General features: G+C 70.3%; 379 protein-coding genes, 5 pseudogenes, 1 CRISPR repeat array and 3 riboswitches (2 of these 388 only partly in view). Of the genes and pseudogenes, 129 read left to right on the top strand and 255 right to left on the bottom strand.

Annotated elements, in window-relative coordinates; all coding sequences use genetic code 11:
• The 5 genes from sufC to UA74_RS12605 form a co-directional block, all read right to left on the bottom strand.
• Positions 1–769: the 5' portion of a Fe-S cluster assembly ATPase SufC gene (gene sufC / locus UA74_RS12625; RefSeq protein WP_075740417.1), read on the bottom strand. Its footprint begins 2 nt before the window's first position; only the first 769 of its 771 coding nucleotides appear in the window; the start codon lies at positions 767–769; the stop codon is cut by the window's left edge — 1 of its three bases falls inside, at position 1.
• Positions 770–832: 63 nt separating this feature from the next.
• On the bottom strand, positions 833–1,168 hold the full coding sequence (locus UA74_RS12620) for a non-heme iron oxygenase ferredoxin subunit (RefSeq protein ID WP_075740416.1): 336 nt from the start codon (positions 1,166–1,168) through the stop codon (positions 833–835).
• A complete protein-coding gene (gene sufD / locus UA74_RS12615) occupies positions 1,165–2,361 on the bottom strand; it encodes a Fe-S cluster assembly protein SufD (protein ID WP_083683159.1) in 1,197 nt (398 codons plus the stop codon). The genes UA74_RS12620 and sufD overlap by 4 nt, the downstream gene beginning before the upstream one ends.
• 1 nt (position 2,362) lies before the next feature.
• Complete coding sequence (gene sufB, locus UA74_RS12610) at positions 2,363–3,832, bottom strand: Fe-S cluster assembly protein SufB (RefSeq protein ID WP_075740415.1); 1,470 nt, start codon at positions 3,830–3,832, stop codon at positions 2,363–2,365.
• On the bottom strand, positions 3,829–4,791 hold the full coding sequence (locus UA74_RS12605; RefSeq protein ID WP_318533297.1) for a helix-turn-helix transcriptional regulator: 963 nt from the start codon (positions 4,789–4,791) through the stop codon (positions 3,829–3,831). Before UA74_RS12605 ends, sufB begins: the two co-directional genes overlap by 4 nt.
• 409 nt (positions 4,792–5,200) lie before the next feature.
• On the opposite strand from UA74_RS12605, the gene mptB reads away from it, so the two are divergent.
• The 4 genes from mptB to UA74_RS12585 all read left to right on the top strand — a co-directional run bounded on the left by mptB (position 5,201) and on the right by UA74_RS12585 (position 10,113).
• The gene (mptB, locus tag UA74_RS12600; RefSeq protein WP_198043098.1) at positions 5,201–6,883 is read left to right on the top strand and encodes a polyprenol phosphomannose-dependent alpha 1,6 mannosyltransferase MptB; all 1,683 of its coding nucleotides are present in this window, start codon (positions 5,201–5,203) and stop codon (positions 6,881–6,883) included.
• Positions 6,884–6,899: 16 nt separating this feature from the next.
• Positions 6,900–7,832: an ABC transporter ATP-binding protein gene (locus UA74_RS12595; protein ID WP_075740414.1), complete on the top strand. Its 933-nt coding sequence runs from the start codon at positions 6,900–6,902 to the stop codon at positions 7,830–7,832.
• Between the two features lie 77 nt (positions 7,833–7,909).
• A complete protein-coding gene (locus tag UA74_RS12590; protein WP_083684028.1) occupies positions 7,910–8,626 on the top strand; it encodes an ABC transporter permease in 717 nt (238 codons plus the stop codon).
• Positions 8,627–9,111: 485 nt separating this feature from the next.
• A complete protein-coding gene (locus UA74_RS12585) occupies positions 9,112–10,113 on the top strand; it encodes a COX15/CtaA family protein (RefSeq protein ID WP_232237730.1) in 1,002 nt (333 codons plus the stop codon).
• A 57-nt stretch (positions 10,114–10,170) separates the two neighbouring features.
• On the opposite strand, the gene UA74_RS12580 is transcribed toward UA74_RS12585, so the two are convergent.
• The 3 genes from UA74_RS12580 to UA74_RS12570 all read right to left on the bottom strand — a co-directional run bounded on the left by UA74_RS12580 (position 10,171) and on the right by UA74_RS12570 (position 12,173).
• The gene (locus UA74_RS12580) at positions 10,171–10,650 is read right to left on the bottom strand and encodes a GbsR/MarR family transcriptional regulator (RefSeq protein ID WP_075740412.1); all 480 of its coding nucleotides are present in this window, start codon (positions 10,648–10,650) and stop codon (positions 10,171–10,173) included.
• 327 nt (positions 10,651–10,977) lie between these two features.
• A complete protein-coding gene (locus UA74_RS12575; RefSeq protein WP_075740411.1) occupies positions 10,978–11,865 on the bottom strand; it encodes an ATP-grasp domain-containing protein in 888 nt (295 codons plus the stop codon).
• Positions 11,862–12,173, bottom strand: a complete 312-nt coding sequence (locus UA74_RS12570) for a hypothetical protein (protein WP_075743731.1) — start codon at positions 12,171–12,173, stop codon at positions 11,862–11,864. The genes UA74_RS12575 and UA74_RS12570 overlap by 4 nt, the downstream gene beginning before the upstream one ends.
• Before the next feature lie 395 nt (positions 12,174–12,568).
• On the opposite strand from UA74_RS12570, the gene UA74_RS12565 reads away from it, so the two are divergent.
• Together UA74_RS12565 and UA74_RS12560 are read left to right on the top strand one after the other, a co-directional pair.
• Complete coding sequence (locus UA74_RS12565) at positions 12,569–14,203, top strand: DUF885 domain-containing protein (protein ID WP_075740410.1); 1,635 nt, start codon at positions 12,569–12,571, stop codon at positions 14,201–14,203.
• A gap of 160 nt (positions 14,204–14,363) precedes the next feature.
• Positions 14,364–15,335 carry a quinone oxidoreductase family protein gene (locus tag UA74_RS12560; RefSeq protein WP_075740409.1) on the top strand — a complete coding sequence of 324 codons (972 nt, stop codon included), beginning with the start codon at positions 14,364–14,366 and terminating at the stop codon, positions 15,333–15,335.
• Between the two features lie 71 nt (positions 15,336–15,406).
• Here the strand turns inward: UA74_RS12560 and UA74_RS30750 are convergent, their stop codons facing one another.
• From UA74_RS30750 to UA74_RS12525, 6 genes are all read right to left on the bottom strand, one after another.
• Positions 15,407–15,844, bottom strand: a complete 438-nt coding sequence (locus UA74_RS30750; protein ID WP_198043001.1) for an FKBP-type peptidyl-prolyl cis-trans isomerase — start codon at positions 15,842–15,844, stop codon at positions 15,407–15,409.
• A gap of 1,044 nt (positions 15,845–16,888) precedes the next feature.
• Entirely contained in the window at positions 16,889–18,376 is a 1,488-nt protein-coding gene (locus UA74_RS12550) for an MFS transporter (RefSeq protein ID WP_075740407.1), read from the bottom strand.
• 648 nt (positions 18,377–19,024) lie between these two features.
• Entirely contained in the window at positions 19,025–19,630 is a 606-nt protein-coding gene (locus UA74_RS32785; RefSeq protein ID WP_075764406.1) for a TlpA family protein disulfide reductase, read from the bottom strand.
• A gap of 301 nt (positions 19,631–19,931) precedes the next feature.
• Positions 19,932–20,459, bottom strand: a complete 528-nt coding sequence (locus tag UA74_RS12535; RefSeq protein WP_075740405.1) for a hypothetical protein — start codon at positions 20,457–20,459, stop codon at positions 19,932–19,934.
• A complete protein-coding gene (locus UA74_RS12530) occupies positions 20,456–22,411 on the bottom strand; it encodes a M6 family metalloprotease domain-containing protein (RefSeq protein ID WP_075743730.1) in 1,956 nt (651 codons plus the stop codon). The genes UA74_RS12535 and UA74_RS12530 overlap by 4 nt, the downstream gene beginning before the upstream one ends.
• Before the next feature lie 186 nt (positions 22,412–22,597).
• The gene (locus UA74_RS12525) at positions 22,598–23,170 is read right to left on the bottom strand and encodes a PadR family transcriptional regulator (RefSeq protein WP_075740404.1); all 573 of its coding nucleotides are present in this window, start codon (positions 23,168–23,170) and stop codon (positions 22,598–22,600) included.
• A gap of 60 nt (positions 23,171–23,230) precedes the next feature.
• Here UA74_RS12525 and UA74_RS12520 point away from each other — a divergent pair, with 60 nt between their 5' ends.
• A complete protein-coding gene (locus UA74_RS12520) occupies positions 23,231–24,124 on the top strand; it encodes an SGNH/GDSL hydrolase family protein (RefSeq protein ID WP_075740403.1) in 894 nt (297 codons plus the stop codon).
• On the opposite strand, the gene UA74_RS12515 is transcribed toward UA74_RS12520, so the two are convergent.
• Complete coding sequence (locus UA74_RS12515; RefSeq protein ID WP_075740402.1) at positions 24,043–24,975, bottom strand: heme o synthase; 933 nt, start codon at positions 24,973–24,975, stop codon at positions 24,043–24,045. The genes UA74_RS12520 and UA74_RS12515 overlap by 82 nt on opposite strands.
• A 517-nt stretch (positions 24,976–25,492) precedes the next feature.
• On the opposite strand from UA74_RS12515, the gene tkt reads away from it, so the two are divergent.
• The 6 genes from tkt to pgl are packed head-to-tail and all read left to right on the top strand — an operon-like array spanning position 25,493 to position 33,856.
• The gene (gene tkt, locus UA74_RS12510; protein ID WP_075740401.1) at positions 25,493–27,589 is read left to right on the top strand and encodes a transketolase; all 2,097 of its coding nucleotides are present in this window, start codon (positions 25,493–25,495) and stop codon (positions 27,587–27,589) included.
• Positions 27,589–28,713 (top strand): transaldolase, encoded by a 1,125-nt coding sequence (tal, locus tag UA74_RS12505; protein WP_075740400.1) that lies wholly within the window; start codon positions 27,589–27,591, stop codon positions 28,711–28,713. Before tkt ends, tal begins: the two co-directional genes overlap by 1 nt.
• The gene (locus tag UA74_RS12500) at positions 28,710–30,341 is read left to right on the top strand and encodes a glucose-6-phosphate isomerase (protein ID WP_075740399.1); all 1,632 of its coding nucleotides are present in this window, start codon (positions 28,710–28,712) and stop codon (positions 30,339–30,341) included. The genes tal and UA74_RS12500 overlap by 4 nt, the downstream gene beginning before the upstream one ends.
• Entirely contained in the window at positions 30,338–31,882 is a 1,545-nt protein-coding gene (gene zwf, locus UA74_RS12495) for a glucose-6-phosphate dehydrogenase (RefSeq protein WP_075740398.1), read from the top strand. Before UA74_RS12500 ends, zwf begins: the two co-directional genes overlap by 4 nt.
• Entirely contained in the window at positions 31,879–33,099 is a 1,221-nt protein-coding gene (gene opcA / locus UA74_RS12490) for a glucose-6-phosphate dehydrogenase assembly protein OpcA (protein ID WP_075740397.1), read from the top strand. Before zwf ends, opcA begins: the two co-directional genes overlap by 4 nt.
• Positions 33,086–33,856 (top strand): 6-phosphogluconolactonase, encoded by a 771-nt coding sequence (gene pgl, locus UA74_RS12485; RefSeq protein ID WP_075740396.1) that lies wholly within the window; start codon positions 33,086–33,088, stop codon positions 33,854–33,856. Before opcA ends, pgl begins: the two co-directional genes overlap by 14 nt.
• Before the next feature lie 216 nt (positions 33,857–34,072).
• Here the strand turns inward: pgl and UA74_RS34250 are convergent, their stop codons facing one another.
• The gene (locus tag UA74_RS34250) at positions 34,073–34,231 is read right to left on the bottom strand and encodes a TetR/AcrR family transcriptional regulator C-terminal domain-containing protein (protein WP_404799988.1); all 159 of its coding nucleotides are present in this window, start codon (positions 34,229–34,231) and stop codon (positions 34,073–34,075) included.
• Between the two features lie 60 nt (positions 34,232–34,291).
• Between UA74_RS34250 and UA74_RS32780 the strand changes: the two are divergent.
• Both UA74_RS32780 and UA74_RS12470 read left to right on the top strand, forming a co-directional pair.
• Positions 34,292–35,424 (top strand): annotated as a pseudogene (locus UA74_RS32780) (FAD-dependent monooxygenase).
• 141 nt (positions 35,425–35,565) lie between these two features.
• Positions 35,566–35,973, top strand: a complete 408-nt coding sequence (locus tag UA74_RS12470) for a DUF2267 domain-containing protein (protein WP_075740393.1) — start codon at positions 35,566–35,568, stop codon at positions 35,971–35,973.
• Positions 35,974–36,201: 228 nt separating this feature from the next.
• Here UA74_RS12470 and UA74_RS12465 read toward each other — a convergent pair whose 3' ends face one another.
• The gene (locus UA74_RS12465; RefSeq protein ID WP_075740392.1) at positions 36,202–37,737 is read right to left on the bottom strand and encodes a hypothetical protein; all 1,536 of its coding nucleotides are present in this window, start codon (positions 37,735–37,737) and stop codon (positions 36,202–36,204) included.
• A 200-nt stretch (positions 37,738–37,937) separates the two neighbouring features.
• On the opposite strand from UA74_RS12465, the gene UA74_RS31750 reads away from it, so the two are divergent.
• Entirely contained in the window at positions 37,938–38,108 is a 171-nt protein-coding gene (locus UA74_RS31750; protein WP_157434143.1) for a hypothetical protein, read from the top strand.
• Between the two features lie 60 nt (positions 38,109–38,168).
• Here UA74_RS31750 and UA74_RS12460 read toward each other — a convergent pair whose 3' ends face one another.
• The 18 genes from UA74_RS12460 to UA74_RS12375 all read right to left on the bottom strand — a co-directional run bounded on the left by UA74_RS12460 (position 38,169) and on the right by UA74_RS12375 (position 58,329).
• Positions 38,169–38,510 carry an RNA polymerase-binding protein RbpA gene (locus tag UA74_RS12460; protein ID WP_075740391.1) on the bottom strand — a complete coding sequence of 114 codons (342 nt, stop codon included), beginning with the start codon at positions 38,508–38,510 and terminating at the stop codon, positions 38,169–38,171.
• A gap of 71 nt (positions 38,511–38,581) precedes the next feature.
• Positions 38,582–38,818 (bottom strand): preprotein translocase subunit SecG, encoded by a 237-nt coding sequence (gene secG, locus UA74_RS12455; RefSeq protein ID WP_075740390.1) that lies wholly within the window; start codon positions 38,816–38,818, stop codon positions 38,582–38,584.
• 73 nt (positions 38,819–38,891) lie between these two features.
• Positions 38,892–39,680: a triose-phosphate isomerase gene (tpiA, locus tag UA74_RS12450; RefSeq protein ID WP_075740389.1), complete on the bottom strand. Its 789-nt coding sequence runs from the start codon at positions 39,678–39,680 to the stop codon at positions 38,892–38,894.
• 6 nt (positions 39,681–39,686) lie between these two features.
• The gene (locus tag UA74_RS12445) at positions 39,687–40,922 is read right to left on the bottom strand and encodes a phosphoglycerate kinase (RefSeq protein WP_075740388.1); all 1,236 of its coding nucleotides are present in this window, start codon (positions 40,920–40,922) and stop codon (positions 39,687–39,689) included.
• Between the two features lie 19 nt (positions 40,923–40,941).
• Positions 40,942–41,961, bottom strand: a complete 1,020-nt coding sequence (gene gap, locus UA74_RS12440) for a type I glyceraldehyde-3-phosphate dehydrogenase (RefSeq protein ID WP_075740387.1) — start codon at positions 41,959–41,961, stop codon at positions 40,942–40,944.
• 548 nt (positions 41,962–42,509) lie between these two features.
• Positions 42,510–43,496: a DNA-binding protein WhiA gene (gene whiA, locus UA74_RS12435; RefSeq protein ID WP_075740386.1), complete on the bottom strand. Its 987-nt coding sequence runs from the start codon at positions 43,494–43,496 to the stop codon at positions 42,510–42,512.
• 2 nt (positions 43,497–43,498) lie between these two features.
• Positions 43,499–44,515 carry a gluconeogenesis factor YvcK family protein gene (locus tag UA74_RS12430; protein ID WP_075743729.1) on the bottom strand — a complete coding sequence of 339 codons (1,017 nt, stop codon included), beginning with the start codon at positions 44,513–44,515 and terminating at the stop codon, positions 43,499–43,501.
• Positions 44,516–44,565: 50 nt separating this feature from the next.
• Positions 44,566–45,423 (bottom strand): RNase adapter RapZ, encoded by an 858-nt coding sequence (gene rapZ / locus UA74_RS12425; protein WP_075743728.1) that lies wholly within the window; start codon positions 45,421–45,423, stop codon positions 44,566–44,568.
• Between the two features lie 41 nt (positions 45,424–45,464).
• Entirely contained in the window at positions 45,465–47,789 is a 2,325-nt protein-coding gene (gene uvrC, locus UA74_RS12420; RefSeq protein ID WP_075740385.1) for an excinuclease ABC subunit UvrC, read from the bottom strand.
• A gap of 156 nt (positions 47,790–47,945) precedes the next feature.
• Positions 47,946–49,037 carry a hypothetical protein gene (locus tag UA74_RS12415; protein WP_075740384.1) on the bottom strand — a complete coding sequence of 364 codons (1,092 nt, stop codon included), beginning with the start codon at positions 49,035–49,037 and terminating at the stop codon, positions 47,946–47,948.
• A gap of 512 nt (positions 49,038–49,549) precedes the next feature.
• Complete coding sequence (locus tag UA74_RS12410; RefSeq protein WP_075740383.1) at positions 49,550–50,020, bottom strand: PH domain-containing protein; 471 nt, start codon at positions 50,018–50,020, stop codon at positions 49,550–49,552.
• The gene (ribH, locus tag UA74_RS12405) at positions 50,017–50,511 is read right to left on the bottom strand and encodes a 6,7-dimethyl-8-ribityllumazine synthase (protein WP_075740382.1); all 495 of its coding nucleotides are present in this window, start codon (positions 50,509–50,511) and stop codon (positions 50,017–50,019) included. Before ribH ends, UA74_RS12410 begins: the two co-directional genes overlap by 4 nt.
• Positions 50,508–51,839, bottom strand: coding sequence for a bifunctional 3,4-dihydroxy-2-butanone-4-phosphate synthase/GTP cyclohydrolase II (locus UA74_RS12400; RefSeq protein WP_075740381.1), 1,332 nt, complete (start codon positions 51,837–51,839; stop codon positions 50,508–50,510). The genes ribH and UA74_RS12400 overlap by 4 nt, the downstream gene beginning before the upstream one ends.
• Positions 51,836–52,471 (bottom strand): riboflavin synthase, encoded by a 636-nt coding sequence (locus UA74_RS12395; protein ID WP_075740380.1) that lies wholly within the window; start codon positions 52,469–52,471, stop codon positions 51,836–51,838. Before UA74_RS12395 ends, UA74_RS12400 begins: the two co-directional genes overlap by 4 nt.
• 595 nt (positions 52,472–53,066) lie before the next feature.
• Positions 53,067–53,765 (bottom strand): ribulose-phosphate 3-epimerase, encoded by a 699-nt coding sequence (rpe, locus tag UA74_RS12390; RefSeq protein WP_075743727.1) that lies wholly within the window; start codon positions 53,763–53,765, stop codon positions 53,067–53,069.
• Positions 53,766–55,213: 1,448 nt separating this feature from the next.
• The gene (mmuM, locus tag UA74_RS12385; RefSeq protein WP_075743726.1) at positions 55,214–56,314 is read right to left on the bottom strand and encodes a homocysteine S-methyltransferase; all 1,101 of its coding nucleotides are present in this window, start codon (positions 56,312–56,314) and stop codon (positions 55,214–55,216) included.
• 57 nt (positions 56,315–56,371) lie between these two features.
• Positions 56,372–57,751: a hypothetical protein gene (locus tag UA74_RS12380; RefSeq protein WP_075764402.1), complete on the bottom strand. Its 1,380-nt coding sequence runs from the start codon at positions 57,749–57,751 to the stop codon at positions 56,372–56,374.
• Complete coding sequence (locus tag UA74_RS12375; RefSeq protein WP_075743725.1) at positions 57,748–58,329, bottom strand: RNA polymerase sigma factor; 582 nt, start codon at positions 58,327–58,329, stop codon at positions 57,748–57,750. Before UA74_RS12375 ends, UA74_RS12380 begins: the two co-directional genes overlap by 4 nt.
• Before the next feature lie 252 nt (positions 58,330–58,581).
• On the opposite strand from UA74_RS12375, the gene def reads away from it, so the two are divergent.
• Genes def through UA74_RS12360 form a run of 3 tightly spaced genes read left to right on the top strand, consistent with a single transcriptional unit; the run spans position 58,582 to position 61,502 of the window.
• Positions 58,582–59,127: a peptide deformylase gene (gene def, locus UA74_RS12370; protein ID WP_075740378.1), complete on the top strand. Its 546-nt coding sequence runs from the start codon at positions 58,582–58,584 to the stop codon at positions 59,125–59,127.
• Between the two features lie 6 nt (positions 59,128–59,133).
• On the top strand, positions 59,134–60,063 hold the full coding sequence (gene fmt, locus UA74_RS12365) for a methionyl-tRNA formyltransferase (RefSeq protein ID WP_075740377.1): 930 nt from the start codon (positions 59,134–59,136) through the stop codon (positions 60,061–60,063).
• On the top strand, positions 60,060–61,502 hold the full coding sequence (locus tag UA74_RS12360; protein ID WP_075740376.1) for an RsmB/NOP family class I SAM-dependent RNA methyltransferase: 1,443 nt from the start codon (positions 60,060–60,062) through the stop codon (positions 61,500–61,502). The genes fmt and UA74_RS12360 overlap by 4 nt, the downstream gene beginning before the upstream one ends.
• A gap of 875 nt (positions 61,503–62,377) precedes the next feature.
• Here UA74_RS12360 and UA74_RS12355 read toward each other — a convergent pair.
• The 4 genes from UA74_RS12355 to UA74_RS12340 all read right to left on the bottom strand — a co-directional run bounded on the left by UA74_RS12355 (position 62,378) and on the right by UA74_RS12340 (position 67,033).
• The gene (locus UA74_RS12355; protein ID WP_075740375.1) at positions 62,378–64,390 is read right to left on the bottom strand and encodes a primosomal protein N'; all 2,013 of its coding nucleotides are present in this window, start codon (positions 64,388–64,390) and stop codon (positions 62,378–62,380) included.
• 367 nt (positions 64,391–64,757) lie between these two features.
• Positions 64,758–65,525, bottom strand: coding sequence for a class I SAM-dependent methyltransferase (locus UA74_RS12350; protein WP_075740374.1), 768 nt, complete (start codon positions 65,523–65,525; stop codon positions 64,758–64,760).
• 90 nt (positions 65,526–65,615) lie between these two features.
• Positions 65,616–65,813: a ferredoxin gene (locus UA74_RS12345; RefSeq protein WP_075740373.1), complete on the bottom strand. Its 198-nt coding sequence runs from the start codon at positions 65,811–65,813 to the stop codon at positions 65,616–65,618.
• 14 nt (positions 65,814–65,827) lie between these two features.
• A complete protein-coding gene (locus tag UA74_RS12340) occupies positions 65,828–67,033 on the bottom strand; it encodes a cytochrome P450 (RefSeq protein WP_075743724.1) in 1,206 nt (401 codons plus the stop codon).
• A 118-nt stretch (positions 67,034–67,151) separates the two neighbouring features.
• Between UA74_RS12340 and UA74_RS12335 the strand changes: the two genes are divergently transcribed.
• Complete coding sequence (locus UA74_RS12335) at positions 67,152–67,682, top strand: GbsR/MarR family transcriptional regulator (protein WP_075764400.1); 531 nt, start codon at positions 67,152–67,154, stop codon at positions 67,680–67,682.
• Positions 67,683–68,346: 664 nt separating this feature from the next.
• Here UA74_RS12335 and metK read toward each other — a convergent pair.
• The 12 genes from metK to pyrR all read right to left on the bottom strand — a co-directional run bounded on the left by metK (position 68,347) and on the right by pyrR (position 82,235).
• Positions 68,347–69,561, bottom strand: coding sequence for a methionine adenosyltransferase (metK, locus tag UA74_RS12330; protein WP_198042999.1), 1,215 nt, complete (start codon positions 69,559–69,561; stop codon positions 68,347–68,349).
• 78 nt (positions 69,562–69,639) lie between these two features.
• Complete coding sequence (gene coaBC / locus UA74_RS12325) at positions 69,640–70,896, bottom strand: bifunctional phosphopantothenoylcysteine decarboxylase/phosphopantothenate--cysteine ligase CoaBC (protein ID WP_075740371.1); 1,257 nt, start codon at positions 70,894–70,896, stop codon at positions 69,640–69,642.
• A complete protein-coding gene (rpoZ, locus tag UA74_RS12320; protein WP_075740370.1) occupies positions 70,893–71,183 on the bottom strand; it encodes a DNA-directed RNA polymerase subunit omega in 291 nt (96 codons plus the stop codon). Before rpoZ ends, coaBC begins: the two co-directional genes overlap by 4 nt.
• Positions 71,180–71,818, bottom strand: a complete 639-nt coding sequence (gene gmk, locus UA74_RS12315; protein ID WP_083683151.1) for a guanylate kinase — start codon at positions 71,816–71,818, stop codon at positions 71,180–71,182. Before gmk ends, rpoZ begins: the two co-directional genes overlap by 4 nt.
• Positions 71,815–72,132: an integration host factor, actinobacterial type gene (mihF, locus tag UA74_RS12310; protein ID WP_069848754.1), complete on the bottom strand. Its 318-nt coding sequence runs from the start codon at positions 72,130–72,132 to the stop codon at positions 71,815–71,817. Before mihF ends, gmk begins: the two co-directional genes overlap by 4 nt.
• Before the next feature lie 987 nt (positions 72,133–73,119).
• Positions 73,120–73,962 carry an orotidine-5'-phosphate decarboxylase gene (pyrF, locus tag UA74_RS12305; protein WP_075740369.1) on the bottom strand — a complete coding sequence of 281 codons (843 nt, stop codon included), beginning with the start codon at positions 73,960–73,962 and terminating at the stop codon, positions 73,120–73,122.
• Positions 73,959–77,264 (bottom strand): carbamoyl-phosphate synthase large subunit, encoded by a 3,306-nt coding sequence (gene carB / locus UA74_RS12300; protein WP_075743721.1) that lies wholly within the window; start codon positions 77,262–77,264, stop codon positions 73,959–73,961. Before carB ends, pyrF begins: the two co-directional genes overlap by 4 nt.
• A 289-nt stretch (positions 77,265–77,553) precedes the next feature.
• Positions 77,554–78,693, bottom strand: a complete 1,140-nt coding sequence (gene carA / locus UA74_RS12295; protein WP_075740368.1) for a glutamine-hydrolyzing carbamoyl-phosphate synthase small subunit — start codon at positions 78,691–78,693, stop codon at positions 77,554–77,556.
• Complete coding sequence (locus UA74_RS33505) at positions 78,690–79,307, bottom strand: PH-like domain-containing protein (RefSeq protein WP_075740367.1); 618 nt, start codon at positions 79,305–79,307, stop codon at positions 78,690–78,692. The genes carA and UA74_RS33505 overlap by 4 nt, the downstream gene beginning before the upstream one ends.
• Positions 79,289–80,659, bottom strand: a complete 1,371-nt coding sequence (locus UA74_RS12285) for a dihydroorotase (RefSeq protein ID WP_075740366.1) — start codon at positions 80,657–80,659, stop codon at positions 79,289–79,291. Before UA74_RS12285 ends, UA74_RS33505 begins: the two co-directional genes overlap by 19 nt.
• A complete protein-coding gene (locus UA74_RS12280; protein ID WP_075740365.1) occupies positions 80,659–81,588 on the bottom strand; it encodes an aspartate carbamoyltransferase catalytic subunit in 930 nt (309 codons plus the stop codon). The genes UA74_RS12285 and UA74_RS12280 overlap by 1 nt, the downstream gene beginning before the upstream one ends.
• The gene (gene pyrR, locus UA74_RS12275) at positions 81,585–82,235 is read right to left on the bottom strand and encodes a bifunctional pyr operon transcriptional regulator/uracil phosphoribosyltransferase PyrR (RefSeq protein ID WP_075764398.1); all 651 of its coding nucleotides are present in this window, start codon (positions 82,233–82,235) and stop codon (positions 81,585–81,587) included. Before pyrR ends, UA74_RS12280 begins: the two co-directional genes overlap by 4 nt.
• Before the next feature lie 255 nt (positions 82,236–82,490).
• Here pyrR and bldD point away from each other — a divergent pair, with 255 nt between their 5' ends.
• Complete coding sequence (gene bldD, locus UA74_RS12270) at positions 82,491–82,979, top strand: transcriptional regulator BldD (protein WP_069848742.1); 489 nt, start codon at positions 82,491–82,493, stop codon at positions 82,977–82,979.
• A 65-nt stretch (positions 82,980–83,044) separates the two neighbouring features.
• On the opposite strand, the gene nusB is transcribed toward bldD, so the two are convergent.
• The 3 genes from nusB to UA74_RS12255 form a co-directional block, all read right to left on the bottom strand.
• On the bottom strand, positions 83,045–83,464 hold the full coding sequence (gene nusB, locus UA74_RS12265) for a transcription antitermination factor NusB (RefSeq protein ID WP_075740363.1): 420 nt from the start codon (positions 83,462–83,464) through the stop codon (positions 83,045–83,047).
• Positions 83,464–84,027 carry an elongation factor P gene (gene efp, locus UA74_RS12260; RefSeq protein WP_075740362.1) on the bottom strand — a complete coding sequence of 188 codons (564 nt, stop codon included), beginning with the start codon at positions 84,025–84,027 and terminating at the stop codon, positions 83,464–83,466. Before efp ends, nusB begins: the two co-directional genes overlap by 1 nt.
• Positions 84,028–84,130: 103 nt before the next feature.
• The gene (locus UA74_RS12255) at positions 84,131–85,240 is read right to left on the bottom strand and encodes a M24 family metallopeptidase (RefSeq protein WP_075743720.1); all 1,110 of its coding nucleotides are present in this window, start codon (positions 85,238–85,240) and stop codon (positions 84,131–84,133) included.
• Positions 85,241–85,461: 221 nt separating this feature from the next.
• On the opposite strand from UA74_RS12255, the gene UA74_RS12250 reads away from it, so the two are divergent.
• On the top strand, positions 85,462–86,442 hold the full coding sequence (locus tag UA74_RS12250; RefSeq protein WP_075740361.1) for a glycoside hydrolase family 6 protein: 981 nt from the start codon (positions 85,462–85,464) through the stop codon (positions 86,440–86,442).
• A gap of 365 nt (positions 86,443–86,807) precedes the next feature.
• Here the strand turns inward: UA74_RS12250 and UA74_RS12245 are convergent, their stop codons facing one another.
• The 10 genes from UA74_RS12245 to UA74_RS12195 form a co-directional block, all read right to left on the bottom strand.
• Positions 86,808–88,523: a glycoside hydrolase family protein gene (locus UA74_RS12245; protein ID WP_198042998.1), complete on the bottom strand. Its 1,716-nt coding sequence runs from the start codon at positions 88,521–88,523 to the stop codon at positions 86,808–86,810.
• Between the two features lie 158 nt (positions 88,524–88,681).
• On the bottom strand, positions 88,682–89,584 hold the full coding sequence (locus UA74_RS12240; protein WP_075740358.1) for a GNAT family N-acetyltransferase: 903 nt from the start codon (positions 89,582–89,584) through the stop codon (positions 88,682–88,684).
• 9 nt (positions 89,585–89,593) lie between these two features.
• On the bottom strand, positions 89,594–90,028 hold the full coding sequence (gene aroQ, locus UA74_RS12235) for a type II 3-dehydroquinate dehydratase (RefSeq protein WP_075740357.1): 435 nt from the start codon (positions 90,026–90,028) through the stop codon (positions 89,594–89,596).
• Entirely contained in the window at positions 90,025–91,134 is a 1,110-nt protein-coding gene (aroB, locus tag UA74_RS12230; protein ID WP_075740356.1) for a 3-dehydroquinate synthase, read from the bottom strand. The genes aroQ and aroB overlap by 4 nt, the downstream gene beginning before the upstream one ends.
• Before the next feature lie 227 nt (positions 91,135–91,361).
• Positions 91,362–92,096 (bottom strand): lipoprotein, encoded by a 735-nt coding sequence (locus UA74_RS12225; protein ID WP_157434140.1) that lies wholly within the window; start codon positions 92,094–92,096, stop codon positions 91,362–91,364.
• A gap of 169 nt (positions 92,097–92,265) precedes the next feature.
• Complete coding sequence (locus UA74_RS12220; RefSeq protein WP_075740354.1) at positions 92,266–92,832, bottom strand: shikimate kinase; 567 nt, start codon at positions 92,830–92,832, stop codon at positions 92,266–92,268.
• Entirely contained in the window at positions 92,829–94,016 is a 1,188-nt protein-coding gene (gene aroC, locus UA74_RS12215) for a chorismate synthase (RefSeq protein ID WP_075740353.1), read from the bottom strand. Before aroC ends, UA74_RS12220 begins: the two co-directional genes overlap by 4 nt.
• Positions 94,017–95,209: 1,193 nt before the next feature.
• Complete coding sequence (locus tag UA74_RS12205) at positions 95,210–95,875, bottom strand: A24 family peptidase (protein WP_075743719.1); 666 nt, start codon at positions 95,873–95,875, stop codon at positions 95,210–95,212.
• Positions 95,876–96,245: 370 nt separating this feature from the next.
• Positions 96,246–96,704 (bottom strand): PTS sugar transporter subunit IIA, encoded by a 459-nt coding sequence (locus UA74_RS12200; RefSeq protein ID WP_075740352.1) that lies wholly within the window; start codon positions 96,702–96,704, stop codon positions 96,246–96,248.
• A complete protein-coding gene (locus tag UA74_RS12195; RefSeq protein ID WP_075743718.1) occupies positions 96,701–96,937 on the bottom strand; it encodes a glucose PTS transporter subunit EIIB in 237 nt (78 codons plus the stop codon). The genes UA74_RS12200 and UA74_RS12195 overlap by 4 nt, the downstream gene beginning before the upstream one ends.
• 225 nt (positions 96,938–97,162) lie before the next feature.
• On the opposite strand from UA74_RS12195, the gene UA74_RS12190 reads away from it, so the two are divergent.
• Genes UA74_RS12190 through UA74_RS12180 form a run of 3 tightly spaced genes read left to right on the top strand, consistent with a single transcriptional unit; the run spans position 97,163 to position 99,571 of the window.
• Positions 97,163–97,966, top strand: a complete 804-nt coding sequence (locus UA74_RS12190; protein WP_075766107.1) for a GntR family transcriptional regulator — start codon at positions 97,163–97,165, stop codon at positions 97,964–97,966.
• Positions 97,956–99,293 (top strand): PTS transporter subunit EIIC, encoded by a 1,338-nt coding sequence (locus tag UA74_RS12185; RefSeq protein WP_075740351.1) that lies wholly within the window; start codon positions 97,956–97,958, stop codon positions 99,291–99,293. The genes UA74_RS12190 and UA74_RS12185 overlap by 11 nt, the downstream gene beginning before the upstream one ends.
• Before the next feature lie 8 nt (positions 99,294–99,301).
• A complete protein-coding gene (locus tag UA74_RS12180; protein WP_075743716.1) occupies positions 99,302–99,571 on the top strand; it encodes an HPr family phosphocarrier protein in 270 nt (89 codons plus the stop codon).
• A gap of 108 nt (positions 99,572–99,679) precedes the next feature.
• On the opposite strand, the gene UA74_RS12175 is transcribed toward UA74_RS12180, so the two are convergent.
• The 5 genes from UA74_RS12175 to UA74_RS12155 are packed head-to-tail and all read right to left on the bottom strand — an operon-like array spanning position 99,680 to position 102,398.
• Positions 99,680–100,135, bottom strand: coding sequence for an Imm1 family immunity protein (locus UA74_RS12175; protein ID WP_075740350.1), 456 nt, complete (start codon positions 100,133–100,135; stop codon positions 99,680–99,682).
• On the bottom strand, positions 100,132–100,935 hold the full coding sequence (locus UA74_RS12170; protein ID WP_075740349.1) for a DddA-like double-stranded DNA deaminase toxin: 804 nt from the start codon (positions 100,933–100,935) through the stop codon (positions 100,132–100,134). The genes UA74_RS12175 and UA74_RS12170 overlap by 4 nt, the downstream gene beginning before the upstream one ends.
• Positions 100,936–100,948: 13 nt before the next feature.
• Entirely contained in the window at positions 100,949–101,200 is a 252-nt protein-coding gene (locus tag UA74_RS12165; RefSeq protein WP_075740348.1) for a hypothetical protein, read from the bottom strand.
• 18 nt (positions 101,201–101,218) lie between these two features.
• On the bottom strand, positions 101,219–101,539 hold the full coding sequence (locus UA74_RS12160; protein ID WP_075743715.1) for a DUF397 domain-containing protein: 321 nt from the start codon (positions 101,537–101,539) through the stop codon (positions 101,219–101,221).
• 13 nt (positions 101,540–101,552) lie between these two features.
• Entirely contained in the window at positions 101,553–102,398 is an 846-nt protein-coding gene (locus UA74_RS12155; protein WP_075740347.1) for a helix-turn-helix domain-containing protein, read from the bottom strand.
• Positions 102,399–102,571: 173 nt separating this feature from the next.
• On the opposite strand from UA74_RS12155, the gene UA74_RS12150 reads away from it, so the two are divergent.
• Entirely contained in the window at positions 102,572–102,934 is a 363-nt protein-coding gene (locus UA74_RS12150) for a hypothetical protein (protein ID WP_075740346.1), read from the top strand.
• A gap of 213 nt (positions 102,935–103,147) precedes the next feature.
• On the opposite strand, the gene UA74_RS12145 is transcribed toward UA74_RS12150, so the two are convergent.
• The 6 genes and pseudogenes from UA74_RS12145 to UA74_RS12120 form a co-directional block, all read right to left on the bottom strand.
• Positions 103,148–104,011 carry a shikimate dehydrogenase gene (locus UA74_RS12145; protein ID WP_075740345.1) on the bottom strand — a complete coding sequence of 288 codons (864 nt, stop codon included), beginning with the start codon at positions 104,009–104,011 and terminating at the stop codon, positions 103,148–103,150.
• A gap of 78 nt (positions 104,012–104,089) precedes the next feature.
• The gene (gene mltG, locus UA74_RS12140) at positions 104,090–105,319 is read right to left on the bottom strand and encodes an endolytic transglycosylase MltG (RefSeq protein ID WP_075740344.1); all 1,230 of its coding nucleotides are present in this window, start codon (positions 105,317–105,319) and stop codon (positions 104,090–104,092) included.
• Positions 105,316–105,852, bottom strand: a complete 537-nt coding sequence (gene ruvX / locus UA74_RS12135; RefSeq protein ID WP_075764392.1) for a Holliday junction resolvase RuvX — start codon at positions 105,850–105,852, stop codon at positions 105,316–105,318. The genes mltG and ruvX overlap by 4 nt, the downstream gene beginning before the upstream one ends.
• Positions 105,849–108,527, bottom strand: a complete 2,679-nt coding sequence (alaS, locus tag UA74_RS12130) for an alanine--tRNA ligase (protein ID WP_075764390.1) — start codon at positions 108,525–108,527, stop codon at positions 105,849–105,851. The genes ruvX and alaS overlap by 4 nt, the downstream gene beginning before the upstream one ends.
• A 549-nt stretch (positions 108,528–109,076) precedes the next feature.
• A pseudogene (locus UA74_RS33500) lies at positions 109,077–109,287 on the bottom strand (hypothetical protein); the annotation flags it as partial.
• The gene (locus UA74_RS12120) at positions 109,284–109,709 is read right to left on the bottom strand and encodes a DUF948 domain-containing protein (RefSeq protein WP_075740340.1); all 426 of its coding nucleotides are present in this window, start codon (positions 109,707–109,709) and stop codon (positions 109,284–109,286) included. The gene UA74_RS12120 and the pseudogene UA74_RS33500, both read right to left, overlap by 4 nt.
• Before the next feature lie 339 nt (positions 109,710–110,048).
• Between UA74_RS12120 and UA74_RS12115 the strand changes: the two genes are divergently transcribed.
• From UA74_RS12115 to UA74_RS12100, 4 genes are read left to right on the top strand one after another with little or no spacing between them, the layout of a single operon-like run.
• Positions 110,049–111,503 (top strand): pyridoxal phosphate-dependent decarboxylase family protein, encoded by a 1,455-nt coding sequence (locus UA74_RS12115; protein WP_075740339.1) that lies wholly within the window; start codon positions 110,049–110,051, stop codon positions 111,501–111,503.
• On the top strand, positions 111,500–113,308 hold the full coding sequence (locus UA74_RS12110; protein WP_075764388.1) for an IucA/IucC family protein: 1,809 nt from the start codon (positions 111,500–111,502) through the stop codon (positions 113,306–113,308). The genes UA74_RS12115 and UA74_RS12110 overlap by 4 nt, the downstream gene beginning before the upstream one ends.
• On the top strand, positions 113,305–114,612 hold the full coding sequence (locus UA74_RS12105) for a lysine N(6)-hydroxylase/L-ornithine N(5)-oxygenase family protein (RefSeq protein WP_075764386.1): 1,308 nt from the start codon (positions 113,305–113,307) through the stop codon (positions 114,610–114,612). The genes UA74_RS12110 and UA74_RS12105 overlap by 4 nt, the downstream gene beginning before the upstream one ends.
• Positions 114,609–116,408 carry an IucA/IucC family protein gene (locus UA74_RS12100; protein ID WP_075764384.1) on the top strand — a complete coding sequence of 600 codons (1,800 nt, stop codon included), beginning with the start codon at positions 114,609–114,611 and terminating at the stop codon, positions 116,406–116,408. The genes UA74_RS12105 and UA74_RS12100 overlap by 4 nt, the downstream gene beginning before the upstream one ends.
• A 107-nt stretch (positions 116,409–116,515) precedes the next feature.
• On the opposite strand, the gene UA74_RS12095 is transcribed toward UA74_RS12100, so the two are convergent.
• Positions 116,516–117,295, bottom strand: coding sequence for a DUF899 family protein (locus tag UA74_RS12095; RefSeq protein ID WP_075764382.1), 780 nt, complete (start codon positions 117,293–117,295; stop codon positions 116,516–116,518).
• Between the two features lie 96 nt (positions 117,296–117,391).
• Positions 117,392–118,759 carry a replication-associated recombination protein A gene (locus UA74_RS12090; protein ID WP_075766105.1) on the bottom strand — a complete coding sequence of 456 codons (1,368 nt, stop codon included), beginning with the start codon at positions 118,757–118,759 and terminating at the stop codon, positions 117,392–117,394.
• 89 nt (positions 118,760–118,848) lie between these two features.
• Here UA74_RS12090 and UA74_RS12085 point away from each other — a divergent pair, with 89 nt between their 5' ends.
• On the top strand, positions 118,849–119,211 hold the full coding sequence (locus UA74_RS12085; protein ID WP_075764380.1) for a cupin domain-containing protein: 363 nt from the start codon (positions 118,849–118,851) through the stop codon (positions 119,209–119,211).
• Positions 119,212–119,277: 66 nt separating this feature from the next.
• Here the strand turns inward: UA74_RS12085 and UA74_RS12080 are convergent, their stop codons facing one another.
• Both UA74_RS12080 and aspS read right to left on the bottom strand, forming a co-directional pair.
• Positions 119,278–120,495, bottom strand: coding sequence for a phosphotransferase (locus UA74_RS12080; protein WP_232237728.1), 1,218 nt, complete (start codon positions 120,493–120,495; stop codon positions 119,278–119,280).
• A gap of 102 nt (positions 120,496–120,597) precedes the next feature.
• Positions 120,598–122,370, bottom strand: coding sequence for an aspartate--tRNA ligase (gene aspS, locus UA74_RS12075; protein WP_075740333.1), 1,773 nt, complete (start codon positions 122,368–122,370; stop codon positions 120,598–120,600).
• Positions 122,371–122,601: 231 nt separating this feature from the next.
• On the opposite strand from aspS, the gene UA74_RS12070 reads away from it, so the two are divergent.
• Positions 122,602–123,075 (top strand): hypothetical protein, encoded by a 474-nt coding sequence (locus tag UA74_RS12070; protein ID WP_075740332.1) that lies wholly within the window; start codon positions 122,602–122,604, stop codon positions 123,073–123,075.
• Between the two features lie 235 nt (positions 123,076–123,310).
• Here the strand turns inward: UA74_RS12070 and UA74_RS12065 are convergent, their stop codons facing one another.
• Positions 123,311–123,910: a hypothetical protein gene (locus UA74_RS12065; RefSeq protein WP_075740331.1), complete on the bottom strand. Its 600-nt coding sequence runs from the start codon at positions 123,908–123,910 to the stop codon at positions 123,311–123,313.
• Between the two features lie 556 nt (positions 123,911–124,466).
• Positions 124,467–124,916: a DoxX family protein gene (locus UA74_RS12060; RefSeq protein ID WP_075740330.1), complete on the bottom strand. Its 450-nt coding sequence runs from the start codon at positions 124,914–124,916 to the stop codon at positions 124,467–124,469.
• A 263-nt stretch (positions 124,917–125,179) separates the two neighbouring features.
• On the opposite strand from UA74_RS12060, the gene UA74_RS12055 reads away from it, so the two are divergent.
• Positions 125,180–125,689: a MarR family winged helix-turn-helix transcriptional regulator gene (locus tag UA74_RS12055; RefSeq protein ID WP_075764378.1), complete on the top strand. Its 510-nt coding sequence runs from the start codon at positions 125,180–125,182 to the stop codon at positions 125,687–125,689.
• Positions 125,690–125,841: 152 nt separating this feature from the next.
• Here UA74_RS12055 and UA74_RS12050 read toward each other — a convergent pair whose 3' ends face one another.
• Positions 125,842–126,888 carry a lytic polysaccharide monooxygenase auxiliary activity family 9 protein gene (locus tag UA74_RS12050; protein WP_075740328.1) on the bottom strand — a complete coding sequence of 349 codons (1,047 nt, stop codon included), beginning with the start codon at positions 126,886–126,888 and terminating at the stop codon, positions 125,842–125,844.
• A gap of 787 nt (positions 126,889–127,675) precedes the next feature.
• The gene (locus UA74_RS12045; protein ID WP_083683146.1) at positions 127,676–128,887 is read right to left on the bottom strand and encodes an MFS transporter; all 1,212 of its coding nucleotides are present in this window, start codon (positions 128,885–128,887) and stop codon (positions 127,676–127,678) included.
• 510 nt (positions 128,888–129,397) lie between these two features.
• Here UA74_RS12045 and hrpA point away from each other — a divergent pair.
• On the top strand, positions 129,398–133,300 hold the full coding sequence (hrpA, locus tag UA74_RS12040; RefSeq protein ID WP_075764376.1) for an ATP-dependent RNA helicase HrpA: 3,903 nt from the start codon (positions 129,398–129,400) through the stop codon (positions 133,298–133,300).
• A gap of 273 nt (positions 133,301–133,573) precedes the next feature.
• Here hrpA and UA74_RS12035 read toward each other — a convergent pair whose 3' ends face one another.
• The 3 genes and pseudogenes from UA74_RS12035 to UA74_RS33490 form a co-directional block, all read right to left on the bottom strand.
• Positions 133,574–134,236 carry a hypothetical protein gene (locus UA74_RS12035; RefSeq protein WP_083683145.1) on the bottom strand — a complete coding sequence of 221 codons (663 nt, stop codon included), beginning with the start codon at positions 134,234–134,236 and terminating at the stop codon, positions 133,574–133,576.
• Positions 134,233–134,658, bottom strand: a complete 426-nt coding sequence (locus UA74_RS33495; RefSeq protein ID WP_232237898.1) for a hypothetical protein — start codon at positions 134,656–134,658, stop codon at positions 134,233–134,235. Before UA74_RS33495 ends, UA74_RS12035 begins: the two co-directional genes overlap by 4 nt.
• Before the next feature lie 158 nt (positions 134,659–134,816).
• Positions 134,817–135,251, bottom strand: a pseudogene (locus UA74_RS33490) (ATP-binding cassette domain-containing protein); the annotation flags it as partial.
• A 65-nt stretch (positions 135,252–135,316) separates the two neighbouring features.
• Between UA74_RS33490 and UA74_RS12025 the strand changes: the two are divergent.
• From UA74_RS12025 to UA74_RS11980, 8 genes are all read left to right on the top strand, one after another.
• Positions 135,317–136,522 (top strand): PucR family transcriptional regulator, encoded by a 1,206-nt coding sequence (locus UA74_RS12025; RefSeq protein ID WP_075740325.1) that lies wholly within the window; start codon positions 135,317–135,319, stop codon positions 136,520–136,522.
• Between the two features lie 262 nt (positions 136,523–136,784).
• Complete coding sequence (locus UA74_RS12020) at positions 136,785–137,168, top strand: MerR family transcriptional regulator (protein WP_075740324.1); 384 nt, start codon at positions 136,785–136,787, stop codon at positions 137,166–137,168.
• A 636-nt stretch (positions 137,169–137,804) separates the two neighbouring features.
• The gene (gene pdhA, locus UA74_RS12015) at positions 137,805–138,926 is read left to right on the top strand and encodes a pyruvate dehydrogenase (acetyl-transferring) E1 component subunit alpha (RefSeq protein WP_075740323.1); all 1,122 of its coding nucleotides are present in this window, start codon (positions 137,805–137,807) and stop codon (positions 138,924–138,926) included.
• Between the two features lie 87 nt (positions 138,927–139,013).
• The gene (locus UA74_RS12010) at positions 139,014–140,006 is read left to right on the top strand and encodes an alpha-ketoacid dehydrogenase subunit beta (protein ID WP_075740322.1); all 993 of its coding nucleotides are present in this window, start codon (positions 139,014–139,016) and stop codon (positions 140,004–140,006) included.
• Between the two features lie 25 nt (positions 140,007–140,031).
• A complete protein-coding gene (locus UA74_RS12005; RefSeq protein WP_075764372.1) occupies positions 140,032–141,369 on the top strand; it encodes a pyruvate dehydrogenase complex dihydrolipoamide acetyltransferase in 1,338 nt (445 codons plus the stop codon).
• A gap of 808 nt (positions 141,370–142,177) precedes the next feature.
• Entirely contained in the window at positions 142,178–142,381 is a 204-nt protein-coding gene (locus tag UA74_RS11995) for a hypothetical protein (RefSeq protein WP_075740320.1), read from the top strand.
• 418 nt (positions 142,382–142,799) lie between these two features.
• Positions 142,800–145,304, top strand: coding sequence for a DEAD/DEAH box helicase (locus tag UA74_RS11985; protein ID WP_075764370.1), 2,505 nt, complete (start codon positions 142,800–142,802; stop codon positions 145,302–145,304).
• Between the two features lie 278 nt (positions 145,305–145,582).
• Entirely contained in the window at positions 145,583–146,656 is a 1,074-nt protein-coding gene (locus tag UA74_RS11980; RefSeq protein ID WP_075740317.1) for a phosphotransferase family protein, read from the top strand.
• 204 nt (positions 146,657–146,860) lie between these two features.
• Here the strand turns inward: UA74_RS11980 and UA74_RS11975 are convergent, their stop codons facing one another.
• Together UA74_RS11975 and UA74_RS11970 are read right to left on the bottom strand one after the other, a co-directional pair.
• Positions 146,861–147,766 carry a GlxA family transcriptional regulator gene (locus UA74_RS11975; protein ID WP_075740316.1) on the bottom strand — a complete coding sequence of 302 codons (906 nt, stop codon included), beginning with the start codon at positions 147,764–147,766 and terminating at the stop codon, positions 146,861–146,863.
• A 7-nt stretch (positions 147,767–147,773) separates the two neighbouring features.
• Complete coding sequence (locus tag UA74_RS11970) at positions 147,774–148,373, bottom strand: isochorismatase family protein (RefSeq protein ID WP_075740315.1); 600 nt, start codon at positions 148,371–148,373, stop codon at positions 147,774–147,776.
• A 401-nt stretch (positions 148,374–148,774) separates the two neighbouring features.
• Here UA74_RS11970 and UA74_RS11960 point away from each other — a divergent pair, with 401 nt between their 5' ends.
• Entirely contained in the window at positions 148,775–149,383 is a 609-nt protein-coding gene (locus tag UA74_RS11960) for a hypothetical protein (RefSeq protein WP_075740313.1), read from the top strand.
• Positions 149,384–149,766: 383 nt separating this feature from the next.
• On the opposite strand, the gene UA74_RS34185 is transcribed toward UA74_RS11960, so the two are convergent.
• From UA74_RS34185 to UA74_RS11925, 5 genes are all read right to left on the bottom strand, one after another.
• A complete protein-coding gene (locus UA74_RS34185; protein ID WP_075740312.1) occupies positions 149,767–150,906 on the bottom strand; it encodes an amidohydrolase family protein in 1,140 nt (379 codons plus the stop codon).
• Positions 150,907–150,910: 4 nt separating this feature from the next.
• Entirely contained in the window at positions 150,911–151,909 is a 999-nt protein-coding gene (locus UA74_RS11945) for an aldo/keto reductase (protein WP_075743709.1), read from the bottom strand.
• A gap of 5 nt (positions 151,910–151,914) precedes the next feature.
• Positions 151,915–152,226 (bottom strand): L-rhamnose mutarotase, encoded by a 312-nt coding sequence (locus tag UA74_RS11940; protein WP_075740311.1) that lies wholly within the window; start codon positions 152,224–152,226, stop codon positions 151,915–151,917.
• A 690-nt stretch (positions 152,227–152,916) separates the two neighbouring features.
• Positions 152,917–153,696, bottom strand: a complete 780-nt coding sequence (locus tag UA74_RS11930) for an SDR family NAD(P)-dependent oxidoreductase (RefSeq protein WP_232237727.1) — start codon at positions 153,694–153,696, stop codon at positions 152,917–152,919.
• A 1,036-nt stretch (positions 153,697–154,732) separates the two neighbouring features.
• Entirely contained in the window at positions 154,733–156,646 is a 1,914-nt protein-coding gene (locus UA74_RS11925; RefSeq protein WP_157434136.1) for a rhamnogalacturonan lyase family protein, read from the bottom strand.
• A gap of 421 nt (positions 156,647–157,067) precedes the next feature.
• On the opposite strand from UA74_RS11925, the gene UA74_RS11920 reads away from it, so the two are divergent.
• Positions 157,068–157,760, top strand: a complete 693-nt coding sequence (locus UA74_RS11920) for a FadR/GntR family transcriptional regulator (RefSeq protein WP_075740309.1) — start codon at positions 157,068–157,070, stop codon at positions 157,758–157,760.
• On the opposite strand, the gene UA74_RS11915 is transcribed toward UA74_RS11920, so the two are convergent.
• From UA74_RS11915 to UA74_RS11905, 3 genes are all read right to left on the bottom strand, one after another.
• Positions 157,722–159,002 (bottom strand): alpha-L-fucosidase, encoded by a 1,281-nt coding sequence (locus tag UA74_RS11915; protein WP_075740308.1) that lies wholly within the window; start codon positions 159,000–159,002, stop codon positions 157,722–157,724. The genes UA74_RS11920 and UA74_RS11915 overlap by 39 nt on opposite strands.
• Before the next feature lie 515 nt (positions 159,003–159,517).
• The gene (locus tag UA74_RS11910) at positions 159,518–160,783 is read right to left on the bottom strand and encodes an ABC transporter substrate-binding protein (RefSeq protein ID WP_075740307.1); all 1,266 of its coding nucleotides are present in this window, start codon (positions 160,781–160,783) and stop codon (positions 159,518–159,520) included.
• 224 nt (positions 160,784–161,007) lie between these two features.
• Entirely contained in the window at positions 161,008–161,280 is a 273-nt protein-coding gene (locus tag UA74_RS11905; RefSeq protein WP_075743706.1) for a helix-turn-helix domain-containing protein, read from the bottom strand.
• A 237-nt stretch (positions 161,281–161,517) separates the two neighbouring features.
• Between UA74_RS11905 and map the strand changes: the two genes are divergently transcribed.
• Positions 161,518–162,285 (top strand): type I methionyl aminopeptidase, encoded by a 768-nt coding sequence (gene map, locus UA74_RS11900; RefSeq protein ID WP_075740306.1) that lies wholly within the window; start codon positions 161,518–161,520, stop codon positions 162,283–162,285.
• Between the two features lie 373 nt (positions 162,286–162,658).
• Positions 162,659–163,336 (top strand): ThuA domain-containing protein, encoded by a 678-nt coding sequence (locus UA74_RS11895; RefSeq protein WP_075743705.1) that lies wholly within the window; start codon positions 162,659–162,661, stop codon positions 163,334–163,336.
• Between the two features lie 308 nt (positions 163,337–163,644).
• On the opposite strand, the gene UA74_RS31740 is transcribed toward UA74_RS11895, so the two are convergent.
• The gene (locus tag UA74_RS31740; RefSeq protein ID WP_157434135.1) at positions 163,645–163,881 is read right to left on the bottom strand and encodes a hypothetical protein; all 237 of its coding nucleotides are present in this window, start codon (positions 163,879–163,881) and stop codon (positions 163,645–163,647) included.
• A 343-nt stretch (positions 163,882–164,224) separates the two neighbouring features.
• On the opposite strand from UA74_RS31740, the gene UA74_RS11885 reads away from it, so the two are divergent.
• Both UA74_RS11885 and UA74_RS11880 read left to right on the top strand, forming a co-directional pair.
• Positions 164,225–165,211: a Gfo/Idh/MocA family protein gene (locus tag UA74_RS11885; RefSeq protein ID WP_075740305.1), complete on the top strand. Its 987-nt coding sequence runs from the start codon at positions 164,225–164,227 to the stop codon at positions 165,209–165,211.
• Between the two features lie 605 nt (positions 165,212–165,816).
• Positions 165,817–167,322, top strand: coding sequence for a glycoside hydrolase family 1 protein (locus UA74_RS11880; protein ID WP_083683143.1), 1,506 nt, complete (start codon positions 165,817–165,819; stop codon positions 167,320–167,322).
• Between the two features lie 395 nt (positions 167,323–167,717).
• On the opposite strand, the gene UA74_RS11875 is transcribed toward UA74_RS11880, so the two are convergent.
• Positions 167,718–168,278 (bottom strand): MarR family winged helix-turn-helix transcriptional regulator, encoded by a 561-nt coding sequence (locus UA74_RS11875; protein ID WP_083683142.1) that lies wholly within the window; start codon positions 168,276–168,278, stop codon positions 167,718–167,720.
• Positions 168,279–168,397: 119 nt separating this feature from the next.
• Between UA74_RS11875 and UA74_RS11870 the strand changes: the two genes are divergently transcribed.
• Both UA74_RS11870 and UA74_RS11865 read left to right on the top strand, forming a co-directional pair.
• The gene (locus UA74_RS11870; RefSeq protein ID WP_157434134.1) at positions 168,398–169,012 is read left to right on the top strand and encodes a DUF6069 family protein; all 615 of its coding nucleotides are present in this window, start codon (positions 168,398–168,400) and stop codon (positions 169,010–169,012) included.
• 174 nt (positions 169,013–169,186) lie between these two features.
• Positions 169,187–169,924: a hypothetical protein gene (locus tag UA74_RS11865; RefSeq protein WP_198042997.1), complete on the top strand. Its 738-nt coding sequence runs from the start codon at positions 169,187–169,189 to the stop codon at positions 169,922–169,924.
• A 223-nt stretch (positions 169,925–170,147) separates the two neighbouring features.
• Here the strand turns inward: UA74_RS11865 and UA74_RS11860 are convergent, their stop codons facing one another.
• Positions 170,148–170,441 carry a hypothetical protein gene (locus tag UA74_RS11860; RefSeq protein ID WP_075740302.1) on the bottom strand — a complete coding sequence of 98 codons (294 nt, stop codon included), beginning with the start codon at positions 170,439–170,441 and terminating at the stop codon, positions 170,148–170,150.
• Positions 170,442–170,756: 315 nt separating this feature from the next.
• Positions 170,757–171,302 carry a DUF4383 domain-containing protein gene (locus UA74_RS11855; RefSeq protein WP_083683141.1) on the bottom strand — a complete coding sequence of 182 codons (546 nt, stop codon included), beginning with the start codon at positions 171,300–171,302 and terminating at the stop codon, positions 170,757–170,759.
• 227 nt (positions 171,303–171,529) lie between these two features.
• On the opposite strand from UA74_RS11855, the gene UA74_RS11850 reads away from it, so the two are divergent.
• Both UA74_RS11850 and UA74_RS11845 read left to right on the top strand, forming a co-directional pair.
• Positions 171,530–174,076: an ATP-dependent Clp protease ATP-binding subunit gene (locus tag UA74_RS11850; protein ID WP_075766097.1), complete on the top strand. Its 2,547-nt coding sequence runs from the start codon at positions 171,530–171,532 to the stop codon at positions 174,074–174,076.
• Between the two features lie 307 nt (positions 174,077–174,383).
• On the top strand, positions 174,384–175,490 hold the full coding sequence (locus UA74_RS11845) for an acetate/propionate family kinase (RefSeq protein WP_232237834.1): 1,107 nt from the start codon (positions 174,384–174,386) through the stop codon (positions 175,488–175,490).
• 153 nt (positions 175,491–175,643) lie between these two features.
• On the opposite strand, the gene UA74_RS11840 is transcribed toward UA74_RS11845, so the two are convergent.
• From UA74_RS11840 to UA74_RS33485, 6 genes are all read right to left on the bottom strand, one after another.
• Positions 175,644–176,363, bottom strand: coding sequence for a metallophosphoesterase family protein (locus UA74_RS11840; protein ID WP_075764361.1), 720 nt, complete (start codon positions 176,361–176,363; stop codon positions 175,644–175,646).
• Positions 176,360–176,650 carry a BON domain-containing protein gene (locus UA74_RS11835; protein WP_075740299.1) on the bottom strand — a complete coding sequence of 97 codons (291 nt, stop codon included), beginning with the start codon at positions 176,648–176,650 and terminating at the stop codon, positions 176,360–176,362. Before UA74_RS11835 ends, UA74_RS11840 begins: the two co-directional genes overlap by 4 nt.
• Positions 176,647–177,246: a nucleotidyltransferase family protein gene (locus UA74_RS11830; RefSeq protein ID WP_075740298.1), complete on the bottom strand. Its 600-nt coding sequence runs from the start codon at positions 177,244–177,246 to the stop codon at positions 176,647–176,649. Before UA74_RS11830 ends, UA74_RS11835 begins: the two co-directional genes overlap by 4 nt.
• A gap of 35 nt (positions 177,247–177,281) precedes the next feature.
• Positions 177,282–177,428 carry a hypothetical protein gene (locus UA74_RS31735; RefSeq protein WP_157434133.1) on the bottom strand — a complete coding sequence of 49 codons (147 nt, stop codon included), beginning with the start codon at positions 177,426–177,428 and terminating at the stop codon, positions 177,282–177,284.
• A gap of 199 nt (positions 177,429–177,627) precedes the next feature.
• Positions 177,628–178,410 (bottom strand): RNA polymerase sigma factor SigF, encoded by a 783-nt coding sequence (locus UA74_RS11825; protein ID WP_075740297.1) that lies wholly within the window; start codon positions 178,408–178,410, stop codon positions 177,628–177,630.
• Positions 178,407–178,859, bottom strand: coding sequence for an ATP-binding protein (locus tag UA74_RS33485; protein ID WP_232237726.1), 453 nt, complete (start codon positions 178,857–178,859; stop codon positions 178,407–178,409). The genes UA74_RS11825 and UA74_RS33485 overlap by 4 nt, the downstream gene beginning before the upstream one ends.
• A 306-nt stretch (positions 178,860–179,165) precedes the next feature.
• Between UA74_RS33485 and UA74_RS11815 the strand changes: the two genes are divergently transcribed.
• The 3 genes from UA74_RS11815 to UA74_RS11805 all read left to right on the top strand — a co-directional run bounded on the left by UA74_RS11815 (position 179,166) and on the right by UA74_RS11805 (position 181,204).
• Positions 179,166–179,405, top strand: a complete 240-nt coding sequence (locus UA74_RS11815; RefSeq protein WP_075740296.1) for a DUF6480 family protein — start codon at positions 179,166–179,168, stop codon at positions 179,403–179,405.
• 216 nt (positions 179,406–179,621) lie between these two features.
• Positions 179,622–180,260: an SRPBCC family protein gene (locus UA74_RS11810; protein WP_075740295.1), complete on the top strand. Its 639-nt coding sequence runs from the start codon at positions 179,622–179,624 to the stop codon at positions 180,258–180,260.
• A 479-nt stretch (positions 180,261–180,739) separates the two neighbouring features.
• Positions 180,740–181,204 carry an STAS domain-containing protein gene (locus UA74_RS11805; protein ID WP_075740294.1) on the top strand — a complete coding sequence of 155 codons (465 nt, stop codon included), beginning with the start codon at positions 180,740–180,742 and terminating at the stop codon, positions 181,202–181,204.
• A 103-nt stretch (positions 181,205–181,307) separates the two neighbouring features.
• Here the strand turns inward: UA74_RS11805 and UA74_RS11800 are convergent, their stop codons facing one another.
• Together UA74_RS11800 and UA74_RS11795 are read right to left on the bottom strand one after the other, a co-directional pair.
• The gene (locus UA74_RS11800) at positions 181,308–182,534 is read right to left on the bottom strand and encodes a glycosyltransferase (protein WP_075740293.1); all 1,227 of its coding nucleotides are present in this window, start codon (positions 182,532–182,534) and stop codon (positions 181,308–181,310) included.
• A 684-nt stretch (positions 182,535–183,218) separates the two neighbouring features.
• On the bottom strand, positions 183,219–183,866 hold the full coding sequence (locus UA74_RS11795) for a D-glycero-alpha-D-manno-heptose-1,7-bisphosphate 7-phosphatase (protein WP_075740292.1): 648 nt from the start codon (positions 183,864–183,866) through the stop codon (positions 183,219–183,221).
• A gap of 219 nt (positions 183,867–184,085) precedes the next feature.
• Here UA74_RS11795 and UA74_RS11790 point away from each other — a divergent pair, with 219 nt between their 5' ends.
• Together UA74_RS11790 and UA74_RS11785 are read left to right on the top strand one after the other, a co-directional pair.
• Positions 184,086–184,805, top strand: a complete 720-nt coding sequence (locus tag UA74_RS11790; protein ID WP_075740291.1) for an ATP-binding protein — start codon at positions 184,086–184,088, stop codon at positions 184,803–184,805.
• The gene (locus UA74_RS11785; protein ID WP_075740290.1) at positions 184,802–185,761 is read left to right on the top strand and encodes a glycosyltransferase family 9 protein; all 960 of its coding nucleotides are present in this window, start codon (positions 184,802–184,804) and stop codon (positions 185,759–185,761) included. The genes UA74_RS11790 and UA74_RS11785 overlap by 4 nt, the downstream gene beginning before the upstream one ends.
• 82 nt (positions 185,762–185,843) lie before the next feature.
• Here the strand turns inward: UA74_RS11785 and UA74_RS11780 are convergent, their stop codons facing one another.
• Complete coding sequence (locus tag UA74_RS11780) at positions 185,844–186,755, bottom strand: TerC family protein (RefSeq protein WP_083683139.1); 912 nt, start codon at positions 186,753–186,755, stop codon at positions 185,844–185,846.
• Positions 186,756–186,974: 219 nt separating this feature from the next.
• Here UA74_RS11780 and UA74_RS11775 point away from each other — a divergent pair, with 219 nt between their 5' ends.
• The 3 genes from UA74_RS11775 (at position 186,975) to UA74_RS11765 (ending at position 190,991) form a co-directional block, all read left to right on the top strand.
• Positions 186,975–188,153 carry a thiolase family protein gene (locus UA74_RS11775; RefSeq protein WP_075743700.1) on the top strand — a complete coding sequence of 393 codons (1,179 nt, stop codon included), beginning with the start codon at positions 186,975–186,977 and terminating at the stop codon, positions 188,151–188,153.
• Positions 188,154–188,475: 322 nt separating this feature from the next.
• Entirely contained in the window at positions 188,476–190,158 is a 1,683-nt protein-coding gene (locus tag UA74_RS11770; RefSeq protein WP_075740289.1) for a bifunctional 3'-5' exonuclease/DNA polymerase, read from the top strand.
• Positions 190,159–190,361: 203 nt separating this feature from the next.
• Complete coding sequence (locus tag UA74_RS11765) at positions 190,362–190,991, top strand: nucleoside/nucleotide kinase family protein (protein ID WP_075740288.1); 630 nt, start codon at positions 190,362–190,364, stop codon at positions 190,989–190,991.
• Between the two features lie 12 nt (positions 190,992–191,003).
• Here UA74_RS11765 and UA74_RS33480 read toward each other — a convergent pair whose 3' ends face one another.
• The 5 genes from UA74_RS33480 to UA74_RS11740 all read right to left on the bottom strand — a co-directional run bounded on the left by UA74_RS33480 (position 191,004) and on the right by UA74_RS11740 (position 199,209).
• Positions 191,004–193,604 (bottom strand): serine/threonine-protein kinase, encoded by a 2,601-nt coding sequence (locus tag UA74_RS33480; protein ID WP_075740287.1) that lies wholly within the window; start codon positions 193,602–193,604, stop codon positions 191,004–191,006.
• 177 nt (positions 193,605–193,781) lie between these two features.
• A complete protein-coding gene (locus tag UA74_RS11755; RefSeq protein WP_075740286.1) occupies positions 193,782–194,507 on the bottom strand; it encodes an FHA domain-containing protein in 726 nt (241 codons plus the stop codon).
• Positions 194,507–195,829 carry a VWA domain-containing protein gene (locus UA74_RS11750; RefSeq protein ID WP_075740285.1) on the bottom strand — a complete coding sequence of 441 codons (1,323 nt, stop codon included), beginning with the start codon at positions 195,827–195,829 and terminating at the stop codon, positions 194,507–194,509. The genes UA74_RS11755 and UA74_RS11750 overlap by 1 nt, the downstream gene beginning before the upstream one ends.
• 98 nt (positions 195,830–195,927) lie before the next feature.
• Positions 195,928–197,082, bottom strand: a complete 1,155-nt coding sequence (locus UA74_RS11745) for a protein phosphatase 2C domain-containing protein (RefSeq protein ID WP_075740284.1) — start codon at positions 197,080–197,082, stop codon at positions 195,928–195,930.
• Between the two features lie 3 nt (positions 197,083–197,085).
• Positions 197,086–199,209: a serine/threonine-protein kinase gene (locus tag UA74_RS11740; RefSeq protein WP_232237833.1), complete on the bottom strand. Its 2,124-nt coding sequence runs from the start codon at positions 199,207–199,209 to the stop codon at positions 197,086–197,088.
• Here UA74_RS11740 and UA74_RS33475 point away from each other — a divergent pair.
• Entirely contained in the window at positions 199,196–199,558 is a 363-nt protein-coding gene (locus UA74_RS33475) for a hypothetical protein (RefSeq protein ID WP_232237897.1), read from the top strand. The genes UA74_RS11740 and UA74_RS33475 overlap by 14 nt on opposite strands.
• 358 nt (positions 199,559–199,916) lie before the next feature.
• Here UA74_RS33475 and UA74_RS11735 read toward each other — a convergent pair whose 3' ends face one another.
• From UA74_RS11735 to UA74_RS11720, 4 genes are all read right to left on the bottom strand, one after another.
• Positions 199,917–201,323, bottom strand: a complete 1,407-nt coding sequence (locus tag UA74_RS11735) for a hypothetical protein (RefSeq protein ID WP_075740283.1) — start codon at positions 201,321–201,323, stop codon at positions 199,917–199,919.
• Between the two features lie 22 nt (positions 201,324–201,345).
• On the bottom strand, positions 201,346–202,326 hold the full coding sequence (locus UA74_RS11730; protein ID WP_075740282.1) for a glutamate ABC transporter substrate-binding protein: 981 nt from the start codon (positions 202,324–202,326) through the stop codon (positions 201,346–201,348).
• Entirely contained in the window at positions 202,323–203,807 is a 1,485-nt protein-coding gene (locus UA74_RS11725) for a hypothetical protein (protein ID WP_157442209.1), read from the bottom strand. Before UA74_RS11725 ends, UA74_RS11730 begins: the two co-directional genes overlap by 4 nt.
• A 432-nt stretch (positions 203,808–204,239) precedes the next feature.
• The gene (locus UA74_RS11720; RefSeq protein WP_075743698.1) at positions 204,240–205,493 is read right to left on the bottom strand and encodes an aspartate aminotransferase family protein; all 1,254 of its coding nucleotides are present in this window, start codon (positions 205,491–205,493) and stop codon (positions 204,240–204,242) included.
• A 97-nt stretch (positions 205,494–205,590) separates the two neighbouring features.
• On the opposite strand from UA74_RS11720, the gene UA74_RS11715 reads away from it, so the two are divergent.
• The gene (locus UA74_RS11715; RefSeq protein WP_075764357.1) at positions 205,591–207,060 is read left to right on the top strand and encodes an NAD-dependent succinate-semialdehyde dehydrogenase; all 1,470 of its coding nucleotides are present in this window, start codon (positions 205,591–205,593) and stop codon (positions 207,058–207,060) included.
• A 295-nt stretch (positions 207,061–207,355) separates the two neighbouring features.
• On the opposite strand, the gene UA74_RS11710 is transcribed toward UA74_RS11715, so the two are convergent.
• Genes UA74_RS11710 through UA74_RS11695 form a run of 4 tightly spaced genes read right to left on the bottom strand, consistent with a single transcriptional unit; the run spans position 207,356 to position 210,106 of the window.
• A complete protein-coding gene (locus tag UA74_RS11710; RefSeq protein WP_198042995.1) occupies positions 207,356–208,036 on the bottom strand; it encodes a GntR family transcriptional regulator in 681 nt (226 codons plus the stop codon).
• A 3-nt stretch (positions 208,037–208,039) separates the two neighbouring features.
• Positions 208,040–208,762, bottom strand: coding sequence for a maleate cis-trans isomerase family protein (locus UA74_RS11705; protein ID WP_198042994.1), 723 nt, complete (start codon positions 208,760–208,762; stop codon positions 208,040–208,042).
• Between the two features lie 47 nt (positions 208,763–208,809).
• On the bottom strand, positions 208,810–209,568 hold the full coding sequence (locus UA74_RS11700) for a maleate cis-trans isomerase family protein (protein ID WP_075740279.1): 759 nt from the start codon (positions 209,566–209,568) through the stop codon (positions 208,810–208,812).
• A gap of 43 nt (positions 209,569–209,611) precedes the next feature.
• Entirely contained in the window at positions 209,612–210,106 is a 495-nt protein-coding gene (locus tag UA74_RS11695; protein ID WP_075740278.1) for a DUF3830 family protein, read from the bottom strand.
• Between the two features lie 231 nt (positions 210,107–210,337).
• On the opposite strand from UA74_RS11695, the gene UA74_RS11690 reads away from it, so the two are divergent.
• Both UA74_RS11690 and UA74_RS11685 read left to right on the top strand, forming a co-directional pair.
• Positions 210,338–211,318 carry a D-2-hydroxyacid dehydrogenase gene (locus UA74_RS11690; protein WP_075740277.1) on the top strand — a complete coding sequence of 327 codons (981 nt, stop codon included), beginning with the start codon at positions 210,338–210,340 and terminating at the stop codon, positions 211,316–211,318.
• Between the two features lie 54 nt (positions 211,319–211,372).
• Positions 211,373–212,785 (top strand): amidase, encoded by a 1,413-nt coding sequence (locus tag UA74_RS11685; protein WP_075740276.1) that lies wholly within the window; start codon positions 211,373–211,375, stop codon positions 212,783–212,785.
• Between the two features lie 257 nt (positions 212,786–213,042).
• Here the strand turns inward: UA74_RS11685 and UA74_RS11680 are convergent, their stop codons facing one another.
• Positions 213,043–213,981, bottom strand: a complete 939-nt coding sequence (locus UA74_RS11680; RefSeq protein ID WP_075740275.1) for an alpha/beta hydrolase — start codon at positions 213,979–213,981, stop codon at positions 213,043–213,045.
• A gap of 100 nt (positions 213,982–214,081) precedes the next feature.
• Here UA74_RS11680 and UA74_RS11675 point away from each other — a divergent pair, with 100 nt between their 5' ends.
• Together UA74_RS11675 and UA74_RS11670 are read left to right on the top strand one after the other, a co-directional pair.
• Complete coding sequence (locus tag UA74_RS11675) at positions 214,082–214,630, top strand: TetR/AcrR family transcriptional regulator (RefSeq protein WP_083683137.1); 549 nt, start codon at positions 214,082–214,084, stop codon at positions 214,628–214,630.
• Positions 214,631–214,861: 231 nt separating this feature from the next.
• Positions 214,862–215,344: an OsmC family protein gene (locus UA74_RS11670; protein WP_075766093.1), complete on the top strand. Its 483-nt coding sequence runs from the start codon at positions 214,862–214,864 to the stop codon at positions 215,342–215,344.
• 254 nt (positions 215,345–215,598) lie between these two features.
• Here the strand turns inward: UA74_RS11670 and UA74_RS11665 are convergent, their stop codons facing one another.
• The 6 genes from UA74_RS11665 to UA74_RS11640 form a co-directional block, all read right to left on the bottom strand.
• The gene (locus UA74_RS11665; protein WP_075740272.1) at positions 215,599–217,038 is read right to left on the bottom strand and encodes an aldehyde dehydrogenase family protein; all 1,440 of its coding nucleotides are present in this window, start codon (positions 217,036–217,038) and stop codon (positions 215,599–215,601) included.
• Positions 217,039–217,081: 43 nt separating this feature from the next.
• Positions 217,082–217,384, bottom strand: a complete 303-nt coding sequence (locus UA74_RS31725) for a hypothetical protein (protein ID WP_157434128.1) — start codon at positions 217,382–217,384, stop codon at positions 217,082–217,084.
• 469 nt (positions 217,385–217,853) lie between these two features.
• Positions 217,854–218,909 carry a hypothetical protein gene (locus UA74_RS11655; RefSeq protein ID WP_157434127.1) on the bottom strand — a complete coding sequence of 352 codons (1,056 nt, stop codon included), beginning with the start codon at positions 218,907–218,909 and terminating at the stop codon, positions 217,854–217,856.
• Between the two features lie 182 nt (positions 218,910–219,091).
• Positions 219,092–220,348 carry an SPFH domain-containing protein gene (locus tag UA74_RS11650; protein WP_075740269.1) on the bottom strand — a complete coding sequence of 419 codons (1,257 nt, stop codon included), beginning with the start codon at positions 220,346–220,348 and terminating at the stop codon, positions 219,092–219,094.
• A gap of 58 nt (positions 220,349–220,406) precedes the next feature.
• Complete coding sequence (locus tag UA74_RS11645; protein ID WP_075740268.1) at positions 220,407–220,838, bottom strand: NfeD family protein; 432 nt, start codon at positions 220,836–220,838, stop codon at positions 220,407–220,409.
• Between the two features lie 255 nt (positions 220,839–221,093).
• Complete coding sequence (locus UA74_RS11640; RefSeq protein WP_075740267.1) at positions 221,094–221,927, bottom strand: DUF3097 domain-containing protein; 834 nt, start codon at positions 221,925–221,927, stop codon at positions 221,094–221,096.
• Between the two features lie 108 nt (positions 221,928–222,035).
• On the opposite strand from UA74_RS11640, the gene UA74_RS11635 reads away from it, so the two are divergent.
• Both UA74_RS11635 and UA74_RS11630 read left to right on the top strand, forming a co-directional pair.
• Entirely contained in the window at positions 222,036–222,812 is a 777-nt protein-coding gene (locus UA74_RS11635; RefSeq protein WP_198042993.1) for a hypothetical protein, read from the top strand.
• Positions 222,813–222,909: 97 nt separating this feature from the next.
• Entirely contained in the window at positions 222,910–223,851 is a 942-nt protein-coding gene (locus UA74_RS11630; protein ID WP_075740266.1) for a hypothetical protein, read from the top strand.
• 249 nt (positions 223,852–224,100) lie between these two features.
• Here UA74_RS11630 and UA74_RS11625 read toward each other — a convergent pair whose 3' ends face one another.
• The 10 genes from UA74_RS11625 to UA74_RS11580 all read right to left on the bottom strand — a co-directional run bounded on the left by UA74_RS11625 (position 224,101) and on the right by UA74_RS11580 (position 235,468).
• Positions 224,101–225,138, bottom strand: coding sequence for a phage baseplate protein (locus tag UA74_RS11625; protein ID WP_075740265.1), 1,038 nt, complete (start codon positions 225,136–225,138; stop codon positions 224,101–224,103).
• Between the two features lie 111 nt (positions 225,139–225,249).
• Entirely contained in the window at positions 225,250–226,323 is a 1,074-nt protein-coding gene (locus UA74_RS11620; protein ID WP_075766091.1) for a ferrochelatase, read from the bottom strand.
• 457 nt (positions 226,324–226,780) lie between these two features.
• Positions 226,781–227,548, bottom strand: a complete 768-nt coding sequence (fabI, locus tag UA74_RS11615) for an enoyl-ACP reductase FabI (protein ID WP_075740264.1) — start codon at positions 227,546–227,548, stop codon at positions 226,781–226,783.
• A 275-nt stretch (positions 227,549–227,823) separates the two neighbouring features.
• Positions 227,824–227,979 (bottom strand): hypothetical protein, encoded by a 156-nt coding sequence (locus UA74_RS31720; RefSeq protein ID WP_157434126.1) that lies wholly within the window; start codon positions 227,977–227,979, stop codon positions 227,824–227,826.
• A 713-nt stretch (positions 227,980–228,692) separates the two neighbouring features.
• A complete protein-coding gene (fabG, locus tag UA74_RS11610; RefSeq protein WP_075740262.1) occupies positions 228,693–229,397 on the bottom strand; it encodes a 3-oxoacyl-ACP reductase FabG in 705 nt (234 codons plus the stop codon).
• Between the two features lie 113 nt (positions 229,398–229,510).
• Entirely contained in the window at positions 229,511–230,482 is a 972-nt protein-coding gene (locus tag UA74_RS11605) for a VWA domain-containing protein (protein ID WP_075740261.1), read from the bottom strand.
• Entirely contained in the window at positions 230,482–231,363 is an 882-nt protein-coding gene (locus UA74_RS11600) for a DUF58 domain-containing protein (protein WP_083684020.1), read from the bottom strand. Before UA74_RS11600 ends, UA74_RS11605 begins: the two co-directional genes overlap by 1 nt.
• Positions 231,364–231,506: 143 nt before the next feature.
• Entirely contained in the window at positions 231,507–232,589 is a 1,083-nt protein-coding gene (locus UA74_RS11595; protein WP_075740260.1) for an AAA family ATPase, read from the bottom strand.
• 174 nt (positions 232,590–232,763) lie between these two features.
• Positions 232,764–233,510 carry an NTP transferase domain-containing protein gene (locus tag UA74_RS11590; protein ID WP_075740259.1) on the bottom strand — a complete coding sequence of 249 codons (747 nt, stop codon included), beginning with the start codon at positions 233,508–233,510 and terminating at the stop codon, positions 232,764–232,766.
• Positions 233,511–234,571: 1,061 nt separating this feature from the next.
• Positions 234,572–235,468 (bottom strand): DMT family transporter, encoded by an 897-nt coding sequence (locus tag UA74_RS11580; protein WP_075743692.1) that lies wholly within the window; start codon positions 235,466–235,468, stop codon positions 234,572–234,574.
• Positions 235,469–235,602: 134 nt separating this feature from the next.
• Here UA74_RS11580 and UA74_RS11575 point away from each other — a divergent pair, with 134 nt between their 5' ends.
• On the top strand, positions 235,603–236,496 hold the full coding sequence (locus tag UA74_RS11575; protein ID WP_075740257.1) for a LysR family transcriptional regulator: 894 nt from the start codon (positions 235,603–235,605) through the stop codon (positions 236,494–236,496).
• 507 nt (positions 236,497–237,003) lie between these two features.
• Here UA74_RS11575 and UA74_RS11570 read toward each other — a convergent pair.
• Positions 237,004–238,284, bottom strand: coding sequence for an NlpC/P60 family protein (locus tag UA74_RS11570; protein WP_075740256.1), 1,281 nt, complete (start codon positions 238,282–238,284; stop codon positions 237,004–237,006).
• A 254-nt stretch (positions 238,285–238,538) separates the two neighbouring features.
• Between UA74_RS11570 and UA74_RS11565 the strand changes: the two genes are divergently transcribed.
• The 3 genes from UA74_RS11565 (at position 238,539) to acnA (ending at position 243,933) form a co-directional block, all read left to right on the top strand.
• A complete protein-coding gene (locus tag UA74_RS11565) occupies positions 238,539–239,078 on the top strand; it encodes a hypothetical protein (protein ID WP_157434125.1) in 540 nt (179 codons plus the stop codon).
• Positions 239,075–240,547 carry a hypothetical protein gene (locus tag UA74_RS11560; protein ID WP_083683132.1) on the top strand — a complete coding sequence of 491 codons (1,473 nt, stop codon included), beginning with the start codon at positions 239,075–239,077 and terminating at the stop codon, positions 240,545–240,547. The genes UA74_RS11565 and UA74_RS11560 overlap by 4 nt, the downstream gene beginning before the upstream one ends.
• A 554-nt stretch (positions 240,548–241,101) precedes the next feature.
• Positions 241,102–243,933 (top strand): aconitate hydratase AcnA, encoded by a 2,832-nt coding sequence (gene acnA / locus UA74_RS11550; RefSeq protein ID WP_075743691.1) that lies wholly within the window; start codon positions 241,102–241,104, stop codon positions 243,931–243,933.
• 139 nt (positions 243,934–244,072) lie between these two features.
• Here acnA and UA74_RS11545 read toward each other — a convergent pair whose 3' ends face one another.
• Together UA74_RS11545 and UA74_RS11540 are read right to left on the bottom strand one after the other, a co-directional pair.
• The gene (locus UA74_RS11545; RefSeq protein ID WP_083683131.1) at positions 244,073–246,097 is read right to left on the bottom strand and encodes a multicopper oxidase family protein; all 2,025 of its coding nucleotides are present in this window, start codon (positions 246,095–246,097) and stop codon (positions 244,073–244,075) included.
• A 249-nt stretch (positions 246,098–246,346) separates the two neighbouring features.
• Positions 246,347–248,191, bottom strand: coding sequence for a multicopper oxidase family protein (locus UA74_RS11540; RefSeq protein ID WP_075740253.1), 1,845 nt, complete (start codon positions 248,189–248,191; stop codon positions 246,347–246,349).
• Between the two features lie 1,109 nt (positions 248,192–249,300).
• On the opposite strand from UA74_RS11540, the gene UA74_RS11535 reads away from it, so the two are divergent.
• The gene (locus tag UA74_RS11535) at positions 249,301–250,071 is read left to right on the top strand and encodes an HNH endonuclease family protein (protein WP_083683130.1); all 771 of its coding nucleotides are present in this window, start codon (positions 249,301–249,303) and stop codon (positions 250,069–250,071) included.
• A gap of 241 nt (positions 250,072–250,312) precedes the next feature.
• Here UA74_RS11535 and egtD read toward each other — a convergent pair whose 3' ends face one another.
• Genes egtD through UA74_RS11515 form a run of 4 tightly spaced genes read right to left on the bottom strand, consistent with a single transcriptional unit; the run spans position 250,313 to position 254,822 of the window.
• A complete protein-coding gene (gene egtD / locus UA74_RS11530) occupies positions 250,313–251,290 on the bottom strand; it encodes an L-histidine N(alpha)-methyltransferase (RefSeq protein WP_198042991.1) in 978 nt (325 codons plus the stop codon).
• Positions 251,287–252,237 carry a class II glutamine amidotransferase domain-containing protein gene (locus UA74_RS11525; protein WP_157442208.1) on the bottom strand — a complete coding sequence of 317 codons (951 nt, stop codon included), beginning with the start codon at positions 252,235–252,237 and terminating at the stop codon, positions 251,287–251,289. Before UA74_RS11525 ends, egtD begins: the two co-directional genes overlap by 4 nt.
• The gene (gene egtB, locus UA74_RS11520; protein ID WP_075740251.1) at positions 252,238–253,578 is read right to left on the bottom strand and encodes an ergothioneine biosynthesis protein EgtB; all 1,341 of its coding nucleotides are present in this window, start codon (positions 253,576–253,578) and stop codon (positions 252,238–252,240) included.
• Positions 253,575–254,822, bottom strand: coding sequence for a glutamate-cysteine ligase family protein (locus UA74_RS11515; RefSeq protein WP_075764355.1), 1,248 nt, complete (start codon positions 254,820–254,822; stop codon positions 253,575–253,577). The genes egtB and UA74_RS11515 overlap by 4 nt, the downstream gene beginning before the upstream one ends.
• 142 nt (positions 254,823–254,964) lie before the next feature.
• Here UA74_RS11515 and UA74_RS11510 point away from each other — a divergent pair, with 142 nt between their 5' ends.
• The gene (locus UA74_RS11510) at positions 254,965–255,561 is read left to right on the top strand and encodes a TetR/AcrR family transcriptional regulator (RefSeq protein ID WP_075740249.1); all 597 of its coding nucleotides are present in this window, start codon (positions 254,965–254,967) and stop codon (positions 255,559–255,561) included.
• Between the two features lie 21 nt (positions 255,562–255,582).
• Here the strand turns inward: UA74_RS11510 and UA74_RS11505 are convergent, their stop codons facing one another.
• A complete protein-coding gene (locus UA74_RS11505) occupies positions 255,583–257,055 on the bottom strand; it encodes a peptide MFS transporter (protein WP_075764353.1) in 1,473 nt (490 codons plus the stop codon).
• Between the two features lie 377 nt (positions 257,056–257,432).
• Between UA74_RS11505 and UA74_RS11500 the strand changes: the two genes are divergently transcribed.
• From UA74_RS11500 to UA74_RS11490, 3 genes are all read left to right on the top strand, one after another.
• Positions 257,433–258,830 carry a hemolysin family protein gene (locus tag UA74_RS11500; RefSeq protein WP_083683128.1) on the top strand — a complete coding sequence of 466 codons (1,398 nt, stop codon included), beginning with the start codon at positions 257,433–257,435 and terminating at the stop codon, positions 258,828–258,830.
• On the top strand, positions 258,827–259,888 hold the full coding sequence (locus tag UA74_RS11495; RefSeq protein ID WP_075740247.1) for a hemolysin family protein: 1,062 nt from the start codon (positions 258,827–258,829) through the stop codon (positions 259,886–259,888). The genes UA74_RS11500 and UA74_RS11495 overlap by 4 nt, the downstream gene beginning before the upstream one ends.
• Positions 259,889–260,293: 405 nt before the next feature.
• The gene (locus UA74_RS11490; RefSeq protein ID WP_075764351.1) at positions 260,294–261,376 is read left to right on the top strand and encodes a substrate-binding domain-containing protein; all 1,083 of its coding nucleotides are present in this window, start codon (positions 260,294–260,296) and stop codon (positions 261,374–261,376) included.
• 136 nt (positions 261,377–261,512) lie between these two features.
• On the opposite strand, the gene serS is transcribed toward UA74_RS11490, so the two are convergent.
• The 9 genes from serS to UA74_RS11445 all read right to left on the bottom strand — a co-directional run bounded on the left by serS (position 261,513) and on the right by UA74_RS11445 (position 271,341).
• A complete protein-coding gene (gene serS, locus UA74_RS11485; protein WP_075740245.1) occupies positions 261,513–262,787 on the bottom strand; it encodes a serine--tRNA ligase in 1,275 nt (424 codons plus the stop codon).
• 480 nt (positions 262,788–263,267) lie between these two features.
• The gene (gcvP, locus tag UA74_RS11480) at positions 263,268–266,189 is read right to left on the bottom strand and encodes an aminomethyl-transferring glycine dehydrogenase (RefSeq protein ID WP_075740244.1); all 2,922 of its coding nucleotides are present in this window, start codon (positions 266,187–266,189) and stop codon (positions 263,268–263,270) included.
• A 226-nt stretch (positions 266,190–266,415) separates the two neighbouring features.
• Positions 266,416–266,518, bottom strand: a riboswitch (glycine riboswitch).
• A gap of 93 nt (positions 266,519–266,611) precedes the next feature.
• A complete protein-coding gene (locus UA74_RS11475) occupies positions 266,612–267,178 on the bottom strand; it encodes a MerR family transcriptional regulator (protein WP_075740243.1) in 567 nt (188 codons plus the stop codon).
• Between the two features lie 512 nt (positions 267,179–267,690).
• Positions 267,691–268,167, bottom strand: a complete 477-nt coding sequence (locus tag UA74_RS11470; protein ID WP_075740242.1) for a bifunctional nuclease family protein — start codon at positions 268,165–268,167, stop codon at positions 267,691–267,693.
• Between the two features lie 148 nt (positions 268,168–268,315).
• Positions 268,316–269,044, bottom strand: a complete 729-nt coding sequence (gene ftsR, locus UA74_RS11465; RefSeq protein WP_198042990.1) for a transcriptional regulator FtsR — start codon at positions 269,042–269,044, stop codon at positions 268,316–268,318.
• The gene (garA, locus tag UA74_RS11460) at positions 269,041–269,502 is read right to left on the bottom strand and encodes a glycogen accumulation regulator GarA (RefSeq protein ID WP_075740241.1); all 462 of its coding nucleotides are present in this window, start codon (positions 269,500–269,502) and stop codon (positions 269,041–269,043) included. The genes ftsR and garA overlap by 4 nt, the downstream gene beginning before the upstream one ends.
• A gap of 180 nt (positions 269,503–269,682) precedes the next feature.
• On the bottom strand, positions 269,683–270,075 hold the full coding sequence (gcvH, locus tag UA74_RS11455; protein ID WP_075740240.1) for a glycine cleavage system protein GcvH: 393 nt from the start codon (positions 270,073–270,075) through the stop codon (positions 269,683–269,685).
• Positions 270,076–270,318: 243 nt separating this feature from the next.
• Positions 270,319–270,921, bottom strand: a complete 603-nt coding sequence (locus UA74_RS11450) for a CDP-alcohol phosphatidyltransferase family protein (RefSeq protein WP_075743686.1) — start codon at positions 270,919–270,921, stop codon at positions 270,319–270,321.
• Positions 270,922–271,113: 192 nt separating this feature from the next.
• Positions 271,114–271,341: a hypothetical protein gene (locus tag UA74_RS11445; RefSeq protein ID WP_075740239.1), complete on the bottom strand. Its 228-nt coding sequence runs from the start codon at positions 271,339–271,341 to the stop codon at positions 271,114–271,116.
• A 424-nt stretch (positions 271,342–271,765) separates the two neighbouring features.
• Here UA74_RS11445 and UA74_RS11440 point away from each other — a divergent pair, with 424 nt between their 5' ends.
• Entirely contained in the window at positions 271,766–272,374 is a 609-nt protein-coding gene (locus tag UA74_RS11440; protein WP_075740238.1) for a superoxide dismutase, read from the top strand.
• Positions 272,375–272,593: 219 nt separating this feature from the next.
• Positions 272,594–273,466, top strand: coding sequence for an LLM class F420-dependent oxidoreductase (locus tag UA74_RS11435; RefSeq protein ID WP_075740237.1), 873 nt, complete (start codon positions 272,594–272,596; stop codon positions 273,464–273,466).
• Between the two features lie 56 nt (positions 273,467–273,522).
• On the opposite strand, the gene UA74_RS11430 is transcribed toward UA74_RS11435, so the two are convergent.
• The 7 genes from UA74_RS11430 to metE form a co-directional block, all read right to left on the bottom strand.
• Positions 273,523–274,788 (bottom strand): MAB_1171c family putative transporter, encoded by a 1,266-nt coding sequence (locus UA74_RS11430; protein WP_075740236.1) that lies wholly within the window; start codon positions 274,786–274,788, stop codon positions 273,523–273,525.
• A gap of 73 nt (positions 274,789–274,861) precedes the next feature.
• Entirely contained in the window at positions 274,862–275,395 is a 534-nt protein-coding gene (locus tag UA74_RS11425) for a hypothetical protein (RefSeq protein ID WP_157434123.1), read from the bottom strand.
• A gap of 124 nt (positions 275,396–275,519) precedes the next feature.
• On the bottom strand, positions 275,520–275,984 hold the full coding sequence (locus UA74_RS11420; protein ID WP_157434122.1) for a helix-turn-helix domain-containing protein: 465 nt from the start codon (positions 275,982–275,984) through the stop codon (positions 275,520–275,522).
• 816 nt (positions 275,985–276,800) lie between these two features.
• A complete protein-coding gene (gene solA, locus UA74_RS11415) occupies positions 276,801–277,946 on the bottom strand; it encodes an N-methyl-L-tryptophan oxidase (RefSeq protein WP_075764349.1) in 1,146 nt (381 codons plus the stop codon).
• A gap of 233 nt (positions 277,947–278,179) precedes the next feature.
• The gene (locus tag UA74_RS11410; RefSeq protein WP_075740234.1) at positions 278,180–278,809 is read right to left on the bottom strand and encodes an MBL fold metallo-hydrolase; all 630 of its coding nucleotides are present in this window, start codon (positions 278,807–278,809) and stop codon (positions 278,180–278,182) included.
• Entirely contained in the window at positions 278,809–279,894 is a 1,086-nt protein-coding gene (locus UA74_RS11405; RefSeq protein ID WP_075740233.1) for an S-(hydroxymethyl)mycothiol dehydrogenase, read from the bottom strand. Before UA74_RS11405 ends, UA74_RS11410 begins: the two co-directional genes overlap by 1 nt.
• Before the next feature lie 258 nt (positions 279,895–280,152).
• Positions 280,153–282,453: a 5-methyltetrahydropteroyltriglutamate--homocysteine S-methyltransferase gene (metE, locus tag UA74_RS11400; protein ID WP_075740232.1), complete on the bottom strand. Its 2,301-nt coding sequence runs from the start codon at positions 282,451–282,453 to the stop codon at positions 280,153–280,155.
• 149 nt (positions 282,454–282,602) lie between these two features.
• A riboswitch (cobalamin riboswitch) is annotated at positions 282,603–282,855 on the bottom strand.
• A gap of 79 nt (positions 282,856–282,934) precedes the next feature.
• On the opposite strand from metE, the gene UA74_RS11395 reads away from it, so the two are divergent.
• Entirely contained in the window at positions 282,935–283,483 is a 549-nt protein-coding gene (locus UA74_RS11395) for an acyl-CoA thioesterase (RefSeq protein ID WP_075740231.1), read from the top strand.
• A gap of 796 nt (positions 283,484–284,279) precedes the next feature.
• Here UA74_RS11395 and UA74_RS11390 read toward each other — a convergent pair.
• Both UA74_RS11390 and UA74_RS11385 read right to left on the bottom strand, forming a co-directional pair.
• The gene (locus UA74_RS11390; RefSeq protein ID WP_075740230.1) at positions 284,280–285,074 is read right to left on the bottom strand and encodes an ABC transporter permease; all 795 of its coding nucleotides are present in this window, start codon (positions 285,072–285,074) and stop codon (positions 284,280–284,282) included.
• Positions 285,071–286,027 (bottom strand): ATP-binding cassette domain-containing protein, encoded by a 957-nt coding sequence (locus UA74_RS11385; RefSeq protein ID WP_449688596.1) that lies wholly within the window; start codon positions 286,025–286,027, stop codon positions 285,071–285,073. The genes UA74_RS11390 and UA74_RS11385 overlap by 4 nt, the downstream gene beginning before the upstream one ends.
• 175 nt (positions 286,028–286,202) lie before the next feature.
• Here UA74_RS11385 and UA74_RS11380 point away from each other — a divergent pair, with 175 nt between their 5' ends.
• Positions 286,203–286,985 (top strand): TetR/AcrR family transcriptional regulator C-terminal domain-containing protein, encoded by a 783-nt coding sequence (locus UA74_RS11380; RefSeq protein WP_075764347.1) that lies wholly within the window; start codon positions 286,203–286,205, stop codon positions 286,983–286,985.
• 7 nt (positions 286,986–286,992) lie between these two features.
• Here the strand turns inward: UA74_RS11380 and UA74_RS11375 are convergent, their stop codons facing one another.
• From UA74_RS11375 to UA74_RS11355, 5 genes are all read right to left on the bottom strand, one after another.
• Positions 286,993–288,540, bottom strand: a complete 1,548-nt coding sequence (locus UA74_RS11375; RefSeq protein WP_075740228.1) for a multicopper oxidase family protein — start codon at positions 288,538–288,540, stop codon at positions 286,993–286,995.
• A 289-nt stretch (positions 288,541–288,829) separates the two neighbouring features.
• Positions 288,830–289,711, bottom strand: coding sequence for a metal ABC transporter permease (locus tag UA74_RS11370; protein ID WP_075764345.1), 882 nt, complete (start codon positions 289,709–289,711; stop codon positions 288,830–288,832).
• The gene (locus tag UA74_RS11365; protein WP_075740226.1) at positions 289,708–290,730 is read right to left on the bottom strand and encodes a metal ABC transporter permease; all 1,023 of its coding nucleotides are present in this window, start codon (positions 290,728–290,730) and stop codon (positions 289,708–289,710) included. The genes UA74_RS11370 and UA74_RS11365 overlap by 4 nt, the downstream gene beginning before the upstream one ends.
• Entirely contained in the window at positions 290,727–291,782 is a 1,056-nt protein-coding gene (locus UA74_RS11360; RefSeq protein WP_075740225.1) for a metal ABC transporter ATP-binding protein, read from the bottom strand. The genes UA74_RS11365 and UA74_RS11360 overlap by 4 nt, the downstream gene beginning before the upstream one ends.
• Positions 291,779–292,780, bottom strand: a complete 1,002-nt coding sequence (locus UA74_RS11355; RefSeq protein WP_075740224.1) for a metal ABC transporter solute-binding protein, Zn/Mn family — start codon at positions 292,778–292,780, stop codon at positions 291,779–291,781. Before UA74_RS11355 ends, UA74_RS11360 begins: the two co-directional genes overlap by 4 nt.
• A gap of 186 nt (positions 292,781–292,966) precedes the next feature.
• A riboswitch (cobalamin riboswitch) is annotated at positions 292,967–293,212 on the top strand.
• A gap of 185 nt (positions 293,213–293,397) precedes the next feature.
• Between UA74_RS11355 and UA74_RS11350 the strand changes: the two genes are divergently transcribed.
• Together UA74_RS11350 and UA74_RS11345 are read left to right on the top strand one after the other, a co-directional pair.
• Complete coding sequence (locus UA74_RS11350) at positions 293,398–295,932, top strand: ribonucleoside-diphosphate reductase subunit alpha (protein ID WP_075743682.1); 2,535 nt, start codon at positions 293,398–293,400, stop codon at positions 295,930–295,932.
• A 94-nt stretch (positions 295,933–296,026) separates the two neighbouring features.
• Positions 296,027–297,115, top strand: coding sequence for a ribonucleotide-diphosphate reductase subunit beta (locus UA74_RS11345; RefSeq protein ID WP_075740223.1), 1,089 nt, complete (start codon positions 296,027–296,029; stop codon positions 297,113–297,115).
• Between the two features lie 384 nt (positions 297,116–297,499).
• On the opposite strand, the gene UA74_RS11335 is transcribed toward UA74_RS11345, so the two are convergent.
• On the bottom strand, positions 297,500–297,997 hold the full coding sequence (locus UA74_RS11335; RefSeq protein ID WP_232237725.1) for a winged helix-turn-helix transcriptional regulator: 498 nt from the start codon (positions 297,995–297,997) through the stop codon (positions 297,500–297,502).
• A gap of 143 nt (positions 297,998–298,140) precedes the next feature.
• Here UA74_RS11335 and UA74_RS11330 point away from each other — a divergent pair, with 143 nt between their 5' ends.
• On the top strand, positions 298,141–298,869 hold the full coding sequence (locus UA74_RS11330; RefSeq protein ID WP_075743680.1) for an SDR family NAD(P)-dependent oxidoreductase: 729 nt from the start codon (positions 298,141–298,143) through the stop codon (positions 298,867–298,869).
• Between the two features lie 78 nt (positions 298,870–298,947).
• On the opposite strand, the gene UA74_RS11325 is transcribed toward UA74_RS11330, so the two are convergent.
• On the bottom strand, positions 298,948–300,141 hold the full coding sequence (locus UA74_RS11325) for an aminotransferase class V-fold PLP-dependent enzyme (RefSeq protein ID WP_075743679.1): 1,194 nt from the start codon (positions 300,139–300,141) through the stop codon (positions 298,948–298,950).
• Between the two features lie 463 nt (positions 300,142–300,604).
• Here UA74_RS11325 and UA74_RS11320 point away from each other — a divergent pair, with 463 nt between their 5' ends.
• On the top strand, positions 300,605–301,411 hold the full coding sequence (locus UA74_RS11320; protein ID WP_075740221.1) for a S1 family peptidase: 807 nt from the start codon (positions 300,605–300,607) through the stop codon (positions 301,409–301,411).
• Positions 301,412–301,667: 256 nt separating this feature from the next.
• On the opposite strand, the gene UA74_RS11315 is transcribed toward UA74_RS11320, so the two are convergent.
• The 7 genes from UA74_RS11315 to UA74_RS11290 all read right to left on the bottom strand — a co-directional run bounded on the left by UA74_RS11315 (position 301,668) and on the right by UA74_RS11290 (position 309,202).
• Positions 301,668–302,555 (bottom strand): LLM class F420-dependent oxidoreductase, encoded by an 888-nt coding sequence (locus UA74_RS11315; RefSeq protein WP_075743678.1) that lies wholly within the window; start codon positions 302,553–302,555, stop codon positions 301,668–301,670.
• Positions 302,556–303,396: 841 nt separating this feature from the next.
• A complete protein-coding gene (locus UA74_RS11310) occupies positions 303,397–305,910 on the bottom strand; it encodes a S8 family serine peptidase (protein WP_157442206.1) in 2,514 nt (837 codons plus the stop codon).
• Between the two features lie 494 nt (positions 305,911–306,404).
• The gene (locus UA74_RS11305) at positions 306,405–306,689 is read right to left on the bottom strand and encodes a hypothetical protein (protein ID WP_157442205.1); all 285 of its coding nucleotides are present in this window, start codon (positions 306,687–306,689) and stop codon (positions 306,405–306,407) included.
• Positions 306,690–306,868: 179 nt separating this feature from the next.
• Positions 306,869–307,141 (bottom strand): hypothetical protein, encoded by a 273-nt coding sequence (locus UA74_RS11300; RefSeq protein ID WP_157434120.1) that lies wholly within the window; start codon positions 307,139–307,141, stop codon positions 306,869–306,871.
• A 92-nt stretch (positions 307,142–307,233) separates the two neighbouring features.
• Entirely contained in the window at positions 307,234–307,917 is a 684-nt protein-coding gene (locus tag UA74_RS31715; protein WP_157442204.1) for a hypothetical protein, read from the bottom strand.
• Between the two features lie 239 nt (positions 307,918–308,156).
• A complete protein-coding gene (locus tag UA74_RS11295; RefSeq protein ID WP_075740217.1) occupies positions 308,157–308,336 on the bottom strand; it encodes a DUF397 domain-containing protein in 180 nt (59 codons plus the stop codon).
• A 2-nt stretch (positions 308,337–308,338) separates the two neighbouring features.
• Positions 308,339–309,202 (bottom strand): helix-turn-helix domain-containing protein, encoded by an 864-nt coding sequence (locus UA74_RS11290; RefSeq protein ID WP_075764339.1) that lies wholly within the window; start codon positions 309,200–309,202, stop codon positions 308,339–308,341.
• A gap of 261 nt (positions 309,203–309,463) precedes the next feature.
• Between UA74_RS11290 and UA74_RS11285 the strand changes: the two genes are divergently transcribed.
• Positions 309,464–309,757, top strand: a complete 294-nt coding sequence (locus tag UA74_RS11285) for a hypothetical protein (RefSeq protein ID WP_075764337.1) — start codon at positions 309,464–309,466, stop codon at positions 309,755–309,757.
• Between the two features lie 96 nt (positions 309,758–309,853).
• On the opposite strand, the gene UA74_RS11280 is transcribed toward UA74_RS11285, so the two are convergent.
• From UA74_RS11280 to UA74_RS11260, 4 genes are all read right to left on the bottom strand, one after another.
• Entirely contained in the window at positions 309,854–312,496 is a 2,643-nt protein-coding gene (locus UA74_RS11280) for a S8 family serine peptidase (RefSeq protein ID WP_157442203.1), read from the bottom strand.
• 500 nt (positions 312,497–312,996) lie between these two features.
• On the bottom strand, positions 312,997–317,397 hold the full coding sequence (locus tag UA74_RS11275) for a S8 family serine peptidase (protein ID WP_075740213.1): 4,401 nt from the start codon (positions 317,395–317,397) through the stop codon (positions 312,997–312,999).
• Between the two features lie 684 nt (positions 317,398–318,081).
• Positions 318,082–319,647 (bottom strand): GNAT family N-acetyltransferase, encoded by a 1,566-nt coding sequence (locus UA74_RS11270; RefSeq protein ID WP_157434117.1) that lies wholly within the window; start codon positions 319,645–319,647, stop codon positions 318,082–318,084.
• 635 nt (positions 319,648–320,282) lie between these two features.
• Complete coding sequence (locus UA74_RS11260) at positions 320,283–320,819, bottom strand: class IV adenylate cyclase (RefSeq protein ID WP_075740210.1); 537 nt, start codon at positions 320,817–320,819, stop codon at positions 320,283–320,285.
• Between the two features lie 69 nt (positions 320,820–320,888).
• On the opposite strand from UA74_RS11260, the gene UA74_RS11255 reads away from it, so the two are divergent.
• A complete protein-coding gene (locus UA74_RS11255) occupies positions 320,889–321,374 on the top strand; it encodes a hypothetical protein (RefSeq protein ID WP_075740209.1) in 486 nt (161 codons plus the stop codon).
• 103 nt (positions 321,375–321,477) lie between these two features.
• On the opposite strand, the gene lat is transcribed toward UA74_RS11255, so the two are convergent.
• The gene (lat, locus tag UA74_RS11250; protein ID WP_232237724.1) at positions 321,478–322,866 is read right to left on the bottom strand and encodes an L-lysine 6-transaminase; all 1,389 of its coding nucleotides are present in this window, start codon (positions 322,864–322,866) and stop codon (positions 321,478–321,480) included.
• 333 nt (positions 322,867–323,199) lie between these two features.
• Between lat and UA74_RS11245 the strand changes: the two genes are divergently transcribed.
• Complete coding sequence (locus UA74_RS11245) at positions 323,200–324,822, top strand: peptide chain release factor 3 (RefSeq protein ID WP_083683119.1); 1,623 nt, start codon at positions 323,200–323,202, stop codon at positions 324,820–324,822.
• 332 nt (positions 324,823–325,154) lie between these two features.
• Here UA74_RS11245 and UA74_RS11240 read toward each other — a convergent pair whose 3' ends face one another.
• Positions 325,155–325,586, bottom strand: a complete 432-nt coding sequence (locus UA74_RS11240; protein ID WP_075740207.1) for an uL11 family ribosomal protein — start codon at positions 325,584–325,586, stop codon at positions 325,155–325,157.
• Positions 325,587–326,163: 577 nt separating this feature from the next.
• Here UA74_RS11240 and UA74_RS11230 point away from each other — a divergent pair.
• Positions 326,164–326,802 carry a pentapeptide repeat-containing protein gene (locus tag UA74_RS11230; RefSeq protein ID WP_157434116.1) on the top strand — a complete coding sequence of 213 codons (639 nt, stop codon included), beginning with the start codon at positions 326,164–326,166 and terminating at the stop codon, positions 326,800–326,802.
• A 403-nt stretch (positions 326,803–327,205) separates the two neighbouring features.
• Here the strand turns inward: UA74_RS11230 and UA74_RS11220 are convergent, their stop codons facing one another.
• Positions 327,206–328,525, bottom strand: coding sequence for an FAD-dependent oxidoreductase (locus tag UA74_RS11220; protein ID WP_075743676.1), 1,320 nt, complete (start codon positions 328,523–328,525; stop codon positions 327,206–327,208).
• 451 nt (positions 328,526–328,976) lie between these two features.
• Here UA74_RS11220 and UA74_RS11215 point away from each other — a divergent pair, with 451 nt between their 5' ends.
• On the top strand, positions 328,977–331,604 hold the full coding sequence (locus UA74_RS11215; RefSeq protein ID WP_075764327.1) for an ATP-binding protein: 2,628 nt from the start codon (positions 328,977–328,979) through the stop codon (positions 331,602–331,604).
• Positions 331,605–331,830: 226 nt separating this feature from the next.
• Positions 331,831–335,625, top strand: coding sequence for a tetratricopeptide repeat protein (locus tag UA74_RS11210; protein ID WP_075764325.1), 3,795 nt, complete (start codon positions 331,831–331,833; stop codon positions 335,623–335,625).
• Between the two features lie 492 nt (positions 335,626–336,117).
• Here the strand turns inward: UA74_RS11210 and UA74_RS11205 are convergent, their stop codons facing one another.
• Both UA74_RS11205 and UA74_RS11200 read right to left on the bottom strand, forming a co-directional pair.
• Entirely contained in the window at positions 336,118–337,311 is a 1,194-nt protein-coding gene (locus UA74_RS11205) for an acyltransferase family protein (protein WP_083683117.1), read from the bottom strand.
• A gap of 585 nt (positions 337,312–337,896) precedes the next feature.
• Positions 337,897–338,964: a hypothetical protein gene (locus tag UA74_RS11200; RefSeq protein WP_157434114.1), complete on the bottom strand. Its 1,068-nt coding sequence runs from the start codon at positions 338,962–338,964 to the stop codon at positions 337,897–337,899.
• A 486-nt stretch (positions 338,965–339,450) separates the two neighbouring features.
• Between UA74_RS11200 and UA74_RS31710 the strand changes: the two genes are divergently transcribed.
• Both UA74_RS31710 and UA74_RS11190 read left to right on the top strand, forming a co-directional pair.
• Positions 339,451–339,990 (top strand): hypothetical protein, encoded by a 540-nt coding sequence (locus tag UA74_RS31710; protein ID WP_157434113.1) that lies wholly within the window; start codon positions 339,451–339,453, stop codon positions 339,988–339,990.
• A complete protein-coding gene (locus UA74_RS11190; RefSeq protein ID WP_075740201.1) occupies positions 339,987–341,876 on the top strand; it encodes a YibE/F family protein in 1,890 nt (629 codons plus the stop codon). Before UA74_RS31710 ends, UA74_RS11190 begins: the two co-directional genes overlap by 4 nt.
• A gap of 439 nt (positions 341,877–342,315) precedes the next feature.
• On the opposite strand, the gene UA74_RS11185 is transcribed toward UA74_RS11190, so the two are convergent.
• Positions 342,316–343,005, bottom strand: coding sequence for a hypothetical protein (locus tag UA74_RS11185; protein WP_232237722.1), 690 nt, complete (start codon positions 343,003–343,005; stop codon positions 342,316–342,318).
• 175 nt (positions 343,006–343,180) lie between these two features.
• The gene (locus UA74_RS11180; RefSeq protein ID WP_075740200.1) at positions 343,181–343,882 is read right to left on the bottom strand and encodes an MBL fold metallo-hydrolase; all 702 of its coding nucleotides are present in this window, start codon (positions 343,880–343,882) and stop codon (positions 343,181–343,183) included.
• Positions 343,883–344,040: 158 nt separating this feature from the next.
• Here UA74_RS11180 and UA74_RS11175 point away from each other — a divergent pair, with 158 nt between their 5' ends.
• Positions 344,041–344,853 (top strand): peptidylprolyl isomerase, encoded by an 813-nt coding sequence (locus UA74_RS11175; protein ID WP_075740199.1) that lies wholly within the window; start codon positions 344,041–344,043, stop codon positions 344,851–344,853.
• A 146-nt stretch (positions 344,854–344,999) separates the two neighbouring features.
• Positions 345,000–345,405: direct repeats of the CRISPR family, unit length 37 nt; unit sequence GTTGCGATCCTCACCGGCCCCGGAGGGCCGGTGCCAC.
• A 194-nt stretch (positions 345,406–345,599) separates the two neighbouring features.
• Here UA74_RS11175 and UA74_RS11170 read toward each other — a convergent pair.
• From UA74_RS11170 to ruvC, 5 genes and pseudogenes are all read right to left on the bottom strand, one after another.
• Positions 345,600–347,915 carry a RelA/SpoT family protein gene (locus UA74_RS11170; protein ID WP_157434112.1) on the bottom strand — a complete coding sequence of 772 codons (2,316 nt, stop codon included), beginning with the start codon at positions 347,913–347,915 and terminating at the stop codon, positions 345,600–345,602.
• Positions 347,916–348,198: 283 nt separating this feature from the next.
• On the bottom strand, positions 348,199–348,639 hold the full coding sequence (gene yajC / locus UA74_RS11165; protein WP_075740198.1) for a preprotein translocase subunit YajC: 441 nt from the start codon (positions 348,637–348,639) through the stop codon (positions 348,199–348,201).
• A 165-nt stretch (positions 348,640–348,804) separates the two neighbouring features.
• On the bottom strand, positions 348,805–349,833 hold the full coding sequence (gene ruvB, locus UA74_RS11160; RefSeq protein WP_075766083.1) for a Holliday junction branch migration DNA helicase RuvB: 1,029 nt from the start codon (positions 349,831–349,833) through the stop codon (positions 348,805–348,807).
• Between the two features lie 280 nt (positions 349,834–350,113).
• Positions 350,114–350,713 carry a Holliday junction branch migration protein RuvA gene (gene ruvA / locus UA74_RS11155; protein WP_075764323.1) on the bottom strand — a complete coding sequence of 200 codons (600 nt, stop codon included), beginning with the start codon at positions 350,711–350,713 and terminating at the stop codon, positions 350,114–350,116.
• A gap of 320 nt (positions 350,714–351,033) precedes the next feature.
• Positions 351,034–351,591: pseudogene (ruvC, locus tag UA74_RS33460) on the bottom strand (crossover junction endodeoxyribonuclease RuvC); the annotation flags it as partial.
• A 312-nt stretch (positions 351,592–351,903) separates the two neighbouring features.
• On the opposite strand from ruvC, the gene UA74_RS11145 reads away from it, so the two are divergent.
• Together UA74_RS11145 and UA74_RS11140 are read left to right on the top strand one after the other, a co-directional pair.
• Positions 351,904–352,278, top strand: coding sequence for a VOC family protein (locus UA74_RS11145; protein ID WP_075740196.1), 375 nt, complete (start codon positions 351,904–351,906; stop codon positions 352,276–352,278).
• Positions 352,279–352,569: 291 nt separating this feature from the next.
• Positions 352,570–353,070, top strand: a complete 501-nt coding sequence (locus UA74_RS11140) for a VOC family protein (RefSeq protein WP_083683115.1) — start codon at positions 352,570–352,572, stop codon at positions 353,068–353,070.
• Between the two features lie 569 nt (positions 353,071–353,639).
• Here UA74_RS11140 and UA74_RS11135 read toward each other — a convergent pair.
• Positions 353,640–354,803, bottom strand: a complete 1,164-nt coding sequence (locus UA74_RS11135; RefSeq protein ID WP_257787516.1) for an FAD-dependent oxidoreductase — start codon at positions 354,801–354,803, stop codon at positions 353,640–353,642.
• Between the two features lie 230 nt (positions 354,804–355,033).
• Between UA74_RS11135 and UA74_RS11130 the strand changes: the two genes are divergently transcribed.
• Positions 355,034–355,654, top strand: a complete 621-nt coding sequence (locus tag UA74_RS11130) for a PadR family transcriptional regulator (protein WP_075740193.1) — start codon at positions 355,034–355,036, stop codon at positions 355,652–355,654.
• A gap of 67 nt (positions 355,655–355,721) precedes the next feature.
• Here UA74_RS11130 and UA74_RS11125 read toward each other — a convergent pair whose 3' ends face one another.
• The 15 genes from UA74_RS11125 to UA74_RS11055 form a co-directional block, all read right to left on the bottom strand.
• Positions 355,722–357,152, bottom strand: a complete 1,431-nt coding sequence (locus tag UA74_RS11125; RefSeq protein WP_075743671.1) for an acetyl-CoA carboxylase biotin carboxylase subunit — start codon at positions 357,150–357,152, stop codon at positions 355,722–355,724.
• Between the two features lie 5 nt (positions 357,153–357,157).
• Positions 357,158–357,703, bottom strand: coding sequence for an acetyl-CoA carboxylase biotin carboxyl carrier protein (locus tag UA74_RS11120; protein WP_075740192.1), 546 nt, complete (start codon positions 357,701–357,703; stop codon positions 357,158–357,160).
• The gene (gene accD / locus UA74_RS11115) at positions 357,700–359,415 is read right to left on the bottom strand and encodes an acetyl-CoA carboxylase, carboxyltransferase subunit beta (protein WP_075740191.1); all 1,716 of its coding nucleotides are present in this window, start codon (positions 359,413–359,415) and stop codon (positions 357,700–357,702) included. Before accD ends, UA74_RS11120 begins: the two co-directional genes overlap by 4 nt.
• Before the next feature lie 41 nt (positions 359,416–359,456).
• Positions 359,457–359,759 (bottom strand): antibiotic biosynthesis monooxygenase family protein, encoded by a 303-nt coding sequence (locus tag UA74_RS11110; protein WP_075740190.1) that lies wholly within the window; start codon positions 359,757–359,759, stop codon positions 359,457–359,459.
• Entirely contained in the window at positions 359,756–360,106 is a 351-nt protein-coding gene (locus UA74_RS11105) for an antibiotic biosynthesis monooxygenase family protein (RefSeq protein ID WP_075740189.1), read from the bottom strand. The genes UA74_RS11110 and UA74_RS11105 overlap by 4 nt, the downstream gene beginning before the upstream one ends.
• On the bottom strand, positions 360,106–360,858 hold the full coding sequence (locus tag UA74_RS11100) for an SDR family NAD(P)-dependent oxidoreductase (RefSeq protein WP_075743670.1): 753 nt from the start codon (positions 360,856–360,858) through the stop codon (positions 360,106–360,108). The genes UA74_RS11105 and UA74_RS11100 overlap by 1 nt, the downstream gene beginning before the upstream one ends.
• Before the next feature lie 37 nt (positions 360,859–360,895).
• Positions 360,896–361,357 carry a DUF1772 domain-containing protein gene (locus UA74_RS11095; RefSeq protein WP_075740188.1) on the bottom strand — a complete coding sequence of 154 codons (462 nt, stop codon included), beginning with the start codon at positions 361,355–361,357 and terminating at the stop codon, positions 360,896–360,898.
• 28 nt (positions 361,358–361,385) lie between these two features.
• Positions 361,386–361,853: an SRPBCC family protein gene (locus tag UA74_RS11090; RefSeq protein ID WP_075740187.1), complete on the bottom strand. Its 468-nt coding sequence runs from the start codon at positions 361,851–361,853 to the stop codon at positions 361,386–361,388.
• Between the two features lie 4 nt (positions 361,854–361,857).
• Positions 361,858–362,118: an acyl carrier protein gene (locus tag UA74_RS11085; protein ID WP_075740186.1), complete on the bottom strand. Its 261-nt coding sequence runs from the start codon at positions 362,116–362,118 to the stop codon at positions 361,858–361,860.
• 58 nt (positions 362,119–362,176) lie between these two features.
• Entirely contained in the window at positions 362,177–363,418 is a 1,242-nt protein-coding gene (locus tag UA74_RS11080; protein WP_075740185.1) for a ketosynthase chain-length factor, read from the bottom strand.
• A 113-nt stretch (positions 363,419–363,531) separates the two neighbouring features.
• Positions 363,532–364,800: a beta-ketoacyl-[acyl-carrier-protein] synthase family protein gene (locus UA74_RS11075; RefSeq protein WP_075740184.1), complete on the bottom strand. Its 1,269-nt coding sequence runs from the start codon at positions 364,798–364,800 to the stop codon at positions 363,532–363,534.
• Entirely contained in the window at positions 364,797–365,225 is a 429-nt protein-coding gene (locus UA74_RS11070; RefSeq protein WP_075740183.1) for a cupin domain-containing protein, read from the bottom strand. Before UA74_RS11070 ends, UA74_RS11075 begins: the two co-directional genes overlap by 4 nt.
• Positions 365,222–365,557: a TcmI family type II polyketide cyclase gene (locus tag UA74_RS11065; RefSeq protein WP_075740182.1), complete on the bottom strand. Its 336-nt coding sequence runs from the start codon at positions 365,555–365,557 to the stop codon at positions 365,222–365,224. The genes UA74_RS11070 and UA74_RS11065 overlap by 4 nt, the downstream gene beginning before the upstream one ends.
• Before the next feature lie 339 nt (positions 365,558–365,896).
• Complete coding sequence (locus tag UA74_RS11060; RefSeq protein ID WP_075740181.1) at positions 365,897–366,670, bottom strand: hypothetical protein; 774 nt, start codon at positions 366,668–366,670, stop codon at positions 365,897–365,899.
• Between the two features lie 286 nt (positions 366,671–366,956).
• The gene (locus UA74_RS11055) at positions 366,957–367,640 is read right to left on the bottom strand and encodes an SDR family NAD(P)-dependent oxidoreductase (RefSeq protein ID WP_075740180.1); all 684 of its coding nucleotides are present in this window, start codon (positions 367,638–367,640) and stop codon (positions 366,957–366,959) included.
• A gap of 257 nt (positions 367,641–367,897) precedes the next feature.
• Here UA74_RS11055 and UA74_RS11050 point away from each other — a divergent pair, with 257 nt between their 5' ends.
• From UA74_RS11050 to UA74_RS11005, 9 genes are all read left to right on the top strand, one after another.
• Positions 367,898–369,067 (top strand): nucleotide disphospho-sugar-binding domain-containing protein, encoded by a 1,170-nt coding sequence (locus tag UA74_RS11050; RefSeq protein ID WP_075740179.1) that lies wholly within the window; start codon positions 367,898–367,900, stop codon positions 369,065–369,067.
• A 46-nt stretch (positions 369,068–369,113) separates the two neighbouring features.
• Positions 369,114–370,958 (top strand): asparagine synthase (glutamine-hydrolyzing), encoded by a 1,845-nt coding sequence (asnB, locus tag UA74_RS11045; RefSeq protein WP_075740178.1) that lies wholly within the window; start codon positions 369,114–369,116, stop codon positions 370,956–370,958.
• Positions 370,959–371,116: 158 nt separating this feature from the next.
• Positions 371,117–371,782, top strand: a complete 666-nt coding sequence (locus UA74_RS11040) for a TenA family protein (protein ID WP_075740177.1) — start codon at positions 371,117–371,119, stop codon at positions 371,780–371,782.
• A gap of 196 nt (positions 371,783–371,978) precedes the next feature.
• Positions 371,979–372,368: a SchA/CurD-like domain-containing protein gene (locus UA74_RS11035; RefSeq protein WP_075764321.1), complete on the top strand. Its 390-nt coding sequence runs from the start codon at positions 371,979–371,981 to the stop codon at positions 372,366–372,368.
• A gap of 1,543 nt (positions 372,369–373,911) precedes the next feature.
• Positions 373,912–375,330 carry an MFS transporter gene (locus tag UA74_RS11025; protein ID WP_075740174.1) on the top strand — a complete coding sequence of 473 codons (1,419 nt, stop codon included), beginning with the start codon at positions 373,912–373,914 and terminating at the stop codon, positions 375,328–375,330.
• Positions 375,331–375,392: 62 nt separating this feature from the next.
• Positions 375,393–376,247 carry an SDR family oxidoreductase gene (locus tag UA74_RS11020; RefSeq protein ID WP_075740173.1) on the top strand — a complete coding sequence of 285 codons (855 nt, stop codon included), beginning with the start codon at positions 375,393–375,395 and terminating at the stop codon, positions 376,245–376,247.
• A gap of 57 nt (positions 376,248–376,304) precedes the next feature.
• Positions 376,305–376,712, top strand: a complete 408-nt coding sequence (locus UA74_RS11015; protein ID WP_075740172.1) for a Dabb family protein — start codon at positions 376,305–376,307, stop codon at positions 376,710–376,712.
• A gap of 251 nt (positions 376,713–376,963) precedes the next feature.
• Positions 376,964–379,111, top strand: coding sequence for a GMC oxidoreductase (locus UA74_RS11010; RefSeq protein WP_075740171.1), 2,148 nt, complete (start codon positions 376,964–376,966; stop codon positions 379,109–379,111).
• A 210-nt stretch (positions 379,112–379,321) separates the two neighbouring features.
• Complete coding sequence (locus tag UA74_RS11005) at positions 379,322–379,936, top strand: ABC transporter permease (protein ID WP_075740170.1); 615 nt, start codon at positions 379,322–379,324, stop codon at positions 379,934–379,936.
• A 463-nt stretch (positions 379,937–380,399) separates the two neighbouring features.
• Here the strand turns inward: UA74_RS11005 and UA74_RS11000 are convergent, their stop codons facing one another.
• Together UA74_RS11000 and UA74_RS10995 are read right to left on the bottom strand one after the other, a co-directional pair.
• On the bottom strand, positions 380,400–381,998 hold the full coding sequence (locus UA74_RS11000) for an FAD-dependent monooxygenase (protein WP_075740169.1): 1,599 nt from the start codon (positions 381,996–381,998) through the stop codon (positions 380,400–380,402).
• Between the two features lie 302 nt (positions 381,999–382,300).
• Positions 382,301–383,308, bottom strand: coding sequence for a methyltransferase (locus UA74_RS10995; protein WP_075740168.1), 1,008 nt, complete (start codon positions 383,306–383,308; stop codon positions 382,301–382,303).
• Between the two features lie 258 nt (positions 383,309–383,566).
• On the opposite strand from UA74_RS10995, the gene UA74_RS10990 reads away from it, so the two are divergent.
• The 3 genes from UA74_RS10990 (at position 383,567) to UA74_RS10980 (ending at position 388,123) form a co-directional block, all read left to right on the top strand.
• On the top strand, positions 383,567–385,192 hold the full coding sequence (locus tag UA74_RS10990; RefSeq protein WP_075740167.1) for an FAD-dependent monooxygenase: 1,626 nt from the start codon (positions 383,567–383,569) through the stop codon (positions 385,190–385,192).
• A gap of 316 nt (positions 385,193–385,508) precedes the next feature.
• Positions 385,509–386,540: a methyltransferase gene (locus UA74_RS10985; protein ID WP_075740166.1), complete on the top strand. Its 1,032-nt coding sequence runs from the start codon at positions 385,509–385,511 to the stop codon at positions 386,538–386,540.
• Between the two features lie 101 nt (positions 386,541–386,641).
• The gene (locus UA74_RS10980) at positions 386,642–388,123 is read left to right on the top strand and encodes a cation:proton antiporter (RefSeq protein WP_083683114.1); all 1,482 of its coding nucleotides are present in this window, start codon (positions 386,642–386,644) and stop codon (positions 388,121–388,123) included.
• A gap of 370 nt (positions 388,124–388,493) precedes the next feature.
• On the opposite strand, the gene UA74_RS10975 is transcribed toward UA74_RS10980, so the two are convergent.
• The 10 genes from UA74_RS10975 to UA74_RS10930 all read right to left on the bottom strand — a co-directional run bounded on the left by UA74_RS10975 (position 388,494) and on the right by UA74_RS10930 (position 399,154).
• On the bottom strand, positions 388,494–388,949 hold the full coding sequence (locus UA74_RS10975; protein ID WP_075740164.1) for an anthrone oxygenase family protein: 456 nt from the start codon (positions 388,947–388,949) through the stop codon (positions 388,494–388,496).
• Complete coding sequence (locus tag UA74_RS10970; RefSeq protein WP_075740163.1) at positions 388,946–389,809, bottom strand: LLM class flavin-dependent oxidoreductase; 864 nt, start codon at positions 389,807–389,809, stop codon at positions 388,946–388,948. Before UA74_RS10970 ends, UA74_RS10975 begins: the two co-directional genes overlap by 4 nt.
• A 61-nt stretch (positions 389,810–389,870) precedes the next feature.
• Positions 389,871–390,854, bottom strand: coding sequence for an NAD(P)-dependent oxidoreductase (locus UA74_RS10965; protein ID WP_075740162.1), 984 nt, complete (start codon positions 390,852–390,854; stop codon positions 389,871–389,873).
• 5 nt (positions 390,855–390,859) lie between these two features.
• Positions 390,860–391,240, bottom strand: a complete 381-nt coding sequence (locus tag UA74_RS10960) for a SchA/CurD-like domain-containing protein (protein WP_075740161.1) — start codon at positions 391,238–391,240, stop codon at positions 390,860–390,862.
• A complete protein-coding gene (locus UA74_RS10955) occupies positions 391,240–391,977 on the bottom strand; it encodes an SDR family NAD(P)-dependent oxidoreductase (protein ID WP_075740160.1) in 738 nt (245 codons plus the stop codon). Before UA74_RS10955 ends, UA74_RS10960 begins: the two co-directional genes overlap by 1 nt.
• 141 nt (positions 391,978–392,118) lie before the next feature.
• Complete coding sequence (locus UA74_RS10950) at positions 392,119–393,651, bottom strand: peptide MFS transporter (protein ID WP_075740159.1); 1,533 nt, start codon at positions 393,649–393,651, stop codon at positions 392,119–392,121.
• A 36-nt stretch (positions 393,652–393,687) separates the two neighbouring features.
• Positions 393,688–395,103 carry an NAD(P)/FAD-dependent oxidoreductase gene (locus tag UA74_RS10945; protein ID WP_075740158.1) on the bottom strand — a complete coding sequence of 472 codons (1,416 nt, stop codon included), beginning with the start codon at positions 395,101–395,103 and terminating at the stop codon, positions 393,688–393,690.
• A 448-nt stretch (positions 395,104–395,551) separates the two neighbouring features.
• The gene (locus tag UA74_RS10940) at positions 395,552–397,138 is read right to left on the bottom strand and encodes a multicopper oxidase family protein (protein ID WP_075740157.1); all 1,587 of its coding nucleotides are present in this window, start codon (positions 397,136–397,138) and stop codon (positions 395,552–395,554) included.
• The gene (locus UA74_RS10935; RefSeq protein ID WP_083683112.1) at positions 397,135–397,599 is read right to left on the bottom strand and encodes a hypothetical protein; all 465 of its coding nucleotides are present in this window, start codon (positions 397,597–397,599) and stop codon (positions 397,135–397,137) included. The genes UA74_RS10940 and UA74_RS10935 overlap by 4 nt, the downstream gene beginning before the upstream one ends.
• A 391-nt stretch (positions 397,600–397,990) precedes the next feature.
• The gene (locus tag UA74_RS10930) at positions 397,991–399,154 is read right to left on the bottom strand and encodes an FAD-dependent oxidoreductase (protein ID WP_075740156.1); all 1,164 of its coding nucleotides are present in this window, start codon (positions 399,152–399,154) and stop codon (positions 397,991–397,993) included.
• Positions 399,155–400,002: 848 nt separating this feature from the next.
• On the opposite strand from UA74_RS10930, the gene UA74_RS10925 reads away from it, so the two are divergent.
• From UA74_RS10925 to UA74_RS10915, 3 genes are all read left to right on the top strand, one after another.
• Entirely contained in the window at positions 400,003–400,935 is a 933-nt protein-coding gene (locus tag UA74_RS10925) for an oxidoreductase (protein ID WP_075740155.1), read from the top strand.
• Between the two features lie 159 nt (positions 400,936–401,094).
• Positions 401,095–402,288: a cytochrome P450 gene (locus UA74_RS10920; protein ID WP_075740154.1), complete on the top strand. Its 1,194-nt coding sequence runs from the start codon at positions 401,095–401,097 to the stop codon at positions 402,286–402,288.
• Between the two features lie 729 nt (positions 402,289–403,017).
• Positions 403,018–404,949, top strand: coding sequence for an AfsR/SARP family transcriptional regulator (locus UA74_RS10915; RefSeq protein WP_075740153.1), 1,932 nt, complete (start codon positions 403,018–403,020; stop codon positions 404,947–404,949).
• Here UA74_RS10915 and UA74_RS10910 read toward each other — a convergent pair.
• The 6 genes from UA74_RS10910 to UA74_RS10885 form a co-directional block, all read right to left on the bottom strand.
• The gene (locus UA74_RS10910) at positions 404,879–406,888 is read right to left on the bottom strand and encodes an AfsR/SARP family transcriptional regulator (protein WP_075740152.1); all 2,010 of its coding nucleotides are present in this window, start codon (positions 406,886–406,888) and stop codon (positions 404,879–404,881) included. The genes UA74_RS10915 and UA74_RS10910 overlap by 71 nt on opposite strands.
• Positions 406,889–407,284: 396 nt before the next feature.
• Positions 407,285–407,782 (bottom strand): DUF4262 domain-containing protein, encoded by a 498-nt coding sequence (locus UA74_RS10905; protein ID WP_075740151.1) that lies wholly within the window; start codon positions 407,780–407,782, stop codon positions 407,285–407,287.
• Positions 407,783–407,815: 33 nt separating this feature from the next.
• Complete coding sequence (locus UA74_RS10900) at positions 407,816–408,568, bottom strand: YebC/PmpR family DNA-binding transcriptional regulator (RefSeq protein ID WP_075740150.1); 753 nt, start codon at positions 408,566–408,568, stop codon at positions 407,816–407,818.
• Between the two features lie 129 nt (positions 408,569–408,697).
• Entirely contained in the window at positions 408,698–409,318 is a 621-nt protein-coding gene (gene pdxT, locus UA74_RS10895) for a pyridoxal 5'-phosphate synthase glutaminase subunit PdxT (RefSeq protein ID WP_075740149.1), read from the bottom strand.
• A 160-nt stretch (positions 409,319–409,478) separates the two neighbouring features.
• Positions 409,479–409,787, bottom strand: a complete 309-nt coding sequence (locus tag UA74_RS10890) for an AzlD domain-containing protein (protein ID WP_075740148.1) — start codon at positions 409,785–409,787, stop codon at positions 409,479–409,481.
• A complete protein-coding gene (locus tag UA74_RS10885; RefSeq protein WP_083683109.1) occupies positions 409,778–410,686 on the bottom strand; it encodes an AzlC family ABC transporter permease in 909 nt (302 codons plus the stop codon). The genes UA74_RS10890 and UA74_RS10885 overlap by 10 nt, the downstream gene beginning before the upstream one ends.
• Before the next feature lie 64 nt (positions 410,687–410,750).
• Here UA74_RS10885 and UA74_RS10880 point away from each other — a divergent pair, with 64 nt between their 5' ends.
• The 3 genes from UA74_RS10880 (at position 410,751) to UA74_RS10870 (ending at position 412,040) form a co-directional block, all read left to right on the top strand.
• Complete coding sequence (locus UA74_RS10880) at positions 410,751–411,317, top strand: helix-turn-helix domain-containing protein (RefSeq protein ID WP_075743668.1); 567 nt, start codon at positions 410,751–410,753, stop codon at positions 411,315–411,317.
• 76 nt (positions 411,318–411,393) lie between these two features.
• Complete coding sequence (locus UA74_RS10875; protein ID WP_157434111.1) at positions 411,394–411,639, top strand: FitA-like ribbon-helix-helix domain-containing protein; 246 nt, start codon at positions 411,394–411,396, stop codon at positions 411,637–411,639.
• Positions 411,636–412,040 carry a type II toxin-antitoxin system VapC family toxin gene (locus UA74_RS10870; protein WP_198042988.1) on the top strand — a complete coding sequence of 135 codons (405 nt, stop codon included), beginning with the start codon at positions 411,636–411,638 and terminating at the stop codon, positions 412,038–412,040. The genes UA74_RS10875 and UA74_RS10870 overlap by 4 nt, the downstream gene beginning before the upstream one ends.
• A 74-nt stretch (positions 412,041–412,114) precedes the next feature.
• On the opposite strand, the gene pdxS is transcribed toward UA74_RS10870, so the two are convergent.
• Positions 412,115–412,963, bottom strand: a complete 849-nt coding sequence (gene pdxS / locus UA74_RS10865) for a pyridoxal 5'-phosphate synthase lyase subunit PdxS (protein ID WP_232237830.1) — start codon at positions 412,961–412,963, stop codon at positions 412,115–412,117.
• Positions 412,964–413,244: 281 nt separating this feature from the next.
• On the opposite strand from pdxS, the gene UA74_RS10860 reads away from it, so the two are divergent.
• Complete coding sequence (locus UA74_RS10860; RefSeq protein WP_075740144.1) at positions 413,245–414,006, top strand: nucleoside/nucleotide kinase family protein; 762 nt, start codon at positions 413,245–413,247, stop codon at positions 414,004–414,006.
• A gap of 275 nt (positions 414,007–414,281) precedes the next feature.
• On the top strand, positions 414,282–414,923 hold the full coding sequence (locus tag UA74_RS10855) for a lytic polysaccharide monooxygenase auxiliary activity family 9 protein (protein WP_232237721.1): 642 nt from the start codon (positions 414,282–414,284) through the stop codon (positions 414,921–414,923).
• Between the two features lie 199 nt (positions 414,924–415,122).
• Here the strand turns inward: UA74_RS10855 and UA74_RS10850 are convergent, their stop codons facing one another.
• From UA74_RS10850 to UA74_RS10820, 7 genes and pseudogenes are all read right to left on the bottom strand, one after another.
• Positions 415,123–416,364: an NUDIX hydrolase gene (locus tag UA74_RS10850; RefSeq protein WP_232237720.1), complete on the bottom strand. Its 1,242-nt coding sequence runs from the start codon at positions 416,362–416,364 to the stop codon at positions 415,123–415,125.
• Positions 416,361–417,506, bottom strand: coding sequence for a glycosyltransferase family 4 protein (locus UA74_RS10845; RefSeq protein WP_075764317.1), 1,146 nt, complete (start codon positions 417,504–417,506; stop codon positions 416,361–416,363). The genes UA74_RS10850 and UA74_RS10845 overlap by 4 nt, the downstream gene beginning before the upstream one ends.
• Before the next feature lie 401 nt (positions 417,507–417,907).
• A pseudogene (locus tag UA74_RS10840) lies at positions 417,908–418,858 on the bottom strand (phosphatidylinositol mannoside acyltransferase); the annotation flags it as partial.
• Positions 418,855–419,466 carry a phosphatidylinositol phosphate synthase gene (pgsA, locus tag UA74_RS10835; protein ID WP_075740139.1) on the bottom strand — a complete coding sequence of 204 codons (612 nt, stop codon included), beginning with the start codon at positions 419,464–419,466 and terminating at the stop codon, positions 418,855–418,857. The pseudogene UA74_RS10840 and the gene pgsA, both read right to left, overlap by 4 nt.
• Before the next feature lie 164 nt (positions 419,467–419,630).
• Positions 419,631–420,176: an HIT family protein gene (locus tag UA74_RS10830; RefSeq protein ID WP_075740138.1), complete on the bottom strand. Its 546-nt coding sequence runs from the start codon at positions 420,174–420,176 to the stop codon at positions 419,631–419,633.
• Positions 420,173–422,257, bottom strand: coding sequence for a threonine--tRNA ligase (gene thrS / locus UA74_RS10825; RefSeq protein WP_404799973.1), 2,085 nt, complete (start codon positions 422,255–422,257; stop codon positions 420,173–420,175). The genes UA74_RS10830 and thrS overlap by 4 nt, the downstream gene beginning before the upstream one ends.
• Before the next feature lie 166 nt (positions 422,258–422,423).
• Positions 422,424–423,155 (bottom strand): creatininase family protein, encoded by a 732-nt coding sequence (locus tag UA74_RS10820; RefSeq protein ID WP_232237829.1) that lies wholly within the window; start codon positions 423,153–423,155, stop codon positions 422,424–422,426.
• Positions 423,156–423,362: 207 nt separating this feature from the next.
• On the opposite strand from UA74_RS10820, the gene UA74_RS10815 reads away from it, so the two are divergent.
• Complete coding sequence (locus UA74_RS10815; protein ID WP_075740136.1) at positions 423,363–423,947, top strand: helix-turn-helix domain-containing protein; 585 nt, start codon at positions 423,363–423,365, stop codon at positions 423,945–423,947.
• Positions 423,948–423,991: 44 nt separating this feature from the next.
• The gene (locus UA74_RS10810) at positions 423,992–424,666 is read left to right on the top strand and encodes an RES family NAD+ phosphorylase (protein ID WP_075740135.1); all 675 of its coding nucleotides are present in this window, start codon (positions 423,992–423,994) and stop codon (positions 424,664–424,666) included.
• 25 nt (positions 424,667–424,691) lie between these two features.
• Here the strand turns inward: UA74_RS10810 and UA74_RS10805 are convergent, their stop codons facing one another.
• The 3 genes from UA74_RS10805 to UA74_RS10795 form a co-directional block, all read right to left on the bottom strand.
• Positions 424,692–425,327: a GNAT family N-acetyltransferase gene (locus tag UA74_RS10805; RefSeq protein ID WP_075740134.1), complete on the bottom strand. Its 636-nt coding sequence runs from the start codon at positions 425,325–425,327 to the stop codon at positions 424,692–424,694.
• 8 nt (positions 425,328–425,335) lie between these two features.
• Positions 425,336–425,869, bottom strand: a complete 534-nt coding sequence (locus UA74_RS10800) for a GNAT family N-acetyltransferase (RefSeq protein WP_075740133.1) — start codon at positions 425,867–425,869, stop codon at positions 425,336–425,338.
• Positions 425,870–426,212: 343 nt separating this feature from the next.
• Complete coding sequence (locus UA74_RS10795; protein WP_075743665.1) at positions 426,213–428,183, bottom strand: S9 family peptidase; 1,971 nt, start codon at positions 428,181–428,183, stop codon at positions 426,213–426,215.
• Between the two features lie 110 nt (positions 428,184–428,293).
• On the opposite strand from UA74_RS10795, the gene UA74_RS10790 reads away from it, so the two are divergent.
• A complete protein-coding gene (locus tag UA74_RS10790) occupies positions 428,294–429,559 on the top strand; it encodes a metal-dependent hydrolase family protein (RefSeq protein ID WP_075740132.1) in 1,266 nt (421 codons plus the stop codon).
• Between the two features lie 52 nt (positions 429,560–429,611).
• Here the strand turns inward: UA74_RS10790 and UA74_RS10785 are convergent, their stop codons facing one another.
• On the bottom strand, positions 429,612–430,601 hold the full coding sequence (locus tag UA74_RS10785) for a TerC family protein (RefSeq protein WP_075740131.1): 990 nt from the start codon (positions 430,599–430,601) through the stop codon (positions 429,612–429,614).
• 409 nt (positions 430,602–431,010) lie between these two features.
• Here UA74_RS10785 and UA74_RS10780 point away from each other — a divergent pair, with 409 nt between their 5' ends.
• Together UA74_RS10780 and UA74_RS10775 are read left to right on the top strand one after the other, a co-directional pair.
• The gene (locus UA74_RS10780; protein WP_075740130.1) at positions 431,011–433,824 is read left to right on the top strand and encodes an alpha/beta fold hydrolase; all 2,814 of its coding nucleotides are present in this window, start codon (positions 431,011–431,013) and stop codon (positions 433,822–433,824) included.
• Complete coding sequence (locus UA74_RS10775; protein ID WP_232237719.1) at positions 433,821–434,783, top strand: ABC transporter permease; 963 nt, start codon at positions 433,821–433,823, stop codon at positions 434,781–434,783. Before UA74_RS10780 ends, UA74_RS10775 begins: the two co-directional genes overlap by 4 nt.
• Before the next feature lie 132 nt (positions 434,784–434,915).
• On the opposite strand, the gene UA74_RS10770 is transcribed toward UA74_RS10775, so the two are convergent.
• Positions 434,916–435,347 carry a VOC family protein gene (locus UA74_RS10770; RefSeq protein ID WP_075740129.1) on the bottom strand — a complete coding sequence of 144 codons (432 nt, stop codon included), beginning with the start codon at positions 435,345–435,347 and terminating at the stop codon, positions 434,916–434,918.
• Between the two features lie 68 nt (positions 435,348–435,415).
• The gene (gene uvrB / locus UA74_RS10765; protein WP_075740128.1) at positions 435,416–437,593 is read right to left on the bottom strand and encodes an excinuclease ABC subunit UvrB; all 2,178 of its coding nucleotides are present in this window, start codon (positions 437,591–437,593) and stop codon (positions 435,416–435,418) included.
• Positions 437,594–437,801: 208 nt separating this feature from the next.
• Here uvrB and UA74_RS10760 point away from each other — a divergent pair, with 208 nt between their 5' ends.
• Together UA74_RS10760 and UA74_RS10755 are read left to right on the top strand one after the other, a co-directional pair.
• Positions 437,802–438,365, top strand: coding sequence for a DUF402 domain-containing protein (locus UA74_RS10760; protein ID WP_075740127.1), 564 nt, complete (start codon positions 437,802–437,804; stop codon positions 438,363–438,365).
• A gap of 267 nt (positions 438,366–438,632) precedes the next feature.
• Positions 438,633–439,028, top strand: coding sequence for a DUF402 domain-containing protein (locus tag UA74_RS10755; protein WP_232237718.1), 396 nt, complete (start codon positions 438,633–438,635; stop codon positions 439,026–439,028).
• 82 nt (positions 439,029–439,110) lie between these two features.
• Here UA74_RS10755 and coaE read toward each other — a convergent pair whose 3' ends face one another.
• From coaE to rpsA, 4 genes are all read right to left on the bottom strand, one after another.
• Positions 439,111–440,091, bottom strand: coding sequence for a dephospho-CoA kinase (gene coaE, locus UA74_RS10750; RefSeq protein WP_075740125.1), 981 nt, complete (start codon positions 440,089–440,091; stop codon positions 439,111–439,113).
• A gap of 81 nt (positions 440,092–440,172) precedes the next feature.
• The gene (locus UA74_RS10745; RefSeq protein ID WP_075764313.1) at positions 440,173–442,209 is read right to left on the bottom strand and encodes an acyltransferase family protein; all 2,037 of its coding nucleotides are present in this window, start codon (positions 442,207–442,209) and stop codon (positions 440,173–440,175) included.
• A gap of 136 nt (positions 442,210–442,345) precedes the next feature.
• Positions 442,346–444,373, bottom strand: coding sequence for an acyltransferase family protein (locus UA74_RS10740; RefSeq protein ID WP_232237717.1), 2,028 nt, complete (start codon positions 444,371–444,373; stop codon positions 442,346–442,348).
• A gap of 485 nt (positions 444,374–444,858) precedes the next feature.
• Positions 444,859–446,352, bottom strand: coding sequence for a 30S ribosomal protein S1 (gene rpsA, locus UA74_RS10735; protein WP_075740123.1), 1,494 nt, complete (start codon positions 446,350–446,352; stop codon positions 444,859–444,861).
• 268 nt (positions 446,353–446,620) lie between these two features.
• Between rpsA and UA74_RS10730 the strand changes: the two genes are divergently transcribed.
• The 4 genes from UA74_RS10730 to UA74_RS10715 all read left to right on the top strand — a co-directional run bounded on the left by UA74_RS10730 (position 446,621) and on the right by UA74_RS10715 (position 451,377).
• Positions 446,621–447,487 (top strand): class I SAM-dependent methyltransferase, encoded by an 867-nt coding sequence (locus UA74_RS10730; protein WP_075740122.1) that lies wholly within the window; start codon positions 446,621–446,623, stop codon positions 447,485–447,487.
• Between the two features lie 76 nt (positions 447,488–447,563).
• Positions 447,564–448,490 carry a GNAT family N-acetyltransferase gene (locus UA74_RS10725; RefSeq protein WP_075766077.1) on the top strand — a complete coding sequence of 309 codons (927 nt, stop codon included), beginning with the start codon at positions 447,564–447,566 and terminating at the stop codon, positions 448,488–448,490.
• Positions 448,491–448,516: 26 nt separating this feature from the next.
• Positions 448,517–449,245, top strand: coding sequence for an ATP-binding cassette domain-containing protein (locus UA74_RS10720; RefSeq protein WP_075764311.1), 729 nt, complete (start codon positions 448,517–448,519; stop codon positions 449,243–449,245).
• Positions 449,242–451,377, top strand: a complete 2,136-nt coding sequence (locus UA74_RS10715; protein WP_075766075.1) for a YhgE/Pip family protein — start codon at positions 449,242–449,244, stop codon at positions 451,375–451,377. The genes UA74_RS10720 and UA74_RS10715 overlap by 4 nt, the downstream gene beginning before the upstream one ends.
• 178 nt (positions 451,378–451,555) lie before the next feature.
• Here the strand turns inward: UA74_RS10715 and UA74_RS10710 are convergent, their stop codons facing one another.
• Together UA74_RS10710 and polA are read right to left on the bottom strand one after the other, a co-directional pair.
• Positions 451,556–451,951: a VOC family protein gene (locus UA74_RS10710; protein ID WP_075743660.1), complete on the bottom strand. Its 396-nt coding sequence runs from the start codon at positions 451,949–451,951 to the stop codon at positions 451,556–451,558.
• A gap of 13 nt (positions 451,952–451,964) precedes the next feature.
• Entirely contained in the window at positions 451,965–454,676 is a 2,712-nt protein-coding gene (gene polA / locus UA74_RS10705; RefSeq protein WP_075743659.1) for a DNA polymerase I, read from the bottom strand.
• Positions 454,677–454,765: 89 nt separating this feature from the next.
• Between polA and UA74_RS10700 the strand changes: the two genes are divergently transcribed.
• Positions 454,766–455,200, top strand: coding sequence for a hotdog fold thioesterase (locus UA74_RS10700; protein ID WP_075743658.1), 435 nt, complete (start codon positions 454,766–454,768; stop codon positions 455,198–455,200).
• A gap of 206 nt (positions 455,201–455,406) precedes the next feature.
• Here the strand turns inward: UA74_RS10700 and UA74_RS10695 are convergent, their stop codons facing one another.
• From UA74_RS10695 to UA74_RS10670, 6 genes are all read right to left on the bottom strand, one after another.
• Complete coding sequence (locus tag UA74_RS10695; RefSeq protein WP_075740120.1) at positions 455,407–456,120, bottom strand: ABC transporter ATP-binding protein; 714 nt, start codon at positions 456,118–456,120, stop codon at positions 455,407–455,409.
• Entirely contained in the window at positions 456,107–456,964 is an 858-nt protein-coding gene (locus UA74_RS10690) for an ABC transporter ATP-binding protein (protein ID WP_075743657.1), read from the bottom strand. The genes UA74_RS10695 and UA74_RS10690 overlap by 14 nt, the downstream gene beginning before the upstream one ends.
• Positions 456,965–457,089: 125 nt before the next feature.
• Entirely contained in the window at positions 457,090–458,235 is a 1,146-nt protein-coding gene (locus tag UA74_RS10685) for a branched-chain amino acid ABC transporter permease (RefSeq protein ID WP_075740119.1), read from the bottom strand.
• The gene (locus UA74_RS10680; protein ID WP_232237715.1) at positions 458,232–459,242 is read right to left on the bottom strand and encodes a branched-chain amino acid ABC transporter permease; all 1,011 of its coding nucleotides are present in this window, start codon (positions 459,240–459,242) and stop codon (positions 458,232–458,234) included. The genes UA74_RS10685 and UA74_RS10680 overlap by 4 nt, the downstream gene beginning before the upstream one ends.
• A gap of 99 nt (positions 459,243–459,341) precedes the next feature.
• The gene (locus tag UA74_RS10675; RefSeq protein WP_075740117.1) at positions 459,342–460,550 is read right to left on the bottom strand and encodes a branched-chain amino acid ABC transporter substrate-binding protein; all 1,209 of its coding nucleotides are present in this window, start codon (positions 460,548–460,550) and stop codon (positions 459,342–459,344) included.
• A gap of 298 nt (positions 460,551–460,848) precedes the next feature.
• Positions 460,849–461,373, bottom strand: partial view of an ANTAR domain-containing response regulator gene (locus UA74_RS10670; protein ID WP_075740116.1) — the 3' portion only. The gene runs 105 nt beyond the window's last position; 525 of the gene's 630 nt are visible here — the last part of the coding sequence; its start codon lies off the right edge, out of view — the gene reads right to left on this strand; its stop codon occupies positions 460,849–460,851.

The following is a 461,373-nucleotide window of genomic DNA, read 5'->3' as shown; positions in this document are numbered from 1 at the left end:
AGACGGCGGCGGTCTCCTTGCTGCCGGTGAACCGCACGTAGCCGTCCCGCTCCAGCTGGTCGGCCAGCTCGGCGCCGCCCGACTCCACGATGCGACCGCCCGCGAACACGTGCACGTGGTCGGGGGCGATGTGCTTGAGGATGCGGGTGTAGTGGGTGATCAGCAGAACGCCCCGGTCACCGGTCGCGGTGTAGCGGTTGACGCCGTCGGAGACGACGCGCAGCGCGTCGACGTCCAGGCCGGAGTCGGTCTCGTCGAGGATCGCGAACTTCGGCTTCAGCAGGTCGAGCTGGAGGATCTCGTGACGCTTCTTCTCACCGCCGGAGAAGCCCTCGTTCACGCTGCGCTCGGCGAAGGACGGCTCGATGTCGAGGTCCGTCATCGCCTGCTTGACCTCCTTGACCCAGTGCCGGATCTTGGGGGCCTCGCCCCGGACCGCCGTGGCGGCCGAGCGGAGGAAGTTCGACATCGACACGCCGGGGACCTCGACCGGGTACTGCATGGCCAGGAAGAGGCCTGCGCGTGCCCGCTCGTCGACGGTCATCTCCAGCACCTCCTCGCCGTCGAGCAGCACCGAACCCGAGGTGACCTGGTACTTCGGGTGGCCCGCGACGGCGTAGGCGAGGGTGGACTTGCCGGAGCCGTTCGGACCCATGATCGCGTGGGTCTCGCCCGCGCGCACCGTCAGGTCGACGCCCTTGAGAATCTCCTTGGGCTCGTCGTCGGTGGACACCGAGACGTGCAGATCCTTGATTTCCAGAGTGGCCATCGGTCTTCGTTCTCCTGGTCTCGCGGTGAAGTCTGGGAAGGGTCCGAGCGGACGGCGCGGCAATCAGCCCGCGACCCGGACTGCCGGGTCGACATGGACCCAGCCCTCATTGATCTCGGCCGGGAACACCGCCACCGGATCGGTGGCGGGCAGGCCGGTCGGCGCCCCGGTGCGCAGGTGGAAGCAGGAGCCGTGCAGCCAGCACTCCAGGGCGAGCCCGCCGCGCCGGGTGACCAGCTCTCCCTCGGAGAGCGCCACCTCGGCGTGGGAGCACACGTCGTGCAGTGCATGCACCTGCTCGCCGTCCCTCACCAGGACGACGGGGACGCCGTCGGCCTGGACGCGAACGGGGGTCCGCTCGGCCAGGCCTGCCGCCTCGCACACCGGGGTCATCGTCATGTGCCGACCGCCGCCAGCTCGGCCTCGATCGCCGCCTCCAGCCGCTCCCGGACCTCCGGAACGGCGATCTTCTGGAGGATCTCGCCGAAGAAGCCTCGGACGACGAGCCTGCGGGCCACGTCGACCGGGATGCCCCTGGCCTGGAGGTAGAACAGCTGCTCGTCGTCGAACCGACCGGTGGCGCTGGCGTGGCCCGCGCCCTGGATCTCCCCGGTCTCGATCTCCAGGTTGGGCACCGAGTCGGCGCGGGCACCGTCGGTGAGGATCAGGTTGCGGTTCAACTCGAAGGTCTCGGTCGCCTCGGCCGCCGCCCGGATCAGCACGTCGCCGATCCACACGGTGTGCGCGCCCTCGCCCTGCAGAGCGCCCTTGTAGACCACGTTGCTGCGGCAGTTGGGCACCGCGTGGTCCACCAGGAGCCGGTGCTCCAGGTGCTGCTCGGCATCGGCGAAGTACAGCCCCAGCAGCTCGGCGTCGCCGCCCCGCTCCCGGTAGGTGACGGTGGACGCGATGCGCACCAGGTCGCCGCCCAGCGTGACCGCGAAGTGGCGCAGCGTGGCGTCGCGGCCCAGTGCGGCGTGCTGCGAGCCGACGTGGACGGCGTCGGCCGCCCAGTCGTGCACGGTGACGACGACCAGGCGCGCGGAGTCGCCGAGCACGATCTCCACGTTGTCGGCCAGCGCACCGGAGCCCCGGTAGTCCAGCACGATCGTGGCGTCGGCGAAGGCCTCGGCCCGCAGCTGCACGTGCCCGTAGGCGGACCGGCCCTCGCCGGGCCCGGTCACCGTGACGGTGATCGGGTCGGCGGGACGCGCGTCCCGGGGAACCGTGACCAGCGTGGCCTCGGCGAATCCAGACCAGGCCTGCGCGGCCACCCGGTCGGCGGGCACCCCGCCGTCGCCCAGGCGAGAGTCGGAGCGGTCCACGGTCTCCACCGTCACCGGCGCCTCGGCCGTGACCTCGACGGTGATGCGGCCGTCGGCCGTCGCCGATCCGTCGTGCAGGCCCGCGAGCCTGCGCAGCGGGGTGAACCGCCAGTCCTCTTCGCGACCGCCGGGGACCTCGAAGGCGGCCACGTCGTAGGAGGTGAAGCGCTCGCCCCTGGAGGACTGCGGGATCACCGGTCCACCGTGCGAGTGGCCCTTGCCCGCGACGCCCGGGGTGACGTCCGTGGTGTCAGTAGGTGTCGCCATCTCAGCCGACGGCCCCTTCCATCTGCAGCTCGATCAGGCGGTTGAGTTCCAGCGCGTACTCCATGGGCAGCTCGCGCGCGATGGGCTCGACGAACCCGCGCACCACCATGGCCATCGCCTCGTCCTCGGTGAGACCGCGCGACATCAGGTAGAAGAGCTGCTCGTCGCTGACCTTGGACACGGTCGCCTCGTGCCCCATCGCCACGTCGTCCTCGCGGACGTCGACGTAGGGATAGGTGTCGGAGCGACTGATCGTGTCGACCAGCAGCGCGTCGCACTTGACGGTGGACTTGGAGTGGTGCGCGCCCTTGTTCACCCGCACCAGACCTCGGTAGGAGGTCCGGCCGCCGCCCCTGGCCACCGACTTGGAGACGATGGTGGAGGAGGTGTGCGGGGCGAGGTGGGTCATCTTGGCGCCCGCGTCCTGGTGCTGGCCCTCGCCGGCGAACGCGATCGAGAGCACCTCGCCCTTGGCGTGCTCGCCCATCAGGTAGACCGACGGGTACTTCATCGTGACCTTGGACCCGATGTTGCCGTCGATCCACTCCATGGTCGCGCCCTCTTCGGCCTTCGCGCGCTTGGTGACCAGGTTGTAGACGTTGTTCGACCAGTTCTGGATGGTCGTGTAGCGACAACGACCACCCTTCTTCACGATGATCTCCACGACCGCCGAGTGCAGCGAGTCGGAGCTGTAGATCGGCGCCGTGCAGCCCTCGACGTAGTGCACGTAGGCACCCTCGTCGACGATGATCAGCGTCCGCTCGAACTGGCCCATGTTCTCGGTGTTGATCCGGAAGTAGGCCTGCAGCGGGATGTCGACCTGCACGCCCTTCGGCACGTAGATGAAGGAGCCGCCGGACCAGACCGCCGCGTTCAACGCGGAGAACTTGTTGTCTCCGGCGGGGATCACCGAGCCGAAGTACTCCTTGAACAGCTCGGGGTGCTCCCGCAGACCGGTGTCGGTGTCCAGGAAGATGACGCCCTGCTCTTCCAGGTCCTCCCGGATCTTGTGGTAGACGACCTCGGACTCGTACTGAGCCGCGACACCGGCGACCAGCCGCTGCTTCTCCGCCTCCGGGATGCCCAGCCGGTCATAGGTGTTCTTGATGTCGGCAGGCAGGTCTTCCCAGCTGGTGGCCTGCTTCTCCGTGGAACGCACGAAGTACTTGATCGCGTCGAAGTTGATGCCGGAGAGGTCGGCGCCCCAGTTCGGCATCGGCTTGCGATCGAACAGGCTCAGACCCTTGAGACGGGTCTGGAGCATCCAGTCCGGCTCGCTCTTCTTGCCCGAGATGTCGCGGACCACGTCCTCGTTCAGACCTCGACGAGCACTGGTGCCTGCGGCATCGGAGTCGGCCCAGCCGTACTCGTAGGTGCCCAGCGTGGCCAGCGTCTCCTCCTGGGTCAGCGGCTGCTGGCCCGTGGCGGTCGGCGCAGTGGTGGGTGTTCGCTGCTCGGCAGCGGCAGTCATGCGGGTTCCCCTCCATCCGGATTCGGGGCTGTCTGAACTGGTGTCGCGGGAGCGGGCACCAGACGGGTGGGTGATCCGCCGGACTGTTCCGGCCGATCGGTGTGCTCCGACGCTCGGTCGACGAGCGGGACGTGCGTGGTGCACGCCGCGTCACCGCGAGCGATGGTGGCCAGTCGCTGAACGTGGGTGCCGAGCAGGTCGGCGAACAACGCCGTCTCGGCCTCGCAGAGCTGCGGGAACTCCGCCGCGACATGCGCCACGGGACAGTGATGCTGGCAGAGCTGCTCCCCTGACCCGACGCGACGAGTCGAGGAAGCGTAACCCTCACGGGTGAGCGCCTCGGCGAGAGCTTCGGCGCGCGTCGCGGGGTCGGGTGCGGCGGACACCGCTCCCCGATGCCGGTCGACCAGCTCGGTCACCCGTTGCCGGGCGAAGGCCGTCACGGCCTGTTCCCCGACGTGTTCGGCGAGGAACCGCAGCGCGGCCACCGCCAGGTCGTCGTAGGCGTGACCGAATCGAGTGCGTCCCGCCTCGGTGAGCAGGTAGAGCCGGGCAGGCCGCCCTCGGCCGCGCGGACCTCGGGGAGCCTGCCGCGTGCAGGCCTGACCGTCGGCGATCATCGCGTCCAGGTGTCGGCGCACCGCCGCCTGCCCCAGGCCCAGTTCCTCGGCGATGGCGGCGGCGGTGGCGGGCCCGTGTTCGAGAAGCAGCCTGGCCACGGTGTGACGAGTCCGGCCCTCGGAGAAGGACACGGGCGTCGCCGGGGTCTGAGCAGGCGAGGCCCCCGACGGCAGGTCGCCCGGCGGCTCCTGGCTGCCTGCGGCCCCCAGTCTGGACGACCCCGCATCGGACGACCCCGCGGCCGACGACTCGGACGGCCCCGCAGGCCCGCCCGCCGCCGTCATCTCGGAGGCGCCCCCGGCCGGAACCGACCGCGCGCGCTGGACCGCGCCGGGCACCGGGATAGGGTGCTCGGCGTCGTTCGCAGCCCCAGCGGGCGACCCGACGAATTCCACAACGCGAATGTTACCTAATTCGCCAGGGCGATCAACCAGCAGGTCCTCCGGGGTGAGTGTCGTCACGGCGCCGCCGTGCTCCGCGTGCTGCCCGCCGCCGCGCTGCGACCGACCGGCCCCTGCACTCCCCCGCGTCACTCGGTGCACGGCCGTCGGCAGACTCCACGAGGGTTTCCCCAGGCGGCGACGAGATCGATCTTGCCGCCCCCGGCGCAGCGGGTTCCGCACCAGGCGCGCGCCACGACGAATCCCGACCCGCATCGAGAATCACCGGCGCATTTCCGACGCGCCGAGGAACTTGCCCCATCCGGCATCCGCGAACACTGCGTCACGGCTACCCTTCTGCCCCGTGATGTCGGGCGAGGCGATCGGCGGTCGGGCGATCAGCAGAGGTTCAGACGACGAGGAGCAGGCGACCGACTCGCCGACGACATCCGCCGCCGCTCCGGCGAAGGCGGCGGACCGGCGCTCCGGCGTGGACTCGACCGGAGACGGCACGACCCCCGCCGACCCCGCGCAGACCGACTGCCCCGCCGGACCACCGGGATCGCTGGACGCGAGCGAGCACCGCAGCCTGGACGCGGTTCGTCGCTTCGGCACCGTCGCCGCGCTGCTGATGGCCGTCGGTGCGCTCGGGGCGGGCGCCGCCCCGGTGATCAACCCTGTCTCCGGCGTCCGCTTCCTCGGGCTGCTGTCGCGGATGCCGACCGTCGCACTCGCGATCACCTACACCGGGATGCTCATGCTGGTGGCGTCCTGGCTGTGGCTGGGCAGACTCGCCAGACCGGGCCGGGAGCGCCTGCTGTCCAGAAGCCAGATGGACCGCACGCTGGTGATGTGGACGCTGCCCTTCGTCGTGGCGCCGCCGATGTTCAGCCGCGACGTCTACAGCTACCTGGCACAGAGCGAGATCGCGGCGCGCGGCATGGACCCCTACGAGCTGGGACCGGCCACCGCACTGGGGGTCGACGACCCGCTGACCAGGGGCGTCACCAACATCTGGCGGGAGACTCCCGCGCCCTACCAGCCGCTGTTCCTGTTCCTGTCCCGTGGCATCACGGCGATCGCCTCGGACAACGTCGTCGCGGGCATCCTGCTGCACCGCGTACTCGCTTTGGCGGGCTTCGCCTTGATCGTCTGGGCGCTGCCCCGGCTGGCCCGCCGCTGCGGAGTGCAGCCGGTCTACGCGCTCTGGCTCGGCGCCGCCAACCCGTTGCTGCTGTTCCACCTGGTCAGCGGCATCCACAACGAGGCGCTCATGATCGGGCTGATGATGGCCGGCCTGGAGATCGCCCTGTCTCGCTCGGTCTGGGTCGGCGCGGTGCTGATCTCACTGGCTGCCATGATCAAACTCCCTGCGGTGCTGGCGCTGGGCTTCCTCGGCGCGATCATCGCGCGCCGCAACGGCGGCCGGATACCGGACCTGCTGCGCATCGCCACCGGCTTCACCGCCGTGTTCGTCATCGTCACGGTCGGGGTGTCGATGGGCAGCACCCTGGGCTTCGGCTGGATCGAGGCGCTGAGCGTGCCCGGCTCGGTGCGCAGCTGGCTGTCCCCGGTGACCGCCGTCAGCCAGACCAGTGCCGGGCTGGGCATCCTGCTCGGCGTCGGCGACCACACGGACGCGGTGATCTCCCTCGCACGGGCCATCGGCTACAGCCTCGCGGCGACGATCTGCGCCCGGCTGCTCTGGTCGGCCTTCCGGGGCCGGATCGAGCCGTTGGCCGGGCTGGGCGCGGGGCTGGGCTCGGTGGTGCTCCTCGGCCCGGTGCTGCACCCCTGGTACCTGCTCTGGGCGGCGATCCCGCTCGCCGCGTCGAGCACTCGACTGCGGTTCCGGCTCACCGCCACCGCGTACTCCGCCGTGGTGGCGCTGCTGGTGTTCCCCACCGGGTCCGGGTTCGACAGTCGCACCTATGTGGTGGCCCAGGCGCTCCTCGCCGCCGTCGCGGTCTTCCTGCCTGCGATGTTCGCGATGCGAAAGCGGATTCCTCGGCGTGAGCCGCTGCTGCATCCGGCGGCACCACCCCATTGAGCTAGTCTCCAGCGTCGTGACCCCCACCGCCGACCAGCCTGCCGTCGAGGTCGAGGATCTGGCCAAGCGGTTCCGCTCCACCGTGGCGGTCGACGGACTGAGCCTGCGGCTCGACCGAGGTCAGGTGCTGGCGCTGCTCGGCCCCAACGGCGCGGGCAAGACCACCACCGTCGAGATCTGCGAGGGCTTTCAGCGCCCCGACGCCGGGCGAGTGCGGGTGCTGGGCCTCGATCCGATCGCCGATGCGAACGCGCTGCGCCCCAGGGTCGGCGTGATGCCGCAGGGCGGCGGCGCCTATCCCGGCGTGCGTGCCGAGGAGATGCTGCGCCTGGTCGCCTCCTGTGCGGCGCACCCGCTGGACGTCACCTGGCTGCTGACGACCCTCGGACTGGACAACGCCCGTCGAACCCCGTTCAAGCGCCTGTCCGGCGGCCAACAACAACGTCTCTCCCTGGCCTGCGCGCTGGTGGGCAGGCCCGAACTGGTCTTCCTCGACGAGCCGACCGCCGGTCTCGACCCGCAGAGCAGGCATCTGGTGTGGGAGCTGATCGAGGCGCTGCGCGCCGACGGGGTCAGCGTGCTGCTCACCACACACCTGATGGACGAGGCGGAGCGCCTGGCCGACCGGGTGGTCATCGTGGACGGCGGCTCCGTCGTGGCCGAGGGCAGCCCGGCCGAGCTGACCAGTGAGGACGACCAGCGCCTTCGCTTCCGCTCCCGAGCCGGGCTCGACCTGGCCCTGCTGACGACCGCGCTGCCCGACGGATACACCGCCCAGGAGATCAGCGCGGGCGAGTACGCGGTGTGCGGGATGATCGATCCGCAGGTCGCCTCCACCGTCGCGGCGTGGTGCGCCCGCCACGAGGTGTTCGCCCAGGACATGCGACTGGCCCGGCGCAGCCTGGAAGAGGTCTTCCTCGAACTGACCGGACGGGAACTTCGCTCGTGACCGAGATCGTCAGCCCCGCCACCCGGTTCTCGCCGGGGAGCTTCCGACCCGATCCCGGACGCGGAAACCTCGTCCGGATGCTGCTCGTCCAGGCCAGGACCGAACTGCTGCTGACCCTGCGCCACGGCGAGAATCTGCTGCTCACGCTGTTGATCCCGCTCGCACTGCTGATCGGGTTGAGCACGCTGGACGTGATCGACCTCGACGAGCCGCGCATCGACGCGCTCGCTCCCCGCATCCTGGCACTGGCGGTCATGTCGACGGCGTTCACCGGCCAGGCCATCGCCCTCGGCTTCGATCGTCGGTACGGCGTGCTCAAGCGGCTGGCCGCCACCGCGCTGCCGCGCTGGACCCTGGTCTGCGGTCGGGTGCTGGCGACCTTCGGCGTGGTCGCCGTCCAGCTCGTGGTGCTCGGCGGCGTCGCGCTGCTGCTCGGCTGGGCCCCGAACCTGGCGGGCCTCGGCTGGCTGCTGCTTCTTCTCGTGCTGGGGACCGTGGTCTTCGGCGCGCTCGGCGTGCTGCTCGGCGGCTCGCTGCGAGCCGAGGTGGTGCTGGCGCTGGCCAACACGGTGTGGTTCGCCCTGCTGCTCGCGGGCGGCGTCGTGGTGCCGCTGGACGTGCTGCCCGACGGGGTCGCCTCGGTCGTGTCCTGGCTGCCGTCGGCCGCCTTCGCCGAGGGCATGACCTCGGCCGCGACGGCGGGCGTCGGCCCCGGCTGGCAGCCCGTCGCCGTGCTGGTGGGCTGGGGCGTCGGCGCCGGGGCGCTGGCGATCCGCACCACGCGACTCACCTAGGACGTCGTGCCCGCCCCGTCGGCGACACGTCGACGGGGCGGGTGCACCGTCTGCTCAGACAGGCGGCCGGTTGCGGCAGGACACTGGCGGCCTCGCCACGAGAGTGCCGCTCGGTCGGCTCGGACGTCCGGACGAGGTCCCGCCGCAGTGGTCTTCCTCACCACCGCCGGGGGCGGTTTCAACGTCGGCTCGAAACTGGACATCGACGGGGGCGAGCACAGTTCTGCTCACGACATGCTGCGGCGTGCGGCGCCGAGGTGCTGCACGCCGCCCGCGATCGGCGCAGGCGAGCATGGCCGCTTCACCGGGCACCGAGACAGACCGGTCACGCCTCGCCCGACGCCAGGAGCGATTGCTCGCGGCAGCCCCGGACCGCCCGGCGGGTCACCACCACGCTTCAACGCAGGCGGACGGCGAGTGAGGGAGCCCACGACGCCCAGGGGCGGCGTGCGGCCCGAAGGTGAACGAGTCATACGATGCGTGCCGTGCCGCAGCGAGATGCCTTCTCCCGTGTGACCGATCGGCTTCCCGATGTGGGATCGCGGGTGATGCGGCTCCTGTTCCTCGTCAACCTGATCTGCCAGACGGTCATCGCCGTCACCGGATCGGTGGTCCGAGTGACCGGCTCGGGGCTGGGCTGCGAGTCGTGGCCGGAATGCCACCCCGGCAGCATGGTGCCGGTGCCGCATCCCGAGCTGAACGCGATCACCCAGTGGATCGAGTTCGGCAACCGACTGCTGTCGGTGGGGATCGGGCTCGTCGCGCTCCTCTGCCTGCTCGGCGCCCTCGGTCTGCGCCCACGACGGCCCAGGATGATCCGACTCGCCCTGGTGACGCTGGGCGGGACGCTGCTACAGGGCCTGATCGGCGGCATCACCGTCTGGATGGACCTGCGCTGGTGGACCGTGGCGACCCACCTGCTCGTGTCGATGGGACTGGTGTGGACGGCCGGCCTGCTGCTCCGTACCGCGGGCGAGGGCGATCGGGAGGCCCGACTACTGGTGCCTGCGTCGATCCGAAACCTGGTCGGCACCGCAGTAGGGGTGCTCGGCGCGCTGTTGATCATGGGCACGCTGGTGACGGCGGCGGGCCCGCACGCCGGCGACGCGAACACGCCGCGACTCCAGCTGCCGATCGACGTGCTGGCGCAGGTGCACGCCGAGCTGTTGTTCCTCTTCCTCGGCATGCTCGTCGCCCTGGCCTTCGCCTTCCGCGCCGTCGAGGCCCCGGCGAGGGCGTGGCGCGGCTACTGGTGGCTTCTCGGCGTCGTGCTGGCGCAGGGCGCGATCGGCATGGTGCAGTACTGGACCGGGGTTCCCGAGGTGCTCGTGACGCTGCACGTTCTCGGCGCCGCGCTCGTCGTGGTGGCCTGTGCCTGGCTCTGGACGACCCTGCGCGATCGGGGCCCGGCGCCCGCCGTCTTCGACGCGGCCCGGCAGAACACGAAGCCGACGACCCGGCGCGGCGAGTTCGCGTCCACGAGCTGACCGACCGCGCGCCCACCGACGTCGAACAGGCTCGGCAGCGAACGACGGGAGGCAGGATCAGCGGCGAGTGCGACGTTCGGCCTCCCAACGGGTCCACAGCTCCGGAAGCTGGTCGGTGAGCCAGCCGTAGAACTCGCTGACCTCCCGAAGTCGCGCCGCGCGCTGCGAATTGCCCGACAACAGGCGCAGGCCCTCCTTGGTGAGGTCACGGGCGCGCGCGACCCGGTCGAACCGGTCCTGCACGAAGCCCGGCCAGCGATGCTCCTCCAACCGGTAGAGCGCTGCCTCCCGACCGCGACGAGTCGTCTTGCTGACCAGACCGGCCCGCGCGAGCAGCCGGATGTTCGTGCTCACCGAGCCGCTGCTGGCGTCCACCGCGGCGGCCAACTCGGCGGCCGTGCGCTCCGGCGGATCGCAGATCAGCAGGTAGCCGAGAATCCGCCCCGCGATCAACGGCATCCCCTCCTCGACGTAGAAGGCGGCCACCCGCTCGATCCAGTTCGCCGCCGGAGTGGAGTACGTTCCGCGCTCGGTCATCGACTGCTCCCTCGACTGGGATCAAGTTCATTCGACACTGAAGGAACGGTAGTACCTGAATGATCGACTGACAAGCATCGGTGATCCAGGACCAGGTGTCGGCGGCGAGCGAACAGGTGCGGAGATCACCCGATGCCGCTCACGGCGACTGTTCTCGGGCGGTCCGACGAACACCGCCCTGGTCGGCCCTCGGGTGCACGGCAGGCGTCGAAGGTCCGGCAATGCCAGCTGCGGTGGGGTCCGCCGGGACGCGGCGCGGTCGGCCTCGGAGCCGGGCTCGAGATCGGCGGACTCCGAGACGTCTCGCGCGGAGCGGTCGGTCGACCGTCAGTCGTCGAGCAGCATGGAGCGCACGGCGGCGGCGAAGCGCGCCCTTGCCGAGGCGTCGGTCAGTCGCAGACCCAGCAGCGGCTCGCTCAGCTCCAGTTCCAGAAGCAGCGGGCTGCCCGTGTCGTCGGCGATCAGATCGACCCTGGCATAGAGGAGGTCCTCGCGACGCAGGCCCAACCGTCGGGCCGCGACGGCCAGGGCGGTCTCGGCGACGGCGCGGTGGGCCTCGCTCGCCCGCCCGGGCCGCACCACCTCGGCGTCGGCCAGCCGAGCCTGAGCACGGGCCGGTCCGTCGTCGAGCATGGCGGGCTTGTGGAACGCATGCGAGAAGACGCCTGCGAAGAAGACCACCGCGGTCTCGCCCTCGGTGTCCACACTGGCCTGGTAGGGCTGGATCAACGCCGTCGAACCCGCCGCGTGCAGAGCAGCCAGGTGCGTCGCCGCCTCGGCGTGGCGCGCCGGGGTGAAGCGACCGACCTCGACCGAGCCTGCACCGACGGTGGGCTTGACCACGAACTCCGTCGCAGGCCACGTCGGCCGCTCGCCCGGCGCGACCACGCTGCTCGGCACCACCGCCACCCCGGCGGCGGCCAGGTCGACCAGGTAGCGCTTGTCGGTGTTCCAGCGAACCACCGACGCGGGATTGGCCAGCCGGGGAACCGAGTCGCACCAGGCCAGGAACGCGTCGAGCCTGCGCATGTAGTCCCACGGGGAACGCAGCAGCACGAGGTCGGCGGCGGCGAAGTCGACGGCGGGATCGTCCCAGCGGACCCAGGCGGCGGTCAGGCCCTCTTCGGCGAGCGCGTCGATCAGGTCCGCATCGTCGGTGTACCCGCCTGGCAGATCCCGACAGGTCACCAGCAGGACGCGCGGCGCGGAGGTCACCCGGCCCGCCTGCCCGCCATCCGGTTGCGGTGGGCGGGCCCGATCGTCAGGGCTGCGGTGGTGTCCCGATCCCAGTCCGACACGGTCAGGCCCTCGACCTGCTCGCACAGGGCCGTCCCGGTGGCGACGTCGGCCACGATGACGTCGCCCAGGGCGCCGTCCTCGCCGACCAGGGTCACGCGGGCGCCCGTGCGCCCGAGGTGGGCGACCACGGCGCGCGCCGTCTTGCCGTGATCGGCGAGGAACCGGCGGGCAGCGGACACGGCGGCGGGTGGCACGACGGGATCCTGCGTCAGCTGCTCAGACATGTCCTCGAGCCTAGGCGGCGCAGCAGGGGCGAGCCGAGCCGCCTTGATCTGGATCACACTTCGAGGCGGGATCGCAGCGGGGCGCCGTCGACGGGACGCCCTCGTTCACGGGCCGGTCGCGGGGTGTCGAGCGACGCGCCTACCGGCCGCGACCGGCCGGTCGACCCACACGGGCGAGCGGCGACCAGAACAGCAGGCACGGTCCCGTCGACCGGCGTCCCGACGGGCAGGGCAGGCCGTGCGGCGGCGCGCCGTCGCCGCGAGCCTGCGGCGAGCCGGGGCTGATCCGATCTCCCGAACACAGCCCGGCGGCGCGGCGATCCCGCCCGGAGTCGTCCGATCTCGAGCCGATCGATCGCAGGACTTTAGCAAGGCGAACGGTTTAAGGTCGTCGCATGAGCGACCACCCCACTCCCCCGCTGACCGGCCTCGTCGACGACTATCTCGGCTGGTACTACGACCGCCATCCCGTGCACGCGGCCATGCTGGGCTCCGAGGCGCACCGGCACACGCTGGGCGACTTCGCCGGCTCGGCCCTCGAAGCGGTCGAGGGCGAGCAGGCGCAGTGGCTGCGTCGTTTCGAGGGGATCGAGTCCGCCGCACTGTCGGTCGACGACGCCGTGGACCGCGACCTGTTGATCGCCACCCTGCGGGGCGCCGCGATCCACGCGCAGTGGCCGTCATGGCGTCGCGATCCCTCGGTCTACACGGGACCGATCTTCAGCAGCCTGTTCACCACCTTCCTGCGCGGCGGTGCCCCCGAGTCCGAGCTGGTGGCCTCGGCCCGCAGCAGGCTCGCCGAGGTGCCCGCCGTGCTGGCGGCCTGTCGCGCCAACCTGGACCCCGAGCTGTCCGCCCCGTTACTGGTCGGCCGGGCACTGGATCAGGCACGCACCGGGCGGGAGTTCCTCACCTCCTCGCTGCCCGCGATGGTGACCGATCCCGGCCTGCGGGCCGAGCTGGCCGAGGCCGCCGCACCCGCCGCCGAGGCCTTCGACACCCTGGTCGCGTTCCTCACCGAGTTCGCCGAGCGCGCCAGGGGCGACTGGCGGATGGGCGAGCAGAACTACTCCGCCCTGCTGCTGGACAAGGAGCTGCTCGGCTACGACACAGCGGAGCTGCACCGACGCGGACTGGCCGCCCATGCCGCGCTCGAGGCGGAGATGCGGGAGGTCGCGCAGCGGGTGCCGGGCGGCTCGGCGGACTGGCGAGCGGTGATGGAGCGTCTCCAGGACGACTACCCGCCCACGCTGGAGGCGATGCGAGCGGAGTACGCCACCGAGACCGAGCGGGCCAGGCGCTTCCTCGTCGAGCGCGAGCTGGTATCCTTCGCCGAGGGCGAGCGTTGCGAGGTCCTGCCGTCGCCCGCCTTCCAGCGGCCGATCCTGTCGGTGGCCTACTACATGGCGCCGCCCCCGCTCACGACCTCGCGACTCGGTCACTTCTTCGTGCCCTTCACCCCGGAGGGCTTCACCGAGGAGCAGGTGCGCCAGCGGCTGAAGACCAATGCCCGCGCCCAGATGCCGACGATCGCGATCCACGAGGCCTACCCCGGTCACCACTGGCACCTGTCGTGGGCCGCAGGCGGGCCGCGTCGCGTGCGCAAGACCTTCCGCACGCCCTACTTCAGCGAGGGCTGGGCGCTCTACGTCGAGACGATGATGCGGGAACAGGGCTACTTCACCGATCCGGCGCACGAACTGGGTCATCTGGAGGCGCGGCTCTTCCGGGCGGCACGCATCGTGGTGGACACCGCGCTGCACACCGGTGAGATGGAGATCGCCGAGGCGGAGCAGTTCATGGCCACCAAGGCAGCGCTGACGCCGGGCACCGCCGTGGGCGAGGTGCGCCGATACTGCTCCTGGCCGACGCAGGCCCCTTCCTACCTCACCGGATGCCTGGAGATCGAGTCGATCCGCGCCGACTATCTCGCCGCCGGGCGCGGTTCGCTGCGGACCTTCCACGACACGATCGCGGCCTCCGGCGCACTGCCGCTCGGGCTCGCGCGGCGAGTGGCCCTGGAGAGCTGAGCCGAGTGACGTCCGATCAGACCCGACGAGCGCGCAGCCTCTCGCGCGCCGTCGGAGATCGGAGTTTGATGAGCCGGGCGGATGATCCACCTGCGCCCGGCCCGCCTCGGCCGGGCAGGCAGGCGGGCCGGGGCGGTAGACGACGAGCGAACGGGAGAACATGATGCGGGCGATCCAGGTTGCGGCGCCGGGCGGACCGGAGACGCTGGCCTCCGTCGAACTGCCGGACCCGACTCCGGGACCGGGTGAGGTGGTGGTGGCCAATACCGCCGCCGGAGTCAACTTCATCGACACCTACCAGCGGTCCGGGGTCTACCCGGTGTCCTATCCGTTCATCCCCGGCCAGGAGGGCGCGGGCCGGGTGATCGGGCTCGGCGAGGGCGTCACCGAGTTCGCCGAGGGCGACCGGGTGGCCTGGGGCAAGGGCACCAGCAGCTACGCCGACCGGGTCGTCGTGCCCACGGCCGATCTGGTGCGGCTGCCCGAGTCGATCGACGAGCGCACGGCCGCCGCCTTGATGCTGCAGGGCCTCACCGCGCACTATCTCGCGGTGTCGACCCACCCGATCGCCTCGGGTGAGACGGTCCTGATCCACGCGGCGGCGGGTGGGCTCGGCCTGCTGTTGACCCAGCTCGCGGCGACGCGCGGGGCGCGGGTGATCGCCACGGTGTCCACGGCGGAGAAGGAGGCACTGGCCAGGGAGGCGGGCGCCGCCGAGGTGATCCGCTACACCGAGACCGACTTCGTGGCGGGGGTTCGAGAGCTGACCGACGGCGCCGGGGTCGACGTGGTCTACGACGGCGTCGGGAAGGACACCTTCGACGGCGGGCTGAAGGTACTGCGGCGACGCGGCCTGATGGTGTTGCTCGGCGGTTCCAGCGGACAGGTCCCGCCCGTCGACCTGCAACGACTCAACTCCAGCGGGGCTCTGTACGTGACCAGGCCCTCCCTGGTGCACTACCTGGCGGAGCCGGGCGAGCTGGCCTGGCGCGCGGGCGAGCTGTTCGACGCCGTGGCCGCAGGCGCCCTGCGGGTCCGCGTCGGCCACGAGTATCCGCTGGCCGAGGCGGCGGCGGCGCACACCGCCCTGGCGAGCCGGGGCACCACGGGGAAGCTGTTGCTGCTGACCTGACGACGACGGCAGACGGCCCCGCCGATCCGTGGATCGGCGGGGCCGCGCGGTCGATCGTGCGTCGCCGAGCCTCAGGAGGCCGGTGCGGTCTCCAGGACGTCGACGACGAAGACCAGCGTCTCACCGGCGAGCCGCTCCCCGCTGCCTGCAGGGCCGTAGGCGAGCTCCGGCGGGATGATCAGCACGCTGCGGCTGCCGGTCTCCAACCCGACCAGACCCTCGTTCCAGCCCTGGATGACCTGGGCCGCCCCGACGTTCTCCACCGGGAGCGTTTCGTTGCGGGCAAACGAGGAATCGACCGTATCCCCAGTCGACCAGAGCGTAAGCTGATAGTCCATCACCGCAGTGTCTCCCTCGGCCACTGCAGGATCCTCGCCCGGCTCCAACGGAATGATCACCAATTCATTCGGCGGACCGCAGTCCTCGGGCACGGTCACTTCAGGGACCGTGCCAAAGCCGCCAACTACCTCGACCTCCTCGCCGCTGCACGGCGGCAGGTCACTGTCCATCTCGTCAGTGGCGAGGCTCGTCGTTGGTGTCTGGACGTCGTCCGTGCGCGGCGGGTCGGCAGGTTCCTCCGCCGATGTACAGGCAGCGACCAGTGCCAGAGCCAACAGGGACAACCCGACGGGAGCAAGTCTGCGCATAGTCAACCACTGTACGTTGGCACACAGCGCATACAAGCACCTACCCGCCCGCTGCAATTTTGTATCGCCACTTCGAAAACATCTCACAACGAAGAGTCGCGTCCCGGCATGCACGCAAACAACCAGGACGCGAACCCTGCGCAGCCTAACGGGTGCTAACGCACGCTCCAGCCACCCACGCCGTCAACATCGGAACACGGACGATCTCATACCAGAATTCATACACTGGCCCACCGGGAACACATGTGTAACTACCAGCATACGCGGACCCCTGAATACTTCGACATTCCCCCACCCCGAGCGAGACCGGGGAACTGTAATTCGTGCCGGGTCCAGTTCGAACTCTCACCGGACCAAATTCACTATTTCCACACGCTTGAGTCTGCATCAATTCCTGCTCGTACGCGTGACCCAGCTCATCCGGCGACGACGCGGCCGCCTGAGAAAAAGAACCTAACTGAATAAGCACGACCACCATCAGCCCAATCAGCGCTCTAACAGGTCTACTCGACAACGTCATCACGAATTCCTTCCATTTAATATCAGCGCAACATCAATCCTGATTGTGAATCACCCAGAAGGGAAGAGCAAACGACACAGATCACACGAATAGAGTACACCCCCTCAGGAGGAATCACCCATTCGACGGCAGCCTCGAGCTCGCCCTTATCAAAGATTTCGACAGATTTCTATTAAAATTTCCAGCCTCTCGCAAATTGAGTTAAGACTCTTGGCTAGGATGGTGCCGAGGCGTTCTCAGCACCAGCCAGGCGCATCCCACTCGGCGATCGGGTGTCTCGAACGGTGCCCCCCGACTCCGCTCGACCCTGCGGCCTGTCCCGGTGGGCGGAGCACGACGGCATCGTGTCCCCGCCCATCGACTCGATCGGCCCCACGCCCGGACGCTCAGCCCCCGGCTCGCCGCATGGGAGGCAGCCGCCGGGTCAGCGGGATCGCGATCAGCGCGACCACGAGGTTCGCGATCAGCGCCAGGGTGAAGGCCCGCGTGGCGTGCGCGGGGTCGACCACGCCCTCGACCGGGCCGAGCAGCGTGAAGAAGATCAGCCCGATCACGGCGATGCCCAACGACATCGCGATCTGGATGAGGGTCTCCATCACGCCGGAGGCGGCGCCCGCCTCCCTCGGCGGCACGGCGCTGAGCACCGCGCCCAGCAGCGGGCTCACGCCGAGCCCTTGGCCGAAGCCGATCAGGATGAGGCTGGGGATCATCGCGGGCCCGGTGAGGTCCGGACCCAGCACCGCCGAGGTCCCGATCAGCAGCGCGGTCCCCGCCGCATTGAGCACGTAGCCGAAGGTGAGGACGCCGTTGCCGAACCGGGGTGTCAGCCTCGGCGCGACGACGGAGGAGATCATGAAGGCCGCCGACAGCGGGACGAAGACCAGTCCCGCCCCGAGCGCCGACATGCCCAGCCCGGTCTGCAACTCCAGCGTCAGCAGCAGGAAGAGGGCGGCGTTGCCCGAGAAGAAGGCCAGCGCGATACCCGAGCCCGCCGCGAAGGGTCCGCTGCGGAACAACGCCGGATCGGTGAGCGGATCGCCGCCGCGTCGGGCCACCCGGTTCTCCCAGGCCACGTAACCGATCAGGGCGGGCACGGAGGCCGCGAGCAGCACCGTCGTCCAGACCGGCCAGCCGATCTCCCGGCCGATCACCAACGGCAGGACCAGCATGCCCAACGCCACGCTGACGATCACCGAGCCGACGAGGTCGAGGCGGGGCGGGGAGTCCGATCGCGTGCGGGGCAGCACCCGCCACGCACCGACCACCGCGAGCAGGCCGACCGGCACGTTGATCAAGAAGATCGTCCGCCACCCGAGTCCGAACAGGTCGGCGCTGGTCAGGATGCCGCCCAGGACCTGTCCGGCGATCGAGGCGAGGCCGATGGTCGCCCCGAAGACGCCGAAGGCCATCGTCCGCCGCCGACCGCTGAACGCGGTCTGCAGGATGGAGAGCACCTGCGGATAGAACAGCGCGGCGCCGACGCCCTGCGCGACGCGGAATGCGATGAGCGCACCGGGACTCGACGCCAGCGCACAGGCCGCCGACGCGACGATGAACACCAGGACGCCGACGATGAAGGTGGGCCGGTAACCGCGGATGTCACCGAGCCTGCCGCCGGTGATGAGCAGCAGACCGTAGACGAGCGTGTAGCCGCCGACGATGAGCTGGATCTCGGCGAGGTTCGCCCCCAGGTCGCGTTGGATCGACGGGATGGCGACGTTGACGATGAAGGAGTCGAGCAACGCGAGGAAGGTGCCCGCCATGGTGACGAGCAGAATCCAGAACTGTCTCCGCTCCTGGCTGTCCACCGCAGTGTCGACGTCGGCACCGGAATGCCCCGAGGCGACCGACGACACGCCTTCTTGAATGGTCACGAATTCTCCTGATCTGCGCGAGAGAGGCTGCCCATGCTCGACATGGGCAGGAATTCACTGATTGCCGACTGCGATCGACCGGACGACGAGTCAGGCGGCGAGGGAAAGGCCGTCATCCGACTCGGTCGCGATCCCGAAAAAGTCGGTGTTCGCTTCGTCGTAACCGACTTGACCAGCATCGACCGTCGATCGCCTTGCTGAGATGAATGGTGAGTTCACCCTGGGAACAGCCGAAGGGAGATCGCCATCGATCATTCTTCGAGCGGCGGACCCTCCATTCTGATTGACGTCTCACCACGGACTCGGACATCGTCCTCGACGCCGTGCCGGATTCAGAATCGCGGCTGCCGTGTCGATTCACAAGGCGGTCGCCGGTCGGCACCGACACTCTCCGGACTTGACGAATTGTCAAATCGCGTCCTGGCAGCGCAGGGTCGATCGGCGGCGGCCCGAACGAGCGCGGGATCGCCGCCGATGACACGCCGCGCGGCGCACGGCGGCCCGGCCGGTGCCCGGCTGTGGCGAGTCCGGAGTGTCGGACGGCTCGGATCAGCCGACGACGCCCGCTCCGGCTTCTTTCGGCGGGCGGGCAGCGGACCCGCATCGAGGGAGAGGATGCGCGCCCTGGCAGGCGGAATCGACCGGGGCTCAGCCCCGGCGGTAGAGCGCCGACAGCTCCGCGTCGAGCTCCTCGGCCCTCGCCGGATCGGCCACGCCGCCCGGAATCCCGCGCAGCAGGCCGCCGCCCCGACCGATCACCGCGATCAGCGGCGGCTCCTCGGCGGCGTAGTGTCGCGCCGCCGCACGGTCGGCGTCCACCGCGACGGGATAGGGCACCTCGTGCTCGACGAGGAAGTCCGTGACGGCGGCGGGGTCGTCGCGGCTCGCGACCCCGACGAACGACACCGCATCGCCGTGCACCTCGGCCAGGTCCGAGAGCGCCTGCTGCTGATCGGCGCACGTCGCACACCAGGAGCTGAAGAAGACCAGCACCACCGGGCGGTCGTCCCACAGCGTCGACAGGCCGATCTCGGCACCGTCGAGCAGCGTCAGCTCCAGATCGGGCGCGGCGGGAGCCGCCTCGGGCTCGTGGTAGCGGATCTCCTCGGCGACGGGTCCCGGCAGTCGATCGGCGCCGCCAGGGGCGACCCCGTCCCGGGCCGCGCCGGGGTCACAGGCCGACACGGCGAACAGGGCGGCGACCAGCGTGCCGAGGAGACGTCGGGTGCGAGGCGGCGCATCGAGGGCGGTCATGTCCGCGCCCCGGTGCTCCACGGCGGCGAGAACGGGGCAGCGCTCGCCGCGACTACGCAGGGCGGCAGGCGGTCGGGGGACATCCGCACGCGGTGCATCCTCTCTGTCGGGCGGGGTGGTTCCGAGCCGGCGGCCTCGCCGGACCGGGTCCGCCTGCCCGGCCTGCTGCGGCGATCGGCCGGGGCGACGCCGACCGGTCGCCGCCCGGCTGGCCCGCCCGTCGAAGGCGCCCCGGTGGACGTCCCGGCTGGGCACGAACGGATCTCCGGTCCGGCCGGTATCGGCGGCCAAAAGGTGCTGATCAAGGCAGAGCGGTAACCCACTGGTCATCCTCGGCGGCGGTGAGCGGCAGCGGTTCCCGGTCGGCGACGGCGAGTCGGTAACTCGGCGACGACGGCGCGGTCACCGTCACCGTCACCTCGCAGAACGTGGGTCGGCGCGGAGCGGTGTCCTCGTCCAGTGCCGCGTCCAACTCCGCTTCCACCGCCGAGACGGCCCGGCCTGCCGGCAGCTCCCCCTCGGCCAGCAGCCGATCCTCGTCGTCGAGGAGCCGGAACGGCGCGGTGGCGTGCAGGTCGGCCATCGAGGCCGTCCCGGAGCATTCCGCGCCGGGCGCCCGGAAGACGCCGTCGCGCAGCAGCACCCGCACGGTCAGCCTCTCGCCGTCGGCCCCCGAGGACGCCGCAGCCGGGATCGCCTCCTCGGCCCCGCACCCGGCGAGGCAGGCGAGCGCGAGGAGGAGTGCGGAGAACCGGGCCGGGGCGCGTCCCGACGCCGCGCCGAGTCCGGCAGGCGTCGAGCAGCGGGCAGGCCCGTGGTCACGGCTCATCGAGAGCGGATGACCCGGCAGCGCGCGGTCTGCGTCTGCTCCGGATCGCTCTCCGACACGGCGGTCAGCGTGACCTCGCCGGTCCGGGCGGCGTCGCGGTCGGCCGTCGCGATCACCCCGACGTCCACGGTCTCCCCCGGTGCCGCCGCCGCCAGCTCGGCGGGCAGCCGCACCGACCAGCCCTGCGCTCCGGTGGCCGCGCTGAGCCGGTAGACGTCGCCGCCGTGCTCCGCCGCCGCCTCCCCGGTGTTGCGCAGCGGGAACGAACAGCGGGCGATCCCGTCCTCGGTCTGTGCGGCGCGGGCGGGGCGAAGCGACAGTCCCCTGCGGTGCGGGCCGTCGCCGTCCAGCGACCGCACCGCGACGGTGTAGGACAGGACCTCGTCCTCGTCGCGTCGCAGACCCAGGACGTAGAAATGCAGACGGTTGGCCTCGTCGACGTGCTCGGCAAGGCTGCCGGAGCCGGTGCCCGCCTTGAACAGTGCGTCGGCGAGCTGCCGTGCATCGCCGACCGTGACCATCGCTGGTGTGCCGTCGGGCCGGTAGAAGTCGACCAGCCCGATGTCCTCGGGGTTGGCGTCGATCACCCAGATGAAGGGCGCCCGGTCCTCATCCTTCGTCTTGGCCAGCAGCACCCCGCTGTCGGGGGCAAAGGAGTCACTGCCCATCCGGTCGACGACCTCCAGGGTGTAGTTCTGGTAGCCACCGCCGTCGCACAGCGGGTCGGTCCGCTGATCGCAGGGCGGCGAGAGGTCACCGTCGGGCAGCACCACGTTCAGTCCCGTCACCGCATCGCCCGTCGGCTCGGCGGCGCGGGCGGTGACCTCGGCGACGACCAGACCGCTCTCGGCCAGGTCGCCGCCGTCGACGCGCAGCACCTCGGACTCGTCGATCAGGCCGAGCTGGAGCTTGTTGCGCACCATGTGATGCGCGCCCATCGCGCTGCCCGAGGTCGGCGGGATCAGCCATCGCGTATGGGTGCCGCCGGGTCCGTTGAAGGTGCCTCGGCTCATCATGTCCCAGAGACCGCTGTAGGAGCGGATCGGCGGATCGGCGAAGGGGTTGTTGTAGTTGTCGCCGATGCCCAGGATGTGGCTCAGCTCGTGGGCGTAGACGCCCTGGCCGGAGCTCTCGGCCTGGGTGGAGGAGCCCGCCCGCGCGTTGGGCCAGATGCCCGCCGCCGCGCGCCACGAGGTCCAGTCGACGTAGCGGGTGTCCGACCAGTTGGGCAGGTCAGGGTCCGGCGGGCCGAACTCGTCCGGGACGTCCTCGCGATTCTGGAACATCATCTCGCCGAACTCCTGCCAGGTGGACGACTCGTCCTGGCCCGCGCTGAGGAAGAAGACGAAGTCGAAGCCCTCGGGAACCTGGTCGCCGACCTCGGCTCGCCAGGCGGCGCCCGCGTCGGTCCGCAGGTCGCGATCGCACGAGTAGCCTGCCGGACAGAATTCGGGACCCTGCATGTCGATCCCGTACTCGAAGGACTGCCCCGGCAGCCGGTACGGGCCGAACCCGGTGAGCTCCACGCCGAAGCGCCCTCGGGAGTCCTCCATCCAGTACTCGTTGATCGTGTGGCCCCGGTTGAGCTCGCCAGGGCTGTTGAGGAAGCCCTCGTAGAACTCGGCGACGTCCTCGCGCGGGACGTCGGCGGCGAGCGCGTCCGGGTTGCCGAACACCGTCGACCCGGCGGGCCGGGTGACGACGAAGTCCTGATCGGGATAGTCGGCGAGGACGAGCGCGCCCCGGAAGGTCTGCTCGGTGGGCACCAGCGAGGGGTCGGCCCACGTGGTGCCGGGCACCGCCCGGTAGTCCTCCCAGGTCATGTCCTCGGGATTGACCCAGCTCTGCGGGTCGATCGGTTCGACTCGGGCGGGCCCGCCGGGCCCTCCCACGCCGTCGGCGACCGCCGCCTGGGCGGTCAGCGCCCCCGACGAGGCCAGTAAGGCCGCCATGGTGGCCGTGACCACCGCTCGTCGCCCGATCCCGATGTGCCGCACACGCATGGAAAGACCTCCGCCTGCCCGGCGCCGCGGCCTCGGCGCGGGCTGCCGAGGTGAGATCCGGGTGAGTCGCCAGTCACAGGCTAGGCAGCGTCGCGGTCGGATTCTGCGGCCAGACGGGGGAATCCTTTAGTCACGCTAAGTTCCCCGGCGGGCCCGGTCGAGCCGCCGGGACAGGGCGTGCGCGGTGGACTCGCACCAGGCCGCGGTCTGCTCCTCGAACGCGATTCCCCGGCGGAGCGCCAGGTAGGGACCGATCCGTTCAGCGGTCTCGAGGTACTCCTCCTCGGTCCGCCCGGCCAGCATCTCGCGGGCCATCCCGTGGAAGTCGGCCAGCTTGACCTCGGCCTGTTCCCGGCGTTCAGCCAGGTCACGCAGCACGGCGGCAGACGAGCCGAACTCGGCCGCGTGCACGGCCACCGTCAGGTCGTCCTTGATCGCGGTGGGCCGGGTCGGCCTTTCGATGAAGGCCGCCAGCTCGTCAGCACCCGCAGACGCGATCGTGAAAACCCGCTTGGTGGGCCGTCGATCCCGGACGACCTCGTGACCGACGACGAGGCAGGCGGCCTCCATCCTCGCCAGCTCGACGGAGAGCTGCTGCGCGGTGGCGTGCCAGAAGTGAGCAACGGTCACGTCGAATCGCCGGGCGAGTTCATAAGCCGAGAGCCTGCGATCCGCCAGCGCGGCGAGGACGGCATGACGAAGGGCCATTATGATCGTCTCTCATACTCAAATAGTTGACTAGTTTAATCGAGAATATTAGGAGCCCCGATGAGAGTCGTCAGGACGGCGGCCCTCGCCGCCGGAACCGCGACGGCCGTGTTATTCGGCCTGGTCGTCGCGCAGGGCAGGCGCATCCGCGAGGAGATCCCTCGGCTGCCTGCGGCCGACGGTCCGCGACGAGGCCGCTCCCCCGGCGCGGGTCCCGCGCTGCGGGTGGCCGTGCTCGGCGACTCCACCGGGGCAGGCGTCGGACTGGCGGACATCCGGGACTCGCTGGCGCCGCAGCTCGCCGAGGCACTCGCCGTCCGCACGGGTCGCGACGTCCACTGGCGGCTGGCGGCCAGACCGGGTGCGACGGCACGGCAGGCGCACGCCGACCTGCTGCCCGAGCTGGACGATGCAGGCTGGCGGCCGGACCTGGTGGTCCTCTCACTCGGCGTCAACGACGTCACCGCCCTTCGCCCGCCCGCAGCCTGGCGACGAGACACCACCGCGCTGGTCAGCGCCGTGCGCCACCGGTTCGGCGCGGTGCCGACGTTGGCGGCGGGCCTTCCGCCGTTCAGTCGCTTCCCCACCCTGCCCAACCCGCTGCGGACGATGCTGGCCGCCTATGCCGCGCTGCTGGACCGGATCTACGCCGCAGTCCTACAGGCGGCGAACGGACGACATGTCGCCGTCTCGCCACGCCTGATCGACGGAGCGGGATTCTTCGCCTCGGACGGCTTCCATCCCTCGGCCGTCGGCGTGCGGAAGTGGGCCGAACTGCTGGCCGACGCCGCCGTCGACCGCTGGGCATGGGCCACCGCCCCCGCCCGGCAGGGCGGGACCACCCCCGCGCGGCGGAGCGACGCTACCGAGGCTCAGAAGCTGAAGGTCCAGCCGAACGCGGGCCAACCGATCACCGAGTCGACCGCCAACCCCACGAACAACGCCATCAGATAGGTGTTGGACAGGTGGAACAGGCGCATCGGCCGCACCTCGACGCCACGGCGCACACCGAGGTGCAGTCGATGCGCCGAGATCAGGAACCACGCGCCGCTCACGACGGCCAACGCGAGGTAGATCCAACTCGCGGCGGGGACCAGGAGCAGGGTCCAGACGACCATCACCCAGCTGAAGATCACGATCTGTCGCGACACGTACTCGGCGGGCGCCACGGCAGGCAGCATCGGCACGCCTGCCCGCTTGTAGTCCTCCCGGAAACGCATCGCCAGTGCCCAGGTGTGCGGCGGCGTCCAGAAGAAGATCACGCCGAACATCACCAGCGCAGGCCACTCCACCGTGCCCGTGACCGCGGACCAGCCGATCACGACGGGCATGCAGCCCGCCGCGCCGCCCCAGATGATGTTCTGCGCCGTGCGGCGCTTGAGCACCATCGTGTACACGAGGACGTAGAACAGGATCGTGGCCACCGCGAGCACGGCGGCCAGCAGGTTCGTCGTGAGCCACAGGAAGCCGAACGAGCCGAGGCCGAGCGTGACGGCGAAGATCAGCGCGTTGCGCGGAGACACCTGGGACCGGACCAGCGGGCGAGTGCTGGTGCGCTTCATGACGGCGTCGATGTCGGCGTCGATGACGCAGTTCAACGCGTTCGCGCTGGCAGCGGCCATCGTTCCGCCGACCAGCGTCGCCAGCACCAGCCACAGGGAGGGGACGCCACGCTGGGCCAGCAGCATCGCCGGGATCGTGGTGACGAGGAGCTGCTCGACGACCCTCGGCTTGGTGAGCGCGACGTACGCGCGGAGGACGGATCCGATGGACCGGGGCGGATTCTCGGTGACGACGGTGCTCACCGGGTGACTCCCACAGTGCTCGCCGACGACATGAGACTCCTTAGCAGCGTGGTTCGCGGCCCTGGACAACTGGGCCGCCCGAATGGTAGCCGCGCTACCTGATCGCCCCGCCCACCGGGTTCACGACCGGAGCGCGAAGCCGCCCTGACCTAGCGCTTCGCCCCTTTCGTCCGGCTCGGGACGGCTCGGAACGCTCCACCGGACCGGCCGCGAACGGCTCGCCGGACCGGCGGGAGGCGATCCCCGCCGTCCGCAGGCTCCGCAGTCGACCATTCCGCGGATCGACGACCGCCTCGGGACCGTGCCTGGGGGACGCTGCCGGGCGAACGTCCAGGCGAAAGTGACCAAGGCCGCCGCGGCGGGCCCCGACACGGAACCCTGCGTTCGCGTCCGGCCGGACTAGGCTGGTCGGCGGACGAAGGGCTGCGTGAGCGGAGGCGTGATCCCCAGAAAGTGCTGAGGTACTCGGGTGCCCTCCGGTACAGCCCGCTTGACGAGCGAAACAGGAGCAGATTCCTTGTCCGTGAGCGACGATCTGAGCCGCCTGACCACGCCCCACCTGCCCGCCGACTGGTCGGAGGCGGACCGGCGCGCGGTCGACACCATTCGAGTGCTGGCCGCCGATGCCGTGCAACGCACGGGGAACGGGCATCCCGGCACCGCGATGAGCCTGGCGCCTGTCGCCTATGCGCTCTTCCAACGAGTGATGCGCCACGACCCGACCGACGCAGACTGGATCGGCCGGGACCGCTTCGTGCTGTCCGCAGGTCACAGCAGTCTGACCCTCTACATCCAGCTCTTCCTGTCCGGTTACGGGCTGGAGCTGGACGACCTGAAGGCGTTGCGCAAGTGGGGGTCCAACACGCCGGGCCATCCTGAGCACCGGCACACCCCCGGCGTCGAGATCACCACCGGCCCGTTGGGACAGGGGCTGGCCTCCGCGGTGGGCATGGCCATGGCCGCCCGGCGGGAGCGCGGTCTGTTCGACCCGACGCCCGAGTTCGGCCAGAGCCCGTTCGACCATCAGATCTTCGTGATCGCCTCGGACGGCGACATCGAGGAGGGCGTCACCTCGGAGGCCTCCTCGCTGGCCGGACACCAGCAACTCGGCAACCTCGTCGTGATCTACGACGACAACAAGATCTCCATCGAGGACGACACGACGATCGCGCTGTCCGAGGACACCGCGAAGCGCTACGAGGCCTACGGCTGGCACGTCGAGGTCGTCAACGGCGGCGAGAACGTCACGGACATCCTCGCGGCGCTGGAGAGGGCCAAGGCCGAGACCGGCAGACCCTCACTGGTGCTGCTGCGCACGGTCATCGGCTTCCCCGCGCCGAACAAGGCCAACACCGGCAAGGCGCACGGTGCCGCGCTGGGCGAGGACGAGGTGGCCGAGGTCAAGCGAATCCTGGGCTTCGACCCCGAACGGTCCTTCCAGGTCGACGACGAGGTGCTGGCGCACGCCCGCGCGGTGGTGGATCGGGGCGCGAAGGCCCACGCCGAATGGCAGCAGTACTTCGACGCCTGGGCTGCGCGGGAGCCGGAGCGCAAGGCCCTGCTGGAACGGCTCAGCGCGCGGGTCCTGCCCGAGGGCTGGACCGAGAAGCTGCCGAGCTGGGAGCCCGACCCCAAGGGGATCGCGACGCGCAAGGCCTCCGGCGAGACGCTGGCCGCGCTGGCCGAGGTGCTGCCGGAGCTGTGGGGCGGCTCGGCCGACCTCGCGGAGAGCAACAACACGACGATGAAGGGTGCGGACTCCTTCGGGCCTGCGAGCACCTCCACCAGGGAGTTCACCGCGCATCCGTACGGCCGCACGCTGCACTTCGGCGTCCGGGAGCACGCGATGGGCGCGATCCTCAACGGCATCGCACTACACGGACCGACCCGGCCCTACGGCGGCACCTTCCTGGTGTTCAGCGACTACATGCGCCCCGCAGTCCGGCTGGCGGCTCTGATGAAGGCGCCCGCCGTCTACGTCTGGACGCACGACTCGATCGGCCTCGGCGAGGACGGCCCGACGCACCAGCCGATCGAGCACCTGGCCGCGCTGCGGGCGATCCCCGGCCTGACGATCGTGCGACCCGCCGACGCCAACGAGACCTCGGCGGCCTGGCGGACGATCATGGAGCGTCCCGACGGCCCGGTCGGCCTGGTGCTCAGCAGGCAGAACCTGCCGATCCTTGCGGGGACCTCCACGGAGGGCGTCAGCCGGGGCGGCTACGTCCTGGCCGAGGCCGAGGGCGGCGAGCCGCGCCTGATCCTCATCGCCACCGGCTCCGAGGTGCAGATCGCCGTGGAGGCCAGGGAGGTCCTCCAGGCCGAGGGCGTGCCGACCCGCGTCGTGTCGATGCCCTCGGTGGAGTGGTTCGAGGCACAGGACCTGGAGTACCGCGAGAGCGTCCTGCCGCCCTCGCTGCATGCGCGCGTCGTGGTCGAGGCGGGCATCGCCCAGCCGTGGTACCGCTTCGCCGGTTCCGACGGCGTGATCGTGTCCATCGAGCACTTCGGCGCCTCAGCCGACTACCAGACGCTGTTCCGCGAGTTCGGCTTCACCACGGACTCCGTGCTGGCCGCCGCACGCGTCACTCTGACCAGAGTCGAGGAGAAGTGATGAGCAGCAACGACCCGCTGGCCGCATTGTCCGAAGCAGGGGTGTCGATCTGGCTCGACGACCTGTCCCGTGACCGGATGGACTCCGGCAGTCTCGACACGCTCATCCGAGACCGCCACCTCGTCGGCGTCACCACGAATCCGACGATCTTCGCCGGCGCGCTCGCCAAGGGCACCGCCTACGACGAGCAGGTCGCCGAGCTGGCGGCCCGCGACGCGTCGGTGGAGACCGCCGTCCATGAGATCACCACCTCGGACGTCAGGCGGGCCTGTGACGTCTTCCGGCCGACCTGGGAGGCCACCGACCGCGTCGACGGCCGGGTCTCCCTCGAGGTCGACCCTCGGCTGGCCCATGACACCGCGGCGACCGAGGCGGAGGCCGCGGCGCTGTGGGAGGCGGTCGACCGACCCAACCTCTACATCAAGATCCCGGCGACCGTCGAGGGCGTGCCCGCCATCGCCCGCACGCTGGCCGCCGGGATCAGCGTGAACGTGACGCTGATCTTCTCGGTGGACCGCTACCGCGAGGTCATGGACGCCTACCTCGAGGGACTGGAGCAGGCCAAGGCCAACGGCCACGACCTGCGCTCCATCACGTCGGTGGCGTCCTTCTTCGTGTCCAGGGTGGACAGCGAGGTCGACAAGCGGCTCGACGCGCTGGGCTCCCCGGCCGCCGAGGCACTGCGCGGCAAGGCCGCCATCGCCAATGCGCGGCTGGCGTTCGCCGCCTACGAGGAGGTCTTCGGCTCGGAGCGCTGGCAGGCCCTCGCCGAGGAGGGTGCTCGTCCGCAGCGGCCGCTGTGGGCGTCCACGGGTGTCAAGGACCCGGCCTACTCCGACACGCGCTATGTCGACGAGCTGGTGACCTCCGGCGTGGTCAACACCATGCCGGAGAAGACGCTGTTCGCCGCCGCGGACCACGCGACGGTCGCAGGCGACACGGTGCGGGGCACCGGGTCCGCCTCTCAGGAGGTCTTCGACGCCCTGGCCAGGGAGGGCGTGGACATCGACGACGTCTACGTCGTGCTGGAGAACGAGGGCGTGGCCAAGTTCGAGAAGTCCTGGGAAGAGCTGCTGGAGACCGTGAGCGGTCAGTTGACGAAGGCGAAGGACAGCACTCGATGACCGAGGTGAACAACGCGGCCCCGTCGGTCGTGATCGCCGACGGGCCGTGGGCCCAGGAGGCAGGCGAGCTGGCCGAGCGGCTCGCGGCGGAGGCCGTGGCAGGCGAGCTGACGGCGGGCAATCCGACGCTGTGGGGAGCCGACGCCGAGTCCGAGGCCGCCGTGCGACTGGCCTGGACGACCCTGCCCAAGACCTCCCGCCCCCTGCTGGGCGAGATCGCGGCCCTGCGCGGCGAGCTGCATGCCGAGGGCGTCGATCGGGTGGTGCTGGCCGGGATGGGCGGCTCGTCGCTGGCTCCCGAGGTGATCACCGCCGCCGCAGGCGTGCCGCTGACGGTGCTGGACACCACCGATCCCGGCCAGGTGGCCGACGCGCTGGCGGGCGACCTGTCCCGCACGGTGCTGGTCGTGTCCTCCAAGTCGGGCTCCACCGTGGAGACCGACAGCCATCGACGGATCTTCGAGCACGCCTTCGAGGCGGCGGGCATCCCGGCCGCCTCACGGATCGTCGTGGTCACCGACCCGGAGTCGCCGCTGGAGACGGCGGCTCGGGCGGCGGGCTACCGGCATGTCTTCCGCGCCGATCCGCACGTGGGCGGCCGGTACTCGGCGCTCACCGCCTTCGGGCTGGTGCCCGCCGGACTGGCGGGGGCCGATGTGGCCGGGCTGCTGGCCGAGGCCGCCTCGGCCGCCCCGACGCTGGCCCAGGACGAGCCGGACAACCCGGCGCTGCGGCTGGCAGGCGCCTTCGGCGCGGCGCTGGCGCGTGGCGCGGAGAAGGTCGTCTTCGCCGACAACGACTCCGGCCTGCCCGGCTTCGCGGACTGGGCGGAGCAGCTCATCGCGGAGTCGACGGGGAAGAACGGCACCGGTCTGCTGCCGGTGGTGGTGGAGAACGTCTCGGCACCGGGCTTCGTCGATGCAGGCGACGACGCCACCACGGTCGCCCTCGGCTCGCCGGACTCGGCGGCGACGCTGACGGTGTCTGGCTCGCTGGGGGCGTCCTTCCTGCTGTGGGAGTACGCCACCGCGATCGCGGGCAGGCTGTTGGGCATCAATCCCTTCGACCAGCCCGACGTGGAGGCGGCCAAGACCGCCGCCCGGTCGCTGCTCGACTCGTCGGACGGCTCGGCGACTCCGACGCCGCTGCTGGTCGACGGGCCGGTCGAGGCCTATGTCGCGGGATCGTGGCAGCCGCCGGAGGGCGCGGGCCTCGACGAGCTGATCGCGTCGTTCGTGGCGGCGGTGCCCGAGACGGGCTATCTGTCGCTCCAGGCGTACCTGGACCGCGAACAGGACGCGTCGGCGGCGGTGCTGCGTCGCGAGCTGGCCAGGAACACCGGAGTGCAGACCACCTTCGGGTGGGGTCCCCGCTTCCTGCACTCCACGGGCCAGTACCACAAGGGCGGACACCAGAACGGCGCGTTCCTCCAGATCACCGGTGCGGCGGAGGAGGATCTGGCGGTTCCGGACCGGCCCTACACGCTGGCCACGCTGCAACTCGCCCAGGCGCTGGGCGACGGCACGGTGCTGGCCGATCGGGGTCGCCCGGTGCTGCGGCTGCATCTGACGGACCGGCTCGCCGGACTCGCCCGCCTGGCCGAGGCGGTCCAGGGAGTGAGCCGGTGAGCGTCACCAGGAAGGAATGGCGCAACCCCCTGCGCGACGACAGGGACAAGCGACTGCCCCGCATCGCCGGTCCCTGCGGTCTGGTGATCTTCGGGGTCACCGGCGACCTGTCCCGGCGCAAGCTGATGCCCGCGATCTACGACCTCGCCAACCGAGGTCTGCTCCCGCCCGGCTTCGCCCTCACCGGCTTCGCCCGGCGGGAGTGGGCAACCCAGGACTTCCGCAAGGTCGTCCACGATGCCGTGCGGGAGCACGCCAGGACGCCCTTCCGGCAGGATGTCTGGGACCGGTTGGGGGAAGGGCTGCGCTTCGTCCAGGGCAGCTTCGACGACGACGTCGCCTTCGACCGGCTCGCCGAGACCGTCCGCGAACTGGACGAGGTGCGCGGCACCGGCGGCAACCACGCCTTCTACCTCTCGGTGCCGCCGAAGGCGTTTCCGCTGGTGTGCAGGCAGCTCGCCCGCTCGGGGCTGTCCGATCCGACGGCGAGCACCGATCAATGGCGGCGGGTGGTGATCGAGAAGCCTTTCGGTCATGACCTGCACAGCGCTCAGGACCTCAACCGGATCGTCAACGAGGTCTTCCCCGAGGAGTCGGTCTTCCGCATCGACCACTACCTCGGCAAGGAGACGGTGCAGAACATCCTCGCTCTGCGCTTCGCCAATCAGCTCTTCGAGCCGCTGTGGAACGCGCACTACGTCGACCACGTGCAGATCACCATGGCCGAGGACATCGGCCTCGGCGGCCGGGCCGGGTACTACGACGGGATCGGCGCGGCCCGCGACGTCATCCAGAACCACCTTCTGCAACTGCTGGCGCTAACCGCGATGGAGGAGCCGGTCTCCTTCCATCCCAGGGCGCTGCGCACCGAGAAGGTCAAGGTGCTGGCGGCGACGCGGCCGATGGTGCCGTTCGCCGAGACGACCGCCCGAGGTCAGTACACCGGCGGCTGGCAGGGCGGACAGAAGGTGCCCGGCCTGCTGAACGAGGGCGGCTTCGCCTCCGACTCGGTGACCGAGACCTACGCGGCGATGACCATGGAGGTCAACACGCGGCGCTGGGCCGGGGTCCCGTTCTACCTGCGCAGCGGCAAGCGACTCGGCAGGCGGGTGACCGAGATCGCCGTGGTGTTCAAGCGGGCGCCCCATCTGCCCTTCGACGCCACCGCGACCGAGGAGCTGGGCGAGAACGCCCTGGTCATCCGGGTCCAGCCCGATGAGGGCGTGACGATGCGCTTCGGCTCGAAGGTGCCGGGCACCGCGATGCAGATCCGCGACGTCACGATGGACTTCGGGTACGGCCACGCCTTCACCGAGGACTCCCCCGAGGCCTACGAGCGGCTGCTGCTCGACGTGCTGCTGGGCGAGCCCTCGCTGTTCCCGATGAACGAGGAGGTCGAGCTGTCCTGGCGGATCCTCGACCCGGTACTGGAGTCCTGGCACGCCGAGGGGACTCCCGAGCCCTACGCGGCGGGAACCTGGGGTCCGCCCTCCGCTGACCGAATGCTCGCCAGAACAGGAAGGCACTGGAGGCGGCCGTGATCATCGACCTGCCCTCGACAACCACTTCTCAGGTCAACAAGAAGCTCGTCGAGCTGCGCGAGACCGGCGGGGCCGTCGCGCTCGGCCGGGTCCTCACCCTCGCCATCATCACCGACGACGGAACACAGGCCGAGGAGGCGATCACGGCAGCCAACGAGGCCAGTCGGGAGCATCCCTGCCGTGTCGTGCTCATCGCCAAGGGCGCCCGCCGGGCTGCGGCTCGGCTGGACGCCCAGATCCGGATCGGCGGCGATGCGGGGGCCAGCGAGGTCATCATGCTGCGGCTCTATGGTCCGCTCGCCGACGAGGGCGCGAGCTGCCTGGTCCCGCTGCTGCTGCCGGACGCCCCCGTGGTCGCCTGGTGGCCGTACGAGACGCCGAAGGTGCCTGCCGAGGACCCGATCGGTCGGCTGGCGCATCGGCGGATCACCGACGCGAAGTCGGAGCGCAATCCCGTCAAGGCCCTGGAACATCGGGCCGCCGTCTATGCCGACGGCGACACCGACCTGGCCTGGACGCGACTGACGTCGTGGCGGGCGCTGCTCGCCACGGCGCTGGACCTGCCGCCGCACGAGATGGTGGAGTCCGCGATCGTCACCGGCCGTGCCGACTCGCCCTCGACGACGTTGCTGGCGGCCTGGCTGGCCTCGGCGTTGGGCGTGCCGGTCACGCGGGTCCGGTCCCAGGACGGACAAGGCATCGTCTCGGTGGTGCTCCAACGCCGCTCCGGTCAGATCAAGCTGGAGCGGCCCGACGGCCAGTTCGCCACGCTCACCCAGCCCGGCCAGCCCGACCGCAGGGTCACGCTGCACCGTCGGCCGATGCGAGACTGCCTGATCGAGGAGCTGCGCAGGCTGGACCCGGACGAGATCTACTCGCAGACTCTGCAGGCGCTGCCGAAGGTCGAGGGGCATGCGACGGGGACGGCGTCCGGGCGGCGCAACACCGGAGGCCGCACGCGGACGGCGGCGGTGAAGTCGACGAAGTCGGCGACTGCGGGCAAGCCGGTCGGCAAGACCACGACCAAGGCGGGGGGCACCCGGACGACGACGTCCTCGTCCTCGGCGTCCTCCTCGACGGCGAGCACGTCAGGCGTCGCCCGCACCGGTCGGCGGATCGCCGAGCCCAAGCCCAGCAGGCGAGGCTCGACCTCGGCGGCCCGCAGCAGGAGCAGGGCCGCGAAGAACGGAGAGGACACCGCTGGTGAGCAGGCCTGAACTGGTCGTCCATCAGACCGGAGAGCTGCTGGCCGATGCCGTCGCGGCACGGCTGGTGACGGTGCTGGTGGACGCCCAGACCGAACGCGGGCGCGCGTCGCTCGTCCTCACCGGGGGGCGCACCGGCGGGGCGGTGCTGGCCGCACTGCGCACCTCGTTGGCTCGGGACGCCGTGGACTGGTCGGCGGTCGACTTCTACTGGGGCGACGAGCGATTCCTGCCCGCAGGAAACGCCGAACGCAACGAGACCCTGGCACGAGAGGCACTGCTGGATCACCTGCCGATCGACCCCGCCAGGGTGCACCCGATGGCCGCCTCCGACGGGCCGCTGGGAGCCGACCCCGACGCGGCGGCGGCCGCCTACGCCGAGGTGCTGGCCGAGGCGGCCGGGCGATGGGAGGGCGAGTCCGTGCCCGCCTTCGACGTCTGCCTGCTCGGGGTCGGGGAGGAAGGCCACACGGCCTCGATCTTCCCGGACTCCCCCGCCGTGCACGAGCAGCAGCGCAGCGTCGTCGCGGTGCGGGACTGTCCGAAGCCGCCGCCCACCCGGATCTCCCTGACCCTGCCCGCCATCCGCGCCTCGGCGCAGGTGTGGCTGATCACGACCGGGGCGGGCAAGGCCGAGGCCGTCGCGGCGGCCATGCGGGGCGCCGACGAGGTCGCCGTGCCCGCTGCGGGAGCCACCGGACGACAGCGCACCCTGTGGATCGTGGACTCGGCCGCCGCAGCCCTGCCCGACGGCGGGCCGCCGCGCTGAGCACGTGCTGATACCGGCTGGTGCCGGGCGTGGTCCGTTCGCGGGCCGCCCCGGCACCACGCCGGTCGGCGGCGCTCGGCTGGTCCCGGCCCGCACTCGATCGGCATCGACGTGGATTCCGCGCCGGACCGGCCGAGACGCCCCGGCGGCGATGCCGAGGCGATCGCACGCCCCTTCCCCACCCCTCGGCGGAGTCCCCGGCCGGAGCAGGCCGCGTCATGCCGGTGGGCCCGCCGCGTCTCGTGCGGCGGAGGCCCTCGCGGCCACGCCGTCGAGCAGGCAGGCCAGTCCGAAGTCGAAGCGCCGGTCCGCGTCGACGTCCTGTGCGTCGCGCAGCCGCCGCGCGAACTCCGGATAAGCGCCGCCCCCGGACAGCCCGTGTCGGATGACCGAATTCCCGTCGTGATCGCAGGCGGCGGCACCGTCGGATCGGCCATGGCCGCGTTCCTAGCCGACCACGGCATCGTGTCCCTCGTCGCGGAAGCCGAGGCCACACCGTCCATCCATCCCCGCGCCACCGGACTCGGGCGACGAACGATGGAGATCCTCCGACAGGCGGGCCTCGCGGAGCAGGTCGGCGCCTTGGCCGTCGATCTTGCGGGCAGCATGGGCAAGATCTCCGCCCCGACGCTGGCCTCGGCCGACCTGTCCGCCACCCCACGACGCCACGGCCGCACCGAGCTGCCGCCGACGCGGCAGAGTCGCCTCGGTCCTGTCGAACTCTCCGCTTCCTGCCCGCAGAACCGTCTGGACGCCGTCCTGTCGTCGGCCGCACGCAAGGGCGGCGCCGCCGTCGTCCACTTGACCCGGCTCCGTTCCTTCTCCCAGGACGACATCGGCGTCACCTCGGTGCTGGACTGCCCCGATGGCACCCGGTCGGTCCGGTCGGACTATCTGATCGGCGCCGACGGCGCGCGCAGCGGCGTGCGCGACGCACTCGAGATCGGCACGTCCGGGCCGAGCGGACTGGGCAGGCCGATGATCAACGTTCTGTTCCACGCCGATCTCGACGCGTACACGGCGGGACGTCGATTCGCCGGCTGCGACATCACGACTCCGGAGGCGCCCGGCATGCTGGTCACCGTCGGCGGGGCGACGAACTGGATCTTCCACACCGCCGCCGAATCGATCGCAGGTCGGGCAAGGCAGCTCACTCCTCGGCGATGCCGCGAGTTGATCCGGGCCGCGGTGGGCATCCGGACCTCGACGTAGAGGTGCTGCGCATCCTCCCTAGGCAGCCGCGCGGCATGCTCGCCGACCGCTTCCAGGATGGTCGGGTCCTCCTGATCGGAGACGCGGCGCACGCGATGCCGCCGGTGGGCACGTCCGGGGTGAACACCGGCATCGCCGACGCACACAACCTGGCCTGGAAACTGGCCGCTGTGCTCGACGGCCACGCGGGCGGCGCCCTGGTGGAGACCTACCAGGCGGAGCGGCGTCCTCGCCTGCCGCACGCGTGGCTGGAGAGTGACGGCCCGCCGCTCTCGACATTCGACCTCATCCGATCCGAGTTCACCCTGCTGACCGGGCGGCGAAACAGGCGTCGGACCGCCTCGGCCTGCGCCTGACGACACACCGGATCGGGGTCGAGCGATCCAGGGCAGACCTGTGGACCTGCGAGGGAGGCACGGGCGGGACCTCCCACCAGCGCCGGTGTAGCCCGGCGCCCCGGCGGGTACGGCAATGGGGACCCGGAGAGGAGCGACGGCATGAGACATGACGAGTTCATCGGCCAGGTTCAGGCGCGGGCACGACTGTCCAGCCGGGGCGAGGCCGAGACCGCGACCAGGGCCGCCCTGGAGACGCTGGGCGAGCGAGTGCCAGAGCAGGCGGCCGACCACCTGGCCGACCAGCTGCCGACCGAGATCGCCGAACATCTGCGCCGCACCGAGGTCATGGGCGGGGCAGGCACGGGAGAGCGGTTCGACCTCGACGAGTTCATCCGGCGAGTCGCCCAGCGCGGTCACATGCACGAACCGGACGCCGTGTACCGCTCACGAGTGGTGCTGGAGGTGACCGGCGAGGCTACCGAGGGCGTGCTGGACAAGGTGCGACACCAGCTCCCCGAGGAGCTGCGCACCCTGATCGACGCGGGCAGCAGCGGCCCGCTGCGCTAAGAGCCGGTCTTTGATCCCCCTGGAGTCGTGAGCGGGAATCAGCGTGGCTGAGCTGCAAGGCGGAGGAAGGAGACATAACGGAGTTATGTTGACTGACGACAACGCCGCAGATCGCCGCCACCTGCCCCGCGCAACAGGAAAGTGGGGATCAAAGACAGGCTCTCAGGAGGCGGTCCGGTCGCGTACTCACCTCACCTGGTGGAACGCGACCGGCCGGCGGGGGCACAGTCACGTCAAGGTGTTGGGCACATTGCGATGCGGCCCGTAATAGCCGATGTGCACCATGCCGGTCTCCCTGGACGGATGGAAGTAGATGCGAGGGGCCAACGGCCCGCCACCGGTGGCGATCTTGATGTGGGCCTCCATGTAGATGCGCCCAGAGGGAGACACTCGCCGATCGACGATGAACTCCCGTTTACTCCATAGCCGGGTGGAATTCCGCACGGTCTCGCTCTCCTTCATCGCGAGCTTCTTGGTGGTGGCGGGCCAGGCAGCGGGATGGCCCGAGGTCTCACACCAGGTCCAGAACGTGCCAGGAGCCTCGCCTCCGACCAGCGCCACCGCGTAGGCGTGGAGGGCCAGAAACGCACGCCACGAGGTCTCACCCCAGGCACGCGCCTCAACCGCGTTGTCGAGATGCGCAATATGGGCACATGCTTCGGCGGGAAGACACAACCGATCATTCAGATGCTCCTGTGCGAGCAGGATCGCGTCGGTGGGCGAATCCGCGCTCGCGGGCACCTGCTCGGCGAGGAGCTGCTGCATCGCCTCCGGCTTATCGCGCCATAACGCAGGCTCGGCGAGGGCGAGCTTCCGACGTGCCTCACCGAGCTCCGCCCGAAGCCTGTTGTTGTCCCCCTCCAGCTGATACTGCTCATCGAGGAGATCGAGATATCGCTGATCGAGCGAGGACACCCTGGTGCGGAGCTCGGCCGACTCCTCCTCCGCAATCGTGATGAGTTCGGCCCACTCGGCAGGCTCCCGTCGTACCGCGTCATTGAGCATTCGTTCGGCGAATTCGAAGCTCGCGGGCGCCCGCCGGGCGCCCGCTCGCAGCGAGATCGCCCGGTTGATCACCTGTCCCGCAGTCTGGCGATAGCGCAGGAAACGCGTGGGCAGGGTGTACCGATGCCGCCAGCCCTCGTCCAACGCAGGGTCCACGCCGGGTTCATAGATCCGGAACGCGCCGTCCCGGACCGCGTAGGAGTCACCCATGATCAGATTGAACTGCTCTACGCCCGTCTCATCCAGCAGAGTGATCAGCGCGAGACCCGCAGCCATACCGGCGGCCCGCACCATCAGCTCGTCGAATCGGTCCCGCATCGGCATCGCCGCCCGCGAAGCACGGAACGAGGAGTCGCGCGGGAGTGGCGTGAAGACGACCACGGGCACCACTCGACCCATACTCGTGATCAATTCGGCAAGTTCTTCGGCCCCGTCGGCGCCCACGAATTCTCGAGGCTGATGTGACAGCAGCACATCTGAGTCGGTCGGATTCACCCCTTCAGAAAGGAGAGTTCGGACGAATTTCGGAGCGGCGACCGTGACGTCATCGAGCGACTCGTAACTCACCGCCTCGACGTCGACCCAGATCCAGCCATGCTGTCCGCCGAGGTCCTTCTCGACGCAGTCACCTGCCCACGAACGCACGGTCGTCGTCCATCGCGAGCCGTCGTCTCGTGTCTCGACGAGCATGCCGCGAAAGACCGCCGAGATCTCGGTGCCAGGACGGTTGCTGACCTCATAGGCGATCCGAGACCGCATTGTCCCGTCGTCAGTCCGTTCCTGAGGTGAGTCCGTGAGGAGACGACCGCGGCTCTTCGTCGTGACCCACGCGGAGAACACCCGGCGCACGCGAGCCACCAGGTCCACATCGCGATCGCTCCATAACGCGCGATAAAGAATGGCCATGTGAACCCCACCACCTTGATCGTTCGAAGACCACACGATAGCAATCACAAACGATGGTGCGGCAGTTCGACGGGCAGGCGGAGCTGATGGTTCGGCAGGGACCCGGCCGCGCCGAGACTCCGGTACCGCGTTCGGTCGGGCGCCTGGGCAGGCAGCAGAGCCGGAGCTGCCACGACGTCGTCCTGCACACCTGTCACGTCGGACAGAGCGACGGCAGGGCCTGAGACGACGACGACACCGCCCGGAACGGACGGTGTCGTCATCAAGATCGGGCGAACCCGCGCCTATTCGCCTCGACGCTCGCGCAGTCGCTTGAGCGCCTCATCGAGTATCGCCTTGCCGTCGGAGTCGCTGCGCCGTTCCTTCACGTACGCAAGATGCGTCTTGTACGGCTCGTTGCGCGGCGGCGCCGGAGGCTGTTCCTCGTCACGACCTGCGGGGCACCCGCAGCGCGGACAGTCCCAGAACTCCGGCTCGTCCGCGTCGACCGCGAACGAAGGCCGCACCTCGTGGCCGTTCGCACACCAGTAGGAGACCCGACGCCGAGGCGCCGACTCCCCACGCTCCGACTCGCCTATCGGGCCCGCGCCGACTCGCGTGCCTCTGATCGCGTTACCACCAGCCATCGACGCTCAACACCCCACAACGTGGTAGCCCTACATGCCGACCGGAGGGACCGACACGTGCTCGTCGCGGATCAAGCGTCGATCCGGACCAGCAGACCCACCGCCACGATGCAGATGACCCAGATCGCGCTCGTGAAATACGTGATCCGGTCGAGATTCTTCTCCGCGACGTTAGATCCGGACAAGGTCGACTGCATGCCGCCGCCGAACAACGACGACAAGCCGCCCCCGCGACCCTTGTGCAGCAGGACAAGCAGGATCAGAGACAGGCTGGAGATCACCAGCATGACGTGCAGGAAGAGTCTCATCTCACCCTCGCGTTGTGGCGGTAGGCATCAAAGGGTACCGGGTCGGTGACCGCGGGTGGTACGCACGGCTAGCTCAGGGCAGCGGTCCACCCGCTGCGAGCGCGCAGAGCTTAGCGAACTCGTCGGCGTCCAAGCTGGCGCCGCCCACCAGAGCGCCGTCCACATCGGACTGAGCGATCAACTCGCCGATGTTGCCGGACTTGACGGAACCACCGTAGAGGACCCGCACCTGGTTGCCGACCTCGGCACCGTACTTCTCGACCAGCGCGGCCCGGAGCTCGCCGCACACCTCCTGCGCGTCGGCAGGCGTGGCGACCCGGCCGGTGCCGATGGCCCACACCGGCTCGTAGGCCACGACGACCTCGGCCACCTGTTCGGCCTTGAGCCCCTTGAGCGCCGCGATGAGCTGGGCACGGCCGTGTGCGACGTGCCCACCCGCCTCACGGACCTCCAGCGGCTCGCCGACACACAGGATCGGCGTCAGGCCGTGCTTGAGCGCGGCCCGCACCTTCTTGTTGACCAGGTCGTCGTCCTCGGCGTGGTATTCACGCCGCTCCGAGTGCCCCACGATCACGTAGGAGCAGCCCAGCTTGGCGAGCATCGCGCCGGACACGTCGCCGGTGTAGGCACCGGACTCGTGCGGCGAGAGATCCTGCGCACCATGCTTGAGCAGCAGTTTGTCCCCGTCGATCAGCGTCTGCACGCTGCGGATGTCGGTGAACGGCGGGATCACCGCCACCTCGACCTTGGCGAAGTACTTCTCGGGCAGGGAGAACGCGATCTTCTGCGTCAGCGAGATGCCCTCGAAATGATTGAGGTTCATCTTCCAGTTGCCCGCGATGAGCGGTTGACGAACAGCCATCTGCCTTCAGTCCTCCAGGACCGCGACGCCGGGAAGGACCTTGCCCTCCAGGAACTCCAGGGACGCCCCACCACCGGTGGAGATGTGCGAGAAACCGTCCTCCGGCAGTCCGAGGGCTCGGACCGCCGCAGCGGAGTCCCCGCCGCCGACCACGCTGAACGCCTTGCCGTCGACCAGCGCCGTGGCGACCGCTCTGGTGCCCTCCGCGAAGGCGGCGAACTCGAAGACGCCCACCGGGCCGTTCCAGAACACGGTGGCCGCGTCGGCCAGCCGCTCGGCGAACAGCTCACGAGTTCGGGGGCCGATGTCGAGGCCCTCCCGGTCGGCCGGGATGGCGTCGGCGGACACGACCTTGACGTCGGCGTCGGCGGCGAAGTCCGTGGCGGCCAGCACGTCGACCGGCAGCACCAGCTCGACACCGCGTCGCTCGGCCTCGGCGATGAAGCCGCGCACCGCGTCGAGCTGATCGGCCTGCAACAACGACTTGCCGACCTCGTGCCCGCGAGCCTTGAGGAAGGTGTACGCCATGCCGCCGCCGATGAGCAGCCGGTCGACCTTGGCCAGCAGGTTCTCGATGACCGCCAGCTTGTCGGAGACCTTCGCCCCGCCCAGCACCACCGCATACGGCCTGGCGGGCTCCTCGGTGAGCCTGCGCAGCACCGTCACCTCGGCGAGCACCAGCTCGCCCGCATAGTGCGGGAGCAGCCGGGCCACGTCGTACACCGAGGCCTGCTTGCGGTGCACCACGCCGAAGCCGTCCGAGACGAAGGCGCCGTCGGAGCCGACCAGGTCGGCCAGCTCGCGGGCCAGCGCACCGCGCTCGGCCTCGTCCTTGCTGGTCTCCCTCGGGTCGAAGCGCACGTTCTCCAGCAGCGCCACCGAGCCGTCGGCCAGGCCGTCGACCGCTGCCTTGGCAGACGGACCCACCACGTCCTCGGCCGCGGCGACCTCGACGCCGAGCAGCTCACCGAGCCGCGCGGCCACCGGGGCCAGTGAGAACTTCTCTTCCGGCACGCCCTTGGGCCTGCCGAGGTGCGCGGCGATCACCACACGGGCGCCCGCCGCGATCAGCGCCGACAGCGTGGGCAGCGAGGCGCGCACCCGGCCGTCGTCGGTGATCCGCTGCCCGTCGAGGGGGACGTTGAGGTCGGCGCGCACGAGCACGCGCCGACCCCGAACACCCTCGGCCAGCAGGTCCTGAACTGTCGCGACGTCCCCGCGAGGGGACTCTGACGTCGTCACTGGGCCGTCCTCTTCCTGATCAGGAGAGCTTGGCGCCGACCAGCACGGCGAGGTCGGCCAGCCTGCTGGAGTAGCCCCACTCGTTGTCGTACCAGCCGACGACCTTCACCGTGGTGTCCGCCTCGTCCGGGCCCGCCGTCTGCGTCAGCGACGAGTCGAAGGTGCAGGACGCGGGAGAACCGACGATGTCGCTGGAGACGATCTGGTCCTCGGTGTAGACCAGCACGTTCTTGAGCGACCCCTCGGCGGCGGCCTTGAACGCCGCGTTCACCTCGGCCTTGGTCACCGGCCGGGACAGCTCCACGGTCAGGTCGGTCACGGAGCCGTCCGGCACCGGGACGCGCATGGCCATGCCGTCCAGCTTGCCCTTGAGCTCCGGCAGCACCAGCGCGGTGGCCTTGGCGGCACCGGTCGTGGTGGGAATGATGTTGGTCGCGGCGGCACGCGCCCGACGCAGGTCCTTGTGCGGGAAGTCGAGGATGACCTGGTCGTTGGTGTAGGCGTGCACCGTCGTCATGAGGCCCTTGACGATGCCGAACGCCTCGTGCAGAACCTTCGCCATCGGCGCCACGCAGTTGGTGGTGCAGGAGGCGTTGGACAGCACGACCTGGCTGCCGTCGTACTTGTCGTCGTTGACGCCGAGCACCACGGTGAGGTCCTCGCCCTTGGCAGGCGCCGAGATGATGACCTTCTTCGCGCCCGCCTCGATGTGTTTGCGCGCGTCCTCGGCCTTGGTGAAGTGGCCGGTGGACTCGATGACGACGTCGACGCCCAGCTCGCCCCACGGCAACGCGGCCGGGTCACGCTCGGCCAGCGCCTTGATGGTCTTGCCGCCGACCTTGATCGAGTCACCCTCTGCAGTGACCTCTTCATTCAGCGTGCCCAGCACGCTGTCGTACTTGAGCAGGTGTGCGAGGGTGGCGATGTCGGTCAGGTCGTTGACGGCGACGATCTCGACGTCCAGACCGGATGCGTTGACTGCGCGCCAGAAGTTGCGCCCGATGCGACCGAAGCCGTTGACGCCTACACGAACCGTCACGGTGCGTCTCCTCAGATACTCGAACGATTGATTGCCGGTGAGTTACACACGGATGGCCACGCTGCCAGCCGCCACCCTATCGCCCGACGAGAAGCACAGGTCATCACGACCTGATGTCTCTCTTGATCGAGCCAGCACACGGTAACCGGCGCGCCTGCCCGCTGCCCACCCCCCTCGAACATCGAGTAGCGGCAGCAGGCCCGGCGCACCGCACGCTCGCTGCGGTGATACGACTTCGGGACCCCCCAGCCTGCCCGCACGACGACGATCGATCCCGATTCGCCGCAGGCGACCGGCGGCCGCGACCGGCAGCGAGGCCGCTCTGCGCCGTCGGCAGGGCGGCGCACCACCGCAGGAACTCGCAGGCATGGGCCGCCCGCCGTTAGAGCCTGTCTTTAATCCCCACTTTCCTGTTGCGCGGGGGGCCGGCGCGGCGATCTGCGGCGTTGTCGTCAGTCAACATAACTCCGTTATGCCTCCTTCCTCCACCTGGCAGCTCATCCACGCTGATCCCCGCTCACGACTCCAGGGGGACCAAAGACAGGCTCTTAGACCTCCGCCTCCAGCATCTCGGCGGTGACCGCGGCGTCGGTGTCGGGAACTCCGAGATCACGAGCGCGCTTGTCCGCCATCGCCAACAGCCTGCGGATCCGTCCCGCCACCGCGTCCTTGGTCATCTGCGGGTCGGCGAGCTGGCCCAGCTCCTCGAGCGAGGCCTGTCGGTGCGCCAGCCGCAGTCTGCCTGCCGCGAGCAGATGCTCCGGCGTCTCCGGCCCCAGCAGTTCCAGCGCCCGCTCGACCTTGGCCGCCGCCGAGACCGCCGCTCGCGCGGAGCGCCGCAGGTTGGCGTCGTCGAAGTTCGCCAGTCGGTTCGCCGTGGCCCGCACCTCGCGGCGCATTCGACGCTCCTCCCACGCCAGCACGCTGGAATGCGCGCCGAGCCTGGTGAGCAGTGCTCCGATGGCATCGCCGTCGCGGACCACCACGCGGTCGGCGCCCCGCACCTCCCGCGAACGGGCCTGCACGCCGAGCCTGCGGGCCGCGCCGACGAGCGCCAGCGCAGCCTCCGGACCGGGACAGGTCACCTCCATGGCGGAGGAACGCCCCGGCTCGGTCAGCGAGCCGTGCGCGAGGAAGGCCCCGCGCAGCGCGGCCTCCGCATCGCAGACCCCGCCGGAGACGACGTGGGCGGGCAGGCCCCGCACCGGCCGCCCCCTGGGGTCGAGCAGCCCGGTCTGCCGGGCCAGCCCCTCACCGTCGGCGGCGACTCGTGCCACGTAGTGGCTGCCCTTGCGCAGCCCGCCGGAGGTGATCACATGCACCTCGGCCGTATAGCCGAAGAGATCGTGGATCTCCTTGCGAAGTCGGCGAGCCACCGAGCCCGTGTCGAGCTCGGCCTCGACGACGACCTTTCCGCCCACGATGTGCAGGCCCCCCGCGAAACGCAACAGCGAGGAGACCTCGGCTCGACGGCAGCACGTCTTGGTCACCGTCAGCCTGCTCAGCTCGTCCTTGACCGACGCGGTCATCGCCACGATCAGTCCTCCTCTCCCTCGGCCCGCCGCGCCACACCGCGACGGCCGGACTCCGCGTCCCGACCCTGCGCCCCCGCAGTGGCGAACGCCTCGGCCAAGGCCTCGGCCAGAGCCTCGGGATCATGCCGCTCAGGTGCGCCGACGACGGCGACCCGACGAAGATGGGCCGTGCCGCCCAGAGAATCGGCCGCTCTGCGCAGCCGATCCGGGGTCGGCACCGAGTCAACGTCCGCGACCACCGCGTCCACCCGTAGTCGGGGGGCGTGTTCGGAGAGTACGTGCAGGTGTTGTTCCGGTGAGAACCCGGCCGTCTCGCCCGGCTGGGGCACGAGATTGAGCACGACGACCCTTCTCGCGGTCGTCTGGACCAGTGCCTCATGCAGCTCCGGCACCAGCAGATGGGGCAACACGCTGGTAAACCATGATCCAGGACCGAGAAGGACGACGTCCGCATCGAGCACGGCCGCCACCGCCTCCGGGGTCGCCCGAGGCGTCCGGGTGGGACCCGTGGCGTTGTGCAGCCGGACTCTTTTCACTCGTCCGGGGGTAGTCGCGACGGCGACCTGACCCCGAATCCGGCGGATCACGGCGGGGTCCTCGTCCAGACCGGCCACGTCTGCCTCGATGTCCAACGGCTCGGTCGACATCGGCAGCACCCGGCCGCTCGCCCCCAGCAGCAGCCCGGCCTGGTCAAGCGCGACGACCGGATCGCCGACCACCTCCAGGAGCCCGGCGAGCAGCAGGTTTCCCACCGCGTGGCCCGCCAGCGCGCCGTGACCGCCGAACCGGTGCTCGAAGACCTCGCTCCACCGCGTCCCGGGAACATCGTGCGTGGCGAGGGCCGCGAGCGCCTTGCGCAGGTCACCGGGCGGCAGCAGGCCGAGTTCGCGGCGCAGCCGCCCGGACGACCCGCCGTCGTCGGCGACGGTGACCACGGCGGTCGGTCGCACCGCCAGTCGTCGCAGGGCGGCGAGCGTGACCTGAAGCCCGTGCCCGCCGCCCAGCGCGACCGCCCGCAGTTCGCCGTCCTGCGGGGTTCCCGAACCCAGCGTCCCCGCACGCTGTGTCGTCACTCGCGTCCCAGATCCCGATGCACGACCTTGACGGTCAGCCGGTCCTCGCTGGAGAGGCGGTGGGACAGCTCCTCCGACAACGCGACACTGCGGTGCTTGCCGCCCGTGCAGCCGAGCGCGAGCGTCAGGTATCGCTTGCCCTCCCGCCGGTATCCGGCGCTGACCAGCCGCAACAGCTCGTGATAGCGGTGCAGGAACTCCTCGGCGCCCTCCTGGGAGAGGACGTAGTTGCTGACGTCGGAGTCCTGGCCGGTCTGGTCCCGCAGCTCGGGGATCCAGAACGGATTGGGCAGGAATCGCACGTCCATCACCAGGTCGGCGTCCATCGGGAGACCGTACTTGTACCCGAAGGACAACACCGTGACCCTGGTCCTGGTGCTCGCCTCCGAGCCGAAGGCGTCCTCGATCTTGCCGCGAAGCTGATGCACCGACAGGCCGGTGGTGTCCAGCACCAGGTCGGCCTCCTCGCGCAGCCGCGACAGCAGCGCCCGCTCGGCACCGATGCCGTCGGCCAGCCGCCCGTCACCCTGCAGCGGGTGGCCGCGTCGGACGGCCTCGAACCGGCGGATCAACACCGCGTCCGTGGCCTCGAGGAACAACACCCTGGGCTTGTAGCCCCTGGCGTCCAGATCCTTGATCACCGAGGCCAGATCCTCGGTGAACGCCCGACTCCGCACGTCCATCACGACGGCGACCCTGGTGATCACCGAACTCGACCTCGCGCCGAGCTCGACCATGGTCGAGATGAGCTCCGGCGGCAGGTTGTCGACCACGAACCAGCCCAGATCCTCCAGGCATTTGGCCGCGGTGCTCCGCCCCGCACCGGACAGCCCGGTGACCACCGCCACCTCGATGCCCGGCTTGTCCTGCGACCCCTCGTTCTCGGGTGCGCTCGTCACGTCCCCTCCTGTTCCCCGTTCGATGTGCTGCTCCCACTCGCGTTCCCGTTCAGCGCCAGATGCACCGCCTCCGCGGTCCGTCGTCCGACGCCGGGGACGAGGCTGATCTCCGCCACGTCCGCAGCCCTCAACCTGCGGAGCGAACCGAAGTGTTTCAGCAAGGCGGCCCGCCGGGTTCGACCGAGTCCGGGGATCTCGTCGAGTGCGGAGGTCGTCATGCGCCGCGAGCGCTTCTGCCGGTGATAGCCGACGGCGAAGCGGTGTGCCTCGTCTCGCACCCGTTGCAGCAGGTAGAGCGCCTCACTGGTCCGAGGCAGGATCACCGGTTCCGCCTCGCCGGGAACCCAGACCTCCTCGAGTCGCTTGGCGAGGCCGACCACCGCCACGTCGGTGACGCCTGCCTGGTCGAGTTCCTCGGCGGCTGCGGCGGCCTGCGGTCCGGCCCCGTCCACCACCAGCAGATTGGGCGGGTAGGCGAACCGCCTCGGCCTGCCGGTCTCGGGGTCGATGCCGGGTCGGGACGAGGGGGTGTCGAGATCGAGATCGAGATCGCCGGTGGCGAGCGCCGCCGTCGGGCCTTCCGTCTGGTCGACGGGGTCCCCGCCTCCAGTCCGCTCGAACTCGACGGGCGGCTCGGCGTCCCGGCTCGCGGCGGGTCCGGCGGCGTCCGTTCCGACAGCGACCTGCTCGGGAGCAGCCTCGGTTCCCGGCTGCTCCCCGCTGGCCGCCTCGGCACGGTGGCGGGCGAAGCGTCGGCGGACGACCTCGGCGATGGAGCCGACGTCACCGCCCTCGACGCCTTCGCGGATCGCGAACCGCCGGTAGTCGGACTTGCGCGGCAGGCCGTCCTCGAAGACGACCAACGAGGCCACCACGTCACTGCCCTGCACGTGGCTGACGTCGATGCACTCGATTCGCAGCGGCGCGCTGTCGAGCGCCAGGGCCTCCTGAAGCTCCTGCAACGCCTTGGACCGCGCGGTCAGGTCGCCCGCCCTGCGCATCTTGTGCTGGGTGAATGCCTCGACGGCGTTGCGGGCCACGGTGCTCATCAGAGTCCGCTTGTCGCCGCGACGCGGTACGCGAAGACTGACCCGCCCGCCGCGCAGGCGAGACAGCCACTCCGTCATCGCCTCGGCGTCCTCGGGCAGCCGAGGCACCAGTACCTCTCTCGGCACGGGGCTGCCACCGCCATCGGCCTGCTCGGCCAGGCCGGCCTGTTCGCCGTAGAACTGGCTCAGGAAGCGGCTCACCAGTACCGGGGAGATCGAATCCGCGGCGCCCGGCTGCCGGTCTTCGGCATCGAGCTCGGCGGCCGCATCGGACTCCGCCGCCGAATCCGTCTCGGCAGGCTCCGCGGCAGGGCCCGAGCCCGAATCGGCGGCCGACCGTTGCGCGGGCTCCACGACGGTCTCGGCGGACTCCGGCGCGGCGGCGGCAGGATCGTCGGTCTTGTCGATGACCCAGCCCCGCTGTCCCCGGACCCGCCCGCCGCGAACGTGAAAGATCTGGACGGCGGCCTCCAGCTCGTCCTGCGCGAAGGCGATCACGTCCGCATCGGTGCCGTCACCCAGCACCACCGCCTGCTTCTCCATGGCACGGCGCAGGGCGCCCACGTCGTCGCGAAGCCGTGCGGCCCGCTCGAACTCCAGTTCGGCGGAGGCCTCCTGCATCTCTCGCTCCAGCCTCCGGACGAGCGAGTCGGTGCGCCCGGCGAGGAAGTCGCAGAAGTCGTCGACGATCGCCCGGTGCTCCTCGGCGTCGACCCGACCCACACAGGGCGCGGAGCACTTGCCGATGTAGCCGAGCAGGCAGGGCCGTCCGATCTGCTGGTGACGACGGAACACCCCGTTCGAGCAGGTTCTGGCCGGGAAGACGCGGAGCAGCAGGTCCAGGGTCTCCCGGATCGCCCAGGCATGGGCGTACGGACCGAAGTACCGCACGCCCTTGCGGCGAGGCCCCCGGTAGACGAACAGCCGAGGGATCTCCTCGTGCAGGGTGACCGCGAGCACGGGATAGGACTTGTCGTCCCGGTAGCGGACGTTGAAGCGCGGGTCGTACTCCTTGATCCAGGAGTACTCCAGCTGAAGTGCCTCGACCTCGGTGCCGACGACCGTCCACGCCACCGACGACGCGGTGGTGACCATCTGTCGCGTCCGCGGATGCAAGGTGGACAGATCGGCGAAGTAGGAGGAGAGCCGCGAGCGCAGGCTCTTCGCCTTACCGACGTAGATCACCCGGTCGGTGTCGTCACGAAAGCGATAGACGCCCGGCTCGTCCGGGATGGCACCCGAGGCGGGGCGATACGTCGAGGGGTCTGCCACCCGCCCAAGCCTACGGCGGCGCTCCGACACCGCCGCCACACCCGGTCGAAGATCGCGTCGAGAGCCGGGACGGGCTCGGTACCGACGGGCTGGCGAGATCGCATACCCGCCGCCCCGCCGCTCACTCGGGCGTCCGTACGGCACAGAGCAGGGTGGTCACTCCGCCGACGGCCAGGGATCGAGCAGGTACCGCCCCCGTGTCTCCTCGGCCGCATCAGCGGCGAGCCCGGCAGAGACATCAGAGACAGGCCCGCTCCCCGGTGGTTCGGCGTGCCACGCCCATCCCGACGGAGTCGCCGAGGCAGGCCGGGACAAGACCGGTGCCGGCTCCGAACGGAGGCCGATCTGCTCGGTGACCGGACGCGCACCGTCGTCCTCGGCGTTCCCGGCGACCCCGGTGAACAGGTCGGCGAGGCCGCGTCCGAGCCACAACAGCAGCATCACCAGGAACACCGTCGCGAGGACCACGGGAACCACGAAGGCCGGGATCACCAGCGTCTCGGGTTTGAAGCTCCGACGGGGTCGGAGGCGGGCCGCCATGGCGGCCGAGGAGTCCACGGCCTCCTCGGGATCGTCGGACGCGTCGTCCTCGCGGCCCTGCCTCGGCTCCGGGATCGAGTGCTCGACGAAGGACTCCTGGTTGAGCTGCTCATTGCTGGGGACGTCGAAGGCCAGGTGCAGCGCCGACAGCACGGCTCGGACGTCGGAGGTGCTCCACCGGCGCCCGCCCCGGTCCAGCCGGACCACCGTGCGGCGGATGGACTCGTGATCGCCTGCGCAGACCAGGTAGTTGCCCAGTCGCCCGCTCGCCCGATCCTGCTTGACCTTGAGATCGGGTCCCGCCACGCACACCAGACCCGCGACGGCGTCGTCCCGGACGCCCAGCGTCCGAAGGTGCTCGCGCAGCGCGAAGACGAGTCGCGTGACCCGCTCCCCCGGATTCGCGTCCTGCTCGGTGCCCAGGGCGGCGTCCATCCCGTCCACCGTCCAGGCGCCGCCTGCGTCCGCACGGAGTCTGCCGCCGCGATACCAGGGCAGCGAGCGGAGTTCGACGACGATCAGCATCGCGGGGGTCAGCAGGACCGCATGCGCCTCCTGCTGCTCGCCGTTGGGCATCGGGACGGGAATCTCGAAGTAGGCCAGTCCCGAGAGGCCGCTGCCCCGACCGGCTTCGAGGAGCCGTTGCCGGAACCACGAGCCCGCGGTGCTGGACAACTGCTTCGCACGCTGTGTTCCGACGACCTGCATGCCGCCTCCTGTGCGACTGTGCGCGACCAATCGGCAACCTAGCGCAGCGATTCGTGCCTGCCGAGGGTGCTGCGGCGACACCACCGAGACGGCCGCATCAGCTCACCCGCCCGGCGCAGAGTGATCGCCGCGCGGTCGCACGGTGTCGCGGTCGCTGCGCCCGGCCGGGGTCGACCGATGCTCCGGTCGAGACAGCGACCGGGCGAGCCGGCTGAGGCGGGCAGGCGGGCCAACCGGCACGAAACGCGGGACTCGGCACCACAACGCGGCACCCCGACCGCCCGCTGCGCGTGAGCGAGGACGTCCCGGCAATCGAATCCCATTCTCGCTGTCGTCCGAACGCGCCTCCGTCCAATGCAGGCCGACGGACCAGCCGCACCGGGTCGAGAAGGCCCCGGGCATCGCCTGCGGCGGCGCATGTCACCGGTCCGGCGAGTGCGGCGCTGTGACGCCCCCGATACCCGATGCCCCCGATTCGCCGTGCAGCAGCGGACCGGCGACCACCGCGGAGGTCAACGTGCGTGAGGGCTGTACTCGTAATACAGCCTGCGCAGTTCCCGCATCGCTCGGACGGCGTGCTGTCCGTCGGCAGCCTGAACGGCCATCACGGCCTCGTACTCGTCCTCGGGCAGCTCCAGCCGAGCCCACGGCGTGCCGTCGGGGAAGGTGACGTCCAGTACCAGCGCCCATTCCAGGCGCCGGGTGCTGATGAAGTTGCGTACCGTGAGGCCCTCGGCATCGATGGTCAGTCGGGGACGCGCGAACACCAGCGCCCCACAGCCCAGCAGGATGCCGAGACCCGCCATCGCGATCTGGTCCGCGAGGCGGAAGTACACGCCCGTCGGAGTGTCCCGCAACAACACCGCGACCACGCCGAACACGGCGATCAGCACCGCCGCGGCCCCGATCGCCACCCGGCGGGCCCTACGCGGGCGGACGACCAGAATCGGTCGCGACTCCGCCGTGCTGATCGACTCGCTCATCCCGCACTCCCACTCGACTCACGTCGCAGTTCCCGCAGCAGGGCGGCCGTGGCCAGCGCCGCGACGGCCGCCTCCCGTCCCTTGTCCTCTGTCGACTCCGGCAGCCCGCACCTGTCCAGCGCCTGCTGCTCGTCATCGCAGGTCAGCACGCCGTTTCCCACCGGAGTCGACTCGTCGAGCGCCACCCTGGTGAGCCCTGCGGTAACCGCGTCGCACACGTACTCGAAATGCGGTGTACCGCCGCGGATCACGACGCCGAGCGCCACCACCGCGTCGTGGTCGCGAGCCAGCTGCTGACAGACCACGGGCAGCTCCACAGCGCCCGTGACCCGCACGACCAGCGGGGCGAGGCAGCCCGCCTCGGTCGAGGCGGCCACCGCACGATCGACCATGGTCTCGACGATCTTCTCGTGCCAGCGGGTGGCGACGATCGCCACCCGCAGCCCGGCCGCCGAGGAGACCTCGATGCTCGGTCGTCCTGTTCCGCTCATGACTTCGCTCCTGCTTCACCGCTGTGGTCGACACCGTCGGCGCGATCGGTTCCGCCCGCTCGTCCGTCGTGGGCACGCCTGCCGATCTCGCCGAGGTCGCCCAGTTCGTGCCCCATGCGGTCCCGCTTGGTCCGCAGGTACCGCAGGTTCTCCGGGTTCGGTCGGATGGGCAGTGCCGTCCGGCCGGTGACCCGCAGTCCGTAGCCCTCCAGGCCGATCCGCTTCTCCGGGTTGTTGGTGAGCAGACGCATCGACCGCACCCCGAGGTCCACCAGGATCTGTGCTCCGGTGCCGTAGTCCCTGGCATCGGCGGGCAGTCCCAGCGCGAGGTTCGCGTCGACCGTGTCGGCCCCGGCGTCCTGAAGCTGATAGGCCTGCAGTTTGTGGATCAGCCCGATTCCCCGGCCCTCGTGCCCCCGCATGTAGAGCACGACGCCCCGACCCTCGGCGGCGACGGCGGCCAACGCGGCGTCGAGCTGCGGACCGCAGTCACAGCGCAGCGAGCCGAAGACGTCGCCGGTGAGACATTCGGAGTGCACCCTGACCAGGACGTCCTCGCCGTCGCCGACCTCACCGAAGACCAGGGCGATGTGCTCGATGCCGTCCAGCGTGCTGTCGTAGCCATAGGCACGGAAGTTCCCGTGCGGAGTGGGGATGCGGGCCTCGGCGACCCGCTCCACCTGCTTCTCGAACCTGCGCCGATAGGCGACGAGGTCGGCGATGCTGATCAGGGCGAGGTCGTGCTCTGCGGCGAAGACCTCCAATTCCTCCCGCCGCGCCATCTCGCCCTCGTCCTTCTGGCTGACGATCTCGCACAGCACACCCGCAGGGTGCAGTCCCGCGAGCCTCGCCAGGTCGACGGCCGCCTCGGTGTGGCCGGGACGCCGGAGCACCCCGCCCTCCTTGGCCCGCAGCGGCACCACGTGTCCGGGACGGAGCAGGTCGGAGGCGGTGGCCTCGGGGTCGGCGAGCAGTCGGATGGTGTGGCTGCGATCGGCGGCGGAGATGCCGGTGGTCACCCCGTCCTTGGCATCCACCGTCACCGCGTACGCGGTGCCCCGCCGATCCTGGTTGCTGTGGTACATCGGCGGCAGGTCCAACCGCGCACAGTCCTGCTCGGTGAGGGGCACGCACAGGTACCCCGAGGTGTGTCGCACCATGAACGCCACCAGCTCAGGGGTGGCCTTCGCCGCAGCGAAGATCAGGTCGCCCTCGTTCTCCCGGTCCTCGTCGTCGACGACGATCACCGGCCTGCCTGCGGCGATGTCGGCGATCGCCCGCTCGATCATCGCCACGTCGGGCCCGGAGCCCGGCCGCCCCTCGCTCATCGCGTCACCTCCGTCGTGACCGGGCTGGGCGACACGGGACGGGCGGCGTGCGCAGTCAGCTTCTCCACGTACTTGGCCAACACGTCGACCTCCAGGTTGACTCGATCACCCGGCGCTCGCCGACCCAGGGTGGTCAGTTCGAGTGTGGTCGGGATCAGGCTGACCGTGAAGGAGTCCGCGTCGACGGCGCTCACGGTCAGCGAGATGCCGTCGACGGCGATCGAGCCCTTCTCGACCACGTAGCGGGCCAGGGCCGAGGGCAGGGCGATCCGCACCAGCTCCCAGTGCTCAGCCGGGCTGCGCTCCACCACGGCGCCGACGCCGTCGACGTGCCCCTGCACGATGTGTCCGCCGAGCCGGGCGGTGACGGCCAGCGCTCGTTCCAGGTTGACCACGTCGCCACGCTCGATGCCGTCGAGGTTGCTGCGCAGCAGTGTCTCCGACATCACATCTGCGGTGAACGTCCCGTCGCGCACGTCGACAACGGTCAGACAGACGCCGTTGACCGCGATCGAGTCGCCGTGTCGTGCGTCGGAGACCGCCGAGGCGGCGGCGACCGTGAGTCGAGCGGCGTCGGGCAGGCGAGTCACCTCGCGAATCTCGCCCAGTTCCTCGACGATCCCGGTGAACACTGGTGACCTCCATGACGAGTGGACGACCGTTCGCACGCGCGGCGGCGACGAACCAGGTGTGCGGCGACTGCGGCACCTGCAGTCCGAGTCTCCCACCGTCGGGGGATCGACTCTTATCTCGGGTGTGCTGGTCTCATGCGACGGGAACCCGATCACCGAGATGATTCGTCGGACGCCCGAATCCGACGTGGTCGAAGCACGGCCGCCCCCTTGGCGAATACTCGACATGACGTCGCGTCGCAGGTCACACAGCTTGCCGTGGACACGTGCGCCCCGGACTGCCGTCGACGTGCCGGTGCGACGGCCGGGTGATCGACTGCGGTGCGGGGTGTGACTGCCTGGCGGAGGGGACGACTCGGCATGGCGGCGCCGCTCGACGGGCAGGTCGACGCAGCGGGCCGAGGTGGCAGACACGCCGCCGCGCCGCCGCCGCGTGCAGCAGCAGACCTGCGACCGCGGGGGACGAGACAGCAGACCGGCCGATCGCAGGTCTGGCACGACAGGCGCGCCGACCGTGCACGACGACACAACAGACATGCCGACCGTGCACGATGCGACGGCAGGCGGGGCTGCCGTCGGGGGACCACACGATCCGCTACGGCCGCTCAGCCGGTGTCCGATGGGCCGGGGCTGCGGCGGCGGCCTTGGATCGCAGGTACTCCACTGCCTCCCCGGCATCGGCTGCGGAGTACACGGCCGAGCCCGCGACGAAGCAGTCCACACCCGCCTCGGCCGCAGCCTCGATCGTCTGGGCGTTGATGCCGCCGTCGATCTCCACCAGCAGCCGCAGGTGCCCGGTGTCGACGAGGTGTCGGGCCTGCCGGACCTTGGCCAGGGTCTCCGGGATGAAGGACTGCCCGCCGAAACCGGGCTCCACGGACATCACCAGCAGCGTGTCGTAGTGGCGAAGCACGTCGAGATACGGCTCCAACGGGGTGTTCGGCTTGATAGAGAGTCCGGCCCGAGACCCGGCCGCCCGCAGATCACGGGCGATGCCGAGCAGGTCGGCGGCGGCCTCGGCGTGCACGGTGACGTTGTGTGCGCCCGCCTCGGCGTAGCCGACAGCCCATCGATCCGGGTCCTCGATCATCAGATGACAGTCCAGCGGGATGTCGGTGGCGGCCAGGAGGGCCTGCACCACGGGCAGTCCGAGCGTCAGGTTGGGCACGAAGTGGTTGTCCATGACGTCGACGTGGAGCCAGTCGGCGCCGGGGCGCCCCACGGTCCCCGCCACCGAGGCGACCTCGTCGGCCAGCCGGGCGAAATCGGCGGACAGGATCGACGGAGCGATCATCGGTCGACGATCGACGGTCGAGGGCTGAGCTGGTTCTGGTGCGACGGACACGCACCGGAGTGTAGGAGACGGGCCTGTACCGCCTGCGGAACGCGGTCGCCACGACAGGAGGAGGACGGCGAGGCCCGCCCGAGCAAGCCCGCCGAGCAAGCCCTGCCCGGCCCAGACCTGCCCGATCGAGACCTGCGGCGAGGCATGGACGTCGATCTCCTTCCGGACGGTCAGCCCGGGCGCGGTGACGGGGCGCACGCAGCCGGTCGACGGCGGTTGCAGCCCACCCCGAGCCGCAGCAGCGAACGGCCACCGCCTACGGGAGGAGGTCCCGATCAGGCAGCTCCGCCCTTCTAGGTCCAAGGCGCGTTCGATCGCGCGGCGGGCCCGGCCTGCGGGAGGCGCTGACGGTGGCCTCCGGACGGCTGGCTCCTCGATCGCGCCGTGGCCGACTCGTCCTTGCTCTTGAAAGAGCCGTTTCTCGGTCTCCTGCCTGCTGCGCAAAGAAGTCCGGATTCTCGATCCGCACCTCCCCGGCCCGTCGCGGGCACTCACTCACGAGGACCAGCCGAGTCGCCGTCGGGGCAGTAGGGCGTGCACGGCGTGGCAGCAGCCGGGCTCGATCGAATCCCGGCCGCAATCGCGACGGAGCAGGTGTTCCACCCGATCGATATCTTGCCGAAATCGAACACCTGTTCGATCATCGAATCATGACTTCTCACCACACTCCTCAACTGTTCGACACCCGCCGCACCGCGCCCGCCACGGCGGCGCCGTGGCTCGCCGAGCCTGCGGCTCACCCACCGTCACGGCGGTCCGCTCGCCGGTGGTCTCGCATGCGGACGATGGTCGTCGCCAGGTCGGCCCGAGCGATCATCGCGGCCGGGCGGCGCGAGCCACGGCAAACGGGCTCCGGGCTTCTCGCCCTGGCCGGGTTCGTCGCCGGGCTGCTCAGCAATGCCCTGGGCCCGCCGGGCTGTCGAAGGGGGCGGGCAGGGCCGAGAGCTGCCGGCGTGGGTCGTCCCGACCGGGCCGCAGGCGAGGGCGCCACCCGTATCCCCGATCACGCCGACGATGACGGCCTCGCAGGTGCCCGCGCTCGGGTGGCCGCCGTCGTCCTGGCACGGCTGCCGTGGCCCACCGCTCAGCACGGGGCGGCATCGACTCACCGCCGAGAACCTCTCGGCTCCTCGGCCGGGTCGCCGCACACGTCGCTGCCGAGAACGGTCGATCACGTCGCCCCCACGACGGTCGCCCACGCCGCAGGCGAAGGGGGCTCGGTGAGCAACGGGGAGGTGTGTCCGACGGCTGTCACCGAAGTCACCATCAGCGGGTGGTCGGGTCTGTCCTCACCCTCTGCACCGGATCGTGCCGAGGCCGGCGCACCCGCCCGGCAGGCCGGAAACCACTCGTCCGCTCGGCCCGAGCCCCCGCCCGCGCCGATCGGTCCGCACGAGTCACGTGCAGGCGTCGACCTCGGCCGCCAGCGCCGCGATCTCGGCGGGTCGGACGCGGCAGCAGCCGCCGACCAGGCGGGCACCCGCTGCGATCCAGTCGCGGACGTCGCCGGGACGAAACCGGCCGGGTCCGGCCCAGGCCCGCTCCGAGGCATTCCAGACCTCACCGCCGTCGGGGTAGACCACCACCGGTTTACCGCTGCACTCGGCGGCGAGTCGCACCACCTCGGCAACGCCGACCGGGCTGGCACAGTTCACCCCCACGGCCACGACGTCTGCTCGGCCCCGCACCATCGCGAAGGCCTCGGCCAGGGGCTGGCCTGCCCTGGTGTGCATCCCGGTGGAGGTGAAGGTCAGCCAGGCGGGCAGCCCCAGCCCGTCGAGTTCGGCGAGCACGGCCGCAGCCTCGTCGACGTCGGGAATGGTCTCGATCGCGAGCAGGTCCGGCGCTGTCTCGGCCAGCAGCCGGAGGCGGGGTCGGTGGAAGGCTCGAAGCTGACCGACGGTCAGGCCATACCGGCCTCGGTATTCCGAGCCGTCGGCCAGGTACGCGCCATAGGGGCCGATCGAGGCGGCGACCAGGAGCCGCTGCTCCGCTTCCCCACGGTCGGCGGTCCGCTCCCCCGGCGCTCGCGCTTCTGCCTGCGTCCCACCGTGGTCGACCGAGTTCGACCGCGCGGCCGCGCCGCGATGCCGGGTCGCGGCCGGGTCGATCCGGCCACCATCGACGGGGCAGGCGACGTCTCGGGAGTCCTGGGACGACGAAGCCGCCGACCGGGTCAGTCGTCCGGCCACGATCTCGTCTCGGGCCCGTCGGGCGAGTGCGACGCTGGAGGACAGCAGCGCGGCGGCCTCGGCCCGGTCGACGCCCGCCGCCGCCAAGCCCGGCAGGCTCGCCTGGTAGCTCGCCGTGATGGCCACCTGTGCGCCTGCGAGAAAGAAGGCGCGATGGGCGGCCACGATCTCCTCGGGGGCGTCCCGCAGGAGACGCGCCGACCACAGGGCACCGGAGAGGTCATGTCCCCTGCGCTCCAGCTCGGTGGCAAGCCCGCCGTCCAAGACGACGGGCCTGCCGCTGCTGAGCCACGGCTCACCGAGCACGGGCAGCCTGTCGAACTCGCCGTCCGTCACCCACGCCACCGTAGGCGACCGGAGCCGTCACCACTCGAGCAGGAACTCCTGCTCGTCGATGAGTGCCCCTGCGGCGTCGTAAGCCCGGAAGGAGGCGGTGTCGCCCTCCCGGGCGCTGTCCTCCGGGAGCCGGGCGGCATACATGCCCGCCTCGATCAACGCGTCCACCTCGGCACCGCCGGAGACGACGATCACGAGCCTGCTCACCTCCTCGGGAACCACTCCCCAGACGGCCTGCGCCTCGCCCCCTTCGACGAACTCCGCCATCACCGGAGTCGTCTCGGTCACGTCCTCGGGGAGGTGTTTGGCCGCCCACAGGCTGCTGGTGGCACCGGGCCCCGGCGTCGCCGCGTTCAGCCAGCACATGCCCATCGCGGCCCTGGTCCTGGCGACCAATATCCTCGGGACCGCGCCGGATTCCGGGTAGACCGAGAAGGCAGGCCCTGCCCGCCACGACTGCGGGCTCGTCGACGCGGAATCCTCCAGGCACTGACGCAGCCACTCGTTCTCCGCCACGCCCTGGCCCGGAGCCGTGCTCGCCCACTCCTCGTCTTCGGGGCCGCCCGGCGCATCAGGCCCGGGATCACGCTCTTGTTCCCATTCCTCCACCGCGTCGGGGCGGTCTTCCACCGCAACCAGGAAGGGAGCGACCGGGGGAAGATCGCCGAGTGGGATCTGCTGATATTCAGGCGCGGGCCCGGTGCGGTAGAACTCCGCCGAGGGCAGGTAGTCCTCGGCGAAGGTCTGGTCGCCGTGCATCGGCGCGAAGAACACACCGTCCTCGACGACGACGTCGACCGTGAGGGTCCCCTGGCCGTCCCTCACCTCGAAGTACAGCCCGTAGGGGAACTCTCCGCCGTAGTCCGCGGGTACCCGTCCGAGGATGCTCCCCGTCGCCGTCACCTCGATACTGGCCACCGGACGGTCGTCGGTGGGTTCGGCGACAGCCGCCGCAGGGTCGCTCACGTGAGCCCACCGCGCCGTGACGTGACAGAAGAAGCGCTGGTCCGCCGCCTCGATCTCCAGGACCTGTCCGTCGAACAAGGTCTTGGAGACCGTCCAGGAGCCCGGGTCCGGGAACTGTTCGCCGGCCCCCGCCTCCGCGACGGCCGCGCCGCACCGATCGAACGGCTCGTCGCCGACGGGCACCTCGGACGCTTCCGATTCACCGGACGGCGCAGGCCCGGCCGGGCCGTCCGCATCGCCCGCGAGAACGTTGGTCGTCACCACCGCCGCCATCGCGAGCAGGCCCACCGAGGCTGCGACGAGAACCGGGGCGCGAAGGCGGCTCGCCCTCGACTGCGCCGAGCCTGCTCCCTCGAGTCCCTGCCGAAGGCGAAACCTCATCCGATCACGGACCTCCTGCGGAAGTTCGCGACGCGGTGGCAGATCGAAGTCGTCGTTCATCGTGCCTCCAGGGCGAGCAGCGCGCGCAGCCGGGAGCGGGCACGCGAGATACGGGATCGGAGGGAGACCTCGGCGATGCCGAGCGCATCGGCCGCCTCGGCGGTCGAGAGCTCGCCCAGCAGACAGAGCTGGACCGCCTCTCGTTCCGCCCGAGGCAGCCGGTCGACGGCCGCCAGGACGCGCCGCAGCCTGTCCTCGCCGTCGAGTCGGTCCTCGACCCGCTCGGCGTGGTCGGTGACCGGTTCCCGGTCGCCGCCCAGCCGACTCAGCGCTCGGCGGAGCCTGCTTCTGCCCCGGAACTCGGTGCGGGCGAGGTTGCCCGCGACGGTGAACAGCCAGGGCAGGGCGCTCTCTCGCGTCAACCGCATGTCGGCACGTCGATGCCACGCGGCGAGGAACGTCGAGGAGGTCAGGTCCTCGGCGGTGCTCCACGATGCGGTCAGGCGATAGGCGTGATTCCACACCGCCTCGGAATGGCGTTCGAACAGCGCGCCGAAGGCCGCGTGGTCGCCTTGCGCCGAACGCTGCCACAGCGCAGCGTCGGCGAGCGCGGCGAGGGGAATCTGCTCGGCAGGCAACGGCCCCTCTCCCTGAGCCGCATTCGGTGGACTCTTCGCCACGGCGGTCTCCTCGGGGTTCAAGTGCAAGGTCACGGTGACTGGTCGCCGAACACGACACGGTGTTGCACGGAATCGCCGGATTCCCGAACCGATCCGGCAGCGGGCCGATCAGTCCGCCACCGTTCGCACCGCACCGGGTCCTCGGCCGTCGCCGGCTAGACTCCTGGCGACCAACGACCCGGCGAGTGTCCCCCTGGGACGAGGAGCCTCGTGTCCGTCCAGCCCATCACGTTCTTCGGTGATCCGGTGCTCCGCACCAGAGCTCGGGAGGTCGTCGACTTCGACAAGGCGCTGCGCGCCCTAGTCCAGGATCTGTGGGACACCATGGAGCAGCAGGGCGGCGCCGGGATCGCAGCGCCGCAGATCGGTGTGGGCCGCCGGGTCTTCGCCTATCACTGCGCAGGGCACGCCGGACATCTGGTCAATCCCACGGTGCGGCTGCTCGGGCACGATCTCGACGAGGAGCCGGAGGGCTGCCTGTCCATTCCCGGCATGAGCAGGCCGTGCAGGCGGGCGAATCGCGTGCTGGCGACCGGCTGGAACGTGCACGGCGAAGCGGTTCAGGTCCAGGGCGAGGGGCTGCTGGCCCGGTGCCTGCAACACGAGATCGATCACCTCGACGGCGTGCTCTATATCGATCGACTGTCCCCGGACACGGCAGCCCGCGTGATGCGGGACATCCGACAGACCGCCTGGTTCGACGGTGACGACGTCTCCACCGAGGAACTCTCACCCGCGCTGGCACGGAGGTACTAGAAGACCATGCGACTCGTCTTCGCGGGCACGCCGGAGCCCGCGCTCCCGGCGCTACGCACGCTGATCGACTCGGCACGTCATGAGGTCGTCGCGGTGGTGACCAGACCGGACGCCCCGGCGGGCCGAGGGCGGCGCCTGCTGCGCTCGCCGGTGGCCGCGCTGGCGGAGGAGCACGGCATCGAGGTGCTGACGCCGACGAAGGCGGGCGATCCCGACTTCCTGACACGGCTGACGGAACTGGCGCCGGACTGCGCCCCGGTGGTCGCCTACGGCGCCATGCTGCCGAAGGCCGCGCGGGCGATCCCGCGTCACGGCTGGATCAATCTGCACTTCTCCCTACTGCCTGCCTGGCGCGGCGCGGCGCCGGTTCAGGCGTCGATCCGTGCGGGCGACGAGATCACCGGGGCGAGCACGTTCCGGATCGTCAAGGAACTCGACGCGGGTCCGGTGTTCGGGGTGGTCACCGAGCGGATCGGCAGGCGTGACACCGCGGGCGAGCTGTTGGGCAGGCTCGCCGAGTCGGGTGCGGGTCTGCTGAGCGCCACCCTCGACGGCATCGAGGACGGCACGGTGTCGGCGCAGGAGCAGCCTCCCGCCGACGTCAGCTATGCGGCGAAGATCACCGTGGAGGACGCTCGGCTCGACTTCACCCTGCCCGCGCTCGCCGTCGACCGCGCGGCCAGGGCGCTGACGCCGGAGCCCGGCCCCTGGGCCCGGTTTCGGGACGAGCGACTCAAGCTCGGTCCCGTGCTGCCGGTGGTCTTCGACGATCCGTTGCCGCCGGGCCGCATTCTCGTCGAGCGCAAACGCGTGCTGGTCGGGACGGCGACCGACCCGGTGGCACTGGGTGAGGTACAGGCGCAGGGCAAACGTCGGATGGCGGCGACAGACTGGGCACGAGGGGTACGCATGGAGCAAGGCGAGGAGCTGCGATGAGCCCGTCACCCGCGCGAAGGGATCGCCGAGGCGGACCTTCCGGGCCGCCGCGCGGTCGGCAGGGGCCGCGGCGCCCGCCTGCGCAGGATTCGGCCAGGGAGGCCGCGTTGGACGCGCTCGGGGCGGTCCGAGAGAAGGACGCCTACGCGAACCTGGTGCTGCCGAGGCTGCTGCGGGACCGACGGCTGACGACCCGCGACGCGGCGCTGGCCACGGAGCTGACCTATGGCGCCTGCCGGGCCACCGGACTGTTGGACACGGTGCTCGGCGAATGCAGTGACCGGCCGGTCGACGAGATCGACGGTGTCGTCCTCGACGCCTTGCGGCTGGGCTGTTACCAGCTGCTGCGGACCCGGATTCCGACGCACGCGGCCGTGTCGGCCACGGTGGAGCTGGTGCGGGGTCGGGCGGGCAGCGGTGCCGCCGGGTTCGCCAACGCGGTGTTGCGGCGGGTCTCGGAGCGAACCGAGGACGAATGGATGGAGTTGCTCGCCCCGGACGCGACATCGGACCTGGTCGGGCATCTGGCCCTGCGTCACGCGCACCCGAGGTGGGTCGCGGAGGCTTTCGCTGCTGCGCTCGGCCCGGCAGCGGACGAACTCGCCGAGGCGCTGGCCGCCGACGACGCACGACCGGCCGTCCACCTGGTCGCCCGCCCTGGCGAGATCAGCTCGGCCGAGCTGGCCGCAGTCACCGGAGGTGATGAGGCCCCCTACTCCCCGTATGGAGTGCGGCTGGAAGCGGGCGCGGGCGACCCTGCCGACCTGGAACCGGTCCGGGAGCGCCTCGCCGGTGTGCAGGACGAGGGCAGCCAGCTCGCCGCGCTGGCGTTGACCAGGCCGTCGGTCGAGGGCTCGGATCTCCGCTGGCTCGACCTGTGCGCCGGGCCAGGTGGGAAGGCCGCGCTGCTAGGTGCACTGGTTGGTATCGACGGCGGCACCCTGGATGCCGTGGAACCGGCCGTGCACCGGGCCGATCTGATCCGCTCGCTGGTCCGTGGGCTGCCGGTCACCGTGCACGTCGGGGACGGTCGCGACAGCGGGCTGCAGGCGGGCGGCTTCGACCGGGTGCTGGTCGATGCTCCGTGCACCGGGCTCGGCGCGTTGCGGCGCAGGCCGGAGGCTCGCTGGCGGCGCAGGCCGTCGGACGTCGCGGAGCTGGCCCGGTTGCAGAGCGAGCTGCTCCGCGCGGCATTCGAGCTGGTGCGGCCCGGCGGGGTGGTGGCCTATGTCGTGTGCTCGCCGCATTTGGCGGAGACGGTCGACGTGGCGAGACAGGCAGCACAGCGCGAGGGTGTGATCCAGCTCGACGCGAGGCCGTTCTTCCCGGACGTCCCACGGCTCGGCGACGGTCCCGGTGTCCAGCTCTGGCCACATCGCCACGGGACCGACGCCATGTTCTGCGCGCTGTTCCGCCGCGAGACCCCGACGACCGGCTGATCCGCCGAATCAGTTCAGGCTGAAGCAGATCGAGCCGACCCGAGTCGAGCCGACCTGAGCCGAGGTGGACCACGGTCTAGACGAAGGACTCGGCCCACACCGTCGGGCGGGTGTCACCGACAGCCGTGGTGTGCTCGGCGTCGCCCGGTCATGCCCGGCGCACCGATGGTGGTCGGCGACCAGACGTCGCCGACCACCGGAGGGCTGCGGGCGGCACCGCGCGGCGGGACCGTGATCCGGAAGCACCTTGCGGAGCGCGTCCTTTGGTCCGGGTAAGGCCGCACCGGGTCGTGCCGACGCCGCTGGCAGGCCGCACCTGGTCGGCCGCCCCGTCGCGCGCCGTCGCACTCGCGCCCGATCAGCTCCAGGGCTTCCAGTAGCCGACCACCGTGCGCGATACGCAGAACCCGCCGCAGCCCTGCCGACCGGTTCGGTGCCGACCCTTCGCCTGCCCGAAGCGGCAGACAAGATCCGGTGAGGCCGAATCCAGTGAGGCCGCATTGTTCCGACCGGCCGGACTCTCCCGCCAGGCCGGGTCCGGGCACGCACGGTACGGCGGCACCGGACCGATCCCCGGCCCGTGGCCGCCTCGGACCCCACAGACAGCGACCCCGAGACGGATTCGGCAGGTCGCGAGAAGTATTCCTCGGTCGCGCGGTCGGTGAGCCCAGGAATCGATGAGCCGGGTGAAGACCCAGCCCTCAACAGCTTCGGCGTCAGCGTTCGAGGAGTCCCTCGAAGGTTCGAGGCGTTGCCGGAACGGGGCTGCGGTTCCCGCAGGCAACCGTGGTCGTCACAACCAGGCTGTGGTTGTCCGATACGGGCAGACTGCGGCCCGGCAGAACCACCGGCGGTGGCCGAGGAGAGGGCAAGCCTCAAATGAGGTCGAGCGGGTCGACTCGTACTCGAACGGGGTCCGGTTCCCTCCGTGCGGTGCGGATGGCGAGCGCCTCGGCGACCGAGGCGGCGAGGGCACGTCCCTGGCTGCGGGGCGCCCGCAGCAGCAGCCGCTCCCGCACCGCACCGCCGTCGGCGTCCACCTCGCCCAGCGGGACCGGGCCGAGCACCTCGGCTCCCTCGGGAAGACGCAGCAGTCCCTGCACCTGCTCGACGGCCTGCGGGACGGCGTCGAGAGCGGCCATCCGCGCCGCAGGCGGAAAGCCGAGTTCCCGCCTGCCTGCGAGTTCGGCGGTCGCGTGTCGGACCGGGTCCCACCAGACGAGCGCCTGCACCGGGGCCAGCGAGGACTCGGCCATGACGACCACCCGCCCGCCCGCCTCGGCGGACCGCACCAAGGCTGCGGCCGACAGCCACCGTCGCAGTGCCTCCTCCTCGGCACGCAGATCGGGCCGGGTCAGCAGTGCCCAGCCGTCCAGCAGCAATGCGGCGCCGTATCCCGTCGGCGCCAACGGCTCGGCCCCCGGCGTGCACACCACCAGGGCGGGGCCTGCCGGGATCGTGTCGAGCACGTCCGAGCCGCCGGAGGTTCGCACGACGACACCGGGAAAGGCTCGTCCCAGTTCTTCCGCAGTCCGCCCGGCACCGACGACGACGGCACGCAGCCGACGCGATCCGCAGTCGGGACAACGGAAGCCCGCCTCGGTCGCACCGCACCAGTGGCAGGCGGCGGGCCGTGGCATCCCGTCGGCCGAGCCGGGCAGAGCCAGCGGTCCGGCGCAACGCCTGCACCGCGCGCGGGACCGGCACTGTCCACAGGCCAGGGTCGGGACGTAGCCACGTCGAGGGACCTGGACCAGCACGGGGGCCTCGGCACCCAGGGCTGCTCTGGCCGCTTCGAAGGCGATGCCGGGCAGGCGGGCGCTGTGCGCCGCCGGATCGCGGGCCTCCTGCTCGGCGCTGGCGCCGACCGCCACCACTCGTGGTGCAGTGGCACGAACCACGGCCCGGGTCGCGATGACCTCGTGCGCCCAGCGGGTCTCCACCAGCAGCTGCGCCTCGGCGGTGCGGGGGAAGCCCGCGACGATCATCCCGGCGCCGATGAGGTGGGCACGTAGGGCCAGCACCTCACGGGTGTGCGGATACGGCGCATGGGGATCGGAGTGCACGTCGTCGCCGTCGTCCCACACGATGAACAGTCCGGGATCGGCGACCGGTGCGAAGGCCGAGGATCTGGTGCCGACCACGATGCGGGCGGTACCGCGTCGCACGGCGAGCCAACGTCGATAGCGCCGGGCCGGGCCGAGTCCTGCGGACAGCGCGGCGACCTGGTCCGCTCCGCAGAGCGTCGTGCAGGCGGCGGCCACCCGCAGGAGGTCTCGCTGGTCGGGGACCACGATGACGACGCCCCGGCCGGTCGCGGCGACCGAGGCGGCCGCCTCGGCGAATCGGGCGGGCCAGTCCTCGCCGGGCAGCGCCTGCCAGACGGCCCGTGCGGGCTTCCCGGCATGGAGTGCGCCGATGAGCTGTTCACCGTGCTGATAACGCCGCCAGCCCGCGACGTCGGGGCGCGGCGGCGGGTCGGCGGCGCACGGCCGGTCCTCCTTCTCCACCGCCGCGTGACGCGGTGGTATGGCGAGCCGGAGTACGTCGGTCAAAGTGCCCGCGTATCGGTCCGCGACCGCTCTGGCCAACGTCGCGATCTCCGTGCTGAGCACCGGTTCCGGGGAGATGACCTTGTCGATCCAGAGCAGCTTCCCGTCGAAGTCCGACTCCTCGATTCTGTCGAGCAGGAATCCGTCGACGAGCTGCCCCGCGAATCGCAGGCGAACCCGGACACCGGGCTGCGCCTGCTCGTCAAGGTGGGCGGGCACTCGGTAGTCGAAGGTGTGGTCGAGGTGGGCCAGCGGAAGGTTCACGCACACCTTGGCGACCGAGGCGGCCGAGGCTCGCTGCCATTCCCCGCGTCGCGGGGTCGTCGACCGTGCCATGTCGTTGGGTCTACCAGACCGGCCGGACGGTGTCCGTGCTGCCTCACTCCGATCATCGTGTCGATCTGGACGGCGGTCGGCGATCGGCTGCCTGCGTGAGCTGTGTCGGGAGATCGCGACGAGCGCGTTCAGGACGACGCCCCGGCGAGCTCGGCAGACTCCCGAGTCATCGCCGTGATGATCGCCACGTGCTGCCTGCCGGGTCTGCGCTTGCGCGCCCAGCCTGTCGAGATCGCGTGAGCCGGAGCGGGCCCGACCGACCTCGTTCTCGGCGGGGGTGTCACCGCCTGGCGCCTGCTCCGGTCCGTGGTCTGCTCCCTCGCCGAGCGTCGTCCCCGGTCAGGACGTCTGTTCCTGGAGACTCCGGTCAGCCGGGGCGCCGGTACACCCGGTAGCGGGCGGTCCTGGCCTGCCGCAAGGGCCGATCCGGGTCCAGTCCGGTGTCCGCGAGGAGGTCGTCGAGCAGCCCCGCCAGCGGACGGAGATCGGTGCCCGGCGCCCAGCGATCGGGGTCGTCGACGGCGGACTGCGCTGCGGCGCGGGGGGTCCGCTCCACCGCGTAGTCGACGACCACGTCGCCCGCGCGGGTCAGCTCACGCCGTGCGACCTCGTCGACCTGGTCCGCGGAGTTCAGGCCATTGCCCGCCGCAGGCGGCAGTACCCCGACCTCGGCGGCGCGACGACGCAGGTCGTCGAGGAGTTCCTCGATCGGGTCGGGGGCGCGGCCGCCGCCCAGATCGAGACACAGCACCCCGGCGGGTCTGAGCACCCTGGTCGCCTCCCCGACCGCCCCACTCCAGTCCATGACATGGTGCAGAACCCTGGCGATGTGCACTCCCGCCACCGACCCGCTGCGCAGGGGCAGCGCGGTGGCGTCGGCCAGCAGGAACGGCACGTTCGGACAGGTCGGACCGCGTCGGTCCACGACGTCCGAGGTCACCACGGGCACGCCTCGCCGGACGAGTTCGGCGGCGACCAGGCCGGAACCGGTGCCCACGTCGAGCACCAGGCCCGTCTCCGACCAGGCCGCCGCCATGCCCCCGTAGAACTCCTCGGCCGTCTCGGGCGGCAGATCCGGCAGCGGGTCGACCGGATGAATCCGACGATCTTCCAGAACCACGCGAACCGATCTCATCCGAGCAAGGTTAGGCCGGCGGACGTCCACCGATGTGAAATGCCGTGACCGCCCTAGGCCCCTCGTTGCACTCCCGATCGCTCAATCGGCTCACTCGGTGTGGACTGTGATCGCCCCGGAGGGACAGACCTCCGCCGCTTCGATCACGGCGTCCTGTCGTTCCACGTCCGGCGCCGCCTGGAGCAGGACCACGCGACCCTGCTCCTCGTCCTGATCGAACACCTCCGGACAGGTCAGGGCGCACATGCCCGCCCCGACACAACGGTCCTTGTCGACCTCGACCTGCATCGACTTCGCCCCCTCTACCAGGTCACCGGCAGGCTGTGCACGCCGTAGATGGCCATGTCGGTACGCAGCGGCACCTCGTGGGGCTCCACAGCCAGCCGCAAGTCGGGGAACTCGCGCAGCAGCGTACTGAAACCAACCCGCATCTCCACGCGGGCGAGCTGCTGCCCGAGGCACTGGTGGATGCCATGGCCGAAGGACAGGTGGCGAACCGAGTCCCTGGTCACGTCGAGTCGGTCCGGGTCGGCGAACCTCTCGGGGTCGCGGTTCGCCGCTGGGAGCGAGAGGACGAGCGTCTGCCCTGCCGTGATGGTCTCCCCGCCGAGTTCGACATCCTCCAACGCGGCGCGAATCGCACCGAACTGGATGATCGACAAGTATCGGAGCAGTTCCTCGACCGCACCGTCGATCAACGTCGGATCGGCGCGCAGGAGTGCCAGTTGATCGGGATTGCGCAGCAGCGCCAAGGCGCCGAGACCGAGCATGTTCGCAGTGGTCTCGTGCCCGGCGATCAAGAGCACGACGGCGATGTTCCGCAGTTCCAGGTCGGTGAGTTCGGTGTCGGTGATCAGCCCGCCGAGGATGTCGTCGGTCGGAGCGGCGCGCTTGACAAGGATCAATTCTGTCAAGAATTCCTCGATGCTCGTGAACGCGGCAGCGAACTTCTCCGGCGTTCCCTGCAGTTGCAGGAGGTCACGCGTCGCCTCCTGGAACACCTCACGCTGGTCGTAGGAGACCCCGAGTAGTTCGCAGATCACCCGGGAGGGGATCGGCAGCGCGAAGGACGACACCAGATCCGCAGGCCGGCCCTGCTCGCGCATCGCCTGGGCGTGTGACTCGACGATCTCGGTGATCCGCGGCTCCAGGGCACGCATCCGCCGCACGGTGAACTGCGCCGTCAGCTCACTGCGGTACCGGGTGTGCTCCGGCGCGTCCATCCGGATGAATGTTCCCGGTTCCGCAGGCGGCGGCAGGGTCTTGCCCAACGGATGATCGAAGGGGACGTGTCGCAGTTCTTGCCTGGAGCTGAATCTCGGGTCAGCCATGATCGCGCGGATCAGCGTGTAGTCGGTGACCAGCCAGCCCTGATGGCCGTCCGGGAAGGCCAACGGGTGCATCGGCCGCTCCGCCCGCAGCCGTAACAGCTCGGCGGGCGGATCGAAGGGGTGGTCTCGCGTGGTCGGCAGGGTCAGCGTGGCGGGTCGGTCGACAGCCTCAGTCATCGAGAACTCCATCTCCGAGACGACGGAGAGCGGGATCGCCCTCATCGCGTCGCCCGAAGATCACGCTACCCGAAGTTCATGAATTTCGTGAAGTGTTCGAATTAGATAACATCAGCGGATGAATCAGGACACCCTGCACAACACCGGTCCACCCCAGACACCGGAGGAACGTGACCCCGCCGAGGTCGCCCGCCTCTTGGAGCGTCTCGCCATCGGTTTCTCGTCGAGCGGCATCCCCCGGATGGCGGCAAGGACGTTCGCGGCGATCCTGATCGCCGACGACGGTCGGCGCACCGCTGCGGAACTGGCCGAGCTGCTGAACGCGGGGGCGCCGGCAATCTCCGGTGCGGTCAAGCACCTCACCGAGATTCGGATGGTCATTCGCGAGCGTGAGCCGGGCAGGCGTCGGGACCACTACCGCATCGACGACGACATGTGGGGCGAGCTGCTCACGCGACGAAGCGAATGGCTGCTGTCCTGGCAGGAGGGTGCACGCGACGGCAAGAAGATCATGGGCCCCGCCACCCCGGCCGGACGACGCCTCGCCGAGACGGAGCAGTTCCTCACGTTCATCCGCGCCGAGCTGCCGAAGCTGATGCGACGGTGGTCGGAGCATCTGGCCGCTCTGCGCAAGGCCGAAGCGGGCTGATCGCCGAGCCCGCACCATCCTTGGTCCTTCTCCTGGCGGGCAGGACGACCGCTTCGCGCGGGTCCTCTAGACCGGCTCTGACTTGGATCTGCGGATGGCGCGGGCATCGGCCCGACGCGGGATGCGCAGCAGCTCGCCGCAACCGCCGCCGCCGACCAGCCGGTGCGTCTCAGGACACCCCGCCATGCTCGATGATCTGCCTGCCACCGCTTCCTGACGGAGACCCTGCCGGCCTCCTGTCGCGCCCCGACACCGCGCCCCGCCAGGCCACCTGAGCCACGCGAACCCGACCGCGGCTCCGCCGAGGCCGGCACCCCGTCGAGGCCGGACTCGGTCGGAACCGAGCCCGGTCAGAACCGAGCCGGTCGGAATCGGACTTCGCCGACACCGAAACCCGGCCGAAGCCCGCGCAGGGCAGGCCGGAAGACATCTCGACCACGAGCAGTCGAGACCGACGACGTCGATCACGTCGTGGTGCGGATGAGGCGCGCCCGCGAGACACGAATCGGTCCTCCCCCGCATGACGAACGGCGCCCACCTCGAATCAGATCGAGGTGGGCACCGTGTCAGATGCTCGCCATCGCACCAGGCGGATCAACCTTCGGCCCGTTCCTCCGACGTGAACGGCGTCGGGCCCGACCGGATGGTCGGTCCTGGCGAACCGTCAGGACCCCGCGATGGACCGCAGCGCATCGGCCCGATCCGTGCGCTCCCAAGGCAGATCGCAGTCCGTCCGGCCGAAGTGGCCGTAGGCCGAGGTCTGCGCGTAGATCGGGCGCAGCAGGTCGAGATCGCGGATGATCGCGCCAGGCCGCAGGTCGAACACCTCGGCGATCGCCGCCTGGATCTTCAGCGGATCGACCGTCTCGGTGCCGAAGGTCTCGACGAACAGGCCGACCGGCGCCGCCTTGCCGATGGCGTAGGCCACCTGGACCTCCACCCTGGTCGCCAGGCCCGCCGCCACCACGTTCTTGGCGACCCACCGCATCGCGTACGCGGCCGAGCGGTCGACCTTGGACGGGTCCTTGCCAGAGAACGCGCCACCGCCGTGCCGGGACATCCCGCCGTAGGTGTCAACGATGATCTTGCGCCCGGTCAGCCCCGCATCGCCCATCGGGCCCCCGATGACGAACCGTCCGGTCGGGTTGACCAGAAGCCGGACGTCGGAGACGTCGATACCGAGATCGGCGATCTCCGGGTCGACGACCTTGGACCGGACGTCGACGCCGAGCATGCGGTCCAGGTCGATGTCGGCCGCGTGCTGCGTGGAGACCACCACCGTGTCAAGGCGAACCGGCTGGTCGCCCGCGTACTCGATGGTCACCTGAGTCTTGCCGTCCGGGCGAAGGTAGGGCAGCTCGCCGTTCTTGCGCACGGCCGTCAGACGCCGGGACAGCCGATGGGCCAACGCGATGGGCAGCGGCATCAGCTCGGGGGTGTCTGAGCAGGCATAGCCGAACATCAGGCCCTGGTCGCCCGCGCCCTGCTGGGCGATCTCGTCCTCCAGGCCCTCGACGCGGCGTTCGTGTGCCGTGTCGACGCCCTGGGCGATGTCGGGCGACTGAGCACCGATGGCGACGTTGACCCCGCACGAGTGGCCGTCGAAGCCCTTCGCCGAGGAGTCGTATCCGATGCCGAGGATGACCTCGCGGACGATGGTCGGGATGTCGGCGTAGGCGTCGGTGGTCACCTCACCGGCCACGTGCACCTGCCCGGTGGTGACCATCGTCTCGACGGCCACTCGCGAACGCGGGTCCTTGCTCAGCAACGCGTCGAGGATGGAATCGCTGATCGCGTCGCAGATCTTGTCGGGGTGTCCCTCCGTGACGGATTCGGAGGTGAACAACCTGCGGGCGTGCTGACTCACGTGAATCTCCATCCGCTTCCGGCCCCGGTTCGCCACTTCACCGGGCGCTTCAAGTTGTGCCCAGCGTATCCATCGGCGTCGAAGGGATTCTCAAGCGTGAAGCAGGCGCAAGACCGCATCCCACACCATGGACGCGAGTTCCGACTTCGCGGCCCGGTGCAACGTCTGCTCACGGCCGTCCGCATAGAGGAGCCAGCCCTCGTTGTCCTCGGTCTCGAAGGCCCGGCCTTCACCGACCTCGTTGAGGACGAGCAGGTCGCAACCCTTGCGGCGCAGCTTCTCCCTGCCGTGATGCAGGACGTCACCACTCACGTCGCCCGTCTCCGCGGCGAAGCCGACGACGACGACACCGGGGCGTCGGCCTGCGACCAGCTCGACGAGGATGTCGGGGTTGCGGGTCAGTTCGAGTGCCTCGGGGTCGGCGGCACCCTTCTTCATCTTGTGCTCAGCACGGCTCACCGGACGAAAGTCGGCGACCGCGGCGGACATGACGACCACGTCCGACTCTGCGGCGAGCCGCAGCATCTCCTCGCGCAGCTCGGCCGCACTGCCCACCCGAACGACGTGAACGCCTGCCGGGGCAGGCAGCTCGCTGTTCGCGGCAACCAGGGTGACCTCTGCCCCGCGTTGGGCGGCGACCCTGGCCAGGGCGTATCCCTGTCTGCCAGAAGACCGATTGCCGAGGAAGCGCACGGGATCCAACGGCTCGCGGGTACCGCCCGCCGAGATGAGCACCCGACGACCGTCGAGATCACGCGGGAGCGCATCACGCCTGGCCAGCAGCAGCCGAGCCAGCTCGACGATCTCGGCCGGGTCCGGCAGCCTGCCTCGACCGGTGTCCGCACCGGTCAGCCTGCCGCTGGCGGGCTCCGCGACCACCACGCCCCTCGAACGAAGCGTCGCGACGTTCGCCCGAGTGGCGGGGTGCTCCCACATCTCGGTGTGCATCGCGGGCACCAGCAGGACGGGACATCTCGCGGTGAGCAACGTGTTGGTCAGCAGATCGTCGGCCAGGCCGTTGGCCGCCTTGGCGATCAGGTCGGCCGTGGCGGGCGCCACCACGACCAGGTCGGCGGTCTGGCCCAGCCGGACGTGCGGGACCTCGGGGACGTCGGTGAAGACGTCGGTGTGCACCGGTCGGCCGGAGAGCGCCTCGAAGGTCGCGGCTCCGACGAAACGCAGTGCCGATGCCGTCGGCACCACCCGAACCCGATGGCCGGACTCGGTGAGACGCCGCAGCACCTCGCACGCCTTGTAGGCGGCGATGCCCCCGCCCACCCCGAGCACGACCTCGGGCGAGCGGGACTCCGCCGCCTGCGGAGCCTGCCGAGTCTCCGGTGTGGTCACTCGCCCTCGGTGTGCTCAAGCACCCCTGCGTGGATCTCGCGAAGCGCGATCGACAGCGGCTTCTCCCTGGGGCCCGGCTCGACCAGGGGGCCGACGTACTCCAGCAGGCCCTCGCCGAGCTGGGCGTAGTAGTCGTTGATCTGCCGAGCACGCTTCGCCGCGAAGACCACCAGCGCGTACTTGGAGCTGACCTGCTCGAGCAGATCGTCGATGGGAGGGTTGGTGATGCCCTCCAGGGCGGTGCTCGGCGGCGCGCCCAGCGCGCCCAGTTCGGCGGGGGTGATCACGTGGCTGACTCCTGGGATCTGCTTGACGGACTCGTGACGCCATTCCGCGGCTCTGCGCGCGGATCGGGCCCGGTCAACAAGGTTAGCAACTGTTCTGCGGCATGGTCGACGTCCTCGTTCACCACGACCACGTCGAACTCGCCTTGAGCGGCGAGTTCGCGTCGCGCGGTCTCCAGTCTCCGCCGCACGACGTCGTCGGGCTCGGTGCCGCGTCCGACGAGTCGAGACACCAGCGCGTCCCAGCTCGGCGGGGCGATGAAGACGGTGAGAGCTTCGGGAAGCGCTTCCCGAAGGTTCCTGGCGCCCTGAAGGTCGAGCTCGACCAGAGCAGGGCGTCCGAGCGCCAGCCGTTCCTCCACGGGCTTGCGTGGGGTGCCGGATCGATGCGTGCCGCCGTGGATGTCGGCCCACTCGAGCAGGTCGCCGTCGGCGATCGCCTGATCGAACCGCTCCGCGGCGACGAAATGGTAGTCCCGGCCGTCCACCTCGCCGGGGCGAGGCGACCTCGTGGTCATCGAGACGCTGAACCACAGATCGGGAATGAGCTCCCGCAGCCGGGCCACCACACTGCTCTTGCCGACACCGGAGGGGCCGGCCAGTACAACCAGCCGGCCCCTCCTTGATGGATCACTCACTCGCTGCTGAATTCGGCGAGCAGCGCCTTGCGCTGCCGATCACCCAATCCACGCAGACGACGACTGGACGCGATTTCCAAGCGTTCCATGATCTGCTGGGCCCGGACTTTGCCGACTCCCGGAAGCGCTTCCAGCAGTGCGGACACCTTCATCTTGCCCAGGACCTCGTCGGCTTCCGCGTCGGTGAGCACCTGCTTCAAAGTGGTGCCACCGCGCTTCAGGCGCTCTTTCAATTCCGCCCTGGCGCGGCGGGCAGCAGCCGCTTTCTCCAATGCTGCGGCCCGCTGCTCCTCGGTCAGCTGGGGAAGGGCCACGATCTCCTCCGTGGTGTGGGTTCCTCTGGATCGGTGCCGCGACCGTACCGACCGCGTCTGACGCGGCACAACACGGGTCCGGCCTACCCAGGCGATTCTCACCTGGGCGTTCGCCTTCGGTGGCGCGGGCGCACAAGCTACCGCCATGCGTAGAGCGCTCATTACCCAGGGTGCCGATCAAGCCGGGAGCACTCTCGATCGACGGAACCCGATCGCGCGTTAAGATGATCATGATGGACTTACCGAGAGCACCGAAGTCGCTGGCCAGCTCGATGCAGGCGGGATGTCGCGACGTCCCGTCCGCGTCGGGTCGACCGCGCTCCGACAGGCTCGGCGCACGACGAGACGGCTGGTCGACCGGGCCGAGGCGCGGCCGTCTCCCTCCTTTCGCGAACCGGTCCGCACGGGCCGTCCCGCCACCGGAAAAGGAGACCGAGATCGCCCGAGAAGTCGGGCGGGTCGACCGACTCCGACGTGTCGGTCCGGCACCCGTTCCGGCACCCGCAGGCCCAGAGGCGACCGGGGCGGGAACGTTCCCGAGCACCGGCCGAGGGCGGTGCGGGGCAGCGATCGACGGCCCGATTCGCCTCCGGTGGCAGCGCCGTAGGGCACCCGTCGCAGACGCCGCGTCCGCGTCTGCTCCCGGTCGCCTCCGGTGACCGGAGGCGACCCGCGCATCGGTCTCGGGCGACGAGGCGTCCGCCACGGGAGGTCGGGCCCGACGGAGCCTGCGGTCGCTCCTCGACGTGGCCCCGGCGGACGGGCCCGCACCGCCGATCGGCGTTCGCGGGGCCGCCGACGGGACGCCGGGTGATCCTCGGTGGCCGCAGACCGCGGTGCGGAGTTCGACGCCCGGCAGCCGCCGAGAGCCGTTGGTCGCCGCCTGCCGCCCCGTCGAGGAGTCCGGCTGCCGTCGACCTCGGACGCCGCTGGTGACCCCGCGTCCTGGCGTCGTCGCTCCCGAGCCGGGCTGCCGGTTCCGGCCGGTCAGCTGCCCGAGTGCGCCAGCCCGGCGTGCAGTCCGCGAACGGCGTCCCGCAGCGCCGCCACGTCCGGCCCGTGGCGCAGGACGTCTCGAGAGCTGGTCGGCAGCACGTCGGGCAGGGCGGGGCCGAACAGTCGACGCAGATCGGCCACGGTGCCGCCCTGCGCCCCGAACCCGGGAGCCAGGATCGGCCCGTTGAGGCCGCTCAGATCGAGCTGCAGGCTCGGCAGATTGCCGCCGACCACCAGACCCACGTCACCCAGTCGGGGGGCGCCCACGTTGAGCTGGGCCGCGGCGTCGACCACGCGTTGCGCGACACTCCGCGTCCCCTTCTCGTCGGAGACGACGGCGTCCTGCACCGACGCGCCCTCGGGGTTGGAGGTCCTGGCGAGCACGAACACTCCCCGTCCGGAGTCGCGCGCCACCTCCAGCGCGGGCTCCAGCGAGCCGAAGCCGAGATAGGGCGACAGCGTGACCGCGTCGCCTGCCAACGGCGAGCCCTCGGTCAGATAGGCCTTGGCGTAGGCCGTCATCGTCGAGCCGATGTCGCCGCGCTTAGCGTCGACCAGCACCAGCGCGCCCGCGGCCCGCGCATCGGCGATCAGCTGTTCCAGGACGGCCACGCCGCCGGAGCCGTGCGCCTCGAAGAGGGCCGACTGCGGCTTGAGCAGTGCGACCTCCCCGGCCAGGGCCGTCACGCAGGTCGCGGCGAAGCTCCGCAGGCCTGCCAGGTCGTCGGACAGGCCCCAGGCGTGGAGCAGCGCCGGGTGCGGGTCGACGCCCACACAGAGCGGGCCCCTGGCCGCCACGGCGGCGCTCAGTCTGGCGCCGAAGGTGGTGATCATTCGCGTCCCTTCCGCAGCGCCGCCTGGAGGTCCTGGAGGCTGCGCACGCCGATGTCGTCACGGATCGAGGCCTCGATGCCCTGCACGGCCGCCGCCGCGCCCTGCACGGTGGTCACACACGGGATGTCCCTGGCGACGGCGGCCGTCCGGATCTCGTAGCCGTCGACCCGGGGACCGGGATTGCCGTAGGGAGTGTTGATCACCAGATGGACGGTGCCCGCCCTGATCTCGTCGACGATGTTGCCCGGCCCCTCGAAGTGCTTGCGGGCCACCGTGCAGCGGATGCCGTTACGGCGCAGCATCTCCGCCGTCCCCGCCGTCGCCAGCACCTCGAAGCCGAGGTCCGCGAGTCGTTTCACCGGGAACACCATCGAACGCTTGTCCCGATTGGCGACCGAGACGAAGACCCGACCCGAGGTCGGCAGCGAACCGTAGGACGCCGCCTGGGACTTGGCGAACGCCGGGCCGAAGGCCACGTCGATGCCCATCACCTCGCCCGTGGACTTCATCTCCGGGCCGAGCAGCGAGTCGACGCCCTGCCCCTCGGGCGTGCGGAAGCGGTGGAAGGGCAGCACGGCCTCCTTCACCGCGACCGGCGCGTCGGCGGGCAGCTCGCCGCCATCGCCCTCGCGCGGCAGCATTCCCTCCGCACGCAGCTCCGCGACGGTGGCGCCGAGCATGATCCTGGCGGCGGCCTTGGCCAGCGGGACACCGGTCGCCTTGGACACGAAGGGCACCGTCCGCGAGGCCCTCGGATTGGCCTCCAGCACGTAGAGCACGTCGTCCTTGAGCGCGTACTGCACGTTGAGCAGCCCACGTACCCCGATGCCCTTGGCGATGGCCTCGGTGTGCCTGCGGACCTGTTCCAGGTCGGTGCGGCCCAGGGTGATCGGCGGCAGCGTGCAGGAGGAGTCGCCCGAATGGATGCCCGCCTCCTCGATGTGCTCCATGACACCGCCGAGGTAGACCTCCTGCCCGTCGCACAGGGCGTCGACGTCGATCTCGATCGCGTCGTCCAGGAAACGGTCGACCAGCACCGGGTGCTCCGGGGTCACCTCGGTGGCCCTGGCGATGTAGTCGGCCAGGGTGGCCTCGTCGTACACGATCTCCATGCCGCGACCGCCCAGCACGAAGGACGGCCGGACCAGGACCGGGTAGCCGATCTCGTCGGCCACGCGCCGGGCCGCCTCGAAGGAGGTGGCGGTGCCGTAACGCGGGGCGGGCAGGCCTGCCGCATCCAGCAGCTCACCGAAGGCGCCCCGGTCCTCGGCGAGGTCGATGGCCTCCGGGGCGGTGCCGACCACCGGCACGCCCGCCTCGGCCAGTCTGCGCGCCAGCCCTAGCGGCGTCTGACCGCCGAGTTGGACCACGACGCCCACGACGGTGCCGGAGGCCTGCTCCGCGTGCACCACCTCGAGGACGTCCTCGAAGGTGAGCGGCTCGAAGTAGAGCCGGTCGGAGGTGTCGTAGTCGGTGGAGACCGTCTCCGGGTTGCAGTTGACCATCACGGTCTCCATACCCGCCTCGCGGAGCGCCATCGCCGCGTGCACGCACGAGTAGTCGAACTCGATCCCCTGCCCGATCCGGTTCGGCCCGGAGCCCAGGATGATGACCTTGGGCCGGTCGCGCTGCTCGGTGACCTCGGACTCGGCGGCGGTGTCGACCTCGTAGGCCGAGTAGTGATACGGGGTGCTCGCGGCGAACTCGGCGGCACAGGTGTCGACGGTCTTGTAGACCGGCCGGACGCCGAGGCGGTGGCGCAGTGCTCGGACGCCGTCCTCCCCCGCCAGCTCGGGGCGCAGCGCGGCGAGCTGACGATCGGAGAATCCGGACCGCTTCGCGGTGCGCAGCAGGCCCTCGTCGAGAACCGGGGCGTCGAGCACCTCCTGTCGCAGCTCCACCAGCGACAGGATCTGGTCGATGAACCACGGGTCTACGCCCGACGCCTCGTGCACCTGCTCGACCGTCGCGCCCAGCCGCAGCGCACGCTCGACCGTGTACAGACCGCCGTCATGCGGGACGCGCAGGTCGGCGAGCGTCGACTCCAGGGTGGCCTCCGCCGCGTCGGGCCGGGTCCAGAAGCTCAGCGACTTCGTCTCCATGGAGCGCAACGCCTTGCCGAGGGCCTCGGGGAAGCTGCGGCCCATCGACATGCCCTCGCCGACGCTCTTCATCGTCGTGGTGAGCGTGGGATCGGCGCCGGGGAACTTCTCGAAGGCGAAGCGCGGCACCTTCACCACGACGTAGTCCAGGGTCGGCTCGAAGCTGGCGGGCGTCTCGCCGGTGATGTCGTTGCGGATCTCATCCAGGGTGTATCCGACGGCGAGCTTGGCGGCGATCTTGGCGATGGGGAAGCCGGTCGCCTTCGACGCCAGCGCGGAGGACCGCGAGACCCTCGGGTTCATCTCGATGACGACGAGCCTGCCGGTGCGCGGGTTCACGGCGAACTGGATGTTGCAGCCGCCGGTCTCCACGCCGACGGCGCGCAGCACCGCAATGCCCAGGTCACGCAGATCCTGGTACTCCCGGTCCGTCAGGGTCATCGCGGGCGCGACGGTCACCGAGTCGCCGGTGTGCACGCCCATCGGGTCGATGTTCTCGATGGAGCACACGACCACCACGTTGTCGCGGTGATCGCGCATCAGCTCCAGCTCGTACTCCTTCCAGCCGAGCACGCTCTCCTCGATCAGCACCTCGGTGACCGGGCTCTCGGCGAGGCCGGTGGAGGCGAGCCGTTCGAGTTCGTCGGCGGTGTGGGCCATGCCGGAACCGAGGCCGCCCATGGTGAAGCTGGGCCGGATCACCACCGGCAGGCCCAGTTCGCCGACCGCCTCGCGGACCTCCTCCATCGACCGGCACACCCTGCTGCCGGGCACCTCGCCGCCCACCGAGCGCACGATGTCCTTGAAGAGCTGGCGGTCCTCACCACGCTGGATCGCGTCGATGTCGGCCCCGATCAGCTCGACGCCGTATCGCTCCAGCACCCCGCGTTCGTGCAGCGCGACGGCGGTGTTCAACGCGGTCTGCCCGCCCAGCGTGGCCAGGATCGCATCCGGCCGCTCCGCAGCGATCACCTTCTCCACGAACTCCGGCGTGATCGGCTCGATATACGTCGCATCCGCGAACTCCGGATCAGTCATGATCGTCGCCGGATTCGAGTTCACCAGGCTGACCCGCAGGCCCTCCTCCCGCAGCACCCGACACGCCTGAGTACCGGAATAGTCGAACTCACAGGCCTGACCGATGACGATCGGCCCAGAACCGATCACCATCACATGCTTGATGTCAGTCCGTTTCGGCATGAATTCCCTCACTCACCAGGCGACGGAACCCGTCGCGAAAGACTTGGAACGCTCTTGGACACTGTGCGCGCCGACGGTCCGCGCGGCGCCCACCGCCGCGCGGACGACTCGGGCGATCTTCGAGAGGTCGCCCCGCACCGAAACAGCGGGGCGATCGACGTCACGACCGCATCCTCGGCACCCGGACGGCGCAGAGGGCGTCGACGCCTGCTGCGCCGGGAGACTCCGCGACGCGGAGAGGAAGGCCCCGGCACGTCCCGAGTGCGGGACGGCGGCCGGGTGCCGACGGTCATCGTCTCGACACGAGTGTGGAGCGGGTGGACATCAGGTCGACGAAGTCGTCGAACAGGCCTGCGGCGTCGTGCGGGCCCGCTGCGGCCTCGGGGTGGAACTGCACGCTGAAGGCGGGGGCGTCCACACAGCGGAGGCCCTCCACCGACCCGTCGTTGGGGCAGTGGTGACTCACCAGTGCCGCGCCGAAATCGGTGTCGAACCTGCCGCCGGGTTCCCCCGCGACCGCGAAGCCGTGGTTCTGCGAGGTGATGGCCACCCGACCGGTGGCGACGTCGACGACCGGGATGTTGATGCCCCGATGCCCGTACGGGAGCTTGTAGGTCCCCAGTCCCAGCGCTCGGCCGAGAATCTGGTTGCCGAAACAGATGCCGAACAGGGGCAGCTCGCGCTCCAACGCCGCCCTGGTCAGCGCCACGGGGTGATCCGCGGTGGCCGGGTCGCCCGGCCCGTTGGAGAGGAACATCCCGTCGGGCTGGACCGCGAGGACGTCCTCGAACGAGGAGTTCACCGGCAGGACGTGGACCTCGACGCCGAGCCGGGCCAGCATCCTGGGGGTGTTGGACTTGATGCCCAGGTCGAGGGCGGCCACGGTGAACCGTCGTTCCCCCACCGCGGGCACCACGTACGGCTGGGCGGTGCTGACGTCGCCCGCCAGATCGGCACCCGTCATCGACGGCGCCGAGCGGACCCTGGCCAACAGCTCCTCGTCGGGAGCCAGCGCCGCACCGGAGAACACGCCTGCCCGCATGGCACCGCGCTCCCGGATGTGCCGGGTGAGAGTGCGGGTGTCGACGTCGGCGATCCCGACGATCCCCTGTGCCTCCAGCTCCGCCGCCAGCGTCCGGCGAGATCGCCAGTTGGACGGAGTCCGGCTCGGGTCACGCACGACGTAGCCCGCGACCCAGATCCGCGCGGACTCGTCGTCCTCGTCGTTCCAGCCGGTGTTGCCGATCTGCGGCGCGGTCTGCACCACGATCTGCCGGTGGTACGAGGGATCGGTGAGCGTCTCCTGATAGCCGGTCATCCCCGTCGAGAAGACCACCTCGCCCAGGCTCTCGCCCCGGCCGCCGTAGGCGCTGCCGACGAAGACGCGCCCGTCCTCCAACACCAGCCTGGCCGGGGACCGTCCGCTCACCTGCCCGCCTCCTTCATGTCCGGGGCCTGCGGTGCCGACCCGTCGGGGTCCGAGGCGTCGTCGGTGCCCGACGCGCCATCGGCCCCCGGCTCGCCGGCCGGCTCCGCACTCGCTTCGGGTGCCGCCTTCTCGCGCAGGCGGTCGACCCATCGTTCGTAGTCGCTCTTGTCGTCCGCGCGGAACGCGGTGTCCAGATCGAAGTCGCCGTGCTGCCAGGTCAGGACCAGCAGACCGCCGCCGGGAACGACCTTGCCCGCGGACTTGCTGTCGATCCTGGCGTCGCGCAGGGCGTGCGCGGGCAGCCACAGCGTGCCGGCGCCGTCCCGCTCGATCAGCACGCCGTCGTCGATGAGCCGCAGCGCGCCCGCCGAGCGGTGACCGAAGTCACCCGCGAGGACCCGTGCCTGCCAGTTCTCCGCCGAGGTGGTGCCGATGTAGACACCCGTGAGCGCAGGAAGGACGTCGGGCGAGTCGAGCAGCGCCGCCGCAGGCTCCGGCAGCGGAGGCAGCACGCCCGCCTGGTCTGCGGCCCGACGGTGCCAGCCACGCCACATCCCGTATGCGCACAGTGCGAAGAACGCCGCAAAGGCCAGCGTCAGCAGGAGTCGATCCACCGGAGCACCTTCCCGTCTCGCGCGGTGAAACGCCCGCGCAACATCGTCGCCACCACCCGAGCGGGCAGTCGCATCCCCTCGAAGGGGGTGTTGTCGGCCAGACTGGCCGACTCCGAGCCTCGCACCGTCCAGTGCGCAGTCGGGTCGATCAGGACCAGTGAGGCAGGCTCGCCGACGGCGATCGGCCTGCCCTGGTCCGCGAGGCCGACCAGCTCGGCCGGGCGCTCGCTCATCACCCTGGCGACGCCGCGCCAGTCCAGCAGTCCGGTGGTCACCATGGTCTCGACCACGACGGACAGCGCGGTCTCCAGACCCAGCATGCCCGGTCGGGCTGCAGACCACTCGCAGTCCTTGTCCTGCGGGGCGTGCGGGGCGTGGTCTGTGGCGACACAGTCGATGACGCCCTCGGCGAGCGCGGCGCGCAGTGCGAGCGTGTCGGCCTCGGTGCGCAGTGGCGGGTTGACCTTGTTCACCGGATCGTAGGTGGCGAGCCGTTCGTCGGTGAGCAGCAGGTGATGCGGGGTCACCTCGGCGGACACTCGACCTGGCCGCCCGCCAGCGGCGAGGGTGGGCAGCGCCGCCAACGGTCCGGCCGCCCAGCGCAGCACCTCGACGGTGCCTGCCGTGGAGACGTGACAGACGTGCAGCCTGCCCCCGGTGCGATGGGCCAGCAGGCAGTCGCGGGCCACGATCGACTCCTCCGCCGCCGCAGGCCAGCCCGCCAGCCCCAGCAGTGCCGCCCGCTCGCCCTCGTGTGCCTGGGCGCCGACGGTCAGCCTGGGCTCCTCGGCGTGCTGGGCGATCGTCGCGCCCAGCACGGAGGAGTACTCCAGCGCCCTGCGCATCAGCAGCGGATCGGCGACGCACACTCCGTCGTCCGAGAACATCCGGACCTGCGCGGCCGAGCGGGCCATGCCGCCCAGTTCGGCGAGCCGCTCGCCCCCCAGCCCCACCGTGACGGCGCCGACCGGGTGCACGTCGACGAGGCCGACCTCGCGACCGCGCCGCCAGACGTGCTCGACGAGCACCGCGTTGTCGGCCACCGGATCGGTGTTGGCCATGGCGAACACGGCGGTGTAGCCGCCGAGTGTGGCGGAGGCCGACCCGGTGTCGATGGTCTCCGCGTCCTCGCGTCCCGGCTCTCGCAGGTGGGTGTGCAGGTCGACGAAGCCGGGCAGCGCGACGAGACCTGCCGCGTCCACCACCTCGGCCTGACCCGCGTCGACGGAGCCTGCCGCGTCGATCGCAACGATTCGACCGTCCGCCACGAGCAGGTCGACGGGCTCGCCCTCACCGTAGGGCCGCACGCCTCGGAGCAGCACGGGCGACGAGTCGATCTCGGTCGAGGTCATCACTCGACCTCCTCTCCGGCCAGCAGGTGATAGAGCACGGCCATCCGCAGGTGAACCCCGTTGCGCACCTGCTCGGTGACCAGGGCACGTCCGGAGTCCGCGACGGCGGAGCTGATCTCCATGCCACGCAGCATCGGCCCCGGATGCAGCACGGGCGCGTGTTCCGGGAGCAGGTCGAGGCGTCGCCGGTTCAAGCCGTAGTCCACGGCGTACTCACGGGCGGAGGGGAAGAAGCCGCCGTGCATCCGCTCGGCCTGCACCCGCAGCATCATCACCGCGTCGACGCCGCCGAGCACGGCGTCGAGGTCGTGACTCACCTCCACCGGCCACGAGCCGACACCGCTCGGCAGCAGGGTCGGCGGGGCGACGAGGACGACCTGGGCGCCCAGCAGAGTGAGGAGCAGCACGTTCGACCGTGCGACGCGGCTGTGCAGGACGTCGCCCACCACCGCGATCCGTCGCCCGGCGATGTCGCCGAGTCGCTGCCGCAGGGTCTGCGCGTCCAGCAGGGCCTGGGTGGGGTGCTCGTGGGTGCCGTCGCCCGCGTTGACCACCGCCACCCCGGTGTGCGCCAGCCACTGGGCCAGCCGGTGGGCCGCACCGGAGGCGGGGTGTCGGACGACCACGCAGTCCGCGCCCGCCGCGGCCAGGGTGAGCGCGGTGTCGCGCAGCGACTCGCCCTTGCCCACCGAGGAACCACCGATGGAGACATTGATCACATCGGCGCTCATCCACTTTCCCGCGATCTCGAAGGAGACCCGCGTGCGAGTGGAGTTCTCGTAGAACACCGTGACGACGGTGCGACCCCGCAGGGTCGGCAGTTTGCGCACCTGCCGACCGAGCAGCGTCTGCTCCAGCCGGTCCGCGGTGTCGAGCAGGGTGCTCGCCGCCTGCGCGTCGAGGTCGGCGATGGACAGCAGATGCCTCATCGAGCGTCTCCGGCAGGCCCGTCACCAGGCGAGTCCGCCGAGGGGACGGCGCCTGCGGCATCGGGCTCAGAGCGGCGCAGCAGCACCGCGTCCGCGCCGTCGAGTTCGGTCAACCGGACCCAGACCTCCTCGCGACGGGCGGTCGGCACGTTCTTGCCCACGTAGTCGGCGCGGATCGGCAGCTCGCGGTGGCCTCGGTCGATGAGGACGGCGAGCTGGACGGCGGCGGGTCTGCCGTGGTCGCGGAGGGCGTCGAGCGCGGCTCGCACGGTCCGCCCGGAGAACAGGACGTCGTCGACGAGCACCACCAGCGCGTCGTCGAGACCGCCGTCGGGCAGGCTCGTCGGCTCCAGCGGGCGGGCCGGTCGGCGGCGCAGATCGTCACGATAGAGCGTGACGTCCAGCGTTCCCGTGGGAATCGTCACACCGGTGAATTCGGCGATCTTGGCGGAGAGCCGCCTGGCCAGCGGGGCGCCTCTGGTCGGGATGCCCAGCAGGACGACGTGCGGCGCGTCGGGCGCGTCCAGCGCGGTCTTCTCGATGATCTGATGGGCCATCCGGGCAATGGTCCGTGCGACGTCGGCCTCGACGAGCAGCTCACGCTCGCCGGAGCCCGCCGCACCCGCTCGTGCTGAGCGTGGCGCCACGGTCTGGACCTCCTTCCCCGCCTCGCTGGACGGGTCGTTAAAGGACGTCGGGGTCCGAGGGTCTCGGACGGCTCGGACGGTAGCAGTGTGCGATTGTCAATCTTCCGGGTGGTGTCAGAAACTCGCCCGGCTGTAGCAGTCTCACCGGCTTGACCTGGTGACGACGGCAAGCGAACATTACTCTGCGTATTGATCTGGGCATTCCCGCAGACCTGTCTAGAGGCTGACGGGGCGAACGAAACGGAGAACCGCCACATGGGCGACTACGCCAAGGCGCTGGGCGCCAAGCTCCGCGCGATCCGCCAGCAACAAGGGCTGTCGCTGCATGGGGTCGAGCAGAAGTCAGGCGGCCGGTGGAAGGCCGTCGTCGTCGGTTCGTACGAACGCGGCGACCGGGCGGTCACCGTCCAGAAGCTCGCTGAACTGGCCGACTTCTACGGCGTGCCCGTGGCGGAACTGCTTCCGGAGGGCAGGGTGCCGTCCGGGGCGGAGCCCGCCACGAAGATCGTGATAAATCTGGAACGTCTGCAACAGCTGCCTGCGGAGAAGGTCGGTCCGCTGGCTCGCTATGCGGCCACCATCCAGAGCCAACGGGGCGACTACAACGGCAAGGTGCTCTCGATCAGGACCGAAGACCTTCGGTCGCTGGCGATCATCTATGACATGTCGCCGGGGGAACTCACCGAGCAGCTCATCGACTGGGGGGTCCTTCCTCCTGAGGCGCGACCCGCCAAGGAGGAGTGAGCTGCGCGTCTGCTGAAAGCGTCTCGGGGCGCCGTCATGTGCGACATGACGGCGCCCCCGAGGCGTCAGCTCGCCGCGCGCAGCCGGTCGGCGATCTTGGCCAGCCGGTCGAGGATGCCGTTGACGAATCTCGGCGAGTTGTCCGTGGACAACGTCTTCGCCAGTTCCACGGCCTCGTCGATGGCGACCTTGTCGTCCACCTCGTCCGACCACAGCAGCTCGAAGAGGCCCAGCCGCAGGACGGCCCGGTCCACCGGGGGCATCCTGGCCAGGGTCCAGCCCTCGGCGTACTCCGAGATCAACTCGTCGATCCGCCGTCGGTGCTCGGTGACGCCCTCGACGAGGGTCACCGTGTAGTCGTTGACCGGAGCCAGGTCCGGCACGCCCACGCGATCCGCGAGCAGGGTGATCGGGTCCACAGAACGGACGTCGGCCTCATAGAGCAGGTCGACGGCGCGTTTGCGGGCTTTGCTGCGCGAGCCCATTACGAGTTCACGCGGCCCAGGTAGCGCCCGTCGCGGGTGTCGACCTTGACCTTGTCGCCGCTGTTGAGGAACAGGGGAACGCTGATCTCGGCGCCGGTCTCCAGCTCGGCTGGCTTGGTGCCGCCGGTGGAGCGGTCACCCTGCAGGCCGGGATCGGTGTGCTTCACGACGAGCTCCACCGAGGCGGGCAGTTCGACGTAGAGCGCGATGCCCTCGTGCACCGCCACGACGGCGGTCTGATTCTCGAGCATGAACTTGGCCGCGTCCCCGACGGTGGCGTCCGGCACCGGAAGCTGCTCGAAGGTCTCGCTGTCCATGAACACGTAATCGCTGCCGTCGGCGTAGAGATAGGTCATCTCGCGCTTGTCGACGTTGGCCGTCTCGACCTTCACGCCCGCGTTGAAGGTCTTGTCCACGACCTTGCCGGAGAGCACGTTCTTCAGTGTGGTGCGCACGAAGGCGCCGCCCTTGCCTGGCTTGACGTGCTGGAACGACACGACGGTCCAGAGCTGGCCGTCGAGGTTGAGAACCAGTCCGTTCTTGAGGTCGTTGGTGGTCGCCACTGTGGTGGTCTCTCCTGTGTCGAGTGGGCCCGAGAAGACGGGCCGGTGCAGGGACGGGCCGCGGCCGCTCTGCGACGACCGCGGCGATGCGACGCGAACTACGTCAGACGACCACGAGTTCCTTCGTAGTCAGGGTGAGGAGTTCCGGCTCGCCGTCACGAACGACGAGGGTGTCCTCGATGCGGACGCCGCCGCGCCCGGACAGGTACACGCCGGGCTCGACGGTGACGGCCATACCGGCGATCAGTCTACCGTCACCCGCCTTGGACAGGCTCGGAGCCTCATGGACCTCCAGTCCGACGCCGTGGCCGAGACCGTGCAGGAAGTCCTCGCCTCGGCCTGCGGCCTCGATGACCTTGCGCGCGGCAGCATCGACGTCACGCACCTCGACACCGACGGACAACGCGGCTCTTCCCGCCGCCTGCGAGAGCCTGACCAGCTCATACAGCTCCTGCTGCCAGTCGGCGGGCTGCCCGAGCACCATCGTACGGGTCATGTCCGAGTGATAACCGTCGACGAGTGCGCCGAAGTCGATCTTGATGAGGTCGCCCGTTCGGAGCGCCTTCTCGGTCGGCCGGTGATGCGGAACTGCGGAGTTCGCACCGGAGGCGACGATCGTCTCGAAGGACGGCCCGGCGGCACCGTTGTCCCGCATCCGCGCCTCCAGATCACGGGCCACGTCGACCTCGGCACGGCCCGCGCGCAGCCCGTCGGCGGCGAGCAGCTCGGCGAGCGCCCGGTCCGCGGCGGCACAGGCCATCCGGAGCGCCTCGACCTCCTCGTCGTCCTTGACCAGCCGCAACTCCTCCACCAGGCCGGGGCTCCGCACCAGATCGACGCCCTCGGCGGCGCCCGCCAGGACGTCCAGTGCGTCGACGGTCACCTTATGACTCTCGAAACCCGTGCGGCGATGAGCCGCAGCCTCCGCGCCGGATCGAGCGGCCAACGCCGTTCCGGAGGCGCGTTCGATCACCCGCTCCAGGTCCGGGACCTGCTCGCCCGCCTGGGTGAGGTAGCGCCCGTCGGTGCAGAACGTGGTGCGCGTCTCGGCGTGCGCGGTGTCCTCGGCATGCACCAGCAGTGCGGCGTTGGACCCGGTGAATCCGGTCAGATAACGGACGTTGAGCAGGTCGGTCACCAGCAGCGCGTCCAGATTCGCGGTGCGGAGCAGCGTGCGCAGCGCCTCGCGGCGGCGGGAATGGGTTTCTGGCATGGCAGGCAGCATAAGAGTCAGCGAGGCCCGAACACGGCGTCCCGCCCGGCGGCGACGACCGACACCGCAGCCTCGAGACCGGGTGACTGCGCCGTTCGGCGCAGCAGAACGACCGCTGAGCGGACGCATCGCCGCCGAGATCTGATCGTAATCTGGTCCTGTCTGGGAGCGCTCACAACCACCGAGATCGGACTCTCGCATCACCGACCCGAGGAGAGAGCATGACCAGCAGGACCATCATCGGCGCGACGCTGAGCGCCGTCCTGGCCGCGACGGCGGCGATCGGCGGCATCGCGACCCCGCAGGCTGCTGCGACACCGCAGCAGGCCGACGACACCTTCTACGTCAACCCGACGACCAACGCCGCGCAGTGGGTGGCGGCGAATCCCGGTGACGGACGCGCCTCGGTGATCGGCGAGCGCATCGCCTCCGTCCCGCAGGCGCAGTGGTTCACCCAGCACAATCCGGCCGCCGTCACCGCCCAGGTCGACGGGCTCGTCGGTGCGGCCCAGGCCGCAGGCCAGACGCCGATCCTCGTCGTCTACAACATCCCCAACCGGGACTGCAGCAACCACAGCGGCGGCGGCGCTCCCGATCACTCCTCCTATCGGACCTGGGTCGACCGGGTCGCCGACGGACTCGCCGACCGGCCAGCCACGATCATCCTCGAACCGGACGTGCTGGCGTTGATGGACTCCTGCATGAACGAGTCGGAACAGGCCGAGGTCACCGCGTCGATCACCTACGCCGTCGCGGCGCTCACCTCGGGGTCCGCCCAGGCCGACGTCTACCTCGACGCCTCACACTCGGCGTGGCACGCGCCCGGGGAGATGGCCTCGCGGCTGACGGCGGCGGGGATCGCCGACGGCGCGGCGGGCATCGCGACGAACGTCTCCAACTACCGCTGGACGGCCGACGAGACGGCCTACGCCAAGGCCGTGCTGGCCGCGACGGGTGTGTCCGGTCTCGGCGCGGTGATCGACACCAGTCGTAACGGCAACGGTCCGGCCGGCTCGCAGTGGTGCGACCCGGCAGGCCGGGCCATCGGGACGCCCAGCACCACCGACACCGGGGACGCGGCGATCGACGCCTTCCTGTGGGTCAAGCTGCCCGGCGAGGCCGACGGCTGCGCGGCGCCTGCCGGCCAGTTCGTCCCGCAGCTGGCCTATGACCTCGCCGTGGCGGCGGGGCCGGTCGGCTGAGGCACTCGCTTGGGTCGAGCTCGGGCCGGGTCGGGCACAGTCCGGTCGGGGGCGGTCCGGTTGAGCACGGTCGGCTCGAGCAGGCTCTACTGAGGCATGGCGGCTGGGATGCGGCGGGCAGCGGCGCACCGGGTCGAGGGCCGGCCTGAGCGGGCACAGTGGGCGCGCAGGCGGCGACGGTCGACGCCCGGCACCAGCCGCCACCGGCAGGCAGCAGGCAGCAGGCAGCAGGCAGCAGGCAGCAGGCAGCCTTGATCGTCGTCGTCGATCGCGGGGTCCGGGGCCCGAGGGCCCCGCGATCGCCCGTGACCCCCACCGGGTAGAGCGGCGCGGATCAGACCGTGACGCGGCGGCCTGCCGAGTGATCAGCGTTCGATCCGGCCGTGGCGCCGAGCCGCGCGGCTCGGCGACGGACCGGCGCCCGAGCGGACGTCGCCACGCCGAGGTCCCGTCAGGGGGCCGGCAAGCGGCAGACTCCCCCGTGTCCCGACGTGTCGTCCGCTCGGTCGGGTCGCAGCACGCCGCAGGTCGCGCACGTGCTCATGGGCGGCCCACTCCTGCGGTGTGATCTCGGTGATCCGCGATCCGTTGAGCTCGGCGACGTCCTGACCGCCCACCAGCCAGAGCCGATCGTCCGCCACCAGCCCGACGGGCTGGTCGGTCGCGTGAACGGCGGGCAGTCCTGCGGTGATCTCGGCGACGACCGGCAGCTCCTCCACGGCGGGAACCCGCTCTTCCAGGATGCCGACGGCGAGCTTCTCGGCCACCGAGCGGCGTTCGATGCGCACCCGCTCTCCACCGAGCACGAGATCCATCGTCCGATCCGGCGCAGGAACCGCGAAGCCGTTCAGCACGCTCGCCGCACGTCGTGCGTCTCGACAGCCGTCGGCGGCGACGACGTCGAGGCCGTAATGGGCGATGTCGGTCGGTGCGGAGGTCGCCGTGGTCGCCCGCAGCACGTCGAGGGGAACTCGACCACACGGGTCGTCCCTCGACACCGGGGCGTGGCCGCCGCCTTCCCGCACCAGGCCCGGACCCTCCCGCCAGGGCCCCTCCACCACGAGTCGCTCATAAGGACTGCCCCGGAACTCCCGATCCCAGAAGGTCAGGCTGGTCCCCGACTCGGTCTGGTGCGCGATCACGAAGCTCTGCAGCGCGTCCACCCACATCAGGTCGGCGCTGAACGCGTCGACCACCGAGAAGGCGCGGGGATCCTCGGTCGAGGTGGCGGGCACGAAACCCGCCTCCGTGAGCGTCTGCAGTCCGTCGGTGAACAACGGATCCCTGGCTCTGAGCACGAACTGTCCCGCACCGTTCCACCCCGCCGCCGCGCCGGTCGTGTCGGTGAACATCAGGTAGAACCAGTCGTCCAGGAAGACCGCGGCGGGCTGACCGGCGCCGTAGGTGTTCTCCCTCGTCACGTCGTAGGACGCGCTGACCACCGGTTTGCCGTCGCCCAGTCTCGACCAGGTGATCCCGTCGGAGCTGTGCGCGACGCCGACGCCGTTGCCGTCGTTGTGATCGCCCGCCGCCCCGGTGTAGTAGAGGTAGTAGGAGTCCCCGACCTTGAGCACCGAGGGATCGCAGGTGTGCATGCCGTCGAAGGCGCCGGGCAGGCCGGTGAAGACCGCCTCGGCGGGCGAGCCCGTCGAGGCCGCGTACGGTCCGCCTGGTTCCGTCGCCTCGGCGTACAGCACGTCGTCACCGGGCGGGCCGACGCCGGGAAGCTGACTGCACCACCAGGCGCGATACCGACCGTCGTCGAGCAGCACGGTCGGCCCGTAGTTGTAGGGAGCACGGTGATCGCCCGCGAGGATCGGCGTGGCGTTCCCCCGGACTCCCTCGACGGCGAGCTGCGCCGGTTCTGGAAGCTCGGCGGCCTCGCCTGCCGCATCGTCCGCACCGTCTCCGGTGAACCAGCCGTCCGTCTGATCCACCGCGCCGTCCCGATCGGCACCCTGCGCACCGGTGCAGCCTGCGATCACGACGAGCGCCAGCAGCAACGCCGAGACACGCAGTGCGACCGGGAACGCGGCTGTCGAACGCGTCGCCGCCCGCCCACCGACCGGTGAACCACGCACCGTGGGCTGACCTCCCCGTGAGAGCACCGTGATCGATGCCGTGCAGGCCCGAGAACGGATGCCGGGCATCAGACAGTGTAGGGATCAACCACCGGGCAGGCGCAGCCGATCCACCATTGGGGCGACACCGCTGGTCGTCCCCATGACACCCGGAGGAGCTACCGCAGGGGGCCCGCCGGATCGGCCACCAACTCCACCTCGAAGCCGTCAGGGTCTTCGAGATAGGCGGCCAGATGCATCGGCCCGCCCGCGTAGGGATGGACCTCCGGGAACAGCAGTCGCCAGCCCCGACCCGTGGCCTGCTCGGTGATGCGATGCATCTCCTCGGCGCCCCGGACCCGCAGTGCCAGGTGATTCATCCCGGCGCGGAGCCGATCATGACCGCCCGGCCGGACCGCAGGCGAGCGCTCGACCACCAGGTAGGTTCCGCCGTGGCGCCAGCTGATCCCTCGCGACCAGCGCTGGTACTCGACCCAGCCCAGTTCCGCGAGTAACCAGCCCAGGCTGTACCTGGCGCGGTCGAGGTCCTCGACCCAGACCTCCAGGTGATGCAGTCCGGCGGGCGGCGCCTGGCACACCGCCACCGCGTGATCGACCTTGCCGACAAGCCGCTGCCCCACCTCGACGAAGCCAAGGCGGCGGGCGAGACTCGCGCCCGCCAGGTCGTCCGGGTGGGTCAGGGACCACACCGACGGCAGCTCCAGACGATGAAATGCGTGTCGCAGCACCGCCGACCCGGCCTCCGCGGCGATGCCCCTCCCCCGATGCTCGCGTCCCAGCAGCCACCCGACCTCGGGCAGTCCGCCGGGCAGCGCCACGGAGGGGCACAGACTGGTCAGCCCCACGGGCCTGCCCGAGACGCAGACGACCCAGTCGCCCATTCCCGAGGGCATCGCCCGCTCGATCCGGTCGCTCAGCAGGCGACGCACCGCGCCTTCGTCGACAGGTCCCGGCGGCAGCGCCCGACGCACCTCCGTCGCGGTGAAGAGCGGGGCCAGCAGGTCCACGCCCCATTCGGAGAGCGGCAGCAGGGTCAGTCGCTCGGTGCGCAGCTCGACCATCGGCAGGCCTCAGCTCGCCGTGTGTTCGGCCAGCCAGCGCAATGCCAGCGGGTACCCCGAGACACCGAGTCCCACGATCACCCCGTCCGCCAGGGCCGACAGGTGACTGTGTGAGCGGAACGCCTCCCGCCGATGCACGTTCGAGATGTGCACCTCCACCCACGGCGCGGTGAGCTGGGCACAGGCGTCGCGGACGGCGATGGAGTAGTGCGTCCAGGCCGCCGCGTTGAGCACGACCGGCGAACTCGTGTCGGCGGCCTCGTGCAGCCAGCCGATCATCTCGCCCTCGTGGTCGGTCTGGCGGACCGTCACCGGGAGGCCGAGTTCGGCGCCGGTTCGCTCGCAGAGTGCGACGAGATCGGCGTAGGTCGTGGAGCCGTACACCTCCGGCTCGCGAAGACCGAGCCTGCCGAGATTGGGGCCGTTGAGCACCAGGACGCTCACAGCAGAATCCCCCCGCCCTGCCGCGTCGGCTCCCCGCTGATCGCCGAGTACGCGGCGGCCAGCAGCGAGGGATCGGGGCCCTCCAGTCGGCCCGGCCTGCCGATGCCGTCCAGGACCACGAACCGCAGCACGCCCGACCGGGTCTTCTTGTCCCGGCGCATCGACTCGACCAGCGAGGACAGCGCGTCGGGGTCGTAGCTGACCGGCAGGCTCAACGCGGAGAGGACGTCCCGATGCCTGGCGACGTCAGCGTCACTGAGCCTGCCCGCCAGCCTGGCCAGCTCGGCGGCGAACATCATGCCGACCGAGACCGCGGCGCCGTGTCGCCAGCGGTAGCGCTCTCGACGCTCGACGGCGTGGCCCAGGGTGTGCCCGTAGTTCAGGATCTCCCGCAGACTCGACTCACGGAGATCGGCCGACACGACGTCGGCCTTGACCTGGATCGCCCGACGGACCAGCTCGGCCAGCACCGGACCGGTCGGATCGGTCGCGGCGTCGGCGTCCTGCTCGACACGTTCCAGGATCACCGGGTCCGCGATGAATCCCGCCTTGACCACCTCGGCCATGCCTGCCAGCAGTTCGTTGCGGGGCAGACTCTCCAGCGTCGCGAGGTCGACCAGCACGGCGGCAGGCTCATGGAAGACGCCGACCAGGTTCTTGCCTGCGTCGGTGTTGATGCCCGTCTTGCCGCCCACCGCCGCGTCCACCATCGCCAGCAGCGTGGACGGCACGTGCACGACCCGCACGCCCCGCATCCACGTCGCGGCGACGAAGCCCGCGAGGTCGGTCACCGCACCGCCGCCGACGGAGACGACCACACCGTCACGATCCATGCCGATCTTGCCGAGGACCTCCCAGCAGAACCCGGCCACGGCGAGGCTCTTGCCGTCCTCCGCGTCGGGGATCTCCACACGATGAGCGTCGAGCCCCGCCTCGACAAGCTCGTCACGCAGCGATTCGGCCGTGGCGGCCAGGGTCGGCTGGTGCACGATCGCCACCGACGTCGCCGAACGCAGCGTCTCCACGAGTTCGCCGAGCAGGCCTCTGCCGATCACCACCTCGTAGGGACGCTCGGTGGCGACGCGAATCCGGATCGGATCTGACATTGCGCTCCTCAGCACGTGGTCGCGGGCAACCCGGACGACACGGCCTGCCTGCGCGGTCCCGGCTCCGAGTTGGTTCTCGGCACCCTGACCTCCTCGCGGGCTGATCGTGTCGGCGGACTCAGTTCCTTCAAGCAGCCTCGGTCCCGACCGGCCTGTCTGCTCGGCAGGCCGGGGTCCTCGGCTGCGGCCCAGCATCCCACCACCGCGTGCCGCCGGAACGACCCCGGTCAGCCGGTGACCCGCAGCGTGTCCAGTGCCAGCCGGTACGCGGGCAGGCCCAGCTCGAACTCCTCCTGGTCGAGCCCGGTGAGAGTCAGGACGATCGTCTGGCCGTCGGTCTCGATCGCCAGGGCTCGTTCCGCTCGGTTCCACTCGCCCGCCCGCGACAACGACACCTCGACGGCCGCGCGTCCGTCGATGACGACCTCGGTGAACTCGGGCACGCCCTCGACGGCCTCGGCGGCGTAGGCGTCCAGCGCCTCGGCGGCGCCCAGGGTGGCGTCCGCAGGCGTGTTCACCCGAATCGAACCGAAGACACCGGCGTGGCGGCCGTGCAGTTCGCAGAGCGGAACGAGTTCGTGGAGCACGAGTTGAAGATCGGTGACGTCGGTGACCTCCCAGTCCGCAGCGGCGGTGAGGCCGACCGGCAACGGGCAGGGACTCCCCGCATCACCGACGTGCACGCCCGCAGTGGCGACCTCCCCCGGCGAGGCGGCACCGCCGGGCGGCACGGAATCAGGATCTTCGGGGCCGGGCGGCGGGGAGAGACTGCTCGACGACTCGGCACCACCGCCCGGATCAGCGCCCGACGGCGGCGAGCCGGTGGTGACGCTGGTCGGCTCGGCGGACGAACTCGTCGGGCCTGCGCCGACGGGCTGCTCGGTCGTACAGCCCGCAAGCAACCCGACACCGAGCAGCGCGGCGATCAACGGTGCAGGAAGTGAACGGCTTCGATGGTTCACGGCTTCTCTTCTCGATCAGCCCGCCCGGCTGGCAGGCGTTGACCAAGTCGACGTGTGCCGGTGCCGTCAGGTTGCGGCCGGGTCGCCCAAACCATCCGGTCGGCAGCAGGCAGTAGGCCGAACGGATGATCGGGTGCCTAATCGCTCGGGCACCCGATCCGACCAGTCTCTAGTCCGTTCGCGCGTCGGAATCGCCCGGCTGTACCGACTCGGCGCGCTCGCCGCCCTCCGCGAGGGCGGCGACGACGGCGGCCGCGACCTCACTCGGATCCTGGCGATCGGTGACGACCTCCACCGTGGCGACCTCTCGGTACAGGGGCAGCCTCGCGTCCAGCAGGGCCTTGAAGGTCGCTCTCGGGTTGAGCCCCGCCAGCAGCGGACGCGCGGTGGACAGACCGGTACGCCGGACGCCCTCCGCCATCCCGACGTTGAGGAAGACCACCGTGTGGCCGCGCAGCAGCTCCCTGGTGTCGTCGGCGAGGATCGCGCCCCCGCCGAGAGCCAGCACGCCGGACTGCTCGGTGAGGCAGCGACGCACCGCGTCACGTTCCCACGAGCGGAAGGCGACCTCCCCCTCACCCGTGAAGATCTGGGCGACGGTCTGGCCCGCGCGCTGCTCGATATGGTCGTCGACGTCGAGGAAGTCGACGCCGAGCCGCTCGGCCAGCAGTCTTCCGGTGGTCGACTTCCCCGCACCGGGCGGCCCGACGAGCACGATCGGCGTGGTCCGGCTCATCGCCGCTCCTCCAGATCCCGCAGGTAGCCCTGGGCGTTGCGACGAGTCTCCGACACGGAGTCACCGCCGAACTTCTCCAGCACGGCATCGGCCAGCACCAACGCCACCACCGACTCGACCACCACCCCGGCCCGGGGCACCGCGCAGATGTCGGAACGCTGATGGATGGCCACCGCAGGCTCACCGGTGGACACGTCCATCGTCGCCAAGGCCCGAGGCACCGTGGAGATGGGCTTCATCGCGACGCGAACGCGCAACGGTTCGCCGTTGGTCATGCCGCCTTCGAGACCGCCTGCCCGGTTGCTCCGTCGATGCACCCAGGTCGGCCCGTCGGCCGGATCGATCTCGTCGTGGGCGGCGCTCCCTCGGCGCCGAGCGGTGGTGAAGCCGTCGCCGATCTCCACGCCCTTCATCGCCTGCACCCCCATCAGCGCGCCTGCGAGCCGGGCGTCCAGGCGACGATCCCAGTGCACATGAGAGCCCAGGCCGGGCGGCAGCCCGTAGGCGAGCACCTCGATGACCCCGCCGAGGGTGTCGCCGTCCTGCTTGGCCGACTCGACCTCGGCCATCATCGCCTCGCCCGCCGCCGCGTCGAAGGACCGCACCGGATGCTCGTCGATCGCGGACAGGTCGTCCGGGAGCGGCAGGGGGTGTCCCTCGGAGACGGCCGCGCCGATGGACACGACGTGGCTGATCACGCGCACGCCCAACACCTGTTCCAGGAACCGGGCCGCCACCGTGCCCAGCACCGTCCGTGCCGCCGTCTCCCTGGCACTGGCCCGCTCCAGCACCGGCCGGGCCTCGTCGAAGCCGTACTTCTGCATCCCCGCGAGATCGGCATGTCCGGGGCGAGGCCTGGTCAACGGCGCATTGCGGGCCAGCCCTGCCAACTCCTCCTGGTCAACGGGGTCGGCAGCCATCACCTGTTGCCACTTGGGCCACTCCGTGTTGCCGATCCGGACCGCGACCGGACCGCCCTGGGTGACCCCGTGCCGAACGCCCCCGATGACCTCGAGGTCGTCCACCTCGAAGGCCATTCTGGGGCTCCTGCCGAAGCCGAGCCTGCGGCGCTCCAACTGCGTGGTCATGTCGGCGGTGGTCACCTCGACCCCCGCCACCATGCCCTCCATCACCGCGACCAGCGCGGGCCCGTGCGACTCACCTGCGGTCATCCAACGCAACACGCGGCGAATCCTCCCATGTCGCGACCGCCTCACCCTTCCCGGGCGAGGTCGGACCCCCAGCGGACGGAGCCCCACAGCGGACGGAGTGCCGCCCGACCCAGGGATGCGCGCACCACCGGCAGCCGCCGACGTCGAAGGGCGCACGAGTCCGGCCGCACGCCTGCCTCGGTACTGCGCACCGAGGCACGCCGACCATCGGCGTGGGCGTGGGCGGCTAGGACGAGGCGCACCACGGTCCGTGAACGGAGCAGGACCGGCACCTACCGCGACGGCTCTCGGGCACCGACGGCACCGACCGCCGTCGCCGCCGCGCGACACGACACCCCGGCAGACCCAGCGCCCAGCCACCAAGCCACCAAGCCACCAAGCCACCAAGCCATAAAGCCATAAAGCCATAAAGCCATAAAGCCATAAAGCCATAAAGCCTGATGACAGTCGACGACCCGCAGGTCTGCAAGGCCCGTCGGCCTGGCGGCGCTGAATCTGCCCGTGCCTGCCGAACGCGAGTCCGGTCCTCGCCGTCGCGGCGCCGTCGCGGGCGCACCGCCGATCGTCGGCCCTGCCCTCCCCTGCTTCCTAGCAGCCGGCGGGCGTGCCGGGACCGGCAGCACCACGAGGGGCCGAGGCCCGCGACTCACTCCCGGCAGGGCAGCACGATTCGCAGGCACGACGCCGACGCCAGTCACCGGACACCAGGCACCAGGCACCAGGCACCAGGCACCAGAAGGCGGTGTGCGACCCGAAGGCGGTGTCCGTCCCGAACCCGCGACGTCGTCACGGCCGAGTCGGCCCGGCCCGCAGCAGAGTCCACCTCGGACACGACTCGACATGGCCACGCTGCGTGGACAGCTCGACTCCTGCACCCGGAGGCCATCGGCCTGTCTGGCCACAGCCCGACCCGTGAAACCCGCATCACACGGACTCGCCCAGCTCATCTCCTTTCCAGATCAGTGACTCGTCACGAAGAACATTGACCGTCGACGTACACACACAGCTCGAGATGAGAACGGATGCCTGGCCGATGCACAGCGACTGGACTCATCCTGCGGCAGACGTCCTGAGGCGGACGCGTCGACTGCGACACGTCGCCTTCGACCGCGCCGAGGCCGACATCCCGCTCTGGCCGTCAAGGCCGCAGGCCGCCGTCTCCACGGGCACCCGGCCGTGTGCCGTCGGCAGACGGAACACGCCGTTCAGGGCCGGAAGGTGACGAGAAGCCACACGGGAATCACCATCCCCGGGCCGTGGGGCACAGCGGAGGCGACTCCCGACCGCAGCGCGAGGATCAGCCCCGTCACTCCGGTGATCAGCGGTGCGACCAGCACCGCCAAGAGCCAACTCGACCACGAGACCGCCGCAGCGACCATGCCGACCGTCAATGCCAGCTTGACGTCGCCCGCACCCAACGACCGAGGACTCATCAGATGTACGAGTGCGTGACCGGCAGCCAGCGTGAGCCCGCCGAGGAGTCCTCGGATCAGCACCGCGCCGTCACCCGCCGACCAGGCGGCGAGAACGAGCAGCGACAACAGCACCGGCGGCGCCCGCAGGGTGAGCAGGTCCGGCAGTCGTCTGTGCCCGAGGTCGGCTCCGACAGCCAGCACCGTCAGCAGTCCCGTCGCCCAGGACACCGCAAGCCACCACCCCGACAGCGCCCCCGTCGAGACACGGATGGCCGCGATCGTCCACAACAAGCCGACCAGCACGGCACACCAGGACACCGACACGGGAGCGGGCACCCGGATTCGATGCAACGCACGGGCACCTGCCGCACCCAGCAGCCCGCCGAGAACCGCACCTGCGACGCTCAGGGCGCCAGCATTGCTCACACTCAGGACAGACCAGGATTCACTGTTCATACCGACCAGGTTCCCGATCTTGACTGCGCAGCGCATCACTCGGCCAGGTGGCGGCACGGACAGAACGGGTGATCACTTTCCGAAGGCGCGGCAGACCCTGCTGCCTGCGGTCTCCGGCGCCCCACCGGCGCCGCCTGCCCACTCCGACAACTGACGACCGACCCGTCGCCACACGACGCAGTCGCCGCCCCGCCGGGAATTCGTGCAGGCTCACCAGGCCGACGCGACACCGACCGGGTCCGGCGTCAAAGCACGTCAGAGCACGTCACGCAGTCTTGATCATCGTGACTCGATCGCATCGGAGCAGGCCCCGACCATGACAAGCCTGCGCGTCCACGACGTCCACGACGTCCACGACGTCCGGCTCCGCTCACTGCCCGTCCCAGGTGAAGAGCTCCTCACCCACCGACACCGGCCCGACATCACGCACTCCGCGCAGCGCCGCAGGCACCGAGTCCAGCGCGATCACCGGGCACACCGCTGAGAACTCGGCGGCGCGCACGGCCGTCGGGCTCCAGTCGACGAGACGTTGCCCGGCCCGTACCGTCTCGCCCTTGACCACGTGCAGGGTGAAGCCCTCGCCCTTGAGCCGCACGGTGTCGATGCCCAGGTGCACCAGTACCGACACGCCCGCAGGCGAGGTGACGACGAAGGCATGGGGATGCAGGGCGGCGATGACGCCGTCGACGGGTGCCACCGCCGAGGTCGCATCGTCGGCAGGCTCCACGGCGATGCCGGGACCGACGATCGCCTGAGCGAACACCGGGTCGCCCACCTCGGCCAAGGGCACCACCCGGCCCGCGACTGGGGCGAGCACGGAGATGCTCATCGAAGATCCTCGATGTCGCTGGCGATGTTGTCGGCATCCGGCCCGACCACGATCTGCACGGCATCGCCCGATCTCAGGACTCCGTGCACGCCGATCCGGCGCAGGGCCTGCTCGTCGACGAGTTGCGGATCGGTCAGTTCACAACGGAGCCGGGTGATGCACGGCTCGATCTCGATGATGTTGTCCGCCCCGCCGATGGCGGCCAGAATCGCGGCGGCCTTGTCCTGACTCACGTGGTCCTCCTTGCTCGTGCATCGAGGGAAGACCGCCTGCGACAACGGCCGGTCCACCCCCTGCCGAGACTCGCTCGTGACCTTGAGAATGGTTGACACCCGAGGTCGCGGCGAGCATTCTCCACGACGACAGTGGTCTGGACCGGACAGTACCAATCGCCGCTGTCGGCAGGCGAGCAGTTCTCAGCGATCAGCAGCCGGACCGTGACGGGGCGGGAGGGTTCGATGCGGGAGCACGACGAGAATGCTGAACCACCTGACCTGCATCGACGACTCGTCGCGGGCCCGACGCCCAAGCACGTCCAGCTCGGCGCGATCCTGCGGGACCTGGTAGAGCACGAACTGCCGCCGGACTCCGCCGTGCCCTCCGAACGCGAACTCGCCCAGCGCTTCGGCGTCTCCCGGCTGACCGTGCGCGAGGCGATCGGACGACTGGTCGCGGCGGGGCTGCTCACCAGAGTCCGAGGCCGAGGCACCTTCACGGCCCGGCCGAGGTTGGAGACTCCGCCGCTGACGTCGTTCACCCAGGAGCTCCAACGGCACGGCATGGCGGCTTCCAGCACGCTGCTCACCTGTAGCGAGGAGGTGCCCGCGACGAACACCTCGGCAACGCTCGGTCTCGCGCCGGGTGAGCCCGCCTATCGGGTGTGCAGGCTCCGGCTGGCCGACGGCGTGCCGCTGGCGCTGGAACACGGCTGGTTCAGTCCTCGCCTCGTGCCGGGCCTGCTCGATCACGACCTGACGGGCTCGCTGTACAGCCTGCTCGCCCAGACGTACGGGGTGCTGCTGAATCGCGGGCGGCAAACCGTGTGGGCGGCCGAGGCAGACGCCTCGACCGCGCGACTACTCAAGGTGCGGACGTCGAGCCCGCTCCTCGTCTTCCGCCGCGTCTCGGCGGTGGGAGAGCATCCGGTCGAGGACACCACGTCCTGGTACCGGGGCGACAAGTACCAGTTGACGATGTCAGCGGACCAGCCGGGCACGCCCCGAGGTCCGCACTCCGTGCAAGGAGGAGCACATGAGCGCTGACGCCACCACGGCGGCACGCGGTCGCAACAGCAGAGGATTCGCGCTGGCCCAACGGTTCGGCCGCAGTCTCATGCTGCCGATCGCCGTCCTGCCCGCCGCAGCGTTGCTGTCCCGCCTCGGTTACATCGACGGGTCCGGCGCCGGGCAGGGCGAACTGATCGCCGCCATCCCCGGTGACTTCTTCGATCGGGCCGCGCAGGTCGTCGGGCAGGGCGGCGACGCGCTGTTCCAGTATCTGCCGCTGCTGTTCGCGGTCGGCGTGGCGATCGGCATGGCTCGCAAGGCAGACGGCTCCACCGCCCTGTCCGCGGTGGTCGGCTATCTGGTCCTGCACAACGTCCTGTGGGCGATGCTCGGTGAAGAGCTGACCGAGGGACGGAACTTCAACAACGGCCCCTACGGAGTGCTCGGGGGCATCGTCGCCGGTTTGATAGCGGCCTATCTCTGGCAGCGATATCACCGGATCAAGCTGCCGACCTATCTCGGGTTCTTCGGCGGACGACGCTTCGTGCCGATGATCACGGCGCTCGTCATGATCGTGGTCGGCATCGTGATGGGCCTGATCTTCACCGGATTCAACGCGGGCCTGACCTGGGTCGGCGATGCCGTGGCCAGCTCCACCGTGATCGGCGCGGGAATCTACGGCACGCTGAACCGCTTCCTGCTGCCCTTCGGTCTGCACCACATCCTGAACTCGGTCGTCTGGTTCCTCTTCGGCGACTACGACGGCGTCACCGGCGACCTGAACCGCTTCTTCGCGGGCGACCCCGCTGCGGGCACCTTCATGTCCGGCTTCTTCCCCATCTTCATGTTCGCCCTGCCCGCCGCGGCGCTGGCGATCTATCACACCGCGCGCCCCGAGAAGAAGAAGCTGGTCGGCGGCCTGGTGTTCGCGGGAGCGCTCGCGTCCTTCCTCACCGGCGTCACCGAGCCGCTGGAGTACGCGTTCATCTTCGTGGCCTGGCCGCTGCTGGTGGTCCACGCCCTGCTCACCGGCCTTTCGCTGGCCGTGACCAACGCCCTGGGCGTTCACCACGGCTTCGGCTTCTCGGCAGGCGCCATCGACTACGTACTCAACTGGGGGCTGGCGACCTTGCCCTGGTTGATCATCCCCATCGGACTGGTCTTCGCGGCTGTCTACTACTTCGTCTTCCGCTGGGTGATCACCAAGTGGAACCTGGCGACGCCGGGGCGTGAGGACGACGAGGACGATCAGGACGGCGGGGCCGCCCAGCCTGCGACGCCCGAGGCGGTGGCCACGACAGCGACCACCTCGGCGGCGCCGTCCACCCCGACCGAGAAGCCGCTGGCAGAGACGAAGGAGTGATCACGAGGATGGCGGAACGACGAGTGACGGTGGCGAGCGTGGTGGGCCTGCACGCCAGGCCCGCGGCACAGCTGGCCAAGGCCGCCGCCGCACAGCCGCTGACGGTGAGCATCCGGAAGGGCGACGGCCCTACGGTGACGGCGGCCAGCGTGCTCGGACTGATGACACTCGGGGCCATGCACGGCGACGAGGTGGTGCTCTCCGCCGACGGCGAGGGCGCCGAGGCGGTCTTGGAGGAACTCGCCGCGTTAGTGGCGGCGGACTCGGGACACGAGTGAACGTCGGGGCCGCCGGCCTTGTGGTCGGCGGCCCGGCCTCCCTCGAAGTGCTACTTCATCGACCCTGCTCTGCAGTCACCGTCCGGAGATCACGACGTGGATCTGTGTTCAACTCGGGTCATCCTTATACGGCTGCCAGGCAATGCACTCAGGACGCACGCCACCATTATCCAAGAATTCGTGTAGAGCATTTCGAAGATCACCGATCGAAATCGCCGCATCTGCGGGAAACCGGGCAGCGGAGCGTGTATCATAGTACAATTCAGGCGCATTTTCGATAGGATTTGGATTTACACTGAACCACTGCCCCACCTCGCCCGATGCAGTCTGGCCAATGAAATAAACCGCAGTCACATCTTGGCCCATCCACATGTCGATCGAAAATTGGTGATCGGGAAGATCGAGGGGAGGAATGCTAGGGCGCTCGACGATATTGAACACCGCGTTTTCATCAAGATCAGTCTCTAGTAGATCATCTACCATCGAATCGAGCTCAGCGTGGTCGCGCACGATGATCGAGTTACCATCGCCGTCCTCGAAAAGTGCACTGAGAGTGTACTTCATCGCCTTCTCTTTCCTTTGAACACATGCCTGCCAGCCGGATCATGTACGATCAGAACCTGCCCGGAGTAGAGTATCCACGGCACTGTCCGTCGACAGTTATACAGTTTCTGGTCGCAGACTTCCAGGTTGATGACGATCTCGACGTGATCGACACCGTCACGAGCCATCCGGTAGGCGACCTTGACCTCGATGTGTCTCGCCAGTGCGTTCGGCAAGTGACTCTGCCCTATCGGACCGTGCCCACGAAAATGCTCGTTGATGCTATCAAAGTCACCATCTTGGCCACTTTCGATCTCGTGCACATCGCCACTCGGATCGACGTACCGGCCCGTAGCCTTCTGTTTCTTACCACGCTGAGGAAGGTTCTCGCGCTGACGACGTGCCCAATCCGCAGAGTCCTGCTCGGTGAAGTCCTGCGGGCATTTCTTCGCCGCTGCGGGTCGGGATGGGATCGTGGTCTGGTCGGGCGGTTGAGACGCAGGAGCACCTCGGTCGTCGTCACCCGGGAAATCACTAGCCGGTCCGCTGCTTACCGCCGGGCCGAGGACGGCTTGGGCGTAGGACTCGGTGTGGTGGCCTGCGGATTCCAAGCGGGCCCAGGCTCGGGCCAGGTCCTCGCCCACCTCCTGAAGCAGGGCGACGGCGGCGTGGAGTTCCGGGCTGCTCGAACCTGCCGACGCCTCGATCAGGGGCGGAAGGAGCTCGCCCAGGACGAGTTCTCGGCAGGCCGCCAGCTCACCGGGAGAGACGTCCTCCAACGCGGCCCGCAGAGCGGCGACGACCTCCTCGACAGACTTCATCCCGGCCACGCGCCTAAAGCCTGATCATGTACTGCTGGAGCAGCTCGCCCGCCTGGCGGAGCTTCTGACCGGCGGCGGCGAGGTCATCGCCGACCCCGGCCAGACATTCCTGGGCGTGGTGCGCATGCGGGCTGGTGCTGCCGTGCCATTCGGCGGCTGCTGCCGCGCGTGCCTGGACGAGGCGTTGTCCGATCGCGGCGAGTACGCCGTGTGGGAGTCGATCGAACACCGCCAGGAGCTGTCCTCGGACCTGCTCGATCGACATCGCACTCCAGAAGAAGACTCAGCGGGCCGCCTGCACCGAACGGACGAAGGCGGCTAACTGGGCCGGGGTCAGCACCAGGGCCGGGCCGTCGGGGTTCTTCGAGTCGCGGATCGCCGCCCATCGCCCGCCGTCGACGACCTCGACGCACATGCCGTTGTTGGCGCTGTGGCTGGACTTCCGCCAGGTCACCGAGCCGGCGATCTCGACGCAGGCGCCGTTGTTGGCGCTGTGGTTGGACTTTCGCCAGGCTGTCCCGGCGGCGATCTCGACGCAGCCGCCGTTGTTCGTGCTGCGACTGGACTTGACCCAGGGGGCCGTACCGAGATCAGGGGTAAGCATGATGACCTCCGAGTCAACCACCGTCGGTCATCGTTTCGATGAGCTCGACGGACTCCGCTGGCGACAGCGCAACCTGCTGCGCGCTCTCCGCCGCCATGGTATAGGTCCGCACCTGGTCGAAGTCCTGAACGTACATCGCCCCATCAAGCAGCTCTGCGCAGGCAATCGAACGGGCCAGCTCGAAATCAAAAATGTAGAACGGACCGACCAGTGCAGCGTGCGGCCCGCGCTGCGGACGGGTCACCTGGACGGTGACGTTCGGCAATTCGGCAACCTTCAGTAGATGGCGGTACTGCTCCTGCCGGACCTCCGGTGTGCCGACCGCCAACCCCAGCGCGGCCTCCCCCATCACCGCATGAAATTCCAGAGGCTCCGCATCCGTCAACCGCCGAGCCCTGGCCAGTCGAAAGGAGACGAATCGTTCACTGTGATCTGCGCGGACAAAGCCCGTCGCCTCTGTGAGCGCCTGGGCATAGTCCTCAGTCTGCAAGAGCCCGGGGATCACCGTCGGCTCGTAGTGAAACTCCGCCGTCGCCAAACCCTCCAGCCCGATCATCGTCCGGAACCAGTCCGGCACGACATGTGCCCACGGCGCCCACCAGGCACGTTCGTCCGAACGGCCCGCGAGGGCGCACAGCCGGTCGATGTCCCGTTGCGAGACGCCGTAGCACTCCAGCACCTTGGCCACGTCGTCCGGATACTGCTGGAACCGGCCCGCCTCCATGTTGCTGAGCTTCGGTTTGCTGATCGCCACCTGGGCAGCGACCTTCGACAGGGAGAGCCCGGTCTGCTTCCGATAGTCCGCCAGCTCCGCTCCGATCAGCCATCGCAGGGCCGAAGGATCACTTCGTTCTGCCACGTCGCACTCCTTCCAGACGCCCTTATCGCAGGGTTGACGAGCGCACGTCGGGGTGCGCACCGCCCACTGTGGATCAGCGCGGATCAAAGATCAATCACCCCATGAGGTGATCGACGCGCAAAACGTATCGCCATATGGTGTGTCTTGAATCACGCACAACGTTGGAGGTACTGATGACCGATCCGAAGCACGTGACCGGACGCGCCGCAGCAGGCCCGGATCTCACGTCCGCCCCACCGCACCTCGGCCCCGCCGCCCACCGGACCATCACCGAGTTGGTCACCGACGAGGCACCTCGTCTCTTCGCGCTCTGGGAATGCGCAGGCGCGGACGAGGACCCCGTGGACGGTCGGGTGCGGTACTGGGGCATCCAGATCGGAGATCGTTCCGCGCTGCTCTACCCGGACGGGGTGCTCTGGGGCACCTCCGGCTCGGCGGAGTATGCGAGCCACGGCCTGTCCATGATCAGCGCCGAACGACTCGTGACGGTGGATGTGGGAGGCCCGGACAACAGTGACGGCGAGGGCCGCCCCTGACGCCGTTATCGCGGACGGACAGGGCCTGCTCGCCGCGTACGACGTAAGCGATCTCCTCGACGATGCGCCCTGTCCCGCCCGTGCCAACTTCGACGCTGAGAGGCGTCATCGGGCTCCGCCGAACCGAGCCGAGGCAGCTGGCAGCAGCACGGCCGCGTCATTCCAGCGCAGTGACAGTCCGACGCAGGCGACAGCATCAGCCCGGCGACGGCATCAGTCCAGCAACAGGGGGACCTCGCCGCCGGTGGCCTCACGCAACGCATCGCGCATCGCCACACGCGGCGCGGGCAGTCCGGTGAACTGCACGACCTGGCCGAAGGCCTGGTGCAGCAGCATGTCCAGGCCGGTGGCGAGCCTGCCCCCCGCCGCAGCGACCGCCTCGGCCAGCGGCGTCGGCCAGGGGTGGTACACGGCGTCCAGCACATGCGGCGTCGCCGCGAGAACCGCTGCCAGCGAATCCGCCGCGCCTGCGGGCACCGTCGAGACGAGGACGGCGGACTCCTTCGCCACGGCGGCCAGCTCGGGCTCCGACAGTCCTACGGTCTCCACCGAGACGCCCGCCCGCTCGGCGGCGGCCAGGGTCTCCCCCGCCCGCGCCACCGCCCGCACGGCCAGCCGGACCGAGGTGATGCCGAGATCCGCGATGGCCACCATGGCCGCCGAGGCGGTGCCGCCCGCACCGAGCACCAGTGCCGTGTCACCCACGGCGGGCCGGTAGGCGGCCGCGACACGCAGGGCGCCGGTGATGCCCTCGACGTCGGTGCAGTCGGCCCGCCAGCCGCCGCCCGCCAGCGGGACGAGGGTGTTCGCCGCGCCGACCGCCGTGGCCCGGTCGGTCGCCTCGACCGCCGTGGCCAGGGCGGCCCGTTTGCCCGGCATGGTCACCGACAGCCCGGCCCACTCCTCGCCGAGCCCGGCCACCAGCTCCGGGAGTGCCTCGGCGTCACACTCGATGCGGTCGTAACGCCAGCCTGTCAGGCCCAACTCCCGGTAGGCGGCGCCGTGCAGGACCGGTGAGAGCGAGTGCGCCACCGGAGAGCCGAGGACGGCGGTCCGGCGCCGGGGCGAATCGGTCATCGGAGCACCACGAGATCCAGATCGCTCGTATTCACCGGCCGAATCTGCGTCATCGTCGCATCACATGAGAGCATCCGTTCACCAGACGCCCCTCTCGACCGCGTCGAGCGCGTCCGCCTCATGCTCTTCATTGGTGTCGTTGAAGCAGGACGTGCCGTCCTCTTCGCACTTGACGAAGTACATCCAGGTCTCGTCCACCGGGTTCGCCGCCGCTTCCAGCGCCGGGGTGTGTGGTGAGGAGACGGGGGTCGGCGTCAACCCGGTGTTCAAGTACGTGTTGTACGGGTTGGGCGTATTCCGGACGCCGCTGTCGGTTCGGATGGAACCTGTTCCGTCGAAGTAGTTGATCGTGGAGTCCAGCCGTAGCCTCTCATCGACCCGCAACCGGTTGTAGAGCACCGTGGCGATCGACGGGAAGTCGGACTGGATGCCCTCCTTCTCGATCAGCGAGGCCACCGTGAGGAATTCATACGGGGTGAAGCCGGAGTCATCCGAGATCCCCGGCATCCCGGCGGCCTGCAGGCGGGTGGAGGAGGTGCTCAGGACGCTGTTCAACAGCTCCTCGGCGCTCCAGCTCGGGTTGATGTGGTAGAGGCCGGGCGCGATCAGGCCTTCGAGTCGCCGGTGCTGCTGCGGCGCCGCCGTCACGCCTGCGACCGCCCAGTCCGGGATGTTCAGCTCGGCGACGTCGGTGTTCTCGGCGACGTCCCACAGCTCGTCTGCCGACACGCACTGCTCCGCGCCGTCGAGCTCCGCGCAGCTCGCCTCGGCCAGGATCGTGATGATGCCCTGGGACTGCACGCTCTCGTCGGCAGCCAACGTGTCGTGCAGGAGCATCCCGCCCTGCACCTCGGCCTGGCCGAGCCTGGCGTCCTCGTCGAGGATCTGACTCAACGCCGCAGCGCCGGACATCTCGTTGCGCAGGAGGTAGAAGCCGGGCTGGATGCCCGTCGAGGCCGGATTGCCCTCGGCGGCGGTGGTGAAGGCCCTCGGGCTGGCGATGACGCCCTCATCGGTCATCGTCTGGGCGATCTGGCCGAGGCTGGCTCCGTCGGCGACCTCGATGACGACGCTGCCCTCGCCCTCGCCCTCGAAGTCGTCGTAACCGCCGATGCTCATGATCTCGCGGACGCCGTAGATCGCCCCGGCCGCCACGACCGCCAGCAGCACCGCGCCCCCGATCAGGGTGACGAGGCGCTTCCGGCGGCGGGCCGCCGGGTCTTCCTGATCCACCTTGCTCTTGCCTCGGGACTTGCGTGACCGACTGTCGCCGGTCTCCTCATCGAACAATCCGAGGTCGTCACTCACGGAGCTCCTCCTGGGTCCGCCGCTGCTGCGCGGTGCGCGGCCGACCTGGCATCGAGCCAGGCCTGCAGGATCTCGACGGCCGCCGCCTGGTCCACCACGGCGCGCTGCCGTCTGCCGCGAACACCGCGTTCGGAGAGTACTCGGGCGGCCGTGACGGTGGTAAGTCGTTCATCGGCCAGCCGGACCGGAACGGGCGCGACGCGGGCGGCCACCTTGGCCGCATAGGCCTCGGCCGTCTGGGCGGCGATGCCGTGCCGGGCAGCCAGTGTCCTGGGCAGTCCTATGACCACCTCGACCACCTCCTGCTCGGTGACGATCCCTGCGAGCTCGTCGACATCACGATCACCGCGTTCATCACGGGACAAGGTACCGAGGGGGGTGGCGAGGATCGCGGAGGGATCACTGATCGCCACTCCGACCCGCACCGACCCCACGTCCACGCCGAGCCGACAGCCGTGTCCCGGGTCGTCGACGCCGGGCCGGTCGAGGCCATCGCCCCGACCGGCCTTCTGACGTCGTTTCGGTCGGCTCACCGGCTCGCCGGGGCGGCGGCCAGCTCCCGATGGAGCGCGGCGATAGCCTCGGGCACGCCTGCGGGGTTCGTCCCGCCGCCCTGCGCCATGTCCGGCTTGCCGCCGCCGCGAGCGGCGATGGCGGGCGCGAAGGACGGCACGAGCTTCCCGGCAGCCAGTCCCCGCTCCCGAGCGGCCGTGTTGAGGGTGACCAGGAAGGCGACCTTCCCGGCGGCCTCGTCGGCGGAGAAGAGCGCGACCACTCCGGGGCGCTCGCCCAGCCTGCCGCGCACGTCCAAGGCCAGGGTGCGCAGATCACCACCGCTGACGCCCGCAGGCAGGGCGGCGGCGACCACGGCGAGGCCGTCGACGTCGGCGGCGCTGTCGGCGAGACCGCCCGCCGAGGACAGCAGCGCGGCGGCGCGGACCCGCTCCAGCTCCTTCTCCGCGAGGCGGAGCCGTTCCACCAGGCTCTCCACCCTCGCGGGCACCTCCTGGTCGGGCACCTTCAGCATGGCCGCGATGTTCTGCACCAACGCACGTTCCGTGGCCAGGTAGCGGAAGGCCTCGATCCCGACGTAGGCCTCGATGCGCCGTACTCCGGAGCCGATGGAGGACTCGCCCAACAGCGTGATGGGGCCGATCTGCGAGGAGTGTTCGACGTGCGTGCCACCGCACAGCTCACGGGACCAGGCACCGCCGATCTCCACCACGCGCACGGACTCGTCGTAGGTCTCGCCGAACAGGGCGAGCGCGCCCAGCTCCCTGGCGCCCTCCATCGAGGTGTGCAGCACGGACACCGCGAGGTCCCGCCGCACCGCCAGGTTGGAGACCTCCTCGATCTCGCTGCGGGTCTCCGGGGAGAGGCCGCCGGGCCAGGCGAAGTCCAGTCGCAGGTAGCCGGGTTTGTTGTACGAGCCGCTCTGCAGGGCGGACGGGCCGAGCACCTCACGGAGGGCGGCGTGCACGACGTGGGTGCCCGAGTGGCCCTGTCGCGCTCCGACCCGCCATTCGGGGTCGACCTTGGCGAGCACGGCCGCGCCCTCGGTCAGTTCGCCCTCCAGCACCCGCACCTGGTGCACCCAGAGCTTGCGGGACACCTTCTGCACGTCGAGCACCTCAGCCCGCACCGAGTCGCCCAGGATGGCTCCGGCGTCACTCTCCTGGCCGCCGGACTCGGCGTACAGGGGGCTCCGGTCGAGCACCACCTCGACGATGTCGCCCTCACCTGCGCTGCGGACCCGGGTGCCCTCGGCCACCAGGCCCCGGACGACCGACTCGCTCTCCAACCGCTCGTAGCCCACGAACTCGGTGGGGCCCTGATCCAGCAGCTCGCGGTAGACCGACTTGTCTCCGTGGCCGGTGCGGCGGGCGGCGGCGGCCGACTTCGCGCGGGCGCGCTGCTCGGCCATCAGCGACCGGAAGCCCTCCTCGTCGACCGACAGACCCTGCTCGGCCGCCATCTCCAGGGTGAGGTCGATGGGGAACCCGTAGGTGTCGTGGAGCTGGAAGGCCTTGTCACCGGGCACGACGACGGCTCCGCTGTCCCGCGTCGCGGTCGCGGCCAGGTCGAAGATCTTCGAGCCGCTGGTGAGCGTGGTGAGGAAGGCGTTCTCCTCGGTGCGCATCACCGATTCGATGCGCTCGTAGTCGGTGGTCAGCTCGGGGTAGGCGGGCGACATGACGTCCCGGACCACCGAGGTGAACTCGCCGAGCACCGGCTCCTTCACGCCCAGCAGGCGCGCGGAGCGCACGATGCGGCGCAGGAGCCTGCGCAGGACGTAGCCCCTGGCCTCGTTGCCGGGTGTGACGCCGTCGGCGATCAGCATGACGCCCGAGCGCGCGTGGTCGGCGATGACGCGGAATCGGACGTCGGCGGTCTCATCGGCGCCGTAGCGCCTGCCGGACAGCTCCTCCGCCTTGGCGATCACCGGCCGGACCAGGTCGGTCTCGTAGACGTTGTCCACGCCCTGGAGCAGGTAGGCGACCCGCTCGACGCCCAGGCCGGTGTCGATGTTCTTGGCGGGCAGCTCGCCGAGGATCGGGTAGCCCTCCTTGGCAGGCCCCTCGCCCCGGATGTTCTGCATGAAGACGAGGTTCCAGATCTCCAGGAAGCGGTCCTCGTCCACGATCGGGCCGCCGTCGCGCCCGTGTTCCGGACCCCGGTCGTAGTAGATCTCCGAGCAGGGACCGCACGGCCCCGGCACGGTCATCGACCAGTAGTTGTCGGCCATCCCTCGGCGCTGGATGCGCTCCTCGGGCAGGCCCGCGATCTTGCGCCACAACAGCGCCGACTCGTCGTCGTCGTGGTAGACGGTGGCCCAGAGCCGGTCGGGGTCGAACCCGTAGCCGCCGTCGGCCTGGCTGGTGGTCAGCAGGCTCCAGGCATGCTCGATGGCGGTCTCCTTGAAGTAGTCGCCGAAGGAGAAGTTGCCCGCCATCTGGAAGAACGTGTTGTGCCGCGAGGTCTTGCCCACCTCGTCGATGTCCCCGGTGCGGACGCATTTCTGGATGCTGGTGGCCCGGGGGTAGGGCGCGGAGGCCTCGCCGAGGAAGTACGGCTTGAACGGCACCATGCCCGCGTTGACGAAGAGCAGGTTCGGGTCGTCGAGCAGCAGCGACGCGCTGGGGACCACGGTGTGGCCCGCTCGCTCGAAGTGGGACAGGAAACGCTGGCGGATGTCGTGTGTCTGCACGGTGATCCCTTACTGAATCAAGTCTCGTCCTGCTTCAGGCGACCGGCACGGGCACTCGAGAAGACGACGGCACGGGTCGGCGACAGTCCGTCTGGCGACGGCACGAACGCGCCGAGAGGGCGTTCGACTGCGCCTACCCTGCCATTCGGCCTTCCCGGTCGCGTCCGGAGGTCGGCATCTTCAGGTGGGCGAGCCTGCCGGAGAGGGCAGGCGGCGGAGCTGTCTCGGCGGGAGGTCGCGAGGTCTCACGACGACGAGCGGCCGTGGATCGTCTCGGCGGCGGGCATTCCGCGTCCTCCCCGGCGGGGCGTCGCGGAAGAACTCGGCGGCGAGGCGTCGCTCAGCCTCCCGCCCTACGCGCTCGGCCACGCACGGGGCGGGGCGCCTCGCCTGCCTGCCCCGTCCCGGAGCCGAGCTCGCCCCGTCGGTGCAGGTCGCCGGGAGTGGGACGGATGGTGCGCACCGGGCGGGTGAAACCGGGAACGCCCTGGCCGGGAACCCAGGAGCGGGCGCCGGGATCGGCGGGGGACGCCAGTCCGGACTGCACCTCGACGACGTCGGCCAGTTCGCGTTCCCGCTCGTTCATCCCGGCGCGCACCTCGGCACCGAAGGTGCCCAGGGCGCCCGCCAGCTCGCGCACGGCGTCGCCGACGTTGGCGGCGACGCCCGCAGGCGTGGCCTGCCGGGCTGCCTCAGCCATCCTGCGGCTGATGGCGATGCCTGCCGCGATGCCGGCGCCGAACCAGAACAGTCGACTCATCGCCTGCCTCCCCTGACTCGACCCCGACGGCGACCGCCACGGGGAGACTCGACGTTACCGCGTCCCGAACGTCGGCCGCGCCTGCCACGCAGGGCCTTGCTCAGTCCGTAGGAGAGCGCGGCGAGTTTGACCAGCGGACCGCCGAGGGTCGCGGTGAACAACGAGCTGAGCGCCGAGACGTTGCCGCTGACGGTGCGCGCGTTGGAGGTGATGCCGTCCACCCGTTCCAACTGCGCGTTCACGTGGGTGAGGGTGGTGTTGGCCTCGGTGAACAGCGGCTCGGAGTTCTCATGCGCCTTGCGGATGGCGATGGTGGCCTCGTCCAGAGTCCGACCGAGCTTCAGCAACGGAACCGCCAACAGCAGCACCAGGAGCACGAAAGCACCCGCTGCCACGAGTGCCGCGATCTGGCCTGCCGACACGAACTCCTCCTAGCGGACTGCCGATGAATGGGAGGTCTCGCGATCCCCCGCAGAATCGGGCGGGGCCGCGTTCCTTGATCGTTCTTCGAACGGCGATCAGGTTACCGGGTGCGCCTCGACGCCGCTCGGGCAGGCCGATCGAGTGCTGTGGGTCACTCACCCGACCCCGCCCACGCCTTCCCCTCCGCAATCTCGTTAGCCTAACCTAACCTAACCCAGGGTGGCCTAACGGTCACCAGCAGACGAGAATTGTGAGGTCACGTGACCCAGACCCTGTGGTCCGCCCCTCCCGAATCGCTCGGCCACCCGCCGCCGCTCGCGGCGTGTTCACCAGCCGACATGCTCAGAGTGATCAACCTGATGACCGCGGGATTCCCCGGCGCGGGCGGTACCGACCGGTCCGGCCCGCTGCCTGCGGGCCCGCCCGCCCAGGTCTCCGAGGCCGTCGCCGCCGCGCTGGGCCCCGCCCGGCTGTCCGAGGACGGCTTAGGCGCCGCAGGCGCACTGCGGCTGGTGACCGGAGTCCTGGTCGACCATGGACTGAACCTGACTCATCCCGGTGCGCTGGCGCACCTGCAGCCCGCACCGCTCCCGGTGGCCGTCGCCGCCGACGTCTTCGCGTCGTTGGGCAACGCCTCCCTGGACACCTACGACTCGGGGCCGTCGGCCGTCGCGGTGGAGCGCTGGCTCATCCGGCTGCTGACCGGCCTGGCCGGGCTCACCACCCGAGCGGACGGCGTGCTGACGCCGGGCGGCTCGCTGTCCAACCTGATGGCGCTGTTGCTCGCCCGCGACGCGGCGGCGGCCCGACGCGGCATCGACGTCCGCCGGTCCGGGGTGGCGAGCCTGCCAGGGCCGGTCGTGTTCTGTTCCGAGCTGGCGCACTTCTCGGTGCACCGCGCCTGCGCCGTCCTCGGGCTCGGCGAGGACGCGGTGCGGCCCGTCCCGGTCGACGGGGCGCACCGGCTGCGTCCCGAGGCACTCGCGGCCATGCTGCGGGAGCTGCCGCCGGAGAACACCCCGATCGCCGTGGTGGCCACGGCGGGGACCACCGACTTCGGCAGCGTCGACCCGCTGCCCGAACTCGCCGAGATCACCTCGGAACACGGCCTCTGGCTGCACGTCGACGCGGCATACGGCTTCGGGACGCTGTTCTCCGACCGGCTGTCCTCCCGACTGCGCGGCATCGAGCTGGCCGACTCGATCACCGGCGATCTGCACAAACTCGGCTGGCAGCCCGCATCGGCGAGTGTCCTGCTGCTGGCGGAGGGGTCCTCATTCACCCCGTTGCACCGGGAGGTGGCCTACCTCAATCCCGCCGACGACACGGCGGCGGGATTCGGCGGGCTGCTCGGTCAGACGCTCCAGACGACGCGTCGACCCGACGCCGTCAAGATCGCCACGACGCTGCTCGCCCTCGGACGCGGCGGGCTGGGGACGATGGTCGAGGACTGCCACGACCTCGCTCGGCACGCAGCGGGGCGAGTCGAGGACCATCCCCGGCTGCGGCTCGTCGGCGGCGGCACGCTGACCACGGTCGTCTTCCGCTTCCAGACCGTGCGGATCGAGCACTCCGACCTGGTCAACTCCGAACTGCGCAGGAGGCTGTCCCAGACGGGCGGCAGCCTGCTGGGCCGCACGACGGCGCGCGACGAGGACGGCACGGAGCGGACCTGTCTGAAACTGACGTTCCTCAACCCGGCGACCACGCCGGACCAGGTCGACGAGGTGCTGGCCGAGGTGCTGGCGGCGGGTGCCGTCGTCGAGGCCGAGATGACCGAGGAGATCGGATGACCCCGCCCGACCCGCTGGCGAGCGCGGACGCCGCGTCGGCATCGGCACACGCCCACCTCGAGGCGTTGCTGCGCTGCTGGCTGCGCGAGACGGGACTGGAGGTGACCGCCGGGCCCCTGAGGATCTCGCTGAGTCGAACCGGACTCGCGCTGAACACCGAGGTGGTGCACCGCTCCCCCACCGACTGGCATCGGTTCGGCCCCGTGCGGCTGCTCCGCGCGGACGGCACCGACGTGGGCTCGGTCGATCCCGTGCTCGCGGTGGCACTGCTCGCCGACGAGGCGGCCCGCGCGGGCTGGGACGACGAGTCCGCGGCGACGGCAGGCGCGGCAGCGTCGGCCGCTGCCGCCGAGGTCGCCGACCTGGTCGGTCGCACGGCCGAGTCGCTGGCGCGGGTGACCCGCTACGTCGACGTCCGACGACGGCAGGACGCGGCGGGCGAGCGGGAGGACGACGCCTTCCTGGCCTCGGAACAGGCCCTGCTGCTCGGGCACCTGCGGCATCCCGCGCCCAAGAGTCGCGACGGGCTCTCGGAGTCCGAGGACCAGCGCTTCGCCCCCGAGCTGCGGGGCGGCTTCGCGCTGCACTGGTTCGAGGCCGACGCCTCGGTCGTGTCGCACGACGCCGCGATCGACGGCCCCGGCATGCTGGGCCGCGACGCCCCCGCGCTGCTCGCCGAGCTGTCGGGTCTGTCCGCGGCCGCCGATCGGGTGCTGCTGCCCGCGCATCCCTGGCAGGCTCGCGATCTGCTGCACCGGCCCAGGATCAGGGCGCTGCTGGCATCCGGTGCGCTGCGTGATCGCGGCGTTGCCGGGCCGGACTGGCGGCCGACGTCGAGTCTGCGGACGGTCTACCTGCCGGGCGAGACGGTGATGCTGAAACTGTCGCTGGGACTGCGGCTGACGAACTCGCGACGGGAGTTCACCCGCACGGAACTGCTGCGTGGTCTGGAGGTGCAGCGGCTGCTGGCGAGCGGGCTCGCGGACTCGACCTTCTCGGCGCATCCCGACTTCCGCGTCCTGCGCGATCCCGCGTGGGCCGCCGTCGACGAGCCCGACCGCGCCGAAGGACCCTCGATCACCGGCCTGGAGGTGGCGGTCCGCGAGTCGCCCGCCGACATCACCGAGTTCCGCTGTCTCGCCGGTCTGGTCGCCCCTCGGCCGGGCCTGGGGCGGTCGATGCTCGGCGAGATCATCGCCTCGACGGACGGGTCGAACGCTGCGGCGGCGGCGGAGTGGACGGCCGACTACGTCGACCGGGTGCTGGTGCCGATGCTGCACCTGTACGCGGCCACCGGTATCGGTCTGGAGGGACACCAGCAGAACACGCTGGTGCGGGTGGACTCCCATGGCAGGGTGGCGGGCGGCGCCTTCCGAGACAACCAGGGCTACTACCTGGCCGCGTCTCGGCTGCCCGAGCTGCTGAGCGTCTCCCGGGCGGCCGCGTCCACGCTGGCGGTGGTCGAGGACGCGATCGTGGACGAGCGGCTGTCGTACTACCTGCTGCGCAACCAGGCCTTGGCCGTGGTCGGCGCCCTCGGCGTCGACGGACTGGCCGACGAACGGGATCTGCTGGGCGTGCTGGCCGACCGACTGCGTGCCGCGCTGCCGGGACTCGCCGAGGCGGGCCCGGACGGCGACCGACTTGCTCGCCGCTGGCTCGACGCCGACACCCTGCCCTGCAAGGCGAACATGCTGACCAGGCTGAAGGGAATCGACGAGGTGCTGGCCCCGCTCGACAACCAGTCGGTGTACCTGCGGGCGCCGAACCCGCTGGCCGAGGCGCGGCTGGGGGCGAGCCGATGACGGTCGAGGAGTGCGACGTCCTCGCCGTGGGCGGCGGACCGTTCAACCTGGGCCTGGCCGCACTGGCCGACCCGCTGCCCGATGTGAGCGTGGTCGTCTGCGAGCAGCTCGCCGAGTCCGACTGGGGCTGGCACCCCGGCGTGCTGTTCGACGACGCGATCCTTCAGGTGAGCTTCCTCGCCGACCTCGTGTCGCTGGTCGACCCGACGAACCCGCTGTCGTTTCTGAGCTTTCTGCGGGACCGGGGCAGGCTGTATCAGTTCTACGTACGTGAACGGTTTCATCCGACCCGGCTGGAGTACCAGGACTATCTGCGCTGGGCCGCCGCGCGCCTCCCGGTACGACACGGACACCGGGTCGACTCGGTCTACTGGGACGCCGACCGGGCCCGATTCGCCGTGTCCGTCAGCGAAGCAGGCGGCGGTCGGCAGGAGTTCCTGGCGCGACATCTGGCGCTGGGCATCGGCACCGCGCCATGGCTGCCGCCGAAGCTGGCCGCACTCGGCGAGGACCGGGTCGTGCACTCCGCCGACTACCTGCACCGAGCCGGCGATCTCGAGCGCGCGGACCGCGTGACAGTGGTGGGCTCCGGCCAGTCCGGTGCCGAGGCGATGCTGGACCTGTTACGCCGCAACGGCTCGCGAGGTCCCCGACTGAGCTGGCTCACCCGCACCGAGAGCTTCGCCCCGCTGGACTACAGCAGGCTGGTGCTGGAGATGACCACACCCGACTACGTCCGGTACTTCGCCTCGCTGCCGGAGCGGACCCGAGACGCGCTGATCGCGAACCAATGGCGGCATTACAAGGGGATCTCCGAGGAGACGATCGACGAGCTGCACGACGCGCTGTACCGGCGGCTGGCCCACGGCGGGACGGACGTCGAGCTGCGCAGCGGCGTCGCGGTCCAGGACGCGGCCCTAAGCGACGGCGGTCTCACCCTGGACTGCGTCCATCGAGACACCGGGCAGGGCTTCGAGCACCGCACCGACATCGTGGTGGCGGCCACCGGCTATCGACACCGCCCCACCGACTTCCTCGCGCCGATCGCGGATCGGCTGGCCCGCGACGAAGCGGGTCGGCCTCAGGTTCGAGAAGATCACTCCATCGAGACCGACCCGTCGATCAGCGGCCGGATCTTCACGTCCAACGCGGACATCCACCGACACGGGGTGTCCGCGCCGGATCTGGGGTTCGGCGCGGTGCGCAACGCGGTCGTGCTCAACACGGTGCTGGCACGGGAGGCGTGCACCCTGCCGGTTCGCACGGCGTTCACCAGTTTCGGAACACCAGGAGAGGACGGATGACGGCGGTGCCGACGCGGGCGGAGATCTGGAGGCTGGCCTCGGCCAGGCTGCTGGCCAAGATGATCGGGGAGCTTGCCTTCGAGGACCTGTTACGTCCCGAACCCTTCGCCGACGGCGAGTGGCTCCTGCGGCTCGCCGACTCCGAGTACTCGTTCCAGGCGGTGCGCGGGGCCTTCGGGGACTGGACGGTGCTGCCGGACTCGATCCGGCATCGGGTGACCGGCATCCTCGGCGATCGACTCGGCATGCCCGCGTGGGACCCGGCCCGTTTCCTGCTCGACGCCGCGAGCACCATCGGCGTCACCCCGGAGACGGCGGCGAACTATCTCGCCGAGCTGACCGCGACCCTGACCGCCGACGTCGCCCTCGCCGAGAACGACGTCCCCGTCACCGCCCTCGCGGGCCTCGGGCACACCGAGCTGGAGGGACATCTGGTCGGCCATCCCTGGCTGATCGCGAACAAGGGACGGGTCGGGTTCTCCGCCGACGACCAGGGCCGCTACGCCCCGGAGGCGCGCCAGTGGCTGCGGCTGCCGTGGCTGGCCGTCCACAGAGGACTGGCGGAGTTCCGCGCCACGCCCGCGCTCTCGGAGCACTCCGTCCGGGAGCACGAACTCGACGAGGAGACCAGGACGACGTTCGCCCAGGTCCTCCGAGGCCGGGGGGTGAACCCGGACGCCTACGTGTGGCTGCCCGTGCATCCGTGGCAGCTCGACCACGTCGTCCGCACCCTGTGGGCGCCGGAACTGGCGGCCGAGCGCATCATCGAGCTGGGCACGGCGCCCGACGCGTACCTGCCGACCCAGGCGATCCGCACGATGTCCAATGTGGAGCGTTCGGAGCGGTTCCAGGTGAAGCTGCCGCTGCGCATCCTGAACACGGCGGTGTGGCGCGGCATCCCGCCCCACTGCACCTCGGCCGCGCCGACCGTCACCCAGTGGCTGCGCGGTCTGTGGGACGGCGACCCTGAGGTGGCCGAGACGGGGGCGATCCTGCTCGGCGAGGTCGCATCCGTGACGATCGAGCATCCGCTGTTGTCCACCGTCGCGGGCGCGCCCTACACCTGGCTGGAGACCCTGGGCTGCATCTGGCGAGAGTCGGTGGACCCCACCCTGCGTCCCGGCGAGCGGGCGGTGCCCCTGGCGGCGGTCCTGCACGTCGACGCCTCGGGGCGCGGACTGGTGAGCGAGTACATCGCACGATCCGGCCTCGACGCACAGGCCTGGACGGCCGCGCTGTTCGGCGCGCTGCTGCGGCCGCTGCTGCTGGTGCTCTACCGGTACGGGATCACCGTCAACCCGCACGGCGAGAACGTGCTGGTGGTCCTGGACGAGTCGGGGCTGCCGACCAGGGTGGCGATCAAGGACCTGATCGACGACGTCAACGTGTCCGTCGAACCGGTTCCGGAGCGGGGTCCCGAACCGGACTCGCATCACCGGGTCCTGCCGCGCAAGCCATGGCATGTGCTCCGGCAGTACCTGGTGGACGCGCTGCTCGTCGGCGTGTTCCGGCCGCTGGCCAGGCTGCTGCGTGAACAGCACGGTCTCGCCGAGGAGCGGTTCTGGGGCCGGGTTCGCGGTGAGATCGAGGCCTTCCGCGATCGACATCCCGAACTGGGCGACCGGATGGAGCAGGGCAGTCTGCTCGGCCCCACGTTCGCCCGTTACCCGCTCAACGGCGATCGTCTGGTGCAGACCGGCTACGCGGAACTGTCCTACCGCCATGCCATCGCGCCGCACGGTGAGCTGCCCAATCCGCTGCACGACGTCGCGACGGTGTATCCGAAGGAGCCCTGAGCAGGGCGGCGGGTCTGGCGGCCGAGCGCGTGGCGGTGGGCTTCCGCCGTGGCGGTGGACTTCCACCGTAGCGGTGGGCTTCCGCGCTCTCGGCCGCCCCCGCCGGATCAGCCGGGCGGCGTGGTCGCCCAGTCCGCGTCGCGGAGGACCTCGCCCCGATCGGTGTCGGTCTCGTCGACGGCGGCCACGGCAGGCCCGGTCTGCTCGGGCAGCGCCGCCTCCCACCGACGTTCGTCCCGCGCGGGCTCGACGCGGTCGGGCCCGCGCGGCTCGCCGAGGCCGTCGAGGTCGTCCCGATCGGCCTGTCTGCCGGGAAGCAGCAGGTCCAGCAGGGACCAGGGTCCCCCGGGCACGTCGGCGGCGAAGACGTTGCGGCGCAGCGTGCCGTCGTCGGTCCAGCGGAAGAGACTGATCGCCGCACGCAGGCCGAGTTCATGGCGCAGGCCCAACTCCTCGGTCAACCGCCCTGGCTGGGTCGACACCAACGCCGCCCGTCGCCAGCCCCGACGCTCCGCCTCGGCGGCGAGCGCACCCGGCGAGGCGGGCGAGAACACGGCCACGGCGGCTTCCGATTCGAGATGGGGCACCAACGAGTCCAGCCCGTCCGCCCACCGCGCCGAGTCCGGGCACGGCCGAGTCCATCCCTCGTCGAAACGCAGGTGGTAAGCGACGAGGATGCGCCGAGCGCCGAACAGGCCCGCCAGGGTCACGGGCTTGCCCGACGCGGTGGTCAGCGGAGTCGCCGACTGCACGGCTGGGCCCGCAGGCAGTGCACGTCGAGCCGAGCCGAACTCGGCGGCCGCCTCCCAGAGCACCCGCTCGGCGGCGATGAGCCGATCACGGGCCAGTCGTGAGCCCTCGGCGGTCCCGTCGCACGGTCGTTCCATGATTCGGGAGCTTAAGGCGCGGGCCTGACCAGTGTTTCCGGTTTCATCGGGTCCGCGCGAGATTTCCCCGCCGCGACGGGCCGGGCGGCTCGTCGATCAGCCGCGCCGAGGCGACTCGTCCCGGATGACCCGCCGCAGTCTCGGCATCCGCTCGGCAAGCGCCCGCTCCGCGCCCCGCGACGTCGGCTGGTAGTAGTCCTTGCCCACCACGGCGTCCGGCGGATACTGCTGTGCCAGGACGCCCTCGGCCACGTCGTGCGGATAGCGATACCCCGTCGCGTTGCCCAGCTTCTTCGCGCCCGAGTAGTGCCCGTCGCGCAGGTGGGCGGGCACCGGACCGGCCGCACCGGAGCGGACGTCGTGCAGCGCCGCGTCCACCGCCGTGATCACCGCATTGGACTTCGGCGCGGTGGCCAGGTGGATGGTGGCCTGAGCCAGGGCGATCCGTCCCTCCGGCATCCCGATCAGTGCCACTGCCTGGGCCGCCGCCACCGCAACGCCGAGCGCGGTCGGATCGGCCATGCCGACGTCCTCGCTGGCGTGCACCACCAGCCGCCGGGCGATGAACCGAGGATCCTCGCCCGCCTCGACCATCCTGGCCAGATAGTGCAGCGCCGCATCGACGTCCGAGCCTCGAATGGACTTGATGAAGGCGCTGGTCACGTCGAAGTGCTGATCGCCGTCGCGGTCGTAGCGAACGGCGGCCTTGTCGACCGTCGCCTCCACAGTGGACAGATCGATCACCTCGGCGCCGGTCGACTCGGCGGCCTCCGCCGCCGCCTCCAGCGCCGTCAAGGCACGACGAGCATCCCCGGAGGCGAGCCGGACCAGGTGTTCGGCGGCGTCCTCGGTCAGTCGCAGCCGTCCGCCGAGGCCGCGTTCCTCGGCGACCGACCGGTCGACCAGGGCGCGCACCGCCTCGTCCGTGAGCGAGTGCAACTGCAACACCAGCGAGCGGGACAGCAGCGGGGAGACCACCGAGAAGAACGGGTTCTCCGTGGTGGCGGCGACGAGCAGCACGACCCGGTCCTCCACCGCGCCGAGCAGGGCGTCCTGCTGCGTCTTGGAGAATCGATGCACCTCGTCGATGAACAGCACGGTGGACTCTCCGGAACGCCCGAGACGGTGTCTGGCCTCCTGAATCACCGCGCGCACCTCCTTGACTCCGGAGGAGAGTGCGGAGAGCGCCACGAACCGGCGTCCCGTGGCCTGGGACACCAGTGTCGCCAGCGTCGTCTTGCCGGTGCCGGGCGGACCGTAGAGCAGGATCGACGCAGGCGCGGCGCCCTCCACGAGCCTGCGCAGCGGGGCGCCGGGGCCGAGCAGGTGATCCTGCCCGACGACCTCGTCCAGCGTCCTCGGCCGCATCCGCACCGGCAGCGGGGCGTTGTCGGCCAGCGCACGCTCCGCCTTGTCGGCCACCTCGGCGCCGAACAGTCCCTCGTCGAACAGGCCGTCTGCCACGGGGGCGACGCTACCCGGCGGCCACGACACCGCCTGCGACCACCACACCCGGCGCACGCCCGTCACACGATCACGACGACAATCGTGGAATGAACTCCGTGGTGTCCCTCGCCGACAAACTCGCCCTGATCGACGGGCACTGGGCGCCGCACATCGTCTCCAGGGTCAACGGCCAGGACGTCAAGCTGGTCAAGGTCCTCGGCGAATTCGTCTGGCACGACCATCCCGACACCGACGAGCTCTTCCTCGTCGTGAGCGGGACGTTGCACATCGACCTGCCGGAGACCCGGCACACGCTGACCGAGGGCGAGCTGTTCGTGGTGCCCAGGACCGTGCGGCATCGGCCGGTGGCCGATCAGGAGTGCCACGTGCTGTTGATCGAACTGGCGGGCACCCTCAACACCGGCGAACGCACCGACAGCCGACTCACCAATCCGGCGACCTGGCTCTGACCGGCCCGGCGGCGGTCGCTCGCCGCCGGTTCGACCACGGCTGCTCACCGGCGGCGAGCAGGACGATCAGCGAAACGCGGGGTAGAGCGGCAGCCGCTGGCCGGACAGGCCGAAATGAGCACGCAGCGCATCGGCCGTCACATCGGCGAACTCCGCCAGGGGCTCGGCCACGCTGGAGTCCGACGCCAGCCGCTCCCACTGGTCGATGACGTCGAGGTAGCGCAGCATCGGGTCGCCCGCCTCGGTCTCGGAGGACATCGAGGCCATCGCACGGTCGGAGCCGGACAGCACCCGCCAGGTGGCCACCCAGGCCCACACGAGCTGTGCCTGGAACAGCCTGGGCAGCAGGATCTCGTCCTGGTTTAGCTCCGGCCACACCGAGATCACCTCGGAGCGCCAGGTGGCGAGCATCGCCTCGCCGATCTCCTCGGGGACGCCCAGGGCACAGGCGCACGAGGCGAACGGGACCAGCAGGCTGACCGCGTCCAGCGCGATGTCGCGGACGCAGCCGGACTCGAAGTCAAGGAAGCGGACCCCGTGGCCGGTCACCACGCTGTTGTCCGGGCTGATGTCGCTGGTGCTGAACGCGCGGTAGCGGTTCGAGGAGAACAACCGGGCCGCGTCGGCCACCGCCGACAGGACCACGTCGGGCACGGACCGCTCGTGCAGCGCGAGGAGCAGCGTGGGCATCTCCCGGACGGCCTCCGCCGCCTCCTCCGCCACGGGATGGCCGCTGTCCCTGCCGCCGAGCCGTCGGTGCAGCGCGTCGAAGTCGGCCTCGCGCCCCGCGGTGCTCGTGTGCAGCCGCCCCAGCGTGCGAGCCCAGGCCAGCAGGGTGTTCTCCGCCGCCCTGGTGTCGTCCGCACGCAGGACGTCGGCCAGCGTCGAGGCGCGGCCGAAGTCCTCGAGGATCACCAGCCGCTCAGCCGGGTCCTGCCCGACCAGCTCGGGGCCGACCCAGCTCTCCACGGGCAGGGCGGTCAGCAGCTGGAGGCTCGCCGCCTCACGGGCGAAGGCACCGCCTGCCGGGGCGCCCTCCGCCTGCGGGTAGCGCTTGATGACCAGGGTCTTGGGCATCGTGAACGGGGTCTCGGCGACCCGTACGCGGACGACGGCGGCGCGACCGCTGCCGCCCAGATCCTCCGGGTCGGCAAGTTTGACTGCGGCGCCGAATCGACCGGTGAGCACCGTCTCCGCCGCACGAACCGTGTCTACCAGTTCGTCAGGACTCGTCGTGCTCCCGTCGGACGCCTTTGACCGACTGACAGCTGTCTCAAGGCTCATCTCTTCCGACCCTACCGTGGTTCGCCATCGCATGATGACCACTGTTCGGCTGAACGATCGAGAAACTTCGACCCCGTGCCGCCGTGGCCTCGGAGCGAAATCTCAGGACTGACGAACTCCCGGTCGGGCGTCGACGCCCGCCTCCTTGCGCTGCTCGGCGGTGATGGGCGCGGGTGCCTGGGTGAGCGGGTCGAAGCCGCCGCCGGACTTCGGGAACGCGATGACCTCGCGCAGCGACTCGGCACCTGCGAGCAGCATCACGATGCGGTCCCAGCCGAAGGCGATGCCGCCGTGCGGCGGCGGGCCGTACTGGAAGGCGTCCAGGAGGAAGCCGAACTTCTCCTTGGCGTCGACGTCGGAGATGCCCATCACGTTGAAGACCCGCTGCTGCATCTCGGCCTGGTGGATACGAATCGACCCGCCGCCGATCTCGTTGCCGTTGCAGACGATGTCGTAGGCGTAGGCCAGCGCGTGTTCCGGGTCTTCCTCGAACCGGTCGGCCCACTCGGCCGTCGGCGAGGTGAAGGCGTGGTGCACGGCGGTCCATCGGCCGGAGCCGACCGCCACGTCGGTGGTGTCCTCGGCCGACTCGAACAGCGGCGAGTCGACGACCCAGACGAACGACCACGCCGCGTCGTCGATGAGACCGCAGCGCCTGCCGATCTCCAGGCGGGCGGCGCCCAACAGGGCGCGGGCGCTCGGGGCCGGACCCGCCGCGAAGAACACGCAGTCACCGGGGTCGGCGCCGACCGCCTTGGCCAGGCCCGCGCGCTCGGCCTCGGTGAGGTTCTTGGCCACCGGCCCGCCGAGGGTGCCGTCGGGCTGGACGAGGACGTAGGCCAAGCCCTTGTGGCCCCGCTGACGCGCCCAGTCCTGCCAGGCGTCGAGCTGCCTGCGCGGCTGGTCCGCTCCACCCGGCATCACCACTGCGCCCACGTACGGCGCCTGGAAGACCCGGAAGGGCGTCTCGGCGAAGTACTCGGTCAGCTCGGTCAGCTCGAGGCCGAAGCGCAGGTCCGGCTTGTCGGTGCCGTACCGCGCCATCGCGTCGCCGTAGGTCATGCGCGGGATCGGCCGGGGGATCTCGTGGTCGGCCAGCTCACGCCACAGTGCCGTGACCACGTCCTCGCCGAGGCTGATCACGTCCTCCTGCTCGACGAAGCTCATCTCGATGTCGAGCTGGGTGAACTCCGGCTGCCGGTCGGCGCGGAAGTCCTCGTCCCGGTAGCAGCGGGCGATCTGGTAGTAGCGCTCCATGCCGCCGACCATCAGCAGCTGCTTGAAGAGCTGCGGGGACTGCGGCAGCGCGTACCAGGAACCGGGTTGGAGCCGGGCGGGCACCAGGAAGTCGCGGGCGCCCTCGGGGGTCGACCGGGTGAGCGTCGGGGTCTCGATCTCCACGAAGTCCTGGTCGTGCAGCACCGTGCGCGCGATCCGATTGGCCTCGCTGCGCATCCGCAGGGCCGCCGCGGGACCCGACCGCCGAAGGTCGAGGTACCGGTGCCGGAGCCGGGCCTCCTCGCCGACCTCCAGATGCTCGTCGAGCTGGAAGGGCAGCGGGGCCGACTCGGAGAGGACCTCCAGGTCCGTGACCGTCAGCTCGATCGCTCCGGTGGGGATCTCCGGGTTCTCGTTGCCCGCCGGTCGAATCACGACCTCGCCGGTGACGCGCAGGCAGAACTCGGCACGCAGTCGATGGGCCCGCTCGGCCATCTCGCCCTCGCGGAAGACGACCTGTGCCACGCCGGAGGCGTCCCGAAGATCGATGAAGATCACGCCCCCGTGATCGCGTCGACGCGCCACCCACCCGGTGAGGGTGACTGTCTTGCCGACGTGCTCGGCGCGCAGGGCGCCGGCCTGATGGGTGCGCAACACGGGTCCTGATCTCCTTGCCGACCGACTGGCGGATAGTCGTCCTGGTCGCACTCGTGGTGAGTCACCGGACCATCACAGGCTAGCCAACCTGACGGCGGCGAACGCCGGCAGGCTGGATCGAGTGCGCGGCCGCAGGCTCGCGCGGCGCCGGTCCGTCGGTGCCGGGTGAGGACGTGCAACGTCTTCCGGCGCTCGCGCGATGACGATGTACCCGGCGTTCAAGGGGGTTTCGTGACCGACTCGGTCTGGATTCGGCGACACGGCTGGTGGCTGCCGCCCGCTCCCTTCCGGGAGGACCACGGCTGGCATCTGTGGCCCGCCGGACAGACGCCGAGCCGCTCACCGGTCCGGCTGCTTGCGCCGGGATTCGAGTACTACGTCTGCGACGGCGGGCGATCCGGCGAACGCCGCATGCGATTCCTCACCGAGGTCGAGGCGGTCTCGCAGACCTTCGCCGTGACCTCGCTGGACGAGGGCTTCCGGCGGCTGGAGGACTTCTTCGGCGGTCAGGGCCGCGCGATGTCCTGGTCGGCCTGGTACGAGGACTCCTACGCCACCGAGAAGTTCCGCACGCCGCGAGTCTTCTCGCTGCTGGCCTGGACCTTCTCCGTGCGGCGGTCGTTATCGGTGCCGCTGCCCCGAGCACAGCGCTTCGCGCCGAGCGGCTGGCTGCACGTCCCGAGGTCGGAGGTGCTGCCGTCCTGAACGCGGTACGGCCCTATCGGCTTCGCCGGTCGGTGCGCCCTTCGGCGCCTCCGACTCCGGCTGCTTCGACGGCGGTGGCCGAGGCGAGGCGCGGCCGCCCGGCCCGGATCTCGCGACGGCATCCGTCCGGACCGACCCGAGTCGTCGACCGGCTTCGCGAATGCCTGAATCGACGTCCGCTCATCGACGACAGGGAATGACCGTCGCTCGACGTCGAATCGACGACGGGCGATCGTCATCCGCGCGCTTGATCCGCCGAACGGTCTAAATCCATTCTCGCGACGTGGACGAACACATCGCGAACCGTCTTCAGTTCCTCGGTCGTCACCGACCGGCCCCGGCCGAGCCGAAGCACGAGAAGTCGGGAATAGACGTCGGCGGCATCCACCACCTCGGGCGGGCCGAGGAGATACACCGGAGCCAGTGCCGCCCACAGCTGCTGTCCCAGCCGGGTGATCTCCGCTCGCCACGCCCCGTCCGGCTGCGCGGGGTCGCCGGAATAGCAGGCGAGCAGATAGACGTTGGCGGCGGCGAGGAAGTCCGCATAGGCGTCCCGACGCTGTGCCGTCTGCCCTCGTCGAACGTGTTCCGCCGTCCGCCGGTCGGCCTCCCGTTCCAGTTCACGCCTGCCGTGCTGAGCGGCGAGTCGGAGTTCACGGCCTCGGTGCTCGGCCTGCTCGTTCAGCCGAGTCATCGCGTAGGCCGCCTGCTCCTTCGACTGACGGTCGAGCCTGCGCAGCGACCGGCCCACGACGATGAACGCCACCAGCGCCGCCGCAAGCGACACCACGGGCGCGACGATCCCGACCAGCGGCCAGGCGGTGGAGGTCACCATTGCACGTTAGCGCGGCACCGATACCGATTCCCAGTGAAGCGAGAGAAATACTCCGACGACGACGCTGGGTCACATTCGCCGGGCGTTATTACGACGAATGCGGCACGCCGATACGGCAATTCATTCGCATCGCGGGGGAAGCGTGACGTCTCGATCTCTCCGACGACGGGGATCGACATTGCCGGCCGTCGCGGGGCGGTGTGACCGTCGAGCCCGGCTCCGCCGACGATCGAAGGTCACCGAGTCGGCCTGACGGGGCTGTGCGGCCGAGGCCTCCTGCCGCCGAGGTCGGGCGGTCTGTGCCGACGGCCCGCATCGCTCTCGTCGATCGATCGTGTCACGGTCGCGGGGCACGCACCCGAGGTCTCGGGCTGCTGCCTGCGGTGGCCGATCACGCGATCACTGGTTCCGGCTCACCGGCGCGAACAACGTCGGTCGCGCCGAGCCCGGCTCCACCCGGTACCTCCTCGGACGCCACGACGGACGGGACACGTCTGATGCGCCGCGGCGATGCCGATGCCGCCGGGTGTCGGCGTCGGCAGGCTCTGCGGGGCACTCAGGCGTCGGCGGGGACCCGACCACGGGCGTTACGCAGGACGAGCGGGGACAGGAAGCGGTCGATGCCGAAGGCGCCCGCGCCGGTCACCGCGAGCAGCAGCGCCGCGACGATGATGACCAGGACGAACTCGAAGCCGCCGTCGGAGACGAAGAGTCCGGAACCCGAGTGCACGATGGCCCAGGCGCCCGCCATGACGAAGGCCACCAGGACCCCGACGATCGGCACGGCGAATCCGACCACCAGGGCGATCCCACCCCCGAGTTCCACCAGGGCCGCGAACCAGGCGGAGAGCGCGCGCAGCGGGACGCCCATCGCCTCGAAGGACGCCGTGGTGCCGTCGATCCCCCATTCGGTGAATTTCTGCCAGCCGTGCGCGATCAGCACGATGCCGAGCCCCAGCCGGGCGGCGAGGAGCACGAGATTGCGGAGCAGTGCGAAGGGCTTCATGGTCGTCAGGTCTCCCGGTGGTCGCGAGGCGGGCCGCGGGCGGTGAAGGCCGTCGTCTGAGTCGGCGATCGCCACTCGGCGGGCACACTCAGTATGTTGAAGCTTCAAGGAGTGGCCAGATTACATGAACTTTCAAGTATCTGCATTCCACCCTGCGGAGCAGTCCGGCAGAGGAGAGCACTGGGCCGTCCGGGTGAAGCGGCTGCTCACGATCAGGTTGCGAGTCGCCGTCCGTCGGCGGGCGCCTGGGTAAGATCCCGCAGGTGAACGAGGCACGGTGGCTCACCGATGAGCAGCAGCGAGCGTGGCGCAAGCTCGCAGGCGTCATCACGGTGCTGCCCGCCGCGCTCGACGCCCAGCTCCAGCGGGACGCCTCCGTCACGCATTTCGGCTACTGGGTGATGGCACTGCTGTCCGAGTCCGCCGACCTGTCGGCCCGGATGAGTGATCTGGCCGCCAAGGCCAACGCCTCACCGTCCCGGCTGTCCCACGTGGTGAGCAGGTTGGAGAAGAACGGCTGGGTCCACCGCAGGAAGTCGCCGGAGGACGGCCGAGGCAGCATCGCGGTCCTCACCGAGGCGGGCCAGGCCAAGGTGGTGGCCTCGGCGCCCGGCCACGTCGCCAAGGTTCGTGAACTGCTCTTCGACGGGCTGGACGACGACCAGGTCCGCCAGCTCGACGAGATCTGCGCCGTGCTGCTGCGTCAGATGGGGTACCACGCCGAGACGGCCATGCCGATGCGACGACAGGACTCGTCGCAGGCAGGGGGCTGATCACCCCCGACGGCCTGATCAGCCCGACGGGCGGCTCCACCCGGGGGCGGCGAAGGGCGACGCTGTCCTTCCCCGCCCCCGGTTCTCTTCAACGACTCGTCAGCTCACGGGCCAGGTCGGGCGAGATCGACCGGCCGGGCCCGACCCGGTTCTCAGGTGCAGACGGAGTCGTTCAAGGTGAAGGCGGCAGGCACGGGATTGCTCCCGGTGTGCGTGCCCTGGAAACCGAAGGTGACCGAGCCTCCCGCCGGAATGCTCCCGACGCCCTGCGAGGAACGAGCCGTGACTCTCGTGCCCTGCTGAGTCACCGTGGCATTCCAGGCGTTGGTCACCTGCTGCCCCGCCCCGTATGTCCAGGCGAAGTTCCAGCCGGACACCGACTGGCTGCCGGTGTTGGTCAGCGACACCTCGGCCACGAAGCCGTTGTTCCACTCGCTCTGCTTGGTGTAGTTCACCGCGCAGTCCACGACGACGGGCTCCTCCGGCTGCTCCGGCTCTTCCGGCTGCTCCGGCTGCCCCGAGCCCGCGCCGAACTGGACGTCGGAGCAGTTGTAGAAGGCCTCGGCACTGTCCGACCGCTGCCAGATCGAGTAGATGATGTGTCGGCCGCTCTTGTTGGCGGGGAGCCTGCCGTTCCAGGTGTACTCGGCTCCGTGCGGGCCGCTGCCGTTGATCGGCGGGTTCGTGACCTCGTCGAAGGGCGCGGGCTCCAGATCGGACCAGCGCAGGGGCTGGTTCGGGTTCCAGCCGTCGCGGGTGACGTACTGCGACCAGGTTCCGGGGTGCGGCGCCCAGGCGTTGTACCGGAAGGTGATGTTCGACCCCGACTGAAGCTGGGTGGTCGGCCAGTCGGAGCGGCCGAGCCGGAAGCCCGCGAAGGTCGTGGAGGGACCGCAGAGGTTGCCGTCGGGGATGATCTGCTGGTGACGGCCGCCAGCGTCGCTGATCAGGTTGCCGAACCAGTTCCACAGCGCGTTCTTCCCGCCGGCGGCCACCGCCGCCGCGCAGGCCGGGTTCTGCGGATTGACGTCGCCGCCCTGCCCGCCCGCCAGCCCGTCGACGTAGCAGGCGTAGGTCCGGGTGGCCGGGTAGGTCATGCCACCGTGTGCCAACGCCGTCTCGGGAGGAGTGGCCACCACCAGGGCCCCGGCCAGGGCGACCAGCGCGCCCAGCAATCCCACCTTGCGTCTTGTCTTCACTGCAATCCTCCTTGATTTCAGTACTGACAACCTCGGGTGACAGGCCGTGCTCCACGTCTCGTCCACTGGTCGAGGCCGGAGTCGTCCTCGACCGCACAGGCGTCGCCGGGGGCGGCGGGTGGATTCCTCGAACGCGTCGGCGCGTGGTGACCACGAGTTCCCGAGCCCTCGCCCTCCGTCAATCTGGGAGCGCTCCCAGATTGACGGAGATCACACTCGCTGTCAATATTCGTTGCGGGCGAGGAACATCGGGCGCGCGCGGCGACTCACCGCCCGGACGCCGCTCGGCCCCCGGGCGGTGTCACCAGCGCCCACGCGGCGCCGCTGCTGCCGCGACGACCGTCGCCCGTGGCGGGCCCTGGCGAGGTCGCGTACCGCGTCCGAGTCCGCCCGGCCGCCCCGCCCTGCCGTGGAAACCGCACACGGGCCGGATTCGCCCATGAAATCGGGAGCGCTCCCAACATCATCGACCCAGCTCGGTGCGCACGGCGGTCCGCGATGACCGGACCGGGCTGATCAGCGGCCGCGACCTGCGACGACCCTCCCGCCCGCGATGAGCCTCGCCGCGCCGACCGAAGTCCGGTGGCGACGAGTGCGTTACAGCGGGCCCGGACGCAGCGTCGACACCGGCCGCTCGCCTTCTCGGTGCCGAGGGACGGCAGGACTCCGCAGAGCGACTCGGCGGGCTCCCCACGCGGCTCGCCCACCCCGACGGCCCCGGCTCGGCAGCTGCCGACGACGCAGTGCCCGAGGCGGGAGAGCACGTCGACACCGAACGTGAACCGACTCAGTTCTGCGCGGGGCGACGAAGCCGAGCCGGATCGAAGATCCGGGACTGCCAGACGAGGAACAGCCCGAGGAAGGGCAGGACGCCCACCGCCAGGCGCAGATCCACGGCGTCGGCGATCACCCCGATCACCGGCGGCATGATCAGGAAGCCGACGCGGGCGAACCAGGACACCGCCGCGACGGCATGTGCGCTGCTGAGACCGGGGATGCTCCCGGCGGCGTGGACCGCGGAGGGGAACAGCGTCGCGGTGCCCAGGCCCGCCAGCGCGAAGGCCGCGATCAGCAGCGGCGTGGAGCCCAGCGGCAGCGCGACGGCCAACGGGACGGCGATCAACAGTCCGCCGACCCGACCGACCAGCAGATGCCCGAACCGATCGGTCATCCGATCGCCGAGCAGCCTGCCTGCCATCATCGCCGTCTGAAACGCCACGTAGGCGCCGCCCGCCAGCGCCGCAGGCGCGTGGTAGGAGTCCTGCAACAGGACCGCGCCCCAGGACGCGGGCGTGTCCTCCACGGCGCAGGCGGCCATCATCACCAGGCCGAGCAGGACGAGTATCCGGCGGACGTGTCCTCGATTCGCCGCCGCGTCTTCAGCGGTCGGCTGCCCGGCGTCGGCCTCGGCGGCTCGCTCGCTGTCCTCGGGCCCCGGCAGCAGGTGCGGCAGGCAGAGCAGGGCGGGCACGGCGACGGCGATGCCCACGGCGAGCAGGTGCGGTCCCAACGGAATGCTCAGGCCTGCGGCCGTGCTGCCGACGACTCCGCCTGCCACGGCGCCGAGGCTCCACACCCCGTGGAAGCTGTTGAGCACCGAACGGCGGTAACGCCGTTGCACCCGCAGCCCATGCGCGTTGGAGGCGGCGTCCATCACCGAATCGACGGCGCCGAGGGAGAACATCGTCAGGGCGAAGCCCCACCAGGCGCCGGCCAGCGAGGCCGTCGGCACGATGGCGCCCAGTGCCACTCCGCTCAGCACGGCAAGCCTGCCGCTGCCGAGGCGGGCCGACAGCGGACCGGCGAGCAGGCCTGCGACCAGCGCGCCCGCAGGCATCGCGGCGATGCCGAGCCCGAGTGCGCTGTTGCTCAACTCCAGCGTGCTCTTGAGCTGCGGCAGCCTCGGCACGATGTTGGCGTAGCCGAAGGCGTTGACGAAGAAGAGCACCGCCACCGCCACCCGCGATCGCCGCAGCGCGCCGATCGTCATCTCCGGCATGTGCTCCCCCGACCAGCTTCACGACGTGATCGCCCGGCACGGGCTCCGCCGACCGACGCTCGGCAGGCGTGCCCCTGCCTCCCGAGACGATCTCGGGCAGCCGTGACGTTCTACCGCATGGACCGAGCCTGCGGAACCCTCTTTCGCCCCGCCGCAGCTCGGTCGTCCGATGATCCGACGCCTCGGCCTGTGCGGGTGTGCGGCGCTTCACATCCCGGCGGGCCGTGGCGGCTGCGGCCCATCAGCGCACGGCCGGGCCGGTCGGACCTGCGCGCAGGCACGGCAGTCTCCCGGTCGGCCCGTCGAGCCTGCTCCTGCTCGCCAGAGGGTCCCGACGCGCCGTCCGTGCGAGCCCGCGCAGCCGAGGCTCGTTCCAGGCGGGCGCAGCCGCCCGTGCGTGCCTTCCGCGTGTCCGCCGCCCGCCGACGAGCGTTCCGCCGACACCGCGACGACGACGCGGGGGGTAAATCGCGAGACCGGTCAGCGCAGGGTGCCTATCCTTGACCCCGTATGAGAACGCCGCCTGTCACCTCTCCCCTCACCGAACTGTCGGCACGCCTGCCCGAGTTGATGCTGCGGGACCGACATCGCCTCGCGCGGCGCCTGGACGGCCTGCGGCGCGGACGCGACTCCCGAGGCGCCGCCCGAGACGCGGCGCTCGCCGCCGTCGCCGCCGAGATCGACGCGGCCGCGCTGCGGGTGGAACGTCGCCGTGCCGCCGTGCCGAAGATCGACTACCCCGCCGAGCTGCCGGTCGGACAGCGCAAGGACGAGATCCTGGCGGCCGTCCGCGATCACCAGGTGGTGATCCTGGCGGGCGAGACCGGGTCGGGCAAGACCACGCAGCTGCCCAAGATCTGTCTCGAGCTCGGCCGGGGCGTGCACGGGCTGATCGGCCACACTCAGCCGAGGCGGCTGGCCGCCCGCACCGTCGCCGAGCGCATCGCCGAGGAGCTGCACGGCGAGCTGGGCGACGCGGTGGGTTACGCGGTGCGCTTCACCGACCGGGTCGGCGAGGACACGCTCGTCAAGCTGATGACCGACGGCATCCTGCTCGCGGAGATCCAACGGGATCGGATGCTGCGGCAGTACGACACGATCATCATCGACGAGGCGCACGAGCGCAGCCTCAACATCGACTTCCTGCTCGGCTATCTCAAGGACCTGCTGCCGCGCAGACCCGACCTCAAGGTGATCATCACCTCCGCGACGATCGACCCGGAGCGGTTCTCCCGACACTTCGGCGACGCACCGATGATCGAGGTGTCGGGTCGGACCTATCCGGTGGAGGTCCGGTACCGACCGGTCGTCACCGACGAGGTCGAACGCGACCAGGTGCAGGCGATCTGCGACGCGGTGGACGAGCTGGCGGGCGAGGCTCCCGGCGACGTCCTGGTCTTCCTCAGCGGCGAACGGGAGATCCGGGACACCGCCGACGCGCTGGAGAAACAGGAGCTGCGCAACACCGAGGTGGTGCCGCTCTACGCCCGGCTGTCGGCCCGCGAGCAGCACCGGGTGTTCCAGCCGCACACCGGTCGGCGCATCGTCCTGGCCACCAACGTGGCCGAGACCTCCCTGACCGTGCCGGGCATCAAGTACGTCGTCGACCCCGGCACCGCCAGGATCTCCCGGTACAGCCTGCGGACGAAGGTGCAGCGGCTCCCCATCGAGGCGATCTCGCAGGCGTCGGCCAACCAGCGGTCGGGCCGCTGCGGCAGGCTCTCGGCGGGGGTGTGCATCCGGCTGTACTCGGAGGAGGACTACCTCGCCCGTCCGGAGTTCACCGATCCCGAGATCCTGCGCACCCATCTGGCCTCGGTGATCCTGCAGATGAGCGCGCTGGGACTCGGCGACGTGGCGGCGTTCCCCTTCGTCGATCCGCCCGACCGGCGCAACATCGCCGACGGCGTGCAGCTCCTCCAGGAGCTCGGTGCACTGGACCCGGCCGAGACCGACCTGCGCAAGCGGCTCACTCCGCTCGGTCGCAGGCTCGCGCAGCTTCCGGTGGACCCCAGGCTGGGCCGGATGGTGTTGGAGGGCGAACGCAACGGCTGCCTTCGCGAGGTGATGGTGATCGCCGCCGCGCTGTCCATCCAGGACCCCAGAGAGAGACCGGAGGACAAGCAGCAGGCGGCGGCCGAGCAGCACGCGCGGTTCGTCGACAAGAACTCCGACTTCGTGTCCCTGCTGAACCTGTGGGAGTACCTGCAGGAACAGCAGAAGGAGTCCTCCTCCAGCCGGTTCCGCCGGATGTGCCGCACCGAGTTTCTGAACTACCTTCGCGTCCGTGAGTGGCAGGACGTCTACGGCCAGCTTCGTCAGGTGGCCAGGACCCTGGGAACGACCCTCAACGACGTGCCCGCCGACCACGATCGAGTACATCAGGCGCTGCTGACGGGCCTGCTCTCCCAGGTGGGGCTGAAGGACACCGACAAGAACGAGTACCTGGGCGCCCGAAACGCCAAGTTCGCGATCTTCCCCGGCTCGGCGCTGTTCAAGAAGCCGCCGCGTTGGGTGATGGCGGCCGAGCTGGTCGAGACGTCGCGGCTGTGGGGTCGCATCGCAGGCCGGGTGGAGCCGGACTGGATCGAGAAGGCGGCAGGCACTCTGGTGCGGCGCAGCTACAGCGAGCCGCACTGGGAGAAGAAGCAGGCCGCCGTGATCGCGCTCGAACGCGTGACGCTCTACGGCATCCCACTGGTCGCAGGCCGCAAGGTGAACTTCGGACGGATCGATCCGGAGACCTCCAGGGACCTGTTCATCCGACACGCCCTCGTGGAAGGCGACTGGGAGACCCGCCACCGGTTCTTCCACGAGAACCGGGAGCTGCTCGCCGAGGTCGAGGACCTGGAGCATCGGGCTCGCCGCCGGGACATCCTGGTCGACGACGAGACCCTGTTCGAGTTCTACGACCAGCGCATCCCCGCCGACGTCGTCTCCGGCAGGCACTTCGACTCCTGGTGGAAGAAGACCAGGCACGACAAGCCCGATCTGCTGACCTTCGACCGGTCGATGCTCGTCAACGAGCAGGCCGCAGGCATCGGCGAGGCCGACTACCCGGACAGCTGGCCGCAGGGCGACCTTCGGCTGAAGCTGACCTACCAGTTCGAGCCGGGCACCGACGCGGACGGCGTGACCGTGCACATCCCGCTCGCCGTGTTGAACCAGGTGACGGAGACGGGCTTCGACTGGCAGATCCCCGGACTGCGTGCCGAGCTGGTGGAGTCGCTGCTGCGGTCGCTGCCCAAGCCGCTGCGCAGGCACGTCGTCCCGGTGCCGGACTGCGCGGCGGCGGTGCTGCATCGGATGCGAGCCGGTGAGGCGCCGCTGCTGGACTCGTTGGAGGACGCGCTGCGCAGGCAGGTGGGCGTGGTGGTGCCTCGAGACGCCTGGCAGCTCGACCGCGTGCCGGATCACTTGAAGATCACCTACCGAGTGGTGGACGAGCGACAGCAGCCCCTTGCCGAGGGACGCGACCTGGCACAGCTGCGCGAGCGACTGCGCCCCAGACTCCGGGCGACCCTGTCGGCCTCGGCGGAGGGCGTGGAACAGTCGGGGCTGCGGGACTGGACCATCGGCGACCTGGCCAAGACGCACCGCACGCGGCAGGCCGGCTATCTGGTGACCTCCTATCCGGCGCTGGTCGACGAGGGCGACGAGGTGGCGGTCCGGCTGTTCGACTCCGAGGCGGAGCAGCGACAGGCGATGTGGGCGGGGACCCGACGACTGGTCCTGCTGAACGCCCCGGCGCCGATCAAGTTGATCCAGGGCAGGTTGAGCAACCAGACGAAGCTGGCGCTGACCCACAATCCGCACGGCGGAGTGGGAGCCCTGCTGGCGGACTGCGCGTCGTGTGCGGCGGACCGGCTGATCACCAGGCACGGCGGTCCCGCCTGGTCCACGGCGGCCTTCGCGACCCTGCGCAGCAAGGTGCGTGCCGAGCTGCCTCCGCTGATGACGGACGTGGTGGGCAAGGTCGAGGAGATCCTCACCGAGTGGCGCGCGGTGGAACTGCGGCTGAAGGAGGTCGCCCGGCACGCGCCGAAGGACTCGATCGCCGACATCCGCACGCAGCTCGACGGGCTGGTGTTCCCCGGCTTCGTCACCGCCGTCGGCGCTCAGCGGCTCCCGCATGTGGTGCGCTACCTGCGGGGGGTCGCACGACGGCTGGAGAAGCTGCCGGAGAACCCGGCGCGGGACCAGGACTGGACGGCCAAGGTCGCCGTCGTCACCGAGGCCTATCAACGGCTCGCGGCCAGAGTGCCCGCGACGGCGTCGCCCGGCAAGGGGCTCCGGGAGGTCCGCTGGGCGATCGAGGAGCTGCGGCTCAGCTACTTCGCGCAGACGATCAAGACCGCCTTCCCGGTGTCGGACAAGCGGATCATGAAGGCGTTGGAACAGCTGGAGTCGTGACGGCGGGCATTCCGGCCCACGGCTGCGGAGATCCCTCGGTGGCACACCTGTCCTCGCAGGTGGCAGAGCCGTCGTCGCGGGCCGCGTCTGCTCCGCCGGCCGAAGTCCGGACGGGCGGGCGACCGCCCTGCTCAGGGGTGGCAGCCGGCGTCCGAGTTCGATGGCGACTCGACGACGACACAGCCGGTGCCCCGTTCCGGCTTCCGGCGACAACGGCTGTGATCGTGCCGACGGCCCTGGGAGCCCCGTCCGTTGTGGCCGACGCCGCCGTGGTCAGCGTCGTCGCGCCACTCGCAGGGTCGTCGCGGCCGCCCCGAGGAGCAGCAGCACGGCCACCCCGAGGTCGAGAGCCGTGCCGGGCCACGGCGACCCGCCCGTCGCCGACGCGGCACCGAGTCTGGCCACCGTCGTGCCGACCGGCGGCAGCCACGGGGCAAGCGCGGTGAGCAGGACGACGCCCGAGGCCGCGGCGACGGTCCAGCCCGGCCGGTTCAGCACCGGTCGAGCACACAACAGGCCGACGGCGGTCCCCGCCAGCGCGGCGGCCAGATGAGCCGCGATGCCCAGTCCGACGAGGGTGAGCGGATACGAGTAGCGGCCGGTCAGGATCGGCCAGCACACCGCGAGGGCGACGAGCAGCAGGTCGACCAGTACGCAGACGCCGAGCACGCCTGCCAGCACCCGTCCGTGACCGCCTGCCGCCACCACCGTGACACTCCGCTGGACGGGTTCCTCGGCGTTGGCGGCGGCGACGGCGAGCCAGGCACTCGCCGGGTAGAGCAGCAGGACCGAGGCGGCCCACGGGCCGGGTGGCGCCCCCGCGTCACCGCCGAAGAGCACCGCCAGCGACCCCGCGCAGACCAGCAGCGGCGCCAGGAAGAGCTGAGAACGCAGCAGGTCGGCCAGGGTGTACCGGACGGTGGCCAGGGTCCTCACGTCGGTTCCTCCTTCGCTTCCGCCTCTCGAGCCGCCCCAGCCGCTGGAGCCACCTCGGTGTCACTGCCTCGGTCCGGGCCGGGGGCTGCGGCGCAGGCCGTCGAGCGACGTCCGCCGGGCATCTGGTGAACACCGCGTACCGAACAGCCCGCATGCAGCGCCCGCAGCAGCAGGACGTCGCAGGACGGCGCCGCGACCTGCACGACCACGAGTCGAGAGCCCGCGTCCTCGCGCACTCCGGCGGACAGCCGGACGCCGGCCGGCTCCTCCACCGCCCCCGTGACCGCGACCGGGTCCTCGTCCACCGGCCGGGCGGGCAGCCCCGCCAGCAGCGGCGTCGGATCACGCGGACAGGACAGCTCGACCCGCATCCACTCCCGGACGCCGTCGTCCGAGCCATTCGGGAGCGGCTCCTCGAACACCGTCCCGTCCCGCAGGCGGACCGCCGAGGCGCCCGGCAGTGCGGTGGCCGTGCGGTGTGATCGGCGAGCAGCACCGCGGTGCCCGAGGCGGCCGCCGCCGACAGCCGGGCGCTCAGCTCGGTCCTGGCCGCCTGATCGAGACCCGCCCACGGCTCGTCCAGGACGAGCAGGTCGACCGGATTCGCCAGTGCCTGGGTGAGCGCGACCTTCTGGGCATTGCCCTTGGAGAGGGTCGACATCGCGGCGGCGACGTCACCGGCGAACCCGAGGGCGGTCAGCAGGTCGCGATGGCGTGGCGCGGCGTCGACGGGCCGGACGCCCCGCAGCGCAGCCATATGTCGCAGGTAATCGGTGGTGGACAGCCGCAGCCGGGCCGGGAAGCGGTCCGGGACGTAGCCGATCGCCGAGGGCCGGTCCACCACCGTGCCCTGCGAGGGTCGGGTGACGCCCGCCGCCACCCGCAGCAACGTCGACTTTCCCGCTCCGTTGGCGCCGAGGAGCACGATGATCCGTCCGGGCGGGACGCTCAGCTCGACGTCGACGAGGACTCGTCGACCGCGTGGGTGGCGCACCCCCACCTGTCGCAGTCGCATCATCCGGCGATGATCGCAGAGCCGAGGTCGACGGCCGCTCCTGAGCGAGGAGGTAGCGTCGAGGAGTGCCCGCCCCCGCCGCCGACTCCGTCGAACAGATCACCCGTTCGCTGGCCCAGACTCGCCTCGCCGACGTCCCGGTCCTGACCGAACGGCTGCTCGCGGCCATCTTCACCGACAACCCGGACTGGACCGACTATCGTCCGGTGCCGCGCGACGACCTCCGCGACGGCTGCCGTCGCTATCTCGGCCAGGTGCTGCGGGTGCTGTGCGGCGAGGTCGAGTCGGCCGAGGACGACGTGGCCACCGCCATCGGCCGGGACCGCGCCGAACAGGGCGTCCCGCTGGCGGCGATGCTGCGGACGTTCCGGCTGGGCGGCCGGATCGTCTGGGAGGCGCTGGTCGAGCAGGCTCAGATCGACGGGGCCGAGCCGGACGTCATGCTGCGGGTGGCCACCTCGATGTGGACGGTGATCGACGAACTGTCCTCGCGGCTGTCGACCTCCTACCGCGATACGGAGCTGGAACGACTGCGCAGCGACGAGCAGCGGCGGCACGCGCTGGTGGAAGGCCTGCTCAACGGCCAGGCCCGCGACGCAGGGTTCGCCCAGCGGACGGCCAAGGAGCTGGACCTGCCCACCGGAGGCCGTTATCTGGTGATCGTCGCCGAGGCGCGGACCGACGGCGGCTTCGCGCTGCGGGGCCAGAAGCAGGCGCTGGATTCGCTGCATCTGCGCTCGGTGTGGCAGGTACGGGCCGACACCCTCGTCGGTCTCGTCGCGCTGGAACGACGGGACGAGGAGCTGGCGCTCGACCGGCTCCGCCCCCTGGCGCGCGGACGGGTCGCCGCCTCACCCGCCGTGGCGGGCCTCGCCGAGCTGGGCACCGGTCATCAGCTCGCCCTGACCACCCTCGGCACCGCCCCGCCCGGCGAGACGGGCCTGTTCTCCCTGGCAGAACGGTTCCCGGAGGCGCTGCTGGTGCAGGCACCCGATCTCGCCCGCAGGCTGGTGGACTCCCAGTTCGGCCCGGTGCTGGAGCTGCCGAAGCGGGAGCGCGACATGCTGCTGGGCACCCTGGCCTGCTGGCTGGAGGAGGACTGTTCAGCCGCGAACGCCGCCGTGCGGCTGCACTGCCACCGCAACACGGTGCTGAACCGACTCCAACGGATCAGCACGCTGATCGGCCGGTCGCTGCACGGGCATCGCGCGCACGTCACGCTCTCGCTGGCCCTGGCCGCCCTGGCGCTGTCCGACACCGGCCGGTCCTGACCCCGCAGCTCGGCTCACCCGTCCGGCTCGACCACGTCCGACTTCGCGCCGCCACCGGGGCGCGAGCGACACGGTGTGCCGGGGATGGTGGAATCGACGTCGGACGGCGCTGCGGCACCGGACTCGGCATCTCGGTGGAGGCCCGGCGCAGTCGTCGCCGATCGCGACGCGAGGACGGGACGGGCGACCCCGCGACGAACCGAAGGCCACTGCGGCGCGCAGGTCGAGCACGGCGCCGCGCGGACGCGACGGAGGCGAACAGATGCGCATCGGCGAACTGGCGCGGCGGACCGGGACCACCGCGCGGGCGCTGCGCTACTACGAGCAGCAGGGGCTGTTGTCCTCGACGCGCCGGGAGAACGGCTACCGAGACTACGACGTGGCTGCGGTGATCCGCGTCCGCAACGTGCGCCATCTGCTGGACATCGGGCTGCGTTCGGAGGACGTCCGGCAGTTCGGCCCCTGCCTGGCCGTGGACCTGGTGAACATCCCGCCGTGCGCCGAGGCGGTGGACGTGTACGAACGGCGGCTGGCCGCCGTCCGGACCCGACTGCACCGGCTGCACGACGTCCAGAAGAGTCTCAGCGCCCAGCTCGCGGCGGCCGGCGCGGAGCCGACCCCGACTGCGACTCGGTCCCGGCGGTAGGTCTGCCGAGCGGCCTGGCCGGCCCGCCGGGTCAGCTCGGCACGCCGCCGGGGCACGGAACATGGAGCGCACCTCCCCGTCCCGGACATCCGACCCCTGGCTGGGAGCACTGGGCACTGGGCACTGGGCACTGGGCATCGCGGCACTGGGCATCGAAGCCCTCCCCGACCGGCACCCGCGCGGGACGATCCGCCCCTGACCCGTTCGCGGGCATCACCCGATTGGGCGCACCGCCCAGTTCGAAGCCTTCAGGTCTGGGCGGCCAGGCATGGCGCGAACGTGGTCCCGGTCACGACACTCTCCGTGAGACCCGTCGGGCGTCATGCTGCCCCGACGCGGCGAGGGCAGTACGAAGGAGCACATCGAGGTGCAGGGGTCCGACCGTCGCTCGGACGGCCGCGCGACGGAGCAGTCCGCTCCGGGTCCGCGCCTGCCGTCTCGTCGCCAGGGCAGGCGACGAGCAGCGACGGCGGGTCCGAATCCTCACCTCAGCACACCGTGTGGCGGCAGTCCGTCGCACGCGGACCTCGGCGGACCGGCCTGCCCACACCGGTCCGCCGACGACAGTCGCTCGCGGAGTGCGTGCAGGAGAGACCGCTCAGGCGGCCTGCTCGACCTCTTGAGAGGAGATCAGTGATGGCAGAGACGACCACCCGCAGGGGGTCGGCGACGCGCGCCGGTGCCAAGGCTCGCGGCAGCCGTTCCCGAGGCAAGGACGCGCAGGAGACCGCTGCGCCCGCCGAGCCGTTCGCGGGCGAGTCCCCCGAGGTGCTGCGCGACTATCTGCGTCAGATGACGCTGATCCGCCGGTTCGAGGAGCGGGCCGCACAGGGCTACACCCAGGCCAAGATCGGCGGCTACTGCCACCTCAACCTGGGCGAGGAGGCCACCGTCGTCGGACTCATGACGGCGCTGCGACCGACCGACTACCTCTTCACGAACTACCGCGAGCACGGCTATGCACTGGGCAAGGGCATCGAGCCCGGCCGCGTGATGGCGGAGCTGTACGGCCGCACGACGGGCACGTCCAAGGGCTGGGGCGGCTCGATGCACATGTTCGACGCCCAGGCTCGGCTGCTCGGCGGCTACGGCATCGTCGGCGGCCAGCTTCCCCTCGCCACCGGTGCAGCCCTGGCGATCGACTACCGGGGCGGCGACGAGGTCGTCATGTGCCAGATGGGCGACGGGACCACCAACATCGGCGCCTTCCACGAGTCGCTGAACATCGCGGCGCTGTGGAACCTGCCGGTGGTCTTCGTGGTGATCAACAACTACCTCGGCATGGGCACGACGGTGGAGAAGTCCTCGGCCGAGCCCGAACTGCACAAGCGTGCGTCGGCCTACCGGATGCACGGCGAGCGGGTGGACGGCAACGACGTCCTCGCGGTTCGCGAGGCGGCGAGCAGGCTGGTGGAGCGGGCCAGGGAGACCGGGGCGCCCGCGTTGCTGGAAGCGGTCAGCCACCGGCTCAAGGGCCACTCGGTGGTGGACCCGGCGAAGTACCGCAGCGAGGAGTCGGTCGAAGCGGCTCGGGCGGCCGACCCGGTGGTGCAGTTCCGGGCTCAACTGATCGCGGCGGGCCTGCTCGACGAGGAGGGCGCCGAGGAGATCGACCGGCAGGCCCAGGCCGAGGCGGACGCCGCGGTGGCCTTCGCCGACGAGAGCCCGCACCCCGACCCCTCGACGCTGTTCGACTACACCTACGCCACTCCGGTGGCGGGCGAGGACCGCCGCCTGCCCGCCGATCCGCTGTTCTGATCGCAAGCGGCTCCCCACCACCGGCATCGCTGATCGGCCCGCCTCACCCGGCGGAACCGGTCACGAGGACATCCCAGGAGAAATCCCTTGGCCGTCATCACCTACCGTCAGGCGCTGCGCGACACGCTGCGCGCGGAGATGCTCCGCGATGAGGACGTGCTCCTCATCGGCGAGGAGATCGGCATCTTCGAAGGCTCGTACAAGATCACGGCCGGTCTGCTGGCCGAGTTCGGCGAGAAGCGGGTACGCGACACCCCCATCGCCGAGGAGGGCTTCGTCGGCGCGGCCATCGGCGCGGCGATGCTGGGCCTTCGGCCGGTCGTCGAGCTGATGACCATCAACTTCTCGCTGATCGCCCTGGATCAGATCGTCAACCACGCCGCCAAGATCTACGGCATGTTCGGCGGTCAGAACAGCGTCCCGATGGTCATCCGGATGCCCGGCGGCGGCGGTCAGCAGCTCGGCGCGACGCACTCGCAGAACATCGAGCTCTACTACGCGTTCGTTCCCGGTCTCAAGGTCGTCGCGCCGAGCACCCCGGCCGACGCGCGGGCCCTGATGAAGGCCGCGATCCGGGACGACGACCCGGTGCTGTTCCTGGAGAACCTCGCGCTCTACAACACCAAGGGCGAGGTCCCCGACGAGGTCGAGCCGGCCGAGATCGGCAAGGCAGCGGTGACCCGCGAGGGCACCGACATCACGATCATCGGGTACTCCCGGATGGCCGTGGTGGCGACGCAGGTCGCCGAGCAGCTCGCCGAGCAGGGGATCTCCGCCGAGGTCATCGACCTGCGCAGCCTGCGCCCGCTGGACCGCGAGACGATCGTGGCCTCGGTCCGCAAGACAGGCTGTGCCGTCGTGGCCGAGGACGACTGGCTGACCTACGGCATCGGCGCGGAGATCGCCGCGACGATCTCCGACGGCGCCTTCGACTACCTGGACGCCCCGGTGCGCCGGGTCGCCGCAGCCGAGGTGCCGCTGCCCTATGCCAAGCCGCTGGAACGGGCCGCACTGCCCTCCGCCGAGTCCCTGACCACCGCAGTCCACGAGACCCTGGACGCGGTCGGCCGCCGCCGCTGATCGCCAGCCTTCGCCGAGGAAGAACATGACTGAGATTCAGATGCCACGGCTCTCCGACACCATGGAGGAGGGCGTGATCTCCGCCTGGTTGAAACAGGAGGGAGACACGATCAGCCGAGGCGACGTCGTCGCCGAGATCGAGACCGACAAGGCCGTCATGGAGCTGGAGGCCTACGACGACGGCGTGCTGGAGAAGATCCTGGTGCCTGCCGGCGAACTGGTGCCGATCGGTGCGGCCATCGGGCTGCTCGGCGACGGCTCCGGCTCCGCGTCGGCCGCCGCGCCCGCCGCGCCCGCCGCCGAGCCGAGCACCGAGGCGGCTCCCGAGCCTGCCGCCGAGTCCACCCAGCAGGCGGACGCCGCAGCCGAGGCCGAGGGCTCCCCCGCCTCCCCCGCCGGCCAGCAGGCCGAGTCGACCGACGCGGCGCCCGCCGAGGCGGGCTCCCGGCCCCGTTCCTCGCCGCTGGCCAGGAAGATCGCCAGGGAGGCAGGCATCGACCTGGACTCCGTGGCGGGCAGCGGCCCGCGTGGCCGGATCATCCGGGCCGACGTGGACGCCGCCGTCGCCGCCAAGCGGGCCGCCGACGCCGCCCCGGCCGAGGAGAAGCCTGCGACCGCGTCCGCCCCGGCGAAGCCGCAACCCCAGGTCCAGGCCGACGCCGAGGACGTCGAGGAGATCCCGCTGAGCAACATCCGGCGGGTGGCGGCCAAGCGGCTCACCGAGAGCAAGCAGCAGGCGCCGCACTTCTACCTCACCAGCGCGGTCGACGTCACCGAGCTGCTGGCCTTCCGCGCCGACCTCACCGCCAGGGTGCAGGCGGCGGGCGGTCCCAAGGTCAGCATCAACGACCTGCTGGTCAAGGCCGTGGCCACGGCGCTGCGGGCCAACCCGACGGTGAACGTCTCCTTCGCGGGCGACAAGATCCTTCAACACAAGCGGATCCACCTGGGCATCGCGGTGGCCATCGAGTCCGGCCTCGTCGTGCCGGTGCTGCGGGACGCCGACCGCAAGAGCGTGTCCGAGCTGGCGAGCGAGGCCAGGGAGAAGGCGGGCCGCGCCAGGGAGGGCAAGCTCAAGACCGACGAGATGACCGGCGGCACCTTCACGATCTCCAACCTCGGCATGTTCGGCATCGAGGAGTTCGCCGCCGTGATCAACCCGCCGGAGGCCGCGATCCTCGCGGTCGGCTCGGTACGCGACGAGCTGCGGCTGCGCGAGGAGGGCAAGAACAAGGTCGAGGTCCGCAAGATCATGCGGATCACGCTGTCGGCCGATCACCGCGCCGTCGACGGCGCCGTGGGGGCCGTCTTCCTCCAGCAGCTCACCGCACTGCTCGAAGACCCCATCCGCATCATCGCCTGAACTCCGGCGAGGGATCTCCGCCCCGCACGCCACGCGACCCCGCTGCCCGGTCCGAAGCACCGGGCAGCGGGGTCGTGGCGCCCGGTGCGGCAGCCCGGTGGAGGCCGCAGTGCACCACGGGCGTCTCATCCGTCCCAGCCACCGTGATGAGTGAGCCGTCGATCAGGGGAAGTCGGGCCACGCGGCGCGTGGAGATCCAGGCCTGGCCGACGGCGGGACGGACCGCGTGATCGGGGCACCGTCGAGGCCCGAATGACGGCCCTCGACGACCCGCTTCTCACCATGACACGTCGACCACCACCTGGCATCGACCGGCTTCCGAGCCGTGCCTGCGTCCTCACCGCACCGGCCGAGAAGGGCTGTGAACGGACGGGTTCACCAGAACACCGGCTCCGGCTGCGCCTGCCGGTGCCTGCCATGCGAGTCCCGGGCTGCCTGCGCGGTCTCGAGCCTGCTCGATTTCCGATCACCCTCCGCCGGTGGACGACTTCAGAGCCGAGAACGTCGTCTAACGAATCAGACGCTTGCGCGTCTAATCTCCTTAAACTCGTGATGATCAAGCGGATGAAGCCGCAAGAGTACTCAGTCTGGTCAGGCCAGCAGCACACGATCCGGGACTGACCACCGAGCAGATCCCCGGTCGAGGAAAGGGATCACATCTGATCTTCGTAGTACGCAACGAACACGACATCGAGGTCGGCCGATTCGCTATCACCGGCCACAGTCGCGAGCTGTCCTGGACGGTGCTGCGGAGCATCGAGAACGCTCTCGGGCATCTGTTCGGGGAGAAGTGGATGGAGGAGAAGTGATGTCTCTACCGATCTACGTGGTCAGAGTCAGCCGCGAGGACAACCTGTGGGTCGCCGTCGTCGACGGACTTCTCGGCGGCGCGACTGAAGCGGTGCGGTTGGACACCCTCGACGTCGAGGCTCGCGATCTGATCTCCGGTCTGACCGACGCCGAACCAGACGCGTTCGAGATCGAGTGGCGTTATGAACAGGGACGGCCATGACCTCACCCGATACCGAGTGACCTGCGACGACGAGAAGGAGAGGCGGCGAAGGCGTTGCTGCTGCGGGACGACGCCCGCCGGGTCGCGATCCCGGGCCTCCGGCGAGCTCGTCTGAGCTTCCGAGTCATCGCCGAGTTCCTCGGGCTCTCGCACCAACGGGTGCAGCAGTTGGCCGAGGAACGAGCCGGAGACGGCGGCCGATCGAAGGCCTCCGCCCGATCGCCGCAGCCGCCGAGCGGCAGGCCGACCCCCGCTTGGAGCACGCGTCCCTGACCCGCTCGGAGTCCGTTTGGCTGCCGACCGCGCCTGCCGGTTCGCCGGCGTCCACGGGCCCGCGGTCGAACCTGGCAGCCCCGATACCGCGACGGGGACACCCGAGGTACACGGGTCAGAGCGCAACAGGCACCATCGACGCACCATGACGCTCACCGACCGGATTCCCGCGAACCCCGAACCCGACGTGCTCTTCGAGGCCTTCTCCGAGTGGGCCGAGGAGCAGGGCCTTGCCCTCTATCCCGCGCAGCAGGAGGCGCTGATCGAGGTCGTCACCGGCTCGCACGTCATCCTCAGCACTCCGACCGGGTCCGGGAAGAGCCTGGTCGCCGTCGGCGCTCACTTCACCGCGCTCGCCCACGGCAGGCGCAGCTTCTACACCGCGCCGTTGAAGGCGCTGGTGTCCGAGAAGTTCTTCGCGCTCTGCGACACCTTCGGCGCGGCCAACGTCGGCATGCTGACCGGCGACGCGAGCGTCAACGAGACCGCTCCGATCATCTGCTGCACGGCGGAGATCCTGGCCAACATCGCGCTGCGCGACGGCGCCGAGGCCGACGTCGGCCAGGTCATCATGGACGAGTTCCACTTCTACTCGGAGCCGGATCGGGGCTGGGCCTGGCAGGTCCCGCTGCTGGAGTTGACCAAGGCCCAGTTCGTCCTGATGTCCGCCACGCTGGGCGACGTCACCCGCTTCAAAGAAGATCTCACCCGCCGGACCGGCCTGGCCACCGCCGTGGTGCAGTCCGTGGAGCGTCCCGTTCCGCTGATCCACTCCTACATCGTCACGCCCCTGCACGAGACGATCGAGGACCTGCTGCAGACCCGCCAGGCTCCCGTCTACATCGTGCACTTCACCCAGGCCGCCGCCGTGGAACGCGCCCAGTCGTTGATGAGCATCAACGTGTGCACCCGCGCGGAGAAGGACGCGATCGCCGAGCTGATCGGCGGCTTCCGGTTCACCGCCGGGTTCGGAAAGGTGCTCTCCCGGCTGGTCCGCCACGGGATCGGAGTGCACCACGCCGGGATGCTGCCGAAGTATCGACGGCTGGTGGAGCGGCTCGCGCAGGCAGGTCTGCTGAAGGTCATCTGCGGCACCGACACGCTGGGCGTCGGCATCAACGTGCCGATCCGCACCGTGCTGTTCACCGCGCTGAGCAAGTACGACGGCATCCGCACCCGCCACCTCAAGGCACGGGAGTTCCATCAGATCGCGGGCCGCGCGGGCCGAGCCGGGTACGACACGTTGGGCACGGTCATCGTGCAGGCTCCCGATCACGTGGTGGAGAACGAACGTCGGTTGAAGAAGGCGGGTGACGACCCGAAGAAGCGGCGGCGCGTCGTCCGCACCAAGCCGCCGGAGGGCTTCGTCAACTACGGCGAGTCGACCTTCGACCGACTGGTCGCGGCCGACCCGGAGCCGTTGACGTCGAGCTTCACCGTCAACCACGCGATGCTGCTGAACGTCATCAGCAGGCCGGGCGACGCCTTCCAGGCGATGCGCAGGCTGCTGGAGGAGAACCACGAGCCACGCAAGTCGCAGCTCCGGCTGATCCGGCGGGCCATCGCCGTCTACCGGGCGCTGCTGGCCGCAGGCGTCGTCGAGCGACTGCCCGAGCCGGACGAGGCGGGCCGCACCGTCCGGGTGACCGATGACCTCCAGCTGGACTTCGCGCTGAACCAGCCGCTGTCGCCGCTCGCACTGGCGGCGATCGACCTGCTCGACCGCGAGTCGCCCACCTATGCCCTCGACGTGCTCTCGATCATCGAGTCGACGCTGGACAATCCGAGGCAGGTGCTCTCCGCCCAGCTCTTCAAGGCCCGCGGCGAAGCGGTCCAGCAGATGAAGGCCGACGGCATCGAGTACGACGAGCGGATGGAGCTGCTGGACTCCGTCACCTACCCGCAGCCGCTGGCCGAACTGCTCGGCGCCGCGTTCGACATGTACCGGCGCGGCCACCCCTGGGTCCTCGATCACGAGATCGCGCCGAAGGCGGTGGCCAGGGACATGTACGAGCGGGCCATGACCTTCACCGAGTACGTCGGCTTCTACAGCCTGGCGCGTTCGGAGGGCCTCGTGCTGCGTTATCTGGCCGACGCCTACAAGGCGGTGCGCCAGACGGTGCCGGAAGAGGCCAAGACCGAGGAGCTCAATGACCTGATCGAGTGGCTCGGTGAGCTGGTCCGGCAGGTCGACTCGAGTCTCCTGGACGAGTGGGAACAGCTCACCGACCCGGGTCAGCCGGTGACGGCGGAGGTCACCGTCGGCGACCGGCCGCGCGGGGTCACCACGAACGTCCGCGCCTTCCGGGTACTGGTGCGCAATGCGCTCTTCCGTCGGGTCGAGCTGGCGGCGCTGCGGCGCTACGACCTGCTCGGCGAGCTGGACGGGGAGTCCGGTTGGGACGCCGACGCCTGGTCGGAGGCGGTCGAGCCGTACTTCGAGGAGCACGACTCGATCGGCACGGGACCGGACGCCCGAGGCCCGAGGCTGTTGATCATCGAGGAGGAGGGCCGGACCTGGCGGGTGCGGCAGATCTTCGACGACCCGGCGGGCGACCACGACTGGGGCATCAGCGCGGAGATCGACCTGGACGAGTCCGACGAGGCGGGCACCGCCGTGCTCACGATCACCGGGGTCGACGGCCAGTAGGGGCTCGGTGCGGCGGCCCACGACGCAGCCATCCTGGGCGAGCCGCTCACGAGCGTCGCCGAATGCGCTGTCGAGAGGGGCCGTCGCCGCTCCGCCACCCGGCGGATTCGGCGGCGGCCGGGGCACCACCCGCGCCACGCGGGTTCGGACAGGCTGGCGCGTGTGTCGGTGTCCGACGCAGGCCGAAGTCAAGGGTCTCGGCGGGGACGGCGACTATGATCTTGTCGGCGTCCACGCCCTTCCTCAGCGCCCAGCCCGCGAAGCGTAGGAGAACCCGCATGCAGGCAGCTCATCCCGAACAACTCACGGACGACGACCTGACCGCGCTGCTCGCGGACGCGGGCGTCGAGACGAGCGTCCTGGAACGACATCGACTGACCGGCGGGCTGTACAACTCCGTCCACCGACTGCATCTCGCCGACGGACGACGCCTGATCACCAAGGTGTCGCCCGATCCGGCGCTGCCCGCCCTGCGCTATGAACGGCACCTCCTGCGCACGGAGGCGCTGTACTACGGGTTAGCGGGTGCCGACGGTGCCCCGGTGCCCTCGGTGCTGCACACCGTGTTCGACCATCCCACGATCGGCGCGGACGTCCTGCTCACGACGGAACTGCCCGGCAGGCCGTGGTCGGAGCGGGCTGCCGAACTGTCCCGGCAGGCACGGGGTCGAACCCGCCGGTCGCTCGCCGAGATCGTGGCCCGGCTGCATCGAGTGACGGGAGAACGGTTCGGCTACCCCGCCGACTCGGTCGGGCCGCCTGCGGCGACCTGGCGGACCGCCTTCCGCGCCATGATCGACGCGGTGCTGGCCGACGCCGAGCGCTTCGATGCGCCGCTGCCGTCGCCCGTCGCGGAGATCCGCACGGTCGTGCGAGACCTCGTCGGCGGCGAGCTACCGGGCAGGCAGGTTCCGGACGGTGCTCCGCAGTCCTCGCCCGCCGATGCGGGCGGGCTGCTCGACGCGATCACGACCCCCGTCCTGGTCCACTTCGACCTGTGGGCAGGCAACATCCTGCTCGACGGGCCCGACGAGCAGCCGGTGATCGGCGGTGTGATCGACGGAGAACGCGCCTTCTGGGGCGATCCGGCGGCCGATCTGGTCTCGCTCGCCTTGTTCGACGACGTCGAGAAGGACGAGGAGCTGCTCACGGCCTACCGGGATGCAGGGGGCCGGATCGTCTTCGACGAGGACACCCGCCTGCGGCAGGCGTTGTATCGCAGCTATCTGTATCTGATCATGCTCGTCGAGACGGTGCCCAGGGGCACGTCCGGAGAGTCACTGGTCCGATTGCGGCGCCACGTGGGAGGGCTGCTGCTCGCGGATCTGACCCTGCTGCGACGTCGGTCCTGACCGCGCTGGCATGTCGGTGCTGGTCGGAGCGGGGCGGCGCTCGCGCCCATCGGCTGCCGCATCCTGGTGAGCACGGTATGCGGGGCGGCGTGCCGGGCGCACCACGAGGGCGGGCGTGGCTGCGCCTCCCGTCGATCAGCCCCGAGGGGCGGCGGGCTCGTGCACGGGCGTCCCGGCAACGACACCGGCGAGCCCGCCGGGGACTTAGGCCCGCGCCCGCAGTCTGCGCAGCATCCGGGCGTCCTCGAAGCCGACCGCCCTGGCCGCCGACTCCAGGGTGGCGCCCCGTCCGATCAGGTGCTCGGCGCGTTCCAAGCGAAGAAGCTGCTGGTAGCGCAACGGAGTGAGCCCGGTGGCCCGGTGGAAGTGCCGGGTCAGCGTGCGCTCCGCCGCGCCCGCGGCTGCGGCGAGTTCGCCCAGCCGCAGCGCGTCGGTGAACCGCGCGTCGATCAGATCCTGTGTCCGATGCACGACGTCGTCGAGATGGTCGCGATGGCGCAGCATCACACTGGCCTGCGGGTCGTCGCCGTTGCGTCGGGCATAGACCACCATCTCTCTGGCCACCCGGGCCGCCTGTGCCGGGCCGTGCTCGAAGGCCACCAGGTGCAGGGCGAGGTCGATGCCGCTGGCGATGCCCGCCGAGGTGACCACCCGGTCGTCGACGACGTAGAGGACGTCCCGGACCACGGTGGCCCTGGGATGCCGACGGGCCAACTCGTCCTGCACGTCGTGATGCGTGGTGCAGCGGCGCCCGTCGAGCAGCCCCGCGCGGCCCAGGGCGTCCGCCCCCGCGCACACGCTCGCCACCGTCCCGCCCGCCGCATGATGTGCGAAGAGCCGATGCAGCGACTCGGGGGCGAAGGCCTCGGTGGCACGCAGCGTCGGCGCCCGCCAGCCGGGCACCATGATCATGTCGTCGGGAGTCAGCGCAGGCCACGCCGTCGACGCCCGCAGCGCGACCCCCTGCGCGGTCGGCACCTCCGGTTGTTCGGCGACATGGTGCTGGGTGTAGCCGAGCCCGAGATCGGCCGCCGTGGAGAACACCTGAGCGGGACCGGCGAGGTCGAGCAGGTGCACGCGCGGGGCGAGAAGGAAGACGACCCTCGTCACGATCCGGTCATACCACGGCAGGGGTCGACGTCACCACGTCGGCCACGGTGCGAACGACGGCGAACCGACCGGACAAGGCATAGACGGTCCGTTCGACGATGTCGTCGGTGGACAGCGTCCGGGGATCGGCGAGGACCTCGGCGAGGCTGCGTCCTGGCGGGGCGTCGGGATGCTCGATGGGCGTGGTCGCGGTGGCGTCGAGGACGAAGGTCACCTCGAAGCCGAGATCGGCGGCGAGCCGGGCCGTCGTCTCGCAACACTGCTCGGTGCGCACGCCGCAGACGAGCAGCTCCCGAATACCAGCCGAAGTGAGCCGTTGGTGCAGGTTCGTCGTGGTGAAGGCGTTGTGCGCCGTCTTGACGAGCACCGGTTCGCCCTCGGCGGGCGCCAGTCCGTCCATCGGCCGGACATGACCGAGCGCCGGATCGAAGACGTTGCCGGAGCCGGGCTCGGCGTGCAGGACCCAGACGACGAGGTCGCCGTGTGCTCGGGCGGAGGTCACCAGCCGGGTGATCTTGTCGACGAGATCGGGATTGGAGACGGCCTGCCAGTTCGGCCGCTGCCGGAAGGACTCCTGGGCGTCGATGACGACGAGTGCCTTGGTCATGCTGCGATCCTGGCCGGTCCCCGGTTCGGCCGGTAGGCACCAACCAGCATGGAGCCGGACCGATCTGGTCATCGACGTCCGTTCGCTGGGCGAAGCGGGCCGCCTCGGGGTGATCAATGGCCTCACGACCGAGCGGCAGGCGACGGCCCCGACGAGCGCAGCGCCGGGGAGCGGGGATGGCGAGTTCGCGGATGGGCGTCGCATCGAGCCGAACGGCCCGTCGACATGACCCTGCGGTAGCAGCGAAACGCGCCGTCCCGCCCATCGAGTGATTCGAACGTGCGTTCGAGTGACGTCACGGACATTGTCAGGGTCCGCGACTAGAATCAGAGGCATACCAGGCCCGCTGACCTGCGGATTCGGTACCGGTCACACGTCGCGCCAGACCTGCGGAGGCCCCGATGCCGTCGATCACGCTACCCACGTTCGTGAGCTACGCCGCCAGCGGCGGCGCCGCCCGCATCACCACGATCCATCAACAGCGCCGGAGGTATGAGAACCCGGAGCCTGCCGCCTACAACTTCTACCGCCGCCCCGCCGACGCGATCCGAGCAGGCCGGGCCGCCGACCGGGACGAGCTCGCCATGACGTCGATGGTGCAGCAGGCCCACGCCCTGCAGCGGCCGCACTACGAGGCCATCGCGGAAGGATGGCTGCGGCTGATGTCGGAGTGGCGGCCGCGCCTCGTCGAGGTCGGCCGTGCGCGGTGGTCCTCGGGCAGTCTGGAGGTCCGGATCAGCCCGCACCTGGGGCTGCTCGACGACGACAACCGGCTCTGGTCGGTCTTCCTGCACTTCAAGGAGGCCGAACTCATCAGAGAAGGCTCCTACGCCCCGCTCCGATTGATGGAGCAGTGCATGGACGAGCTGTTACCCGGCGGCGCTCCGCTGGTGATCGACGTCCGCCGAGCCCGGTTGTTCAAGGTGACCAACCGAAATCGCCACCGGCTCGACGCCTGGCTCACCGGGGAGGCCGCCGCCTTCACCACGCACTGGGCGTCCGCCGCCTGACGGACCCCGGACGGCCGCTGCCTGAGACAGCCGAGCCGGACGCCGGACGCCAAGATTCTGCCCGCACGACGCCGAGGAGGCCGTGACAGCAATCGATCCAGGAGACCAGGCACGCGACGCCTCGACGTGACATCGCACGTCGCACTGCGGCTCGGCGGGCACGGCACTCGACGACAGTGTGGGGTAGCCGTCGGACCGTGTCCGCAACGCCGACACAGCGGCGTACAGAGCTGTGAGGCGAGGACGCGATGTCGTGCCGGAGGCCACACGGCACGGCGTGTCGACGGGCTTCGGCTTCGGCTTCGGCTTCGGCTTCGGCTTCGGCTTCGGCTTCGGCTTCGGCTTCGGCTTCGGAAGTATTCTCGGGCCGGGCAGGCCAGGCCTCAAGCCCTCAGTCGGTACCAGTCTCGTGCGTTGGCCGCCAGCACACGGCGCCGCTCGACATCCGACAGCGCGTCGGTGAGCCGACCTGCCAACGTCAACACCTCGCCATAGGTGCCTGCCAGTTCGCAGACCGGCCAGTCACTGCCGTAGATCAGCCGCTGCGGTCCGAAGGTCGACAGCAGCCGGTCGGCGTACGGCCGGATGTCCTCGATGGTCCAGTCCGACCACGATGCCTCGGTGATCAGGCCGGACAGTTTGCACATCACGTTCTCGGCCTCGGCGAGTTCGCCCAACGCCGCCGACCACTGGGCGGCGCCGGAGGACTGCGCCCACCCGTCCCACTCGACCATTCCGCCCGCCGACAGATCGGAGGTACCGACACCGTCCACATTCGACGCCGCGTCGACGCCGGACCGCGAACCGGCCGCCGCGATATCCGGCACGACGGCACCACGGTGCCGAGCAGCCTGCGCCGGGTCAGCGGCGACGGGCGGTTCGGCGTGCCGTTCGTCGGCCGGCACGCCGCCGTCTTCAGCAGGCGGATTGCCGCTCGCGCTGATCGGCGGCTTGCCACGCTCTTTAAAAGGCGGCTTGCCACTCTCCCTAATAGGCGGCTTGCCGCCGTGGTCGAGCACGAACCGCAGATCGGGCACCGCGCGGACCACGTCGCCTGCGGCGTCAAGCTGGTCGGGACGCACCAGCAGGTCGTAGGCCAGTCCGGCGTCGGCCACCGCGCGCAGGCCACGGCGAACGTCGGCTCTGGCCAGCCAGTCCGGGTCCGTCTCGTCCTCCACCTGATGACGAATGCCCACCAGCGCAGCACCGCCGGGCCGGGCCCGGAGCTCGGCGATGTCGTCGGCGACGGAGGCGGCGGTGAGGTCCAGCCAACCCACGACCCCGGCGATGAGGCCCTCGCTGTGCGCCGCCTGGGCGAGGAACTCCACGGTCTCGGCGCGGTCGCCGACGGTCTGCACGAGCACCGTCGCCTCGACCGCCGTGGTCGCGAGCACCCCGGTCAGCTCGCCCAGTCCATACCGTCGACGGATCGGGGCGAACGCCTCGCCTGCCATCCACGGATACGCACGGCGGGCGGGGTCCCAGAGGTGGTGATGGGCGTCGACGACGGATTCGGTGGTCACCGGCTCACTCCTCGGGTACGGGGACGTCGGTCCGCAGCAGGCCCTCGGCCTTCAGATCCGCCCAGCACTCGGCGGGAACCGGCTCGGCGGCGAGGGCGACGTCATGGATGATCTCGTCGCTCGAACGGGCACCGACCAGCACGCCCGCTACCGCGGGGTGAGCGAGTGGGAGCTGCAGTGCCACCTGCGGCAGGCGGGCGCCGTGCCGATCGCAGACGTCGGCGATGCGGCGGGCTCGTTCGATGAGCGGAGCCGGTGCCGTCGTGTAGTCATAGGTCGCGTCCGGACCGGGTCGATCCTCGGCCAGCAGCCCGGAGTTGAACACGCCGCCCGCCAGTACCGAGGTACCCCGTCGGACGCAGGCGGGCAGCAGCCGGTCCAGTGCGCCCTGCTCCAGAACCGTGTACCGGCCCGCCAGCAGAACGACGTCCAGATCGCACTCCTCGACCAGACTCGTCAGCGCCGAGGCGTCGTTCATGCCCGCGCCGATCGCGCCGATCACCCCGGCGGCGCGCAGCTCGCGCAGCGCGGGATACGCCTCCCGGACGGTCCACTCATGATGGTCGTCGGGGTCGTGCAGCAGGAGAACGTCGACTCGCGACAGGCCCAGCCGGTCCAGCGAGGACTCCAGCGATCGTCGGACTCCCTCGGCGCTGAAGTCCCATCGACGGACGTGGGTCGCGGGGACGTCGAAACCCTCCTGATCTCGCGAGGTCGCCGCGGCCGACGGTGCGGGGGCCAGCAGCCTGCCCACCTTCGTCGACAGCACGTACTCGTCACGGGGCCGAGCGCGCAACGAAGCACCGAGCCTGCGTTCGGACAGCCCCAGTCCGTAGTGCGGCGCGGTGTCGAAGGTTCGGATGCCCGCCTCCCAGGCGGCATCGACCGTCGAGGCGGCCTGGTCGTCGGGCAGCGCGGCGAACAGGTTTCCCAGTGCTGCGCAGCCGAGCCCCAGCGGTCCGACACGGACGTCGCCACGGCCGAGCGTGACGCGATCGGCCATGGTCCTCACGGCAGCCGCCAGACCATCGAGATGCCGCTGTCGTCACCGGAGTAGTCGTCGGGCACGGCGAGCAGCGGGGCCAGGCGCCGCTGCCATTCGACGTTCGCGGGATCGTCACGCAGTGCCGCGCGCATCGCCTGATAGTCCTCGCACTCGACCAGATGAAACAGCTCGCGCCCGTCCCGCCAGATCCGCCAGGAGTGGACCCCTGCCGCCCGCAGCGCCGCGTCGAGCTCCACCGGGATCACGCGGTGCACCTCGTCGTAGTCCTGTTCCCGTCCCGACTCCAGCCGGGTGTGCAGCGCGATCGTCTCCATCAGCCGATTCCCTCCTCAGGGAGTGTCTGTCACAGCATCTCGTCGAGGCATCTCACCGACGCCTTCGTCCGATCCGGTCCGCGATGGCCCCGGCAGGCTCGGCCGGCCCGCGTCCGACCGTCGGTGACGCCGCAGGCCGCTGTTCGGCTCCCTCCACACCTTCGGCGCCGGTCTTCGGCACTCCATCCCGATCACCAGTCCGGAAACCGTCCGCAGCGACGGACGCGGCTGCTCTCTCGGCTCGCCCCGCTTGGGCCGACCGACATGACGGAGCGACCGACCGTCGATCCGTGCCGACTCCCCGCGCGAGCCCGTCGATCTACGCCGGAGTACCTCGCCTACGACCGGCCTCTCGTTCTCGCACGGTCGCCTGCGCCGATGCCCCTCGCTTTCGGATCTCCCTCGGGGCAGACGAGCGAGATCGACATCGGCGAGTCGATGAAGCCGCTGTGTGAGCCTGCGTCGGCGGTGCGGGAGTCGGTGACGGGCACCGAGGCCCGCGCCCCGGTCCCTTCCTCGCCGCACACCGTCCGGGCGTACCCGGCCTGCCGCCACCTGAGCGGGCCGCCCCGCCAGGTCTGCGGTCCCCGTTTCGTGCGGCCACGGCCGGGAACCGCGCGGTCGGGCAGACCCCGCAGGCCGAACCGCGAGCACCGCCGGACATCGTCGAGGATCGTCGTCACGCGGCGGTCAGCGCGCAGGCGGCGGCAGCCGCAGGCCCTGCATTCCGCCGTCGACGGCCAGCGCGGTTCCGGTGGTCGCCCCCGCCGCCGGGCTCGCGAGGTAGACGATCGCGGCGGCGACCTCCTCGGCCGACACCAGCCTGCCGATCGGCTGTCGCCTGCGCAGCGCCTCGTGTTCGGCGGCCGGGTCCGCAGCGGCGGCCAGCAGCCGTTGTACCCAGGGTGTGTCGACGGTGCCCGGATTCACGCAGTTGACCCGGATTCCCTCCGGCGCGTGGTCGGCGGCCATCGCCAGGGTCAGCGACAGCACGGCGCCCTTGCTCGCACTGTAGAGCGCTCGGCGGGGCAGCCCGGCAGTGGCGGCGATGGAACAGGTGTTGACGACCGCCGCAGCCGTGGAACGACGCAGCCATGGCAGGGCCGCCCTGGTCACCCGGACCATGCCCAGCAGGTTCACGTCGAACACCGTGCGCCACTGGTCCAGCTCGCCGTCCTCGACCGTGCCCTGTGCACCGATGCCCGCGTTGTTGATCAGGATGTCGACACCGCCCAGCCGTTCGGCCGCGTCGGCGACCGCTGCGGGCACCCCGTCGTCGTCCGAGACGTCGCAGCGGATGCCGATCAGCGGTTCCGGCGCTCCGGCCGGTTCGAGGTCGAGGCACGCGACGTGGGCGCCTCTGGCGAGCAGCGCGTGGGCGGTGGCCAGCCCGATGCCGGATGCGCCGCCGGTCACCAGTGCCCGCAGGCCCGCGAGGGACCCGTCTGAAGGAGAGGGGATGGACGTCACAAGCTCCTACCTTTCGTCTGCCGTAGAGCCCGCTGCGGTGCCCGGCCCGGCCGGCCGCCGCGAGGGCCTTCCGACACGGCGAGCGGAAGGCGTGTCCGTCCCGACGACCCGTCCGCACGGCTACCACCCCACTCCGCCGGTCGTGCCGTCGTCAGCCCCGCCTTCCGAGGCTAGTACGTGAAGCGTCTGCGGTGAAGGTCGTCGTCGTGCCTACGAAACAGCCGGTCCACAACCCGACATCCGATGTATGACTCGCTTTTCGGGTCTTCTACTGCGTCGACGCCGAGCCGATCGACCGACACCACGTCGCAGGCCTCTCGGGAACTTCGCCGTCATCGCCGTGGCGACGCCGAGGACCCCGTTCCCCCGCAGGCCCGCGCCGGACGACCTGTCTGCCACCCGACACGGCAGGTCGGCGACCACGACGGGGAGTTCCTCCGTCGCCTCTCCGGCGGAAGGAACACGGTGCTCGCTACCACGGGAACGACGGCCGGCCCGCTCTCGCGAACTGATCCGTCGCGCGGAATCCGGCCGGCGTCGCCTGCCGTCAGTACATTTCGGCGGTCTCGGACCGGCACGCTCCCGCGTCGCGACAGGTCGGGCTCCGCTGTTCGAGGAGCCCGGCGAGGACGGTCCGAGGAGTCAGCCGAGACAGGCGCGGCGGCCGGGACGAACGACAGAACGAGGCGCCCTGCGAACACCTCGCGCCCGACGACCCGCCTGCCGAGCCGGTCGGCACACGGGACGGCATGGCGCCGTCCCCTTCGCACTTGCCCGGTATGTCGCCCCGGCACGGACACCGCGTCCATGCTTCGCCGTCGACCCGCGCAGGCCCGCCGCAGTGCCGAAGCAGCGGGCTCCCGTTCGTTGATCGAGAGCAGCCGATGCGGCCGACGCCGCCGTCGGCGGACCCGAGACGACGGCAGCGACCCGCACGGACGGGACGGTCTCGTTCCCTCACAGCGCACGGGAACGAGACCGCCGGTCCTACTCGGTGACGCGCAGCGCGGACGCCGTCGTGCCTGCCGAGCCGACGTCACTTCTCGGGAGCGGACTCCGCACCGAAGTAGAAGCCGGGTTGGGTGGACTGCATGTAGCCGGAGGCCTCGCTGGCCAGGCTCGACCGGTAGTCCTTGTCCTGCAGGAAGGTCGGGAACCGGTGTTCGGTCGGGATCGTGGTGCTGTAGATCCTGATCTCAAAGCGGTCGTGGACGTAGAAGACCTCTTCGCGCCAGTCGCCGATCACGTCGCCGTAGCCGAGGACCGAGTAGCGCTCGGTGCCGCTGGCCGGGTCTGCCTCGGCGGTCAGCAGATTCACCAGCTCTTCCTTCTCGTAGTCCCACTTGTCGATGTACACGCCGTCCAGCGACTCGCGCAGCAGGTCGCCGTCCCACCAGATGCCGTAGTTGACGCTGTACGGCCGCGTGCCGACGACGTCGCCCTTGGCGTTGTACAGCTTGTCGGTCGGCGGCTCGATCACGGTGGCGCCGGTCGGGTCGGGACGACCGGACCAGACCTCCAGACCGGGCTGGGTCGGATCGATGTCGGCGGCCGAGCCTCGGCCGACGTCGTCCCACTTCTCGCCCTCGATGCCCCAGATCAGCTGACCGGTGGCGGCATCACGCAGGTGGATCGGATGCTCGTAGTGGCTGTTGACCTCCTGGACGTAGAAGATCTCCAGGCCCGGCCGAGTGGGATCGATGTCGGTCATGTGCAGCCGATCGCCATGGCCCTCGCCGGTGATCCACATGGTGGTTCCATCGTCGTCGATGGCAACGCTGCCGTTGATCAGCTCGTCCCTGCCGTCGCCGTCCACGTCGCCGGTGCGGATGTTGTGGAAGCCCATGCCCTCGGCGTATCGGCCGTTCTCGTCGCGGGGGCGTGTCCAGCTCCAGAGCTGCGCCGGCTCGTCGCCATGGAAGTCCCAGGCCTCGGCCTTCATCTGCGCGTAGGTGCCGCGCATGACGATCAGGCTCGGCTTATCGCCGTCGAGATAGGCGATCGCGAGCTGATGGCGCTCGGAGCGGTTGCCCTTCTCGTCACCCCACTCTCCGGGCTCGCCTCGGGAGATCCAGTCCTCACGGGCGATGGTCTCACCGGTCGCGCCCTCCAGGATCTCGACGTACTCCGGTCCCTCGTAGACCCGCCAGTTCGAGGCGCCGCGATAGTCGGTGCGCCCGTCGCCGTTCAGGTCCTCGTCCACCTCGCTGGACTTGTACGCGACCTCGGCCTTGCCGTCGCCGTTCAGGTCGGCGACCACGTAAGGCGTGTACCAGATGCCGGTACGCAGGTTGACGCCGAGATCACGACGCCAGAGGAACTCGCCCTCGTTGGTGTAGCCCTCGAGCTTGTAGGTGTCGGTGGGGGTCTCGCTGCGCGAGGGGTCGATGTTCTGGTTGCCGCGCTTGATGACGAAGTCCAGGTCGCCATCGCCGTCCAGGTCGCCGGTGGCGATGTGCCGGGCGGTCTGGTCGATGTCGTCGGCGAGGTCGAAGGACAGATAGCCCTGGTCGGCGCTGTTCGCGCCGAGCGTGTACGCGGTACCTCGGTCGTCCGGTCGCCCGTTGCCGACCGGCTTGACCGTGTAGGTGTTCTCCTTGGTCAGGTCGGCGGTCTCGTCGACGAAGTTCGTGCTGTCCCGCAGCGGAACCCGGTTCAGCTTCGTCTTGCGGCCGTCGGTCTCCCGGAAGACGTGGAAGCCGACGTTCTCGCGGTCGGACTCCAGCAGTCGCCAGCCGACGTAGACGTTGCCCTCGCCCTGGTTCAGCGCGACGACGCCGCGATCGAGGTTGGGCTCGACGCCGTAGGACTGCCGCTCGACCGGGACCCAGTCCGGTTCGTTCTGCGCCGTCGCGACCGCTCCGCCACCGAGCGTCGCGGCGACCAGCGCGACCGCCAGCCCCGTGGCGGCCACCGCCGACCGGGCGGCCCGTCTGCCTCGTCTTTCCACACCGTCTCCTCATCATCACGCCCGCTCATCGTCGAGCAGGGCAACACATAGGACGTATGCTCGAGGTCGACGATCGAAAAGTCCACGTCGCCGACTGAACGGTGGCCGATAACGGCAATTAATCGGATGTATCGATTCCTGCCGCCGGCGCAGCCTGTTCGTCCGGTCGGCGGACATGCCTGCGACGTCGAAGGCCGGACCGGGCGGCGAGGGGACCTCCGACGCGACGAGGCGATTCCCGCCCGTAGCGAGTCCGCAGCGCCCCGTCGGCACCGCTTCGGCGACAGGATGCCGAAGACTCACGTCGACCCGGATCACGAAGGGCTCCATGCGGTGACGAAGCCCCTGCCGCCCGTATCGGTTCGGGCGCAGGCTGCCGTACGCTCCACCGCACCCCTACCGCACCTCGGAGGAACGACAGGTGTCGCTGACCGACACGGCCATCACCAAGATCCGCGGCATGATCGTCTCCGGCGAGCTGCGGCCCGGCGACCGGCTGCCGCGCGAGGCCGATCTGGCCGAGCGACTGGGGCTGTCCCGCAACTCGCTGCGCGAGGCGGTCCGGGCGCTCTCCCTCATCCGGGTGCTGGACGTCCGACAGGGCGACGGCACCTACGTGACCAGCCTGGAGCCCTCGGTCCTGCTGGAGGCCATGGGCTTCATCGTCGACCTGCACCGCGACGACAGCCTGCTGCAGTTCTTCGAGGTCCGCCGCATCCTCGAACCGGCGGCGGCCGCACTGGCCGCGCAGTCCGCCACCGATGCGCAGATCGCCGAGCTCACCGCGCTGCTCGACGACCTCGGCGAGCAGCCGTCGGTCGACGATCTGCTGGCCAACGACCTGGAGTTCCATCGCCGGGTCGCGGCGGTCAGCGGCAACGAGGTGCTGGTCTCCTTGATCGAGACGGTGTCGAGCCGCACCCAGCGGGCCAGGATCTGGCGCGGGCTGACCGAGAACGGCGCGGTGCGGCGCACGATCGCCGAGCACCGCGCCATCCTGGACGCGATCAGTGCCCGGCGACCGGATCTGGCCGCCGCCTCGATGACGATGCACGTCGCCGGGGTGGAGGGGTGGCTACGAACGCAGGCTCAGCTCGATGACGGGAACGGCTGAGTCCGGCCGTCGTGCGGGCAGGGTCAGCACCACGGAGCCCTCCGGCCCCGGCGCGACCCGATGCGGCACGTCGGGCGTCCAGCCCCGCACCTCGGTAAACGGCACCTCCGCTCCGTCGTGCAGGAACGAGGCATACCGCAGTCGGCCCGCCAGACCTTCGACGACGAGCAGGCCTGCGGGCCAGGAGAACAGGTGCACGAACACGCGATCACCCGACTGAGTCACCCGACAGTCGGGCGGCGCCGTCACGGTGCTCGCCCCGGCGCCGTGCACCGAGTCACCGTGCAGCCGCATCCACTCCCCCACCTCGGCCAGCAACTCCCTGGCCCTCGGCTCGAACTCGCCTCTGCCGGTGGGACCGACGTTGAGCAGCAGGTTTCCGTTCTTGGCCACCCCGTCGACGAGGAGACGCAGCACCTGTCCCGCATCGAGCCACTGCTGGAACGACGGCGCGTATCCCCATGACCCGTTGAGCGTCCGGCACGCCTCCCAGGGCATGGCGTGCTCCCCGGACCGCAGGTCCGTGTGCGGCGCCATCTCCTCCGGTGTGCGGAAGTCCGCGCTGCCGGGCAGGTCGAGCCGGTCGTTGATCAGCACGTCGGAGTCCAGCTCGCGGATCATCTCGACCAGCCGCGCGGACTGCCAGTCGTCGCGGCCCTTGCCGGGGGCGCCCTCCTCCGGCGGGAACTCGGGGAACGAGAAGTCGAACCACAGGATGTCCGGGCGATGTTCGGTGATCAGCTCACGAACCTGTCCGTGCAGGTAGTCGACGTAGCTCGGCAGATCGCCGCCGGGCTGGACGCCGGTCTTGAACGCCGGGTGCATCCAGTCGAGCGGGTAGTCGGGATGGTGCCAGTCGATCAGCGAGTAATAGAAGCCGACCCGCAGCCCCTCGGCACGGAACGCGGCGACGAACTCGGCGAGCAGGTCTCGGGCGGCAGGCGTACTGGTGGCCTTGTACTCGGTCAAGGCCGAATCCCACAGGCAGAAGCCCTCGTGATGCTTGCTGGTCAGGACCGCGTAGCGCATCCCGGCAGCCTTGGCGTCGGCGGCCCAGCGCCTCGGGTCGTAACGGTCGGCGCGGAACTGCTCCAGGTACCGGTCGTAGTGCTCGTCGCCGAGGTGCTCCCGGAGCTTCACCCACTCGTGACGGGCCGCCAGCGAGTAGAGGCCCCAGTGCACGAACAGCCCGAAACGGGCCTCGGTGAACCAGTCCGTCCGGGCATCGGGTTGGGCGGTCATTCGTCGTCTCCGTTCTCGGGGCGTCCCGGCGGGCGAGGTCTTCGCATCAGGGTCGACGTCCTCGGCGCCCGATGTGAAGCCCCGGACGTCTGCCGTGCTCGGCGCGACGTCGTCGACACCGGCCCGCCGACCGACGGAGGATCTCCCGCCGAAGACCTCCGTCAGAGATCCGATGAATCAACGCAGTCCGGCCCGCCGGGAACAGCCGAGGAATCCGCCCGTACAGCCGACCGGGACGGAGACTGGTTCCAGAACCGACCTGGCGACGAGACATGATCTCGGCGGTCTGTTCCAACGAAAGATATCCGGGAGGCCCGGCCGGGAACAACGGTGCTGACCTGCTCCGGCCATCCCTCCGATCTCTCCTGGCGATCAGCCACCGAGGACGAAGTCGGCGCCCGGCCTGCTCACGGCGGTCTCGACCAGCAGTGCCCCGACACACGACGGCGCCGCCACGTCGGTGACGTGGCGGCGCCGTCGGCGAACCCATGGAGCGAGATCGGTTCGCCCGATGATCAGGAGAGCTGCTGTTCCGCCCCCGCGATGAACTGCTCCGCAGCTTCCTGCACGCTGAGCCGCCCGAAGGCGATCTCGTCGTTGATGCGCTGGAAGTCACGCTTGATGGCGCCCTCGCCGGGCGGCGGCGGGGCGGGCGCAGCCACGAGCCGGTCGGCGATGGCCTCCTCGAACTCGTACGCGACCAGCTCGGCGCCCTCCAGGGAGCCGCTGATCGCCGAGCGCACCTCGTCGTTGGCGGGCATGCCCCGCGTGGTGCCGAGGATCTCGCCCGCATCGGGGTCGTTGACCATGAAGTCGATGAACCTGGCCGCCTCGGCAGGGTGATTCGAACCGGAGAACACCGAGGCCAGCATGCTGGGCTTGGCGTACTGGCCGAGGTCGTCACCGTCGCTCGGGAAGGGCGCGACGCTGATCTGGTCACCGAGGGTCTGGGCGTAGGAGGTCAGGCCGCTGTCGTAGCCGAACTCCGAGGCCGCCCGGTTCTTGCCCATCGGGCTGGTGGCGATGGAGCCGTCCGAGCCGGTGCCGACGTCGGCCGGGGTGGACGCGCCGGACTCACGGAAGCGATCCGCCAGCTCCCAGAACTCCGCGACCTCCTCGGCGCCGTAGCCCAGCCCGCCGTCGGCGGTGTACAGCTCGCCGCCCTGCTGGCCGAGCCAGACCTCGAACCAGTCGATGGCCATTCCGAAGTCGGCGGTGCCGAAGACCTGCCCCTCGTCGATCGCACTGATGGCGGAGGAGGCCTCCTCGAACTCGTCCCAGGTCCAGCCGTCCTCCGGCGTGACGCCGACCGAGTCGAACACCTCGGTGTCGTAGAAGAGGATCTGGGTGTTCTGGCTCATCGGGACGCCGAGGAGCTGATCGTCGAGCTGACCGGAGGACAGCAGTTCGGCGGAGATGCCGTCCGTGCTCAGCTCGGCCGCCAGCTCCGGGGAGGCGAGGTCGGCGAGCGCGCCTCGGTCGCCGTACTCCCGCAGGTAGCGGTAGTCCATCTGGATGACGTCGGGGGCGTTGCGACCTGCGGTCTCGGTCGCCAGCTTCTGGAAGTAGGACTCGAACGACGAGAAGGAGGCCTCGACGGTGATGTTCGGATTGCGCTCCTCGAACAGCGCGATGGCCTCGTTGGTCGCCTGGGCCCGGTCGTCGTTGCCCCAGTAGCCGAAACGCAGGGTCACCTGATCGCTCTCGCCCGCCGACGAGCCACAGCCGGCGGCCAGCACGGCGACCACGCCGACGACCCCCACCAGAGAACGTCTCAACATCGAGTGTGGTCCTTTCTTTCTGCGCCTCGCGGGAGTTGACCCAAGCTCGTGCGCACCGGGCACGGAGTGCTCACCGGCAGGTGCGTCGGGGGCGGCAGCCGCCGACCACGACGAAGCCCGTGCCGTGCTGTCGATGGCGGTATCAAACCCCCGATGACGCCGCCAAGGGGTTGATTGGCTCCGTCGAAGGCCCCTTCCGGCCACATCTCCACCCGGACGGCCGATCAGGCCGAGAGCGCAGGACCCTCCGGTTCGCCGCCGAGACTCACGCTGGCCACCGCATCCAGGGGAAGGTCCAACGCGGCGGCCAGCGCCACCACGGTGAAGAAGGCAGGCGTCGGCACCCGGCCGGTCTCGATCTTGCGCAGCGTCTCGGTGGAGACTCCCGCGACGGAGGCGATCTGCGCCATGCTCCGGTCACCTCTGGCCCGGCGGAGCAGGACACCCAGTCGCTCGCCTCGCTCTCGTTCCACGCCGCTCAACGGGGGTCGCACCATACCGGGATAGTAATACCGGAACCGGGTACGACGCAGCCTCGTCTCACCGCCCGGCACCGGCCAGGGCGCATCCGGGCCGCCGCAGGCCTGTCGACCGAGGATCGGCCCCGGCAAGAGACGGCTGCTCGCCCTCCGACGGACGCGGCCGTCGTCCCGGCCGCCCCCGCTGCCGCCCACCGCCAGACCGTGATAAAAATACCGGTATAGGTATTGGATCGATGGGATGAGGAGCATGTCATGGTCGTGATCAAGACGAACGCGGAACTGGCGGCGATGCGGGAAGCGGGGCGCGTCGTCGGGCGTGCGCTCGCCGAGGTGCAGGCCGAGGCGAAGGCCGGAGTCTCGCTGCGAGAACTGGACGACCTCGCCCACGGCGTGATGAAGGACGCTGGGGCGAAGCCCTCCTTCCTGAACTACCAGCCGGTGTTCGCCTTGACGCCCTTCACCGGTGTGCTGTGCACCTCGGTCAACGACGCCGTGGTGCACGGAATCCCCAGCTCCTACCGACTGCGCGACGGCGATCTCCTGAGCGTCGACTGCGGCGCCGAGTTGGACGGCTGGCACGGCGATGCCGCCGTCAGCTTCGTGATCGGCACGGGCACCGAGACCGACCTGCGTCTCATCGCCACCACCACCGCCGCGCTGGAGGCGGGGATCGCCGCGGCCGTGGTCGGCGGCAGGCTCACCGACATCGCCAGCGCCGTCGGCACCATCGGCCGCGCGGCAGGCTACGGAATCCCGGAGGACTTCGGGGGTCACGGCGTCGGACGGGCGTTGCACGAGGCGCCCGCTTTGGCCAACGACGGCAGGCCTGGCCGAGGCATCACCCTGCGTCACGGGCTGGTCCTCGCCATCGAGCCGATGTTCATGGCAGGCGGCCACGACGCCTACCGAATGGACGACGACGGGTGGACGCTGCGCACCATCGACGGCAGCCGGGCCGCCCACGTCGAGCACACCGTGGCCGTGACCGACGAGGGCCCGCAGATCCTCACCCTGCCCTGACCCAGTGGGGCCCGTCAGCGCGCCCGCCCAGGAACGGATCGCAGACCGGGCCGGTGCATCGACGCCGGGCCTGCCCGCCGCCGGTTCGGCTGCCCGCTCGCCGCACTGCGGGAGACCGCTCAGGCGACCGCAGGCGTCGGCCCACCGGAGCGTCGCCGCAGGCCGCCGGGCGACGACGGCCCGCCGGACCACCCGCTACCCTCGTGACCCCGGAGAATCAGGGCCGCGACCGGGAAATCCCGTCGTCGCAGACCGTGGCCCGATCATCGGTCGGCCGCGACCGCCCATGATCCGCGACGGCCGCTCGGGCCTGCGTAAGACGGTGCTCGGTCGCGCGTGGAGACAACGGGGCACGACGAAGCAGAGGAGCACGATGAGCGAGCCGAACAGCCGTCCCTCGGTGCTGGTGTACTCGCGGACGACGGCGTTTCGCCACGAGTCGATCCCGGCCGGGGTGGCCGCGATCAGCAGGCTCGGCCGGGAACACGGTTTCGCGGTGACGGCCACGGAGGACCCGGACGTCCTGACCGCCGAGGTGGCCCGGCAGTCGGCGGTGGTCTTCTTGAGCACCAGCGGCACGTCGGTGGACGCGGCGGGGCGGGCCGCGCTGGAGAAGTGGGTCCGCGCGGGCGGCGGCTTCGTCGGCGTGCACGGGGCGAGCACCTCGGACAAAGACTGGCCCTTCTACCGCGAACTGGTCGCTGCCCGCTTCGTCGATCACCCCGCCGTCCAGGAGGCGCCTGCCACGGTGGAGGACCGGACACATCCCTCCACCATGCATCTCGACTCCACCTGGAACCGGCTCGACGAGTGGTACAACTTCGACGCCAACCCTCGGGAGGACGTCCGTGTCCTCCTCTCCGTCGACGAGGCCCGCTATGAGCCGGGCCCGCATGCGATGGGAGATCACCCGATCGCCTGGTGCCACGAACCGCACGGCGGCCGGTCCTGGTACACCGCACTGGGACACGCGTCGGAGGCTTACACCGACCCTGATTTCCTGGCGCACCTGCTCGGCGGCATCCGATGGGCCGCGCGCCTCGGGGCCTGAGCCGAGGTCGATCGACGGCGCGGCCGACGCACCCGAGGATGACGTGATCCGGACGCGTGCGCCTGCGTGGCTCGGCGTCGGGGCGAACCGACGTCACCCGTCTCGCCCGCCGACTCCCCACCGACCGGCGAAGCCGACTGACGCCACGGGGCCGGGCCCGCCCCGTTGGGACCGGCAGGCAGGCCGACCCGGCCGGATCGACGCACACCGGGCCGCCACCGGCCTCGCGACGCCGCGCCCCGCGCTGTCTCCGCCACTCCCCCGACTCGGAGTCATTCGGGCGGGGACGGCGCGGGGAACTGATCGCCTCAGCGCACCACGGCCAGCGGCCTCGCGGCGGGCGTCGGCGGGACGACCACGGTCAGGCAGCGCGAACAGCGCTGGTCGTCGTAGTAGCAGTCGAGAATCCCCACTCCGAAGGCGTTGGCCGGGTAGAAGGGTCGATCCGGGTCGCACACCGGTCGCACACGGGCCAGCCCACTCCACGTCGCCGACGCGAGATGGGTGTCGCCCTGAGCGACCGAACGAACAAACCAGGCGAGCATGATCTCTCCAGTACAGGAAGACGGTGACGGTGCGGCAAGCCGGTGTCGCGCCCGCAGGTTGCCGCCGACGGAGCAGGCAGGCGAGTCTCCGCCGGGCCGAATCGCATCGACGGGTCGACGGCGGCCCCGGCACACCGGCCGCGAGACGACGTCCACCACCGTCACTGGTAGTCACTTATGATGAACGATGAGTAATATCGCATCGCGGTGTCTCGCGCATGTCGAGCGATCGTCACGCACACGCCCGAGGCGGCTTCGGCGCCTGCCGCTCGTCTGCCGCACACGCCAAGGTCTCGGCCGCCGAAGCACCCCTTTCGGGTGAAGATCGCGCTAGCCTGGCGCGGTGACAGACAGGGATGCGCCACTGCGCTGGGGAATCGTCTCGACGGGCGCCATCGCCTCCGTGGTGGCCGAGGACCTGCACCGGGTGGCCGAGATCGAGATCCTCGCCGTCTCCTCGCGAACGCAGGCGCGTGCCGAGGAGTTCGCCGCGACGCATCGGATTCCGCGCGCCTATGACGACTACCGCCTGCTGCTGGCCGATCCGGACGTCGACGTCGTCTACATCGCCACGCCGCACGCCGCGCATCACGAGGTCGCCAAGGCCGCGCTGCTCGCGGGCAAGCACGTGCTGTGCGAGAAGGCGTTCACCCTGACCGCCGAGCAGGCTCAGGAGCTGGTCACGCTCGCAGCGGAGCGCAGCCGGTTCCTCATGGAGGCCATGTGGACGCGGTTCAACCCCCTGATCCAGCGCTTACGCACCCTGGTCGCCGACGGCGAGATCGGAGTGCTCCGCACCGTCTCTGCCGACTTCGGCTTCGCCGTGCCCTACGACCCGGCCGCCCGCCTGTGGGACCCGGTACAGGGCGGCGGCGCGCTGCTGGACCTCGGCGTCTACCCGGTCTCCTTCGCGCACATGCTGCTCGGCGAGCCCACCGGGGTCGAGGTGCACGGCTCGCTGGCACCCAACGGCGTCGACGCCGAGAGCGGGCTGCTGCTGCGCTACCCGGCGGGGGCGCATGCCGTGCTGCGCTCCTCACTGACGGCCTCCTTGCACGCACGCGCCAGTGTGTCGGGCACCCTCGGGCGCGTCGACCTCGCCGACCCGTTCTTCCGGCCCACCGAGATGACCGTGACCGTCCACGGGGCCGAGCCGGTGACCCATCGGCTCGAACTCGACGGCGCCGGGTACACCTACCAGCTCCGGGAGGTCTGTCTGCGCATTCGCGCAGGCGAGATCGAGAGCCCGCACCAGACCCACGCCGAGACCGTCGCCGTCCTGCGCACGCTGGGCACCGCGCTGGCCGGGCTGGGCACTCGCGTGGGTTGAGCAGTACACCCGGCGCCACCTCCATCCTGGTCAGGGCTGCCTGCGGCCCGGCGCTGACCGGCGGCCCTCGGCGTCTCACGAGGGCGCCGATCTCACCGTCCGCAGGAACGCGAGCGCCTCGGCCTGCCCTTGCGCCACGTCGAGCGCGGGCGGCAGCCCGACAACCGTGTTCGCCGAGGGCGAGAAGGGCGCTAAATCCGTTGCGGGGACCTCGGCACCGCGCCTATGTTCGTGGCACACGAGAAAGGATGTGGTCCAGCGTTGAATACCAGCAGGACTCGTGAGGTGGATGCCCGCTAGGCCGCCCGATCGGTGTACGACGCCGACGGCCTGACGCGCCGTCCTCCGGCCACACACCGGGGGTGCGCGACGGGGAAAACGGTCGGTGAATACCAGGCAGTCACCCGGCCCTCGGAGTGCCGAGCTTCAGTCCGGCTCGGCCCCGCGCCCTCGTGGGCGTGGGAGCCACTCCGGGGGCCGTCCGGGCTTCTCGGGCCGGATCGACCGAACACGATTCAGGCTCTTGTCGATCACGCTGCTCCGAAGACATCATGGGCTGCGGAACTCGATGACGACACCGCATCCTCGGCGATCAGGAGCCCCTCGTGCCCACACCCGCAGCCGCCCGCCACCCCGACCCGGCCCTGCGCTTCCCACCGTCCTTCGTCTGGGGGGTGGCGACCTCCTCGTATCAGATCGAGGGCGCAGTGGACGAGGACGGCCGAGGCGACTCGATCTGGGACGCCTTCAGCCGTCGTCCTGGCGCGGTGGCAGGCGGCGAGAGCGGCAGTCCAGCATGTGATCACTACCACCGCTGGCCCCAGGACGTCGAACTGCTCGCCGATCTCGGCGTGGACGCCTATCGGCTCTCCATCGCGTGGCCGCGCATTCAGCCGGACGGCCGGGGACCGGCCAACAGGGCCGGGATCGACTTCTATCGCAGGCTGCTCGGCGGCGTGCGGGAGCGGGGCATCGCGCCCTTCGTCACGATGTATCACTGGGATCTTCCGCAGGCACTCGAGGAGACCGGCGGCTGGCGGGAACGGGAGACGGCGCTGCGCTTCGCCGACTACGCGGTGCTCCTGCACGACGAACTCGGCGATCTCGTCGAGAACTGGATCACGCTCAACGAGCCTTACCCCTCGTCGATCGCGGGCTACGCCCAGGGACGACATGCCCCCGGCGCCACCGAGGGCCACGGCGCCCTCGCCGCCGCCTACCACCTGCTGCTCGGGCACGGGCTGGCGGTGACGGCGCTGCGTGCTCAGGCGAGGCCGGGCGACCGTCTCGGCATCACCCTGAACCGGTCGCCGGTGGTCCCGGTGTCCGACTCCCCCGCCGATGCCGCCGCCGCCGCACGGCTGGACTGCGTGCTCAATCACCAGTTCAGCGACCCGGTGCTCGGCGCGGGCCATCCGCCGGAGCTCACCGAGATCTTCGCCGGGGTCTCCGACTTCTCCTTCCGCCGTGAGGAGGACCTCGCGGCGATCGGAACGCCGCTGGACTTCCTCGGGCTCAACTACTACTACCGGATTCACGTCTCCGACGCCCCGCACACCGAGCCCGATCCGGCAGCTCGCACCGCAGACGACCTCGGCTTAGACCGCACACACCGCCCGGCGGGAGTCCGACGGACCGGGCTGACCTGGCCGGTCGAGCCTGCGGGCCTGCGCGAGGTGTTGACGGGGCTGCGCGCCCGACACGGCACGCTGCCGCCGATCTATCTCACCGAGAACGGCTGCGCCTACCCCGATCCGGCGGAGGCGGAGAACACGGCCGAGGCCCAGACGCCTGCGGGCGGCCGCGCCGCGACCGACCCGGCCGCGCCGACGACCGCACCGCAGGACCTCGAGCGCATCGACTTCCTGGCCGAGCATCTCGCGGTCCTCCAGGCGGTCATGGCCGAGGGGATCGACGTGCGCGGCTACTTCCTCTGGTCGCTGCTCGACAACTTCGAGTGGGCGTTGGGCTACGGCCCCCGCTTCGGGATCGTGCGCGTCGACTACCAGACGCAGGAGCGGACGCCACGCGCGTCCTTCCACTGGTACCGGGCGCTGCTGGCCGCGCAGGAGCACTCGGTCGACGACGCCGAGCGCTCGACCATCGGCTGAGAAGAGGCCAGGCGGGCCGCGTCCGCCGCGGCCGTCGTGCCCTGCGGACGCGGCCGGACCACCCCATGACGGCGCTGGTCCGAGCCGCTCTGCGGCACGACGGCAGGGGCCGAGGAGCCCGGTCCCCGGTCGGGCCCGCTCGCCGCGGACGGGAGCCTGCGGTGGCACGGCCGGGCACCTCGAGCTTGCGGCAGCGGAGGTGTCCGATGATCGGCGGCAGGCTCGCCCCGGGCAGTTCGGCCGGGCTGTCGGGGCACTCGGCCACGACGCGCCGTCCACCGCCTCCGCCGAGGCGGCGAGCAGTCGCGTGCCGGTCTGGCATTCTCGGCCAGGCCGCCCGCGCCGGCGCAGTCTTCGAGAGCCCAGGGCGTCTCGCTCCCCGGTCGGCCGCAGGCTCAGGAGCGCAGCGCCCGGGCGAGCAGGTCCAGAAGGGTGCGCTGCTGCGGCCCGGACAGCCCCCCGATCCCGGTCTGCCCGCCGAACACCTGCTGCCGAAGCATCGTCCGACGCCGTTCTCCCTCCGGGGTGAGGACGAGCCGCCGCACCCGACGATCACGAGGATCGGCCTCCCTGGACACCAGTCCGCGTCGTTGAAGTCCGTCGACGATGCCCGTGACGTTGGAAGGATCGCAGGACAGCGCTCGCGCGAGTTCCCGCATGGGCGCGGGACCGCGCAGGTTCACCAGGGCCCAGGTCTGGGCCTGCGAGAGACCGAGGCCTGCTCCGACCGAGGCGAGGTCCCCCCGCAGTCGACTGACGAGCTCGAACGCCGACACGATCACCTCGTCCACGAGCGACTCGGCGGCGCTCTCCGACTCGGGTCTCTCGGGGTCGGAACTTCCCACCGCTGCGGCGTCTCCTGACGCGGTCGGCACCTCGGCGGCCTGCGCGGCGCAGATGCAGCCCGCCGGCTGCGCCGCAGCCGTCGACTGATCCTTCGCGTACTCCCCAGACATACGCGAACAATACTCGACTTTCTCGGATCCAATAGTTGAGCAATACCAGCATCTCGACTATCGTCGGGCCAATTGATTGAGAAATACCACTATTTCGTCATTCAAATAATGGAGTCGACATGTCCGTCGGGACCTCCCCCTCGCCATTGGCCGATCGCGAACAGCTCGCCCTGAGCAGGCTTCCGTTCGCGCTGCTGGTCGCCGCCCTTCTCGCCGCGCTGGCGAACTCGCTGCTCAGGTTCGGCGCGATGCTGGTCATCGACGTCGATGCAGGACTGCTGCCCTTGCGGCTGCTCCCGCCGATCGTCGTCAGCGTGCTGTCCGCCGTCGGCGCGGCCCTCGTGCTGGCCGCACTGCACCGCTGGAACTCCCGCCCCGTGCACACCTTCAAGGCGGTCTCCGTCGCCTTCTTCGTGGTGTCCTTCGCCCCGCTGGTGGTGATCGGCCTTGCCGCCGAGCCGCCCGCAGGGTTCGCCGGGATCGACGTCTCGACACTGCTCGTCCTCGGACTGATGCACGTCGTGGCGCTGGCGACGATCGTCCCGACGCTGCTCCGGCTCACCCGACAGCCGACGACGGCCGAGCCGGGAGCAGCCGATCAGGCGGCGCAGAGTCCCGCGAACGACGTCGCGGACGCGACGACCGAAGCAGGCTCGCCCGAGCCTGCGGCCGAGGCGAGCGAGCCGGAGCCCGCCCAGCCGCGGACGGAGGAGCCGACCCCGGCGCGCGACTGAGCCTCGGCCCCACACCTGCCGGGGGACGTCGATCCGGCGCAGCCGACCGAGCCGACCGCCGAGATCGACGGGCAAGGAGTCGATTACGTCGATGGTGTCCCGCCGAGCCCGGCCCGTCTGGACACCGCGACCGTGGGTACTCCCTTGCCCACCACACCGGCCGGGAGGTAGCTCATGTCTCATCGGAATACCGTCGTCCGCGCAGTGCACGATCTCGGGCTGGCCGTCTGGTTCGGGGGTTCACTGATGGGAGCGGTCGGGCTCACCGGAGCATCGGAGGAGAGCTCCTCCGCCGCCGAGCGCAGTCGCATCGCGGCGGCGGGCTGGCGGAGTTGGAGCCCGGTGAACGTGGTCGCGGTCGGGGCACACCTGCTCGGCGGCCTCGCGCTGACGAAGGCCAACCGCGAGCGGATCAGACAGCAGGATGGCGTGGCCGCCTCGAGCGTCGCGAAGGCGGTGTTGACCGGTGCGGCACTCGCGGCGACCTTCTACGCGCGGCGACTCGGCCGCACGCTCGAGGCGATGACGGACCAGCCGGTGCCCGCGCGCGGAGCGGGCGATCACGTCGCCCCCGAGCTGATCACGCTGCAACAACGACTGCGAACGGCGCAGTGGGCTGTCCCGCTGCTCACCGGCGCCATCGAGGTGCTCAGCGCCCTCCAGGGCGAGCAGCAGCGGTTCTTCCGCCACCAGGCCGACGGCGATAACGTCGACCTGCACGAACACGCTCGACACCGCCTGATGGGACGAGCGCCGCACCACCACCCGCATGAGCATTCGGGACGTCGGCAACACCCGGCCGCCGCCCACCACCACCCGCGCGGCAGGGCTGCCCGGCACCACCACTGCCCCTTCGAGGAGCAGCACCACAGCCGGTTCCGGCGGACGCGACACGACGCCCGGCGACACTGAACCCGTCGGAATGCGATGACCATGAGACCGCCGCCTGCGGCGGCCACCGACGCCGCGCCACGGCCCTGCCTGCTCGGCACGGCGAGCAGGCCGCCCGCAGAACATCCCGGACACGGCGAAGGGGCCGCCCGCACGGACCTCACTGAGGAGATCCGGCAGGCGGCCCCGACTCGTGCCCGGGTGCCTCGCCCGGCGACGACGTCGACCGACGTGATCGGAGGTCTCAGACGGTCGTCGACTCCACGAGCCGCTCCCGCAGTGCGATCAGGAAGTCGGCATCCTCGTGGACCATCCAGTCGAGGTCGAGGTCGTGTTCCACCTCGTCCTCCCGCTCGGCCAGCAGGCCGACGGCGGTCTCGACCAGTCTGCGTCCGTCTGCGTCGGAGAGCCCCATCCGGGCCAGGAACGTCGCGCTGTACACCACCAGGTGGTGGGTGGTCCGCTGCGTCCGGTGCATCACCACGGCGTAAGTGCCCTCACGCATCTCCCGCGCCTCGATCCACTGTTCCACCGTCATGTCCTCCCCGCGTGGGTGCTCGACATCCTCTCCGTCCTACCCCGTGCGCCCTACCACTACACCGGTCGTCCCTCCGGCGGAGGTAGCTCGTTCAGGCGAACATCGTGTGAATGTCTCGCTCTGGCCATGCCGTCGGAAGCGTCGGCGAGGTTGCCAGGGCGGAAGGCCCGGGAGAACTTCCGGTCATCGGTCATCGTGCGCACCGGAGTCTGCCGTCGCACCCTCCCGATCGAGGTCGGCAGGACAGCGGCAGAGGTGCGGCCCGCCGGATCTCGATATCCGACCGACCGCACCCTGGTCTTCCAGAAGAGCCGATCAGTGTCCGTAGGCCTGACCGCGGGGCGTCTGGCCAGGAGAGGCCTGGCCCCGATACTCCCGTTCCGAAGCTCGCTCGTCACGTTCCGAGGTTCGCTCGTTCCTGCCTGCGGGCAGGATGCCCAACAGGATCATGCCCAGACCCGCGATCAGGTGCAGCCAGTTGTCGGCACCGTTGGTCGGGAAGATGTTGGCCGTGCTGGTCTGTCCGACGACCGTCCCGTAAAGGGCCAAGGCCAACAGGATCACCCCGCCGCCGATCAGGAAGGACTTGGCAGCCGCCCCCGACCTGGCCATCGACAGCCCGATCACGCCGAGCAGCAGGTGGATGATGTTGTGCAGGATCGACACCTGGAACACGCCGAACAGCATGGCCTGAGACTCGTGGCCTGCGAACTGCATCGTGTCGTAGCCGGTGGTCACGCCGGGAATGAATCCCAGAATACCGAGCAGCAGGAAGACGGCTCCGACGATGCGCGCCGCGGTCTGTATCGCGGGCATGGACGGGCTCGCGACCGAAGCATGTGCTCCGTGAGACTGAACCATCGCCCCTCCTTATGTCCGAGTTCTCGTGCGTACGGCTACCGGCTACCCGGATCGACCTGCCGGTAACCCGATAGGGCAACCCGGCGGGCGAACCGGCCGAGATCGTGCTCGACACCCTCCCCTCGAGGCGACCGGCGCCGCCGTTTCGGCCGAATCCGCCCGGGTACTCCCCGGCTGGCATGACGAACGGCGGTGACCAAGGCGACCCACGGGAGAGTGAGCTGACCATGACCGGTCTCGGCGATCCTGGCGGCTTCGACGCGAACCCCTTCGAGGAGTTCCTCGCCCGATTCTTCGGCTCCACCGACCCGCGCCACGGCGTCCGGCGGGTCGACTTCACCCGCCTGATGAGCGAACAGGCCCGCGCGATGGTCGTCGCGGCGGCCCAGCACACCGCCGACCGGGGACGCGACGATCTCGATGCCGAACAGCTCCTCTGGGCCGCCACGCGTGCCGACTCGACCCGCGAGCTGCTCAGCCGGGCAGGAACCGACCCGGATCAGCTCGCGGCCCGGATCGACGAGCAGACACCGCCAGGCGCGCACCATGAGGCCGCGCCGATGCTCACGCCTGCCGCGAAGAGGGCCCTGCTGGACTCCTTTCAACTCTCGCGGGGACTCGGGTCCTCCTACATCGGGCCGGAACATCTCCTGCTGGCCCTGGCCGCCAACCCCGAGTCCGGTGCCGGGCAGCTGCTCTCGGCCGCCCGCATCACGCCGGAGGCCCTCCGGTCGGCAGCCGAGGGACGCAGCACGCCGCCCGGCGGCGCGTCATCACCGTCGGCGGGCGCGAGCGCGGCTCCGAGTCAGACCCCGACGCTCGACCAGTTCGGTCAGGACCTCACCGGTCTGGCAGGCCAGGGCAGACTCGATCCGGTCGTCGGCCGGTCCGACGAGATCGAGCAGACCATCGAGGTGCTCTCCCGCCGCACCAAGAACAACCCGGTGCTCATCGGTGAGGCAGGCGTCGGCAAGACCGCGATAGTGGAGGGCCTCGCCCAGCGCATTCACGACGGCGAGGTCCCGGACTCGCTCATCGGACGACGAGTCGTCGAGCTGAGCCTGGCGGGGCTGGTCGCCGGGACACGTTTCCGGGGCGACTTCGAGGAGCGGATGCGCAAGGTCATCGAGGAGATCCGCGAGGACGAACGGCTGATCATCTTCATCGACGAGCTGCACACGATGGTCGGGGCGGGCGCGGGCGCCGAAGGCGGGATGGACGCGGGCAACATGCTCAAGCCCGCCCTGGCCAGGGGTGAGCTGCACGTCATCGGCGCGACCACGCTGGAGGAGTACCGACGCACGGTGGAGAAGGACGCCGCGCTGGAACGGCGGTTCCAGCCGATCATGGTGTCCGAGCCCGATGTCGAGGACGCGGTGACGATCCTGCGCGGGCTGCGCGACAGGTACGAGGCGCACCACCAGGTCCGCTACACCGACGACGCGCTGGTCGCGGCGGTGACACTGTCCGACCGCTATATGAACGACCGCCATCTGCCGGACAAGGCGATCGACCTGATCGACCAGGCGGGAGCGCGTCGTCAGCTCCGCCGCAGCACGCCCCCCGGTGACGTGCGCGGGCTCGAGCACCAGCTCGATCAGCTCGCCAGGGACAAGGACGAGGCGGTGGCCCAGGAGCAGTATGAGAAGGCGTCCCAGCTGCGCGACCAGATGCGGTCGATGCGTGAGCGGATCACCGAGGCGCGCTCGCCGCAACCGGCCGCGGTCACCGAGGTGGGCGTCGAGGACATCGCCGAGGTGGTCGCCAGGGCCACCGGCGTCCCGGTCAGTCAGCTCACCGAGGAGGAGCGGGACCGGCTGCTGCGTCTGGAGGACCGGCTGCACGAGCGGGTGATCGGCCAGGCCGAGGCGGTGTCGACCGTGGCCGAGGCGGTGCGTCGCTCCCGTTCCGGACTGGGAGATCCTCGGCGGCCGGTGGCGAGCCTGCTGTTTCTCGGGCCGACAGGCGTCGGGAAGACGGAGCTGGCCAAGGCGCTCACCGAGGCGATGTACGGCGACGAGGACCGGATGGTCCGGCTGGACATGAGCGAGTTCCAGGAGCGACACACGATCAGCAGGCTGGTCGGCGCACCTCCCGGTTACATCGGATACGGCGAGGCGGGCGAGCTCACCGAGCCGGTGCGTCGCAGGCCCTACTCGCTGGTGCTGCTGGACGAGATCGAGAAGGCCCACCCGGACCTGTTCAACCTCCTCCTGCAGATCCTCGAGGACGGGCGGCTGACCGACAGCGAGGGCCGCACCGTCGACTTTCGCAACACGGTGCTGATCATGACCAGCAACCTCGGGTCGGATCTGCTCGGCAAGGCGACCACTCTCGGCTTCCGAGGCTCCGGCGGCGAGGACGTCGATCTCCGGCAGCGTCTGACGGCCCGACTTCGGGAATCGTTCCGCCCGGAGCTGATCAACAGGATCGACGAGATCATCATCTTCCGCAGGCTCGAACCCGAGGAGCTGCGGCAGGTCACGGAGCTGCTGCTCGACGACACGCGTCACCGGCTGGCCGACATGGACATCACGATCGAGTTCAGCGAGGAGGCGGTACGGCTGATCGCGGAGCGCGGCCATCAGCCCGAGTTCGGTGCCCGACCGATGCGGCGAACCATTCAGCGGGAGGTGGACAACCCGCTGGCAGGCAGGCTGTTGGACGGCTCGCTCCATGCGGGGAGCCATGTCGAGGTGGCAGCCGAGAACGATGAGCTGACCTTCGAGGTCCGCGATGCCCCGGCCGGGGACCAGTCCGCCGGCCCCGCATGAGCCGCAGGTCCGTACGCGGGTCGGTGGCCGACCGCGGGCTCGCGACGCTCGCGGGTGCCTGCCCGGCGACCGGCTCGAGGCACGGCCGGGCCCGCCGTCTCCCCGGCGTCGTCTCGGCGGCAGGCGCTCGCAGCGCTGCGCAGGCACACCGAGGCACCGCGTGCCGAGAAATCACACCCCGCGGCACCACATGCCGAGAAATCGGACCCAGCGGCACCGCGCCCCGAGGCATCCCAAGCCGAGGCATCCCATGGAGCGGCACCACCCGGAGCGGCGGTGCAGAGGGGGTGGACGGGCGTTGACCACCGTGCTGACGGTGAACACCGGATCGAGCAGCCTGAAGGCGCACGTGGTGGACGCGGAGCGCCACACGGTGCTGGCCGAACGCAGCGTGTCCCACCCGCCGTCCCGCGAGGAGACCCACGCTCTGCTGGACGATCTCCTCGACGCACAGTCTCGCTCGGGGGACGGCCCCGTCGACGTCGTCGCACACCGGCTGGTGCACGGAGGGTCCGACCTGCGGTCGGCCACCCGCGTCGACGACGGTGCGCTGCGGGCGGCGTGGCGCGCGGCACCGCTGGCGCCGTCCCATGTCCCGACCGCGCTGCGGCTGCTGGAGTTCACCCGTGAGCGTCTGCCGGACCTGCCCCAGGTCCTCTGTCCGGACACCGCCTTCCACGCCGCGCTGCCCGCCGAGGCGTCGACCTACCCGCTGCCCGAGGAATGGCGGAAGCGCTACGGGCTGCGTCGCTACGGCTTCCACGGGCTGTCCTATCAGTGGGCCGTGCAGCAGGCGACCAGGCTGTTGCCCGGCGGTTCGGATCGTCTGCTGCTGGCGCATCTGGGCGGCGGCGCGTCGGTGTGCGCGGTGCGGGACGGCCGCAGCGTCGACACCTCGATGGGATTCACGCCGTTGGAAGGCCTGGCGATGACGACCCGCAGCGGCAGCATCGACCCAGGACTGCTGCTGTGGCTGCTGACCAAGGACGAACCGATGTCCGCCGCAGACCTCGCCGAAGGCCTCTATCACCGGTCCGGCCTGCTGGGGCTCTCCGGCGGCCGCTCGGCCGACACGCGTGACCTGGTGCGCGCTGCCGAGGACGGCGACGAGGCCTCGGCGCTCGCGCTGGCCGTCTTCGCACACCGAGCGGCCCGCGAGCTGGCGGCCTGCGCGACGAGCCTGGACCGGGTAGACGCACTGGTGTTCACCGGCGAGATCGGCTGGGATCAGCCGGAGGTGCGCACGGCGATCTGCACCCGGCTGGCGCTGCTGGGCGTGCCGGACCGGTTGACGGGCAACCGGCCGGACGACGGCCTGCTCAGCCCCGCCGACGCGGACGTCCCCGTCCTGGTGGTGCAGGCCAGGGAAGAGCTGTCCCTGGCGTCCGAGGCAGTGGCCGCCCTCGAACGCTGACCCGCGCGGACGAGGCGGGGGAGCACCTAAGGGCGCGGGGCGCCGAACGCGGTCCCCGACCGGCCGCGGTCACCGGTACGAGCCGCCGGTCCGCGCACCCCCAGTCGATCTGGCGGTCAGCAGGAAGGCCGGGCGGCGGGGAGGCCGATCGGCTCAGTCGTCCGGTTCGATGTCATACACGGCGTAGGCCGCGTGCAGCACGGGTTGAGCAACGTTGCGGACCCGCACTCCGCCGGGGGTGGTGCCGTGCTCGGTGCCGTAGTGGGCATGACCGTGCAGCGCCAGCGCGCACTCGGCGTCGTCAACCGCCTCGGCCAGATGGTACGAGCCGAGAAACGGGTAGATCTCCAGCGGCTCGCCGCGCAGGGTCTCGGTGACGGGCGAGTAATGCGTCAGTGCGATGCGCACGTCCGCGTCCAACGCGGACAGTGCCCGCCGGAGGTCCTGGGCGGTCGCCGTGGTGTGATCGATGAACGCCTTCATCTCCGGTTCACCGAACGCCGTGCCGCACTTCCCCGCGAACCCGCCGCCGAAGCCCTTCACCCCGGCCACACCGACGCGCCGACCGTCCACGGTCAGCGTCACCGACTCGCCTTCGAGCACGGTGATGCCGTTCTCCTCGAGCAGCTCGGCGATCTCGTCCTGCAGGTCGGAGTGGTAGTCGTGATTGCCGAGCACCGCGACGACCGGCAGTCCCAGCTCGGCGAACTCGGCGGCGACCGTCCGCGCCTCGTCCAGCGTTCCGTGCCGGGTCAGATCGCCGGCGAGAAGCAGCATGTCGGCCTGCTGCCACGCGTCGACGAACACCGGTCGCAGCGTGCCTGCCGACCGCGGGTCCAGATGGACGTCGCCCACGGCCGCGACCCGGATCATCGGAGTTCCTCCGCCTCGGCCGGGCCGCGCGTCGTCGTCACCCGAACCTGGTTGTGCACGTGCAGTTCCGGTGCGGTCTCCGCCGCGACCCTCGTCATGGCCTCCGCGCGGGACGGGCAGGGCACCTCCCCGTCGAGATACACCTCGGCGGCGCGGACGGTGACCCGCACGCCGAGTTCTGAGGTGCGCGGGTCGACGGCCAGGGCACGGCGGACTCGTTCCGCCGCGTACTGCGGCGCCTCGTGCGGTGATTCGGACTGCGGGGAGTCCGGGTGTCGATCTGTCATGTCATCCTCCGCTGGGGTTCGCCGTCGGTCACCGCCAGCCTGTCGACCAGGAACAGGAAGGCCTCGGCGTAGGGCGAGTCGACGGCCTGGGCCCTGACCTCGGTCCAGTCGACCTGTTCGCGCAGCGCACGTGCCACGGGAAGAGCCTCGGTGAAGTCGCATCGGTGCGGGCCGAGGACGAGGAGCTTGTCGGTCAGGAGATCGGTCGCGGTCACCACCGGAGCCTGGACGGACCCGATGCGCAGCGACTCGGCACGCCGCAGCGTCCGATCGGTGACCCTGCGTTCGTTGGGCCGGTGGATGAGATCGACCAGGACCGCCCCGTCGTACACCTTGCACAACCAGTCCTCCGGCGGATCGACCGCCCGCATCCCGGCTTCGACGAGCACCTGCACCGTCCGCTCGGCGTCCTCGAGCCGGATGAGCAGGTCGACGTCGTGATCGGTCTCGGGGCCGCCTCGTGCGTACGCCGCGAGGCCGCCGGTCACCGCGAAGGGGATCTCGTGGGCCTGCAGGGTGGTGGCTGCCCGGGTCAAGGTCCTGGCGAGCACGTCCACCTGCGGTTCGTCCAGCCCTAGGCGCGAATCGGTGCTCATCGGCGAGACCTCCGCTTCAGGTCGGCAGCTCTCGATCAGGCTGCGCTGCGGGGCGACGGCGTCTCGACGTCCGACGCAGCCTCGACGTCGTCATGAAAGGCGGTTCTGGCCGCCGAGGCGATCGCATCCGAGAGGATCTGCGCGAACTCTGCCGTGACCACCTGGCCACGACGCACGGTCACCTCGATCCTTCCTGAATCAGTGCAATGAACCACTACCGATCCGGGGATGTCGTCGGCGACTGTGAAAAGAACAGTCTGCATATCCTGCCTCCCAGTGACCGAAACCCACTTCCGGGTGATAGCTCTCACCCGATGTCGTTATCGGTACCCCCAGGCAGGAGAAGTCAAACGGGCCACAGGTGGCGGCGGCAGGCGTCACTCAGCTGTCGCCGAGCTGCTCCCGCAGGTGCCGCAGTGTCTTGGCGAGGATTCGCGAGACATGCATCTGCGAGACGCCGACCCGCTCACTGATCTGAGTCTGAGTCATGTTTCCGAAGAAACGGAGCAGCAGAACCGTGCGCTCCCGCTCCGGCAGCGACGCGAGCAGCGGATGCAGCGCCTCACGGTTCTCCACCACGGCCATCTCCGGGTCCTCCGCGCCGAGTGTGCTGCTCAGCGAGGGCGAGTCCTCGTCGCCGAGGACCTCGTCGAGCGAGGAGGAACGATAGGCGTGGCGAACCTCCAGCCCCTCGATGACCTCTTCCCGCGAGATGCCCAGTCTGTCGGCGATCTCCGTCGACGTCGGCGCCCGACCGAGTGACTGGGACAGTTCACGCACCACCGCGTTGATCGCCAGATGCAGTTCCTTCAGCCGCCTCGGCAGATGCACCGACCAGCTTCGGTCCCGGAAATAGCGTCGAACCTCGCCCATGATCGTCGGGACGGCGAAGGCCAGGAAGTCGGTGCCCCGCGCGGGATCGAATCGGTCGACGGCTTGGATGAGGCCGACGTTGGCGACCTGGACGAGATCGTCCATGGCCACGCCTCGGTTGCTGAAACGCTGGGCGATGTGCAGGGCCAGCGCCTGATGCTCGGTGATGAGCTTCTCGCGCACCGTGGTCCGCCGGGGATCGCCCTCCGAGAGGTCCGTCAGGGTCGCGAACAGCGGGAGCAGGTGCTCGTAGGTGTGATCCCGGCTGCTCACCGGCGAGCGCTGAGTCACGGCATCGCCTCCCTGCGGACCTTGACGAACTCGATCTCCAGCAGTTGCCCGGTGCGGTCGTCCGAGGGGCGGGCGGCGGCGGTCACCTCGGTGGCGAGTGTCGTCAACACCTGCCACCCGAAGGTGTCCCTCCGGAGCGTCGCGCCCTCGGGTGCGGCCACCGTGACCGCCACGGTGAGCACGCTCGGCGCGACCTGGAACCGGGCCACGAGACGTGTTCCGGGTGTGGCCAGGCGCACCAGAGACGAGCATGCCTCGTCCACCGCCAACCGCAAGTCGTCGACGGTGTCCAGATCGAAGTCGGCACGCATCGCGAGGCCCGCGATCACGCCGCGAAGGACGGCGACGCGGTCCGCGTCCGCCGCGACACGCACCTCGGTGACGTCCCCTGCGCCGTCGCCGCGCTCGGACCACACGCCCCGACCGGCGTCATGCTCGGCTGTGCTCACACGGCCTCCTCCACGTCGTCGCGGCAGCCTGGAGCTGTCGAGCCCTACGAGCGCGAGTACCCGGCGGCCTGCCGCTGCGCGCCGAGGCTACCGAGCCGCCCCGGGTGCCCCGTGGGGGCAGGGCGGCTGCGCGGCGGCGGCGTGCGGGTGCGGCTTGAGCCGCCGAGCCGAGGCCCTTCGGTGAGCGGCGGCGGTGAGGGCTCCGGCGGCGACTCGTCTCCGCCGAGCCGGACTCGCGAGGCCCGCTGATGGGCGGGACCCGACCGGACCGGGATTGCGACGAGTGTCGACGGGTACTCGTCGCAGATGACGCTTCCTCCCGATCCCGAGCCGGACCCTCCTTCGGCCGCAGAACCCGGTGGCGGCGTCTCTCCTGGAGCGACCCCGCCCGTCGAGGGAAGTGCCACCCAGGGACTCGCCCATCAGGAGACCACCCCCTCTCCACGCTGGGTCAACACGCTCGTCTTCGTGCTCATGGTGGTGCTCCTGGTGCTCGTCCTGGGCTTCGTCGTCACACACCTGATCGCCTTCATCAGAGGGCTCTGAGGCGGCCGAGACCGTCTGCCGGTGCGGAGCGGCCCGCCCCGTGTTCGTCGGACTGCGAACCACGTCGGAAGAGTCCCGTCCTGCGGCGACGAGGCCTCGCAGGCCGAGCCGGGGCAGCGGCTCGAAGCGGGCAGGGCACGACGTCGTGGAACCAGGTGTGAGAACCCAGAACACGGGTATCCGAGCGGCAGCGCAGTCCAGCGAAGGAGGATCGTCGTGGCGACCATCACGAAGTCGGTCGACGTGCATGTGCCGGTGTCCAGGGCCTATAACCAGTGGACCCAGTTCGAGTCGTTCCCGCAGTTCATGAGCGGCGTGGACCGCATCGAGCAGCTCACACCGACCAGAACGCACTGGCAGACCTCGATCGCGGGGGTGACTCGGGAGTTCGACGCCGAGATCACCGAGCAGCATCCCGACGAGCGGGTGGCCTGGCGCTCCATGAACGGCCCCGCACAGAGCGGCGTGGTGACGCTGCACCGCCTGGACGCGGCGACGACCAGGGTTCACCTCCAGATGGACTACGAGCCGGACGGGCTGGTCGAGAAGGCAGGCAGCGGGCTCGGGCTGGTGGCACACCAGATCCAGGCTGATCTCGAACGATTCCGTGAGTTCATCGAGGCACGCGGGCGGGAGACCGGCGGCTGGCGCGGCGACGTCCCTCGGGCTGCCCAGAACGAGACGGCCCAGAACGAGACTCCTCAGAACGAGGGGGGAGGCGAGCCGCCCAAGCCCGGCCCGTCCGGCCGTCCCAAGCCCGGCCCGCGCCCCGGCCCTCGGCCGGGACCGCCGCCGAATCCGGCAGGCAAGCCCGCGACGCCGGGCACCAGCGGGCCGAAGCCCGGTCCCCGCTGAGCGCTGAACCCCGCTCGAAGGACGACGTCCGTCAGTCTCCGGAGGCCTCCCACCCGCTCACCCTGGGTCGGAGGCCTCCGGCATGCCGGGCCCGTCTCGTCCCGTGTCCGTCGCTCTGGCCGCGCGGTCGGCGGCACCGGAGCGGGCTGGCACGGGATTCAGATATTCGCCGAGATTGCCACGAGAAAATCCCTCTTCCGAGTAGTCGTCTGCACGGATTCGCGCACTGAGCGAAACCAGCTCCGCCGACGAATCCTGGTTCGTACCGATTTCGAGCGAACATCGCCGCACTCGTCGCCGCGTGTACGGTGACGAAGAGGGCGGCCGCGAGCCACGAGCACACTGCCAGGCCGACCGGTGCGTGCACCGGACTGGCAGTCGCGATCCTTCGAGGACTGTGATCCGGCGTCGCCCCGACTCAGCGGAACGCCCTCGGGTGCGACGAACCCCGATACTGATACTACGGAGAAGGGGAATTCATGACGTCATTCGAGAATCGGCCCTCCCGCGTGTCTGATCGGGAATCGGCGACGTCGGCGGCCCCGCCCACCGTGAGCAGTCTCGACCGCGCCGAACGTGCGCTCACGCTCTCAGTGGAGCATTCCCCCGACTCGACGGACTCGGCGACGGTGATCACGCTGGTCGGCGAGGTCGACATGCTCACAGCGCCGCTGCTCGATCGAGCACTGGTCGAACAACTGGAAGACGGCGGCGACCCGCTGATCGTCGACCTGCGCGCGGTGGGCTTCCTCGGCGTCACCGGCCTCGCGGTGCTCGCCGACGGGCTGACCACCGCCGAGGAGAACGGGGTCGCCCTCCGGCTGTTGTGCGCGGGAAGACCCGTCCGTCGCGCGCTGGCCGCGACCGGCATGGACGATCCGAAGACCGTGTACTGCACGCTCACGGACGCGCTGGCCGTCCCGATCCCGCGCGAGGAGTCCTGACCGAGACGAACGACGACCCGTCGCAGGCGGCATCGGCGCACCCTGCCCGACAGATCCACCGGCCGGTGGCAGCAGGGGTGCAGACCACTTCGCAGGCGAGGCGTCAGACACCCTGCCCCGCGAAGGCCGTCTCCTCCGGTGCCCCCGACCCGGCGAGCCGGGTGTAGACCCGTGCGGTGTCGGCGGCGATACGACTCCAGGCGAATCGCGCTCTGGCCCGGTCACTGCCCGCCACCCCGAGAGACTGGCGCCGAGACGTGTCCCTGACGAGGCCGCGCAGGGCGGCGGCGAGCGCCCGGACGTCGCGGGGCGGGACGTGCAGACCCGTCACCCCGTCCACCACCGTGTCGGCGGGGCCGCCGGTCGAGGCCACGACCACCGGGATCGCACAGGCCATCGCCTCCACCGCCACGACGCCCGACGACTCGTACCAGGCGGCACACACGACCACGTCGGCAGAGCGGAACAGGGCAGGCATCTGCCGCCGAGGAATGCGGCCAGCCCAGTGCACCCGGTCGACCACCCCGAGCTGCTCAGCCAGTGTCCGCAGTCCGTCCGTCTCTGCGTCGCGCAGCGGATCGCCTGCCTGCGCCGTCGTGCCCCCCACGACCACGAGTTCGGCCTCCGGAAGCAGCCGCAGGGCACGAATCACGGTGTCGAGGCCATGGCGGTGGTCCTGGCCCGCCGCGCAGAGCAGCCGGAACCGTCCGCTCCTCGGGGCCGCCGGGCCGGTGGGGGTGAACTGATCGACGTCGACGCCACAGGGCATCACGGTGACGGACGACCTAGGCACCCCCATCTTCACGAGTTCGACGGCCTCCGCCGTGCACATCGCCGCCACCTGATCGACCGAGCAGGCGATCGTCCGCTCCAGCCGAAGCCGCTGGGGCCCGCCTGCTCCTTCGGCTCCCTCGATCCGTCGCAGGACCACGCTCAGATCGTGGAAGGTCTGCACGACGGGGATGGCCAGCCGCCGAGCAGCCAGCAAGGCCGCCAGGCCGGACATCCAGGAGTGCGCGTGTACGACGTCGGGCGGCTCGGCGAGCCAGGCATCCGCGAGTTCGCCTGCGAACCGTCCCATATGCGGCAGCCGGGCGTCCTCCGTGAGCGGGCGCCGGGGGCCCGCGAGCAGGGGCACGACGCGGACGCCGCCCGGCTCGACCGACTCGGGGATGCTGGTGGACTCGCTCCTGACATAGATCGAGACGTCATGACCGGCGGCGACGAGCGCGGCCGACAACTCCGCCACGTAGACATGCCGCCCGCCGAAGTCCTCTCGGCCCGGATCGGACAGCGGGCCTGCGTGTTCGGAGACCATCGCGATCCTCATCGCCAACTCCTCTCTCGGCTCGGGCGTCGTCGAGCCCGCCGGGCCGGGTCACGTCGGCCAGGAGATCCGCAGGCGTCTCCTGCCGACGAGTCGCCCGGCGATCTCCTCCGCTGGCGCGGGGTAGGCGGACCGCCGGGCGTCGGCTGTCGCGCCGCCCGAGGCCTGTCGAGCGCGGGAGCCCGAGCACCATCGGGATCGCCTCGACCGTCCCTGCACCAGACGGTGTCGTCATGGACATCTTCCGCGTCATCGCCATGGCGGGCATCTTCAACGGCAGGTGCCGGGCCAGGTCCGCCGAACGGAGGCCCCTCGTCACCGCACACGGGTCGACGTCGTCGCACGCCGGTTCGGTGGGAACGAGACGATCGTGGGTGCCTGACCGGGTCGGGCACGTCCTGACACGTCCCGCCGAGCGCGCCTCGGACCGCACGGCTGCTCAACTCGACTCGACTCGACGCGGGGCGGGGCGGGGCGGGGGGAGTCCTCACTCGACAGAAGGGAATCCTGGCGCGTCCCCGCCCCCGCGCAGGTCTCCTCGGCGTCGTCTCGTCCGGCCGCGCGTCGACGAACACCGACGGGGGACGGCGACGTCGGTTCGCGGCGATGGATCGAGGTCCACCGGGCGTAGCGACGACGGGCAGCTGGGCACGGCCGGGCGACGGCGCCCACGGCCACGCCGGGAGATCACCGAAGGCGCCCGGTCGGGCGACGTCCGGGCTCCGGCGACCTCGGATCGGGCAGCACGCCCTCCGCGATCACCCCCGGCAGGACCAGGCCCAGCGCGAGGTCGACGGCGAGGTCGAGATCGTCGGCGGTCAAGGCGGCCTGTTCGATCTCCGCAGGCAGCGTCGTCGGGCTGGGCACCAGGATCGGCGTCGCTCCGGCGGCGAGTGCCGCCTGCACGTCGCTGCCGGTGTCGCCGATCACCACCACTTCGCCGACCGGTACGCCGAGGCGTCGGGCAGCCGAGAGCACCATTCCCGGCCTCGGCTTACGGCAGGCACAGCCCACGCCGCCGTCGGCAGGAGGATGCGGGCAGACCTCCCACACGTCGAGACGACCGAGCTGCGACTCGACCGCACGATTCACCGCCCTGACCTGCTCCGGCACGAGCAGCCCTCGCCCGATCCCGGACTGATTGGTGATCACGCCGACCGGCACGTCTCGGGCACGAAGCCGCTCGACAGCGCGCCGGGCCGACGGAACCAGCCGAACCCGCCCAGGATCCCCGTTGTACGGCACGTCATCGATGAGCGTGCCGTCGCGGTCGAACAACACCGCCGAGACCCGGCCGGTGGGCCGTCCGGTCGCCGCAACACTCGTGGCCTTCATGTGCGGAGGGGTTGCCGGGGCGATCGGCCGCAAACGTGAAGGTACGAACTACTACCCACGGTAGTCGCGCTTCACTCCGGCCGGGGGCTCGACCTCACCGCATGGGCCGGTGTCGTCACGGGAAGTCTCGACGGGAAGGTCACTCGCGGTGTGTAAGAACGGCGAGGGCGGGTACTGCCAGTCGACGAGCCGGGCCTTCGACACTCGTGAGGTGATCATGTGTTGACCGTGAAGCCCGCCGAGGCTCACCAGGACTCGACGGCGCGCGGCGAGGACGTCCATCTCCGGGTGGCGGCCACGGCAGAGCGCATTGCGCTGGTCCGGGGACTGGCGGGCGATCTCGCGGCACGCGAGGAGTTCGACATGGACCGTGTCGAGGACTTCCGACTCGCGGTCGAAGAGGCGTGCGCGGTGCTCATCAGGCAGGGCGTGGCAGGCGAGTTCCTGGACTGCCTGTTCCGGCTGACCCCCGATCACATCCGGCTGAGGATGCGCACCGCGACGCGGAGCACGGCCGAGCCCGACCGGGACGGCTTCGGCTGGCATGTGCTGGAGACGCTGAGCGACTCGGTGCGCCTGGTGCTCGACCCGCCCGACGTCCACTCTGGACTGGGCACGATGCAGTTGGAGATCGGCGTCCGCAAGCACGCGGGTACCGACGCCGACGCCGCGGAGGTCGAGCCGACCCAGGACGATCCGTCGCAGATCCGGCTGCCGCACGTTCAGCCGTCTCCCGTCCAGGCCGATCCCGCACAGGAGACGGGGGCCGAGCCGGACCCGACGGCCGCGCCTGCAGCGGCGAAGGACGTCACGGGTCTGGACGCAGGCACGCAGGCGACCGGCGTCGCCTCGATGAGCTCGACGGTCTCGAACCACGGCAGGACGGCAGGGAAGCCCAAGGCAGGCACTGCGGCCGAGACCTCCGGAAGCCCGCAGTGACGGCGCCTCGACGGGTGCGCAACCTCGTCGTGCTGCGGGCGCTCGGCATCGGCGATCTGCTGGCCTCGGTTCCCGCGCTGCGCGGGCTGCGAGCCGCGTTCCCCACCCATCGACTGGTACTGGCCACCACGCCGAGTCTCGCTCCCCTGGCCTATCGGACCGGCGCCGTCGACGAGGTCCTCGGTGCACACGGGCTGCGGGTCCTCGACTGGCCGGAGCGCACCGAAATCGCGGTGAACCTGCACGACCGAGGGCCCAAGAGTGCCAGAATCCTCGACGCACTCCGGCCCGACCATCGCATCGGACATCGTGCGCCGGGCTGGGACGGCCCGGAATGGAACCCGACGGCTCCCGAACGGGACCGGTGGTGCGGGCTGCTCGCCGCGCACGGGGTCGCCGCGGACCCCGGCGACCTGCGGTTGACCCGGCCGCAGCGGGCAGGCGGGCTGCCGCGAGTGGTGGTGGTGCACCCCGGTGCTCCGCAGATCAGCAGGCGCTGGCCCGCCGAGCGCTTCGCGAAGGTGGCACAGGGTCTGCACGAGGCAGGCCATCGCGTGGTGATCACCGGATCGACCGACGAGCTCCCGCTGGCGCTCAGGGTCGCCGAGCTCGCCGGGCTGAGCAGAAGGCAGGTGCTGGCCGGCCGCACCGACGTCGACCTGCTGGCGGCGTTGATCGCCCGCGCCCGCCTCCTCGTCTGCGGGGACACCGGGGTCGCCCATCTCAGCTACGCCTTCGGCACCCCGTCGGTGGTGCTGGCGGGCCCGGCGCCCGCGTCGGCGTGGGGGCCGCCCGAGGGCGGCCCCCATCTGACCCTGTCGGTCGACAGGCTTCGACACGGTGATCCCTATGCCGACACACCGGATCCGGCGCTGCTCGCAGTCGGCAGCGACTGGGTGGCCGCCTCGGCTCGTACCCTGCTCGCCAGCCTGCCGAGAAGGACCTTCGCCGTCTGAGATCGTCTCCGGCGGCGAGCACCCACGTCGGGGCCGTCGACCGAGGTCGGTGCGGCCCCGACGGCCGGACTCCGCCGCCGGATCAGCTTCCGCCCCCCGCTCCGCGGCCCTGGCCGCCCTCGCCGGTGCCGCGACCGCCCTCGACGACGGCATGACCGTCGGCCGAGCCCGCATGGTCGGCCGTCGACACGGAGGCGTCGACGACAGTGCCCGCACTAGACGAGGCGGCGCCGACGGGAACGGGCGCGCCGTCCTTGACGTAGGTGGCACGCAGGTGGACCGGCTCGTTCTTCGCGCGGTTGGCCTTGGCCCGCAGGTTGAGGAACTCGACCAGAATCGAGAAGGCGATCGGCCCGTAGACGTAACCCTTCGGGATGTGCTGTTCGAAGCCCTCCGCGATGAGGCTCGCACCGATGAGCACGAGGAAGGTGAGAGCCAGCATCTTCACCGTGGGGTGTCGGCCGACGAAGTCGCTGATGGGACCGGCGGAGACCAGCATGATCCCCATGGCGATCACGACGGCGGCGACCATCACGGCCAGTTCGTCCACCATGCCGACTGCGGTGATCACCGAGTCCAGCGAGAAGACGATGTCCAGGATCAGGATCTGAGTGATCACCGAGGCGAATGAGGCGACCTTGCCCGCCTTGGCGTGCTCGTTGCCCTCCAGATGTTCGTGAATCTCGTAGGTGGCCTTGCCGAGCAGGAACAGGCCGCCCAACAAGAGGATCAGATCTCGGCCGGAGATGCCCATCCCGAACACGGTGAACAGATCGGCGGTCAGGCCGATGATCCAGGACAACGACAGGAGAAGCAGCAGGCGCGTGATCAGCGCCAGGCTCAGACCCAGGGTCCGGGCCTTGGCCTGCTGTTCCGGCGGCAGCTTGCCGGACAGAATGGAGATGAAGACGACATTGTCGATGCCGAGCACGATCTCCAGCAGAAGCAGCGTCGCGAACGCGACCCAGACTTCCGGGCTGGTCAAGAGCTCCATCCTTGCGCCCCTCTTCCAGGAATGACGCGAAGACCCGACCGTCGGGCGCTCGCGAGGGGATGACAATAGCGACACGAGAAAAAAGCCCCTGTGAATACCGCCGAGAACGGGAACGGTCCCGGGGAGTCCTCGAAGGACGGCCGTCCCGGCATGGTCGACATCGATGCCGGGATGGCAGGCTGGGGACACCGCCATCGGCATCGTTCGAGGAGACCCACCATGACCAGCGCAGTGATCGTCGACACCGTCCGCACCGCCTCGGGCCGGGGCAAGCCGGGCGGTGCCCTCTCCGGGACTCATCCGGTGGATCTGCTGGCGGTCGCACTCCGGGCATTGCAGGCTCGCAACGACCTCGACCCGGCGCTGGTGGACGACGTGATCGGCGGCTGTGTGTCCCAGGTCGGCGAGCAGAGCTTCAACGTCACTCGCAAGGCCGTGCTGGCGGCGGGCTTCCCGGAGCACGTGCCGGGGACGACGATCGACCGCCAGTGCGGTTCCAGCCAGCAGGCCGCCCACTTCGCCGCGCAGGGCGTGCTCGCGGGGGCCTACGACGTGGTCATCGCCTGCGGGGTCGAGACGATGAGCCGCGTGCCGATGTTCTCCTCCATCCAGGATTCGGAGCAGTACGGCGCGGGAATCGCCGCCCGCTATCCCGAGGGCCTGGTGCAGCAGGGCATCGCCGCCGAACTGCTGGCGGCGCGGTGGAAGCTGAGCCGCTCTGAGCTCGACGAGTTCGCGGCCCGGTCGCATCGGCTGGCGGCACAGGCGGCGGAGTCCGGCGCGTTCGACCGCGAGATCGTCGGCGTCCCGGTGGCGGGCGGGGTGCACGACCGGGACGAGACGGTACGTCCGGCGACCACGGCCGAAAGCCTCGCGGGGCTGCGACCGTGCTTCGTCGACGAGGCGGCAGGGGACCGGTTCCCCGAGATCGACTGGCGCGTCACCGCAGGCAGCTCCTCTCCGTTGACCGACGGCGCGTCCGCGACGCTGATCATGAGCGAGGAACGGGCCGCCGCGCTCGGCCTGCGGCCGAGGGCCCGGTTCCACGCGTTCTCGGTGGTGGGCGACGACCCCACGCTGATGCTCTCCGGTGTCCTGCCCGCCACCCGACGGGTGCTGGAGCGCGCGGGCCTCGGCATCGACGATCTCGACGCGGTCGAGGTCAACGAGGCGTTCGCACCGGTCCCCCTGTTGTGGGCGGCCGAGTTCGGCGCGGACCTCGACCGGCTCAACCAGCGTGGCGGCGCCATCGCGCTCGGGCACCCGCTGGGCGCCTCGGGCACCAAGCTGCTGACGACCCTGGTCAACACCCTGGAGGACACCGGCGGGCGGTACGGCCTCCAGACGATGTGTGAGGGCGGCGGCATGGCGAACGCCACCGTCATCGAACGGCTCTGACCCGCATCGCGGCGCCGGTCTGGGGGCAGGCAGGCGGCTCGGCGGATCGGCAGGCATCGAGCCGGACCGTCGAGTGCAGGCGCCGCCGGGTCCTGAGCACGCCCGGCTCTGCCCGCGAGGAACTCCGGCCGGTGCGGGCAAGCAGCCCGCGCGCCGCCTGCCTCAGCGTCCCGGCCGCCGTCGTCGAAAGCGGCCCGGCCTGCGGCTCTCGCCGCACCGAGCAGGCTCTCGACACTCGTGTCGGTCTCTCGGCCCGATCGGGGCGGCACGGACCGGCCGCAGCCTTCGGCCGATGTCAGGGCATTGGACGAGGATGCACCGCATGTGGACGGCGGTGGCGGGCGCGGACGACCGGGTCGGGGACACGGGCGGCGCGCTGGTCCGGGTGAGCCGAGACGGGACGGCGGTGGAGCCGATCCGGGCGGTCCGGAACCTCGCGGAGGCCGTGGCGGCGGAGGAGGCGGTCTCGGCTCCCCGGTGGATCTCCGCCGACGCCGCTCGGCTCGCGACCAGGTTGGCGGCCTCGGGTGTTCGAATCCGTCGGTGTCACGACCTTCGGCTGGCCGAGGCCCTGCTGCTGGGCCACGAGGGCCGCGGCGGGGAGCCCGCCGCCCTGCCGGCGAGTCTGGCCAGGCTGCGCGGCCTTCCGGTGCCCGCCGACGCCCGTGCCTCGGACCCTGGGTCGACGCCCGCGCTGTTCGAGCCTGCCGTGCCCGCGCTTCCCGACAACGCCCGCGAGATCGACGCGGTCGTCGCCGTGCACGCCGACCAGCGCCGCCGGGCCATGTCGACGGGTCGACCCGACCGGATCGGGCTGCTGCTGGCGGCCGAGTCGGCGGGCGCACTGGTCGCCGAGGAGATGGGCAGGCTCGGGCTGCCCTGGCGGGCCGACGTCCACCACGAGCTGCTGACCCGGCTGCTCGGGCCCCGGCCTGGTCCCGGCGTCATGCCGCGCAGGCTCGGCGAGCTGGCAGCGGCGATCGGCGCCGCGCTCGGCGTCCGAAACCTGCACCCCGACTCGCCGCAGGAGATCATCCGAGCCTTCGGCCAGGCGGGCATCCGGTTGTCCTCGACCCGCTCCTGGGTGCTGCGCGAGGTGGATCACCCGGCCGTCCCTCTCCTGTTGGAGTACAAGGAGCTGTCTCGGATTCACACCGCGCACGGCTGGTCCTGGCTGGCCGAATGGGTGCACGGCGGCCGATTCCGCCCGCAGTACGTGCCCGGCGGGGTCGTGTCCGGCCGGTGGGCCAGCCGAGGCGGCGGGGCGCTGCAGATCCCCCGGACCATCCGGCGGGCGGTGATCGCCGATGCGGGCTGGACGCTGGTGGTCGCCGACGCCTGCCAGCTCGAACCGAGGGTCCTCGCCGCCATCTCGGCAGATCCCGGCCTGGCCGCCGCCAGCCGCGACGCCGACCTCTACCGGACCACCGCCGCCGAGGCGTTCGGCGGCGACCGGGACCGCGCGAAGATCGGCGTGCTGGCCGCGCTGTACGGGCAGACGAGCGGCGAGGCAGGCATGCTGGTCGCCGCGTTGCGGCGACGCTTCCCCGTCGCCGTGGAGTACGTCGAGCAGGCGGCCAGGCAGGGCGAGGCGGGCGGGCTGGTCCGGTCGCACCTGGGGCGAACCTGTCCGCCCTCCGCCTTGGACGGCGGTCGGTCCGGCGACGACGAGGAACAGACCGAGGGCGACGAGCAGCGGTCCATGCGGGCAGGGCGGGCCCGAGGGCGTTTCACCAGGAACTTCGTCGTGCAGGCGAGCGCGGCCGACTGGGCCGCCACGCTGGTGGCCGTCCTGCGGACCGCGTTGTTCGACCGCCAGGACTCCGAACTGGTGTTCTTCCAACACGACGAGGTCATCGTGCACTGTCGGGACGCGGCGGTCCCCGAGGTCACTCGGCTGATCCGCGAGGCCGCGCGGGAGGCGGCTCGGCTCGTGTTCGGCAACACACCGGTGCTGTTCCCGATGGAGATCGCGGGTGTCCGCTGCTACGCGGACGCGAAGTGACGGCGCGGCGGGGCGGTTTCCGCGCCCCTCGGCGGCGCACGCTCGTGGGCGCGCCGTGCGGTCCGGTCGCAGGCCGGGTCGCGCAGGACGGGTCGCCGCCGGACGAAGGCCGCCACGAGCCGCCCTGCGGCCGCCCGCTCGCCTCGGTCTGCTGCTCCTGCACAGGACGTGAAGCGGGATGCGGGTTCTGCGACGATCACCCGGTGACGTTCCGATCGAGCACAGCGGACCGACTGCCCGCCGAGCTGGCCGACTGGGTCGCCGAGCAGCCCGGCAGGCCCTGGTTGCGGCTGGCCGTGGACGCACCCGTGGCCGAGCAGGGCCGCGATCTGGCGACGGCGCTCGTCGAGGAGTTGCTGCGGCGCGGCCGCCCCGCCCTGCGCGTCGCGGCATCGGGCTTTCTGCGCCCGGCGTCGCTACGGCTGGAGCACGGCCGCGAGGACGTCGAGGCCTACCCGGACTGGCTGGATCGAGGCGCGCTGCGCCGAGAGGTGCTGGAGCCTGCCGGGGCGACGGGCACCGGACGGGTGCTGCCGAGTCGGTGGGACGCCGTCGCCGACCGAGCCACGAGGGCCGACTATGTCGAACTCCGACCCGGCGCCGTCCTGGTCGTCGACGGAATGTTCCTGTTGGACGGCACGCTGGACTTCGACCTCGGCATCCACCTGGCGGTCTCGGCGCAGGCCGCCGCCAGGCTGCTCCCTCCCGATCTGCACTGGACGCTGCCTGCGCATCGCGACTACGTCGCGACGGCCCGGCCCGACCAGACTGCGGACCTGACCGTTCGGATGGACCACCCCGACCGACCTGCCTATCGGCTCCGGGCAGGCTGAGACCGCCCCGCCTCAGTCCTCCTGGTCGAAGGGGGAGGTGAATCGGCGGGTGCCGCCGGGACTCGCCTGCGGCGGGGCAGGCTGGGCCCGGGTCGGGGTCGGGCCGCCGGGTTGGGCACCGGGGCCCGCGACGGGCGGACGGACGACGTCGGTCTGATTCGCCGCAGCGGCGGGGTCCTCGGTCTGGTCCGGAGTACCTGCGGTCGGGACCGGTCCGCCGCGCCCCGGCCTGCCGAGCGGTGCCGCCGGACCCTGCCCTTGACCGACCTGACCCGGCGTTCCTGCTGGTCCGGCGGGTCTGAGATGACCGCTCCGGCCCGACGGAGCGGGACCCCTGCCGGGGTTCGGCCGCAGGCCTGCGGGCGGCTGGGCGCCTGCCACCGGCGGTGTGGGGGCGGGCCCGCCGTGCGCGGCCGGACCGGGCGGCGATCCCGGTGCGGGTCCGCGCCCCGGTCTGCCGGGTCCGGGGTGTCCGCCGGGTCCGGCCGGACGCGGCGGCAGCGGTGGTCGGCCTGCCTGCCCGGTCGAGGGAGCCCCTGGGCCGCGCTCCGACGGCCCGGCGGGAACGACGGGGCTGGCCCGGCGGGTGGTCGCGTCGGCGGAACCCGGACCGGACCTGGCGTCGGTCGGCTTGAGTCGCTCGGTCACCGGCCCGTCGGCGCTCGCCCCGGAACCGCTCAGGAAGGAGGTCATCTCGGTCGAGATCGCCGACAGCGTCGGACGGCGGGCAGGCTCCGGTCCCAATGCCGCGATCAGTCGCGACCGGTGTCTGCTCCGCTCGGGAAGATGGACGACCTCCGCAGCCTGGGCGGCGGCCATCAACGCCGACATGGGGCTGTCCCGATACCCCCGTGGCGGGCTGCCGGTCAACGCGTAGGCGACGGTCGCGGCGAGCTGCCAGCTGTCGGAGGACGGTGTCGCGGGTTCGCCCCTGGCGACCTCCGGGGCCAGGAAGTCCGGGGTGCCGACCATCATGCCGGTCGCGGTCAACGTGCTGTCGCCGTCGCTGCGAGCGATCCCGAAGTCGATGAGCTGGGGAGAGCCCGCCTCATCCAGCAAGATGTTGCCCGGCTTGATGTCACGATGCAGCAGCCCCTTGTCGTGGGCTGCCCCCAACGCCTCGGCCATCGTGCCCCACAGCCTGGCGGCGGCGACGTCGTCGAGGGTGCCCGACCCGCGCACCACCTCGGACAGCGGCTCGCCCGCGATGTACTCCATCACGATCGCCAGGCCGTCGGTGGCGTCGCCGAGGTCTTCGAGGATGTCGTAGATCCGCACACAGTTCGGATGCCGGACGGCGGCCAGTGCCCGCGCCTCGCGCAGCATCCGCTCCTCGGTCTCGGCGTCGGGGGCATGAGCAATTTTGACCGCCACCTGTCGGTTGAGGCTGGTGTCCTCGGCCAGCCACACCTCGCCGAACCCGCCCTTGCCCAGTCTGCGGATGCGCCGGAACCGGTCGCGCCCGGCACCGCTGCCGCTCACCGGCACGTGACCGCCGAGCAGCGTCGGCACGTCGACGCCGGAGCCCGCGTCCGACTCGGCGCGCGCCGAGTCGCCCGCCGGAGCCGCCCCGCCGAGGAAGAACGGCAGCGGTCCCGGCGTGTCGGCGAGCCTCGGCGGTTGCTCGCCTGCGGGAGAGTTCATCTCGGTGGAGAGCGGCGGCAGGATCGGCCGAGGCTCTTCGAGTGGCCTGCCCACCCGCGTCGCGGGCGGCGGCGGTCGATGCTGTTCGGGAGGCGGCTGCTGAGCCATCGCCTGCTGGGCCGGTTGCTGCTGGGCCATCGGCTGGTACTGCGCGTCCTGCTGAGCGAGTCGGCGGGAGTCCCGGGGATCCCTGGCGTCGTGGACGTCCTCGGAGTCGCGCTGAGCCCGGCCCTGGTCCTGGTATCGCCGATCGGCGTCGTCGGACTCGGGCCGCTCGGACCAGTCGATGACCGCGCGCGGCGGCGGGCCCACGGCCAGCAGTACCAGTGCGCCGAGGAAGAGGGCGGGCAGCAGCCCGACCCAGAGATGCACGACGACCTGGGCGGTGAGACCGGCCGTGAAGAGCGCCAGCAGGGCGAAGGGCGCCCACAGCGTCACACCAGGCCACGCCGGTCCCCGCCGGGCTGCAAGCCTGCCCTGCCAGGCCACGAGGCCGAGCAGCACGATGGGCAGGGCCACCAGCGCCGCGATGTGCAGCCAGCGCAGTGCCGAGTCGGCTCCGATCGCGTCGCCGACGGTGCCCGCGGACACCAGATAGCCGCCCTGGGTGGTGAACTCGCCCACGCAGACGCCCTGGCTCAGGCTGATCTGTGCCTCGGTCGCCAGCGGACCGGCGCCCGCCGCCGCAGCGGTGATCACATCGGAGATGCCCCGGAAGAAGAGCAGCGGGATGACGAAGGCCGTGCACACGCCGATCAGGCCGATCAGCAGGCCGGTCCCCGTGTTATAGCGGTTGCCGATGCCCTTGCGCAGGATCGCGATGATCAGGCTGCCGAAGGAGATGATCAGGCCGACCAGGAACCCGGCGCCCGTCACCGTCCACGCCCACTCACCAGGGCAGAAGTTCGCGCCCACCAGGCGATGCAGCCAGGACAGGAGTGCCGCCGCGAAACCACCGACGGAGTCCACTGGTGTCGCCCCTTTCCTCACGGTGCCGTCGTCGTCGAGCGAGCACCACGGCCGCGTCCCAGGGCCACCCGCGAACAGGCGCGAGCCTGCCCGTACACGATAGGCCTGCGGCCTGCTCCGCCGTAGATCAACCCCGGCGTGCCGAGTGCCGAACCGATCGACGACGGTCTCGACGGGTCAGCGGGCCGTCTCGCTCCGCAGTTCGACGGCCGTCCAGGCACCGAGGAGAATCCGAGCGCCGTCACCGAGCAGGGTCGGCGTGTGCGGGGCGAGCACCCTGCCGTCGTCGAGCGCGGTGCCGTTCGTCGAGCCGAGATCGACGAGTTCCCAGTGGTCCGCGTCGACGCGGGTGAGCCGCGCGTGTCGTTGGGAGACCCCGGGGTCGTCGCTGAGATCGATGTCGGGCTGGATCGCCGCCGACCTGCTTCGCCTGCCCAGGTGGATCTCGGCGGCCGTCAGCGCCACCCTCCTCGGTTCGCGAGCGCCGGGGAGCACCAGCGTCCCGGCGTCGGGGCCGTCGCGCGCCACCACGGCCTCGAACTGGTCTCGATCGACGGTGACCAGCGCATGCCAGCTCACCACGGCGCGACGATCGGGTGCCGCTGGCGCACCCACGAAGGAGTCGCTGCCGCACTCCTCGCAGAATCGGCCGCTGCGAGGCGTATCGCACTCCAGACAGCGGCCCCGCTCGGCGGCAGGCTGCTCGGCTGCGACCGCGACCGGTTCGCCGACGGTGCTCGGCCGCTCCGGCCTGCCCGCCGAGGCGGCGCGCGCAGGCTCGACGTCGATCCCCCGCCACCACGGCGTGCCCCCGTCGGACGGCGGCGCCGACGCCAGCTCCCGACCGCAGACCTCGCAGTAGTCCTGCGCCGAAGTGACATGCCCCGCGGCGCAGGTGGGCATCAGCCGTCCTCCTGACTCGCCTGCGGCCGGACCCTGGCGGTGCGGGTGGAGCGGGCGTCCAGCGTCATCTCCGCCTCGGCACTGATCCGGGAGCGCAGTCGCACCGTGCCGGTGTGCTCGTCCACCTCCACGACCTCGGCCAGCAGCCGCGCGGTGTCGCGGTGGCCGGAGGACTCGGCCAACTCGGCGGCGCGCCCCAGCCGCCTCGTGGCCATGTCCAGGTCGCCGCCCGCCCGCGCCGCCAGGCCCTCCCGGATCGCTCCGGCCAGTTCGGCCTGTCCGGTGTAATGCGCCACCTCGCGGTTGACGATCGTCGCCTGCATCAGGTCGGCGGTGCCCTCCGCGAGGACCAGTCCGGTGGCGAGCGGACCGGACTGGTCAGAGGAGGGCGTGACGACGCTGATCCGCGCGGCCAGCATCCGATCGGTCATCTCGATCGGCTCGATCTCGACGCCGACGTGGTAGGCACGCGTCTCGGCGCCCCACGAACCCGTCGGGAAGTCATCGGTCATCGCGCCCGAGGGCACCCGCCGCTCGCTCAGGTCGACCATGTCCGGGTCGACCTGCTTGACGAAACGGAGGCGAGCGGTCTGCGGTGTCCATAGCCGGAGGGCGACGTCCGCCACCTCCTTGCCCATCGCCGCGTCGGTCATGGCCCGGAAGTCCTCGGCCAGGTTACCCGGCTCTGCGACGATGTCCACCGTTCCCAACAGGGTCTCGGCGATCCGACGCAGTTCGGGAACCCGCCAGTCCGTCCCGATTCCTCGGCAGTCGCAGACGAACCGGTCCCGGCAGGCCGCCAGTCCCTCGGCCAGTTCGGCCTCGTCCTCACCCTGATTGACTCCGTCGGTGAGCAGGATGGCGTGTCGCACGCCGCCCGGCTGAGAACGGAACAGCTCCTCGGCCAACAGCAGCCACCGACTCATCGCGGTGCCGCCGTCGGCACGCAGCTCCCGGATCGCCTGCTTGGCCGCCGCCCGGCCCGCCGCATCAGCCCGCGCGAGGCCTCGATGCGGTGGATACACCATCCGGGCCGTCAGATTTCCCGCGATGACGGCGAACCGAACTCCCTCGCGCAGCGCGTCGACAGCGGTCACCGTGGCCTGGCGGGCGGCGGCGATCCTGGCCCTCGGCCAGTTCATCGAGGACGAGCAGTCCACCATGATGACCACCGTCGTGTCCTCGGTGGCGGCCGAGCCGACGCTCCCCGTCTCCCCGGATTCGGCGGCGGTCACCGTGACGATCGCGTCGACGTCACGCCCGCCGACGGGCAGATGTCTGTTCTGATCGACCGTGACCTCGAAATCCAGCCCGCTGACCATCGCGACGACTCCTCCCGCCGAATCCGCCGGGAACGCGCCGACACCCCCGCCGGTCGGTCATCGCAGCTGCGCAGCGATGTGTCCGCACGTGTCCCGTCTCAGACGGTGGTCCCTCCGCGCCCCAACGGGAACGGCACCAGCGCGACCGTGATGTTGTCGTGACCACCGCCCCGGAGCGCGAGGCTGGTCAGTTCGCGGCCTGCGGTGAAGGGGTCGCCGAGCCCGGCGACTCGCACCGCCGTCTGCGTCGGGTCGCCCAGGTAGTGCCACAGGCCGTCGGTGCAGATCAGCACGACGCCCGGCCGGTCCGGTCGGATCGTGACGACCTCGGCAGGCCTGCCGTCGGAGTCCGCCCCGAGCCAACGGCACAGCGCGGCGGCGCGGCGGTCGCCCTGGATCTGCAGCTCGGTCATCTCGCCGGTGGAGACCATCTGCCTCGCCCAGGAGTGATCCAGTGTCAGGCAGGCGGAGCCGCCCGAGGCGACGACCTCGGCCACCCGATCACGGTGGGCCTCGGAGCTGATCGCGATGTCCGCGCCCCCGACGACACCGGGGTTGACCACTGTGGACTCCGGATCGGGCAGGGCGAGCCAGTACGCCCGGCTGTCGCCCACCCAGCCCACGGTGATCTCCGTCGAGGTCACGACCGCCGAGACGAACGTGCAGGACGGCGGATCACGGTCGGCCGCGTCGGTGTGCAGGCGGGCCACCGACTCGGTGGCGGCGCGGACCGCCCTGCGCGTCGCCTCGGCGGGCTCCGAACCCGCCCGGACCGCCTCGGAGAGCAGCTCGGCCGCCGTGTAGGCGGCGACGCGGGACGCATCCTCGGCGCGGGACGAGGAGGACACCCCGTCACAGACCACCACCACGACCGCAGGCGACCCGTCTGGCGACGTTTGAGTCCGCAGACCGAAGGCGTCCTCGTTGTGGTGGTGTCGGAGTCCCCGGTCGCTGACCCCCGCGACGACGTCGAGATCGACCTCGACCCGATCGTTCTCGGCGGGCTTGGCCCGACCGCAGCGCGCGCAGAAGCCGTCGCTGGTGAACTGTCCGTGGCCGCAGGACGCGCAGACCGGTGCGCCCGCGGGCACGACCGACGGGGGCTCCTCGGCGGCGGAGCTCGCCAGGAGCGGGCCCATGTTCTCGCCGCACTCCTCGCAGAAGAGGTCACCGACGATGGTGACGTACTCGCATTGCGGACACGCTGGGCCGCTCGGCTTCTGGCCGAGGACCGAAGTCTGTGATTGCGCCATCAACTACACCAGAGTTCGGGGGCGAAGGCTGTTCGCCCGATCCACCAGGGCGATGCGCTCGGCCCGGTCTTCGACGGCCCTGGCGAGGCTGCGGTAGCCGCGCTCAAGACCGAGTCGCAGAATGTGCTCGTCCAGCTCGTAGCCGAACACGCGGCCGGGCGCCTTGGGACGCCCGCCCACCCCGGCGCCGACGCTGCGCACCCACTCGTGGGCGGCACGCAGCACCTCCACCGTCAGTCGCGCCCGTCGCTCGACGTCCAACCCCAGGGGTTCCAGCCGTCCTGCGGCGTCGAGCAGGTCCTGGTGACCGAGTTCTCCTGGATTGCGGCCCTGCACCCTGGCCAGGATCGCGGCGATCCTGGCCGCCACATGGTGTCTGGAGGTGTCGGGCACCGCCTCCAGCACGAGCACGGCGCCTCGGACGTCCCCGGAGCGCAGCCGGGCCCGCGCGAGTCCGAAGGCCGCGCTGACGAAGTCGTGGTCGGTGCGCCAGACGACGTCGTAGCGTCTCGCGGCAGCGGCGACCTCGCCTCGGAACTCGTCGGTGACCGCAACGGCGAGCTTCGTCGCCTGCTCCCCGGGGAACCGGTCGTAGAGGGCCTCGAAGCGGTTCCTGGCGTCGTTAAGATCCCCGGCGGCCAGCGCGCCCAGTGCCAGATACCAGGCGATGCGCCAGTCGTCCGGCTCGTGCCGGGCCAGTTCCTGGAGCACCTGCCAGGCGGGCCGCAGCTCGCCCCGGTCGATGTGGGCCCGAGCCAGCCGCAGTCGTACCTCGTTCGTCTGCGCCGCAGCCCGAAGCTGCTCCGGACCGGCGTCCTCGGCGCTGAGCAGGAAGCCTGCGGCCGGGTCCTTCGGATCGACCACCGGGACCGGGAGAGCCATCGCCACCCTGCGCGTCTCGAGCACCGCCGTGCCCACGACGATCTCTTGAAGACGATCGACGCCGAAGCTGCGGCGCTCCGGGGTGAACATCGGCGACACGCCGGGGATGGGCTTCCGATCGCGGACGGCGACGACCTCGCGGAGCACGCCGGTGAGCTGCTCGGCCATCTCGTCGGCCGAGTCGAACCGTCGGTTGGGGTCGGTGTGGCACGCCCGACGCAGGAAGCGGAGCAGCGACTCGTACTCGGCCAGCACCGGCACGTCGGCGGGGTCGGGCAGCTGCTCCTTGAACTCCTTGTTGTAGCCGGGGAAGTGGAAGCTGAGGACCGCGAGCAGCCTGCCGACGGTGTAGAGGTCGGAGGAGATCGAGGGGCCGATGGTCGCGATCTCCGGCGCCTGGTAGCCGATCGTGCCGTACACCGCGCCGTACTGGTCGTCCACGTGCAGCACGGCGCCCATGTCGATCAGCTTGATCTGTTCGGCGGTCTGGATGACGTTGTCGGGCTTGAGGTCGCAGTACAGCAGGCCACGCTCATGGAGGTAGCCCATGGCGGGCAGGATCTCCAGGACGTAGGCGACGGCCTGGTCCAACGGCAGCGCGGCCGACGGACCGTCGACCCTGCGGCGTTCGGTGAGGATGTCACGCAGCGACTGGCCGCCGACGTACTCCATCACGATGTAGCCCACGGTCTCCGTCGAGCTCGCGTCGGCAGGCTGCACGACGTTGAAGATCCGCACCACGTTGGGATGCTCGACCTCGGCCAGCGCCCGCTGCTCGTTCAACGTCGCCTCGACCGCGTCCGCGTCGCCGTCGTTGAGCAGTCCCTTGAGGACGACCCAGCGATCGTGCACGTTGCGGTCGCGAGCGAGGTAGATCCAGCCGAAGCCGCCGTGCGCGATGCAGCCGAGCACCTCGTACTGGCCCGCCAGGATGTCGCCCGGCCGCAGCTTGGGACTGAAGGAGTAGCGAGCCCCGCAGTTCGGGCAGTACCCGTCCACCCGGCCCGGCCTGCCGCCTCGGCTGCGGCCGACGGGCTTCTGACAGCTCGCGCAGTACCTCTTGTTCTCGGCCACCTCGGGGTTGCTCAGCACGACGGAGGCCGGATCGCGGGCGGGCACCTGCGGCACCTCGACCAGGCCGCCGCCGAGCCTGCCCCGCCTGCTGGAGCGGGTCGAGCCCCGCCGCGATCGAGCCGAGCCGGTGCGGGTGGACGTCGAGTTGGTGGCCGCGGTGCGGTCGCTCACCGAGGTGCTCGACGTCGGAGAGTCCGACCCCGGAGAGTCCGACCCCGAGGTGCCGGCCACCGACGTCTTGGGTGCCGAGGCGAACGCCGACCGGCCGGGCGGACTGGTCACCACGGTGCGGTCCGGGCCGAGGCCCGACGTCACAGGCGGGGCAGGCGGCGCGGACGACGCGGGCGGGTTCTGTCGGGGCTGCGAGGTCGAACGGACGGTGGCATGCAACGGCGGCTGTGGCGGGCCCGCCGGGAACGGACTCGACACGGTCCCCGGCGGCGGTCCCGACCGACCCGGCGGAACCGGGGTCCGGACCGTCATCGGCGGAACCTGGTGCGGCGGACCGGGCCTGCCCTGATGCGGTCTGGACCCGACCGGGCCCGAGGTGCCGCCGGGCGGGGTCGCAGGCGGCTGGCCTCCCATCGGCGGCTGGGGCGGGCGCTGCGTCATCGAGGTGCCGGGACCGGCCGGCGGGGGCGGTGGTGCGGCGGGCGGCGCGTCGCCCATGCCGGACACGCGACGACGACCCTCTCCGTCGAGACCGCCCAACCGGGCCGCGACCCGCGAGGGCGACGGCGGCTCCTCGGCCGAGGGATCGACGAGCCGATTGACCACCGAGTCCGTCCTCGGCTGCTCCTCGGCGCTCGGCGCGTGACCGCACACCTCGCAGTAGCCCTCGACCACCCGGCCGGTACAACCGGATCGAGCACATGCGCTCATCGTCGCCCCTCCTTCCCCGCCAGCCCGCGCTGATAGCGGGTGACGGCCCTCGTGGCGGCGGCCAGATCGCATGGCGCCCGCCACAGCAGTTCGTACGCTTGTCGGTGCAGCTCGAGCAGTTCCGGCTCCTCGACGAGACCGAGTCTGCCCGCCCTCGCCTGGTAGGCGTCGAGCCTGCCGCGCAGCTCACGCCGCCGAAGAAGCAGCTCGCTCGCCCGCCGCAGCGCGGTCGCCGCCTCGGCGGCGGCCTCGGCGTTGCGGACCCGCAGTTCGGCCGCCGACTCCGCAGCGTCGACGGGATGTCCGACCTGCTGGAGAATCGTGAGACGTTCGAGGGCGGCGCGCAGTTCCGGCCCTGCGGAGACAGGCGGCGGCAACGCCGGATCGATGATCTTGGCCAGCACCTCGGTGCGGACCCGGTCGGCCTCCGCCTCAGCCGACGTGACGTCCGCGACGCCCGCATGCAACTCGGCAAGCACCTGCGGCGCGGAGTCCCGCATCCGCGCGACCGTCTCGACGCGGTCGCCGATCCGGCGCAGCTCGGCGAGCAGCGGTGCCAGCGGGGCATCGAGGTCCGGGGCCAGGTCCGCGCCGTTCTCGGTCGGCGGTCCGACGGGGAGTCCCGAGCGGCCCAGATCTCGGTTCGACGGCTCGGATTCGGCAGCGTGCGAGCCTGACCGAGGACCGAGCCCGGTCGCGGCGGCGTCCTTCGAGGCGGGGCCGCCTCGGCCGCCGCCGTCCCGACCGGGACCGAGCGGGTCGGACACCGCGCGTGCCCGCACGGCGGCCAGCGTCGTCGCGACATCGCGCAGCTCGCGATCGAGCACGGAACCGGGTTCCGCTGCGCCGACGGCACCGGCCCTGGCCCGCAGGCCGTCGAGTTCGGTCTGCACCGGGTCGAGGCGAGCGGCCACGGCGGACCAGACGGCCGCCGCACGGGAGACCGCCGTGCCGATGTCCGCGAAGGCGGCGCTCATGTCGGCGAACAGCTCGGTGAGGCCGATCCGCACCGCGCGCTCCCTCGGGCCGAGCAGTCCGCGCCGTTCCAGCGGCAGTTCGACGCGTGACAGCTCCACCGACCTCCCCGAGAGCAGCTCGCCGAGTTCGGCGACCTCGGCAGGACCAGGCCGAGCCCGTCGGGCCCGCACCGCACCAGCCGTCTCGACGGTGCGGCGTAGCAGGTCGAAGTGCGTCCAGAGCAGGGCCAGCCGCTCCCGCAGCTGCGCCCAGCGGACTCGGGAGCAGCCGGTCAGCTCGACGTCGTCGAGGACACGACGACCCGCGTGGTCCTCCAGATCCAGCAGCGCCCGGGCCGTGCGTTCCACCCGATCCCTGTGCTCGGCGAGCAACGCGTCAAGCGCACCGAGTGAGGTCACCGCGCCTGCCTGGCCGGGAACGCTCATCGCAGCACCTCCGGCACCCTCGTCAGTCCCGATAGTTCGCGGCGGGCGGCGCAGGCGCGGGCCCCAGGTCGGTCAGCCAGGTGTTGTACATCCGCTCCCAGGTCCCGTCCTGGCGCATCTCGGCCAGGAGTGCGTTGGCGAAGCGGACGAAGTCCTCGTCGTCCTGGTTGAAGGCCATCCCGTAGGGCTCGCTGGAGAAGCGGTCGCCCACCACGTGGAGCTGCGGGTCCTGCCTGGCCATCCCCGCCAGGATCGTGTCGTCGGTGGAGAAGCCCTCGACCTGGCCCTGCTGGAGCATGACCAGGCAGTCTGCCCAGTCGGCGACCTCCACCGCCACCAGACCCGCATCGTGTGCGGCGAGCCTGCGCAGCGAGGTGGAGCCGCGCGCCGAGCAGACTCGTTCGCCCGCGAGGTCGCCGACCTCCTCATAGCCCGAGTCCCGGTGGACGAGGAGTCGCTGCCCCGCCTCGAAGTAGACGGACGAGAAGTTGACGCGTTCCCAGCGTTCGCAGGTGACCGTCATCGTGCGGACGACGACGTCGACCGTGCCCTCCTCCAACACCTGTTCCCGCTGGTCCGAGGTCACCGTCACGTAGCGCACATTGCCCGGTTCGCCGAACAACGCCTCGGAGAGCTCGTTCACCAGATCGATGTCGAAGCCGGAGAGCCCTTCGGCCGCCGGGTCGCGATAGCCCATCAGATACGTCGTCTGGTCGACGCCTGCGATGAGGAAGCCTCGGTCGACGATCTCGGCCATCGTAGAACCGCTGGGCATCTGTCCCGGCGAGGGCAGTCCGCCCGCGGGTCGCAGGCTGGCCGTCGGATCGCAGGCCCCGTCCTCGGCGGGCGGCGGTTCCAACTCGCCTGCATCCTGGGCACCGACCGGCATCGGCCGCTCGACGTCGACGTCGACGTCCGCGGGCACCCCGGAGTCGCCACCCGCGCAGCCCGCCATCACGAGCAGGGCGGCCAGCACGACGGCGACACGACTTCCAGACCTCATCGGTACTCCCTCACGCGCTGCCAGACACCGGCACCCGCGCCGACCGCCGCCACTGCGGAGCAGCCCAGCAGGCCGATGGCCAAGCCGCCCAAGGCGCCATGTGCGTCGGCCGACCGCAGGCTCATCGTGGTTCTCGCGGCCCAGATCGCCGACATCAGGTTGTCCTCGACCTGGGTGAACGCCTCACCGCCCCGCCCCATCGCCGTGTCGACCGCCTCGACATAACTCCCGGCCTCATCGAGGGCTCGCAGCTCCTGATGTAACGACATCCACTGCTGGTTCTGCTCGATCGCGGCGTCCACCGAGGCACGAACCTCCGGGTCGACGGCCAGCTCCCGCGCCTCTCCGAGCAGTCCGCTCGCCCCGTCGGCGCCGCCCAACTCCTCGGCGGCCACGGCGTAGTCCTCCGCGTAGACCTGGCCTGCGGAGCCCTGCGCGACGAGGGTGAGCGTCTCGCCGCTCCTGGCCTGCAGGGCCGCGATGCGCGCCCTGGCCAGGACGTCGACCTGTTCTGAGCCCTCGGTACGACTCTGGTCCAGCTGACTCAGCATGGTCAGCTGGGCGATCCCGGTCCAGGCCAGACTCGCGACGACGGCCAGACTCGCCACCACCAGGCCGATGTTGAGAATCCGGTTGGTGCGCCGGAAGAGATGGATCTGGACGACGATCAGGCCCGCGAGCAGCAGGACGCCCAGCACGATCTCCGCGATCGGCAGGGTGGCGGCGCGGTCCTGATCCTGGATCACCCCTGCCATCTCCGTCTCGTAGAGCTCCTCGGCCGCAGGCAGCATGGTCGACTGCATCAGCCCCGAGGCCTCCCGCAGGTACGCGGCGCCGACGGGGAAGCCCTGCCGATGGTTGGCCCGCGCCGACTCGACGAGTCCGGCATAGACGGGCAGCTGGTTGGAGAGCCTGGCGACCGGTTCGGAGAGCCGGCCTGCCCCGCCCGCACCGTGTGCGGCGGTGGTCAGCGCGTCGGCTGCGTCGGCGATGTCCTCTTCGTAGCGCTGCCGGACCTCGAGCGGCTCGCCCCCGCCGACGAGGAAGGCCCCGGCCACGGTGGCGTCCGCATCGGACAGCGAGCTGTAGAGGTCCTGGGCGGCGATGCTCAGCGGTTCGCTGCGCTGCACCAGATCCTCGAGTCCGTCCTCCTTGGCCTGGACGGAGATGAAGCCGACCAGCCCGGTGAGCACGCTCAGCAGGACCAGTCCGAGGCCGAGCATCGCCAGCCTGCCGGGAGTGGTGGAGCGCAGCGTCCGCAGATCGTCGAGATAGCGCCGTACGGCACCGCGCGGCCTGCCTGCGCCTGTGGGGCCCGGCTGCGTCGGCCCGGCACCCGCACCCGCCGCAGGGGCGGGCGTCGCCTGCTGCGGAGGGGGCGGTGCCTGGGGTCTGCCGTGTCCCGGCGACACCGGCCGCTGCTGCGGGCCGGGCCGATCGGGTCGTCTGCCGGACTGAGTCGGCGGTTGGGGCGTACTCATGGCCGCCGCTCCCGCCGACGTGCCTGGCCGGGAGCCCGACGGCTCCGACGAGATCGCGAAGACGCCCCGACTCGGGCGATCAGCCCGGTCGGCGTGTCAGGACCTCTCACCGCGTCACACCCTCACGATCCGCATCCGCCCACGTCTTGTGGATTCGAGCGCGCCGGGACGGGAGTCATGCGGTTCCCCGAGTCTCCGACGGCGTCCGGCGATTCTTCCCCGTCACGGCGGAGGAGCCACGACCACCCTCGCGTTCGACGAAGTCGAGGCGCCACGATCAGCGTGGACTCTCGGCTCGCCCGTGTCCGCCTCGGGCATGGCGTCCCGATCTGCGCGCTCCAGAGCGAAGATACCGGCCGCTCTTGATCGCGACAGGGTTTTGGATCATTTCGTGACGCGGCACGCCCAGCCGGTCCGGCGGCGGCGCGGTGGTCAGCCCAGCCCGGCGGCGACCGCCTTGGACCAGATCTCCAGACCCTGATCGATCTGGGCCTCGTCGACGACCAGCGGCGGGATCATCCGGACCACGTTGCCGTGCGGACCGCAGGTGAGCAGCAGCAGGCCGAGGTCGGCTGCCGCCCGATGCACGCGGTTCGCCGTGTCCGGGGCGGGAGACCCGTCGGACTCGACGAACTCGGAGGCCACCATCAGGCCGAGGCCGCGCACGTCGCCGACGGCCGCATGGTCGGCCGCGATCCGGCGGGAACCGGCCAGCAGTCGCTCACCGGTACGGGCCGCGTTCTCGACGAGCCCCTCCTCCAGGATGACCTCCAGGGTCGCCACGGCGGCGGCGCAGGACACGGCGTTGCCACCGTAGGTGCCGCCCTGCGAACCGGGCAGGCCACGGCTCATCAGCTCGGTGCTCGCGGCGATCGCGGAGAGGGGGAAGCCGCTGGCCAGTCCCTTGGCGGTGATCAGGATGTCGGGCTCGACGCCGAAGTGCTGGTGTCCCCAGAATCGGCCGGTCCGACCGAATCCGGTCTGCACCTCGTCGAACACGAGCAGGATGCCGTGCCGGTCGGCCCGCTCGCGAAGGCCCGCCAGGAACCCGGGCGGCGCGGGGACGTAGCCGCCCTCACCGAGGACCGGCTCGACGAAGAACGCGGCGATGTCGGCGGCGGGGCTGGCGGTGAGCAGCAGATAGTCGAGTTCCCGCAGGGCGAAGTCGACGGCCTCCTGTTCGGACCATCCGTAACGGTAGGCGTAGGGGAACGGCGCCACGGTGACACCGGGGACCAGCGGTCCGATGCCTGCCCGGATCTTGGCTCCGGAAGTGGTCAGTGACGCGGCGCCGAAGGTCCGGCCGTGGAAGGAGCCCTGGAACACCACCACGTTCTGCCTGCCGCTCGCCTGCCGCGACAGTCGCAGGGCCGCCTCCACCGCCTCGCTGCCGGAGTTGACGTAGAACAGCGAGTCGAGCCCGGTGGGCAGCACCTCGCCCAGCCGTTCGGTCAGCGTGAGCAGCGGCTGGTGCATGACGGTGGTGTACTGGCCGTGGATCAGCGTGGCGACCTGCTGCTGCGCGGCCGCGACGACCTTCGGGTGACAGTGTCCGGTGCTCGTGACGCCGATCCCGGCGGTGAAGTCGAGGAAACGCCTACCGTCGTGGTCATAGAGGTAGACGCCCTCTCCTCGGGCGACCTGCACCGGAGTTGCCTGCTTGAGCAGTGGCGACAACTGAGCCATGATCACTCCCCAACTGTAGGATTGTCGACAATCTATCTCCCTCATGCAACCATCGACCGTGGTCGCGTGTCCACACCTACCCAGGGAGGGTTCCGGCATGACGAGCGTCGAGTCGGTCCTGAAGAAGACTCCGAAAGACCTGTTCATCGGAGGCAGATGGGTGCCCGCCTCGGGCGGCCGGACCTTCGACGTCGACGATCCGGCCACCGGCGAGGTGCTGTGCTCGGTCGCCGACGCCACTCCCGCCGACGGCGTCGCCGCTCTGGACGCCGCCGTGGCGGCGCAGCCCGCCTGGGCCGCCCATCCGCCCAGGGAACGCGGCGAGATCCTGCGCCGCGCCTTCGAGCTGTTGACCACGCGGATCGACGACCTCGCCCTGCTGATGACCTCGGAGATGGGCAAACCGCTTGCCGACTCCCGCGCGGAGATCACCTACGCCGCCGAGTTCTTCCGCTGGTTCTCCGAGGAGGCCGTGCGGATCGACGGCGGATACCAGGTCGCGCCGAACGGCACCGGCCGCTTTCTGGTGATGCGCCAGCCGGTCGGGCCGTGCCTCTTCGTCACGCCGTGGAACTTCCCGATGGCGATGGGCACCCGCAAGATCGGTCCCGCCATCGCGGCGGGCTGCACCAGCGTGATCAAGCCTGCCCACCAGACGCCCCTGTCGATGCTGGCGCTCGCGGAGATCCTGCAGGAGGCGGGGCTGCCCGACGGCGTCCTCAACGTGGTGCCCGCCGTGGGAGCAGGCGAGCTGATGGAGCCGCTGATCCGCGACGGCCGGGCCCGCAAGATCTCCTTCACCGGCTCGACCGCCGTCGGCCGCCGACTGATCGAGCAGTCCGCCGAGCAGGTGCTGCGGGTGTCGATGGAACTCGGCGGCAACGCCCCGTTCCTCGTCTTCGACGACGCCGACCTGGACAAGGCCGTGGACGGCGCGATGCTGGCCAAGATGCGCAACATGGGCGAGGCCTGCACCGCGGCCAACCGCATCTACGCCCAGGCCGGGATCGCCGAGGAGTTCGGCAGGAGACTGGCCGAGCGGATGGGGGCGCTGCGCGTCGGCCATGGCGCAGCGGACGGCGTGCAGGTCGGGCCGCTGATCGACGCCAAGGCCAGGACCAAGGTCACCGAGCTGGTCTCCGACGCCGTCGACCGGGGCGCGAAGGTCGTCATCGGCGGCAAGGCGCCCGAGGGCGACGGCTACGACGGGGGTTACTTCTACTCCCCCACCGTGCTCACCGACGTCCCGACCGACGCGCGGATGGCCACCGAGGAGATCTTCGGGCCGGTCGCTCCGATCAGCGTCTTCCAGACGGAGCAGGAGGCGTTGGAGTTGGCGAACGACACCGAGTACGGGCTGGTCAGCTACGTGTTCACCACGGATCTGGCGCGCGGGCTTCGGATGTCGGAAGGCCTGGAGACCGGCATGGTCGGCCTCAATCAGGGCATCGTGTCCAACCCGGCGGCACCGTTCGGCGGAGTCAAGCACTCCGGGCTCGGCCGAGAGGGCGGCAGCACCGGAATCGACGAGTTCCTGGAGACCAAGCTGGTCGCCATCGCGACCTGATTCTCTCTCTGCCGGTCCGGTCGAGGATCGACGTCGGCGCCGGGCGGTCCGTCACCGGGACCGCCCGGTGCCGCGTTCGCGGCCTCGGGGCCTCGGGGCGGCGGGGCGGCGGGCGTATTCCTCAGGACAGCTGATCGCAGCGGGAACGCGCGGACGCGGGAACGCCGCCAGATCGCCGGAGGCCGAAGTGGCGAGGTGGTCGAGGGCACGGCGTGGTCCTTGGCATCCGGGCCGCAGGCGGACTGCGGGCAGCAGCCGACGCCCGTGCAGCATCAGCCGGTCGGGCGACAGCAGTTCAGCGGTGCCGGGTCAGACGGTCGACGGCCTCGGTCATGTGCGCCTCCAGGCTGCTCAGCAGCAGTTCCTCGTCGCCTGCCTCGATGGCGTCGACCAGGCCGCGATGCTCGTCGATCGTGTCCCCGGAGTGCCGGGTCGTGCCCTGCAGCGCGAGCAGGCACATGCGAGTCTCGACCAGCAGCGTCTCGGCCATCCGCTCCAGGCGGGGACTGCCGGAGGCCGACACGAGGGTCTGGTGGAAGTAGTGATCGGCGTCGGTGAGCGCGTCGGCGTCCGCCGAGGCGGCGGCCGTGGCCATCTGGGCGTGTGCGGCACGCAGCCGGGACACCGCGGCGGCCCGATCCCCCTCCAATATCCGCCTGCAGGCGGCGCGCTCGATCGCCGACCGCGCCCGGTAGATGTCCCGCACGTCGTCGTCATCGAGGTCGATGACGAACAGTCCTCGGTGCGGCTCGCTGCGCAACAGACCCTCCTGCACCAGACGCTGCATCGCCTCCCGAAGCGGTCCCCGACTCACTCCGAGCCTGTTCGCGAGGTCGATCTCGCCCAGCTGGCCGCCGGGAGGCAGCTCGCCCCTGGTGATCGCGGTGCGGAGCTGCTCCGCGACGATCTCAGCGGTCGATCTCCTGGTCAGCGGCGCCAGTCCGCTGGTCGTCGGATGGGTGTCGACGGTCACCATCTGTCACTCCGTTCTCCGGCCGGACAACACGCCCAGGCCTCGTGGCGCTGCCCGCCCTACCAGGCGAAGACCCTCCCACACGCTCACCTGGTTGGCGGTCAGCACCGGTTTGCCCACCCGCTCGGTGAGTTCGTCGAGCAGCGTCGCGGTGTGCAGGGCGGTGTCCGGGACGAGCACGGCCTCGGCGTCGGGATGATCATGACCTGCCACGAAGTCGAGCACGTCGGCCCGCTCGAGAGTGCCCACCTCCGCCGCCGTCACGATGCCCCGGCTGGCCAGCGACACGACCTCGACGCCGTCGCGCGCGAGGAATCCCGCGAAGCGGTTCGCGACGTCGACCGGATAGGTCGCCGCGACCGCCACCCGGCGCAGCTCCAGCGCCCGCAGCGCCCGGACGAACGCGAAGGAGGTGCTGGAGGCCGGCACGCCCGCCGCCTCGGCCAGCCGCTCCACCTGAAGCGTCGCCCCGTCCCAGCCGAAGACGAAGCTGCCGCTGGTGCAGGCCCAGACCACCGCGGCGATCTCACGATCCCGCAGGGCGGCGGCCCCCTCGGCCAGCACGTCGTCGCCGCCGATGTCGAGCAGCGCGTCGACGCGGTGGGCGTCCTCGCGCATCTCGGTGTGCACCAGGGGCAGTCGCACGTCGTCGTCGATCAGGCGTTCCAGCGTCGGATAATCGTCCTCGGCGCTGTAGCCCGGGTACAGGAATCCCACCGTCACGGCCACCCGTGCCTCCGATCCTCAACGGGCAGATTGTCGACAATCCTACCGGGTCAGGCCGCCGGGAGATGCGCCTGCCGGAAGAGAAGCTGGTCCACGGCCACCGACTCCCTGTTGAGCAGGCGCAATGCGCCCCACATGGTCACCTGGTTCGCGGTGAGCACCGGCTTGCCCAGCGCACGCTCCAGCAGCGGAATGATGTCGTAGGTGGGCAGGTTCGTGCAGCTCACGAACATCGCCTCCGCCTCGGGCCGGTCCGCCGCACGCACGATCTCCATGACCTCCTGGTAGGACACCTTCCAGATCTGGCCGAGCAGCCCGAGGCCCTGACAGGAGACCGCCTCGATGTCGTACTCGCCGAGGAAAGTGCTCAACCGGTCGTTGATCGCCCCGATGTACGGGGTGGCGATCGCCACCTTGCCTACCCCCAGCACGCGCAGCGCCTCGACCAGGGCGCCGGAGGTGGTGACGGCGGCGGGCGCACCCGCCTCCAGCATGATCGTGGTCAAGGCGTGCTCGCCGAGCGACCCGTTCACGAAGCTGCCCGAGGTGCAGGCGTAGGCGACCACCTTGGGCTCAGGCGTGAGCAGATCACGGGTCGCCCCGTGCACTGCCTGCTCGTCGCTGATCATGGCCGCCATCTCCACGGTGACCGGCACCGGGACGTAGGGGACCCTGGTCATGTGCAGGGTGACCTGATCGGGCACCCAGCGCCACAGCTCGCGATCGAGCGCGAAGTCGAACGGCGCGACGATCCCGATCCCGTCGTCCGGGTACGGGCCGTCGACCGTTCCGAAAGCCTCGGCCGCCATGGCGAGGTCGGCGTCCGGGTTCCTGGTCAGTCCGAGCCCCGAGTCAATCCGCGTGCCTGCGGTAGACCAGGCGCTCGCCGACCGCGCCGGACCGCCAGACGTCGTTGCACGCCTCGGCCATCTGCTCCAGGCCCTCGACGATCGTCGCGTAGACGTTGCCGGGCACCCAGCCGACGTCCCCGTTGAGCAGCAGGTTGTTCCGCCCGTAGAAGATCGCGAGATCGATCACGCCGGGCAGCTCGTGGATGTCCTTCTCCTCCTTGAAGCGGCGATCCAGCATGCCGCCCGCGAAGTCGAAATACATCACGTCGCCGGGGATGGGCGTGACGGTCGGGTTCTCCAGCCCCGGCGGCACCTCCGCGAAGCGCGGCACCATCGTGTAGACCTCGTTGCGCGCGTACTTCGCGTGGTAGATGTCGCCGCCCTGGGGCAGCGCCTGCCAGACGGCCTCGCAGGTCAGCGGGGCGTCCTTGTCCAGTAGCTCGGCCACACAGGACACGCCGCGCTTGGTGAGCTCGATCTGGATGTATCGGGGCATAGCAGAGACCTTTCGGGCGATCGTGTCGGACGGGACACTTGTCGGGTCGGTTCGGCAGACTCGTGCGGGCCGAGGAACGGCCGTGTTCTCCGCGTGCCCGTCTGGCAGGTGCCCGTGGGTGCCGGTGCGGATTGTTGACAATCCTACGAGGCCTTCCTAGCGTGTCAATGCCCGAGCTGGTAGACCGATGGTCTCTTCGTGAACCGCCCCCGAACGACGGAGCCTTGCCGTATGTCGCCACTCGCCCGCCCGGTCGTCGCCGTCCTCCACGACGGCACCGACGTACTGCCGCCGTCGACCGAACTCGACCAGCTCGCCGACGTCCGACCCGCCGTCGCAGCCGAACTGGCGGACGTGCTGCCCGGCGCCGACGTGCTGTTGGCCTGGGATTTCTCTTCCGGCGCCGTCGAGCGAGCCTGGCATGCCGTCGACTCGCTGCGCTGGGTGCACACCGCGAGTGCGGGCGTGGACCGGCTGCTGTTCCCCGCTCTCCTCCAGGACTCCGACATCGTGCTCACCAACTCGCGGGGGGTCTTCGACCAGCCGATCGCCGAGTACGTGCTCGGCCTGGTCCTCGCCTTCGCCAAGGACCTGCCCACCACCGTCGACCTGCAACGGGAACACCGGTGGCAGCACCGCGAGACCGAGCGCATCGCAGGCCGCCGAGCCCTGGTCATCGGCACCGGCCCCATCGGACGAGCCACCGGCAGACTGTTGCGGGCGGCGGGACTGCTCGTCGAGGGAGTGGGACGCCGGGCGCGGGAGGACGACCCGGACCTGGGCCGAGTGCACGCCAGCGAGGACCTGCTCACCGCCCTGCCCGATGCCGACTTCATCGTCTGCGCGGCCCCGCTCACCCCGGCGACCCGAGGGATGATCGACGCCGCCGCGCTGGCCGCGATGCGGCCGGACGCGCGCTTCATCAACGTCGGGCGCGGCGCGCTGGTCGTGGAGGACGACCTGATCGCCGCGCTGGGGACGGGCGGACTGGCCGGAGCGGCCCTCGACGTCGTCGCCTCGGAGCCGCTGTCCTCGGACTCTCCGCTGTGGACGATGCCCGGCGTCGTCATCTCGCCGCACATGTCAGGGGACGTCAAGGGCTGGCGTTCTGAACTGCTGGCGCTCTTCCTGGCCAATCTTCGCCGGTACCGCGACGGCGAGGCGCTCGACAACGTGGTCGACAAGGCCAGGGGCTACGTCACCACCGGATGACCACCGCCCTGGCAGGCGGACAGGCGATCGACGACGTGTGAGGACGAGGAGGCAATGGTGGGCGAGGACCTGGCGGAGTCGACGGCAGGGCAGCTGCGAGCCGCCTTCGACCGAGGTGAGACGACGCCTCGGGAGGCGGCTGAGGCGGTGCTCGCCCGGATCGATCGCCTCGACGGGCAGGTCAACGCGTTCTGCCTCCTCGACGAGGCGACGACGCTGGCCGCGGCCGACGCGGCCACCGACCGGCTTCGCCGAGGCGTACCGCTGGGCCCGCTCGACGGCATCCCGGTCTCTATCAAGGACGTGCTGCTGACCAAGGGCTGGCCCACCATGCGGGGCTCGCGCAGTACCGACGTCTCGCAGCCCTGGGACGCCGACGGGCCCTCCGTGGCGCGGCTGCGGGAGCAGGGCGCGGTGTTCGTCGGCAAGACCACCACGCCCGAACTGGCGTGGAAGGGCGTCACCGACGGCCCGCTGACCGGGGTCACCCGCAATCCCTGGGACCCCGGCCGGACGGCGGGCGGCTCCAGCGGGGGCGGCGCGGCGGCCGTGGCGCTGGGCATGGCGCCGTTGACGCTGGGCACCGACGGCGGCGGATCGGTGCGCATTCCCGGCAGCTTCTGCGGGATCTTCGCACTGAAGCCCACCTACGGTCTGATCTCGCATTATCCGAGCAGCCCCTTCGGCACCCTGGCCCATGTCGGCCCGATGACCAGGACGGTCGCCGACGCCGCACTGCTGCTCGACGCGGTGGCGGTGCCCGATCCCCGGGACTGGTCGGCTCTCCCCGCGCCGACGACGCCCTTCGTCGAGACTCTCGGGGCGGGCGTGCGGGGCCTGCGGATCGCGTTCAGTCCCGACCTCGGCTACGTCGAGGTGGATCAGGAGGTCGCGGAGCAGGTCGCGGCGGCGGTCGAGGTGTTCGCCGAGCTCGGCGCCGTCGTGGAGCAGGTCGATCCCGGATTCACCGACCCGGTGACGGAGTTCCATACGCTGTGGTTCGCCGGTGCGGCGAAGTCGCTGGAGGCGCTGTCGGATCGGCAGCGGGCGAGACTCGACCCCGGCCTGCGGGAGATCGCCGAGCAGGGCGCCGAGTACTCGGCGCTGGACTACCTCACCGCCAACGCCTGCCGTGCCGCCCTCGGCGCGCTGATGGGCCGGTTCCACCAGCGCTACGACCTGCTGCTGACGCCGACGATGCCCATCCCCGCCTTCGAGGCGGGCCGCGAGTCGCCCGCCGGGTCGAGCGGGCCGAGGTGGACGAGCTGGACGCAGTTCACCTATCCCTTCAACATGACCCAGCAGCCCGCCGCGACCGTCCCCTGCGGATTCACCCGCGACGGCCTGCCGATCGGGCTCCAGGTGGTCGGACCCCGGCATGCCGACGCCGCCGTCCTGGCGGCCTGCCACGCCTTCGAGACGGCCAGGCCGTGGCAGGGCCGCCGTCCGGTGGTGGCGGGCGGCTGACGGGCCGCTCCGTCCCCGATCGGACCATCGGCGGCGACCCGGGGCCCGTCCCAGTGCGGGCTGGGCCCGGGGCAGGCCGGGCGGGCAGGGGTGGCGGTGCCGCCCGGCACGACGAGGCAGGCAGCAGGGCGCACGATCCGGCAGGGCCTGCCCGGCCCGCTCCCCCGCGAACGGCGTCGGATCTCACCGGAGAGAATGTGCCGCCCGGTGCCCGTCGGCCCGCCGCCGCGTCGGCATCGGCGGCCGAGGGGTCCGCCTCACGGCCGATCGCTCGGCCGGGACCCGGTCGCGTCCGCCGAACGGGGGTCCTCGGCGAGCAGGTCCACGAGCATCCGCATCCCGGCGGGCTCGATGGGAAAGTGCCCGGCGTCCGGCAGCAGCACCAGTCGTCGGGGTGCGGCGAGCCGCTCGAAGAAGGGCAGGCTGAGCTCCACCGGGGTCCAGCTGTCCGCCGCCGGATGCGCCAGGACGAACTCGGGAGCGGTGACCAGCTCCGGCTCCACGCTCGGGACCGCGTCGAGGAAGCTCCGCACGAAGCCCAGCGGCATCCGGTTGCCGCCGCCGCTGCGATCCCGCAGAACCAGATCGACCAGCGCCGGGATGTTGCTCATCGCCCGCATGTTCACCAGCAGGTGCAGCGGCAGCTCCACTCGCGCGAACGGTCCCGCCGCCCACCGCAGCACGGGTCTCGCGACGGCACCCAGCCACGGGGCACGGGCCGCCTTCCGCCGGACCCGAGCGTCGCGAGAGTCCACGAGACACGTGACGACGACCCGGTCGGCCAGGCCGGTCCGCACGGCGACCTCGTAGGCGATCATCCCGCTCATGCTGGCGCCGATCAACGTCAGCGGTCGTGCGTCATCGCGACGCTCGGCACGCAGCAGATCACCGGCCAGGTCGATCCAGTCCCGCAGCCGCACCGCACCCCGCCGAGGAGTCCGCGTCCGGCCGAAGCCGGGCAGGTCCGGAACGACCAGTTCGACGCCGCGACCGGCGAGCTGAGCCGCGATCGGCCACATCGCCGCCGCGTTGCCGCCCGCGCCGTGCAGCAGCAGTGCACGCCGGGGCGCGTCGGGTTCGCCCACCCGCTCGACATGAACGTCCATGTCCCGCCATCGCCACCAGGTGGTGCGACGGGCGGGCAGGGGGTCGGGGCACAGTTCATCGGGCAGTAAGGCCAGGTAGTCGTCATGCACACCGGTAGTCTTCGACGGGACGGACGCCCCGACAACTCGCATTGGGAAGATCATCGCCGAACCCCGCAGGACACCGCGCCAGCAGCGCTCACGGGACACGGTGGAGTTCATCCTGGAGGCGGCTGCTCAGCTTTTCGACCGGGACGGCCTTGCCGCGACCACGAATCACATCGCCGAACGCGCGGGTGTGTCCATCGGGACGGTGTACCAGTACTTCCCGAACAAGCAGGCCCTGCTCTACGCCTTGGCGCTGCGCCACGTCGAGGCGACCCGGGCTCGGCTGACTGTGGTGCTCGCCGAACTCCGCAGCCGCGAGCCGCCGTTCGCCGACACCATGGCCGTACTCGCGACCGAGGTCGCCGCGCTGCATCATGACCGACCCCGGCTGCACGCCCTGATGCACCGACACGCCCCCAGGGTGCCTGCGGGCCTCGCGGTGCTGGGTGCGCTGACCGACCGGTTGATCGCCGAGGTGGCTCATCACCTGCGTCGGTGCGGTCGAGGGGACGCGGACGCGACGGTGACCGCCGCGACCCTCGTTCATGCGCTGGACGCCCAGCTGCACCACGTCCTGCTCGACCGCTCCGACCAGGTCGATCGCCTCGTCACCCTGGCCCTCGCGATCACCGATGCCGAGCGGCCGGACTGATGCGCGACGATCAGCGGCCGGGGCGGCTGTCGAACTCCCGGCCCGGCCGTCCCCTGCCCGGCGGCCCGGACTGACCGGACTGACCATGGACACTGCGGAGCAGAATTCAGCAGCCGACGGCCCTCGATCGTCCGCCTGCGTCCCTCCTGGTCCGAGGGAGACCGTGAGCCGCGACGGACCGGTGGCGGCAGGATGACGCCCGAACAGATCCCGCAGAGAGAGGCGAGTCGGATGCCCCGCGAACACCACTACGAGGTCGCGGTGTCCTGGACCGGGAACACCGGCGCGGGCACCTCGGGTTATCGGGACTACGAGCGGTCGCACGACGTCGCCTCGGCCGGTCTGCCCGTCATCGAGGGCAGCGCCGACCCCGCGTTCGTCGGCGACCCGAGCCGGTGGAATCCCGAGCAGCTCCTCCTCGCGGCGTTGTCACAGTGCCACATGCTCAGCTACCTCGCGTTGTGCTCACTCGGCCGAGTCGTGGTCGTGGAGTACGTGGACTCCGCACGCGGGGTGATGCACGAATCTGCCCGCACCGGCGGCCGATTCACCGAGGTGGTCCTGGCACCGGTGGTCACCGTGACGAGTGAGTCCATGGTCGGCGAGGCAACCGACCTGCATCACCGGGCACACGAGACCTGCTTCATCGCCAATTCGGTGAACTTCCCCGTCCGGCACGCCCCGACGATCCGGGTGCGCCCGCCGCGCGGCTGAGCGCGCAGGCTCGTCGCGAGAGCGCACGACACGGGCCTGGTCGAGGCCCGGCGCGCAACACGCCGTCTACGGTTGCGACGGCACCGGCGAGGCTCGTCCGTGCCCGCGACCGCTCCCGTCGAGCCGCCCGAGCACACCGACGCGGCGTGGTGGCTGGTGGTGATTCCGCCGAGCAGCCGGGACTGCCCCCCGGCCGGTGTCCCGAGGCCGCGCCCGAACCGCGCACTTCGGGTCCGGCGCCTGTACCGAGGAGGTCAGTTCGGCTTCAGACTCGTCATGACGTGTTTGAAGCGGGTGTAGTCGTCGAGGCCGTGCCGAGAGACCCCGGTGCCGTGACCGGAGTGCCGGAAGCCGTTGTGCGGCATCTCGGCCGCCACGCTGCCGTGGGTGTTGACCCAGACGCTGCCGAAGGACAGTGCGGCGGCCACCCTGGCGGCCAGGGCGTTGTCCGCCGTCCAGACACTGGCCGCGCGGCCGTAGCGCACACCGTTGGCCAGCATCAGGGCGTCCTCGACGTCGGTGAAGCGCTGGACGGTCAGCACCGGGCCGAACACCTCGTTCTGCACCACCTCGTCGTCCTGGTGGACACCCGCGATCACGGTGGGACGGAAGTAGTAACCGCGCTCGCCCGTGGGCCCGCCGGTGGTGAGCACCTCGGCGTGGTCGGGGAGCCGTTGCAGGACTCCGTTGACCTGATCGAACTGGACCGCGTTGTTCAGCGGGCCGTAGTCGGCCGAGACGTCCTGCGGCGGCCCGGTGCGCAGTGCCTCAGCACGCACCACGATCTCGGCCAGCAGTTCGTCGTAGACGGCCTCGGCGGCCAGCACCCGAGTCGCCGACAGGCAGTCCTGCCCGCCGTTGGCGAAGGCGGCCCGGACCAGTCGAGCCGCCGTGTCGGGAACGTCCACGTCCCCGAACACCACCGCCGGGGCCTTGCCGCCCAGTCGGAGGTGCACCCGCTTGAGGTCGGAGGCCGCCGAGCCCGCGACCTCCATCCCCGACCGCACCGCGCCGGTCAGGGCGATCAGCCGGGGCGTCTCGTGCGCCACCATCGCCCGCCCGGTGTCCCGATCGCCGCAGATGACGTTGAACACACCGGCGGGCAGCACGGCTGCGGCGTGCTCGGCGAGCAGCAGGCTCGTCGTGGGCGTCGTCTCGGCAGGCTTGAGCACCACCGCGTTGCCTGCCGCCAGGGCGGGTGCCACGGAGGACGCGGCGAACACCAGCGGATGGCTGTGCGGGGTGACCTGCGCGCAGACGCCCAACGGCTCGCTATGCAGCATGGAGGCATGGCCTGCGAGGTACTCACCGCCTGCCGTCCCGTCCAGCACGCGTGCCGCGCCCGCGAAGAAGCGGATCTGGTCGACGGCCTGCGGAAGCTCCTCCTCGACGACCTGCCGCACCGGCTTCCCCGTCATCGCACACTCGGCGAACACGAAGTCGGCGGCGGCATCCTCCACGGAGTCGGCCAGCCGCAGCAGTGCCCGCTGCCGCTCAGCGGGCGTGGTGCCAGCCCAGATCTCCTGAGCCCGCTCGGCGCGACGCAGTGCGCCGTCGACGTCGGCCCATCGGCTCAGCCCGGCAGCGCCGAACTCCTCCTCGGTGCACGGATCGACCAACGGTGCAGTCTCACCGTCCACCGTGTCGACGTACTCGCCGCCGACGAAGTTGCGCAGCACCGCCGAACTGTCCACTGTCGACTCCGACCGTCGTCTGAGCGCGCCTCGGCGCGGATCGTCACTCCGCCTCGCCCGCCGCCTTGTGCACCGCGTCGACGAGCAGACCGAGTTCACCGCCCGCATGAGCGAGCCGTTCGGCCACCACACTGGCATGCCCGGACAGGTCTCCGCCGTAGCCGGTACTGCGCAGCCACTGCGTGATTCCGTCCAAGCCGTCGGCGGCACCGGTGACGGCCGCGGCCAGCCCGGCCACGATCCGCTCGATGTCGGCGAGACTGTGCATGGCGTTGGTGTCGGAGAGCTGATCGCCGAGCTGACGAGCGGCTTCGCCGACTTCCTGAGCGACATCTGCGGGGGGCATCGCGTCGTTCGTATCGACGTCCTTGACCCCGCGCCGCGGACCGGTGCGCGGGACCGGCTTGTAGCGAGCGGCCCTACCCGTCTGTCGATCCCGGTGCGTGGAGGCATCCATGAGTTGCGAGGGTAGTCCCCTTCGGGCGCATCGTGTGCAGACTCCCGTGCCCCCGATGATCGGCGAGTCGGGGCACGTGTGGATCACTCGGAGTGACCCCTGCTGATCAACGACGCTCTGATTGTCCTCCCGACGGGCGAAGCGGCGCAGGTCAGCGGGCAGGCAGTCCACTTCGGCGTGTCGTCGTCACCCAGGCGGACGCCTGCTGAACAGGCGTCGCCGTCTCGCAGTCGATCGTCGTCCCGCAGTCGTTCATCGCCTCCGCAGACTCGCAGGCGGCGAGCGCAGGACGCGTCCGTCCTGATCGACCCCGTCGGCGAGGACGCACTCCACAAGAACCGTCGCAGCGGCCGCGGAGTCAGTCTCGGCTACGGCTTACGGTCCCGGCCCTCGTCCCCTTCACGATCGTGGCACCGTGCCCGCTCGTCGGCCGGGCACCGCTCGTCGGCCCGGCCCCGGTCCTGGCCAGCGCGTCGACCAGGCGACGTCGCAACTCGTCGGGGCAGCCGTACCGCAGTGCCGCCGCCCAGGCCGACTCGACGTCGCCTTCCCAGATCAGGATCTCGATCAACACCGCCCGACGTCCTTGATCGCCTGCGGGATCCCGCAGCAGACCCAGGACCCGGTGCCGTTCGGCCTCCCAGCAGCCATGTTCCACCGCCACCGCCCGCAGTCGCCGATAGCCGTCCAGGCTCGGCGCCGCCGCGAACGCCTCCCACCGCAGGCGCAACGCCTGGTCGAACAGGCCTGCGGACCGACAGTGGCGCATCGCGAGGTCGAGCAGCGGCTCATCGGCTCCGGTGCCCCTGGTCGCCGCGAGTCCTCTCTCGACCCAGTCGAGGCACTCGCTGCCGCGCTCCCGCTGATGCAGCAGGACGGCGATGCGCAGGTACTGCCAGCCGGTTGAGAGATCCCTGGACAGTTGTAAGACCGTCAGATCGACGCAGCCGAGATGATCGGCCAACTCCTCGGTCATGCGCAGCACCGTCCGCCGTCGACGGTCCTGGAACTGAATGCCGCCATAGGGGACGACGGGCAGCCCGGCGCATTCGGCCTCGACCGTGTGACGGTAGGCGGCCAGGCCCGCCGCACCCAGTGCGTCCGCCCAGTCGACCAGCGCCGGATCGAACAGACCGGGTCGATCGAGCTGGAGCTTCAGCAGCCAGTCGGCCAACGGGGGTCCGGACCTGGCCCCGTGCCTACAGGCCTCGGCATGCGCGTCGAGCAACTCGTGGATCAGCCCGGTCTGGACCCTGTCCGGCGCCGCCTGCCACTGCTGCACAGCGAACAGCGCCGCCTCGCTCAGCTCGGCCGCCCGTGAGTGATCACCGGCGGCGAGGGCGGCAAAGACGAGGTCTCGATGCGCAGGAAGGGAACGCCGGGCCACCGGATCAATTCGCTCAGTCGCCGACACGTGATCATCAAACCGCACCGACACGCCGGCGTCAGGCCGGCTGCCGGGCGCTGAGGGTAACGATCTCGTCACCGGCGACGACCGGCCACCCGCCGACGTCCGAGGCAGGAGCAGGCACCGAGGCCCGTGGACCGCTCGGCCACGAAGGACGTGGCAGGACGGGGCCCCGGCACCGTCTGCTCTCAGCCGCGCGAGTCGCCCGATTCCGGCTGCTGACCCGGTGCAGGCTCACCCGTGCCCAACGGAGGCCGCTGCGCGGCTCCCGGCAGGGTCGGGCCGGTCGCAGGCGTGTCGACGGCGCGCGCGCTCGACCGAGCCGAACTGCCCAGACCGGACACCGGGCTGGGCACCTCCTTGCGCGCCACCTCCTCGGCGGCACGCACCGCCTCGGCGACCTTGGGGTCGGACGAGGTGTCGAACCAGCTCGCGATCGACTCGTCCTCCTCCTCCGGTCGCGATTCCGGAACGTCCTCCGTGGGCGGCTCGTAGCGGAAGACGCCGTCGTCGCCCTTGTCCCCGAGCATCCTGGCGAAGCCCTCCAGGGACTTGTTGAAGTCGCTGGGGATCACCCACACCTTGTTCGCGTCGCCCTGTGCCATCTGCGGCAGCGTCTGGAGGTACTGATAGGCCAGCAGCTCGGGAGTCGGCTTGCCCGCCTTGACGGCGGCGAAGACCTTCTCGATGGCCTTGGCCTGACCCTGCGCCTGAAGGTAGCGAGCCGCCCGCTCCCCCTGGGCACGCATGATGGCGGCCTGCCGTTCGCCCTCGGCGCCGAGGATGGCGGCCTGCTTGGCGCCCTCGGCACCGAGGATCTGGGACTGCTTCTGGCCCTCCGCCGTCTTGATCGCCGACTCCCGCTCGCCCTCGGCGGTGAGGATCATGGCACGCTTCTCCCGGTCGGCACGCATCTGCTTCTCCATCGAGTCCTGGATGGAGGGCGGCGGATCGATCGCCTTCAGCTCGACCCTGGCGACCCGGATGCCCCAGCGACCCGTCGCCTCGTCGAGGACGCCCCGCAACTGGCCGTTGATCTGGTCGCGGGAGGTCAACGTCTGTTCCAGGGTCATCCCGCCGACCACGTTGCGCAGCGTCGTGGTGGTCAACTGCTCGACGCCGATGATGTAGTCGGAGATCTCGTAGACCGCCGCACGCGGGTCCGTGACCTGGAAGTAGACCACCGTGTCGATGGAGACCGTCAGGTTGTCCTCGGTGATCACCGGCTGCGGCGGGAACGAGACCACCTGCTCGCGGAGGTCGATCCTGGCCCGCACCCGATCGAAGAAGGGCACCAGGAAGTTCAGTCCCGGCGCCGCCACGGTACGGAACCGTCCGAGTCTCTCGATCACAGCCGCGGTCGCCTGCGGAATCACCAGCACGGCCTGCGACACGACCGTGATGATCAGCAGCACGATCACTGCCAACACGATGAAGAGCGTCATCTTCCTTGAAACCTCCAGTGGAGACCGGACGCCCCGGATGAGCGGGCGGTCCCCTCGTTCACGGGGTGTCCCAGACCACGGCGGTCGCGCCGGAGATCTCCATGACGGTGACGATGCGGCCCTCTTCCAGGACCTGGGTCTCGTCGAGGCTGCGGGCCGACCAGACCTCGCCTGCCAGCTTGACCAGGCCGCCGTCGGCGTTCACCTCGGTCACGACCGTGGCCTTCTCGCCGACCAGGGCCTCGGCATTGGTCTTCGCGGTCAACTCGCCCCGGCCCATCCGCCTGCGCAGGACCGGCCGGGCGAGGACGACCAGTCCTACCGAGGAGAGGCCGAACACGATCACGTCGATCCACAGGGGCAGGCCCACCCCCGCCGAGATGGCGGCGATGAGCGCTCCGACGCCGAGCATCAGCATGACCAGGTTTCCGGACAGCACCTCGGCCGCGATGAGCAGTGCTCCCGCGATGACCCAGATCAGGGCTGCCATGGCTCCATGGTGGCAGACTCGGTGGACTCGGGTGTGACGAGAAGCACGGCGTGACCGGAGTGTGATCTTGATCTCGTACCCGGAAACCGGTGCGGCGGCGCAGGCGAGCGGCGCACTCGGCACGTCGACTCGCGGCAGCACGGATCTCCCTGCCGGTCCCCGGCGGCCGGGCCTGTCGTTCCCGACACCGCTGCCGGGAACGGCGCCGATCCCGTCTGGGGCCGACGAGATCGGGGCGAACACGGCAGGGGGCTTTCAGTCCGAGTCGGGCCCGGTCACGAAGTCGATGAGGCGCTCGACGGCGCCGATCAACGGCGTCTCGAGATCGCGATAGCCGCGTACCCCCGCGAGCACCCGCCGCCAGCCTTCCGCAGGTTCTCCCCAGCCCAGCTCGGCGCAGACGCCCAGCTTCCACTCGATCCCCCTCGGGATCGAGGGCCAGGCATCGATGCCCACGGCCGAGGGTCGGACCGCCTCCCAGACGTCGACATACGGGTGGCCGGTGACCAGCACGTGCGGCGAGTCGACGGCCGCGACCAGTCGGGACTCCTTGCTGCCCGGCACCAGATGATCCACCAGCACGCCCACCCGACGATGCGACTGCGGGCCGAACTCCGCCAGCGCATCGGCCAGGTGATCGACGCCCTGCAACGGCTCGACGACGACGCCCTCCACACGCAGGTCGTGACCCCAGACCCGCTCCAACAGCTCGGCGTCGTGCACGCCCTCGACCCAGATCCGGCTCGCCCGCGCGGTCCTCGCCCGCAGGCCCTCGACCCGTACCGAGCCCGACGCCGAGCGCGTCCCCGCCGACGGCGGCGTCCGAGGCGGCACCGTCAACGTCACCGGCCTGCCCTCCAGCAGGAACCCCGCCGGTCGCAGCGGGAAGACCCGACGGACACCGTGCCGGTCCTCCAAGGTCACTCCGACGCGGTCGCAGTGCACGACGGCGCCGCAGAACCCGCCGACGTCCTCGACGACCAGGTCGATCGTGGCGGGCACCGTGGGCACCTCCGACACGGGCGCCCGGTCGCGTCGGCCGGCGAGAACGTCGGGGCCGTAGTCGGCGTTGCCGTAACGGGGAGTCACCCGATCGACCCTACGACCGAGGGTGCGCCGGGTCCATTCACCGGGCGTCGTGCGCGTCGGGACGGCGTGCGGGTAACCTCCGTCGGCGTGCCATGCCCAAGTGCGACGATGGTGACCTGGACCTCGGCCTGGCTGCGAGGAGCAGCCGCCGCGGACGACGTGTTGGATGCGCTGCGTGTCTGGGCGCAGGCGCATGAGGTGCGTGCCGCCGACCAGCGGACGGCGACGATCACCGACCTTCCCGGACCGGATGAGCAGGCGGTCGCCCCGGCGATGCTGCTCGCGGCGCTGCGCCGCTCCCCCGCCACCACCGCCCGTCTCGTGCTCCCCGTCGCGGGCGATGTGCGGGGTCTCGGCGGACCCGGTGGGTTCGCGGAGGATGCGCTGCGTGCCCAGGAGGCCGCGCTGTTCCCCGAGGCAGGCCTCGCGCTGGTTCCGGAGATCGGCCCGGAAGGGCTGATGTGGTGGACCGTCCACACGCTGCCCGAGCTGATGCCGCCGGTCGAATATCATCCGATCGGCGAGGCCGAGCACGGACTCGCCGCAGCGATGCGGCAGGCCGCAACCGCCCTCACCGAACTCGGCGTGGCTCGGCGACGCCCCGGGGTTCGGGAGGAGATCGCCGAGGCTCTCGCGTCCCGACCGATGCCGGACTGGCCGGAGGGCATGCCGCAACGGGCGCTCCGCGTGCTGGAGCGTGCCGCCGAGGTGGCCGCGATCCTGGACGTCGCAGGCCGCGACGCGCCGGGCGGCGCGTTGTCCGCCTCGGCCGCCAGAGCGCGCGACGAGGCGCTGCGTCCGATCAAGGCGGCCGTGCGGGCCGCGAGGATGACCGCGGTGGACGACGCCGCCCGTATCCTCAGTGAGCGTGCCGAGAAGCACTGATCGTCGTGATCCGCCTCCGACGGCGCGGTCGGCCGGACGATCGGCTGCTCCGGCGACCGGGTGCGCGAAGGTGCGCGCACCCTTGTCTCCTGGAGGGATGACGCAGTTGTCGGACCAGAGCTCGAATCCGCGCCATGGGAAGGCCGCCGACATCGTCGACTGGTCGGACCGTGCCGTCGTGGCGATCAGGGCTACGGACACCGATCAGCTTCGGAGGGTCGTGACCGAGGTCCTCGACGCCGATCGACTCACCGCGCTGCTGCGGCACTGGACGGACACGATCGTGCGGTTCGCCAGGCATGACGAGAACGGCGGCGTCCGGGTGCCTGCGCCACCGAACCCGGCGCCCAATCGTGAATTGTGGATGCACGCCGTCGGTGAGCTGTTCGACGCCACGGTGGCGGGCGACGAGCCTGCCGCCCGGCGGATCTGCTCCGGCATCACCGCCTGGTCCGGGGCGGATCAGGAGGCGCTCACCGAGACGTTCGCCAGAGTCGTCAGCAGTGCGATCTCGCCGTTCGCCGTGCCGTCGCACTACGTCATGCTCACGCAGTGGCTGTCGACCGGCGCGCGCGGCGAGTACGACGAGCGACTGATCCGGGACATGGCACTCGTCGTCACCCGGATGTGGCTGGAGGACGGTACGCCGGGCGCGACGGCGGCGGGCGCGCTGCTGACCAGTCCGGAACGACTCCGCGAGGCCGTCACACTCCTCGCCCGCACCCTCGGCTCGCGACTGGCGCCCGGCGCCAAGGTGGTGACCCGTGTGGTCGGAGTCGACGCCGCCGACCACAGCGGCGATCTCGACGCCGCGACCGAGGACCCGTCGACGGTGGAGGATCCGCGCAGGCGGGCGCTGCTCTTCGCCGGCCGCTCCGTCCGTGACATGGCCAACGGCGAGCCGGACCGGGTGGCGGCAGACCTGGCCTCGATCGGCGACGACCGGGAGATGCTCGGCATCGTCGTGCTCTCCCTGGCCTACATGTTCCGCACCACCATCCTGCGGATGGCCCCCGACATGGGTCCGATGCGCGGCTGAGCGGAAGCCCGGCCGAGGCCGAGCAGCGCGTACCGGACCAGACCCGGCCAACGATCTGGGTCGGCCCCGGGCCTGCTGGACGGACCGTCGGACGCCCCTGCACCACGCTCGCCGCCCGGCTCGAGAACGGCCGTCGACGGCGGGAGCTGGTGCGTGGTCTCGCGAGAGGCGGTGTGGCCTCACGGCGGGCGACGAGGCCCGTCGCCGGTGCCGCGTCGAGTCCGCGAATCCCGCCGCCCGGTCGCCGCGTCAGATCAGGACGTTCTTGTAGAAGAGATTGGAACGACGATCGCCGGTCGCACCGGAGGCGAAGCCGAGGAACAGTCGATCCTGGCCCGCGGCGGTGCGATAGACGCCCATGCCCTCCGGTTCCCGGAAGGACAGCGTCGACCCGGCCCTGGTGATCACCGGTCCCTGTCGGATCGCCCCGGTCTGGAGATCGACGCTGGTCACCCTGGAGTTCAAGGTGGGACTGTCTGCGTAGGACGTTCCGGTGAGCAGGTAGACATAGCGACCGTAGGCGGCGTAGCCCTGGAACACCGGAGCGGGACTGCCCAGGGAGGGCTGGGCGACGTCCGCCAGCTTCGGGCCGAGAGTCGAACCGGTGACCTGGTCCAGTGCGTAGACGGCGAATCGCTTTCCGGCGCTGGTGTGGTAGCGAATGATCAGCCTCCGGTGCACCGGGTCGATCGTGCAGGTGTGTTCGGAGGCACCGGCCACCGCGGGCAACCGGGTCAGGTGGCTCGACGAGTTGGTGAGCGTCCGTCCCGAAACGAAGTCGAAGCGGGCCAGTCGCCGCCCGTAGCCGTTGCCGTTGGCCTCGATCTCCGTCCACAGCCGGGAGGTCGTCCCACTGGCGTCCACACCGAACGAGACCCCATGTCCGAAGCCGGTCAGATACATGTGCCCCAGCAGCCTGCCGCTGAAGTCCAGTCTGCTGATGCACAGGCTGCCTGCACCGGACGCCGAGCCGTCTCTGCGCTGCGCGACGAACAGCCGACGGTTGACGTTGTCGAACGCGAAGGACTGCTGGACGGTGCGGTTGTGCAGCCGTACGTGCCGGAACAGGTCGTGCGAGGGCTGGGTGAGGTCGAAGCGCCGCGATGCGGGCACGGCGGCCGGGTCCACGCCTGCCAGGCGCATTCCGGCGGCGTCCATTCCTGCGGCGTCCGCATCGGCCGCAGCACCCGGCGCCGCCAGCGAGCCGAGCAGCGCGGCGACGCCGATGCCGCCGCCCGCCAGAAACAGCGTCCGCCTGGAGAACTCTCTCGTTCGATCGTCGTCCACGACCGTCTCCTCGTCACCCGCGCCGTCGCCTGTCGAAGCACGAGGCTAGTGATCACGGAACGGCATGGCCAGGGATATCCTGATCGCCTGTGGCAACGTGACAGGTGTTGATCAGGCGTCGATCGTGGCGGGTTCGGATCGGACGGGCCTGCGTGCGGGCGCGCAGCAGTTGGTCGCGCACCACGCGCCGTTGACCATGCAGCCATCGGCGGGCAGCGTGGACAGTCGTCGAGCGGGCACTCCCTCGACCATCTCCCGGATCAGCTCGCCGATCAGCTCGGCGAACCGCCGGTCGGTGCCGGGCGCGGCGGCGCGGGCGAATCCCATGCCGAGTTCCTCGGCTCGTTCCCTCGCCTCGGCATCCAGATCCCAGACGACCTCCAGGTGGTCGCTGACGAAGCCGATCGGGCAGACCACCACGGCCTGGGTGTTCGCCGAGTAGAGCGTGTCGAGATGGTCCACGATGTCGGGTTCCAGCCACGGCACCTGCGGCGGTCCGGAACGGGACTGCCAGACCACGTCGTGCTCGGCGACACCCAGTTCGGCGGCCACCAGTCGAGCCGCCTCGAAGACCTGTCGGGAGTACAGGTGACCGCCCTCCTCAGCCGGACCCGCAGCGGCGTCGGCCGCCTCAGGGACGGAGTGGGCGGTGAACACCAGCCGCGCCTGTTCGCGCTGATCACCCGGCAGCTCGACGAACGCACGGCGGACACCGTCGGCGACGGCGGAGACGAACAGCGGATGATCGAAGAACTGGCGGAGCTTGACGAGCTCGGGTGCGGCGTCCCCGACGGCCGCACGAGCCCGTCGGATGTCCTCGTCGTACTGTCTGCACGCCGAATAGCCGCCGTAGGCACTGGTCGCGAACACCAGTGCACGCCGGATGCCGTCCGTCGTCATCCGCTCGACGGTGTCCTCCACCATCGGATGCCAGTTGCGGTTGCCGAAGTAGATCGGCAGATCGAGTCCGAGCCGATCCAGCTCGGTCCGCAGCCTGCCGATGATGTCCCGGTTCAGCTCGTTGATCGGCGACACCCCACCGAAGTGGAGGTAGTGCTCGGCCACCTCGTCGAGCCGTTCCGGGGGCACGCCCCGGCCACGAGTGACGTTCTCCAGGAAGGGACGAACGTCCTCGGGACCCTCCGGCCCGCCGAAGGACAGCAGAAGCACCGCGTCGAAGTCGATGAGCTCGTCGTTCACGGGTTCATTGTCTCCCCGCCGCCTCCCGCCGAGAACGGCACCCCCGGTGTCGATCATGGCGGGGAGCAACTGGCCGCCGAGAGGGGAACAGGCGGATACCGGCTGATCAGAGACCGATCGTCCGCCTACGGCGTGGCGCTGGCCGCACTGGTCCCGCCGTTGCGGTCGGCGGCGGTCAGGGCGGGCGAGAGTCGCTGTCCGCGCAGCTCGCGCCGCCGCCGAGGTCCACCCGATCGATATCTTGCCGACATCGAACACTTGTTCGACCATGGAGTCATGTCCGACCACCTGACACCACTGCCCGAGACACGACCGGCCGCCGAGCGGCACCCACCACGATCCCCCGCGGCGCCGCCGAGGTGCGCGCGGTCCGCACCTCGGCGATCGACGTCGGCTGCCCGAGGCCTCCGGAGTCTCCGAAGCCCCTGGGGCAGCCGGGGTCTCAGAACCCGACGGCGTGGAAGCCGCCGTCGGCCATCACCATGGAACCGGTGGTCACCGGCAGCCAGTCCGAGAGCACCGCCGCCACCGTCTTGGCGACCGGCTCGGCGTCGTTGACGTCCCAGCCCAGCGGGGCACGGCCGCCCCAGCCCTGCTCCAGTTCGACGAAGCCGGGGATCGACTTGGCAGCCATGGTGCGCACCGGGCCTGCCGAGACGAGGTTGACCCGGATCTGGCGGGGCCCGAGGTCCCTGGCCAGGTATCGGGTGGTCGATTCCAGCGCGGCTTTGGCGACGCCCATCCAGTTGTAGGCGGGCCAGGCCTGCCGGGCGTCGAAGTCCATCCCCACCACCGACGAACCCGCCGACAGCAACGGCAGTGCGGCGACGGTCAACGACTTCAGCGAGTACGCCGAGACCTCGACCGCCTTGGACACGTCCTCCCACGGCGCTTCGAGGAAGTCGCCGCCGAGGCAGGACGCCGGACCGAATGCGATCGAGTGCACCACGCCGTCGAGTCCGTCGACGTGTTCGCCGACGCGGTCGGCCAGGCTGTCGAGATGTTCCTGGTTAGTCACGTCGAGTTCGATCACCGGGGCGGGCTGCGGGAGCCTGCCCGCGATCCGCTGCACCAGGCTCATCCGGCCGAAACCGGTGAGCACCACCTGGGCGCCCTGTTCCTGGGCGACCTTCGCGACGTGGAAGGCGATCGAGGCATCGGTGATGACACCGGTCACCAGCAGTCGTTTGCCTTCGAGCAGTCCGCTCACTTCATTCCTCCTTGGGTCCGTACGGGGATGGTCGGGGTGGGTGGCAGGTAGTCCCGGAAACCGGGCCGGGACGACGATCGAGGACGCCGATCACCACCGTTCTCACAGTTGCGGGCTCCTGAGCTTCGGGACTCGTAGCCCTCGTCGGTTCGGAGCCCGTACCGCTCTGGGGCGTCGAGGACCACCGAAGTCGGGACCACTCGGCACCGCACGAGAGGTGGAGTCGACGTCGGCTCCGTCGCGGCTGACGGAACCGCAGGCAGGTCGGCGCCATTTCACAGTCTGACCAGCGACCATTCGGATTCCAGGAGCACCAATGTCGACACCGAGTTCTCGTCCGGCAGGCAGCCGGACAGGAGACGCCCGCCCGACGCGGCCCGACTCAGCGAGCCCGCCGACGCCGAGCCCGTCAACGCAGAACCACCGAACATCGAGCCATCGAACACCAGGTTTGGGAACGCCGACCTCGCGACGAGCGGCCTGCCGACGAGCCCGTCCCCGGATACTGAGAAGCACCGGGGCAACTCGGCCCGCTCCACACCTGGGCAGCCCGAATCCTCGGTTCGGCCGGTCCCAGGGCGCCGGTCCTCGCGTCGCGCGTTCCCAAGGCACTGGGCCGCCGCGGCCGGATCTCCAGGGTCGGAGATGCCGGATTCCGTCCTCCTGCCCGAAGATCCCGGCAGACAGCGGCGCAGGCTCGTCGATGGTCCGGCCTTCTCGAGTCCGGTTCTCTCGGGGTCCGCCACCTTGCGGTCCGACGCCTTGGGCGCGGAAGTCTCGGGGCCCGATGCCTCGAGATCGGACGCCTGGGGGTCGGACGCCTGAGAGCCTGGCTCTCCGCGGTCCGGCTTCCGAGTACTCGATTCCCCAAGGCTCGATTCCCCAGGACTCGGTTCCCCAAGGCTCGGTGCCCAAAAACTCGGTACCCGAAAACCGGTACCCGGTCGGCGTCCCCTGGGGCTCGGTCACCGGACGGCTCTCGGGGTCCCGAGCCCGGCGGGACGGCCCCGGAGAACCGGGTCCGAGCGGGCCGGAACTCGGACTGCGAGATTCTGCGCGCCCTGGTCGCTGACTGTGGTTCCTCATCGTCCCGGATGGCCGACGCCGCCGTCTCGACTACGGAACGGCTCGCGCCCCGCAGTCCTCAGTGCCCCATGCCGACGCCGCCGTCGACGGGCAGTACCGCGCCGGTGACGTAGGAGGACTGATCGGAGGCGAGCCAGGTGACGGCGGCGGCGATCTCCTCGGGCTTGCCGAAACGCCGAATCGCGGCCTGGCTGAGGATGTCGGCCTTGCGCTCCTCCGAGACCGCCTCGGTCATCTCCGTCTCGACGAAGCCGGGAGCCACGACGTTGGCGGTGATGTTGCGAGAGCCCAGCTCTCGCGCGATAGACCGCGCCATGCCGACCAGCCCCGCCTTGCTGGCCGCATAGTTCACCTGACCGGGAGAGCCGGACAGGCCCGAGACCGAGGAAATGAAGATGATCCGGCCCCAGCGCTTACGCAGCATCGCCGAGGCAGCCTGCTTGGCGACCCGGTAGGCGCCTGCGAGGTTCGTGTCGATCACCCGGTCGAAGGTGTCCTCGTTCATGCGCAGCAGCAGGGTGTCCGCGGTGATCCCGGCATTGGAGACCAGCACCTCGACGGGGCCATGCGCCTCGGCGATCTCCTTGAAGGCCGCCTCCACCTGTGCCCCGTCGGTGACGTCGCATCGAACGCCCAGCAGCCCGTCGGGGACGGCGGAGCCCCGGTGAGTCACCGCGACCTTGTCGCCCTGCGCGGCGAACGCCTGGGCGATCGCCAGTCCGATGCCTCGGTTTCCCCCGGTGACCAGAACCGACCGTGCCAACTAGAGCTCCTCTGTTCCGTGCCGGCGTTTGCTCCGGCGCCGTTGGCAACGCTAGCGGGTGCGCTCGACGGCCCTACGCACGACCGTCGACGGCAGGACCGGGCCCGATTTGTTCAGAGCGAACGTTGACTGATCAGCAATGAACCGGCGGCGGCCAGCAGCGCCGTGATGGTTCCGAGCACGAACCACGGACGGGAGGCGTCGACACGCTCGACCTGATAACCGATCTGTTCGCCGAGGGTGTCGTACACGCGACGCAACTCTTCAGCACTGGCCGCCTTGTGGAATTCACCGCCGGAGATGTCGGCGATCTCACGCATCGTCACGTCGTCAACCGGCACCGGGATGCGCTCTCCCTCGATCTCGACCTGTCCCTGGTCGGTGCCGAAGGAGATCGTGGAGATCGGGATCTCTCGATCGGCGGCATCCTGCGCCGCGACGAGTTCGTCCATGCCGACGGTGCTCTTGCCGTCGGTCATCAGGACGATCCGCGCAGGCGGCGGGCCCTCGGCCCCGCCGACGACGTTGCCGAAGGTGTCGATGGCCGCGAGCGAGGCGGTGATCCCCTCTCCGGTGGCGGTGGCCTCGGCCACGTCCAGCCCGTTGATCGACTGGGTGACCGTGTCCCGCTCGGTGGTCGGCGGAACGAGCACGGTGGCCGAGCCTGCGAAGGAGACGAGTCCGATGTTCACGCCGGGGGTCATGTCCGAGACGAAGCTGGTCGCCGCAGCCTTGGCCGCAGCCAGCCTGCTGGGGTCGATGTCGGTGGCGTTCATCGACATCGAGACGTCGATCGCCAACATCACGGTGGCCCGGTTCCGGGGCACCCGCTGTTCCGAGGTCGGCCCCGCCATTCCGATGATCAGGAACACCAGCGACACACCGAGCAGCACCGGTGCCAGATGTCTGCGCCGTCGATTCCGGGCGGGTGCGACCTTCTCCAGCAACTCCAGGTTCGCGAAGCGCAGCGTGTCGCGACGGCGGCGACGCATGGCGAGCAGGTACCCGACGACAAAGAGGGCAAGCAGCACGAAGAGCAGGAACCACCACGGTCCGACGAAGCCGCGCAGCGAGAACGACGGCATCAGGCGACCCCTCCCGACCAGCGGCGCTTACGGGACACGACGAATCGGACGATGTCGGCCACCCAGTCGGAATCCGTGCGTAGCGTGAGCTGCGCGCAGTTGGCGCGGCGCAGTCCCATCGCCACCTCCTGTCGATGGGCGTCGGCCGCCGCCGCGAACTCGCGACGCAGCAGCGGAGTGGTCTCGACCTCGCGCTGTCGACCGGTCTCGGGATCGGCGAGCACGACGGTCCCGACGTCGGGCAGTTCGATGTCTCGCGGATCGATCACCTCGACGGCGATCAGATCGTGCCGCAGCGAGAGCGCCCGCAGCGAGCGCTGCCAGTGCAGCGGGCCGAGGAAGTCGGAGATCACCACGGCGAGTCCTCGTCTCCGGGGCGGCCTGCGCAGTTCTTCCAGGGCGGTGACCAGGTCGCCTCGCTCACCCTCGGCAGCGCGGGGTGTCTGCGCGATCCGGCGGACGAGTCCCCGTGTGTGGGGCAGCCCGCCCCTGGCTGGGATGCGCGTCAGCTGGGCGCCGGTGGACACGACCGCGCCGACTCGGTTACCGCCGCCTCTGGTGAGGTGGGACACCGCCGACACCGCCGCCACGACGAGATCCCGCTTCTCGCAGTGGACGGTGCCGAAGTCGAGGCTCGCCGACAGGTCCACGGCCAGCCAGGTCTCCAGTTCCCGATCGGCGACCGTCTCACGCAGGTGCGGCTGGGTGGTGCGGGCCGTGACGGCCCAGTCCATCCGCCGCACGTCGTCGCCGGGCTGGTACAGCCGCGCCTCGCCGGGTTCGCTGCCGGGTCCAGGCACCAGACCCAGGTGATTGCCCTGCAACAGGCCGTCCAGTCTGCCTCGGACGCTGAGTTCCAGCGTGCGCAGCCCGGCCTCCATCCGGCCGCCGCTCAGCGACGGCGGTGCCCACGCCGGTCGGCGATCCGACGGCGCGGACTCACGGGAGCCTCGGTCGGCGCCACCCCGATCGGTGTCGCTGCCGTCAGGGCCGCGCACGGCAGAGTCGGGAGACGACTGCTCGGTCACGGGTGTCCCGGTGCTCCCGCCGGGGCGGGCACGCCGTGCGCCCCGCTGGGCGGCTGCGGTCGGGCCGAGACCTGCGGCAGCGGCACGGTCTGCAGGGCACGGTTGATGATGTGCTCGACGGGAACCCCGTCGGCCAGCGCATCGTAGGAGAGCACCAGCCGGTGGCGCAGCACGTCGGCGGCAACGTCCACCACGTCCTGCGGCAGCACGTAGTCCCGTCCACGCAGCAATGCCAGCGCCCGCGCGGCCGCCACCACGCCGAGCGTCGCTCTTGGCGAGGCGCCGTATGCGATCCATTCGGCGACGTCGGCCAGTCCGTGGTCACCCGGCGACCGGGTCGAAACGACCAGCCGAACCACGTAGTCGACCAGGGAGTGATGCACGAAAACCCGCGATGCCACGCCCTGAAGGCGGATCAGCTCCTCGGGAGTGAGCACCTGCTGAACCTCCGGGCGCGACACCCCCATCCGGTAGACGATCTCGCGCTCCTCCTCCGGAGAGGGGTACTCGACGAGGATCTTCAGCAGGAATCGGTCTCGCTGCGCCTCGGGCAGCGGGTAGACGCCCTCGTTCTCGATCGGGTTCTGCGTCGCGAGGACGAGGAACGGACTGGGCATGGGGAAGGTCGTGCCGCCGATGGACACGTGCCCCTCCGCCATCACCTCCAGCAGCGCGGACTGGACCTTCGCCGGGGCCCGGTTGATCTCGTCGGCGAGGACGAAGTTCGCCACCACCGGGCCGAGTTCGACGTCGAAGACCTCTCGGCCCTGCCGGTAGATGCGAGTGCCGAGGATGTCGGCGGGCACCAGGTCCGGCGTGAACTGGATCCGCGAGTACCTGCCGCCGACGACCTGGGCGATCGTCTCCACGGCGAGGGTCTTGGCCACGCCGGGGACGCCCTCCAGCAGGAGGTGTCCCTTGGCCAGCAGGCCGACGAGGAGCCGCTCCACCAGCCGGTCCTGGCCGACGATCACTCGTTTGATCTCGAACACGGTGCGTTCGAGAAGTTGGGCGTCGCGGGCAGGCGTGTGGAGGGCCTGACTCCCGACGGTCTGATCGGCGGGCCCGGCATCGGTCACTGTCGACAACCTCCTCGCGGGGACGGCGTACGCGCACCAGTCTCCGCCATCGTGTCCCGTCTGCGGACGCCAGGGTGCGCCGTTCCTGCCCTGCCAGAGGAGCAGACCATCCAGACGGTGTGGGTTCGGTGAAGATCGTCCGCCGTCCACCCGCCAACGGGTGCGCGGAGATCGTCACCGGGGGCGAGGTCCAGTATCCGGGTCGGTGCCTGTTCGAAGACGCCGTAGGTCGTCCGGCGTGTCGACGTCCCAGGCCTCGCCGGGCCGGGAGGTCACCTCGGCGACCACCAACGCGCCCAGTACCGATCGTAGGGAGGCACCGTGGACGCGGGCGGGCAGGGCCGCGCGAAGCGCTGCCACCCGCCAGCAGGAGATCAGCCACTGCCGTCTGCCGGTCTCGTCGACGAGCACCGCCCCGTCGGCAGCCGGACGCGCCCGCAGCGCAGCTCGGAGCCGGTCTCCGGTGTCGGCGGTCAACACGGCCTGATCCCCCGCGTACAGCAGCACCTCGCCCGCAGAGTCCCCGGCCGCAGAGTCCTCGCCCGGGGCCGACGCTGCGGCGGCCCGGTCGTCGGTGCCGCGGCCTGGTCGAGCCGCGATGAGATCGTCGGCGTTCTGAGCGGCGGAGACGATCTCGGCCAGCCGGTCCAGTCCGGCGGCCAGGGCCGCCACCGGCCCGCCCAGCGGTGGCTCCTCCCTGGTCCAGTGCACCTCGACCTCGGTGGAGATGGTCGGCCCGACCACCACCACCGGTCGAACGCCGCGCAGCGCGTGCAGGACCCGGTCGAGGAGCGTGCGGCCGCCTGCGGTCAACGCGGGCTTGTGGACGCCGCCGAGCCGTCGCCCGCCGCCGCCCGCGAGCACCACCGCCGCGACGGGCGGCGCTTCGCGCCCCGGCTCGCAGGCGGTCATCTCGGCCATGGGCACCCCTCGAGCCTCGTCGGGCACGGCTCGGACCGTCGCCGTCGAGCACGGCTGCGCCGCGTCGCAGTGACCAGGGCGGTGCGATGACCACCACACGGTCCACCGCACCGCACGTCGGGGCCGACCCCGCCGGAAGACATCTCGGTGACCGGGCGGACCTCGACCATCCGACCGTTCGACGGCGGTTCGCACGCCGTCGCGAGGCGACCGGTCAGCGCCCCGATCACGAACTGCGCCATGACCACACGGTATCGATGCGCGTCGAGGACGGCACAGCCGTGGGCGTCCGGTCGAGGCAGGCCGGCGAGCACCGACTCGATCATCCTTCGGCGGAGGCCGGGCTCATGACGTGGGAAGTCCTGCTGCGCGCCCGCACACCGAGATCGGCGTGCCGCCCCGCAGCAGCGGGCCGGTCGACCTGCGGAACGCCCAGCCGGCGGCCCTCAGGTCGGATCACGACTCCAGTCCCCGGACAGCCGAGGGGCGGATCGCGATCGCACCGACGACAGCGGCGCGACGAGATGGCGGAGGACGCGACGACCTCACCGGGCCGCAGCGGCGCACCGCCTCCGACCCGCCCGCTACACCGACACCGACACCGACACCGACACCGACACCGACACGAGAGTCAACGTCCTGGAACGAGTGCGCACCGCGCTGGGGGGAGGGACATCTCGCACGCCACGCCGTGGGGTGCCGTGCCCATGGGCAGGCTCCGCACCGGCCACCCCCTCGGTCACGCACCGCCGTTCCGACCGCCGTCGCCCGACTGCCTCATAGGCCCGGCCTGCACCGGGGAGCTGTTCCGGGTGTGTGAAAGCCGTTGGCGTCCATCTCCTTCACGACCCCGTAGTCACGGTCCAACGCCAGTTGAAACCGCGCCCGGCACTTCTCCATGCGGTGTATCGAGTCCCCGCCGACACTGCGCCAATCGGATCGGAACCGGCCGACCGCCGACGACCGGGCCGGCCAGACTCCGGGGGGAGTGCCCCACCCGGCACCCTCCCGTTCCCACCGGCAGGACTGCCTCGGCTGGGATCCGAAACACGTCCCGTCTCTCAGCGTCCGAGCGCGGACTGGGTCGCAGGCTCGGCCGGGTCCGGCAGTGCAGGGGCGGCCCGCCGCCGGGTCATCCCGAGGGCGACCAGCACGACGAGCATGCCTACGACGACGCGGAGGCCGAGGTCCTCGCCGAGGACCACCACGCCCAGCACCACGGAGACGACCGGCAGCAGGTATCCCACAGCGGCGGTGTTGGTGGCGCCCTCGTCGGCGATCATCCGGTAGGTCAGTGCGAAGGTGGCGCCGGTGCAGCACACGCCGAGAACGAGGACGGCGATCAGGACCGCCGGGCTGAGCTGGACGGCCACCAGACCGCCTGCGGGCAGGGTCAGCGTGGTCAGACCCGTCGCGACCAGGAGTTGGGCGGCCGCGAGCGCGACGGCGGGCGTTCCCCGCCCGACGAGGTTGCGTCCCATGTACACGAAGCCGATGGCGTAGCTCGCCGCCGCCACGAGGATGGCGAGCGCACCCCAGCTCAGGAGTCCGGTCTGCTGCCAGGGGGCGAAGATCAGCAGGATGCCGACGAAGCCGAGCAGGAGCCCGCCCAGCCGGACGGGCCGAAGGTCGCGCTCCGTGCCGATCAGGAGGCCGATCACCAGGGACCACAGCGGCGTCGTGGCGTTCAGGACGCCTGCCACGCCCGAGTCGACGGTCTGCTGCCCGAGGCTGAACATGGCGAACGGCAGGGCGTTGCAGAAGAAGGCGGCCACCACGAGATGCCCCCAGGTGGCGCGGCCGCGAGGAAGACGAAGTCGCGTGCCGACGCACCAGATGATCAGGACGCCCGTGCCGAGGGCACAGCGGACGAGGGTGACCTGGACCGGCGAGAGCCCGGTCAAGGCCACCGAGATCCACAGAAACGTCGATCCCCAGAGCAGGGCCAGAACGCCCATCCTCACCACGGCAGCCGGTCCGCCGGTCCCACTGGTCACTGTCGCCTCCTCGTCGTTCGTTCGTCGTCGACGATGCAGCCTCTGACTCGACAGGACAAGCGAAAAGACTTGCACATATCGTTAAGCTGTTCTTCATGCTTGATGTGCGGCGCATGCAGGTACTGCGAGCGGTGGTCACCAGCGGGTCGATGACCGAGGCAGCGACGAATCTCGGCTATACGCCGTCCGCGGTGAGCCAGCAGGTGGCCGCGTTGGAACGAGAGGCGGGCATCGCTCTGCTCGAACGGGTGGGGCGCGGCGTCCGACCGACCGCGGCAGGCAGGCTGCTCACCGAGCACGCCGCCGTCATCAGCAGGAACGTCGCCGAGGCCGAGTCCGCGCTCGCCGATCTGCGGGCGGGTCGCACCGGGCGGCTGGTGGTCCGCTACTTCGCCACGGCAGGCGTCGCGCTGATGCCGCCCGCGCTGGCCCGGCTGCGCCGCGAGCATCCCGGAGTGCACGTCGACCTCAGCCTGATCGACCCCGATGATCCGCTGCCCGCCGTCGAGCGCGGCGAGGCCGACCTCGCGGTGGTCGTCGGTAGGCGGAACAGTCCCCGCGACGGCGTGCAGCTGGTTCCGCTGCACGACGATCCGTACCGCGCGGTGTTGCCGAAGGGCCATCCGCTCGCCGCGAAGCGCGTGCTGGATCTGGCCGATCTCGCCGACGAGTCCTGGGTCGGCACGGAGTGGCGGGCCGGACTCTGCCTGGAGATCATGCTCGACGCCTGCGCCTCGGCGGGATTCAGTCCGAACTTCGCGGTGGAGAGCGACGATTACGCGACGGCCCAGGGTTTCATCGCCGCAGGCATGGGCGTCAGCCTGATCCCTCGGCTCGGTCTGGGGAACCGGCATCCGGGTGTCGTCGTGCGCAAGGTCCGCAGGCCGGAACCGATCAGGTCGATCTACGCGGCGGTGCGGGAGACGTCGTCGACCCAGCCCGCCCTGCGCACCTTGATCGACGCACTGCGCGCGGCCGCACCGGAGTGACGACGCCCAGGCTGACGGCTGGTGCACCCCCGGCGGCAGCCCGGGCGCCGAGCCTCGGGCCGGACCATGCCGATGCGGTGCGGGCCCCGCCGCCGACATGCCGACAGCGCCGGCGACGGCCGCTTGGCACGGTCCCGTCGGACCGCCACCGGCCGTGCCGCCGTGGTCGACGCGCCGGGAGGATCGACTGACACGACCGGTCCGCGCCACGGGCGAGCGACGACCGCCCCGACGACTCCCCGACGCAACCTCCTCCGCAGGCTCGACCAGGGCGAGGTCCCCAGCCATCACCTGCCCCTAGACGCATCGACGCATCCTCGCCGTCGACCTCGGCGCCACACCGGTCGACTTCGAGCCGCTCAGCCGAGTACGTCGAGGCACACGCCGACCGAACCAGCACTCCGACACCAGCCCCGATGACCGGTCGCGTGACCACCGGTCCGAGGGCCGAGGACGTCGGCAGAACCTCGGGATCATCGACGAGGCGCGGGGTCTGGCCCTCCGCCGTCAGAGCATCCGCACCGCGTACGGCGCGATCCCGCCGTAGCGGACCGGGGTGACGCGCACCTGATTGCCCGAGTACGGCGCCTCGACCATCATCCCGTCGCCGAGGTACAGCGCGACGTGGTGGATCCGGCCGCCGGTCTGCCAGAAGATCATGTCGCCTCGGCGCATCTGGGCCAGTGGCACGCGCTGTCCCGACTGGTATTGGTACCCGCTGTACTTCGGCAGACTGACCCCGGCGCCCGCGAAGGCGTAGACCATGAGGCCGGAGCAGTCGAAGCCGACCTTCTGGTAGTCGCCGTGTGCGTCGGCCACCCCGCCGTCTCGGACGCCCTGAGTCGGGCCGTGCGCATTGCCGCCGCCCCAGGAATACGGGACGCCGAGCTGTGCGACGGCTCGCGCGATCACCGTCTCGATCGCATTCGAGGCCGATGCGCCCGAGGCAGGAGGCGGCCCCGCAGGCTGTCCGGGTGGCTGCGCGGCGGGCGCGGCGACGACGGAGGCGGCGGCAGCCTCCGCCGCGGCCTCCTGCTCTCGCTCCCACTCCTCGTATCGGGTGCGTTGCTCCTCCAGACCGCCGACGTCGGCGCGGGCCGAGACGAGTTCCGCCTCGACGGCGGCGCGCTCGTCCTCGACGGCGGTGATATCGGCCTGCTGTGCCTGCTCGGCGGCCACCGCTGCGGCGAAGGCCTCGTCCGCGTCGGACTTGGCCTCCTGAGCCGCAGCCGCCCCCGATTCGGCCTCCGCGAGAGCGGCACGCGCGGTCGAGTCCTTGTTGACCTTGTCGGTGCGGGCTCGTTCCAGCTCGTCGAGCAGGTCGAGATGGCTCCCGCTGATCGCGTCGAGAAGCTGCACCCGCTCCAGCAGATCGTCGGGGCTCTCCGCTCCGAAGTAGGCGCTGAGCGACCCGACCACGGTGCCCTGTTGATGACTGGCCGCAGCGAAGTCGTCGATCTGCGCGCGGACCCGCTCGATGTGATCGGCCGAGGCGTCCGCCTCGATCTGCGCCGTCCTGGCCACGTCGGCGGCGAGCTGTGCCGCCGCCTCGGCCGCCTCCAGATCGACCATCGCCCGGTTCGCGTCCTCCATGGCGAGTTCCACCTGGGCCAGGAGTTCGTCGCGCCGCGCGGAGACCTCGGCCAGTCGGCTGGTGAGCTCGCCGACCCTGGTGGCCGCGTTCTCGACCGCCGCGTTCCCCTCCTCGATCTCGGCGTCGTCGGGGTTGGCGGGGGGCTGCGCCCACGCGGTCGTTCCGGCCGCCAGCGACGTCACGATCAGCAACACGAGGAGAAGTAGTGGAGTTCGGCCGCGATCCGGCGTCCGGAGCCCGGCCGCCGTCCGTCGTCGTGTTCCCCGCCGTCTGGCCATCGACGCCCCCTGTCGCGTACGAGTCCCACAGGCCGACCCTCCACCGGCGGCCCACTGCGCCGAATGGAGTAATCGCCGAGAACTGTGCCATCGCGCCACTCGGCATGCCACTTACCCCAGTGGTGCCTCCCGCACCTTCAGCCACACGAGCGGATCGATCTTCACGGAAGGTGACGAAATTGCGTCGATCTTCCCCCATTTGCCCCAATCGACGGTCCGCGTCGGTGGCGACTGAGACGATTCCCGGCGTGCAGGACTGGCCGCGCCGCAGTGCGCCGATCATCACGGCGACGGGAGTGACGATCGCCGTGATCGGCACCTTCCTCCCCTGGCTGCGCTCGGGTTCGGTGTATCGCGACAGCCACCAGACCGTCGGCGTGCTCCGCAGGCTCCTCGAACCGCCCCCGATCCTCGACACGATCCTGGGCGCCTGGCCGTTGCTCATCCCGCTGGCGGCGATCTGCGTCCTGCTCCATCTGATCAGGCTTCGGGTCACCGCCTCGGTGATCGCGTTGATTTTCTCGGTTCTGATGGGAACGGCGACCACGGTCGCCTTCGTCCAAGGCTTCGACAACACCGCATTGATCGGCATCTCGGGCATCGGCCCGATCACCACTCTCGCGGGCGTGGCACTGACCCTGGTCGGCGCGCTCGGCGTGCTGCTCGGCAGCCGTCCGCAGAGGACACAGAACGCAGGAGGCTCGTCGTGACCCACCCCGGCCCCGGCCCTTGGCAGCCGGAGAACCAGCCGCCGAACGGACCGGCTCGCCCCGGCCCGGGCCAGGAGGGCTACCCGTCGTCCGGCCCGCAGCAGCCCTACGGCGCACCGCAACAGCCCTACGGCGGTCAGCCGCCCTACGGGGCACCGCAGCAGCCCTACGGCGGCCCGCCGCCGCAGGGACCGCCCTTTGGCGGCCCGCCGCCACAGGGCCCCTACGGACAGTTCCCCCCGCAGGGACAGCCGCCCAAGAAGAAGACCGGCCTCGTCGTCGGCTCGGTCGTCGCCGTGGTGGCCGTCGCCGCCGCAGCGACGGGTACCTATTTCGCCTTCGGCAGGGGCGACGTCGCCGCCGCAGGCGGGGAGACCCCCGCCGATGCCGCGACGCGACTGCTCACCGCCACCGGAAGCAACGACGTCGTGGGCCTGTTCGACACGCTCGTGCCCGTCGAGGCCCAGCTGAGCAGGGACTACCTCGAAGCCACCGTCAGTGAGATGACCCGACTGGAGATCTTCGAGCCGGGCACCGACCCCTCGTCGATCGAGGGCTGGGGAACCACCCTGGAGGGCCTGGAGTTCGACGAGTCCTCCGAGGAGCGGATCAACGAGGACCTGGTGATCACCCAGGCATCGGCAGGCACGCTGACGATGAACTCGAACCTCGCCGAGCTTCCGCTCACCGACAGCTTCGTGGCTGCGGCGTTCCCCGACGGACTCCCGGCGGACGAGACGGAGCAGATCGACTTCGCCGAATTGGACGAGCCGCTGCGCATCGCCACCGTGCAGGTCGGCGACGACTGGTACCCCAGCCTCTTCTACACGATCGCCGACTACGGCCTTCGGGAAGAGGGACTGTCCTGGCCGGACACCTCGGTCGAGGCCGTGGGCGCCGACTCGCCGCAGGCCGCGGTGGAGGACCTCGTCGCCGCAGCGATGGCCGGTGACCTGGAGCAGGTCATCGCACTGACCCCGCCCGACGAGATGGGCGTCCTCTACGACCTCGGCCCGCTGCTGCTGGCGGAGATGCCCGCAGGCACCAGCCCGGAGGTCACCGTCACCGACCTGCAGACCAACACCCGCGAGTCCAACGGCGGCACGGTCGTGGTCATCGAATCGGTGTCCATCGAGGGCACGCAGCCGGGCGAGCAGGCGACGATCGTCATCGACGGCGACTGCGTCGACATCAGCGTCGAGGGCGGCCAGAGCGACCGGATGTGCATGTCCGACCTCACCGGGCAGATGCAGGCCGAGATGGGCGGGGAGCTTCCCCCGGAGGCGATCGCTTTCGTCGAGCGGCTGATGACCAACGCCCTCGACTCCGGCATCACCACCGTCGAGGTCGACGGCCGGTGGTACGTGAGCCCGATTCGCACCTTCGGCGAGCTGTTCATGCTGGTGATGCAGAGCCTGGAGCCCGGCGACATCGAGATGTTGATCGAGGCCGCGGAGTCCACCTACTGATGCACCCGCGCCGCGCCTGATCGGCGAGGCGGCAACACCCGGGCCGGGAACGCGTCGTCGTTCCCGGCCCGCCGTGTGTCCGGGTGTTCCGGGACGCCGGCGGCCTGACATCCGAGAGCCGCCGGAGCAGCCGGACAACCGCCCGGCAGGGCACGAGAACGGTCCCCTCGGCATCGGAGCGGGCCGCCCGGGCATCACCTGTCCTGCCGTGGCCGTCGGCGATGCCGTCCAGGAAGGGCCCGCGCGGAGTGAGACCCCGGTCGGCCTTCGCGCAGCCCACGACCCGGCAGCGATCACCCCATCGGCGGTTGCCCACGATCACCGTCACGTGCTGGCGGAGATCGACGACCCGACTTGAATCCCAATACAGGACAAGCGTACTGTTTGGTCTTGCCGCCGTGTCCACGACGATCGACGGCCTGCTCGACGAGCGGGGCTGCCGAGAAGTCCGGACACGCCACCTGAAGAGTCGAGCAGCATGGCCCGTCGAGCTGGGCCAGACTTGACGTCATCCCCGAACTGACGTGCGCCGTCGCGAGATGGAGTTGTTGGACGTGACTGCACCTGCTAGCCAGGACAGCTTCGGCGCCCGCGGCACGCTCTCGGTCGGAGACACCTCGTATGAGGTGTTCCGGCTGAGTGCGGTCGAGGGCGCGGACCGCCTGCCTTACAGCCTGAAGATCCTGTTGGAGAACCTGCTCCGCACCGAGGACGGCGCGAACATCACCGCCGACCACGTCCGCGCGCTGGCCTCCTGGGACCCTTCGTCCGAACCCGACACAGAGATCCAGTTCACCCCGGCCAGGGTGATCATGCAGGACTTCACCGGCGTGCCCTGCGTCGTCGACCTCGCCACGATGCGGGAGGCCGTCACGAACCTGGGCGGCGATCCGGCCAAGGTCAACCCGTTGGCACCCGCCGAGCTGGTCATCGACCACTCCGTCATCGCCGACATCTTCGGCAGGCCGGACGCGTTCGAGCGCAATGTGGACCTGGAGTACGAGCGCAACCGTGAGCGCTACCAGTTCCTCCGCTGGGGTCAGAGCGCGTTCGACGAGTTCAAGGTCGTCCCGCCCGGCACCGGCATCGTGCACCAGGTCAACATCGAGCACCTGGCCCGCGTGGTGATGACCAGGCAGGGCGGCGACGGAGGCACCACCCTCCAGGCCTACCCGGACACCCTCGTGGGCACCGACAGCCACACCACCATGGTCAACGGCATCGGCGTGCTCGGCTGGGGCGTCGGCGGCATCGAGGCCGAGGCCGCGATGCTCGGTCAGCCGGTGTCCATGCTGATCCCGCGCGTGGTCGGCTTCAAGCTGCACGGTGAGCTGCCCGCAGGCGCGACGGCCACCGACCTGGTGCTGACCATCACCGAGATGCTGCGTGAGCACGGCGTGGTCGGGAAGTTCGTCGAGTTCTACGGGTCCGGCGTCGGTGCCGTCCCGCTGGCGAACCGCGCCACGATCGGCAACATGAGCCCCGAGTTCGGCTCGACCTGCGCGATCTTCCCCGTCGACGCCGAGACGACGACCTACCTGCGGCTCACCGGCCGATCCGAGCAGCAGGTCGCCCTGGTCGAGGCCTACGCCCGTGAGCAGGGCATGTGGCACGACCCCGAGGCCGAGCCCGCCTACTCCGAGCGGCTCGAGCTCGATCTCGCCACCGTGGTGCCCTCCATCGCGGGCCCCAAGCGTCCCCAGGACCGGATCGACCTGTCCTCGGCGAAGTCGGCGTTCCGCAAGGCGATCACCGATTACGTGACCGCCGATTCGTCGATCGTGGACGAGGCGTCGGACGAGTCCTTCCCCGCGTCGGACTCGCCCACCTACTCGCGCGACGACGACCACGCGGGCAGGCCGGTGCACTCGGCGGCCAACGGCTCCCAGGGCAGGCCGAGCAGGCCCACGCGGGTCACCGTGGACGGCTCCGAGTTCGAGATCGACCACGGAGCGGTCGCGATCGCCGCGATCACCTCCTGCACCAACACCTCCAACCCGAGCGTGATGATCGGCGCGGCGCTGTTGGCGAAGAAGGCCGTCGAACGCGGCCTGGCACGCAAGCCGTGGGTGAAGACCACGCTGGCGCCGGGGTCCAAGGTCGTCATGGACTACTACGCGCGCTCCGGGCTGCTGCCCTACCTGGAGAAGCTCGGCTTCAACCTCGTCGGCTACGGCTGCACGACGTGCATCGGCAACTCCGGCCCCCTCCAGGACGAGATCTCGGAGGCGATCAACTCCGCCGACCTCGCGGTGGTCTCGGTGCTCTCGGGCAACCGGAACTTCGAGGGTCGGATCAACCCCGACATCAAGATGAACTACCTCGCCAGCCCGCCGCTGGTGGTGGCCTACGCGCTCGCGGGCACCATGGACCTGGACCTGAGCACGGAGCCGCTGGGCACCGACACCGAGGGCAGGCCGGTCTTCCTGGCCGACATCTGGCCGGACGCCGCCGAGATCCAGGAGGTCATCGGCTCGGCGATCTCCTCGCAGGGCTTCACCGACGGCTACTCCGACGTCTTCGCGGGCGACGAGCGGTGGCAGTCCCTTCCGACGCCCACCGGCAACATCTTCGAGTGGGACCCGCAGTCCACCTACGTCCGCAGGCCCCCGTACTTCGAGGGCATGACGCCGGACCCCAGCCCGGTGACCGACATCGCAGGCGCCAGGGTCCTCGCCCTGCTGGGCGATTCGGTGACCACCGACCACATCTCCCCGGCCGGGGCGATCAAGGCCGACTCGCCCGCAGGGCGTTACCTCAACGAGCACGGCGTCGAGCGCCGGGACTTCAACTCCTACGGCTCGCGGCGCGGCAACCACGAGGTGATGATCCGAGGAACCTTCGCCAACATCCGACTGCGCAACCTGCTGTTGGACGCGATCGAGCCCGGCGGTGTGCAGGGCGGCTACACCCGCGACTTCCTCGCGGGCGGCGAGCAGACCACCATCTACGACGCGTCGGTCTCCTACGCCGAGGCAGGCGTTCCGCTGGTGATCCTCGCGGGCAAGGAGTACGGCTCCGGATCCTCCCGTGACTGGGCGGCCAAGGGCACCAGCCTGCTGGGCGTGCGCGCGGTGATCACCGAGTCGTTCGAGCGCATCCACCGGTCGAACCTGATCGGCATGGGCGTGCTGCCCCTCCAGTTCCCGGCAGGCGAGAGCGCGAGCTCGCTGGGTCTGGACGGCACCGAGACCTTCGACGTGTCCGGGGTGACCGCGCTGAACGACGGCGGCTCGCCTCGCACCCTGAAGGTGACGGCCACCAGGCAGGACGGCTCCGTCGTCGAGTTCGACGCGGTGCTGCGCATCGACACTCCTGGTGAGGCCGACTACTACCGCAACGGCGGCATCATGCAGTACGTGCTGCGCAAGATGCTGCGCGGCTGATCGACATCACGGCACCCGACAGGCCCGGACGTCTCGGCGTCCGGGCCTGTCGGCGTCCTGGCCAAGCGACGTCTGGTCCGGCGGCGCTGACCGGGCCGCCCTCTCCGGTCGGGGAACGACGAGCCCCGCCCTCGGACGATCAGTGACCGCCGTGGCCGTGCCCGCCGTCGCCGTGGAGCTGCTCCATGAGCGTCACCACCGGCTCGGGCGCCACCACAAAGGGCCGCATCATGCCCATGTCCTCGTGTTCCAGCAGATGGCAGTGATACATGTACTGCCCGGTGGAGCCTTCGAACCGCGCCATGATGGTGACCTCTTCTCCCCTGGCCACCCGGACCGTGTCCTTCCAGCCCAGCTCATCGGGCAGCAGGGTGCCCGACTGCTCGTACCGGATCGGGGTGAGCGTGCCGCCCCGACTCTCGTCGAAGCCGCCGATCACGACGGGCCTGCCGTCCTCCCCCGGCACGGTCTCGGTCACCACGTAGTGGTCTCGCGCCAACGCCTGGAAGCGCACCAGATGCAGGTGCATGGGATGCGTCGGCGCGGCGAGGCTCAGCATGTGCCAGTCCTCCCAGTCGTCGTGGCGGACGAACCAGTTCACCGTGTCCTCGAACACCCGACAGAGTCGTCGGTAGGTGACCACCTCGCCGTCCGGCCCCTGTACCTGCACGAATCCGTCGTGCACCGTGACGCCGTCGAAGTCGGGGATGTGATCGTGCGCCGGGTCCAGTCGTCGCATCTCCCAGAGCTGTCCGTGGCCGGTGGGGCCGTTGGCGAGGATCAGCAGCCGATGTCGTGCCGCAGTGTGCGGACCCGGCAGCCGCTCGTACGACCGGGAGGTCTCGGCGGGCAGCCGGAAGCGGTCGACCGCGCGCCGCGTCTCGACCCGGAACTCCATGACCTCGGGGTGGACCGGGGTGCCGCCGGTGTTCATCAGCCGCACCGTGCGTCCCCGCCACGGTCCGAAGTCGATGAGCAGATCGGCACGCTCGGCAGGCGCCATGATCAGCCCGTCGGCCGGGATCTCCACCGGTTCGGGGAGGAGGCCGCTGTCGGTGCCGATCTGCCAGGCCGCCCCGGTGATCGGGGAACCGGACTCGTCTTGGAGCGCGAGCCGGTAGGTGCGGGCGTTGGACGAGTTGAGCACCCGGAAGCGATACCAGCACGCCCCCACCGCCAGATGCGGCCAGATCACCCCGTTGACCAGGGTGAACGGACCGGTGAACGCACGTTGTGCGACGGTCTTGTGCAGGAGCGCCCCCGTCAGCGAGCCGTCGTCGGCGACGTCGAGATTGCGATCGGCGATCACCAGCGGAATCTCCCGGTCGCCCGAGGGAAGCCGGAGGGCGTCCTCCTCGTCGTCGCGGATGAGGTAGGTGCCCACCAGCCCCGCGTACACGTTCCACCGCGTGATCATCATCGCGTGGTCGTGGTACCAGAGCATCGCCGCGGGCTGCTGGTTCGGATACTCGCAGAGCTGGCTCTCCCCCGACAGCACCGCGTTGTTGGCCCAGCCGTCACTGCCTGCCGCGACGACACCACCGTGCAGATGGGTCACCGACCACGCAGGCAGTCGAGCGACCTCGGGGATCGGGGTGCCGCCGCCTCTGCCTGGCAGATCCGATGGCGAGGGCTCCCCCTCCTCGGGCAGCGGGACGTCGACGGCCGTCACCGGGAAGGCGCCCTCGATCCCGTTGCGCCAGGCCAGCAGTACTCGCCGCCCCCGGCGGACCTCGATGGTCGGGCCGGGGAAGTGGCCGTCGTAGGTCCAGACGGTGGTCGGAGGCAGTTCGGAGTGCAGGCGGGTCTGCGCGACCTGTTTGACGATGGTCGTCAGCTCGCCCTCGGCCGGGCGCAGCACCGGCGGGACGGGCATGGGGTCCAGGAACTTCGTCAATTCCGTCGTGGGGGTCTCGTCTCCGACGGTCCTGGGCAGCACGACAGACCGGTCCACTCCGACGACGGAGTGAACCGGGTGCGCCGAGACCGGCTCCGAGGGCGCGGCCGCCGCTGCGGCGTCGACCGTCGGCCCGGCCGGGTCGACGGCCCGCTGTGCGGCCGACGCGCCAGGCGCCGCAGCCGTGAGCAGCGCTGCGGCGGTGCCCGCGCCGATGCCGATCAGCTGCCTACGCGATAACGCAGTTCCCCCAGACGAATGATCCATCGTTGCACCGTAAGCACCAGTCCTGGAGGTTGGCTCGTGTCGCAGCCGAATGGATACAGAAAAACCTCCGTCCGGGATAAAGGATCACTGATCCGGCGCTGAGCTGGTCTGATCCGTCTCGTCCTGATCGAAGGGGTCGGCGGAGTCCACAGCGGACCTCGCCGCTACCCACTACAGAGTGATCACTCGCACGGATGACGACGGCCGGACGCGGAATAGGGGTTCGCCGTCGTCGAGCGGACCGGGCCGCTACGACGCGATGCGTCGGCGCACCGTTCCGTGATCGCCGTGGTCCCCGCCGTGGCCGTGCAGCTTCTCCATCAGGGTGACGACCGGATCGGGCGCCACCACGAAGGGCCGCATCATGCCCATGTCCTCGTGCTCCAGCAGATGGCAGTGATACATGTACCGCCCGGTCGAACCGGTGAAGTGGGACAGGATGGAGACCAGCTCCGTCGAGCCGACGCGGATGGTGTCCTTCCAGCCCCGCTCGTCCGGCAGCAGCGCCCCGTCCGCCACGTATCGCACCGGCGTCGCCGTGCCGCCGCGCGCCTGATCGAAGCCGCCGATGTCGAACCGCACTCGGTCGACGGCCTGGAAGCGCACCAGGTGGACGTGGATGGGGTGGGTGGGCCCGGTCAGATTCAGGATGTCCCACTGCTCCCAGCTGTCCTGCCGGACGAACCAGTTCACCGTGTCCTCGAACACCCTGGACATCCGGTGATAGGTGACGACCTCGCCGCGAGCATCCTGTACCTGCACGTAGCCGTCGTGCACGGTGACGCCGTCGAACTCCGGGATGTGATCGTGCTTCGGGTCCAGCCGGTGCATCTCCCACAGCTCGCCGTGTCCGCTGGTCCCGTTGGCCAGCACCAGCAGTCGGCGCCCGTGTTCGTGGCCGTGCTCATCGTGTCGCAACCGGACGTAGGACCCGGAGACGGTCGTCGGACGGCGGAAGTCCGAGGTGACCCGTCGCCGACCGACGCGGAACTCCATGATCTCCGGGTTCGGGCCGGGATTCGCGGCCGCGTTGACCAGTCGGAGCCTGCGGCCCGCGAAGACGCTGAAGTCGATCAGCAGGTCGACGCGCTCGGCAGGCGCCATCACCAGGCCCGCCGCGGGCAGCGGGAGAAGCGCGGGCAGCAGGCCGCTGTCGGTCCCGATCTGCCACGCCGTTCCGGTGATCGGCTCGCCCCGCTCGTCACGCAGCGACAACGTGAAGGTCCTGGCGTTGGAGGCGTTGAGCACCCGGAACCGGTACCAGCGACGCTCGACGTCGAGATGCGGCCAGATGACCCCGTTGACCAGGGTGAAGGGACCGCTGAAGCCACGCTCCTCGACCGTCTTGTGCACCAGCGCCCCGGTGAGCGCGCCCTTCTCGTCGACGTCGAGATTGCGATCACAGATGATCAGCGGGACCTCCTGATCGCCCGACGGCAGGTTCAGCGCGTCCTCCTCCTCGTCCCGGAGCAGATACATGCCGAGCAGTCCGGCGTAGACGTTCCACCGGGTGATCATCATGGCGTGATCGTGGTACCAGAGGGTCATCGCAGGCTGATCGTTGCGGTACTCGCAGATCTGCGCCTCCCCCGGCAGGACTCCGTTGTCCGCCCAGCCGTCGTTGCCCGCCGCAGTGACGGCGCCGTGCAGGTGTACGACGGTCCAGGGCGGCAACTGCGTGACCTCGGGGATCGGCAGGCCGCCGCTGCGGCCGGGCTCGTCGGAGGGCGACGGCTCGCCGGGCTGCGGCAGCGGCACGTCCACCGCCGTCACCGGGAACGGCCCCTCGATCTCATTCGTCCACGCCACGCGCACCCGCTGCCCGCGCCGGACGTCGAACGTCGGACCAGGCAGGTGACCGTCATAGGTCCAGACGCGGGTCGGCGGCAGCTCCGAGTGCAGTCGCACCCAGGTGGCCCGCTGGACCACCGTCACCAGCTCGCCGCCTTCCGGGCGCAGTACCGGCGGAATCCGCAGCGGATCGCGGAACTTGGTGAGCTCGGTGCGTGCCGAGGCGCGGGTGACGTCGACGACCTGCGACATCTCGGCTAGGTCGGCGTCGACGTTCGAGACCAGCTCGACGATTTCGGTCATGTCTACTCCCCAGTAAACTGCAAGAATTCACTCGACGAATACCGACCCGCATTACCTGCGAGAGAGACTCGGTATTCGCCACCCCGTCAGAATGACGACGGCAGGACCATGCCGGATTCGCCCGAATCCGCGATGACGAGCTACACCAAGGACGTCCGCGCATTCCGGCAGCAGCCTGCCCTGGTTGCCAGGACACGGCTCGGCGGCAGTCGCCGACACACGTCGGCGGCCCGACCGGTGACATCGGCACACCGTGAATCACGGCGGATCAGCCGTCAGGCAGGCTCGCTCATGGTCATTCCCCCTATTGTTCCGCTCCCCAGAAAGAACCGACACCGTGCGCCTCCCCAGGCCCACTCGGCTCTCCTGCCGTCACCATAGTACAGAACCAACGATCAGCGGTGCAGGTAATTCCCGAAAAGGAAGTCGACCTCGCAATCATTCGCACCGCACCGCAGGCACGCTGCCCGACGCGCGTGACGACGTGGCACCACGACCGAGCAGGCGCGACGAACTCCGGGCCGCCGATCGCACGCGGGAGCCCGATCCCCGCCAACATGCGCCGAGGACCACCGGCCTCCGAACCGATCGTGCGCCCTCGCCCGAGCCTGCCCGACTAGTAGCCTGCTCGGCTCGAGCGAATCGATTCGGTGCGTCGCACGATGCCTCGTCGTGGCGGGCCGCCGTCGCCGCCAAGGAACGCGGCGGAGGCAGGCGGGGAGGAAGGCGGGGCGGGCCGTGTCGGCAATCGGCAGCGCGCTGCCGGGGCTCACCGATCGTGCTCGACGGTCCCGCTCGACGGTCCCGCTCGACGGTCCCGCTCGACGGTCGGCGTCGACCACGGTGACTCGGCTGGACGACCGGCCTGCGGCCCAGGCGGAGCGACGGCGCGCTCAGGCCGCCGGACGCGGCGGGCGATGCTACTCACCGTCACGGGTTCGTCGGCGTGGCCGCTGATTCTCCGCTCGTTATGGTGATCGCGAACAGGTCGCGACCGACTAGGGTTTCCCCGTGGATGAGCAGCGGCGAGACGGTCCGAACCCGCCGTCGATCGGCTGCGGCTCACCGGCTCGGACGATCCGTCGGCACTCACGTTCTGCGAGGAAGACATGACGCACGCCACCCGCCCGCACCCCGCGCTGCGGGACCCGGAACGCCTCCATCGCCGGTCACCGCGCGGTCTGTCCCGCCTCGCGGCAGTGCTGGCGACGGCGTCGATCGCCCTGGCAGGCTGCTCCGAGATCGCCGCCGACCTGTCCAGCGCGTTAGACGAACCGGCCGTGTCCGAGTCGGCGGGCCAGGACGCCGCCGATGCGGGCGGGCAGGACACCGAGGGCGGCGCGGGCACCGGAGACTCCGACGCGCCACGGCAGCTCGCCGAGCTCACCGTGGCGCCGGAGGGACCGATGACCGGCTACTCCCGCGAGCGCTTCCCGCACTGGTCGAGTCATGGCGACAACTGCAACACGCGCGAGGTCGTGCTGGAGCGCGACGGCACCGACGTCGTCGCCGACGACCAGTGTCGGCCGCAGTCGGGCACCTGGATCAGCGTGTACGACGACCAGGAGTTCACCGAGGCGGGCGATCTCGACATCGATCACACGGTGCCGCTGGCCGCCGCGTGGCGCAGCGGTGCCGCGGACTGGGACGAGGACCGCCGGGAGGCCTTCGCCAACGATCTGGACTCGCCGCAGCTCCTCGCGGTGTCGGCCTCGTCGAACCGCTCGAAGGGCGACCAGACCCCGGCCGACTGGCTGCCGCCCGCCGAGTCGTATCACTGCGTCTACGCCGAGGACTGGATCGCGGTGAAGCACCTCTACGAACTCACCGTCACCGAGGACGAGGCCGCCGCGTTGGAGGGCATGCTCGCCACCTGCTGACCGTTCGCCGCGAAGCCCGCGGGACACCGCAGGACACTGCGGGAGGAGGACATCTCACGCCAGAACCGCCGAGCGGCGCTCGGGACTGCCGTCCGCAGGCGGCTTGCGGCGCCCCGTCGTCGAAAAGCCTGCGGCGCGCCGCAGGCCTCGGTTCGCCGACCCGCGAACGGGCTCGGAGCCTGCACCGTCCTCGGGTGACTCCGAGCCCGTCGCGGGGCAGCAGGGCAGGCGGCGGGGAGGACTACTCCGCCTCGGCCAGGCTGACCGCGAACCGGTCCGCCGGGTCGGTCCACTGTCGATGGAGTCGGAATCCCGCGGCCCGCAGCTCGGCCGCCACGCCGTCGGGCCGGAACTTGGCCGACACCTCGGTCCGGATCTCCTCGCCCGCCGAGAAGTCGATCGTCAGGTCCAGCGCTCCGATGTGCACGGTGGACGCCTCCGTCGCCCGCAGGCGCATCTCGATCCACTCCTGGTCCGGGTCCCAGTGCGCGACGTGAGCGAAGAGCCCGAGATCGAAATCGGCGTCCAGCTCGCGGTTGAGCACCCGCAGCACGTTGCGGTTGAACTCGGCCGTCACTCCCTGCGGGTCGTCATAGGCCGCGATCAGGGTCTTGGTCGGCTTCACGAGATCGGTGCCCAGCAGCAGCCACTCGCCCGGACGCAGCACCGCTCTGGCCTCGGTCAGGAAGGCCGACCGCTCGGCGGGCAGCAGGTTGCCGATCGTGCCGCCGAGAAACGCGAGAAGCCGTCGTTCACCGTCGGGCAGGGTGCCCAGGTGGCGCGTGAAGTCGCCGACGATCCCGTGCACCTCGAGATCGGGATAGTCGGCGGCGATCTCCGAGGCCGACTCCCGCAACGCGGTCGTCGAGACGTCGAAGGGCACGAAACGCCGCAGCGCGCCCTGTTTTCCCATGGCGTCGAGCAGCAGCCGGGTCTTCTCCGCGGCTCCGGAGCCCAGCTCGATCAGCGTGTCCGCCACGACGATCTCGGCGATGTCCATCGCCGCACCCTGCAACGCGGCGCGCTCGGAGCGCGTCGGGTAGTAGTCCGGCAGCCGGGTGATCTCCTCGAAGAGCTCGCTGCCCCGCGCGTCGTACAGCCACATCGAGGAGAGCCTGCGCTCGGCAGCGGTCAGGCCCTCGGCGACCTCGGCGCGCAGGCCGCCTGCCGCCGCGGCCTCGTCGAGGTGTACGTCGATGTGCGGAATGTTCACGGTCATCCTCTCGATGGCACCGATATCGGGTGTATCGGCGTGATCTCGACCCCGTCACGGGTGGCGACGAGCAGTCGTGCGTCCGGCACTTCGGCCCAGCCCTCGTCCTCGTCCAGCGGCTCGGAGGCCACCACGAGGCGACCGGGAGCGTGCTGCACGAAGAGCGAGTGCGTCCAGGTGGTGGCGATGACCGTCACACCATCGGTGAGCAGCAGGTTCAGCCGCGCCCCCGGTACCGAGGCGCCCACCTCGCCGACCAGGTCGCGCACCGCGTCGGCAGGGGCTTGGCCCGCATCGAGTCTGGCACGCAGCAGAACCCACAGCAGTGCGGAGTCCGTGGCCCTCGCCGTCAGCAGCGCCGCAGGGGACAGCCCCTCGACGAGCCCCGTCGCGCAGCCGGGCCAGCCTGGCAGCACTCCGTTGTGACTGAACAGCAGCGGGCCGTGCCGGAAGGGCGCGCAGGCCTCCTCGCTGATCGGCATCCCGACGGTCGCCGAGCGGACGGCGGCCATGGCGGCTCCCGTCCGGACCACCGTGGCGATCTCGGCGAAGCCGTGGTCGTTCCAGACGGGCCCGGTACGCCGATAGCGCAGCGGCGAGTCGACCGGGCGAGCGACAGGCGCCGTGCCTGCCTCCGCCGCGACGGTCTCCCCTGCACACTCCTTCGCGCGGGCGGTCTCTGCTGCGCCCGGCTTCGCCGGGACGGTCTCTGCTGCGCCCGGCTCCGCCGGCACAACACCCGCTGCGCCCGGCTCCGCCGGCACAACACCCGCTGCGCCCGGCTTCGCCGGGACGGTGGGAAACCAGCCGACCCCGAAGCCGTCCACGTTGACGGTGCCGCCTTGGCGCATCATCGTCGGCGCCCAGGCCTGCCGTGCCAGGGAGTTGGCACCGTCGAACATCAACTCGGCCAAGGACACGGGCGGGCCGAGATAAGCCAGATGACGACACACTCAGGATCGCTCCGCCCGTGCGGCGTCCCTGGCGCATCGGAAGCCCGCGAAGATCTGCCTGCGGATCGGATGGTCCCAGTTGCGGAAGGAGGCGCGCGCCATCGACGTGTCCGTGCCGAAGGAACCACCGCGCAGCACCTGATATCCGCCGTCGAGGAACACCTCGGAGTACTCGCGATAGGGGAAGGCAGCGAAGCCGGGATGAGCGGTGAAGGTCGAGGACGTCCATTCCCAGACGTCGCCGACGAGCTGGTGCACCCCGGCCGGGGTGGTGCCCTGGGGATACGCGCCGACGGGTGCCGGGCTCAGGTGGCGCTGGCCGAGATTGGCGTGGTGCTCGGTCGGTGCCTCGTCGCCCCACGGATAGCGCCGGGATCGCCCGGTGACGGGATCGTGCCGAGCGGCCTTCTCCCACTCCGCCTCGGTGGGCAGCCGCCGACCGGCCCAGCGGGCATAGGCCTCGGCCTCGTGCAGGCAGACGTGGACGACCGGCTCCTCGGCGGGCACCGGCTCGGTCACCCCGAAGCGGCGACGCCACCAGGTGCCGTCGGAGTCGCGTTCCCAGAACAACGGCGCCCGCAGCTCGGCCTGCTGCCGATGGGCCCAGCCCGCCTCGGTCCACCACTCCCGACGGTCATAGCCGCCCTCGGCGATGAACTCGGCGTAGGCGGCGTTGGTCACGGGAGCAGCGTCGAGATAGAAGGAGTCCACCAGCACGGTGTGCGCGGGCCGTTCGTTGTCCAGTGCCCACGGGTCGGAGTCGGTGCCCATGGTGAAGGGGCCGCCGGGAATGAGGACCTCGCGCGCCGTGGGCGGGAGGATCGACGGCGGCGGCGCCGGGGCGTGCAGCACCGGCTCGCCTGTACGGAGCTGATGGGTGGCCAGCATCGTCTCGTCGTGCTGCTGCTCGTGCTGGACGATCATGCCGAAGGCGAATCCGTCGGCCACCAGCCGTCGGCCGCGCAGCGGCGTGCGGTCCAGCACGTCCAGTGTCTTCTCCCGAACGCCGCGCACATAGCCCCGTGCCTCCGCGGGGCTCAGCAGCGGCAGTGCCGGACGATCCGCCCTGGCATGTTGGAAGGCGTCGTACAGCTCGTCGATGTCGCTGCGGAGCGGGACGAGGCCGCCCACGTCGCGAACGAGCCAGAGCTCCTCCTGATTGCCGATGTGGGCGAGGTCCCACACAAGCGGGGACATCAGCGGCGAGTGCTGGCGGGTGAGGTCGGCGTCGTCGACGCTGTCGGTCAGCGCGAGGCTCCGTCGTCGGGTGCGGTCGAGTTCGGCCGCGATCGCCGCACGCAGGACGTCCTCGCCCGTGGTGAAGAAGTCCGTCGTCGTCATGCCCCGTCCTCTCCGAAGTCCAGTGCCGCCCCCACCGCGCGTCGCTGAGCGACCTCGACGATCTCGGCGAGCAGGTCGGCGGGCAGGTCGAGCCCGCTCAGCGCGGCGCAGCCCAGGTCCAGCAGCTTCGGGACCGCTCGGGCCAACGGCGGATCGGCCAGCCCGTCCCGCGCTGCGGGCACCCAGCGGCGGGCGACCGGGGCGGCCAGCTCTGCCGCCCGCGCCACCGTCTCCGGCCGGGCGAACAACGCGATGAGCAGCAGAGCGGGCACGACCCAGGCCTGCCCCGCCTGCGTGTCCAGGTACCGCACCTCCAGGTACCCGCGCGGGCGTACCGGGGGGAACAGTGTGGTGAGGTGATAGTCGAGATCATCGAGGCTGGGCGGCGGCGCCAGCGAACCGGCGATCCAGTCGGCGAACCGCACGGGCACGGCAACGTCCCAGGGGCCGTCGGCGCGACGGACACAGATCGCCGGAGTGTCCAGCGTCCGCCGGGCCCAGGCCCCGGCCGGGTCGCCGTCCGGACGGCCCGGCCGGACACGGATCGGGTCGGTGGCGAACAGCGACCTCATCCGCGCCGAGGCCCAGCTTCCCGCGACTCCCTCGGCCTGCCGGGAGTTGGCGAAGGCGGCGATGAACACCGGGCCGAGCGCGTGCAGCGCGGACCAGCGCAGTGGGGCCTGCTCGACCTCGCCCGCGTCAAGGCAGACCTGAAGCCCTGCCGTGTTGCACATCATGGTCTTCCCGCCGGGCCCGATCCGATCGAAGGCTCGCTCCATGGCGTCGTAGCGGGGGGTGTGCAGCAGTCGCGTCGGGGAACGCCACGGGTCGATGCCGCGGGTTCCCAGTCGGAGGTCTCGGCTGCCGAGGAGATCGACCAGCAACGCGATGTCGCCGTCGACGATCTCGACGAGGCGGCGCGGACTGCGTTGGGGAAGACAGGAGATCTCGACCTGGCCGCCCGGCTCGACGGTGACCGCCGAGCCGCTGGGCAGTGGGAGATGCGGACTGTCCGGAACGAGGGTGGTGGGGGCGTGTGCGCCCAGTGCCGAGGCCAGCTCCCGCAGGTCGAGGGGGCGGCGCGGGTCGGCGCGGTGGTGAACGGTCCATTCGAGTTCGACGCCTGCCAATGCTGGCGGCCCGTGTTTGAAGCAGACCGACGCCACGTAGGCTTCCGCCTCCACGCGACTGCGAATCCGGGCCGCGCCCACGGCCTCCGACGGCGGACTCTGCGACAGCGTCATGCCCTCACCTCAGCCTGTTCGGGAGTCTCGACGCTACTCCCGTGCGGGGCGCGTCGCAGATTCATCGCCCGTCCGTACCAATGGACACCCAAGACGTACGTACGTGTTGGATTTTCCTCGGGAGCACTGCGACGATCTCCCCATGCCACGCGTCACCCAAGATCATCTCGACGCCCGCCGACGCCAGATCCTGGACGGCTCGCGGACGTGCTTCACCCGGCACGGGTACGAGGGCGCCACCGTCCGGCGTCTCGAAGAGGCCACCGGTCTGTCGCGGGGCGCCATCTTCCACCACTTCCGTGACAAGGAGTCGTTGTTCCTGGCATTGGCCGAGGACGACGCCCATCGGATGGCCGAGGTGGTGGCCGAGCAGGGGCTGGTGCAGGTGATGCGAGACCTCATCGCGGTGCCTGCGGGCGCAGAGGAGCCCGATCACCCGGCCTACTGGCTTGGCACGCGCCTGGAGGTCTCCCGGCGGCTGCGCACCGACCACGAGTTCCGAGCGCGCTGGGCCGAACGGTCGCAGGAACTGACGGCGGCGACGCGGGCGCGACTGTCTCGGCAGCACGCGGCGGGCAAGCTTCGTGACGACGTCGAGGTGGACGTGCTCACCGCGTACCTGGAGCTGGTCCTCGAGGGCCTGGTGTCTCACCTGGCCAAGGGCCTGTCCGCCGAGGCGATGGGGCCGGTGCTGGACCTGGTGGAGGAGTCCGTCCGTCGCCACCGGGCGACCGAGTGAGTCGACGGGAGCGGGGCCGAGTCACCGGACGCCGTGCATCCGCCTGCGGATGATCGGGGTGCTGACGGCGAGCAGGACCCCGAGCAGCACGGCCAGTCCGCCGAGGACGCCGAAGTACAGCAGTTCGGTGTCCGGCGAGTAGAGACCGACGATCTGGGCTCCGATGCCGGAGCCCGCGGCGAGCGAGAGGAAGAACAGGCCGACCATCTGCGCAGAGAAGGCGGCAGGCGCGAGCTTGGTGCTGACCGACAGCCCCACCGGAGAGAGCATCAGCTCTCCGCAGGTCATCACGACCAGCGCCACGGCGGGCCAGAGCGGCGCGACCTCGGCGCCGTCCCCCGTGGTGCTCGCCACCATCATCACCAGGAACGACAGTCCGACGAAGAAGACTCCGCCCGCGAACTTGCGCGGGGTGCCGGGCTGGCGATCGCCCAGCCGCGTCCACACCGTGGCGAACACCGGGGCGAGCAGGATGATCGCCACCGGATTCACCGACTGGAACCAGCCCGGCGGGATGTCGAACCCGCCGAGGGAGAGGTTCACCCTGCTGTCGGCGAAGGCGGCGATCACGGTGGCCTGCTGCTCGAAGAGCATCCAGAAGACGACGCTGGTGAGGAAGAGCGGGATGAAGGCGAGCACTCGATCCCGTTCGACCGGGGTGATGCGGCTGCACAGGATCACCGTGAAGTAGACGATCGGCAGCAGCACCGAGAGCAGGCTCAGCACGGCGACGAGCCCCGTCATGGTGAAGCGGCCGGTGAACAGGATGAACAGCACGACGACGACCGCGACCGCGAGGGGCGGGCCGACCCTGGCGACGAGCCTGCGTCGATCGACCGCCGTGAGCGGGTTGCTCGGTCGCCGCCCCTCCTCGCCGAGATGCCGCCTGCCCAGCACGTACTGCAGGAGCCCGAGCGCCATGCCCGCCGCCGCGAGCCCGAAGCCGAGGTGGAAGTCGACCCGCTCCGCAGCCAACGAGGTGAGCAGCGGGGCGAGGAAGCTGCCCAGGTTGATGCCCATGTAGAAGATCGAGAAGCCTGCGTCACGTCGCTCGTCGGCCGGGCCGTAGAGGGTCCCGACGATCGCGGAGACGTTCGACTTCAGCAGGCCCGTCCCGACGATGATCAGGCTGAGCCCCGATCCGACGCCCGCGAGCCCGGGGACCAGCGCAAGCACGAGGTGGCCGATCATGATCAGGATGCCGCCGTAGAGCACCGATCGCTGAGTGCCCAGGAGGCGATCCGCCACCCAGGCGCCGACGACGCTTGCCATGTAGACGGCGGAGCCGTAGGCCGCCACCAGCGCCAGCGCGGTGGCCTGGTCCACGCCGAGGCCGCCCTCGGTCACCGAGCGATAGAGGTAGAACGCCAGAATCGCTCTCATCCCATAAAATGAGAATCGCTCCCACATCTCAGTGAAGAACAGCGTCGCCAGCCCGCGCGGATGACCGAAGAAACCCCGCTCGGCGGGCTCGGCCCGCTTGTTCTCCGTCACGCCGCTCCCCACCTGCCGCGGCCCCCGACGAGGCGCTCCCGCAGGCTGACATTACGCCGAACGGCGGCTTGCGCCGAGGGCGACACACCTGCTTCGCCAGCGTCCGATCGGGATCAATCGCCCAGACGTCGGCCCGCCACTAGGCCGTTCGGCGCTGTGCTGACCGGGCCAAGCCCTACAATGAGCGTTCCGAATCCCCGACGGACCTCGACGTGCCGCGTGCCGACACCTCGGGCGCGAACGTCTCCGAACGTCGGCCTAGGTGAAAAAGGAGTGAAGACTTCCGTGCAGAAGGCGGAGTCACCCGGCAGCAGTAGCGAGCCGGGCGAAGATCCCGGCTGCCAGACCGTCCCGCGCGCCCCGCAAGGGTGCGCCCGGTGAACGAGATTCTGATCAACATCCTGCTGTTGTCATTGGTCGTTCTACTCACCGCAGGCACCTTCATCTGCGTCGCGGCCGAGTTCGCACTCACCTCGCTGGAGCGAAGCACCATCGACACCCATGTCGCCGAGGTCGGCGACAAGCGGGCGAAGATGGTCCAACACGCACATCGGACCCTGTCCTTCCAGCTCTCGGGTGCTCAACTCGGCATCACCGTCACCACTGTCACCACGGGTTTCCTCGCACAACCCGCGATCGGTGATCTCCTCGGCCCCCTTCTCGGCGGGATCGGACTGTCCGATTCCGCCGCGACGGGAGTCTCCGTCGTCCTGGCACTGGTGGTGGCCACCTCGCTGTCCATGCTGTTCGGCGAGCTGGTGCCCAAGAACCTGGCCATCGCCAGGCCGTTGGAGACCGCTCGAGCGGTGACCGGCATCTACTCGTGGTTCACCCGCCTGTTCCGCGGGCTGATCAACCTGGCCAACAACGGTGCGAACGCACTCGTGCGCAAGCTCGGCGTCGAACCTGCCGACGAGCTGCGCTCCGCGCGCTCCCCGGAGGAACTCGGCTCCATGGTCCGATCCAGCGCGGAGCAGGGGACCATGGATGCGGGAACCGCCAGTCTGCTGGACCGCTCGCTGCGCTTCGGCGACCGGACGGCGGGCGAGCTGATGACGCCGAGGGTGCGCATCGCCGCGCTCACGGCGGAGTCGACGGCGGTCGACCTGCTGGAGATCGCCCACCGGACCGGTTTCTCCCGATTCCCGGTCCACGGAGGCGACCTCGACGACGTGCGCGGGGTGGTGCACGTCAAGCAGGCGTTCACCCTGCCGCCGGCCGAACGGGCGGCGACGCTCGTCGCCTCGCTGGCCAGGCCGGTGCCGAGCGTGCCCGACTCATTGGAGGGCGACACACTGCTCGACCGGCTGCGTGGTTCCGGGCTCCAGCTCGCGCTCGTGGTCGACGAGTACGGCGGAACCGCCGGACTGGTCAGCTTCGAGGACGTGATCGAGGAGATCATCGGCGACGTGCGTGACGAGCACGATCGCCGCGAGATCTCTCCGATCCGACCGATGGGCGATCAGACCTGGGTGGCCTCCGGCCTGCTCCGGGACGACGAGCTCGCCGAGGCGACCGGGTTGCAGATCCCGGAGGGCGACTACGACACGCTCGCGGGCTTCGTGCTCGATCGGCTCGGCCGGATTCCCGACGTCGCCGACGAGGTCCGGCTGGACGGCTGGCTGCTCACCGTCCTGCGGATGGACCGCAGGCGGATCGCCGAGCTTCGCGTCGCCAGAGTCGCCGAGTCCGACGACTCCGGCGACCGCCACGCAGGCGAGCGGGCCGACGTCGCCCACGCCACAGCGCAAGACAGTGAGAGGGGTACCCGATGAGCGACGGAATGGCCGTGCTCGTCGCGGTGCTCCTGCTGGTGTTGAACTTCTTCTTCGTGGGTGCCGAGTTCGCCCTGCTGTCCTCCCGTCGCGACCGGCTGGAAGGCCTGGCCGAACAGGGACACAAGCGGGCGAAGACGGTGATGAAGGCAGGCAAGGAGATCTCGCTGATGCTGGCGGGAGCACAGCTGGGCATCACCATGTGCACCGTGGGACTGGGTGCGCTCGGTGAGCCCGCCGTGGCTCATCAGCTGGAGCGGGTGCTCGAGCCCCTCGGCGTTCCCGAGGTGCTGCTGCACCCGATCGCCTTCGTGATCGCGTTGTCGTTGATCAACATCCTGCACATCATGCTCGGTGAGATGGTGCCGAAGAACCTCGCCATCGCCGCACCGGAGAAGATGGCGATGTGGCTAGTTCCCGCACACGTGGGCTTCGTGCGGGTCACCAGGCCGCTCATCGGGACGTTCAACATCGCGGCGAACGGGATTCTGCGGTTGATGAAGGTGGAGCCGAAGGACGAACTCGCCTCCGCCTACACGGCGCAGGAGATGACCAACCTGTTCGCGGAGTCACGACGCGAGGGCCTCTTGGAGGACTCGGAGCACCGGAGGCTGGCCAAGACGCTGTCCTCCGCCGAGCGGACCGTGGGCGACGTCCTGGTGCCGGTGGCGGAACTGACCACGATCCCGGAGCACCCGAGCATCGGCGACGTGGAGCAGGCCGTCTCCAGCACCGGGTTCTCCCGGTTCCCCGTGCAGGCAGGCGACGGACGTCTGGTCGGTTACCTACACGTCAAGGACGTGCTGGAACAGGCCGACGCCGACCGCAGCGCGCCGGTGACGGCGGGCCGCGTCCGCAGCCTGCCCGAGCTGCCCGCGAACATGCGGTTGGACGAGGCACTGACCACGCTGCGTCGGGCGCACAGTCACCTGGCCGCGGCGGTGGGCGCCGAGGGCGAGGTGCTGGGCGTCGTGGCGTTGGAGGACCTGGTCGAGGAGTACGTCGGCACCGTCCGCGACGGCACTCACGTCAGGAGCATCCCGCGCCCGGCGAACTGATCATCGGTTCGATCGGATCATGACCGGTGAAGGGGTGCCTGATTGCGGGCACTCCTTCACCGTTTCTCGCCGAGACTCGTGGCAGGCCGACCACATCGCGTCGTCGAGTCGTCGGGACGCAGCAAAGGATCACGGCTGGGTGAGGGCACCTCCGTAAGGATCTTGACCGGAATCCCTCACCTGTTAGCGTAGCTTTCGGCCGAGCGGGCGGGGACCCGCTCTCACCAGTCCGTTCTCGTTACTTAGCGAAAACAACTTTCGCTCTTCTGCGTGAAGGGGAGCCGAATGGCTCGACACCGTGGTTCAGGACTCAGACTCCGCGGAGTAGCAGGGTGGCCCCTTGCGGTCATCGCGGTTCTCCTGATCTCGACGCTCGGATACGTCGGCTGGTCCTCTCTCGGCGCGATGGTCGAGCGACGTGCCGACGCCGAGGCGGCGAGCTGCCCGCAGGGTGATCAGACACTGCGCATCGCCGCCGAGGACTCGATGGCCGCCCCGCTCATCGAGTCGGCCCAGGAGTGGAGCGCGACGCGACCGGTCGTACAGGACTACTGCATCAGGGTCGAGGTGACCACCCATCGCTCCGCCGACGTGCTGCGGGGACTCGTCGACGACTGGGACGAAGCCGAGCACGGCGCGCGCCCCGACGCGTGGGTGCCCGACTCGCTGCGCTGGGTGCAGCAGCTCTCCGAACAGCGCGGCGACCTGATCGGCTCCCAACCGCTGGTGTTGGCCACGAGCCCGATCCTGCTCGGCATGTCGGAGCCCGCCGCCCACGCCGTGCGCCTGCACGGCGGTCTGCGCTGGTCGGAGGTGTCCGACCTGGTCGAGGAGCCCTCGGGCTGGAGCCGCTTCGAGCAGGACGCCTGGGGCCGGTTCGTGCTGGTGCTGCCCGACCCGGCGACCAACCCGGCGACCGGGCTGGCGCTGGAGGGCGTGCTCGCGGGTCCGGACGCAACCGGGCCGGTGACCTCCGAGGCCCTCGCGGAACAGGGTGCCCAGGACACCCTGGGGCGGCTGTGGCGCAACGAGCCGAGGGAGGTGCCCCCGACCACCCGCGAGGCGCTGACCGTGCTGGGCCGGACGACCGATCCCGGCGCCGAGGCCTTCCACGCCGCCCCGGTCGCCGAGGTGGATCTCTACCGCCGCAATCTCGGCCTCGACGGCGACCAGGCCCCCCAGACCCCGATCGCGGGCTTCATGCCCGGCGGCGCCAACCCACGCGTCGAGTACCCCCTGGTCGCGATCAACGGCGGCGAGCGGGACACCACCCTCAGCCGGGCGACACAGCAGTTCGGCGAGTTCCTCCGGCACCGTGACCAACAGCGCGTACTGGCCGAGGCGGGCTTTCGGGTGACCGCAGTGATGTACTACCCGAACCCCGCGCCCGGCGTCCGCTGGAGCACGCCGGACGCCAATCTCGCCTCGGCCGACGGCCCGACCAGCCAGGAACTGATCGAGTCCTGGCACGGCCAGGCCGAGCGCTGAGCGCTCTCCCCGACCCGCACCGGACACGGTCACGACGCTGCGACCGCCAGGCCGCCGACCAGCCACGCAGGCCGACCCGTGTCAGCCCGGTCGGGTCGGCGCCGCGCGCGTGGCAGGCCGTGCGGAGCCGACCTCGTCAGGGCCGCAGGACGTCCGTGCCGAGGAACGGCACCAGCGCCTCTGGAACGCGCACCGAGCCGTCGGCCTGCTGGTTCTGCTCCAGGATCGCCACCATGGTCCGGCCGACAGCCAGGCCCGAGCCGTTCAACGTCGCGGCCAGGCCCCGCCTGCCGTCCTTGGTCCTGGTCCGAATGCCCGCGCGTCGAGACTGGAAGACGCCGCAGTCCGAGACGCTGGAGATCTCGCGATACCGGCCCTGGCTGGGCAGCCACACCTCGATGTCGTAGGTGAACTGCGCCGAGAAGCCGATGTCACCGGCGGGCAGCGCCACCACCCGGTAGGCGAGCCCGAGCCTGCGCAGGCACTCCTCGGCGTGGGAGAGCATCAGTCTGAGCTGCGCGTCGGACTCCGCAGGCTCGCAGAAGCGGACCAGCTCGACCTTCGAGAACTGGTGCATCCGGATCAGGCCTCGGGTGTCTCGGCCGTAGGAGCCCGCCTCCGACCGGAAGCACGGGGTGTGCGCCGTGTAGGCGAACGGCAGCTCCTCGGTGGCGAGGATCTCGTCGGCGTGCAGGTTCAGCAGCGGGACCTCGGCGGTCGGAACCAGGAACAGCTCCCGATCGGCGACGCCGGTGGCGAAGAGGTCGTCCTGGAACTTCGGGAGCTGCCCGCTACCCGTCAACGCCGCCCGATTGGCCAGGGCAGGCAAGCCGAACTCGGTGTAGCCCTGTTCCTCGGTGTGCAGGGTGAGGAAGAAGTTCGCCAGCGCACGCTCCAGCCGGGCGCCGACGCCCTTGAGCACCACGAAGCGCGGGCCTGCCAGCTTCGTCGCCCGGGGGAAGTCGAAGATCCCGAGCCGCTCGCCGACGTCGACGTGGTCGGCGGGCTCGAAGTCGAACTCGGGCTGTTCGCCCCACGTGCTGACCAGTTCGGCGAACTCGTCGGTGGCACCGTCGGGCAGCCGGTCGTCCGGAAGGTTGGGAATGCCGAGCATCCACTCGGTGAGTTCGGCGTCGAGGCGCTGATGCTCCTCCTCCGCCTCGGCGATGCTGCCCTTGAGCCCCTTGGCGTGCTCCCGCAGCGCGGTGATGTCCTCGCCGCGCTTGGCCGCCTGGCCGACCGAGGCGGCGACCTTCTTCGACTCGGCGCGGGCCTCGTCGGCACGCTGGATGGCGGAGTTCCGGGCGGAGAGGAGCGTCTCCAGTCGCGTCAGGTCAAGCTGGTAGCCACGTCGTGCGAGCTTGCGCACGGCGTCGGTGGCCGGATCGAGCAGAACGCGCGGGTCGTGCATCTCTTCAAAGCTCCATCGCCGGGATTCGGGTCATCACCGGTCGGCCGTCGGAGGTACGACGCCGCCGATCACACGGTCTTGTGATCCTGACAGCCTAACCGTCGCCGACGCACCCGATTTCTCCCCCGCGCCGCACCCCTCCTCCCGTCGGGAGCAGCCGGATCGGCTGACGTCACCTGCCGTCCGGCAGCCGGTCACGCCGACGACTCGGCCTGCCCTGTCCGCGAGACGTGGACGGTCCGGGCGAGAAACCTCGGGCCGGGCCCGTCGGGCGACGCCGGCGAGGGCAGCCGGGAGAACCTACGCCGGGGCGCGGAGCGGAGACCGGCCGCTCCGGCGGCACGTCTCCTGTGCTGCGGGAGCTGCGGGCTCCCCGGAGCCGGCGAGCCTCGTCCGGTGGATCGACGGCGAGACTCCGGGCGCCCGACACGGCACGAAGCCGCCGGGCGCCCGGTCGCACTCGCGCGGAGCAGGCCCGGCTCAGCCCTGGTATGCCTCCAACGGCGGGCAGGAGCACACCAGGTTGCGGTCGCCGCGAGCCCCGTCGATCCGCCGCACCGGCGGCCAGATCTTCTGACTGCCGTGCCCCGCCGGGTACACCGCCTCCGCGCGGCTGTACGGGTGCGACCACTCGCCGGTCAGGCACTCGGCCGTGTGCGGCGCATTGCGCAGCGGATTGTCCTCGGCGGGCCACTCCCCCGCGCCGACCCGATCGATCTCGGCCCGGATCGCGATCATCGCGGCGCAGAACCGGTCCAGCTCCGCGAGGTCCTCGCTCTCGGTCGGCTCGACCATCAACGTGCCGGGAACCGGGAAGGACATCGTGGGGGCGTGCAGCCCGTAGTCGGCGAGCCGCTTCGCGACGTCGTCCACCGTGACGCCGGTGGCCTTGGTGAGACCACGCAGATCGAGGATGCACTCATGGGCGACGAATCCGCCCTGGCCGGTGTAGAGGACCGGGTAGTGCTCGGCGAGTCGCCGGGCCACGTAGTTCGCCGCGGCGACGGCGGTCAGCGTGGCCTGTCGAAGCCCGTCCGCGCCCATCATCCGCACGTACGCCCAGGAGATCGGGAGAATCGCGGCGCTGCCCCAGGGTGCCGCGCTGACCGGCCCGACGACCCCGCCTGCGGGACCGGCCGAGGGCTGGAGCGGGTGCCCCGGCAGGAATCGCGCGAGATGCTGTCGAACTCCGACGGGCCCGACGCCGGGGCCGCCGCCGCCGTGGGGGATGCAGAAGGTCTTGTGCAGGTTGAGGTGCGAGACGTCGGCGCCGAACCGGCCGGGCCGCGCCAGCCCGATCAACGCGTTGAGGTTCGCCCCGTCCACGTACACCTGGCCGCCCGCGTCGTGCACCAGCGCACACACCTCGCGGACCGTGTTTTCGTAGACGCCGTGCGTGGACGGGTAGGTGATCATGATGGCGGCGAGGTCGTCCCGATGGACGTCCACCAGCGTCCGCAGACTGTCCAGGTCGACGTTGCCCGCGTCGTCACAGGCCACGACCACGACCCGCATCCCGGCCATCACCGCGCTCGCGGCGTTGGTGCCGTGGGCGCTGGCCGGAATCAGGCAGACCTCACGCCGGGGCTCGCCCCGGTCCAGGTGGTAGGCACGGATCGCCAGCAGCCCGGCGAACTCCCCCTGGCTGCCGGCGTTGGGCTGCATGCTGACCGCGTCATAGCCGGTGATCTCGGCCAGCCAGCGCTCCAGGTCGCCGACGATCGACAGCAGGCCCGCCGCGTCGTCGGCAGGCGCGAAGGGGTGCAGCTCGGCGAACTCGGGCCACGTGATGGGCTCCATCTCGGCCGTGGCGTTCAGCTTCATGGTGCAGGACCCGAGCGGGATCATGCTCCGGTCCAGGGCCACGTCCTTGTCGGAGAGCGATCGGAGGTACCGCAGCAGGGCCGTCTCCGAGCGGTGCCGATGGAACACCGGGTGGGTGAGGAAGTCCTCGGTGCGACGCAGCCCTTCCGGCAGTGCGTCGGGCGTGGCGGCGTCCAGTTCGTCGACGTCGATCGCGTCCACGTCCACCCCGAAGGCCCGCCACACCGCGTCGAGGTGCTCGAGGGTGGTCGTCTCGGAGCAGGAGATCCCCACCTGATCGGCGTCGACGCGACGGAGGTTCAGTCCGAGATCACGAGCGGCGGCGACCACCTGGTCCGCGCGGCCGGGAACCCGGACGCACAGCGTGTCGAAGAACGCGTCATGGACGAGGTCGTGACCACCGCCGCGCAGACCCTCCGCGACCACGGCCGCCATCCGATGGGCCCGCTCGGCGATCCGACGCAGCCCTTCCGGGCCGTGGTAGACGGCGTACATCGCCGACACCACGGCGGGCAGCACCTGGGCGGTGCAGATGTTGCTGGTGGCCTTCTCCCGGCGGATGTGCTGTTCCCTGGTCTGTAGGGCGAGTCGATACGCGGGCGCGCCGTCGGCGTCGACGCTCACGCCGACCAGCCTGCCGGGGAGCTGCCGCTCCAGGCCCTTGCGGACCGCCAGATAACCGGCGTGCGGCCCGCCGAGGCACATCGGGAAGCCGAATCGCTGGGCGGTCCCCACCACCGCGTCCGCACCGATCGAGCCCGGCGAGCGCAACAGGACGAGGCTGAGCAGGTCGGCGGCCACCACGGCCATCGCGCCCCGCCGATGTGCCTCGGCGATCAGATCCTCCTGGTCCACGACGCGCCCGGAGGCGCCGGGATAGGACAGCAGCAGCCCGAAGAGGTCGCCGTCCGGCAGGCTGCCCGAGCCGAGATCGGCCTCGACGATCTCGATGCCCAGCGGCTCGGCCCTGGTCCGCAGGACGGCGAGCGTCTGCGGCAGGGTGTCGGAGTCGACGACGAAACGGGTTGAACGGGACCGGCCCGCCCGGCGGATCAGTGTCATCGCCTCGGCCGCCGAGGTCGCCTCGTCGAGCATCGAGGCGTTGGCCACCGGAAGCCCGGCCAGGTCGGAGACCATCGTCTGGAAGTTGAGCAGGGCCTCGAGGCGGCCCTGCGAGATCTCCGGCTGGTACGGCGTGTACGCGGTGTACCAGGCCGGGCTCTCCAGCACGTTGCGCCGGATCACCGGCGGGGTCACCGTGCCGTGGTAGCCGAGGCCGATCATCTGGGTGTACACCCGGTTCAGGGAGGCGCGGTCCCGCAGTTCACGCAGCGCGACGGTTTCGCTCGCGGCCGAGGGCAGCGTCGAGTCCGTCGCCTCGTCCCGGATGGCCTCGGGCACCGCGCGGTCGGCGAGATCCGCCAGCGAGTCGACGCCGATGACCGCCAGCATCCTGGCCAACTCGGCGGGCCGTGGCCCGATGTGCCGTTCGGTGAAGGGGATGCCCTGTTCGAGGACGGACAGGGCGGGTCGTTCGGAGCTGGCCCGCTCGCGGGGCCGGTGCGCGGAGATCGTCATGGCCGAACCTCAGGACTCGGGAGCGATGGCCTCCCACCACGGGCGGTGTGAGGTGTTGTCCTCCCCCTCTGTCCTCACCCGAGGAGAGTCCTCGTTCGAGGACCACGGGCGCCTGAGAGCTTCGTCCGGCTCGGCCGCGCCGGACTTGCACCGTCGGCGGGGCAGCACGGCGAAGACCGGCCTCGGCGGCCGTGCCTCGCCTCGCGTACCCGCTTTCCAGAGGCGTCTGTCCCGTGCGGTCCCTGCTGCCTGAGAGGTTCCGGGGAGGAGTTGCTCCTTCGGCGCCGAACCACCCGTCCGGGTGATGCGGACTCTCCCGCACGAGGTTCGGGTCACGCTGGGGAATCGGTCGAACAGCCCCGGTGCGACCCTGACGACTACGCGCAAAGGCTACCCCGAGGAGCCGCGCCGAACCCACGGACTCAACCGGTGCGCCGGTCCCGACGCCTGCGGGCCAGCTCGTCCTCGTCCGGTTCGAGCGTCGCCACACCGTCGGCTCGCTCGGCGGGGAACTCGTGGATGGTGCCGCTGATCTCCCGCATGGCTCCGCTCACGGCGATGCCGAAGACGCCCTGACCGCCCTGGAGGAGATCGACGACCTCTTCCGGAGAGGTGCACTCGTAGACGGTGGTCCCGTCGCTGAACAGCGTGATCCGCGCCAGATCCGGCACACCCCGGCGCCGCAGGTGTTCGACCGCGACCCGGATGTTCTGCAGGGAGACCCCGGTGTCCAGCAGTCGCTTGACCACCTTGAGCACCAGGATGTCCTTGAAGGAGTACAACCGTTGACTGCCGGAGCCGTGGGCGCTGCGGATGGACGGACCGACCAGGCCCGTTCGCGCCCAGTAGTCGAGCTGCCGATAGGTGATGCCCGCGATCTGACAGGCGGCCGCCCCGCGATAGCCGACCAGTTCGTCCGGCAGCGACTCGTCGGGAAACAGCTCGCCCTGTTCACCGGAGGTCGACCAGACCGGCGAATCCTCAGTCACGCCTGCCTCCTCTCGTGCGGCCGTTGAAGGCCGACGACGATGCGCCTCATGATCGCCTGCACGTCCCGAGACCGCCATGATGACCTGAAGGGGTGCTCCAGATGACATCCGTCTGACCACGACCGTAAGACCGTGGTGAGGACAGGTCAACGCGACGCGCGGAGCCGCCGAGCGACGTGTGACGCGCCGATGGCAGACCATGGCCGATAAGCGCCGATCACGGTGCGATCCGGCCGAGAGGCGGTGGCCGGAGCCGACCGGGAGTCGACGGGAGCGCCTCCGGACGGCACAGGAGCCCTCGCGGCAGCGTCGACGGTCTCGGCGACACCGCAGGCCGACGGGCGACGCCGGTCGGTGGGCGCGGGACGGCGGAGGTGCGGCTCCGAACGAGAGTGGCGAGACCAGGTGTTCGCGGTGTTCCACCGACGACGCAGGCGACAGCGCCACGACGAGGCTCGGATCGGCAGACGATGTTCCGGCAGGCAGGCGGGCAGCAGGAGCCCCCGACTCACTCAGGTGTCCGCGCCTCGGAAGTCCTCCGGGGAGACCGAGTCGAGGAACTCGCGGAACTTCTCGACCTCGTCCTCCTGCTCGTCCGGGATGATCAGGCCCGCCTCGGCGAGCACCGACTCGTCCGCGTGGATCGGCACCCCGATGCGCAACGCCAGTGCCACCGAGTCACTCGGGCGCGCCGAGACCCGGATGTCGCCGTCGAACACCAGCTCGGCGAAGAAGGTGCCCTCCTGGAGGTCGGTGATCCGCACCTGCTCCAGATCTCGGCCGAGGGCCCCGATGACGTCCTTGAGCAGGTCGTGTGTCAGGGGCCTCGGCGGGCGGACACCCTGTTGTTCCAGCGCGATCGCGGTGGCCTCCACCGAACCGATCCAGATCGGCAGGTACCGCTCGCCTTCGGTCTCACGCAGTAGCAGAATGGGTTGGTTTGCGGGCAGTTCCACCCGTACGCCCACGACGCGCATCTCACTGCTCATCGGGTCTCGCCTCCTCCCGCGAACCACACCACGACGTCACACCATCGAGGATCGCCTGCCGTCGTCTTCGACGCTACCCGCGATGAGCGCAATACGCTTCTCATTCTCGGCGAACGAGAAGCAGACCGATACCGGCCCGCGACCGAGTTCATCGTCCGATCACATCACGCAACCCGGTCTTGACCAGCAGCGCGTGCAGCCGGACCGATAAGGCCGCCAGTTCACGCAGCGTCTCCTCGGCCCGCGCGCCCGCGTCGGGGTCGCGCTGTCTGGCGATCGGCGTCGCCGCCTGGGCCAGCAGATCGACCTGTCGATCCGCCGAACTGCGCAGGGCGCGGAGATGCCGGGGCTCGATGCCGAAGGCGGTGACCGCACGGACCGTGCGGGCGATCTCCACCGCGTCCGGGTCGTAGAACCCGGCCTGCCCCGGCCTCACCAGCCCGTACTGCTCCATCTCCGCGAGCAGCGCCGGTGTGATGCCTGCGGCTGCCAGCATCTCCTCCCTGGTCAACCGCATCTCGCCACCACTCGCGAAGTCCGACGCTCTCGGCAATCCATGACCTGTGACGCCCTTGGGCGCCCGCCCTGCCTCAGGCAGGGCCAGCTCGACTCCTCGGTCGGCAGCCACCAGCTGTTCCTTGATCACTTTGAGTGGCAGGTAGTGGTCACGCTGCGCACTGAGGACGAACCGCAGTCTCTCGACGTCCTGTTCGCTGAACTGTCGGTAACCGGTCTGAGTACGTGCCGGGCGGACGAGGCCTTCGGATTCGAGGAATCGAATCTTCGAGATGGTCACCTCAGGGAAGTCGGCACGAAGCTGCGAGAGCACCATGCCGATGCTGAGGGCACCGCGCTCGGACCGCCCGGCCGCGGTCACCGTGGTTCCTGACCCCCGGACACGCCGGACAGGAACACCAGTCGGAACTTGCCGATCTGCACCTCGTCGCCGCTGGCGAGCACCGCCGTGTCCACCGGCTCGCGGTTGACGTAGGTGCCGTTCAGGCTGCCCACGTCGACGACGACGAACTCGCCGCCTTCGCGACGGAACTCCGCGTGTCGCCGCGAGACCGTGACGTCATCGAGGAAGATGTCACTGTCCGGATGCCTGCCTGCGCTGGTCGTCTCCCGGTCGAGCAGGAATCGGGAGCCCGCGTTGGGCCCCCGCTTGACGACGAGCAGTGCCGACCCGGAGGGAAGTGCGTCGATGCCGGAGACCGCAGGCTCCGGTGCGGCATGCTCGGGATTCTCGACCTCACTGAGGAAGTCGGCCCGGAAGACGGAGGTCTGTTCCGGGGACCGCTCCGGCGGAACGCCGGGCCCGTCGTTCGTGCTCACCTGAGCTCTCCTCCTGCTGAATAAACGATGCCAAGCTCGTCTCAAACTACCTTGCCGATCAGAGCGCACGTGGCCCGACTCCCGAGATCAGGTTGTTCACCATGGACGTCCGCCGTCGGTCGACGGCGGCTGAAGCACCCCGTCGCCGTCGGTCGACGGCGACAGAAGGACAGACCGCCGTCACTCCTGGCCGGCGATCAGCTCGCTGTACCCGTCGGCGTCGAGAAGCTCCTCGAACGCCTTCGGGTCGGCGAGTCTTACCTCGATCATCCACCCTGCCCCGTAGGGGTCGGAGTTGACCAGCTCCGGGCTCTCCTCCAGCTCGTCGTTCCTCGACACCACCTCGCCGGTCACCGGCGCGAAGACGTCGGAGACGCTCTTGGTGGACTCGACCTCGCCGATGGTCTCCCCCTGCGAGATGTTCTCTCCCACCTGGGGAAGCTGGACGAACACCACGTCGCCGAGCTGCTGCTGCGCGTAGTCGGTGATGCCGATGCGCACTGTGTCCTGGTCGCCCGACGCGAGCCACTCATGGTCCTGGGTGAAGCGCAGCTCCTGAGGAACCGACGACATCCTGCCTCCGATCGAAACTCTCCTTCGGCGTGACCGTCCACTGTGTACGGACGGACGGTGACGCGCCAGGGACTACTTCCGCCACTCGACGGCGAGGCCGTCGGCATCACTGCCCCGCCCGCCGAGTGTCAGCATCATCCTGCCAAGTCCGCCGCACGCCCACACAGGGCCGTCCCCGGAAATCATGCCCGACGGGATCGATTCCGACTGCGCGGGAGCCCCGTTGAGGCGTCATCGCCGCGCTCAGGCCGCCACGTCGCCCGGCGCGGAGCTGCGCAGGCGCCGAATCGCCCCGCCGAACTGGATCAGATACAGCGCACCGGACCAGAGGTAGAGCAGGCAGCCCCAGGCCGTGAACGCGAGGCCGAACGGGCTGGCGATCGCCGCGAAGGCGGAGTCGCCCTCGGCGAGCAGCAACAGGGGAAACGCGTAGAGCAGGGTGAAGGTGGCCGCCTTGCCCAGGTAGTGCACCTGCGGCGGCCCGAAGCCGTGGTGTCTGAGCATCAGCAGCGCGGCGACGAGCACGATCTCCCTGGCGACCAGGACGGCGACCAGCCACCAGGGGACGATCCCCCTGATCATGAACGCCACGAGCGTCGACAAGATGTAGAGCCGGTCCACGGAGGGATCGAGCAGTGCCCCGAGCGCGCTCGACTGATTCAGCCAGCGGGCGATCTTGCCGTCCAGCCAGTCCGTGATCCCGCTGAACACCAGGACCAGCAGCGCGAGCATGTCGTACTGCGGACCGAGCAGCAGCCACAGGAACAGCGGCACGCCCACCAGCCTGAGCAGGCTGAGCAGGTTGGGCACGGTGAGGAGCCGGTCGTTGCGGATCGCGTTCCAGATGCCGTCGCCGAACTCCGGGCCGAGAAAGGCCTCCGCCCCGCTGCGCCTGGCGATGCCGGTATCGCCGCCCACTACGCCTCCCCTGCGTCACCCCAGACGACGACAGGCGTCCCCTCTCACCGGACCCGCCCGACCCACCGCCAAGGCTCCTAGCCTGTCACACCGGTTCGACGGCGGGCGTGCGTGGTGTCCCTACGACCAGGTACGACTCCACCCGCGCTGGGCGAGTTCGGCACTGGTCAACACGATGGGGCGGCCCCGGTCGTCCACGCCGACCCACCGGGCCTGCCCCGGCCCGCCTTCCAGCACGTAGGCGTGGCCACGACTCCAGACCACGCTGCACGGCACCGTGGGCAGGATCGTGCTGGGCGGCGTGCTGATCGAACGGGCATCGGACTCCGTCGCCGTATCAGCGCTCATAGCGGTGGCACCTCCATCGGGGATGACGACACGTCGTTGTGTCGGTGATCCCGGCCTTCGATTGTGGACCGTCTCGCTCGTGTTCGGCTGGGAGACGCTCCGGCCTTAGCCCACCGGACCGGTTCAGTCGTCCACCGACCAGGTGGTGCAGCCGAACGGGTCGGCGCGGCCGAAGTCCGGGTTGCCGTTCACCGTGTGTGAGGGACCAGTCGTCCATCCCCGAGTGGACGGCAGGCCGACACGCCCAGGATGCCGTCGTCGTGCTACCGAGCGGTTAGGCCGATGTTTCAAGATCGGCACGTGTCTCGCCGCACGGACGGGGTGGGTCGCGACTACCCCGAGGTGAGACGGGGGCTCTACGGGTTTAGCGTTAGGGCTGATCTACTGCGACTTACGTCCACAGACCAATGCGAGGTGGCTACTCGTGACGTACACCCTTCCGGACCTGCCCTACGACTACGGCGCACTCGAACCGCACATCTCCGGCAAGATCATGGAGCTGCACCACAGCAAGCACCACGCGACCTATGTCAAGGGCGCCAACGACGCGCTGGAGCAGGCGGCGGAGTCCCGGGAGAAGAACCAGCTCGGCACCGTCAACCTGTTGCAGAAGAACCTCGCGTTCAACCTCGCGGGCCACGTGAACCACTCGGTCTTCTGGCCGAACCTCTCGCCCGACGGCGGCGACAAGCCGGACGGCGAGCTGGCCGCCGCGATCGACGAGGCCTTCGGCTCCTTCGACGGCTTCCGGGCGCACTTCACCGCCAACGCACTGGGCATCCAGGGCTCCGGCTGGTCGATCCTGGCCTGGGACGCGCTCGGGCAGCGGCTGCTGCTCGAACAGCTCTACGACCACCAGGGCAACCTGCCCGCGGGCAGCTACCCGCTGCTGATGCTGGACATGTGGGAGCACGCCTTCTACCTCCAGTACCAGAACGTCAAGGCCGACTACGTCAAGGCGTTCTGGAACATCGTCAACTGGGCGGACGTCACCGAGCGCTTCCAGACCGCCAAGGGCGTCAAGATCAACTGAGGACGCGCTGCGGGCGTCGGACTCGACGGCCGTGACACCGCACGTACGCGAATGCCTCGTCACCGCTCACTCCCGAGCGGCGGCGGGGCATTCCGACGTCAGGGGCCGATCCGGCCTGCGCAGCAGGCGGGGAGCGGACGATCAGCACGGTCTGACGGGTCGTGCTTGACTCGGGCGGGCACGCGGGCACGCCACGTCGAGCACCAGAGGGGACCCGGCATGGAACTCGGTCTTCAGATCAACCGCTTCGCCTGGCCCGACGGTCCCGGCAGACTGGGCGCCGAGCTGGCGGCCGTCGCCCGCACGGCCGAGGAGACCGGCTTCCACTCGATCGCGGTGATGGACCACTTCTTCCAGTTCAGCTCGTTGGGTCCCCAGGAGGACCCGATGCTGGAGGCGTACACCACGCTCGGCTTCCTCGCCGCGCACACGTCACGGGTCCGGCTGCTGACCCTGGTCACCGGCGCGACCTACCGGCCGCCCGCCGTGCTGGTCAAGGCCGTCACCGCGCTGGACGTGCTCTCCGGCGGGCGTGCCGAGCTGGGGATCGGCGCGGGCTGGTATCAGGAGGAGGCCGACGGGCTCGGTCTGCCCTTCCCGCCGAGAGCACAGCGGTTCGAGCAGCTCGAGGAGACGCTGCGGATCGCCCTGCGGATGTGGTCCGACGACGAGTCGCCGTTCGTCGGCGCCCACTTCCGGCTGGCCCGGCCGCTGAACTCACCGCAGTCGCTGTCCAGACCGCACCCGCCCGTCATGGTCGGGGGCGGGGGCGAGCGGAAGACGCTGCGGCTGGTGGCCCGGTACGCCCAGGCGTGCAACCTGTTCCCCGGACCCGAGCTGGCGCACAAGCTGGCGGTGCTTCGGGAGCACTGCGAGCGGGAGGGACGGGACTACGACGACATCGAGAAGACGATGATCCTCCCGCTCGACGTGGGCAGCCGGGGAGAGAACGTCGACGCACTGCTCACGACCATGGGCGACGCCGCCGAACTGGGCATCACCCGCGTGATCGGGGCGGTCCCCGACGTGCATTCGATCACTCCGCTGGAGATCATCGGGGCCCGACTCGTCCCGGCCGCGGCCCGGCTCTGAGCCGAGCGGCCAGAGCGGGCTGCGGCCCGGCGGAGGCGGGCCGCCGCGATCCGGCATCAGTCGGCGGCGGTCTCGTCCGACCGATCAGGGCCGGACGGGGTCACGAGCTCCGAGATCAGCGGAGAGGAGACGAAGGCCCGCGAGACGAGCCGCAGGAAGGCGGCCTCGCTGCGCAGTTCCGGCTCGATCTCGGTACGTCCCACCGGAGACTCCTCCGCCTCGCCGTCTCGGGCAGGGCTGCCGTGCCGTAAGGCCTCGATCGCCGCCGCCAGCCCCACGGCCTCCACCGTCGCGGCCAGCTCGTCGCCGTCGATGCCCGACGCTCGCGCCCGCTCGGCCGCCTGCGCCTCCACCGCCGGGTCACGATGGGGCCGCAGGACGAGCGCTCCGTCGCGGATCTCGATGACGCGCCGGTACAACCGCATCCCGACGTCCCGACGGGCGTAGCTGCCCGTCACGGCCTGCGGCGAGGTCAGGGCGATCTCGGGCACCGCCGTGTACAACGCCGTCCACAGCGGCCGGAGCTCACGGTGAACCCGGTACTCCCGCGGCCACCGCGCGGCCCGGACCACCGCCGGGACGATGACCGGCAGCGAGATCCCGAGCAGCATCACCAGGACCGAGATGGCGGGCATCCCGACCGCCATGGTGCAGCCGAAGTTCTCGAAGGGATGCACGCAGAACTCGGCGGTCTCGTCGGGCCCGTTCCGCGTCTGCCGGATGGTGCTGACCAGCTTCTCGCCGATGTAGGAGAGCCCGAGAAGACAGCCGAGCGCCAGCAGCCGCAGACCGAGGCGCAGCGGGCCTCGGGTGGCCGAGGAGTACCGCAGGGTCATCCGGCCGAGGTCGATCAGCACCGCGCCGAGATAGGCCGAGTAGACGAGGACGTACCAGGCCAGGGTGGGATGGGTCGCGTAGTACTCGGAGAACAGTCCTCGACTCTCCGGGATGTCGGCAAGGAAGAACAACACCCACATCGCGACGATCGAGACCCCGTAGGTGATCAGGTGTCGCGGTAGGCGCGTCCGCGCCTGGGCTGCCGGGTAGGCGAGGTAGAGGACCAGTGCCAGTGCGGACAGCGCGGCCGTCAGGGTGGCGGTGTTGGAGAGCAGCCTGCCCAGATTCGGGTAGATCCGGCCCTCGATCTCCTGCACGGCGGGCGCCAGCACGAAGAAGGCGAAGCCGAGCGCGGCCAGCAGGCCCGCCAAGGCCCATCGTCCCGGATTCGCTCGATCGCCGACGGAACGTAACGCCCGATACGCACGGTATCCGGCGGCGAGGAAGGTCAGCGCCGAGACGCTGAGGAAGAGCAGCGTGACCATGCGGATCGATCTCCTTGCCGAGCGGGCTGAGCGACGGGTGTGCCTGTCGGGCCTCTCGACGTCACGTGCTCGCTCAGCCGCCGAACACGTCGCAGAACCGGTCGGCGATCTGGGCGGCCTGTGGCGAGGCGGGGTCGTTGACGGTCTCCCCGCCTCGATGGCGCGCACGTTCGAGGATCAGCGAGGCGATCATCTCAGCCTCCTGCTCCTCGATCTCCGAGTAGGAGGTGCGACCCATCATGCGCACCGCCACGGCCGGGTCGACGTCGGGTGCGAGCCTGCGCAGGAAGTCCCGGTCGAGCAGTTGCCCGCCCCGATGCGCGGAGATCATGTGACCGACCTCGTGCAGCACGATGTGCCACACGTGCAGCGGGGTCGTCATGGCGTGGGCGATCACGTCGGCGTCGCCCAGATCGAGCCACAGACCGCAGGCGCGACCCGCGACGTGCTCGCTCGGATGCAGCAGGATCGGCCGTCCCCGCTGCTCCGCGAGCCGATCCAGGAACACGCGCAGCTCGAAGGGGCGCGGGATGCCCGCCTCCTCGTCCAGCCTGCGCACGCGGTCCTGGCAACGCCGCCGCAGTTCCTGATAGTGCATCGGGGTCATCGCCTCCCTGATCAGCGGCGGTGCCCAGCCTCGAGCAAGGCGAAGACACACGGGAGGGGTGAACTGCACCCTGTGGAGGCCATACTCGATTTTGTCACGCCCGCCCGTCATATGTCGGCGGCCGTCAGGCGTCCGGGGCCGAGGGCGAGGTGTTCTGACCCGCCGGGCCGCCGGGACGGAGTCCTCGGATCTGGCTGATCTCGGCGACGATGCGGGCCACCGACCGCCGAGCGTCGTCGTCCAGCTCCATGGTCCGCAGGGCCACGTCGCGGACGTCGGCGTCGCGCAGCGCGGTGATCAGGTCGAGCTGCGCGTCGACGCGGGCGGCGTGGGCGTCGTCGAAGAAGTAGGCGGGCGGCACGCCGAAGAAGCTCGCCAGCGCCTCCAGGTGGCGTTTGGTCGGGTTGTCGGAGCGTCCCTTGCGCAGCGCCCAGATGTAGCTCTGCGAGATGTTGACGCCCTGTTCCCTGATGGCTGCGGCGACGTGCTCGTTGCTGTACTCGGCCTGGCCCGCCACGCGGACCTTGCTGAACAGGTAGTTCAGCTTGTCGGCCAGGCTACGTTCGCCCTGCGTGTCCGACACCGCCACGGTGACCACTCCCCAGTCCGATCTCCACTCATGAGAAACACGAATGGAGCAACATCTTCACCCCGGTTGAAAAAACCTCTGTCTCAACCCTAGACTTCCACTGACGACGGCTCAACTGACCTGAAGATCGAGCCTTGTCAACTTCCACTGGAGTGGAGGTCCACGCGCCAGCCTGGGGATGCCGGGGGCGGCAAGGTGGGTCACCGCCCGGATGTCGGGGAGGGGCGTCCGGGCGGTGATCGACTTACGCCGCCACCGGCTGGGCTCGAGGATCGTCGGCTTTGACCAGGCCGTGCAGCGTCGGCGGACCGCCCCGGCCGCCGGTGACTTCGGCCTGTCGCACACTGCGGTCACCTCCGCCCGTTTCGTCGCGGACTCGACCGACGGAATCCGAGCCCTTCGCTCTCCTGCGCCTTCGCCGCGCCGAACCTGTGCCGCCGCGCCTGCTCGCCCGTACCCGCGTGACACTCCCCTGCCCCGGCCGACCACGCCGGGGCGGCGGCCTGCCGAACGTCCGCCAGGGACCGACGTTCGGGTGTGGCACGTCTGCTGCCCGGGTCTCGTCCCGCCACGCGGGACGAACGCGGCGGGTCGGAGAAGCCGGCGGCGTCCGACGGTGAGCGGCCGCACGTCTCCGCCTGCCGCCGCACCGTCGCCTGCCGCGAAGTCCGGCCTATCGGGGCAGCAGTCCGCCGGGCAGGTGTCGAAGCGGGAATTCCCGAACCGGCCGAGCCCGCGAGGGTCCGCGCCGGTTGAGGACGCAGGCGGACGGTCGCAGCCGGGCGACCGGCCTCGGCCGAGGGTGTCCCCGGTCGATCAGTCCTCGACGCCGAACCGGCGGGGATCGAACATGTCGATCGGATGGCGGGTGGCGCCGTCGGTGACCAGGTCGGCCAGGATCTCGCCGATCACGGGCACGAACTTGAACCCGTGCCCGGAGAAGCCGCACGCCAGGGTGACCCGGTCATGACGCGGATGGGCGCCGATGACGAAGTCCTCGTCCGGGGTCGTGGTGTACATGCAGGTCTTCGCCCGAGCCAGCGGGCCGGGCAGTGCGGGCACCCGGTTCGACAAGAACTGCCGCAGCTCCTCCTCCTCGCCCGGTGCCACGCGGCGATCGATCGTGTCGGGCGTGCAGGTGGCGCCGCCACGGAAGAAGGCCGCCTTCACCGTGCCGTCGGACTCGGCGTGCATCGGGAAGGCATAGCCCTGCCGCTGCCGGGCGTCCTCCCAGATGAAGATCGGGTGCCGCTGCTCGGCGAACACCTCCGGCGGGCCGGTCGGCCGGAACCAGAACTGCACCACCCGCTCGACGACGAGCGGGAGTCCCAGTTCCGCGAGCAGTGCGGGACCCCACGCGCCAGGACAGATCACCAGGTGATCGGCCCGATGGACGCCGTCCTCGGTGCGCACGGTCACGCCCGCGTCGTCGGCGGCCCAGGAGTCCACCCGGACGCCGTGCCGCAGTTGGGCACCGTGGCGTCGGGCCATGGTCAGGTTGGCCAGCACCGCGTTCTCCGGCGAGACGAAGCCCGCCGCCGCCTCGTAGAGGGCGATGTCCGAGTCGGCCGGGGTCATCGTGGGAAACCGGCGGCGGATCTCGGCGGCGTCCAGCAGTTCGTGGTCGAGTCCGTGCTCCCGCGCGCTCGTCAGGCTGCCCGCGACCGCGAGGCTGTCCCCCGCCCCGATCATCAGGCCGCCCGTGCGATGCCGGATCTCCACGGCGGACTCGGCCTCCAGCTCGTCCCACAGCTCGTAGGCGCGCAGCAGCAGGGGAACGTAGTCCGCGCCTTCGAAGTAGGCCTGCCGGATGATCCGCGATCCGCCATGGCTGGAGCCCTGATCGTGGGCGGCGGGGAACCGGTCGAGGCCGAGCACCCGCAGGCCCTTGGCGGCGAGTCGATGAACCGCGGCACTGCCCATGCCGCCGAGGCCGATGACGATCACATCGTGGGAGGACATCGTGGACTCACCTCATACTTCGGGGTTCGCGACTGCTGTCCGGCTCCGTCGTGCGCAGCCCGCCTCGGACTCTGCCCGGCTCCGCCGCTCGCTGTCCAGACCCTTCCTCGACCGCCGGTCGCCACGGCGGGTCCGCAGGGCCCGCGCCTGCGCGGGCTGCGGCTCAGCTCGGCGAAAGAGCCCGCCCGCCACGACATCGGACGTCGGCGGGCGGGCAGGCAGGCAGGCAGGACTCAGTGTCCCCTGGCGATCCAGGCAGGCAGGGCGGGTGCCTCGGCACCGATGGTCGTGCGATCCCCGTGCCCGGTGTAGACCACCGTCTCCGCAGGCAGGGTCAACAGCCGATCCCGGATCGAGGCGATGATCGTGGGGAAGTCGGAGAACGACCGACCGGTGGCCCCCGGCCCGCCCTCGAACAGGGTGTCGCCGGTGAAGACGGCGGACAGTGCCGGGGCATGGAGGCTCACCGAGCCCCAGGTGTGGCCGGGCGTGGCCAGGACGTGCAGTTCGATGCCCGCGACCGTGAGCACCTGCCCGTCGACCAGCTCACCGCCCGGCTCGACACCGGGGTGCGCCTGGTCCCAGAGCTCACGATCGGCGGGATTCAGCAGCACGGGCGCGCCGACGGCGGCGCCGAGGGCCACCGACCCGTTGACGTGGTCGTTGTGCCCGTGGGTGCAGACCACGGCCGTCACCCGGCGGCCCGCCACCGCCTGCTCGACGGCCGCCGGGTCGTGCGAGGGGTCCACCACGACGACCTCGGCATCGTCGCCGATCAGCCAGACATTGTTGTCGACCTCGAAGTCCTGGTCGTCCAGGCTGAAGACTCCCGAGGTGACGACCTGCTCGATCCGCGCCGCCATCAGAGCACCACCACCGAGCGAAGTACGTCGCCCTGATGCATCCGAGCGAAGGCGTCCTCGACGTCTTCCAGCCCGATCTTCTCGGTGACGAAGGCCTTCAGATCGAGCCTGCCCTGGAGGTAGAGGTCGATCAGCATCGGGAAGTCGCGGCTGGGCAGACAGTCGCCGTACCAGGAGGACTTGACCGCGCCACCTCGGGAGAACACGTCCAGCAGCGGCAGTTCCAGCGTCATCTCCGGGGTGGGCACCCCGACCAGCACGACCTTCCCGGCGAGATCGCGCGCGTAGAAGGCCTGCGTGAAGGTCTGCGGGATTCCCACGGCGTCGATGACGACGTCCGCCCCGTGCCCGCCGGTCAGCTCCTTGACGGCGGCGACCACGTCGACCTGGTCGGCACGCACGGTGTCGGTTGCGCCCAGCCCGGTGGCCCACTCCAGCTTCTGCGGGTCCAGATCCACCGCGATGATCTTGGACGCGCCCGCGAGCCGCGCACCCGCCACGGCCGCCGCGCCCACTCCGCCGCAGCCGATGACCGCCACCGAGTCGCCCCGACCGACCTCGCCGGTGTTGATCGCCGCGCCGAGCCCGGCCATGACGCCGCAGCCGAGCAGCCCGGCCACCGCCGCCTCGGCCTTCGGGTCGACCTTCGTGCACTGGCCCTGGTGGACCAGGGTCTTCTCGGCGAAGGCCCCGATGCCCAGCGCCGGGGACAGCGGGGTGCCGTCGGTCAGCGTCATCTGCTGCGTCGCGTTGTGCGTCGCGAAGCAGTACCAGGGTCGGCCCCGGCTGCACGCGCGACATCGGCCGCAGACCGCACGCCAGTTCAACACCACGTAATCGCCCACGGCGACGTCCTCGACGCCCTCGCCGACGGACTCGACGGTGCCCGCCGCCTCGTGTCCGAGGAGGAAGGGGAACTCGTCGTTGATACCGCCCTGCCGGTAGTGCAGGTCCGTGTGGCACACCCCGCACGCCGCGACGTCCACCACCACCTCGCCCGGTCCCGGATCGGGGACCACGATCGTCTCGACGGTGACGGGGGCGTCCCGTGCGGTGGCCACGACCGCTCTGACCTGCTGCGGCATCCGAACTCCTCTGGTCGACCCGGTGCCCGGCGCCTCGGCGGCGTCGGGGCGAAGGATCACGGTAGAGCAGCACAGGCCGCCGATCCACCGCCACGCGGGGAGTCCGCAGGCCCCCTTCCGGGGGTGACGCACACACCGAGTGCCTCGGGGTCGGATCGGCCGCCGCCTGCCGGGAAGAACGGCCGATCCAGCGGATCGCTCGACGCCCGGCGCCGGACTCACTCGCGGGTGACGTCCGGCGCCGGGCATCGGCGAACGTCAGCCGCGAACCTGCGTCCGCAGGGCTCGGGCCGCCGAGACCATGGCACGCAGGGCGGGTTCGACCTCGGCGTATCCCCTGGTCTTCAGGCCGCAGTCGGGATTCACCCACAACCGGTCGCCGGGCACCGCGTCCAGCGCCGCGCCGATCAGCCGGGTCACCTCGGCCTCGTCGGGCACTCGCGGCGAATGGATGTCGTAGACGCCGGGACCCACGCCTCGGCGGTAGCCGATCTTGTGCAGGTCGTCCAGCACCTCCATCCGAGAGCGCGCCGCCTCGATCGTCGTCACGTCCGCGTCGAGCGCGTCGATCGCGTCGATGACGTCCCCGAACTCCGAGTAGCACAGATGGGTGTGGATCTGCGTGCTGTCGGCGGCGCCGGAGGTCGCCAGCCGGAAGGAGTCGACCGCCCAGGCGAGGTAGTCGGCGCGGTCGGCCTCCCGCAGCGGCAGCAGCTCCCGCAACGCGGGTTCGTCCACCTGCACGATGCGCAGCCCGGCGCTCTCCAGATCGCGGATCTCGTCGCGGAGCGCCAGCGCCACCTGGCGTGCCGTGTCGCCGAGCGGCTGATCGTCTCGGACGAAAGACCAGGCCAGGATCGTGACCGGTCCGGTGAGCATCCCCTTGACCGGCCGCTCGGTCAGCGACTGTGCGTAGGAACTCCACTCGACGGTCATCGGGGCGGGCCTGCTGACGTCGCCGTGGATGATCGGCGGCCGGACACAGCGGGAGCCGTAGGACTGCACCCAGCCGTGCTCGGTGGACAGGAAGCCCGCCAGGTTCTCGGCGAAGTACTGCACCATGTCATTGCGTTCCGGTTCGCCGTGGACCAGCACGTCCAGGCCGATGTCCTCCTGAAGCGCGATGACGTCGGCGATCTCCGCGCGCATCCGCCGCCGGTACTCGTCCTCGTCGATCCGGCCCGCCCGGCGGTCCGCCCTCGCCCGGCGAACCCCGCCGGTCTGGGGGAAGGAGCCGATGGTCGTGGTGGCCAGCGGCGGCAGGCCCAGCCGTTCGGCCTGGCCCTCGACCCGGACCTGATAGTCGGCCCGCCTGCTGTGCTCCGGACGCAGCGAGTCGAGCCTGGCCCTGACCCGCTGGTCGCGGGCTGCCGCGCCTTCGCGTGCCCGCAGGGCCCGCCGCGACTCCTGGAGCTCGGCGGCCACCTCGTCGGCCCCGCTGAGCGCCTTGCTCAGCAGGACGACCTCGTCCACCTTCTGTCGAGCGAAGGCGAGCCGGGCACGCAGCGCGGGGTCGAGCCCGGATTCGGCGTCGAGGTCGTAGGGGACGTGCAGCAACGGCGCGGAGGTGCCGACCTCGACCTTGTCGGCCACCCCGAGCAGAGTCGCGCAGTAGGCGAGGGCCTCGTCGAGGTCGGTGCGCCAGACGTTGCGTCCGTCGACGACCCCGGCGAGGAGGGTCTTGTTCCGAATCCCGGCGATGCTCGCGATGCCCACCAGGTCGGCCCGACCCGCCACGAGGTCGAGTCCGACGGCCTCGATCGGCGCGTCGGCGAGCACGCCCAGTGCGTCAGCGAGTGCACCGTGATAGCCGGTGACCAGGAGATTGGGTCGCCGCTGAGCCTCGCCGAGCCTGCGGTAGGCATGGGCGAGCGCGTCGAGTTCCGCCGGAGTCCGATCGGCTGCGAAGGCGGGTTCGTCGAACTGGACCCATTCCGCGCCCGCGTCCGCCAGCTCGGCGAGGAGTTCCAGCTGTGTGTCGATCATCGCGTCGAGCAGGTCCAGCCGGTCGAAGCCTGCCGGAGCGTCGGGGGCGGACTTGGAGAGCAGCAGGAACGTGACCGGCCCGATCAGCACCGGCCGGGTGGTGATGCCGAGGGCAGCGGCCTCCCGGAACTCCTCGACCGGCTTGCGGCCGGCCAGTCGCAGCACGGTGTCCGGGCCCAGTTCGGGCACCAGGTAGTGATAATTGGTGTCGAACCACTTGGTCAGCTCCAGGGGCGCGAGGGAGTCGGCTCCCCTGGCGGCGGCGAAGTAGGCGTCCAACGGCGTGCGACCCGACTCGGTATAGCGGGCGGGCAACGCGTCGACCAGGACCGCCGTGTCGAGGACCTGGTCGTAGTAGGAGAACGTGTTGGAGGGCACCGAGCCGAGGCCTGCGTCCCGCAAGGCCGTCCAGGTGGCCGCGCGCAATGCGGCCGCGACCTCGTGCAGGGCCGAGGCGTCGATCCGCCCGGCCCAGTACGCCTCCAGGGCACGCTTGAGTTCTCGATCGGGTCCGATCCGGGGGTAGCCCAGGACCGTGGCGCCGAGCGCCGGGACATGCGTGCGATGGGTCACTGCTCTCTCCTCGCGAGGCGGCAACGAAACCCCGAGGCGGGCACGCGAGCGACCGGAACGCGAGCAGAACGGGCAGGACCGAGACCGGTCCCCGACTGACTGCTCACCCCGGTCCTCCCGCGAAGACCTCGGAGCGGCACGGACCCGTCGGGACCGCGCCGCCGACGGCAGGTCTTCGGACTCACGGGCGCTTCCGACCGTCGAGGTCGGCTGACCTACTGTCCGTCGCTTCCCGGAGGCCGGACCTCCAGTGCTGTGACCGTCCTCGCTGTGAGGACGGTGACGGAGTTCGTTCCCGCTCACCGCTGCGGGGCAGTCCCGGATTCCCACCGGGTTCCCTCTTGCCTCGTCACCGCCGCTGATCCACGCCGTTCGGCGTGGGCCGTGGACGCCGACGAACCATCGGCGAAACCGATCCTAACGGGCTCGTCTCGACGCGGACTCGACATCTCGCAGGCCGGGATCGCCTACCCTCGACGCCATGCATCCCGTCTCCGAGCTTCCCGGTAAGCCGACCTCGGCAGCGGCCACCACGCTCAGTCAGATCATGACCGCGACCGAGACGAACCTGTACGGCACGGTGCACGGCGGCGTGATCATGAAGTTCGTCGACGACGTCGCGGCGGCCTGCGCCGGGCGACACTCGGGTGGCACGGCGCTGACAGTGTTCATGGACGAGATGCTGTTCCTGATCCCGGTTCGCGTCGGTGATCTCGTACACGCCAGCGCCCAGGTCAACTGGACGGGTCGCACCTCGATGGAGGTCGGGGTGCGGGTCGTGGCCGAGCGCTGGAACGAGTCGGTGCCGCCCACGCATGTGGCGAGCGCCTACCTGGTGTTCGTCGCGGTCGACTCCGACGGGAAGCCGAGACCGGTTCCCGAGGTCCTTCCCGAGTCGGCGACCGATCGACGACGGCACGCCGAGGCGGGCATCCGCCGTGAGCACCGGTTGGCCCGACGCGCGGCCATCAAGCGCAGTCGAGAGGTCGGCCCCGAGCCTGCGGCCTCGGACCCCGCTGCCCGCTCCTGAGTCACGGTCGGCGCCGAGGCGATCCGGCGGGCAGGCACGGCGGCGGCCTGTCCCGTCCGGGCCAGGCCGGCGAGGTCGCTCGGCGGGGCCGGACCGGTGCCCGCCCGACCACTCCCCGCCGCACGCGGCCTGCGAGGCAGGGCAGCCGCCCGCCCTCGGCGCTCGCAGCGAACGATGGCTGCGTCCCGGCGCAGGCGAACCCGCCGACAGGCAGGCCGGGCGAGGATGGTCGGGGCGGAGAAGCCGAGTGCGGGCGGTTCGTCGTCACCCCTCATCGACGACGAACCGCCCGCACGTGCAACAGCGGACCCGAGCAGACATCGGGCGACACCACAGACGGGCCTCCCCCCTGCACCCGCCTGCCGTGCCGTCCGCAGGGCCGCCGCCCCACACCGTGACGGCTTCCCCCTCACCGACCGAGCACACCCCCGGCGCTCGTCATCCGCCCGATCGGGGGAGTCCGGCCGCGCTCCGTCAGCGCGGAGAACGGCCGGGGGCGGCGTCATCGGGCCTGCCGATCGGCCGTCCACTCACCACGGAGCCACCGTCCGTTGCGGAGCACCGTGTCGCCACGGCGCCTGCCGGTACGGGCGCCGTGCCCGGCTGACCGCGGTCGAGATCCCCGTTCTCGTCCCCGTCACCGGGTTTCGCGGCACCGAGATGCCAGGGACGCTGCCGCTCCGGGCGCGCCGCCGAGGGCACGGGGCCCCGTCTCGGTCGATCGTCCGACGTCGTGCGGATCAGCGGCTCTCCCCCACGGTGCACCGCCGCCGCGCGCATCGAGATCAGCCGAGGGTCAGCGGCTGGTGCGACGGACGAACAGCACGCTGGAGATCACGAACGCCAGCGCGCCGAGCCCGACGCACCAGCCGAGGGCCCATGCCGCGCTGTTCCCGACCGGCGACCCCGTCAGCAGCGCCCGCACCGTCTCGATGACCGGCGTGGCAGGCTGATTGTCCGCGACGACGCGCAGTGCGTCCGGCATCGTCTCGGTGGGGACGAACGCGCTGCTCAGATAGGGCAGGAAGAGGATGACGAAGGAGAACTGGCCGGCACCCTCCACGGTCTTGGCCAGCAGTCCGAAGATCATCGACAGCCAGCTGATCATCAGGATGTAGAGGGCCACCACCCCGAAGGCAGCCGCCCATTCGAGGACGTTCGCGGCGGGTCGGAAGCCGATCAGCAGTGCAACGAGGATCACCAGTGTCGTGGAGACGAGGTTGCGCAGCAGGTTCGCGACCACATGCCCGGTGAGCACCGAGGACACGACGATCGGCAGTGAGCGGAATCGATCGACGACGCCCGTGACCAGATCGCTCGTCAGGCCGATCCCCGTCTGCGAGGCGCTGAAGCCCGCCGACAGGATGAGCACGCCGGGAACGGCGTAGTCGACGTAGCCGCCGCTGCGGTCGAGCGCACCGCCGAAGACGAACACGAAGAGCAGCATCATCGTGATCGGCAGGATCAACGACACGATCAGTTCGTCCGGCGTGCGCAGGACGTGCCGGAGCTTCCGGCCGATCATGGTCAGGACGTCCGAGACGGCCCAGCGCAGGCTGGGGCGAGTCGTCGGGCTGGTCGTTGCGGTCATCGGGCTGCCGTCTCCTGAGGTGCGCGGGCGGTGTCGGTGAGGGAGAGGAACACGTCGTCGAGACTCGGGGTGTGCAGCTCGAGGCTCGCCGCAGGCACACCCGCCTGTCGCAACCGCTCCAGCAGGACACGCACCTGCTCGGCGTGGCCGTCGAACGAGACCCGCAGACAGAGGTTCGTCTGATCGCGGTGCAGCGCCTCGTGCCCGAGGTATCGGGCGGCTCGGTCGAACGCCGGGACGTCGAAGAAGGTCAGCTCGACCGTGCCCGCCGACAATCCCCTCTTGAGTTCCGAGGCGGTGCCCTCGGCGACGATTCGGCCGCCGTCCAGAACGGCGATCCGATTCGCGAGCTGATCCGCCTCCTCCAGATATTGCGTCGTGAGCAGAATGGTGACGCCCTCGTCGACGAGTTCCCGGATCACGCTCCACATCGTCTGCCGACTGCGCGGGTCCAGCCCGGTGGTCGGCTCGTCGAGGAAGATCACCGGCGGGGCGGTGATGAGGCTGATCGCGAGGTCTAGCCTGCGGCGCATTCCGCCGGAGTAGCGGCCCGCCAGGCGGTCCTGGGCGTCTTCGAGGTCGAACCGCCGCAACAGCTCGGCCGACCGCTCGCGGGCCGCCGACCTGCCGAGACGGTTCAGTCGGGCCATCATCACCATGTTCTCTCGCCCAGTGAGCAGCTCGTCGACCGCCGCATACTGCCCGGTGAGACTGATCACGCCACGCACCGCCTTCGGCTCGCGCGCCACGTCGTGGCCAGCGACGAAGGCCCGCCCCCCGTCGGGACGGATCAGCGTCGACAGGATGCGCACCATCGTCGTCTTACCGGCGCCGTTGGGGCCCAGTAACGCGAAGATCGTGCCGGGTGCCACCTGGAGGTCGACCCCCCGCAGCACCGGATTGTCACCATAGGACTTGGTGAGTCCGACGGCCCGAATAATCGGGTCCATCACCATGTCTCTCCCCCTTCTTCTCTGAATCAGGCGTCATCGACCCCCGAGGTCGCCTCGACGACACCGGACCAGTACCTGTATATGAGATAAACGACTGAGTTTATGCCATACGTTCGAGTGTATCCTATACACAGACCTAGGATGCGGGTCAACCGGACGACGGACGCGGGAGACGATGGACACCAACGCGACAGCCGGGCTGTCTCAGGCCCTGACGATGCTGTGGAAGGGCGAGGCCGCAGGCCGGGAGGCCCCCCGACGGAACACCCGGCCGGGACTGAGCCTGGAGGCCGTCGTCACGGCGGCCGTCGAGATCGCCGACGCCGAGGGGCTCGCCGGACTCTCGATGGCGGCCGTCGCCCACCGGCTCGGGTTCACCACGATGTCGCTGTATCGCTACGTGAGCAGCAAGGACGTCCTGTTGGTGCTGATGCACGACAAGGCGACGGCGATGACCGCCGCCTCGCCCGCCCCGCCGTCGTCGTCCGGCTGGCGGGGCAGACTGGAATCCTGGACTCGGGATCAGGTCACCATGTACGTCCGCCATCCCTGGCTCTCGGACATGAAGATCACCGGCCCGCCGTTGACCCCGGCGTCACTGGACTGGATGGAACGCGGTCTCGCCGCGATGCAGGACACCGGCCTGGACGAGACCGAGAAGCTGGGCGTGATCGCGACGATCACCGGCTATGTCCGTCATGAGGCCGCCTTCGCCAAGGACCTCTCCCGACCCGACCCGCAGCAGAGCAGCGCGGACGGCTACGGACAGACCCTGGCACGGCTCGTCGACCCCGCGACCCACCCCGCGCTGTCCGCGCTGATCTCCGACGGCGTCTTCGACAACGAGCCTCCGGATTCGCAGGCGGCGGACTATCTGGCCGAGGACTTCGAGTTCGGCCTCGAACTCATCCTGAGCGGCATCGCGACGCTGATCGAGCAACGCGGTCGAGCGAGCTGAGCCGCTGTCAGGAGACCTGGAAGTTCGCCATCATCATCATGTCCTCGTGCTCCAGGTTGTGGCAGTGGAACACGTATCGCCCGGTGTGGCCTGCGAAGCGGATGATGATCTCCGCCTCCTCCCCGCCCGCCAGGTCGATGGTGTCCTTCCAGCCCGCGTCGTAGGGCCCCGGCTCGCGGTCGTTGCGCGTCAGCACCTGGAAGTGCGCCATGTGCAGGTGAACCGGGTGATGGACGTTCGTCCGCAGCCGCCAGATCTCGACCGATCCCAGGGCCGGATCGGCGTCGATGCGCTCGGGGTCGAACGGCTCGCCGTTGATCGTCCACATCCGCTCGCCGTCGATCCGGTCCCTGGCGAAGCGGAAGTCGCGTTCGACGACGGCCGTGGCGGGATCGAGGGTCTCGAACTCGACGAGACGGTCCGGGATGCTGCTGTCGTCGGATTCCTCCCGGACGACGTGGAAGCGCATCACCGGTCGGGTCGTCTCGGTCCCGTAGGCGTTGACCAGCGTCACCTCGGTGCCGACCGGGTAGGCCGAGAAGTCGATCACCAGGTCGAAGCGCTCCGCCGAGGCGATCTCGACCTGATCGTGGGAGATCGGCGCGCCCAACATCCCGACGTCACTGCCGATCTGCACGAAGGACGGGCCGTCCGCAGGCGGCGGATCGAGTTGGAGCTGATAACGCCGGGCGTTGGAGGCGTTCAGGATGCGGAAGCGGTACCGGGTGTCGGAGACCTCCAGATAAGGCCACGGCGCCCCGTTGACCAGGATGACGTCGCCGAGGACGCCCTCCATCATCTCCTCGCCGACGCCGGGAGCGCCGCCGAGCGAGGGGTCCAGCGACGGGTAGTCGAAGGAGCCGTCCTCGGTGAAGCTGCGATCACAGATCATCAACGGGATGTCCCGATCGCCCGAGGGCAGCCCGAGCGCGTCCTCGCCGTCGTCGCGGAGGAGGTGGAAGCCCGCGAGACCTCGGTAGACCTGCGGGCCGGTGAAGTCCATCCGATGGTCGTGGTACCAGAGGGTGCACGCTCGCTGTTCCAGCGGATAGACGTACTCCCGCTCGTCCTGAGTGGTGTCGCCCATCGGATGGTGCGCGGCATGCTCGGGGTTCGGCTCCCAGCCGCCGACCGGCAGGATCAGATCGGTCGGATATCCGTCGTGCTCGGCCGGGTTGACCCCGCCGTGCAGGTGCACCGCGACGGGCACCGGCAGTTCGTTGCGCTGCCGCACGACCACCCGTCTGCCGCGCCGCGTCACGATCGTCGGACCGGGGAAGATCCCGTTGTAGCCCCAGACCTCCGTGGTCAGGCCCGGCAGGATCTCGACGTCCGCCGCGCGCTGAGTGATCGCGTAGTAGTCGGTCGTCTCGTCCGTCCCGGTCGGCTGGAGCACCGGCGGAACGGGCAGCGGCACGCCGAAGGGATCGGGCAGCGGGGCACCGCTGGGCAGCAGGATTCCGGTGCTGCCCTCCGCCGCACAGGCCGACAGCAACGGCAGCGACACCACCGCACCACCGATGAGTCGAAGCATGGTCCTTCGAGTCAGCGTCATGCCCAGGTCCTCCAGTGAATGCCGATCCAGACGTGCGACGGTTCCCGTGCGCCCGCGGCGTCCCGATACGAAGAGCGATCGTTCTACCACGTTACGGAGCCACCGCGCGCGCGTCGTCCACCGCCTGTCGGTAGTCGATCCGCCCGCCGGGGTATCTCGGGTGTGGGCCGCTACTCCCTCGGATGTAGTCCGACGGTGCCCGCCGAGGCCGGTCGCGACGGACGACGGCGCGAGGAGGCGCCGTCGCGAGCAGCGCCCAGACCCGGAGTCGGGCGGCTCGACGGCAGGGTCAGCCCTGGGCCTCTCGGGCGGAGCGTCGGAAGGTCCTCGGCAGGCCCCGGCGCCTGCCGAACAGCAGTGCCAGCACGAAGAGTCCGACGGCGGTGAGTCCGACGGTGCCCGCGATCGACGCGTTCAGCCCGACGGCCAGTCGCTGCCCGGCGATGGCCGCGACCCAGGCCGAGGTCACCGCGATGGCCAGCATCCCGTCCAGCCGCACCGCGAGCAGGCCGCCGGTCGCGGCGGGGACGATGAAGAAGGTCACCACCAGGATCGCGCCGACGCTCTCGAAGGCCGTCACCGCCACGAGCGCGGTCGCCACCAGCACCGTGCGATCGACGACGCGGGAGCCGAGGCCTGCGACGCGCGCGAACTCCGGATCGAGAGTGGCCGCCTGGAGTGGCCGCCAGAGCACCAGCACCACCGCCAGCACCGACAGCGCCGCGAGGCCGGTGATCACCAGCGATCGGGGCACGTCGACGCCGAGGATCGCCATGGTGCGCAGCGGGGCGAAGGTGATCTCGCCGTAGACCGCGGCGTCCAGGTCCAGATGCGCGCCGGAGGCGTGTCTGCTCACGCCGACGACCCCGAGAGAGAACAGCGCGGGGAAGACCAGGGCGATGGCGGCGTCCGGGCCGAGCAGGCCGCTGCGGCGCAGCGCCGTGTAGCCGAGCACGCACACGACGCCGAATGCGGTGGCGCCCAGGATCATGGTCAGCGGCGCCCGTTGACCGGTGATCAGGTACACCAGCACGATCCCCGGCAGCGCCGCATGGCTCATCGCGTCGGACAGCAGGGCCTGTCTGCGCAGCACGAGGAAGCAGCCGAGCATCGCGCAGGCGGTGCCGAGCAGGCCGGCGGTGAGGATGATCACGACGTCGTCGGCGCTCATCGCCTGCCCTCCCCGAATCGAGACGATGCCTCGCCTGGCGAAGGCCCGCCGACACGGTGCGGGCTCTCCGACGCCGCACCGGCGGTGAGCGGATCGGGTTCGTGCCTGCTCCCGTCGCCCGACAGGCCCCGTTCCTCGGCCACACCGCCGCGATGACGTCGAGACCGGACCGCCCGCAGCAGCACGCCTCGGCGCGGTGCCAGCAGCACCGACGCGAGGGCGGCGGCGGTCGCCAGCAACACGATCGCGGGCCCGGTGGGCAGGTCGGCCCGGCCGGACACGAAGGCGCCGACCCCGCCTGCCGCCGCGCCGATCAGGCCGGACAGTGGAACCAGCGTCGACAGCCTGGTGGTGAGCTGCCTCGCGGCCACGGCAGGCGCGACGAGCAGCGCGACCATCAGGATCGCCCCCACGGTGCGGACACCGAGCACGATCCCGACGACCAGCAGCGCGGTGGTCAGCACGTCCACCGCCCAGCCCGGCGCTCCGGCGACCGAGGCGAATCCCGGATCGAAGATCGCGGTCCGCAGCAGCCGGAACCAGACCAGGACGGCGCCGATCGCGAGCGCCCCGACGATCGCCGCGACCACCAGATCACCGCGCACCAGGCCTGCGGCCTGCCCGAAGAGGTACTCCTCCAGACCGCTCTGTCCGCCGGACCCGGCGGCGGAGAGCCGGGTCAGCAACACGATCCCGAGGGTGAAGGCGGCGGAGAGCACCACGCCGATCGCCACGTCCGGGCTGACCCGCCCGGCTCGCTCCAGACCGATCATGGCCAGCGCGGCGAGCAGCGCCGAGATCGCCGCCCCGATCAGGAGCACCGGAGCGTCCTTCACTCCCCCGACCATGAAGGCGATCACCACGCCGGGCAGCGTCCCGTGACTCATCGCGTCGCCGAACATGCTTCGACCGCGCAGTACGGCGAAGGGCCCGAGGACTCCGGCCAGCATGCCCAGCAGCGCGGAGCCGCCGATCACCACGGACGCGGCGTAGGACAGGCCGAGGACTCCGCCGGTCATCCCGTCCGCTCCGGTCCGGACCCTGCCGAATCCGAGCCGGGTGTGTCCGAATCGGGCGCGTTCGAATCGGACGCTCGGGAATCGGACGCTGGGGAATCGGACGCTGAGGAATCGGATGCTGAGGAACCGGACGCTGAGGAACCGGGAGCGGTCGGGTCGGACGCAGCGGAGCCGCGCGCAGGTGCCCGGCCTTCGACGTCCGCCTCGGTGGTCCGGTCGGTGCCGTCCGCCGTCGGCGGGGTCGCGGAGTGGGCGTCGCGGTCTGCGGAGTCGGCGCGACTCGGCATCGGGATGCCGTAGGCCGCCTCCAGGTGCTCGGGCCGCAGCACGCGGCTCACCGGCCCGTCGGCGATCACCCGGCCCGACAGCAGCACGGCGTGGTCGAAGTGGTCCTGCACCGTGCGCAGGTCGTGATGCACCATCAGCACCGAGCGGCCCTCCTGCTCGCACAGCTCGACGAGCAGCGTCAGCAGTCGTGTCTCGGTGCTCGTGTCGACGGCGGCGAAGGGCTCGTCGAGTACCAGGAGGTCGGCCTGCTGGGCCAGTGCCCTCGCCAGGAACACCCGCTGCCGCTGACCGCCGGACAGCTCGTCCAACGGCGTGTCGGCCGAGTCGGTGACCCCCGTCCGCAGCATGGCCTCGCTGACGGCGCGGTCGTCCTCCCGAGTCAGCCTGCGGAACCAGCCGCGATGCGGGTAGCGACCCATCTCCACGACTTGTACGGCCGTGACGGGGAAGTCCTGGGCGACGGCATCGCGCTGCGGCACGTAGGCCACCCGCCTGCGCACCCGGGCCAACGGCTCGCCGAGCAGTCGGATGGCGCCCCCGGTCGACGGGAGCAGACCGAGCGCGGCCTTGATCAGCGTCGACTTGCCCGCGCCGTTGGGCCCGACCACGGCGGTGAGTCGGCCTGCGGGCACCACCAGCTCCGGCACCGTCAACACGGTCCGCCCGCGATAGCCGACCGTCAGCCCCGTCGCGACGAGGGCGGGCGCGGGCTCGGTCGCCCCTGGAGTCGGCGAATCGGGCGTGGCGGCTGCGCGGCGGATCATCGCAGTCCCGCCACGAGCAGGTCGACGTCGGCGCGGACCATGCCGAGGTAGGTGCCCTCCGGCGTGCCTTCCGCGCCCGCCGCGTCGGAGTACAGGCTTCCGCCGAGCGTCGCCGTCGCGCCGAGGGCGGCCGCCGCGTCGAGCACCGCGGCAGCGGTCTGACCGGACACGCTGGACTCGACGAACACGGCCCGCACGCCGTGCTCGGCGATGACGCCCGCCACTCGATCGATGTCGCCGATGGTCGCCTCGTCCACAGTGGACACGCCCTGCACCGCCTCGACCCGGATGTCGTAGGCGCGGCCCAGGTAGCGGAAGGCGTCGTGCGAGGTGACCAGGATGCGGCGGGACTCCGGAATCTCGGCGAGCCGCTCGCCGACCTCCTCGTGCAGTTCGCTCAGCTCGACGCGATGCCGTTCCCAGCGGCCGTCGAAGCGGTCGGCCCGGTCGGGATCGAGTTCGGCGAGCGTGCCGCCGACCGACGCGAGTGCGTCTCGCCACAGTGCCACGTCGAACCAGATGTGCGGGTCGTACTCCGTCGCCGAGCCCGCTTCCTCGGCGGGAAGGAGCGAGGCGGTCGGCACGGTCTCGCCCACGAACAGGACCGTGGTGTCGCGGGCGAGATCGTCGAGCACCGGCCGGAGCCCGGCCTCCAGATGCAGGCCGACGGCGACGATCAGGTCCGCCTCCCGCAGCAGCCGCAGATCACCCGCCTGGGCCTGATAGAGATGCGGGTCGACGCCGCTGCCCATCAGCCCGGTCAGCTCGATGTCGGTGCCGCCGATCTCACCGACGGCGTCGGTGAGGAAGTTCGTCGTGGTCACGACCCGGAGTCTGCTCCCTGCCTCGCTGTATCCGCCGCCGACGTCCTGGCGCACTGCCCAGGCCGACGCGGCGAGCACGACCAGCAGCGCCGAGGTGATGCCCAGCACGACGCGGCGGCGGCGACGGGCTCTGCTGCGGTGTCTGCCCGATTCGGCTTCCGTTGCCCCGTCCACGGCTCTCCTCTCGAGAAGGACGCCCACTCTGATGAGAGCAGTTTTCACTAAGAACCGGGTCGCGTCACCCTCCCGGTCGGCCCGGTCACCCTGTGATCGCCTCGTTCTCGGCGAGTCACCCTAGCCGACCACAGTCGGGAACACGCCAGGATGTTGGGGTGAGACAAAGCACCGACCCCAACATGTAGTCTCACCCCCGCTGATGGTTCGTCAGGGCGCCTGCCGGTGTCATGACGAGGAGACAGGGAACCCGGTGCGAGTCCGGGACTGCCCCGCAGCGGTGAACGGGAACGAAGGCCGTCGCCGTCCATACCGGACGGTGCACACACTAGGAGACCTCGGTCTCTCGGGAAGTGACGGCCGTAGGACCGGCGAGTCCCACCTCGCCGGAAGCCCGTGAGTCCGAAGACCTGCCATCGGCGCGTGCCACCGAGCACGCCGTCCGAGGCCTCGAGGGTGGGCCGTGTGGACAGCGACGGATCATGCCATCGGCAGGTCCGCGTGCTGCCGCGCGCTCCTCCTCGGGGGTGAACCGATGCCGCCCCGGCTACGAGGAGACCACCGTGACCGTCGAGTCACTCCGACCAGCACGACCCGTTCAGGCAGATCGCCGCGCGATCGCCGAGGGGATTCCCGCCTCCGCCGCTCCCGCGCCGCTTGAACTTCCCGATCGGGTGATCCGGGTCAAGGACGCGGACGGCGCTCTCGCTCCACTCGACGTCGAACGGCTCGCCGCGACCGTGCACGAGGCGTGTGCCGGGCTGGCAGGCGTCACCGCGCAGACCGTCCTCGACGAGACGGTGCGCAACCTCTACGACGGCATCGACGCCGACGAGCTGGCGCTGGCCCAGATCATGGCCGCCCGCAGCATGGTCGAGATCGAGCCGCACTACTCGCAGGTGGCCGCCCGGCTGCTGTTGGAGAAGCTGCGTGCCGAGGCGTTGACCTTCCTCGGCCGCCCCGTGCCCGACGCGAGCCCCGAGGCGGTCGCGGCGAGTTACCCGGCCGCCTTCGAGGCCTTCGTGCGGCGCGGCATCGCCCTGGACCTGCTCGACCCGACCCTCGCCGACTTCGACCTCGGCCGGATCGCCGCCGCGCTGCGCCCGGAGCGCGATCGGGACTTCCAGTTCCTCGGCCTCCAGACGCTCTACGACCGCTACCTCCAGCACAGCGGCGGCGTGCGGTTCGAACTGCCGCAGATGTTCTTCATGCGCGTCGCGATGGGCCTGGCACTGCGCGAGGACGAGCGCGAGGCGCGGGCGATCGAGTTCTACGAGCTGCTGTCCACCTTCGCCTTCATGTGCTCCACCCCGACGCTGTTCAACTCGGGCACCACCCGACCGCAGCTCTCGTCCTGCTTCCTCACCACCGTCGAGGACGACCTGAGCGGGATCTTCCACGGCATCCGCAACAACGCCATGCTGTCGAAGTACGCGGGCGGACTCGGCAACGACTGGACGCCGGTCCGCGGCCTCGGCGCGCACATCAAGGGCACCAACGGCAGCTCGCAGGGCGTCGTCCCCTTCCTGAAGATCGCCAACGACACGGCGGTGGCCGTGAACCAGGGCGGCAAGCGGCTCGGTGCGGTCTGCGCCTACCTGGAGACCTGGCACGTCGATGTCGAGGAGTTCCTCGACCTGCGCAAGAACACCGGCGACGACCGGCGCCGCACCCACGACATGAACACGGCGAACTGGGTTCCCGACGAGTTCCTCCGCCGCGTCGAGGCCGACGACCAGTGGACGCTGTTCTCCCCCGACGAGGTCCCCGACCTGCACGACCTCTACGGCACCGCGTTCGCCGAGCGGTACCGGGAGTACGAGCGGGCCGCCGACCGGGGTGAGATCAGGGTCTTCCGCCGGGTCCGGGCCGTCGAGCTGTGGCGGCGGATGCTGACCATGCTGTTCGAGACCGGCCACCCGTGGATCACCTTCAAGGACCCGTGCAACCTGCGCTCGCCGCAGCAGCACATCGGCGTGGTGCACTCGTCGAACCTGTGCACCGAGATCACGCTGAACACCTCCGCCGACGAGGTCGCCGTCTGCAACCTCGGGTCGGTCAACCTGGCCGAGCACCTGCGCCCCGGCCCCGACGGACGGCTGGAGCTGGATCGGGAGCGGCTGGCCGCCACCGTCACCACCGCCGTGCGGATGCTGGACAACGTCATCGACGTGAACTTCTACACGATCCCCGAGGCACGACGGTCGAACCTGCGGCACCGCCCGGTCGGCCTGGGCATGATGGGCTTCCAGGACGCCCTGTTCCAGCTCGGTCTGCCGATCGCCTCCGATGAGGCGGTGGCCTTCGCCGACCGCAGCATGGAGGAGATCAGCTACCACGCCATCGCCGCGTCCAGCGAGCTGGCGGCGCAGCGCGGCAGCTACGAGTCCTACGCGGGCTCGCTGTGGAGCCGGGGCGTGCTGCCCATCGACTCGATCGCCCTGCTGGCCGAGCAGCGGCAGAGCGGCGACCTGGTCATGGACACGACGTCCACGATGGACTGGCAGTCCCTGCGCGAACGGGTCCGCACCGTCGGAATGCGCAATTCGAACGTGATGGCCATCGCGCCGACCGCGACCATCGCCAACATCTGCGGCGTGAGCCAGTCCATCGAGCCGCAGTATCAGAACCTGTTCGTGAAGTCGAACATGTCCGGCGACTTCACCGTGGTCAACCCGCATCTGGTGGCCGCGCTGAAGGAGCGGGGTCTGTGGGACGAGCAGATGATCGCCGACCTGAAGCGTCACGACGGCAGGCTGGGCGCGATCGGCCGCGTGCCCGCGGAGCTGCGCTCGCTCTACGCCACGGCGTTCGAGATCGACCCGAAGTGGCTGGTGCTGGCCGCCTCCCGCAGGCAGAAGTGGCTCGACCAGGCGCAGTCGCTGAACCTCTACCTGGCCGAGCCCAGCGGCCGCAAGCTCGACACCCTGTACCGGCTGGCCTGGCGCTCCGGCCTGAAGACCACGTACTACCTGCGGGCGCAGAGCGCCACCCACGTGGAGAAGAGCACGTTGCAGGGCACCGACGGCAGGCTCAACGCGGTCCAGGCGGGCGGACCAGCACCGACGCCCGTCCCGGCGGCCGAGGTTCCCGTCGCCATCTCGGCGGCGGCCTGCGCGATCGACGAGCCGGATTGCGAGGCCTGCCAGTGACCAGGACGCACCCGATCACCCGGCCGACCGCCGGAGCAGGCACGGGGCCCGGCAGCAGGGCCGCCACCGAACACGAGCGCAACGGAGCAGACCGATGACCGGAGTCGAGACGCAGCGCACCGCCCCCGTCGAGGGCAGCGGCCTCGGCGAGATCGACCGCCAGGGCGGCCGGGTCGACGTCGACGACAAGGCGATGATCAACGCCAGGGCAGACGTCAATCAGCTGCTGCCGCTGAAGTACCGCTGGGCCTGGGAGAAGTACCTCGCGGGCTGTAACAACCACTGGATGCCCACCGAGGTCTCCATGCAGGCCGACATCGCGCTGTGGAAGTCCGCCGACGGGCTGACCGACGACGAGCGTCGGATGATCAAGCGCAATCTGGGCTTCTTCGCCACCTCGGAGTCGCTGGTCGCGAACAACATCGTGCTGGCGGTGTACCGGCAGCTCACCAACCCGGAGTGCAGGCAGTACCTGCTCCGCCAGGCGTTCGAGGAGGCCGTGCACACGCACACCTTCCAGTACATCTGCGAGAGCCTCGGCCTGGACGAGGGCGAACTGTTCAACATGTACCGGGAGGTGCCCTCGATCACCGCGAAGGCGGCGTGGGCACTGGAGTACACCCGCAACCTGGAGGACCCGGAGTTCCGCACCGGGACCTTCGAGGCCGACCAGGCCTTCCTGCGGGACCTGGTGGCCTTCTACGTGATCTTCGAGGGCATGTGGTTCTACACCGGCTTCGCCCAGATCCTCTCGCTGGGCAGGCGGCACAAGATGGTCGGCATCGCCGAGCAGTACCAGTACATCCTGCGGGACGAGTCGATCCACCTGAACTTCGGCATCGACGCCATCAACCAGATCAAGATCGAGAACCCTCGGCTGTGGACCGAGGAGTTCCAGGACGAGGTGCGGCGGATGCTCGTCGAGGCCTGTGAGCTGGAGGTGGCCTACGGCCACGACACGATGCCCAGGGGCGTGCTCGGCATCAACGCCGACGCCTGCGAGCAGTACATGCACTTCATCACCAACCGACGCTGCGTACAGCTCGGTCTGGAGCCGGTGTTTCCGGCGACGGAGAACCCCTTCCCGTGGATGTCGGAGATGATCGACCTCAAGAAGGAGAAGAACTTCTTCGAGACGCGGGTGAACGAGTACCAGACCGGCGGGGCGCTGGACTGGGACTGATCGGGTAGCGATCAGGGGGAGGTGGTCGGTGATCATGTCAGCGCTGTACTCGCTGCCTTCTTCTCCGAACGTGCGGGGAAGAACGATCTGTCCGAGCACCTCCCCCACCTCGGTGTGCCGGTCCGGCTCAGCCGAGGGCACCGGGGCCGCGCCGCAGACTCGACCTCGCGGAGCCGGACCGGACAGCGCCTCGGCGTGAGACCGACCCAGCCGGTTTGCGAAGAGGAGCCGGTCGGAGTGCGTGCGGAACAGATCACGTCGGCATAGATCAGGTCGGCCACGAAACACGAGTTCCGGCAGTCCTCGGAACTGCCGACCGGCAGGCATGACGAGTAGTAGGCCTGCGGCCTGCGGCGGCACTCGCGTCCCGGCTGTCCGATGCCGCTATCCCATGCCTGCTATCCGATGCTCCGGCAGCGTCGACCGCCGAGCCGTACCCGCGTCGCTGCTCGGGCCCGTCGTCCCCTCGTCGTAGCGGCTGCGGTTCTCGTTGATCTCCACGCGGTGGTCCCTGGCCCAGTCGGAGAGTCCGATCACCGCGTCGAGCAGCGTCTCGCCGAGTCCGGTAAGCGCATAGTCCACCCTGGGCGGGACGCTCGCGTAGACGGTGCGTGTGAGCAGCCCGTCGCGTTCGAGCTGGCGCAGGGTCAGGGTCAGCATCCGCTGCGAGATGCCCGTGACGGTGCGATGCAGCTCGCCGAAGCGGAGGGTTCCCTCCGCCAGCGCGCCGATCACCAGCACGCTCCACTTGTCACCCACCCTGCCGAGGATCGAGAGCACCTGGCGGCAGACCTCCTCGGCGGGCTCTGCCGTGCCCGGCTCCGGCCATGGCGAGGACGGCAACGCGCGTCGCGTCGCCGCCGAGTCGCTGGTGGCGGCCAATGGTCACCTCCGTGTTCGTGACTGACATGAATGTGCCGTCTTGTGGCTGGACCCTCGATGACAAACGATGCTGCTACGCACAAAGCGTAAGTGTCGACGTCGGAGCCGTCATCCCCTGACGTCCTGAAGTGATCGGAGCGGTGATGAGCAAGACCTTGGTGATCGTCGGGGCGGGCCCGGGGCTGGGCATGGGCGTCGCACGGGCCTTCGGAGCCGAGGGGTTCCGGGTCGGGCTGATCGCCCGGAATCCCGCCACGCTGGCCGAGCTGACGGCGCAGCTTCAGGCGCGGGGCGTCACCGCGCGGGCCTTCCCGGCGGACATCCTGGACCGGGCATCGCTGGCCGACGCCCTGACCGCCGCGAAGGACGCCCTCGGCGAGATCGACGTGCTGGAGTACAGCCCCAGTCCGACGGGGAGCATCACCTCGGCCGCCGAGACCACCGTGGAGTCCGCCGCCGCGCAGTTCGCGTTGCACGTGCTCGGGGCGATCACCGCCGTCGGCCGGGTGCTACCCGACATGCTCGCCAAGGGGGCCGGGACCGTGCTGCTGACCACCGGGATCTCCGCCAGCGAGCCCGTGCCGATCCTGGCCAATGTCGGACTCGCCATGGCGGGCCTGCGGAACTGGGCACACACCCTGCACGAGGAGCTGGCACCACACGGCGTCCACGTCGCCACCGTGACGATCGGCACCCGCATCGCGGCGGGCGCGGGCGACGGCGATCCGGACGCGATCGGCGCCCGATACCTCGACCTGCATCGACACGCCGACCGCGTCGAGGAGGTCGTCGGCGATCTCGACGAGTTCCGGGCCCGACTCGCCGCGCACCTCGCAACGCAGGGCCCGCCCGTCGCCGCCGATCCTCGGTGACGCGAGCCAAGTCCAGCGGGCGACCTGCCCGGGTGCCGGACCAGGGGTGCCGGACGCCGGGCGCGCGGGAAGAACGCCTCAGCCCGCCCGGCGCCTCGACGACCGCGCCACCGCGTCGACGAGCCTGCTCAGCTCGTCCTCGGTGTTGTAGTAGTGCACCGACGCCCTGATCATCTCCGGCAGGTCGCGCGCGGTGAAGTCGTGCTGGGCGGACTCACGCCGCGACAGACTCGTGTTGATGTTCTCCGCGCCGAGCAGCCGCCGCAGCCGAGCCGACGGCAGGCTCGCGAGGCTGAAGGTGACGATCCCGCAGCGGCGCACCCCCTGATCATGGACGGTGACGCCGGGAATGTCCGCCAACGCGGTGCGCAGGCCTGCGGCCAGCCCGCTCACCCGCTCTTCGATGGCGTCCAGGCCCCAGGACAACGCGTGGTCCACCGCCGCACCGAGTCCCAGTACTGCAGCGACGTTCTTCTCCCAGAGTTCGAACCGCCTGCCGTCCTCGTGCACCTGGTAGGCGTCGGGCGCCGTCCACGTCGCCGAGTGCAGGTCGAGCACCGCCGGTTCGAGCTTCTTCCGCAGTCGCGGGCTGGTGTAGAGGAAGCCGGTGCCGCGCGGGCCGCGCAGATACTTGCGGCCGGTGGCGCTCAGCGCGTCGCAGCGCAGCCGGGCGACGTCGAGTTCGAGCTGACCAGCGGACTGGCAGGCGTCGAGGAGGAAGGGGATGCCCGCCTCCTCGGCGATCTCGCCGACCTGCTCGGCCGGATTGACCAGGCCGCCCTGGGTCGGGACGTGGGTCATGGTGATCAGTCGGACGCGGCCGTCGAGCCTGCGGCGGAGGTCCTCGACATCGACTTGGCCGCTCTCGTCGTCGGCGACGACCTCGATCTCGGCGCCGGTCCGCCGCGCCGTCTGCAACAGCGCGATGGCATTGCTGGCGTAATCGGCCTTGCAGGTCAGGATGCGGTCGCCCGGCACGAACGGGATCGAGTAGAACACCGCCTGCCAGGCACGGGTGGCACTGTCGGTGATCGAGACGTCCTCGGTCTCGGCTCCGATCAGGGCGGCGATCGACCGGTACACGGCGTCGACGCGAGGGGCCGCCTCCTCGGCGGCCTCGTAGCCGCCGCGCATCGCCTCGGCACGCAGGTGCTCCACGACGATGTCGGTGACGGGCGCGGGCGGCAGCGCCGCCCCCGCGTTGTTGAGGTGCACGACCTCACCACAGCCCAGGGTGAGGGCTCGCGCCCTGGCGACGTCCGTATCCGTCATCGAGACCATCGTCTCTGGATACCGGTCGCGTCGACGGCGGGCAAGCACCGGACCGCGTCGGCCGGGCGCAGCCCATGCGGACCGCGCGGGACGCGCCCCGTTCGCCCGTCCGCAGCACGAGGACGAGGCGGCCGGACACCCGTCGCGTCGCAGGCAGGCCGCGCCGATCAACCCGAAGATTGATCACGCTCAGTGAGGAATGTGCGGCGTCTGGCCGGTCGCGCCGAAGGACCTGCGACGGTCCTCACTGGACGACACATTGTGATCACTCTTCGCATCGGAATCGTCACTGAGCACATATTTCGGGTGATCACGTTCGCCCCAGATGACATTTCCGTCACCGGTTCCACTCTCGAGGCCCCCTATCGGTGCTAGGTAACCCAAACGGACGATTGTCAGTGATTCACCGTCTCTGTTGATGTGAAAGGCGCTCGACCAGGAACATGAGACGAAGGAGAACCACATGGCGATCACCCTGCCTCGCCTGCGGACGCTGCTCGGAGCATCACTGGCGGCGGTGTCGCTCAGCGTCACCGGGTTTGGCGTCGCGACGGCGGCCGACGACCCCGCCACGGACCCGATCGAGACCCGGGTGATCGGCGGTGAGCGGGCGTCCATCGACGACTACCCGTACACGGTCTACCTCGCCACGTCGACGGGTTTCCAGTTCTGCGGCGGCGCGCTCGTCGCCCCGGACAAGGTCGCCACCGCCGCGCACTGCGTGGACGGCGACAGCCCGTCTTCGGTGGACGTGGTCGCGGGCCGCGAGGACAAGCAGGGCACGGCAGGCGAGGTCGTCGGCGTCACCGACATCTGGGTGCACCCGGACTACGTCACGGCGACCTCGGGCGAGGACGTCGCGGTGCTGACGCTGGAGACCTCGCTGCCCTACGAGACCATCGATCTGGCGTCGTCGGCCGACGACGCCCTCTACGCGCAGGGCAACTCCGCGACGGTCCTGGGCTGGGGCACCACGGAGACCGGATCGAGCTCGCGGTACCTGCTGGAGGCGGTGGTCCCGCTGACCAGTGATGCCACCTGCTCCGACGCCTACGGCAGCTCCTACGGCAGCGACTCGATGATCTGCGCTGGTTATCCCGAGGGCGGCATCGACGCCTGCCAGGGCGACTCCGGCGGACCGCTGGTCGTGGACGGCGTGCTGGTCGGCCTGACCTCCTGGGGCCGAGGCTGCGCCCAGGCAGGCTTCCCCGGCGTCTACACGCGGGTCGGCGCCTACACCGCCGACATCGAGGCGCAGATCGCCTCCTGATCACCACCCTTCGCTTCGGCGGCGGGCAGGCCCCTCCTCCTGCCCGCCGCCGTCGTCTCGCAGGCGGACTCACCCCGCCATACGCAGACGTCCCGGCCTGCCGTCCGCAGCGGGCCGGACCCGGATCAGCGTCTCGCTCGATCCCGCCGTGTGTCGGTCCCGCCCGTCCGCTCCGTGCTCGGGCCGATCCCGATTGGACCCGCTCGGCCGGGCACGCGGGCCGCCCCGCGACGGCCCCGCCCGCGCAGAACCGGGTTCAGGACCTCGCCGCCCCCAGCTCGGCGAGCCGAGGCACGACGGGTGCGACGCCGTCGATCCAGGCGGCAGGTGAACCGGTCGTCGGGGTCACGATGGCGGTGTGCACGCCGAGTTCGGCGTAGTCCGCCATCGTCCGCACGAATGCGTCGTGGGCGGCCGAGTCCGGCTCGAGACCCGAGGCGAGGATCGTCTTTCGGATCTCGTCGTAGTCCCGGCCCACGTCGTCGCAGTGCCGTCGCAGCACGTCGAGCTTGTGGCGGACCTCCTCGGTCGAGGAGGCGAACAGGTTGCAGGCGTCGCCGTACTGCGCGACCAGCCGCAGGGTCTTGCGCTCCCCGCCGCCGCCGATGAGGACCTTCGGCCGGTGGATCGGCTGCGGTGCGCAGATCGTCTCGGCCAGCTGATAGTGCCTGCCCTCGAACGATCCGTTGTTCTCCGCGTCCCACATCTGCCCGCAGATGCGCAGCGTCTCCTCCAGCCGCTCGAACCGTTCGGCCACCGGCGGATACGGCACGCCCAGCCCGAGATGCTCGCGCTCGAACCACGCGGCACCGATGCCCAGTGCCGCACGCCCGCCGGACAGGACGTCCAACGTGGTGACGGTCTTGGCTAGCAGGCCAGGATGCCGATAGGTCACCCCAGTGACGAGCAGCCCGAGCTCGATCGTGGTGGTGTGGGCGGCCAGGAAGCCCAGTGCGGTGTAGCCCTCCAGCATGTTCGACTCCGCAGGCAGGCCGGTCTGCTCGATCTGGAAGAAGTGGTCCATGAAGGACAGCCAGACTGCACCGGACGCCTCCGCCGCCGTGCCGACTCTGGCCAGTTCACCGGCGATGGCGGAGGTGCCGCCGTCGATGTCGAAGATGGGGAGATGAAAGCCGAGCTCCATGAATGCGGTGCCTTCCTCACGAAGGAGAACGATTCGGTACGAGGCAGCCGGCACCCGCGCGGTTCCGTGCGGGCATCGGCGAAGCAGGCGGAATGACGGTGAATCGCCGGACGATCCGACGGGGAGAGGCGTGCCCCATTCGGCGTCGCCACCGGGGCGACCACGCCGGGTACGACCACCGCCGACCTGCCGTACACCGACGACCCTAGCCCTCGATCGCGGCTGCCGCTCGTGCCTGGCAACGCCGGATTCGCACCGCAGGCATGATCTTCGTCAACTGGCCGGGGAGATCATCTCCCGGTATAATGGGATCGGCGCCGGAGTCGTGTTCATTGCACCCTTCGACCAGCGTCGATCGCGGATACCACAGCTCCGGCGGCCCTGTGGCCTGCCGAGCACGCGCCGCCGAAGCGGATTCACGGTTTCCGATATCGCGTAGGGAAGATGTGGTCAATTCGTTCACCCGAATGCCGGAAACACTGTCCACTCTGGCCCGAGCGCGGCGGGAAAGAGATCGCGAAGCGTCCCTCTTGGCCGCTTTCCTCTTTCTACGGCTCGAATTCTTTCGCCGGGAATCCGGATGCGGTGCGGACAGAATCGACATCGAGCAGTCCGCTGCCTTGCGGGCCGAACATCAACCGCTGCGGTATTCCGCACGTCCACGCATCGGGTGTCTCCGCGTGCGCTGTTGACGCGAGAACGCGGGCGCCGGACGATCGTTTTCGTCCGACGCCCGCTGCCGATCATCCGGTGCGGCCGCCGCTACCGGGTCAGGTCCGTCTCGATCCCCGGGAATCGAGACGCCGCATCTCGGCAGGCGACATCCTGGGTGTCCGGCCGATCAGCCCGCGGCGATGTCGAGCGTGTCGAAGCGGATCGATGTCCCCGAGGACAGGACCGGGGCGCGGTAGGAGTACTGCAGTCCGTCGGTCCCGTCGGCGTTCTCGATGCCGACCGTGGTCCGCAGGCCCAGCGCGACGGGGTCGTCGGCGGGCAGGTCCGCATAGGAGAAGACGATCCCGCCCGCCTCGTGGAACTGCACGGCGAAGGTCAGTTCCGGCTCGAAGCTCAGCGGTCGTACGTCACGCCACTCGATGACGAACACCCGCTCGCCCGGCTCCCCGGAAAGCCCGGTGTAGACGCCTGCGGTCGCCTCGACGTTGATCGTGGTCCAGAAGGGAGCCACCACGGCATTCGGCGCGGCAGCCGCGGGTATCCGCGGGGTGGTGCCGCCGCCCGGCGACGGCGCCAGGAAGTTGAGGACGCCGTTGGAGCTGACGAAGGCCCGGCTGTACTGCTCGCCATAGAAGTCGACGGGAAACGGCAGTGTCACGGTCGTCACGGCGTCCCAGCCGGTGAGACTGAGCCGGTCCTCACCGGCGATGAAGACGTCCCCGCCGTCGCGACAGAAGTGGCCGTGGGAGTCCGTCACGTCGGGCAGGGTGAAGTCGACGACCACGGCGTCGCCCGCGACGACCACCTCCCTCGCGGCGGGAACGAGGCAGCCCGATCCGGTGGCGGACAGCTCGTAGGCGCCCTCCGGGACCGACTCGAAGACGAATCCCCCGTCCTGACCGGTGGTCTCCGACGGCAGCACGCCTCGGCCGATCGCGACCTCGATGCCGTCGAGGACCACACCACGGGAGTCCGACACCGTGCCTCGCACGTCGTGGGTGGGGAGGATCGTCAAGACCGTGTCGAACGTGGTGGTCTCGTCGGCGACGACGGTCGCGGCGCCGCTCTCCTCGCCGTAGCCGAACGCCGAGCCGGTGACGGTGTAGTCGCCCACCGCCAGCCGTCGGGTGAAGGTTCCATCCGTCCCCACGACGATGCTCCGGTGCTGCGGGCCCGCGATGGTCACCCTCGCGCCGCCGAGGGGCTCGCCGGTGTCCGCGTCGGTCACGGTGCCGGTGAGCTCGCCCGTCTCGGCGCGCGGTGCCGCGTCGACGGCGGCCAGGACGTCGAGCATGCCCTCGCCCCACACGTTGTTCTCGGCGGCGGTGCCGCCGCAGCTCGTGTCGTCGACGTCGATCGACGTGGCGCCCAGCAGCGCCCGGGTGCCCTCGATGTCGCCGACCAGGCTCGGCGCCGCCGACCACACCAGCGCGACCGCGCCCGCCACGTGCGGGGCGGCCATCGAGGTGCCGTTGAGGCTCGCGTAGCCGCCCCGGAGGACCGAGGAGCGGACGGCGACGCCCGGTGCGGCGATGCTCGGACGGATGTCGCCCGCAGGCCCGGGTCCCCGACTGGAGAACGCGGCGATGCCGCCGTCCGCCGCGTAGGCACCGACGGCGTAAGACTCGGGCGAGTGCGCAGGCGCCCCCGACGTGGTGCAGCCCGGACCGGAATTGCCGTTGGCGAAGAGACCGAAGATGCCCGAAGCGGTCCAGGCGGCGCTGATCTCGTCGTACCACGGGTCGAGGACCGTGCCGCCGGGCGAGCCCCAGGAGTTGTTGATCACGTGCGGCCGCAGGTCGGGGCGAGGATTCTCGCCGGCCAGGTCCGTGGGTGCGAGCATCCACTGCCCGGACTCCACCAGGCCGACGTCCGGGCAGCCGAGGTACAGGCAGCCCTTCGCGGCGATCCACTGGGCACCGGGCGCGACGCCGATCTGATTGCCCGCACCGTCCTCGCCCACCATCGTGCCGGTGACGTGGGTGCCGTGCCGGTGGTTGTCGCAGGGCACCAGCGACGGAGCGGCGCAGTCCGCCATGGGGTCGAACCAGTTGTAGTCGTGGTCGAAGCGTCCGTCACCGAGGTTGCCCCGATACGAGTCGACGAGTGCCGAGTGGTCGAACTCGGCACCGCTGTCGATGGGCGCCACGACGATGCCCTCGCCGGTGACGCCGTACTCGGACCACACGTCATCGGCGTTGATCGACTCGATGCCCCACTCGACGGTGTCGGCCGGGGTGTTCTCGGTGGTCTCGGTCGGTTCCGGCACCGCCAGTTCGGTGGGCAGCGCGACACGCTCGACGCCGGGCACCGTGGCGATCGAATCCGCCAGCGACTCGGAGGCGTCGCGGACCAGAATGCGGTTGGAGATCCAGTACGGCGTGAAGTCCGCGTCCGACTCGGTCAGGAGCGCGACGGCATCGGCCTGCGTGCGTTCGGCGTGGCCGCGCAGCGTGTCGACCACGGCCTGACCGCGTTCCGCCCAGTCGGCGACGCCTGCCGCCGCCGACAGATCAGCCTGATCGTCCAGGACGATCCAGACATCGGCGGAGTCCTGCTGGGCGAACGCCGCCAGCACGTCGGCATCGATCGAAGCAGGTTGGGCGCCGTGCTCGTCCGGCTGTTGCGCGACCGACGGCACGGCGGTGGCCGCGATCAACGCGGCCACCGCCGTGAACACCAGACCGATCGACCTCCGCGACCTCGGCGAGGTCGCGGAACGTCTTCTCGCGCGTTTCGGAATGACTGTTCTAGACACTGAAGATCCTCCTGGTAAGCCGGATACCGACGCCGCTACCGGTCACTCTGAAATCGCCGACGGGACAGGGCCCGCCCATCGGTCTGACCTCGCTGGTCGCACGGTCTCATTAAGATGATTCGGCGGAATGCCCGACGGGACCCCGAATTCAGGGTCATTGTCGGCGTGACAAAATCGGGTGTTCACCACGGCCAAGGCAACGTAACGCACGGCTGCCCGCCGATCACGAGTCGAGCAGACTCAGCCTGCGAACCAGAGGCTTTCGGGCATCGGAACCCTGCCCGAAAGCCTGCGCCGCGAATCAGCGGGCTGTCCGGTTCCGAGATATCAAGGGGCGGAACACGCTGCCGGACCGACCGACCCGTTGGCCCGATAATCCACCTAGGCGACGAGGCGACTCTTGTTTGGCGGTCCGGTCACGCACGCACCACCTCATCGGTGTCCGAGCGGTAGATCACCCGAACCGAGTCCGGCAGTTCCCCGGCGAGCCTGATCGCCAGTCTCCGGCCGGTCTCATCCCACGCCACCGCCTCGGCCTCGGTGTCGAACCCCGATTCGAGCGGATCATTCGGACGGTAGGTGTCCCGGAATGCCTGATCCCAGCCGGCCAGCTCGTCCGCGAGGCCCGCCGAGATCCCGTATCTCGTGCGGAAAGCGTCGATCGGACACGGCGTGCGGACCGAGTTCGTCGTCGTCACCACCCAGAGAGGATCAGCACCCCACTCGGAACTGACATGCACCGAGACGAAAACATCGCGATCGGCTTCCATCGGGACCTCACTTTATCGTGTGTGGCCCTTGACGAGAAGACATCAGGTGCCCTGGACCAAAATCCAGCTTCAGTAGTGGATCAAACTGCCGTCCTCCGAGCGGCAGCATGTTAAAAAGATCGTGTTCCACGCCGGATGATCTCGGTGCCGAAGTAACCGATGGTCATGTCGTCGGGTAGTTCTCGGGCAAGGTGCTCGGCCAGTGTTCGACCACGGCCCTGCCAGTCCTGCCGGACAGCGGGGGACTCGAACCGCCACAATTGAGGGTCGTCACCCCGGTAGATCGCGGTCAACTCGTCGTCCCAGGACGTGATCGCCTGTGCCAGAGAAGCAGGCAGCGGTAGGTAACGCTGAAATTCCTCGACGTCCAGCGGCACTCTCATCTGAGGTTCGTCCGCGAAGGTGACCCACAGGGGGCCTGCACCAAGCTCAGCCCAGAGGGTCACAGAGACGATCTCATCGTCTGGCACTACTCTCACCACCCGCGATAAGTCGCATCGTAATTAGCTCTTTCATTTCGACGCGCTCCCCGATAGGGGTTTCGCAAGCTGCGCATATTCGCCCCAATGATGAATCCGTTACTTCCCACCTGAACACCTACATATCGATCCTCATCATCGATGTTCACCTTGAAAATGGGACGAGAAGTCCGCCTTTTCCCTTGATCATATCCGCTGTATTGGCCACGCACGATGGCGGCAAGTACGAATGCGCCAATCGCCGGGCGTCCGATACCCTTCTCCGTGAACTCGTTCGCGTGAGACATGATATGCGCCAAGCCAGCTCCCTCATTCGACTCTTCGTCATGCCAACCGTTCTCAATCCAGACAATACGACCGTTCGGATCTACGCCGATAAACCGGACTTCTTCAGCCGAGATCTTCAGGCCTTGGCGGCGGGCTTCGGCAATCAACTTGGCACGGCATGAGTTTTCGGCTTCCGTCGTGGCTGTTGGTACTGCGCGCGGCAAGTCGTCATGATTTCCGCGGTCGGCGGCGGAGGTGTCTGCAATGTCGGCGACGACAACGGAAGGGTCGCCGACTTCGCCGAGAACGTCTCGGCGATAGCCGCGAATCAGCTCCTCCGCTGCGGTCAAGGTCTCCACCGCCGCACCCAGTTCCGGCTGTGTCCGATCGTGCATCAGCGACGCGGCGGCCACTGCGTCACTGTGGGACCCCTGAGTTCCCACAGCCATCAGCTCCGCCCCGTCGCGTGCGGCAGCCGAGGCCACGACCGCAGCCGATCGCGCCTCCGTGATCAGCGCCAGCGTTCGAGCCAACCCGGCAGACACTTCCTCCAACGACACCGCGCACCCCTCGCGGCCTGAGCGTGCCAAAGCTGATCAACCCGGACGTGAAGATCGGCAACGGACCACCCGTAAGAGTGACGAGGCGAGCGTCAGCCCGCAGATCGCCGCAAGAACGCGGCCCACGCTGCGGGCGTCACCGCCAGAACACCGCCACCCGGATTCTTGGAATCGCGCACGAAGACCGTCGGTTCGGTCATTCGCACCTCAACGCAGTTGTTACTGGCAGGGGTAGTTCTGCTGCTGGTAAACCAACCAGTGTCATATGGCATATCTACTGCTCCTTCAGTCTTTTGATCAGAAGACCCCGTGATTCCTCGGGTGACAACGCCAGCTGAGATACCCGGCCGAAGGCCCGAGCCATTGCGTCGATGTCCTGCTTCTGATCATGATAGGTACACGGCCCAAACAAGACCGAAACAAAGCCAATGGCGGGCGCAGCGACAAAGTCCAAGAGGATCAGGCCGCCGCCAGGAGCCGGATTATCCTTTGCACCAAACGGCAAAATTTGAATCGTGATGTCCGAGACTAGCTCGCCGAGCTGAAGCAGGTGCAGCACCTGACCACGCATCACGGCAGGCGAGCCGACGACGTAATGCAGAGCATCTTCCGTGAAAACGAAATGGAGCTTCTTCGGCGACGTCGCCTCGATGACCCGCCTCTGTTGAGCTAGCCGGAAATCGACCCGCCGGGCCAGCTCCTCCTCAGAAGACTCCCACCAGACACTGTTTCCCGCGTTCAACAATGCCCGAACATACTCAGGTGACTGCATGAGGCCTGGAACAGCACCGGCATCATAGCCGCGAATCTCGACTGCATCAGCCTCCAGATCGGCCAGCCGAGCGAAATCGCCGGGCAGCAGGTCTGTATAACCGCGCCGACGCTGCCGCTTGCGTGTCTCGGCACCGAGCGAGAGCACCGTCGCCCGTTCTTCCGCATCGACCTCGACGAAGTCCAGCAGCGTAGCGATCTCATCGGGACTGAGCGAACCGGTTCCCAGCTCGACACGGCTCAGGCGGGCCTGATCCTTGCCGATGGCGCGGGCGGTCTCGGCCTGCGAACGACCCGCGCGTTCACGCAGCCGCTTGAGCATGAGGCCGAGCTGGCGTCTCTCCACGGTCTGCCTGCCGCTGCTCACCGCACACCTTCTCCTCGTCTGGGTCAGGACTTCGTCTCGGTCAGAGCTCGTCGGGGTCGAAACTGTCGAGCCCTGATCCTGCTGGCCGGAGACGCCACAAGCACCACTCGAACAGGGGACATACAAGAGACATAAGTCTCACTAGGTTCATGACAAGAGACATAAGTCTCTTGGTTTCGATCTCTCACGAAACCCTATCGCCCACCCCATCCGGGGCCGACGGGTGATCAGACTGCATCGACCAGGGAAGAAGGTATCGCCATGGCCTCGTTCGTCAGCGATGACGCGATCAGCACGCACTCGTCCATCACCATCCCGGAGGAGACCCCCGTCGAGGTCCACGTCAGCGCGGACGGCACCGAGGTGAACGTGTCCTTCGGGGTGAACCAGCGGGTCATGCTGGACCTGCATCACTCGTCCTACGCCGTCCTGCTCGACTCGCTGTTGCACACCCGCGAGGTTCAGCAGGCCAAGTATGAGAAGGCGCTCGCCGAGAGTCGGGCGGCACTGGCCGCCATGGTCGCCCAGCAGCGGCCGGCGGGTGACAAGCACTGATCTCCGGCCGGAGCGTCGGCCGGGCCGCCCGAGTCCAGGCAGGACACCGGGGCTGCCTGACGCCCCGGCGGGCTCAGCCCACTCGGTCCGCCCCGGTCAGGCGGGCCGATCTCGGCCTCGGAACGCCGACGGCGCGGGTGCCGGACCAGAGATCCGGTCGACGCCCGTGTCGGGCTGGTGGAATCGGATCGAGGTCCCGGCCGTGAGGACCGGCGTGTTGAAGGAGTACTGCAACGCATCGCTGCCCCGGAAGTTCTCGATGCCGACCGTGGCCGACCCGCCGAGCGCGGTCGGCTCGTCGGTGGGCAGGTCCGCGTAGCCGAACACCAGGCCGCCACCCTCGTGGAAGGCGACGGAGAAGGTGATCTCGGCCTGCGAATCGACCAGCCGGACATCCCGCCACTCCACGACGAACACCCGGTCGCCCTCGGCGCCGGACACCCCGGTGAAGACGCCGCCCGTTCCCTCGACGACCAGGTCGTCCCAGAACGGGTAGACGGAGCCGTTGGGCAACAGCGGGTTGGGCAGCGTGGTGTTGCCTGCGGCGGTGGAGGCGGAGACGAAGCTGAGGAAGCCGTTGGTCGCGATGAATGCCTGCTCGTAGCGCTGCCCGTAGAACGTGATCGGGAAGGGCAGGGCGACCGTCTCCGAGGCGTCGTCGCCGCTCAACGCCAACCGGGTGTCCCCGGCAGGGAACGCGCCGTCCTGGACGCGGCAGAAGTTGCCGTAGGCATCGGTGACGTCGGCGAGGGTGAAGTCGACGGCCGTGTCGCCGTTCGAGACGACCACGTCCCTGGCCTGCGGCTCGGCACAGCCGGAGCCCTGGGCGGCGAGGCGGTGGGTGCCTGCCGGGACGGCGTCGAACACGAAGTCGCCGCCTGCGTCGGTGGTCGACGAGGGCAGCTCGCCATTGCCGAAGACCACCTCGACACCGGCCAGCCCGGTGCCCCCCGAGTCGGAGATCCGGCCGGACACGGCGTGGGTCGGCAGGGCGGTCAGGGCCAGGTCGACCGTCGCCGTCTGGTCGGCGAGGACGGTGGCCGATGCCCCGTTCTCGGCGTAGCCGAAGACGGTGCCGGTCACCGCGTAGTCGCCGACGGGCAGCATCAGCGTGAAGGTGCCGTCCGCTGCGGCGACCACGGCCCGGTTCTGGGGGCCGGACACCGCGACTCTGGCGGCGGCAACAGGTTCTCCGGTGGTCGAGTCGGTGACGGTGCCGGTCAGGACGCCTGCGTCACCGCGCGGCGCGGCGTCCACGGCGGCCAGGACGTCGAGTCGGCCCTTGCCCCAGACGTTGTTGTCCTCGGGGGTTCCGCCGCAACTGGTGTCGTTGACCGGGATGGCGGTGGTGTCCAGCAGGGCTCGGGTGGCCTCGACGTCGCCGATCAGGCTCGGCGCGGCCGACCACAGCAGGGCCACCGATCCCGCGACGTGCGGGGCGGCCATCGAGGTGCCGCTGGCGGCGCCGTAGAGCGCGCCGGGCAGGGCGGAGCGGACGCTCACGCCGGGAGCGGTGATGTTCGGCCGGATCGTGCCGTCCGCACCGGGCCCCCGGCCGGAGGAGTTGGCGATGGTGTTGTTCACCGAGTGGGCGCCGATGCCGTAGGCCAGCATCGAATCGGCCGGTGAATCGATGGTGTCGCAGCCGGGACCGGAGTTGCCGTTGGAGAACAGGGCGAAGATTCCCGAGGCGTCCCAGGCGGCGATGACCTCGTCGAAGGTGGAGTCGACGGCCGGGCCGTTGGGGACCCCCCACGAGTTGTTGACGATGTGCGGCCGGAGGTCGGCGCGCGGGTTCTGCCCGTCGGTGTCGGTCGGGGCCAGCATCCACTGGGTCGCACCGAGCAACGCGCTCTCCGAACAGCCCGTGCCGCCCTCGCAGCCCTTGGCGGAGATCCACTGCGCGCCGGGTGCCACGCCGATCTGGTTGCCCGCCCGGTCGTCGCCGATCATGGTGCCGGTGACGTGGGTGCCGTGGCCGTGGTTGTCGCAGGGGACGGTCGACGGCGAACCGCAGGTGTTCGAGGGGTCGAACCAGTGGTGATCGTGGTCGAAGCCGCCGTTGCCGAGGTTGCCCCGGTAGGAGCCGACCAGCGCTGGATGGTCGAATTCGACGCCGGTGTCCACACTGCCGACCACGATGCCCTCGCCGGTGAAGCCGTAGTCCGCCCAGACGTCGTCGGCGTTGATCGAGTCGATGCCCCACTCGATTCCGTCGACGGCCGCGTCCGCCGCAGGCTGATCGACCGGCTCCGGGATCGCCAGCACGGTCGGCAGCGAGACCCGGTCGACACCGGGTATCCGGGTGATCGAGTCGGCCAGTGACTCGGAGGCGGACCGGACGAGGATGCGGTTGGAGATCCAGTACGGCGTGAAGTCCGCACCCTCGGCCGTGAGCAGCGTGACCGCCTCGTCCTGGCTCTGCCCGGCGGTCGCGCGCAGGGTGTCGACGACGGCCTGGCCCCGCTCGGCCCAATCGAACACCTCCGAGGCGGCCGACAGGTCTGCCCGCTCCTCCAGGACGATCCAGACGTCGCTGGTGCCCTGCTCGTGGAGGACCTCGAGTACGTCGGCGTCGATCGACGCCCGGTCATCGTCGATGTCGGTCTGCTGCGCGATCGACGGCACCGTGCCAGCCGCGAACAATGCGGCCGCCATGGCGAGCACCAGACCGGATGCACCGCGCAATCCCTTCGTGCCCCGTCTTGACCATCGTGCCGAGGTGCGGGTTTCAGACACCGATCCTCCTTGTCGAGCGAGACGGCAAGGTCGGCGTGTTCGACATGAGGTCGAGGTGAACGGCGACCGCCTTCGACCTAACTTCCTGCCGCCTGCGCCGACAAGAGACCATTCGGCGGAACGCGGAACAGGGCTGGTGATCTGCGGTGATCCCGCCCGATTAGGGAACAGAACGACCCGTCGCTCAGCACAGGAAGAACCGTCGAACTCGAGTCTTTCGGGCAGAAGTCGAACGCCGGAATCGGGAAACGGCGGCGGTACCGGCACGACGGCCGGATAGCGATTCGGCGTGATGCAGCAGGCCCGGAAGACTCGCCGAGACCACACAGTCTCCCTCGCCGAGTGCCGGGAGCGGCGGGACCAGCCTGCCCGGAAGCAGGCGGGCCACCGAACCCAGGTGACCCCGGCGCGCGGCGCGGGCGCCGGACGAATGATCCGTCCGACGCCCGCGCACCTCGCTTGCGACCGCAGGCGGGTTCCATCCCCGCCGACCCGGTCGATCACCAGTCCGGCCGGTGCACCACCTCGATGTTGTTGATCGCGGCGGGCCGGTAGCTGCGCCGGTTGAGGAACTCGAGGTCCAGCGACTCGCCCTCGGCGATCGTCACGGTGAACACCCGCGTGTCGGCCGCCCGGCCGCCCACGGTCTGGGCGATGTCGTAGCCCAGCAGGATCACCCGCTCGTTGAGGGTGACGTCGAACCGGCGCCAGTCCACCTTCGGGGAGCGCTGGAGTTCGGCGAAGCCGAGCGTCACCTCGTAGGTGCCCGCCGGAAGATCGTCGAACCGGTAGGCCTCCAGGTTCGTCCGCTGGTTGCGGTAGAGGGCGTCCTCCCTGGTGTTGGTGATGTCGACGTTCGCGCCGACACTGCCCGTGGTCGAGTCCTCGCCGATCCAGCCCCACGATCCCTCGGTGTAGGTCTGGTCGGGGGCGAAGGCGATCTCGTCGGCCGCGACGTGCTCCTCGGTGCCGCCCACCGCGACGCCCTGCCAGTAACCGGAGACGACGACCTCGACCGGCACCTGGACGACGGGCTGCCTGCCCGCGTTGGTGTCGAAGAGGAGGGTCGCCCGGTAGACGCCCGCCTCCAGACCGGTCGTGTCGATCTCCACCTCGACGTCGATCTCGTCACCGGGCGTCAGGGTGCCGGTGGAGACCTTCTGCCGCAGCCACGGCACGTCGGTCGACATCGGCACGCCGCTGTCGATCAGATAGGCGGTGTTGGAGACCTGCGAGGTCGCCCACAGCGCGCCAGCGGAGTCCAACTCGAGGCCCGCGCCCGCGAACTGCTCGTTCTCCGGGAAGCCGACCGTCGAGACGGCCGCGCAGGTGGCGGGGTCGACCTGGTAGATCGTGTTGGTCGGGCTGTTGGTGGTGATCCACAGCGTCCCGGCCTCCGGGTGATACGCCAGACCCGCCACGCCCGTCTCCGGCGCGGTGCACCGGCCGAGCATCGTTCCCGGCTCGGCGTGCGAGGAACCCGCGACGTGGTAGATCACGCCCTCGTTCCAGCCGCCGATGTAGAACGAGTCGTCGTCGGCCCGGTAGGCGAGGCCCCGCTGCGAGATCGCGCTCCACGGCGAGCCGGTGATGTTGTAGCCGACGTCGCCGTCCGACTCGTCCCAGCAGTGGATTCCGTTGTCGCCGCCGACGTTGACCTGGCAGAACAGATCGTTACGGGTGTCGTAGGCCAGGTCGGCGTTCCAGGAGGTCGCCCAGTCGGCGTCGTGGGATCGACCGGTGGGACCGCCGTCCGTGCCGAACTCGGTGTTGGTGAGCCCGACGGCGTCGGAGATCCACAGGCTGTCGTCGACGCCGACGCCCCATGCGGTGTCGACCTGTCCGACCGACCAGGAGGACAGCACGTCGCCCGCCGCGAGCGGGGCGGCCTCGGCGAGGTCCTCGATCTCCTCCTCGGTGTAGTTGTCCCGTGTGTCGAAGGCGGTGTCCTCCGCCGCCGACCGCACCTCGGACAGCAGTTCGGCCTGTGCGGGCGCCTGCGTCACGCGGTCGCCGCCGCGTTCAGAGATCTCCCAGCTCAGGTCGTGGTCGCCGGTGTTGCTCAGGGTCACCGAGGTGCTGCGGGTGGCGTCCTGGGGGACGACCCACGACACGTCACCCGGACTGGCCTCACCGCGCGCGGTGGTCAGCTCGGCGTCGACGGTCACCGTCTCCCGGTTGTCGCCGAGGTACGCGGTGGTGACGTACTCCGAGTAGTTCTCCTTGCCGACGGTCACCGTGTAGTAGCCGAGGAGCTGCTGGGCGCGGAAGGTGCCGTCGTCCGCGGTCGTCACCGTGTTCAGCACCGAGTCCCGTTGGGAGATCGCCACCGAGACGCCGCCGACGGGCAGCCCGTCGTTGGCGTCGACGACCGTGCCGGTCACGTAGCCGAAGTCGGGCTCGCCGAAGCGGATCGACGTCGCCGAGGACAGGACGGGCGAGTTGTAGGAGTATTCCAGGGCGTCGGTTCCGGCGGCGTTCTCGATGCCGACCGTGGCGGAGGAGCCCAGCGCGGCCGGGAGGTCGGCGGGCAGGCTCTCGTAGGCGAAGACGATGCCGCCGTCCTCGTGGAACTGCGCGGCGAAGGTCAGTCTGGTCTGCGAGCTGAGCAGCCGGACGTTGCGCCATTCGACGACGAAGACCCGCTCGCCGTCCGCGCCAGAGACTCCGGTGTAGACACCTGCCGACGCGTCGACCGTCAGGTCGTCCCAGAACGGGTAGACGGCGCCGTTGGGCGCCCCTGCGGTGGGCAGACGGCCGTTGCTGTAGGCGGTCGAGGGCGCCGTGAAGCTGAGGAACCCGTTGGTGGCGACGAAGGCCTCGCTGTACTGCTGCCCGTAGAAGCCGACCGGGAACGGCAGGGCCACGGTGGCCGAAGCGTCGTCGCCGCTGAGCGCCACCCGCGTGTCGCCCGCCACGAAGGCGTCGCCCTCGTTGCGGCAGTAGTTGCCGTGGGTGTCGGTCACGTCGGGCAGGGTGAAGTTGGCGACCGTGTTACCGCCCGCGACGACCAGCTCTCTGGTCAGCGCGCCGACGCAGCCCGAACCTGCTGCGGCCAGCTCGTAGGTGCCCTCCGGGACGGACTGGAACACGAAGCCGCCGCCCGCGTCCGTGGTCGTCGAGGGCAGCACGCCGCCGCCGAAGCCGACCTCGACTCCTGCGAGGCCCGCACCGCCGGAGTCCGACACCTGGCCGAACACGGTCCTGGCCGGGACGGCGGTCAGGGCGAGGTCGAGTGTGGCGGTCTCGTCGGCTCCGACGGCGGCGGTGCCGCTCGCCTCGCCGTAGCCGAACGCCGAGCCGGTGACGGTGTAGTCGCCGACCGACAGCGTCAGGGCGAACGTCCCGTCCGAGCCTGCGATGACGGTCCGGTCCTGCGGACCGGCGACGGTCACCCTGGCTCCTGCGACGGGCTCGCCGGTGCCCGCATCGGTGACGGTGCCCGCGAGAGCGCCGGTCTCACCGCGCGGTGCGGCGTCGACGGCGGCCAGGATGTCGAGCCTGCCCTCGCCCCAGACGTTGTTGTCGGCAGCGGTGCCGCCGCAGGTCGTGTCATTGACGTCGATGGCCGTGACATCGAGCAGGTCCCTGGTGGCCTCGATGTCGCCGACCAGGCTCGGTGCGGCCGACCACAGCAGCGCCACCGCGCCCGAGACGTGCGGGGCCGCCATCGAGGTGCCGTTGAGCAGCGCGTAGCTGTTGCCGGGAACCGAGGAGCGGATGGCGACGCCAGGGGCGGAGATGCTCGGGCGGATGTCGCCCTCGGCTCCGGGGCCCCGGCTGGAGAACGAGGCGATGGTGTTGTTCACCGCGTAGGCGCCGACCCCGTAGGACAACGCCGAGTCGGCCGGGGAGCCCGTCGTGTTGCAGCCGGGACCGGAGTTGCCGTTGGAGAACAGGCCGAAGATGCCCGAGGCGGTCCAGGCGCCGACGATCTCGTCGTACCACGGGTCGATGATCGAGCCGTTGGCCGAGCCCCAGGAGTTGTTCACCACATGGGGGCGCAGGTCGGCACGCGGATTCTGGCCGCCCACGTCGGTGGGGGCCAGCATCCACTGACCGGAGGCCAGCAGGGAGGTGTCCGAACAGCCGCTGCTCTCGCAGCCCTTCGCGGCGATCCACTGGGCGCCGGGGGCGACGCCGATCTGGTTGCCCGCACCGTCGTCGCCGGTCATCGTGCCGGTGACATGGCTCCCGTGGCGGTTGTTGTCGCAGGGGACCACCGACGGCGAGCCGCAGGCGTTGGAGGGATCGAACCAGTTGTAATCGTGGTCGAAGCCGCCGTTGCCGAGATTGCCCCGGTAGGAGCCGACGAGCGCCGGGTGGTCGAACTGCGCGCCGGTGTCGACGCTGCCCACCACGATGCCCGCACCGGTGACGCCGTAATCGGCCCACACGTCATCGGCGTTGATCGAACTGACGCCCCACTCGACGGCGTCGACGGACGAACCGTCCTCATCGGCCTCCGTCGGCTCCGGGACCGCCAGCACGGTGGGCAGCGAGATCCGCTCGACGCCCGGCACCGTGGTGATCGAGTTCGCCAACGGCTCGGAGGCGTCGCGGACCAGGATGCGGTTGGAGATCCAGTACGGCGTGAAGTCCGCCTCCGCATCGCTCAACAACGCGACGGCGTCGGCCTGCGTCTGCTCGGCGTGCCCGCGCAGCGTGTCGACCACGGCCTGACCGCGTTCCGCCCAGTCGGCGACACCTGCCGCCGCCGACAGGTCGGCCTGTTCCTCCAGGACGATCCAGACGTCGGCGGCGCCCTTCTCCGCCAATGTCTCCACCACGTCGGCATCGATCGAAGCCGGTTCCGCGCTGTGCTCGTCCGCCGACTGTGCGACCGACGGGGCAGCGGTGGCCGCGATCAACGCGGCCACCACCGTGAATACCAGACCCATTGCTCCACGCGACCCGATCGGGGTTGTGGAACGTCCTCTCGGGCGCGCCGAGACGAGTGTTCTAGACACCAAGCCTCCTTTTAGGCCAGACACCGGGGCCACCGTCCAGGCCACATAAAGTTGCCGTGAACGGAAACCGTCTTCGACCTAACCTCGCTGGTCTCACGTCCCACAAGAGACCATTCGGCGGAATACCCGAGCATTCCCGAATGCGCGGTCACCACCAGCGCAGCAGCGCAGACTGTTCAATTCAGTTGAAACGCTTAACCGGCTCGAAACAGTTGACCGACTTACCAGAGAAGGGCCGAGAAGCCGAGCAATCCAAGACTTTCGGGCACCGGAAATCCACCCGAATGCAGGAATCAGTCCCCGAATCGGGCGGCCGATCGACCGATTTCCCGACCACCGGGAAACGAAATGAAGGAACAGGCGGTGAATAACCGACCAGCGGCGACATCGACAGCCACGGGAAAGGCCGATCCGGCGATGTCGGACGACGTGACGGCCGAGGTGTCTGCTCGATCACGTCCGGCGGATTCGTGGGCGGGTTCGCCGGCGGGTTCGCCGGCGGAGGAGGCGACAGACCGGACCCGGCGCGGAGCCGAACCGGTGTCGCCGGGCCAGGCTGGTGTCGCCGAGCACCGCCCGGCGGCAGGCAGTATGCGGGACGCCGAGGCCTCGGTCTCAGGTGCGGGGCTGGTCCTGAAGATCGGCGGTCAGGTGCAGGATGCCGTCCCGACAGCTGCGGGCGGGCTCGGGGACCACCCGGTTCATGATCCTGATCATGCAGAGGTTGTCCGCCTGGACGTAGGCGTGGACCGACCGGGCTCCCCGTGCCTCGGCCGTGCGCATCAGCTCGCGGGCCAGCATCGTGCCCAGCCCACGGCGCTGCCAGTCGTCGCGTACCAACAACCCCAGTTCGCCCTCGCCGTCGCGCCAGACGAGACAGGCCATGGCGATCACGCCGTCGTCGGCGTCCCTGGCCAGCAGGGTGTGGGCGTGACCCGGCGTGAGCAGCCGCCGAAGTCCGTCCCGACCAGGACCGGCTGCGGTGCGGTAGCGGCGGAACCGGGAGTCCGGGGAACATCGACGGTGGAGGTCCCGCACCGCCGCGAGGTCGAGTCGATCCGCCTGCTCGACGGAGATCTCCCGCCCCGCCGCAAGCATCGTGACGCCGTCCCGACGTCGGCCTGCCCGAATCTGGACGGCCAGGTCGCGCAGGGCCCGCGCCCTGGCGAACTCGGCCGGGGTGAACGCCAGATCCGGCCGAGACAGCCGCAGCGTGCCGATCCGGGCCTCGGCAAGGGTGAGCCGGGTGCCCGCCAGCACGTCGGACTCACCGATCGCGACCTCGTCCAGTCGGATCTCTGCCGTGTCGAGGAGATCGGCCAGAACCGCGACCAGTTCGTCGGGATCGGCCGCGATCCGGGCGGCCAGTCCCAACGCCCGCGCGGGCGGATCGGTGAGTTCATGGCGGTCGGCGGGCACGACATGGGGCTGGGTCCCGCCCGCGCGCAGCAGGGCCTCGGCGAGATCGGCTGCCGTCACCGAGGTCGGCGCATCGACGAGCAGCTCGTCGACGATCCCGGCATCGGTCGGGTGCACCTCCAGCGATCGGATGTCCACCGACAGGCCTGCGAGGACGCCGGTGAGGAAGGCCAGCCTGCCCGGCCGGTCCTCGACGGACACGCGCAGCCGCCAGAGGACGGCTTCCCGTGCGGCTCCCGGCTGCGTCGGCACGAACAGGGGACGAGGGCTCGGCGCTGCGGACGCGGCCGTCGCTGCCGCGTCGGCGCCGCGCTCGGTCTCGGCCACGAGGCCGTCGGCTGCGGGCCGGGTGTCGGATTCGGCCGGGTGCGGCTGCGCCGGGCCGGACTCTCTTGGGCCGGACTCGGCTGGGCCTGCCTCACCCGTGATCGTCCCGCCTCCGCCTGCGAGCCTGCGCCTGCGGGCGCGGAAGATCCAGGCGAGGGCCCGATCCCGCCGACGTCCGGTACGCAGCACCGCCGGGCGGCGACCGGAACCGCGTCGGGAATGCCAGGCTCGCACCAGGACCGAGGCGGCGACCAGCACCGCGCCGGTCACCATCAGCAGGGCCGGGCCGTCCTCCTGCTCGGCCAGCCCGCCCGCGAAGACGTGGGCGACGGCGGCCGCGAAGAACACGCCCGCCAGCTCCAGCGCCTCCCTGGCCCATCCCGGCACCCGTGGCGGCACGGCCTGCGGCGACCCTGGCGCCTGGGGCGGGTGCATCGGTGAGACTGTGTGCCGGGTCGAGTGATCGCGCCTCTGCGCCGTCCTGTCACTGGTCACGTTCCCAGGATTGCCACAGCGTGTTGCGGCCGATCGACCTGGCGTGACGATTCCATGAAGTGCCCGGCGGCGGTCTCGGCCCAGGCACGAGACACCTCGAGCTGCAACCACGAACGGGTGACGGGCAGGGTCGGATCAGCGTCCGACGGCCGTCGACGACGATCGCGTATCGTCACCGTTCATGGAGATTCGCTCGCGCTTCGGAATCGACATCCGGGCACTGGGCCGATTAGCAGTGAACGAGAATCCGGTTACCGGCGAGTAGAACCCCAGGTCAGCAAGTGTCCTCCCCGCACGCGCGGGGTTGTTCCGTCCGGTGGCATCAGCGACGAGAAGATCAGGCTGTCCTCCCCGCACGCGCGGGGTTGTTCCGTCCGACCTGACGTCCGCAGGCGTACAGGGCTGGTCCTCCCCGCACGCGCGGGGTTGTTCCCGATGCACCGCGTCCGGGGCCGTGGTCGACGAGGTCCTCCCCGCACGCGCAGGGTTGTTCCGGGGCCGAAGAGAAGGCCTACTTCATCCGGGATTCGTCCCGCACCCTCGGGACTGTTCGCTAGCCGCACGCCTGACACCCTTCACTCGGGAAAGCGCAGCTCCCGAATGCGGGTCAGGTCGATGCCGTAGCGCGCGTAGACCTTGGTGGTGTTCTCGCCGGTGAGCTGGTGTTCGACGAAGCCCAGCCGGGCGGCCGTCGCCACCACCCGGTCGCGCGTGGCGGCCTCGATCTCGACGTAGGGCGGGATGAGCGGCCAGGTGTCGATCTCGATCTCCGCGCCGTCGCAGCGGTAGGACTCGCGCCGGTTCTCCTGATAGGACTTCGGTTCGTAGCCCAGCCGGGACAGAAAGGTCAGCGTCTCGGCGAAGTCGCCGACGGCGGTCTCCCACTCGTGCGTGCCGCCGATGCCGTCATGTTCGATCTTCTTCACCGACAGCGTGGCGACCGTGCCGTTGTCGCGCAGCCGCATCCAGGTGGCGGCGTCGCCTTCCACGATGTCGAACACGTAGCGGCGCTGGGCGGTCTCGCCGATGAACTCGGCGTCGGCCCGTCGCAGCGCCTGTCGGACCGCGTCGACGGACACGTCCAGAATCTTCGCCTCGTACTCCGTGGCCACCGGCCCGCTCCGCTGCTTCCTCGACCGACTGCGCCGACCCCGCCCGCACCGCCCGTGAAGGGACTCCCGATGACCGACCATGACGACGCGAACCGGATCTGGTTGCTGACGCGCCGCCACCGCGAGACCAACATCTCGATCATCGCCGCTACCCTCGATCGCGCCCAAGCCGAGGGGTGGCTGGCCGCGCTGGGCGAGCCGTATGAGCTGGAGACCACCAGGCTGCTCGGCGAGGAGGTCCATCCGTTCGCCTGGTGGCAGGTCCGTGCCATCGTCGACGGCACCGACGTCACGATGGGCGAGCCGCAGCGGATGAGAGGGGCGGCCGGTCTGCTCATGCCCGGCGAGGCCGAGCCTGCGCCGCAGGTGTTCATCGACGAGGCGGCCGGGGCGCTGGAGCAGCAGGTGCACGGCCGAGCGGTGACGGTTCTCCAGGCGATGGCGCTGGATCCGGACACCGCGCGGCAGCTCGCCGAGGAGGAGATCCGCCGCCGCACGGAGCGGGCCGCAGACGACGGCGAGGGACAGCACCCGCAGGCGCCGCCCCCGCTCTGATCATCGACTCGCCCGGCCGGTCAGGGCCGGGCGGGCGGGCCGACTCCCTCTCCCGGCCCCGCCCGACAACGGTCACGCCCACCGGCCACGGCGAATCGACGACTCAGCCCGTCGCGCCGAGCACCGTGTCCAGCGCGGTCACCGCCACGCCGAGTTCGTCCCGGCTGATCGTCAGCGCGGGGCGGAAGCGGATCGACCGCTCGCCGCTGGGCAGCGCCAGCACCCCCTCCTGCTCCAGTAGTCTGCCCAGCACCGCGTTGCGAGTCGCGGTGTCGGGCAGGTCGAGCGCGACCATCAGGCCTCGGCCTCGGATGTTGTCGATGCGGCCGGGGTGGCGGCCCGCCAGCGCGGTCAGCTGCTCGATCAGCCAGACACCGTCCCCGGCGACCTTGTCGAACAGGCCGTCCCGCTCGATGATCTCCAGGTACCGGCGAGAACGGACCATGTCGACCAGCCCGCCGCCCCAGGTGGAGTTGATGCGGCCGCCGACGGCGAAGACGTTGTCAGCCACCTCGTCCACCCGACGGCCTGCCATCACGCCGCCGACCTGCGTCTTCTTCGAGAAGGCCACGATGTCCGGTCGGAGGCCGAGCTGCTGGTAGGCCCAGGCGGTCCCGGTGACGCCGACGCCGGTCTGCACCTCGTCGACGATGAACAACGCGTCGTTGGCGTGGCAGAGCCGCTCCATGGCCTGGAGGAACTCGGGGCGCAGGTGGTTGTCCCCGCCCTCGCCCTGGATGGGCTCGACGATGAAGGCGGCGATGTCATGGGGGTGGGCGGCGAAGGCGGCCTCGGCGGCGGCCAGCGACCGCTGCTCGGCGGCGATGACCTCGTCGAGGTGGTCGGCGACCGGGAAGCGCAGTGCCGGGGACTCGATCCGAGGCCAGTCGAAGGCCGGGTAGCGGGCCGTCTTGCCAGGGTCGGTGTTGGTCAGCGACATCGTGTAGCCGCTGCGGCCGTGGAAGGCGCGGGTGAGGTGCAGGATGCGGGTGCCGAGCTCCGGGGACCGGCCGTGCTGCTCGTTGTGCCTGCTCTTCCAGTCGAAGGCGCACTTGAGGGCGTTCTCCACCGCGAGCGCCCCGCCCTCGACGAAGAACAGGTGCGGCAGCTCCGGGTCGCCCAGCACCCTGGCGAAGGTCTCGACGAAGGCGGCGTAGTGGGTCGTGTAGATGTCGGAGTTCGCGGGCTTGTTCGCCGCGACCTCGGCGAGCACCGCCATGAACTCCGGGTCGTCCACGATCCCCGTGGGGTTGAAGCCCAGCGGCGCGGAGGCGAAGAAGGAGTAGAGGTCCAGGTACCGGTCGCCGTTGCGCGCGTCGACGAGCCATGAGCCCGCGCTGGCCTTGGTGTCCAGGACGAAGGGGAAGCCGTCCACGAGCAGGTGCCTGCCCAGCAGCCGATGAACGTCCTTCGGTGCGATCGTCGCGTCGAGTGCCGTCGTGCTGCCCTGAGTCATGCCGACTCCCTCCAGGATTTTTTCCTCTAGATCCATCAATTGACCGTAAAACCTACGTTAACCGTGACTTCGACCAGAAGCAATGCGTCGAGCAAACCTCGTCACTCCCGTGACACCGTCCCCGTGCGCACCAGGGCGCCTGCGCCGTGGGCACCGACCCTCGGCCGAAGCAGTCGTGCCGTGTCCGGCGGTCGGCCCCTACGCCGTCCCGGTACGACTCGCGGCCCGCGCAGGCGGACGACCTGCACGGCAGGGCGCTGACCTGCGGCGGGTCGGGCCGGAAGGTGACGGGCCGGTAGAGTGACTCGGCGCGCGGCGCGCATCCGACGGCGGCCGCACGCACCGACGGCACAAGACAGGGAGCGGACAGTGGCGGGCAACGATCCGGCCCTCGGGCGACAGACGAAGAACGACGAGTCGCTGGTGAGACGAGAGGCCGCCCGCCGGAGAACCTTCGCGGTGATCAGCCACCCCGACGCCGGAAAGTCCACCCTCACCGAGGCGCTCGCGCTGCACGCGCAGGTCATCTCGGAGGCGGGCGCGGTGCACGGCAAGGCGGGCCGCAAGGGCGTCGTCTCGGACTGGCTGGAGATGGAGAAGGCCCGAGGCATCTCGATCACCTCGGCCGCACTCCAGTTCGCCTACGGCGACTCGGTGATCAACCTCCTGGACACGCCGGGCCACTCCGACTTCTCCGAGGACACCTACCGGGTGCTCGCCGCGGTCGACTGCGCCGTGATGCTGCTCGACGCGGCCAAGGGCCTGGAGCCACAGACCCTCAAGCTCTTCGACGTCTGCCGCCACCGGAACATCCCGGTGATCACCTTCGTCAACAAGTGGGACCGTCCCGGCCGGGGCGCGCTGGAGCTGTGTGACGAGATCTCCGAGCGCATCTCCCTGCGCCCGATGCCGTTGACCTGGCCGGTCGGCGAGGCGGGCCGCTTCCACGGCGTCCTGGACCGCACCGAGGGCGGCTTCATCGGCTTCACGCGCAACGCGGCGGGTGCCGGTCGGGCGGGCGTCCAGCGGATGTCGGCCGCCGAGGCGGCCGAGGCCGTCGGGGAGGACTGGGCCCAGGCGGGCGAGGAGTCCGAGCTGCTGTCCATCTCGGGGGCCGACCTGGACTACGAGGAGTTCCTCCAGGCGCGGGCCACCCCGGTGCTCTTCGGCTCCGCCGTGCTCAACTTCGGCGTCAAGCACCTGCTGGACCTGCTGGTCGAGTTGGCGCCCCGCCCCACCCCTCGCCCGGACGTCGACGGCGGCGCGCGGCCGCTGGAGGCGCCGTTCTCGGCGTTCGTCTTCAAGGTGCAGACCGGCATGGACCGGGCGCACCGCGATCAGGTGGCCTTCGCCCGAGTCTGCTCCGGCCGCTTCGACCGAGGCATGGTCGTCACCCACGCCGCCAGCGGACGGCCCTTCGCCACCAAGTACGCGCAGCAGGTGTTCGGGCAACAGCGCAGCACGCTGGACGTCGCCTATCCCGGCGACGTGATCGGCCTGGTCAACGCGTCGAACCTGCGAGTAGGCGACACGCTGTACTCCGGGCGGCCGAAGGTCACCTTCCCCGGACTGCCCAGCTTCGCGCCCCGCCACTTCGCCACCGCCTCGGCCAAGGACCCCAGCCGGGCCAAGCAATTCCGGCGCGGCGTCGAGCAGCTGGAGCAGGAGGGCGTCGTGCAGGTCCTGCGTTCGGATCGGCGCGGCGAGGCGACCCCGGTGCTCGCGGCGGTGGGTCCCATGCAGTTCGAGGTCGCGACCGACCGGCTGCAGAACGAGTTCGGCGTGACGATCCTGCTGAATCACCTGCCTTACACGGTGGTCCGCAGGCTGGGCGACCCTGCCGAGCGCAAGCTGGTCGACGGCACCAGCAGCGAGGTTCTGACCAGGGGCGACGGTGCGGAACTTGCTCTGTTCACCGATGACATCACGCTGCGGCTGCTGCTCCGCCGCCATCCCGACGTGAAGCTGGAGAGCCTCGCGGGCGGTGTCTGATCGCCCGCCCCGCGCGGCCCGCCTGCGATCCAGTTTCGACTGCGGCCGCGCGGGTGACGACGGCCGTGGTCGACTCCTCGGCGTGGGACGGCGCCGGATGCCGGCTCCTCGTCGAGTGCCCGGCGGCGCCGGTGGCCCCCGACACGGACCTGTACGTGGCAGGCGGGGGACAGACCGGTGGCGTCGGGCCGGGTCCGACGCCCAGGGCGGCCGGACTCCGGCGGACCTCGTTCCGCACTGCCCAACCGGGAGACGTCCGGACATGCCGAAAGGGGCCACCCGATTCGGGTGGCCCCCTTCAGTCAGCCTCGCTCAGGGTGGAACCGCAGGCCTCAGGCCTGGACGGTGACGCCCATGGAACGCGCGGAGCCCGCCACGATCTTCATCGCGGCCTCCAGGTCGCCGCCCGCGTTCAGGTCGGGCATCTTGCGCTCGGCGATCGCCTGCACCTGCTCCTTGGAGATGGTGCCGCCGGGAACGTGACCGGGGCGCTCGGAGCCGGACTTCGCACCCATGGCCTGACGGATCAGGAAGCTCGTGGGCGGAGTCTTGTACCGGAGCTTGTAGGTCCGGTCCTCGAAGACCGAGACCACCACGGGAACGATCTCGCCTCGGTGAGCGGAGGTGTTCTCGTCGTACTCGAGCTTGACGTTCCGGGTGTTGACACCCGTCGGGCCGAGCATCTTTCCGAGATCGACCATGGCTGCATTGCCAGCCTCAAGTTCGAGTGTCGCCTCGAACGTCTTGCGCTGCTTGGGTGGCACCTACGACCCCTCACCTTTCGTACACTTCGCCGACGAATTCTACACCACGCCGATCGCCGAACACGGCCCGTGGGCCGAGGGCACCCGAGGAGCCGGGCACGCACGGCATGACACCGTCTACAGCTGCGTGGTGTGATGAGGTCGGTCCGCCGTCGACTCCGCCTGATCCGCCTCGACCGTCGGCTCACGCCGCGAATCCGAGGCCTGGACCGGCCTCCTGCCCACCACTGTGTCACACGCGGGCCCATGCAGGTCGCGCGGGGTCCTCCGCTCCGGCGCCACTCCGAGCCGTGTGCAGGGCGAACCGATCACCGTCCGACGGAGTGACGCCACTCCCAGGGTGTGGATCTGCGGTGCGGCGCGCCCATCGACCGGGTGGTTTCCCTCGTGAATCACAGACATCGTCCTGCCCCTGAGGCACCGTCGGAATCAGCGTCCGATCACGCTCCGGACGTCTTCAGGTCACCCGTTCGCCGAAGGAGTCGACGATGACCAGTTCTGTTTCCCTCCCCGTCACCATCCGCCGTCAGCCAGCCGAGGGCCGTCCTCCGGTGATGCGGGACGGGGGTGCGCCGTGGTGAACGCCGGTGCATCACCGCCCCCGAACAGTCCCGGTGCAGGGCTGCCACCGGGTACGACCCGCTGCTACGAGCTGCGGGTGGCAGGCAGGTCGGTGCACCGCATCGCCCAGGTGTTCCCCGAGATGAGCGTGGGGCGGACCCCGCAGGAGGCGATCCTGCGCGGGATGGTCCTCGACGATGCGGCGCTGCACGGGCTGCTCGTCCGCGTGCAGACGCTCGGGCTGCGCCTGTTGTCGGTCCATCAGGTTCCGACCACCGTCGTCGACCAGGCGGCGAGCCGTGAGCCTGCCTGGAAGGCCGCGCCGGTGTGGTCTGGATCGACCGCGCAGGCGCCCGACATGTCCGCGGCCCGCGGGCGGGCGACGGAGCCCGCCGAGTCGGCCGGGCTGATCGGTCCCGCCGACGACGGGACCTGTGCTGCGGCCTGTCCGACGAGCGGCGCGGATCGAGCCGGTCCGGTCGGGTCGGAGCCTGTCGGGTCCGATCTCGCAGGGTCCGATCTCGCAGGGTCCGATCTCGCAGGGTCCGAGTTCTCAGGTCCCGATCTCCTCGGGTCCGATCCGCACGACTCGTCGCACAACGGGACCGGTCGGGCTCGGCCGGGCAGCTGCCCGGCCGGTGAACACGAGCGGTAGATCGGCGCCGCGTCACCGGGCGACACGATGCCCGGGCGGGCGGCCCGATCCGACCGACGTCGGGCCGCCCGCAGGCACAGTCAACCGACCGCGCGACCGGCAGCGGGTCGTCAGTCCCGGATCGCCTCGATCTCGTCTGCCCGTCCGCCGGGCCGGGTCGTCTCGGCTCGATCGGTGGCGGTCGCCCCGGTCCGGCGCCTCCTCCCGGGCGTCCGCTCGCGGTTGCCCGCTTCCGGTCGCCCCTCTTCCGGTCGCCGCAGCCAGACGCCGAGGGTCGCGGGAGCAGGGCGGACAACCCGGCAGTTCACGGCTCGCCCGCCGCCGTCTCGCCGATCGAGCCGAGCCGGCGGGCCTGCTGGGGGCGTCGGAACAGGTCCGGAGTTCAGCCGGGGCGCCCTGGAGTTCAGGAGGTGGAGCGCAGCGCGGCCCGCATGGTGCTGAGCACGAAGCGGGGGCGAGCGAGTTCGCGGGGATGACGGCGCATCGCGGCGACGTCGAGATACTGCCGATGCACGCCCGCGTCGGTGATCGTCGCCCTCGCCAACAGCCCCGCCAAGCCCCGGCTCAGCGGGAGACCGAGTGCCCCGCGCCCCTCGGCGTTGGGCAGCAGGAGGTCCTCGGCGGCCGAGAGCTGCCAGGCCGCGTCCACGACGACGCGGCTGCGATCGAAGTAGCCCTCGGCGGGCTCGTCGATCGCGGGCCGGGTGCGCAGCCAGGCATGCAGAGCACTCGCCTGGAGCATCGCGACGCTCAGGCCCTGCCCGTACATGGGGTTGAGCGAGGCCACCGCGTCGCCGAGGGCCACCAGTCCGGCGGGCAGCCTGCGCATCCGGTGAAAGTCGCGGCGTCGGCTGTCCCGATGACGGGAGGCCGACACCTCGGAGACCGGCTCGCCGGACTGGACCAACCGGTTCAACGCCGACACCGGCTCGGTCCTGCACCGTGCCTCGAAGTCCTCGACGTCCCTGGTCGGCCGGTCGTCGCCGTAACCGACGACGGTGGCGCTCCATCGGTCGCCCTCGACCGGCAGGAGCAGCAGACCGCCCGCCGGACCGAGCCTGCCCGTGCGCAGCGAGTACACGCTGTCCGTGTCGTCGACGCGCTGGCCGGGGTCGCGGCGGTAGAGCCGGGTGGCGTAGCCGAGGTCGATGACGACGCGCCGAGTCGGCGGCGTCGGATAGCCCGCCCGGCCCAGCCACTCCCCCAGCCTGCTGGAGCGGCCCATCGCATCCACGACGAGGTCGGCGCTGATCCGGTCGCCGGGACCCCGCCTGCCCGGCTCGGCGACCAGCGCACCGTCCACTCGGGACCCGTGATGGGTGAGTCCGGTGGCCTTGCCCCGGACGAAGCGCACGGCGGGCAGCGCGGCGGCCCGGTCCCGCAGGTGCCGCTCCAGGAAGGGCGCGGTGAGACAGATCAGCGGTTCGCCGACCACCGGGGCCTTGCGTACCCCGTCGACGTGCCAGTGCGAGCCGGAGTCCACCGGTCGCGCGCCCTCGTCGACGAGCGTCTCGATCAGTCCGGGCAGCCAGCGGTCGAACTGCCTGCGGGCGAGTTCGTGGATGCCGAGGGAGTGCGGCGCGGCCGGGGTCCCGCGCCGGGGGGCGGAGTCCGTCGCGAGGTCGTCACGATCCACGACGATCACCTCCTCGGCGTACTCGGCGAGCACCACGGCCGCCGTCAGTCCCGCGATGCCGCCGCCGAGCACCAGCGCACGTCGCACGAATGCCACCTCACTCTTCCGACGGAGAGTTCCGTCTTGATCACTCGGACGGACGGTAAACCGATCACCGACTGTGATCACATCCGCAGTGCGCACGACGCCATCCACGGCGTGACCTGGCAGAACGGCAGGTCACGGGATTGCAGGAGCCCGGCGGACGCCGCCGCGCGAGTCGCGGCCGGTCGGCAGGCTGCCCGCAGCCGTCGCCGAACGGTGCTCTGCAGGCCGTGCCACGCCGGATGTCGACGTCCGACACGCGGGCCGACCGTGGATGATCACCGTCGGTGATCAGCGGAACGACGGGCCGAAGGAGCCGAAACACGCTGGACGCAACGGGTGCCGGGGAGCCGACTCGCCTGCCGAAACCACGCAGGCGCTGTTCCTGCGGAGCGCTCCCGGCGTCGGTGATCGATAGACGACACTGGGTGCACACCGGCGTGCGGGAGCGAGCATGAGCAAGACGCGATTGTCCTTGCAGGACGTGATCCGGCAACGACAGCAGGACACCTTCGTCGGCCGCACGGAGCAGCTCGGCGGCTTCCAGACCAACCTCGGCTTCTCGGCGGAGGACCCGCGTCGCCGATTCCTGTTCAGCGTGCACGGCCCGTCCGGGGTCGGGAAGTCGACCCTGCTGCGGCAGTTCCGCAAGGCGGCCGGCGACCAGGGCTGCCGGACCGCGCTGGTGCAGGAGAGCGCGCAGGACGTCCCCACCGCGATCGAGGAGCTGGTGGCCGATCTGGAGCGGCAGGACGTGCGCTGTCGGAAGGCCAGGGCGGCGCTGACGACCTACCGGGAACGACGGCACGAGGTGGACCGCGACCCGGCCGCGCCGGACGGGCTGCCCACGATGCTGACCCGCTCCGCCGTGCGGCTGGGCCTGCGGGCGGGCGGCGGAATTCCCGTGCTCGGGGCGCTGGCGGCGGAGATCGACGCGGACACCGTCGCGACCAACGTCGACGAGGTCCGTGCCTACCTGAGTCGGAAGTTCTCCCGAAGTGAGGACGTCGAGCTGCTGCTCGCGCCGGTGAACGTCCTGACCTCGGCGCTGCTCGTCGATCTCGGCGCAGCGGCAGAGCACGCCCAGCTCGCCCTGTTCGTGGACACCTTCGAACAGGTCGGCCGGTTCCTGGAGCGCTGGCTGCTGGATCTGTTGGCGGGCCGACACGGCGACCTGCCGCCGAACCTGGTGCTGACCATCGCAGGCCAGGAGCCGTTGAACGCGCACCACTGGGGCGAGTATCTCGGCTTCCGCGTCGATCTGGCGCTGGCGCCGTTCACCGAGCCGGAGTGCCAGGAGCTGCTCGCTCGGCGGGGCGTGACCGAGGAGCCGGTGATCGAGGAGATCCTGCGGCTGTCCGGCAGGCTGCCCGTGCTGGTGGCGATGCTCGCCGAGGCGGGCCCGGCCACGGCGGCGGAGGTCGCCGATCCCAGTGCGGGCGCGGTGGCGCGCTTCCTCGGCGGCGAGCCGGACGAGCGCCGCCGGTCAGCGGCGCTGCTCGGCGCGCTGCCCCGCACGCTGAATGCGGACCTGTTCGCGGAGCTGGCGGGCGTGGCCGGTGCGGACCTCGACGGCGCCCCGGACGCGGTGTTCCGGTGGCTGTACTCGCTGCCGTTCGTCACCGAGCACCCCGACGGCTACCGCTACCACCAGGTGGTGCGCTCGGTGATGTTGCGCGACCTGCGACGGCGCTCACCGAGCCGCTGGCGTGCGATGCATCAGGCATTGGCCGACCACTACGCGGCGGCCGGGGCGGCGTTGGAGCTGCCCGCCGGGCGATGCTGGGCCGATGCCGCGTGGCGCGGGCTCGCCATGGAGCAGCACTACCACCTACTGTGCGCCCGGCCTGCCGAGCTGCCCGCCGCGCTGAGCGGCCTCGTCAGCGTCCTGTACTGGGAGGACTCGGCGGCGGGCGCGTGGGTGGAGATGATGGAGCAGGCGGGGGCGGTGGTCAACGACACGAGGCTTCGGCAGCGTGGCAGGCAGCTGTCGACGCTGGTGTCGGACGCCGACGTTGAGGAAACCGCGTTGACGACGCATCTCGCGGCGGACCGTCTGTTGGACGAGCACGCGCGTGGCACTGCATACCTGTTGCATGGCAGGGCCTTGGTCGAGTCGGGAGACCATCCCGGAGCCCTGATCGCCCTGAACAGGGCTATAGAACTCCAGCCCGAGCACGTGATGGCCCATGTGTTACGCGGGGTCACAAGTCGTGAACTCGGCGACGACGAGCGGGCGCTTCGGGACCTGGACCGCGCAGTCGAGCTCAATCCCGGCCATGTACTCGCCCGCGTACAACGGGGCGTGACATACCGAGGCCTTCGCCAGTACGACCGCGCGTTGGCCGAGTTGAATCACGCCGTCCGGCTGAATCCTGACCATGTGTACGGCCTGGTGGCGCGGGCTGCTCTGCACAACGACCTCGGCGCAGTTGCCCCGGCCCTCGCCGACCTGAACCATGCGATCCACCTCGATCCCGATCACCTTGTCGCCTATCACCTACGAGCAACGACGTACCGGGGTCTCGGAGACCTCGAACGTGTCCTGGCCGATCTGGATCAGGTGAACAGGCTGACTCCCGGTGAGGCCGGGGTGCTGTACTACCGAGCTGCTGTGTTGGCGAGTCTGGGCAAGGTGACGAGCGCCCTCACCGACCTCGATCAGGTCATCAGGATCTCCCCGCGTCATGTCCTCGCGCTGGCCTTCCGCGCGCACCTATACGGGGAGTCGGGTGACATGCAGAATGCCGCCGCCGACATCGAACGCGCGCTCGATCTCGATCCGGACAACGTCACGGTCCTGACCACCCGAGGAGAACTTCGTCTGCAGGCGGGATGCCTCGACGCCGCACTCGCCGACTTCGACCGAGCCTTCACCGTCGATCCGGCCCACGCACCTGCGCTCGCGTTGCGGGGCTGGGTTCATCTGCTGGCAGGCAGGACCGACCGCGCTCGGCTGGATCTTCATCGTGCAGTAGAGATCGAGCCCGCCGTCGTCGAGATGTTCACCGACGTGCCGACTCAGGATCAGCGCTTCACCGGGCCGGTAGCGGGCAACTCACCAGCCGAACCGGCACCGTGAGCACGCCACTCGACTCTCTGTCCGCAGCAGCGCCCTGGGCGCCTCTCTCCTCCTCTCCTCGCCCGGCCGAGACGCCCCGCGACGATCCCCCGCCCACAGCGGTCCCTGTCGGCGCCTGCCGACAGAATGGGCCCATCCCTTCGCGTGCGAAATCCCGAGGCAGCCGCACGGCCTGCCGTGGGATGCTGCCCGGCGTCTACCGTCCAGAGAGGACGATCAACACCCCATGAGCTACCTCGACGACCTCGCGGCCGATCTGGAGCGCGCGATCGCCAACGATCCCGAGCCGGTGATGGCGCTGTCCCTGCGAGCCAAGCTGCACCGCTCTCACGGTCGTGACGAGGCGGCCATGGCCGATCTGAACCGGGCGCTGGGGCTCGAACCCGACTCCGCCGAGCTGCTCACCCAGCGCGGCGAGACGCACCGGCTGCTGGGACAGAATCAGGCGGCCGTCGCCGACTTCGACCGGGCGCTGGAGATCGAGCCGGACGAGCCGTGGGCGCTGGCCAGTCGGGGGCAGGTGCATCGGGCCCTGGGCAGTCTGGTGGAGGCCTTCGCCGATCTCGATCGCGCCATCGACCTCGATCCGGATCTCGACTGGGCGCTGGTGGAGCGCGGGGTCCTGCGGCACGAGGTTCGCGAGTACGACCAGGCCTGTGCGGACTTCGGCGCGGCGATCCGCCACAGTCCGGAGTACGCCGTCGCCTACGCCCGGCGCGGCGAGTCGCATCGCATGGCCGGCCGGCTGACCGAGTCCCTCCGCGATCTGGATCGGGCCGTGGAGTTGGACCCCGACTACCTGTACGCGCGCATCGAACGCGGTGAGACTCGCCGAGTGCTGGGCCACGACGAGGACGCCGTCCTGGACTTCGACGTGGTACTCGACCGCCTCCCCGACCACGCCTTCACCCTCGCCTCGCGCGGTCAGGCCTATCACTCGCTCGGCAGGCACCAGGAGGCGTTACGCGACCTCGACCGGGCGCTGCGGCTCGATCCGGCCATCGGCTGGGCATGGGACGAGCGCTCCAGGGTGCACCGGGCGCTCGGCGACCTCTCGGCGGCGCTGGTCGACGGAGATCAGGCGGTCCTGCTGACCCCGGATCATCCCGCCGTGCGGGCGAGTCGTGCCGAGACGCATCGGCTGCTGGGCGACCTGGATCGGGCCCTCGCCGACTTCGACCGGGCCCTCACGACGGCGCCCGACTATCCCTGGGCCTTAGGCGGCCGGGCGCAGGTCCATCGGGCGCGGGGCGATCTCGATCAGGCGATGGCCGACCTCGACCGGGCGATCGAACTCGCCCCTGGCCTGCCCTGGCTGCTCGGGGAACGCATCGAGGTCCACCGTCTGCGGCTCGACACCGAGGCCGAGCTGGCCGATCTGGACCGGCTGTTCCTGGTGGACCCCGACCCGGACGTACTCGTCCGGCGCGGCAGGCTGCACGACCGGCGTGACGAGGTCGATCTCGCGCTGGCCGACTTCGACCGCGCGCTGGAACTGGACCCGGATCACGCGGGTGCCGCTTACCACCGAGGCGAGCTGTACCGCATGCTCGATCGCTTCGACGAGGCGTTCGCCGACCTGAACCGGGCCGTCGCGCTGGACCCCGAGTTCGACGCGGCCTATGCGAGCCGAGGGGAGGCCTATCGCGAGACCGACCGCCTGGTGGCGGCGATCGCCGACTTCGACCGGGCGTTGGAACTGGACGACGACTATCTGTGGGCCCGGATGAATCGAGGGCGGACCCACCATGCCCTCGGCGAGGACGCGGCGGCGCTGGCCGACTTCGACGAGGTGATCGCGCGGGAGCCGATGCTGGTCTGGGCACGCTCCGAACGCGGCAAGGTGTACCGCTCGCTCGGGGACTTCGAGGCCGCGCTCCGCGACTTCGACGTGGCCGTCGAGCGCGAGACCGCAGCCGGGGTCGAGGTCGGGCTGGCGCTCGCCTACGCCGACCGAGGAGAGACGCACCGCCTGGCCGGTGACGGGGAACGGGCGGTGGCCGACTTCGACCGCCTGCTGGCACTCGACCCCGAGAACGCGTGGGGACTGGGCAGCCGAGGACAGGCCCACCTCCTGCTCGGCCACGACGACCAGGCCATGGCGGATCTGACCGCGGCGCTCGACATCGACCCGGCGCTGATCTGGGCACGAGCGGCACGCGCCAGGCTGCATCGTCGCAGCGGCGACTACCGGCAGGCGATCGCGGACTACGACCGCGCGGTCGACGACGTCCCCGGCCATGCGGCGCCGTACCGGCATCGCGGCGAGACGCACCGGATGGCGGGCGATCTGGCTCTCGCCATGGCCGACTTCGACCGTGCGCTGGAGATCGACCCCGACGACGCCTACGCGCTGGCCAGCCGGGGGCAGGTCCGCCGCGCCCTCGGCGAGACCGCCCATGCGCTCGTGGACCTCGATCGAGCCTTGGAGATCGACCCCGAGCTGGGCTGGGGGCTCGACGAGCGGGGCAGGCTGCATCGGCTCCTCGGGGATCTTCCCGCCGCCGTCGCGGACTTCGATCGATCGTTGGAACTCGACCCGGACTATCAGTGGACGCTGGCGGCACGCGGTCAGGCGCATCATCTGCTCGGCAGCCCGAAACTCGCGCTCGCCGACTTCGATCTGGCCGTCGAGCTGCGTCCCCGCTTCCTGGCGGCGATCGCGGCACGCGGGCACGTCCACCGCGCGACGGGCCGCGCGGCCGAGGCGCTGGCCGACTTCGATCGGGCGTTGGAGATCGATCCCGATCTCGTCGCGGCGCTGGCCGGTCGGGGCGAGGTGTACCGGCTGACGGGCGAACCGGCACGGGCGCTCGCGGATCTCGGCCGGGCCCTCCAACTCGACCCGGACGACCCGTGGGCGTTGTGCAGCCGCGCTCGCACCCGCCGCGCCCTCGGTGACGAGCAGGGGGCGGCGGCCGATCTGATGAGGGCGGAGCAGCTCTCCCCTGGTCTCCCGGCGGAGATCGAGTCGGCGCAGGCCGTCCCGTCCCTGCACCGGCGTGACGAGTACTGGACGGCGGCCGGGCCGGGCTGGGCGGCCGGGCTGGAACCGGAGCTGCGGTCGAGCCACGGGCATCGCGGGGAGGCACATCGGCTGGCGGATCACCTCACGCAGGCACTCGCCGAGTTCGATCGGGCGATCGCGCTCGACCCCGACTACGCCTGGGCGCTGGCCAGCCGAGGGCAGACGTATGAGGCCCTCGACAACCGTCCACGGGCGCTGGCCGATCTGACCCGGGCGATCACGCTGCGACCCGACTACTCCTGGGCGCTGGCCCGCCGCGGCGAGATCCACCGGCTGGACGGCAGCCTCGCCGAGGGTCTCGCCGACTTCGACGCCGCCCTCGCACTCGAACCCGACTACGCGTGGGCCTTGGGCGGCCGAGGCCAGGTGCATCGCGCGCTCGGTGACCCCCGCCGAGCACTCTCCGACCTCGATCAGGCACTCGCACTCGATCCCGCCCTGGACTGGGTGCTGATCGAGCGGGCCGAGCTTCATCAGGAGCTGGGGCAGACCGAGCGTGCCATCACGGACCTCGGCGCGGTGATCGCGCTCGATCCGAACGACGTCCGCCCCCTCATTCTGCGGGGCAGGCTGTTTCAGGAGAGGGGCGATCACGAGCGGGCGATCGCCGACTTCACCGAGGCCGAACGGACCGGCGGCGGCACCGGGTGGGATCGCTATCTGATCGGCGTCGTGCGGCTCGGGCTCGGCGACGAGCAGCAGGCCGAGGCGCACTTCGTGGATGCCCTCGATCGAGACCGGCGGTTGCTGGCCGAGGACGAGACCAGACACCGGGTGCGGCTGAGCATCGCGACCTACCTCGCGGCCTTGGGCGAGGAGGAGGCCGCGACACGGGCGATGCGGGAGGCGCTCACCCGGCCGGTCCGCCACAGCGAGGTGGCCCACACCATCGAGTACCTCGCCGAACTCGAAGAGCACGCCGGACGCTCGATGGAACGCTTCCGCATCCTGCTCCGCGAGTGGCAACGGACGCACCCGCCCGAGCACGAGTGATCTACGGGGTGCGAGCCGGTGCACCCCGGTTCGGACCCCGCACCCCGCCGTGGTCAGCCTGTCCGGTGCACACGCCCACCCTCGATATCCCCGCGAGATCGGGACGCAGCAAGTCGGCTGGTTCTGGCGGTGGGAGGGATCGGCGTCGTCGTGGCCGAGGTGCGGAGGCGATCAGCGGCGCGGGCGCACTCCGGGGGCGCTGTCACCGGCCGAGCGCTCGGCGGGCCGCGGCGGAGTGGGAGCCGCCCCGGCTGCACCGAACGCGGCTCCTGCCTGGTCCACCGGAGGACCTCAGCGGCGGCTGAGGATCGCACCCCGACACCACCGGCGTCCGACGGTGCGCAGGCCCCGGCCGTCGGGCGTCGCGTCGGAACCGCAGCGGTCTCCGCAGGTGGTGAACGCGCCCCGGCGCGCGCGAGGCCTCGGCCGGCGGTGGTGTGGCGAGCACTGCCGGTCGTGATGCGGCCGGATTCGCCCAGGGCCGTCCCGGCCTCAGGCGTCAGGGCCCCGACCTGCTGCGGTGCCGAGGGCGGTCCCCGGGTCCGCCCTCGGTCGCCGCGACCCGGTCTCGGCCCGGTGGAAGACGACGACCAAGAGGGCGAGGAACACCGCAGGCAGCAGCAGCCAGACCGGCCGCTGAGCCCACCACTCGGCCGTCGGCTCCCGGAGCAGTTCGAACCCGAGTGCGTGGTAGGTGCCCAGGGCGAGCAGCAGGGCCGTCATGTGCCAGACGAACATCGTCATGATCACCATGTTCGCCGCCACGACCGCCGTCCAGACCCGGCGGCGCTGCAGCCAGCGCGCGAGGAACGGCCCGGCCAGCATCAGCACGCCGAGTTGGAAGACGCCGAGCACCGCGATCACCGCCGTCGTCGGATACATGTTGCTCAGCTCCGCACCCTCGTGCGCGACCATCGACCGGGGATACCCCAGCGGACCGGTCAGCAGCACGAGCCCCGCCAGTGCGCCGACCGTCAGCAGGAGCAGCCTGCTCCTGGCGAGGCCGGGCAGGGTGCCGTCGCGGTGGAAGTAGCCGAGCTGGTGCACGAAGATCCAGATCAGCACCGTGTTCACCCAGGCGAGCGCCGAGATGCCCAGCGCGAATCGGCCGAAGTCGAACAGGGCGACCGCGATACCGAGCGCAGCCAGGGTCGGGAGTGGACACCGTTCGTGCAGCCGCGCGGTGAGGGGAACGAGGAGCACGGCGACCAGGTAGACGGCGATGAACCACAGCGGCGAGACGAGCACCGGGCCGTAGACCGCCACCCCCGTCAGCCCCACCGCCCACAGCACCGTCTCGACCACCGCCCACACGATCAGGAACACCACGACCGGGATGAGGAGTCGCCGCACCCGGCGCGAGAGGAAGAGTCCGGTGCCGCCGCCCGCTCGTCGAACCGATCGCCAGCCCGCGAGGTTGGCGTACCCGCCGACCAGGAAGAACACCGGCATCACCTGGAGGAGCCAGGTGGCCGCCCAGCCGAAGGGGATCTGCGGGATGGGGTTGGGCATGACGAGCACGCCGTCGGCACGCTGCTGGGTGACCGAGAGCGTCCAGTGCCAGAGGATCACCACCACGATGCTCGCCGCCCGCAGCAGATCCACCACCCGGTCCCGGTCGCCGTCGGCCTGCGCCGCGAGGCGGCCGATCCTGCCGAGGGGGGAGCCTGCCGCCGACCTCTTCATCGCACTCGCGCCGGTCCTTCCTTCGTGGATCGGCCCTGGCGGGTCGGTCGGCCTTCTCTCGATCGTCAGCCTACGCAGCGACGGGGCCGGAATCGCCGACCACCGCCGGGTGTACCGGCGCACCGCTGGGCTCACCCGGCAGATCGAGACCGGCCAGGCTGCCCCGGGCACCTCGGGAGAGTCGGCGTCCGCGCCCAGCCGACGACGACGGCACCAGAGTCTACGAAGTGTGCGTGCGACGCAGTGCAGCGGAGCGCGCGGTCGCCGCGCGGAGACCCGCCAGGCCGACAGCGGTTCCCGGCGGCGATTCCGGGCGTGCCTGCGCCCTGCGGCCCGGCCGGGCCGAGTCCGCGCAGTCCGGGGGCGGCGCGGTCCGGGGTGGCGATGGCCCCAGCCGTGCCACGTCTTCTCCCCCGCTTGACTCGCGCCACAGCGGCCGTGTCATCCAGGAGTTCGGTCCCGCCGATCGCTGATTCGCCGGGCGCGTGGGCACGTCGGGGCGGACGGCACTCGGCTGAACCGGCCGCCCCGACGTCTCGCGGGCAGTGCGCCGACGCGGCCGCGAGATCGAGGGTCCGGCCCCGATCAGCCGATCCGGGAGTCCCACTCCCGCCAGGCCTGGAACTCGGCGGGCCACGCGAAGGAGGCCAGGCGTCGTTCGTCCTGTTCGGTGGGGGCCGGGACCGTGCGCAGCCACACCGTCGGTCCCGGGCGCGCATCAGCACGCCGACGAGTGGGAATACGCCCGTCACCGGACAGCAGGACGCCGACCGGGTCGGGCAGGCCCAGGATCGGATGTCGCAGCCGCCGGTGGACGTCGACGGGTTCGGGGCCGCCTGCCCACTCCCACCACCAGTCGCCCTGCTCGCCGTCCCCGGCCGCAACCCCTGACGCCGGGTACTCCCAGGCCGTGAACCAGAGTCCGGCCGAGAGCAGCCCGCTGCGCCGGAGCAGGGCGCTGCCGAGGCCGCCGGGGTCCGGTGCGGCCGCCGCACGCTGCCGTCGTTCCTCCTCGCCGAGCCCATCGGCGAGGTCCGCGCCGGACAGCCGCGTGCCGCGTCCGGTCTCCGCCGTCCACCGTCGCACGAACGCGATGCCCGCCTGCCAACTCCGCCCGGTCACTCCCGCCAGCACGGCCCGCCCCGGCGTCTCGTCGCCGAGCAGGATCAGCTCGACCGATCGATGTCTGCGCCGGTAGCGCAGGCCCGCGAGCCCGGCGAGGCCGTTCGGGCCGGTTCCGGGCAGGAGCTCGACGAGCAGCGGTCCGAGCGCGTCCGGTCGCAGGTGCAGGACAAGACCGGCCGCCGTCGGGCGCACGGCGCGCAAGGCGTGCGCGGGCCGCAGCAGGGTCGCGGGCGGGCGGAGATGCAGGTGATCGACCACCCGCGTCGCGGCCGTCAGCAGGGCGGACTCCAGCCGCCGTTGGCCCGCCGTCTCGGCGATCGGGAACAGTGCCCGGCGGACCGGCTCGCCGACGCTCATTCCCTCGAGCGCGGCATCGTCTGAGCGCAGAACGTCGACCAGGGACTCCCGCTGCGCGCGGGTGAGTCGGGCGAGGGCGGCGGCCACCTCGGGGGCGGCCTCGCCGGTGTTCTCGCCGGTGTAGTCGCGACGCAAGGCGACGAGTCGATCGGTCAGAGAAGTTCGTGACATGACGGTCCTCGGTTCTGCCGCCCGGCTCGGCATGGTGAGGACGCTCGACATCGCGGGCGTCGGAGGCGTTCGGTGATCGATGAACAGGAGTGCCTCAACCCTGCGGCGGAACCGCCACTCATGTGCACCGGGGAGTGACTCCAGCCTCGCGTCTGTTCACACGCAGCGACCAGCCTACCCGCCCGGTGCTCGACCGTCGTGGTCGATCTCGACGGGATCGGCGGTCGCGCCGCCACGGGCTCCCGCTGCGGCCCTCGATCGGAACGTCTTCGCAGCGTATGCCCCCGAAGCCGCCGCGGCAGCCGGGCGGTCGCGCTGACCGCGCCGTGATGTCGTCCACCCCATAAGATGCGCGGAATGATCGACGTGAGGCCGGTTGGCAGGGTCGTGTGAGCGACGAACGCCGGGGCGACGACTGGTTCGGGCGTCCCCCCTCCCCCGATGTCCCGCCGCCCGGCGAGACGACCGACGAATTCCCCTCGGTCGATGCCGAGGGGACCCCGCGCCGTCGAGGCCGCCCCGACGACGGCGGGCCGCCGCCCGAGGTTCGTCGATCCCGACCCGCCGAACCCGGCGAGGCCGAGGAGCCCCGCAGGCACGACAGGCCGCCGAGCGGCGGACGGGCGAGGCCGCCGGATGGCGGGGCCGGTGCGCCGCCGAACCGGCGCAGGCCGAGACGGACCGGCGACGGCGGCGAGGGGCAGCCCTCGGCGGGCGGCCGCCCGCCTGCTGATCGCGAGGAGACATCGGAGCCGCGCGCACACCGCGAGGCCGAGCCGCCAGGCGGCCGGGCAGGGCAGGCGGGCGACCCGCAGGCGGACAGCCCGGGTGGCCGGTCGCGACCGGCTGGGGACGCGGCGCGACGACCTCGCTCCGGCGGCGGCGATCGAGGTCGCCGATCCCCGGGCGGGGAACGCGGCGCGGAGCAGCCGTCAGGTCGACCAGCCGAGGCTCAGCGGCGCGACGACCCGCCGGGCAGGCCCCGGCGCGGCGGGGCCGAGGACCGGCACGCGGCAGCCGCTATGAACGAGGACGCCCCTGCCGAACGCAGACCGGCCCGACGTCCCGAGCGGCGGCGCGGCGCCGAGACAGCACGGCGAGAGGCCGATGCGGACGCGCCCTCGGCGGAGCAGGCCGCGCGACGCGGCGCACGACGCGGCGCGGGCTCCGTGGGGCACGGCCACGGCCACGGGCACGGCCCCGCCGGGCCGTCGTCCTCGCGGGTCCGCCTCCTGCTGGCCGTGCTGCTGGTCCCGGCCGCACTCGCCACCGTGCTGGGGGTGCTGCTGCTCTATCCCTTCGGCGAGCAGCCCCGCTCGGAGAGCGATCTGGGCTTCTTCCAGCAGCCGGTGAACGGCGAGGTCGTCTCCGCAGCCGTGGGGAGCTGTCAGTCCGGAGCCGAGCAGGCGTCGCCCGACATCGGCACGAATCCGGACGAGTCGGAATGCCAGGTGCTCGAGGTACGGCTCGACGACGGCGAGGCGGCCGGGCAGACCATCGGCCAGGTCATCGCCTTCGAGCCGAGCACGCCCACCTTCGAACAGGGCGACCAGGTCGTGCTGTCCTACGCGGGGGCCGAGCCGACCGAGCCCACGTCCTATCGCATCGTGGACTTCCAGCGGGGCGGCTCCCTGCTGTGGCTGGCGGTCCTGTTCGCCGCGTCCGTGCTGCTGCTGGCCCGGTGGAAGGGCCTGACAGCGCTCGCGGGGCTCGCGGTGAGCTTCGGCGTGCTGACGACGTTCATCATGCCCGCGATCCTGGCGGGCGAGAACGCCGTCACCGTCGCGGTGGTGGGCGCGGGGCTGATCATGTTCGTCGTCCTCTATCTGACGCACGGCATCTCGGCCAGGACCTCGGCCGCCGTGCTGGGCACCCTGCTCAGCCTGGCGCTGATCGCCGGGCTGGGCATCCTGTTCGCCGAGCTGACCCACCTCACCGGGCTGGACGAGGAGACCGTCAACCTCATCACCATCCTGGGCACCGACGTCGATGCCAGGGGTCTGCTGCTCGCCGGGGTGATCATCGGCGCGCTCGGTGTCCTCGACGACATGACCATCAGCCAGACCAGCGCCGTCTGGGAACTGCGCAAGGCAAACCCGTCGATGGGCTGGCGAGCGCTTTATGCCGCCGGGGTGCGCATCGGCCGAGACCACATCTCGGCGGCCGTGAACACCCTCGCGCTGGCCTACGCGGGTGCGGCATTGCCACTCTTGCTGGCCTACTCGCTGTCCGGCGTCGACCTGTCGACCCTGGTCGGCGCGCAGGTCGTCGCCCAGGAGATCGTCCGAACGCTCGTCGGCAGCATCGGTCTGGTGGCCGCCGTCCCGATCACCACGGCGCTCGCCGCGCTGGTGATCACCAGGGAACCGCCCGGCCGGGCAGGCACGGCCGAGTACGACGGTCCGGACGACCCCGACGGCCGGGACGCCGCCGATCCCGACGAGGACGCGGCGGCGGACGACGGCGCGGATGCGGCGCCGCGTCCGGACTCGGCTCGACCCACGGCGGCGTCCGGCGGTGCCCGGCAGACTCGTGGAGCCGGGCGAACGGCGACGGTCCGGCCTGAGCGACCCGGGACCCGGTCGAGAACAACGGCGCCGCCTGCCGAGGCTCCGACCGCAGGTCCGTCCGACACGCCGCCGCGAGGGGCGGTGAGCAGGGAGGCTGCGGGGCCGCAGGCAGCCTCGCGAGGGAGGGCGGCGGACGACGGCGGAGCAGGCGCTGCGGACGAGCCGCCGCCCCGCGAGGGCAGGCCGCGCCCGGATCGCGGCAGGCGGGCGGGACCGCCCGAGACCGGGGCGGACCCGAGGTCGGCAGCCGCTGCCGGCGAGCCTGCCCAGCAGTCTCGGGACACGACGACGCGGCGGCCGCAACGACCGAGGCGACCGCCGCCGGACGGGGCCCCTCGATAGCGCCGGTCCTGCGGTTCGTCCGTGGAGATCGTCTGAGCCCAGACCGCCTCGTCCTCGTCTCGAACGCCCCGCTCCGGCCCGGGCTGCTACCCGACGGGCTCCCCTGCCGACACTGCGTCGTCCGCACTGCGTCTGTGCTCCGGAGTGGGCGCCGACGCAGCAGGCCCGGCGGCGTCGCTCGCTGACCCGCCGATCCGGTCAGATGCGGCGTCGCGCAGGTGGGGTCCGCAGGAGGTCTGCGTTCACCTGCCCAGGCGATCCGCTTCAGACGACCTCGGCCGGTCGTGGGCGGCCGGGCGAACGCAGCCGGGCTCACCCCATAGGCCGAGATGCGGCGCGGCACGATCCGCCAGCCGCACTCGCCGCGCGTCGAACGACCTGCGACCCCGGCCTGCCGGACCGTGGCTCACCCGCCCGGCCACGGCTCACCGGCCCGGCATCAGTCCAGCGTCGCGACGAACCGGGCTACGGCGGCCGGGTCGAGACGCGTGGGAAGTCGTCCGCCGGGCGCTGCCGAGGCGATCTGATAGAGCGGTCGGTTCGCCGCAGCCTCGCCGCGTGCCTCGGCCCGCAGTTGGTTGACGAGCAGCTGAGACAGCGCCAGCGTCCGGGTGTCCCCGACGCCCGCCAGCGCGTCGGCGAGTCGACGCAGCTCCAGAATGCCCAGTTCCCGGCCGCCTGCGCCCGCGTAGATCGCCAGGGCCACGTTCAGGGTCCGGCCATGGCCCTGGATCAACAGGGCGACCGTGCGCACCCCGCGCTGATCGGAGACCAGGAGGTCGATCTCGCGCAGCTCGGTCAGATCCACCCGCCGGGTGCCGAAGGACGAGACGGACACGACACGGCCGTCCAGCCGCGTCCGCTTCCTGGCCTCCGACAGGGCCAGCAGCAGGAACGGCACGGTGATCACCCCCGCCGCCACCAGCCCGGCGACCCGCCCGCCGATCAGGCCGAACAGTCCGCCCATCGCCGCACCGATGATCAGTGCCCCCAGCGCTATCGACAGCGCGCGGCGGCGGAGAAGCTCCGGTGGCAGCAGGTTCAACGCGATGCCCGCAGGCACCGCCGGTCGTTCGGGCCGATCGGAACCGCCAGGCCGGTCGAGCTCACCAGGATCGTTCTCGGTCACCGGATCGATGTCTCCTTCATCTTCGGCGTGTCCTCTCGCATGATCCACCAGCGCCAGCGGGGCTCGACGAAGACCCGGTCTCGAGCCCGCGAGGACCGCTCGTCAGGAGAGGCTCCCGCACAGCCGGCCGTCGGAGGGCGGCATCCTGCGTCTTCGGACGGCGGGACGACAGGGCTCAGCCCTCCGGAGGGGTCAGGCCGCGAAGGAAGGGATTGCGGCTCCGTTCCCGCCCGATGGTCGTCGCCGGACCGTGACCGGGGAGCACCACCAGGTCGTCCGGCAGCGGCAGGATGCGACGACGCAGTGTCTCGATCATCGTCTGGGGGTCGCCGCCGGGCAGGTCGGTGCGGCCCACCGTGCCCGCGAAGAGGGTGTCTCCCGCCGCCAGCACGTCCGGCTCGACGCCGCCGTCCACGGCAGGGCCCCCTGTGGTCGCGGCCCGGAAGCACACCGACCCCTCGGTATGACCCGGCGTGTGCAGGACCGTGATCCGCAGCCCCGCCAGGTCCATCGCCTGGTCGTCGGTCAGCTCGGCGATCCGCTGCGGCTCGCTCATCGCCAGTTCGGGTCCGAGCAGTCTGGCCAGCTCCGAGCCGACGCCGCGCAGGGGCTCGGACAGCAGCGTCCGGTCGCCGGGATGCACCCACACCGGGATGTCGTACGCCTCGGACACCTCGGTCGCCGAGTAGGCGTGGTCGAAGTGGCCGTGGGTCAGCAGGACGGCCACGGGAGTCAGCCGATGCTCGGTCAGCCTGTCGGCCAGCTCCCCCATGACATGCTGACCTGGATCGATGATCACGCACGGTCTGTCCGGTCCACCGGCGAGCAGATAGCAGTTAGCCTGCAACGGACCGCTGGGGAAGCCGACGACGAGCACGAGGTGCCTTTCGTGTGAACCGGTGATCGGGGCGAGTCGTCGACCAGCCCCGCAGACAGGTCAGCCTAGCCGGCGCCTCCCGGTACACACAGACCACACCCGGGCGCTCTAGACTGCCGCCTGCCACCCCCGTCTCCAGCATCCCTAGGAGGGAGCCGGTGCCCACCAACGAGCAACGTCGCGCAGCCGCCAAGCGGAAGCTTGAACGGCAGCTCCAACGCCGTGCCCAACGTGCCAAACGCCGTCGCACGATCGCGATGAGCGCGACGGTGCTGGGGACGGTCCTGGTCGTCGGCCTCGTCTACTTCTTCGCCACCCAGGGCGGGGGCGACGACGCGGAGGCCGCCGGACAGACCGATCCGCCCGCCGCCTCGGACGAGATGCCCCCGACCGAGACCACCGAGGGCCCCTGCGGCTACATCATCGGCGGCGAGCCGCCCGCCAAGGAGGTCGCGGTCCCCGAGGACGTCGATCCGACGCCCGCCGAGGGCACCGTCGAGGCCACGCTGACGACGAATCAGGGCGAGGTCGGAGTGAGCCTGGATCGTGCGGCAGCGCCGTGCACGGTACAGAGCTTCCTGCACCTCGCCGAGAGCGGCTACTTCGACGAGTCGCCCTGCCACCGGCTGGTCACCTCGGAGGGCTCCCTCGAGGTCCTCCAGTGCGGCGACCCGACGGGCACCGGCAGCGGCGGCCCCGGCTACGCCGTCGCCGACGAGCTGACCGGCGAGGAGACCTACGGCCGGGGAACGCTGGCCATGGCCAACGCGGGCCCCGACACCAGCGGCTCGCAGTTCTTCATCGTCTACGGCGACTCCGAGCTTCCCCCGTCGTACACGGTCTTCGGCACCGTCGACGAGGCCGGACTCGGCGTGGTCGACGAGATCGCCGAGGCAGGCGAGGCCACCGGTGCAGGCGACGGTCCGCCGAACACCGAGACCATCATCGAGAGCGTCGGCATCGCGAGCTGATCCTCTCCCCGCACGACCACGACAGCCCCGGTCGACGCCGCTGACGGCGGGCCGGGGCTGTCTGCATGTTCGGGTGTGTGCAGGGGCCGGGGTGGGCGGGCTGCGGGTCGCTCGGCGGCGTTGGTGCGATCTCGCTCGGCGGCGGGCGTTCGATCCTCACCGGCCCCGCAGGGCCGGTGCCACCGGCCCTCGGCGTGTGCCGCGCCGTCCAGCCAGCGAGGTTGCGATCCTCACCGGCCCCGGAGGGCCGGTGCCACTCCTCGGCGACGTGGCGCACCTTCTCGCGCCGGTAGTTGCGATCCTCACCGGCCCCGGAGGGCCGGTGCCACCTGCTCGATCCGCATGTGGAGATCCGCATCGCCGACCTGTTGCGATCCTCACCGGCCCCGGAGGGCCGGTGCCACCTGCTGACACGTCGTCTCCTTGGTTCGCGATGGGATCAGTTGCGATCCTCACCGGCCCCGGAGGGCCGGTGCCACCGCGAACCCCGAGGAGCAGCACGACACCATCAAGACGTTGCGATCCTCACCGGCCCCGGAGGGCCGGTGCCACCCTGTACTTCCAGGGGTGTTGCGTGATCAAGCGACCCCAGGTTACCGACTCGTGACCGACACGCCCAAGAAACGCTTCGGACTGACCCGGCGTGTCGCCCGACGCCTCCCCTCCCCAAGCGGCTCGGGCGGCACACCGCAGTTCCCGCTGACGCGCCGGACGGCCTGCGCAGCTCGCGCCGAGGACTCCGGGCCTCAGGCGGTGGAGGTCACCCGGTAGACGTCGTAGACGCCCTCGATGTTGCGGACCGCCTTCAACACGTGGCCGAGGTGCTTCGGGTCGCCCATCTCGAAGGAGAAGCGGCTGACCGCCACCCGGTCCCTGGTGGTGGTGACCGAGGCCGAGAGGATGTTGACCCGCTCGTCGGCGAGGATCTTCGTGACGTCGGAGAGCAGCCGGTGCCGATCGAGCGCCTCGACCTGAATGGCCACCAGGAACACCGAGGAGGAGGACGGCGCCCACTCCACCGGGAGCAGCCGCTCGGGCGTGGCACGCAGTTCGTCGGCGTTGGTGCAGTCGGTGCGGTGCACGCTGACCCCGCCGCCCCGCGTGACGAAGCCGAGGATCTCGTCGCCGGGCACGGGCGTGCAGCAGCGCGCGAGCTTGACCCACACGTCGCCCGCGTCCTTCACGACGACGCCCGCGTCGGCGGTGGCCCGCCTGCGGTGATGCATCGTGGAGGGGGTCGACCGCTCGGCCAGCTCCTCCTCGGCATGCTCCTCGCCGCCGACCAGCGCCATCAGGCGGGTGACGACGTGCTTGGCCGAGGAGTGATGCTCCCCGACCGCCGCGTACAGCGTGCTGATGTCGGTGTAGTGCAACTCGCGCGCGACCGCGCCGAGGGAGTCCGCCGAGACGAGCCGCTGCAGCGGCAGGCCGACCCGCCGCAGCTCGCGGGCGATGGCCTCCTTGCCGCTCTCGATGGCCTCCTCGCGGCGCTCCTTGGCGAACCATTGCTTGATCTTGGCCCGCGCGCGCGGCGAGGCGGTGAAGGACAGCCAGTCCCGGCTGGGCCCGGCGCCCTCGGCCTTCGAGGTGAAGATCTCGACGACCTCGCCGTTCTCCAGCTCGCGCTCCAGCGCCACGAGCCTGCCGTTGACCCTGGCGCCGATGCAGCGGTGGCCGACCTCGGTGTGCACGGCGTAGGCGAAGTCGACGGGCGTGGAACCCGTGGGCAACGTGATGACATCGCCCTTGGGCGTGAAGACGAAGATCTCGCGGGTCGCGAGGTCGTATCGCAGCGACTCCAGGAAGTCGCCGGGATCGGCCGCCTCGCGCTGCCAGTCGAGCAGCTGGCGCATCCACGCCATCTCGTCGACCTCGACGGCGGAGGTGCCGCTGCCGTTGTTGCCCTTGGTCTCCTTGTACCGCCAGTGCGCTGCGATGCCGTACTCGGCGGTGCGGTGCATCTCGTGGGTGCGGATCTGCACTTCGAGCGGCTTGCCGTCCGGGCCGATGACGGTCGTGTGCAGCGACTGGTAGACGCCGAACCGAGGCTGGGCGATGTAGTCCTTGAACCGGCCGGGCATCGGCTGCCAGAGTGCGTGGACGACGCCCATCGCCGCGTAGCAGTCCCGCACCTCGTCGACCAGGATGCGCACGCCGACCAGATCGTGGATGTCGTCGAAGTCGCGGCCCCGCACGATCATCTTCTGGTGGATCGAGTAGTAGTGCTTGGGCCTGCCCTCGACCCTGGCGACCAGCCGGGCGCTGTTCAGATTGTCGGTGAGCTGGCTGACCACGCCTCGCAGGTAGGTGTCGCGCGAGGGGGCGCGGTTGGCGACCAGCCGAACGATCTCGTCGTACTTCTTGGGCTGGAGGATGGCGAAGGCCAGGTCCTCCAGTTCCCACTTGACGGTCGCCATGCCTAGCCGATGTGCCAGCGGAGCCAGTACCTCCAGGGTCTCGCGGGCCTTGCGGGCCTGCTTCTCCGGCGGGAGGAAGCGCATGGTGCGCATGTTGTGCAGCCGGTCGGCGAGCTTGATGACCAGGACCCGAGGATCACGGGCCATCGCGATGACCATCTTGCGAATCGTCTCGGCCTCGGCGGCTGCGCCGAGCTTGACCTTGTCGAGCTTGGTCACCCCGTCCACGAGGTGGGCGATCTCGTCGCTGAAGTCGGTGCGCAGCCGGTCGAGCGAGTAGTCGGTGTCCTCAACCGTGTCGTGGAGCAGGGCCGCGACCAGGGTGGTGGTGTCCATGCCCAGCTCGGCCAGGATGGTGGCCACCGCGAGCGGGTGGGTGATGTAGGGGTCGCCGGACTTGCGTCGCTGACTGCGGTGCTTCTCCTCGGCCACGTCGTAGGCGCCCTGCAGAAGCGCGAGATCGGCCTTCGGGTGCAGTTGCCGGTGCACGGCCGCCAGGGGCTCGAGCACCTGTTTGACCGAAGAGGACCGCTGAGCCGTGATGCGGCGGGCGAGCCTGGCCCGGACGCGACGGGTGGCCGACGGCTGCCTCGGCGCCTCAGCCTGGCCCGGCGAGGCCTGTTCGACGTCCTGACTCACCGGCATGCTCCAGACTCATTGCGTTGTTCGTTGTCCCCGCGCGGGGGGCACGACCCGAGTCCGTCTCCGGGTGACCCGGATGACGAGGATAACGCCGATCCCGACCGCCGTGTTCCGTCAGGGTGAAGCAGCCGTGTCGAACTCTCCCCACGGCAGGGGACACCCCATGGCATGGGCCTCCGTCACGGCGGCACGCCCGCTGACGACGATCGCCCGCCTGCTCGACCCGGCTCCCCCGAAGGGAGCAGGCCGAACTGCGGGCGATCGTGACCGGTCGTGCTCGGCGTCGTCAGGCGGTCTTGCCCGCCTCGGCGGACTTCGCGCCCGCACCGGAGGTGGCCTTCTCGGCGTCGACCGTGTCCTCGGTCACATCAGCCGAGTCGGTGGCCTTCGTGGTGTCGGCGTCCGCGTCGAGCGAACGCTCGAGGTCGTCGGAGTCGTCGGTCTCGTCGATGCTCTCGGGAAGCTCGTCGGCGGTCACCACCTTCTCGCGGACGGCCGCCCGGACCCACGTCGTGGTGACGCCGGGGGCGATCTCCACGTCGATGGTGTCCTCAGCGGTGTCGGTGACGGTTCCGTAGAGGCCAGAGCTGGTCATCACACGGTCGCCAGGAGCAAGGGAGCTCTGCAGCTGCTGCATCTCCTGCATCGCGCGCTTCTGCTTTCGGCTGGCCAGGAACAGCGGCAGCACCAGCAGGAGCAGGAGCAGCGGAAAGATGAAGGATTCCATCGTTCTCCGTTCAGCGGACGCCTGCTCGACGCACGGTTCGTCCGGTTGTTCGGGTATCGACTACCCAGTGTGCCAGGCCTGCTGTGCTGATGACCCACCACCCGTGCCTGCGGGACACTCCCCGACTCCGGTGAGCGCACTGAGACGTCAGGTCAGACACCGAGTCTAGTCCTGATCCATCGCGAAGAGTGATCCGGTGCCGCCGACGGCCTCCGGCGGCGGTGTGAGACCGAGGTGATGCCAGGCAGCGGCGGTGGCGACCCGGCCTCTCGGAGTCCTGGCCAGCATCCCGGCCCGGACCAGGAACGGCTCGCAGACCTCCTCGACGGTGGACGGCTGTTCACCGACCGCGACCGCCAGCGTCGACACCCCCACCGGGCCGCCGCCGAACGATCGGACCAGGGCGCCGAGGACCGCGAGGTCCAGTCGATCCAGACCGAGCTCGTCGACCTCGTAGACCTCCAGTGCGGCCCTGGCCACCGACCTCGTCACGGTGCCGTCCGCTCGGACCTCGGCGAAGTCACGGACCCGACGCAGCAGGCGATTGGCGATCCGGGGTGTGCCGCGAGACCGGCCCGCGATCTCGTCCGCGCCCTCCGGGTGCAGGGCCACCCCCAGGATCGCAGCGGACCGCCGCAGCACCTGTTCCAACTCGGCGGGACTGTAGAACTCCATATGCGCGGTGAAGCCGAACCGGTCCCGCAGCGGGCCCGTCAGCGAACCCGCCCGCGTGGTCGCCCCGACGAGGGTGAACGGGGCGATCTCCAACGGGATGCTCGTCGCGCCCGGCCCCTTGCCGACCACCACGTCGACGCGGAGGTCCTCCATCGCCAGATACAGCATCTCCTCGGCGGGCCGGGCGATGCGGTGGATCTCGTCGATGAACAACACGTCGCCCTCGACGAGGTTGGACAGCATCGCGGCCAGGTCGCCCGCACGCTCCATCGCGGGCCCCGAGGTGACCCGCAGCGCCGAGCCCAGCTCGGCGGCGATGATCATCGAGAGGCTGGTCTTGCCGAGGCCGGGCGGCCCGGAGAGCAGGACGTGGTCCGGCGGCCTGCCGCGCCGCAACGCCCCGGAGAGCACCAGTTCGAGCTGCTCGCGGACGCGGGGCTGGCCGATGAACTCGCTGAGGTCGCGGGGTCGCAGCGTCGACTCGACGTCCTGCTCCGCAGGCTCGGCGTGCGGCGACAGCCCGACCGCGTCGAGGTCGACGGCATCGACCTCCCAGTCCTCCTCGGCCACCCGCTCCTCCTCGGCAGTGAAGCGTTCCTCGGTCACCAGCTGCTCCCCCGCTCCCGTGCTGTTCGCGATCTGTCCGGTACGACGTCCGGCTCCGCTCGGCGTTCCAGCGTGATCAAAACCGGCTCCGACCTGCACAGGGTTCGTGCGGCCTGCTCCGTCGTACGCGCCGGTCGGCGCGCCGCCGGTCCGGGCACCGGGGATCGGGGGCCTGCGACGTCGTCACACCGGACTATCTCTTGCGCCCCAGTATCGCCAGCGACCGCCGGAGCACCCCGGCGGTGTCGTCGGGCCCGTCCGGTTCGGCAAGCACGGCGTCCACCGCCTGTTCGGCCTGCTTGCCGGTGAAGCCGAGTCCGACCAGCGCGTCGACCACGCTCGGCCGGACTTGCGAGACGGCGGAACTCGGCAGACCGGCTCCGGCGGACCCTGCGGGGCCGACCTTGTCTCGCAGCTCGACGACGAGCCGCTCCGCACCCTTCCTGCCGATGCCCGGCACCTGGGTCAAGGCCGTGAGATCGCCGTCGGACACCGCGTGTCGAAGCTGGTCGGGTTCCAGGACCGCCAGCATGGCCAGTGCGATCCGGGGCCCGATGCCCGAGACCGTCTGCACGAGTTCGAAGAGCGTCCGCGCGTCGGCGTCGACGAATCCGTAGAGCGTCCAGGAGTCCTCCCGGATCACCAGGCTGGTCATCAGCTCGGCCTCGTCGCCTCGCCGCAGTGTGGCCAGCGTCGCAGGCGTCGTGCGAACCGCCAGGCCGATGCCTGCGACCTCCACCACCACGTGGTCGAGGGCGACCGCCTGCACCCGGCCGCGTACCGAAGCGATCATTCCCGCACCTCTCTCGTCTTGTTCGACCGCGCGTCCCCGTCGGACGCCGACGTCGGCTGCCCGCCCGGCGCCGGGGCCGTCGGCGCATCGGCAGGCGGCGTCCGACCGGCAGGCTTCCTCGGATCAGACTGCCGCGCCCGGCGGGCCGCCGAGGCAGCCGCCTGCGGCGGGGCGTCGGTCGCCTGCCTGGCGGCCCGGGGCGAGGCGGCCGCGCCCGCCGCCTGCCTGCCTCTCGGCTCGGCCGCAGCCCGCGTCGACCGGGCGGCGGCGTTCGGCGGCGTCGCGGGCCGGGCGGCGGGCACCGAGGCGGGCCGGGCGGGCCGAACGCCTGCTTCGGACAGCCGGGCGCGGTGGGCCTTGGCGAGCCGCTCGGACTCCGCCTCGGCCCTGGCCATCCGATCCATCACGGGTGCCCGCCAGAGGTGACAGACGGCCAGCGCGAGGGCGTCGGCGGCGTCGGCGGGCTTCGGCGGCTCGTCCAGCCGGAGCAGGCGGGTCACCATGGCGGTCACCTGGGCCTTGTCGGCCCGGCCGGACCCCGTGACGGCGGCCTTGACCTCGCTGGGCGTGTGGAATCGCACCGGGAGGCCCCGTCGCCCGGCCAGCAGCGCGACGACCCCGCCCGCCTGTGCGGTCCCCATCGCGGACCGCACGTTGTGCTGGCTGAAGACGCGCTCGACGGCGACCACGTCCGGCCGGTACTCGTCGAGCCACTGCTCGACTCCGTCGGCGATCAGCCCCAGCCGCACGGGCAGCTCGGCCTCCGGTGGGGAGCGCACGACGCCGACCGACACACAGGAGATCGCTCGGCCGGACCCGCCGTCCACCACGCCCAGACCGCACCGGGTCAGCCCCGGGTCAACACCGAGCACCCGCACCCCGCCGCCTCCCGCCCACGAACATCAGTTCGAGTGAGGCTACCGGTTGACCATGCCGCGCCGTGGCACCACGCGCACCACGAGTCCCGCCGATGGAACAGGGCGCTCGCGACGACGTCCGCCGGTGCCCCGGACGGCATACGCGAGCAACAGCAGCCGTGGAGCGCACGGTCGCAGAATCGACCCGAGGCCTTGCCTGCGCGGCGGCCGTGGCGTTCGCCTCATCCGATCCGGTTCCGGCCTGCCCTGCGGGCCGGGCCGCCTGCCAGAGATCCGTTGACTGCCCCGAGTCAGAGACGTAATATTCGTATTATGAGTATTACTGGCGTTCAGCTGTTCTCGGTTCCGGTGTCCGATCAGGACAAGGCACTGGAGTTCTACGTCGACAAGCTCGGATTCGAGTTGATCCTCGATCGAGATCTGGGCGGGCGACGATGGCTCCAGGTCGCACCGAAGGGATCGACCACCAGCATCGTGCTGGTCACCTGGTATCCGAGTCTGGTCCCCGGCAGCGTGCGCGGACTAATGCTGCTGACCTCGGACATCGACGCGGACTGCGCACGACTGTCGGCGGCCGGAGTCCCGGTGGACGGCCCGCAGGACCTGCCGTGGGGACGTCAGGCCGACATCACCGACCCGGACGGCAACATCATCGGCCTGACCACTCCGCCGCCCGCCTGGAACTGATTCGAAGCGACCGAGCAGCGCCGGCCGGCCGGCCCCATCGCCCGATCCCGTGGCCGGGCCGTCCGTCGCCCATCGCCCTACGAGTTCATTCACTCACTCTCCGCAGCAATTTCGGTGCCGCTCGATGCACGCAAGATGCATTCGAGTGGAATACGAGGCCTCTCCAGATATCGTGACCAAGCCTCATGAATGCGGCACCGAAGTGATTCCGTGCCATGCGACCGGAATCAGCAAGCAAGGAGTGACGGAATGAGAGCTGTAGTCACCTCGCAATGGATTTCCGGATTAGCGATGGCCGCCGCAGTGACCCTCGGCCTGACGTCGACGGCGGCCCCGCAAGACTCGAACGCCACTGCGAGCGCGGCGGCGAATTCGCCACAGCCGACCCAGCAGGTGGCGCGTTACGGACAGCCGACCTTGTACGGCCACGACCTGGTTCCGATGATCACCTTTTACGAGTCTCTCGGTTTCGAGGAGTTGTACCGAATGCCGGAGGACGGCGAGGGCCCGCCGGTCTTCGCGACTCTGCAGAATGACACCTTCTTCCTTGCGCTGGCCAGTGCCGACGAGATCAGTGATGCCACCGGCCTCGACTTCGGGCCGTTGCCGGGCCGTCGACGGAGCAACGACCTCACGGTCCTCGTCGAGGACGTGGACAAGACCTGGCGGGCGTCGATCCGGGCAGGCGGCCGCCCCGTGAGCAGGCCGCAGGACTTCTGGTGGGGCGAGCGCGGCGGCTTCGTCTCCGACCCCGCAGGCAACTACGTGCACATCTCGACGCACAACGAATAGGCGCCGTCCGCCTGGCCGCCGCCCCGGATGATCGGCGGCCCGGCTCGACGCCCCGCCACACCGCAGACGAACGCCGCCGGGCCGCCAGGCCGGGCGGCGTCTCGCGTGCGGTGGGAGGGCCCGGCGGGACGGCCGCAATGCCTCGGCCCAGGCCGAGGAGTTCGGACGGGCCGAGGCGCTCAGATCATCGGCCTGCTTCGGCTTCGACGCCGAACCGCAGGAGACCGGACGGCAGAACGGCACAGCCTGTTCGGCGCCCGCAGACGCCACGGCCGCGACGTCATCTCGGCAGACAGGCGCCCCGGCGCGAGGTCGAGTCGGGACCGTTTCCGGGAGTGCGCCCGGTCAGATCCGCACGCACCCCGACTCGCCGATGCGCGCCAAGGCCGAGGCGCTTCCTCGCCGAGGTACCCCGGCGCCGCAGCACCCAGAGCCCAGACCCTCCAGCGGCCAGGCCCGCTGCGCCCCGATCCTCGTGCACTCAGGCGTCCGCACGTGCCCGCCCTCCCCGCGCGCCCGCGGACCCCGCAGGCCTGCTGCGGGGTCCGCCGGTTCCAGCCCGTGCCGTGTCAGCCGTTGACGAGCACCTTCTCGTCCCACTCGATGTGGTGCTGATAGATCTCGGTGAACAAGTCGACGCCGTTCTTGAGAAAGAAGGGCAGCACCAGGTCCCGCGTGATCCGGCCCAGTAGTCCGGGCGGGGCCTTCCGGTCGCCGTTGCGTCGCGTCTCCTTGACGACGTTCTCCACCCGCGCCTTGCGGATGGACTGATAGGTGGCGAAGGCCTGCGACAGATCCGGGATGTCCCGCAGGCACTTGGCCAGCACGATGCAGTCCTCCAGCGCCATCGAGCCGCCCTGCCCCGAGTGCGGACCCATCGCATGGGCCGCGTCCCCGAGCAGGCAGACCCGACCCCGATGCCAGGTGGACAGCACCGGCATCTCCGAGACCGTGTACCGCACCATCGTCTCCTGCTTCGCCGCGATGATCGCGGGAATCGGGTCGTGATCGTTCCGGTGCAGCTCCAGCAGTCGCCGCTGCCAGGACTCGTCGGAGATCCCGGCCAGTTCGGCGGCACCGGGTTCGGTCTTCTGGTGGAAGTTCTCAAACCAGCAGACCTCCCCGGCGTCCGTCACCTGGTAGCCGAAGAAGCCGTTGAGGCAGAAGGTCATGTACATGGTGCCCTCGGTCGAGGCGAGGCCGGGGACACGGGTGTAGGCGCCGGTCCCGACGGTCCCGGTGAAGGCGGGCAGGGGCGCGTCGGGCAGGATCCGCCGCCGCACTTCGGAGTTGATGCCGTCACAGCCCACGAGGAAGTCCGCCTCCGCGGAGGTCCCGTCGGCGAACCGGGCGATGACGGAGTCCCGGTCGGTCTCGGTCAGGTCCACCAGACGCTTGTTCCACTCGACCCGGATGCCTCGATCCTCAGCCGCCTCCCGCACCGCCTTGGTGAGTCGACCTCGCTTCAAGGTGACCACCGGCTGCGGATTCCGGCCGAGGACCTTGGCCTTGTGATTGAGGAAGGCGATCCTCGGACTCGGGATGCCGACGGCTTCGACCTCCTCTCGAATCCCCAGTGTCTCGAGCACGTCTCGACCGTTGGGTGCTATTCCCAGGAAAGCGCCGACCTCGTCACGCGCCTCGGGTCGCCCTTCGTAGACGACGGCCTCGATGCCAGCTCGTTGGAGGAACATCGCCAATACCGGGCCCGCCACACCGCAACCGATGATCATAGCCCGCTTACGCGCAGAACTCGTCTCGCTCGCCATACGAAATACTTTAATTAAAGCACTCGGGTCAAGTCAACAGCGAATAGTGTCATGAATGACGTCATCTTGGCGGCAGAGTTGCGTCACCGCACGACACGGCGGGAGATTCGCCGAATCGCCGAGGGATGTCTTAGGGTGTGCACAACCGGTGCGATGGCTGTATATTCCTAGACGAATAAACCAGGAGGTCCCCCATGGCGAAGCGACGGGCGTCCAGCCCGTTGACGCTGGCAGTGTTGGCCTGCCTCGCTCAGCGTCCGATGCATCCCTACGAGATGGCCACGACCATGCGGGATCAGCATCACGACTCCGCAGTGAAGATCAACTTCGGTTCGCTGTACAACGCGGTCGAGACGCTGCGCAAGTCCGAGTTGATCGACGTGCAGAGCACCGGAAGGCAGGGCAACCGTCCAGAACGGACGATCTACGAGATCACCGACGACGGTCGCGAGGAGCTCGCACAGCGACTCCGCGAGCTGCTCAGCACTCCCATGAAGGAGTACACGCTGCTCGCGGCGGGGCTCACCTTCATGACGGCGCTCTCGCCCGACGACGTGGCCGCCCAGCTCGCGCTGCGGGCGCATCGACTGGAGAAGGAGGTCGAACGCGACCGCGAGGAGCTGCGCATCAGCAGCGAGGGCGGCAAGGACCGGCCGCCGCTGCCTCGGCTCTTCCTGGTGGAGGACGAATACCAGCTCGCACTCAAGGAGACTGAGCTGACGTGGGTGCGCAGCCTCCTCCAGGACATCAGCAGTCAGTCGCTCGACGGGGTCCAGGAGTGGCGAGACCTGCACACCGCACGCCGTGCCCGGTGACGAGACAGTCCCCGGACACGGCATGCCTGCGCCCCTGCCGCACGACCTGGGCGAGCAGCGAGGGTGCTCAGCTCGCTCGGTCGTGCACCTGTGTCTCCGCCGGCTCCACCGCCGCCTTCGACTGCTCCTCATCCAGGAACGACGTCGTGTGCTCGGCGAGCTGGAAGCTCGGATGGACCAAGACCTCACGGAGCAGCTCCTTGGTCGTGTGCACCCCGCGACCCCGGATGCGGAACTCCTGCAGCGCCCGGTCCATCCTGGCCAGTGCCTGCGGCCGATCCGGCGCCCAGGCGATCACCTTCGCCAGCAGCGAGTCGTAGTCCGGGGGGACGCGCCAGCCCGGATAGGCGCCGGTGTCGACTCGGACGAACTGCCCGCCGGGCGGGACGAACTCGCTCAACTCTCCCGGGCAGGGCGCGAAGTCCCGGTCCGGGTCCTCGGCGTTGACTCGACATTCGACCGCGACACCTCGCAGCTCCACCTCGTCCTGGGTGAAGGACAGCGGCATCCCCGCAGCCACCCGCAGCTGTTCCCGGATGAGGTCGATGCCGGTCACTGCCTCGGTCACGGGGTGCTCGACCTGGATTCGACAGTTGACCTCGATGAAGGCCGCCTCGTCGCCGTCGACCAGGAACTCGAAGGTCCCGGCGCCCGTGTACCCCGCGGCGCGGGCCCCCTGCACGGCATGCTCGGCGAGCCTGCGCGCCAGATCCCGGCTCAGCCCCGGCGCCGGGCTCTCCTCGATGAGCTTCTGGTGCCTGCGCTGCACCGAGCAGTCCCGCTCCCCCAGGTGCACCACGTTGCCGTGCTCGTCGGCGAGGATCTGCACCTCGACGTGCCGGGCCTTCTCCCAGAAGCGTTCGAGGTAGACCCGCTCGTCGCCGAACACCGCGCGCGCCGCCGCCCTGGTCGCTCGGTAGGTCGGCAGCAGCTCCGCCCAGTCCCGCACCACCGCCATGCCCCGGCCGCCGCCGCCCGCCGTCGCCTTGATGATCAGCGGCAGGCCGATCCGATTCGCCTCCTCGACCACCTCGCCCGCGCTGCGCACCGGCTCGATCGTGCCCGGCAGCACCGGCAGGCCTGCCTCGGCCATCAGTGCTCGGGCCAACGACTTGTCCCCGAGTCGGGAGACGACCTCGGGCCGAGGGCCGATGAACACCAGTCCGTTGCGCGCGCAGATCTCCGCGAAGTCGGGGTCCTCGGAGAGGAAGCCGTACCCGGGATGCACCGCCTGCGCGCCGCTCTGCAACGCCGCCTCGATGATCGCCGGGGCGAACAGGTAGCTGCGTTTCGGCGCGGCCGGACCGATCTGGACCGAGTGGTCGGCGGCCAGCACCGCCGCAGAGTCGCGGTCCACCGTGGAGTGCACCACCACCGAGCGGATGCCCATCTCGCGACAGGTCCGCACCACCCGCAGCGCGATCTCGCCCCGATTGGCGATCAGGACGGTGTCGAACGGCCTGACCTGCGTCGCGATCTCCCGGACCGGGTCCGGCATGCTGCTCACTCCTCCTCCACGTGCTCGAGGAGCACCAGGGCCTGGCCGTACTCGACCGGCTGACCGTCGCCGACGACCACCTCGACGACCCGACCGCGATGCTCGGTGAGGATCGGGTTCATCAGCTTCATCGCCTCCATGATCCCGATCTGCTGGCCGGGCTCGACGACGTCGCCGATCTCGACGAATGGTCGGGCGCCCGGCTCCTCGGCTCGGTAGAAGGTGCCCACCAACGGGGCACAGACGGCCTGTCGCTCGACGCCGTCCGACTCGGCGGCCTGCGGCGGCACGGCGGCGGCCACGGCTGCCGAAGCGGGTGCACCCTCGGCGGGAGTCTGGCCCGCACCCGGCCACTCGACCTCGATGCTGGCGCAGCCGAAGCGGACGTTGACCCGCATCGGATGCTGCGGTGTCGTCCGCACCACGTCGGAGACGCTGCGGCAGAGGAGCTGGAGAGCGTCCTGGGCCCCCAGCGCGGCCACCGCGACGTCCATCGAGCTCTCGTCGAGCGACTGCCCGTTCCTCGGCGGGTGCACGTCTACGCCGGTCATTTCCGGATCTCCTTCACGTCGTTGGCCGCCGAGGCGACTCCGAAGCGCCGGAACCTCCGTCGCCGCTCGGCGACGAGATCGGCACCGTCACGTCCGCGCAGCTCACGTACCGCACAGATCACCGCGTCCCGCACCGTCTCCGCCGCCGAGGCCGGATCGAAGTGCGCGCCGCCGGGCGGCTCGGGAATCACCCCGTCGACGACCCCGAGCCGCAGCAGCGACGCGGCGTCCAGCCACAGGGCGGACGCGGCCGTCGGAGCGGCCTCGGGGGTCTTCCAGAGGATCGCGGCACAGCCCTCCGGACTGATCACCGAGTAGATCGCGTTCTCGCAGAGCAGCACGCGATCTCCGGCGGCCAGAGCGATTGCGCCACCGCTGCCGCCTTCTCCCGTGATCACGCTGACCACGGGGACGGGCAGGCCGCCGATCACGCGCAGACACTCCGCGATGGCCCCCGCCTGGTTGTTCTCCTCGGCCGCCAGACCGGGGTCGGCGCCCGGCGTGTCCACCAGGGTCACCACCGGGACGCCCATCCTGGCGGCGAGCTGCATCAACCGGATCACCTTGCGGTACCCGGCAGGCGAGGGCATCCCGAAGCCTCGGCGCACCATCTCGGCCGTGGTGTGGCCCTTCTGGTGTCCGATGACCACGACCGGCAGGCCCTCCAACAGCCCGACTCCGCCGACGACGGCCGGGCAGTCCGCGCCCCGACGGTCGCCGTGGAGTTCGATGAACCCGTCCATCCAGTACGCCATGTGATCGAGCGTCGTCGGCCGCCGCAGGTGTCGTGCGGTGGCGACGAGTTCGCCGATCTCCCGGCCGGGCAGTCGGTCGACGTCGGTGGTGACCGGATCGACGCGCTCGGCTCCCCAGTCGGCCGCGACCGGGGAGTCCCCCGAGAGCAGCACGTCCAGGACGTGCGGCAGCTCGGAACGCGGACGCACGTCGTCGACGAGGCCGTGCGCCCGCAGGAACTCGGCGGTCTGGAAGCCCTCCGGGAGACGCTGCCGGATCGTCTGCTCGATCACGCGCGGCCCGGCGAAGCCCATTCGCGCGCCCGGCTCGGCGATGATCAGGTCCGAGAGGGTGGCGAAGGAGGCGGCCACGCCTCCATAGGTGGGGTCGGTGATCAGGCTGATGGTCAGCAGCCCCGCCTCACCCAGTGCCGCGATGGCGTTGCTCGTCTTGGCCATCTGCATCAGCGACAGCGCCCCCTCCTGCATGCGGGCGCCGCCGGAGGCGGTGACCAGCAGGAGAGGGCAGCCCTGTTCGAGGGCGGTCTCGGCGGCACAGGTGATCGCCTCACCCGCCGCCGTGCCCAGACTTCCGCCGAGGAACCGGAAGTCCATGATCGCCGCGACGACCTGGTGCCCACGCAGACTGGCGTGCACCACCGTCACCGCGTCGTCGAGGCCGGTGTCCCGCCGCGCTTTGGCCAGTCGCTGCGGGTAGGGCACCAGATCGGTGAAGGTCAGGGGGTCGTCGACCGTGGCCTGGAGGTCGACGGGTTTCACCGTCCCGACGTCGAAGAGCTGGTCGATCCGTTGCCGGGCGGTCAGCGGGCCGTGTCGCCCGCACTCCGGGCAGACCTGGCCCAGTCGGTCGAAGCGCCTCCGGTAGATCAACGTGTGACAGCCGCGGCAGTGGAACCAGTCGGACTCCGTCCCGTCCGCCGAGGCCGCACGGGTCGTCTGCTTCCAGGTGCTGGTCATCGTGCCCCCGTCCCAAGAGCTGAGCGGTGGAGAGCGGCGGACTAGTACGCCGCCGCCACCTGATAGATCGCGAAGGGAACCGGCAGCCGCGTGTCGCGGAAGGGCCGCAGCGGCGCCGTGCTGTCCCGGTGCGTTGCGCCCTGTTCCCAGGCCTGGAAAGCCTCGAGACTCTCCCAGGAACTGGCCACCACGAACCCGCTCTGGTCGTGCACCGATCGCAGCAGCTCGTTGCCGCGCAGCCCGGGAACGCCCTGAAGTTGATGGCTGGCCTGGTGGTAGGCCTGCTCGATGGCGGAGGGGTCCTCGGCCGCGTGATAGACGAGGACCCGCACCTCCCCCGTCATCGAGCGGCCTCCCACTCCCGATGTGTCACATCGGCGCCATCGCCCCGAAGATGGGCGACGACGTGCATGGTCGTCATGGAGCCGCCGGACCGGTAGGGATGGAGCTGCTGCCGGTGCTGGAGGTGGCGGTCGCTGGTCTCGAACTCGCGGAAGAGCGGCTCGCTCACCCAGTCGCTGACGATGTAGTAGACGCCCTCCTCGTCACTGCGCGACAGCCACTGGCCGAGGTTGGCCGGATGCGAGGTGACGGAGTCGCCGACTTCGAGCCAGACCCGCTCGAAGTCCTGCTCCATTCCCGGCTTGATCTGCATGCGAAGCATCACGCGAAAAGCAGTGGATTCAGACATCAGGAGATTCCTCCGTCGACGTGGATAGTGGCGCCGGTGACGTAACGGGACAGGTCGCTGGCCAGCCAGAGGACCGCACCCGCGACCTCCTCCGGCTTGCCGAGCCTGCCGAGGGCGGTCTTGTCGCTGTAGCGCTGAACCATCAGTTCGCGCTGCTCGGCAGGCATCGCCTGCATGGCCTCGGTCTCGATGACGCCGAGGGCCAGGACGTTGAATCGATAGCCCTTCTTGCCGAACTCCTTGGCCAGGGACCGGCTCAGTCCGCGCAGCGCCGCCTTGGTCGCGGTGTAGTGCGCGCGCAGCGGAATGCCGACCTCGGAGGACTTCGAGCCGATGCTGATCACCGAGGCTCCCTCGCTCAGCAGCGGCAGGGAGTGCTGGATCACCAGGTGCGACGCGGTGAGGTTGGTGTCGATGACTCGTCGCCACTCGGCGAGGTCGAGATCGCCGTAGGGGACGTGGCTGATCGCGCCTGCGTTGTTCACCACCAGGTCGAGATGCCCGAGGTGCTTGCCCGCCTCGTCCAGCAGCTCGGCGATCTGGGTCGGCTCGGCCAGGTCGGCCAGCACGACGCGGTGATTGCCGCCGATCTCCTTCAGCTCGCGTTCCAGGGAGGCGACCGCCTCGCTCTCCTGCCGGTGGCAGGTGACCACGTCGACACCCGCCCTCGCCAGCGCCAGCACCACCCCCCGCCCGACGCCACGGGTGCCGCCGGTCACCAGTGCCTTCTTGCCCTTGAGATTGAGGTCCATCATCTTCCTCTCGTGATGTACGCGAAGATCGACGTGATCAGAGGAGCAGCCCGGCGACGAGGCAGTTGACCAGCAGTGCGAGTACCGCCAGGGTGCTCCGCGTCTGGTTCCAGCCGCCCCAGCTCCGCCGGGGATCGACCCGATCGAAGTCGGCGGGCAGATCGTCCGGGTCGAGCCGCTGGATCCACTTGTTGACGGGGACGTTCTTGATCAGCGAGATAAGCACGGTGCCCAGGGCCAGCAATGCCGCCAAGGCGCATAACAGCCGCAGCGCCGGAGTGGGCGCCACGACGAGCAGCACCCCGTCGAGGAGCACCGTGAGGAGCAGACACGCAGGCATGAACGGGTCGTAGCGAGTGGAGAAGAAGGCGTGTGCGTGGACGTAGCGCCCGGGCGGCAGCGACGCCAGCAACGGCCAGCCGCCGAGTTGTGTACCTACCAACACACCCGCCGACAGGCCGTTGGCTAACAGTGCCAACGGCAGGAGCACCTGTAACACCCCACACCTCCACCTGTGGTCGACCCGCTCATCTGGAGACGGTGGCCTCGGCCGCGACGGCCTCGACCTTCTGCTTGATCAGAGCCATCTGGATCGGCGTGTTGCGATTGAGTCGCTCCGTCATCGCCGCGTCCGTCGCGGGCGCCTGCGGGCGCATCTCGAAGTCCTGCACCCAGCGCATGCGCACGCCCTCGTCGGTCTGCAGGTACTCCCAGTAGATCCACATGTACTTGAAGGGGCCCGTCTCGATGCGCTGGGAACGCACCGTCCTGGTGGCCTCGTCGGGGGTGCGGGCGGAGACCCAGCTCCACACCTTCCCGTTCTCGTCCGGGTGCAGCGCGAGGCGGAAGATGATGGTGCCCTCGCGCAGCTCGATGATCTCGGCCTGGCTGTACTCGCTGAACAGCTCCGTCCACGACTCGATGTCGTTGGTCATGTCCCAGACCAGGTCCATCGGTGCGTCGATGATGATCTCGTTCTCGGTGTGACCCGCCACGGCTTCAGACCCCTGCCTTCTCGATCTGCGTGTTGATGAAGTGGACCGCCTTCGAAGGCGTTCCAGACTCGGTAACGATGTCGTCCGGGATCGGCACGCCGTAGCGGCGCTGCACGATGCTGGCGAACTCCAGGACGGCCAGCGAGTCGTAGCCCAGCTCGTCGAACTCGAGGTCTCCGATGTCGGAGTCCAGGTCGACGCCCTCGTCGACGCCTGCGCTGGTGCGCATGATCTCCCGCAGTTCCTCCAGGGTGAACCTGCTCATCCGGGTGTCTCCTTCCCGTGTCTGCTGCTCGAAAGCGGGTCGAGGTCGAGCCCCCGCGTCAGTCGTCCACACCGCGCCCGAGCACGAGAGCGGCGTTGAATCCCCCGTATCCCCTGGCCAGGACCAGCGCGGTCCGCAGCGGTGCGCTCCTGGGCTGTCCCAGGACCAGGTCGATCTCGATGCCGGGTGCGAGGCGGGTGGGCCCCGCTGTGAACGGGATGACCCCTTCTCGCAGGGCGAGCAGGGCGGTGGCCACGTCCAGGGACCCGCCGCCGCCGTAGAGCCGGCCGGTCAGGGTCTTAGGCGCGGTGACCGGGACCGCCTTGGCGCCGAACACCGAGGTGATGGCGGCGGCCTCGGCCAGGTCGGCCTCGCGATCACCGGCGGCGTCGGCGAAGACCACGTCGATGTCGGCAGGAGTCAGCCCCGCGTCCGCAACGGCACGCTCGATGGTGCGGCGCAGCACCGGCGGACGCGCGGAGTCCGGCGGCGGGTCGAAGCCCGCCGCATAACCGAGCACCGAGCCGTACCCGACACCGGCGCCGCGCTGCCTGGCCCCCTCGGCGCTCTCCATGATCATGATGGCGCCGCCCTCACCGGGCAGGTAGCCGGCGGCATCGACGTCGAAGGGCAGGTAGGCCCGGTCCGGGTCCTCGCTGTCGGACAGTCGACCGGTCGCGAGCTGCGCGACGAGACCGTACGGGCACAGCGAGGCGTCGGTGCCGCCGCTGACCACCAGCCTCGCGTCGGTGCGCAGCAGCCTGCGGGCCTGTCCGACGGCGTCGATGCCGCCCGCCTGCTCGTTGCACACCACGCCGCAGGAGCCGCGCATCCCGTGTCGGATGGAGACCTGTCCCGTGGTCGCCGCGTAGAACCAGGCGATCGACTGATACGCGCCGACCCAGGACGGGCCGTTCTGGTAGAGCCGTTCCATCTCGTGCTGGCCGAACTCGGTGCCGCCCGACGAACCCGCCGTGACGACCGCCATCTCGTACTCCGGCAGCTCGGCGGGCACCACCCCGGCGTCGTCGAGCGCGGCCTGGGCCGCGGCCAGTCCCAGGTGAGTCCAGTGGTCGGTCTGCGGGATCAACCTGCCGGGCACGTGCTCCTTGGCCACGAACCCCGGCACCTGACCCGCCAGCTTGACCGGGTAGGGCGACGGATCGAAACGGCTGATCCGGCTGATGCCGGACTTGCCTGCCAACACCGCCTGCCAGTGCGCCTCGACACCGAGGCCCGTGGGGGCGACCACGCCGATGCCGGTGACAACGGTTCCGGTCGCGCGAACGGATGCGGTCATCGCTGGGCCTTCCTCGTGCGGGTTTCCTGACGCTGATCCGGCTCCGCTCTTAGAGCCTGTTTTTGATTCCCACTTTCCTGTTGCGCGGGGCCAGGGGGATCAAAAACAGGCTCTTACAGCGGAGCCACCGCTCCCGGCCGGGCCAGGAGCATGGCGCTCTGGAAGCCGCCGAAACCGCTGCCGACGCTGAGCACGACGTCCATGTCGTGGTCCCGAGCGATCTTCGGCACGTAGTCCAGGTCGCACTCCGGGTCGGAGTTCTCCAGGTTGGCCGTCGGCGGCACGACCTGCCGATCGAGAGCCAGTGCGCAGGCGGCGACCTCGATCGAGCCGATGGCCCCGAGCGAGTGGCCGACCATCGACTTGATGGAGCTGACGGGCACCTCATAGGCACGCTCGCCGAGGCTGCGTTTGAAGGCGGCCGTCTCGTGGCGGTCGTTCTGCTTGGTCCCGGAGCCGTGCGCGTTGATGTAGTCGACGTCGGAGGGGTTGATCCTGGCCTGGTCGAGCGCGACGCGGATCGCCTCGGCCATCTCCCTGCCGTCGGGCTTGAGGCCCGTCATGTGGAAGGCGTTGCTCCGCCCGGCGAAGCCGACCAGCTCGGCATAGACGTGCGCGCCCCGTCGCCGAGCGGACTCGGCGTCCTCCAGCACCATGATCGCGCTGCCTTCGCCGAGGACGAATCCGTTGCGCGTGGCGTCGAAGGGCCGGGAGGCGTGCTCCGCATCGTCGTTGCGGGGCGAGGTGGCCTTGATGGCGTCGAAGCAGGCTGCCGTGATCGGGGAGAGCGGCGCGTCGGTGGCACCGGCGATCACGATGTCGGCGCTGCCCTCCCTGATGAGCGCCGCTCCATGACCGACCGCGTCGAGCCCGGACGTGCAGCCGGTGGAGATCAGACTGACCGGCCCCTCGGCCGCCACGTCCCTGGCCACCTCGACCGCCAAGGTGCTCGGCACCATGTAGCCGTAGAGGTGCGGCACCCCGTAGCTGTGGTCGACCAGCCAGTTCCGCCCGTTGTCGGAGAGGACCGCGTACTCCTCCTCCAGGCCCATCGTGCAGCCGACCGCGCTACCGACGCTCACTCCGACGCGGCCGGGGTCCGCCGTCAGATCGACTCCGCTGTCGGCCAACGCCTCCCTGGCGCTGACCACCGCGAACTGTGCGGCCCGGTCCATCCGGCGGATCTCACGGGCGGTCAGGCCCGCCGCGGTCGCGTCGAAGTCGGCCTCGGCGGCGATCTGCGAGCGGAACTTCGACGGGTCGAACATGCTGATCGTCCGGGTGGCGGTGCGCCCGGCGGTGAGCAGGTCCCAGAAGGCCTCTCGGCCGACCCCGCCTGGCGCGACGACCCCGATGCCGGTGACGACGACCTTGCGATTCACCTGGGCCCTCCGACATCCGGGTTCGGCGCGTCGGGGGCGGTGGGCTTCTCGGTGTCGACATGACCGAGCTCCGGCCGGGGGGCCAACGGCGAGAGATGGAAGACCGCATGTGCCCGGACCTCGCCGACGTTGACCAGCCGGTGACGCACGCCGATCGGCACCAGCAGGGAGTCGCCGGGGCCGAGCGAGACCGGGACGTCGTCCAGGCTCATCTCCAGGCTGCCCTCGACGACGTGCAGGAACTCCTCGGAGTGCGGGTGATAGTGCTCGGTGACGAACTCACCGGGCTCGAGCCAGAGGATGCCGCCGAAGCCGGAGGTGCAGCCGACGGTCTTCGGGCTGAGCGTGACGCGCAGATCCCCACCGCGCTTGCGGTTCGGTGCGGCGTCGGAAGAGTTGATCTTGACTGGTCGTGTCGCGGTCACGCGATCCTCCCCTGCTCAGATGTCCAGACGTAGAACGGCGAAGCCATCGCGTCCCTCGGCTCCTTCCAGTTCGGGTCGTAGGGCGACACGAACTCGGTGAGCCGGGTGTTGATGTCGGTGTAGAGAGGGTGCGACCGCGCCCGGTAAAGGTCTGGCTGGATGTCCTGATCCGCCTCGACCAGATGGAAGTAGAGGTCGTGGAAGTTGAAGAGGGTGCGTCTGGACACCCCGACCATCCTGGGGAGGTCGGTCGCGTCCGACTCGGCGAACACCTCTGCGATATGAGCGGGATCGTCGGTCTTGAGCTTGGCGACGATCAGAGTGCGATGCACGGTCGGCCTCCTGCGGTCGCGCGGTCGAGCGGACCCGACGAGCGTGACAATCGACCCTCAACGGGGCCTCGAACCGAACTGGAGCCCTGGTCGACCGGTGATGGGCGGCAGGCAGCCCGACGCGAAACCCTTTCAGAACAGCGCAAAGACGTCGGCCCGCTCGTCGGGGCCTTCTCCCGCCTTCCGCACTCGTCCGCAGGCCTGTCACCAGCGCTGCGACCGGGCGAGGAGGCCTGGAGAACGACTGGGCAGACCGAGGATTCGCGCCTGCACTTGCACCCGTCGACGGCACAACAGATCGACGAGGTCAGTCGCTCCTGATCACTCGATCGGCGAAGATCACTCGGTAGGGGGACACGACAACAGGACGACCTCGTCCGCAAGCAGTCCGAACTCCCATTCGACGGAGGCCGAGATGCCCGCGTCGAGTTCGGCGGCCAGCGTCGCGACCAGCCTGGCCCCCGCCGGATCGAGGACCGGAATGCGGCGACGGCCGCGGGGCACGGAGCGCCCCTCGGTGCCGCCGAAGGCCGCCCGGGTCGCGATCGGCTTGTCGACCACTCGCTCCCGCAGCACCCGGAGTCCGTCTGCGGTGAGCCACAGCTCGTCGAAGTACGGCGGTCCGTCCACGGCCTCTGCCAGTCCCCAACAGGTGCGCAGCCGCACCGTCTCGTCCCGCAGGACCGCCAGGACGGTGGCCTCCACGTCGACGAACCGCTGCACCGCGACGACGAGCCGGGCGTCCGCCCTCGGTTCCATGCCCGCGGCGACCATGACGAGTTCGACGAGGGTCTCCGACAGCACGTCCGCGTCGAGATTGTTCAGCACGGGGCCGACACGTCGGTCGGGCTCGCCCTCGATCACCAGCCAGGCGCGCACCGAGAACGACTTCTCGACGACGTGCTCGAGCGCGGCCGACCTGGACGGCCTGTCCGCCCGCCACTGCGGCATCGGACCACTCAGCACCACGGTGCCGGGATTGGCGACCCGACCGAAGGTGCCTGCCTGCACGGCCAGTTCCGCTCCCATGTACCGCGCCTCACGACAGCGACTCTCCGTGATCGGCAGCACCAGCAGCCTGCCAGAAGCGGAGTCGCCCCGGTCGGCGTCCATACCAGCGGTACCGTCCTCCCGAACCGGGTCTGCATGCCCAGGGGAATCGAAAAGTAGCCGTACTACGTATACGTTACGCGACGGCGCCCTCCCAGTCATCGGCCGAACCGCGTATGACTGCTTCCGTTCACGAACCGGCCCGCCCGAGCGGGGCCTGCCGAGGCCGGACGACGGCGACCAGCGAGGCCCCCGACGTCGAGGACGGGCCGCCGCTCCGACGCGGCGGCACGAAAGCCTCGACGGGCGCGATGGCCGCCTCGGGAACGAAGACGGCAGGCATCGCCGATCACCACGGCAGCACCTGTGTCCCCCGCAGGAATCGGCCGGACGGCCCGTCGTCGGGCAGCGTCGCGGCATCCGCGATCAGTTCGCCCGCCTCCTCGGGACTGCGTTCGGCACGGGGCATCATCCGGGTCCGTGTGGGGCCGGGGTTGACGGCGTTGACGAGCACTCCAGTGTTCTCGGTCTGCGCGGCGAGCATGGTGGTGAGGCCGTTGAGCGCGGTCTTGGAGACGGAGTATCCCGGTGCGCCGGTGAAGAGGCCGTTGCTGAACGATCCCGTCCCGCTGGAGACGATCACCACCCGTCCCCAGCCCCGCGTGACCATGTCCGGCACGAAGGCCTGCGACACCCGCCACGAGCCGAGCACGTTGACGGCGAGGGTGTCTCGTACCAGGTCGAGATCGACCGTGAGGGGATCACCGCCGCCGTCCAGCAGGACGCCCGCGTTGTTGACCAGCACGTCCACCGGGCCGATCAGCGCACGGGCGGCCAGGACGCTCGTCGAGTCGGTCACGTCCAGGACGCATCCCGAGGCCCCCGCGCCCAGTTCGGCCGCCGCCTGCTCCACCGAGGACCGATCGCGACCCGCCAGCACCACCCGCAGCCCTCTGGCATGCAGTGCGGCGGCCACCGCCCGGCCGAGTCCCCTGTTCGCGCCCGTGACCAGCGCGGTACGTCCAGTGCTCACCTGATCCTCCTCACCTGGTCACCCCGGGCGGGTTCGCCCCTGGGCGGCTCGCCGCCGACCGGCGGGCACTCGCACGTCCGCCGACGGATCGCCTGGCAGATCGTGTTCCGCGTCGCTCGACGATCACTGGGACGTCCGCCCGTGAGCTGCGAAGAGCCTCGGTGCTCCCATCGGTCTTTGAGCGCCGTGCGAGTCCGGTCCGTCACGGTGATCCGCGCTCGGAGTCGACCGACGGCAGGCAGGGATGGGAGCAGACGATGCGGGTGCTGTTCACGACATGGGCATGGCCGTCACACCTCTACGCGATGGTGCCGCTCGCGTGGGCCTGCCGCGCGGCGGGACACGAGGTGCTGGTCGTCAGTCAGCCGGAGCTGGCGAGGGAGATGATCAGCACCGGACTGCCGTCGGCCACCGTCGGCGCCGACGTCGACGCCGCGGACCTGGTCCGCGGCTACGTGTTGCCCTCCGCCCGCAGCGAGGAGCTGACGGGACAGGCGAAGCAGACCGGCAAGGGCCCGCGCGCCATGCGGATGTTCCTGGCCCACGCCGAGTCCATGGTCGACGACCTGGTCACGCTCGCCAGAGACTGGCGACCGGACCTGATCGTGCACGAGCCGACCGCGTTAGCCGGGCCGATCGCGGCCTCGGCGATCGGTGTGCCCTCGGTGCGGCACCTGTACGGCACCGATCTCCTGCTGCGGGCCAGGGGAATACTGCCCGAACTGCTGGCCCCGCTCGGCGAGCGGCACGAGTTGACCGATCTGGAGCCCTTCGGCGTCGCCACCGTCGACCCGACGCCCACGAGCCTCCAGGTGCCTACGGACTACCGACGCATCCCGATGCGCTACGTGCCGTTCAACGGGTCCGGTCCCGCCGTCGTACCACTGCCCGCCCGCACCTCTCGCCCTCGCGTGTGCGTCACTTGGGGACACACGATGGCCAAGCTCGACCCGTCGCTGTTCCTGCTGCCCGAGATCCTCTCCGCACTGGGCACCTCCGACGTCGAGGTGGTCGCGGCCGTGTCCGCTGCGCAGCGACCGCTGGTCGACGACGTGCCCGACAACGCGACCGTCCTGGTCGACACGCCGGTGGACGCGATCCTGCCGAGCTGTGATCTGCTCGTCGGCCACGGCGGTGCAGGCACGATCCTGACGACGCTGAGCCACGGGCTGCCGTTGCTCCTGGTGCCCAGGCTCCCCGACCACGCCGGTCACTCCGGCCAGGTCCGCGCCGCAGGCGTCGGCGAGGTGCTCGATCCCGGCGACCTGACGCCGGAGACGCTGCGTGAGTCGGTGGACCGCGTCCTCGCAGGCCACGCGCCCGACCGGGCCCGTGCCGTCGCCGAGGAGATGCGTGTCTCGGCTCCGCCCGCCGACGTCGTCGCCGAGCTGGCGGCGCTGGCCGCCGTGCCGACGCCGGTCGGCTGACCCAGAGACCAGACAGCCGCCCACCGGGAACGGGGTTGACGACGAGATGTGCGGAATCGCGGGTTGGATCGACTTCCAGCGCGACTTACGAGAGCAGGTCAGCACGGTTCGAACCATGGTGGCCACCCTGGCCAACCGAGGACCCGACGACGAGGGCGTGTGGGCCGACGAACGCGCCGCGCTCGGCTTCCGCAGGCTCGCCGTCATCGACCTGCCCGGCGGCCGTCAGCCTGCGCGGGCGGAGGAGCACGGCCAGACCCTGGCCGTGCTGGTCTACAACGGCGAGGTGTACAACTTCCGCGCGCTGCGTGCGGAGCTGGTGAGCCGGGGACATCGCTTCCACTCCGACGGCGACACCGAGGTCGTCCTGCGCTCCTATCTGGAGTGGGGACCGGCCTGTGTGGACCGGCTGGACGGCATGTTCGCCTTCGCCGTCTGGGACCCGCGCGCCAGGCAGCTCATGCTGGCGCGGGACCGGCTGGGCGTCAAACCGCTGTTCTACTCGCGGGTAGGCGAGGGGATCGCCTTCGCCTCGGAGCCCAAGGCGCTCCTCGCCCATCCGCTGATCGACGCGGTGGTCGACACCGAGGGCCTGGCCGAGCTGCTCACCTACATCTCCACGCCCGGCAAGGCCGTCTACCGGGACATCGCCGAGGTCGAGCCCGGCCAGGTGATCCTCGTCCGACAGAAGTCGATGGAGAAGCGCCGCTACTGGTCGGTCGCGAGCCGGGAGCACACCGACGACTTCGAGACGACGGTGGCGACGGTGCGGCACCTGCTGTCCGAGTCCGTCGCGGCCGAACTGGTGTCGGACGTCCCCTTGTGCACGCTGCTCTCCGGCGGGCTCGATTCCAGTGCCATCGCCGCCTTCGCCGGGATGGCCTCGTCGGAGCAGGTACGTACCTTCTCCGTGGAGTTCGAGGGCCAGGAGGAGAACTTTCGAAGGGACCACTGGCACCAGGACAACGACTCGCCCTTCGCCGTGGAGGTCGCGCGGCACCTCGGCACCCGGCACGAGCCGGTGCGGCTGCGGACGTCGGACATGGTGGACCCAGTCGTCGCGCTCGCCACGCTGCACGCCCAGGACCTGCCCACGCCGATCCCCGACATGGACCGATCGCTGTATCTGCTGCTGCGATCGGTGCGGGAGCGCTCGACCGTCGCCCTGATGGGCGAGATCGCCGACGAGCTGTTCGGCGGCTATCAGTCCTTCCGCGACCCGAGCCTGCTGAGTTCGGGGAACTTCCCCTGGGTCGCGATGGGGCTGAAGAAGTCGCCGCTGGGTCGCAGCACGGGGCTGCTCGACAAGTCGCTGCTCACGCGCGTCGACGTGCCCGGTTATTCGCGGGATCACTACGCCGCCGCCGTGGCGGCCACGCCGTGGCTCGACGGCGAGGACGACCAGGCCCGACTCATGCGGCAGACCGGATTCCTGCATCTCACGCACTGGCTTCCGCTGTTGCTGGCCCGCGACGATCGGCTCGGGATGGCCGTGGGGCTGGAGCTGCGTGTCCCGTACTGCGACCACCGACTGGTCGAGTACGCGTTCAACATCCCGTGGGAGATGAAGAACGCCGACGGGATGGAGAAGAGCGTGTTGCGGGCCGCCGTCGCGGATCTGCTGCCGCCGTCGGTGCTGAAACGCAAGAAGAGTCCGTTCCCCGTGACGCAGGACCCCGGGTACGGACGGCTGCTGCGCGAGGAGTTCGACGCGGTGATGACCGATCCGAGCAGCCCGGTCCGGCCGCTGCTCGACGAGCAGTCGTCGTCCGAGCTGTTCCGCGCGCGCCGTCCCATCGAGAGCACCGGCTGGGGCGAGCGGCGCGACGTCGAGATGGTGTTGCAGCTGGACAGCTGGCTGCGGCAGTACCAGGTGCGCCTCGAACTGTGACTCCGCCGTCCCGGTCCGGCCAGGTCCGGCTCCGTGGCTGTTCCGCCCGGTGGTCTGACGCGCCGCGGAGCAGCCCTGCGGTCGCCGGCCGGGTGCGGCGTCCTCGGGTCGAGCGGGGCGGCGCGACCACGTCCACTGTCTCCTCAGGAGGGTGCAACATGTTTCACGAAGAGCTCATCGAACTCGCGGAGCCGGTGCTGGCGAAGGTCAAGGACCATCCGTTCTGGTCCGGCCTGCGGGACGGGACGCTGCCGCCGGAATGTCTGAGTCACTTCGTGGAACAGGACACCCTGCACCTGCTCCCCGCCTATGCGCGAGCGCTGGCCAGGACTGCCTCGGCCGCGCCGTCGGACGCACACACGGCGCTGTTCGGCCGCTCGGCGTTCAACTCGCTGGAGGCCCGCGACCGGCTGCGCGCCGCCTACGGCGAGCTGGCGCCGGACCTGGGCCTGCGGGCCGCGACGGAGACCGCGCCGGTGGACCCGGCCACGCATGCGCACAGCGCCTTCTTCGCCGCCGCCTCGGCGACCTCTTTCGTCGCGGGGGTCGGCGCGCTGCTGCCGATGGTCTGGTTCAACCATCAGGTCTCCGACGATCTGCTCGCCCGTCGCTCCTCGCCGCGCTACGCGCCGTGGATCGAGGTCTATCACCCGGGTGAGGGATACCGCTACGCGGTCAAGGGCTTCCTGGCCATGGTCGACGCCGTGGCCGAACAGGCCTCGACCGCCCAGCGCCGAGAGCTCGTCGAGCAGTTCTCGCTCAGCATCCGTTACGAATGGGCGTTCGCCGAGACAGCCTGGTCTCGCGCAGGCTGGCCGGTGTGACCAGGCAGGACGACCGTAGGCCTGCCCGCCGGTTCCCCGCTTCACCCGCCTCGTCACGACACGGGCGAGTGGAGTCCGGGCGCCGAGTCACTGCAACGGCCGTCTCGTCGATCCCGCACGCGGGATGCGCGGGACCGCGGATGAGATTCACCGCCAGTGAGAACAGCCCGCTCGACAGATGACGAGGAGAAGTCCGATGCCGTTCGTCGCGATCACCTACGACATCAAGCCCGGCCATGAGGACGAGGTCGCCGAGGTCTTCAGCGGCTTTCGCCGGGTCAGGTCCCCTGCCGTCCCCGACGACGAGGGACGGGAGGCCGCCAAGATCCTGGCCACGGCCGTCTTCATCCGGGACGGGCTGCTGGTCCGCTTCATCGAGTACGAGGGCGACCTCGATGCCGTCGCACGATTCATGGCCGTGCAGCCCGGGGTCCGGGAGGTGGAGCGCAGACTCGCGCCGTATCTGAACAACCCTCGGGACACCGGCACGGTCGAGGGATTCGTGGCGACCTTCAAGCAGAGCATGCTGCGTTCGGTCACCCAGATCTCCGTACCGCGCGAGGCCGAGGTGGCCGCCGCGTCCTGAGACTCGGCGGGCGGCGGGTGTCGGCTCGGCGCTGGTGAGATCCGGCTCGGCGGGACACGAGTCCGCCCGAGCCCGGGCTCGCCGAAACCCGCCGCATCGCCGGCCTTCGGCCGGTCGACCGGACACCCGACCCGTGGGAAGCCGGGCCGTCTCGCGGGGGGTGCACGTGACCGTCGTCGGGGGCATGAGGTCCGGGCTCGTGTCTCGGGGTCAAGGATCCGTCCCCGCCGCACCCGGCGAACGGCAGCTGGTCCGCCGCACGTCGGGATCGTCTGCGGCTCGGCCCCGAGACCGGACCGGGGTGCGCCGGCCTCCGTCCGTCGGTGGTCTCTGGCGACTCAGGGACGGCGCCCGGGAGTACCGGGAGACCTCCGACGCTCGATGCCGCCGCCAGGACCTGGTCACCCCGCTCGGCGGCGGACGCCGAGGTCCGGTGAAGTCCCTGACCGGCGCTGTCGGCCGACGCCCAGAGCGAGGCAGGCCCATCCCCCGGCCCGGGAGCCGGAACGGGAACACGGCTTGCGACGGAGTGTCCGAGATCCGCCAGGGCCAGAGTCGCCTCGCTGCTCGATGCGGCCTAGATCACAGTATCGGCACCGGAATTCGGTGGCTCACCCCTCCTCCTTCCGCACAGCGGCCGACTGTCGTCGACAACCGGAAAACGCCAGCTCAGAGTTGCCAGGAAGGACCGCTGGCGTCGCGGCGGCCCGGCGAGCGGCCTGCCACCGCCGTCAGGGGAACTCCGTTCCTTCGACCAGGTCATCGACGATGGCCGGTCCACGCGTGGCCGTCACGGCGGTGCGAGTTGACACGGACTTGGTAGTGACTGTTAACTATCAACCATGACGGTCGGTCGGAGACCACGAATCGACATCGAGCGTCGTCGCGAGCAGACCCTCGCGGTGACGTTGCAGGAGTTGAGTCGCAACGGGCTGCACGGCCGCTCGACTGCGGCCATCGCCATGGATGCCGAGGTCTCCCGCCCGCACCTCATCCGAGTCCTCTCCCTGAGACGGAGCTTCATCGCAGCGCCACGGCGTGCATCCGCATCGGCCGAACGGGAGTCGCCCTCCCGAAGCGACCGACGGCGATCCGCTGCCGACGATGGCGACGGATCCGGCGTTTCGATGCATGAGGTGAGGCTCGTCCTGCTTCAGGGGTGACCGACCTGAGCGGATCCCGACATCCGAGGTCCGTGATGCACGGGTGGACACGGGAGGTCTCCAGGCGGGCTGAGGTTCCGTCCAGAGATCGACACCGGCCGAGCGCACGACCTCCCCGCCGTCTCGCCGACGGTCCATCATGGATGGCACGTCGGCCGGTACCGAAGACGACGCGCGGGCCCGGCTTTTCTTGACCGCAGACTCCGAGGAGGAGCCTTTCTTTCGGCTCTGATGATAGTGACCAGTCACTATCATCAGAGCGCAAGGCGACGGACGCACCGCACGAGCCTGCGGCGCCCCAGCCTCCGCGGCTCCGGCCGCCCTGGCGGCAGGCGCTCCGGAACGTGGCAGCACACACTCTCTGGACAAGGAAAAAGGCGATGAGCAACGACACCGCAACCACCACGGTGCCCGCCCGCCCACGGGTGCCGCGCGGTGTGGCGATGGCCGGCCTGGCGACCTCCACCTTCCTGGTCGTCCTCAGCACCGCGATGGTCAATCTCGCGGGGCCTGCGATCCGCGAGGGCCTGGGACTCTCGGCCGCCGAACTGACGGTGGTCGCAAGCAGCTATCTGGTGTCCTTGGCCGGCCTGTTGCTGCTTGGCGGCCGTCTCGCCGACCTGCTCGGGCCCCGGAGAACGTTTCTCGCCGCCATGTCCGTCTACCTCGTGGCGTCGGTGGGCTCCGCATTGGCCGCCACCGGGCCTGCGTTGATCATCGGGCGGATCGGGCAGGGAATCGGGGCCGCGGTCCTGATGCCCTCCGCGCTGGCGCTCTTGCTCGCCCTTTACCCGTCGCCGACGGAACGCACGCGTGTCATGGGCGTCTGGGGCGTGGTCACGGGTATCGGCAGTCTGCTCGGCGTCTTCTTCGGCGGAACGCTGACCGAGCTGCTCGGCTGGCAGTCGGTGTTCTGGACCCCGGTGCCGTTCGGCGTCATCAGCGCGATCCTCGTGGCGTGCGCGGTGCCTGCGTTCCCTGGCAGGCCCGGCCGGTTCGACGTCCTCGGTGCCATCACGATCACCGTGGGAGTCTCCGCACTCGCACTGAGCATGATCCTCGCCGCCGAGGTCGGCTGGGCCGCGCCCGGCACGCTGATCGGCCTCGGGATCGGCATCGCCTCCCTCGCGACGTTCGTGATCACCGAGAACCGCTGCTCGCATCCCCTGGTTCCGCTCGGCGTCTTCCGCACGAGACCGGTGGTCATGGCGAGCTCGGTGATGATGATGCTCGGCGCCACGATGACGAGCCTGCTCTTCTTCCTCCCCCTGTACCAGCAGGAGGTGCTCGGGATGACTGCGTTGGCGACCGGGCTGGCCCAGGTCCCCTTCGCCGCCATGATCATCGCGGGCAGCGCCGCCTCGCCCCTGCTGGCCAAGCGCATCGGTCCGGACCGCTCGCTCCGGACCGCGCTCGCCCTGCTGCTCACAGGCCTGCTGTGGCTGGCGCTGAACCCGACGACCAGCGGCCTGTCCGTGAGCCTCATCGGCGCGTTCCTGCTCCTCGGCAGCGGCTTCGGGCTCGGCACCATCAATGCGACCACGATGGCGGTGCGCGACAGCAAGGAAGGCGAATCAGGCCTGGTCAGTGGGTTGATCAGCACCGCACAGCAGTTGGGCGGCGCGATCGGTCTCGCCGCACTGGCCGGGATCGCCATCGGCTCCGCCGGAGCCGACGGGGACATCTCGTTCACGACCGCGTTCCTCGCCCTGACCGTGCTCATCCTCGTCGCCTTCGCGATCTCACTCGTCCCCCCTGCCCGAACACGGCCGACCCAGGCCACCACAGGAATGCACTGAGCCCCGACACAGCCCCCCGCCGAGGAACGGCCTCGGCGACACCGAGATAAGGACGCCAGACAATGAACGCACCCACCGTGCTCGTGACCGGAGCGACCGGGACCGTGGGGTCCACCCTGGTCCCCGCTCTCCAGGCTCGCGGCGCCACCGTCCGCGCGATGATCCGCAACTCCCACCGGTCGATCTCCGACGTCGAGAACGTCGTCGCCGACCTGCGGGACCCGGACTCGATCACCGCCGCTCTCGAGGGCGTCGACGCGGTCTTCCTCAACAGCCCCTCGGAGGAGGACGCCGCCGAGCTGCAGATCCGGTTCGCCGACCTTGCCGTCAAGGCCGGGGTGAATCGGCTCGTGCTGCTCTCGCAGTACGCGGCGCGCACGGACTCGCCGGTGCGGTTCCTGCGCTGGCACGCCGAGGTCGAGAAGCACGTGCAGCAGCTCGGCCTCGATTACACGGTGCTGCGTCCCAATCTCTACCTGCAGTCGCTGCTCGGCTTCGCCCCCACCATCGCACAGGGCTGGTTCGGCGCGCCCATCGGCGAGGCCGCCGTCAGCGCGATCGACACCCGGGACATCGCGGACTCCGCCGCAGCGGTGCTGACCGGCGAGGGACACACCGGTCAGACCTACACCCTGACCGGCCCCCGGGCGGTCACCCATGAGGAGATCGCGCAGGCGCTGGCGGCGGCAACCGGGCGGGAGATCGCCTTCCAGGACGTGCCCGCCGAGCAGTTCACCGCCGCTCTGTCCGGAATGGTCCCGCCGTGGCAGCTGGCGGGCCTGGTCGAGGACTACGCCCACTACGCCAAGGGTGAGGCCGCCGAGGTGCACACCTCCGTCGCCGATCTCACCGGACGTCCCGCTCGCGACGTCGCCGACTTCGCCCGCGATCACGCCGCGCTCTTCGGCCAGGCCTGACCACCGATTCACCCGTAATCGGTCTGTTCACCGAACACCCGCGAAAAGGAAACCGCCATGATCTACCACTGCATTCGTTTCACGATCAAGCCCGACGTCCCGAAGGAGACGGCGGACGCCATCGTCGAGGGCCTCGGCGCGCAGAGCACGGGCGACTCGTCCGGAGTCTTCGGCCGTGACTTCGGCGGGGAGTACCAGTACGGAGCCGTCTCCGCGGTCGAGGACCTCGAGACCTACGAGAAGATGATGAACGACCCGGCGCACCTGGCGATCGACCGGATGGGGCTGCCGCTGATCGAGAAGTTCGCGTCGTTCGACATCACCGACGACCCGGACCCGGAGATGGACGCGAAGCTCGCCGCGATCCACCAGCGCCGGTTCGACGCCACGCCCGACCTCGTCGAGTTGATCTCCAACTTGAAGGAGTACAAGGGCAGCGCCGCGCCCGGCAAGCACGCGGCCTGACCGCCGACGGGCGCGGGGCCGCTGGTCGCAGCACCACGGCAGACCACGGCCTCGCGCCCGCCCCGGCCCTCGTCCCGCCCTGGCCGGCCAGGGCGAAGACGTCGTTCGGTGCGCCCGGTGCCGGGCTGCGGCCGCCTCTTCGAACAGGCCGCATCTCTGGTCCGGCGGCGCACCGTCCTCCCGGACCACACGCCCGTCCACGGCGGGCGCCACTCCCACCCACGACGGCACCCGCCCCGAAGGGAACGCTCATGACTGATCAATTCGACGCCGATGCCATCGTCGTCGGCAGCGGGTTCGGCGGTGCCGTGGCCGCTGCCCGCCTCGCGCAGGCCGGGTTCTCGGTCATCGTCCTCGAACGCGGCCGACGCTGGAAGCTCGGTGACTTCCCCCGCGCGCCCGAGCTGACGGACGGCTGGTTATGGGACCTCGATCGAGGGCTTTACGACATCCGCTGGCTCGACAACATGGGCAGTGTCCAGGCGGCAGGCTGGGGCGGCGGATCACTCGTCTACGCGAACGTGTTCGCCCGCCCCTTCGGACAGGCGCTGGGCGAACAATGGCCTGCCCATCTACGACGTGAGGAACTCGACCCGTACTACGACCTCGCCGCGCACATGATGGGGGTCTCGCCGGTGGGCAACGATCCCCGCACCGGAAAGGTACCGCCCCGCACGGAGCTCATGGAAGGACTCCTCAAAGGCACGGACAAGGACGAGGCCACCGTGCGGCCGAACCTGGCGGTGACCTTCGGCGATCCGGACACCTGGCGGCCGAACGTCCACGGTGCTCCCCGCCGAGGATGTGCGTTCGTCGGTGAGTGCGTGATCGGCTGCAACCACGGAGCGAAGAACACGCTGGACTACACCTACCTCACCGCAGCGGAGAATGCGGGCGCCCGTGCCGTCACCGACGCACAGGTCAAGCGCATCGAGCGGCACGGTGACAGCTACACGGTGTACGCCTCGACCCCCTCCGACCCCGACGCCGCCCTGCGCACGTGGGTCGCACCCAAGGTCGTGCTCGCCGCCGGTGCGGTGGCGACCAACGAGCTCCTGCTCCGCTCCCGCGACGTGCACCGCACCCTGCCCGGCCTCTCTCAGCAGCTCGGCAAGGGATTCTCCGGCAACGGCGACTTCCTCACGCTGGCCGAGCTGCGAGGCAAGCGGCCGGACATGACCACGGGGCCCACCATCACGACCAACGCCGTGTTGGACGTGCCGGAGGGACGGCGGTCGGTGTGGTACCAGGTGCAGGACGGCGCCTTCCCTCCGCCGCTGAACGCCCTGTTCGACACGGTCCTGCCCGGCAGGAAGGTCCGCGACTGGTGGCAGCGCAGCGTGCGGCACACCGATCCCCGCCAGACCTTCACCGTGCTGGCAATGGGGAAGGACTCGGGTAAGGGGACGCTGCGGCTGGACGCCAGGGGCGAGGCCACGCTGGCCTGGAACAACCGGTGGCAGGCCCAGCTGTACAAGTCCCAGACGCGTGTCGGCCCGGCGATCGCGCAGCTCCTCGACGCTCGGCTGTACAACCCCTTCACCTGGTCCCTCCTCCGCCGCACCATCACCGTCCACGCGTTGGGCGGGGTGCGTTCCGGCTCCGACGTCGCCACCGGCGTCGTCGACGAGGCGGGCGAGGTACACGGCTATCCGGGCCTGTTCGTGATGGACGGCTCGGTGATTCCCGCAGCGACCGGGGTGAACCCCTCCGCCACGATCCTCGCCGCCGCGGAACGGTCGATGGAGACGATCATCCGCCGATCCGGCCGACCCGAGTGGCGCGCACCGGAATGGGACTCGGTGGTGCCCGCCGACGTCCCCGAGGACAGCGCCTACCTGTCCCAGTCGAAGCTCCACGCCGCCACCAAGGGCGACGGCATCGTCTTCGAGGAACAGATGGCCACGCACGTCCGAGAGCACCCGAGGATGGTCCTGTCCCTGCGGGCGGAGATTCCGGGCCTGGACCCGTTCCTCGCCGACGAGGCGCACACGGTGTCGATGCGGGGCATGGTCGACATCGATGACGTCGCCACGCACGTAGAGATCTCGGGAACGCTGTCGCTGTTCCCCCAGGGCAGGCACGAGGCGATGGTGTACGCACTGCGCTTCCAGGACGACCAGGGACGTCCGTGGCAGCTCTCGGGCACCAAGACCGTCCGGTCCCGCAACCCGGTGGACCTCCTGGCCGGGCTGACCACGCTGCGGACCGAGATCTCCCCTGTCGACGGCGAGCCGGGCGAGGTCCAGCGCTTCGTGCTGACCATCGGCACCCGCGACCTGGTGCGGCTCGGAACGTCGATGTCCGGAAGGGGATTCACCCGCACCCGCCGCCTGAACGCGCTCACCCGCTTCGTGTCCTTCTTCACGACCTCCGCGCTACAGCGGCGGACCCCGTGACCGATCGCTCGACGAGGCGGCCGCGCTCCTCGGCGACGTCTCGGGCGCGATCTGACGAGGGGAGCCCGACCGACGACTGATCCCTGAGCGCCGCGTATCACCCCGCGCGGGCGTCACGGGCGCGGAGCAGATCCCTGCCGCCTCCCGTTTCCTCACCGTGCAGTCACCCGACCCATGCCCAGTCGACGAGAGCCCGACCGGAGACTCACCATGAACGACTCGACCGCCGCTACGACCTCCGCTGCAGGCGACGCCGCGAGCGTCCCCGGCCCCAACCCGATCGACAGCCGTCGCCCGTACATGAGCTTCGCCTTCGCCTTCGTGTTCGGCTACGGCGCCTTCGCCTTGTCCGCGGGCGACGATCCCCTGGTGAACCTGCCTGGCTGGTTACCCTTCGTCCTGCTCGCGATGGGCATCGTGCCCGGCGTGGCGGGCTCCCTCATCGGAGGCAAGCTCGCCCAGCGCGGCGCCACCCCGGACGTCATCGCAGGAGAGAAGCTCATCGGCAGCGCCTGGGGCACCGGCTTCATCGCCGTCACCCTCGCCATCACGGGTCTGACGAGTAACGTCGACCTGCCTTCGGACGTCGAGAACTCCCTCTTCCCCATCGGCGCCGTGTTCATCGTCGGCATGATCAACATCGCCGAGGGCGCCGTCCGCCGCAATGTCCTGCACTACTCCCTCGGCAGCTGGCTCGCGCTCATCTCCACCGCCGCGCTCTTCCTCACCGGGCCGGGCCCCTTCTGGGTGCTGGCCATCGCCGGTGGCGGCGGCTACCTCCTCGCCGCCCGCTTCGAAGGGCGCCGCCTCGCGGCCCTCGGCTGAGCCCGTCTCATCCCGTCTCCCCCGCGAAGGCGGAGCGCGGTGGTCCGCCACGGACCACCGCGCTTCGTCGTTCGTCACGGCGCTCCGTCATTCAGACGGCGCTCGGCCGGGGGCGTCGCCGGTCTGCGGCGGCGGGCACGGCACGGTTCGCCGGTGCGCGTGCGTGCGCGGTCATCTCGGGGCAGGTGATCCATACCGGCCGGGTCGCCGCCCCGGCACCGAGGGCGACCACGGAGTCTGCCGCCGCAATCCGGTCGGGCGCCTCGCGCGGGCCAGGATCTCGCCGGCCCACGGCGGCCCGGCGAACGTCTGCCCGATCTGCTCGCGCAGACCAGGGCGCGCACCGGGCCGACGGCCTCCCGGATGTCGAGGGCAGTCGACGACGCGCCTGCCCTCGACGCAGGCAGTCGACCGTCGTCACCCGCTCGTCCACCGAGCCTGCCGCGCGGGCCGTCGGCGAGCCTCAGCCGACGTCGGTACGCGCGGTCGCCGCCAGCAGCGCCGCAGTCAGCTCGTCCTCGGCCGTGGCGCTGGACGCCTCGGCCCGCCAGGCGACGAACCCGTCGGGTCGCACCAGGACCGCCCCGCCGCCCTCGATGCCATAGGCGGCGGCGAATCCGCCCGCGACGCTGCGCAGATCGGAGTCCGTCCCGTCGACGACGTGGGCCGACAGCGCGACACCGGTCCGTGCCGAGGCCTTCGCCCCGGCCTCAGCCCAGTCCCCCGCACCCGAGGTGAGCAGGACGAACGACGCACCGAACAGATCCAGCGACGAGGATTCGGCCGCGCCGTCGGTGAGGACGACATGCGGGGCACGGGTGCCCGGCTGACCGGTCAGGTCGCTCGGCGCGACGGGCGCCCCGTCGTCGTAGCGATAACCGAAGACGGTGGCCCCGTAGTCGGCGGAGTGATCCTTGTCCGCGTCGTCGCCGGTCCGGTCGTGCATCAGCGCCAGGGACTGTCGGAAGGTGAGGAACGCGACGGCCTGCCGCTCACGCTCGTAGGTCTCCAACAGGACGGGCGCGGCACTGCCGTCCAGCACGGCGGCCAGCTTCCAGGCCAGGTTGTGCGCGTCCTGGATGCCCAGGCTGGCGCCGAAGCCGCCGGTCGGTGGCACGAGGTGTGCCGCGTCGCCGACGAGGAAGATCCGACCCGCCCGATACCGCTGAGCGACCTGCGCACCGAGGTCGAATCGCAGCGCCTTCACGCCGCCCGCAGGCAGTTGCGCGAGGATCGTGACGTCGACGTCGTCCAGCCCGATGGCGGCTTTGATCAACGTGCGAAACTCATCGTCGGTCATCTCCTCCAGGACCCGGCCCTCGGGGATGCGGGTCGCGAAGATCCACCGCCGCTCGCCGTCGTGCGGGTAGATCACCGTCTGCGGATGCGGCTTGTCCAGGTAGGACATGCCGAATCGCCGACCGCGTAACGCCTGCGTCAGGTCCGCCTCGAACAGCACCGACAGGGTCGTGGCGAACATGCCGGGCCCCTGCACGCCGATGCCCAGCGCCTCCCGCAACGGGCTGCGACCGCCGTCGGCGGCCACCAGGTAGTCGGCCCGGACGGTGCGCTGCCGCCCCGTCTCGCGGTCGAGCAGCACCACGGACACCCCGTCGGCGTCCTGGTGATGCGAGACGGCCTCGGTGGCGAACCGCAGCTCGGCCCCCAGCTCCACGGCCTTGGCCCGCAGGACGTGCTCCAGTCGATCCTGGTCGATGGGCACCCAGGTGGTGGGGCTGACGTCACCGCTGGGATCGGGCTGGTCGGCAGGCCCGGAGAAGATCTCCCGACCCGCCAACGTCTCCGCCCGGAGCATCGGCAGGGAGCCGAAGTCGGCGTTCATGCTCGCCTCGGCACGCAGCGTGGCTTCGAGCCCCACCTGCCGGAAGGTCTCCACGGTGCGGGGATTGATCCCCCGTGCGCGGGGATGCAGGAGGGTGTCGGGGTGTCGCTCCACCACGAGCGCCTTCACCCCGTGCGAGGCGAGGAAGACCGCGGTCGACAGGCCCGCCAGTGCCCCGCCCACGATCAGCACCGGTACCCGCTCGTCAGGTGTCGTCATGCCAGCTGCCTTTCGTCTGAGTCCGTCGTCGATGACGCGGAGCCCTCGGGGAACACGGCTGCTCCGCGGTCCTTGTCGGTACTGGTCCCTCGGTCCGCCGCCGCGTCGGCCGGACCGCAGCGGCGGACGAGTGCACCGGCGGGAGTCGGCGTGGCCGAGGACGTGCGGACGAGACGACCGTCCGCACGCCACCGCCGCCCCCCATTGCCACGCCGCTCCCCCGAGGCCGCACACGGCGGCAAGGCCGCACAGCCGCGCGCCGCCAGGCACGGCCACGGCGGCGCGGGGCAAGCGGCCTGCCGCTACTTCTTCTTCGCGATGAGCAGCGTGTCGAAATCGCTGAAGGGCTCGTCGGTGATCGACGTGAAGCCCGCCTTCTCAGCGTGTCCGCGCAGTTCGGAGACCGCGTACTCGGAGCCGCCGTCGGTGACCAGCAGCATGTCGAGGCTGATCACCAGGTTCTCGACGTGCCGAGGATCGTCGTCGAGCATCCGGTCGTAGACGAGCAGCGTTCCGCCGGGATTCAACGCCTTGTATGCCGCGTTGACCAGGAACTCCCGCTGGTCGCGGTCCCAGTCGTGCAGGACGTGGCCCAGCATCACCAGGTCTGCCTTCGGCAGGTCCTGTTCGAAGAAGCTGCCGCCGTGGAAGTGCACCCGGCCGGTGACGCCGTACTCCGCCATGTGCTTGTCGAAGAACTGCTCCATCTGCGGCATGTCGAAGACATGGCCGACCAGGTGCGGGTTGGCCTTCACGATCTGGCCCGCCATGTTGCCGCGGCACCCGCCGATGTCCAGGATCGACTGATAAGGCGTGAAGTCGATGCGCTCGATCAGCTCCGGGCCGAGGACATGGGTCAAGGCGTCCATCATGTGCACGAACTGGGCCAGGAACTTCGGGTTGGCCAGCACCGCGTCGAAGTCGCCGACCGACTGAGGCCGCCCGGTCCGCAGCCCCTCGGCCAGCTTGCCCCAGGCCGGGTACAGGTTGCGGTCGGAACGCAGCATGAAGCCGCCGACGTAGCCCTTCTCGCCACGCACGAGGTGACGGTCGGCGCCTTCGGCGTTGCGGTAGCGGTCGCCCTCGCGGTCCAGAAGTCCGAGTGCGACCAGCAGTTGCAGGAAGTCCGACAGTCCGCGGCCGTGCAGGTCCAGCGCCGACCGGATCTCCTCCACGGTCGCGGGACCCTTGCGCAGCAGACTGAACAGATCGAGGTCTACCGCGGTCAATAACGCCTTCGCGTCACAGAACGCATTGCCGAGACGGATGAGGCCTGCCGGAGTGCTGGTGTCCGGGGCTGTGCTCGTCATTCGCACGACTCCTTTTCCGACGGCGGATGGCGAGGCTGCCATTCCGATTTCGCGTCGAGCCTCACACCATCGGTTGGAGGCACACTCAAGACACGTTCGAGGCGCAGGCCGGGCAGCAGACCTGCTCTCGAGTTCAGAGATATTCGAGGTCGCATCAGTAATCCTGCATCGAGGTCACCCGATGGTGTGGCCGCGTTCTCGGGGTCGCGCGGGCGGCCTCGACCCTGTCCCGCTGGATCTCGAACAGAGGAAACGGGCATGTATGACGTGAAGATCCCGGTGCTGATCGTGGGCGGTGGCCCGGTGGGCCTGTCCTCCGCCCTCTTCTTAGGGCGCCATGGCATCAAGACGATGCTGGTCGAAAAGCGGGACGGCACCTCCCGACTGCCGCGTGCGCCCGGCCTCCAGGCGAGGACCATGGAGCTGTTCCGCGCCGCAGGCTTCCACGAGACGGTGCGCGCCCTGGAGATGGGCGACTCGCATCCGTATTTCGAGGGCGGCATCATCCAGGTCAACACCTTCGCCGAGATCGACGACGCGGTGGTGCTGGAGTCTCCGTCGCTCGACGGACCGGACATCAGCCCGGAGCGGGTGATGGGCTGCGGCCAGGACCGCTACGAGCGGGTGCTGGTCGACATCGCCAAGGACAACGGCTCTGACGTGCGGTTCAACACCGCACTGCACTCGTTCGAACAGGACGACGACGGGGTCACCGCGATCGTCGAAGACCTCGCCACGGGTGCCCGCACCACCGTGCGTGCCGATTACCTGATCGGCGCCGACGGGGCGAACAGTCGGACCAGGACCACCCTCGGTGTCGAGCGCGAGGGCCGGGGCACCGTCTTCAACGCCTTGAGCATCTATTTCCGTGCGCCGGAACTGGAGGCGCTGCTCAAGGATCGCAAGTTCATCCTCTGCTACGCCACCGCCGCTCCCGGCACCCTGATGGGCCTGTCGCGGCTGCACGGCTGCGACCCGTGGCTGGCCGCGCCGCTCTACCACCCCGACCAGGGTGAGAAGCCGGAGGACTTCACCGACGAGCGGTGCATCGAGATCGTGCGCACCGCCGCGGGCAAGGACGACCTCCACGTGGAGATCATGGACAAGGTGCCGTGGCAGGGCGCCCAGCTCGTCGCGGAGACCTTCCGCCGAGGGCGGGTCTTCCTGGCGGGCGACGCGGCGCACCTGCACCCGCCCGCAGGCGGATTCGGTGCCAACACCGGCATCCACGACGCCCACAATCTGGCCTGGAAACTGGCCTCGGTGCTCAAGGGGGTCAGCGGGGACGCGCTACTGGAGACTTACGACGCCGAGCGGCGCAGGGTGGGCGAGGCCATGGCCGAGCAGGCGATGGTCCGCAATCGCATTCGCCACGGATACGCCGACGACGAGACCAGGGCCCTCATGGTGGACGACGTCATCATCACCCTGGGCTACCGCTACAAGTCCACCTCGATCGTGGGGGTCGATCAGGATGCCAGGGTGCTCTCGCCGAAGCTCACCCTCACCGGTGCTCCCGGCACCCGGGCCCCGCACGTCTGGCTCCGGCGGGACGGCGAGCGGATCTCCACCGTGGACCTGTTCTGGGACGAGTTCGTCCTGCTGACCGGCTCCCGCACCAGCGGATGGCCCGAGGCGGCCGACCGCGTCGCCAAGCAGCTCGGCGTCCCGCTGCGCTGCGAGGTGATCGGCCAGGACGGCGATCTGATCCCCGACGGCCGGGACTGGGCGCAGGCCTACGGCGTCGGACCGGAGGGTGCGGTGCTCGTCAGGCCGGACGCCTTCGTCGCCTGGCGGCAGCAGGAACCCGCCGAGGACGCGGACCGGGCCCTGGCCGCCGCACTGGCGCTGGCCGCAGGTCTCGATCCCGACGAGAAGAGCTGAAGGCAGCCGCCGCGAGGCATTCTGCTGCGACGCGGGCGGCTGTCGCGAGCGGCCGACGACGCCTTCCCCGGACGATCACGGCCGACGCCGGACCTGTCTGGAGGTCCGGCGGTCGGGCCGTCCGCGTCGCCGCCCGTTCGATGAAAGCCGTTCGCCGAGGCCGTTCGCCGCAGGCCTCGGCCCGCCCACCGCCGAACCTCCGAGACCCCCCGCACGCGGCTCGGCCCGACGTGCCCGCCTGCCTGCCCGGCAGACCGGACGACGCCCACGGCGCACCCACGACTCCGGGTGACGACAGTTACCGAGAAGGACGGACATGACGACTCATCTGGAACCGGCGACCCGGCCGCATCCGCGTCACTTCCTGGACAAGGCGATGGCGTTCCAGCCGTCGAAGATGGTGCTCGCCGGGCTGGAGGTGGGCCTGTTCGATCTGCTGGCCGAGGCACCTGCCACCGAGCCCGTCATCCGCGAGCGGCTCGGCCTGCACGCGCGCGGCACCGGGCACTTCCTGGATGCGCTCGTCGAGCTCGGGATGCTCGACCGCGACGACGACGTCTTCCGCAACAGCCAGGCCGCCGAGTTCTTCCTCGTCCCCAGTCATGACGAGTACATGGGCGGTCTGCTGCACATGGCCAACCGGGTGATGTACCCGGCGTGGGGCAGGCTCGCCGAGGCGCTGCGCACGGGACGGCCGCAGGCCGCGACCTACACGGGCGACGCCATGTTCGAGCAGCTTTACGAGAGCGACGAGAAGCGCGTCGACTTCATCGGGATGGCAGAGGCGGCCAGCAAGCCGCTGATCCCCGCGCTGATCGAGCGGTTCGACTGGTCCGCCCGGACCCTCGTCGTCGAACTCGGCGGCTGTCGGGGCAACGTCCTGGCCCAACTCGTCCAGGCCCATCCCCATCTGGACGGCACGGTGCTGGACCTCCCCCAGTTGCGGCCCGCCTTCGACGAGCACATGGTCACGCTCGGCACCACGGGGACGGTGCGGTTCGAAGGCGGCGACTTCTTCGCCTCGATCCCCGAGGCCGAGGTCATGATGATCGGTCACTCGCTGATCGACTGGGAGGACGCGCAGCGACGGCAGCTGCTGGCCAACGCTTTCGCAGCGCTGAAGCCCGGCGGCGCGTTCCTGATCTGGGACCCGATCATCGTAGAGGGCGAGGAAGGCTACCTGCGCAACCTCGTCACGAGCCTCAACCTTCAGCTCATGACACCGCACGGCACCGGCTACCGACTCGAAGAGTGCGTCGAGTGGCTGACGGACGCCGGTTTCGCGACCGTCAGCCACCTCTCGCTCGGGCACGACGTCACACTTGTCATCGGACACAAGGCGGCCTGACTCCGTCAGCGTCACCCGTTTCCGGGCCCGCCAGGTCATCGGCGGGCCCGGAACTCTGTCTCAGTACGTCTGTCCGGAGCGATCCGTCAGGAGCTTGCGTCATGTCCTCAGTTCAGGCTCGGCACGACGGGCCGCCGAACGGACGTCACCGTGATCGGCGACGTCTGTTGATCTACCTTCTCTTCGTCGTCCCGTCCTCGATCGCCGCGTTCGCCCTCATCCAGGGGCGCACGGAGTGGACAGGCAGGCAGACAGGCGCCGGTGAGACGGCCGGACACGTCGTGGCACCGTTGCACGACGTGCTGGGCATGGTGCTCATCGCCTGCACGGTCATCGTGGTCGCCACCCAACTGGCGGGCTCCCTGGCCGTCCGCCTGAGCCAGCCGAGGGTCATCGGGGAGATCACCGCAGGCCTGTTGTTGGGCCCCACCGTGCTGGGGATGCTGGCTCCGTCTGTCGCCGAGGTCCTCTTTCCGCCGGACGTGCAGTTCTTCCTCACCGCCATCGGCCAGCTCGGTGTCATCTTCTTCATGTTCGAGGTCGGCCGCGAACTACCGTTCGCGCTGCTCAAAGGCAATGCAGGCACCGCGCTGGTCGCGGGTCACGCGGGCATCGCCGTTCCGTTCCTCTGTGGAGTGGCCCTCGCGCTGTGGCCGCTGGCAGGCCTGCGCCCCGAGGGCACGGGCACCGGTCCCTATGCGGTGTTCCTCGGCGTGGCGCTGAGCGTCCCCGCCTTCCCGGTGCTCGCGAGGATCCTCAAGGACCGCAGGCTGAAGGACACCGGTATCGGCGCGCTCGGCATGGCGACGGCGGGAATCGAGGACGTCACCGCGTGGTGTCTGCTCGCACTGGTCGTGGCGGGCGTGAACGGCGACTCGCTCGGCGGTGTGGGGGCCACCGTGCTGCTCTCGGCGGTCTATGCCGCCGTGATGTGGTGGGGGGTTCGCCCGCTGATGGCGCGGCTCGCTCGGCACGCCGACGCGCAGCCGGACCGCAAGCCGATGCTGATGGTCGCCATCCTGATGCTCGTGCTGCTGTCCGCAGGCGTCACCGCGATGATCGGCATCGAGGCGATCTTCGGCGCGTTTCTCGCGGGCGTGGTCACTCCCCGAGGCTCGAGAGGCGCCGAGGAGTTCGGGTTCCGGCTCGCGGGCCCGACACACTGGTTGATGCTGCCGGTGTTCTTCGCGGGCATCGGCCTGAGCACGAACCTCTGGGACGCCGCCTCGGGCGCGGGGTGGCTGATCATGCTCCTCGTGTTGACTGTCGCGATGGGCGGGAAGTTCCTCGGGGTGGTGCTGCCCGCGTTGGCGGTCGGCACCGATCGGCGGTCCTCGCTCGCGCTGGGCGTGATGATGAACTGCCGGGGTCTGACCGAGATCATCGTCCTCCAGCTGGGCCTGTCCCTCGGCGTGATCTCGACCGACCTGTTCGCCGCGTTGCTGGTGATGACCCTGATCACTACCGCGATCACGGGGCCGCTGTTGGAGCTGATTCGGCCTCGCAGACAGGGCCTCGACTCATTGTGGTCAGAGGTTCCGCCCACGGCCGGGACGACGACGCCTGCGACCACCGGCGTCTGATCAGCAGGCCGCGTCCTCGTGCGCTCGGGCGGGTCGGCCGGGCCGTCGCCTCGGCCACGCAGCAGTCCCGTCGCGGAGCAGGCCGGCGGCACGTCGACGACCTCGCCTCGGCCCGCGGCCGCAGGTGCGGAGTGTCCACTCGGGACGAGGCACCGGCGCACCGAGCGGAGGAGGCTGCGACCGTGGGACGACGGACCTCGGACCCGCAGACTTTCCGGCGTCCGAGACTCGGCGCAGACTCGGCGCAGCGCAGGCGGAACTCAAGGACGGGCGGGACTACACAATCCGCAGGCTCGGGACGCCGACCGGCTGCCGAGAGCAGACACGACAGGGCCGGGCCCTCCCGGACCCGGCCCTGTCGACCATCAACTCATGCCAGGCTGATCGCCACCGCATTGGCCAGCACCGCCAGCACCGCCAGCGCGGTACGCAGCGTGTGCCATCGGCGCCACAACGGCCGAGGATCCGACCAGTCGACGGGCATGGACTCGGGGTCCAGGCCCTTGACGCGACGATTGATCGGCACGTTGCAGAAGTGCGACACCACGGAGACGGCCAGCAGCAGGACCGCTCCCACGATGTAGAGGGTCCGCCCCGTCCCGGGCGGCGACAGCACCGCGAGGACGATGCAGACCAGCATCGAGGACAACACGATGATCGGCATCGTCGGGTCCCAGTTCCGGCCGATCAGCTTGTGCGTGTAGACGTAACGATCCGGCGGCATGGCGGTCAAGGCAGGCAGCACGCTCAACGCCACGGCGAAGAGCACGCCGGCCACCACGCCGCTGCCCAGGACGGCGAGCACCCCGAGCACCACCGCCGTCACGCCAGAACCGCCTTGGAGATCAGGTCGACCTGATCGGGATCTGCGGTGCACGGGAAGAGCAGCAGCTCGTCACAGCCCGCCTCGGCGAACTCGGCGACGGTCCTGCGCAGTTGGTCCTCGTCGACGATGACCGCCGAGGCCGCCCGCTCCGCCTTCGGACCGATGTAGGAGTAGTAGTCGCGGAGGTAGGCACCGCCTCGTTCTCGACCGCCGGCACCGAGACAGACGTAGCTCAGCGACACCATCTTCGGCTTGTCCTCGCGGCCGTGCCGACGGAACTCCTCCTGGGCCTGGCGAACCAGTTCCGGGTACGCGGTCGCCGAACTGCCGCCCGCTATCCAGCCGATGCCGTGCTCCGCGGCTCGGCGCATGGCCGAGGGCGAATGCCCGCCGAACAGCAGCGGCGGGCCCCCGTCGACAGGCCGAGGTCCGACGCCCGCCGACGGACCCGAGCCCTGCCCCTGCCAGATCTTCGTCAACTCGCTGATCATCTGATCGAGTCTGCGACCACGACCGCCGTAGCGCACCCCGGAGGCGAGGAAGTCATCCTCTCGGCCACCTGCGGCCAGTCCGACGACGAGTCTGCCGTCGGAGATCCGGTCGATGCTGGCCAACTGCTTGGCCAGCACGGCGGTGCTGGGCCGATAGGCCGCCAGCAGGATGGTGCTGGCGAGCCGGATGCGCTCGGTGGCCGCCGCCGAGGCGGCGAGGGCGATGAGCGGGTCATAACTGTCGTAGACCAACCGGTCCAGGACCGCCAGAGTGCTGAAACCCTGTTGGTCGGCCCGACGCGCGAACTCCGTCAAATCCCGACCGCGCGCGCCCGGTACCGTCGTCGGCAGGCCGACTCCGATGTCCATCGTGACTCTCCGTTCCCTTCCGTGTCGATGTCCCACGCCCTCGCTGCGCAAGGCGGGCGAATCAGCCGGTGACCTCCTGCGCGACGGCGGCCCGCTCCTTCTTTCCGCCGACGTCGAGCCCGGCAGCCGCCGCCTCGACCGCTCCGAGGTCTGCGGCGACGCGGTCGGTCGTCGCGAGGTCGACGACAGCGGTGTCGACGACCGCCGCTGCGTCGTCGTCGCCCCGGCCCGCGGCGATCACCGCGTCATAGCGGCGGGCCGTCTCGTCGACGACCGGCAGCCCGAAGCCCCGCTGCGCGGCGGCCTCCTGCACCAGCCGGAGGTCCTTGCGCATCAGCTCGGTGCGGAATCCCGCAGGCGTGTAGCTGCGCCTGCGCATGAAGTCCGCCCGGAAGCTGAGCACCGGCGACTTCCAGCCGCTGCCGTCCAGTGCGTCGAGCACCATGTCCCGGTCGAGGCCCGCCGACTCGGCGAAGGCCAGCGCCTCCGCCAGACCTGCGGTCTGCACGCCCAGGATCAGGTTGAAGGCCAGCTTCAACGAGCTGGCCCTGCCCCAGGAGCCGAGGTAGCGCACCTCCTGCCCCACCGCGTCGAGGACGTCGGCGACCGCCGCCACCGCCGCCTCATCGCCGGAGGCGAACACCCGCAGCTTGCCGAGCCTGGCCATCTGCGGATTCCCGACGACACAGCCCTCCACTCGGGCGACGCCCAGTTCCGCGAGTCGCTGTGCGGCGTTCCTGGCGTAGTCCGGGGCCACCGTGGACGCGTCGATCACGGTGCTGCCCTCGGCGAGCCGCCCGGCGACCTCGCCGAAGAGCACCTTCTCGACGGCGGCCTCGTCGGCCAGGCTCAGCAGGATCACCGAGGCCGCCGAGGCGGCGTCGCCCGCCGACTCGGCGAGCGTCGCACCCGCCTCGACCAGTGGCAGGGCCTTCTCCCTCGTACGGTTGTAGACCGTCACCGGGAAGCCCGCGGCCACCAGCGCATGTGCCATCCCGCCGCCCATGCCGCCGAGTCCGATGACGGCGACCGGTCGGAGGGCCACGGCGCTCAACTCCCCACCGGGTGCGTGTCGACGGAGAGCTGCGAGATGCAGCGCATACTGGCGTTCTTGAAGTACGCGCCGAAGCCCTCCGCCGTGGAGGTGTCCCGCTGCTCCGCCAGATAGGGCGCGAGCTGGTCCTCGATGAGGTGCACGCCCTTCTGCCCGGCCATGTGGCGCGCGATGGCACGGAAGTCGCCCTCGTAGTGGATGACCCGCACCATGAACTCGTCCTTGATGAAGACGGCGGTGCCCAGCAGCCGCCCGGCGGGAGCGCCGTCCTCGGCCTGGAACTCGGGAGTGTCCACCCGCTGGAATCGGGCGAAGATCTCGGCGATCTCGTCCTCGTGGCCCGGCTGCACCTTGTAGGTGATCGCGGCGTACGGCATCAGACTCCTCCATCCACGTTCAGGGTCGCTCCGGTGATGTAGCGGGACGTGTCGCCTGCCAGGAAGATCACGGCGCCCGCCACGTCGTCGGGCTGGCAGATCCGGCCGAGCGCGGTCATGCCCACGATCCGTTCGACCGCCTGCGGCGGCAGCCCGGCGCCCTCGGTCGTCTCGGTGAGGCCGGGGGCGACCACGTTGACCCGGATGCCCCTCGGGCCGAGTTCCTTGCACAACGCACGGGTGAAGCCGATCAGCGCGGCCTTGGACGCCGTGTAGTGCACACCGGCGGACCGGCCGCGCAACGCGACCGAGGAACCGATTCCGATCACCGAGGCGCCCTCGGCGAGCAGATCGTGCAGGGCGTGGGTCACCAGGTAGGCGGCGGTGACGTTGTGCTCGAGGACGCGGTGCCACTCCGTCTCCTCGAGCTCGCCGAACGGCACGGCACCGTCGACGCCGACGTTGTTGACCAGGACGTCGACCGTCCCGAAGGTCTCGCGGACCGCATCGGCCAACTGCTCGACGTCGGCGGAGACCGTGACGTCGGCCTGGACGAGCCGGTGGGTGACACCGCGCTCCTTCAGCTCCCGGCTGAGGTCCTCCGCAGCCTCGCCCGGGCTGCGATGGACGATGATCAACTGGGCGCCCTCCCTCGCGAAGGCCAGGACGGTCGCGCGTCCGATGCCTCGCGTGCCGCCGGTGACGACGACCTTCCTGCCGGACAATCCTTGATCCACCGAAGCTCCTCTCGTCAGGGCGGCCGTGACGGGTCACGGCCGCCGCAGTGCCTGCTTGCCGTAGTGCGTGTTGCCCGGACGCCTGCGAGCGCGGGGCCGTCCTCGCCGGACGACCCCGCCTGTCTCGCCGATCTCGCGGCGTCAGGAGGAGGAGGTGATCGGGGTCGGCGGTTCCGCGACCTTCTCCGTACCGCTCTCGGCAGGCCCGTCCGGGCCCAACGACCTGGTCAGCGCTCGTCGCCGGAGGGCGAAGAACAGGCCGACCGAGGTCGCGGCGGAGCCGAGCAGCAGGTAGTAGAGCGGTTCGGGGATGACGGTGGCGAGTTGCACGACCCCGCTGCCTAAACCACCGCCCATGCCCGCGAACAGCCAGAGCAGGCCCAGGACTCGCGAGGTGTACTGCCGTGGCAGCACGTCGGCGGCGGCGGCGATGGTCACCGCGGCGACCACGACCTCACCGCAGGCGTGGGCCAGGTAGACGACGAGCAGCCACATCGGCGAGACGAGCGTGCCGTCGGCGGCCAGCGTGGTCGCCACCGACATCAGCAGGAAGCTGCCGCCCATCAGGACCAGGCCGATCGAGAACTTCACCGCGACGTTGTTCTTCCTGCCGATCCTCGGCATCGACAGGGCGATCACCGGCGCGAGGACGAGGATGAACATCGGGGTGGCCGACTGCAGCCAGCTGGCCGGGATCTCCCAGCCCAGGATGACCCGGTCGGTGTGGTCTCGGGCGAACAGGTTCAGCAGCGAGGAAGCATGGGCGTTCATCATCCAGAACAGCGTCGCGCCGAGGAAGACGACCAGGAAGGCCCGCAGCCGCCGTCGGTCGCCCGCGCCGAGCCCCTTGTTCCGGTAGAGCAGGGTGTAGCCGAAGGCAGGCGCGATCACGGCGCTCAGCCCGGCCATCGCGATCACGACCATCAGACTGAGCACCCCGGCCGCCCACAGGCCGAGCAGCAGTGCGGCGAGCACGCCCGCCACGCTCAGGACGATGCGCAGCGCCTTGGCCCGCTCCTGCGGGTCCAGTGGTCGGCCCGGTCCGGCGCCCACGCCCTGGAACTGTCGCCCGCTGAGGGCGATCTGCAGGCCGCACAACAGCATGGCGACCGCCGCCACCGAGAAGCCGAGCCCCCAGTTCACCCGTTCGCCGAGGTAGCCGGTGACCAGCGGGGCCAGCAACGCGCTGACCTGGATGCCGACGTACATCAACGAGATGCCCGACTCCCGACGCCGGGCGTCGGGGTACATCAGGTTGATCATTCCCTGGTGGTTCGGCTTGTACAGGCCGCCCGCCACCGCCAGGATGCCCAGGCCCACGGCGGTGCTCCAGCCCGCCGGGACGGCGAGAAGCAGGTAGCCCGCCATGCCCAGGAAGGAGGACACCACCAGGGTGGGCCGCTGGCCCAGGACTCGATCGCCCACCCAGCCGCCGGGGTGCGACAGCATGAACATCAGGCCGATCCACGCGCCGAACAGCGCGGCGGCCTCGCCGATCGGCAGCCCCAGGCCGCCTTCCGAGCGGGGCGCCGAGGCATAGAGGACGAGGATCGCCTGCATGCCGAAGAAGCCGAAGCGCTCCAGGGCGTCGGTGGAGAAGAGAGTCAGATACCAGCGGGGCAGGCCTCGGCGCGGGCCGGACTCCGCCGAGGACTCCCGTGTCGCGGAACTCATCGAGCAACTCCCGTGGGTGTCGTGCCGTGGTTGATGTCAGGCCTGCTGCACCGACGGCGTTGCGGCCGAGGTGCGCGCAAGACCGAGCTGCGGACGGAACGACAGGTAGAGACCGTCGACGGCGTTCCCGGCATGCATGGGCGCCTTCTTCTGCTCGTGGACCTTGTTCAGGTTCGCCAGCGGGTTGGGGTTTCCGCTCTCCGAGCCGGTCAGGTGCTCGTGCACCTTCCGATAGACCGACTGAGCATCGTTCATGTCCTCGATTCCGGTGATGATCCGGTCGAAGGCGGCCTGGATGTTCAGCTCCTGGTGGTCTGCGGTGGAGAGACGCTGGGCGTTGTAGAAGTGGTGCTCCTTGCCCTTGTAGCTGTCGTAGAAGACCGAAACCAGCACGAGCATCCGCTCGTAGGACTGGCGGTAGACGGTGTCGAAGAAGCCCCATGCCTCGGCCTCGGTGGTCTCCCCCCGGAGCACGCTGCCGATGCTCGCCGCACCGAGCATGGCGCTGTACGTGGCCAGGTGGACTCCGGTGGACAACAGCGGGTCGAGGAAGCAGGCCGCGTCGCCGACGAGGAGATAGCCGGGACCGCTGAAGGACTCGGCGGCGTAGGAGTAGTCCTGCTCCACCTTCATCTCGCTGACCTTCTCCGCCTCGGAGAGCAGGTCGAGCACGCCGGGGCACTGGTCCAGCGACTGCCGGTACACCGCCTCGATGCTGCCGAGCTCGTTGCGACGCCGATTGAAGTCGTCGCGGCCGGTCACCAGGCCGACGCTCATGGTCCCGTCGTGCAGCGGAATCGCCCAGAACCAGCCGTCCGGAACGGAGGCCACGACGATCGCGCCCTCGGAGCCCCGGTCCAGTCGCTTGGCGTTCTTCCAGTACGACCAGGCCGCGACGTTGCGGAACACGTCGTGGAACCGCCTGGACTTGAGGTACTTCGTCGCCATCACCCCGCCCCGACCGGAGGCGTCAACGAGGTAGTCGAAGCTGATCCGGCCCGTCACGTCGGCGTTCTTCGTCTCGGCCCAGGTCGCCGAGACCGGCCGACCGTCCTCGAAGTGCAGCTCCTTCACCGAGGTGCCCTCGACCACCTCGACGCCCAGTTCGCGGGCATGGTTGAGCAGCAGCTCGTCGAACTCCGAGCGGATGACCTGGAAGGCGTTGGTCCCGTCGCTGCCGAGGTCGTTGAAGACGACCTCCCATTCCTCGGGTCCCCAGAGGAAGTAGGCGCCGCCCTTGGGCTGGAAGCCGTGCGAGGTGACCTTGTCCCAGACCCCCAACAGCTCGAAGATCGGTCTGCACGAGGGCAGGATCGACTCGCCGATGTGATAGCGGGGAAAGCGGTCTCGTTCTAACAACGTGACCTGGAAACCCTGTTGAGCCAACAGCCCCGCCGTGGTGGACCCGCCGGGCCCACCTCCGATGACAAGGATCTGGGTCGCAGCGCGCATGGGCGTCTCCACTCCGGCCTGCGGAAACCCGGATACCGAGGCGTCGCCACGGCCAGGGTCGTCCGTTCGTACGGCCCAGACTGGCAACGGCCCATCGAGAACGACTCAAGTCGATCTGGGGCAGATTCCCGCAGGCGAGGGCGGGCGGAAGTCGGATCCCGGCCGGAGGCGCGAGAACGGCTCGGTTCGGACCGGAACGGCGGGGCTCACCGCCTGGTTCGTCGCCGCGCAGCGCGGGCCGACCCGGCAGGAGGGCGCGGGCGCGCCGCACCGTGCCGCCGACGGCGAGCGAGCTGGCGGCGGGCAGTGGCGCCGACCCGCCCGTCATGCGGTCGGACTCCGGCCCGGCGAGCAGTACGGGAGGAGTGCGTGGGTCAGCTCGCCGTCTGGCGGCGCGCCGAGGTCGTACGGAGTGCACGACGACGGCGACGCCGCCAGGACGGACAGGTCAGACGACCTCGAAGTTGACCATCATCGCCATGTCCTCGTGCTCGAGATTATGACAGTGCACCAGGTAGCGGCCCCGGAAGCCGCTGAAGCGCACCAGAACCTCCAGCACCTCATACGGGCGGATGTCCACGGTGTCCTTCCAGCCCTGCTCGGCAGGCTCCGGCTCGGCTCCGTTGCGAGTGAGGACCTGGAAATGGGCGAGGTGAATGTGGACCGGGTGGTGGAAGTCGCTGGTGAACCGCCACAGCTCGACGGTGTCGAGTGCCGGGGTCGCCATGTTGCTCATCGGGTCGAACGGTTCGCCGTTGATCGTCCACGTCTGGTGGCCGTTGATCGTGGTGAGCCGGAAGTCGAAGTCCCGCTCGGCGACCGCCTCCTCCCTGGTGAGCCGCTCGATCTCGGAGAGCCGCTCGGGGATCTCGGACTCGTCGCTCTCCTCGCGGACCACGTCGAACCGCATGACCTGTCGCGTGCCCTCCTCGCCGAGGAGGTTCTCCAGGACCACCTGGGTGCCGACCGGATAGGCGGAGAAGTCGATCACGAGGTCGAAGCGTTCCGCAGGCGCCGCATCGAACTCGTCACGCTCCACGGGCGCGGCGAACAGACCCTGGTCGGAACCGATCTGGACGAATGCGGGACCGTTCTCCGGCGCGGGCGAGAGCGCGAATCGGTAGCGGCGGGCGTTGGAGGCGTTGATCAGCCGGAAGCGGTACCGCGTGTCGGCGACCTCCATCACCGGCCACGGCGCGCCGTTGACCAGGACGACGTCGCCCTGCACCCCGGAGTGATAGTCGGGCTCGACGCCGGGGACGCTGGTCAGCGTCGCGTCCAGCGACGGGTATTTGAACTCGCCGTCGGCGCCGAAGGCCCGATCGCAGATCAGCAACGGGACGTCCTTGTCGCCTGCGGGCAGCGAGAGCGCGTCCTCTTCGTCGTCGTGCAACAGGAACGCGCCGAGGAGCCCTCGCCACACCTGCGGGGCGCTGAAGTCCATCCGGTGGTCGTGGTACCAGAGCGTCGCCGCCCGCTGTTCCAGCGGATAGGTGTGCTCCTTGACCTCCTCGTGGAGCGTCCAGGCCTCGGGCGGCACCTGCATCACGTCGTGCGAGTGCAGTCTGGGGTCGTGCGGGTAGCCTGCGGGCACGACGAGGTCGGTGGCGTAGCCGTCGGAGTCCGGCGGAGTCACTCCCCCGTGCAGGTGCGTCGAGGTCGGAACCGGCAGCTCGTTGCGCACCGACACCACGGAGCGCTGTCCGGAGCGAACCCGGAACGTGGGGCCGGGGAAGGATCCGTCGAAGCCCCAGATCGTAGTCGTGGTGCCGGGCACGATCTCCAGGGCAGCGGCGCGTTGCACCAGCTCGTAATAGTCGGTGCCGCCCTCGGTGCGCACCGGCTCGGCGACGGCGGGTATCGGCAGACCGACGCGGAACGGCTCTGGCAACGGCAGGTCGCTGCGCAGCAGGACTCCGGCGTTCTCGCCGAACACGCTCGCGCAGCCGCTTCCGCCGAGGACGACCAGGCCGAGTCCGCCCGTCAGCGCCAGGAAGCCCCGGCGCGAGACCGAGGGACCGGATCGCCGGTTCATCCCCGCCTCCTCACGGTCCGTCGCGACACGTCGAATCGGGCGGTGAACACCCAGATGAGCAGCGCGACGGAGATGCCGAACAGCAGTACGCCGACCGGGATGTGCAGGTCGATCACGCGCATGAAGCCCATCTCGGTCTGAGCGAACACCAGGACGGCCAGCAGCACGAAGGCGATGATCGGCCAGCCCGGCCCGCCCACCGGCCAGCGCAGCAGCACGGCAGCGATGATCAGCAGGAAGAGCAGGAAGAGGTTGGTGTGCGCGTTGATCTCGTGCATCGCGAGCATTCCGACGTTGCCGGTGACGAAGAGCCCGGCCAACACCGCCTGCAGGAAGGTGCTCACGAAGTACAGGACGACCAGCACCCGGATGGTCAGGGCGATCACCAGGCGCAGTCCGCGTCGCCTGTCCGGTGTCGTGGTGGTCTGGTCGGCCGAGTCCGGTTCTACCCGGTTCGCCATCGGCTACTCCGATCTCCTTTAGATCGGGCGGCTCATCGGCCCGCCCGCCGTCATCGCCGCTGCCGGACGCGGGCGTTCCGCTCACCGCATCCTCGTCATCCCCAGTTCGGCCCGAGTGCGCTCGGGCAGATCGAGCGCAGATTACTACATACCGGGTAATTCGGTGCTGTCGACCGGCTGAGCCATTCGACTGAAAGAACCGTCGGGACCCGCTGGGAGAGCGGCGCACAGCACGGAAGCCGATCGCCTCGCAGCGGAGGGCCCACCGGGATCGATCTTCAGACCCCCGACGTCCAATGTCCCGAGCCGAGTGAATCAGTCGGCTTCACAGCTTGGTCAGCCGGTCGGGCGGCCACATCGACGCCCGACACCTCTGGCGACGGCTCGTGGATCACCAGGGGATCTGGTGGGTGTACAACGCGGCACCCTGCTTGACCCCGGCCTTGAGGAAGATCGGCAGGACGAGGTCGCGGAAGACGCGGCCGACCGGGCCGGGTGCCGCCTTCTGGTTGCCGTTGTGCCGAGTCTGCGCGATCACGTGATCCACCCTGGGCCTGCGGATTCGCTCGTAGTCGGCGAGCCCCTCCGCGATGCTCGTCCCGTCTCGCAGGCTCCTCGCCAGGACGATCGCGTCCTCCAGTGCCATCGACGCGCCCTGCCCGGTATGCGGCCCCATCGCGTGGGCCGCGTCGCCGAGCAGCACGATGCGGTCGGTGTGCCACTTGGGCAGGGTCGGCGCGTCGAACAGCAGGTAGCGGTCGATCTCGTCGGTCGAGGCGATGATGTCCACGATGGGCGCGCGGTCACCCTGGTGCATCTCCATCAGGTGCTCACGCCAGACGGCGTTCGGGATGCTGCGGAGCCGGTGCCTGCTGGGCTCGTCGGCCTGGTGATAGTTCTGGAACCAGAAGACGTGTCCGTCGGGCAGGACCTGATAGCCGAAGAACCCCTTGAGCCCGAAGGTCATCCGCATGGTGCCGTCGGCCTTGAGTCCCGGCAGGTAGCCGATGCCCCCGGAGTCGATCATCTCGGTGTAGCGAGGCTGCGGAAGGCCCTTGACCACCGCATGGCGCACCCTCGACCGGATGCCGTCGGCGCCGACCAGCAGATCGCCGTGGTCCTCGGCACCGTCCTCGAACCGGACCCGGACGCCGTCCGCCGTGGACTCCACTTCGGTCACCTCGTGACCGAACGTCGTCGGGATGCCCTGCGCCTCGACCTCGGCCACCAGCAGGCGATGAAGCTCGCCCCGATGCAACAGCACCGTGGACTCGGACAACAGCGCCAGCCGCCTGCCCCGGTGGTTGAGGAACTCGGTGCGCTCCGTCGCCTGTCCGATGCCCACGACCTTGTCGGCGAGGCCGAGGGTCCGCAGTACCGAGAGTCCGTTGGGTGCCAGGTTGAAGGAGCCGCCGTCGTCGGCGGCGTCCGCGGCCCGCCGCTCATGCACGACCGGCTCGAAGCCTGCCTTCTTCAGATAGAGGGCGACCACCGGCCCCGCGATGCCGCAGCCGATGACCAGTACGCGCTTGCGCTGTCCGTTGCTCGTCGTCATGCCGACAACTTAGCACGATTATACAAACCCGAGCATTCAATACCACCGTTCGAGGTTCGCGGCCCGGACGACCGTCGGGTTCGCCGACTCATCCGGGACGGCGGCGGTCTTCGCCGCGACGGAGCGGTCGTTCCGAACGGACACCCAGGCGGAGGATCGTCGAACGATGCAGCTAGCCGGCCTGTTCGTTCGATCGGAGGACTCGAAAGGCGACCGCGCAGCCGGGCACGACCGACACGGGCCAGGACAGCACGTCAGGCCGCCCACAAGGACGGCCTATCCAAGTACCAAATATCCGTGGTGTCAGTATGCCGATCGGCGAACACGGCGACCCGACGGCCGACGATCGCCGGGGTCGTGCCGCGTATGCCGCCGAGTCAACACCGCCGGACGGCCTCCTCGCCCCGGGGAATTCCCCGATCTCCGATCAGGGACGCCCCCTGAGTCCGATCAGAGGAGAGCCCCCGAGCGACCGAATTCGCGCATTCCGGACACGGAGGACGTCTCCTCCGACGTCACGCGACCCCGAGGGCGCGACTCACCTCGTGTCCGCGACGGCGCCAGACACGGCGGCCGCCGCCGGGAACATCTCGCGACCAGGGCGAACGCGGAACGACACGACATCACGACTCGGTCGAGACCACGCCCGGCACGCCCTCGCCGGACAGTCGGCGGCAGACGTTCTCATGCGAGGTTCGAGTGACGCCCGGCATGCTCGGCCGATGGACGTCGTGATCAACGCGCCTCGCGCCGCCGTCCACAGACCCGGCACTCGACAGGAGTGACACACCGTCCTCCTGTCCCGCGTGAGTACTTCCGCCCGCCGTCACCCGATCAAGGGAACGACCATGACACAGTGGACCGAGGCAGACATCCCCGACCTGACCGGCCGAACAGCGCTGGTGACCGGGGCCAACAGCGGACTCGGCCTGGAGACGGCCACGCAGCTCGCCCGCCGTGGCGCCCTGGTCGTCCTCGCGGGCCGGGACGCCGACCGAGGCCGGGCCGCGACCGAGACCGTCGCGACCGAGGCCACCGGGCCCGTGCCGAAGTGGCTCCGACTCGACCTCGCCGATCTCGGCTCGGTCCGCGCCGCCGCAGAGCAGTTCCACGCCGACCACTCGACGCTGGACGTCCTGGTGAACAACGCCGGGGTGATGGCGATCCCGAGGCAGCTCACCGCCGACGGGTTCGAGCGCCAGTTCGGCACCAACCACCTCGGGCACTTCGCCCTGACCGGCCTCCTGCTGCCCGCGCTGTCCCGCAGTCGACGGGCGCGCGTGGTCACCGTCAGCAGCAGACTGCACAGTGCGGGCCGAATCCGCTTCGACGATCTCGACTTCACCCGGCGTTACAGCCGGATGGCGGCGTACTCGCAGTCCAAACTCGCCAATCTGCTGTTCGCCTTCGAGCTCGACCGGCGATGCAGGGCCTCGTCCGCAGACCTGATCAGCGTGGCCGCTCACCCAGGCCTCGCCGCGACGAATCTGTTCGCGAGCGCAGGCGGCCTCTACGGCCTGTTCGGTCGCGTGATGGTGCCGCGCTTCGCACAGTCGGCGGAGGCGGGCGCCCTGCCCCAGCTACGCGCCGCCACCGCGCCCGACGTCGAGGGAGGCCAGTACTTCGGGCCGCACGACCGGGGTGAGCAGAGCGGCTTCCCCGTCGTGGTCCGCGCGTCGGAACAGGCCTACGACGAGGCGGCCGCCCGTCGGCTCTGGGCGGTCTCCGAGGAGCTGACCGATGTCCGCTATCAGGAACACCCCGAACCCGCCCCGGATTGATCTCACCAGAGGGCCATTGCTCACGATTCGAGTGATGGAACGATCACTGGGAGTAATATTACTGGGGCGGTGCGGCCGGGACGTCGACGGCGGCCGTCGACGAGGGCCTCCCACCGCACGACAGGCAGTATTTCTGCGCACTTCTCGGAGGGTTTTCCCGTGACACGAAGCAGTCAATTACGCCCGGTACCCGGCATCGAGCCCGACGGGGGCACCGCCCTGATCGCCTGGCTCGAGGAAATGCGCGATCGGGCTCCGGTCTGGAAAGACGGCATCGGGGTCTGGCATGTCTTCCGCTACGCGGACGTCAGCCGAGTGATCACCGACTACTCGATCTTCTCGGCCGACTACAGCAAGGCCTACGCTGACAATCAGCAATTCCGGCCTGGAAACATCACGATGGTCGATCCCCCGTATCACCGCAAGCTTCGCGGCCTCGTGAGTCAGGCCTTCGGGGCCAGAGCGATCAATGCGCTCGAAGGTCGAATCCACCGAATCTGCCACGAGCTGCTCGACGCGATGGACGGCGCCGAGGAGATCGACATCGTGCAGGACTTCTCCTATCCGCTGCCGGTGATCGTGATCGCCGAACTGCTGGGCGTGCCGCCCGCCGATCGGGTGCTCTTCCAGCAGTGGGCCGACAGCATTCTGCTGGCCGACCATTCCGACATGGGCGACGAGGCCTTCATCACCTCGTTCGGCGACTCGGTACGCAACACCGGTGACTACATGCTGCGCCACTGCGAATCGCGCAGGCGATCTCCGCAGGACGACCTGATGACCCGGCTGGTCGAGGCCGAGGTGGACGGGGAGCGGCTCGACGATCAGGAGATCGCCACCTTCGCGGGTCTGCTGCTGATGACCGGACATGTGACGACCACGATCCTGCTGGGCAACGCCCTGCTGTGCCTGCGGGACGAGCCGGGCGCCGAGGCCGAACTGCGCGCCGACCGGGCGCTGATCCCGACGGCGGTCGAAGAGGTGCTGCGATACCGAGCGCCCTTCATGCAGACCAAGCGGGTGGCCGTCGAGGACGTCGAGGTCGCGGGTGTCCGGATTCCGAAGGACGAGCTGATCATGCCCTGGCTGCTCTCCGCGAATCTCGATGAGCGACAGTTCGCCCAGGCAGATCGCTTCGACATCCGCCGCGACCCCAATCCGCACCTGGGTCTGGGGCGCGGCATCCACTTCTGTCTCGGGGCACCGCTGGCCAGGCTCGAAGGCAGGGTGGCGATGAACGTCCTGTTCGACCGCCTGCGGAGCATGCGGGTGACCGCGACGCCTCCGTTCGACCCCTACGGCTGGGGCCTCTACGGCGTTCGGAACCTGGCCACGTCGATCGAGTGGACCTGATCTCGATCCACGAACCGAGATCATCCCGGCACCGGCGGACATCGACCGCCGGTGCCGTGCCAGGTCCGGCCTGCGGCACACGGGTCGCGCACTGACGCTCAGCAGGCCGCGCGCAGGCGGCGGGCACCTCGCCCCGCGGCGACGCCGGGGCGGCGTCCACCGAACGCGACGCGAAGTAGAGCACCGTCGCCCGGTCTCTCTTTCCCGTGAAGGTGAATTCGAGTCGGGTTCAACGACGGCGCCGAAAAATAGTTGCCCGTTCACCTGAAATTCCCCACTCGAAGGTCACACGAGAATGGGCGGTGTCCGCCGTTCACTCGATCGAACAGGCATCAACGCCGGGGATCGAAACATCCATAAGGTACTACAGGCATATGACCACGCGATCCTCGCTGCGGGAACCGCCGAGCCCTCCCCGGGCCGACGCCCCAGCCACGACCGGGAAATATGACGCTCAGTCGTTTTCTAGACTTGCTCTAGCCAGACTCCAGCGAGCCTCCAGTCGAGGCGACGAATGTCCCGACTGGTGGAAGCGGCAGAGCCTCAGGGGAAATCCGCCTGAATGAGCTGAGATCCACCGATACCGAGGTTGTGAGGGGACTTGTCAAGGCTGTAGCGACTCTTCTCGTCTCCCGGCGACATCGCGGCCTGCCGAGAACGCAGGCACGGTACTCGTCGGTCCGGACACGGGCTCGCCTGACAAGGTCGACCGGAAGGAGAGTGGTAGTAGTGCAGGTACATGTACTGGGACCGTTCGAGGTACTGCGAGACGGGCGGTTCGCCACCCCGTCCGCGCCCAAGCTCCGTCAGGTGCTCGCGTTGCTGGTCACCCACGCCAACAGCATCGTCCGCACCGATCAGATCATCGAGGAGCTCTGGGAGGACCATCCGCCCAAGAGCGTCACCACGACACTGCAGACCTACGTCTACCAACTACGAAAACTCCTTCGCCTCAGCGGCTCCGGCGGGCCTGCGATCCATCGCAACGAGCCCCTCACCGAGGCCGTGCTGCTGACTTCTCCCAGTGGTTACCTCCTCGGGCTGCCGCCGGACGCCATGGACTCGCATCGCTTCGAGCAGCTCGCCGAACGAGGCAGGACCGAGTTCGAATCGGGATCACTCGCCGAGGCCGCCGACACCCTCGGCGCCGCGCTGAAGCTGTGGCGCGGACCGGCGCTGATCGACGTCACGCCAGGTCCGGTGCTACAGGCCGAAGTGGTCCGGCTCGACGAGATCCGCAAGAACGCGCTGGAACGACGCATCGACAGTGCACTCTCACTGGGCAGGCATCGGGAGCTGCTCGGCGAGCTGACCACCGCCGTGACCCGAGAACCGACCCACGAGGGCTTTCAGGCCCGACTGATGCTGGCGCTCTACCGGTCGGGCAGGCGTTCCGACGCGCTCCAGGTCTACCAGCGGGCCCGCAAGGTGCTCGCCGACGAACTCGGTCTCGATCCCTCGTCCGAACTCCAGAAGCTGCACGCCGCGGTCCTGTCGGCCGACCCGGCGCTGGAGGCACCCCGAATCCGGGAGACGGTCCGCACCACGCAGGAGGTCGAGCCGCCCGCCGAACTGCCGTCGGACATGCCCTCCATCGTCGGCAGGGACGCGCAGCTCGCCGTGGCGCTTACGGCCCTGACGACCACGGACCGCAAGGCGCCGCCGGTGGTCGTCGGCGTCGGGGCACCCGGCACCGGGAAGTCGGCCTTCTGCATCCACGCCGCCCACCTGGTGCGGTCGGACTACCCCGACGGCCAGCTCTACGCCCAGCTGCTGGACCCGAGAGGCGAGCCGGTCGATCTCGCCGATGTGCTCGCGCACTTCCTTCGTGCGCTGGGCGTGACCCCGGCGTCCCTGCCGCGCTCGCTGGAGGAACGATGCCAGATGTTCCGGGGTCGGACGGCGGGCAGGCGGGTGCTGGTGGTGCTCGACGACGTGGTCAGCGCCGAACAGCTGCTCCGACTCAAGCCGTCGGGAAGCGGGTGCGCGGTGCTCGCCGCCAGCAGGAGACGCCTCTCCAACCCGATGATCACCACCACCTTGGAGATGCCGCCGTTGGACATCGGCGACTCGCTACAGCTGCTCGGGTCGACCTTGGGAGCACACCGCATCACCGGAGAGATCGACGCCGTCCACGAACTGGTCGAGCTGTGCGAGGGAATGCCCCTGGCGCTGCACGCCTCCGCCAGCAGGCTTCGGCTGCGCCCGCACTGGTCGATCACGCGCCTGGTCGAGTGGGTTCTTCGCGAACAGCGGCGCGGTCCGGAACTGGCGGTCAAGGCACTGGAGTTGTCGGCCAGCATCGAGCAGACTTACCGACTCGCCTCTCCCGCAGTCCGGACCGCCTTCCGCCTCGTCTCGATCCTGCACGAACAGCCGGTCTCCCCGCAGGCCGCGGCAGCGGTGTTGCGCTGCACGGAGTTCTCGGCCGAATCACTGTTGGAGGAACTCGTCGAGTTCAGGCTGTGCGACGCGGAGCCCGCCGCCGAGGAGCCGGGCGGTTTCCGCTATCGGTTCCCCACTCACCTGCGAGCCGCGGCAGGCCTGCTCGAACGGGTGCCTGAACACGACGAGGTCTTCATGCCTGCCGTCAGCGCCCCGCCAGCACAACGGGCAGCGAGCCCAAGCTGGGCTCCTCGGTCGGCGCCCAGCGAGGCGTGAGGTCGCCGGGGACCTGCCCGTGTCCCTGCGGGCAGTCCCCGGCCTCGCTGTCCCGGAGGTCGCAGCAGCCGGGCAGGTGCGTCGTGGTAACGGACCGCTGTTCCACCGATCCCTCCCACTGCTCGCGGGCGAACCAGCGGTTGACCGGGTGGAACTCAAAGCGCACCTCCTCCTCCCTGGTGCGCTCCGCGATGCGCAGCAGCCCGCGACCGACGAGCTGAGCCAACGTCGCCTCAGCCTGTTCCGGGTCGCACCCGAGCCGTCGTGCCGCGTCGGGTGCGGTGAACCGCGAGGACAGTGTCGACAGGTCACGGAAGGTCCGCCAGACGCCGACCGGCAGTCCTCGTGTTCCGGTGACCAGGCTCCGTCGGACGTCGATGCCGTCGAACCGGAGCAGATCCAACGGCCTGCCGCTCTCGCCCAGATGTCTGGCCATGCTGGAGACCGGCCAGCCCAGGGCGGCGCTGAGCCTGGCTCCGACACAGCGCACCGCCAGCGGGAGGTTGCCGCAGAGGTCGGCGAGCCGCTCGGCCTCCGCCCGCTCCCGATTCACCCGCTCCGCGCCGATCATCCCGGAGAGCAGCTCCAGACTCTCCGCACAGGACAAGGGCTCCAGGGTCCGCACCCTGGCACCGGGCAGACTCTGCACGCCCACCCTCGCGGTGACCAGGACCGCGCAGCCCGCACCGCCGGGCAGCAGGTGGCGGACCTGGTCGATGCCCGCGGCGTCGTCGAGCACGACGAGCAGCCGCCGCTCCGCGCTCCAGGTGCGGAACAACGTCGCCAGTTCGTCCAGCTCGCCGGAGAGCTGGTCGGGTGCGAAGCCTGCCGCCCGGAGAAAGCCTCGTAGCGCCGAGACCGGGGTGCGCGGCGTGCCGGACCCGCCGAGGTCGCAGAAGAGCTGCCCGCCGTCGAACCGACCGCGCAGTCGATGGGCGACCCGGACGGCGAAAGACGTCTTGCCGATGCCGGGCATGCCGCTCACCGCGAGCACCCGCAGGCTCGCCCCGGCGGCCGCGTCGCCCGAGTCCGGCGCCAGCCAGCGCCGCGCGTCCTCCAGCAGGCCACTTCGACCGACGAAGTCGGCGATGTCATGGGGCAGCTGTGCAGGCGTGCCGATCTCGGTGCCCTCGGGGGCACGTCGGGCAGGCACCAGCCTGGCCGCCGGAACCCCGGCCTCCTCGCCCCCGCCCGCGAGCAGGTCGTTGTGCACCCGTTGCAACGCGGGCGACGGCTCCAGCCCGAGCTGGTCGATCACGTTCCGCCGAAAGCGCCGATAGACGTCCAGGGCCTCGTGCTGCCTGCCGGAACGGTTCAACGCGGTCATGAGCTGCCCATGGAACCCCTCGTCGAGCGAGCGGGCGACGGTCAGCTCCTTCAACTCGCTGATCAGCTCGCGATGCCTGCCCAGTCGCAGATCCGCCTCGATCCGCGACTGCAGCGTGCGGAGTCGACTCTCGTCGAGCCTGGTCAGATGTGCGGTGAGCAGGTTGCCGACCTCGAGGCCGCCGAGTGCGGGTCCTCGCCAGAGGGCCAGTGCGTCCCGAAGTCGCTCGGCGGCGACCTCCGCCTCACCCACGTCCAATGCGCTGCGTCCCTCACGGGAAAGCTGTTCGAATCTATACTGGTCGACGCTCTCGACGGGCGTGGTGATCACGTAGCCGAAGTAGCGAGTCCGGAGGCCGACCTGCGTCTCGTCGGCCAGCTCTGCGAACAGAAGCTTGCGCAGCTTGTAAATGTAGGTCTGCAGTGTCGCCAATGCACTGGACGGCGGTCGCTCCCCCCACAATTCATCCACCAGTTCGCTGGTGTGCACGAGGGTATTGTGCCGAGAGACCAGTAGTGCGAGAACCTGTCGGGTTTTTGGCGCCGTCGGGGTCAGGTCTTGATCGTCAACGAGGACTTCCAGCGGACCGAGCGTGTTGAACCGTACAGCCATGCATCCTCCCCAGTCGTCGCCCGAACGGACTAAGGCACCCGGCGAAGGTGATCGGCAAGCGACCGGCTTGCCTGCTGAAAAGACGAACAAAAGCCCACCGAGAGGTCACCATTCCAGGAATCTGCTAATCCGACTCGGGCGGAGCCAGCCTACTCCATTGCGCCGTTTAGTCCCATGGCCCAGGAAAACGACGACGAATACACCCAGAAGACCCAACGACGTGCCGGGTTCACTGCTCAGCGTGAGATCGACGGCGCCCGACTCGACAAGAAACACCCACCTGGCGGAGCACCCCGGCACGCGCGGCCAGACACACTGTCAGGCTGACCACGTCTCTGCGCGCGCGGCCGGGTTACGAGAGGTGACGCACCGTCGCGGGCTACGCCGTCGGGGCCGTCAGGGGCCGGTGTCGCCAGGAATCCAGCTCACCGGACGACCACTGTCCGTGAGAATACGCTGCCATCGGACGAGGCCGCTCGGTGCGTCCGGCTGCCACGGCCAGGCGCCCTCCGGGCTGGCCGCGATCAATTGCACGGCCGGAAAGTCGCCCCGGCGATACATCAGAAGAGCGTGCCCGAAGTACTCAGCGTAGTAGCCCTTGTCCACTCGTTCGAAGGTGACCGGACAGTCCTGGATGAATCCGTCATAACACTGCCCGATCGCAAAGGCCTCCCCGCCGAGCACGCGCTGAACGAACTGGTTCAGCACGGCGTGCGCGACCTTCGGCGGCATGCCCACCGCAACCGCCTCGGGGCTGCCGCAGCGCCGCCACAGCCCCACGGTGAAGGCGAACGGCGGCCCGTTGCGGTCACCCCCGACGTGCACGACCGCGGCACCGTGCTCCTCTGCGTCGGCCAGCAGTCTCCTGCGGGCCTCCTCGTCTCCAGGAAGCATCCGAGCAGCCCTTCCGAGTCGGCGGCGGGTGACTCAGGCCTCGACGGCCTGCATGACCTCGTCGGACACGTCGATGTTGGAGAAGACGTTCTGCACGTCGTCGCAGTCCTCCAACGCGTCGATCAGCCGGAAGACCTTCCGCGCCGTGTCCACGTCCAGCTCCACCGTGCCGGAAGGCACGAAGTCGGCCTCGGCCGAGTCGTACTCGATCTCCGCCGCGCGCAGGGCGGAGCGCACCGCCACCAGGTCGGCTGCCTCGGAGACGACCTCGAAGTTCTCCCCGAGGTCGTTGACCTCCTCGGCGCCGGACTCCAGCACCGCGCCGAGCACGTCGTCCTCGCTCAGCCCGTTCTTGGGCAGCACCACGACCCCCTTGCGGGAGAACAGGTACGAGACCGAGCCGGGGTCGGCCATCGATCCGCCGTTGCGCGTCATGGCCGTGCGAACCTCGGACGCGGCGCGGTTGCGATTGTCGGTCAGGCACTCGACCAGGACCGCGACGCCGTTGGGCCCATAGCCCTCGTACATGATCGTCTGCCAGTCGGCGCCGCCTGCCTCCTCGCCGCCGCCGCGCTTGCGGGCGCGCTCGATGTTGTCCAGCGGGACGGAGTTCTTCCTGGCCTTCTGCATGGCGTCGTAGAGGGTGGGGTTGCCCTCCGGGTCACCGCCACCGGTTCTCGCCGCCACCTCGATGTTCTTGATCAGCTTGGCGAAGAGCTTACCTCGCTTGGCATCGACGGCGGCCTTCTTGTGCTTCGTGGTGGCCCATTTGGAGTGGCCGCTCATGTCTCCTCCATCGTCGACGTCATCGTCATCTCGCCGCTGTCATCTCGCCTGCGGTCATCTCGCCGCGCCGGACGGGCGGACGCGACCGCACCCCGCACCGACTCCGGCGACCGGCCCGGCAGGGCATGCTCACCGCTCGCGCACGGCGTGGACGAACAGCTCGTGCACCCGCCGATCACCCGCCAGCAGCTCAGGATGGAACGCGGTCGCGATCACCGCCCCCTGCCGAACCGCGACGATCCTACCGGCGGCGGCTCCGGCCTCGGGCACCTCGGGCACGCTCGCCAGCACCTCGACGTCCGCACCGGCCGATTCCACCCAGGGCGCACGGATGAAGACCGCCCGCAGCGGACCGCCCGGCATGCCTGCGACGTCGAGGTCGGCCTCGAAGGAGTCGACCTGTCGTCCGAAGGCGTTGCGCCGCACCACCATGTCGACCCCGCCGAGGACCTGCTGGTCCGATCGACCGTCGAGGACCTCACGGGCCAACAGGATCATGCCTGCACAGGAGCCGAGCACCGGCAGACCGTCGGCGATCCGCTCCCGCAGCGGCTCGAACAGCTCGAAGACGGACAACAGCCTGCTCATCGTCGTCGACTCGCCACCGGGAAGGACGAGTCCGTCGACCTCGGCCAGTTCGGCGGCCCGGCGAACCGGCCTGGCGAGCACGTCCAGCTCGGCGAGGGCGAGCAGGTGCTCTCGGACGTCGCCCTGCAGGGCGAGCACACCGATGACGGGCGCGGCGGACACGAGCGACCTCCTGTGAAGCGGACAGCGGTGCACGGGGACGGACGCGCCGGGGCACGGCCGAGGCGCAGCGGGCTGCCTGTCGGGGCTGCGCCGCAGCACACTGCGCCGACCAGCCTAGTCAGGCCGTCCTACCGGCCGCGTCGCCCCATGGCCGCGCCGATCAGGGGATGCCGAGCAGGCGCAGACCGGCGGCGGTGAGGGCGGCGGCGATGACGACGACCACGAACGGCGCACGCCGCCAGGCCAGCACCGCGCCGACGGCGACGCCCGCAGGCCGCGCCCACCCCGCGAAGCCGCCCGCCTCGGTGAGCGCGGCGGTGAACAGCAGGGCGGTGAGCAGGGTGGTCGCGGCGGTGGCCAGCAGCTGCCTGGCACGCTCCGACACCTCGATCCGCCCGCGCAGCAGCGGACCGGCGAGGCGCAGCAGGTAGGTGCCCGCCGCCAGGACGAGCACCGTCGTCACGGACATGGCGTCTCCTCCTCGGTATCGGCGCGACGCTCTGTCGCGGTGCGGGAATGCTCCGTCGCGGTGCGGGGATGCTCTGTCGCGGCCGCAGGCTCCCCGAAGCCGTCGGGATGCGCGACGGGGCCGGGCGGCGCCGGGGCGGCTCCCGCGCCGGTGCTCAGATCCGGGACCGGCCCGTCCGTCGGCGACCCGAGTCGGTCCGCTGCGGCCGCGTTGCCGCCCTGCCTCGCCCAGCGCGGCAGCGGCAGGGCGAACACGACGCCGATCAAGGCCAGCAGGACGGGCATCCCGGCCGGGAGGACGGGCGTCGCGGCCACGGCGACCAGCGCGCCGATCAGGGCCGCCCGTCGGGTGGCGGCCACCCGCAGCGCGGGCAGGACCAGCGCGACGAGCGCGGCGGGGAACGCGGCGTCGACGCCGTAGACGGCGGTGTCGCCGAGTGCCTCCCCGGCCAGCGCCCCGAGCACCACCGCCGGGTTCCAGGCCAGGAAGGCCGCCACTCCGGAGACCCAGTAGGCGGCCCGCGCGCGCTCGGGGTCACGCTGGGCCAGTGCGAAGGCGACCGACTCATCGATCAAGACGTGACTGCCCACGAGCTTGGCGAGCAGGCCGCGCCCCATGGTGTCGCCCAGCGCGAGACCGAAGGGCAGGTGACGCAGATTGAGCAGCAGGCCCGCCACGACGGCGGCCACCGGTCCGCCGCCCGCCGCGAGCACGCCGACCACCATGAACTGGGCACCGCCCGCGAAGACGACCAGCGACATGAAGAGCGCGGTCCACATCGACAGCCCGGCGGCGACCGCCATCGCACCGAACGAGGCACCGACCACCGCGATGGCGGCGGCCAACGCGCCGACGTCCCGGAGTAAGGGCCTGTCTATCGTTCGCCATATCGAACTCATCGACTCACATCCTGAACAAGCATCGTTCGTTCGTCAAGAAGAACGAATGTTCACTGGAGCGATCATGACTGAGAACGAGCAGACCGGGGCACCGCTGGCGGTCATCGCCGCCGCCCTGCGCCGGGAGCGGAGCCGGGCGGGGCTGTCCCTGAGCGAGGTGGCCCGCCGCGCCGGGGTCGCCAAGTCGACCCTGTCCCAACTGGAGGCGGGCAACGGCAACCCCAGCGTGGAGACGCTGTGGGCACTGGGCGTGGCACTGGGCGTGCCCTTCAGCAGGCTGGTCGACCCGCCGAACCGGCCGGTGCAGGTCGTCCGCGCCAATGAAGGCCTCAGCGTGCGATCCGAACAGGCCGACTTCGACGCGAGGCTGCTCGCCGCCTGCCCGCCGGGGGCGCGACGGGACGTCTTCACCGTCGTCCTCCAGCCCGGCGCCAGCCGCGAGGCCGACGCGCACCTGCCGGGCACCGTCGAACACCTCGTCGTCGCCTGCGGATCGCTACGCGCCGGACCGCTGGACCGGGTCGTCGAGCTGGCCGAGGGCGACTACCTAAGCTTCCCCGGCGACGTCCCCCATCGGTACGAGGCGACGGCGCCGGACACGCGGATCGTGCTGGTGATGGAGCACGTCTAGCGGTCAAGATCACGCGATTGGGTGAATACGACAACAATCAGCGCTAAATTCGCGCTTGGTGTCTTAGAATGGCTGCATGGGTCGAACATTGCAGATCAGAGATCTGTCGGAGCACGCCTACAGCGAGTTGCGGGTCAGAGCGGCGCGTGAGGATCTGTCCCTCAGCGGTTACGTCCGGAAGCAACTCGAGAAGATGACTGCGGGTCCTGACATGAAGGCCTGGCTCGAGTCCGCGCTCGACCGTGACTGGGGAGTCGATCGGGAGACCGCACTCGCCGCAGTGCGGGAGGCCAAAGGCGGAGATCCGGAGTCAGGGGAGTGACAGTTGACTGTGTGATCGACAACTCCGCACTCATCGAGTCCGTGGCCGTCGCCAAGCCTGATGTCAGACTCATCCGCAGGATGCTGGCTTCCTCGGCCTGCGCGCCGGAGATCATCGATGCCGAGGCCCTGCGAGTGCTGCGAAGTATGAATCTGCGGCAGGAACTCTCCTCGGCTCAGGCAGAGCGAGCGCTGACCAGGGTCTCCGAGGCACCCATTGCCAGAGTCCCGCTGAAGCCGCTGGTAGCGCGTGCGTGGAACCTGCGACACTCGGTCTCAGCATACGACGCCTTGTACATCGCACTGGCCGAAGTCTTCGACGTCCCGCTGCTCACCTGCGACGCGAAACTCGCCAGAAGCAACGGGCACAACGCCAAGATCGAACTCTTCCCCAACGGCTGAGGGGCGCTTCAGCGCCGGCCGAGCGGCCCGGCACCACGTCCTGCGGTGCCGGGCCGGACGTCAGTGCCCGCGACTCACCAGCCCCGGTCCGCGTAGCGCTGGCTCTCCGGCAGGTCCGTCACGTTGAGGCCCACCATCGCCTCGCCCAGGCCGCGCGACACCTTGACGATCACATCCGGGTCGTCGTAGAAGGTGGTCGCCTTCACGATGGCCTCGGCCCGCTTGGCCGGGTCGCCGGACTTGAAGATGCCGGAGCCGACGAAGACGCCCTCGGCGCCGAGCTGCATCATCATCGCCGCGTCGGCGGGCGTGGCGATGCCGCCCGCGGTGAACAGCACGACGGGCAGCCTGCCCGCCTCGGCGATCTCCCGGACGAGCTCGTAGGGCGCCCGCAGCTCCTTGGCGGCGACGAACAGCTCCTCGTCATCGAGCACGGCCAGCCTGCGCAGGTCGGACCGGATCTGACGCATGTGCCGGGTGGCCTCGACGACGTTGCCCGTGCCCGCCTCGCCCTTGGAACGGATCATCGCCGCGCCCTCGGAGATCCGACGCAGGGCCTCGCCGAGGTTGGTGGCCCCGCACACGAAGGGAACGGTGAAGTTCCACTTGTCGATGTGGTGGGCCTCGTCGGCGGGGGTCAGCACCTCGGACTCGTCGACGTAGTCCACGCCGATGGCCTGAAGGACCTGCGCCTCGGCGAAGTGACCGATCCGGGCCTTGGCCATCACGGGGATCGACACGGCGTCGATGATGCCGTCGATCATGTCGGGGTCGGACATCCGCGCGACGCCGCCCTGCACCCGGATGTCGGCGGGGACCCGCTCCAGCGCCATCACCGCGACGGCGCCCGCGTCCTCGGCGATCTTCGCCTGCTCGGGGGTGACGACGTCCATGATGACGCCGCCCTTGAGCATTTCCGCCATGCCGCGCTTGACCCGCGCGGTCCCCGTCACCGGGGTCACGGCGGGCTGCTCGGAGTCGGAGGTGGTGATGTCGGCCGAGGTCACAGCGTGCGCCTTTCAGGGAACGTCGAGTAGCGATTCACCCGTTCGTACGAGTGTGGTCCGGCTAGTCTACGACTGACGTGGACCGGTGCCCCAGGCCAATCGACCTCGATCTGACCAGTCCACTTCCCGCTCCGCGTGACTCGTGATCACGACCTCCCATAGGTCGCATATCGTGCTTTCACGACAACGGAGGTTCGATGCGCATCCTGGTCGACGGGCTCGACATGACCGGCAAGTCCACTCTCACCGAGGTCGTGGTGAGAATGCTCGCCGCCCGTGGCGTTCCCGCCCGGCGGCATCGAGGGCTGATCAGCATCGGCACGCTGCTGGAGCCGCTGCGCCGACCGCTGCGCCCCTTCCGGCTGCCCCGCCGCACGCTGGCGAGCACCACGTTCCTGCTGGCCGGGTACGCCCTGGACGCGCTGCTCACCAGGCTGCTGCCGTATCGGCATCCCGACGTCGTGCTCGTGCAGGACGGCTACGTGGACCGCTGCGTTGCGTCGGGCATCGCCGCAGGCCCCTACCTGCCCGCCCGCTGGGCACTGCGCCGGGCGAACTGGTTCGTGGCCTTCGACCTCGCCGTCTACCTGCACGCGCCCTCCGCCGAGCGCGCGGCCCGGCTCGCCGAACGGTCGGACGCCGACACCAACGACCGGCACTCGGTGGCCGATGCCGAGTTCGCCGCCGAGTTCACGCGGGTGCTCGTCGACGGCATGGGCGCCCGACACGCCAGGCTGCTGGTGTTCGACACCACCCAGCAGAGCGTGGAGGAGACCGCCAGGGTCATCGTCGACACGCTGCTCACCCACCGGACCCGCGCCCGCCGACCCGTGCCAGGTGTGGCGGCGGACCGCAGTGGGCGGGCGCCGGATCGAATCCGCCGGTCGAGCGGGCCCCGGCCGAGCATCAGGGGCGGCACCGCCCGCCTGGGTGAGCGAGGAACTCCGGCCGCAGATTAGAAGCGTGCCGAGGAGGCGATCGGGTCGACGAACCGATCGCCCGCGGTCGCGTGCGCGGCAGGCGGCACGGACGCCCGTTGGTCCCCCGGCGCCGGGCGGGCCGGTCCGCAGACCGGCAGGACCCGCCCTGCCTCGACGGACCGGCCTCGAACTGGGCCGTCTCGGCCAGCCGCTTCGACCGGATGCGCGGCTCAGGTGGCGCCACCGAGCGGATAGTCACCCGCCGGACTGTTAATTACCGTCAGCAGTCGGGAGCATCACGTAAGGAGATAACCGTGACGAGACGACGCAAGGGCGCGTTGATCGGCGTGCTGGCCGGAGTCGTCGGCCTGCTCGCGGCTCTGCTGCCCGCAAGCAGCGCGCTGGCCCACGGCGGGATGTCCTCACCGGGGACCCGCACGTACTTCTGTTTCGAGGAGGGGCCGGAGAACCCGCAGTCCGAGGCGTGCACGGACGCGATCGCCGAGGGCGGCACCCAGCCGCTGTACGACTGGTTCGGCATCCTCATCAGCGACGCCGCAGGCAGGCATCAGGAGCTGATCCCCGACGGACAGCTCTGCGGCGCGGGCACCGACAAGTACGCCGCCTATGACGTCCCGCGCGACTGGCAGACCACCACCCTGCCCACGAGCGGCGAGTGGACCTTCGAGTACGTGGCCTGGGCGCCGCATCCCGGCGACTTCGACCTGTACGTGACCAAGGACGGCTTCGACCCGAGCTCGCCGCTGACGTGGTCGGACCTCGAACCGGAGCCGTTCTCCACCGTGACCGACCCGCCGATCGTGGACGGCTCGTATCAGTGGACCGCCGAGCTGCCCGAGGGCAAGTCCGGTCAGCACATCATCTACTCGATCTGGCAGCGCTCCGACAGCCCGGAGGCGTTCTACAACTGCTCCGACGTCGTCTTCGGCGGCTGAGCCGTCGGTAGGGACGTCACGATCCACGCGCCCGCCCCGCCTCGTCCGTGACGAAGCCGGGGCGGGCGCTGCTCGTCATGCCGGTAGGTCGCGGGAGGAGCCGCCCAGGGGGCGAGAGGCCGGTGGCGAAGAGATCGGCTCGATCGGATCCGTGCTGCGCGGGCCGTGCCCTGTTCGGGTACCCGCCTCCGCTGCCGCATCAGCGGATGGTGCGCACCCGGCCGTCCCAGCGGCCTGCGAGCACCTCGGGCAGGAACTCGGCGAGCTGCACGGGGTACACCGTGGCCTCGGTCTCCCTGAGCTCCGCAGCCGTCCACCACCGATGGCCACGCACCGTGCGCCGTTCCAGGTCGGTGAAACCGGAGACGTCGACGCCCGCCGTGCCCGGCTCGATCCTGGCGACGAAGAACCACTCCTCGCTGTCGAAGACCTCCCCGTCGAAACCGAAGACGGCTCGGCGAAGCCAGACCGGCCCGACCAGGTCGGACTCGACGAGCACCAGACCCGTCTCCTCGGTCACCTCACGGACTGCGGCGGCCCGCAGCTCCTCACCGGCCTCGACGCCGCCGCCTGCGGTGCACCAGAAGGTCTCCTGCGGTCTGCCGGGGTCGCTGGACTCGAACAGCAACAGCCTGTCCGCGTCGTCCAGCAGCAGCACCCGCGCCGACGGGCGGTAGATCACCGGACTGGCCGGTTCCGGCTCGCTCGCCCGCTCGACGATCTCGAAGTACTCGGGCGGGGGCGCACCGCCCGCCAGCCGCAGCCACCGCACCGGCCGCCGGGCCCGCAGGGCGAGGGTGTCGCGCACCGCGTCGTTGTAGACCCGCCTGGCGAGCATCACCCGTTCCTCGGCCTCCGTCAGTTCGGCGGCCAACGGGACGGGCAGTCGGGACCGGTCGAGCTCGCCCAGCATCCGGCCCAGCAGGTTCTCGCTGTTCTCCCGTCCCGCCCTCGGGGTCAGTTCGGCGTCGAGGGCAGCGGCCCGGAGGCGTTCGGCGTCGAGGGGCGAGACGCGCGAGGACTCCGCGTCGAAGGACGAGACACGTGAGGACTCCGCGTCGAAGGACGACACGCGCGACGGCTCCCCGTCGAGAGACGACACCCGCGACGGTTCGGCAGCGGACCACGCGGTCGGCGACGACTCGGCGTCCGGGGGTGTTCCGTCGGGCGTCGCGGGGTCGACCGGCGACATGCACGGCGGCCTGGCGTCCAGTGCCGCGCCACGGGGCGACTCCGCGACGGCCGCGACCGGGCCGACCGCCGCCACCGCCCGCGTCACCACGGCCCGTCTGCCCAGCGCCGCCTCCAACGCGGCCCAGCCCGCGTCGGTGCGGACGTGCAGCCGGTTGAGACGGTTGGCGATGAGGACGGACCAGCCGCCGATGAGCAGCAGGAGCGTGAGGACGATCAGGACGACGACCAGCAGCGTGGTCACGCTCATTCGGCATCGCCGCCGTCAGCCTCGCCGACGCGGCGCGGATCGGCCGCCATCGCGGTCTCGTAGACCCGGAGCACCTGACGAGCCACCACCGGCCAGTCGAAGTTCTCGACGAAGCGGCTGCCCGCCTCGGCGAACTCGGCTCGGCGCGGGGCGTCGTCCAACAGGTCGGCCAGCCGCCGCGCCAGCGCCTCGGCGTCACCGACCGGGGTGAGCACCCCGGCCCGGCCGTCGTCGAGCACCCGGCGAAAGGCGTCGAGATCACTGGCCAGTACAGCGGTGCCTGCCGCCATCGCCTCGGCCAGGATGATGCCGAAGCTCTCGCCGCCGGTGTTGGGCGCGCAGTACACGTCCACACTGCGCAGTGCACGTGCCTTGTCCACGTCGTCGACCTGACCGAGCAGATCCAGCCTGCCTGCCAGCTCGGCGCCTGCCCGAGCGCGCAGCTCGTCGGCGTCGCCCCTCCCGACGACCAGCAGCCGCAGATCGGGCCTGCGCTCGATGAGCAGGCGCATCGCGTCGAGCAGGATCGGCATGCCCTTGCGCGGCTCGTCATAACGACCGACGAACCCGACGGTGCCGCCCTGCCTCGGATAGCCGTCGAGCTGCCCGGCGGCGGCGAAGAAGTCGACGTTCACGCCGTTGGGGATGAGCACCGCGTCACCGCCGAGGTGCTCGACCTGGACCCGCCTGGCCAGCGCGGACACCGCGATCCGTGCGGTGATCTTCTCCAGGAACGGCTGAAGGACCGAGTGGAAGGCCGCCAGGGTTCGCGAGCGCTGCGTGGAGGTGTGGAAGGTCGCCACGATCGGGCCGTCCGCCACCATCAACGCCAGCAACGACAGGCTGGGCGCGACCGGCTCGTGCAGGTGCAGCACGTCGAACCGATGATCACGAACCCACCGACGCGCCCTGGCGAAGGAGACCGGGCCGAAGGAGAGCCGGGCGACCGACCCGTTGTAGGGGATGCCCAACGCGCGGCCCGCAGGCGTCACGAAGCACGGCAGCTCGGCGTCCTCGTCGGCGGCGGCGAGCACGTTCACCCGGTGGCCCAGCCCGATGAGGGTGTGGGCGAGATCCATGACGTGGGCCTGCACCCCGCCGGGAACCTCGAGGGAATACGGGCAGACCAGACCGATCCTCACGACGGCGGCTCCGCGCGGTCTCGGCCGGTCGGCTGCTCGTGGGCGGGCGAGGGAGCCTCGATCGATCCCGCCGCCGCGTCGGGGTGCCCGGCTGTGTGGGGCGTCCCGGCAGCGCGGGAGGCCTCGGACTCTGCCGCCGCATCGGCGGGCACGGCGAGGTCGGATCCGGCACCCGTTCCCGAGCCGGGACGCTCTCGGCGAGCCGACGTCTCGTCCGCCTCCCCGCCCGGTCCGGACTCGTGGTCCACGGAGTCTTCGCGGTCGGCGGAGTCCGTGGGCTCTTCGGGTTTCTCGGCGCGAGCGGTGTCCCCGGCGACGCCCTCCCCGGCGACCGGGCCCGCCGAGGGGCCCGTCGTCCCGGCCGCCGCGTCCGCACTCGCAGCGCCCGTCGTGGCGGCGTCCTCGGCCAGGATCGCTCGGCGCCGCGCCGAGAGGTCGGCGAGCCAGAGCGGCTGCATCATGTGCCAGTCCTCCGGGCGGGCGGCGATGTCGGCGGCGAAGACGTCGGCGACCTGCTGCGTGGCGGCCTGTACCTCGGCCGGACTCGCACCGGTCACCGGCACGGGTTCGTAGAGCCGGATCGCCCAGCCGTCGTCGGTGAACTCGCACGCGGCGGGCACCAGCACCGCCCCGGTCGCCGCGGCGAGCCGAGCAGGCCCGCTCGCCATCCGGGTGGTCTCGCCGAAGAACTGCACCTCGACGCCCCGGCGGCTCAGGTCGCGGTCGGCGATCAGACACAGCAGACGGTTCTCGCGCAGCCGGGTGAGCAGCGTCGACATCATCTGTCGGCCACCGTCATGGGGAAGGATCTCGAAGCCCATCGACTCGCGGTACGCGACGAACCGCCGGTACAGCGGCTCCGGCCGCAGCCGCTCGACGACCGAGGTGAATCCGCCGTACCTGCTCACCGCCCACACGCCTGCGATGTCCCAGTTGCCGCTGTGCGGCAGGACCGCGATCGCGCCGCGTCCCTGCGCCAAGGCCGCATCCAGATGCTCGCGGCCGACCACGCCCGCGTCGACCCGCGCGCTGACGGTCCGCAGGTCCATCGCAGGGAGCCGGAACGCCTCCCGCCAGTAGCGGAGGTACGACCGCATCGATCGCCGGACCAGGTCGTCGAGTCCCGCCTCCGTCAGCTCCGGCGCCACCCGCCGAAGATTCCGGCGAAGCTGGTCGATGCCCCGGCCGCCGCGCCGCACCGCCAGATCGGCGCCGGCCTGGAACAGCAGTCGGGCCGCCCGCTCCGGCAACAGCCGCACCAGGCGCCATCCTGCGGTGTAGGCGCCGTCGACGAGCCGCTCCCGCAGCGAGTGTGTCGAGTGCGTCGAGGAGCCGTCCGCTGGGCCGCTCATACCGCCTGCTCCGAGGCGGAGCGGTGCACGGCCAGCAGACGCTGTCCCACGGTGATCACCGAGAGCACCGCCAACAGCCACAGGCTCACTTGGAGGATGTACGGCACGCCGAGACCGTGGATGCCGACGCCCACCAGCCCGATGATCAACCGCTCGGCCCGCTCGACCAGCCCGCCGTCGGCGGACAGCCCGGAGGCCTCGGCCCTGGCCTTGACGTAGGAGATCACCTGGCCGCAGCTCAACGAGATCAGCGCGGCGATGCCGGTCACCCGATCGTCGGCACCGACGAAGCACCAGTAGGCGATGGCGCCGAACAGGGCCGCGTCGGCCAGTCGGTCGCAGCAGGAGTCCAGCACCGCGCCGAAGGTGGTGGTGCCGCCGCTGACCCGCGCCATCGCGCCGTCGAGAAGGTCGAACAGCACGAACACCGTGACCACCGCCGCGCCGACGAACAATTCGCCCCTGGGCAGGAACCACAGAGCGGCGACGATCGTGCCGAGGGTGCCGATCACCGTCATGACGTTCGGCGAGAGCCCACGACGCACCAGCCACCCGCCCACCGGATCGGTGACGCGGGAGACCGAGGCACGCGCGAAGATGTTGAGCATGGGACTGGTCGACTCAGACCTTCCATCGACGGCGCGAACCCGGGCGGGTCCTGCCAGCGGGCATGTCAGGTTTCGGAAATCAGACTAACGAGCGACACCGCACCGCACGGCGGCGGCATCACCGACATTGCCGACATCGCCCCTCGCGCGGGACCCGGTCGGGTTCATCCGCTCTCCGCCCAGGCGGCGGCGAGCAGCGAACGGGTCTCCCCCAGGAGTTGCGGCAACACCTTGGTGTGGGCGATGACCGGCATGAAGTTCGCGTCGCCGCCCCAACGCGGCACCACGTGCTGATGCAGATGCGCGGCGATGCCCGCGCCCGCGACGGGGCCCTGATTCATCCCGATGTTGAAGCCGTGCGGCGCCGAGGCCAGCCGGATCGTCCGCATGGCGCGCTGGGTGAAGTCCGCCAGCTCGACCGTCTCCCGAGCCGTCAGGTCGGTGTAGTCCGGGACGTGCCGGTAGGGCAGCACCATCAGATGGCCGGGGTTGTACGGGTACAGGTTGAGCACCGCGAAGACCAGCTCACCGCGAGCGACGATCAACGCGTCGGCGTCGTCGAATGCCAGCAGCAGACAGAACGGACAGCCGTCCTCGGCCGTGCCCGCAGGCTTGTTCTCTCCTCGGATGTAGCTCATCCGGTGCGGTGTCCAGAGCCGTTGCAGGGCGTCGGGGATGCCGACGCCCTGCTGCTCGGCGAACTCGGTCATCCCGGTCGCACGGGGTCGAAGGCCTCGGCGGTCGGGGAGGAGTTCTCCCGGCGGCCGACCCAGTCGGCCAGCGCCTCGACCGCTCGATCCACCGGCACGCCGTTGATCTGGCTGCCGTCACGGAAGCGGAAGGAGACCGCACCCGCCTCGACGTCCTTGCCGCCTGCCAGCAGCAGGAACGGCACCTTCTGCGTCGTGTGGTTGCGGATCTTCTTCTGCATCCGGTCGTCGGAGGTGTCGACCTCGACCCGCAGCCCCTTGGCCCGCAGTGCCTTGGCGACGCCCGCCAAGTGCTCGGCATGCTCGTCGGCGATGGGGATGCCCACCACCTGGACCGGCGCGAGCCAGGCGGGGAAGGCACCCGCGTAGTGCTCGGTCAGGATCCCGAAGAAACGTTCGATGGAGCCGAACAGCGCCCGGTGGATCATCACCGGCCGCTGTCGCGAGCCGTCGGAGGCGGTGTACTCCAGGCCGAACTTCTCGGGAAGGTTGAAGTCGAGCTGGATGGTCGACATCTGCCAGGTGCGACCGAGCGCGTCCTTGGCCTGGACGGAGATCTTCGGCCCGTAGAAGGCCGCACCGCCCGGATCGGGGACCAGCTCGAGCCCGCTCGCCACGGCGACCTCCCGCAGCGTCTCGGTGGCCTCGGCCCAGACCTCGTCCGAGCCGACGTACTTCTCCTCGTCGCGAGTGGACAGTTCCAGGTAGAAGTCGTCCAGCCCGAAGTCGCGCAGGAGGTCCAGCACGAAGGTGAGCAGCGACCGGATCTCCTCGCCGACCTGCTCCGGGGTGCAGTAGATGTGCGCGTCGTCCATCGTCAGGCCGCGCACCCTGGTCAGGCCGTGCACCACGCCGGACTTCTCGTAGCGATACACCGAGCCGAACTCGAAGGCCCGCAGCGGCAGCTCACGGTAGGACCGGCCCCGCGACTGGAAGATCAGGTTGTGGAACGGGCAGTTCATCGGCTTCAGGTAGTAGTCCTGGCCGGGCTTGCGCACCGCGCCGTCGGCGTCGACCTCGGCGTCCAGGTGCATGGGCGGGTACATGCCGTCGGCGTACCACTGGAGGTGTCCGGAGATCTCGAACAACGTGCCCTTGGTGATGTGCGGGGTGTAGACGAACTGGTAGCCCGCCTCCTCGTGACGACGGCGCGAGTAGTCCTCCAGCTCCCGGCGGATGATGCCGCCCCTGGGGTGGAAGACGGGCAGCCCGGAGCCGATCTCGTCGGGGAAGCTGAACAGGTCCAGCTCGGCCCCGAGCCTGCGGTGGTCCCGGCGCTCGGCCTCCGCCAGTCGCTCCAGGTACGCCTCCAGCGCCTCGGTGGACTCCCATGCGGTGCCGTACACCCGCTGGAGCTGCGGGTTCTTCTCGCTGCCCCGCCAGTAGGCCGCCGCGCTGCGCATCAGCTTGAACGCGGGAATGTGCTTGGTGGTCGGGATGTGCGGACCCCGGCACAGGTCGCCCCAGACCCGCTCGCCGCTGCGCGGGTCGAGGTTGTCGTAGACGGTCAGCTCGGCGCCGCCGATCTCCATCACCTCGGAGGTGTCCACCGCGGCCTCGCCCTGGCCCGGCCCGCCCTTGACGTCGACGAGTTCGAGCTTGTAGGGCTCGGCGGCCAGCTCCTCCTTCGCCGCGGTCACGGAGCCGACGACCCGTCGGGAGAACCGCTGTGCACCCTTGACGATCTGCTTCATGCGCTTCTCCAGCGCCTGCAGGTCCTCCGGAGTGAAGGGACGCGGCATGTCGAAGTCGTAGTAGAAGCCGTCGGTGACGGGCGGACCGATGCCCAACTTCGCCTCGGGGAACAGGTCCTGGACCGCCTGGGCCAGCACGTGGGCCGTCGAGTGGCGGATGACGGCCCTGCCGTCCTCGGTGTCGGCCGCCACGGGGATGACGTCGGTGTCGGTCTCCGGCGCCCAGGACAGGTCGCGCAGGACGCCTGCCGGGTCGCGGACCACGACGACGGCGTCGGGGCCCTTGGCGGGCAGCCCCGCCTCGCGCACCGTCGTCCCCGCGGTGGTCCCGGCCTGCACCCTCACGGGCGACGCGGACTCGGGCGGCGGGAACTGCGGTCGGGACACGGTCACTCCTTGACGATGACGGAAACACCGGGCACGGTGCGGACCCCGATGCTATCCGGCGCCGTCGCGCCGACACCGCACGGTTTGCCCCGCCGAGGCTCGATGCCATGCCCGCCATGGGCGCGGCGCACGGCGCCGGACTCGGCGCGACCGGCGACCCCGCCCGCTAGAGGGTCTTGGACAGCAGCAGCAGCCGATCGGCCAGGGCGGCGGCGCAGGCGTCGAGCCAGCGCCTGCCCTTCTCGGCGGAGGCCCGGCCGGGTTCGTCGGTGTAGCCGTCGATCCGGCGCCACCGCTCGCGGCTGTGCAGGGTGATCCCCGTCATCGCCTGGAGTTCGCTGACCGCGCGGGCGCCCGGACGCTCCTCCACCAGCTCCTCGCGCAGGGCCAGCAGCATCGCGGTCTCGAACACTCCGGCGTGTCCCGGCACCAACGGGCTGTTGCCGCCCGCCTCGGCAGGGAACAGGTCCCAGTAGTCCGCATAGCCGACCGAGAGGTCGAATCGGATCGCGGCGGCCTCGGCCACCGAGTGGCAGGGGCCCTTGTTCCCGCCGTGGCCGTTGACGAGGACCACGCGGCGCCCGCCGCCCATCGCGATGGAGCGGACGAGGTCGAGCAGCACCTGGGTGAAGGTCTCGAAGGTGAGCGAGAGGGTGCCGCCGAAGGGCAGGTGGTGGTCGGACGAGCCGAAGGCCACCGGCGGGGTGATGATCAGCTGCCGTGGGCAGCGTTCCGACGCCTGCGCCACCGCCGCCTCGACGACAGCCTGAACGATCAGGGTGTCCGTTCCGGTCGGCAGGTGCGGGCCGTGCTGTTCGATGGCGCCGACCGGCAGGATCACCAATCCCTCCGGCAGGGCCTCGATGAGACGTTCTCGGGTGGAGCCATGCCACCGCATCACGTTCACCGATCTCCTCCTCAGCACTCAATCGGTGAAGAATGGACTGCGTCATCACGAGGATGAGTCCCGGATCTCGGTATCATCTATCACTCGGATGAGCGGTCGCGCTCGCCCCTCGGGGAAATCAACGTCCGGTTCGTTACGCACCGCAATCAGTGGAATCGCGTCCCGCACGCACCCGCACAGCTGAGCTACGCTGTAGACGTGAGTGCAGGGTTGGAGACAGTGCTGGCGAACGCAGGTCTGGGAGTGTCCCCCAGGGAGTTCCTGACCTTCGTCGAGGACGCCGTGCGCAAGCTCGCACCGCCACGCCCTGATCCGGCCGCCCATCTCTCGGTGGACGAGCGCGAGGCCCTCACCGAGGTCGGGCTCGACCTGTCGCACCGAAGCGAGACCGAGAGCGACCACCGCGCGCGGGCCGTGGCCCAGCAGGCGGTGCTGCACGACTCGGCACTGACCGTGCCGCAGGCCGCCGAGGCCCTGGGCATCGACACGAGCCGGGTCAGGCACCGCATCGCGGAAGGACGTCTCGCGGGCTGGAAGGATCAGCGTGGCTGGCGACTGCCCGCCTGGCAGTTCACCACCCACGGCGTGCTCCCCGGCCTGGACGTCGTGCTGGCCTCGGTGCCCGCCGACCAGCCTCCGCTGGTCGTCGCGGCGTTCATGTCCAGCGTGCAGGAAGATCTCCAGGTGGGGCCTGCGAACGCCGCCCCTCGGGACTGGCTTCTCGCAGGCGGTGACCCGGCCAGGGTGGCCAGGCTCGCCGCCCGGCTCGGCGAACCCGTCTGAGCGGCCCGACCCGAACCGCCTGAACGAGAGACGAACGACTGACGATGGCTCGGCTTCCTCAGCCGCCCGATCCCGACGTCCTGCGCGCGATGCTGCGGGAGACCGAGGACGTGGTGGCCGTCCACCAGGCGACGCGGCTGGTACGCGTCTTCACGACCGGCGGCAGACATCAACAGCACTGGAACACCTTCCGACGGGTAGGCCCGCTGGCCCACGCGCGCTTCGACCCGCATCCGGTCGCGGACGACGCCCCTGCCCCTGCGGGGGCTCCCGGTGCCGCGAAGGCCGCTGACGGGGTCCTGTACTTCGGGTTGTCCGTGCGCACCAGCATCGCCGAGGTCTTTCAGGCAGGCTCGATCGTCGACCGCCGCACGAGGGCACCACACCTGGTGGTCCTGCGCCCCGTCCGCCCCCTGCGGCTGCTCGACATCGCGGGGCTGTGGCCCACCAGAGCCGGGGCGTCCCAGGCGATCAGCAGCGGGCCCAAGGACAGGACTCAGGCATGGGCCAGGGCCATCCGCACGGCGTATCCGCAGCTCGACGGGCTGTGGTACCGATCGTCGATGGACTCGGGCAGCCCGGCGGTGTGCCTGTGGGATCCGCCGTCGGGCAGCGCGCTGCCCGACTCCCCCGACGTGCTGCTGCCGCTGAACCATCCGGGGCTCGACCTGCCGCTGGGCCGGATCTGCGAACAGCTGCACTACACGCTGCTCGACTGAGCCGTCCTCGCCGGTCGACGCTGCGTCAGCCCGCCTCGACTATGGCGGCGGACGACGCACGAGGCGGAACGGACTGCACCAGGAGCGGCCGGGAGTAGCGGATCTCCGGGAGGCTGAAGCCGGGCAGCTCCAGCGGCCGCACCACCTCGTCGCAGTCCCAGCCCATGGCCTCGTAGAAGGCACGGCCCTCGGCGTTGCCCTCCATCACCCACACCACGACGTGCTCGAAGCCCGCCTCTGCCAGGTGCGCCAGGCCCGCGTCGTGGGTCAGCCTGCCCGCACCGGTCCGCAGCCACGCAGGCGCGGCGTACAGCGAGATCAGCTCGCCGGTGCGGCGGGTCGGGTGGGCGTCGGCCTGCTCGGACAACGGGCCCACCGTGGCGTAGGCCCCGATCTCCTCGGCGGGCTCGGCGCTCGCGCGCGAGTCGGCGGGGTCCGATCCGGCAGGGTCCGGCTCGGCGGGGCACACGGCCAGGAAGTCGGCGTGCGGCGCCGGCCAGGCCAGCGTCTGCTGCCAGTTCGGCGTCTGGTCCACCCTCGACAGGCCGTCGAGCAGGGCGTCCGGCATCAGGCCCCGGTAGACCCGCTGCCAGGCCGTCACGTTCATCCTGCCCAACACGGCCGCGTCGGCAGGCACGGCGCGTCGCAGTGTCCATCGCATTCGCGTCATCATGCCGGGGACAGGCTGCGGGAGTAACGGACCTCCGGAATCCGCTCGCCGCCGATCTCCGACTCCAGCGCGACCCCGTCGTCGGACCAGCCGTGACGCTCGTAGAAGCGACGACCGGACAGGTTCGCCCGCAACACCCAGAGCACCGCATGTTCGAAGCCCTGTTCGGCGAGGAAGTCCGTCGCCGTCTGTGACAGGGCATGGCCTGCGCCGGTCCCCCACACATCGGGATCGACGTACAGGGCGACGAGTTCTCCGACACGCACGCCGGGCAGCCGGTCCCGCTCCTCACGCGCCGAGGAGACGGCGCAGTACGCGCCGAGCCTGCCTGCCTCGTCGAGCGCCACGAAGACCGCGCTCGGCTCGGGCCGCCCCAGCCAACGGGCCCAGCCCGGCTCCCTGGACTCGGGTCGCAGCCCGAGGAGGACGCTCGCCGGGACCACGCCCGGATAGGCCTGCTGCCAAGACCGGACGTTGATCCGGGACACCTCGGGGGAATCCGCCGGGACCGCTCGACGCACCGTCCATCGCATGCGAAGAAGAATGCGGCTTCGCCTGCGCTCGGGGCCAGCGGTTTTCCGACGTCGAGGCCGACCAACCAGCTGGCACGCCACGCCGCCCGCCAGCGGGGACACGCCGTGCCTGCCCCGATGACGCCTTCCTGACCTGCCACGCCGCCTGCCGGGGCCGCGACCAGCGGTGCGCGGTCCCGGCTCCGCAGGCGGGCGTGGCGGAGCACGCCGTCCCGGCGCCTCCTCGTCGTGCCTCCCGGCCCGGCAGGCCCCGTCGCGGCAGGCCCCCCGTCTCGGCAGGCCTCCGTCTCGGTCCAGGAGACGCCGGACATCCGACCAGCACGCAGGACGTCGCCGAGACGACTCAGCGCTCGGCCGCGCCGCGCACCGGCATCCGGCGGTTCCAGAAGTCCAGCACGGCGTCGAAGCGCTGGCGCCGATGCCGTGGCTGGCCGCTGCGGCTCAGTTCGTGTCCCTCGCCGGGGAACAGCAGCAGTTCCACGTCGACGCCCGCCCGGTGCAACGCGACGTACTGGCGCTGAGCCTGCTCGACCGGGCAGCGCCAGTCGTGCTCGGAGTGCACCACCGCGAAGGGGATCTCGACCCGATGGGCGTGATAGACGGGGCTCTTGTCCCGCCACACCTGCGGGTCCGGGCCGAGGTAGGCCTCGGTGAAGAACCAGCCGATGTCGGAGCTGCCGTGGAAGGAGTCCCACGCGTTGACCGCGCGCTCGCTCCAGGCGGCCGTGAACCGCTCCCCGTGGTGGGCCGCCAGCCAGCTCGTCATGAACCCGCCGTAGGAGCCGCCCATCACGCCGACCCGTGTCGCGTCGCACTCCGGCTCGGCAAGGCCGAGGTCGAGCGCGGCGAGGAGGTCGGAGACGTCCACCGTGCCCATGGCCTCCACCACCGCGCGTCCGTGTCGCTGGCCGTAGCCCGCCGACCCGCGCGGGTTGGACATGACCACCGCGTACCCGGCGGAGGCGTAGACCTGGGCCTCGTCGAAGAAGCTCCACTCGTAGGGGGCGAACGGTCCGCCGTGCACCAGCAGCAGCACCGGATGCGGGCCGGGACCTTCCGGCAGCACCAGCCAGCCGTGGACCGGGTAGCCGTCCGGTCCGGCACCGATCAGCTCCCGCAGCGGGCGTACCCCTCGATCCCGGATGTCTCGCCCGTAGTCGGTCAACGTCGTGGCGGCCTCGGCGGCGGCCGCGTCGTCCGAGGCGTGCACCGTGGTCAGCACGACCTCGGCGGGTCCGTCGACGTCCGCCCGCACCACGGCGATCCGATCGCCGTGCACCACGAACCGCCGCACCGAGGCCCGTTCCTCGGTGAGCGCGGGAAGCGCGGAAAGCGGCGCCGCGATGACGTCGTCGGGCACCAGCCGCAGCCGCGCGGAGCCGCGCTCCCGGACGACCACCAGGACGCCGCTTGCCACCGGCACGGGACCGCAGCCCGACTCGACGTCGACCGTCTCGACGTCGGTCAGCCGGACGCCCTCGGCGATCCGGCCGTCGGCGGGCAGCTCGGCCCGGAACAGCCCGCCGTTGCGTGCCACCTCGTCCAGGCCTGCGAACTCGGTGCCCAGGTAGTACAGGCGGCCGTCCGCGCTGACCACCGGGGCGGACACGGTGCCCGTCGAGCGCACCGCGAGCCTCGGTGCCGCACCCGAGACCGGCACCACGTAGAGGTCCCTGTGCAGTGTGTCGACGCGGCCGAGGTCCCGATCCGCGACGACGACGAGTCGGCTGCCGTCGGGCGCCCAGGCGGGCTGGTCGACGTCGAACTCGCCGTCGGTGAGCTCAACCGGCTCGGAGTCGCCGTCGACGACGTCCACCACGAAGAGCCTGCGCCGCTGGTCGCCGAGGAAGCCGACGCCGTCCACGCGGTACATCAGCCGGGTGATGTGACGCGGCGCCTCCGCCGAGGCGTCCACGCCCTCCTCGGTGCCGTATCGGCCCGCCTCGCCGACCCTGGCGACGAACGCGATGCGCCGCGAGTCGGGGCTCCACACCGGCTCACCCGCGCCGCCCGGCAGCGCGGTGAGGCGCCGGGCCTCGCCGCCGTCCACCGGCATCACGAAGAGCTGAGGGCGCTGTCCCGCCTCCGCACGGAGGAAGGCCGTCAGCCGCCCGTCCGGCGAGATCCGAGGGGTGCGATCGCGGCCTCCTCTGGTCCACCGCGCCGGGTCGCCGCCGTCGAGCGGCACCCGCTCGATCCCGCTCAGATAGGCGTTCTCCTCGAGGTCGGGACGGGTCACCTCCACCAGCAGCAGATCGCCGTGCAGGGCGAGATCACCGGGAACACGCAGGACGGAAAGGTCTTGTGGACGCACGCGGCCGAAGCTACCCCGCACAGCCGACCGCGCCGGGGAGTCCGAACCAAATCGTTAGCAAGTCTCACAAGATTCCGTCCGCGCCGCTCCGGCCCCGCTACCGTCTGTGCATGACACGCATCCACTTCACCGGCGGTCGAGTCTTCGACGGGACCGGCTCCCCCGCCCGGCCCGCCGACGTGACCGTCGCGGACGATCGCATCGAGTCCGTGACCGGCAGGCCAGAGAGAGTCGACTCCCGCTCCCGGTCCGGGGAGCAGATCATCGACGTGAGTGGCGCGACCGTGCTGCCCGGCCTGTTCGACTGCCACACCCACGTGATGCTCGGCGGCATCGACACCCTCCAGACGGTGACGACGCCCTTCTCACTGCCGTTCTTCGCGGCGGTCGGGAACCTGAAGACGACGCTGAGCTGTGGGATCACCTCCATCCGCGATGCGGGCGGGGCGGACCTCGGCGTGGCGGAGGCGGTGCGACGCGGCATGATCCCCGGGCCTCGGATGCAGATCGCGATCTCCATGCTGTCCCAGACCGGCGGTCACGGCGACGACCACCTGCTCAACGGCGGCCGCCTGCCGCTGATGCCCTCGCATCCCGGCAAACCGAACACGGTCGTGGACGGCCCGGACGAGGTGCGCAGGAAGGTCCGCGAGCTGATCAGGGCGGGCGCCGACGTCATCAAGGTCGCCACCAGCGGCGGGGTCGCCTCCCAACGCGACGACCCGCGCCACGCCCACTTCCGAGACGACGAGGTGGCGGTCATGGTCGCCGAGGCGAAGGCGGCCGGGATCGCGGTGATGGCCCACGCCCAGGGCACCGAGGGCATCGCCGTGGCGGTGCGCAACGGAGTGCGCTCCATCGAGCACGGCATCTACCTGACCGACGAGGTCATCGAACTGATGCTGGAGCACGACACCTGGCTGGTCCCGACGCTGCACGCGCCGAGGGCGCTGCTTGCGGGCGCGGCATCCGGGGCGGGGCTGACCACCGGCGTGATCGACAAGGCGCGTCGAGTGCTCGATCAGCACATCGAGTCGGCTCGCGCGGCGATCGCGGCGGGAGTGCGCATCGCGATGGGCACGGACGCGGGCGTCGGACCACACGGCGACAACCTCGATGAACTACGGCTGCTCACCGAGTGCGGGATGAGTCCGGAACAGGCCCTGCACGCCGCGACCCGCTCGGCCGCGGAGCTGCTGGGCGTCGCCGACCGGCTCGGCACGCTGGAGCCGGGCAGACAGGCCGATCTGGTGGTGCTGGACGGCGACCCGGCCGCGCTGATCCCCCTGGGAGGAGCCGCGATGCGGGCCGCCGTCCGCGAGGTCTGGACGGACGGCAGGCGGGTCTACGCCAGAACCGAGACGTCCGAGACCTGACCATCGAGACGGCGCTCGCCGAACGAGACGACGAACGGCGAGCGCCGGTCGGTCAGTCGACCTTCTTCACCGCACTGGGATCGCGCTTGACCTTCCACAGGCTGGCGACGGTGGTCACCACGAGGATGCCGATGATGACGGTCAGCGACAGGCCGGTGGAGACCTCGGGCACGGACAGGGGCTCGCCGCCGTTGAGGAACGGCAGGGTGTTCTCGTGCAACGCGTGCAGCACGAGCTTCACACCGATGAACGCGAGGATGAGCGAGAGGCCGATCGACAGGTACACCAGACGGTTGAGCAGTCCACCGACCAGGAAGTAGAGCTGCCGGAGTCCCATCAGCGCGAAGGCGTTCGCGGTGAACACCAGGTAGGGCTCCTGGGTCAGACCGAAGATCGCCGGGATCGAGTCGAGGGCGAACAGCAGGTCGGCACTGGCGATGGCCACCAGCACGATCGCCATCGGCGTCAGCCAGGTCTTGCCGTCGATGCGCACCATGGACTTGCTGCCGTGGAAGTCGTCGGTCACCGGCATGAAGCGGCGGGTCAGACGCACCATCAGGTTGTCGGCGGCGTCGGAGTCGTCCTTGTCCTTGTGGCGCAGCAGGCCCCAGGCGGTGTAGATGAGGAAGGCGCCGAAGATGTAGAAGACCCAGCTGAAGCGGTCGATGGCGGCGGCACCCACCGCGATGAAGATGCCGCGCAGGACCAGGGCGAGCAGGATGCCGATCAGCAGCACCCGGTGCTGATGGATCTTGGGGACCGCGAAGGTCGACATGATGATGACGAAGATGAAGAGGTTGTCGACGCTGAGCGCCTTCTCCGTCACATAGCCCGCGTAGAACTCACCTGCCATCGTCCCGTCGACGACGACCCACAACCCGATGCCGAACACCACGGCCGCCAGGACCCAGGCGATCGACCAGATCGCGGCTTCTTTCAATCCGACCTCGTGGGGATTACGCCCCACCAACACGAGATCAACGGCGACGAGCGCGAGCAGCACGCCGACCGTGACGAACCAGACCCACATGGGGACGTCCACAGACCTACCTCCGGTGTCAGAACACGCCGATCACCGGAGGTCTCTTCCGCCGGCCAACGACCGACCGACGGCCCCGGGCATCCTCACCAGAGGACCACCGTGATGACGAGACCGCCGCGAAGGAATACTCCCCTCCACCAACCTGCGCATTGTCTACCACGTGTCGCCCCACGCACCACTCGGGGTGAGCAGCGACACCACGCGCACCTCCGGTGTTCCGCCAGAGGTCTCGCTCCATCGCGTGAGAAGACTCGGCCTGACCATCGGTGATCTCCGAAGGGGCAGGCGGGGCGGGTCCGCGCCGGTCCGGCCGTCCGCGACGACCGACCGGCGCAGCGGACTCCCCGTTCGGCGACGATCGGTGACGAGATCACGCGCCGACGGTGATGTCTCCCTTACAGTCTCCGCTGTGCCCGTCCGACCCCGACGGACCAGGAGACCGCTGTTCGCGGTCGCCCTCGTCCTCCTGATCAGCGCAGGGTTCCTGCTATGGCCCCGCGAGGACGCCGTTCCGGAGGTCGGTGCGCGCGACCTCACGCTGGAACTGCCCGCAGGCCCCGGCGACGCCGCGCGCGTGAGCATCGACGCCACGCTCTACACCCCGGAGCGCACCCCGGCGCCCGCGATCCTGCTGGCGCACGGCTTCGGCGGCAGCAAGGCCGATCTCGCCGAGCAGGCGAGAGGCCTGACCGAGCGAGGCTTCGTGGTGCTCGCCTACTCGGCACGAGGCTTCGGCGCCAGCACCGGCCGTATCGGGCTGAACTCGCCCGATCACGAGGTCAACGACGCCAGGGAGCTGATCACCTGGCTGGCGGGCAGGCCACAGGTCCTGTCGGACGGCCCCGACGACCCGGTGGTGGGCGTCGCGGGCGCCTCCTACGGCGGCGCACTGGCGCTGCTGCTGGCGGGCACCGACGATCGAGTGGACGCCATCGCGCCGATGATCACCTACAACGACCTCACACACGCCCTGCTGCCCAACTCCGCAGGTGACCCGCCCGCAGGCGCGTCGACGCCCGCGGCAGGCCCCGATGCCGTGCCCGGCGTGTTCAAGCAGTCCTGGGCGGCCGCCCTGTTCAGCACGGGCTTCACCCCCGCAGGCCCGCCGGAGCCTGCCGATCAGGCATCGGCGGATCAGCCAGACGCCGATCAGGCAGAGCCGGCAGCACCCGCGAGCGCGGACGGCCCGCTGACCTGCGGCCGGTTCAGCAGCGCGGTCTGCGAGGCCTACACGGAACTCGCCACGACCGGCAGACCCAGCGCCGAGACCGTGGACCTCCTCGCCGCCCGATCCCCCTCGTCGGTGACCGACTCCATCCAGGCACCGACGCTGCTCATCCAGGGCAGGCAGGACACCCTGTTCGGCCTGGAGGAGTCCGACGCCACCGCGCGCGAGATCACCGAGGCAGGCGGCACCGTGCGCATGATCTGGTACGACGGCGGCCACGACGGCGAGTCGCCCGGTCCGGACCTCCTCGACGAGGTCGGCGACTGGTTCGACTTCCACCTCGCGGATCGCGGGTCCGATCCGGGCACCGGATTCGAATACGCCCTGCCCAACACCGGTCCCAACGAGGAGGCCCCGCCCCAGACCGTCACCGCGGCGGCCTATCCCGGTCTGGCCGAGGACGACGGCACCGCCTGGGAGAACCTTCGGCTGGCAGGCGAGCCGACGCCCGTGCTCAGCCCGCCCGGCGGTCAGCCCGCCTCGGTCAGCAGCCTGCCCGGCCTCGGCCTGGGCGGCCTGCCCGCAGGCGGAGCAGGCGGCCTCGCCACGGACCTGCCAGGCCAGGTCGCGACGTTCACCAGCGAGCCCTTGTCGGAATCGGTCCTGATCGCCGGAGCACCGAGGATCACGCTCCAGGTCTCCGCCGTCCCCGGCCAGCCCAGGACCGGGTCGACGGTGCTCTTCGTCAAGCTCTACGACCTCGGGACCGGCGACGACCGCAGGCTGCCGGGTGGTGCGGTCGCGCCGATCCGGCTCGGGGACCTGCGCGCCGACGGATCACCCACCGAGGTCGTGGTCACGTTGCCCGGCATCGTGCACACCCTCGACGCAGGCGACCGGGTCGAGGTCGCCGTGACCACGACCGATCAGGCCTACCGAGGTACGACGCAGCCGGGCGTCACGCTGGTCGGGCTCGGCGGCGACGAACACCTCAGCCTGCCCACCGTCGCAGGCACTCCCACGAACATCGAGCCGCCGACGGAACCGCTGCTCGGCGCGCTGGCGGTGGTGGTACTGGGTGTCGCGGTGGCGGTCGTCAGCGCGATCCGACGGCGGCAGACGGCGGACTTCGACCCCGAACTGGCCGACGTCCCGCTGTCGACCGAGGGACTGGGCAAGTCCTACGGCGGCGGAGTCGCCGTCGTCTCGGACCTGTCGATTCGCGTGGATCCCGGCCAGGTCGTCGGTCTCCTCGGGCCCAACGGCGCAGGCAAGACCACCACGCTGCGCATGCTGCTCGGCCTGATCTCGCCGTCGGAGGGGTCGGTGCGGGTCTTCGGTCACCTCATCCGGCCGGGGGCTCCCGTGCTGTCTCGAGTCGGCTCCTTCGTGGAGGGGGCGGGATTCCTGCCGCATCTGTCCGGCCTGGACAATCTGCGGTCCTACTGGGCCGCCACCGGGCGTTCCGAGGAGAGCGCCCGGCTGGACGAGGCGCTGACGATCGCGGGCCTGGGCACCGCCGTGCACCGCAGGGTGGACGCCTACAGCCAGGGCATGCGGCAGCGCCTGGCCCTTGCGCAGGCCATGCTCGGCATGCCCGACCTCCTGGTGTTGGACGAGCCTGCCAACGGCCTCGACCCGCCGCAGATCCATCGGCTTCGCACGGTGCTCGCCGACTACGCCGCCACCGGACGCACCGTGCTGGTCTCCAGCCATCTGCTCTCCGAGGTGGAACAGACCTGCGATCACCTCGTGGTGATGCACCGGGGCAGGCTGGTCGCGGCGGGACCGGTCTCCGACATCGTCACCGGCGACGGCGAGGTCACCTTCGTGGTCGACGATCCGGCGGCGGCGGGTCTGGCTCTGCGCACGCTGCGCGGAGTCGAGGAGGTCGCCGCCGACGAGAACTCGGTGACGGCGCGGCTGGTCGACACGCCCGTGTCGACAGTGGTCGCCGCCCTGGTGGCGGCAGGCATCGCGGTCGACCAGGTCGGCCCGCGTGGCAGGCTCGAGGACGCGTTCCTCCAGCTCGTGGGAGGAGAGACCGCACCGTGAACAGGCCACAGAACGAGGCGATCTCGCCCGACGCACCCGTCGAGGGCCCGTCGGAGGATCGCGCCGCATCGCACTCGCACGCATCGCACTCGCACGCAGGGACCTGGCGTGACGCCGGGCAGGGTGCCGCCACGGGCTACCGTCCGTCGAACACGCTGCGCCTGCGCGTCGAGCTGGGCAGGCAGCTGCGGCGAAGACGGACGCGGATCACCCTGGCCTTACTGGTCGCCCTGCCGGTCATCCTGTGGGCCGCCTTCCAGATCGGCACCGACGAGTCGGGGCCCGAACGCGGCGGCTTCGTCGATCTGGCCACCGGCAGCGGCCTGAATTTCGCGTTGTTCTCGCTGTTCGCCTCGGTCGGCTTCCTCTTCGTGGTGGTCATCGCGCTGTTCTTCGGGGACACGGTCGCTGGCGAGGCCGCCTGGTCGAGTCTGCGGTACCTGTTGGCCGTGCCGATCCCCCGCGCCAGGCTGCTGCGGCAGAAGGCGCTGGTGTCCGGGCTGCTCGGGCTGGCGTCGCTGGTGCTGCTGCCCGGTGCGGCGCTGCTCGTCGGTCTGGCTGCCTACGGCTCGGGGTCACTGACCACTCCTGCCGGCGAGACGCTGCCCTTCGCCACCGGCCTGGCGGCCCTGGCGATGGTCGTGGCCTACCTGCTCGTCTTCTACCTGTGGATCGCGGGGCTCGCCCTGCTGCTGTCGGTGTCCACCGATGCGCCGCTCGGTGCCGTCGGCGGCGCGGTGCTCGTGTTCATCGTCTCGCAGATCCTCGACCAGATCACCGCGCTCGGCGATCTGCGGATGTTCCTGCCCACGCATTACGCCTATGCCTGGACCGACCTGCTCAGCGCGCAGCCCGACTTCACCGACCCCGCGCGGGGCGTGTTCGCGTCCATCGCCTACGCCACCGTGTTCCTGCTGGCGGCAGGCTTCCGCTTCGAGCGCAAGGACATCACGAGCTGACCTCGGCTCGCCCTCCTCTGGCGAGACAGCCGCACGACCGGCGACCGGGACGGGCGACCAGGTGCGATCGGGCCGCCCTGCCGGCCACACCGCGTCCCGCGCCGCACCGGCGGCTCGTCGCCACGGGTCGCCTCACCGGACGCAGAACTCATTGCCCTCCGGATCGGTCAGGACGATGCACCAGCCGGTGACGCCGTCCACCTCGCGGAGCTCCGCCGCCCCCGCCTGCACCAGACGCTCGACGTGCGCCCGCGCCCTGGCCTTCTGCTCGTCCATGTCCGCGGCGCCCTCGCTGACGTGGACGTCGAGACGGACCCGGTTCCTCGCCGACCCGCCCTCGTGAACACGCTGGAACACCAGCCCGGGCCTGCTGCCCTCCGGATCGCGCACCGCGGCCCGGTCGTTCCAGCGCGCCGCGGGCAGGTTGACGGCCCGACCGAAGTCCTCCCACGTCGCGAAGCCCGCGGGCGGCGGCTCCAGCTCGTACACGAGAGCCTCCGCCCAGAAGTCGGCGAGCCGGGCAGGGTCGATCGCGTCGAACGTCACCTGAAAACCGATACTCATCCACTCACCTCGCCGTCGAGGCTAACCCCGCGCCCGGACGACGCGAAGATCATCGCGACGAGTCCGCTTCAGGACACCCCGGCGGCGTCCATCGACCGCAGTTCCTTCTTCAGGTCGGCGATCTCGTCGCGCAGCCTGCCCGCCAGCTCGAACTGCAACTCACGGGCCGCGTTCATCATCTGATCGGTGAGCTGCTGCACGAGATCGGCCAGCTCCGCCCTCGGCATCGAGGTGGTGTCCCGATCGGCCAGCACGCCCGCGCTGCCCCGAGGCTGTCCCCGCTCGCCGACCGGCTTGCGGCCTCGGGAGGCGTTGCGCCCGCCGACCTCGGTCGTCGCGGTGTCCTCGGCCTCGGAGTACACCTGATCGAGGATGTCGGCGATCCGCTTGCGCAGCGGCTGCGGATCGAGCCCGCGCTCCTCGTTGTAGGCGATCTGCTTGGCCCGCCGTCGGTCGGTCTCGTCGATGGCCCGACGCATCGAATCCGTCACCCGGTCCGCGTACATGTGGACCTCGCCGGACACGTTGCGCGCCGCGCGGCCGATGGTCTGGATGAGGCTGGTGCCCGACCGGAGGAAGCCCTCCTTGTCCGCGTCCAGGATCGCGACCAGCGAGACCTCCGGCAGGTCGAGGCCCTCGCGGAGCAGGTTGATGCCGATCAGCACGTCGAACTCGCCGAGGCGCAGCTGCCGCAGCAGCTCGACCCGACGCAGGGTGTCGACCTCCGAGTGCAGGTATCGCACCCGGATGCCCAGTTCGAGCAGGTAGTCGGTCAGGTCCTCGGCCATCTTCTTCGTAAGCGTGGTGATGAGCACCCGCTCGTCCCGCTCCGCACGCAGCCGGATCTCGTGCACCAGATCGTCGATCTGCCCGTCGGTCGGCTTGACCAGCACCTGCGGGTCGACCAGGCCGGTCGGGCGGATCACCTGCTCGACGAACTCACCGCCGGTCTGCCCCAGCTCGAAGGGGCCGGGGGTGGCGGACAGGTAGACGGTCTGCCCGATCCGATCGGAGAACTCCTCCCAGGTCAGCGGCCGATTGTCCAGTGCGCTGGGCAGCCGGAAGCCGTGGTCGACCAGGGTCCGCTTCCGTGAGGCGTCGCCCTCGTACATCCCGCCCACCTGCGGCACCGTGACATGGGACTCGTCCATGACGAGGAGGAAATCCTCGGGAAAGTAGTCGATGAGGGTCGCGGGCGCCGAGCCCGCCTCCCGGTCGTCCATGAAGCGGGAGTAGTTCTCGATCCCGGAGCAGAAGCCGACCTGGCGCATCATCTCGATGTCATAGGACGTGCGCATCCGCAGCCGCTGCGCCTCCAGCAGCTTGCCCTGTCCCTCCAGCCGAGCCAGCTGCGTCTCCAACTCGGCCTCGATCGAGTGGATCGCCTTCTCCATCCGGCCCGGTCCGGCGACGTAGTGGGTGGCGGGGAAGATCCGCACCTCCGTCAGCTCACGGACCACCTCGCCGGTCAACGGATGCAGGTAGTACAGCTTGTCGACCTCGTCGCCGAAGAACTCGATGCGGACGGCCAGCTCCTCATAAGCCGGGATGACCTCGACGGTGTCCCCGCGGACCCGGAACGTGCCTCGGCTGAAGGCCAGGTCGTTGCGGTCGTACTGGACGTCGACCAGTGCGCGCAGCAGCAGGTCGCGGTCGACCTCTTGGCCGACGGCCAGCGGGATGGAGCGGTCGAGGTAGGACTGCGGAGTGCCCAGGCCGTAGATGCAGGACACGGAGGCGACCACAATGACGTCGCGCCGAGTCAGCAGACTCATCGTCGCCGAGTGCCGCAGTCGCTCGACGTCCTCGTTGATCGAGGAGTCCTTCTCGATGAAGGTGTCGGTCTGCGGGACGTACGCCTCGGGCTGATAGTAGTCGTAGTAGCTGACGAAGTACTCCACGGCGTTGTCCGGGAAGAATCCGCGCAACTCGTTGGCGAGCTGGGCGGCCAGCGTCTTGTTCGGCGCCATCACCAGCGTCGGTCGCTGCACCTTCTCGACCAGCCAGGCCGTGGTCGCCGACTTGCCGGTTCCGGTCGCGCCGAGCAGCACGACGTCGCGCTCGCCCGCACGCAGGCGCTTCTCCAGCTCGGCGATCGCCTGCGGCTGGTCCCCGGCAGGCTCGTAGTCGCTGACGACGCGGAAGCGGCCGTCCGAGCGGGGGACGTCGCTGATCGGACGGAACTGGGAGGAGGCGGTCACCGGTGCATCTGCCACGCCGACCAGCGTAGGCCTGCCCTCCGACATCGTCCGTCGTCGTGGGCGACGCCACTGTCGTGCCGAGTCACACCACTGTCATCACACCACCGTCGTCACACCACTGTCGCGCCGCCCCGGCGGCTCGAAGACCACCCGCGACATGCTCGGGTCGGCCACCCGTCGGGCGGACCTGTCGCCACAGCACTTACACGATCGGGGGATCACGCTACGGTCACGGATTAGGCAGTATGGGTGTATGAGCGTCGAGGTTCAGATCGCGTCGCACGTCCACGCGCCCAAGGTCGAGACGTTCGACCTGGACCGCATGACCAATACCGATCCCAAAGGGATCGTCCGCACCGTGGACCGCTTCGAGGTTCACCCGTTCGGGCTGTTTCTCGCTCGGCCGGTCGTCGGACACCACCGCATCGCGTACCTCCGCTCCTGGCTGCTCCCGGAACTGGGCCTTCGGGTGACGGACTACGACCTGCACCCCGGCGCGGTGCCCGACTGCGATCTCTACCTGGACCTGGTGGCGGTGACGCCGGGAAGGACCAGCTGGACGAGCGTCGACCACTATCTCGACCTGTTGGTCTGGACGGGCCGAGGCATCACCGTCGTGGACTCCGACGAGCTGTTGGCCGCGCTCGCCGCCGACCTGCTCGACCCCGCCAGTGCACAGATCGCCATGGAGAACACCCACCGCGCGGTAGAGGGCATCGCCGCCAACGGTCACGACGTGTTCCGGTGGCTGCGGACGGCAGGCTTCGACCTCGCCGGGACGACGAACACCCCACACCCGGCCCTACCAGCCGATTAACCGGCATTCGAGGCCGCGTCAACCGCTGATGCGGTGGGGTTGTGACCAATTGACGGAAAGCAATCCACACGATGGCGATCCGTGACGGAAAAGAAGCAGTAAGCCTGGTCACAAACAGCGCCCACGCCGCTACGCTCTGGCCCTGTGGGCGCCGTTATCACTCCGCAGTTGGTCGATGTGGTCGATACGATCACTTCGGTACGTAATTATTCCTCGGGTACCCGCCGACGTCTCACCACCTGTTCTGTCGAACGGTGGGGACTTCGGATGGAATACCTCACCCCGGAAGACCCCTTCGCGGGTTCCGAGGTGACCTGGATCCTCGCCGATCTCGGGCTACGGCTGGTGCACCAGCGGCCGCGCTCCCGACACGGACGCAGTGGTCCCAGTGTCCTCACCGCCGTGCGTGTCGAGCGAGATCATCGCAGCTGGCGGACCACGGACCTGCTGCTCGGACTCGCCGTTCCCGGCGGGACGACGGCACGGATCGTGCGTTCCGAGGAGTTCGCCGCCGCCGTGGCGGGCCGGGTCCTGCCGCCGAGAGACGCCGATCTCGCGCTGCGCACGGTGCACCGGACGCTGGAGGAGGTCAGCCTCCAACGGCACGACCTCTCCCGGTGGCTGCTGTCCTCCGGGATCTTCGAGAGCTGGCCGCCGCGCTGAGTGCCTGCCGTCGATCGGCGGCCGCCCACCGCGTCGCTGCATCCTGCGCCGAGCAGGCAGGCCCGCTCAGCGACCCGCACGGTCACGGCCGATCCGCGACCGTGACGTACAGGTCGGCGGGCCTGCCCGGATCAGCCGACCGAAACACTCGGGCGCCCTGACGTCCGGCATCGGCCCGCTGGTGCCGAGCCGCCGCATCGGCGAGCGGCGGGAACCCCGCCTGAGCGAGCAATGGCGTCAGCGAGTCGGCGGTCTCGACCGACGGCACGGCGAGCTCGAGCTCGAGCAGGTCGGGGGCCGGGCGCCCCGGCTCGGCCGTGGCTCCGACGTGTTCGATCGCCGCCGCCCGTTCACCCAGCTCATGACGCAGTCTGCGGATCAGGCGGCCTGCCTGCGCGGGCCACTCCGGGTCGTGCTCGCGAACGGTGCCGTCGACCGACTGCGCGGGCCTGCCCAGGCGCAGGTTCTCCTCGAAGGGCCGCACCCGATCCCTGCACAGCGCGTCCACCAGCGTGATCAGCTCCGCCTGCGCACCGTCGTTGTCGAGCCAGACGTCCGCCACGGCCCGCCGGTCCGCCCGGCTCGCCTGGCTGGCAATGCGCGCCCGCACGGCCTCCTCGGTCATGCCCCTGGTCCGCCGCACCCGCTCCACTCGGATCGCTTCGTCGGCGTCGACCACCACCACCAGGTGATAGCCGGGCGCCAGACCGTTCTCCACGAGCAGGGGGACGTCATGCACGACGACGGCGTCGGCCGGGGCCTCGGCGAGCACCTCGGCGGTCCGGGCGCCCACCTTGGGATGCACGATCTCGTTGAGCCGAGCACGAGCCGCCGGATCGGCGAACACCAGCTCGCCCATGGCGGGCCGATCCAACTCGCCGTCGTCGGTCAGCATCCTCGAACCGAAGGCGTCGACGATCTCCGCCAGTCCCGCCGTGCCGGGAGCGACGACCTCCCTGGCCAGCCGGTCGGCATCCACGATCACCGCCCCGTGGTCCGCGAATCGCCTCGCGACGGTCGACTTGCCCGCCCCGATCCCTCCGGTCAGCCCGATACGCAGCACTCGGCCATCCTGCCGGCCGCGTCACGACATCGGCCGGTCCGTCCCCTCCGGAGAAAGGACGGACCGGCCGTCGCGGTCGGCCTACCAGCCGGTCGCCGCCCGGATCTCAGCCTCCAGATAGGGCGTCATGGTCCGCATGTACGTGGCGCCGATGTGGTTGTGATCCAGGTACACCAGGACGTTGCCGATCGCAGGCGGGCAGGCGTCCTCAGTACAGATGTAGTCGCTGAAGTCGAAGAACGACACGTTGCCAGGTACGTCGCCGATCAGCGCGTACGGCGGAGTCTCGGGAAGCAGCTCCGCCCTCGACGTCGAGCACTCCGGCGCGTCGACGCCGTTCTCCGCAGCGCACTCCGAGGGCTTGAAGTCGAAACGGGGGTTGTCCCGCATCGCGAGCACCGGGATGCCCTCGTCGTCGAGGCGCCGCCACTGGTCGACGTAGCCGGGCGGCGTCGCCTCGGTGAGACCCACTCGGACGTCACGGGAGCCGATGGTGAAGACGGCGTCCGGTGCCATCTCGATGATCTCCTCCGTCGCGTCGGCGTTCCACTGCCGACATCCGTCGTCGTTCGGGTCCGTCTCGGACTCGAGCGAGAACGGGCAGGCACCGCGCAGCATCGAGGTGATCTGCCAATTCTCCCGATCGGCGATCTCGTAGAGGGCGGTCGCCCACTGTTCTGCATGGGAGTCGCCGACGATGACGATGTGCCGTGCGAAGTCGTCACCGACCGCGTTGCGACAGATCTCCAGCTCCTCGTTGCGGCCCGAGTTCGCGCAGTGCGCCTGTTCGATCTGCGCCCAGTCGTCGCCGATCGCGATGTAGGACGGCGCCACCCCGACGTCCTGGCCACCGCTGTACTCGAAGCCCGGGGTGCGGGCCGCGGCACCGGGGAAGTCGGGATCGCCGACGGCGACCTCCTGGGCGGTGACCTGCCGATGCGCGATGTACTGCCAGGTCCCCGCCGCCGCGAGGACCGGGATCAGCAACACCAGGCCGAAGCGATACCCCGCCCACGGCGTGCGCGTCCCCACCGCCGACCGCCGCAGCGGATTCTCCACCAGGTGATACGTCAACACCGACAACACGACCGAGACACCGATGATGAAGGCACCGCCAGCGAGGCCGACCTCGGTACGCTGCCGGGCCACCAGGTAGAAGATCAGCACCGGCCAGTGCCAGAGATACAGGGCGTAGCTGATGTTGCCCAGGTACTCCAGCGGCCGGGAGGACAGGATCCAGTCGACGCCGAAGCGGGTTCCCGAGGCACCCGCCAGGATGACCAGCAGCGCCGCCATCGTCGGCCAGAGCGCCATGTAGCCGGGGAACACGGTGCCGACCTGGAGCACCAGGCCGCAGGCCACCAGCGCGATGATGCCGAACCACCCGAGCAGCACTCTCGCGAGCTTCGGCAGGTTGATGTGGTCGATGCCCAGCATCAGCAGCCCACCGAGAGCGAACTCCCACACCCTGGTCAGCGAGTTGAAGTAGGCGAACGGCTGGTTGGCCGCCGTGCTGATGACAGAGAAGATCAGCGAGGCGGTGAACACCAGGAACAGCGTGCCGAGCAGCGTCAGCCGGAGCCGGTTGCGCGTGAGCTTCGCGACGCCGATGACCAGCAGCATCAGCAACGGCCAGACAATGTAGAACTGGCCCTGGATCGACAGCGACCAGTAGTGCTGGACGGGGCTCGCCTCGTTGGTCTGGGCGAGGTAGTCGACCGAGTCGGCGGCCAGCTGCCAGTTCTCCAGATAGAGCGCCGAGGCGATGATCTCCCGAATCGTCTGGAACCAGCGATTCTGAGGCAAGAGCAGGACGGCGGCCGCCATGACCGCGATCAGAACGGTGAGTGCGGCGGGGAACAGCCGCTTGATCATCCGCCCCCACAACGGACGAAACTGGATACCCCCCGACCGCTCCACACTCCGCACCAACTGACCAGTGATCAGAAAACCCGAGATCAGGAAGAAGACATCCACCCCACCGGACACCCGACCCAACCAGATGTGATACACGACCACCAGCAGCGACGCCACCGCCCGAAGCCCCTGCAACTCCGGCCGATACTTCCGCACCACAGGCGGCGCCACCAGATGGGAACCGGTCACCGGCTTCGTCACCTCTGCATTCGATCCGGCAGTACCTGCCGAATTGAGAGTCACCATGCTCTTCCTCTACTCATCGCCTGCTCTGCGGGCCCCGCTCCGCCCGGCGCGGACGGTCGGCAGCAGGCGTCGAACCGATCTCGGTACGGCGTCACCACTGGGTCACATCGAGGATCGCCTCCTCTAACATCGGCGTCATGCTAGCCATGTAGCTCGCGGAGATGTGGTTCTCGTCCAGGTACACCAGCACGTTGCCGATCACCGGCGGGCAGGTGTCCTCGACACAGAGGTAGTCGCTGAAGTCGAGGAACGAGACGTTGCTCGGCACATCGGGCATAAAGTCATACGGCGCCCGCTCGGCCAACAGTTCCGCACGCGGCACCGAGCATTCCGCCGCGTCGACTCCGGCGTTCTCCACGCACTCGGAGGGCTTGTAGTCGTACCGGGGATTATCACGCATGGCGATCACCGGAATACCCGCGGCTTCCAGCTTCCGCCATTGTTCGAGATAGCCCTGTGGCGTCTCCTCGGTCAATCCGACGCGCACCTCACGGGTCGCCGTGGTGAAGACGAGGTCGGGGTTCAGGTCGATGGTCTGCGCGGCCGCCGCGGCATTCCACTCGACACAGTCTTCGTTGCTGGGGAACGTCTCGGACACCACCGAGAACGGGCAGGCGCCCTTGTACATGGAGGAGATCCGCCAGCCACGGTCCTCTGCCATGAGGTACAGCGCGGTGACCCACTGCTCGGCGTGCGAGTCGCCCACCACCACGATGTGACGCTCGGCGGGGCCGTCGATGCTGTTCTGGCAGACCCGGAGCTCCTCGTAGTGCGGCGAGGTCTGACAGTTGTCGCGGTCGATCTGCACGGCATCGTCGGACAGGTTGATGAAGGGCGGCGCGGGCACCACGTCATCCTCTCCCCAGTAGGTGAAATCGGGAGTCAGGCTCACCGCGCCGGGGTAGTCGGGGTCGTCCATGACTCCCTCGTAGGCTCCGGCCCGCTGCACGGCCGTGTACTGCCAGGTTCCGGCGGCGGCCAGGACCGGGATCAGCAACACCAGACCGAAGCGATACCCCGCCCACGGCGTGCGCGTCCCCACCGCCGACCGCCGCAGCGGATTCTCCACCAAGTGATACGTCAACACCGACAACACGACCGAGACACCGATGATGAAGGCACCGCCGGCGAGGCCGACACCGTCCACCGGTTCCCGCAGCAGCAGGTAGAAGACGAGGACCGGCCAGTGCCACAGGTAAAGGGCGTAGCTGATGTTGCCCAGGTACTCCAGCGGCCGGGAGGACAGGATCCAGTCGACGCCCAGGCGCGTCCCCGAGGCACCCGCGAGGATCACGAGCAGCGCTGCGCCGGTCGGCCAGAGCGCCATGTAACCGGGGAAGACCGAACTCACCTGGAGCACCAGGCCACAGGCCACCAGCGCGATGATGCCGAACCACCCGAGCAGCACTCTCGCGAGCTTCGGCAGGTTGATGTGGTCGATGCCCAGCATCAGCAGCCCACCGAGAGCGAACTCCCACACCCTGGTCAGCGAGTTGAAGTAGGCGAAGGCCTGGTCGTCCGCCGTGCTGATGACAGAGAAGATCAGCGAGGCGGTGAACACCGCGAACAACGTCCCGAGCAGCGTCAGCCGAAAGCGGTTCCCGCTGACCTTCGCGACCCCGATGACCAGCAGCACCAGCAGCGGCCAGACGATGTAGAACTGCCCCTGGATCGACAAGGACCAGTAGTGCTGCACCGGGCTCACGGCGTTGCTCTGCGCCAGATAGTCCACGGAGTCGGCGGCCAGCTGCCAGTTCTCCAGATAGAGCGCCGAGGCGATGATCTCCCGAATCGTCTGGAACCAGCGATTGGTCGGGAGCAGCAGGAACGATGCGGCCGTCACGACGGCCAGGACGGTGAGTGCGGCGGGGAACAGCCGCTTGATCATCCGCCCCCACAACGGACGAAACTGGATACCCCCCGACCGCTCCACACTCCGCACCAACTGACCAGTGATCAGAAAACCCGAGATCAGGAAGAAGACATCCACCCCACCGGACACCCGACCCAACCAGATGTGATACACGACCACCAGCAGCGACGCCACCGCCCGAAGCCCCTGCAACTCCGGCCGATACTTCCGCACCACAGGCGGCGCCACCAGATGGGAACCGGTCACCGGCGGAGACGTCGATCTGACGATCGAATCCGATCCCTCGGCCGTGCTGGTCAGACTAAGAGTCGCCACGCTCTTCCTCTGTTCATCGCCACGACGGCTCGCCCGACTCGTCGACCGATCGAGGACCACTGACCGGTCGGTTCGGGTAGGCCATGCGCAGCTCTCCATGCGATGCATCCACGAGTGCCCGCGCCATCATTGGAACTGATGTGACGTGCGTCTCAACCCTGCAACAATTCGGTGAGAACGACCAACCGTCAGCGCGGTATAACGTGACACAACTACGCACCGACATGACAGCCGGGTCCGCTTTGTTATCCAGGCGACCAGCAGACGAGATTCGTCGGTGACCATCGCGAACAGAATGCGACCGATTCACGAGGATTATGTCGCATAATGCACAGAGGGTGATCTTCGACCAGCTGGTCGAAGATCACCCTCTGAATTGTTCAGCAGCCCGAGACGAACCCGGACTCAGTCAGTCGTCACGCTCCGCCGGAAAGCTTCTCCCGCAGTGCCGCGAGCTGCTCGTCGCTGGCCAGCGAGCCGCTGGAGGAACCGGTGTCCGCAGCCTTCGGCGAGTCGGACGAGTAGTTCTGCTCGCCTGCCTCGCCCGCCTCGGCGTGGTCCTCCGCAGCCTTGGTGACCTGCTTCTTGTGCTGCTCGAAGCGGACCTGAGCCTCTGCGTACTGCCGCTCCCACTCCTCGCGCTGAGTGTCGAAGCCCTCCATCCACTCCTGGGTCTCGGAGTCGAAGCCCTCGGGGTAGATGTAGTTGCCGTCTGCGTCGTACTCGGCGGCCATGCCGTACTGCGTCGGGTCGAACTCCATCTCGGGAGTGAAGCCCTCGTTGGCCTGCTTGAGCGACAGCGAGATACGACGGCGGTCGAGGTCGATGTCGATGACCTTCACCATGACGTCGTTGCCGACCTGAACGACCTGCTCGGGAACCTCGACGTGCCGCTCGGCCAGCTCGGAGATGTGCACCAGGCCCTCGATGCCCTCGTCCACCCGGACGAACGCGCCGAACGGAACCAGCTTGGTGACCTTGCCGGGCACGATCTGGCCGATGGCGTGCGTACGGGCGAACTGACGCCACGGGTCTTCCTGCGTCGCCTTGAGCGACAGCGACACGCGCTCGCGCTCCATGTCGACGTCGAGCACCTCGACGGTGACCTCCTGGCCGACCTCGACAACCTCGCTCGGGTGGTCGATGTGCTTCCAGGAGAGCTCCGAGACGTGCACCAGACCGTCCACGCCGCCGAGGTCGACGAACGCACCGAAGTTGACGATCGAGGACACGACGCCCTTGCGGACCTGGCCCTTCTGCAGCTGGTTCAGGAACTCGCTGCGGACCTCGGACTGCGTCTGCTCGAGCCACGCACGCCGGGAGAGCACCACGTTGTTGCGGTTCTTGTCCAGCTCGATGATCTTGGCTTCGAGCTCGCGGCTGACGTAGGGCTGGAGGTCGCGGACCCGACGCATCTCGACGAGCGACGCGGGCAGGAAGCCACGCAGTCCGATGTCGAGGATCAGGCCGCCCTTGACGACCTCGATGACGGTGCCCTTGACCGGCTCGTCCTTCTCCTTGAGCGCCTCGATGGTGCCCCAGGCACGCTCGTACTGAGCGCGCTTCTTGGAGAGGATCAGACGGCCTTCTTTGTCCTCCTTCTGGAGAACAAGGGCCTCGACGTGGTCACCAACGGTGACCACCTCGGCCGGGTCCACGTCGTGCTTGATCGACAGCTCGCGAGAGGGGATGACACCCTCGGTCTTGTAACCGATGTCGAGCAGCACCTCGTCGCGGTCGACCTTGACGATGGTGCCCTCCACGATGTCACCATCGTTGAAGTACTTGATGGTTTCATCGATGGCGGCGAGGAAGTCCTCCGCCGTCCCGATGTCGTTCACGGCGATCTGCGACTCACCTCCACCGGCGTGGACGGGCGAGGCGGGGACGGTGGAAGTGTCGGTGGACATCAGGTAGATGGCTCCGGTACGGATAGGGGTAGGGGGCTCTGCGGTTGTCACTCGGCGGGAACGGCCGACACCCCGGTACGGTGACGATGAACCGGGAACCGAACGACACCGTCCGCAACTCTCGATCTCTCGGAGTCGGGCGGCGCCGAACGTGGGCGGAACGATCCCACTACGCAGCGATATCGTACGCGTAGAGGCGTTCGGTGAGCAAACCCGGCACGCGCTCGATCTGATCAAACCCCCGACCGCGTGAAACGGAGCACCCCGCGTGACCATCGACTCACCCCAGGACACCGCAGCACAGCAGTCCGATCGCTATGCGGCGGCCCAGGCCGCGCTGGGTGCGACGAGGTACGGCCACGCCGAGGTCGACGGGGCCGCCGCGCGCCTCGCGGGGCGCGCCTGGTGGGACGCCGACGCCGACGAGTACCAGGCCTCCCACGGCGACTTCCTCGGCGACGCCGAGTTCCGCTGGTGCCCGGAGGGCCTGCTGGAGTCCGAGGTCGGCCTGTTGGGCGAGGTGGCAGGGCGGTCGGTGCTGGAGGTGGGCTGCGGGTCCGCCTCGTGCTCCCGATGGCTGGCGGGCCGGGGCGCGGCGCCGGTCGCACTCGACATCTCCTCGGGGATGCTCCGGCATGCCGAGATCGGCGCGCGACGCACCGGGCGGCACGTCCCGCTGGTGCAGGCGAGCGCGGACGCGCTGCCCTTCGCCGACGACTCCTTCGACGCGGCCTGCTCCGCCTTCGGCGCGATCCCCTTCGTCGCGGACCTCGATCAGGTCATGCGCGAGGTCGCCAGGGTGCTGCGGCCGGGGGCCCGCTGGGTGTTCGCGGTGACGCACCCGATGCGGTGGATCTTCCCCGACGATCCCGGCCCCGACGGCCTGACGGTGCGTCAGTCGTACTTCGATCGCGCGCCCTATGTGGAGGCCGACGACGAGGGCACGCCGACCTACGTCGAGTTCCACCGGACCCTCGGCGACTTCGTCCGCGCGATCGAGCAGGCAGGCCTGCGCCTGACGGATCTGATCGAGCCGGAATGGCCGGCAGGCCACGAACGGGAGTGGGGACAGTGGAGCCCGCTGCGGGGACGGCTCTTCCCCGGCACCGCGATCTTCTGCTGTCGCACCCGCTAGCGCGGTCACCTCGGATCGTCGAGGCTTGGTCGACACCGACGGGGACGGACGATTCCCCGAGAGGGAGAGACCTGCCGTGACCGAGGACCTGCTGCCCACCCGACGTCCCGCCGAGTTGATCGCCCTCGATCCACTGCTGCCGGACCAGGCCAGAAGGCCGCCGGGGCCCCTGATCCACGCCGCCCTGGCCGACGGCAGTCGCGTGGCCGGGGTCTGCGTCGTCACGGAGCACCGACCCGGCTCGACCGCGATGCTGTGGTCGGCACAGTGGTCGTGCTCCCTGACCCCGCTGCTCGACACGGCCGAGCCTGCGGGCCTGCATGCGCTCCTGTCGGTCTGGCGAGCGGAGTTGGGCAGGCTCGGACCGCCGGAGCAGGACTCGGCCTGTGAGATCACCTGGCCGAGCCGGGACGTCCACGGATCGCGGGTCCTGCTCGATCACGGACTCGTGCCGCTCACCGTCCTGGCGATCCGCGCGGCGGGCGGGCTGCCGCTGCCGCCCACCGTGCCCGGCCTGACCATGCGCAGAGCGGGTCCGGCCGATCTCGACGCGGCCCTGGAGCTGGCGCTGATCGAGACGCGGTACTCCGCGCTCGTCGGCGGCACCATGCTGCGCCCCGATCTGGTGGACCTCAAACGGGCGAGTCTGGGTGCCCGACTCGCCGCCGACGCCCCGGTGTGGCTGGCCGAGCGAGACGGTCTGCCGGTCGGACTCGCCGAGTGCGCCTGGAACACGGTCGGCTCCGACGACCGCGAGGGCAGGCTCCGTCCCGGGATCTGGGGATACGTGAACTGCCTGTCCGTGGTCCCCGAGCTGCGCGGTTCGGGCGTCGGATCGATCCTGGTGGACACGGTGCACCGATACTTCCTCGCCACCGGAGCCTCGGGCACCTACCTGTACTACAACCCGGCCAATCCGCTCTCCGCTGTGTTCTGGCCGAGACAGGGTTATCGTCCTCTGTGGACGGTATGGGAGGTGCGTCCCGCCTCCGCGCTCCGGTGAGGCGAGCAGGCTGAGGGGGTTGGAGTGTGGAACGTCCGGTAGACATCCACGCACGTCAGGTCAGCCTCGCCGACACCAGGGGACGACTCCTCGCCGCCACCAGCGTCGAACTCCGGGCGGGTGAACTGACGCTGATCTCGGGGCGGCCAGGTTCCGGCAGGACGGCGCTCGCGCTGGTGCTCACCGGCCGGATGCGACCGCACGACGGTCGAGTCGAGTCCGACGGGCCGCTGTCCCGCGCGGAGCTGCGCCGTCGGTCCGCCGTGGTGGACGCGCCGGAGGTCAGTGCCCCGGAGCCCGGCGCGCTCCTTCGCGACATCGTCGCAGAGGGCCTGTCCGAGGCTGGCAGGCCGGACGACCGGGAGTCGATCACCTGGTGGCTGCGTCAACGCAGCCTGCTCCCCGAGTCCGAGGAACGCGCCGACCGGCTCGATCCCGTGGTCCGCACTCGGGTGCTCACCGATCTCGCGGCCGCCAGGCCCGGAGTGCACGCCCTGGTCCTGGACTGTCCTGATCGGCACGGCGGCGCCCCGCAGGGCTGGTTCGCGGTCGCCAGGGACCACGCCGAGCAGGGCTGGGCCGTCGCGGTGCTGTGCTCGCCGGAGTCCGTCCTGATGCTGGGCGTGCCCGCCGCGCGCATCGGCGCACATGACGGCCATTGCCCCGCCTACCGCCGCTCCGGCTTCACTGCGCAGCAGATCACCACTCCGCTGCTCTCCCCCACAGCCGAGGCCGCGTGGCGGGAGTCGCGATGAGCGCACGACGTCTCGCCTCACTCGAGCTGCGCAGGCTCGCCGCCGGACGGATCACCCGGCTCGCCCTCGTCGCGGCGGCGCTCGTCCCGCTGCTCTACGGCGCGTTGTCGATCTACGCCAACTGGGACCCCTATCAACGGCTCAGCGCGGTGCCCGCCGCCATCGTGATGGCCGACGACGGAGCCGTGGGCGCCGACGGCGGGGTACTCGACGCGGGTGTGGAGGTCGAGAGGCAGCTCATCGAGGCGGGCGACTTCGACTGGCGTCGGGTCTCCCCCGAGGAGGCCGATCAAGGCGTCGCAGCAGGTCGCTACGGCTTCGCGCTGGTCGTGCCGCCCGACTTCTCCAGCGCGCTGATGTCCCACGCCGCCGTCGATCCTCGGGCGGCCCGGCTCACCGTGATCACCAACGACGCGAACAACCACCTGCTCGGCACCGTCGCCGAGCAGCTGGCCGAGCGGGTCCGCTCCACCGTGGCGACGCAGGTCGGCAGGCAGACGGCCGACCGGCTGCTGCTCAGTCTCAACACCGTGTACGAGCAGACGGCCGCCGCGTCCACCGAGGCCGACGAGCTGACCGAGTCGACCGGCGAGCTGATCGCGGCCCTCGTGATCGCGCAGGAACTCCTTGCGGAGACCGCCGAACTCGCGGCCGAAGAGGCCTTCGCAGCACAGGACCGGGCAGAGCAGGCCGTGGATCTCGCCGACGCGGCAGGCGTCTCCGCGACCGACGCGGCGTCGCTGGGCGAGGGGGCTGCGGCACTCGAGGCGGGCGGCGCGGCGCTGCGCGAGGTGGTGAGCCGCATCCGGGACCACGCCGAGGCCGTCGACGGACAGTCGACGTCCGTGGCCTCGGCGGCGGCAGCGGCGACGGGGCTGACGGAATCGAGCGGGCTGCTGGCCGAGGCGGCGGGTGAGGTCGCGGGCGAGCTGCCGTCGATCCGGCGGGGCCTGGCCGAGGAGTTCACCCGCCTCGGCCAGTCGGACGAGACGATCGAGACGATGCTGGCGGATCTCGACGCGCTCGCGGGCCGGGCCGCCGAGGTGGACGGTGCGGCGGACGGCCTCGCCGGCGGGCTGAGCGAGCTGACAGGTGCAGGCGGGTCGATGCAGGACGCCGTCGCCGCGCTCTCGGCGGCGGCAGGCGACCTGTCCTCCTCCGTCGCGGCGGCGGACGCCGGGGTCGACGTCCTGGTGGACGACGGGGCACGGGTGGCCGACACGGTGGCCGACCTCGCCGAGTCGCTGGCGCTGCTGGCGGACGACGCGGTCGAGCAGCGCGAGGCACAGGCGGCCGCCGCCGTGGCGGCGGACGCGGCGGCCGAACAGACGGAGGTGCTCGTCGGCGGTGCCGTCGAGCTCCTCGAACTGACGGAAGGCGTCGACGGGACCGCCTTCGACCTGGCGGATCGACTCGCCGAGGAGGTCGCACAGATCCCCAACGTCGACGCCGCCACTCGACAGGCGGCGGCCCAGACCATCGCCTCCCCGGTGACGGTGACCGACCGCACTCACCTCACGGCGGGCAGCCACGGTGCCGGACTGGCGCCGCTGTTCCTCGGCCTCGCGCTGTGGGTGGGCGCGGTCGTCTCGTACCTGCTGCTGAGACCGTTGTCGGCCAGGGCGCTCGCGGCGAACGTCCCGGCCTGGCGGGTGGCGCTCGGCGGCTGGCTGCCCGCCGCCGTGCTCGGCCTCGCACAGGCGGTGACGCTGTTCATCGCCACGGTGCTGGTGATCGGCCTGCCCGCAGTCCGGCCGTGGGCGGTGCTGGGGCTCCTGGTGGTCACCGCGCTGGCCTTCACCGGTATCGCGCATGCACTGTGCGCCGCCTTCGGACCCGCAGGCAGGCTCCTCGCGCTGGTCGCCCTCGTCCTCCAACTCACCACGGCAGGCAGCGTGTTCCCCTGGCTGACGATGCCCGAGGTCCTGCACCCGCTACATCGGATGCTGCCGCTGGGCTACGTCGTCGACGGGCTGCGGCATCTGCTCTACGGCGGCGACGTCGAGCCCGCGCTGCTCGCGGTGCTGGTGTGCCTGTGCTGGCTGCTGCTCGCCTTCGTCGTGGCGGTCACCGCGGCGATGCGTCGACGGGTGTGGACGCCGGGGCAGCTGCGGCCGGAGATCGCCTGGTGAATCGGCGGGGCGGCGGGGCGGCACGCCGGTCGGTCACGAGGAACTCGATGGCATTCGAGCACGAAACCGACCCCCCGCCCCCCGTCGGGCAGCGACCGAGCTCACGACCCGACGGCCGCCGCCGGGTGAGACGCCGCGAGGCAGGCGCTCGCTCGGTCGGCGCCCGCCGCAGGCGACGTCACTCTTCCAGTTCCTCGTACCGCGAGACCTCCACCAGATTGCCGTCGGGGTCGCGGAAGTACAGCGAGATCATCGGGCCGAGGGCACCGACCCTGGTGACCGGCCCCTCCTCGATCCGCACCTCGCAGGCCCGCAGGTGCTCCTTGACCTCCGAGATCGCCATCAGCGTCACCAGGCAGATGTCGGCAGAGCCGGGCACCGGGTAGAGCGCTGCGGGAGCCAGCGACTCCGAGGAGGAGTGCAGGTTGATCCGCTGCACGCCGAAGGCGAGACCAGGTCGATCCTCGGCGAAGGTCACCGGCTGCATTCCCAGCACGTCCCGGTAGAACTCCTGGCTGCGCTCGACGTCGGCAACGGTCAGCACGAGATGGTCGAACCGTTCGACTTTGATCAACTTGTCCTCCGGATCAGTGGGCGGCGGCGTCCCAGGAGCGCCCGACACCCACGGAGACCTCCAGCGGAACGTCGAGCCGGTAGGCGGCGCCCATCGTCCGACGCACCAGTTCCTCGACCGCGTCTCGTTCGCCCTCGGCGATCTCCAAGACGAGTTCGTCGTGCACCTGCAACAGCATCCGAGAGCGCAGACCAGCCTCGGCGAGGCCTCGGTGCACCCCGATCATCGCGACCTTGATGATGTCGGCGGCGCTGCCCTGAATCGGAGCGTTGAGCGCCATCCGCTCGGCCATCTCCCGCCGCTGCCTGTTGTCGCTGGTCAGGTCGGGCAGGTAACGGCGGCGCCCCAGCACCGTCTCGGTATAGCCGTCCTTGCGTGCGCGTTCCACCACAGCCTGCAGGTAGTCGCGCACTGCGCCGAAACGAGCGAAGTAGGCGTCCATCTGAGCGCGGGACTCCTCGGCGGAGATCCGCAGCTGTTGGGCCAGACCATACACGGAGAGGCCGTAGGCCAGGCCATAGGACATCGCCTTGACCCGCCTGCGCAACTCGGCGTCCACCGCCTCGGGAGCGACGTCGAAGGCGCGCGCGGCCACATAGGTGTGCAGGTCCTCCCCCACCCGGAAGGCCTCGATGAGCCCCTCGTCACCGGAGAGGTGCGCCATGATCCGCATCTCGATCTGGCTGTAGTCGGCGGTCATCAGCTCGGTGTACCCGCTGCCGACGACGAAGGCCTCCCTGATCCGCCTGCCCTCCTCGGTGCGGATGGGGATGTTCTGCAGGTTCGGCTCCGTCGAAGAAAGCCGGCCGGTCGCGGCGATGGTCTGGTTGAAGGTGGTGTGAATCCGCTCGTCGGCGGCGATGGACTTGATCAGGCCGTCGACGGTGCTCTTGAGCCTGGTGGCGTCGCGGTGCGCCAGCAGGTGCGCCAGGAACGGATGCTCGGTGGAGGCGTACAGGTTCTGCAGCGCCTCCGCGTCGGTCGTGTACCCGGTCTTGGTCCGCTTCGTCTTGGGCATGCCCAGCTCGTCGAACAACACGACCTGGAGCTGCTTCGGGGAACCGAGGTTGATCTCCTTGCCGATCACCCGATAGGCGTCGTCCGCGGCGATCTTGACCTGGCCTGCGAAGTGGTCGGCCAGCAGGCCGAGGTGGTCGGCGTCGACGGCGATTCCTGCCGCCTCCAGGTCGGTGAGCACGCCGAGGATGGGCAGTTCCAGCTCCCCGAGCAGCGCCGAGGCACCGATCTGACCGAGTTCGCCGTCGAGCGCGTCGGCCAGCAGGGCGACCGCGTTCGCCCGGACGATCTCGTCGGTGGCCTGCGCCCTGGCGTCGGCGGTCTCGTCGGCGAGGAGCGAGAGCTGGCCGGACTCCTCCTCCGCCGCCAGCCGCAGCTCGCGACCGAGGTAGCGGACCACCAGGTCGGCGAGGTCGAAGGACCGCTGCCCCGGCCGGACCAGGTACGCGGCCAGCGCGGTGTCGCTGGTCAGCCCGGCGAGCCGCCATCCCCTGGCCGCGAGCACATGTGCGACGTACTTGGCGTCGTGCGCCGCCTTGGGCCGCTCGTCGTCGGCCAGCCACTCGGCGAGCGCCTGCTCGTCGTCCTGGGTCAGGCCGACCGTCTCGACGTAGGCGCCCTGTCCCGACGCGGTCGCGAAGGCGATCCCCTCCACATCCCCTCCGCCGCGAGCCCAGGTCCCCCGCGCCGCCAGTCCGATGCGCACGCCTGCGACCGCGTGCTCGGCCAGCCAGCCTGCCAGCGCACCTGCGGACAGCAGGCCGCCGTGGACGTCGAGGCCCTCTTCCGCCTCGGGTTCCGCGGTGGCCAGCGTCGCGAAGAGCCGGTCTCGCAGCACCCGGAACTCCAGGTCGTCGAACAGCCGATGCACGGCGTCGCGATCCCAGGACCGCACCGCGAGGTCCGCCGGAGCGAGGTCCAGCTCCACGGCACGGTCCAGCTCGGTGAGCCTGCGGTTGAGCAGCACCGACTCCAGTCGCGACCGCAGCGCCTCCCCCGCCTTGCCTTTGACCTGGTCGACCTGGTCGACGAGGTCGGCGAGCGAGCCGTACTCGCGGATCCACTTGGCGGCGGTCTTCTCCCCCACGCCGGGGATGCCGGGCAGGTTGTCCGAGGGGTCGCCGCGCAGCGCCGCGTAGTCCGGGTACTGCGCAGGAGTCAGCCCGTACTTCTCGTGCACCGCCGCCGGGGTGAACCGGGTCAGGTCCGAGACGCCCTTGCGCGGATAGAGCACGGTCACCGAGTCCGTGACCAGCTGCAACGCGTCCCGGTCGCCCGTGCAGATCGAGGTGTGGAAGCCCTCGGCCGTCGCTTGGGTGGTCAGGGTCGCGATGATGTCGTCGGCCTCGAAGCCCTCCTTGAACAGCACCGGCACGCCGAGTACGGCCAGCACGTCCTGGATGAGGCTGACCTGGCCTTTGAACTCGTCGGGGGTCGCCGAGCGCGTCGCCTTGTACTCGGGGTAGACCTCGCTGCGGAACGTCTTCCGCGACACGTCGAACGCCACCGCGAGATGCGTCGGAGCCTCGTCGCGCAGCAGGTTGATCACCATCGAGGTGAAGCCGTAGACGGCGTTCGTGGTCTGCCCGGTGGTGGTCCGGAAGTTCTCCGCAGGCAGGGCGTGGAACGCGCGATAGGCCAGGGAGTGACCGTCGAGCAGCAGCAGGCGGCCGGATGCGGAGTTACCGTCAGACAGGGGCACGGCCAGCGAGTCTAGGCTGCGGGTCAGACTGTCTGTTCCAGCGCGCCGTTCAGAAGGAGCCACGGGTGAGTGATTCCGGCCCGACCCGAGAGTCGATCAGCAACACCGCAGCTCAGCATGGTTACCTCGCCGAGGCGACGGAGGAGCAGCTCACCACCCGGATGGGAATCGAGATCACCGAGTGGGATGCGGATCGCCTCGTCGCGACGATGCCGGTGGCGGGCAACCGCCAGCCCTACGGCCTGTTGCACGGCGGGGCCAACGCGGTGCTCGCCGAGACGCTGGGCTCGATCGCGGCGGCGATGTACGCGGGAGCCGAGCGGATCGCCGTCGGCATCGAGCTGTCGTGCACCCACCACCGGGCGGCCCGCGAGGGAGTGGTGACCGGGGTCGCCGTGCCGCTGCACCGAGGCCGCAGCACCGCCTCCTACGAGATCGTGATCACCGACGAGTCCGAACGGCGGACCTGCACCGCCCGGCTGACCTGCATGCTGCGCGACCGGCCGCCGGGCGAGCCCGCCGCGTCCTGATCCGCGTGCCGAGACCGGCGGCGCGCACGGCGCCGACCGGTAGTCCGGCTCGCGGGCGGCCCGACCCGACCGGCCGGGCGCCGTCCGGGAGACGCCGCCCCGAGTCGAGAGTCCCTGGACCGGCCCGAGGGCAGGAGACACCACGGGGCTCTCGACCCGTCTGACATCGACGGATCGAAAGCCCCGTGGTCGAGCCTCGCAAGCGGTCAGGCCACGCCCAGATAGGCGTCCTTGATCGCCGGGTCGGCGAGGAGTTCCCGCCCGCCGCCGGTCTTGGTGATGCTGCCGCTCTCCAGCACGTAGCCCCGATGGGCCCGGCTGAGCGCGGACTGTGCGTTCTGCTCCACCAACAGCACGGTCGTGCCCTGCTCGTTGATGTCGGTGATGATGCGGAAGATCTGCCGGATGAACTGCGGCGCCAATCCCATCGACGGCTCGTCCAGCAACAGCAGCCGGGGCCGGGCCATCAAGGCCCGACCGATCGCGACCATCTGCTGCTCACCGCCGGAGAGCGTGCCGCCCGTCTGGTTGACGCGCTCCTTGAGCCGGGGGAACAGCTCGTAGACCCGCTCGAAGTCCTCCCGGACCCCCTTGCGGTCCTTGCGGCTGTAGCAGCCCATCTCCAGGTTCTCCAGCACGGTCATGCCGGGGAACACGCCGCGGCCCTCCGGAGCCTGCGAGATGCCCCGCACCACCCGGAGGTCCGCCCGCAGCCTGCTGATGTCCTGACCGTCGAAGGTGATGGACCCCCGCGAGAGCGGCAGCAGCCCGGACACCGCCCGCATGGTCGTGGACTTGCCCGCACCGTTCGCGCCGATCAGGGTGACGATCTCCCCCTCCTCGACGGTGAGGGAGATCCCGGACAGTGCCTGAATGCGTCCGTAGTGCACGGAGACATCGGACAGTTCAAGCAACGTCATCGTCGGGCACCCCCAGATACGCGGCGACCACCGCCGGGTCCTCCCGCACCTGCGCAGGAGTCCCCTCGGCGATCTTGCCACCGAACTCGAGCACCACGATGCGATCCGTGACGCCCATGACCAGCTTCATGTCGTGCTCGATGAGCAGCACGGTGTAGCCGTCGTCCCTGATCCGGCGGATGAGCTCCATGAGCTCCTCCTTCTCCGCCGGGTTGAAGCCCGCCGCAGGCTCGTCCAGGCAGAGCAGCTTCGGCTCCGTCGCCAGTGCCCGCGCGATCTCCAGCCTGCGCTGGTAGCCGTAGGGCAGGTTGCGTGCCTTGTCCGCGGCACGGTCGGCGATGCCGACGAACTCGAGCAGGGCCATGGCCCGCTCGACGCCCTCCCACTCCTCACGGCGGTGCCGACGCAGCCGCAGCAAGGCGCCGACGACGCCCGTGCGGTGGCGGGCGTCGGTGCCCACCATGACGTTCTCCAGCGCCGTCATCTCGGAGAAGAGCCGGATGTTCTGGAACGTCCTGGCGATGCCGCGCCGGGTGATCTCGAAGCGCTTGAGCTTGCCCAGGGGCTTGCCCTCCAGGAGCACCTGGCCCTCGTTGGGCCGGTACACCCCGGTCATGGCGTTGAAGCACGTCGTCTTGCCCGCGCCGTTGGGGCCGATCAGCCCGAGGATCTCGCCCCGACGGATACCGAACGAGACCGAGTTCAACGCGGTGAGGCCGCCGAATCGGACCGTGACGTCACGCAGTTCCAGCAGGGTGTCCCCGACCTCGACGGCGATCTCCCGGTCCGGCGCGACGACCTCGGCGACCTCGGCCTCGTGCTCGGCCCGCTCCTCCTCGGTCATCTGCGCGACCTCGGCGACCAGGCCGCCCTCGACGACCTCGGTCGTCTCGGTCGTCTCGGTCGTCGGCGAGGTGGGCTCGGCAGGCTGTTCCGATCCCGGAGTGGCCTCGCGTCCGCTCTGCCCGCTCATGCGTTCACCCCCTTGCCGGAGTCCTTCATCGGGCTCTCCGTGGCTACCGGCTCGTCCCTGCCGAGCAGCCTGCGATAGCCGTGTCTGCCGTAGGCGAGCAGTCGCTGCCGCGCACCGAGCAGCCCCTGCGGCCGGAAGATCATCAGCACGATCAGCGCGAGTCCGAAGATGAGATATCGGTACTCGCTGATCACCTGGAAGCGGTCCGGGATGTAGGAGATCACCAGGGCGCCCAGGATGACCCCGACCTTGTTGCCGGAACCGCCCAGAACCACGGCGGCGAGGAACAGCACCGAGGTGATGACGTCGAACCGCTGGTTGTTGACGAAGGCCGCCTGACCGGCGTAGAGAACGCCGGAGAGACCACCGATCGCCGCACCGATGACGAACGCCCAGATCTTGAAGCGGAAGGTGGCGACGCCCATGATCTCGGCGGCGTCCTCGTCCTCCCGAATCGCGACCCAGGCCCGACCGACCCGACTGCGCTCGAGGTTCCCGACCAGGATGAGCACCAGGATGATCGCGGTCACCGTGAGCCAGTACCACGGTGTTCCGTCGGTCTGGACGAAGATCGGCGATCCGTCGGAATAGGTCCCCGGCGGGCCGCCGACGCTCTGGAAGCCCTGGTTGCCGCGCAGGTGCGGGATGTTGTCCGCGAGCAGCCGCACGATCTCGCCGAAGCCGAGGGTGACGATGGCCAGATAATCGCCGCGCAGCCGGAGTGTCGGAGTGCCGAGGATGACACCCGAGACCATCGTGACGGCCATGGCGATCGGCACCACCGCCAGCCAAGGATAGTCGCCGTACAGCACCGAGTCCGGGCTGGTGAGCACTGCCGCCACGTAGGCGCCGATCGCGAAGAAGCCGACGTAGCCGAGGTCGAGCAGGCCCGCCTGCCCGACGACGACGTTGAGGCCGATCGCCAGCAGCGCCATCCTGGCCGCGTTGAACAGCGCGATCTCGTAGTCGGTGCCCGGCTCGGTGGTGAGCGGGAAGAAGTTCAGCAGCGGCAACAGGTAGACCACGGCCACCAGCGGGATCAGCACACCCCACTGCTGGAACCTGCTCAGCCCGTTCCACCAGGTGCGGATCCGCGTTCCGAAGGGCACGGGAGCCGAATCGGTTGAGTTCCGTGCGTTCATACCCGTGCCTTCCCGAGAGACTCGCCCAGAATGCCGGTGGGCCGGAACATCAGGATGGCGATCAACAGGACGAAGGCGACGATGTCACGCCATTCGCCACCGAACAGGGACTGTCCGTAGTTCTCCGCGATCCCGAGGACCAGACCGCCCAGCAGTGCCCCACGCAGGTTGCCGATGCCGCCGAGCACAGCGGCGGTGAACGCCTTGATGCCCAGCAGGAAGCCGCCGTTGTAGAGGACGCCCTGCGGAATCTGCATGATGTAGAACAGCGCGGCGGCACCGGCGAGCACACCGCCGACGACGAAGGTCAGCATGATGACCCGTTCCCGGTTGACGCCCATCAGGGTGGCGGTGTCCGGGTCCTGAGCCACCGCACGGATGCCTCGGCCGAGCCGGGTGCGGTTGATGAAGATGTCCGCGATGAGCATCAGGGCCAGTGAGGCCAGGAAGACCGTGAGCTGGATGTTGGTCACCCTGGCGCCGAAGATCTCGAAGACCGTCTCCGGTCGCAGCAGCCGGATCGCCCGTTCCGGGTTGGCCCCGCGCCACAGCAGGATCAGCTGCTGGATGGCGAAGGAGGCGCCCACCGCGGTGATGAGGAAGACCAGCCGAGGCGCCTTCTTCCGGCGCAGCGGCCGGTAGGCGACCCGCTCCAGGGTCAGGGCCAGCAGCCCGGAGCAGATCATCGCGATCACCCCTGCGAGCAGCAGGTTCACGACGATCTCGATCACCGGGATGTCCAGTGTCGGGCCAGGACGGAACCCGAGGGCGGTGAAGGTGAAGTAGGCGGCGAAGGCGCCGACGATGAAGACCTCGGAATGCGCGAAGTTGATCAACTTCAGAACGCCGTAGACGAGGGTGTATCCGATCGCCACCAGGGCGTAGATGCTGCCGTAGGCCAGACCGTCCACGGTGTTGGACCAGAACCGGTCGACGAGGAGCCCCACGTCGAACCCGATCCACGGCTGGCCCTGGGCAAGGACCTGAGTAGAAAGAGACTGATTCACTGATCGACTCGTTTCCATACGAGAGCGCTGAGGCGCGGTCGACGGCCGTTCTCGGCGTCGCCGTACCGCGCCTCAGCGGTGGTGAAGGAGAATCGGTTCTCAGCCGATCTGCTCGCCCTGGACGATCTCGCCGCCCTCGACCCGGTAGGACCAGACGGGCGTCTCGGCAAGCTCGCCGGTCTCGTCCCACTGGAAGTTCTTGGTCAGTCCCTGACCGCTGTACTCACTCACGTACTGCAGGACGTCCTCGCGGGTGTCCAGCCCCTGGTCGAGCGCGGTGAGCAGGATCGTCGCCGCGTCGTAGCCCTCGGGGGAGTACGTCGAGGGCTCGGAGCCGGACAGCTCCTCGAAGGCGTCCGAGAAGTCGGTGAAGCCCTCGGAGGGAACGCACGGGCAGGTGAAGTAGACGCCCTCGGCCGCGTCACCGGCGTTGGCGACGAACTCGTTGTCCCGCACGCCGTCCGGGGCGACCAGGTCGATCTCGAGGCCGGTGTCGTAGAGCTGCTGCGCGAACGGAGCAGCCTCCGCGTAGTAGCCTGCGAAGAAGATCGCGTCGGGCTCGCTGGCCTCGATGCTGCCGATGACGGCGGAGAACTCGACCTGCTGGGTACGGATCTGCTCGTTGCAGACGACCGCGTCGCCCAGTCCGGCGGCGACCTCCTCCGCGAGGCCCATGCCGTAGGCGGAGTCGTCCTGGACGATGCAGACGGACTCGGCGCCGAGGTTCTCACTGATGAAGCTGGCGGCGGCCGGCCCCTGCACGGCGTCGTTGCCGAGGGCGCGGAAGAAGGTGCCCCAGCCGTTGGTGCTCAGGTCCGGACGGGTGGCCGACGGGCTGATCGTCGCCAGGCCCGCGTCGGAGAAGGCCTGACCGACCGCAGCGGACTCGCCGGAGAAGGGCAGACCGACGACCCCGAGGATCGACTCGTTGTTGATCGCCTCGGTGACGACGCCGGGAGCACGGTCGGGAGTGCCCTCCGTGTCGAACTCGACCAGCTCGACCTGGCAGTTCTCGTTGGCCTCGTTGTGCTCCTGCACGGCGAGCCGCACGCCGTAGAGGATGTTGAGTCCCAGCGCCGCGTTCTGGCCTGCGATGGTGCCGATGTAGGCGATGGCGGCGTCTTCGCACTCGCCCGTCCCGTCGCCTGCGGGCAGCACCACGTTCTCCGGAACGCCGGGAGAGTCGGCGGACGTGCCGTTGTCCTCGCCAGAGGCCGCCGGCTCATCGGTGTTCTGCGCGCACCCCGCGACCGTCAGCGACAGGACCGCCGCTAACGCCAGGGTCCGTACGAGTCGTGTCTGGGCCACCCGATACCTCCACTAGACCTACCCATACGCCTGTTCGGCGGCCACCGCGCTTACTCGGGGCTGGGTTAGGGGTGGAAGGTAGCGCCCGATCGGGTGGATTGCCCAGACGCAGATTGTCGGTGTTTCCACATCGTGACGGAGCGCGAAGAGTCACTTCTCGGAGCGAGGCAGTGACATGTTTCCACCAGAATGCGGCAAATGGAGCATTTTGTTACGTCCGATGGTTCTGCGTCCGACAGTTTTACGCCCGATGGTTCTGCGTCCGAGCTGTCCCATCCGATGTCGCCGACGTCCGACGTCAGTCCAAGGTGTCGACGACCGCGGCGGCAACGGCCTTCATGGTCGTCCGTCGGTCCATCGCCGTGCGCTGAATCCAGCGGAAGGCCTCGGGCTCGCTCAACGACTGGTTCTTCATCAGGATGCCCTTGGCACGCTCGATGAGCTTGCGCGTCTCCAGGCGTTCCTGAAGGTCGGCGACCTCGCCCTCCAGCGCACGAAGCTCGGCGAAGCGAGACATCGCCAACTCGACCGCCGGGATCAGGTCTCGCTTGGCGAAGGGCTTGACCAGATACGCCATCGCACCGGCGTCTCTCGCGCGTTCGACGAGGTCGCGCTGGCTGAAGGCGGTCAGGATCACCACGGGGGCGATGCGATCGCCCGCGATGCGCGAGGCGGCCTCGATTCCGTCGACCCTGGGCATCTTGACATCGAGAATCACCAGATCAGGACGCAGACGAGAGGCAAGCACCACGGCTTCCTCACCGTCAGCGGCCTCACCCGCGACCTCGTAGCCCTCTTCGCGAAGCATCTCGACCAGGTCCAG

The sequence above is a fragment of the Actinoalloteichus fjordicus genome (genome assembly GCF_001941625.1).
GTDB lineage: Bacteria > Actinomycetota > Actinomycetes > Mycobacteriales > Pseudonocardiaceae > Actinoalloteichus_A > Actinoalloteichus_A fjordicus.
This window is presented reverse-complemented; position numbering and strand designations above follow the sequence as displayed.

Bases quoted from the DNA above. Each gene is read 5' to 3' on its own strand.
- UA74_RS12620 (WP_075740416.1), bottom strand. From the start codon at position 1,168: ATGACGATGACCCCGGTGTGCGAGGCGGCAGGCCTGGCCGAGCGGACC.
- sufD (WP_083683159.1), bottom strand. From the start codon at position 2,361: ATGGCGACACCTACTGACACCACGGACGTCACCCCGGGCGTCGCGGGC.
- sufB (WP_075740415.1), bottom strand. From the start codon at position 3,832: ATGACTGCCGCTGCCGAGCAGCGAACACCCACCACTGCGCCGACCGCC.
- mptB (WP_198043098.1), top strand. From the start codon at position 5,201: ATGTCGGGCGAGGCGATCGGCGGTCGGGCGATCAGCAGAGGTTCAGAC.
- UA74_RS12590 (WP_083684028.1), top strand. From the start codon at position 7,910: ATGCTGCTCGTCCAGGCCAGGACCGAACTGCTGCTGACCCTGCGCCAC.
- UA74_RS12580 (WP_075740412.1), bottom strand. From the start codon at position 10,650: ATGACCGAGCGCGGAACGTACTCCACTCCGGCGGCGAACTGGATCGAG.
- UA74_RS12570 (WP_075743731.1), bottom strand. From the start codon at position 12,173: ATGTCTGAGCAGCTGACGCAGGATCCCGTCGTGCCACCCGCCGCCGTG.
- UA74_RS12565 (WP_075740410.1), top strand. From the start codon at position 12,569: ATGAGCGACCACCCCACTCCCCCGCTGACCGGCCTCGTCGACGACTAT.
- UA74_RS12560 (WP_075740409.1), top strand. From the start codon at position 14,364: ATGATGCGGGCGATCCAGGTTGCGGCGCCGGGCGGACCGGAGACGCTG.
- UA74_RS30750 (WP_198043001.1), bottom strand. From the start codon at position 15,844: ATGGACAGTGACCTGCCGCCGTGCAGCGGCGAGGAGGTCGAGGTAGTT.
- UA74_RS32785 (WP_075764406.1), bottom strand. From the start codon at position 19,630: ATGACCGCCCTCGATGCGCCGCCTCGCACCCGACGTCTCCTCGGCACG.
- UA74_RS12535 (WP_075740405.1), bottom strand. From the start codon at position 20,459: ATGAGCCGTGACCACGGGCCTGCCCGCTGCTCGACGCCTGCCGGACTC.
- UA74_RS12530 (WP_075743730.1), bottom strand. From the start codon at position 22,411: ATGGCGGCCTTACTGGCCTCGTCGGGGGCGCTGACCGCCCAGGCGGCG.
- UA74_RS12525 (WP_075740404.1), bottom strand. From the start codon at position 23,170: ATGGCCCTTCGTCATGCCGTCCTCGCCGCGCTGGCGGATCGCAGGCTC.
- UA74_RS12520 (WP_075740403.1), top strand. From the start codon at position 23,231: ATGAGAGTCGTCAGGACGGCGGCCCTCGCCGCCGGAACCGCGACGGCC.
- tal (WP_075740400.1), top strand. From the start codon at position 27,589: ATGAGCAGCAACGACCCGCTGGCCGCATTGTCCGAAGCAGGGGTGTCG.
- UA74_RS12500 (WP_075740399.1), top strand. From the start codon at position 28,710: ATGACCGAGGTGAACAACGCGGCCCCGTCGGTCGTGATCGCCGACGGG.
- UA74_RS12470 (WP_075740393.1), top strand. From the start codon at position 35,566: ATGAGACATGACGAGTTCATCGGCCAGGTTCAGGCGCGGGCACGACTG.
- UA74_RS12465 (WP_075740392.1), bottom strand. From the start codon at position 37,737: ATGCGGTCTCGGATCGCCTATGAGGTCAGCAACCGTCCTGGCACCGAG.
- UA74_RS31750 (WP_157434143.1), top strand. From the start codon at position 37,938: ATGGTGCGGCAGTTCGACGGGCAGGCGGAGCTGATGGTTCGGCAGGGA.
- UA74_RS12460 (WP_075740391.1), bottom strand. From the start codon at position 38,510: ATGGCTGGTGGTAACGCGATCAGAGGCACGCGAGTCGGCGCGGGCCCG.
- secG (WP_075740390.1), bottom strand. From the start codon at position 38,818: ATGAGACTCTTCCTGCACGTCATGCTGGTGATCTCCAGCCTGTCTCTG.
- tpiA (WP_075740389.1), bottom strand. From the start codon at position 39,680: ATGGCTGTTCGTCAACCGCTCATCGCGGGCAACTGGAAGATGAACCTC.
- UA74_RS12415 (WP_075740384.1), bottom strand. From the start codon at position 49,037: ATGCAGGTCGTCGGAACACAGCGTGCGAAGCAGTTGTCCAGCACCGCG.
- UA74_RS12410 (WP_075740383.1), bottom strand. From the start codon at position 50,020: ATGAGCGAGTCGATCAGCACGGCGGAGTCGCGACCGATTCTGGTCGTC.
- ribH (WP_075740382.1), bottom strand. From the start codon at position 50,511: ATGAGCGGAACAGGACGACCGAGCATCGAGGTCTCCTCGGCGGCCGGG.
- UA74_RS12400 (WP_075740381.1), bottom strand. From the start codon at position 51,839: ATGAGCGAGGGGCGGCCGGGCTCCGGGCCCGACGTGGCGATGATCGAG.
- rpe (WP_075743727.1), bottom strand. From the start codon at position 53,765: ATGATCGCTCCGTCGATCCTGTCCGCCGATTTCGCCCGGCTGGCCGAC.
- UA74_RS12380 (WP_075764402.1), bottom strand. From the start codon at position 57,751: ATGAACGACGACTTCGATCTGCCACCGCGTCGCGAACTTCCGCAGGAG.
- fmt (WP_075740377.1), top strand. From the start codon at position 59,134: ATGCGACTCGTCTTCGCGGGCACGCCGGAGCCCGCGCTCCCGGCGCTA.
- UA74_RS12360 (WP_075740376.1), top strand. From the start codon at position 60,060: ATGAGCCCGTCACCCGCGCGAAGGGATCGCCGAGGCGGACCTTCCGGG.
- UA74_RS12355 (WP_075740375.1), bottom strand. From the start codon at position 64,390: ATGGCACGGTCGACGACCCCGCGACGCGGGGAATGGCAGCGAGCCTCG.
- UA74_RS12350 (WP_075740374.1), bottom strand. From the start codon at position 65,525: ATGAGATCGGTTCGCGTGGTTCTGGAAGATCGTCGGATTCATCCGGTC.
- UA74_RS12345 (WP_075740373.1), bottom strand. From the start codon at position 65,813: ATGCAGGTCGAGGTCGACAAGGACCGTTGTGTCGGGGCGGGCATGTGC.
- UA74_RS12340 (WP_075743724.1), bottom strand. From the start codon at position 67,033: ATGACTGAGGCTGTCGACCGACCCGCCACGCTGACCCTGCCGACCACG.
- UA74_RS12335 (WP_075764400.1), top strand. From the start codon at position 67,152: ATGAATCAGGACACCCTGCACAACACCGGTCCACCCCAGACACCGGAG.
- metK (WP_198042999.1), bottom strand. From the start codon at position 69,561: ATGGAGATTCACGTGAGTCAGCACGCCCGCAGGTTGTTCACCTCCGAA.
- pyrF (WP_075740369.1), bottom strand. From the start codon at position 73,962: ATGATCACCACCTTCGGCGCCAGACTGAGCGCCGCCGTGGCGGCCAGG.
- carB (WP_075743721.1), bottom strand. From the start codon at position 77,264: ATGCCGAAACGGACTGACATCAAGCATGTGATGGTGATCGGTTCTGGG.
- UA74_RS12285 (WP_075740366.1), bottom strand. From the start codon at position 80,659: ATGACCTCGACCGAGATCGACTCGTCGCCCGTGCTGCTCCGAGGCGTG.
- UA74_RS12280 (WP_075740365.1), bottom strand. From the start codon at position 81,588: ATGAGGCATCTGCTGTCCATCGCCGACCTCGACGCGCAGGCGGCGAGC.
- bldD (WP_069848742.1), top strand. From the start codon at position 82,491: ATGGGCGACTACGCCAAGGCGCTGGGCGCCAAGCTCCGCGCGATCCGC.
- nusB (WP_075740363.1), bottom strand. From the start codon at position 83,464: ATGGGCTCGCGCAGCAAAGCCCGCAAACGCGCCGTCGACCTGCTCTAT.
- UA74_RS12255 (WP_075743720.1), bottom strand. From the start codon at position 85,240: ATGCCAGAAACCCATTCCCGCCGCCGCGAGGCGCTGCGCACGCTGCTC.
- UA74_RS12250 (WP_075740361.1), top strand. From the start codon at position 85,462: ATGACCAGCAGGACCATCATCGGCGCGACGCTGAGCGCCGTCCTGGCC.
- UA74_RS12240 (WP_075740358.1), bottom strand. From the start codon at position 89,584: ATGGTCGAGCTGCGCACCGAGCGACTGACCCTGCTGCCGCTCTCCGAA.
- aroB (WP_075740356.1), bottom strand. From the start codon at position 91,134: ATGTCAGATCCGATCCGGATTCGCGTCGCCACCGAGCGTCCCTACGAG.
- UA74_RS12220 (WP_075740354.1), bottom strand. From the start codon at position 92,832: ATGAGCCGGACCACGCCGATCGTGCTCGTCGGGCCGCCCGGTGCGGGG.
- UA74_RS12205 (WP_075743719.1), bottom strand. From the start codon at position 95,875: ATGAACAGTGAATCCTGGTCTGTCCTGAGTGTGAGCAATGCTGGCGCC.
- UA74_RS12200 (WP_075740352.1), bottom strand. From the start codon at position 96,704: ATGAGCATCTCCGTGCTCGCCCCAGTCGCGGGCCGGGTGGTGCCCTTG.
- UA74_RS12190 (WP_075766107.1), top strand. From the start codon at position 97,163: ATGCGGGAGCACGACGAGAATGCTGAACCACCTGACCTGCATCGACGA.
- UA74_RS12185 (WP_075740351.1), top strand. From the start codon at position 97,956: ATGAGCGCTGACGCCACCACGGCGGCACGCGGTCGCAACAGCAGAGGA.
- UA74_RS12180 (WP_075743716.1), top strand. From the start codon at position 99,302: ATGGCGGAACGACGAGTGACGGTGGCGAGCGTGGTGGGCCTGCACGCC.
- UA74_RS12175 (WP_075740350.1), bottom strand. From the start codon at position 100,135: ATGAAGTACACTCTCAGTGCACTTTTCGAGGACGGCGATGGTAACTCG.
- UA74_RS12170 (WP_075740349.1), bottom strand. From the start codon at position 100,935: ATGAAGTCTGTCGAGGAGGTCGTCGCCGCTCTGCGGGCCGCGTTGGAG.
- UA74_RS12165 (WP_075740348.1), bottom strand. From the start codon at position 101,200: ATGTCGATCGAGCAGGTCCGAGGACAGCTCCTGGCGGTGTTCGATCGA.
- UA74_RS12160 (WP_075743715.1), bottom strand. From the start codon at position 101,539: ATGCTTACCCCTGATCTCGGTACGGCCCCCTGGGTCAAGTCCAGTCGC.
- UA74_RS12150 (WP_075740346.1), top strand. From the start codon at position 102,572: ATGACCGATCCGAAGCACGTGACCGGACGCGCCGCAGCAGGCCCGGAT.
- UA74_RS12145 (WP_075740345.1), bottom strand. From the start codon at position 104,011: ATGACCGATTCGCCCCGGCGCCGGACCGCCGTCCTCGGCTCTCCGGTG.
- UA74_RS12115 (WP_075740339.1), top strand. From the start codon at position 110,049: ATGCTCAGAGTGATCAACCTGATGACCGCGGGATTCCCCGGCGCGGGC.
- UA74_RS12110 (WP_075764388.1), top strand. From the start codon at position 111,500: ATGACCCCGCCCGACCCGCTGGCGAGCGCGGACGCCGCGTCGGCATCG.
- UA74_RS12105 (WP_075764386.1), top strand. From the start codon at position 113,305: ATGACGGTCGAGGAGTGCGACGTCCTCGCCGTGGGCGGCGGACCGTTC.
- UA74_RS12100 (WP_075764384.1), top strand. From the start codon at position 114,609: ATGACGGCGGTGCCGACGCGGGCGGAGATCTGGAGGCTGGCCTCGGCC.
- UA74_RS12095 (WP_075764382.1), bottom strand. From the start codon at position 117,295: ATGGAACGACCGTGCGACGGGACCGCCGAGGGCTCACGACTGGCCCGT.
- UA74_RS12085 (WP_075764380.1), top strand. From the start codon at position 118,849: ATGAACTCCGTGGTGTCCCTCGCCGACAAACTCGCCCTGATCGACGGG.
- UA74_RS12080 (WP_232237728.1), bottom strand. From the start codon at position 120,495: ATGAGCCTTGAGACAGCTGTCAGTCGGTCAAAGGCGTCCGACGGGAGC.
- UA74_RS12065 (WP_075740331.1), bottom strand. From the start codon at position 123,910: ATGGTGACCTCCACCGCCTGGCCGCTGGTCGGGATCGTCGCGCCCGTG.
- UA74_RS12060 (WP_075740330.1), bottom strand. From the start codon at position 124,916: ATGAAGCCCTTCGCACTGCTCCGCAATCTCGTGCTCCTCGCCGCCCGG.
- UA74_RS12045 (WP_083683146.1), bottom strand. From the start codon at position 128,887: ATGCCGGAGATGACGATCGGCGCGCTGCGGCGATCGCGGGTGGCGGTG.
- hrpA (WP_075764376.1), top strand. From the start codon at position 129,398: ATGAGAACGCCGCCTGTCACCTCTCCCCTCACCGAACTGTCGGCACGC.
- UA74_RS12020 (WP_075740324.1), top strand. From the start codon at position 136,785: ATGCGCATCGGCGAACTGGCGCGGCGGACCGGGACCACCGCGCGGGCG.
- pdhA (WP_075740323.1), top strand. From the start codon at position 137,805: ATGGCAGAGACGACCACCCGCAGGGGGTCGGCGACGCGCGCCGGTGCC.
- UA74_RS12005 (WP_075764372.1), top strand. From the start codon at position 140,032: ATGACTGAGATTCAGATGCCACGGCTCTCCGACACCATGGAGGAGGGC.
- UA74_RS11995 (WP_075740320.1), top strand. From the start codon at position 142,178: ATGTCTCTACCGATCTACGTGGTCAGAGTCAGCCGCGAGGACAACCTG.
- UA74_RS11985 (WP_075764370.1), top strand. From the start codon at position 142,800: ATGACGCTCACCGACCGGATTCCCGCGAACCCCGAACCCGACGTGCTC.
- UA74_RS11980 (WP_075740317.1), top strand. From the start codon at position 145,583: ATGCAGGCAGCTCATCCCGAACAACTCACGGACGACGACCTGACCGCG.
- UA74_RS11970 (WP_075740315.1), bottom strand. From the start codon at position 148,373: ATGACCAAGGCACTCGTCGTCATCGACGCCCAGGAGTCCTTCCGGCAG.
- UA74_RS11960 (WP_075740313.1), top strand. From the start codon at position 148,775: ATGCCGTCGATCACGCTACCCACGTTCGTGAGCTACGCCGCCAGCGGC.
- UA74_RS11945 (WP_075743709.1), bottom strand. From the start codon at position 151,909: ATGGCCGATCGCGTCACGCTCGGCCGTGGCGACGTCCGTGTCGGACCG.
- UA74_RS11940 (WP_075740311.1), bottom strand. From the start codon at position 152,226: ATGGAGACGATCGCGCTGCACACCCGGCTGGAGTCGGGACGGGAACAG.
- UA74_RS11915 (WP_075740308.1), bottom strand. From the start codon at position 159,002: ATGACCGCCCAACCCGATGCCCGGACGGACTGGTTCACCGAGGCCCGT.
- UA74_RS11910 (WP_075740307.1), bottom strand. From the start codon at position 160,783: ATGTTGAGACGTTCTCTGGTGGGGGTCGTCGGCGTGGTCGCCGTGCTG.
- UA74_RS11905 (WP_075743706.1), bottom strand. From the start codon at position 161,280: ATGGTGCGACCCCCGTTGAGCGGCGTGGAACGAGAGCGAGGCGAGCGA.
- map (WP_075740306.1), top strand. From the start codon at position 161,518: ATGGTCGTGATCAAGACGAACGCGGAACTGGCGGCGATGCGGGAAGCG.
- UA74_RS11895 (WP_075743705.1), top strand. From the start codon at position 162,659: ATGAGCGAGCCGAACAGCCGTCCCTCGGTGCTGGTGTACTCGCGGACG.
- UA74_RS31740 (WP_157434135.1), bottom strand. From the start codon at position 163,881: ATGCTCGCCTGGTTTGTTCGTTCGGTCGCTCAGGGCGACACCCATCTC.
- UA74_RS11875 (WP_083683142.1), bottom strand. From the start codon at position 168,278: ATGTCTGGGGAGTACGCGAAGGATCAGTCGACGGCTGCGGCGCAGCCG.
- UA74_RS11870 (WP_157434134.1), top strand. From the start codon at position 168,398: ATGTCCGTCGGGACCTCCCCCTCGCCATTGGCCGATCGCGAACAGCTC.
- UA74_RS11865 (WP_198042997.1), top strand. From the start codon at position 169,187: ATGTCTCATCGGAATACCGTCGTCCGCGCAGTGCACGATCTCGGGCTG.
- UA74_RS11860 (WP_075740302.1), bottom strand. From the start codon at position 170,441: ATGACGGTGGAACAGTGGATCGAGGCGCGGGAGATGCGTGAGGGCACT.
- UA74_RS11855 (WP_083683141.1), bottom strand. From the start codon at position 171,302: ATGGTTCAGTCTCACGGAGCACATGCTTCGGTCGCGAGCCCGTCCATG.
- UA74_RS11850 (WP_075766097.1), top strand. From the start codon at position 171,530: ATGACCGGTCTCGGCGATCCTGGCGGCTTCGACGCGAACCCCTTCGAG.
- UA74_RS11840 (WP_075764361.1), bottom strand. From the start codon at position 176,363: ATGATCCGGGTCGCGGCCGTGGGCGACGTCCATCTGGACCCGCGGTCG.
- UA74_RS11835 (WP_075740299.1), bottom strand. From the start codon at position 176,650: ATGACAGATCGACACCCGGACTCCCCGCAGTCCGAATCACCGCACGAG.
- UA74_RS11830 (WP_075740298.1), bottom strand. From the start codon at position 177,246: ATGAGCACCGATTCGCGCCTAGGGCTGGACGAACCGCAGGTGGACGTG.
- UA74_RS11815 (WP_075740296.1), top strand. From the start codon at position 179,166: ATGACGCTTCCTCCCGATCCCGAGCCGGACCCTCCTTCGGCCGCAGAA.
- UA74_RS11805 (WP_075740294.1), top strand. From the start codon at position 180,740: ATGACGTCATTCGAGAATCGGCCCTCCCGCGTGTCTGATCGGGAATCG.
- UA74_RS11800 (WP_075740293.1), bottom strand. From the start codon at position 182,534: ATGAGGATCGCGATGGTCTCCGAACACGCAGGCCCGCTGTCCGATCCG.
- UA74_RS11795 (WP_075740292.1), bottom strand. From the start codon at position 183,866: ATGAAGGCCACGAGTGTTGCGGCGACCGGACGGCCCACCGGCCGGGTC.
- UA74_RS11780 (WP_083683139.1), bottom strand. From the start codon at position 186,755: ATGGAGCTCTTGACCAGCCCGGAAGTCTGGGTCGCGTTCGCGACGCTG.
- UA74_RS11775 (WP_075743700.1), top strand. From the start codon at position 186,975: ATGACCAGCGCAGTGATCGTCGACACCGTCCGCACCGCCTCGGGCCGG.
- UA74_RS11770 (WP_075740289.1), top strand. From the start codon at position 188,476: ATGTGGACGGCGGTGGCGGGCGCGGACGACCGGGTCGGGGACACGGGC.
- UA74_RS11755 (WP_075740286.1), bottom strand. From the start codon at position 194,507: ATGCCCACCTGCGCCGCGGGGCATGTCACTTCGGCGCAGGACTACTGC.
- UA74_RS11750 (WP_075740285.1), bottom strand. From the start codon at position 195,829: ATGGTCAGCGGGCTGGATTTCGAGGTCACGGTCGATCAGAACAGACAT.
- UA74_RS11745 (WP_075740284.1), bottom strand. From the start codon at position 197,082: ATGGCGCAATCACAGACTTCGGTCCTCGGCCAGAAGCCGAGCGGCCCA.
- UA74_RS11735 (WP_075740283.1), bottom strand. From the start codon at position 201,323: ATGAGCGTTCCCGGCCAGGCAGGCGCGGTGACCTCACTCGGTGCGCTT.
- UA74_RS11730 (WP_075740282.1), bottom strand. From the start codon at position 202,326: ATGAGGTCTGGAAGTCGTGTCGCCGTCGTGCTGGCCGCCCTGCTCGTG.
- UA74_RS11725 (WP_157442209.1), bottom strand. From the start codon at position 203,807: ATGAGTACGCCCCAACCGCCGACTCAGTCCGGCAGACGACCCGATCGG.
- UA74_RS11720 (WP_075743698.1), bottom strand. From the start codon at position 205,493: ATGGCTCAGTTGTCGCCACTGCTCAAGCAGGCAACTCCGGTGCAGGTC.
- UA74_RS11715 (WP_075764357.1), top strand. From the start codon at position 205,591: ATGACGAGCGTCGAGTCGGTCCTGAAGAAGACTCCGAAAGACCTGTTC.
- UA74_RS11710 (WP_198042995.1), bottom strand. From the start codon at position 208,036: ATGGTGACCGTCGACACCCATCCGACGACCAGCGGACTGGCGCCGCTG.
- UA74_RS11700 (WP_075740279.1), bottom strand. From the start codon at position 209,568: ATGGCGGCCGAGGCTTTCGGAACGGTCGACGGCCCGTACCCGGACGAC.
- UA74_RS11695 (WP_075740278.1), bottom strand. From the start codon at position 210,106: ATGCCCCGATACATCCAGATCGAGCTCACCAAGCGCGGCGTGTCCTGT.
- UA74_RS11690 (WP_075740277.1), top strand. From the start codon at position 210,338: ATGTCGCCACTCGCCCGCCCGGTCGTCGCCGTCCTCCACGACGGCACC.
- UA74_RS11685 (WP_075740276.1), top strand. From the start codon at position 211,373: ATGGTGGGCGAGGACCTGGCGGAGTCGACGGCAGGGCAGCTGCGAGCC.
- UA74_RS11670 (WP_075766093.1), top strand. From the start codon at position 214,862: ATGCCCCGCGAACACCACTACGAGGTCGCGGTGTCCTGGACCGGGAAC.
- UA74_RS31725 (WP_157434128.1), bottom strand. From the start codon at position 217,384: ATGCCCCCCGCAGATGTCGCTCAGGAAGTCGGCGAAGCCGCTCGTCAG.
- UA74_RS11650 (WP_075740269.1), bottom strand. From the start codon at position 220,348: ATGACGCTCTTCATCGTGTTGGCAGTGATCGTGCTGCTGATCATCACG.
- UA74_RS11645 (WP_075740268.1), bottom strand. From the start codon at position 220,838: ATGGCAGCCCTGATCTGGGTCATCGCGGGAGCACTGCTCATCGCGGCC.
- UA74_RS11635 (WP_198042993.1), top strand. From the start codon at position 222,036: ATGGTGACCTGGACCTCGGCCTGGCTGCGAGGAGCAGCCGCCGCGGAC.
- UA74_RS11630 (WP_075740266.1), top strand. From the start codon at position 222,910: ATGACGCAGTTGTCGGACCAGAGCTCGAATCCGCGCCATGGGAAGGCC.
- UA74_RS31720 (WP_157434126.1), bottom strand. From the start codon at position 227,979: ATGTTCGGTGGTTCTGCGTTGACGGGCTCGGCGTCGGCGGGCTCGCTG.
- UA74_RS11605 (WP_075740261.1), bottom strand. From the start codon at position 230,482: ATGCCGTCGTTCTCGCTGCGCGGCTTCGTCGGACCGTGGTGGTTCCTG.
- UA74_RS11600 (WP_083684020.1), bottom strand. From the start codon at position 231,363: ATGGAGGCCGGGCTGCGCACGCTGGAACTCAGCGTCCGAGGCAGACTG.
- UA74_RS11590 (WP_075740259.1), bottom strand. From the start codon at position 233,510: ATGGCCGAGATGACCGCCTGCGAGCCGGGGCGCGAAGCGCCGCCCGTC.
- UA74_RS11580 (WP_075743692.1), bottom strand. From the start codon at position 235,468: ATGGGCGTTCTGGCCCTGCTCTGGGGATCGACGTTTCTGTGGATCTCG.
- UA74_RS11575 (WP_075740257.1), top strand. From the start codon at position 235,603: ATGCTTGATGTGCGGCGCATGCAGGTACTGCGAGCGGTGGTCACCAGC.
- UA74_RS11545 (WP_083683131.1), bottom strand. From the start codon at position 246,097: ATGGATCATTCGTCTGGGGGAACTGCGTTATCGCGTAGGCAGCTGATC.
- UA74_RS11540 (WP_075740253.1), bottom strand. From the start codon at position 248,191: ATGACCGAAATCGTCGAGCTGGTCTCGAACGTCGACGCCGACCTAGCC.
- UA74_RS11535 (WP_083683130.1), top strand. From the start codon at position 249,301: ATGACGCACGCCACCCGCCCGCACCCCGCGCTGCGGGACCCGGAACGC.
- egtD (WP_198042991.1), bottom strand. From the start codon at position 251,290: ATGACCGTGAACATTCCGCACATCGACGTACACCTCGACGAGGCCGCG.
- egtB (WP_075740251.1), bottom strand. From the start codon at position 253,578: ATGACGACGACGGACTTCTTCACCACGGGCGAGGACGTCCTGCGTGCG.
- UA74_RS11515 (WP_075764355.1), bottom strand. From the start codon at position 254,822: ATGACGCTGTCGCAGAGTCCGCCGTCGGAGGCCGTGGGCGCGGCCCGG.
- UA74_RS11510 (WP_075740249.1), top strand. From the start codon at position 254,965: ATGCCACGCGTCACCCAAGATCATCTCGACGCCCGCCGACGCCAGATC.
- UA74_RS11495 (WP_075740247.1), top strand. From the start codon at position 258,827: ATGAGCGACGGAATGGCCGTGCTCGTCGCGGTGCTCCTGCTGGTGTTG.
- UA74_RS11490 (WP_075764351.1), top strand. From the start codon at position 260,294: ATGGTCGAGCGACGTGCCGACGCCGAGGCGGCGAGCTGCCCGCAGGGT.
- serS (WP_075740245.1), bottom strand. From the start codon at position 262,787: ATGCACGACCCGCGCGTTCTGCTCGATCCGGCCACCGACGCCGTGCGC.
- gcvP (WP_075740244.1), bottom strand. From the start codon at position 266,189: ATGACGATCTCCGCGCACCGGCCCCGCGAGCGGGCCAGCTCCGAACGA.
- UA74_RS11470 (WP_075740242.1), bottom strand. From the start codon at position 268,167: ATGAGCAGTGAGATGCGCGTCGTGGGCGTACGGGTGGAACTGCCCGCA.
- gcvH (WP_075740240.1), bottom strand. From the start codon at position 270,075: ATGTCGTCGGTTCCTCAGGAGCTGCGCTTCACCCAGGACCATGAGTGG.
- UA74_RS11445 (WP_075740239.1), bottom strand. From the start codon at position 271,341: ATGAGCGCTGATACGGCGACGGAGTCCGATGCCCGTTCGATCAGCACG.
- UA74_RS11435 (WP_075740237.1), top strand. From the start codon at position 272,594: ATGGAACTCGGTCTTCAGATCAACCGCTTCGCCTGGCCCGACGGTCCC.
- UA74_RS11430 (WP_075740236.1), bottom strand. From the start codon at position 274,788: ATGGTCACGCTGCTCTTCCTCAGCGTCTCGGCGCTGACCTTCCTCGCC.
- UA74_RS11425 (WP_157434123.1), bottom strand. From the start codon at position 275,395: ATGACCCCGATGCACTATCAGGAACTGCGGCGGCGTTGCCAGGACCGC.
- solA (WP_075764349.1), bottom strand. From the start codon at position 277,946: ATGTCCTCCCACGATGTGATCGTCATCGGCCTCGGCGGCATGGGCAGT.
- UA74_RS11410 (WP_075740234.1), bottom strand. From the start codon at position 278,809: ATGGCGGCGCGGATCGAGCAGGTCGTCACCTCGGGAGTCTTCAGCCTG.
- UA74_RS11405 (WP_075740233.1), bottom strand. From the start codon at position 279,894: ATGCCGCAGCAGGTCAGAGCGGTCGTGGCCACCGCACGGGACGCCCCC.
- UA74_RS11395 (WP_075740231.1), top strand. From the start codon at position 282,935: ATGCATCCCGTCTCCGAGCTTCCCGGTAAGCCGACCTCGGCAGCGGCC.
- UA74_RS11390 (WP_075740230.1), bottom strand. From the start codon at position 285,074: ATGACCGCAACGACCAGCCCGACGACTCGCCCCAGCCTGCGCTGGGCC.
- UA74_RS11380 (WP_075764347.1), top strand. From the start codon at position 286,203: ATGGACACCAACGCGACAGCCGGGCTGTCTCAGGCCCTGACGATGCTG.
- UA74_RS11375 (WP_075740228.1), bottom strand. From the start codon at position 288,540: ATGACGCTGACTCGAAGGACCATGCTTCGACTCATCGGTGGTGCGGTG.
- UA74_RS11370 (WP_075764345.1), bottom strand. From the start codon at position 289,711: ATGAGCGCCGACGACGTCGTGATCATCCTCACCGCCGGCCTGCTCGGC.
- UA74_RS11365 (WP_075740226.1), bottom strand. From the start codon at position 290,730: ATGACCGGCGGAGTCCTCGGCCTGTCCTACGCCGCGTCCGTGGTGATC.
- UA74_RS11360 (WP_075740225.1), bottom strand. From the start codon at position 291,782: ATGATCCGCCGCGCAGCCGCCACGCCCGATTCGCCGACTCCAGGGGCG.
- UA74_RS11345 (WP_075740223.1), top strand. From the start codon at position 296,027: ATGACCGGAGTCGAGACGCAGCGCACCGCCCCCGTCGAGGGCAGCGGC.
- UA74_RS11330 (WP_075743680.1), top strand. From the start codon at position 298,141: ATGAGCAAGACCTTGGTGATCGTCGGGGCGGGCCCGGGGCTGGGCATG.
- UA74_RS11325 (WP_075743679.1), bottom strand. From the start codon at position 300,141: ATGACGGATACGGACGTCGCCAGGGCGCGAGCCCTCACCCTGGGCTGT.
- UA74_RS11320 (WP_075740221.1), top strand. From the start codon at position 300,605: ATGGCGATCACCCTGCCTCGCCTGCGGACGCTGCTCGGAGCATCACTG.
- UA74_RS11315 (WP_075743678.1), bottom strand. From the start codon at position 302,555: ATGGAGCTCGGCTTTCATCTCCCCATCTTCGACATCGACGGCGGCACC.
- UA74_RS11300 (WP_157434120.1), bottom strand. From the start codon at position 307,141: ATGAGAGTGCCGCTGGACGTCGAGGAATTTCAGCGTTACCTACCGCTG.
- UA74_RS11295 (WP_075740217.1), bottom strand. From the start codon at position 308,336: ATGCCATATGACACTGGTTGGTTTACCAGCAGCAGAACTACCCCTGCC.
- UA74_RS11285 (WP_075764337.1), top strand. From the start codon at position 309,464: ATGGCCTCGTTCGTCAGCGATGACGCGATCAGCACGCACTCGTCCATC.
- UA74_RS11275 (WP_075740213.1), bottom strand. From the start codon at position 317,397: ATGGGTCTGGTATTCACGGTGGTGGCCGCGTTGATCGCGGCCACCGCT.
- UA74_RS11270 (WP_157434117.1), bottom strand. From the start codon at position 319,647: ATGCACCCGCCCCAGGCGCCAGGGTCGCCGCAGGCCGTGCCGCCACGG.
- UA74_RS11255 (WP_075740209.1), top strand. From the start codon at position 320,889: ATGACCGACCATGACGACGCGAACCGGATCTGGTTGCTGACGCGCCGC.
- lat (WP_232237724.1), bottom strand. From the start codon at position 322,866: ATGGATCTAGAGGAAAAAATCCTGGAGGGAGTCGGCATGACTCAGGGC.
- UA74_RS11215 (WP_075764327.1), top strand. From the start codon at position 328,977: ATGAGCAAGACGCGATTGTCCTTGCAGGACGTGATCCGGCAACGACAG.
- UA74_RS11210 (WP_075764325.1), top strand. From the start codon at position 331,831: ATGAGCTACCTCGACGACCTCGCGGCCGATCTGGAGCGCGCGATCGCC.
- UA74_RS11205 (WP_083683117.1), bottom strand. From the start codon at position 337,311: ATGAAGAGGTCGGCGGCAGGCTCCCCCCTCGGCAGGATCGGCCGCCTC.
- UA74_RS11200 (WP_157434114.1), bottom strand. From the start codon at position 338,964: ATGTCACGAACTTCTCTGACCGATCGACTCGTCGCCTTGCGTCGCGAC.
- UA74_RS31710 (WP_157434113.1), top strand. From the start codon at position 339,451: ATGCCGAGGGGACCCCGCGCCGTCGAGGCCGCCCCGACGACGGCGGGC.
- UA74_RS11190 (WP_075740201.1), top strand. From the start codon at position 339,987: ATGAACGAGGACGCCCCTGCCGAACGCAGACCGGCCCGACGTCCCGAG.
- UA74_RS11170 (WP_157434112.1), bottom strand. From the start codon at position 347,915: ATGCCGGTGAGTCAGGACGTCGAACAGGCCTCGCCGGGCCAGGCTGAG.
- yajC (WP_075740198.1), bottom strand. From the start codon at position 348,639: ATGGAATCCTTCATCTTTCCGCTGCTCCTGCTCCTGCTGGTGCTGCCG.
- ruvA (WP_075764323.1), bottom strand. From the start codon at position 350,713: ATGATCGCTTCGGTACGCGGCCGGGTGCAGGCGGTCGCCCTCGACCAC.
- UA74_RS11145 (WP_075740196.1), top strand. From the start codon at position 351,904: ATGAGTATTACTGGCGTTCAGCTGTTCTCGGTTCCGGTGTCCGATCAG.
- UA74_RS11140 (WP_083683115.1), top strand. From the start codon at position 352,570: ATGGCCGCCGCAGTGACCCTCGGCCTGACGTCGACGGCGGCCCCGCAA.
- UA74_RS11135 (WP_257787516.1), bottom strand. From the start codon at position 354,803: ATGATCATCGGTTGCGGTGTGGCGGGCCCGGTATTGGCGATGTTCCTC.
- UA74_RS11130 (WP_075740193.1), top strand. From the start codon at position 355,034: ATGGCGAAGCGACGGGCGTCCAGCCCGTTGACGCTGGCAGTGTTGGCC.
- UA74_RS11125 (WP_075743671.1), bottom strand. From the start codon at position 357,152: ATGCCGGACCCGGTCCGGGAGATCGCGACGCAGGTCAGGCCGTTCGAC.
- UA74_RS11120 (WP_075740192.1), bottom strand. From the start codon at position 357,703: ATGACCGGCGTAGACGTGCACCCGCCGAGGAACGGGCAGTCGCTCGAC.
- accD (WP_075740191.1), bottom strand. From the start codon at position 359,415: ATGACCAGCACCTGGAAGCAGACGACCCGTGCGGCCTCGGCGGACGGG.
- UA74_RS11110 (WP_075740190.1), bottom strand. From the start codon at position 359,759: ATGACGGGGGAGGTGCGGGTCCTCGTCTATCACGCGGCCGAGGACCCC.
- UA74_RS11105 (WP_075740189.1), bottom strand. From the start codon at position 360,106: ATGTCTGAATCCACTGCTTTTCGCGTGATGCTTCGCATGCAGATCAAG.
- UA74_RS11100 (WP_075743670.1), bottom strand. From the start codon at position 360,858: ATGGACCTCAATCTCAAGGGCAAGAAGGCACTGGTGACCGGCGGCACC.
- UA74_RS11085 (WP_075740186.1), bottom strand. From the start codon at position 362,118: ATGAGCAGGTTCACCCTGGAGGAACTGCGGGAGATCATGCGCACCAGC.
- UA74_RS11080 (WP_075740185.1), bottom strand. From the start codon at position 363,418: ATGACCGCATCCGTTCGCGCGACCGGAACCGTTGTCACCGGCATCGGC.
- UA74_RS11060 (WP_075740181.1), bottom strand. From the start codon at position 366,670: ATGGACGCCGACCGGGGCGACTCCGCTTCTGGCAGGCTGCTGGTGCTG.
- UA74_RS11050 (WP_075740179.1), top strand. From the start codon at position 367,898: ATGCGGGTGCTGTTCACGACATGGGCATGGCCGTCACACCTCTACGCG.
- asnB (WP_075740178.1), top strand. From the start codon at position 369,114: ATGTGCGGAATCGCGGGTTGGATCGACTTCCAGCGCGACTTACGAGAG.
- UA74_RS11040 (WP_075740177.1), top strand. From the start codon at position 371,117: ATGTTTCACGAAGAGCTCATCGAACTCGCGGAGCCGGTGCTGGCGAAG.
- UA74_RS11035 (WP_075764321.1), top strand. From the start codon at position 371,979: ATGCCGTTCGTCGCGATCACCTACGACATCAAGCCCGGCCATGAGGAC.
- UA74_RS11025 (WP_075740174.1), top strand. From the start codon at position 373,912: ATGAGCAACGACACCGCAACCACCACGGTGCCCGCCCGCCCACGGGTG.
- UA74_RS11020 (WP_075740173.1), top strand. From the start codon at position 375,393: ATGAACGCACCCACCGTGCTCGTGACCGGAGCGACCGGGACCGTGGGG.
- UA74_RS11015 (WP_075740172.1), top strand. From the start codon at position 376,305: ATGATCTACCACTGCATTCGTTTCACGATCAAGCCCGACGTCCCGAAG.
- UA74_RS11010 (WP_075740171.1), top strand. From the start codon at position 376,964: ATGACTGATCAATTCGACGCCGATGCCATCGTCGTCGGCAGCGGGTTC.
- UA74_RS11005 (WP_075740170.1), top strand. From the start codon at position 379,322: ATGAACGACTCGACCGCCGCTACGACCTCCGCTGCAGGCGACGCCGCG.
- UA74_RS11000 (WP_075740169.1), bottom strand. From the start codon at position 381,998: ATGACGACACCTGACGAGCGGGTACCGGTGCTGATCGTGGGCGGGGCA.
- UA74_RS10995 (WP_075740168.1), bottom strand. From the start codon at position 383,308: ATGACGAGCACAGCCCCGGACACCAGCACTCCGGCAGGCCTCATCCGT.
- UA74_RS10990 (WP_075740167.1), top strand. From the start codon at position 383,567: ATGTATGACGTGAAGATCCCGGTGCTGATCGTGGGCGGTGGCCCGGTG.
- UA74_RS10985 (WP_075740166.1), top strand. From the start codon at position 385,509: ATGACGACTCATCTGGAACCGGCGACCCGGCCGCATCCGCGTCACTTC.
- UA74_RS10980 (WP_083683114.1), top strand. From the start codon at position 386,642: ATGTCCTCAGTTCAGGCTCGGCACGACGGGCCGCCGAACGGACGTCAC.
- UA74_RS10970 (WP_075740163.1), bottom strand. From the start codon at position 389,809: ATGGACATCGGAGTCGGCCTGCCGACGACGGTACCGGGCGCGCGCGGT.
- UA74_RS10960 (WP_075740161.1), bottom strand. From the start codon at position 391,240: ATGCCGTACGCCGCGATCACCTACAAGGTGCAGCCGGGCCACGAGGAC.
- UA74_RS10950 (WP_075740159.1), bottom strand. From the start codon at position 393,651: ATGAGTTCCGCGACACGGGAGTCCTCGGCGGAGTCCGGCCCGCGCCGA.
- UA74_RS10945 (WP_075740158.1), bottom strand. From the start codon at position 395,103: ATGCGCGCTGCGACCCAGATCCTTGTCATCGGAGGTGGGCCCGGCGGG.
- UA74_RS10940 (WP_075740157.1), bottom strand. From the start codon at position 397,138: ATGAACCGGCGATCCGGTCCCTCGGTCTCGCGCCGGGGCTTCCTGGCG.
- UA74_RS10935 (WP_083683112.1), bottom strand. From the start codon at position 397,599: ATGGCGAACCGGGTAGAACCGGACTCGGCCGACCAGACCACCACGACA.
- UA74_RS10930 (WP_075740156.1), bottom strand. From the start codon at position 399,154: ATGACGACGAGCAACGGACAGCGCAAGCGCGTACTGGTCATCGGCTGC.
- UA74_RS10925 (WP_075740155.1), top strand. From the start codon at position 400,003: ATGACACAGTGGACCGAGGCAGACATCCCCGACCTGACCGGCCGAACA.
- UA74_RS10910 (WP_075740152.1), bottom strand. From the start codon at position 406,888: ATGGCTGTACGGTTCAACACGCTCGGTCCGCTGGAAGTCCTCGTTGAC.
- UA74_RS10905 (WP_075740151.1), bottom strand. From the start codon at position 407,782: ATGCTTCCTGGAGACGAGGAGGCCCGCAGGAGACTGCTGGCCGACGCA.
- UA74_RS10900 (WP_075740150.1), bottom strand. From the start codon at position 408,568: ATGAGCGGCCACTCCAAATGGGCCACCACGAAGCACAAGAAGGCCGCC.
- UA74_RS10890 (WP_075740148.1), bottom strand. From the start codon at position 409,787: ATGTCCGTGACGACGGTGCTCGTCCTGGCGGCGGGCACCTACCTGCTG.
- UA74_RS10885 (WP_083683109.1), bottom strand. From the start codon at position 410,686: ATGAGTTCGATATGGCGAACGATAGACAGGCCCTTACTCCGGGACGTC.
- UA74_RS10880 (WP_075743668.1), top strand. From the start codon at position 410,751: ATGACTGAGAACGAGCAGACCGGGGCACCGCTGGCGGTCATCGCCGCC.
- UA74_RS10875 (WP_157434111.1), top strand. From the start codon at position 411,394: ATGGGTCGAACATTGCAGATCAGAGATCTGTCGGAGCACGCCTACAGC.
- pdxS (WP_232237830.1), bottom strand. From the start codon at position 412,963: ATGGCGGAAATGCTCAAGGGCGGCGTCATCATGGACGTCGTCACCCCC.
- UA74_RS10860 (WP_075740144.1), top strand. From the start codon at position 413,245: ATGCGCATCCTGGTCGACGGGCTCGACATGACCGGCAAGTCCACTCTC.
- UA74_RS10850 (WP_232237720.1), bottom strand. From the start codon at position 416,364: ATGAGCGTGACCACGCTGCTGGTCGTCGTCCTGATCGTCCTCACGCTC.
- pgsA (WP_075740139.1), bottom strand. From the start codon at position 419,466: ATGCTCAACATCTTCGCGCGTGCCTCGGTCTCCCGCGTCACCGATCCG.
- UA74_RS10830 (WP_075740138.1), bottom strand. From the start codon at position 420,176: ATGACCGAGTTCGCCGAGCAGCAGGGCGTCGGCATCCCCGACGCCCTG.
- UA74_RS10820 (WP_232237829.1), bottom strand. From the start codon at position 423,155: ATGCGGTGGCATGGCTCCACCCGAGAACGTCTCATCGAGGCCCTGCCG.
- UA74_RS10810 (WP_075740135.1), top strand. From the start codon at position 423,992: ATGGCTCGGCTTCCTCAGCCGCCCGATCCCGACGTCCTGCGCGCGATG.
- UA74_RS10805 (WP_075740134.1), bottom strand. From the start codon at position 425,327: ATGCGATGGACACTGCGACGCGCCGTGCCTGCCGACGCGGCCGTGTTG.
- UA74_RS10800 (WP_075740133.1), bottom strand. From the start codon at position 425,869: ATGCGATGGACGGTGCGTCGAGCGGTCCCGGCGGATTCCCCCGAGGTG.
- UA74_RS10790 (WP_075740132.1), top strand. From the start codon at position 428,294: ATGACACGCATCCACTTCACCGGCGGTCGAGTCTTCGACGGGACCGGC.
- UA74_RS10770 (WP_075740129.1), bottom strand. From the start codon at position 435,347: ATGAGTATCGGTTTTCAGGTGACGTTCGACGCGATCGACCCTGCCCGG.
- uvrB (WP_075740128.1), bottom strand. From the start codon at position 437,593: ATGTCGGAGGGCAGGCCTACGCTGGTCGGCGTGGCAGATGCACCGGTG.
- UA74_RS10760 (WP_075740127.1), top strand. From the start codon at position 437,802: ATGAGCGTCGAGGTTCAGATCGCGTCGCACGTCCACGCGCCCAAGGTC.
- UA74_RS10755 (WP_232237718.1), top strand. From the start codon at position 438,633: ATGGAATACCTCACCCCGGAAGACCCCTTCGCGGGTTCCGAGGTGACC.
- rpsA (WP_075740123.1), bottom strand. From the start codon at position 446,352: ATGTCCACCGACACTTCCACCGTCCCCGCCTCGCCCGTCCACGCCGGT.
- UA74_RS10715 (WP_075766075.1), top strand. From the start codon at position 449,242: ATGAGCGCACGACGTCTCGCCTCACTCGAGCTGCGCAGGCTCGCCGCC.
- UA74_RS10695 (WP_075740120.1), bottom strand. From the start codon at position 456,120: ATGACGTTGCTTGAACTGTCCGATGTCTCCGTGCACTACGGACGCATT.
- UA74_RS10690 (WP_075743657.1), bottom strand. From the start codon at position 456,964: ATGACCGAGGAGGAGCGGGCCGAGCACGAGGCCGAGGTCGCCGAGGTC.
- UA74_RS10685 (WP_075740119.1), bottom strand. From the start codon at position 458,235: ATGAACGCACGGAACTCAACCGATTCGGCTCCCGTGCCCTTCGGAACG.